Annotated in this window: 480 protein-coding genes, 2 tRNA genes, 2 other RNA genes, 10 pseudogenes, 7 riboswitches and 2 other annotated features (1 of these 503 only partly in view); of the genes and pseudogenes, 123 read left to right on the forward strand and 371 right to left on the reverse strand. The window is 37.3% G+C overall.

The window, feature by feature from the left end; genetic code table 11:
* A pseudogene (locus J7Q84_RS00005) lies at positions 1 to 124 on the reverse strand (IS1595 family transposase); the annotation flags it as partial.
* A 724-nt stretch (positions 125 to 848) separates the two neighbouring features.
* Between J7Q84_RS00005 and J7Q84_RS00010 the strand changes: the two are divergent.
* From J7Q84_RS00010 to J7Q84_RS00020, 3 genes are read left to right on the forward strand one after another with little or no spacing between them, the layout of a single operon-like run.
* A complete protein-coding gene (locus J7Q84_RS00010) occupies positions 849 to 1,397 on the forward strand; it encodes a class I SAM-dependent methyltransferase (protein WP_348519818.1) in 549 nt (182 codons plus the stop codon).
* Between the two features lie 40 nt (positions 1,398 to 1,437).
* Positions 1,438 to 2,124, forward strand: coding sequence for a response regulator transcription factor (locus J7Q84_RS00015; protein WP_209092281.1), 687 nt, complete (start codon positions 1,438 to 1,440; stop codon positions 2,122 to 2,124).
* On the forward strand, positions 2,121 to 3,203 hold the full coding sequence (locus J7Q84_RS00020) for a HAMP domain-containing sensor histidine kinase (RefSeq protein WP_209092283.1): 1,083 nt from the start codon (positions 2,121 to 2,123) through the stop codon (positions 3,201 to 3,203). Before J7Q84_RS00015 ends, J7Q84_RS00020 begins: the two co-directional genes overlap by 4 nt.
* 293 nt (positions 3,204 to 3,496) lie before the next feature.
* On the opposite strand, the gene J7Q84_RS00025 is transcribed toward J7Q84_RS00020, so the two are convergent.
* From J7Q84_RS00025 to J7Q84_RS00035, 3 genes are all read right to left on the reverse strand, one after another.
* Entirely contained in the window at positions 3,497 to 4,936 is a 1,440-nt protein-coding gene (locus tag J7Q84_RS00025; RefSeq protein WP_348519810.1) for a spore germination protein, read from the reverse strand.
* Positions 4,937 to 5,177: 241 nt separating this feature from the next.
* Entirely contained in the window at positions 5,178 to 5,912 is a 735-nt protein-coding gene (locus tag J7Q84_RS00030; protein WP_209092287.1) for a polysaccharide deacetylase family protein, read from the reverse strand.
* A 144-nt stretch (positions 5,913 to 6,056) separates the two neighbouring features.
* The gene (locus J7Q84_RS00035) at positions 6,057 to 6,242 is read right to left on the reverse strand and encodes an asparagine synthase (RefSeq protein ID WP_209092289.1); all 186 of its coding nucleotides are present in this window, start codon (positions 6,240 to 6,242) and stop codon (positions 6,057 to 6,059) included.
* Positions 6,243 to 6,548: 306 nt separating this feature from the next.
* On the opposite strand from J7Q84_RS00035, the gene J7Q84_RS00040 reads away from it, so the two are divergent.
* Positions 6,549 to 7,250, forward strand: a complete 702-nt coding sequence (locus J7Q84_RS00040) for a metallophosphoesterase family protein (protein WP_209092291.1) — start codon at positions 6,549 to 6,551, stop codon at positions 7,248 to 7,250.
* A 347-nt stretch (positions 7,251 to 7,597) separates the two neighbouring features.
* Here the strand turns inward: J7Q84_RS00040 and J7Q84_RS00045 are convergent, their stop codons facing one another.
* The 3 genes from J7Q84_RS00045 to J7Q84_RS00055 all read right to left on the reverse strand — a co-directional run bounded on the left by J7Q84_RS00045 (position 7,598) and on the right by J7Q84_RS00055 (position 10,295).
* Positions 7,598 to 8,173, reverse strand: coding sequence for an S-Ena type endospore appendage (locus J7Q84_RS00045; RefSeq protein ID WP_209092293.1), 576 nt, complete (start codon positions 8,171 to 8,173; stop codon positions 7,598 to 7,600).
* Between the two features lie 286 nt (positions 8,174 to 8,459).
* On the reverse strand, positions 8,460 to 8,915 hold the full coding sequence (locus tag J7Q84_RS00050) for an S-Ena type endospore appendage (protein ID WP_209092295.1): 456 nt from the start codon (positions 8,913 to 8,915) through the stop codon (positions 8,460 to 8,462).
* A gap of 183 nt (positions 8,916 to 9,098) precedes the next feature.
* Entirely contained in the window at positions 9,099 to 10,295 is a 1,197-nt protein-coding gene (locus tag J7Q84_RS00055) for a hypothetical protein (RefSeq protein WP_209092296.1), read from the reverse strand.
* 838 nt (positions 10,296 to 11,133) lie between these two features.
* Here J7Q84_RS00055 and J7Q84_RS00060 point away from each other — a divergent pair.
* Positions 11,134 to 11,682: a hypothetical protein gene (locus J7Q84_RS00060; RefSeq protein WP_209092298.1), complete on the forward strand. Its 549-nt coding sequence runs from the start codon at positions 11,134 to 11,136 to the stop codon at positions 11,680 to 11,682.
* Between the two features lie 439 nt (positions 11,683 to 12,121).
* Here J7Q84_RS00060 and J7Q84_RS00065 read toward each other — a convergent pair whose 3' ends face one another.
* From J7Q84_RS00065 to J7Q84_RS00110, 10 genes are all read right to left on the reverse strand, one after another.
* On the reverse strand, positions 12,122 to 12,463 hold the full coding sequence (locus J7Q84_RS00065; RefSeq protein ID WP_209092300.1) for a four-helix bundle copper-binding protein: 342 nt from the start codon (positions 12,461 to 12,463) through the stop codon (positions 12,122 to 12,124).
* A 354-nt stretch (positions 12,464 to 12,817) separates the two neighbouring features.
* A complete protein-coding gene (locus J7Q84_RS00070) occupies positions 12,818 to 13,222 on the reverse strand; it encodes a hypothetical protein (RefSeq protein WP_209092302.1) in 405 nt (134 codons plus the stop codon).
* A gap of 185 nt (positions 13,223 to 13,407) precedes the next feature.
* Positions 13,408 to 13,839, reverse strand: a complete 432-nt coding sequence (locus tag J7Q84_RS00075) for a VOC family protein (protein ID WP_209092304.1) — start codon at positions 13,837 to 13,839, stop codon at positions 13,408 to 13,410.
* 41 nt (positions 13,840 to 13,880) lie between these two features.
* Positions 13,881 to 14,240: a helix-turn-helix domain-containing protein gene (locus J7Q84_RS00080; RefSeq protein WP_209092306.1), complete on the reverse strand. Its 360-nt coding sequence runs from the start codon at positions 14,238 to 14,240 to the stop codon at positions 13,881 to 13,883.
* Positions 14,241 to 14,335: 95 nt separating this feature from the next.
* Positions 14,336 to 14,662, reverse strand: a complete 327-nt coding sequence (locus J7Q84_RS00085; protein WP_209092307.1) for a hypothetical protein — start codon at positions 14,660 to 14,662, stop codon at positions 14,336 to 14,338.
* Between the two features lie 72 nt (positions 14,663 to 14,734).
* A complete protein-coding gene (locus J7Q84_RS00090; protein WP_247739009.1) occupies positions 14,735 to 15,667 on the reverse strand; it encodes an SPFH domain-containing protein in 933 nt (310 codons plus the stop codon).
* Complete coding sequence (locus tag J7Q84_RS00095; RefSeq protein ID WP_209092309.1) at positions 15,664 to 16,098, reverse strand: NfeD family protein; 435 nt, start codon at positions 16,096 to 16,098, stop codon at positions 15,664 to 15,666. The genes J7Q84_RS00090 and J7Q84_RS00095 overlap by 4 nt, the downstream gene beginning before the upstream one ends.
* A 181-nt stretch (positions 16,099 to 16,279) precedes the next feature.
* Complete coding sequence (locus tag J7Q84_RS00100) at positions 16,280 to 17,035, reverse strand: M15 family metallopeptidase (RefSeq protein ID WP_348519811.1); 756 nt, start codon at positions 17,033 to 17,035, stop codon at positions 16,280 to 16,282.
* A 107-nt stretch (positions 17,036 to 17,142) separates the two neighbouring features.
* On the reverse strand, positions 17,143 to 18,171 hold the full coding sequence (locus J7Q84_RS00105; RefSeq protein ID WP_209092311.1) for a phosphotransferase enzyme family protein: 1,029 nt from the start codon (positions 18,169 to 18,171) through the stop codon (positions 17,143 to 17,145).
* 427 nt (positions 18,172 to 18,598) lie between these two features.
* Complete coding sequence (locus J7Q84_RS00110) at positions 18,599 to 19,276, reverse strand: L,D-transpeptidase (protein ID WP_247739010.1); 678 nt, start codon at positions 19,274 to 19,276, stop codon at positions 18,599 to 18,601.
* Between the two features lie 132 nt (positions 19,277 to 19,408).
* On the opposite strand from J7Q84_RS00110, the gene J7Q84_RS00115 reads away from it, so the two are divergent.
* Complete coding sequence (locus J7Q84_RS00115) at positions 19,409 to 19,699, forward strand: hypothetical protein (protein ID WP_209092313.1); 291 nt, start codon at positions 19,409 to 19,411, stop codon at positions 19,697 to 19,699.
* An 86-nt stretch (positions 19,700 to 19,785) separates the two neighbouring features.
* On the opposite strand, the pseudogene J7Q84_RS00120 reads toward J7Q84_RS00115, so the two are convergent.
* Together J7Q84_RS00120 and J7Q84_RS00125 are read right to left on the reverse strand one after the other, a co-directional pair.
* A pseudogene (locus tag J7Q84_RS00120) lies at positions 19,786 to 20,091 on the reverse strand (NUDIX hydrolase); the annotation flags it as partial.
* A gap of 34 nt (positions 20,092 to 20,125) precedes the next feature.
* Positions 20,126 to 20,485 carry an NIPSNAP family protein gene (locus J7Q84_RS00125; RefSeq protein ID WP_209092316.1) on the reverse strand — a complete coding sequence of 120 codons (360 nt, stop codon included), beginning with the start codon at positions 20,483 to 20,485 and terminating at the stop codon, positions 20,126 to 20,128.
* Positions 20,486 to 20,638: 153 nt separating this feature from the next.
* Here J7Q84_RS00125 and J7Q84_RS00130 point away from each other — a divergent pair, with 153 nt between their 5' ends.
* On the forward strand, positions 20,639 to 20,956 hold the full coding sequence (locus J7Q84_RS00130; RefSeq protein WP_209092318.1) for a hypothetical protein: 318 nt from the start codon (positions 20,639 to 20,641) through the stop codon (positions 20,954 to 20,956).
* Positions 20,957 to 21,004: 48 nt separating this feature from the next.
* Positions 21,005 to 22,027 carry a dockerin type I domain-containing protein gene (locus tag J7Q84_RS00135; protein ID WP_209092320.1) on the forward strand — a complete coding sequence of 341 codons (1,023 nt, stop codon included), beginning with the start codon at positions 21,005 to 21,007 and terminating at the stop codon, positions 22,025 to 22,027.
* Between the two features lie 118 nt (positions 22,028 to 22,145).
* Here J7Q84_RS00135 and J7Q84_RS00140 read toward each other — a convergent pair whose 3' ends face one another.
* The 3 genes from J7Q84_RS00140 to J7Q84_RS00150 form a co-directional block, all read right to left on the reverse strand.
* The gene (locus J7Q84_RS00140; RefSeq protein WP_209092322.1) at positions 22,146 to 22,682 is read right to left on the reverse strand and encodes a GNAT family N-acetyltransferase; all 537 of its coding nucleotides are present in this window, start codon (positions 22,680 to 22,682) and stop codon (positions 22,146 to 22,148) included.
* A gap of 229 nt (positions 22,683 to 22,911) precedes the next feature.
* Positions 22,912 to 24,252: a branched-chain amino acid transport system II carrier protein gene (gene brnQ / locus J7Q84_RS00145; RefSeq protein ID WP_209092324.1), complete on the reverse strand. Its 1,341-nt coding sequence runs from the start codon at positions 24,250 to 24,252 to the stop codon at positions 22,912 to 22,914.
* Positions 24,253 to 24,424: 172 nt separating this feature from the next.
* Positions 24,425 to 25,000 (reverse strand): GNAT family N-acetyltransferase, encoded by a 576-nt coding sequence (locus tag J7Q84_RS00150; RefSeq protein ID WP_209092326.1) that lies wholly within the window; start codon positions 24,998 to 25,000, stop codon positions 24,425 to 24,427.
* A 173-nt stretch (positions 25,001 to 25,173) separates the two neighbouring features.
* Between J7Q84_RS00150 and J7Q84_RS00155 the strand changes: the two genes are divergently transcribed.
* Positions 25,174 to 25,953: an alpha/beta fold hydrolase gene (locus J7Q84_RS00155; protein ID WP_209092328.1), complete on the forward strand. Its 780-nt coding sequence runs from the start codon at positions 25,174 to 25,176 to the stop codon at positions 25,951 to 25,953.
* 181 nt (positions 25,954 to 26,134) lie between these two features.
* Here the strand turns inward: J7Q84_RS00155 and J7Q84_RS00160 are convergent, their stop codons facing one another.
* The 3 genes from J7Q84_RS00160 to J7Q84_RS00170 all read right to left on the reverse strand — a co-directional run bounded on the left by J7Q84_RS00160 (position 26,135) and on the right by J7Q84_RS00170 (position 27,425).
* A complete protein-coding gene (locus tag J7Q84_RS00160) occupies positions 26,135 to 26,803 on the reverse strand; it encodes a Dph6-related ATP pyrophosphatase (RefSeq protein WP_209092330.1) in 669 nt (222 codons plus the stop codon).
* 140 nt (positions 26,804 to 26,943) lie between these two features.
* On the reverse strand, positions 26,944 to 27,126 hold the full coding sequence (locus J7Q84_RS00165; protein ID WP_209092332.1) for a hypothetical protein: 183 nt from the start codon (positions 27,124 to 27,126) through the stop codon (positions 26,944 to 26,946).
* A 20-nt stretch (positions 27,127 to 27,146) separates the two neighbouring features.
* A complete protein-coding gene (locus J7Q84_RS00170) occupies positions 27,147 to 27,425 on the reverse strand; it encodes an HPr family phosphocarrier protein (RefSeq protein ID WP_209092334.1) in 279 nt (92 codons plus the stop codon).
* A gap of 862 nt (positions 27,426 to 28,287) precedes the next feature.
* Between J7Q84_RS00170 and J7Q84_RS00175 the strand changes: the two genes are divergently transcribed.
* From J7Q84_RS00175 to J7Q84_RS00185, 3 genes are all read left to right on the forward strand, one after another.
* Positions 28,288 to 28,473, forward strand: coding sequence for a hypothetical protein (locus J7Q84_RS00175; RefSeq protein WP_209092336.1), 186 nt, complete (start codon positions 28,288 to 28,290; stop codon positions 28,471 to 28,473).
* Between the two features lie 284 nt (positions 28,474 to 28,757).
* Complete coding sequence (locus tag J7Q84_RS00180; RefSeq protein ID WP_481747517.1) at positions 28,758 to 30,080, forward strand: hemolysin family protein; 1,323 nt, start codon at positions 28,758 to 28,760, stop codon at positions 30,078 to 30,080.
* A 2-nt stretch (positions 30,081 to 30,082) separates the two neighbouring features.
* Positions 30,083 to 30,565: a DUF456 domain-containing protein gene (locus J7Q84_RS00185; protein WP_209092339.1), complete on the forward strand. Its 483-nt coding sequence runs from the start codon at positions 30,083 to 30,085 to the stop codon at positions 30,563 to 30,565.
* 132 nt (positions 30,566 to 30,697) lie between these two features.
* Here J7Q84_RS00185 and J7Q84_RS00190 read toward each other — a convergent pair whose 3' ends face one another.
* A complete protein-coding gene (locus tag J7Q84_RS00190) occupies positions 30,698 to 31,099 on the reverse strand; it encodes a DUF1259 domain-containing protein (RefSeq protein WP_247739042.1) in 402 nt (133 codons plus the stop codon).
* 283 nt (positions 31,100 to 31,382) lie between these two features.
* Here J7Q84_RS00190 and J7Q84_RS00195 point away from each other — a divergent pair, with 283 nt between their 5' ends.
* Entirely contained in the window at positions 31,383 to 32,387 is a 1,005-nt protein-coding gene (locus J7Q84_RS00195; protein ID WP_209092341.1) for a DUF4190 domain-containing protein, read from the forward strand.
* Positions 32,388 to 32,550: 163 nt separating this feature from the next.
* Here J7Q84_RS00195 and J7Q84_RS00200 read toward each other — a convergent pair whose 3' ends face one another.
* Positions 32,551 to 33,171, reverse strand: a complete 621-nt coding sequence (locus J7Q84_RS00200; RefSeq protein ID WP_209092342.1) for an NAD(P)-dependent oxidoreductase — start codon at positions 33,169 to 33,171, stop codon at positions 32,551 to 32,553.
* Positions 33,172 to 33,321: 150 nt separating this feature from the next.
* The gene (locus J7Q84_RS00205) at positions 33,322 to 33,543 is read right to left on the reverse strand and encodes a hypothetical protein (RefSeq protein ID WP_209093128.1); all 222 of its coding nucleotides are present in this window, start codon (positions 33,541 to 33,543) and stop codon (positions 33,322 to 33,324) included.
* A 248-nt stretch (positions 33,544 to 33,791) separates the two neighbouring features.
* Here J7Q84_RS00205 and J7Q84_RS00210 point away from each other — a divergent pair, with 248 nt between their 5' ends.
* On the forward strand, positions 33,792 to 33,881 hold the full coding sequence (locus J7Q84_RS00210; protein WP_209092343.1) for a YjcZ family sporulation protein: 90 nt from the start codon (positions 33,792 to 33,794) through the stop codon (positions 33,879 to 33,881).
* A gap of 112 nt (positions 33,882 to 33,993) precedes the next feature.
* Complete coding sequence (locus tag J7Q84_RS00215) at positions 33,994 to 35,490, forward strand: hypothetical protein (RefSeq protein WP_209092344.1); 1,497 nt, start codon at positions 33,994 to 33,996, stop codon at positions 35,488 to 35,490.
* 80 nt (positions 35,491 to 35,570) lie between these two features.
* Here J7Q84_RS00215 and J7Q84_RS00220 read toward each other — a convergent pair.
* From J7Q84_RS00220 to J7Q84_RS00345, 26 genes and pseudogenes are all read right to left on the reverse strand, one after another.
* Positions 35,571 to 35,901, reverse strand: a pseudogene (locus tag J7Q84_RS00220) (hypothetical protein).
* Positions 35,902 to 35,972: 71 nt separating this feature from the next.
* Positions 35,973 to 36,149, reverse strand: a riboswitch (cobalamin riboswitch).
* 48 nt (positions 36,150 to 36,197) lie between these two features.
* Positions 36,198 to 37,055, reverse strand: a complete 858-nt coding sequence (locus J7Q84_RS00225) for a TIGR03943 family putative permease subunit (protein WP_209092345.1) — start codon at positions 37,053 to 37,055, stop codon at positions 36,198 to 36,200.
* 4 nt (positions 37,056 to 37,059) lie between these two features.
* Positions 37,060 to 37,947, reverse strand: a complete 888-nt coding sequence (locus J7Q84_RS00230; RefSeq protein ID WP_209092346.1) for a permease — start codon at positions 37,945 to 37,947, stop codon at positions 37,060 to 37,062.
* 239 nt (positions 37,948 to 38,186) lie between these two features.
* On the reverse strand, positions 38,187 to 39,125 hold the full coding sequence (locus J7Q84_RS00235; protein ID WP_209092348.1) for a magnesium transporter CorA family protein: 939 nt from the start codon (positions 39,123 to 39,125) through the stop codon (positions 38,187 to 38,189).
* A gap of 204 nt (positions 39,126 to 39,329) precedes the next feature.
* Positions 39,330 to 40,712: a putative polysaccharide biosynthesis protein gene (locus J7Q84_RS00240; RefSeq protein WP_209092349.1), complete on the reverse strand. Its 1,383-nt coding sequence runs from the start codon at positions 40,710 to 40,712 to the stop codon at positions 39,330 to 39,332.
* Between the two features lie 103 nt (positions 40,713 to 40,815).
* Positions 40,816 to 41,082 (reverse strand): hypothetical protein, encoded by a 267-nt coding sequence (locus tag J7Q84_RS00245; protein WP_209092351.1) that lies wholly within the window; start codon positions 41,080 to 41,082, stop codon positions 40,816 to 40,818.
* Between the two features lie 561 nt (positions 41,083 to 41,643).
* Complete coding sequence (locus J7Q84_RS00250; RefSeq protein WP_209092353.1) at positions 41,644 to 42,240, reverse strand: class I SAM-dependent methyltransferase; 597 nt, start codon at positions 42,238 to 42,240, stop codon at positions 41,644 to 41,646.
* Between the two features lie 235 nt (positions 42,241 to 42,475).
* Positions 42,476 to 43,078: an undecaprenyl phosphate transporter UptA gene (gene uptA / locus J7Q84_RS00255; RefSeq protein ID WP_209092355.1), complete on the reverse strand. Its 603-nt coding sequence runs from the start codon at positions 43,076 to 43,078 to the stop codon at positions 42,476 to 42,478.
* A 264-nt stretch (positions 43,079 to 43,342) separates the two neighbouring features.
* A complete protein-coding gene (locus J7Q84_RS00260) occupies positions 43,343 to 44,131 on the reverse strand; it encodes a 5-deoxy-glucuronate isomerase (protein WP_209092357.1) in 789 nt (262 codons plus the stop codon).
* Between the two features lie 111 nt (positions 44,132 to 44,242).
* Complete coding sequence (iolE, locus tag J7Q84_RS00265; RefSeq protein ID WP_209092359.1) at positions 44,243 to 45,133, reverse strand: myo-inosose-2 dehydratase; 891 nt, start codon at positions 45,131 to 45,133, stop codon at positions 44,243 to 44,245.
* Between the two features lie 11 nt (positions 45,134 to 45,144).
* Positions 45,145 to 47,064 (reverse strand): 3D-(3,5/4)-trihydroxycyclohexane-1,2-dione acylhydrolase (decyclizing), encoded by a 1,920-nt coding sequence (gene iolD / locus J7Q84_RS00270; protein ID WP_209092361.1) that lies wholly within the window; start codon positions 47,062 to 47,064, stop codon positions 45,145 to 45,147.
* A 124-nt stretch (positions 47,065 to 47,188) separates the two neighbouring features.
* Positions 47,189 to 48,649: a CoA-acylating methylmalonate-semialdehyde dehydrogenase gene (locus tag J7Q84_RS00275; RefSeq protein WP_209092363.1), complete on the reverse strand. Its 1,461-nt coding sequence runs from the start codon at positions 48,647 to 48,649 to the stop codon at positions 47,189 to 47,191.
* A gap of 30 nt (positions 48,650 to 48,679) precedes the next feature.
* Entirely contained in the window at positions 48,680 to 49,681 is a 1,002-nt protein-coding gene (gene iolC, locus J7Q84_RS00280) for a 5-dehydro-2-deoxygluconokinase (protein ID WP_209092365.1), read from the reverse strand.
* 119 nt (positions 49,682 to 49,800) lie between these two features.
* On the reverse strand, positions 49,801 to 50,826 hold the full coding sequence (iolG, locus tag J7Q84_RS00285) for an inositol 2-dehydrogenase (protein WP_209092367.1): 1,026 nt from the start codon (positions 50,824 to 50,826) through the stop codon (positions 49,801 to 49,803).
* 124 nt (positions 50,827 to 50,950) lie between these two features.
* On the reverse strand, positions 50,951 to 53,044 hold the full coding sequence (locus tag J7Q84_RS00290) for a DUF5054 domain-containing protein (protein ID WP_209092368.1): 2,094 nt from the start codon (positions 53,042 to 53,044) through the stop codon (positions 50,951 to 50,953).
* 24 nt (positions 53,045 to 53,068) lie between these two features.
* The gene (locus J7Q84_RS00295; RefSeq protein ID WP_209092370.1) at positions 53,069 to 53,833 is read right to left on the reverse strand and encodes a sugar phosphate isomerase/epimerase family protein; all 765 of its coding nucleotides are present in this window, start codon (positions 53,831 to 53,833) and stop codon (positions 53,069 to 53,071) included.
* A gap of 1 nt (position 53,834) precedes the next feature.
* Positions 53,835 to 54,806, reverse strand: coding sequence for an aldo/keto reductase (locus tag J7Q84_RS00300; RefSeq protein WP_209092372.1), 972 nt, complete (start codon positions 54,804 to 54,806; stop codon positions 53,835 to 53,837).
* Positions 54,807 to 55,206: 400 nt separating this feature from the next.
* Positions 55,207 to 56,496, reverse strand: a complete 1,290-nt coding sequence (locus J7Q84_RS00305; RefSeq protein WP_209092374.1) for a CehA/McbA family metallohydrolase — start codon at positions 56,494 to 56,496, stop codon at positions 55,207 to 55,209.
* 23 nt (positions 56,497 to 56,519) lie between these two features.
* Positions 56,520 to 57,386 carry a carbohydrate ABC transporter permease gene (locus tag J7Q84_RS00310; RefSeq protein WP_209092376.1) on the reverse strand — a complete coding sequence of 289 codons (867 nt, stop codon included), beginning with the start codon at positions 57,384 to 57,386 and terminating at the stop codon, positions 56,520 to 56,522.
* A gap of 3 nt (positions 57,387 to 57,389) precedes the next feature.
* Entirely contained in the window at positions 57,390 to 58,265 is an 876-nt protein-coding gene (locus J7Q84_RS00315) for an ABC transporter permease subunit (protein WP_209092377.1), read from the reverse strand.
* 131 nt (positions 58,266 to 58,396) lie between these two features.
* Entirely contained in the window at positions 58,397 to 59,812 is a 1,416-nt protein-coding gene (locus J7Q84_RS00320) for an extracellular solute-binding protein (RefSeq protein ID WP_209092379.1), read from the reverse strand.
* Between the two features lie 82 nt (positions 59,813 to 59,894).
* Entirely contained in the window at positions 59,895 to 60,905 is a 1,011-nt protein-coding gene (locus J7Q84_RS00325; RefSeq protein ID WP_209092381.1) for a LacI family DNA-binding transcriptional regulator, read from the reverse strand.
* Between the two features lie 474 nt (positions 60,906 to 61,379).
* Positions 61,380 to 62,348: a S8 family peptidase gene (locus J7Q84_RS00330; protein WP_209092383.1), complete on the reverse strand. Its 969-nt coding sequence runs from the start codon at positions 62,346 to 62,348 to the stop codon at positions 61,380 to 61,382.
* A gap of 135 nt (positions 62,349 to 62,483) precedes the next feature.
* Positions 62,484 to 63,206 carry an amino acid ABC transporter ATP-binding protein gene (locus tag J7Q84_RS00335; RefSeq protein ID WP_209092384.1) on the reverse strand — a complete coding sequence of 241 codons (723 nt, stop codon included), beginning with the start codon at positions 63,204 to 63,206 and terminating at the stop codon, positions 62,484 to 62,486.
* Positions 63,139 to 63,858: an amino acid ABC transporter permease gene (locus J7Q84_RS00340; protein ID WP_209092385.1), complete on the reverse strand. Its 720-nt coding sequence runs from the start codon at positions 63,856 to 63,858 to the stop codon at positions 63,139 to 63,141. Before J7Q84_RS00340 ends, J7Q84_RS00335 begins: the two co-directional genes overlap by 68 nt.
* A 449-nt stretch (positions 63,859 to 64,307) precedes the next feature.
* The gene (locus tag J7Q84_RS00345) at positions 64,308 to 65,390 is read right to left on the reverse strand and encodes a CotH kinase family protein (RefSeq protein ID WP_209092386.1); all 1,083 of its coding nucleotides are present in this window, start codon (positions 65,388 to 65,390) and stop codon (positions 64,308 to 64,310) included.
* 188 nt (positions 65,391 to 65,578) lie between these two features.
* On the opposite strand from J7Q84_RS00345, the gene J7Q84_RS00350 reads away from it, so the two are divergent.
* Both J7Q84_RS00350 and J7Q84_RS00355 read left to right on the forward strand, forming a co-directional pair.
* The gene (locus J7Q84_RS00350; protein WP_209092387.1) at positions 65,579 to 66,109 is read left to right on the forward strand and encodes a hypothetical protein; all 531 of its coding nucleotides are present in this window, start codon (positions 65,579 to 65,581) and stop codon (positions 66,107 to 66,109) included.
* A gap of 292 nt (positions 66,110 to 66,401) precedes the next feature.
* Positions 66,402 to 66,971 carry a hypothetical protein gene (locus J7Q84_RS00355; protein WP_209092388.1) on the forward strand — a complete coding sequence of 190 codons (570 nt, stop codon included), beginning with the start codon at positions 66,402 to 66,404 and terminating at the stop codon, positions 66,969 to 66,971.
* A 531-nt stretch (positions 66,972 to 67,502) separates the two neighbouring features.
* On the opposite strand, the gene J7Q84_RS00360 is transcribed toward J7Q84_RS00355, so the two are convergent.
* From J7Q84_RS00360 to J7Q84_RS00390, 7 genes and pseudogenes are all read right to left on the reverse strand, one after another.
* Positions 67,503 to 68,276, reverse strand: a complete 774-nt coding sequence (locus J7Q84_RS00360; protein ID WP_209092390.1) for an MBL fold metallo-hydrolase — start codon at positions 68,274 to 68,276, stop codon at positions 67,503 to 67,505.
* A gap of 16 nt (positions 68,277 to 68,292) precedes the next feature.
* Complete coding sequence (locus tag J7Q84_RS00365) at positions 68,293 to 68,757, reverse strand: 8-oxo-dGTP diphosphatase (protein ID WP_209092392.1); 465 nt, start codon at positions 68,755 to 68,757, stop codon at positions 68,293 to 68,295.
* 2 nt (positions 68,758 to 68,759) lie between these two features.
* Positions 68,760 to 69,386 (reverse strand): phosphoserine phosphatase 1, encoded by a 627-nt coding sequence (locus tag J7Q84_RS00370; protein WP_209092394.1) that lies wholly within the window; start codon positions 69,384 to 69,386, stop codon positions 68,760 to 68,762.
* A gap of 77 nt (positions 69,387 to 69,463) precedes the next feature.
* Positions 69,464 to 69,876, reverse strand: a pseudogene (gene fosB, locus J7Q84_RS00375) (metallothiol transferase FosB).
* 56 nt (positions 69,877 to 69,932) lie between these two features.
* Positions 69,933 to 71,591 carry a peptide ABC transporter substrate-binding protein gene (locus J7Q84_RS00380; RefSeq protein WP_209092396.1) on the reverse strand — a complete coding sequence of 553 codons (1,659 nt, stop codon included), beginning with the start codon at positions 71,589 to 71,591 and terminating at the stop codon, positions 69,933 to 69,935.
* A gap of 370 nt (positions 71,592 to 71,961) precedes the next feature.
* Positions 71,962 to 72,753 (reverse strand): DUF2628 domain-containing protein, encoded by a 792-nt coding sequence (locus tag J7Q84_RS00385; protein WP_209092397.1) that lies wholly within the window; start codon positions 72,751 to 72,753, stop codon positions 71,962 to 71,964.
* 53 nt (positions 72,754 to 72,806) lie between these two features.
* Entirely contained in the window at positions 72,807 to 73,277 is a 471-nt protein-coding gene (locus J7Q84_RS00390; protein WP_481747518.1) for a methylated-DNA--[protein]-cysteine S-methyltransferase, read from the reverse strand.
* Positions 73,278 to 73,412: 135 nt separating this feature from the next.
* Here J7Q84_RS00390 and namA point away from each other — a divergent pair, with 135 nt between their 5' ends.
* The gene (gene namA / locus J7Q84_RS00395) at positions 73,413 to 74,441 is read left to right on the forward strand and encodes an NADPH dehydrogenase NamA (RefSeq protein ID WP_209092399.1); all 1,029 of its coding nucleotides are present in this window, start codon (positions 73,413 to 73,415) and stop codon (positions 74,439 to 74,441) included.
* 21 nt (positions 74,442 to 74,462) lie between these two features.
* Here namA and J7Q84_RS00400 read toward each other — a convergent pair whose 3' ends face one another.
* The 4 genes from J7Q84_RS00400 to J7Q84_RS00415 all read right to left on the reverse strand — a co-directional run bounded on the left by J7Q84_RS00400 (position 74,463) and on the right by J7Q84_RS00415 (position 77,339).
* Entirely contained in the window at positions 74,463 to 75,020 is a 558-nt protein-coding gene (locus J7Q84_RS00400) for an HD domain-containing protein (RefSeq protein WP_209092401.1), read from the reverse strand.
* Between the two features lie 226 nt (positions 75,021 to 75,246).
* The gene (locus tag J7Q84_RS00405) at positions 75,247 to 75,393 is read right to left on the reverse strand and encodes a hypothetical protein (protein WP_209092402.1); all 147 of its coding nucleotides are present in this window, start codon (positions 75,391 to 75,393) and stop codon (positions 75,247 to 75,249) included.
* An 80-nt stretch (positions 75,394 to 75,473) separates the two neighbouring features.
* Positions 75,474 to 76,325, reverse strand: a complete 852-nt coding sequence (locus tag J7Q84_RS00410) for a TIGR03943 family putative permease subunit (protein ID WP_209092404.1) — start codon at positions 76,323 to 76,325, stop codon at positions 75,474 to 75,476.
* A gap of 15 nt (positions 76,326 to 76,340) precedes the next feature.
* On the reverse strand, positions 76,341 to 77,339 hold the full coding sequence (locus J7Q84_RS00415) for a permease (protein ID WP_209092406.1): 999 nt from the start codon (positions 77,337 to 77,339) through the stop codon (positions 76,341 to 76,343).
* 392 nt (positions 77,340 to 77,731) lie between these two features.
* Here J7Q84_RS00415 and J7Q84_RS00420 point away from each other — a divergent pair, with 392 nt between their 5' ends.
* Positions 77,732 to 78,679, forward strand: coding sequence for a metal ABC transporter substrate-binding protein (locus J7Q84_RS00420; protein WP_209092408.1), 948 nt, complete (start codon positions 77,732 to 77,734; stop codon positions 78,677 to 78,679).
* A gap of 61 nt (positions 78,680 to 78,740) precedes the next feature.
* On the opposite strand, the gene J7Q84_RS00425 is transcribed toward J7Q84_RS00420, so the two are convergent.
* From J7Q84_RS00425 to J7Q84_RS00455, 7 genes are all read right to left on the reverse strand, one after another.
* Positions 78,741 to 79,301, reverse strand: a complete 561-nt coding sequence (locus J7Q84_RS00425; protein ID WP_209092410.1) for an AAA family ATPase — start codon at positions 79,299 to 79,301, stop codon at positions 78,741 to 78,743.
* 375 nt (positions 79,302 to 79,676) lie between these two features.
* Positions 79,677 to 80,645 carry a CobW family GTP-binding protein gene (locus J7Q84_RS00430; RefSeq protein ID WP_209092412.1) on the reverse strand — a complete coding sequence of 323 codons (969 nt, stop codon included), beginning with the start codon at positions 80,643 to 80,645 and terminating at the stop codon, positions 79,677 to 79,679.
* 60 nt (positions 80,646 to 80,705) lie between these two features.
* The gene (locus J7Q84_RS00435; RefSeq protein ID WP_209092414.1) at positions 80,706 to 81,119 is read right to left on the reverse strand and encodes a hypothetical protein; all 414 of its coding nucleotides are present in this window, start codon (positions 81,117 to 81,119) and stop codon (positions 80,706 to 80,708) included.
* A gap of 129 nt (positions 81,120 to 81,248) precedes the next feature.
* On the reverse strand, positions 81,249 to 82,007 hold the full coding sequence (locus J7Q84_RS00440; RefSeq protein WP_209092416.1) for an alpha/beta hydrolase family protein: 759 nt from the start codon (positions 82,005 to 82,007) through the stop codon (positions 81,249 to 81,251).
* Between the two features lie 165 nt (positions 82,008 to 82,172).
* Positions 82,173 to 82,520 carry a hypothetical protein gene (locus tag J7Q84_RS00445; protein WP_209092418.1) on the reverse strand — a complete coding sequence of 116 codons (348 nt, stop codon included), beginning with the start codon at positions 82,518 to 82,520 and terminating at the stop codon, positions 82,173 to 82,175.
* 219 nt (positions 82,521 to 82,739) lie between these two features.
* A complete protein-coding gene (locus J7Q84_RS00450) occupies positions 82,740 to 84,011 on the reverse strand; it encodes an MDR family MFS transporter (RefSeq protein ID WP_209092420.1) in 1,272 nt (423 codons plus the stop codon).
* 200 nt (positions 84,012 to 84,211) lie between these two features.
* Positions 84,212 to 84,661: a Dps family protein gene (locus J7Q84_RS00455; protein WP_209092421.1), complete on the reverse strand. Its 450-nt coding sequence runs from the start codon at positions 84,659 to 84,661 to the stop codon at positions 84,212 to 84,214.
* 253 nt (positions 84,662 to 84,914) lie between these two features.
* Here J7Q84_RS00455 and J7Q84_RS00460 point away from each other — a divergent pair, with 253 nt between their 5' ends.
* Complete coding sequence (locus tag J7Q84_RS00460; RefSeq protein WP_209092423.1) at positions 84,915 to 85,952, forward strand: YkvI family membrane protein; 1,038 nt, start codon at positions 84,915 to 84,917, stop codon at positions 85,950 to 85,952.
* Positions 85,953 to 85,976: 24 nt separating this feature from the next.
* Here J7Q84_RS00460 and J7Q84_RS00465 read toward each other — a convergent pair whose 3' ends face one another.
* The 4 genes from J7Q84_RS00465 to J7Q84_RS00480 all read right to left on the reverse strand — a co-directional run bounded on the left by J7Q84_RS00465 (position 85,977) and on the right by J7Q84_RS00480 (position 90,865).
* The gene (locus J7Q84_RS00465) at positions 85,977 to 86,366 is read right to left on the reverse strand and encodes a DUF3979 family protein (RefSeq protein ID WP_348519812.1); all 390 of its coding nucleotides are present in this window, start codon (positions 86,364 to 86,366) and stop codon (positions 85,977 to 85,979) included.
* A gap of 108 nt (positions 86,367 to 86,474) precedes the next feature.
* A complete protein-coding gene (gene rsgA / locus J7Q84_RS00470; RefSeq protein ID WP_209092425.1) occupies positions 86,475 to 87,521 on the reverse strand; it encodes a ribosome small subunit-dependent GTPase A in 1,047 nt (348 codons plus the stop codon).
* Positions 87,522 to 87,854: 333 nt separating this feature from the next.
* On the reverse strand, positions 87,855 to 88,529 hold the full coding sequence (pgmB, locus tag J7Q84_RS00475) for a beta-phosphoglucomutase (RefSeq protein ID WP_209092427.1): 675 nt from the start codon (positions 88,527 to 88,529) through the stop codon (positions 87,855 to 87,857).
* Between the two features lie 176 nt (positions 88,530 to 88,705).
* On the reverse strand, positions 88,706 to 90,865 hold the full coding sequence (locus J7Q84_RS00480; RefSeq protein ID WP_209092428.1) for a DNA topoisomerase III: 2,160 nt from the start codon (positions 90,863 to 90,865) through the stop codon (positions 88,706 to 88,708).
* Positions 90,866 to 91,347: 482 nt separating this feature from the next.
* Here J7Q84_RS00480 and J7Q84_RS00485 point away from each other — a divergent pair, with 482 nt between their 5' ends.
* Complete coding sequence (locus tag J7Q84_RS00485; RefSeq protein ID WP_209092430.1) at positions 91,348 to 92,721, forward strand: S1C family serine protease; 1,374 nt, start codon at positions 91,348 to 91,350, stop codon at positions 92,719 to 92,721.
* A 192-nt stretch (positions 92,722 to 92,913) separates the two neighbouring features.
* Here the strand turns inward: J7Q84_RS00485 and J7Q84_RS00490 are convergent, their stop codons facing one another.
* The 3 genes from J7Q84_RS00490 to J7Q84_RS00500 all read right to left on the reverse strand — a co-directional run bounded on the left by J7Q84_RS00490 (position 92,914) and on the right by J7Q84_RS00500 (position 94,762).
* Positions 92,914 to 93,207: a cytoplasmic protein gene (locus J7Q84_RS00490; protein ID WP_209092432.1), complete on the reverse strand. Its 294-nt coding sequence runs from the start codon at positions 93,205 to 93,207 to the stop codon at positions 92,914 to 92,916.
* An 11-nt stretch (positions 93,208 to 93,218) separates the two neighbouring features.
* Positions 93,219 to 93,851 (reverse strand): LysE family transporter, encoded by a 633-nt coding sequence (locus J7Q84_RS00495; RefSeq protein WP_209092434.1) that lies wholly within the window; start codon positions 93,849 to 93,851, stop codon positions 93,219 to 93,221.
* Between the two features lie 173 nt (positions 93,852 to 94,024).
* Positions 94,025 to 94,762: a YqcI/YcgG family protein gene (locus J7Q84_RS00500; protein WP_209092436.1), complete on the reverse strand. Its 738-nt coding sequence runs from the start codon at positions 94,760 to 94,762 to the stop codon at positions 94,025 to 94,027.
* A gap of 241 nt (positions 94,763 to 95,003) precedes the next feature.
* Between J7Q84_RS00500 and cspD the strand changes: the two genes are divergently transcribed.
* Both cspD and J7Q84_RS00510 read left to right on the forward strand, forming a co-directional pair.
* Positions 95,004 to 95,201: a cold-shock protein CspD gene (cspD, locus tag J7Q84_RS00505; RefSeq protein ID WP_209092438.1), complete on the forward strand. Its 198-nt coding sequence runs from the start codon at positions 95,004 to 95,006 to the stop codon at positions 95,199 to 95,201.
* A gap of 203 nt (positions 95,202 to 95,404) precedes the next feature.
* Positions 95,405 to 95,653: a DUF2564 family protein gene (locus J7Q84_RS00510; protein ID WP_209093067.1), complete on the forward strand. Its 249-nt coding sequence runs from the start codon at positions 95,405 to 95,407 to the stop codon at positions 95,651 to 95,653.
* Between the two features lie 22 nt (positions 95,654 to 95,675).
* Here J7Q84_RS00510 and J7Q84_RS00515 read toward each other — a convergent pair whose 3' ends face one another.
* Both J7Q84_RS00515 and J7Q84_RS00520 read right to left on the reverse strand, forming a co-directional pair.
* On the reverse strand, positions 95,676 to 95,852 hold the full coding sequence (locus J7Q84_RS00515) for a zinc-finger domain-containing protein (RefSeq protein WP_209092440.1): 177 nt from the start codon (positions 95,850 to 95,852) through the stop codon (positions 95,676 to 95,678).
* Between the two features lie 15 nt (positions 95,853 to 95,867).
* Positions 95,868 to 96,527: a ribonuclease H family protein gene (locus J7Q84_RS00520; protein WP_209093068.1), complete on the reverse strand. Its 660-nt coding sequence runs from the start codon at positions 96,525 to 96,527 to the stop codon at positions 95,868 to 95,870.
* Between the two features lie 130 nt (positions 96,528 to 96,657).
* On the opposite strand from J7Q84_RS00520, the gene J7Q84_RS00525 reads away from it, so the two are divergent.
* The 3 genes from J7Q84_RS00525 to J7Q84_RS00535 are packed head-to-tail and all read left to right on the forward strand — an operon-like array spanning position 96,658 to position 98,848.
* The gene (locus tag J7Q84_RS00525; protein WP_209092441.1) at positions 96,658 to 97,530 is read left to right on the forward strand and encodes an aldose 1-epimerase family protein; all 873 of its coding nucleotides are present in this window, start codon (positions 96,658 to 96,660) and stop codon (positions 97,528 to 97,530) included.
* A 14-nt stretch (positions 97,531 to 97,544) separates the two neighbouring features.
* A complete protein-coding gene (locus J7Q84_RS00530) occupies positions 97,545 to 97,946 on the forward strand; it encodes a reverse transcriptase-like protein (protein WP_209092443.1) in 402 nt (133 codons plus the stop codon).
* Positions 97,943 to 98,848 carry a DMT family transporter gene (locus tag J7Q84_RS00535; RefSeq protein WP_209092445.1) on the forward strand — a complete coding sequence of 302 codons (906 nt, stop codon included), beginning with the start codon at positions 97,943 to 97,945 and terminating at the stop codon, positions 98,846 to 98,848. Before J7Q84_RS00530 ends, J7Q84_RS00535 begins: the two co-directional genes overlap by 4 nt.
* An 8-nt stretch (positions 98,849 to 98,856) precedes the next feature.
* Here the strand turns inward: J7Q84_RS00535 and J7Q84_RS00540 are convergent, their stop codons facing one another.
* The 7 genes from J7Q84_RS00540 to J7Q84_RS00570 form a co-directional block, all read right to left on the reverse strand.
* Positions 98,857 to 99,126 (reverse strand): DUF6123 family protein, encoded by a 270-nt coding sequence (locus tag J7Q84_RS00540; RefSeq protein WP_209092447.1) that lies wholly within the window; start codon positions 99,124 to 99,126, stop codon positions 98,857 to 98,859.
* Positions 99,127 to 99,232: 106 nt separating this feature from the next.
* Positions 99,233 to 99,730, reverse strand: a complete 498-nt coding sequence (locus tag J7Q84_RS00545) for a GDYXXLXY domain-containing protein (protein ID WP_209092449.1) — start codon at positions 99,728 to 99,730, stop codon at positions 99,233 to 99,235.
* Positions 99,727 to 100,986 carry a DUF2157 domain-containing protein gene (locus tag J7Q84_RS00550; protein WP_209092451.1) on the reverse strand — a complete coding sequence of 420 codons (1,260 nt, stop codon included), beginning with the start codon at positions 100,984 to 100,986 and terminating at the stop codon, positions 99,727 to 99,729. Before J7Q84_RS00550 ends, J7Q84_RS00545 begins: the two co-directional genes overlap by 4 nt.
* Before the next feature lie 238 nt (positions 100,987 to 101,224).
* Entirely contained in the window at positions 101,225 to 102,091 is an 867-nt protein-coding gene (locus J7Q84_RS00555; protein ID WP_209092453.1) for a 5'-3' exonuclease, read from the reverse strand.
* A 58-nt stretch (positions 102,092 to 102,149) separates the two neighbouring features.
* Positions 102,150 to 102,327, reverse strand: a non-coding RNA gene (gene ssrS, locus J7Q84_RS00560) — 6S RNA.
* Positions 102,328 to 102,441: 114 nt separating this feature from the next.
* Complete coding sequence (locus tag J7Q84_RS00565; protein WP_209092455.1) at positions 102,442 to 103,263, reverse strand: sulfurtransferase; 822 nt, start codon at positions 103,261 to 103,263, stop codon at positions 102,442 to 102,444.
* Between the two features lie 13 nt (positions 103,264 to 103,276).
* Positions 103,277 to 103,540, reverse strand: coding sequence for a YpbS family protein (locus tag J7Q84_RS00570; protein WP_209092456.1), 264 nt, complete (start codon positions 103,538 to 103,540; stop codon positions 103,277 to 103,279).
* 96 nt (positions 103,541 to 103,636) lie between these two features.
* On the opposite strand from J7Q84_RS00570, the gene J7Q84_RS00575 reads away from it, so the two are divergent.
* Entirely contained in the window at positions 103,637 to 103,897 is a 261-nt protein-coding gene (locus J7Q84_RS00575) for a DUF3931 domain-containing protein (RefSeq protein ID WP_209092458.1), read from the forward strand.
* 40 nt (positions 103,898 to 103,937) lie between these two features.
* Here the strand turns inward: J7Q84_RS00575 and J7Q84_RS00580 are convergent, their stop codons facing one another.
* The 3 genes from J7Q84_RS00580 to J7Q84_RS00590 form a co-directional block, all read right to left on the reverse strand.
* Positions 103,938 to 107,615, reverse strand: a complete 3,678-nt coding sequence (locus J7Q84_RS00580) for a dynamin family protein (RefSeq protein ID WP_209092460.1) — start codon at positions 107,613 to 107,615, stop codon at positions 103,938 to 103,940.
* A 307-nt stretch (positions 107,616 to 107,922) separates the two neighbouring features.
* Positions 107,923 to 108,468: an isoprenylcysteine carboxyl methyltransferase family protein gene (locus J7Q84_RS00585; protein ID WP_247739011.1), complete on the reverse strand. Its 546-nt coding sequence runs from the start codon at positions 108,466 to 108,468 to the stop codon at positions 107,923 to 107,925.
* Between the two features lie 4 nt (positions 108,469 to 108,472).
* Entirely contained in the window at positions 108,473 to 109,555 is a 1,083-nt protein-coding gene (locus tag J7Q84_RS00590; protein WP_209092462.1) for a type III polyketide synthase, read from the reverse strand.
* 273 nt (positions 109,556 to 109,828) lie between these two features.
* On the opposite strand from J7Q84_RS00590, the gene J7Q84_RS00595 reads away from it, so the two are divergent.
* Positions 109,829 to 110,983 (forward strand): DUF418 domain-containing protein, encoded by a 1,155-nt coding sequence (locus tag J7Q84_RS00595; RefSeq protein ID WP_209092464.1) that lies wholly within the window; start codon positions 109,829 to 109,831, stop codon positions 110,981 to 110,983.
* A 110-nt stretch (positions 110,984 to 111,093) separates the two neighbouring features.
* Here the strand turns inward: J7Q84_RS00595 and J7Q84_RS00600 are convergent, their stop codons facing one another.
* The 9 genes from J7Q84_RS00600 to J7Q84_RS00640 all read right to left on the reverse strand — a co-directional run bounded on the left by J7Q84_RS00600 (position 111,094) and on the right by J7Q84_RS00640 (position 119,398).
* Positions 111,094 to 112,596, reverse strand: coding sequence for a carboxypeptidase M32 (locus tag J7Q84_RS00600; RefSeq protein ID WP_209092465.1), 1,503 nt, complete (start codon positions 112,594 to 112,596; stop codon positions 111,094 to 111,096).
* Between the two features lie 88 nt (positions 112,597 to 112,684).
* Positions 112,685 to 114,625 carry an ATP-dependent DNA helicase gene (locus J7Q84_RS00605; RefSeq protein WP_209092466.1) on the reverse strand — a complete coding sequence of 647 codons (1,941 nt, stop codon included), beginning with the start codon at positions 114,623 to 114,625 and terminating at the stop codon, positions 112,685 to 112,687.
* Positions 114,626 to 114,762: 137 nt separating this feature from the next.
* Positions 114,763 to 114,954 (reverse strand): DUF3921 family protein, encoded by a 192-nt coding sequence (locus J7Q84_RS00610; RefSeq protein ID WP_209092467.1) that lies wholly within the window; start codon positions 114,952 to 114,954, stop codon positions 114,763 to 114,765.
* Between the two features lie 64 nt (positions 114,955 to 115,018).
* Entirely contained in the window at positions 115,019 to 116,158 is a 1,140-nt protein-coding gene (locus J7Q84_RS00615; RefSeq protein ID WP_209092468.1) for a THUMP domain-containing class I SAM-dependent RNA methyltransferase, read from the reverse strand.
* 122 nt (positions 116,159 to 116,280) lie between these two features.
* An RNA gene (gene rnpB / locus J7Q84_RS00620) (RNase P RNA component class B) lies at positions 116,281 to 116,670 on the reverse strand.
* An 83-nt stretch (positions 116,671 to 116,753) separates the two neighbouring features.
* The gene (gene gpsB, locus J7Q84_RS00625; RefSeq protein ID WP_209092469.1) at positions 116,754 to 117,080 is read right to left on the reverse strand and encodes a cell division regulator GpsB; all 327 of its coding nucleotides are present in this window, start codon (positions 117,078 to 117,080) and stop codon (positions 116,754 to 116,756) included.
* Between the two features lie 66 nt (positions 117,081 to 117,146).
* Positions 117,147 to 117,722, reverse strand: coding sequence for an SLOG family protein (locus tag J7Q84_RS00630; RefSeq protein WP_209092470.1), 576 nt, complete (start codon positions 117,720 to 117,722; stop codon positions 117,147 to 117,149).
* A gap of 145 nt (positions 117,723 to 117,867) precedes the next feature.
* A complete protein-coding gene (locus J7Q84_RS00635) occupies positions 117,868 to 118,398 on the reverse strand; it encodes a spore coat protein (RefSeq protein ID WP_280635541.1) in 531 nt (176 codons plus the stop codon).
* Positions 118,399 to 118,804: 406 nt separating this feature from the next.
* The gene (locus J7Q84_RS00640) at positions 118,805 to 119,398 is read right to left on the reverse strand and encodes a YppG family protein (protein ID WP_209092472.1); all 594 of its coding nucleotides are present in this window, start codon (positions 119,396 to 119,398) and stop codon (positions 118,805 to 118,807) included.
* 224 nt (positions 119,399 to 119,622) lie between these two features.
* Between J7Q84_RS00640 and J7Q84_RS00645 the strand changes: the two genes are divergently transcribed.
* Positions 119,623 to 119,814, forward strand: a complete 192-nt coding sequence (locus tag J7Q84_RS00645) for a YppF family protein (RefSeq protein WP_209092473.1) — start codon at positions 119,623 to 119,625, stop codon at positions 119,812 to 119,814.
* A gap of 78 nt (positions 119,815 to 119,892) precedes the next feature.
* Here the strand turns inward: J7Q84_RS00645 and J7Q84_RS00650 are convergent, their stop codons facing one another.
* From J7Q84_RS00650 to J7Q84_RS00660, 3 genes are all read right to left on the reverse strand, one after another.
* The gene (locus J7Q84_RS00650) at positions 119,893 to 120,252 is read right to left on the reverse strand and encodes a YppE family protein (RefSeq protein WP_209092474.1); all 360 of its coding nucleotides are present in this window, start codon (positions 120,250 to 120,252) and stop codon (positions 119,893 to 119,895) included.
* Positions 120,253 to 120,272: 20 nt separating this feature from the next.
* Entirely contained in the window at positions 120,273 to 120,521 is a 249-nt protein-coding gene (locus tag J7Q84_RS00655) for a hypothetical protein (protein ID WP_209092475.1), read from the reverse strand.
* A gap of 444 nt (positions 120,522 to 120,965) precedes the next feature.
* Positions 120,966 to 121,982 (reverse strand): DUF2515 domain-containing protein, encoded by a 1,017-nt coding sequence (locus tag J7Q84_RS00660; protein WP_209092476.1) that lies wholly within the window; start codon positions 121,980 to 121,982, stop codon positions 120,966 to 120,968.
* Positions 121,983 to 122,101: 119 nt separating this feature from the next.
* On the opposite strand from J7Q84_RS00660, the gene recU reads away from it, so the two are divergent.
* Together recU and J7Q84_RS00670 are read left to right on the forward strand one after the other, a co-directional pair.
* Positions 122,102 to 122,704, forward strand: a complete 603-nt coding sequence (recU, locus tag J7Q84_RS00665; protein WP_209092477.1) for a Holliday junction resolvase RecU — start codon at positions 122,102 to 122,104, stop codon at positions 122,702 to 122,704.
* A gap of 60 nt (positions 122,705 to 122,764) precedes the next feature.
* Positions 122,765 to 125,275: a penicillin-binding protein 1A gene (locus tag J7Q84_RS00670; RefSeq protein ID WP_209092478.1), complete on the forward strand. Its 2,511-nt coding sequence runs from the start codon at positions 122,765 to 122,767 to the stop codon at positions 125,273 to 125,275.
* Between the two features lie 13 nt (positions 125,276 to 125,288).
* On the opposite strand, the gene J7Q84_RS00675 is transcribed toward J7Q84_RS00670, so the two are convergent.
* From J7Q84_RS00675 to J7Q84_RS00760, 18 genes are all read right to left on the reverse strand, one after another.
* Positions 125,289 to 125,810, reverse strand: coding sequence for a YpoC family protein (locus tag J7Q84_RS00675; protein WP_209092479.1), 522 nt, complete (start codon positions 125,808 to 125,810; stop codon positions 125,289 to 125,291).
* A complete protein-coding gene (gene nth, locus J7Q84_RS00680) occupies positions 125,807 to 126,463 on the reverse strand; it encodes an endonuclease III (protein ID WP_209093070.1) in 657 nt (218 codons plus the stop codon). Before nth ends, J7Q84_RS00675 begins: the two co-directional genes overlap by 4 nt.
* Before the next feature lie 106 nt (positions 126,464 to 126,569).
* Entirely contained in the window at positions 126,570 to 127,277 is a 708-nt protein-coding gene (locus tag J7Q84_RS00685; RefSeq protein WP_209092480.1) for a DnaD domain-containing protein, read from the reverse strand.
* A gap of 195 nt (positions 127,278 to 127,472) precedes the next feature.
* The gene (asnS, locus tag J7Q84_RS00690; protein WP_209092481.1) at positions 127,473 to 128,765 is read right to left on the reverse strand and encodes an asparagine--tRNA ligase; all 1,293 of its coding nucleotides are present in this window, start codon (positions 128,763 to 128,765) and stop codon (positions 127,473 to 127,475) included.
* A gap of 123 nt (positions 128,766 to 128,888) precedes the next feature.
* Complete coding sequence (locus tag J7Q84_RS00695) at positions 128,889 to 130,070, reverse strand: pyridoxal phosphate-dependent aminotransferase (protein ID WP_209092482.1); 1,182 nt, start codon at positions 130,068 to 130,070, stop codon at positions 128,889 to 128,891.
* Positions 130,071 to 130,090: 20 nt separating this feature from the next.
* Positions 130,091 to 130,567, reverse strand: a complete 477-nt coding sequence (locus tag J7Q84_RS00700) for a cell wall elongation regulator TseB-like domain-containing protein (protein WP_209092483.1) — start codon at positions 130,565 to 130,567, stop codon at positions 130,091 to 130,093.
* 7 nt (positions 130,568 to 130,574) lie between these two features.
* The gene (locus tag J7Q84_RS00705; RefSeq protein ID WP_209092484.1) at positions 130,575 to 130,745 is read right to left on the reverse strand and encodes a YpmA family protein; all 171 of its coding nucleotides are present in this window, start codon (positions 130,743 to 130,745) and stop codon (positions 130,575 to 130,577) included.
* 214 nt (positions 130,746 to 130,959) lie between these two features.
* Positions 130,960 to 133,761 carry an ATP-dependent DNA helicase DinG gene (dinG, locus tag J7Q84_RS00710; protein ID WP_209092485.1) on the reverse strand — a complete coding sequence of 934 codons (2,802 nt, stop codon included), beginning with the start codon at positions 133,759 to 133,761 and terminating at the stop codon, positions 130,960 to 130,962.
* Between the two features lie 90 nt (positions 133,762 to 133,851).
* Entirely contained in the window at positions 133,852 to 134,235 is a 384-nt protein-coding gene (panD, locus tag J7Q84_RS00715) for an aspartate 1-decarboxylase (protein WP_209092486.1), read from the reverse strand.
* An 11-nt stretch (positions 134,236 to 134,246) separates the two neighbouring features.
* The gene (gene panC / locus J7Q84_RS00720; RefSeq protein ID WP_209092487.1) at positions 134,247 to 135,092 is read right to left on the reverse strand and encodes a pantoate--beta-alanine ligase; all 846 of its coding nucleotides are present in this window, start codon (positions 135,090 to 135,092) and stop codon (positions 134,247 to 134,249) included.
* Positions 135,083 to 135,928 carry a 3-methyl-2-oxobutanoate hydroxymethyltransferase gene (panB, locus tag J7Q84_RS00725; protein WP_209092488.1) on the reverse strand — a complete coding sequence of 282 codons (846 nt, stop codon included), beginning with the start codon at positions 135,926 to 135,928 and terminating at the stop codon, positions 135,083 to 135,085. The genes panC and panB overlap by 10 nt, the downstream gene beginning before the upstream one ends.
* A gap of 212 nt (positions 135,929 to 136,140) precedes the next feature.
* On the reverse strand, positions 136,141 to 137,118 hold the full coding sequence (locus J7Q84_RS00730; RefSeq protein ID WP_209092489.1) for a biotin--[acetyl-CoA-carboxylase] ligase: 978 nt from the start codon (positions 137,116 to 137,118) through the stop codon (positions 136,141 to 136,143).
* A complete protein-coding gene (locus J7Q84_RS00735) occupies positions 137,103 to 138,293 on the reverse strand; it encodes a CCA tRNA nucleotidyltransferase (protein WP_209092490.1) in 1,191 nt (396 codons plus the stop codon). The genes J7Q84_RS00730 and J7Q84_RS00735 overlap by 16 nt, the downstream gene beginning before the upstream one ends.
* A complete protein-coding gene (bshA, locus tag J7Q84_RS00740) occupies positions 138,280 to 139,425 on the reverse strand; it encodes an N-acetyl-alpha-D-glucosaminyl L-malate synthase BshA (protein WP_209092491.1) in 1,146 nt (381 codons plus the stop codon). The genes J7Q84_RS00735 and bshA overlap by 14 nt, the downstream gene beginning before the upstream one ends.
* On the reverse strand, positions 139,422 to 140,129 hold the full coding sequence (gene bshB1 / locus J7Q84_RS00745) for a bacillithiol biosynthesis deacetylase BshB1 (RefSeq protein WP_209092492.1): 708 nt from the start codon (positions 140,127 to 140,129) through the stop codon (positions 139,422 to 139,424). Before bshB1 ends, bshA begins: the two co-directional genes overlap by 4 nt.
* The gene (mgsA, locus tag J7Q84_RS00750; protein ID WP_209092493.1) at positions 140,126 to 140,530 is read right to left on the reverse strand and encodes a methylglyoxal synthase; all 405 of its coding nucleotides are present in this window, start codon (positions 140,528 to 140,530) and stop codon (positions 140,126 to 140,128) included. Before mgsA ends, bshB1 begins: the two co-directional genes overlap by 4 nt.
* A 14-nt stretch (positions 140,531 to 140,544) precedes the next feature.
* Entirely contained in the window at positions 140,545 to 141,345 is an 801-nt protein-coding gene (gene dapB, locus J7Q84_RS00755; RefSeq protein WP_209092494.1) for a 4-hydroxy-tetrahydrodipicolinate reductase, read from the reverse strand.
* A gap of 3 nt (positions 141,346 to 141,348) precedes the next feature.
* The gene (locus tag J7Q84_RS00760) at positions 141,349 to 141,744 is read right to left on the reverse strand and encodes a nucleotide pyrophosphohydrolase (RefSeq protein WP_247739014.1); all 396 of its coding nucleotides are present in this window, start codon (positions 141,742 to 141,744) and stop codon (positions 141,349 to 141,351) included.
* Positions 141,745 to 141,831: 87 nt separating this feature from the next.
* On the opposite strand from J7Q84_RS00760, the gene J7Q84_RS00765 reads away from it, so the two are divergent.
* The gene (locus tag J7Q84_RS00765; protein WP_247739015.1) at positions 141,832 to 142,698 is read left to right on the forward strand and encodes a YitT family protein; all 867 of its coding nucleotides are present in this window, start codon (positions 141,832 to 141,834) and stop codon (positions 142,696 to 142,698) included.
* 190 nt (positions 142,699 to 142,888) lie between these two features.
* Here the strand turns inward: J7Q84_RS00765 and J7Q84_RS00770 are convergent, their stop codons facing one another.
* The 30 genes from J7Q84_RS00770 to J7Q84_RS00915 form a co-directional block, all read right to left on the reverse strand.
* The gene (locus J7Q84_RS00770; protein WP_209092495.1) at positions 142,889 to 143,569 is read right to left on the reverse strand and encodes a zinc metallopeptidase; all 681 of its coding nucleotides are present in this window, start codon (positions 143,567 to 143,569) and stop codon (positions 142,889 to 142,891) included.
* A gap of 76 nt (positions 143,570 to 143,645) precedes the next feature.
* A complete protein-coding gene (gene ypjB, locus J7Q84_RS00775; protein WP_209092496.1) occupies positions 143,646 to 144,413 on the reverse strand; it encodes a sporulation protein YpjB in 768 nt (255 codons plus the stop codon).
* A gap of 98 nt (positions 144,414 to 144,511) precedes the next feature.
* On the reverse strand, positions 144,512 to 145,108 hold the full coding sequence (gene lhaT / locus J7Q84_RS00780; protein WP_209092497.1) for a lipoprotein heptaprenylglyceryl N-acetyltransferase LhaT: 597 nt from the start codon (positions 145,106 to 145,108) through the stop codon (positions 144,512 to 144,514).
* An 84-nt stretch (positions 145,109 to 145,192) separates the two neighbouring features.
* On the reverse strand, positions 145,193 to 145,960 hold the full coding sequence (locus tag J7Q84_RS00785) for a menaquinol-cytochrome c reductase cytochrome b/c subunit (RefSeq protein ID WP_209092498.1): 768 nt from the start codon (positions 145,958 to 145,960) through the stop codon (positions 145,193 to 145,195).
* A 43-nt stretch (positions 145,961 to 146,003) separates the two neighbouring features.
* Positions 146,004 to 146,678, reverse strand: a complete 675-nt coding sequence (gene qcrB, locus J7Q84_RS00790) for a menaquinol-cytochrome c reductase cytochrome b subunit (protein ID WP_209092499.1) — start codon at positions 146,676 to 146,678, stop codon at positions 146,004 to 146,006.
* A gap of 3 nt (positions 146,679 to 146,681) precedes the next feature.
* Positions 146,682 to 147,191, reverse strand: coding sequence for a QcrA and Rieske domain-containing protein (locus tag J7Q84_RS00795; RefSeq protein WP_209092500.1), 510 nt, complete (start codon positions 147,189 to 147,191; stop codon positions 146,682 to 146,684).
* 143 nt (positions 147,192 to 147,334) lie between these two features.
* On the reverse strand, positions 147,335 to 147,793 hold the full coding sequence (locus tag J7Q84_RS00800) for a DUF2487 family protein (RefSeq protein ID WP_209092501.1): 459 nt from the start codon (positions 147,791 to 147,793) through the stop codon (positions 147,335 to 147,337).
* A gap of 100 nt (positions 147,794 to 147,893) precedes the next feature.
* Positions 147,894 to 148,430 (reverse strand): ReoY family proteolytic degradation factor, encoded by a 537-nt coding sequence (locus J7Q84_RS00805; protein WP_209093073.1) that lies wholly within the window; start codon positions 148,428 to 148,430, stop codon positions 147,894 to 147,896.
* Positions 148,431 to 148,501: 71 nt separating this feature from the next.
* Complete coding sequence (locus J7Q84_RS00810) at positions 148,502 to 149,764, reverse strand: tetratricopeptide repeat protein (RefSeq protein WP_209092502.1); 1,263 nt, start codon at positions 149,762 to 149,764, stop codon at positions 148,502 to 148,504.
* Positions 149,765 to 149,964: 200 nt separating this feature from the next.
* On the reverse strand, positions 149,965 to 151,257 hold the full coding sequence (gene aroA / locus J7Q84_RS00815; protein ID WP_209092503.1) for a 3-phosphoshikimate 1-carboxyvinyltransferase: 1,293 nt from the start codon (positions 151,255 to 151,257) through the stop codon (positions 149,965 to 149,967).
* Between the two features lie 13 nt (positions 151,258 to 151,270).
* Positions 151,271 to 152,371 carry a prephenate dehydrogenase gene (locus tag J7Q84_RS00820; RefSeq protein ID WP_209092504.1) on the reverse strand — a complete coding sequence of 367 codons (1,101 nt, stop codon included), beginning with the start codon at positions 152,369 to 152,371 and terminating at the stop codon, positions 151,271 to 151,273.
* 27 nt (positions 152,372 to 152,398) lie between these two features.
* The gene (hisC, locus tag J7Q84_RS00825) at positions 152,399 to 153,496 is read right to left on the reverse strand and encodes a histidinol-phosphate transaminase (RefSeq protein ID WP_209092505.1); all 1,098 of its coding nucleotides are present in this window, start codon (positions 153,494 to 153,496) and stop codon (positions 152,399 to 152,401) included.
* Between the two features lie 17 nt (positions 153,497 to 153,513).
* Positions 153,514 to 153,879, reverse strand: a complete 366-nt coding sequence (gene aroH / locus J7Q84_RS00830) for a chorismate mutase (protein WP_209092506.1) — start codon at positions 153,877 to 153,879, stop codon at positions 153,514 to 153,516.
* Positions 153,876 to 154,964 carry a 3-dehydroquinate synthase gene (gene aroB, locus J7Q84_RS00835; protein ID WP_209092507.1) on the reverse strand — a complete coding sequence of 363 codons (1,089 nt, stop codon included), beginning with the start codon at positions 154,962 to 154,964 and terminating at the stop codon, positions 153,876 to 153,878. The genes aroH and aroB overlap by 4 nt, the downstream gene beginning before the upstream one ends.
* Positions 154,964 to 156,133 carry a chorismate synthase gene (gene aroC, locus J7Q84_RS00840; RefSeq protein ID WP_209092508.1) on the reverse strand — a complete coding sequence of 390 codons (1,170 nt, stop codon included), beginning with the start codon at positions 156,131 to 156,133 and terminating at the stop codon, positions 154,964 to 154,966. The genes aroB and aroC overlap by 1 nt, the downstream gene beginning before the upstream one ends.
* Before the next feature lie 145 nt (positions 156,134 to 156,278).
* A complete protein-coding gene (gene ndk / locus J7Q84_RS00845) occupies positions 156,279 to 156,725 on the reverse strand; it encodes a nucleoside-diphosphate kinase (protein WP_209092509.1) in 447 nt (148 codons plus the stop codon).
* A 122-nt stretch (positions 156,726 to 156,847) separates the two neighbouring features.
* Positions 156,848 to 157,810, reverse strand: coding sequence for a heptaprenyl diphosphate synthase component II (hepT, locus tag J7Q84_RS00850; protein WP_209092510.1), 963 nt, complete (start codon positions 157,808 to 157,810; stop codon positions 156,848 to 156,850).
* Between the two features lie 39 nt (positions 157,811 to 157,849).
* The gene (locus J7Q84_RS00855; protein ID WP_209092511.1) at positions 157,850 to 158,563 is read right to left on the reverse strand and encodes a demethylmenaquinone methyltransferase; all 714 of its coding nucleotides are present in this window, start codon (positions 158,561 to 158,563) and stop codon (positions 157,850 to 157,852) included.
* 22 nt (positions 158,564 to 158,585) lie between these two features.
* Entirely contained in the window at positions 158,586 to 159,329 is a 744-nt protein-coding gene (locus tag J7Q84_RS00860) for a heptaprenyl diphosphate synthase component 1 (RefSeq protein ID WP_348519813.1), read from the reverse strand.
* A gap of 96 nt (positions 159,330 to 159,425) precedes the next feature.
* On the reverse strand, positions 159,426 to 159,995 hold the full coding sequence (gene folE, locus J7Q84_RS00865) for a GTP cyclohydrolase I FolE (RefSeq protein WP_209092512.1): 570 nt from the start codon (positions 159,993 to 159,995) through the stop codon (positions 159,426 to 159,428).
* A 122-nt stretch (positions 159,996 to 160,117) separates the two neighbouring features.
* Positions 160,118 to 160,390, reverse strand: a complete 273-nt coding sequence (locus tag J7Q84_RS00870) for an HU family DNA-binding protein (RefSeq protein WP_209092513.1) — start codon at positions 160,388 to 160,390, stop codon at positions 160,118 to 160,120.
* A gap of 617 nt (positions 160,391 to 161,007) precedes the next feature.
* Complete coding sequence (gene spoIVA, locus J7Q84_RS00875; RefSeq protein ID WP_209092514.1) at positions 161,008 to 162,486, reverse strand: stage IV sporulation protein A; 1,479 nt, start codon at positions 162,484 to 162,486, stop codon at positions 161,008 to 161,010.
* Positions 162,487 to 162,684: 198 nt separating this feature from the next.
* Positions 162,685 to 163,401 carry a hypothetical protein gene (locus J7Q84_RS00880; protein ID WP_209092515.1) on the reverse strand — a complete coding sequence of 239 codons (717 nt, stop codon included), beginning with the start codon at positions 163,399 to 163,401 and terminating at the stop codon, positions 162,685 to 162,687.
* A 17-nt stretch (positions 163,402 to 163,418) separates the two neighbouring features.
* Complete coding sequence (locus tag J7Q84_RS00885; protein ID WP_209092516.1) at positions 163,419 to 163,622, reverse strand: DUF2768 domain-containing protein; 204 nt, start codon at positions 163,620 to 163,622, stop codon at positions 163,419 to 163,421.
* A gap of 242 nt (positions 163,623 to 163,864) precedes the next feature.
* Complete coding sequence (locus tag J7Q84_RS00890; RefSeq protein ID WP_209092517.1) at positions 163,865 to 164,116, reverse strand: stage VI sporulation protein F; 252 nt, start codon at positions 164,114 to 164,116, stop codon at positions 163,865 to 163,867.
* A gap of 102 nt (positions 164,117 to 164,218) precedes the next feature.
* Entirely contained in the window at positions 164,219 to 165,244 is a 1,026-nt protein-coding gene (locus tag J7Q84_RS00895) for an NAD(P)H-dependent glycerol-3-phosphate dehydrogenase (RefSeq protein ID WP_209092518.1), read from the reverse strand.
* A 21-nt stretch (positions 165,245 to 165,265) separates the two neighbouring features.
* Positions 165,266 to 166,576, reverse strand: coding sequence for a ribosome biogenesis GTPase Der (gene der, locus J7Q84_RS00900; protein WP_209092519.1), 1,311 nt, complete (start codon positions 166,574 to 166,576; stop codon positions 165,266 to 165,268).
* 121 nt (positions 166,577 to 166,697) lie between these two features.
* Complete coding sequence (locus J7Q84_RS00905) at positions 166,698 to 166,886, reverse strand: capping complex subunit for YIEGIA (protein ID WP_209092520.1); 189 nt, start codon at positions 166,884 to 166,886, stop codon at positions 166,698 to 166,700.
* Positions 166,883 to 167,773, reverse strand: a complete 891-nt coding sequence (locus J7Q84_RS00910; protein WP_209092521.1) for a YIEGIA family protein — start codon at positions 167,771 to 167,773, stop codon at positions 166,883 to 166,885. The genes J7Q84_RS00905 and J7Q84_RS00910 overlap by 4 nt, the downstream gene beginning before the upstream one ends.
* Positions 167,774 to 167,776: 3 nt before the next feature.
* Entirely contained in the window at positions 167,777 to 168,376 is a 600-nt protein-coding gene (locus tag J7Q84_RS00915) for a YphA family membrane protein (RefSeq protein ID WP_209092522.1), read from the reverse strand.
* A gap of 109 nt (positions 168,377 to 168,485) precedes the next feature.
* Between J7Q84_RS00915 and J7Q84_RS00920 the strand changes: the two genes are divergently transcribed.
* Positions 168,486 to 168,620 carry a YpzI family protein gene (locus J7Q84_RS00920; protein WP_000513897.1) on the forward strand — a complete coding sequence of 45 codons (135 nt, stop codon included), beginning with the start codon at positions 168,486 to 168,488 and terminating at the stop codon, positions 168,618 to 168,620.
* A 53-nt stretch (positions 168,621 to 168,673) separates the two neighbouring features.
* Here J7Q84_RS00920 and fni read toward each other — a convergent pair whose 3' ends face one another.
* From fni to J7Q84_RS18175, 4 genes are all read right to left on the reverse strand, one after another.
* The gene (gene fni, locus J7Q84_RS00925) at positions 168,674 to 169,738 is read right to left on the reverse strand and encodes a type 2 isopentenyl-diphosphate Delta-isomerase (RefSeq protein WP_209092523.1); all 1,065 of its coding nucleotides are present in this window, start codon (positions 169,736 to 169,738) and stop codon (positions 168,674 to 168,676) included.
* Between the two features lie 12 nt (positions 169,739 to 169,750).
* Positions 169,751 to 170,896: a 30S ribosomal protein S1 gene (gene rpsA, locus J7Q84_RS00930; RefSeq protein WP_209092524.1), complete on the reverse strand. Its 1,146-nt coding sequence runs from the start codon at positions 170,894 to 170,896 to the stop codon at positions 169,751 to 169,753.
* 202 nt (positions 170,897 to 171,098) lie between these two features.
* Entirely contained in the window at positions 171,099 to 171,776 is a 678-nt protein-coding gene (cmk, locus tag J7Q84_RS00935) for a (d)CMP kinase (protein WP_209092525.1), read from the reverse strand.
* 144 nt (positions 171,777 to 171,920) lie between these two features.
* Positions 171,921 to 172,094, reverse strand: a complete 174-nt coding sequence (locus J7Q84_RS18175; RefSeq protein ID WP_209092526.1) for a YpfB family protein — start codon at positions 172,092 to 172,094, stop codon at positions 171,921 to 171,923.
* Between the two features lie 204 nt (positions 172,095 to 172,298).
* Here J7Q84_RS18175 and J7Q84_RS00945 point away from each other — a divergent pair, with 204 nt between their 5' ends.
* Positions 172,299 to 173,270, forward strand: coding sequence for an asparaginase (locus J7Q84_RS00945; RefSeq protein WP_209092527.1), 972 nt, complete (start codon positions 172,299 to 172,301; stop codon positions 173,268 to 173,270).
* A 26-nt stretch (positions 173,271 to 173,296) separates the two neighbouring features.
* On the opposite strand, the gene J7Q84_RS00950 is transcribed toward J7Q84_RS00945, so the two are convergent.
* The 3 genes from J7Q84_RS00950 to J7Q84_RS00960 all read right to left on the reverse strand — a co-directional run bounded on the left by J7Q84_RS00950 (position 173,297) and on the right by J7Q84_RS00960 (position 175,245).
* Entirely contained in the window at positions 173,297 to 174,274 is a 978-nt protein-coding gene (locus tag J7Q84_RS00950; RefSeq protein WP_209093075.1) for a YpdA family putative bacillithiol disulfide reductase, read from the reverse strand.
* 147 nt (positions 174,275 to 174,421) lie between these two features.
* Positions 174,422 to 174,949, reverse strand: coding sequence for a peptidoglycan recognition protein family protein (locus J7Q84_RS00955; RefSeq protein WP_209092528.1), 528 nt, complete (start codon positions 174,947 to 174,949; stop codon positions 174,422 to 174,424).
* Positions 174,950 to 175,032: 83 nt separating this feature from the next.
* Positions 175,033 to 175,245: a DUF3961 domain-containing protein gene (locus J7Q84_RS00960; RefSeq protein WP_209092529.1), complete on the reverse strand. Its 213-nt coding sequence runs from the start codon at positions 175,243 to 175,245 to the stop codon at positions 175,033 to 175,035.
* A 287-nt stretch (positions 175,246 to 175,532) separates the two neighbouring features.
* Here J7Q84_RS00960 and J7Q84_RS00965 point away from each other — a divergent pair, with 287 nt between their 5' ends.
* The gene (locus J7Q84_RS00965; protein ID WP_209092530.1) at positions 175,533 to 175,736 is read left to right on the forward strand and encodes a nucleic acid-binding protein; all 204 of its coding nucleotides are present in this window, start codon (positions 175,533 to 175,535) and stop codon (positions 175,734 to 175,736) included.
* A 189-nt stretch (positions 175,737 to 175,925) separates the two neighbouring features.
* On the opposite strand, the gene J7Q84_RS00970 is transcribed toward J7Q84_RS00965, so the two are convergent.
* From J7Q84_RS00970 to J7Q84_RS01005, 8 genes are all read right to left on the reverse strand, one after another.
* Positions 175,926 to 177,206 carry a Glu/Leu/Phe/Val family dehydrogenase gene (locus J7Q84_RS00970; RefSeq protein WP_209093076.1) on the reverse strand — a complete coding sequence of 427 codons (1,281 nt, stop codon included), beginning with the start codon at positions 177,204 to 177,206 and terminating at the stop codon, positions 175,926 to 175,928.
* A gap of 279 nt (positions 177,207 to 177,485) precedes the next feature.
* The gene (locus J7Q84_RS00975) at positions 177,486 to 178,094 is read right to left on the reverse strand and encodes a genetic competence negative regulator (RefSeq protein WP_209092531.1); all 609 of its coding nucleotides are present in this window, start codon (positions 178,092 to 178,094) and stop codon (positions 177,486 to 177,488) included.
* 81 nt (positions 178,095 to 178,175) lie between these two features.
* Complete coding sequence (locus tag J7Q84_RS00980) at positions 178,176 to 179,078, reverse strand: MerR family transcriptional regulator (RefSeq protein WP_481747519.1); 903 nt, start codon at positions 179,076 to 179,078, stop codon at positions 178,176 to 178,178.
* A 19-nt stretch (positions 179,079 to 179,097) separates the two neighbouring features.
* Positions 179,098 to 179,874, reverse strand: a complete 777-nt coding sequence (locus tag J7Q84_RS00985) for a metallophosphoesterase (RefSeq protein ID WP_209092533.1) — start codon at positions 179,872 to 179,874, stop codon at positions 179,098 to 179,100.
* A 119-nt stretch (positions 179,875 to 179,993) separates the two neighbouring features.
* Positions 179,994 to 180,626: a CBS domain-containing protein gene (locus J7Q84_RS00990; protein ID WP_209092534.1), complete on the reverse strand. Its 633-nt coding sequence runs from the start codon at positions 180,624 to 180,626 to the stop codon at positions 179,994 to 179,996.
* 209 nt (positions 180,627 to 180,835) lie between these two features.
* A complete protein-coding gene (locus J7Q84_RS00995) occupies positions 180,836 to 181,423 on the reverse strand; it encodes a CPBP family intramembrane glutamic endopeptidase (protein ID WP_247739016.1) in 588 nt (195 codons plus the stop codon).
* Entirely contained in the window at positions 181,420 to 182,952 is a 1,533-nt protein-coding gene (locus J7Q84_RS01000) for a RecQ family ATP-dependent DNA helicase (protein ID WP_209092535.1), read from the reverse strand. The genes J7Q84_RS00995 and J7Q84_RS01000 overlap by 4 nt, the downstream gene beginning before the upstream one ends.
* On the reverse strand, positions 182,942 to 184,006 hold the full coding sequence (locus J7Q84_RS01005) for a YpbB family protein (RefSeq protein WP_209092536.1): 1,065 nt from the start codon (positions 184,004 to 184,006) through the stop codon (positions 182,942 to 182,944). Before J7Q84_RS01005 ends, J7Q84_RS01000 begins: the two co-directional genes overlap by 11 nt.
* Positions 184,007 to 184,264: 258 nt before the next feature.
* Here J7Q84_RS01005 and J7Q84_RS01010 point away from each other — a divergent pair, with 258 nt between their 5' ends.
* Positions 184,265 to 184,513: a ferredoxin gene (locus J7Q84_RS01010; RefSeq protein ID WP_209092537.1), complete on the forward strand. Its 249-nt coding sequence runs from the start codon at positions 184,265 to 184,267 to the stop codon at positions 184,511 to 184,513.
* A 101-nt stretch (positions 184,514 to 184,614) separates the two neighbouring features.
* On the opposite strand, the gene J7Q84_RS01015 is transcribed toward J7Q84_RS01010, so the two are convergent.
* Entirely contained in the window at positions 184,615 to 185,190 is a 576-nt protein-coding gene (locus tag J7Q84_RS01015) for an ECF transporter S component (RefSeq protein ID WP_209092538.1), read from the reverse strand.
* A gap of 205 nt (positions 185,191 to 185,395) precedes the next feature.
* A riboswitch (FMN riboswitch) is annotated at positions 185,396 to 185,526 on the reverse strand.
* 198 nt (positions 185,527 to 185,724) lie between these two features.
* Between J7Q84_RS01015 and J7Q84_RS01020 the strand changes: the two genes are divergently transcribed.
* Positions 185,725 to 186,408, forward strand: a complete 684-nt coding sequence (locus J7Q84_RS01020) for a hypothetical protein (RefSeq protein WP_209092539.1) — start codon at positions 185,725 to 185,727, stop codon at positions 186,406 to 186,408.
* A gap of 91 nt (positions 186,409 to 186,499) precedes the next feature.
* Here J7Q84_RS01020 and J7Q84_RS01025 read toward each other — a convergent pair whose 3' ends face one another.
* From J7Q84_RS01025 to J7Q84_RS01140, 24 genes are all read right to left on the reverse strand, one after another.
* On the reverse strand, positions 186,500 to 187,132 hold the full coding sequence (locus tag J7Q84_RS01025; RefSeq protein WP_209092540.1) for a peptidoglycan DD-metalloendopeptidase family protein: 633 nt from the start codon (positions 187,130 to 187,132) through the stop codon (positions 186,500 to 186,502).
* 132 nt (positions 187,133 to 187,264) lie between these two features.
* On the reverse strand, positions 187,265 to 187,837 hold the full coding sequence (locus J7Q84_RS01030; RefSeq protein WP_209092541.1) for a cob(I)yrinic acid a,c-diamide adenosyltransferase: 573 nt from the start codon (positions 187,835 to 187,837) through the stop codon (positions 187,265 to 187,267).
* A gap of 13 nt (positions 187,838 to 187,850) precedes the next feature.
* Positions 187,851 to 188,582, reverse strand: coding sequence for an ATPase (locus tag J7Q84_RS01035; protein ID WP_209092542.1), 732 nt, complete (start codon positions 188,580 to 188,582; stop codon positions 187,851 to 187,853).
* Positions 188,563 to 189,060, reverse strand: a complete 498-nt coding sequence (locus tag J7Q84_RS01040) for an ECF transporter S component (RefSeq protein ID WP_209092543.1) — start codon at positions 189,058 to 189,060, stop codon at positions 188,563 to 188,565. Before J7Q84_RS01040 ends, J7Q84_RS01035 begins: the two co-directional genes overlap by 20 nt.
* Positions 189,057 to 189,515: a bifunctional adenosylcobinamide kinase/adenosylcobinamide-phosphate guanylyltransferase gene (locus tag J7Q84_RS18180; RefSeq protein WP_209092544.1), complete on the reverse strand. Its 459-nt coding sequence runs from the start codon at positions 189,513 to 189,515 to the stop codon at positions 189,057 to 189,059. Before J7Q84_RS18180 ends, J7Q84_RS01040 begins: the two co-directional genes overlap by 4 nt.
* Positions 189,449 to 190,087, reverse strand: coding sequence for a histidine phosphatase family protein (locus J7Q84_RS01050; protein WP_209092545.1), 639 nt, complete (start codon positions 190,085 to 190,087; stop codon positions 189,449 to 189,451). The genes J7Q84_RS18180 and J7Q84_RS01050 overlap by 67 nt, the downstream gene beginning before the upstream one ends.
* Positions 190,045 to 190,842, reverse strand: a complete 798-nt coding sequence (locus J7Q84_RS01055) for an adenosylcobinamide-GDP ribazoletransferase (protein WP_247739017.1) — start codon at positions 190,840 to 190,842, stop codon at positions 190,045 to 190,047. The genes J7Q84_RS01050 and J7Q84_RS01055 overlap by 43 nt, the downstream gene beginning before the upstream one ends.
* 26 nt (positions 190,843 to 190,868) lie before the next feature.
* On the reverse strand, positions 190,869 to 191,399 hold the full coding sequence (locus J7Q84_RS01060) for a bifunctional adenosylcobinamide kinase/adenosylcobinamide-phosphate guanylyltransferase (protein WP_209092546.1): 531 nt from the start codon (positions 191,397 to 191,399) through the stop codon (positions 190,869 to 190,871).
* The gene (locus tag J7Q84_RS01065) at positions 191,393 to 191,617 is read right to left on the reverse strand and encodes a hypothetical protein (protein ID WP_209092547.1); all 225 of its coding nucleotides are present in this window, start codon (positions 191,615 to 191,617) and stop codon (positions 191,393 to 191,395) included. Before J7Q84_RS01065 ends, J7Q84_RS01060 begins: the two co-directional genes overlap by 7 nt.
* Positions 191,618 to 191,692: 75 nt before the next feature.
* Positions 191,693 to 193,177: an adenosylcobinamide amidohydrolase gene (locus tag J7Q84_RS01070; RefSeq protein WP_247739018.1), complete on the reverse strand. Its 1,485-nt coding sequence runs from the start codon at positions 193,175 to 193,177 to the stop codon at positions 191,693 to 191,695.
* A gap of 5 nt (positions 193,178 to 193,182) precedes the next feature.
* Positions 193,183 to 194,241, reverse strand: a complete 1,059-nt coding sequence (locus tag J7Q84_RS01075; protein WP_209092548.1) for a FecCD family ABC transporter permease — start codon at positions 194,239 to 194,241, stop codon at positions 193,183 to 193,185.
* Positions 194,204 to 195,166, reverse strand: a complete 963-nt coding sequence (locus tag J7Q84_RS01080) for an ABC transporter substrate-binding protein (RefSeq protein WP_209092549.1) — start codon at positions 195,164 to 195,166, stop codon at positions 194,204 to 194,206. The genes J7Q84_RS01075 and J7Q84_RS01080 overlap by 38 nt, the downstream gene beginning before the upstream one ends.
* 240 nt (positions 195,167 to 195,406) lie before the next feature.
* A riboswitch (cobalamin riboswitch) is annotated at positions 195,407 to 195,581 on the reverse strand.
* A 105-nt stretch (positions 195,582 to 195,686) separates the two neighbouring features.
* On the reverse strand, positions 195,687 to 197,471 hold the full coding sequence (locus J7Q84_RS01085) for an ATP-binding protein (RefSeq protein WP_209092550.1): 1,785 nt from the start codon (positions 197,469 to 197,471) through the stop codon (positions 195,687 to 195,689).
* On the reverse strand, positions 197,471 to 198,187 hold the full coding sequence (locus J7Q84_RS01090) for a response regulator transcription factor (RefSeq protein ID WP_209092551.1): 717 nt from the start codon (positions 198,185 to 198,187) through the stop codon (positions 197,471 to 197,473). Before J7Q84_RS01090 ends, J7Q84_RS01085 begins: the two co-directional genes overlap by 1 nt.
* 337 nt (positions 198,188 to 198,524) lie before the next feature.
* Positions 198,525 to 199,682 (reverse strand): c-type cytochrome biogenesis protein CcsB, encoded by a 1,158-nt coding sequence (gene ccsB, locus J7Q84_RS01095; protein WP_209092552.1) that lies wholly within the window; start codon positions 199,680 to 199,682, stop codon positions 198,525 to 198,527.
* A gap of 21 nt (positions 199,683 to 199,703) precedes the next feature.
* Positions 199,704 to 201,323, reverse strand: a complete 1,620-nt coding sequence (locus J7Q84_RS01100; RefSeq protein ID WP_209092553.1) for a cytochrome c biogenesis ResB family protein — start codon at positions 201,321 to 201,323, stop codon at positions 199,704 to 199,706.
* A 31-nt stretch (positions 201,324 to 201,354) separates the two neighbouring features.
* The gene (gene resA / locus J7Q84_RS01105; RefSeq protein ID WP_209092554.1) at positions 201,355 to 201,876 is read right to left on the reverse strand and encodes a thiol-disulfide oxidoreductase ResA; all 522 of its coding nucleotides are present in this window, start codon (positions 201,874 to 201,876) and stop codon (positions 201,355 to 201,357) included.
* A 43-nt stretch (positions 201,877 to 201,919) separates the two neighbouring features.
* A complete protein-coding gene (locus J7Q84_RS01110; RefSeq protein ID WP_209092555.1) occupies positions 201,920 to 202,648 on the reverse strand; it encodes a pseudouridine synthase in 729 nt (242 codons plus the stop codon).
* A gap of 1,318 nt (positions 202,649 to 203,966) precedes the next feature.
* Positions 203,967 to 204,497, reverse strand: a complete 531-nt coding sequence (locus J7Q84_RS01115) for a spore maturation protein (RefSeq protein ID WP_209092556.1) — start codon at positions 204,495 to 204,497, stop codon at positions 203,967 to 203,969.
* Positions 204,494 to 205,093, reverse strand: coding sequence for a nucleoside recognition domain-containing protein (locus J7Q84_RS01120; protein ID WP_209092557.1), 600 nt, complete (start codon positions 205,091 to 205,093; stop codon positions 204,494 to 204,496). The genes J7Q84_RS01115 and J7Q84_RS01120 overlap by 4 nt, the downstream gene beginning before the upstream one ends.
* Positions 205,086 to 206,219 carry a D-alanyl-D-alanine carboxypeptidase family protein gene (locus J7Q84_RS01125; RefSeq protein WP_209092558.1) on the reverse strand — a complete coding sequence of 378 codons (1,134 nt, stop codon included), beginning with the start codon at positions 206,217 to 206,219 and terminating at the stop codon, positions 205,086 to 205,088. Before J7Q84_RS01125 ends, J7Q84_RS01120 begins: the two co-directional genes overlap by 8 nt.
* 189 nt (positions 206,220 to 206,408) lie before the next feature.
* Positions 206,409 to 207,326 (reverse strand): superoxide dismutase, encoded by a 918-nt coding sequence (locus J7Q84_RS01130; RefSeq protein WP_209092559.1) that lies wholly within the window; start codon positions 207,324 to 207,326, stop codon positions 206,409 to 206,411.
* A 165-nt stretch (positions 207,327 to 207,491) separates the two neighbouring features.
* Positions 207,492 to 207,983: a YpuI family protein gene (locus J7Q84_RS01135; protein WP_209092560.1), complete on the reverse strand. Its 492-nt coding sequence runs from the start codon at positions 207,981 to 207,983 to the stop codon at positions 207,492 to 207,494.
* Positions 207,984 to 208,012: 29 nt separating this feature from the next.
* Entirely contained in the window at positions 208,013 to 208,429 is a 417-nt protein-coding gene (locus J7Q84_RS01140) for a hypothetical protein (protein WP_247739019.1), read from the reverse strand.
* Positions 208,430 to 208,610: 181 nt separating this feature from the next.
* Here J7Q84_RS01140 and mprF point away from each other — a divergent pair, with 181 nt between their 5' ends.
* Positions 208,611 to 211,157 carry a bifunctional lysylphosphatidylglycerol flippase/synthetase MprF gene (gene mprF / locus J7Q84_RS01145; protein WP_209092561.1) on the forward strand — a complete coding sequence of 849 codons (2,547 nt, stop codon included), beginning with the start codon at positions 208,611 to 208,613 and terminating at the stop codon, positions 211,155 to 211,157.
* A 10-nt stretch (positions 211,158 to 211,167) separates the two neighbouring features.
* On the opposite strand, the gene J7Q84_RS01150 is transcribed toward mprF, so the two are convergent.
* The 4 genes from J7Q84_RS01150 to J7Q84_RS01165 form a co-directional block, all read right to left on the reverse strand.
* A complete protein-coding gene (locus tag J7Q84_RS01150; RefSeq protein WP_209092562.1) occupies positions 211,168 to 211,977 on the reverse strand; it encodes a hypothetical protein in 810 nt (269 codons plus the stop codon).
* Positions 211,978 to 212,069: 92 nt separating this feature from the next.
* Entirely contained in the window at positions 212,070 to 212,840 is a 771-nt protein-coding gene (locus J7Q84_RS01155) for an IucA/IucC family C-terminal-domain containing protein (protein ID WP_209092563.1), read from the reverse strand.
* 179 nt (positions 212,841 to 213,019) lie between these two features.
* Complete coding sequence (locus J7Q84_RS01160; protein WP_209092564.1) at positions 213,020 to 213,160, reverse strand: hypothetical protein; 141 nt, start codon at positions 213,158 to 213,160, stop codon at positions 213,020 to 213,022.
* Between the two features lie 159 nt (positions 213,161 to 213,319).
* On the reverse strand, positions 213,320 to 213,622 hold the full coding sequence (locus J7Q84_RS01165) for a hypothetical protein (RefSeq protein WP_209092565.1): 303 nt from the start codon (positions 213,620 to 213,622) through the stop codon (positions 213,320 to 213,322).
* A 339-nt stretch (positions 213,623 to 213,961) separates the two neighbouring features.
* On the opposite strand from J7Q84_RS01165, the gene deoD reads away from it, so the two are divergent.
* The 3 genes from deoD to J7Q84_RS01180 all read left to right on the forward strand — a co-directional run bounded on the left by deoD (position 213,962) and on the right by J7Q84_RS01180 (position 217,364).
* On the forward strand, positions 213,962 to 214,666 hold the full coding sequence (deoD, locus tag J7Q84_RS01170; RefSeq protein ID WP_209092566.1) for a purine-nucleoside phosphorylase: 705 nt from the start codon (positions 213,962 to 213,964) through the stop codon (positions 214,664 to 214,666).
* 261 nt (positions 214,667 to 214,927) lie between these two features.
* Positions 214,928 to 216,733, forward strand: coding sequence for a sensor histidine kinase (locus J7Q84_RS01175; RefSeq protein ID WP_209092567.1), 1,806 nt, complete (start codon positions 214,928 to 214,930; stop codon positions 216,731 to 216,733).
* A 100-nt stretch (positions 216,734 to 216,833) separates the two neighbouring features.
* Positions 216,834 to 217,364, forward strand: coding sequence for a tyrosine-type recombinase/integrase (locus J7Q84_RS01180; protein ID WP_209093081.1), 531 nt, complete (start codon positions 216,834 to 216,836; stop codon positions 217,362 to 217,364).
* 302 nt (positions 217,365 to 217,666) lie between these two features.
* Here J7Q84_RS01180 and J7Q84_RS01185 read toward each other — a convergent pair whose 3' ends face one another.
* The 4 genes from J7Q84_RS01185 to J7Q84_RS01200 all read right to left on the reverse strand — a co-directional run bounded on the left by J7Q84_RS01185 (position 217,667) and on the right by J7Q84_RS01200 (position 223,653).
* Entirely contained in the window at positions 217,667 to 219,631 is a 1,965-nt protein-coding gene (locus J7Q84_RS01185) for a beta-propeller fold lactonase family protein (protein ID WP_209092568.1), read from the reverse strand.
* Between the two features lie 114 nt (positions 219,632 to 219,745).
* Entirely contained in the window at positions 219,746 to 221,803 is a 2,058-nt protein-coding gene (locus tag J7Q84_RS01190) for a hypothetical protein (RefSeq protein ID WP_209092569.1), read from the reverse strand.
* 427 nt (positions 221,804 to 222,230) lie between these two features.
* A complete protein-coding gene (locus tag J7Q84_RS01195) occupies positions 222,231 to 222,491 on the reverse strand; it encodes a hypothetical protein (protein WP_209092570.1) in 261 nt (86 codons plus the stop codon).
* 319 nt (positions 222,492 to 222,810) lie between these two features.
* On the reverse strand, positions 222,811 to 223,653 hold the full coding sequence (locus tag J7Q84_RS01200; protein ID WP_209092571.1) for a DUF72 domain-containing protein: 843 nt from the start codon (positions 223,651 to 223,653) through the stop codon (positions 222,811 to 222,813).
* A 234-nt stretch (positions 223,654 to 223,887) separates the two neighbouring features.
* Here J7Q84_RS01200 and J7Q84_RS01205 point away from each other — a divergent pair, with 234 nt between their 5' ends.
* The 3 genes from J7Q84_RS01205 to J7Q84_RS01215 all read left to right on the forward strand — a co-directional run bounded on the left by J7Q84_RS01205 (position 223,888) and on the right by J7Q84_RS01215 (position 225,884).
* Positions 223,888 to 224,343 (forward strand): hypothetical protein, encoded by a 456-nt coding sequence (locus J7Q84_RS01205; RefSeq protein WP_209092572.1) that lies wholly within the window; start codon positions 223,888 to 223,890, stop codon positions 224,341 to 224,343.
* 150 nt (positions 224,344 to 224,493) lie between these two features.
* A complete protein-coding gene (locus J7Q84_RS01210; protein WP_209092573.1) occupies positions 224,494 to 225,084 on the forward strand; it encodes a hypothetical protein in 591 nt (196 codons plus the stop codon).
* Between the two features lie 95 nt (positions 225,085 to 225,179).
* Positions 225,180 to 225,884, forward strand: coding sequence for a DUF2642 domain-containing protein (locus J7Q84_RS01215; protein WP_209092574.1), 705 nt, complete (start codon positions 225,180 to 225,182; stop codon positions 225,882 to 225,884).
* Between the two features lie 402 nt (positions 225,885 to 226,286).
* Here J7Q84_RS01215 and J7Q84_RS01220 read toward each other — a convergent pair whose 3' ends face one another.
* Positions 226,287 to 226,511 carry a hypothetical protein gene (locus J7Q84_RS01220; RefSeq protein ID WP_209092575.1) on the reverse strand — a complete coding sequence of 75 codons (225 nt, stop codon included), beginning with the start codon at positions 226,509 to 226,511 and terminating at the stop codon, positions 226,287 to 226,289.
* Positions 226,512 to 226,661: 150 nt separating this feature from the next.
* On the opposite strand from J7Q84_RS01220, the gene J7Q84_RS01225 reads away from it, so the two are divergent.
* Complete coding sequence (locus J7Q84_RS01225) at positions 226,662 to 227,174, forward strand: Crp/Fnr family transcriptional regulator (RefSeq protein WP_209092576.1); 513 nt, start codon at positions 226,662 to 226,664, stop codon at positions 227,172 to 227,174.
* Positions 227,175 to 227,203: 29 nt separating this feature from the next.
* On the opposite strand, the gene hmpA is transcribed toward J7Q84_RS01225, so the two are convergent.
* Both hmpA and J7Q84_RS01235 read right to left on the reverse strand, forming a co-directional pair.
* A complete protein-coding gene (gene hmpA, locus J7Q84_RS01230) occupies positions 227,204 to 228,427 on the reverse strand; it encodes an NO-inducible flavohemoprotein (RefSeq protein WP_209092577.1) in 1,224 nt (407 codons plus the stop codon).
* A gap of 297 nt (positions 228,428 to 228,724) precedes the next feature.
* Positions 228,725 to 229,246 carry a hypothetical protein gene (locus tag J7Q84_RS01235; protein ID WP_209092578.1) on the reverse strand — a complete coding sequence of 174 codons (522 nt, stop codon included), beginning with the start codon at positions 229,244 to 229,246 and terminating at the stop codon, positions 228,725 to 228,727.
* A gap of 273 nt (positions 229,247 to 229,519) precedes the next feature.
* On the opposite strand from J7Q84_RS01235, the gene J7Q84_RS01240 reads away from it, so the two are divergent.
* On the forward strand, positions 229,520 to 229,726 hold the full coding sequence (locus J7Q84_RS01240) for a hypothetical protein (RefSeq protein ID WP_209092579.1): 207 nt from the start codon (positions 229,520 to 229,522) through the stop codon (positions 229,724 to 229,726).
* A 10-nt stretch (positions 229,727 to 229,736) separates the two neighbouring features.
* On the opposite strand, the gene J7Q84_RS01245 is transcribed toward J7Q84_RS01240, so the two are convergent.
* Positions 229,737 to 230,582: a YhfM domain-containing protein gene (locus J7Q84_RS01245; RefSeq protein WP_209092580.1), complete on the reverse strand. Its 846-nt coding sequence runs from the start codon at positions 230,580 to 230,582 to the stop codon at positions 229,737 to 229,739.
* Positions 230,583 to 230,736: 154 nt separating this feature from the next.
* Here J7Q84_RS01245 and J7Q84_RS01250 point away from each other — a divergent pair, with 154 nt between their 5' ends.
* Positions 230,737 to 231,549 (forward strand): class I SAM-dependent methyltransferase, encoded by an 813-nt coding sequence (locus J7Q84_RS01250; protein WP_209092581.1) that lies wholly within the window; start codon positions 230,737 to 230,739, stop codon positions 231,547 to 231,549.
* Positions 231,550 to 232,042: 493 nt separating this feature from the next.
* On the opposite strand, the gene J7Q84_RS01260 is transcribed toward J7Q84_RS01250, so the two are convergent.
* The 9 genes from J7Q84_RS01260 to J7Q84_RS01300 all read right to left on the reverse strand — a co-directional run bounded on the left by J7Q84_RS01260 (position 232,043) and on the right by J7Q84_RS01300 (position 237,772).
* A complete protein-coding gene (locus J7Q84_RS01260) occupies positions 232,043 to 232,573 on the reverse strand; it encodes a transporter (RefSeq protein WP_209092583.1) in 531 nt (176 codons plus the stop codon).
* Between the two features lie 111 nt (positions 232,574 to 232,684).
* Positions 232,685 to 233,317: a response regulator transcription factor gene (locus J7Q84_RS01265; protein WP_209092584.1), complete on the reverse strand. Its 633-nt coding sequence runs from the start codon at positions 233,315 to 233,317 to the stop codon at positions 232,685 to 232,687.
* On the reverse strand, positions 233,310 to 234,368 hold the full coding sequence (locus tag J7Q84_RS01270) for a sensor histidine kinase (protein ID WP_209093082.1): 1,059 nt from the start codon (positions 234,366 to 234,368) through the stop codon (positions 233,310 to 233,312). The genes J7Q84_RS01265 and J7Q84_RS01270 overlap by 8 nt, the downstream gene beginning before the upstream one ends.
* Positions 234,368 to 235,099 carry a cell wall-active antibiotics response protein LiaF gene (gene liaF / locus J7Q84_RS01275; protein ID WP_209092585.1) on the reverse strand — a complete coding sequence of 244 codons (732 nt, stop codon included), beginning with the start codon at positions 235,097 to 235,099 and terminating at the stop codon, positions 234,368 to 234,370. The genes J7Q84_RS01270 and liaF overlap by 1 nt, the downstream gene beginning before the upstream one ends.
* 97 nt (positions 235,100 to 235,196) lie before the next feature.
* Positions 235,197 to 235,856, reverse strand: coding sequence for a PspA/IM30 family protein (locus J7Q84_RS01280; protein ID WP_209092586.1), 660 nt, complete (start codon positions 235,854 to 235,856; stop codon positions 235,197 to 235,199).
* Between the two features lie 16 nt (positions 235,857 to 235,872).
* Positions 235,873 to 236,226 (reverse strand): lmo0954 family membrane protein, encoded by a 354-nt coding sequence (locus J7Q84_RS01285; RefSeq protein WP_209092587.1) that lies wholly within the window; start codon positions 236,224 to 236,226, stop codon positions 235,873 to 235,875.
* Positions 236,227 to 236,550: 324 nt separating this feature from the next.
* Positions 236,551 to 236,769: a helix-turn-helix domain-containing protein gene (locus tag J7Q84_RS01290; protein WP_209092588.1), complete on the reverse strand. Its 219-nt coding sequence runs from the start codon at positions 236,767 to 236,769 to the stop codon at positions 236,551 to 236,553.
* Between the two features lie 10 nt (positions 236,770 to 236,779).
* The gene (locus J7Q84_RS01295; RefSeq protein WP_209092589.1) at positions 236,780 to 237,259 is read right to left on the reverse strand and encodes a DUF2975 domain-containing protein; all 480 of its coding nucleotides are present in this window, start codon (positions 237,257 to 237,259) and stop codon (positions 236,780 to 236,782) included.
* A gap of 30 nt (positions 237,260 to 237,289) precedes the next feature.
* On the reverse strand, positions 237,290 to 237,772 hold the full coding sequence (locus J7Q84_RS01300) for a DUF2975 domain-containing protein (protein WP_209092590.1): 483 nt from the start codon (positions 237,770 to 237,772) through the stop codon (positions 237,290 to 237,292).
* Positions 237,773 to 238,914: 1,142 nt separating this feature from the next.
* Between J7Q84_RS01300 and J7Q84_RS01305 the strand changes: the two genes are divergently transcribed.
* Entirely contained in the window at positions 238,915 to 240,084 is a 1,170-nt protein-coding gene (locus J7Q84_RS01305; RefSeq protein WP_209092591.1) for a murein hydrolase activator EnvC family protein, read from the forward strand.
* Positions 240,085 to 240,166: 82 nt separating this feature from the next.
* On the opposite strand, the gene J7Q84_RS01310 is transcribed toward J7Q84_RS01305, so the two are convergent.
* The 12 genes from J7Q84_RS01310 to J7Q84_RS01365 form a co-directional block, all read right to left on the reverse strand.
* Entirely contained in the window at positions 240,167 to 241,504 is a 1,338-nt protein-coding gene (locus J7Q84_RS01310) for a sodium-dependent transporter (RefSeq protein ID WP_209092592.1), read from the reverse strand.
* Between the two features lie 100 nt (positions 241,505 to 241,604).
* Positions 241,605 to 241,852, reverse strand: a binding site (T-box leader).
* A gap of 80 nt (positions 241,853 to 241,932) precedes the next feature.
* On the reverse strand, positions 241,933 to 242,538 hold the full coding sequence (locus J7Q84_RS01315; RefSeq protein WP_209092593.1) for an NAD(P)-binding protein: 606 nt from the start codon (positions 242,536 to 242,538) through the stop codon (positions 241,933 to 241,935).
* Positions 242,507 to 243,265, reverse strand: coding sequence for a sirohydrochlorin chelatase (locus J7Q84_RS01320; protein WP_209092594.1), 759 nt, complete (start codon positions 243,263 to 243,265; stop codon positions 242,507 to 242,509). Before J7Q84_RS01320 ends, J7Q84_RS01315 begins: the two co-directional genes overlap by 32 nt.
* Position 243,266: 1 nt before the next feature.
* A complete protein-coding gene (gene cobA / locus J7Q84_RS01325; RefSeq protein ID WP_209092595.1) occupies positions 243,267 to 244,055 on the reverse strand; it encodes a uroporphyrinogen-III C-methyltransferase in 789 nt (262 codons plus the stop codon).
* 39 nt (positions 244,056 to 244,094) lie between these two features.
* Positions 244,095 to 244,295: a DUF3906 family protein gene (locus J7Q84_RS01330; RefSeq protein WP_209092596.1), complete on the reverse strand. Its 201-nt coding sequence runs from the start codon at positions 244,293 to 244,295 to the stop codon at positions 244,095 to 244,097.
* Between the two features lie 10 nt (positions 244,296 to 244,305).
* A complete protein-coding gene (locus J7Q84_RS01335; protein WP_209092597.1) occupies positions 244,306 to 245,925 on the reverse strand; it encodes a nitrite/sulfite reductase in 1,620 nt (539 codons plus the stop codon).
* A gap of 14 nt (positions 245,926 to 245,939) precedes the next feature.
* A complete protein-coding gene (cysC, locus tag J7Q84_RS01340; protein ID WP_209092598.1) occupies positions 245,940 to 246,539 on the reverse strand; it encodes an adenylyl-sulfate kinase in 600 nt (199 codons plus the stop codon).
* A 13-nt stretch (positions 246,540 to 246,552) separates the two neighbouring features.
* Positions 246,553 to 247,701, reverse strand: a complete 1,149-nt coding sequence (sat, locus tag J7Q84_RS01345; protein ID WP_209092599.1) for a sulfate adenylyltransferase — start codon at positions 247,699 to 247,701, stop codon at positions 246,553 to 246,555.
* A 20-nt stretch (positions 247,702 to 247,721) separates the two neighbouring features.
* Entirely contained in the window at positions 247,722 to 248,423 is a 702-nt protein-coding gene (locus J7Q84_RS01350) for a phosphoadenylyl-sulfate reductase (protein WP_209092600.1), read from the reverse strand.
* Between the two features lie 80 nt (positions 248,424 to 248,503).
* Entirely contained in the window at positions 248,504 to 248,647 is a 144-nt protein-coding gene (locus J7Q84_RS01355) for a YezD family protein (RefSeq protein ID WP_209092601.1), read from the reverse strand.
* 94 nt (positions 248,648 to 248,741) lie between these two features.
* Positions 248,742 to 248,849: riboswitch (SAM riboswitch) on the reverse strand.
* A 290-nt stretch (positions 248,850 to 249,139) separates the two neighbouring features.
* Positions 249,140 to 250,456 carry a diaminopimelate decarboxylase gene (gene lysA / locus J7Q84_RS01360; RefSeq protein WP_209092602.1) on the reverse strand — a complete coding sequence of 439 codons (1,317 nt, stop codon included), beginning with the start codon at positions 250,454 to 250,456 and terminating at the stop codon, positions 249,140 to 249,142.
* Between the two features lie 131 nt (positions 250,457 to 250,587).
* Positions 250,588 to 250,769: riboswitch (Lysine riboswitch) on the reverse strand.
* 110 nt (positions 250,770 to 250,879) lie between these two features.
* Positions 250,880 to 251,248 (reverse strand): DUF3888 domain-containing protein, encoded by a 369-nt coding sequence (locus J7Q84_RS01365; RefSeq protein ID WP_209093083.1) that lies wholly within the window; start codon positions 251,246 to 251,248, stop codon positions 250,880 to 250,882.
* Between the two features lie 438 nt (positions 251,249 to 251,686).
* On the opposite strand from J7Q84_RS01365, the gene J7Q84_RS01370 reads away from it, so the two are divergent.
* The gene (locus J7Q84_RS01370; protein ID WP_209092603.1) at positions 251,687 to 253,570 is read left to right on the forward strand and encodes an LTA synthase family protein; all 1,884 of its coding nucleotides are present in this window, start codon (positions 251,687 to 251,689) and stop codon (positions 253,568 to 253,570) included.
* Positions 253,571 to 253,600: 30 nt separating this feature from the next.
* Here J7Q84_RS01370 and J7Q84_RS01375 read toward each other — a convergent pair whose 3' ends face one another.
* A complete protein-coding gene (locus J7Q84_RS01375; RefSeq protein ID WP_481747524.1) occupies positions 253,601 to 254,503 on the reverse strand; it encodes an alpha/beta hydrolase in 903 nt (300 codons plus the stop codon).
* A gap of 224 nt (positions 254,504 to 254,727) precedes the next feature.
* On the opposite strand from J7Q84_RS01375, the gene pssA reads away from it, so the two are divergent.
* Positions 254,728 to 255,429, forward strand: coding sequence for a CDP-diacylglycerol--serine O-phosphatidyltransferase (gene pssA / locus J7Q84_RS01380; protein WP_209093084.1), 702 nt, complete (start codon positions 254,728 to 254,730; stop codon positions 255,427 to 255,429).
* Positions 255,430 to 255,471: 42 nt separating this feature from the next.
* Here pssA and J7Q84_RS01385 read toward each other — a convergent pair whose 3' ends face one another.
* The 11 genes from J7Q84_RS01385 to ilvE form a co-directional block, all read right to left on the reverse strand.
* Positions 255,472 to 256,449 carry a 2-hydroxyacid dehydrogenase family protein gene (locus J7Q84_RS01385; RefSeq protein WP_209092605.1) on the reverse strand — a complete coding sequence of 326 codons (978 nt, stop codon included), beginning with the start codon at positions 256,447 to 256,449 and terminating at the stop codon, positions 255,472 to 255,474.
* A 151-nt stretch (positions 256,450 to 256,600) separates the two neighbouring features.
* Positions 256,601 to 256,795 carry a DUF4025 domain-containing protein gene (locus J7Q84_RS01390; RefSeq protein ID WP_209092606.1) on the reverse strand — a complete coding sequence of 65 codons (195 nt, stop codon included), beginning with the start codon at positions 256,793 to 256,795 and terminating at the stop codon, positions 256,601 to 256,603.
* Between the two features lie 478 nt (positions 256,796 to 257,273).
* Entirely contained in the window at positions 257,274 to 257,846 is a 573-nt protein-coding gene (gene leuD, locus J7Q84_RS01395) for a 3-isopropylmalate dehydratase small subunit (protein ID WP_209092607.1), read from the reverse strand.
* The gene (gene leuC / locus J7Q84_RS01400) at positions 257,824 to 259,218 is read right to left on the reverse strand and encodes a 3-isopropylmalate dehydratase large subunit (RefSeq protein ID WP_209093085.1); all 1,395 of its coding nucleotides are present in this window, start codon (positions 259,216 to 259,218) and stop codon (positions 257,824 to 257,826) included. The genes leuD and leuC overlap by 23 nt, the downstream gene beginning before the upstream one ends.
* The gene (gene leuB, locus J7Q84_RS01405) at positions 259,218 to 260,288 is read right to left on the reverse strand and encodes a 3-isopropylmalate dehydrogenase (RefSeq protein WP_209092608.1); all 1,071 of its coding nucleotides are present in this window, start codon (positions 260,286 to 260,288) and stop codon (positions 259,218 to 259,220) included. Before leuB ends, leuC begins: the two co-directional genes overlap by 1 nt.
* Before the next feature lie 15 nt (positions 260,289 to 260,303).
* Entirely contained in the window at positions 260,304 to 261,824 is a 1,521-nt protein-coding gene (locus J7Q84_RS01410; RefSeq protein WP_209092609.1) for a 2-isopropylmalate synthase, read from the reverse strand.
* A gap of 2 nt (positions 261,825 to 261,826) precedes the next feature.
* Positions 261,827 to 262,837, reverse strand: coding sequence for a ketol-acid reductoisomerase (gene ilvC / locus J7Q84_RS01415; protein ID WP_209092610.1), 1,011 nt, complete (start codon positions 262,835 to 262,837; stop codon positions 261,827 to 261,829).
* Between the two features lie 28 nt (positions 262,838 to 262,865).
* Positions 262,866 to 263,381 carry an acetolactate synthase small subunit gene (gene ilvN, locus J7Q84_RS01420; RefSeq protein ID WP_209092611.1) on the reverse strand — a complete coding sequence of 172 codons (516 nt, stop codon included), beginning with the start codon at positions 263,379 to 263,381 and terminating at the stop codon, positions 262,866 to 262,868.
* Positions 263,378 to 265,078 carry an acetolactate synthase large subunit gene (ilvB, locus tag J7Q84_RS01425; protein ID WP_209092612.1) on the reverse strand — a complete coding sequence of 567 codons (1,701 nt, stop codon included), beginning with the start codon at positions 265,076 to 265,078 and terminating at the stop codon, positions 263,378 to 263,380. The genes ilvN and ilvB overlap by 4 nt, the downstream gene beginning before the upstream one ends.
* Positions 265,079 to 265,140: 62 nt before the next feature.
* Positions 265,141 to 265,368: a binding site (T-box leader), on the reverse strand.
* Positions 265,369 to 267,036 carry a dihydroxy-acid dehydratase gene (gene ilvD, locus J7Q84_RS01430; RefSeq protein WP_209092613.1) on the reverse strand — a complete coding sequence of 556 codons (1,668 nt, stop codon included), beginning with the start codon at positions 267,034 to 267,036 and terminating at the stop codon, positions 265,369 to 265,371.
* 12 nt (positions 267,037 to 267,048) lie between these two features.
* Positions 267,049 to 267,945 (reverse strand): branched-chain-amino-acid transaminase, encoded by an 897-nt coding sequence (gene ilvE, locus J7Q84_RS01435; RefSeq protein ID WP_209092614.1) that lies wholly within the window; start codon positions 267,943 to 267,945, stop codon positions 267,049 to 267,051.
* Positions 267,946 to 268,356: 411 nt separating this feature from the next.
* Between ilvE and J7Q84_RS01440 the strand changes: the two genes are divergently transcribed.
* From J7Q84_RS01440 to J7Q84_RS01455, 3 genes are all read left to right on the forward strand, one after another.
* Positions 268,357 to 268,611 carry a DUF3911 family protein gene (locus J7Q84_RS01440; RefSeq protein WP_209092615.1) on the forward strand — a complete coding sequence of 85 codons (255 nt, stop codon included), beginning with the start codon at positions 268,357 to 268,359 and terminating at the stop codon, positions 268,609 to 268,611.
* A 715-nt stretch (positions 268,612 to 269,326) separates the two neighbouring features.
* Positions 269,327 to 270,004 carry a DUF421 domain-containing protein gene (locus tag J7Q84_RS01445; protein WP_209092616.1) on the forward strand — a complete coding sequence of 226 codons (678 nt, stop codon included), beginning with the start codon at positions 269,327 to 269,329 and terminating at the stop codon, positions 270,002 to 270,004.
* Between the two features lie 419 nt (positions 270,005 to 270,423).
* Positions 270,424 to 271,116, forward strand: coding sequence for a C39 family peptidase (locus J7Q84_RS01455; protein ID WP_209092618.1), 693 nt, complete (start codon positions 270,424 to 270,426; stop codon positions 271,114 to 271,116).
* A gap of 69 nt (positions 271,117 to 271,185) precedes the next feature.
* On the opposite strand, the gene ytfJ is transcribed toward J7Q84_RS01455, so the two are convergent.
* Positions 271,186 to 271,647, reverse strand: coding sequence for a GerW family sporulation protein (ytfJ, locus tag J7Q84_RS01460; RefSeq protein ID WP_209092619.1), 462 nt, complete (start codon positions 271,645 to 271,647; stop codon positions 271,186 to 271,188).
* Positions 271,648 to 271,809: 162 nt separating this feature from the next.
* On the opposite strand from ytfJ, the gene J7Q84_RS01465 reads away from it, so the two are divergent.
* Positions 271,810 to 272,148: an imidazole glycerol phosphate synthase gene (locus J7Q84_RS01465; RefSeq protein ID WP_209092620.1), complete on the forward strand. Its 339-nt coding sequence runs from the start codon at positions 271,810 to 271,812 to the stop codon at positions 272,146 to 272,148.
* A 33-nt stretch (positions 272,149 to 272,181) separates the two neighbouring features.
* Here J7Q84_RS01465 and J7Q84_RS01470 read toward each other — a convergent pair whose 3' ends face one another.
* The 6 genes from J7Q84_RS01470 to J7Q84_RS01495 all read right to left on the reverse strand — a co-directional run bounded on the left by J7Q84_RS01470 (position 272,182) and on the right by J7Q84_RS01495 (position 276,968).
* Entirely contained in the window at positions 272,182 to 272,670 is a 489-nt protein-coding gene (locus tag J7Q84_RS01470) for a transglycosylase SLT domain-containing protein (RefSeq protein WP_209092621.1), read from the reverse strand.
* Positions 272,671 to 273,052: 382 nt separating this feature from the next.
* A complete protein-coding gene (gene fabL / locus J7Q84_RS01475) occupies positions 273,053 to 273,805 on the reverse strand; it encodes an enoyl-[acyl-carrier-protein] reductase FabL (RefSeq protein WP_209092622.1) in 753 nt (250 codons plus the stop codon).
* A 221-nt stretch (positions 273,806 to 274,026) separates the two neighbouring features.
* Positions 274,027 to 274,191 carry an imidazoleglycerol-phosphate dehydratase gene (locus J7Q84_RS01480; protein ID WP_209093086.1) on the reverse strand — a complete coding sequence of 55 codons (165 nt, stop codon included), beginning with the start codon at positions 274,189 to 274,191 and terminating at the stop codon, positions 274,027 to 274,029.
* A gap of 58 nt (positions 274,192 to 274,249) precedes the next feature.
* A complete protein-coding gene (locus J7Q84_RS01485; RefSeq protein ID WP_209092623.1) occupies positions 274,250 to 274,711 on the reverse strand; it encodes a DUF1259 domain-containing protein in 462 nt (153 codons plus the stop codon).
* 188 nt (positions 274,712 to 274,899) lie between these two features.
* A complete protein-coding gene (locus tag J7Q84_RS01490) occupies positions 274,900 to 276,513 on the reverse strand; it encodes an MDR family MFS transporter (RefSeq protein ID WP_209092624.1) in 1,614 nt (537 codons plus the stop codon).
* 35 nt (positions 276,514 to 276,548) lie between these two features.
* On the reverse strand, positions 276,549 to 276,968 hold the full coding sequence (locus J7Q84_RS01495; RefSeq protein WP_209092625.1) for a MarR family winged helix-turn-helix transcriptional regulator: 420 nt from the start codon (positions 276,966 to 276,968) through the stop codon (positions 276,549 to 276,551).
* A gap of 177 nt (positions 276,969 to 277,145) precedes the next feature.
* Here J7Q84_RS01495 and J7Q84_RS01500 point away from each other — a divergent pair, with 177 nt between their 5' ends.
* Together J7Q84_RS01500 and J7Q84_RS01505 are read left to right on the forward strand one after the other, a co-directional pair.
* Positions 277,146 to 277,616 carry a YusW family protein gene (locus tag J7Q84_RS01500; RefSeq protein WP_209092626.1) on the forward strand — a complete coding sequence of 157 codons (471 nt, stop codon included), beginning with the start codon at positions 277,146 to 277,148 and terminating at the stop codon, positions 277,614 to 277,616.
* A 238-nt stretch (positions 277,617 to 277,854) separates the two neighbouring features.
* Positions 277,855 to 278,343 (forward strand): PCYCGC motif-containing (lipo)protein, encoded by a 489-nt coding sequence (locus J7Q84_RS01505; RefSeq protein WP_209092627.1) that lies wholly within the window; start codon positions 277,855 to 277,857, stop codon positions 278,341 to 278,343.
* Between the two features lie 263 nt (positions 278,344 to 278,606).
* Here J7Q84_RS01505 and mraY read toward each other — a convergent pair whose 3' ends face one another.
* The gene (gene mraY, locus J7Q84_RS01510; RefSeq protein ID WP_209092628.1) at positions 278,607 to 279,557 is read right to left on the reverse strand and encodes a phospho-N-acetylmuramoyl-pentapeptide-transferase; all 951 of its coding nucleotides are present in this window, start codon (positions 279,555 to 279,557) and stop codon (positions 278,607 to 278,609) included.
* Positions 279,558 to 279,669: 112 nt separating this feature from the next.
* Positions 279,670 to 280,341, reverse strand: a complete 672-nt coding sequence (locus tag J7Q84_RS18650; protein WP_348519814.1) for a L,D-transpeptidase — start codon at positions 280,339 to 280,341, stop codon at positions 279,670 to 279,672.
* Between the two features lie 208 nt (positions 280,342 to 280,549).
* On the opposite strand from J7Q84_RS18650, the gene J7Q84_RS01520 reads away from it, so the two are divergent.
* From J7Q84_RS01520 to J7Q84_RS01535, 4 genes are all read left to right on the forward strand, one after another.
* Entirely contained in the window at positions 280,550 to 281,920 is a 1,371-nt protein-coding gene (locus J7Q84_RS01520) for an MATE family efflux transporter (RefSeq protein WP_209092629.1), read from the forward strand.
* A 294-nt stretch (positions 281,921 to 282,214) separates the two neighbouring features.
* A complete protein-coding gene (locus tag J7Q84_RS01525; protein ID WP_209092630.1) occupies positions 282,215 to 283,204 on the forward strand; it encodes a L,D-transpeptidase family protein in 990 nt (329 codons plus the stop codon).
* A 226-nt stretch (positions 283,205 to 283,430) separates the two neighbouring features.
* Positions 283,431 to 284,363 (forward strand): SH3 domain-containing protein, encoded by a 933-nt coding sequence (locus tag J7Q84_RS01530; protein ID WP_209092631.1) that lies wholly within the window; start codon positions 283,431 to 283,433, stop codon positions 284,361 to 284,363.
* Between the two features lie 199 nt (positions 284,364 to 284,562).
* Positions 284,563 to 284,635, forward strand: a tRNA-Ala gene (locus J7Q84_RS01535).
* Positions 284,636 to 284,982: 347 nt separating this feature from the next.
* On the opposite strand, the gene J7Q84_RS01540 is transcribed toward J7Q84_RS01535, so the two are convergent.
* Together J7Q84_RS01540 and J7Q84_RS01545 are read right to left on the reverse strand one after the other, a co-directional pair.
* Positions 284,983 to 285,129 (reverse strand): hypothetical protein, encoded by a 147-nt coding sequence (locus tag J7Q84_RS01540; RefSeq protein ID WP_209092632.1) that lies wholly within the window; start codon positions 285,127 to 285,129, stop codon positions 284,983 to 284,985.
* A gap of 71 nt (positions 285,130 to 285,200) precedes the next feature.
* Complete coding sequence (locus tag J7Q84_RS01545) at positions 285,201 to 285,437, reverse strand: hypothetical protein (RefSeq protein WP_209092633.1); 237 nt, start codon at positions 285,435 to 285,437, stop codon at positions 285,201 to 285,203.
* 264 nt (positions 285,438 to 285,701) lie between these two features.
* Here J7Q84_RS01545 and J7Q84_RS01550 point away from each other — a divergent pair, with 264 nt between their 5' ends.
* The gene (locus tag J7Q84_RS01550; protein ID WP_247739021.1) at positions 285,702 to 285,932 is read left to right on the forward strand and encodes a hypothetical protein; all 231 of its coding nucleotides are present in this window, start codon (positions 285,702 to 285,704) and stop codon (positions 285,930 to 285,932) included.
* A 287-nt stretch (positions 285,933 to 286,219) separates the two neighbouring features.
* Here J7Q84_RS01550 and J7Q84_RS01555 read toward each other — a convergent pair whose 3' ends face one another.
* Positions 286,220 to 286,618, reverse strand: a complete 399-nt coding sequence (locus J7Q84_RS01555) for a hypothetical protein (RefSeq protein ID WP_209092634.1) — start codon at positions 286,616 to 286,618, stop codon at positions 286,220 to 286,222.
* Between the two features lie 123 nt (positions 286,619 to 286,741).
* On the opposite strand from J7Q84_RS01555, the gene J7Q84_RS01560 reads away from it, so the two are divergent.
* Positions 286,742 to 286,981, forward strand: coding sequence for a hypothetical protein (locus tag J7Q84_RS01560; RefSeq protein WP_209092635.1), 240 nt, complete (start codon positions 286,742 to 286,744; stop codon positions 286,979 to 286,981).
* Here the strand turns inward: J7Q84_RS01560 and J7Q84_RS01565 are convergent.
* Positions 286,978 to 287,535 (reverse strand): Hsp20/alpha crystallin family protein, encoded by a 558-nt coding sequence (locus J7Q84_RS01565; protein ID WP_209092636.1) that lies wholly within the window; start codon positions 287,533 to 287,535, stop codon positions 286,978 to 286,980. The two genes, J7Q84_RS01560 and J7Q84_RS01565, sit on opposite strands and share 4 nt — an antisense overlap.
* 74 nt (positions 287,536 to 287,609) lie before the next feature.
* On the opposite strand from J7Q84_RS01565, the gene J7Q84_RS01570 reads away from it, so the two are divergent.
* Together J7Q84_RS01570 and J7Q84_RS01575 are read left to right on the forward strand one after the other, a co-directional pair.
* A complete protein-coding gene (locus tag J7Q84_RS01570; protein WP_209092637.1) occupies positions 287,610 to 287,867 on the forward strand; it encodes a hypothetical protein in 258 nt (85 codons plus the stop codon).
* 5 nt (positions 287,868 to 287,872) lie between these two features.
* Entirely contained in the window at positions 287,873 to 288,106 is a 234-nt protein-coding gene (locus J7Q84_RS01575; RefSeq protein WP_209092638.1) for a hypothetical protein, read from the forward strand.
* Between the two features lie 276 nt (positions 288,107 to 288,382).
* Here the strand turns inward: J7Q84_RS01575 and J7Q84_RS01580 are convergent, their stop codons facing one another.
* From J7Q84_RS01580 to J7Q84_RS01615, 8 genes are all read right to left on the reverse strand, one after another.
* A complete protein-coding gene (locus J7Q84_RS01580; RefSeq protein ID WP_209092639.1) occupies positions 288,383 to 289,726 on the reverse strand; it encodes an NUDIX hydrolase in 1,344 nt (447 codons plus the stop codon).
* Between the two features lie 206 nt (positions 289,727 to 289,932).
* On the reverse strand, positions 289,933 to 290,367 hold the full coding sequence (locus J7Q84_RS01585) for a DUF6526 family protein (protein ID WP_209092640.1): 435 nt from the start codon (positions 290,365 to 290,367) through the stop codon (positions 289,933 to 289,935).
* A gap of 39 nt (positions 290,368 to 290,406) precedes the next feature.
* Positions 290,407 to 291,507 carry an ABC transporter permease gene (locus tag J7Q84_RS01590; RefSeq protein ID WP_209092641.1) on the reverse strand — a complete coding sequence of 367 codons (1,101 nt, stop codon included), beginning with the start codon at positions 291,505 to 291,507 and terminating at the stop codon, positions 290,407 to 290,409.
* Positions 291,504 to 292,433, reverse strand: coding sequence for an ABC transporter ATP-binding protein (locus J7Q84_RS01595; RefSeq protein WP_209092642.1), 930 nt, complete (start codon positions 292,431 to 292,433; stop codon positions 291,504 to 291,506). Before J7Q84_RS01595 ends, J7Q84_RS01590 begins: the two co-directional genes overlap by 4 nt.
* 18 nt (positions 292,434 to 292,451) lie before the next feature.
* Positions 292,452 to 292,772, reverse strand: coding sequence for an ArsR/SmtB family transcription factor (locus J7Q84_RS01600; protein ID WP_209092643.1), 321 nt, complete (start codon positions 292,770 to 292,772; stop codon positions 292,452 to 292,454).
* Positions 292,773 to 293,084: 312 nt separating this feature from the next.
* The gene (locus tag J7Q84_RS01605; protein ID WP_209092644.1) at positions 293,085 to 294,170 is read right to left on the reverse strand and encodes an SDR family oxidoreductase; all 1,086 of its coding nucleotides are present in this window, start codon (positions 294,168 to 294,170) and stop codon (positions 293,085 to 293,087) included.
* A 166-nt stretch (positions 294,171 to 294,336) separates the two neighbouring features.
* Complete coding sequence (locus J7Q84_RS01610; protein WP_209092645.1) at positions 294,337 to 294,801, reverse strand: RidA family protein; 465 nt, start codon at positions 294,799 to 294,801, stop codon at positions 294,337 to 294,339.
* Between the two features lie 276 nt (positions 294,802 to 295,077).
* On the reverse strand, positions 295,078 to 295,488 hold the full coding sequence (locus J7Q84_RS01615) for a (deoxy)nucleoside triphosphate pyrophosphohydrolase (protein WP_209092646.1): 411 nt from the start codon (positions 295,486 to 295,488) through the stop codon (positions 295,078 to 295,080).
* A gap of 145 nt (positions 295,489 to 295,633) precedes the next feature.
* On the opposite strand from J7Q84_RS01615, the gene J7Q84_RS01620 reads away from it, so the two are divergent.
* The gene (locus J7Q84_RS01620; protein ID WP_209092647.1) at positions 295,634 to 296,257 is read left to right on the forward strand and encodes a DUF3298 and DUF4163 domain-containing protein; all 624 of its coding nucleotides are present in this window, start codon (positions 295,634 to 295,636) and stop codon (positions 296,255 to 296,257) included.
* A 74-nt stretch (positions 296,258 to 296,331) separates the two neighbouring features.
* On the opposite strand, the gene J7Q84_RS01625 is transcribed toward J7Q84_RS01620, so the two are convergent.
* The 3 genes from J7Q84_RS01625 to J7Q84_RS01635 form a co-directional block, all read right to left on the reverse strand.
* The gene (locus J7Q84_RS01625) at positions 296,332 to 296,787 is read right to left on the reverse strand and encodes an OsmC family protein (protein WP_247739022.1); all 456 of its coding nucleotides are present in this window, start codon (positions 296,785 to 296,787) and stop codon (positions 296,332 to 296,334) included.
* Between the two features lie 215 nt (positions 296,788 to 297,002).
* Positions 297,003 to 298,034: an LLM class flavin-dependent oxidoreductase gene (locus J7Q84_RS01630; RefSeq protein ID WP_209092648.1), complete on the reverse strand. Its 1,032-nt coding sequence runs from the start codon at positions 298,032 to 298,034 to the stop codon at positions 297,003 to 297,005.
* A 352-nt stretch (positions 298,035 to 298,386) separates the two neighbouring features.
* Positions 298,387 to 298,743 carry a hypothetical protein gene (locus J7Q84_RS01635; RefSeq protein WP_209092649.1) on the reverse strand — a complete coding sequence of 119 codons (357 nt, stop codon included), beginning with the start codon at positions 298,741 to 298,743 and terminating at the stop codon, positions 298,387 to 298,389.
* A gap of 454 nt (positions 298,744 to 299,197) precedes the next feature.
* Here J7Q84_RS01635 and J7Q84_RS01640 point away from each other — a divergent pair, with 454 nt between their 5' ends.
* The gene (locus J7Q84_RS01640) at positions 299,198 to 301,240 is read left to right on the forward strand and encodes a molybdopterin-dependent oxidoreductase (protein ID WP_209092650.1); all 2,043 of its coding nucleotides are present in this window, start codon (positions 299,198 to 299,200) and stop codon (positions 301,238 to 301,240) included.
* A gap of 51 nt (positions 301,241 to 301,291) precedes the next feature.
* Here the strand turns inward: J7Q84_RS01640 and J7Q84_RS01645 are convergent, their stop codons facing one another.
* From J7Q84_RS01645 to J7Q84_RS01655, 3 genes are all read right to left on the reverse strand, one after another.
* Entirely contained in the window at positions 301,292 to 302,014 is a 723-nt protein-coding gene (locus tag J7Q84_RS01645; protein ID WP_209092651.1) for a ThuA domain-containing protein, read from the reverse strand.
* 88 nt (positions 302,015 to 302,102) lie between these two features.
* Positions 302,103 to 302,294, reverse strand: a complete 192-nt coding sequence (locus tag J7Q84_RS01650) for a hypothetical protein (RefSeq protein ID WP_209092652.1) — start codon at positions 302,292 to 302,294, stop codon at positions 302,103 to 302,105.
* A gap of 17 nt (positions 302,295 to 302,311) precedes the next feature.
* On the reverse strand, positions 302,312 to 302,539 hold the full coding sequence (locus J7Q84_RS01655) for a hypothetical protein (RefSeq protein ID WP_209092653.1): 228 nt from the start codon (positions 302,537 to 302,539) through the stop codon (positions 302,312 to 302,314).
* A 110-nt stretch (positions 302,540 to 302,649) separates the two neighbouring features.
* Here J7Q84_RS01655 and J7Q84_RS01660 point away from each other — a divergent pair, with 110 nt between their 5' ends.
* From J7Q84_RS01660 to J7Q84_RS01675, 4 genes are all read left to right on the forward strand, one after another.
* A complete protein-coding gene (locus tag J7Q84_RS01660) occupies positions 302,650 to 302,820 on the forward strand; it encodes a 2-isopropylmalate synthase (protein ID WP_209092654.1) in 171 nt (56 codons plus the stop codon).
* Between the two features lie 142 nt (positions 302,821 to 302,962).
* A complete protein-coding gene (locus J7Q84_RS01665; RefSeq protein ID WP_209092655.1) occupies positions 302,963 to 304,507 on the forward strand; it encodes an MDR family MFS transporter in 1,545 nt (514 codons plus the stop codon).
* Positions 304,508 to 304,685: 178 nt separating this feature from the next.
* Positions 304,686 to 304,883 (forward strand): hypothetical protein, encoded by a 198-nt coding sequence (locus tag J7Q84_RS01670; protein ID WP_209092656.1) that lies wholly within the window; start codon positions 304,686 to 304,688, stop codon positions 304,881 to 304,883.
* 158 nt (positions 304,884 to 305,041) lie between these two features.
* On the forward strand, positions 305,042 to 305,938 hold the full coding sequence (locus J7Q84_RS01675) for an aminoglycoside phosphotransferase family protein (protein ID WP_209092657.1): 897 nt from the start codon (positions 305,042 to 305,044) through the stop codon (positions 305,936 to 305,938).
* A gap of 83 nt (positions 305,939 to 306,021) precedes the next feature.
* On the opposite strand, the gene J7Q84_RS01680 is transcribed toward J7Q84_RS01675, so the two are convergent.
* The 5 genes from J7Q84_RS01680 to J7Q84_RS01700 form a co-directional block, all read right to left on the reverse strand.
* A complete protein-coding gene (locus tag J7Q84_RS01680) occupies positions 306,022 to 306,945 on the reverse strand; it encodes an MBL fold metallo-hydrolase (protein ID WP_209092658.1) in 924 nt (307 codons plus the stop codon).
* Between the two features lie 291 nt (positions 306,946 to 307,236).
* Positions 307,237 to 308,421: an amidohydrolase gene (locus J7Q84_RS01685; protein WP_209092659.1), complete on the reverse strand. Its 1,185-nt coding sequence runs from the start codon at positions 308,419 to 308,421 to the stop codon at positions 307,237 to 307,239.
* A gap of 618 nt (positions 308,422 to 309,039) precedes the next feature.
* On the reverse strand, positions 309,040 to 309,678 hold the full coding sequence (locus J7Q84_RS01690; protein ID WP_209092660.1) for an SMI1/KNR4 family protein: 639 nt from the start codon (positions 309,676 to 309,678) through the stop codon (positions 309,040 to 309,042).
* 52 nt (positions 309,679 to 309,730) lie between these two features.
* A complete protein-coding gene (locus J7Q84_RS01695) occupies positions 309,731 to 310,753 on the reverse strand; it encodes an IS1595 family transposase (protein ID WP_209092661.1) in 1,023 nt (340 codons plus the stop codon).
* Between the two features lie 406 nt (positions 310,754 to 311,159).
* Positions 311,160 to 311,735 carry a TetR/AcrR family transcriptional regulator gene (locus tag J7Q84_RS01700; protein WP_209092662.1) on the reverse strand — a complete coding sequence of 192 codons (576 nt, stop codon included), beginning with the start codon at positions 311,733 to 311,735 and terminating at the stop codon, positions 311,160 to 311,162.
* Positions 311,736 to 312,003: 268 nt separating this feature from the next.
* Between J7Q84_RS01700 and J7Q84_RS01705 the strand changes: the two genes are divergently transcribed.
* A complete protein-coding gene (locus tag J7Q84_RS01705; RefSeq protein WP_209092663.1) occupies positions 312,004 to 312,897 on the forward strand; it encodes a 3-hydroxyacyl-CoA dehydrogenase in 894 nt (297 codons plus the stop codon).
* Between the two features lie 229 nt (positions 312,898 to 313,126).
* Positions 313,127 to 313,477, forward strand: coding sequence for a GrpB family protein (locus tag J7Q84_RS01710; RefSeq protein ID WP_209092664.1), 351 nt, complete (start codon positions 313,127 to 313,129; stop codon positions 313,475 to 313,477).
* 48 nt (positions 313,478 to 313,525) lie between these two features.
* Here J7Q84_RS01710 and J7Q84_RS01715 read toward each other — a convergent pair whose 3' ends face one another.
* Both J7Q84_RS01715 and J7Q84_RS01720 read right to left on the reverse strand, forming a co-directional pair.
* Positions 313,526 to 313,678, reverse strand: coding sequence for a hypothetical protein (locus J7Q84_RS01715; protein WP_209092665.1), 153 nt, complete (start codon positions 313,676 to 313,678; stop codon positions 313,526 to 313,528).
* A 123-nt stretch (positions 313,679 to 313,801) separates the two neighbouring features.
* On the reverse strand, positions 313,802 to 314,230 hold the full coding sequence (locus J7Q84_RS01720) for an SseB family protein (protein WP_209092666.1): 429 nt from the start codon (positions 314,228 to 314,230) through the stop codon (positions 313,802 to 313,804).
* Positions 314,231 to 314,504: 274 nt separating this feature from the next.
* Between J7Q84_RS01720 and J7Q84_RS01725 the strand changes: the two genes are divergently transcribed.
* Positions 314,505 to 314,687 (forward strand): DUF3913 family protein, encoded by a 183-nt coding sequence (locus J7Q84_RS01725; protein WP_209092667.1) that lies wholly within the window; start codon positions 314,505 to 314,507, stop codon positions 314,685 to 314,687.
* Between the two features lie 146 nt (positions 314,688 to 314,833).
* Here J7Q84_RS01725 and J7Q84_RS01730 read toward each other — a convergent pair whose 3' ends face one another.
* The 9 genes from J7Q84_RS01730 to J7Q84_RS01770 all read right to left on the reverse strand — a co-directional run bounded on the left by J7Q84_RS01730 (position 314,834) and on the right by J7Q84_RS01770 (position 326,657).
* Positions 314,834 to 315,829, reverse strand: a complete 996-nt coding sequence (locus J7Q84_RS01730; RefSeq protein WP_247739023.1) for a CPBP family intramembrane glutamic endopeptidase — start codon at positions 315,827 to 315,829, stop codon at positions 314,834 to 314,836.
* 273 nt (positions 315,830 to 316,102) lie between these two features.
* Positions 316,103 to 317,737 (reverse strand): M20/M25/M40 family metallo-hydrolase, encoded by a 1,635-nt coding sequence (locus tag J7Q84_RS01735; protein ID WP_247739024.1) that lies wholly within the window; start codon positions 317,735 to 317,737, stop codon positions 316,103 to 316,105.
* A 156-nt stretch (positions 317,738 to 317,893) separates the two neighbouring features.
* Positions 317,894 to 318,610 carry a nucleotidyltransferase domain-containing protein gene (locus tag J7Q84_RS01740; RefSeq protein WP_209092668.1) on the reverse strand — a complete coding sequence of 239 codons (717 nt, stop codon included), beginning with the start codon at positions 318,608 to 318,610 and terminating at the stop codon, positions 317,894 to 317,896.
* Positions 318,611 to 318,789: 179 nt separating this feature from the next.
* On the reverse strand, positions 318,790 to 319,617 hold the full coding sequence (locus J7Q84_RS01745; protein ID WP_209092669.1) for an MBL fold metallo-hydrolase: 828 nt from the start codon (positions 319,615 to 319,617) through the stop codon (positions 318,790 to 318,792).
* Between the two features lie 85 nt (positions 319,618 to 319,702).
* The gene (locus J7Q84_RS01750; RefSeq protein WP_209092670.1) at positions 319,703 to 320,668 is read right to left on the reverse strand and encodes a quinone oxidoreductase family protein; all 966 of its coding nucleotides are present in this window, start codon (positions 320,666 to 320,668) and stop codon (positions 319,703 to 319,705) included.
* Positions 320,669 to 320,828: 160 nt separating this feature from the next.
* On the reverse strand, positions 320,829 to 321,800 hold the full coding sequence (gene nrdF / locus J7Q84_RS01755) for a class 1b ribonucleoside-diphosphate reductase subunit beta (RefSeq protein WP_209092671.1): 972 nt from the start codon (positions 321,798 to 321,800) through the stop codon (positions 320,829 to 320,831).
* Between the two features lie 34 nt (positions 321,801 to 321,834).
* Entirely contained in the window at positions 321,835 to 323,919 is a 2,085-nt protein-coding gene (gene nrdE / locus J7Q84_RS01760) for a class 1b ribonucleoside-diphosphate reductase subunit alpha (RefSeq protein WP_209092672.1), read from the reverse strand.
* Positions 323,906 to 324,265: a class Ib ribonucleoside-diphosphate reductase assembly flavoprotein NrdI gene (gene nrdI / locus J7Q84_RS01765; protein WP_209092673.1), complete on the reverse strand. Its 360-nt coding sequence runs from the start codon at positions 324,263 to 324,265 to the stop codon at positions 323,906 to 323,908. Before nrdI ends, nrdE begins: the two co-directional genes overlap by 14 nt.
* Before the next feature lie 1,549 nt (positions 324,266 to 325,814).
* On the reverse strand, positions 325,815 to 326,657 hold the full coding sequence (locus tag J7Q84_RS01770) for an SPFH domain-containing protein (protein ID WP_209093092.1): 843 nt from the start codon (positions 326,655 to 326,657) through the stop codon (positions 325,815 to 325,817).
* 218 nt (positions 326,658 to 326,875) lie between these two features.
* Between J7Q84_RS01770 and J7Q84_RS01775 the strand changes: the two genes are divergently transcribed.
* Complete coding sequence (locus J7Q84_RS01775; protein WP_209093093.1) at positions 326,876 to 327,712, forward strand: prohibitin family protein; 837 nt, start codon at positions 326,876 to 326,878, stop codon at positions 327,710 to 327,712.
* A gap of 61 nt (positions 327,713 to 327,773) precedes the next feature.
* Positions 327,774 to 327,923 carry a hypothetical protein gene (locus J7Q84_RS01780; protein ID WP_209092674.1) on the forward strand — a complete coding sequence of 50 codons (150 nt, stop codon included), beginning with the start codon at positions 327,774 to 327,776 and terminating at the stop codon, positions 327,921 to 327,923.
* A gap of 27 nt (positions 327,924 to 327,950) precedes the next feature.
* Here the strand turns inward: J7Q84_RS01780 and J7Q84_RS01785 are convergent, their stop codons facing one another.
* Together J7Q84_RS01785 and J7Q84_RS01790 are read right to left on the reverse strand one after the other, a co-directional pair.
* Complete coding sequence (locus J7Q84_RS01785) at positions 327,951 to 328,295, reverse strand: hypothetical protein (protein ID WP_209092675.1); 345 nt, start codon at positions 328,293 to 328,295, stop codon at positions 327,951 to 327,953.
* A 94-nt stretch (positions 328,296 to 328,389) separates the two neighbouring features.
* Positions 328,390 to 328,584, reverse strand: a complete 195-nt coding sequence (locus J7Q84_RS01790) for an abortive phage infection protein (RefSeq protein ID WP_209092676.1) — start codon at positions 328,582 to 328,584, stop codon at positions 328,390 to 328,392.
* Positions 328,585 to 328,695: 111 nt separating this feature from the next.
* Between J7Q84_RS01790 and J7Q84_RS01795 the strand changes: the two genes are divergently transcribed.
* Positions 328,696 to 329,256, forward strand: a complete 561-nt coding sequence (locus J7Q84_RS01795) for a GNAT family N-acetyltransferase (protein WP_209092677.1) — start codon at positions 328,696 to 328,698, stop codon at positions 329,254 to 329,256.
* Positions 329,257 to 329,426: 170 nt separating this feature from the next.
* Here J7Q84_RS01795 and J7Q84_RS01800 read toward each other — a convergent pair whose 3' ends face one another.
* Positions 329,427 to 330,632 (reverse strand): MFS transporter, encoded by a 1,206-nt coding sequence (locus J7Q84_RS01800; RefSeq protein WP_209092678.1) that lies wholly within the window; start codon positions 330,630 to 330,632, stop codon positions 329,427 to 329,429.
* A gap of 360 nt (positions 330,633 to 330,992) precedes the next feature.
* Between J7Q84_RS01800 and J7Q84_RS01805 the strand changes: the two genes are divergently transcribed.
* Positions 330,993 to 331,175: a YkvS family protein gene (locus J7Q84_RS01805; protein WP_209092679.1), complete on the forward strand. Its 183-nt coding sequence runs from the start codon at positions 330,993 to 330,995 to the stop codon at positions 331,173 to 331,175.
* A 220-nt stretch (positions 331,176 to 331,395) separates the two neighbouring features.
* On the opposite strand, the pseudogene queF reads toward J7Q84_RS01805, so the two are convergent.
* The 5 genes and pseudogenes from queF to queC all read right to left on the reverse strand — a co-directional run.
* A pseudogene (queF, locus tag J7Q84_RS01810) lies at positions 331,396 to 331,725 on the reverse strand (preQ(1) synthase); the annotation flags it as partial.
* Between the two features lie 249 nt (positions 331,726 to 331,974).
* Positions 331,975 to 332,142, reverse strand: a pseudogene (locus J7Q84_RS01815) (preQ(1) synthase); the annotation flags it as partial.
* Between the two features lie 16 nt (positions 332,143 to 332,158).
* Positions 332,159 to 332,875 carry a 7-carboxy-7-deazaguanine synthase QueE gene (gene queE, locus J7Q84_RS01820; protein ID WP_209092680.1) on the reverse strand — a complete coding sequence of 239 codons (717 nt, stop codon included), beginning with the start codon at positions 332,873 to 332,875 and terminating at the stop codon, positions 332,159 to 332,161.
* Positions 332,868 to 333,359, reverse strand: coding sequence for a 6-carboxytetrahydropterin synthase QueD (queD, locus tag J7Q84_RS01825; protein WP_209092681.1), 492 nt, complete (start codon positions 333,357 to 333,359; stop codon positions 332,868 to 332,870). The genes queE and queD overlap by 8 nt, the downstream gene beginning before the upstream one ends.
* On the reverse strand, positions 333,356 to 334,018 hold the full coding sequence (gene queC / locus J7Q84_RS01830; protein WP_209092682.1) for a 7-cyano-7-deazaguanine synthase QueC: 663 nt from the start codon (positions 334,016 to 334,018) through the stop codon (positions 333,356 to 333,358). The genes queD and queC overlap by 4 nt, the downstream gene beginning before the upstream one ends.
* A gap of 97 nt (positions 334,019 to 334,115) precedes the next feature.
* Positions 334,116 to 334,159, reverse strand: a riboswitch (PreQ1 riboswitch).
* Between the two features lie 235 nt (positions 334,160 to 334,394).
* Between queC and J7Q84_RS01835 the strand changes: the two genes are divergently transcribed.
* Positions 334,395 to 335,615 (forward strand): ATP-binding protein, encoded by a 1,221-nt coding sequence (locus tag J7Q84_RS01835; RefSeq protein ID WP_209092683.1) that lies wholly within the window; start codon positions 334,395 to 334,397, stop codon positions 335,613 to 335,615.
* 32 nt (positions 335,616 to 335,647) lie between these two features.
* On the opposite strand, the gene J7Q84_RS18185 is transcribed toward J7Q84_RS01835, so the two are convergent.
* Positions 335,648 to 335,764 (reverse strand): DUF6254 family protein, encoded by a 117-nt coding sequence (locus J7Q84_RS18185; protein ID WP_247739025.1) that lies wholly within the window; start codon positions 335,762 to 335,764, stop codon positions 335,648 to 335,650.
* Between the two features lie 269 nt (positions 335,765 to 336,033).
* Here J7Q84_RS18185 and J7Q84_RS01840 point away from each other — a divergent pair, with 269 nt between their 5' ends.
* Entirely contained in the window at positions 336,034 to 339,084 is a 3,051-nt protein-coding gene (locus J7Q84_RS01840) for an efflux RND transporter permease subunit (protein ID WP_209092684.1), read from the forward strand.
* Positions 339,085 to 339,265: 181 nt separating this feature from the next.
* On the opposite strand, the gene J7Q84_RS01845 is transcribed toward J7Q84_RS01840, so the two are convergent.
* The 5 genes from J7Q84_RS01845 to J7Q84_RS01865 all read right to left on the reverse strand — a co-directional run bounded on the left by J7Q84_RS01845 (position 339,266) and on the right by J7Q84_RS01865 (position 343,361).
* Positions 339,266 to 339,796: a DinB family protein gene (locus J7Q84_RS01845; RefSeq protein ID WP_209092685.1), complete on the reverse strand. Its 531-nt coding sequence runs from the start codon at positions 339,794 to 339,796 to the stop codon at positions 339,266 to 339,268.
* Between the two features lie 224 nt (positions 339,797 to 340,020).
* Positions 340,021 to 340,299 (reverse strand): hypothetical protein, encoded by a 279-nt coding sequence (locus J7Q84_RS01850; protein ID WP_209092686.1) that lies wholly within the window; start codon positions 340,297 to 340,299, stop codon positions 340,021 to 340,023.
* A 21-nt stretch (positions 340,300 to 340,320) separates the two neighbouring features.
* Positions 340,321 to 342,015, reverse strand: a complete 1,695-nt coding sequence (locus J7Q84_RS01855; protein ID WP_209092687.1) for a M3 family oligoendopeptidase — start codon at positions 342,013 to 342,015, stop codon at positions 340,321 to 340,323.
* A gap of 133 nt (positions 342,016 to 342,148) precedes the next feature.
* Positions 342,149 to 342,850, reverse strand: coding sequence for a pirin family protein (locus J7Q84_RS01860; protein WP_209092688.1), 702 nt, complete (start codon positions 342,848 to 342,850; stop codon positions 342,149 to 342,151).
* 67 nt (positions 342,851 to 342,917) lie between these two features.
* On the reverse strand, positions 342,918 to 343,361 hold the full coding sequence (locus tag J7Q84_RS01865) for a MarR family winged helix-turn-helix transcriptional regulator (protein WP_247739026.1): 444 nt from the start codon (positions 343,359 to 343,361) through the stop codon (positions 342,918 to 342,920).
* Between the two features lie 208 nt (positions 343,362 to 343,569).
* On the opposite strand from J7Q84_RS01865, the gene J7Q84_RS01870 reads away from it, so the two are divergent.
* Positions 343,570 to 345,066, forward strand: a complete 1,497-nt coding sequence (locus J7Q84_RS01870; RefSeq protein WP_348519815.1) for an ATP-binding protein — start codon at positions 343,570 to 343,572, stop codon at positions 345,064 to 345,066.
* A 110-nt stretch (positions 345,067 to 345,176) separates the two neighbouring features.
* Here the strand turns inward: J7Q84_RS01870 and J7Q84_RS01875 are convergent, their stop codons facing one another.
* Complete coding sequence (locus J7Q84_RS01875; RefSeq protein WP_247739027.1) at positions 345,177 to 345,452, reverse strand: aspartyl-phosphate phosphatase Spo0E family protein; 276 nt, start codon at positions 345,450 to 345,452, stop codon at positions 345,177 to 345,179.
* Positions 345,453 to 345,786: 334 nt separating this feature from the next.
* Between J7Q84_RS01875 and J7Q84_RS01880 the strand changes: the two genes are divergently transcribed.
* Complete coding sequence (locus J7Q84_RS01880) at positions 345,787 to 346,557, forward strand: divergent polysaccharide deacetylase family protein (protein WP_481747525.1); 771 nt, start codon at positions 345,787 to 345,789, stop codon at positions 346,555 to 346,557.
* An 86-nt stretch (positions 346,558 to 346,643) separates the two neighbouring features.
* On the opposite strand, the gene cbpA is transcribed toward J7Q84_RS01880, so the two are convergent.
* Together cbpA and J7Q84_RS01890 are read right to left on the reverse strand one after the other, a co-directional pair.
* Complete coding sequence (cbpA, locus tag J7Q84_RS01885; RefSeq protein ID WP_209092693.1) at positions 346,644 to 347,270, reverse strand: cyclic di-AMP binding protein CbpA; 627 nt, start codon at positions 347,268 to 347,270, stop codon at positions 346,644 to 346,646.
* A 182-nt stretch (positions 347,271 to 347,452) separates the two neighbouring features.
* Positions 347,453 to 348,082 carry a class II aldolase/adducin family protein gene (locus J7Q84_RS01890; protein WP_209092694.1) on the reverse strand — a complete coding sequence of 210 codons (630 nt, stop codon included), beginning with the start codon at positions 348,080 to 348,082 and terminating at the stop codon, positions 347,453 to 347,455.
* A 328-nt stretch (positions 348,083 to 348,410) separates the two neighbouring features.
* Here J7Q84_RS01890 and J7Q84_RS01895 point away from each other — a divergent pair, with 328 nt between their 5' ends.
* From J7Q84_RS01895 to J7Q84_RS18475, 3 genes are all read left to right on the forward strand, one after another.
* Positions 348,411 to 349,250: a carbon-nitrogen family hydrolase gene (locus J7Q84_RS01895; RefSeq protein WP_209092695.1), complete on the forward strand. Its 840-nt coding sequence runs from the start codon at positions 348,411 to 348,413 to the stop codon at positions 349,248 to 349,250.
* A gap of 322 nt (positions 349,251 to 349,572) precedes the next feature.
* Complete coding sequence (locus J7Q84_RS01900) at positions 349,573 to 351,345, forward strand: B12-binding domain-containing radical SAM protein (protein WP_209092696.1); 1,773 nt, start codon at positions 349,573 to 349,575, stop codon at positions 351,343 to 351,345.
* 64 nt (positions 351,346 to 351,409) lie between these two features.
* A complete protein-coding gene (locus J7Q84_RS18475) occupies positions 351,410 to 351,640 on the forward strand; it encodes a TM2 domain-containing protein (protein WP_209092697.1) in 231 nt (76 codons plus the stop codon).
* Between the two features lie 229 nt (positions 351,641 to 351,869).
* Here J7Q84_RS18475 and J7Q84_RS01910 read toward each other — a convergent pair whose 3' ends face one another.
* Entirely contained in the window at positions 351,870 to 352,025 is a 156-nt protein-coding gene (locus J7Q84_RS01910; protein WP_209092698.1) for a hypothetical protein, read from the reverse strand.
* 149 nt (positions 352,026 to 352,174) lie between these two features.
* On the opposite strand from J7Q84_RS01910, the gene J7Q84_RS01915 reads away from it, so the two are divergent.
* The gene (locus J7Q84_RS01915; RefSeq protein ID WP_209092699.1) at positions 352,175 to 352,516 is read left to right on the forward strand and encodes a DUF3905 domain-containing protein; all 342 of its coding nucleotides are present in this window, start codon (positions 352,175 to 352,177) and stop codon (positions 352,514 to 352,516) included.
* Positions 352,517 to 352,564: 48 nt separating this feature from the next.
* On the opposite strand, the gene J7Q84_RS01920 is transcribed toward J7Q84_RS01915, so the two are convergent.
* The 5 genes from J7Q84_RS01920 to phaR form a co-directional block, all read right to left on the reverse strand.
* Positions 352,565 to 353,869: a TrkH family potassium uptake protein gene (locus tag J7Q84_RS01920; protein WP_209093094.1), complete on the reverse strand. Its 1,305-nt coding sequence runs from the start codon at positions 353,867 to 353,869 to the stop codon at positions 352,565 to 352,567.
* Positions 353,870 to 353,976: 107 nt separating this feature from the next.
* Entirely contained in the window at positions 353,977 to 355,176 is a 1,200-nt protein-coding gene (locus J7Q84_RS01925) for an NAD(P)/FAD-dependent oxidoreductase (protein ID WP_209092700.1), read from the reverse strand.
* 187 nt (positions 355,177 to 355,363) lie between these two features.
* Positions 355,364 to 356,449, reverse strand: coding sequence for a class III poly(R)-hydroxyalkanoic acid synthase subunit PhaC (gene phaC, locus J7Q84_RS01930; RefSeq protein ID WP_209092701.1), 1,086 nt, complete (start codon positions 356,447 to 356,449; stop codon positions 355,364 to 355,366).
* 125 nt (positions 356,450 to 356,574) lie between these two features.
* Positions 356,575 to 357,318 carry an acetoacetyl-CoA reductase gene (gene phbB, locus J7Q84_RS01935; protein WP_209092702.1) on the reverse strand — a complete coding sequence of 248 codons (744 nt, stop codon included), beginning with the start codon at positions 357,316 to 357,318 and terminating at the stop codon, positions 356,575 to 356,577.
* A 51-nt stretch (positions 357,319 to 357,369) separates the two neighbouring features.
* The gene (gene phaR / locus J7Q84_RS01940; protein ID WP_209092703.1) at positions 357,370 to 357,828 is read right to left on the reverse strand and encodes a polyhydroxyalkanoic acid synthase subunit PhaR; all 459 of its coding nucleotides are present in this window, start codon (positions 357,826 to 357,828) and stop codon (positions 357,370 to 357,372) included.
* Between the two features lie 204 nt (positions 357,829 to 358,032).
* On the opposite strand from phaR, the gene phaQ reads away from it, so the two are divergent.
* The 9 genes from phaQ (at position 358,033) to J7Q84_RS01985 (ending at position 364,897) form a co-directional block, all read left to right on the forward strand.
* Positions 358,033 to 358,455 carry a poly-beta-hydroxybutyrate-responsive repressor gene (gene phaQ / locus J7Q84_RS01945; RefSeq protein WP_209092704.1) on the forward strand — a complete coding sequence of 141 codons (423 nt, stop codon included), beginning with the start codon at positions 358,033 to 358,035 and terminating at the stop codon, positions 358,453 to 358,455.
* A gap of 59 nt (positions 358,456 to 358,514) precedes the next feature.
* On the forward strand, positions 358,515 to 359,039 hold the full coding sequence (phaP, locus tag J7Q84_RS01950; protein ID WP_209092705.1) for a polyhydroxyalkanoic acid inclusion protein PhaP: 525 nt from the start codon (positions 358,515 to 358,517) through the stop codon (positions 359,037 to 359,039).
* 89 nt (positions 359,040 to 359,128) lie between these two features.
* Positions 359,129 to 359,572: a MaoC family dehydratase gene (locus J7Q84_RS01955; protein ID WP_209092706.1), complete on the forward strand. Its 444-nt coding sequence runs from the start codon at positions 359,129 to 359,131 to the stop codon at positions 359,570 to 359,572.
* A 129-nt stretch (positions 359,573 to 359,701) separates the two neighbouring features.
* The gene (locus tag J7Q84_RS01960) at positions 359,702 to 359,890 is read left to right on the forward strand and encodes an alpha/beta-type small acid-soluble spore protein (protein ID WP_209092707.1); all 189 of its coding nucleotides are present in this window, start codon (positions 359,702 to 359,704) and stop codon (positions 359,888 to 359,890) included.
* Positions 359,891 to 360,032: 142 nt separating this feature from the next.
* A complete protein-coding gene (locus J7Q84_RS01965) occupies positions 360,033 to 360,737 on the forward strand; it encodes an AzlC family ABC transporter permease (RefSeq protein ID WP_209092708.1) in 705 nt (234 codons plus the stop codon).
* Positions 360,734 to 361,039: an AzlD domain-containing protein gene (locus J7Q84_RS01970; RefSeq protein WP_209092709.1), complete on the forward strand. Its 306-nt coding sequence runs from the start codon at positions 360,734 to 360,736 to the stop codon at positions 361,037 to 361,039. The genes J7Q84_RS01965 and J7Q84_RS01970 overlap by 4 nt, the downstream gene beginning before the upstream one ends.
* 314 nt (positions 361,040 to 361,353) lie before the next feature.
* Positions 361,354 to 362,673 carry a TrkH family potassium uptake protein gene (locus J7Q84_RS01975; protein ID WP_209092710.1) on the forward strand — a complete coding sequence of 440 codons (1,320 nt, stop codon included), beginning with the start codon at positions 361,354 to 361,356 and terminating at the stop codon, positions 362,671 to 362,673.
* Between the two features lie 60 nt (positions 362,674 to 362,733).
* Positions 362,734 to 362,883: riboswitch (yybP-ykoY riboswitch) on the forward strand.
* A 106-nt stretch (positions 362,884 to 362,989) separates the two neighbouring features.
* Positions 362,990 to 363,796, forward strand: coding sequence for a TerC family protein (locus J7Q84_RS01980; RefSeq protein WP_209092711.1), 807 nt, complete (start codon positions 362,990 to 362,992; stop codon positions 363,794 to 363,796).
* 270 nt (positions 363,797 to 364,066) lie between these two features.
* On the forward strand, positions 364,067 to 364,897 hold the full coding sequence (locus J7Q84_RS01985) for a formate/nitrite transporter family protein (RefSeq protein WP_209092712.1): 831 nt from the start codon (positions 364,067 to 364,069) through the stop codon (positions 364,895 to 364,897).
* Between the two features lie 93 nt (positions 364,898 to 364,990).
* Here the strand turns inward: J7Q84_RS01985 and J7Q84_RS01990 are convergent, their stop codons facing one another.
* The 5 genes from J7Q84_RS01990 to J7Q84_RS02010 form a co-directional block, all read right to left on the reverse strand.
* Positions 364,991 to 365,749 carry a prepilin peptidase gene (locus tag J7Q84_RS01990; protein WP_209092713.1) on the reverse strand — a complete coding sequence of 253 codons (759 nt, stop codon included), beginning with the start codon at positions 365,747 to 365,749 and terminating at the stop codon, positions 364,991 to 364,993.
* A gap of 240 nt (positions 365,750 to 365,989) precedes the next feature.
* Entirely contained in the window at positions 365,990 to 366,496 is a 507-nt protein-coding gene (locus J7Q84_RS01995) for a MogA/MoaB family molybdenum cofactor biosynthesis protein (RefSeq protein ID WP_209092714.1), read from the reverse strand.
* 136 nt (positions 366,497 to 366,632) lie between these two features.
* Positions 366,633 to 368,024: a sensor histidine kinase gene (locus tag J7Q84_RS02000; protein ID WP_209092715.1), complete on the reverse strand. Its 1,392-nt coding sequence runs from the start codon at positions 368,022 to 368,024 to the stop codon at positions 366,633 to 366,635.
* A 1-nt stretch (position 368,025) separates the two neighbouring features.
* Positions 368,026 to 368,694 carry a response regulator transcription factor gene (locus tag J7Q84_RS02005; protein WP_481747521.1) on the reverse strand — a complete coding sequence of 223 codons (669 nt, stop codon included), beginning with the start codon at positions 368,692 to 368,694 and terminating at the stop codon, positions 368,026 to 368,028.
* A gap of 2 nt (positions 368,695 to 368,696) precedes the next feature.
* Complete coding sequence (locus tag J7Q84_RS02010) at positions 368,697 to 369,761, reverse strand: YncE family protein (protein ID WP_209092716.1); 1,065 nt, start codon at positions 369,759 to 369,761, stop codon at positions 368,697 to 368,699.
* Positions 369,762 to 369,825: 64 nt separating this feature from the next.
* Between J7Q84_RS02010 and J7Q84_RS02015 the strand changes: the two genes are divergently transcribed.
* From J7Q84_RS02015 to J7Q84_RS02035, 5 genes are all read left to right on the forward strand, one after another.
* Positions 369,826 to 370,938 carry a CdaR family transcriptional regulator gene (locus J7Q84_RS02015; RefSeq protein ID WP_209092717.1) on the forward strand — a complete coding sequence of 371 codons (1,113 nt, stop codon included), beginning with the start codon at positions 369,826 to 369,828 and terminating at the stop codon, positions 370,936 to 370,938.
* Between the two features lie 97 nt (positions 370,939 to 371,035).
* A complete protein-coding gene (glcD, locus tag J7Q84_RS02020) occupies positions 371,036 to 372,448 on the forward strand; it encodes a glycolate oxidase subunit GlcD (RefSeq protein ID WP_209092718.1) in 1,413 nt (470 codons plus the stop codon).
* Entirely contained in the window at positions 372,445 to 373,785 is a 1,341-nt protein-coding gene (locus J7Q84_RS02025; protein WP_209092719.1) for a (Fe-S)-binding protein, read from the forward strand. Before glcD ends, J7Q84_RS02025 begins: the two co-directional genes overlap by 4 nt.
* A gap of 586 nt (positions 373,786 to 374,371) precedes the next feature.
* Positions 374,372 to 375,229: a CAP domain-containing protein gene (locus J7Q84_RS02030; RefSeq protein WP_209092720.1), complete on the forward strand. Its 858-nt coding sequence runs from the start codon at positions 374,372 to 374,374 to the stop codon at positions 375,227 to 375,229.
* A 172-nt stretch (positions 375,230 to 375,401) separates the two neighbouring features.
* Positions 375,402 to 376,097, forward strand: coding sequence for a CAP domain-containing protein (locus J7Q84_RS02035; RefSeq protein WP_209092721.1), 696 nt, complete (start codon positions 375,402 to 375,404; stop codon positions 376,095 to 376,097).
* Between the two features lie 21 nt (positions 376,098 to 376,118).
* Here J7Q84_RS02035 and J7Q84_RS02040 read toward each other — a convergent pair whose 3' ends face one another.
* Both J7Q84_RS02040 and J7Q84_RS02045 read right to left on the reverse strand, forming a co-directional pair.
* Positions 376,119 to 376,814, reverse strand: a complete 696-nt coding sequence (locus J7Q84_RS02040; RefSeq protein WP_348519816.1) for a copper homeostasis protein CutC — start codon at positions 376,812 to 376,814, stop codon at positions 376,119 to 376,121.
* A 15-nt stretch (positions 376,815 to 376,829) separates the two neighbouring features.
* The gene (locus tag J7Q84_RS02045) at positions 376,830 to 377,741 is read right to left on the reverse strand and encodes an RluA family pseudouridine synthase (protein WP_209092722.1); all 912 of its coding nucleotides are present in this window, start codon (positions 377,739 to 377,741) and stop codon (positions 376,830 to 376,832) included.
* A gap of 653 nt (positions 377,742 to 378,394) precedes the next feature.
* Here J7Q84_RS02045 and J7Q84_RS02050 point away from each other — a divergent pair.
* Positions 378,395 to 379,009: a YitT family protein gene (locus tag J7Q84_RS02050; protein ID WP_209092723.1), complete on the forward strand. Its 615-nt coding sequence runs from the start codon at positions 378,395 to 378,397 to the stop codon at positions 379,007 to 379,009.
* Between the two features lie 69 nt (positions 379,010 to 379,078).
* On the opposite strand, the gene J7Q84_RS02055 is transcribed toward J7Q84_RS02050, so the two are convergent.
* The 9 genes from J7Q84_RS02055 to J7Q84_RS02095 all read right to left on the reverse strand — a co-directional run bounded on the left by J7Q84_RS02055 (position 379,079) and on the right by J7Q84_RS02095 (position 390,557).
* Positions 379,079 to 379,510: a histidinol dehydrogenase gene (locus tag J7Q84_RS02055; protein ID WP_209092724.1), complete on the reverse strand. Its 432-nt coding sequence runs from the start codon at positions 379,508 to 379,510 to the stop codon at positions 379,079 to 379,081.
* Between the two features lie 194 nt (positions 379,511 to 379,704).
* Entirely contained in the window at positions 379,705 to 381,924 is a 2,220-nt protein-coding gene (locus tag J7Q84_RS02060) for an MMPL family transporter (RefSeq protein WP_209092725.1), read from the reverse strand.
* Between the two features lie 61 nt (positions 381,925 to 381,985).
* On the reverse strand, positions 381,986 to 382,633 hold the full coding sequence (locus tag J7Q84_RS02065) for a phosphatase PAP2 family protein (protein ID WP_209092726.1): 648 nt from the start codon (positions 382,631 to 382,633) through the stop codon (positions 381,986 to 381,988).
* Between the two features lie 91 nt (positions 382,634 to 382,724).
* Positions 382,725 to 383,777, reverse strand: coding sequence for a polyamine ABC transporter substrate-binding protein (locus tag J7Q84_RS02070; RefSeq protein WP_209092727.1), 1,053 nt, complete (start codon positions 383,775 to 383,777; stop codon positions 382,725 to 382,727).
* Positions 383,778 to 383,794: 17 nt separating this feature from the next.
* Complete coding sequence (locus J7Q84_RS02075; protein ID WP_209092728.1) at positions 383,795 to 384,595, reverse strand: ABC transporter permease; 801 nt, start codon at positions 384,593 to 384,595, stop codon at positions 383,795 to 383,797.
* A 4-nt stretch (positions 384,596 to 384,599) separates the two neighbouring features.
* Complete coding sequence (locus J7Q84_RS02080; protein WP_209092729.1) at positions 384,600 to 385,445, reverse strand: ABC transporter permease; 846 nt, start codon at positions 385,443 to 385,445, stop codon at positions 384,600 to 384,602.
* Entirely contained in the window at positions 385,442 to 386,425 is a 984-nt protein-coding gene (locus J7Q84_RS02085; RefSeq protein WP_209092730.1) for an ABC transporter ATP-binding protein, read from the reverse strand. Before J7Q84_RS02085 ends, J7Q84_RS02080 begins: the two co-directional genes overlap by 4 nt.
* A 222-nt stretch (positions 386,426 to 386,647) precedes the next feature.
* Positions 386,648 to 388,015, reverse strand: coding sequence for an aldehyde dehydrogenase (locus tag J7Q84_RS02090; protein ID WP_209092731.1), 1,368 nt, complete (start codon positions 388,013 to 388,015; stop codon positions 386,648 to 386,650).
* Between the two features lie 133 nt (positions 388,016 to 388,148).
* The gene (locus J7Q84_RS02095; RefSeq protein ID WP_209092732.1) at positions 388,149 to 390,557 is read right to left on the reverse strand and encodes an immune inhibitor A domain-containing protein; all 2,409 of its coding nucleotides are present in this window, start codon (positions 390,555 to 390,557) and stop codon (positions 388,149 to 388,151) included.
* A gap of 484 nt (positions 390,558 to 391,041) precedes the next feature.
* Here J7Q84_RS02095 and J7Q84_RS02100 point away from each other — a divergent pair, with 484 nt between their 5' ends.
* Together J7Q84_RS02100 and J7Q84_RS02105 are read left to right on the forward strand one after the other, a co-directional pair.
* Positions 391,042 to 391,161, forward strand: a complete 120-nt coding sequence (locus J7Q84_RS02100) for an anti-repressor SinI family protein (protein ID WP_209092733.1) — start codon at positions 391,042 to 391,044, stop codon at positions 391,159 to 391,161.
* Between the two features lie 102 nt (positions 391,162 to 391,263).
* The gene (locus tag J7Q84_RS02105) at positions 391,264 to 391,587 is read left to right on the forward strand and encodes a helix-turn-helix domain-containing protein (protein WP_209092734.1); all 324 of its coding nucleotides are present in this window, start codon (positions 391,264 to 391,266) and stop codon (positions 391,585 to 391,587) included.
* A gap of 139 nt (positions 391,588 to 391,726) precedes the next feature.
* Here J7Q84_RS02105 and J7Q84_RS02110 read toward each other — a convergent pair whose 3' ends face one another.
* The 5 genes from J7Q84_RS02110 to J7Q84_RS02130 all read right to left on the reverse strand — a co-directional run bounded on the left by J7Q84_RS02110 (position 391,727) and on the right by J7Q84_RS02130 (position 396,166).
* The gene (locus tag J7Q84_RS02110; RefSeq protein ID WP_209092735.1) at positions 391,727 to 392,320 is read right to left on the reverse strand and encodes a hypothetical protein; all 594 of its coding nucleotides are present in this window, start codon (positions 392,318 to 392,320) and stop codon (positions 391,727 to 391,729) included.
* A gap of 71 nt (positions 392,321 to 392,391) precedes the next feature.
* The gene (locus tag J7Q84_RS02115; protein WP_209092736.1) at positions 392,392 to 393,156 is read right to left on the reverse strand and encodes an LPXTG cell wall anchor domain-containing protein; all 765 of its coding nucleotides are present in this window, start codon (positions 393,154 to 393,156) and stop codon (positions 392,392 to 392,394) included.
* A gap of 82 nt (positions 393,157 to 393,238) precedes the next feature.
* Positions 393,239 to 393,850 (reverse strand): hypothetical protein, encoded by a 612-nt coding sequence (locus tag J7Q84_RS02120; RefSeq protein ID WP_209092737.1) that lies wholly within the window; start codon positions 393,848 to 393,850, stop codon positions 393,239 to 393,241.
* A gap of 106 nt (positions 393,851 to 393,956) precedes the next feature.
* Positions 393,957 to 394,484, reverse strand: a complete 528-nt coding sequence (locus J7Q84_RS02125) for a signal peptidase I (protein WP_209092738.1) — start codon at positions 394,482 to 394,484, stop codon at positions 393,957 to 393,959.
* A 440-nt stretch (positions 394,485 to 394,924) separates the two neighbouring features.
* Complete coding sequence (locus J7Q84_RS02130) at positions 394,925 to 396,166, reverse strand: D-alanyl-D-alanine carboxypeptidase family protein (RefSeq protein WP_209092739.1); 1,242 nt, start codon at positions 396,164 to 396,166, stop codon at positions 394,925 to 394,927.
* A gap of 272 nt (positions 396,167 to 396,438) precedes the next feature.
* On the opposite strand from J7Q84_RS02130, the gene J7Q84_RS02135 reads away from it, so the two are divergent.
* Positions 396,439 to 396,511: transfer RNA gene (locus tag J7Q84_RS02135), tRNA-Val, on the forward strand.
* 113 nt (positions 396,512 to 396,624) lie between these two features.
* Here J7Q84_RS02135 and J7Q84_RS02140 read toward each other — a convergent pair.
* On the reverse strand, positions 396,625 to 397,743 hold the full coding sequence (locus J7Q84_RS02140) for a site-specific integrase (RefSeq protein ID WP_209092740.1): 1,119 nt from the start codon (positions 397,741 to 397,743) through the stop codon (positions 396,625 to 396,627).
* 548 nt (positions 397,744 to 398,291) lie between these two features.
* Between J7Q84_RS02140 and J7Q84_RS02145 the strand changes: the two genes are divergently transcribed.
* From J7Q84_RS02145 to J7Q84_RS02155, 4 genes are all read left to right on the forward strand, one after another.
* Positions 398,292 to 399,041, forward strand: a complete 750-nt coding sequence (locus J7Q84_RS02145; protein ID WP_209092741.1) for an alpha/beta fold hydrolase — start codon at positions 398,292 to 398,294, stop codon at positions 399,039 to 399,041.
* Between the two features lie 529 nt (positions 399,042 to 399,570).
* Positions 399,571 to 400,266, forward strand: a complete 696-nt coding sequence (locus tag J7Q84_RS02150) for a nucleotidyltransferase domain-containing protein (RefSeq protein WP_209092742.1) — start codon at positions 399,571 to 399,573, stop codon at positions 400,264 to 400,266.
* Positions 400,247 to 400,381 carry a hypothetical protein gene (locus tag J7Q84_RS18480; protein ID WP_280635544.1) on the forward strand — a complete coding sequence of 45 codons (135 nt, stop codon included), beginning with the start codon at positions 400,247 to 400,249 and terminating at the stop codon, positions 400,379 to 400,381. The genes J7Q84_RS02150 and J7Q84_RS18480 overlap by 20 nt, the downstream gene beginning before the upstream one ends.
* A 4-nt stretch (positions 400,382 to 400,385) precedes the next feature.
* Positions 400,386 to 401,132, forward strand: coding sequence for an alpha/beta fold hydrolase (locus J7Q84_RS02155; protein WP_209092743.1), 747 nt, complete (start codon positions 400,386 to 400,388; stop codon positions 401,130 to 401,132).
* 793 nt (positions 401,133 to 401,925) lie between these two features.
* On the opposite strand, the gene J7Q84_RS02160 is transcribed toward J7Q84_RS02155, so the two are convergent.
* The 16 genes and pseudogenes from J7Q84_RS02160 to J7Q84_RS18715 all read right to left on the reverse strand — a co-directional run.
* Positions 401,926 to 403,089 carry a site-specific integrase gene (locus J7Q84_RS02160; RefSeq protein WP_209092744.1) on the reverse strand — a complete coding sequence of 388 codons (1,164 nt, stop codon included), beginning with the start codon at positions 403,087 to 403,089 and terminating at the stop codon, positions 401,926 to 401,928.
* Positions 403,090 to 403,109: 20 nt separating this feature from the next.
* Complete coding sequence (locus J7Q84_RS02165; protein ID WP_209092745.1) at positions 403,110 to 403,289, reverse strand: helix-turn-helix domain-containing protein; 180 nt, start codon at positions 403,287 to 403,289, stop codon at positions 403,110 to 403,112.
* A gap of 249 nt (positions 403,290 to 403,538) precedes the next feature.
* Positions 403,539 to 405,008 (reverse strand): recombinase family protein, encoded by a 1,470-nt coding sequence (locus J7Q84_RS02170; RefSeq protein WP_209092746.1) that lies wholly within the window; start codon positions 405,006 to 405,008, stop codon positions 403,539 to 403,541.
* On the reverse strand, positions 405,005 to 406,447 hold the full coding sequence (locus J7Q84_RS02175) for a recombinase family protein (RefSeq protein WP_209092747.1): 1,443 nt from the start codon (positions 406,445 to 406,447) through the stop codon (positions 405,005 to 405,007). Before J7Q84_RS02175 ends, J7Q84_RS02170 begins: the two co-directional genes overlap by 4 nt.
* Before the next feature lie 5 nt (positions 406,448 to 406,452).
* A complete protein-coding gene (locus J7Q84_RS02180) occupies positions 406,453 to 406,626 on the reverse strand; it encodes a hypothetical protein (protein WP_209092748.1) in 174 nt (57 codons plus the stop codon).
* Positions 406,627 to 406,681: 55 nt separating this feature from the next.
* Complete coding sequence (locus J7Q84_RS02185) at positions 406,682 to 406,819, reverse strand: hypothetical protein (RefSeq protein ID WP_209092749.1); 138 nt, start codon at positions 406,817 to 406,819, stop codon at positions 406,682 to 406,684.
* On the reverse strand, positions 406,812 to 406,943 hold the full coding sequence (locus J7Q84_RS18485) for a hypothetical protein (RefSeq protein ID WP_280635545.1): 132 nt from the start codon (positions 406,941 to 406,943) through the stop codon (positions 406,812 to 406,814). The genes J7Q84_RS02185 and J7Q84_RS18485 overlap by 8 nt, the downstream gene beginning before the upstream one ends.
* 909 nt (positions 406,944 to 407,852) lie before the next feature.
* Positions 407,853 to 408,491: an SMI1/KNR4 family protein gene (locus J7Q84_RS02190; protein WP_209092750.1), complete on the reverse strand. Its 639-nt coding sequence runs from the start codon at positions 408,489 to 408,491 to the stop codon at positions 407,853 to 407,855.
* Between the two features lie 167 nt (positions 408,492 to 408,658).
* The gene (locus J7Q84_RS02195) at positions 408,659 to 409,408 is read right to left on the reverse strand and encodes a class I SAM-dependent methyltransferase (RefSeq protein ID WP_209092751.1); all 750 of its coding nucleotides are present in this window, start codon (positions 409,406 to 409,408) and stop codon (positions 408,659 to 408,661) included.
* 627 nt (positions 409,409 to 410,035) lie between these two features.
* Entirely contained in the window at positions 410,036 to 410,440 is a 405-nt protein-coding gene (locus tag J7Q84_RS02200) for an SMI1/KNR4 family protein (RefSeq protein ID WP_209092752.1), read from the reverse strand.
* Positions 410,441 to 410,600: 160 nt separating this feature from the next.
* Positions 410,601 to 411,086 carry a CDI toxin immunity protein gene (locus J7Q84_RS02205; RefSeq protein ID WP_209092753.1) on the reverse strand — a complete coding sequence of 162 codons (486 nt, stop codon included), beginning with the start codon at positions 411,084 to 411,086 and terminating at the stop codon, positions 410,601 to 410,603.
* A 136-nt stretch (positions 411,087 to 411,222) separates the two neighbouring features.
* The gene (locus J7Q84_RS02210) at positions 411,223 to 411,744 is read right to left on the reverse strand and encodes a hypothetical protein (RefSeq protein WP_209092754.1); all 522 of its coding nucleotides are present in this window, start codon (positions 411,742 to 411,744) and stop codon (positions 411,223 to 411,225) included.
* Between the two features lie 561 nt (positions 411,745 to 412,305).
* Positions 412,306 to 412,653 (reverse strand): hypothetical protein, encoded by a 348-nt coding sequence (locus J7Q84_RS02215; RefSeq protein WP_209092755.1) that lies wholly within the window; start codon positions 412,651 to 412,653, stop codon positions 412,306 to 412,308.
* 275 nt (positions 412,654 to 412,928) lie between these two features.
* On the reverse strand, positions 412,929 to 413,354 hold the full coding sequence (locus tag J7Q84_RS02220) for a hypothetical protein (RefSeq protein ID WP_209092756.1): 426 nt from the start codon (positions 413,352 to 413,354) through the stop codon (positions 412,929 to 412,931).
* Between the two features lie 263 nt (positions 413,355 to 413,617).
* Positions 413,618 to 414,103, reverse strand: coding sequence for an SMI1/KNR4 family protein (locus J7Q84_RS02225; RefSeq protein ID WP_209092757.1), 486 nt, complete (start codon positions 414,101 to 414,103; stop codon positions 413,618 to 413,620).
* 193 nt (positions 414,104 to 414,296) lie between these two features.
* Positions 414,297 to 414,435: pseudogene (locus J7Q84_RS18715) on the reverse strand (IS1595 family transposase); the annotation flags it as partial.
* A 213-nt stretch (positions 414,436 to 414,648) separates the two neighbouring features.
* Between J7Q84_RS18715 and J7Q84_RS02235 the strand changes: the two are divergent.
* From J7Q84_RS02235 to J7Q84_RS02245, 3 genes and pseudogenes are all read left to right on the forward strand, one after another.
* Positions 414,649 to 415,074, forward strand: coding sequence for a DUF2262 domain-containing protein (locus J7Q84_RS02235; RefSeq protein WP_209092758.1), 426 nt, complete (start codon positions 414,649 to 414,651; stop codon positions 415,072 to 415,074).
* A gap of 29 nt (positions 415,075 to 415,103) precedes the next feature.
* Complete coding sequence (locus J7Q84_RS02240) at positions 415,104 to 415,838, forward strand: hypothetical protein (RefSeq protein WP_247739028.1); 735 nt, start codon at positions 415,104 to 415,106, stop codon at positions 415,836 to 415,838.
* A 103-nt stretch (positions 415,839 to 415,941) separates the two neighbouring features.
* A pseudogene (locus J7Q84_RS02245) lies at positions 415,942 to 417,302 on the forward strand (IS1182 family transposase).
* Between the two features lie 324 nt (positions 417,303 to 417,626).
* Here the strand turns inward: J7Q84_RS02245 and J7Q84_RS02250 are convergent.
* The 11 genes and pseudogenes from J7Q84_RS02250 to J7Q84_RS02300 all read right to left on the reverse strand — a co-directional run bounded on the left by J7Q84_RS02250 (position 417,627) and on the right by J7Q84_RS02300 (position 426,569).
* On the reverse strand, positions 417,627 to 418,040 hold the full coding sequence (locus J7Q84_RS02250) for a hypothetical protein (protein WP_209092759.1): 414 nt from the start codon (positions 418,038 to 418,040) through the stop codon (positions 417,627 to 417,629).
* Positions 418,041 to 418,177: 137 nt separating this feature from the next.
* Positions 418,178 to 418,633: an SMI1/KNR4 family protein gene (locus tag J7Q84_RS02255; RefSeq protein WP_209093098.1), complete on the reverse strand. Its 456-nt coding sequence runs from the start codon at positions 418,631 to 418,633 to the stop codon at positions 418,178 to 418,180.
* Positions 418,634 to 418,781: 148 nt separating this feature from the next.
* Entirely contained in the window at positions 418,782 to 419,702 is a 921-nt protein-coding gene (locus tag J7Q84_RS02260; RefSeq protein ID WP_209092760.1) for a hypothetical protein, read from the reverse strand.
* 192 nt (positions 419,703 to 419,894) lie between these two features.
* Entirely contained in the window at positions 419,895 to 420,449 is a 555-nt protein-coding gene (locus J7Q84_RS02265; RefSeq protein ID WP_209092761.1) for a hypothetical protein, read from the reverse strand.
* Between the two features lie 89 nt (positions 420,450 to 420,538).
* Entirely contained in the window at positions 420,539 to 421,804 is a 1,266-nt protein-coding gene (locus J7Q84_RS02270; RefSeq protein ID WP_209092762.1) for an MFS transporter, read from the reverse strand.
* Positions 421,805 to 421,858: 54 nt separating this feature from the next.
* Positions 421,859 to 422,908: an ArsR/SmtB family transcription factor gene (locus J7Q84_RS02275; protein ID WP_209092763.1), complete on the reverse strand. Its 1,050-nt coding sequence runs from the start codon at positions 422,906 to 422,908 to the stop codon at positions 421,859 to 421,861.
* 228 nt (positions 422,909 to 423,136) lie between these two features.
* Entirely contained in the window at positions 423,137 to 423,727 is a 591-nt protein-coding gene (locus J7Q84_RS02280) for a hypothetical protein (protein ID WP_209092764.1), read from the reverse strand.
* Between the two features lie 22 nt (positions 423,728 to 423,749).
* On the reverse strand, positions 423,750 to 424,637 hold the full coding sequence (locus J7Q84_RS02285; RefSeq protein ID WP_209092765.1) for a GNAT family N-acetyltransferase: 888 nt from the start codon (positions 424,635 to 424,637) through the stop codon (positions 423,750 to 423,752).
* A gap of 246 nt (positions 424,638 to 424,883) precedes the next feature.
* Positions 424,884 to 425,453, reverse strand: a complete 570-nt coding sequence (locus J7Q84_RS02290; RefSeq protein WP_209092766.1) for a DMP19 family protein — start codon at positions 425,451 to 425,453, stop codon at positions 424,884 to 424,886.
* A 69-nt stretch (positions 425,454 to 425,522) separates the two neighbouring features.
* Positions 425,523 to 426,031 (reverse strand): annotated as a pseudogene (locus tag J7Q84_RS02295) (nucleoside deaminase).
* Between the two features lie 166 nt (positions 426,032 to 426,197).
* Positions 426,198 to 426,569: a hypothetical protein gene (locus J7Q84_RS02300; protein WP_209092767.1), complete on the reverse strand. Its 372-nt coding sequence runs from the start codon at positions 426,567 to 426,569 to the stop codon at positions 426,198 to 426,200.
* Between the two features lie 194 nt (positions 426,570 to 426,763).
* Between J7Q84_RS02300 and J7Q84_RS02305 the strand changes: the two genes are divergently transcribed.
* The 3 genes from J7Q84_RS02305 (at position 426,764) to J7Q84_RS02315 (ending at position 428,478) form a co-directional block, all read left to right on the forward strand.
* A complete protein-coding gene (locus J7Q84_RS02305; protein ID WP_209092768.1) occupies positions 426,764 to 427,183 on the forward strand; it encodes a DUF6678 family protein in 420 nt (139 codons plus the stop codon).
* A gap of 143 nt (positions 427,184 to 427,326) precedes the next feature.
* The gene (locus J7Q84_RS02310) at positions 427,327 to 427,677 is read left to right on the forward strand and encodes a transposase (RefSeq protein ID WP_209092769.1); all 351 of its coding nucleotides are present in this window, start codon (positions 427,327 to 427,329) and stop codon (positions 427,675 to 427,677) included.
* A gap of 291 nt (positions 427,678 to 427,968) precedes the next feature.
* On the forward strand, positions 427,969 to 428,478 hold the full coding sequence (locus tag J7Q84_RS02315) for a hypothetical protein (RefSeq protein WP_209092770.1): 510 nt from the start codon (positions 427,969 to 427,971) through the stop codon (positions 428,476 to 428,478).
* Between the two features lie 60 nt (positions 428,479 to 428,538).
* Here the strand turns inward: J7Q84_RS02315 and J7Q84_RS02320 are convergent, their stop codons facing one another.
* Positions 428,539 to 428,952, reverse strand: a complete 414-nt coding sequence (locus J7Q84_RS02320) for a hypothetical protein (protein WP_209092771.1) — start codon at positions 428,950 to 428,952, stop codon at positions 428,539 to 428,541.
* A 1,576-nt stretch (positions 428,953 to 430,528) separates the two neighbouring features.
* Between J7Q84_RS02320 and J7Q84_RS02325 the strand changes: the two genes are divergently transcribed.
* Positions 430,529 to 430,861, forward strand: coding sequence for a hypothetical protein (locus J7Q84_RS02325; protein WP_209092772.1), 333 nt, complete (start codon positions 430,529 to 430,531; stop codon positions 430,859 to 430,861).
* A gap of 384 nt (positions 430,862 to 431,245) precedes the next feature.
* Here J7Q84_RS02325 and J7Q84_RS02330 read toward each other — a convergent pair whose 3' ends face one another.
* The 5 genes from J7Q84_RS02330 to J7Q84_RS02350 all read right to left on the reverse strand — a co-directional run bounded on the left by J7Q84_RS02330 (position 431,246) and on the right by J7Q84_RS02350 (position 435,442).
* Positions 431,246 to 431,665, reverse strand: coding sequence for a GNAT family N-acetyltransferase (locus J7Q84_RS02330; protein ID WP_209092773.1), 420 nt, complete (start codon positions 431,663 to 431,665; stop codon positions 431,246 to 431,248).
* 190 nt (positions 431,666 to 431,855) lie between these two features.
* The gene (locus J7Q84_RS02335; RefSeq protein ID WP_209092774.1) at positions 431,856 to 432,617 is read right to left on the reverse strand and encodes a VanZ family protein; all 762 of its coding nucleotides are present in this window, start codon (positions 432,615 to 432,617) and stop codon (positions 431,856 to 431,858) included.
* Positions 432,578 to 432,940, reverse strand: a complete 363-nt coding sequence (locus tag J7Q84_RS02340) for a PadR family transcriptional regulator (protein ID WP_209092775.1) — start codon at positions 432,938 to 432,940, stop codon at positions 432,578 to 432,580. The genes J7Q84_RS02335 and J7Q84_RS02340 overlap by 40 nt, the downstream gene beginning before the upstream one ends.
* 832 nt (positions 432,941 to 433,772) lie before the next feature.
* On the reverse strand, positions 433,773 to 434,879 hold the full coding sequence (locus J7Q84_RS02345) for a DUF4179 domain-containing protein (protein WP_209092776.1): 1,107 nt from the start codon (positions 434,877 to 434,879) through the stop codon (positions 433,773 to 433,775).
* On the reverse strand, positions 434,876 to 435,442 hold the full coding sequence (locus J7Q84_RS02350) for a sigma-70 family RNA polymerase sigma factor (RefSeq protein ID WP_209092777.1): 567 nt from the start codon (positions 435,440 to 435,442) through the stop codon (positions 434,876 to 434,878). Before J7Q84_RS02350 ends, J7Q84_RS02345 begins: the two co-directional genes overlap by 4 nt.
* A 563-nt stretch (positions 435,443 to 436,005) precedes the next feature.
* Here J7Q84_RS02350 and J7Q84_RS02355 point away from each other — a divergent pair.
* Complete coding sequence (locus tag J7Q84_RS02355; protein WP_209092778.1) at positions 436,006 to 436,656, forward strand: SMI1/KNR4 family protein; 651 nt, start codon at positions 436,006 to 436,008, stop codon at positions 436,654 to 436,656.
* A 125-nt stretch (positions 436,657 to 436,781) separates the two neighbouring features.
* Positions 436,782 to 436,919, forward strand: a pseudogene (locus J7Q84_RS18190) (IS1595 family transposase); the annotation flags it as partial.
* A 543-nt stretch (positions 436,920 to 437,462) separates the two neighbouring features.
* On the opposite strand, the gene J7Q84_RS02360 reads toward J7Q84_RS18190, so the two are convergent.
* The 7 genes from J7Q84_RS02360 to J7Q84_RS02390 form a co-directional block, all read right to left on the reverse strand.
* Positions 437,463 to 437,651 carry a hypothetical protein gene (locus tag J7Q84_RS02360; RefSeq protein WP_209092779.1) on the reverse strand — a complete coding sequence of 63 codons (189 nt, stop codon included), beginning with the start codon at positions 437,649 to 437,651 and terminating at the stop codon, positions 437,463 to 437,465.
* 45 nt (positions 437,652 to 437,696) lie between these two features.
* On the reverse strand, positions 437,697 to 438,419 hold the full coding sequence (locus J7Q84_RS02365) for a tetratricopeptide repeat protein (RefSeq protein ID WP_209092780.1): 723 nt from the start codon (positions 438,417 to 438,419) through the stop codon (positions 437,697 to 437,699).
* Positions 438,420 to 438,612: 193 nt separating this feature from the next.
* Entirely contained in the window at positions 438,613 to 439,089 is a 477-nt protein-coding gene (locus J7Q84_RS02370; protein ID WP_209092781.1) for a DUF4240 domain-containing protein, read from the reverse strand.
* Between the two features lie 484 nt (positions 439,090 to 439,573).
* Positions 439,574 to 440,374 (reverse strand): GNAT family N-acetyltransferase, encoded by an 801-nt coding sequence (locus J7Q84_RS02375; protein ID WP_209092782.1) that lies wholly within the window; start codon positions 440,372 to 440,374, stop codon positions 439,574 to 439,576.
* Between the two features lie 1,181 nt (positions 440,375 to 441,555).
* Positions 441,556 to 441,969 (reverse strand): endonuclease domain-containing protein, encoded by a 414-nt coding sequence (locus tag J7Q84_RS02380; RefSeq protein WP_209092783.1) that lies wholly within the window; start codon positions 441,967 to 441,969, stop codon positions 441,556 to 441,558.
* A 223-nt stretch (positions 441,970 to 442,192) separates the two neighbouring features.
* The gene (locus tag J7Q84_RS02385) at positions 442,193 to 442,396 is read right to left on the reverse strand and encodes a hypothetical protein (protein WP_209092784.1); all 204 of its coding nucleotides are present in this window, start codon (positions 442,394 to 442,396) and stop codon (positions 442,193 to 442,195) included.
* A complete protein-coding gene (locus J7Q84_RS02390; RefSeq protein WP_209092785.1) occupies positions 442,386 to 443,045 on the reverse strand; it encodes a site-specific integrase in 660 nt (219 codons plus the stop codon). Before J7Q84_RS02390 ends, J7Q84_RS02385 begins: the two co-directional genes overlap by 11 nt.
* Before the next feature lie 346 nt (positions 443,046 to 443,391).
* Here J7Q84_RS02390 and J7Q84_RS02395 point away from each other — a divergent pair, with 346 nt between their 5' ends.
* Together J7Q84_RS02395 and J7Q84_RS02400 are read left to right on the forward strand one after the other, a co-directional pair.
* On the forward strand, positions 443,392 to 444,561 hold the full coding sequence (locus tag J7Q84_RS02395) for a DUF819 family protein (RefSeq protein WP_209092786.1): 1,170 nt from the start codon (positions 443,392 to 443,394) through the stop codon (positions 444,559 to 444,561).
* Positions 444,562 to 444,618: 57 nt separating this feature from the next.
* A complete protein-coding gene (locus J7Q84_RS02400) occupies positions 444,619 to 446,082 on the forward strand; it encodes a pyridoxal phosphate-dependent decarboxylase family protein (protein ID WP_209092787.1) in 1,464 nt (487 codons plus the stop codon).
* A gap of 450 nt (positions 446,083 to 446,532) precedes the next feature.
* Here the strand turns inward: J7Q84_RS02400 and J7Q84_RS02405 are convergent, their stop codons facing one another.
* The 5 genes from J7Q84_RS02405 to J7Q84_RS18655 form a co-directional block, all read right to left on the reverse strand.
* The gene (locus J7Q84_RS02405; RefSeq protein ID WP_209092788.1) at positions 446,533 to 447,189 is read right to left on the reverse strand and encodes a uridine kinase family protein; all 657 of its coding nucleotides are present in this window, start codon (positions 447,187 to 447,189) and stop codon (positions 446,533 to 446,535) included.
* Between the two features lie 200 nt (positions 447,190 to 447,389).
* Positions 447,390 to 447,716 (reverse strand): Mpo1-like protein, encoded by a 327-nt coding sequence (locus J7Q84_RS02410; RefSeq protein WP_209092789.1) that lies wholly within the window; start codon positions 447,714 to 447,716, stop codon positions 447,390 to 447,392.
* Between the two features lie 179 nt (positions 447,717 to 447,895).
* Entirely contained in the window at positions 447,896 to 448,423 is a 528-nt protein-coding gene (locus J7Q84_RS02415; RefSeq protein ID WP_209092790.1) for a hypothetical protein, read from the reverse strand.
* Between the two features lie 315 nt (positions 448,424 to 448,738).
* Positions 448,739 to 449,467, reverse strand: coding sequence for a YwaF family protein (locus tag J7Q84_RS02420; protein WP_209092791.1), 729 nt, complete (start codon positions 449,465 to 449,467; stop codon positions 448,739 to 448,741).
* Between the two features lie 190 nt (positions 449,468 to 449,657).
* Positions 449,658 to 451,328, reverse strand: a complete 1,671-nt coding sequence (locus tag J7Q84_RS18655; RefSeq protein ID WP_209092792.1) for a PucR family transcriptional regulator — start codon at positions 451,326 to 451,328, stop codon at positions 449,658 to 449,660.
* A 162-nt stretch (positions 451,329 to 451,490) separates the two neighbouring features.
* Between J7Q84_RS18655 and J7Q84_RS02430 the strand changes: the two genes are divergently transcribed.
* The 3 genes from J7Q84_RS02430 to J7Q84_RS02440 all read left to right on the forward strand — a co-directional run bounded on the left by J7Q84_RS02430 (position 451,491) and on the right by J7Q84_RS02440 (position 455,358).
* Positions 451,491 to 452,858, forward strand: coding sequence for an aspartate aminotransferase family protein (locus J7Q84_RS02430; protein WP_209092793.1), 1,368 nt, complete (start codon positions 451,491 to 451,493; stop codon positions 452,856 to 452,858).
* A 184-nt stretch (positions 452,859 to 453,042) separates the two neighbouring features.
* Complete coding sequence (locus tag J7Q84_RS02435) at positions 453,043 to 454,506, forward strand: CoA-acylating methylmalonate-semialdehyde dehydrogenase (RefSeq protein ID WP_209092794.1); 1,464 nt, start codon at positions 453,043 to 453,045, stop codon at positions 454,504 to 454,506.
* A 228-nt stretch (positions 454,507 to 454,734) separates the two neighbouring features.
* Positions 454,735 to 455,358, forward strand: a complete 624-nt coding sequence (locus tag J7Q84_RS02440) for a hypothetical protein (RefSeq protein WP_209092795.1) — start codon at positions 454,735 to 454,737, stop codon at positions 455,356 to 455,358.
* Between the two features lie 60 nt (positions 455,359 to 455,418).
* Here J7Q84_RS02440 and J7Q84_RS18660 read toward each other — a convergent pair whose 3' ends face one another.
* On the reverse strand, positions 455,419 to 457,371 hold the full coding sequence (locus J7Q84_RS18660) for an EAL domain-containing protein (protein WP_209092796.1): 1,953 nt from the start codon (positions 457,369 to 457,371) through the stop codon (positions 455,419 to 455,421).
* 281 nt (positions 457,372 to 457,652) lie between these two features.
* On the opposite strand from J7Q84_RS18660, the gene J7Q84_RS02450 reads away from it, so the two are divergent.
* Together J7Q84_RS02450 and J7Q84_RS02455 are read left to right on the forward strand one after the other, a co-directional pair.
* Positions 457,653 to 458,480, forward strand: a complete 828-nt coding sequence (locus J7Q84_RS02450) for an HAD family hydrolase (protein WP_209092797.1) — start codon at positions 457,653 to 457,655, stop codon at positions 458,478 to 458,480.
* A gap of 66 nt (positions 458,481 to 458,546) precedes the next feature.
* On the forward strand, positions 458,547 to 459,098 hold the full coding sequence (locus J7Q84_RS02455; RefSeq protein WP_209092798.1) for a YpiB family protein: 552 nt from the start codon (positions 458,547 to 458,549) through the stop codon (positions 459,096 to 459,098).
* A 176-nt stretch (positions 459,099 to 459,274) separates the two neighbouring features.
* On the opposite strand, the gene J7Q84_RS02460 is transcribed toward J7Q84_RS02455, so the two are convergent.
* A protein-coding gene (locus J7Q84_RS02460; RefSeq protein ID WP_209092799.1) for an AAA domain-containing protein crosses the window boundary here: on the reverse strand, positions 459,275 to 461,373 show its 3' portion. The gene runs 157 nt beyond the window's last position; the window shows 2,099 of its 2,256 coding nt (coding positions 158–2,256); its start codon lies beyond the right edge, outside the window; its stop codon occupies positions 459,275 to 459,277.

A 461,373-nucleotide genomic window follows, 5' to 3' on the forward strand; every position in this document is an offset into this window, starting at 1 on the left:
CTACAAGAGTACCTGTTTGAACAATTGGAAATAAAGTGTTTTTCAATGTCCAAAACAATTGTTCCTGTTGGCGTGGGTCAATTTTCTTAATATGATTTAGTAAATTACGAAAAGCTGTTTTCACGCGATCCCACACTCCAATTGGTTTTTATAAAGTAAGTATAACCAAAAATTTTGCGTGTTTTCGAAAATCAACAATATTTTTTAACAGAGCCTTTATAAAAATAATAGGTGTAATTATCTGTCTGTACATACCTTGTCTCTCCTTTAAACCTTTCCAATACTTTTTCTAGTGTTAACGTAGTGGTAGGATACTCATGTATAGTACCCTTTTCCGTTGGGATTTTCCCTGTATTTACAAAGAGGTTGGTCTTTTTTATTTCTTTTTTAGGCTGTGTTTTATGGTTATTGCTATCATCTGAGGTTCATGCATGATTGCAAGTGCATTCAATAATCTGAGAGATGTAAAGGAACAACAAATTATACAAACACAGCCCTTTTTAACAACCTAATTTGCAACTATTTTAGCAAGAGTACAACAAATATTGTATCCTCGCCAATCACTGTGCTAAACAATCTTCTAATGATGCTCAAAAACAGGTATAAGTATTGATATAGCAACAAAAAACAGCAACCAAATCCTATGTGAATTTGGTTGCTGTTTTTTGTTGCTAATGTAACATTTGTACTTCAAAAGAGAACACGTTAAGGGGATTTTGCTCTCCTTTTTCTTTTGGTTATTTATTATTCTTAAGAATTCTTAAGAAATTTAATCACTATATCTTTAGGTTTTACGTTTATTCTAGCTTTGGAAAATAATTCGAAGGAGTGAATAAGACTTGAAATCAATGACGTTTTTTCTTCAATACCTCTTTTATCCAAGAAAAATCGGGGCTGTTTTGCCAAGTTCAGATTATCTTGCTGAAAAAATGGTCAACACGGTTGATTTCCAATCAGCCAAATATATTGTTGAATACGGAGCTGGAACTGGTGTTTTTACGGATAAAATCATAAAATACAGAAAACCTGATACTATAGTTATGTTGTTTGAGAGCAATAATGTCTTATACGAGATGTTAAAAGATAAATACAAAAGTGAAAATAACATAATCACCATAAACGATACTGCAGAGAACATAGACAATTATGCAAAAAAATATGGATTTCTCTATATAGATTATGTTATCTCTGGTTTGCCTTTTGCAAGTTTACCCAAAATTGTATCGAATGTTATTTTAAATAAAACAAGAAAGCTGTTAAAAAACGGGGGTACGTTTATTACATTTCAATATACTCTTTTTAAAACGTCATTTTTCAATCAATATTTTGAACAAATTGAAATTAAACGTGAATACCGAAATGTTCCACCTGCATTTGTGTTATATTGCAAAAAATAAGTGTATGCTACTAAAAGGTAAATAAAGGTTGTGAATTAAAATGGGTACAAAAATTTTAATTGTTGATGATGATAAGGAAATCAGAAACCTTATCGCTGTTTATTTAGAAAATGAAGGGATTCAGACGAAACGGGCTGAAGATGCCTTTGAAGCATTAGAACTTCTGGATAAAGAGCAGTTTGACCTAATTATTTTAGATATAATGATGCCGAAAATGAATGGAATTGAAGCCTGCATGAAGATTAGAGAGGAACGTCATATGCCCATCATCATGCTTTCAGCAAAATCAGAAGATATGGATAAAATTCAAGGACTTGCTTCTGGGGCAGATGATTATATAACCAAACCCTTTAATCCATTGGAGCTTATTGCAAGAGTAAAGTCTCAGCTTCGACGATATAAGAGGTATAATATCGATGTTGATAGTAACAAAAGCATCCTTGAACTTGGCAATTTAAAAATAAATACGGACACTCGCCAAGTGTGGGTGGGAAAGAAGGAAGTAAGGCTTACACCGAAGGAATTTGATATACTTGAACTTCTTTCCCGAAATAAAGGCATTGTGTTAAGCGTTAACAAAATATACGAAGCTGTTTGGAAAGAAGACTTTTTTAAATCGGATAATACAGTAATGGTTCATATCACAAACATTCGAGAGAAGATCGAAGAAGACCCGAAACATCCCATTTATATCAAAACGGTTTGGGGAGTCGGTTATAAACTATGAAAACAAATCGGTTTAAAAATTCATTACTTGTAAAGCTGCTGATAGCAGTTGCTGTGAGTTTTTTTGTTTCAATTGTTGTCATGGTTATCGTCTCTCAAATTATTTTGCAGCTTTATAACGTTAAATATCTCACTAAAGACATTGGAATTATATCTTATAATATAATAGTATTTTTAGTATTTTCTTTCGTTATCCTTTCTTTTATTATCACCTTCTTATCCATTACTCGAAACAAAATAATCTATATACAACGCATTACGAAAAGTATTAATGAAATTGCCAACGGTAAATTGGGACTTACAATCGAAATGAAAGGAAATGATGAATTAAGTCAACTTGCTCACAACATCAATAGCATGTCTAAAGAATTGGAAAACAAATTTGAATATGAACGACAATTGGAAATGGCAAAAAATGAACTGATTACAAATGTATCCCATGATTTGCGTTCCCCTTTAACATCCATTATTGGTTACTTAGACTTGTTGAGGAAGGGGAAATATTCAGACCAAAATCAACTAAATGAATATCTTGATACTTCTTATTCAAAATCAAAACGGCTTGAATCTCTAATCGATGAACTTTTTGAATACACTCGTTTATCCAGCCCTGATGTCAACTTAAACTTCAATGAAGTGAACTTGGTGAGTTTGCTAGGACAATTCATTGGTGAATACGTTCCGATTTTTGAAAAAGAAAAGCTAACTATTGTCAAGGTATTACCTGATGAAGAAATTCCTATTGTGATGGATGTTGAAAAAATGGTACGGGTTTATGAAAATCTTCTTATGAATGCGATAAAATACAGCATAAAACCTTCTGTACTACACATCCATTTAGAAATACTTGGTTCTATGGCAGTTTTGAAAATCTTAAACCAAGTTGAAGCTCCTCCTGTACATGATATGAATAAATTATTTGAACGTTTCTTTATAGGAGATAAAGCAAGGAGAAATAATCAAGGTACGGGTCTTGGACTTGCTATCTCAAAGAAAATTGTTGAATTACATGGTGGAATTATTCGAGCAGAATATGATGAAGGTTGGATAACCTTTATAGTAGAACATCCGATAAAATAATGACTTATGGATTAAATTCCCATAAGTCATCATTTTTTATTCAACTTAAGAATTCGTAAGGATTTGACCGATTGTTTCTTAATCTTCTTTGCTTATGATGTATTTATCGAATGCAAAGAAAGTGAGCCCATTGAAAAAGAAACTTGTTAGTTGTGTCTAACAATTGAGGTGCAGTTTATCTGTAGAAGTTTCCTTTTTCAACTAAAGCCCCCTTCATGTAATAATAAAAATAAAGTTTTTTCATAAAGAAATAAGCAGATAAGTTAATATAGCAAAGCAAAATATTTATTGCTTCATTCTCGATCCTCCAGATATTGATGTTTACTATTTATTAACTTTTGTAAGTCTCCTCTGTATAATACATCTTTCATTTCTTGTAATTTAAATGGAATAATTGGGGATAAAAAAGGCACTCCGATTGACCGAAGACTTACCATATACATAATCAAGATAGTGTTTCCTATAATCAAACCAGTGAATCCAAAAAAGCTTGCCGTTAATAAAAATGTTAACTGCAATACTCTTTGTGCTGTTCCTAATCCTCTATTAAGAGTAAGAAAATTTGATACTTCTGTAAGAGTTGTCACAATCAAAACCACGGGATGAATCAGTTTAGCTGTGACTGATGTTTCTCCTATGAGAATTGTTCCTAATAATGAGACAAGTATGATACTACTTTTTGGTAAGTGAAATGAAATATCAAGTAACGCTCTTAATAGCAGAAGTAAGATAAATATTCCCCAAAACGTTGGGAGTAGTTCTTCTTTTGAAAATAACGTGTCAGCAATTTTTTTGGGAATGTCTTTTTGATGGAACTTTTCCAACGCAAGAAATACACCTGGCAAGTATATTCCTAACAAAAAACCAACTAAGCGCACAGTTCTATTTGATACCCTTCCGAAGTTTTGGTGATATTCATCTGCTCCTTGTATAAAATCAACAAACAAAGCAGGTGCTATTATTGCATAGGGTATGCCCTCAATAATAACAACGATTCTGCCTTCCATTAAAGCTGATACAACACCGTCTATTCTGTCTGTTTGTCTTGCTAATGAAAAGAAAATCCTTGACTCTCCTTCTAGAGCATTTTCAATAATTTTAGATGTTGCTAAATATTTTACATTTATGTTTTTTAATCTTTTTTTTACTACTTTTAAGATGCCTTCATCAACGATTCCTTCTACATGCAAAACAGCAACTTGAGTTTTAGTGAATGTCCCATATTCAGTAGTTTCAATAAATAAATCAGATGTTCTCAATGCACTTCGAATTAGGTTAAGATTTGTTGCTAGCTTTTCTGTTAGACCTATGACAGGTCCACGAGAAGAACGTTCGCTAATTGCTTCCTCAAGACTTCGCTCGGCCCATTTAGATGTTGAAACGATAATCCCTTCACGACTTTGCTCACATAAAAGTACAGCATTGCCTTGTGTGATTCCTTCTACCATCCTCTCTTCATTTTCTGCTTTTTCGACTTCGGATGATTCCAATACATCCTCCATCAAATATTCAACCAAATCTTTTTCTTTTAGTTCGTCTTTTAAATTCAATAACGGTTTAATAACCGTTTCTTCAATTTTCATCGTGTCAACAATATCACGGAGATAAAGAATATGAACTTCTTTTTGAATTGTTTTTCCTATGTTTATTTTTTTTATAACCAAATCACTAGTCTGATGAAAAGCTTTTTTTATGTTGTTTGTATGCTCTTCTAATCCTTCTCTTATTAACACCAATTAATCACCACAATTCCAAATAATACAATATGTAATTTAGCTAAAGAAAGGATACTAAGACTTTTTTATCATTCCTATTAGTTTATGAAAAATGAGTATGAATATACAATTAATTACAAATTCTCCAAACAAGAAAGCCCATTATGCTGCAATCCTCTCCCAAAGAAAACCCATCAATATAAGATATTGGTTTCTTTTTTCGTGCACAAATTAGCGGTTATATTTAAATACTCTCGCGCTAGAGGTGAAATTCTGGGTCTTGTGATGAAATGACCTCGAAGGTAAAGCCTTGTTTCTGTAACCCTTCAATAATGACTGGCAATGCTTTAACAGTATTTTTCATGCTGCTAATATCATGCAACAGAACATTAATTTCCTTTTTTCCTTCCGCTCCTTTTAAAACGGATTGGATAATAGTTTGTTGGCTAATATAAGGGCTGATTCCGTCCTTTGAATCTACATTCCAATCAAAATAGTGATAGCCGCGAGTTTCTAATTCATGCGTGATTTCATTCATCACACTCGGTTGACAATGTATATTTTTCGAACCTCCTGGAAGCCGAATGATGTTAGGCTGCACTCTAAAATGGTCATATAAAAAGTGTTCTAAATCAGTTACATCTCTAAAGTACGTTTCTTTTGATCGATAAATTTTATTAACATTATGATCGTACGAATGCAGACCGATCACATGGCCTCGTCTCATTATTTCTCTATATCCCTTTAATCCATAGTCAGTCGAATTTGCCAATACAAAAAAAGTTGCTTTTATATGATAACGGTCCAGAATATCTAATATGTTCATTGTATTAATGGAAGGCCCATCGTCAAACGTTAAATAGGCTACCTTTTTAGCTGTCGTTCCATATTCAATATTTGGAATCAACTGCGGTGATTCCATAGCATCTCCTGTTGGAATCCATACTAGATTTAAAAATAACACACATGAAAGTAAAAGGCTTTTTTTATACACTGCTAATCACCTCTTTAAGTAGTCATCTTTACATTGTGCTAATACTACACTTATTATGTGTTTGATTACATCTTAATTTACTATACTGGCGACTCTCGCTCTGAAACAAAAAAAGAGAGCGTTTTGAGTAGAACGTTCTCTTTTTTACCTACTTCGATGTTCAACCAGGTCAATCGCACCAAATACAATATGTGCTAAACCAAAGCCAAAAATAGTATTAGCAATCATTTTGTTAGTACCGTGTTTTTGTTTTAACGCGTAACCAGCAGCTGTAACAGCAGAACCCAAAACTGTTGGAATTAAACCTTCATTATAAGTTTTCTTCCGCATCGAAGAATATGGTGTAACACACCATAATTATAGTATTTTGAAGTTCTATTATGTAAAGATTTATTCCATTAGACCCCTGCATCAAAATCTTCCTCACACTGCTTGATTCATTTTCTTACAAGATAAACATGACTCTCGTGCCGCATCCCCCCTACTCTTTCCTGCTCTATGCATAAAGAATCATGACTGAGAGTGTACAAGTTCATTAGGGGACTAAAAAGAGTGTTTATCTAAGTCATTTCATTTATAGATATGATAAACTAATAAAAACAAACTATTCTAGCAATTAACAGGGATGTGAGACGGTTGAAACGAATGCTTGCCATAAGTGATATTCATGGAGATTTAGAAAAATTCGAGAGACTTTTGGAGCTTATTCAATATAACAAAGAGCAAGACCAGCTGCTGTTATTAGGGGATTTTGTGGACCGAGGGCCCCATTCGAAAGCTGTTTTAGATAAAGTGATTCAGCTTAAGAGTGAGGGAGCGATTGCTTTACTTGGCAATCACGAAAAGATGATGATAGAAGCTTTTCAAGGTAATCCGATGAACTTGAAAAGATGGTATTACAATGGAGGCATAAAAACACTTCAAAATTACTGTTATGAAATTGAAAAGGACGATGCCGAATATTGGTATACAACCGACGAAATGCCTGAACTCATTCAAATGAATGATGATATCCGCACTCATATTGAAGTATTAAAAGAGCTTCCATACTACTATGAAACAGACACCCACCTCTTTGTACATGCAGGCGTTCATCCAGAAACACCAATAGCGTCGACAGACCCGCATACATTAGTGTGGATTCGTGAGGAATTTCATAAGGGTTATAAAGGCGAAAAGACCGTTATATTCGGACACACCCCGACAAAGTATTTGCACGAAAGCATCGATGTATACTTTGGGGGTAATAATATCGTTGGAATTGATGGCGGCTGCGCTTATGGTGGAAGATTGTATTGTCTAGAGGTAGAGAGTTCACAAGTTTATTATGTTGAGTAGTTTGCATATTTAAAATTTTCTCCGCTTCAGCAACTGAGCACGATTATAGAAGCATGAAAAAAGCTTAATTTTATACTGAAAATTAAGCTTTTTATATTGAAATTTTCCGAACATTGTAAACCGGTATTTTGCTGACGCTTCCCCATTTAAAAATAAACCCATCACTTCCTTATTTTCCCCACTCCTCCCATTCATAGTTTGCTTTACTATGAATGGAAGAAATACAAGTATATTGATGAATACTTTGAACGAAGCTACGCTACGTAGCCCTACTCATTGAAGATAGAAAAATGTATAACGGTCCTAAAAATCCAAACACGAAATTTATTTAGGATGCCTTCGCCTTATTAACACTCATCATGACCATGACGATGATCAGTGATACATTGTACTGCCCAATATTCAAGATCAAAGATTATCTCGCCTTTACATGTAGTCGTACAAGGTGATTTATCTGCATGTTTAAAGCAAGAAATATCAAGTGATGTTAAACAGTCAACAAATATAGGTACTGATGATTCAGGGGTGACAGTAGCAACGACTGATTCTCCTTTTGAATCCGTTACACGAACCAGCATATAACAACCACAAGCTGCAATACCTGTATTCTTAACCACGATTAAACCGCTGAATTCTATATCTGCTCTACTGGTAAAGTGATTAAAGAACTGACAATTACAAGGTTGTGAGATAGGGCTGCAATGTTTAAAACACTTTACTTCTTTTTTGTGGCACAAATTTAATCCCTTAACCTCAATCGGTTTATCGCATTTAGGCTCCTCATCACACTTACATACTTTAACTTGTATTTCACAACAATCACACTCATGCTTTTTGTGGTGCTTATCACATTTATCTTCACCAGCGTACCACATTGGTCTTGTTCGACAACGATTATACCCGCATTTATCACCTGAACACATAAAACATCCTCCTTCACGATCTAACTAAAGCTACCAATAAGATATGTATAAAAAAACAGTTGGTAAAGGCAAATTACTCAGTACTAAAGCCTATTTTCAGGTATATAGTAGTTCCATCCTAATCACATAGCTCATACTATCTATAATATATTTTTTCTGTTGTTCCTTATAAAAAAAATCTCTATCATTCTTTCAGATAGAGATTTTTCTTTTATACATAAATTTGGCACGGAGAGATTTAGAGTTAATGTTTGAAGCGAAGGATGCTCTAGTCAATAAGCATAGCTTATAGACAAACTTTTGTAGCACAATACTCTAGATCGAAGAGGACTTCCCCGCTGCAAGTTGCTGGTATAGGAAGCTCTGGATCATTTGGTATACATGCAATATCAAGAGAGATTAATCCTTCCACAAAGATTGGAACGGACGCACCAGCACTAACAGTAGCAACAACCGCAGTACCTGCTCTGTCTATAACTCTCACTTGCATAGAGCAGCCGCTTGTTGGGTTTCCTGAATTGGTAATAACTACTAGACCGCTAAATTCAAAATTCGTTCTGCTGGTAAAATAGTTATAAAATAACTCGTCACAAGGTTGCGAAATTGGCTGGCATTGCTTGAAGCAGCGTAACTCTGTTCTCTTTTTACATAAATTAAATCCTTTTACACGTGTTGGACACATTTCCTTTTCTTCGTGGTGTTCACCACAACCGCAATGTTTATCTTCGTTAAAACATGACATTACACAGTTCCCCCTTAAAAATTTTTCTTTAATAAGATATGTTTTATATGCTTTTGACGTACAGGCTCATTTATCAGTGCAAACGTCCATTTTTGACAAAGAGGAGAAAATTGTTGGAGATTGCATCTCGAAGGGTATTGAGTTGGTTCGTATTGACAAATATTTCTGAAATGTTGTCCTTGTTTAAGGCGTACCTATCGTTTGGCTAACTACAGTAAATCCACTGATTTTGCATAATGAGAAAACACAAATCTCGTTTGGGTCAGTAATGTTATCTACAAAATAGGCTAGACAATCCTTTACAGCCAGCACATAAAAAGGGAGTGCCATCATCTGGCCCTGTATAAAAACATCTAGTAGCAGTCCGAAATTTGCCGTGCACTGTAATTGTTCTCCGATACCTAATGCACAACAAGGACAGGTACAGGATTCTTTTTTTCTTTTACAGGAGTTTTCGTCTGTTTCATCATCTGCATTGGCTTGTTCAAGTAAAAATTCAAAAACATTAGGTGTATTACCGGTATCTGTCGCACATATACCGGCAACATCACATAATTGTACCGCTGTATTTGGAGCAACCGTGAGCTGATCGGCAGGTCTGAACCTAATAACGGAACAGCCCTCAACCTGGTTAATGACTTGCCCTGTTGTTGGATTTGTTAAGCCGTTCATAATGCTGAAATAGATGTCGATTGCTTTATCTGCCGGTGTGGTTAATGTAGCTTGGAAGTTTTTAACGCTTCTTAATAGATCTGCAAGATTCTGAACACAGCAATCGCAGCCTTTTACACAGTTCTTTTCTTTGCAGCAGCCTTTTTCCACGTCGTCACCCCCTTGATTATCATGCTTCTTTTTCTTCTGCCTCTCAAAGAAATCTTCTAGAAAAATTATAGTAGGTTCGCAATCCCCGCATTTTACATTTACATTCACTCCATCAACATCCACAGGGGTTGAAATGGTCTGGTTGTTTTCCATGGTTTGATCACCATGACTTTGTTGTTGAAATTGGTCCCCTTGTGTTTGGTCTTGATCTTCTGTTTGATCTTGTACTTGTAGTTGTTCTTGATTTTCAATTTGTCCCTGTGTCTGAGGCCCTTGCGTCTGATTACCCTGAGTTTGGTCCCCTTGATTTTGTTCTTGTTCTTCTATTTGAGAGCCTTGCTTTTGTCCCTCTTGAATGGGTATTTGTATCTGTTCACCTTGTTTCTGTTCAGGACCATCTTGATTTTGATGTTGTTGTTGTTCTTGCTCACCGATGGTTTGACATTGAGGATTATGCTCCGATTTTTTAACATGGGTATTGTTTTTACAAGTACAAAACCGTTCTTGTTTGAAACACTCTTTACACATTCCATAGCCATCACTATTAGAATAGCTCATAAGTGTCACCACCTTTCTACCCTATGATATGTAGATAAGCATAGGTGTGTATGGACAAATAGACCGCCTTAGGAATATTTAGTTTCTATTTGCCTAAGTATTTGCTGTATCTGTGGGGTGTTCTGTTTCACTGAAAAAACATACGGTATTCTGCATTTTCCTGACACTATTCCATTTCGAAATATACCCATCACTTCTACTCTATAAATCTCCCTTCCCTATTTTATGTCTTCCTCATTTTCATTGTTTGTTTCATCTTACTTGGAATTGAAGAATAGAAATATATTGAGGCATACTTTGAAAGAATCATGTGCTACATAACCTTACTAGTTAAAAGGAGGAAAATAAATTTCATATAAAAAGCATCTCATTTCGAAATCATATATCTATTCTAGCTCCAGCTAAAGACATTTTTACCTACTTAAAAGAGCCAAAGAATCTGACCAAATTACATCCTCTTATTATTAATACCAAGTTACTTCAAAATGACATACCAGGTAGTACGCGAGTCGAAATTCAAGACAAGATTATAGTTTTAGGGTGTATTCCTATTTATAAAAAATATGAAGCTTTGTTCACTAGTATTGAACAGGACCGGCAATTGCTGATGGAAACGTTCACCTCACCGAGCATTCATATAAAAAACTTGGTTACACTTAAGGCATCCGCTTCTGAAACAGTGGTTGAAGAGCAGGTACTTGTGGAAGTTCCTAATTAGATAGCAGGGTTTGTTATGAAGCAGATGAAATTTTCACATGTCGAAATGCTGAAATCACTAAAAAAAGTATTGGAATCGTAGCATATGATGAAATGAACGAAAGACAGGGAGGGTATTAGGATGTTTGTATATGCACCAACAGTCTTGGCGCTTTGTGTTATTTGCGTTTTAGCTGCAACATATATTTCTAAATCTAAAGGTACCCTAATGGAGTATATGGTATTTACCATGTCTTTTAGCATGACCATCGGATTAAGCATCGGGGTTTTTGGGGGAATGTTTTTTATAGACGATTTACTTTCCTCTACTTTACTCTCTATGTTAGTTAGTGGAGTTATCGGATTAGCCGTTGGCTTTCGCTTTCACCTTTATTGCGCGTTAGAAGGAATGTTTTCCGGATTGATGGCAGGTATGATGGGAGCAATGACAGCAGAAATGTTAAATATGCAGCAAACTCACACTATATTGCTGGTTAGCATCCTGCTGACAGTTACCATCACAATGTCTTGCATCATTCAGTTTTTATCTGGAACCTTCTCATCATTCATTCATCAACACTTTCTCTTGTTACTTTCAGCCAGCATTATTATTATTCTGACTGTTTTTGTAACGTTTCAGGACTTTCACTCAAATCATCCTTCTCAGCACAACCAACATTATCATCCTTAGATCATATTCCTTTTCCATTTCACAAAAAAGCACCCCAGCTAGACAATGGGATGCAATGTATTAAAGATTTCTGTGATCCATTTCAGTTGTTGGTACAATGTCAAGTTAATCATCAAAAATACCTTTCGGTTTGATTGACATTTCTTTATCTATATCTAATAAAGACTTATGATTATATGATCGTTCGTTGTATTGTTCTTAAATTTAGTCGGTATACTTACTCCCTATCGTTGCTCTGGAACTATAGTCTATGCTACTATGATTCACGATTCTATCATTAGTGGCTTCACATGTTGCTACATAAGAATTTTTCTTCCCTAGAAATTGAAATTTTTCTTATTTTTAATACCCATGAAAACAGTAGTTCTGATTATAAGGCAGTGATAAAATGAAAACCACCAAAGAAGTAGATACCTTTCCTTAGTTATGCAGTGACCCCTCAAGCCATCTTACGGCATTCTTCTGCACATTCACGACAAATAGATGCACATTCTTGACAATGTGTATCTTTAAACATGTCACATCCCTTAGAACAGGCTTCACATATTGTAGCACAAACTTCACAAAGTGCTTTGGAAAATGGACTGTTACGAGACATATACTGTATAGCCTGCGCACAGATTTCTGCACAATCATTCAATGTTTTAATGCATTCCACTCGTGCCTGTACATCTGCTTCCTGTAAACAAGCTGTAAAGCATTCCTCACACGCTTGCGCACATTTTATGCATGCAGCAATACATGCATCCATTGTTGTCGGGGAATTTGTTAATACACCCATTGTATCATCTCCTTATACTTTTAATTACGGACCACTTTTGTTAGTATGTTTATAGACTACTAATATTATGTAAATAATCCTAATTCATACACCGATTCAACATATAAATAATTATCATAGGAATAAAGATGGAATCGTTTTAAAGCTGCTGCGACAAAACATCATCATTCTTATCTGGAATAACTCCAATCCTTGAATTTTGAAGCCGCTAAAGTACTCTGAAGGATATATTTATTTTTTCTTGGCTTTTTCCATTGGGAGAAATGTATGCTATATAAACATATTTACGATTTCTTAAATCAACTCATATAAAAGAAATAGCTTGGCTTTAGCCAAGCTATGATTCAAATTGCTTTATCCAAAACACATAAAATTACGTATCTGAGAATATCTGTAGCTTACCTTTTGACGGCGTCCGGCCCGCCATGTATACCCGGATACTCCGCTTCTTCTCACTTCTGTCGGATAAAACCAAAAATCTCTTCCGAAAGGTCCCGGCATCCTTAATCCGATGAATCCCCAATTCCCTAAGCATCTGCACATCATTGCCTGTAGTTGATTGGATTGTACAGGAGTGGCAGAAGTAAAGGTTGCTGGCATTACAGGCTGTTGTGATGGCGGCGGTGTTGTTGGAGCATCCTCCGCGTCGTCAGGTCGATACACTTCCTCCTCAACAGCTCTCATTTCATCCATGGATTCATACCCAGGGTGCTGCATATAATACGGCTGCTGGTTATAGTTCATATACGGATAGTACATAAAAACACCTACTTTTTCCAGACTTAGTTACACAGTATTAATATGTCATACTTTTCTCATATGAAGCTTATTCACAGCCCAAATGACTCTGCCTGCACCAAAGATATACAATTCTACTTAGCCAGTGAACAGTCTTAAAAAAACGATGCCTTAATCAGGCATCGCACATAATATGTACTATACTATTAAAATGAAATCATAGCCCCGCGTTCATCAAATACAGAATCCGGATTCCACGCAATTTCCCACAAGTTGTTTTCCGGATCAGCAAAATATGCTGTTCTTCCGCCCCAAAACGCAGCACTCGGCTCCCGTAAAATTTTTCCGCCAGCCTTCCGGATTTCTTCAATTGTTGTATCCACTTGCTCAGCATAGTCTACATTGACAGCAAATGCTACACCGCGAAAGTCTTCTACATCTTGCTTGATTGAAACGCCAGCATCCTTAGCTAATTCCTCAATCGGAAATAGAGAAAGAATGACACCTGCCGTTTTAAAAGCTGCATACTTATCTGAACTGATTTCCGTCTCTTCCCATCCTAAACTCTTATAAAATTGCCGCAGAAACGGCAAGTTAACAGCGCCAATTGTAATTAAGCTTACTCTTTGCAATACCATGCATATCCCCTCCTGACTTTGCGGCTAACAAGCTGCTATGCTTATTCTAAATGGTAGTCATTTTTATATTTTAACCATTCATCTACCTCCGTTTTTAGAAAGCGGTACTCATTATTAATCTTTAAATAAGGAAGAAACTGATACGTATCGTAGCTGCCGCCCATTCCAGTTTTTTTGAAAGCATCTTGCTTAATCATCCCCTCAATCGACTGTTCACTTATTTGAAGATAGTCGGAAAGCTGTTTCTTAGTCATTAAACTTGGAACAGAAACGGATTGCCGTTGCGTTGACGCATTTCCACTCACTTTAGTTGCTGACAGGGTATCTCTTATAATAAAAGCAGTTATAATGAGTGAAATCCCGATGATTAATGCACTTATTGGATATACAGCTTGTTTCATAACCTCTTCTCCTTTCTCTTTACAAACCTATTGATAGTTTGCTTCAACTAACGCACTTGTTCCGCTGCTTTCTCCCTCTAAAGCGAGCGTACTCCTTAACTAAAAAAATATGAGGAGTAATGTATAATAGTTGCCGCAAAACTAATCACAATAAATAAAACTAGTCCCAAAATAAAGGGAGACATTTTCAATTCAAACTTTTTAATTTCTCCCGCATCCTGTCCAGTCCATCCTTTTACAACAGCATTATTCACATTATTGCTTTGATTAACGGCCAGGTTAAACAACCAAATGACGCCAAATATAACTAACCCTCCTAAAAAGACGGTATCCATAAACTTCCATCCAAATACCATGGAAACAACCCAAAGTAAAACAGCTTCCATAGCAATTGTAAGTAGTACCATCCCCATTTTTTTCATAAAGCATCGCTCCTCTCCTCAGTTAATAAAAATAAAAGGAGCTCCCACAACCAGGACTCTCCTTTATTTTTCCTATTTCTCGTTCAGTACCTGCTTCACGCTTTCGACCATCCCAAGAAGACTCGTTGCATCGCTTGGAATCACGAGCTTTGTCGCTTTTCCGTCTGCCACTTTTTCGATTGCTTCCATTGAACGAAGCTGTACCATTTCTTTAGTCGGTTCAGAAGTTTTCCAGACATTCAGCACCAGCCTTTCACCCTCCGCTTTCGCCTCGGCCAGCTTTAAGATCGCTTCTGCTTCTCCTTCTGCACGAAGAATTTGTGACTCCCTCTCTCCTCGCGCCCGTTCGACTTGGCTTAAACGCTGCGCTTCTGCCTCTAAAATCGTCGACTGCTTAACCCCTTCTGCACGAAGAATGCTTGCTTCCTTTTCCCCTTGCGCATTTAATACTTGCTCACGGCGCAAACGCTCCGCCTGCATTTGGCGTTCCATTGCTTGCTGAATATCTCTTGGCGGGTTAATATTTCGAATCTCTACTCGGTTGACCTTCATGCCCCATTTATCTGTAGCTTGGTCCAAAACAGTGCGCAGCTTACTGTTTACTGTATCACGGCTCGTTAGCGTCTCATCTAAATCTAATTCCCCTACTAAGTTACGCAGCGTTGTCGCAGTTAAATTGGAAATCGCGGATAATGGATTAGAAATCTCATATTCGTGACGGACCGGATCTGTCACTTGAAAGAACACAACTGAGTCAATTTCGATGCTTACATTATCGCGAGTAATCATAGCTTGCGGCGGGAAATCCACGACCGTTTCACGCAATGATTTTCTGCTGGCAACCCGTTCAATAAACGGGATAACCAAATGTATGCCGCTGTTTAACATACGATGATATTTTCCTAGTCTTTCAACCAAGTAGACTTCAGATTGACGTACAATACGCACACTTACTAATAATAACGTTAACACTAATAAAGCTAATGCACCAATAACGTAAATCAAATGATTTCCTCCCTTGTATCAGTAACGTAAAGAGTTGCCCCCTCAACACGAACAACTATCATTTTTTCCTTCTCCTGCAACGGACGATTGCCTTGTATATTCCATTCGTCCCCGTGTACCTTGCATGTTCCCATTTTTGCATCCTCTGATGAAACCGAGCTGACGACAATCTCTTTTCCTATTAATGCGTATACTCCATTACGAACATCCGGCTTTGTATAAAAAGTTTTTGCCACTGATTTTGTACTGAGCCATAAAAGAAAGGCTGAGAGGATAAATACAACAAAAGAAACCCATATATTATCCACAACATACATAGACAGCCCCGCAATAATGCCGGCAATGCCGATCCACAGCAGCACGAATGTCCCGGTCATCATTTCAGCTATAATGACGATGATTCCTAACACAATCCAGATAATTGGCGCCAAGCGTTATCCCCCTTTCATTACTATAAAATATACGAAAAAGCGTTAACTTATGATTGAATAGCATCGACGAGGACAAAAGAAATATAATAGATTGCTATATAATCATAATAACATTTTTAAGCTGCTTGATGTAATATTTTTCTAATTTTCCGAACTAACAAAGAAAGAACCCACCGGTTCTTTACCTTGTCGCTTCTTCCAAAGTTAAATTATTGTGATATAAGTAGATGGCATACGGATTGCCAACGTACCGAATATGCCACGGTTCATAAGAATATCCGGTTATTTTTGTTTTGTCCTTCGGATAGCGCATAACAAACCCGTATTCATGGGCGTGCTTTGCCAGCCATATTCCTTCTTTCGTTTCTCCGAAAGAAGCGTCAAGCTTAAACTTTGCCGCTTGAGATGTCACATCAATAGCAAGTCCAGTTTGGTGCTCGCTCGTTCCCGGTGTAGCGCTGTAAGTCACTGCCACAACTGCACCTTCCTTCTCCTTATACATTGTATGAAGAGCACTTTGCCGGTCAAAGGAACGGTACGCAGAAACACCAAATAAATATATATGCTCCTGGTCAGCAGCCTGAAACAGCTTTTGCAGAGCGGCAGCTGCTTCCTTCCTCATCTGCATCTTTTCCTTGTCGCCCTCATAGGAAAAACGGACCTTCGGTATGACTAAATCAGGAGGAGCATAAAAATCGGGAAGCTGCCGCTTCTTATTGACTAATACAAGGGGCGAATCAGGATTATTAACGACAGCCCTATCTCCTATTTTCCCTTGTATTGTTTTTGTATAGCTCGGAAAAGTAACGTCTTCTTTTTTGCTATGCAGCCTTTCTCCTTGTTCTTTAGGAAGTATGTTGGTTTTAGTTACAAGCACAATACCGACAAACAAAAATGATAGAATAACAAGACTGACAGAAAGCATTCTATTTCCCATGTCTTCTCCCTTCTATCCTTTGTATATTCTGCTTTATCAACGTTGGCCAACTATAGTATGCTCCTATTTTCAAAGCTTTATTTGTTTACATAATATTTTTATTATATCTAAATAGTTTTCTGTAAAATCCGCAGCTTCTTAACCACATTCCATTGCCTCCTTGCTATTTTCTCTTGAAAACGCAGTTCTTCATCATCATGCTGTTCAAGCGTCAAATAATACAAATTTAAAATTAAGAACCGTTCCATCGCATAGTAAAGTATCATTCTTTTATCCTCTGATGATAAGTTCCAGTTCCTCGCTCTGCTGTATACCTGAAGGTACAGAGGGATAAGCATAGTAAACTCCCTTTTCCGCTCTGACATATACTCACATAAGTAAAAAAGGGATGCCCCTACATCTTCGTGTACAGTGGAATACCGGCTATCTCCAAAATCTAACAGCGCTCTAATTTTTGTTTTATTCATCAATATATTGTCATGCTTTATGTCGCAATGAATCATGATTTTTTTTTGCGTTTGGTAAAACTCAAATAAAACAGGCTGAATCTCGTTATATAATTCCATCATCTCGTTGTATAGCTCATGAGGAAATAACGCTGTCTCAATTGACGCTGCCTGTTTCATACGGTAGGCTAGCATAGAATATTCATTTTCCTGATAAAATTGGTCGATCGGAAATCCCTCGCTCACTTCATGCATATAAGCTTGCAAGCGTCCCGCTTCCCGAATATACGCAGGAGAATACACCTCAATCCTTCCCGGAATAAATTCAGACAATGTAAAAAATAATAAGTATCCTTGCCACTGTTCCTTAATATAACATTGGTCTTTTTTTGTTTGATAGCTTGTCGGTATAGGAACACCGCGTTGACGAAGGTACTCGCAAAATGCCCCTTCACGTATCATAATGCTTTCAATATCTGAAGCTTTAAAATGACCCTCAGGCATAGAATATATTTTGAAAACAAATTGCGCCCTTCCGTTTTCGTGCAAAAACAGTGTAATGTTCTCCTGACCTTCTGCAGAAATCGTATATTCCTCAACCTTAGCATCAACATGAAATTCATCAACATAATGCTGCAGCTTCTCCACCGTAAGCTGCTCTAAAAATGCAGCATTTTTCGTAAAATACAAGCGCTTCACCTCTTCACCCGACCTATATAATGATTTCGTGAATAACACTCAAACTCCTTGTCACGATGTACCGGCGAGCGCAGGAATATATCGACGAACTCTCCTCAGCTATCGGCGGTTTTTGTGATATATCGGCGAATCTGCCAGTATATCTGCGAGACCATCCATATTTCGGTGAAACTCACACTTTATCAGCGACATCCACCTTTTTATCGGTGAAACTCACACTTTATCAGCGACATCCACCTTTTTATCGGCGAAACCCACACTTTATCAGCGACATCCACCTTTTTATCGGCAGACATCACACTTTATCGGCAAGATCACTAGCTTTTCAGCGAAATTCACCTTTATTTCGGCGAGACCACATAGTTATGGGCGAACAGGGAGACTCACACAAAAAAAGACGTGAGCGTCTCACGTCTTGTTAGTTTTGCAATGTGCTAGAATGTGCAATTTGATCTACTTTATATCCGTACTTTCCTGCTATTTCATAATAATCTTCAGAAAAATTTTGAATAATGACAGGCGTATTAATATCGACTTTCTCAAACAACCATTCAATATCTTTGTTATACATCCGCACGCAGCCAGCGCTGACATACTTGCCAATGGACCGCGGATTCCTATTGCCGTGTATCGCATACACTACTCCGCGCACTCCCGGCACCTTTAAACCAAGCCATCGTGTGCCAAGCGGATTAGTTGGATCGCCTCCAGGAATTTTCTTTTTATAATACGGGCGGTTTTGTAGTTTATTGACGATAGGGAACTCTCCCTCTGGCGTTGGCATGCTTCTTTTTCCCGTCGCCACTTCAAACTCCTTAACCAAATGCCCCTCCTCAAAAAATGCCAGTCTGTTCATCCCGCGATTTAAAATCAATATCGTTCTTGGTGTTGGTGCAAACGCTTCCCATAAGCCATCTATGTCAAATGTCTTCTGCTGCAGTGTATATCCGCTCGTACTAACAAGCTGCACCTCATATACTCTATCGCTCATACTCTTAATGTAAAAGCCTAACGCAAATGCAAAGGTGACTGCCGAGCTTACAATGAATGAAAAGACTCTGCGTTTGTTTCTGTTTCGCTCCCATCGGCTTTGCATGGCCGCATCTCCTTATGTATTTGATGGCATCGACTACTATTAGTATTTGCCAAATGCATGCGTCAATGCCCCGTTCTTATATCTGGTTTAAACTTCCAAAAAAACGGTTATATTGCAAATGAGGTGAATATATTGAAGGCTCTCATTATACTAGCTCCCATTATCTGCTCTGCTGTTTTTCTGTTTGTGTCTTTTTACTCTAACAAGCTGCGCCTAACACTCGATATCCTTGCCTATATCAGCCTGTATGTATTCGGAATTATTTTATCGCTTTCTATTCACGAGGTATTGCAAGAAGACGCTGTCTTTATGACAAAAATTCATGAAGTGCTATTGAATCCCTTGTTCCTCGGCGCTGGAGCATATGCAGGAATATACGCACTGTATCTTGTGATGCGGATAGGTATACTGTACAAAAAATAACCCGCCAAACTTGGCGGGCATGCTATAACTATTTTTCCAATTTCAAATAATCCTCCATATTAGCAATACTGTATTTTGCTTTTACTTCATACGGATGTAAGGTGAAAGCATTGGTTAAGAAAAATATCCACTACGCTGCTTCGCATATGCGGTCTCGTAATCAACTCCGAGACGCACTCTCTTGTAAACGTCACAAACTGCACATTCTCAATTTCCTCTTCCTGCTTTTTCAGATCTCCTCTTACATACTGAGCACGAAACATAAAGCATAGAATATGGCTTGATAAATTGTGATAGACTCCAGTTATTCCCTGAAGAATTATTTCTACACCTGTTTCCTCCGTAATTTCACGCCTTACTGCTTCCTCTAATGTTTCTCCAAGCTCCACTTGTCCTCCTGGCGTTTCCTACGTATCACTGCACCATTTAAAGTACTTCATTGTATTCATTTGTAATAGCTGCACTGACCGCAATAATTTGCTTCGAATATTCATATTGACCAGTAAAGTGCAAAAAGTCTTCCTGTTTGCTCACGATGCACCCTTCAATTCTATGACGATTTTGCTGGGCTAATTGATGCAAAGCATCGCGGCGAACAGCCTCTTCAATTCGCTTATACGCCTCCATGCTATCATACTGCCAAAGGGCGGTTACTTCATTTGTCCACCTCCCAACCAGCTTCGCACCGTTTTTCAATTGATTCGGCAATAAATATGTATGAAAAAACTCATGAAAAAGATGGACCTTTTCTGTAACCACTGAATACGTCCTGCGCCGATATATCATTCTTCCCTCTCCCTCGTAATCCAAGTTGGCTACACTCTTGCTGATAGTTATTTCAGCAAATGATATTTAGCATAACAATCTAGTTAGATGTTCAAAAACAGGATTTCCCTCCCCTATGTTGAAATTCTACTATTTATGAAGGGAGAATGTACTATGTCTATCCATTGCGATAAATGCTTACTGGAAATTGAGTGCAAAGAAGATTTAGTAACAGCCGCAACATTTTTTGAAGTAGTTCCGTATCACCGCACGTGCTATGCAGAAGAACTGCAAAGCGTACGAACGTTATTTGTGAACAACCAACCGATTAACGGCCTATCTGGAACCATAATTGCATTAGCGGCATTTATCAGCGCACTTCTTTGTCTTTTTATGGATTTTAGAGGAGCTCGCTGGATTGGGCTCTTGTTGTTCGTGCCTGTTCTGTACCGCGCCTATTCATATTGGAAATACGAGCGTCATCTCTCTTGATGTTTCTCTAATTTCTCCTCTAAGAAGGCTTGGGATTGCCCTCTTGGAATGCTCAGACATTGCCAGCTTCCCCAAGTTAATTGGAAAGAGTATTTCTTTGTAAAAGAAGGTACACCAGTTGCCTATGCGAAGCATAATGTGGAGATAGCTAGATCCGGAGATATCCTATCTGCTTCACTAGTATTAGATAACCTTCAAGGTGTAAAAGAAGTGACATGGAACTTTGCTGATTCACAGGCTGCTGGCATTCCGTATGTGCGTCTTATAGAGGCTGCTTTAACAGACAAATTAAAGGACAAAGCCAGCATTCGAGTAACCGGTGACCAAATCACAGTAACATTTAATGAAGAAATGGTGTTTGACCGAGCAGAAATAGTTAATGTAAAAGTAAAAGTAAAAGTACAAGACAAACTCTTTTACCCAATCGGTTACATTAACCCATCAGCTACCATTGTAGACGCTAACGGTCAGACAGTGAAGCTATTAAACGGCGGTAACCGCTTCCTTCTTAAACCAAAATTTAATCGTGTGCAAGGGTACATACTTCCAGAAGGATACCTTGTTGAAGATGGATCCTATGCGGGATATCGTGACTGGTCCAAAGTTGGCGCAACATTACGTGTGACGAATGGAGACTACAGTCTAGATGCTACTAGCCTAATTAGTAGCGGTCGTTTTAACATTGAGCCTCTTCCATTAAGCAAGGATGCATATACATTTGAAATGAAAATTCCTGGACACTTTGCCACAAAACAGAATGAGAAGTTTGGTTTTGAATACAAAGGCCAATTATACGGAAAATCAAGTACAATCCGTCTACTCTTAGTTGCTGGTGATGTGAACCAAGACAACGTTATCGACGTTAAGGATGCGATTGCAATCCAGGATGCCTGGAACACAAATAACCGCGCGGCAGACATTAACTTTGACAGTATTGTAAATGTAGCGGACATCAAGTTTGTTCAAAAGAACTACCTGCAGCAAAATACAGATGTACCGAATACACCAGCACCTGTGACTACACTGAACGGTAAAACATTAGATTCCATCTTAAAGGAATTAGGCTTGTAACAAATAAAAAAACTGCTGAATCATTTTCAGCAGTTTTTTGCAAAATAGGACTTCGTAATAGTAATCACAAGTACATTTACAGCAACCCAATATCTTTAGAGTAAAGGTGCTTATTCCTTTATTCAAAAAACACGCTTGGGTATTCAACTAGTCCCGAAACATGACCAAGAGCACCTTCCTGTAATTCCATTGCCATGAACGCTTCATCCGGGACTTCAAAAGGAGCTTGTATTCCCCATAATGATGCTTTTTTGAAGCCGAACTTCGGATAGTATGGAGGATGCCCTAAAACAACAACAGACTCATATCCCATTTTTTTTGCTTGCTGCAACGCTGCATGAATTAACTGCTTGCCTACTCCCCTATTTTGATATTCTGGAATAACTGAAACAGGAGCAAGAGCAAGAGATTCTGCTGTTCGATTCTCATTTCTTATTTTCAGTTTAGATAATAGTATATGCCCTACTATTTTATCATCATTTTGATCAACTGCGACTAAAGATAAGGATGGAATAAAGGCGTTCGATTTTCTAATACGAGAAACCAATTTGTGTTCATTATGGTCGCTGTGTTCTGCATCTGCAAATGCACGCTCTACTACATTTTCCGTTAGACTATAGTCCTCTGTTCTCTCTTGTCTAATTATAAACTCCAAATATGACAGCTCCTTTTTCAGTGTACTGATTTATCTGTCATTCATTGTACCTAATATAACTACAAAAGGGTACAAAAAAGGGGTATACAACTCTCAATGCATTGAAAGGAAAAAGCGGATATATTAAATCGTAAAATATAAAAAACCAGCACTCCCTGTCATATGTTTCACGGAGTGCTGATTTACTTATTAATGTAGTTTTTGTGCTTGTAAACAAAAGCAATTCGCTTTACGCGCTTCGCTTTTGTTCCATTGGAACGTGCTTATTTTTATTAGCAGCCAGTAATCCGAGGTATCCTCCTAGGATTGACGGAACGATCCAGCCAATACCAGAACTGTACAAAGGAAGCATTTGCAGAAGCTCAGAAAGACTTCCAAAGCTCATTCCGGCACTTTCCAATGCGTTCAGAATACTTACTGCAAAAGCGCCGATAACAGCACCTGTATATACTGTTTCTTTGCCCTCCAAATACTTTTGCACAAAAGACAGCAGCACAAGTACGATGGCAACCGGATAGATAGCAATCAGCACCGGCAAAGTAACCTTGATTAACTGAGTTAAACCTAGGTTTGATACAAACAGACTAAATACACAAATGATTGTTACAATCGTTTTATAAGAAAACTTCGGAAACATTTTCGCAAAAAATTCTGCACAAGCGGATGTTAATCCTACGGAAGTCGTTAAACACGCAAAGGTAATCGCAAGACCAAGCAGCATTTTTCCTGTCGTTCCAAACAGGTAATTCACTACCCCAGTTAAAATCATGCCTCCGTTATCTAAACGGCCAAGTTCTACACTGGATGCGCCTACATAAGCAAGTGATAAATAGATTAACACCAAACCAATAGCAGCGATAACGCCCGCTGTAATTGTTGATTTTACTATAACCTTATTATTTGTCACACCTCTTGCCTTTATAGCCTGCACGATGACTATCCCTAATACAAGAGCGCTAATAGCATCCATAGTTAAAAATCCTTGAATAAAGCCAGTAAAAAATGCATCCTGTGCATACGCCTCTGTAGGCTTGCCAAATTCACCAACAGGATCAATAACCGCTTTGCCCACAATCACAGCAACAATGACTACTAATAGTGGTGTAACAACTTTTCCGAACCAGTCCACTAATTGAGTTGGATTTAATGATAAATACCATGTAACGGCAAAGTATACAACTGTATAGATGAATAAAATATACCATTTATCTAAAAGAGCCTCGGATAAAAACGGCTTTACGCTCATTTCAAATGATACTGTACCCGTACGTGGAATACCGAAAAAAGGCCCGATCGCTAAGTAACAAACAAGTGGAAAAATCCAGCCAAACATTGGATGTACACGCTTTGATAACGCTTGCAAATCTCCCCTTACTTGAGCAATCGCGATGACTGCAAGCAACGGCAAACCGACTCCAGTCACTAAAAATCCAATTATAGCAACCCAGACATTTGTCCCGGATTCTTGTCCTAATAATGGCGGAAAAATTAAGTTTCCTGCTCCCAAAAACAAGGCAAACATCATTAACCCTACGGCCAGCATGTCTCCCGTCTTCAGTTGTCCCTTCATGAACATAACCCCCAAATTTATTTTTCGACATTTTTCAACTCTATTATATTACCATACTTTATCTAAAAATAATAATAAATTTTACTCGAATGAATTTTCAGAAATTAAAAAGCATAAAAATACTAATTTAGTAGTATTTTTATGCTTTTTATGTATTTTTATCAAAAAAATATTATCTTTTTTGATTCTTTAAAAACCCTTCTAGTCGCACCTTCACTGTAGGCCACTCATCCCTTAAAATACTGAATACTACAGAATCACGAACATAATTATGTGCCACGATGCGGTCTTTTCGCAATACTCCTTCTTTTAATGCACCGAGACGCGCAATTGCTTTTTGAGATCGAATATTTCTGCTATCTGTTTTAAATTGCACACGAATCATATCCAGCTCTTCAAAACAATGCTGCAGCAGCAAATACTTACATTCCGTATTGACACGGCTTCTCCAAACTGAAGGTGTGTACCATGTCCAACCAATTTCGGCATTCTTATTCTCCTTAGAAATATTCAAAAGTCTTGTGCTCCCAATAATACTGTTCGTTTCCAAATCCTTTACCACAAAAGGAAACTCTGCCCCCTGCTCTTTTGCGGCAAGCGCGTTTTTTACAACGCTCCCCATATCCTCATATGTTTTTACTCTTATAGACATATACTCCCAAATCTCAGCATACCTCCCTGCCTCAAACAACTCTGCGGTCTGCTTGCTCTCCATTGGCAGCAACACAACTCGTTTTCCTTGCAGCATACAATCGTCCCCTTCCTTTTATAATACGACGAATCAAATTACTGCCCTACTTTCAAGATTTTATTTAGGACATCCCTTCACAGCACCGCTTTATTTTTTATATTTTTATAGAAAAATGAGATAAGAAATGATAGTGTAGTAAACAGCTATATTGTTACTAAAAGGAGCCTGCAATGCTATTTTATAAAACATATGGGAGTAAAACAAAACCGCCAGTCGTATTGGTGCACGGCTTAGGCGGCAATTGCAACATTTTCTGCAACCAACTGCGTCAATATGCAAAGCATTTTTATGTAATTGCGATTGACCTGCCGGGACATGGACAATCTCCAAAAATCGCAAAGACAGAGTCTTTTTCTTTTGAAAAAGCAGCCCGTTCAGTAATTGATGTGCTGGATGAATTAAAAATTAAGAAAGCGGTCTTTGTTGGCGTATCGCTCGGTACGGTTATTATCCACAGTGTTCTCACGCTCTCACCTGAACGAGTGGAAAAGGCTGTGCTCGCTGGTGCCATCACAAGCCATAACATAAAAACAAAGGTGCTGAATTATACTGGCATTGCTTTAAAACGAGTTATGCCCTATATGTGGCTGTATCGGTTAGGAGCTTATATTATCATGCCAAGACGGGGCCACGCTGCTTCACGGACAATTTTTATTGAAGAAGCGAAAAAGCTGGGCTACTCTCAGTTTATCCGCTGGTTCTCCATTTTGGGGCATTCGGATACGATCTATCCCAAAATGAATGACAACGCGATTCCAAAACTGTATATACTCGGAGAAGAAGATCATGTACTGCTGCGCGCTGTGAAGAAGGATATTCAAAAAGACAAAAGTGCCTGCTATCACGTTCTAGCAAACTCAGGTCATTTATGCAACATTGACCAAGCCCAGCTATTTAATGAAATCTCCATCGATTTCATTACAAGCCGCTCGGTGTCAGCAGTCTCTTAATATGACAATCCTGTAAAAAAGAGCACATTATCCGTGCTCTTTTTTATAGTTACCGATAACAAACTCCTCAGAAAAATCCAGCTTTTTTGTACTGACTCCCTAATTATTTGCACCACTTCACTACTTTTTTGCACCGATTCGCCAATACTGCAAAACAGAGGAACATTCCTCTATTTTGTCATTATATAGTACACAACTGTTTGTAACGCCAGCGTCCGTCTATGTAAGCATCCTCTTCCTGCACTTTAAATTGCACGGGAAATGAAAAAATTGGGCCGTCATATACAAAGCTATGATATTCTCCATTTTCACCACATACGTCCACTTTTGGGGGAAGGGCTTCAAAAAACTCTTGTGTTAATAAGCGTCCTAAAAAAGAATCAGAGAGCTGGGCTGTATCTACACAAACAGTCATAGCCTTATAGCCAAGGGATACAAGGCTTTCCGCCAGCTCTTTACTATTTTCCTTCCAAAGAGGCAATATAAGTGAAAAGCCGTGACGTGCGAATAACTCCTCCTTATACTCCTTCACATCCTCTAAAAACAAATCCCCATAAGCAATTTTCGTAATACCTTCTTGCTTTAACTGCGTCATAAGCTCACCGTATTTCTCTTCAAATTCTGCAGCGGTGAAGGATGACATCACCATTTTACGAAGAGGAATACCGATAGATTGTGCTTGTAATTCCAGCAACGATGTATCAACCTTATGACTCGTTGTTTTTTGATCGGCATCTGTTACAGTTGTGATAAGACAAGCAATCTCGTATTGATTTTCTTCCATTAAACGATGCAGCATCATAACAGAATCCTTGCCTCCGCTAAATGCCACTGCTATTTTTTCTTTCATTCTTTTATTCTCCCTAACTCTTTTTTCTGAATATTGTATCATGTTGTGACCAAAAACACATACATTCTGCCATGAAAAGCATTTCATCTCTTATCAATATGGCAGCTAGCTTCTATGTAAATTACTAAACTTTATATTCTTCACGTTTTAATACACAGCTCTCTTATAAATGCACCGATTCCTATCGAACAGCCTACAACTGAAAGTAACATTACAATTCTAAGGAACATATATGGAGAAAACACCACTTGTACACTTCCTGTGATAATTAATATTCCGAATACATTACACCCGGCAAGTAGTACGCTTTTCTTTTTTCTCATATTCTGCCTCCTTCTTCCCGCTACCTCCCGGCATCAATATATTTATCATGGTGCAACTGCTGCTTGATCGCCTGAATGGCTTCCTCCTCATCCATGCCGAACGTTCGAATCTCAACTTCTTCTCCCGGCTGCAGAGCTAAACTGCACAATCCAAGAATACTTTGCATATTAACAGTCCTTTTTTTTGTTTGCAGGATAATTTCCGATTCATACTGACTCGCAAGAGAAACAAGATAGTACATATAACGGAGCGAAAATTCTTTTTCAATTACGCAAGTAAAAATTCTTATACGTAACACCCCTTTTCACGCTATATTATCCTATATCCCCGACTTAGCGGAGTTATTCCTCGTTTTTTGACAAAAAAACACGACATTTTTTTCCTTATTTCCATCGACTAACGAATAAAATCTATGTACAATAATAAGTAAGAATATTTAGAATATTTAATTCTCAAGAGGTGGTGACATGCTCTCCTTTTTGCAAACTGTATTAAAGTGCATTTTTACTGCGATTTTTATTATTTTGTTGGTCTCTATCATGCACCTTTGCTTTACTGAGGATACCCTCCTCTTACCTCCATGGGCTGTAGCAAAGGAATTTCTTACAATCGTTCACACTCTCACAGCTACTCGGGACATTACCTTCCCTGCTACACATTGGATACGAGAACCTTTTCTATTTTCCAATATTCATAATGTGAATATTGCGAGTCAATTCGACTCAGCTGATTCGCTTGTTCCCTTGTTTCCCTACATATGGAAGCCTTACTTCTATTCTTTTTCGTTTATTATCCTTTCACTTCTATTTGGATTTTTCCTCACGAGAATATGCTTATTTTTTCCGCTTTACAAATGTAAGACACTTATTTCCTTAATTGAGATGCCTCTTGCAGTCTTGATTCCCGGTATCCAATTTCTATTTATTTATTTTTTTATGACACTCCATAAAACATTAGAATGGATTCCTGAGAAAAATTATATTCTAGTCTTCCTTTGTTTGTCCGTCATCCCTGTTATTTCTCAATTAAAATATGCGTTAGAGGTGCGAAGGCAATATTCAGAATCTAGAAAACAGCCTATTTCTTTGTTTTTTCAAAACATTTCTTCTTTTATTATGATAATGTGGTTTAGCCTGTTATGGCTAGAAGTATTATTGAATATGGACGGAATAATGGCCTTTTCACTCCGATATTTGACCATTTCTCCGACCGTTACAACAATATCGCTGCTGTTAATCTCCCTTCCCGTATTTATATATACGATGCTGGAAGTCGTAACAATGCAAACACGCAAAAAACAAATCGATATCCCTATAGTTCTCAAGCAAATAGATATTACGCGGTAATAACACTTAACACGTATATTCTAATACCGAGTCGAAGCCCTTTCTTCGGCTCTTTTTAGTACGGCAGAATGGAACAAGATACATGAAACTACATGAACTTTGTAAAAATATAACCAATCTGTTCCATATATTTTGACGATTGTCTTCCTGTCCCTTATTATGAAGAAAAATCGATTAGTGTGCATTTCCCCCTGCGTATCCTAGCAGTAAGAAGGCAGGCCCACATGCAGGATCAATCATAAAGGAGGTGATTTCTTTATCTTTCGTACAATGAGAGATAAAGAATGATCTTGAACTTACTTAACTTGTTGCTAGTAGGCATTCTTATTTTAATCTCCGGTTTTTTTGTCGCTTCAGAATTCGCGGTTGTAAAAGTAAGAAAAAGCAGAATCGATCAATTAGCTAATGAAGGACACAAAAGCGCAATTGCAGCACGAACAGTGATTTCCAATCTCGATGTGTATTTATCCGCTTGTCAGCTCGGCATCACAATTACATCCCTTGGTTTAGGGTGGCTCGGGGAACCGACTGTGCAGCGTTTGTTGACACCGGTATTTGAAAAGCTGCATGTATCCGATACATTGTCCCATACACTTTCCTTTATCATTTCGTTTAGCTCGATTACCTTTTTACATGTAGTATTAGGAGAGCTTGTCCCAAAATCATTTGCCATCTTGAAAGCTGAGCAGATGACGCTGTTGTTCGGTAGACCTTTAATGATATTTTACAAGGTGATGTTCCCATTTATCTGGATATTAAATACCTCCGCTTCATTTTTTACACGATTATTCGGTCTTGAGCCTGCGAGTGAGCATGAACTGGCTCATTCAGAAGAAGAGCTTCGGCTTATTTTAAGTGAAAGCTACAAAAGCGGAGAAATTACGCAAGTAGAATATCGATATGTGAATAATATTTTTGAATTTGACGACCGCCTTGCAAAAGAAATTATGGTCCCGCGCACAGAAATGGTTTGTCTATCCATTGATAATACAATGGAAGAAAACATTAATATTATTACAAAGGAACGATATACCCGGTATCCGATAATAGGCAAAGACAAAGATGATATTTTAGGTATCGTAAATACAAAAGAAATCACTCATGATAAAATGAAAGGTATACATAAACCGCTCGAGCAATACATACATCCTGCGCTAAGCGTGTTTGAAACTGTGCCGATTAAGCGTACACTTATTCATCTTCAGAAAAAACGCGCCCAAATGGCTATCATTATGGATGAATATGGCGGTACAGCAGGATTGCTCACTATGGAAGATATCATAGAAGAAATCATCGGGGAAATCCAGGATGAATTTGATATTGATGAATTGCCGATGATTGAAGAACGCAGTTCAAGGCTGACTATAGTCGACGGCAAAGTGCTTATCTCAGAAATAAATGATTTGTTTGGCTTGCATATCGATGACAGCGATCTTGATACAATCGGGGGATGGTTTTTATCTCAAAGCATTAATGTAAATGTAGACAAGGGACACACCATCCAATATGCCGGCTATAACTTTCAAGCGCATGAGCTGGACGGCTATCAGATAAAACGAATTGCGATAAGCAAGATAGAAAAAGCATCAACTCAAGAGGGAGTGTAATTGTGAGTATATTGTTTTGGATTTTAATTATCACCTGCTTCATTCTTGCCTTTGTCGGGCTTGTGTATCCTGTAATACCAGGAGTACTCGTCCTTTGGGCGGGCTTTCTTATCTATCATTTCGGCATTAACAGTGAAGAACTGACGGCCTCGTTTTGGGTTATTCAAGCGTTGTTCACCATCTTTCTATTCGTTGTAGACTTTCTGGCAAACAGTTACTTTTTAAAAAAATACGGAAGCACAAAGTGGGGCGAGCGTGTCGGGGTTATTTCCATTCTTGTCGGATCCTTTATTATCCCTCCATTCGGATTATTGATCGTTCCATTTCTCTCCGTGTTAATAACTGAACTGTTGCAAAAAAAGACGGCAAAAGAAGCTGTTGGAGTAGCATTTGCCACTGTTATCAGCTTTTTAAGCAGTTCTGTCGCCAAAGCTATTATTCAAGTTTTAATGATTATTATCTTTGTGTTATATATCGCACTATAAACAATGGCTGCTTGCAAAATGTCGATAACGCTACAAGGTTGTTGCAAAACTTTAATCCATTCACCGAGCACAGGTACTTAAAAAGGAGCAGCTCCATAACAGGACTGCCCCTTTTTACATAATGCAGTTATATTATATTGCCGGTTTCACGATTTGTTGGAATGCATACAAAACTTTTCTTGCAAAAGATAGCGGATTTTCTATCGAACTAAAACGCACGAAGACAAGTGGAGGATTTACAAATAACCAATGATTGTGAAGAGAATTAACAAGAATTCCTTGTTGTTGCAGAGCAAGTGTGAATGGATATGCTTCATCATGGAGTAAAGCTGTTTCTCCTAAATTTAAAGCATATTCTTGTTGATCTAAACTTTCAAACGAAAACATAGCCCCTACAGCATGATTGGACAAAGTTGGTCTTCCTAAAATAGTAACGTTTAGAGTACTCCTTTTTACTTCTACTGAACGTAAGCCATCGTGTAAGCTGTAATTCCCACCTAAAATATGCCCAAATTGCTCGCAAATGGAATGCATGTTAGGCACAGCTCTCGCTCCTTTTTATATCTTAAGGTGTATTTAGTACACTGTATTACTCCCCTAACCTGTTTTATGCGGTTATACTCTGTTAAATTTTTATGTTGATTTTTAATTTATAATAAGAAGCAGTGTTGAAGATGGCTTCTTTTGTCTTTTATAGAGCTTTAAGCCTAAATAACTAATTCTTTCTAATCTCTTCGTCCTAAAAATTAAATTTTTGTAATAATCCCCATATTCTAATGTTATAATTTACAGGAACATTAAACAAGGGGGATTATAGATGAGTCGACAAGAAAACACTGCGCAAACCGTCATTGTTCAGAAAGAATCAAACGGTTCAGCGGTAACGGCACTAGTTTTAGGAATTATAGGAGTTGTAATAGGATTTATACCCTACATAGGATGGTTGATGGCACCTGTTTGGTTATTAGCTATAATCTTTGGTGCTATAGGGATGAGAAAAAAATATAAAAGAGGGATGTCCCTAACAGGTCTCATTTTAGGTATTTTAGGCGCTGTTTATAAAATAGGGTTCTGGATTGTTGCTGCTGGAGGTTTATTGGCTGCGTTATCAAGTACAGGTGATATGACTAGTGCAACTAACAATGCAAACACATCATCTCATGAACAACAATCAGTAAGCACTATCCCATCAGTAAAAGGTGACAACATTGACTTAGCAAAATCAAAATTTGAGGAAAATGGTATTGAAGTTGATGAGATTGTAAAAATCGAAGATGAATCGATCCCGGAAGGTCAAGTAATTAAAACAGATCCAAAAGAAGGAACTGAAGTAAAAGCAGGTTCGAAGGTTGTGATTTACCAAAGCACAGGTGGTCCAGCTAAAAAATTAATACTTAAAGATATAGATACTGAAGAAGATGTTGATATCATTAAAGGAAGAAAAAAACAAATATTTGTATACGTTTATTTTGCTTATTCTGAGCCTAAACCAGATAACCCTCACGTAATGGATGAAATCAACAAAAATATTGATACCTTTAAAAAAGCTGGAATAGAAGTAATAGGGATAATAGACCAAAGTACCTCTTATGAAAATAAACAGTTGATTAAGAGCAGAAATTGGCAGATACCTGTTTATCTGGATAAAGATGAAGTATATTTTAAGGAACACGATATATTCTTCACTCCAGACATTTCGGTAGAAGATGGAACAGGTAATATCATAACAGATGCTTTAAATGGCGATGATTTTTTCTTTGAAACTGTAAAAGCAGAAGATGTTGTAAATGAAATTTTAGACAAAGTAAAAATAAACAATTAATTCATAAATTGAAAAGACACCATTTACACATAGAGTTTCTCTCTTATTACAATGGAATATCAACAATAAAGTTTAACATAGTTAAAAAATAAAAACAAAATCACCCTGTACCATTTGAGATACAGGGTGATTTTCGTCGTGATTGATACCATTCTTGCCTTTCCTAATACGCAATGCCGACCCGGTGCTGCTCAAACTCCTCTGTAAACAGCTGGTTATATGTAAAGTGAGCCGTATCCCCTACATTGATTTTTGTTCCTCTATCAGGAAGCATATCCTTTTCTGTACGATATTCATATGTTGCCTCTCCATCAATTAAATGTGTCGGACACACAACAGTCCAGTTTAACCCGCTGTCACGAAGCTGCTCGTACGCCTTCAAATGATCTTCAGCTGCCACAGTTGATTTTCTTCTCGATTCACTAGACTGAAAACGATAGACAGCAGGGGCAGATCTCGCTTGTAAAATGCCTGCTGTTCCCACTGTAACAATTCGTGAAATGTGGTGCTGATTCATTGCTTGAATAATATGAGGCATGCTTTCAGACAACACCTTCTCTCCATCCGTCCCAAGCGTACTAATAACAACATCCGCACCGGCAGCCGCAGCGATTATGTCCTCAGCATGCAGTACATTCCCCTCCAGCACTCGCAGTTTTTCATGCTCCTGCTGCAGCTTTTCTCTTTCTCGAACAAGTACAGTCAAATGGTGCATATCTTGAAGCACAAACTTCATAATATGCTGCCCTGTTCTCCCCGTAGCTCCTAATAAACAAATATTCATCCTCTACTCTCCTTTTTATAGTCTTATTACTATTGTTCACATTTTTAGAAAAACCGGCAATTTCTTTGCTTACAAGATGCAAAAAACCTTCCAATTGTATTGGAAGGTCCCTTATTATGCGGAATACTTGTTGGCACAGGCGCCAAATGTTTAGTTTTGTTCATCAGAAGACTCGCCGTCTTTTCCACTATCATCAGAAGATTCGTCAACTGCTCCATCATCCTGCGTTTCATCATCAGTTGTCATCTCATCTTGCACATCGCCAGTTGTTTCTTCGTCTTTCGGCTTTTCCTCGTTATCATTGCTGCAGCCTACCACTAATAAAGAGCTTGCTAACGCAACAGCAGATAATGCTTTTGCTAATTTGTTCATTCCTATCCTCTCCTTTGGATAAAATATGTACAAACTTATAATAAAATTTTTTTATAAAGAAAATATTGGAAAACAGTAAATAATCAGTAAATTAATGTAAAATAAAGTAAAAGTGAATGAATGCTTTTCAAACCGATAAAAATAGACAATTATCACCTAAAATCTTCTGCCCATTTAGTTCACCTGTCCCTGTCAAAAACGCTATTTCCACATATGCTATAGGGAAAACAGAATAAGGAGGGAGAACGATGGGCTATCCTGGATACAACAGCGGCTTCGCATTAATCGTCGTATTGTTTATTCTTTTAATTATTGTTGGTGCTGCTTGCTTCTGCTAATGTAATCACAAAAAACCATAGGGAAATGCAGGTATTACTGCATTTCCCTTTCTACATAGAAATGAAGCTTTTACGGGATAATACAATATTATCTGTGATTTGAGGTGCTTAAATGAATGAAAATAAGGATACTGCCTTGTCATTTTTTAATCATTTTCGTGCGGAGCTTCGCAGTTTTATCGGATTGGACCTTGAGTTTATCCCCTCTAATAAAGAACATGAGCTCATAGAATACCAGTTACAGTCAAATTCCATTCAAGACGTGTTGGTCCATAAACTGTTTGACCGCTTATTAGGTAAAGTCACGACCGTTTTATCCAATTATTATGATCGTTCTGCTGAGTTTGAACTCCAACAGCTTATTTCCGTTGTGGAGGAAATTGCACTTCTTATCATTTTTCACCCTCATATCGATAAACAAAAGAAACTGAAACCCTATGCGTTCGTGAAGCTTTTAAAGGATATCAGCACGAAAACATATGAATCTGCCCATACGGCTCTTGGTTTTTTCTATTTCAAGGCTAAGAGCAGCGATATTCAACAAGAGCTTTCTTCTTATCCTTTTGAATACATACCATTAGAATTTCCTATCGATATAAGGGGCTTTATTGCAGACAAACGAAGCTTAAAATTAGTGGATAATGAGCATATTTCCCTTGTTGTTAATCACAATTTTTTTGTAACAGGATTTGTTCGGAGGCAAACGGAATGCAATACAATCCGCTCTGTCGTACTAAACTTATACAATGAAATCGATGAATGGCAGCTGCGCCAATTATACTATGAGGGTATGTATGAGTATATAAGTTGTAAAACGACAAAAGAGGAATTCGAAAGTACTGCTTATGAGCAATTTATGTCTGATATACATATGCAGCTCCAGAAAATAAACAAAAGGAACAGAGAAAAGAAAAAAGCATTTCCTTCCTTTCAATTCATTGACATTAATAATAGTGACATCAACTGGTATACAGACCATAACTTTACGCTGCGGCTTTCGAATGGAAGCTGGAAGGTGAAGCATTACCTAGCTTTTAAAAGTATGTTTTTAGAGATCTTCCTTCCTTACAACAATAAAGAAATGGTTTCCTTTTTGATGAAAGGAACCTCTGCTTTTCACCAGTCTTTAATTGATCTTACGGTGAAGCGAATTGATAAGATGGTCAACTTGATAAAGAGACTTGGGCAAGCCGGTAAAGGAGCTCTTTTTATCATTTTATGTGATTCTCCATGCGGGGCAACGCATGAGCCAGTATTGTTTAACACGGCGCTTCAGCAAATTCCTGCGAGTATGCTGTTACGAGGCAGTACCTCTTTACAAAAATTTACTCCCATTATAAAACAAGAAGACTATGCTTTAAATATTTTACGTTGTGATTTATCCTACTTGGAGCTGATTTCTACCATAGACGGGGCGGTCATTTTTGATTCATCTTTCAATATTTTATCTTTTGGAGAACTGCTCGATGTCAGCAACGTCCGCACCGAAGCATTGGGAGCACGAACAGCGGCTGCATACGCAGGCTCACGTTTCGGTATTGCGGTAAAAGTATCACAAGACGGGGATGTTGTCATGCTACAAAATGGGAAAACCTTAATTGAAATATAATCTTCATAATGAAAGCAAGGCTCCTTAGCAGGCGAGCCTTGCTTTCACATCTAATATAAAAACGTCCGCTAGACCTATCATTACTGTGCAGTAAATAAATTTGCCAAACGCTTGCTTTCTTCTTTTCGAGTTTGGCGCCGGCTTGCTCGCAGCACAGCCATTTCATACAAACGTTGTTCCTCTTCGGTTTCCGGTATGACCTTAAGAACAGGCGCTGCTTGTCCATTCTGTCTCAATGCCACAAATGTCACAAAAGAAGTCGCCGCGATGCTGAAATGGAGGCTACCATATCCATCTCTGCTATAATTTTTCCGCTAAACAACGTACGATGATTGTTTAAATCTGTAGGAAATACGCGGCTTGTTTTTTTACTCTCGATTCCTTAACTAATTTCCCTTCCATTCTCTTCACCTCTTTGCATTGTAAGCAGTCAGAAAGTGAAGCGGTTTTGCCATCCCGCTTCTCCTATGCTCCGTAGGAAAAAAGCGTTATCGGCTCTGGCAGGTCTCCTGGCTTATGCATCATCGATGTTTTTGCCTTCCCGCCTTAATGGCAGTGACATAGTAAGAACCTCTTTGCATTTACAGTGGCGGGACCGCGTTGGAATTTCACCAAACTTCCCTTTTCATCCTTAAGGAACCAGAGCTTTCTATGCTTTTATAAGCATAGTGTAACAATTTGGAAGGATTCTCGTCTACCAAAAATTCTCAATCATACCCTCTGAACACATATTGCTCAGCTGGCACCTCTACCCTTTTCCATGCCTTCACTTCTAATACAGGAATGTTTGACTTAAACGGCTGATAGTATTCACTTTTGATTTCACCCTCAACCTCAATCCAATCGTCATCCTTCCACTCTGCATCCTCCGGTTTTTTTACAAGCATCCCGAATACTCCTGAATCAGCGACGCAGTGGATGATACCGAACCGGAACAGAAAGAACTCTGATTTTCCCGCTTCTTCCTCGTGAAATACAAAGCCTTTAAATGAAAGAGATTTCCCGATAAACTCCCCTGGATAATTATAAATGGTTTCCATGCCCTTTAAGAAATTATCATCATTTAGTTCGATTTCATCTTTATTAATATAATTTTTCTTTTCCTTTTCCATCAGCTCCCGATAGCCTTCTTTTCCATAATAAATACTCGTGTCCGGCCGTAAAAACTGCCTTTGAACAAAAGGATCTGTATTATTCGGGTCTGATACCGGAAAATGGAAACCCTTTGCTTTTACAATAGTGGAATCTAACGTAGCTACTGGAAAAAACAGTCCTGACACAATTGGAAAAATAAACACACCGTACGTGAATATGCGCTTTAGCGGCGTATTCATTTCACGAGAATGATCATGACCGCAATGCCCGTGGTCACAATTATGATCATGAACATGGTTCTCCTTCTTAAAAGTTGAAATAACTTGCACGACAGTTAAAAAAGCTAATATAACAGCTGCGGTCTTAGATAAATACGCATACTTCATATTAATGTATTTCGTGATATCACCTGTTATATGAAACTGCGCCAGCAAAAAGGTAAACCCCAGTAGAATGTAAGCCCGGAACATAATATCACCACCCCGCAAAATAGAAAATGATTGAGCTTGCATACACTGTGACAGTAACCAATACCATGATAGCAACTACTACACGGGCTCTAAACGTCGCAAACATCATCAGCGTATTTTTAATATCAAGCATGGGTCCAAATACAAGAAACGCCACAAGCGAAGCCGGTGCAAAGGTACTTTGAAAGGAAGAAGCAATAAAAGCATCCGCCTCTGAACATAGGGACAATATATAAGCAAGTCCCATCATAACAGCTGACGAGGAAAACGGTCCTTGCCCGATAGACAAGAGAGTAGATGTTTTCACAAATGTCTGTACAGCTGCTGCAATCAGACCTCCTAAAATCAAAAATTTCCCCATTGAGAAAAACTCTTCAACCGCATGCGTACAAACATCCCATAGCCTGCCCTTAATGGAGCGCTTGTACGAAATCGCGGCAAAATGATCGTCTTTTAGCTCATTTCCTTTGAATAAGAAGGAAAGAGCAATCCCGACGACAACTGCGACGACAATTGCCACAATAGAACGATAAATTGCCATTTTAAAGCTGTTGCCGAAGGCTACGTATGTAGCAAAAAATACGACAGGATTAATAATCGGGCCTGTCAACATAAACGCAATCCCCGCATGAAGCGGCACCCCTTTGCCAATCAAACGTCTAACAATCGGTACGATTCCGCACTCACATCCCGGAAAAATCGCACCAAGCACCACAGCAAACAGCACCGCCAGTATCCGGTTTTTTGGCATAATTTTCGCTACCATTTCATCCGTTACGAACATTTGAATAAGACCAGATATGAAAACTCCAATTAGTACGAAAGGCAATGCCTCAATTAATATCGAAATAAAAATAGTATTCATTTGCAAAAAAACCTTAGGCAATGCCATACCAATATCCTCCAATTTAAGTAACAACGATATATCATTGTAACGCTGTTTAATAAAATGAACAAGTTCTAAATCTTTCACTCTGATTAGTATTTGATTGATCAATGGAATAGTTTTTTGAATAGTATGGATATACTACTGCTCTTTATCATTTACCTATATTCCATCGACAGTAAAGGCCCCTCAATTTATACAACCTGGTGAAAAGTGCAAAAACATCCCGCCCGAGCAGGATGTTTTTACAGATACCGCTTCTTCCAAAATATAAATGCAATAGTTGTAGACAGAGCAACGCAAATCGTCATAACAATCGCAAAAGCATGCTTATACTCGCTAAGAGGAATGTGCAAGTTCATACCAAAGAAGCTCGATACCATCGTCGGAACAGATAAAATGATGGTAATAGACGTCAACAGCTTCATGACACTGTTTAAATTATTGGATATGACTGAGCCGTATGTATTCATCATGCCGTTCAGGATATTGCTGTAGATTTCCGCCATTTCAATCGCCTGCTTATTTTCAATTAACACATCCTCCAATAAATCTTGATCATCCTCATACATCTTTAAATACGTACCCTTCAGCAATCGTTGCAGCACAATTTTGTTTGCTTTTAAGGAGGTTGCAAAGTATACTAAGCTTTTTTCCAAAGCAAGAAGTGTAAAAATCTCTTTATTTTTCATAGATTTTGTTAGCTCTTTTTCCAAATCCATCGTTTTACGGTTAATTTGCTTTAAATATCGTAAATAGTACGTTGAAATAATATATAAAATTTGAAGCGCAAAGCGCGTCTTTTTAAAGGTAAAGAAGCCTTTTATTCGAAAATTTGTAAATCGTTCAAAAATCGGATTTTCCTCCAAACAAATTGTAACAAAACATTCTTCAGTCACAATCATCCCTATCGGAATCGTATCATACGCCGAACTTCCATCTTCCTCGTGCTTGACAATAGGAATATCAACGATAATCAATGTATTGTCGTCTTCTTTTTCAATACGGGAACGTTCTTCATCATCCAACGGGTCCTTGATAAAATCCAGTTCTACATTTAGCTCCGTTAACAAAAATTGAATTTCCTCTTCAGTAGGATGAATCACATTAATCCAGCAGCCCTTTTGAAGTTCATCAATTTCATGCAATTTGCCGTTTCGATCTGTCAAATACATATTTAACATGCGGCACCTCCTTTGACCATTGCCCTTTCCTTACAGGATATATATGGAATACAATACATACAGCATATGCAACAAAAGGACAGATTGCAATACATACATATTATGTACTATATAGAATTTCCCATCTTTGTTTTTTTTCATAAAGAAAAACAAGATTTTCCAAAACAAAAAACAGAACTTTTTCAGCTCTGTTCCCTATAATTCTTACTTTGCAGGCTTTCCAACGTATCTATGTAATAAGGCTAAATTGAACACTACCGAAAAGGTATATCCGACATACGTAGCAATAATCGATCCTGTATAATCCAATAGCGGGATCAAAAGGATATTCAGCACCACTTTTAATATGATGCCTATCAACAATCCGATAATAGTTTTCGTTTGCTGATTAACACCTTGGAGCATAGCGGCTGTGACAGAGAACAACGAGAATAAAATGCAAGCGGATGCATAATACCGAAGAATTTCACTGCCAAGAACAGGATCATTTCCCGCCCCAAACAAAATGGTATAGATCGGATTTGCTAAAATGATAATGCCGATAGCTGCAGGTAATGTCACCATCACCACATACAAATTTGTTCGGGTAAAATGCTTATATAGAAGCTGATGATTATTAGCTGTGAACGCTTTTGTCATTTCCGGAACAAGGGACATACTAAATGCAGTTGCCAATGACACTGGTATGAGCACCACCATTTGTACGAGTCCGATGATAGCATTGATTTTTTCTGCTTCTCCTTGCTGATAGCCGATATTCATCAACAGCTTATTGAGCGTAAAGGTATCCACCGTCTGATATAGTGGAATACACAGCCCAACAATTACAAAAGGAATCGAATATGTAAACAGCTCTTTATATAAGCTGAAAAAAGACACATTCGTTTTCGGAATACTCATTTTTTCTTTTTGTTTCAAATGGCGCCGCCGCTTTATATAAAAAAATATAAGCACGAATATTCCAGCAAGCGCCCCTACAAAAGCCCCAAATGTTGCGACCCCCACGGCCAAACTGATTCCGCCGTTATACCACTTCAACACAAGAAAGCTCCCAATTAAAATCGTAAGCACACGAAACAGCTGCTCCACCACTACACTTGCTGCTGACGGTCCCATAGATTGAAATCCTTGAAAAAACCCGCGCAATAAACTCATGCTCGGTACAATCAATAGAGCTACACTTACAACTTGTATATTATAAGTAACAGCTTCAAGACTATTCCCTGTTCCATCTTTTGAATCAACAACAAGTCCTGCTAGTACAGGAGCAAAAGAATACAAAACCACAAATGAAATAACTCCCATAAGGAACATAAACATCAAGCCGCTTCGCAGGACACGCTTTACTGTATGGTAATCATTCAATTGATTATACTTTGACACCATTTTAGAAACCGCGAGCGGCAGACCCATTGTCGCAATGCTTAACATAATGGTATACGGGCGATAGGCATAGGTGTACAATACATACCCGCTTGTTCCCACAAGGGCCGTAAACGGTATTACATAAATAAAGCCCAGCATCTTGGAGATCATTGTTCCCAGTGTTAAAAATATTGTTCCCCGCAAAAAAGATGATCTCTTCATTCCATACTCCTCCACCGTTCTTCCTTACTATTATCGTATGGACAGCCCTTTAAAAATAGACCAAAATAAAAAGCATGCAGTTCAGCATGCTTTTACATTTTTATTATAATTGGGAAATGACCATCTGGCCGGAAGTATATAAAAATAACACTACCGCAAAGGATGCGATTGCATATACCTTCATTTTAGAATAGAACAGCAGTACAGCAGATACAATCATTGGAATTGAAAAATACAATATAATCATATTTTCTTTCCAAAACGGCTCAAGCCATCCTGATTTTGGAGCGATAATCATTAATGCAAAGTACACTAATCCTAGTGAAGCACTAAATAACAATTCCAGCAGCATACGATACCCTATCTTCATAAATCCCCAATCCCTCATCTTTCTTACTATTATAATATAGCGCTTACAATCAGTTTACTCCTGTACCAAAGAGTTAGGCAACTAACAAGTCTTGGAAGGATATAATTCGACCTGTTTCCTAGGGCAGCTTGTTATCATAAGTGAAATTATCGGTAGTTATTGATTTGACTGTTTTTGTCCAGCTAAGATTTCTCTTAATTCGCTTAGATTCTAATTTAGAACTCCTAAATTAGAATCAGTAAGACCTGTTTGTTTTTGGAGATTATCTGCTAAATTGTTAATTACACTAGCACTCAACAATATCTTCCATAAATATTAAATATCTGTAGAGGTACTCCTGATAATCGTCATTACATTGTCCGGGTCATCCTTTTTATGTACTGAAAAACTACCGATAAGACGTGCTATCAAAAATGAAGTGTATAAAACGCCAAAAGAACCTGTCACATCACTAGAGAATAAACTAGACTAATGACATTTCACAATGTCAAAGACCAACACTCTTGATATGAATGGTTCCTTTTTAAAGATTATGTGAACTAAGAAATTAAAAAACAAAAATCACTTTATACTACTGGACATAAACATTGAGGCATCTTGATTCATAAAAATATGATTACCATGATAGAATGTCTTCATTTCAATTGATTTAAATCCAACTTCGGATAATATGTTTTTCAGTTCTTCATGTAAAAAACCGTTATGAACTTTCGGATGATTTATTTTATCGTTTTTGTCAAAATCAATAATAATTAGCTTACCGCCATTATTTAAAATATTGAACAGTTCTTGTAAGATTTTTGTAGTATTCGGAATATGAAGAAGAACTAGTGACATTAAAACTATGTCTGCCTTGAGTTCAGGAGTTCCTTCAGTAAAATCCGAATAAAGTACTTTTGAGTTGGTAATTCCTTTATGCGACATTTTTGCTTTCGCAACCTCCAGCATTTGTTTTGATGAATCAACCAACAAAATAGAATCTACTAAATCTGATAATTCTAAACCAACTAGACCTGTACCGCTCCCATAGTCTATTAAAGATTTTGATTTACTATTTCTTAATTCTGGTCTTACTTCCTTAACTATAACTTTAGCTAATTCAATTCTTTCTTCTGTATCATATCTGTTTGCCATCTGTTCAAAAACGTTATTTTCCATATTCCACTCCAATTCTCTATTTAGTAAACATTAAACCTACATAGTGGTCATTATAGCAAAAATTAAATAAATTGTTTAAAATTGCATCCTGCCTAATCTCTCCTTGAACTGGCTATGCAGGTTCTATGTCTCCATCAAATCACAGTAGATTACATAGAATATTGCATATCATATACGTATTTTGACTTTAAAATTCCTACTACAGCTAAAAAACCGATGAGCATCCTCATCGGTTTTAACGTACAACACGTCGCTTTTTCACCATATAATATGCTGCATACAGAGCGATAAATACAATAGCGGCCGCGATAAAGTACGGCATATATGGCTCTGCATAGTACTTGATTTGACGCCAGTTTGATCCGAGCTGCTCCCCTAAAATTATAAAGAAAATAGACCACGGAATAACAGCAAGTACCGTATAAATAGTAAAACGCATCACCGGCATCTTTGCTAAGCCTGCTGGAATAGAAATAGCATGACGTACTACCGGAATAAAGCGGGCCGAGAAGATAACGCCTACCCCATATTTATTAAACCATTCTTCCGCCACATCCAAATGCTTTTTCTTTATAAGCAAATATTTTCCATATTTCTCTACAAGCGGTCTTCCTCCATAATAACCAAGCCAGTATAAAAACAGCTGAGCTATTGTTCCGCCAATCGTTCCAGCAATAACAGCTCCAACAAAGTTCACCTTGTCTTGCGACACAAGGTAGCCAGCATATGATAACACGATTTCACTTGGAATCACTTCAATCATTAATCCCAGCGCAATACCTAAATAACCAAGTTCCATAAAAAACTGCAATAACTCATTTACAATATTTGATAGCATACTCTTCTCCTCTACTGCTTATGTACTCTAAATCATTATTCCATGAAACGCACAGCTTGCCAAGTACTTCCTTATTAGAGGATATGTAGGAAAAAGAGTGTCCATGCATCCAGGTTTCAATCGAGATGCACAGTTCTATATCAATCTGCATGATGCTGCTTCATTCTGATAGAGTTATAAGGTAATTTTAGGTCCTTATCTCCATATCTGTATGACCCTTGTAACTCTATATGTTTGAGAATTTTTCATCAAATTATGTTTCTATTACTTTTCATGCAACACGTTCACATCAGGCTCCATCAGCCATCTATGTTCTTCTTCTATGATTCGGTCAGTCCATGGATTATTTTGCAGGTGACGTATCATCCAGCAAAAGTACATGGCATAGCCGGGCGCTGTTGCTTGAGGATGATCGAGTTCACCCGGAATCGTAATATAGCTGTTATGTTCCACGCGGTATGCTTCTGGTCCAACCATCGCACACCCAAAACCTTGAGGCTTATCAAAACGATAATAATACACCTCGGGCTGATCATGATGATGAGGCGGATAACTTGACCAGCGACCCGGGTTGGATATTACCTCTCCAATAACTAAATTTGAGTATGGAGCATTGTTATAATCAAAAATCGTCCGAATAACCCTTTCAGCCGTTCCATCCCATACACCTTCACCTGCAACAGTGCTGCCACACTCCTCGGGTGTATACAATTTGGGCTCAAAAAGGGCATCATTATCTGTTTTTTGAACCAGCACCTCGCTGTTGGAAACAGCAGTGATTGTTACTTCTATCTCTTTTGGAATATGTAGACACCATGGATCTTCTTCAAATACACTATTCCGCTTAATTTCATGATAGCTCCCATTCCACTCAAGACGAACCTCCCCCTGAAGCAAGAGAATAGCCGACTCTTTCCTTCCATCCAAAAGAACCACCGTTTCTCCTTCTGTTATAGAATAGATGCCAATATCCTGGAGCATATCAGGATGTTTGTCTTTCATATCTGTAATCTTTGTGTATCCTCGTTTTAATGTACCTAATTTTTCATACATTCCCTTTTCCCTCCTCTACACCTCTGATGTCGTTTCACATTGTCTATGACTGCTAACTACTAAGAAACATACTCCTTCTTCCCGCTTCACTATCGGTATTGTTATTCCCCCTTACAACCCGCTTGTTTCACGAATATAAGCTCGTGCTTTTAAAGCATACTCCAAAGGGTTCGCTATCGCTGGGTCTTGTTCGGCTTCAACCACAAGCCACCCTTTGTAGCCAGCTGCAGCTAAAGCTGCAAATACCGGCTTAAAGTCAATAACGCCGTCACCGGGTACCGTAAATACTCCAGCTTTTACAGCTTGAAGAAAGCTCAGCTTTTCTTCCCGAACCTTATTTACTACATCAATCCGAACATCCTTTAAATGAACATGATAAATACGATCTATATGTTTACGGAGTACCTGTATATAATCTTCCCCCGAGAATACAAGGTGTCCTGTATCATATAATAGCGACACTTTGGCTGGATCTGTTTCTGCCATCAGCCGGTCAATTTCTTCTATGGTTTGAATTCCCGTTCCCATATGATGGTGATAAACGATTTTCATCCCTTTTTCAGAGGCAAGATCACCAAGCAAGTGAAGCCCTTTTACTAACAGCTTCCATTCTTCATCTGTAAATACTGGCTTACTTTCAAACAGTGCCGTATTCATCTGCCCCTGAATACTATTACCTTGTTCAGATACAACAATCACTTTTGCACCCATCTCATATAAAAAGTCCCTATGTTCAATAAATGCTTTTGTAGTTTCCTCCATTGGCTTCGAAGTCAAAACGGCACTGAACCAGGCACTTGCAATTTCAAGTCCCCGTAATGATAATGCCTTTTTTAACACTGTCGTATTGCGCGGGTACTTATTCCCTACCTCACTGCCGGAAAATCCCGCAAGCGCCATTTCACTAACACACTGCTCGAAGGTGATGTCTCCTCCAAGCTCTGGCATATCATCATTCGTCCATCCAATTGGCGCAATGGCCAGCTTCACATCTTGAAACATCTTCACTCCCCCTAATAAGAACGTGCTTTTACAAGATAAGATTCTTTATTATGAAAAGCGGATTGGATACTTTCCTTCGCTGCTATTTCAGCTACACCGACATGCCACCAGGAACCATAGCCGTGAGTCATGGTTTTTGGAAGAACTTTAATATCCATCAGTGTACTGACCGCTTGCTTTTTCGCATCTATAATCGCTGCTTCTAGTTCCTCCATCGTTCGAACCGAATATGTTTTTAGACCATAACCTTCTCCTATTTTTGCATAGTCAATGGTCATAATTTGACCGTCCAGCTTTCCTGTTTCTGGGTTTCGTTTTCGGAATTCAGTAGCAAAGCTGTCCATGCCATTTTCCATTTGCAGGTTATTGATGCAGCCAAACCCGGAATTATCAAAAAGAAGGACATTGATTTTTTTACCTTCCTGAATGCTCGTAATGAGTTCAGAATGAAGCATTAAATAACTCCCATCCCCTGCCATTGCGTATACTTCCTTGTCAGGTTCTGCCAGCTTTGCCCCAAACGCGCCCGCAACCTCATAACCCATACAAGAATAGCCGTATTCCATATGATAGGTATTCCGAGCTTTTGAAATCCACATACGTTGGAGGTCTCCTGGCAGACTGCCGGCTGCACCGACAATCACCGCGTTATCATCGATCAGCTCATTGACCTTACCGATAACACTTGTCTGTGTTAGTTCCGACCCGAATGCTTCTTTATATTCAGGAAGCCTATCATCCAATTGTCCGGCAATTTCAGGTATAGAGCCTTCTCTATATGTAACTCTCGTCAGCCGAGTTAGTTCTTCTTCCCACTCTTTCTTAGCTTCAACAATCTCATTTCCATAGGAAGCGCGATACTCTCCCAGTCCCAAAGCAATCGCTTCAAGTCCTGCCTTTGCATCCGCTACCACCTTCACAGCATCCAATTTCGCTGCGTGGAAATCTGAAATGTTGATAGTTAACACTTCTGCATCAGCAAACAATTGCTTCGAAGCAGTTGTAAAATCAGTAAAGCGAGTTCCTACGGCGATGATTAAATCAGCATCCTTTGCAATAGTATTAGCTGCTGCATTTCCTGTAACGCCTAGCCCCCCTAAATTAAGAGGATGAAAGCTTTCGACTCCGCTTTTTCCTGCCTGTGTTTCCCCAAATGGAATATGAAACTTTTTCGCAAATTGAAGAAAGGTTTCAGCTGCTTCTGAATAGCGCACACCCCCACCTAAAATCAATAACGGCTTCTTCTTAGATTGAATGAGATTTACTGCATCACGCACACTTTCCATAGAAGGCTGCTGCCGCTCAATTCGATGAACTCGTTTTACAAAAAATGATTCTGGAAAATCCCAAGCTTCCCCTTGTACATCTTGCGGAAGAGCAACAGTAACCGCTCCTGTATCTGCAGGGTTAGTTAAAACACGCATCGCATTCAGTAATGCTGACATCAATTGCTCCGGACGGTTGATTCGGTCCCAATATTTACTTACAGCACGGAAAGCGTCATTTGTAGAAATAGATAAATCATGTGTCTGTTCAATTTGCTGTAAAACAGGATCTGGCTGGCGCGTTGCAAAAACATCTCCAGGCAGGAATAGAACTGGAATATTATTAGCTGTTGCAGTAGCGGCAGACGTAATCATATTGGCTGAACCAGGTCCAACTGAAGCTGTACATGCCATAATCTGTTTTCGGTGCTTTTGCTTGGCAAAAGCTATTGCTGCATTTGCCATCCCTTGCTCATTCCGGCCTTGGTACACCTCTAACTCTCCAGGATTTTCTTCCAATGCCTGACCGAGCCCTAAGACGTTACCGTGTCCAAAAATTGTAAAAATCCCCTTAATAAAACGTTGCTGCTTGCCATCAAATTCTACATATTGTGCATTCAAAAATTGCACAAGTGCCTGAGAAGTTGTCAAACGAATTGTATTCATAATCAATTCTCCCCTCGTTCCAAACATTAGCATTCTATTTTTTGATTCTTGAAATATATACAATTCTAGAAATTTATAAAAAAGAAGGGAAGCAACACTCGATTACTACTTCCCTTTTATTTCGTTACACGTATCGGGCGGTCAGCATTTTCTTTCGGGTATAGAATTCTACCCCGTCTGTACCGTTAGCATGAAGATCCCCATAGAAAGAATCTTTGTGGCCAGAGAATGGGAAGAATGCCATAGGGGCAGGAACGCCAATATTTACACCGAGCATACCTGCATCAATCTTCTCTCGGAACTGGCGAATTGCTGAGGCACTGTCCGTATATATACAAGCACCATTCGCAAAAGTAGATCTATTCGCTATTTCAATACCTTCCATTAAATCTTTGACTCGTATGATTGATAATACGGGTGCAAAAATTTCATCTGTCCAAATTTTCATTTCTTGTGTGACATTATCAAAAATCGTCGGTCCAATAAAGTAACCATTTCTATTCACCGCTTCGTCCTGACGTCCGTCGCGGAGCAAAGTTGCCCCCTCTTTAATTCCAGATTTGATGTAATCAAGTGTCCGCTGTTTATGGCTTTCGCGTATAACTGGTCCTAAAAATACTCCTTCATCCAAACCATTTCCGATTACAATATCATTCGCCGCCTTTTTCAATCTTTCAATTAATTCATCCGCAACTGACTCTTCTACCGCTACAACAGCTGCTGCCATACACCGCTCGCCAGCTGAACCAAAAGCCGCACTAGTAATTTGCGAGACAGCTATATCCAAATTAGCATCCTTTAAAACGATGGAGTGATTTTTTGCTCCTGCAAGTGCTTGCACACGCTTTAGGTTTGCAGTGCCCGTTTTATACACATATTCCGCTACAGGCTGCGAGCCGACAAAGCTAATTGCCTTCACCAGCTTATGTTCTAACAAACCATTTACAACTTCATGCGCGCCATTCACAATATTTAATACACCTTTTGGAAGCCCTGCTTCTTCGAACAATTCCGCCAGACGAGCTGCTAAAAGAGGAGTACGCTCCGATGGCTTTAACACAAATGTATTTCCACAAGCGATAGCCAGCGGGAACATCCAGCATGGAACCATCATCGGGAAGTTAAATGGTGTAATTCCGCCTACTACACCGATTGGATAACGATACATGCCAGATTCTAGCCCTGCTGCAATATCAGGAAGCTGCTTACCCATTAGCAAGGTCGGAGCACCTGCCGCAAATTCTACACACTCAATGCCGCGAAGAACTTCACCATGTGCCTCGGCATAGCTTTTTCCATTTTCAATCGTGACGAGCTTGGCTAATTCATCCCAATGCTCTATAAGCAGCTGCTGGTATTTAAAAAGAATCCGTCCGCGTTTTGGAACAGGTACTTGCGACCATGTTTGAAATGCTTCATTTGCAGCATGGACAGCCTGATCAACTTCATCTTTTGTTGAAAGAGAAACAATTGCCAATTCTTCTCCCGTCGCTGGATTGTAAACCATTTCTGTTTTGTTCGATGAGCTCTCAACCCAATCTCCGCCGATATAATTCTTTAACGTTCTTACAGTCGTTACAGTCATTTACAATTCTCCCTTTCCTTTGTCACAGCCTTAAATTAGTTCATAAACGGCTGTTTCCATATAATTAAAAAGCTCATCCTTTGTCGGCATTGCATCCGAGCAGCTATGACGCGAAATAACGATAGAGGCCGATGCGCTCCCCATTTTCATGGCTTCCGCAACGTCTTTTCCATCCATCAGTCCCAAAATAAATGCTGATGCATAGGAATCTCCCGCACCAAATGTCTTCAGTACATTCGTCCGGAATACACCGCTTCGATGCAATGCACCATCCTTCGTATATGCAATCGATCCCGTTCCGCCGTGTTTAATGACTACCAGCTCCGCTCGGTATGAAAACCAACGTGATGCCGTATAATCATCATTGGATTCTGTAATATTTAATAATTTTTCCATCATATCGAACTCTTCACGAGTACCGATGATAACATCGCATTTTTCAGCAGCAAGATTGTAATAAACCGCTGTTTCCGCTTCATCTGTCCAGGTGTAAGCTCGATAGTCGAGATCAAAAATAACAGTTACCCCGTTTTTCACTGCATATTCTATTGCAAGAAATACCGCTTCCCGTGACGGACTTTTGGCTAGTGCGGTTCCAGACACTAGCAATACTTTCGACTGTTTAATATACTCTTCATCAATATCAGATGGGTGAAGCTTTAAATCCGCTGCATTGTCACGGTACATTAAAATGCTGCAATCATTCGGACTTTTAATTTCAGTAAAAGCAAGTCCAGTTACAGCTCCAGTACGATCAATCTTGACTCCTGTTGTATCAATTTTATTTGTTTCTAAATATTCCGTTATAAAACGACCCATTTGGTCATCAGATACTTTACCAATAAATCCTGTTTTCTGTCCGAGCCGTGCTGACCCTATTGCAATATTGGCAGGAGAGCCACCAACATATTTCGTAAAGGTACGCGTTTGTTCCATCGGACGATTGATTTCATTGGCATTCAGGTCAATGCACAGCCTTCCTACAGCAATTAAGTCAAATGACCGCGTTTGGTCAAACTTAAGAGGGTTCATATACCACCAAGCCTTCCTGTTTATCTGTTACTTCGCTGTAACACTATTCAATTACTACTTGTGTTTGAATCGCTTCACATATCCATAAGTCAGTAGCTTTTATCGCGGAAGTATTATCATTAAACTGTAGCCGCAGATTGACCGACTAGCTGAACCTGTATAGGTGCACCCGTTTCAAGAGATGTTCTTGCAGCTTGTGCAATTAATTCTGCCTGTAAACCATCGATGCCGCTGCAGCTGACTTCTTTATTCTCAAGAATTGCATTGATAAACTCCATAGCTTCATCAAAATATGCCTGTGCATAGCGCTCTAGGAAAAAGTGCAATGGTTTTTCTTTTGTCACGTGTTGTGCATTTGAAATTTCAACCGTATTCGCTCTGTTGTTATCAGCTTGTGCCGCTCCTTTGTTACCAAAGATTTCGAGACGCTGGTCATAGCCATATACTGCACTACGGCTGTTATCAATTACACCGAGAGCACCATTCGCAAACTTTAATGAAATAACAGCTGTATCAATATCGCCCGCTTCTCCAATTGCTGGATTGACAAGCACAGCTCCGTTCACATAAACCTCCACTACTTCACTATTCATGATATAGCGTGCCATATCAAAGTCGTGAATTGTCATATCCATGAAAATCCCGCCAGACGTTTTTATGTAATCTATACTTGGAGGTTGCGGATCACGTGATGTAATGCGCAAGATATGCGGCGTACCAATTTCACCTGATTGAACAACTTCTTGAATTTTCCGGAAATTAAAATCAAACCGGCGGTTAAAACCAACCTGCAGCTTAACACCAGCCTTTTGAACAGCTTCAAGTGCCGATTTCGTTTCTTTTACGGAAAAGCTAACTGGTTTTTCACAAAAAATATGTTTGCCTGCTGCAGCCGCTTCTATAATTAAATTGGCATGAGTAGTAGTAGGGGTACAGATAAAAACCGCATGAATTTCAGGATCGTTCAAAATATCTTGGTAGTCGGCCGTTACTACTTCAATTTCTGTTTCCTGTGCCCATTCATCCAAATGGTCAATGACAACATCGGAGATACTCTTTACCCTCACCTGTGGAATTTTTCTTAAATTACCTGCATGAATTTTTCCAATTCGTCCCGCACCAATAATACCTATTGTCAATTTCATGAATTGAACCCTCCTTATTTGTCATCCAATACTTATTGAGTATCTAGTACCTCATAACAACCTTGGCTGATTGTAATAAAATGCGTAAAGGTCACTACGGAAAACCTTTACGCTACTACTAGCCTTAGTGTGATTTCAGTTTTAAAATAAACCTGCTTTTCCCATCTTCTTCATACCACATGGGGAAATTAGTTCCCCAAACATTGTTATAAAGATTAAAATAGAATCCATCTTCTAATGGAGCGAAGGTATTGTTAAATTGCAGCAATCGCTTTTCACCAGGTGACACAAGTGGCGAATCTTTCGTCTCAATAACGGCTTCCGCTTCTGCTCCTGCATAATACAGACCTTTATCCACACAATGAAGGTTACGATTTCCGTTTTTTACAACTTCAAGTGGAGATAGACGTTCACCCAGCTTATCCATTTTCCACATGTTAGGATTATCCACCCTTAGCGCAACTGAGAACCACATTGCCTCTGGCAGGCGATTTGCTTCCTTATCAAACCACTGAAGCTCAATTTCAACTTGATCATTTGAAAATTTATATAGAATAATAACTTCTCTTGGAGCACCTAATGCTGCAATGGCATAGTTTGGCAAACATAAATGAACTATCACGTTATCACTCTCAGGCTTTTCGACCTTACTAATAGAAAGAACTAAAGGCTGATAGATTTCATGCTTCGGCCTTGGAGAAATGAGCTCTATGCCTGGTTTTCCTTGGTCCGCCTCCGACCAGTGGTAGGTTTGACTGATATTCTCCACATACTCTTCAAACCATTTCGTATAATTCTCTACTCCAAACGATTCATACTCCAGCAGACCAATCCGTTTCGCCCACTCTTTTCCATTACTATCTATTAAACTAGTAATAGAGCCATCCTTTGCAAACACAACAGTAAAACCGCCAAGGGAATATGAATAGTTTGTATTTAACTTTACATTGCCCACTTCCAGCTTTTGTGCATCTAGCTTTTCGAACGCTCGATACACTTCCTTTTGCCGCTCAGCTGATAAAGCCGCAACCGCTTTTTGAATATAACCGCGCTGCTCTCTCCAGGATTCTTCAAATAATTGATAGCTTTGCCTTTTATCTGAATCTGAAAAAACTTTTTTTGATAAGCGATCAAACTCATCCATTGCGAATGAACCGATATAGCTATACTTATCCGGTACCGAGTCCTCCTCGATGAAATTTTTCTTCCTCGCTCGATTAAAATCATTCTTTGCATAATTTTTATAATCATTAAGATATTTCTTTTCATCCAATCCCCATGTATGCTCCGGAATCAATAGCAGCCAGTCAGAAAATCGCTTATACTCTTCACTGGATATATCCATCTTCTCTTCATATATCCATCGATTTCGAAGCCTAAGTAATTCTCGGTATTGTGCTACCTTTTTGGGATCAGTAGCTACACCGTGAATCCATGAATCACCAATTTCCTCACAGATAACAGGCAACGTATGTTTTATCTCCTGTATCTTAGCAGCAAACACATCCATAGTTGAAGCCTTGATGATCGCGTTAGGAAACCTTTCTTGTAACCTCGTAAACTCAGCTTTTATATCCTCAATTGAAGGTGGTCCGCAATTATCACCCGTATGTGCAAACACCATAACTTCTTTTAATCCATCCAAATTCAGAATGTCCCCATAATTGTCAGCATAGTTTACAATCACTTCTGAACCGTCGTTCCCTTTCCATACAAAAATCGATGGAACGGAAGGAACCTTTGAGGCTGGATTCACTCCGATATGAAAATATCGGATGCCATTACTTGCCAAATAAGGAATGAGTGCTTTTGTATGACCCGGCACATCGGTCATTTTTGCCGAAATTGTGGTCTTCCCATATTGCACATCTAACCGTTTGGCGATTGATAATCCATATTGAAATAACTCGGCATCCATTAATTCCGTATGTGTCGTAAAAGGCAAACCATGCCATGAAATAAATCCTTTGTCGATTGCTCTCTCCATTTTTTGCTTTTCTTCTGGATTTGCTTGTTTTAAATACTCCTGAATTAGCCAGGACCCTGTAGTCCAGACAAATCCAACAGAAGTATCTTCTTTCTCAAGACTTTCTGCCAGATGGATAGCTTTTGGGATATACGACTTTATATATTGTTCGGTCACATTTTCTGCTAAATCGGTAAAACCAATATCTAGATGCGTTTTGAAAATAACATGCACTACTTCGATATCCTTCATGTTGCTGTTCACCACCTTATGTTTCTATACCTTTACTTTTTCAGACATTTTTATGAGATTAGTCAGACTCATCTCTAAGCTGTCTAAAGGATTTCCAGAACAGTAATCTTGCTCTACCGCATAGAATTCAACCCCATTTTGTTCTCCCCATAATAAAATTGGTTCAAAGTCAATCGAACCTGTACCTACTTCAGCAAAATACTTTCTCTCATCATTAGTCATATCTTTTAGATGAAGAATAGGAATTCGATTAGGAAATTTCTTCATATAGGAAAGCGGATCATATCCTGCCATCTTAACCCAATAGGTATCCACTTCTGGGTATAGATACATTCCATCCTCTTCTTCTAAAATAAAATCAAGCGCGACTTTTCCATCAATCTGTGTTTGGAATTCAAAATCGTGGTGATGATAACCAACCCGATATGCTTTTGGTACTACCTGTTTTGCGACTTTAAGCAAATCATGCTTAGCTTTTACATACCCTTCTACATGTTGCATTTCTTTCTCGAGATAATGGCAGAAAAAGTCGCTTGTCCCAAATAAATCAGCCTCTTTTAATACCGTTTCTAACTCATTGTTCATGCGATCTAAGCTGATATGCATGCCCGCTGTCTTTAACCCCGTTTCTTTTAATACTTCGGCAATCTCTTCCGCTGGATATTCATATAATCCATCGATTTGCACAGCTGCATAGCCCATTTTCTTTAGTTCACGTAGTACGGCAGGAAAGTCTTTACTAATTTCATTACGTAATGTATATAATTGAGCCGCAAATTTATGTTGCATCTTATCTCACCCCTTCGGTTTTAGATTCACGTAAATTAAGCTCATCTATTTCTACAGTGGTTAATGGTATATTTGCCCCCTTAATAGAAGACAGCAGCTCTTCTACTTTCTCAGGACCAATAATTGCCGCTGTTGGATACGGCTGATTCAACACATATGCAAGGGCAATCTCAATAGTGCTTGCTCCCTTTTCTTTGGCTAGATTTTGTGCTCGTGTAAAACGCTCCCAATTTGCCTCACTATAATATACCTCGACCATTTCCTGATTTTCTCGCTTCTCCGGTGAGAATCGGCCGCTAAAGAACCCCCCTGCCTGAGAGCTCCATGATAATAATGGAAGTTGTGTTCCCTTATGCCAATTTGCCATTTCTTCATCAACCGAGACACATCCTGGCCATCTAGGTCTATTGCATTGCGCCAAACTCAGATTCGGACTGTTAAATGTAAAACCAACAAGACCGTGTGTTGCCGCATAATTATTCGCTTCCTGAATTCGGGTATGCGACCAGTTTGATGCTCCAATCGCATGGATTCTCCCTGCATCAAGATGCTCATTTAGCACTTCCATTATTGGGCCAATGTCAACGTTTGGGTCGTCACGATGCAGCGCATAAAAGTCGACATAATCCGTCCTTAGCCTTGCCAAGCTTTCCATTAAATCCTTGGTGATTGCTTCTGGATTCACACGTGGCCCCGGTTCACCATCATCAGGGTGTGCACCTTTTGTAAGGATATAGATATTTTCACGAATCCCCCGTGATTCCACCCATTCTCCTACTATAGCTTCACTATTAATATATTGATGAGCAGAATCAAATATATTGCCACCCATTTGAACATACTGATCCATAATCTTAAAAGCCTGTTCTTTATCATCCAATTGATAGAATCCAGCTGTTCCCAAAATTAAGCGGGAACACTTTTTTTCTATAGATTTATTTCCTTTTACACCTTTAAGAGTAATATAGTTCATTGCAACCCCCTCTTTCCTAAAAATTGATATCGTTCTTCAATCATGATACCTGGAATATTCGTATCCATTGCATCGATTCCCCATTCCAGAATTGTTCTCCGCACATAAAGGTCATCACTTATACTTCCATGTACATAGAAACCATATGGACACAATTCGTCTACTAAACTAGGCGAAATCTGAAAATGGGGACATGTAGCACCTGAGCCTCAAGCAAACACAAATATTTCACCGGATTAATCAATAGTGATGCACTACTCACATTGTTTATGATTTTTTACTATAATTCCTTATCTCTGCCAATAAAGCATGATTGAAGAACATAATTTGAACTTTATCCATAGCCTTCTACTAACTGAGCCACTTTTTCCTAATGGTCCATGCACATGCTCTCATTGTTTCAACTCAATGCATTTCTGAAATAAATAGGATTGCTTAACGCTGCTAATAAACGCGATTTCACCTGAGGAAAATAGCGCCAAACCTCCACCCTATAAAAGAAACGTTCTTCGGCAGGCAATGACAAGTCCAGTGTGTCCTGCCCTTCCTCAACCAATACTTCTAGTTCAATTCCGTGATTGGAAATCACTTTTACAACATCGCTAAATTCGGTATTCTTCACATTTAGAAGCACAGGATGCTTCGTATCTTCACATATATCCCCTGCCATGCTCGTGCCGCAAGTTAAATCAATAAAGGGGCCTTGTGGTGAATAGCTTAAAACTACATGTCCCCTGTCAATTGCTTTTAAAATCTCCGCACTTGTCAGGGACTTACTATATACCCAAGTTGTTGGCATTCCATGGACTACATAAGGATCAGGACGGTGTGTATCACTTCCACCAACAGCAACCAGCCTTTTCCCTGAAACCAACTGCTCCTGCCACCAGTCAAGAGCAGCCTGATTATCTTCTCGCCATGGTCCATTCCAAACCTCAACCCAGTCATAGTCAAAATCCCACTCTAATCTCCACCCCGTATTACGGCAATATGGATGGTTCAACGATATATAGGCACCCCTTTTGCGCCCTTCTTCTAATTGTGCATGTAAATCTTCCATATTATTTACTCTAAAATCACGAACCGGATCGCTTACACCAAAAAAGTTCAGATGTCCCCAGTTTGTAGTCAGCTCCATGCCTGGGATAAACAACGTATTAACATCCCTCGGATATGCTTCATTTTGACTGGAGGTATTATGATCAGTTAATGCTACAAAATCAAGACCATCCCTTTCAGCAATGTCAGCTTTTTCCCTTAGTGTGAACTTACCATCACTATGGACACTGTGGGTATGAAGGTCACCCTTTAGCCAACGAAATTCTTCTTTCGCATACTCAATTGTTAAATTCACCGTACAACCCTTCTTAGCTACTTTATATGCTCCAAGAATTACTGCCCATTCTCCTTCTGGTAATTCACCATGCAAATATCCTGGAGTAGCCTTAGCTAAATGAATAAAAAATTCTGTACGAGCACCACCGCTCCATCCGCGTACTCTATTAGGATCTTTTATTCCTAAGTCAATGATGCTCGAAGTAGCACCCTCTTTGGTAACGTCCATTTTCACTTTAATTTGTTCTATGCCAGCAGGAACAAAAAACGGAATTTCAATATATACGTTTTCTTCCTCATGAGAAATAAATCTTGATACCTTTTCTATTTTTGAAGTTTCTACAATAATACTCATTTCACTCACCCTCCTGGTGGATGTTATTCTTTCCCTGATCCGAGCATAATACCTTTCACAAAATATTTTTGTACAAACGGATAGATTACAAGCAATGGAATAAGAGCAATCATAATTCCTGCCATCCTTACATTTGAAGTAATAAAGTCACTGCTTGATGTAGAGTCAGTTGAAATAATTAATGAACGTAAAGCAAGCTGTAACGTATATTTTTTATCATCGTTAATATAGAGTAAGGCAGAGGTAAAGTGATTCCATCTGCTGACAAATTCGAACAGCGTAACAGTTGCAATTCCTGGTTTCGCCAAAGGTAAATAAATTTTCGAGAAAATTCTGAAATCACCAGCTCCATCCATTCTTGCAGATTCAGCCAATTCATAAGACACACCTAAAAAGTAATTTCGCATTAAAAGAACACTGAAACCTGAAACCAAGCCGTGAATAACAAGAGAAGTAAGTGTGTTTAATAATCCAAGGTCTTTATTCACCACATACAATGGAATCATTATGGCCTCACCAGGTATCATCATCGTGACCATAATGAGAGTCGTCATTATTTTTTTACCTGGCAAATCTTTTTGAACTAAAACATATCCCGCCATAGCAGACAAAAACACATGAAAAAACGTCCCTAAAACGGTAACGATGACATTGTTATAAAACGGTCTCCAAAGCTCCAGCTTTCTCCAAATCGTTTCATACCCTTCAAAACTGATTTCCTTAGGCCAAAGTTTGATTCCGGGTTTCATTGACTCGATATTTGAAGAAAGTGAAACGATCAACGTATTTAATATCGGAAGAATCATCGTAAGGACTAACAGTAATAAAAATAGCGTATTTAGACTATAAAAAGTTTTGCGTTTCCAATTCCATCCAATCCAATTCTTCATGTTCTATGCCTCCTCATCATATCGAAGCACTTTTCGTGCTATAAGAGTGAGGATTAATGTAGCTAAGACAACAATCATTGATGCTGCAGTAGCAACCCCCATCTGAAACTCAAGAATCCCTTTTTCATAGGTGTAGGTCATAAGTACATCTACTTTTCTACTAATCGCTGGATTACCCATGACGATGATTTGATCAAATATTCTTAAAGAACCTAATAGGTTTAACAGAAATACAACCTTCATGGTTGGATACAATTGCGGAATCATTATATTTTTAATTTCCTGCCAACGAGAAGCCCCATCCATTTTGGCTGCTTCATATAATGAAGGATTGATGCCAACAATAGCCGCTAAATAGAGAATACATGTGTAGCCCATATCCTTCCAAATAGCAGATAGCACCATTAATGATCTTGCATATTCATCCTTTGTGAAGAAATGTATAGGTTTCCCATCAAATACTTTTATAATTTCATTGATTAATCCCCCGTCAGGTGAAAAGATATAAATCCATATACCTCCGACCACAACCCAGGAAAACAAATGCGGGACATAAATAACCATTTGTGTAAATTTTTTAAAAGAGACCCGAATAACCTCATTTAGAGAAATGGCTACAATAATCGGAAAGGCAAATCCAATGATTAATATTCCTCCGCCAATTAATAGCGTATTAACTAAAACACGCCAGAAAACTGGATCATTTAGTACGGTAATGTAGTTTTGGAGTCCAACAAAAGGGCGATCTCCAATGATTCTAAATTCTTGGAAACTAATAAGGACTCCCCTTAATAAGGGATAGTAGGAAAAAAGAAGAAAATAAAGAAAGATGGGGATCATCATTATATACAGCCATGCGTATCGTTTATATATATTCATATATCATCACCTTGTAATTTGGTTTGTAGGTTTTCAAGAGAGAGATTACTAGTTACCCCAGTACCTAGTATGAAAATAGTAGAAAAGAGGGGAAAACATATTGCTCTCACCCTCTTATTTACTTGTTAATTTTATTTATCAATTAATCCTGCATCTAGTAATTCCTTATGCATTTTTTTCACTGCTTCTTTAGCATCCATTTCACCCATCATAGCTTTAAATGCATAGTTCTGAATAATCTTTTCTGCTGCTGGCCAATCTGATGTTGAAACTTCTAATGAAGAGTTTTCAAGAATAATCTTTTGTGCCTCTTCAACCCCTGGAAGCATACCGAATGGATTCTCCCACTTTGTATTGTTCGGGAATGGAGCACCGTGATCCATTCCGTGTTCTTTACCAGCAGCCGTTAACTCATATTTACCATTTGTTACTGTATAGTCATTATCTTTAATTCCAAGTGTTGCTAACACATTCCCTTCTTCTGAATGCCAGAATTCAAGAAATTCCATTGCAGTTTTAGGATGTTCTGCATTGACTGGGATAGCCCAAACACTTTGATCACCACGGCGAAGCATAATGTTCCCCTCTGGTCCAACAGCACCAGAAATTCCTTTTGCCTCAAAGGTTGTATTTGGATCGTCTACCTTACGGATATTGTTAAATAATCCAACCCATGCATCCCAATACGTAACCGTACCTACACGGTCTGTTAAGAATAACTCACGCATTTTACCTGAATCATTTGTAGCAAAGTTTGGATCTAATAACCCTTCTTTATACAGCTTTGCAAACCATTCAAATACAGGAACTGCTTTCTCTGTTGCAATTGGAATTGTACGCTTTCCATCTTTGTCAATCACATAACGATATTTCACTCCAGCTGCACTTAAAAACCCTTGAATATCATATAATCCAGCAGTAGATAGTCCATATGTATCGTCCTTGCCATTTCCATCTGGATCTTGTTCTTTAAACGATTTGAAGACATTGTAGAAGTCATCAAGAGTTTTGGGTTGCTCTAGACCCAGCTTTTCCATCCAGTCTTGTCTAACAATCGGCAGCGTTCCGCCTTCAAATTTATTAAATATACCGTAAACTTTTCCATTATCGTACTTAATTAAATTCCACTCTTTTTCAGAGATAATAGTGGAGTCTGATAATACTTTCGATTTTTGAATTTTGTCATTTAATTCAGTTAGAACACCTTGTTTTACTAAAATATCCATTAATGGTTTAGTAAGTAGGATTAAGTCATACTTTTCACCAGATGACATGCTAGTCATTAACTTTTGATCGTAATCTGCCGGCGGTTTAACCATTTCCACTTTTATACCTGTTAATCTTTCAATCTCTTTAACAAATAGTTCATTTTCTTCAGGTGTTTTCCCGCCAACAACATTGGAGAGAATCCGCAGTGTCTTTTTCTCTTTTTTCGTGCTTTTATCATTTGTATTAGTGGAAGTTTCTTGAGAACTACAAGCGCTAAGAAGTAAACTTAAAATCATAAAAACTGGTACTAAAAACTTAAAAACTTTTTTATAGTTCATTTTTCCCTCTCCCTTTTTAAGAAACTTTTATATTATTTATTTTTTACACCGCTTCAAAATTTTTTCAATCACCCCCTATCTATTAAAAGATTGTTTTGCAAGAATCTCGGATAACAAGTTTTGCAGGTATGATTTTCTTTCTTGGAGCTAATTGCTCTTTTAATACATTGATTAAAACCTCTGCTGCTTCCTCACCGAGCTTCTCTGGGAACAATTCGATACTCGTTAGTTTTGGTGTTGTCTCCAACGCGAGTGTTTCATTATTACTTAGCGTCACTAATGACAGGTCATTTGGAATATCAATTCCCAATTCTCTCGCAGCACGAAGTACCCCCAATGCAACACGGTCTGTATCCACAATGATTGCTGTAAATTTCTTTACCTTAATGCTTTCTAGTAAACTAGTAAAACCATAGTCAGAAGCATTTTTATACTTCTCCTGATCGTTATAAATCACGTTTTCTTCCTTAAAAGGTAAACTGAAATTGTCAAAAGCCTGCTTTAAACCTTCCCTGCGATCGTCTGCTACCGTCATGCCATAGGCTGCATTGAGAAAGAGGATATCACGATGACCATTTTCAATTAAAAATTCCCCAACCTCTTTCACAATCTCAATGTTATTGTTATCAACAAATTTGGTAGTCTCATCGTCTTCATCAGGTCTTCCAATCACTACATACGGCAAATTGAACTGCTTGTACTGCGCAATTCTTGGATCTTTATCTTTTGGATTCATTAATATAACTCCATCCACTGGATCCCTTGAAAATAACGCTGAATCATCACTCTCATACAGTTTGTCTAGAAGTACTCGGTAGCCACTTTTACTACACTTTTTTACTACACCATTAATCACTTTTAAATCAAAGCTGCTTAACTCCATGTCAAGTGTCGGCATTTTCAGACCAATAATCATTGTTTTCTTAATAGCCAAGCTTCTAGCAACATGGTTAGGGACGTAGTTCAATTCCTTTGCAACATTTAATACTCTTTCCGTCACTTCGGCACTAATAGGTCTTTTTTTACTAAACACATTCGAAACCGTTCCCTTGGAAACCCCAGCTCGTTTTGCAACATCATCAATTGTTACCATTATTATCACCTAAACTCCCTTATAGTTAAACCGGTTTAATAGAATATTAAAAAATTTTACATTATTTTTACTTAAAAGAATACTATTTATATTAATTCCATCTTGATTAAGTCGGTTTTTATAAAACCGGTTTAATGAATACGTTTTCATTATAAATAATATTTAAAATAAATACAATATTCAAAATATATTTTTTTACTTTTTTGAAAATTATTAAATCTAACCTATTGGACTGGTAATTATACAATTCTTTCACTACATACGTAATCATTTATAAAGGAATCGACTTCGTCCCCAAGTCTTCTAACAGAATAACCCTTCCATTATCTCAATTCTTTTAAATACTCTATTGCCTGACAGTACTGTTTAAAGTTTCCCCAATTACCAAAGTGTAAGTTACCATAGGGAAAAATAATATGTAAACGTTTTATCATAAAGCAAAAAACCCTGCCGCTTACGGCAAGGTGTCCTGCTTTATTTTATTTCTCCATATCCTTCTGTCAAAATAAGTAACCCATTTCCTTCTGCCTGCTTGCTGTAGCCGAGAGAAACGGTACGCTTCACCAGCTGTGCATATATTTCATCTTCTGTTAAAGTACGCTTAAAATCCTTCTCACATTGCTTAATAATTAAGGCCGCTGCTCCCGAAATATGAGGCGTAGCCATCGATGTACCAGATAACACAGCGTATTTTCCGTTTAAGTAAGTAGACAGAATTTTTTCACCCGGTCCCACTACATCAATATCCTGATTTGTGTTGCTGAAGCGTGCAAGCTTTTTGTCCAAGCTGACAGCTCCTACAGATACTACTTCACGATAACTGCCAGGGTAGCTTAACTCGACTGTTTGGTCATCACCGTCTCCTTCATTCCCTGCAGCACACACAACGAGTACATTCTCTTCTACAGCTCGCTTCACAGCTTCATGAAGAGCTGTTTCATCTTCCGGTCCGCCAAGAGACATGGAGATTATACGTACTTTTTCTCCGTTCGGTCCACGCCAATCCAACGCATAATGAATAGCATCGATAATTCCTTTTGTTGAACCAGCCCCGTCACCTTGCAACACTTTTAATACAAGAAGTTTTACTTCCGGAGCCATGCCAACCACACCCGCATTATTTAAGGATGCCGCAATGGTTCCGCACACATGCGTGCCATGACCGTTGTTATCTGCAAAATTTTTCACGTCACTCTTATGATCACTTGTGAAATTATATCCATCAATGATGCGCTCTACTAAATCTGGATGATCAGGCTCGCAGCCTGTATCCAATACTGCAATGACAATCCCCTTCCCTTTCTCACTTTCATCCCAAACTTCAGGCGCTTGCAATAAAGCAACACCAGCAGGAATCTCAGTTGTTTCATCTACAATTTGCTCAACCTTGTAAGGAATTAATCGAATTGTACCTTTTTCAATTGGATGCTTCGTTTGAGACATAGAATCCTCTCCCTTATATAGATTTGGAGTACTGCTTTGCTATGCATCAGTCTTTTTATACAATTCGACTAATAATTGAAAAATCCTTCCAACAAAAAGAACGTACGTTCTCTTATTTGGAAGGAAAATACATTTTTATAAAACCTTACTTAAAAACAGCTTCGTACGTTCATGCTTCGGGTTTCCAAACAACTCATACGGATTATTTTCTTCTACTATATAGCCCCCATCCATAAACAGCACCCTGTCACCCACTTCTCTTGCAAACCCCATTTCATGAGTAACAACTACCATAGTCATTCCTTCTTTAGCTAGGTCTTTCATTACCTCAAGCACCTCTCCTACCATCTCCGGGTCAAGTGCAGAGGTCGGTTCATCAAACAGCATGACTTTTGGTTCCATCGCCAAAGCCCGAGCAATGGCCACACGTTGTTTTTGACCGCCGGAAAGAGAATCAGGATAAGCATCACACTTATCTTCGAGTCCTACTTTCCTTAATAAATCCATCGCTTTTTGCTCTGCTTGTTCTCTTGACCATTTTCGAACCTTCATTGGAGCTAATGTAATATTGTCCAGAACGGTTTTGTGAGGAAACAGATGAAAATGCTGAAACACCATTCCCACTTCTGCACGAAGCTCATTAATATTTGTTTTTTTATCTAAAACAGATACACCGTCAATCAAAATTTCTCCAGCCGTCACCTCTTCGAGCAAGTTTAAACAGCGCAAAAAGGTAGATTTACCCGAACCAGACGGACCTATAACAACCACTACTTCTTTCTCTCTTATATCAGTTGAAATTTCCTTTAACACCTCCAGCGTCCCGAAGCGTTTTCTTAACTGTTTTACTTTTATCATTCGTATCCAACCTCTTTTCCAAGTAATTTAGTAAATGTGTAAGAGATAAAGTTAATACTAAATAAATCAACGCTACTGTGAGATACGGCTCCCATACTCGATAATACTGAGCTACTGCTGCTTTCCCCCAGTACAACAGCTCTGGAGCTGCCAGAAGAGATGCTAAGGAAGAGTCTTTCAATAACACAATAAATTCATTCCCTAGAGGAGGAATCATCCGTTTAAACGCTTGCGGAATAATAATATAACGCATTGTTTGAACATGGGTCATACCGAGAGAACGCCCTGCCTCGGTTTGTCCTTTATCAATAGATTGAATACCAGCGCGAAAAATTTCAGCAATATAGGCAGCTGCATTTAAAGATAACCCTACCGCTGCCGAAGCAATTCCACTTGGAGGTGACATGAACAACGGCATTACTCCAAAATGAATAATTAACAACTGTACTAATAACGGAGTGCCGCGAAAGAAGTTGATATACCAAACAAACGGTAAGCGAATCCATAATTTAGAAGACATCCTTCCCAATCCTACCGCTAACCCTAACACCGTTCCACACAAGACTCCGATAATTGAAATTAATAAAGTAAGCAAAAGTCCCTTTAAAAAAAATGGTGCGTATTCTGTAATAATGCTAAACTGCCAATCCATCTCTGACTCCTCCTTTGATTGCTGTAAAAATAAAAACTAGATTCCTTATGTATTCTATTATATTTGCTAAATTACGATAATTAAAGTCATAATATACTAAAAATTTAAAAAATTATACGTCGAACTTATTCTGTGCAGTACATCAACAATGAAATCACTCGCTATATCAGCGAATCTTAGATTATATTAGAATATTATTCATTATATCGACGAACTTGATCATATATCGGCATATCAGCCATTATATCGGCGAACTTGATCATATATCAGCATATCAGCCATTATTTCGGCGAACCTAATCATATATCGGCAAATCCACAGTTATATCAGCACTCTCTACGATTTACCAGCGACTCTTCTCTCTATTTCGACACTACAACTCTAATGATGTTATCAGCAGCATGCCAAATGCAAGTAGAATAAAAAGAGCACCTTTATCAGGTGCCCCATTATAATAGGTCGGTTAAATGTTTATTTAAAAACCGGTTTCTATCTTTTATATATTCCAAAATAACAGCTGGTTCTCCATCGAATACCTTTAGATTATCTTTAATATACGGATCTGTCATTACATGTGGACGCAATGTTGCATGCAATCCTTCTACAATCGGTTTCATATTTTCTACCGTGAACTGCTGCTCTAATACCTCCCTTAAAAGTGTATGGTATCGTTTCCTAAATGAAGGAACATCTAATATACGAGCAGTCAGTGTATTATATCCTTGTATGCGTACATAATCATATTCCATTACTTTCCCATGAATATCCCTTCCCCAGGTTGCATCATAATCCCAAGGCAGAATCTCAAATAAACCCGTTTCAGCGTTCCGATATAAAGCATAGTTATGAACAAATCCGTCAAAGTTTTGTGTGCAAACCACACCTATCAGCCATCTCAAATATTGATCCACATTTACATATTTTATTATTTCTTTTTCATACTCTTCTTTTGATAGGGTATTTAGCTTATAAATAAACTCACTTAAATACTTTTCGCTATTTTTATCTCCATACTTTAACTCATAACCTGAAGCTAACGAATGTTTGACATCATCATCTAACTCGCTCACAAGTGAAAAGTTCGCATCATCATCTATTGCATAATAAATAGCTCCGCTTGGTAAATTTCTCTTCTTCAGAAAATATTCATCCACTGATTCCAACTGCAGATACACTCCTTGATATCTCCCATTAACAGTTACTGTAACATGCTGAGAATGAGGAGACATTGCTCCAATATTCGAAAAAAAATCTAAAGATAACTTATTTCGCATTAAAGACGGGTCTTTAAACTCGGCATTCAAATGAACTTCATGAGCACTGTAAAACGTTTTGGGTTTGTAAAAAGAAATATGGTAAGACTTCTTATCAAACTTCCGTATGTGTGAACCACGGTACACAATATCAATATCATACTTCTTCTTTTGATATGTTAATTTTGCAGGAACCGGATCATCACACCAAATATCTTTCCGTAATTCCACAAGATTCATAGGATGAATGAATAGCTCATAAGAGGGCAAATTGGACATAATATCGCTTCCCTTCAGTAGCATCTATAACTAATGTATGCTCTTGCAGAAAAACATGACACTATGGGCGTATGTGTAATTTTCTATAATTCAGCACTTGTCCAATACACAATTTCAAACTCTCTCATATTTTAATAGAGAAAAGAAGCTCATCTCTTCTTTTTATAACGAAGAAAGGAGGGATAACAATGGGTTATTATCAAAAAGATATCCACAAAGCATACAATCATGTAGTAGATTCCGGCATGGGCGCATATTTATACCAAGAACCGCAACGTTACGGTAAAAAACGCTCTCAATCTGGCCAAAGCAAACAATCTAAATCCTACAAACGTTCTTGCGGTTGTGGTCATAACTTCTGGAGTTCACAACGTTCTAGAAAATCTAACAAATCGAAGTGTTCTGGTCGTTCTGGTCGTTCTGGTCGCTCTAAAGGAGGCCGCTCCGGACGTTCTGGTCGCTCCAGAGGAGGTCGCTCCGGACGTTCTGGCCGCTCTAAAGGAGGCCGCTCTGGGCGTTCTGGTCGCTCCAGAGGAGGCCGCTCCGGACGTTCTGGTCGCTCTAAAGGAGGCCGTTCTGGACGTTCTGGCCACTCTAAAGGAGGCCGTTCCGGGCGTTCTGGTCGCTCTAAAGGAGGCCGTTCTGGACGTTCTGGCCACTCTAAAGGAGGCCGTTCTGGACGTTCTGGTCGTTCTAAAGGAGGCCGCTCCGGGCGCTAACCTCAATAAGGACCTTACGAAATTAGACCGCTACATGCGGTCTAGTTTACATATTAATCATATGCCTATTTTTAAAAAATATAGGTCATGTCCTAAACAATGAAACAGATTTTCTCATACTTTATAGAAGAAGTGGATAATAAAAACACTATGTACGTTTAGCCACTTAAATATGAATAGCTTCAATAAGGAGAGGTTAATATTATGGGATATTATAGTAAGAAAGACCTTCGCAGCACTGTTGATAGTATGTACAGTGCTGGTATGGGTGATTATTTAAAACAAGAGCCTCGTGGAAGAAGCTGCAGTTCTCGAGGAAAACATTCAGGGCGTTCTGGACGCTCTGGCCGTTCTCGTCATTCTAGACGCTCTTGGTTCTCTGGATGCGGATGTTCTCGCCGTTCCAGTCGCTCTAGAGGCTCTCGCCGTTCCGGTCGCTCTAGAGGCTCTCGCCGTTCCGGTCGCTCTAGAGGTTCTCGTCGTTCCGGTCGCTCTAGAGGCTCTCGCCGTTCCGGTCGCTCTAGAGGCTCTCGCCGTTCCGGTCGCTCTAGAGGTTCTCGTCGTTCCGGTCGCTCTAGAGGTTCTCGTCGTTCCGGTCGCTCTAGAGGTTCTCGTCGTTCCGGTCGCTCTAGAGGTTCTCGTCGTTCCGGTCGCTCTAGAGGTTCTCGTCGTTCCGGTCGTTCTAGAGGTTCTCGTCGTTCCGGTCGCTCTAGAGGTTCTCGTCGTTCCGGTCGTTCCAGATGTTCTTCTCGTTCCAGACAATCTTCTCGTTCAAAATGCTCTGGTCGCTCGCACCGTTCATACGACTGCAAAGTATTTAAATCAACTGACTGTTCCAAAGAACCTCGTGTCCGTTTTATAAACGAATTTCCTCAGCCTAAAAAACAAGAACCAAAATGCTATGAACATAAACAGGATTACAAACCGCCTTGCCGTCGTTGTTTTTGGTAATCATTTAACTGCCGAATGAATTCGGCAGTTTTTTATTTTAAACTTCCTCTATTACTCAAAAATCAAATAAAAAATACTCTTCTATTAATCTTTACCATGAAGAGAACCTCATTCTTATTATATGAAACCAGCTTCTTTTCTCTTCATAGAAATAAAAATATACTTACAGCAAAAGCACCCAAGAGTCTCAGCATCCAATATGCTGCTACAAGCCAGCATAAGAATCCAAGCCTTACAGCATTATACGATATTGTTTTCTTCCGAATACCTGCACTGACCCATATAATTCCCCAACCACAATAAATCAATGCGAACACCATTCCACCTGTACGAATATACATCGTCCACGAAAAAGGAGTAAACATTCCCAACGGAAAAATAGCCTCGCCCCCTTTGTTGTACCAATTATAGTAGGAAAAGGGGGGAATTATACCAAATTCTATTAATTCAACTCATACTGCATGCCATCGTAGGCAAACATCATATGAGAAGGTAACTGTTGGCTGCGCATTTCTACATCAATGTCATGAGAAAGGTGCGTAAAAATAATCTGCTTCGCTTGCAATACTTCATCCATTTCCATTACTTCTTTCGTACTATAGACAGATCGAGTATGTAAAGGAGCTTGTTCATCCCAAAATGAAGTTCCAATAATAAGTAAATCAAGATGTACAAACGGTTCCAGTTCCTCACTAGTCAAGTTAATAGCATCTGATACGTAGGCAAAACAAAAGCCCTCTTTCATAAATTTAATACCATATGAATAGCCATTATGTCCATGGTTGACTCTATGAAATGTAATCGTATATTCTCCTGTCTTCCAAAGCGATTTTCCTGCAAATTCTAATAGCTCTCTATTTTGCAAGTAAGGATACCTTCCGATTACTATATCAATAATATCAGGGGGACTTACTACTGTTCCTTTCACACCATAGCCGAATAATGCATCTGAATAATCCCCGAGCCCCGTAATATGATCATTATGAGCATGAGTAAGCAATACAGTAGATACCATATTTTCATTTAAATACCTTAAGCACTGCGTGCGATAGTCTGGAGACAAATCTATTAGTATTGTTTCCTCATCCGTATGAATAGCAAGACTCGGACGTGTACGAATATTAATCTCTTTTTGTTCTGTACACACTTTGCATCCACAAAGTATACGCGGTACCCCTTTCGCATCACTGGTCCCTAAAAATTGTAGCTTTGTCATGTATATTCCTCTTTTCTTACAATTGTTTTATCTTCACTTTGTTTTCTTCGCTGTCCCCTACCGTTTGTATTTCAAATGTCCCCTCTTGGAAAAAAAGCGGAAATCTTCGCTTAAACCATTCTTGCATTGGATACTCCTTTATTTCATTTTTTGGAACCCACTCCAACTCTCCTTCTGGCGGATTGTGAAGCAATTCTCCTTCAAATTCCGTCGCCAAGTAATTAAAGACCATATACCGGATGTTTTCTTCCATGCTTACATACTCATCCAATCCTTTATATGTAAGGTGTTTCACTTGTAAGCCAGTTTCTTCAAATACTTCACGAATAGCACCTTCACTCAAGCTCTCTGGAAATTCCACCTTACCTCCCGGCGCGATATAACCAGGAAATCCTTTTTCATCGGGTCTATTAATTAGTAGAACTTGATCTCCTTTCTGAATCATACACATCGTATACATTTGGTATTGTATTGCTGTCATAATCAATCTTCCTCGTTGAGTTTATAGTGGTCTGTATCTGCATAAAGCACTATGCTTCCCTCTCCATTTTCAATATCAATTATACTTAAGCTCGCACTATGCATAAATGGATCTTCCCAAACACGAGCAATCTCACGGTCTTCAAAATATCCGAGAATCAGCTTTGATACAACCGCATGACCGACAATAAAAATATTCTTTCCTTCATTTCCCTCTATTACCTCGAACAGTCCGTCTAATACTCGCTTTTGCACTTCTGTGAACGTTTCCCCTGATTCTGTCTTATACAAGTGAGGATGTGTCCAAAACAAATCAAACTGATTGGGGTATTTTGCTTTTATTTCTTCCAGGTTCATCCCTTCCCATGTCCCCATATGAATCTCATAAAAACGATTGTCCTGTATAATAGGAATATTTCGTTCTCCTCGAATCAATTCTGCAGTATGGACTGCACGTTCACTTGGGCTGCTGAAAATAACATCGACAGGCATCGATTTCATACGTACACCGAGCTGGTGTGCCTGCATTTTCCCTCTTTCTGTTAAAGATGAGTTCATTCTTCCTTGCATACGTTTTTCTACATTCCATTCCGTTTCCCCGTGACGAGTAACATACAATCTTGTTTTCATAGATTTCTGCTCTCCTTTATTTATTAACCTTATGTACCTTGTCTGAACTTATCTATTCGCCTTGAACAGATACCTCTCTAATCGTAAAAAATCATATGGGGCTTCTCTTCCTTATAATATCGTAATCGTTCTTGCAAGGTTCCTGTATGCAATTCGAATTTATGACCGCCAGGATCTGTAAAATAAATAGACTCACAATCTTGTTTATCACGCATCCTCCCCTGTAAAATAGGTACATTATATTTTAATAACTTTTTCTCCCACTCGTCCAGCTCTTCCTTCAATACCGTAAAAGCGATATGAGTATATGATTGAAGGATTTCTTCTCTCGGAATATCATTTTCTGCATTTAACGCAAGCCAAATGCCGCTTAATTCAAAATAAGCTACGGCTTTCCCCTTATTCAATAATTTCGCTCACAAGACGGTTCGATGGATCGCTCTAAATGTGATACTGAAAAGCAAAAATGGTTTATTCCATGTATTTTCAATCTCACTCCTCCAATAAAGAAAAGTGCGTATCATCAAGATACGCACTTTCATACTATTACTTCTTGTTAATGTATGCCCACTTGTAAGAGTAGTCTCCGCCAAATGTATGCTTAGCAATTCCTTTTACATACGGCTTTTCAATTACTGCCACACCACGTTGGTATACAGGAGAAATTGCCGCATCGTCAAATAAAATCTTTTCAGCATCTTGAAGTGCTTTCCAGCGAGCTGGTAAGTCTGTTAACAAGTCACCTTTTGCTGCTTTTACCAATTCATCATATTTCGGGTTGGAATACGCCATTTCATTAAATGGACTTTCTGTTATGAACATATCTACGAATGTCATTGGATCTGGATAGTCAGGACCCCAGCCAGAGAAGGAGAATTGATAATCTAAGCTCTTCTCAAGATCAAGCTTTTGCTTGAACGGTTGCTGCTTGATTGTAATTGTTAAACCGTCTAGGTTTTTCTCTAATTGCTCTTTAATGTACTCGCCAATTTTCTTAGCAGAATCAGAATCATAGTTTAACATTTCTACTGTAATTTGATCTTTTCCTAATTCTTTTTTCGCTTCAGCCCAAAGCTTTTGTGCATTCTCCACATTATCTTTTCCATGGTTGAAATCGCCGTTACCCGCACGGAAATCTTTTCCATCTGGACCTTTAACAAAGTTTTTCGGTACTAAAGAATATGCCGCAAGAGAACCGTCGTTTAAAATAACGTTCGCAATACCTTCTTTATCATACGCTAAATCGATTGCTTTACGAACCTTTTGGTTTCCAAAAACAGGATCCTTTTCGTTAAAGCGGATAAAGAATAGACGAGGATCTTGGTACGTTTTGTATTCAGGGCTGGATTTATATTTATCTACAAATTCAGCAGTTAATGTTACACGGTCTGCATCGCCAGTTTCGTATAAGTTTACACCTGTAGCAGTATCTTTTACAATGTTTACATTGATTTCTTCAAGCTTTACAGCATCTTTATCCCAATAATTAGGATTTTTCGTAAGCTGGTAGCTTTGTTCATGCTTCCAATCGTTCATTACGAACGGTCCGTTATAAAGTACAGAATCTGCTTCTAACGCATACTTGTCGCCTTTTTCCGTTACGTACTTCTCTTTTAATGGGAAGAATGTTGGGAAGGAAGTAAGCTCTAAGAAATATGGAACCGGATGCTCTAATTCTACAACTAATGTTTTATCATCTTGTGCTGTAACGCCAAGCTGGTCAAGCGGTAATTCTTTATTATTGACTTTCACAGCATTTTTTACATCACCTAAGATGAATGCATATTCTGATGCTGTTACAGGGTCAACCGCACGGCGCCATGCAAATACGAAGTCTTGTGCCGTTACTGGCTCGCCGTTAGACCATTTAGCATCACGTAAATGGAATGTGTATGTTTTTTGGTCTTCACTAATATCAACTTTTTCAGCCATACCAGGAGTTGGTTTGTTATCTTTATCAAGACGGTACAATCCTTCCATCGAGTTAACGAACACTTTAAAGGATACGCTGTCCGTAGATTTAGAAGTATCCATAGATGGGATTTCAGACGTTTCAAGAAGGTTTAACACTTGCTTATCGGCAAGAGCTCCAGACTTCTTATCGTCTTTTTTGTCTGTTGATGCTGTTTCATTGCTTCCACATGCTGTTAAAAACATGCTTGTTGAAAGAACTGCTGCTGTTAATACTGTAAGCTTTTTCTTCATAGGTAGTTGTTCCCCTCCTGAGTTTTCTGTTTCTATGACGTAGCAAGTATTAATTGCAATAAAATTCAGACAAATAATTATATGAATTTTCCGTAACTTTCTACCTGCTTGTTTGTATTATACATAATATTTTGTTAATTTCAAACATTTTTTATATTATTTTTTTAAAAAATGTCGAAATTTCAGATAAAATGAACTTTACGCAGTTCTAGTACTGTATTTTGTTGATTTAAGCAAAAGAACGGGTTTAGAGGAACTCTTACATTAATAGAATGTTTCTTCCTCACAGTCTCAAAGTGCAACAGGACATAAGTAAAAATATTTCATTCCATACAAATCAGGTATTATAAGTTTTTTCCTTAAAACAATTTTATAATGCCTTTTTTTCTATATCGTCTTCTAATTCATCATCTAAATTAAATGGCGTTTTCACATCAAAGATCCTGTCCATCAGTGCATAAACCTCTTTTTCATTCTGAATTTCCCCATCGACACTTAATGTATACAGCTCTATTTCTTTATAGGAATAATCCACAATGAATTGAAGCACCACTTCACTTTTATCAGATACAGCTGTCCCACGAAATTCAACTATTTCTAATCCATCTGCGCCGCGCTGATACGCCCATTTCGTATTGTAAAAATATTGTTCGAATTTCGCTCCGATTGAGTATAGAGGATACTCATATAACGTTTCTCTTTTAACGAGTTTAATAATATCTATACTTGTCGGATAAAAATAATGGCTAATAAAATAGAAGAACCCTGCTGCACAGAGAGAAGCAGCGAGACCTATATACCTTTTTGTTTTGACGTGTTCCCTATTGTAATACAATTGATTACCATATATGCCCAAAAACAACATACCAGCCATGTAAACTACTAACGAGAGATATGTCACATTTACAAATGGAACAGCGTAATTCCAGCCAAGTATATAAGCTCCAACTTGAGAGAAAGCAAAAATCAAGAGGAATAGAAAAGCAGAAAAGAACCGCCTTTGATAGCCAAGCCAAAACACATTCCATAAACAAGCGGTCCAGCTCCATTGCTTTGTCGAATGTTTTTTCTTGTTACTCTCATATGTGTGATAGGCGTATGACTCAGACTCCCTAGAATCCGTTTCTTGCTCATTTTGCTTCCCATTTTTAATACAAACCACCCTCTCTCTTGTTCACCCAGGTGCCGTCTTTCTGCTTCCGGGAAATCTAGTCTTTATGTACTCGGTAAGCTTTCTTCGTGCTTAAGCAGCCATTCTTTTCTCCATAATCCACCCTCATAACCTACTAACGCTCCGCTTTTCCCGATAATACGATGACATGGAACGATAATAGAAATGGGATTACGGCTGTTTGCTCCCCCAATGGCGCGAACAGCCTTCTCATTCCCAATTTTTGTAGCAATGTCTAAATATGATACTGTTTCTCCAAATGGCACCGTTTGCAGTGCTTGCCATACTTTCAATTGAAATTCTGTTCCTGTTGGCTGCAGCGGCACAGTAAAATGACGGCGCTTTTTTTGAAAATATTCATCTAATTCCTGTACCGCCTGCATTACAACCGGATGGGTGCTGTTTTCCTCCTGCGGTGCTTCTACAAACATAATAGACGAAATACCTTCATCTTGCCCTACAATTTCCATCCATCCAATATCAGTTTTATAATACGCCCGATGAACTTGTCCCACCGTTCTCACTCCGTTTCACTTATCTTTTCCTGTATTGTACCATATTTTGGCATCACCTATAAGCGGATTATTGGAGGAAAAGAAAACATTGATGATAAAATAAACTCAATAAATATGAATCAGGAGGCTAGTCATTTGAATTCCTTATTATTTACACCGTATACAATAAAAGATATAACATTTAAAAACCGAATTGTGATGGCGCCGATGTGCATGTATTCATGTCATCAGCAAGATGGAACAGCTTCAAACTTCCATCTTGTCCATTATGCTTCGCGCGCTGCCGGACAAGCTGGACTCATTATTTTAGAGGCCACCGCTGTCACACCTGAAGGAAGAATTTCACCTCAAGATTTGGGCATATGGGGAGAGGACCATATCGAAGGCTTAACAAATATTGTGTCCCTCGTTCATGGATACGGATCAAAAGTAGGCATTCAACTCGCTCACGCTGGACGAAAAGCAGTAGTAGATACACCTGCTATCGCACCTTCTTCTATTGCCTTTAATGAAACGATGAAGGTTCCAGAAGAAATGACGGAAAAACAAATTACTGAAACCATTTCAGCGTTTCAAGAAGGAGCGCGCCGTGCAAAAGAAGCAGGGTTTGATGTTATTGAACTGCATGCAGCCCACGGCTATTTAATCAATGAATTTTTGTCCCCTTTAACAAATAAGCGAACAGATATCTATGGAGGGACTCCTGAAAACCGCTATCGCTTCCTCCGTGAAACAATTGACGCGGTGAAGCAAGTATGGGACGGCCCATTATTTGTCCGCATTTCAGCAGATGATTACCATCCAGAAGGCCTGACGATTGATGATTACGTACAATACAGCAGATGGATGAAAGAGCAGGGAGTAGACTTAATTGATTGCAGCTCAGGAGCAGTTGTTCCGGCTGCTATCGAAACATATCCAGGCTATCAAGTAAAATATGCTGATGCTATTAAACAACAAGTACAAATCCCAACAGGTGCGGTAGGACTTATCACCACAGGTCCTCAAGCAGAAGATATTTTACAGCAGGCACAGGCAGATCTTATCTTTATTGGGCGTGAGCTTTTACGAAACCCATATTTCCCGCGAACAGCAGCCAACGAGCTTGGTTTCGAACTGACGGAACCAAAACAATACGAACGTGCCCCAGGAATAAAAAAATAGAGCATACGCTGCTCTATTTTTTTATTTCGCAAATAGTTCTTCTACTTCAGCCTCAAGCAAACGGTATAGCGGAAAATGCTCCAGCCTCTTTCCCAATGCTTTCACTAATCCCCGATAATACCATTCCTGCTGCTCCTTGCCTCGATTAAATTTCCCCCAAACCTCAGTACCAATTTTTCTAAAATCAGTAGCAGTAGAACGGATATTATGCAGTTTATCTGCACATACGACCATACATGCTTCCATAGAAATTACACCAATATTGTTCAGTGTATGTTGCTTTCGTTCCTCCCATGACTTTGATTTATCATGCTCTGAACATTGTTTCACAATCTGGGCTACATTCATTCCAAATGCCGTTTCGATGTCCTTATATGTGACAGACGTATCTTCTATCGTATCATGAAGAATTCCGGCTATTACCGTTTCGGAAGAACATCCTACGTCTAAAAGAAGCATCCCAACCGTAAATGGGTGAGTAATATATGGTGTGCCGTTCCCTTTCCTCGTTTGTGCTCGATGAGCAATACTTGCTGTTTCAACAGCCAAATTGAACTTGTCCAACAATTCCCTATTCATTTTTTCCTCCTATACTATTTTTATGCTAAATTCTTTATATACTATTATATAACACCTTTCTGCTTGAGCAGTACTACTATTATTTAATTCCTAGAGATGTATACAACAAAACGCCCATCAGCAGGCTCTTTCCTGCTGATGAACGCCCCGCTAATCATTTCTATCCTCCGTTTATACTACTTGCCTTTTATTTCCTAGCAGTAAAAATATCATCTGTTACTCTCTATCAATCTTCACCTTCTCCTGCAGGAAGCGGCGTCACCGTATGAGGATCTCCTAAATTTTTAATCAACTCTTTTAAAAACCATACAACACACGCTAAGGGAAACAATACTCCTAAAATAATACCAATAGCTTCAAATAAATAGTCCATATTATCTTCTCCCTTCCTATTTGTTCCACTATATGAGAAAGAGGAGGGGCTATATGCAATAATAGAAAAAAATAATACTGCTAATTTTGAAAACTTTGGTACACATAGGGGATTTTCGGCTCCTGTATTCGTTCTGCTTTTGTTACTTTTACAATCGGAAACAAGGTATCCATATAAACAGCCTCATCAAGTACTCCCGTCACAATAACCCACGTATCATCCTTCAAAGAAATAATCTTGTCTCCCGTCGCCAGCATTCCATATACAGAAGCATCTGCTACACAACAGGTAATACCGAATCTGGCAATGACCAGCTGGTTCTTTCCCATAGGCGGCTCTCGATGGACAAAGCCCATAAAGGTAATAGTTTTTCCTTTAAACCCTTCTACATCCTTCCCAATTATATCCATGATAGATATATAATGTTCATCATCTACTACTATCTTTTTTTTACGATGCAGCTGATTTTCCAATTTTTTATAGTAGTCTTCAGGAGGCTCTTGCGGCAGCAAATTCATATTCTCATCAGGATCCACTATTCCTTGCTCATTCATTGTTCGTCCTCCAAGATTCACTCCTCGTTTTCCAGCCACACTGCCGTCAATCACACTATCGGCAAATAAAAACCCGGTAATGATAGGAATGATAAACAGAGAATAATACAAGATAGAACCTGCTGCAGTAGCTGGTATATCGTGTTCTTCTCCGCAGCTGCATGCATGTTTTGTATGCTTCATCCAACTTCTCCAAATTTGAATAATCCCGAACAACAAACATAGAAACAACGTGATATATACAAAGGGTATCATGCGCGGCGCCATAAAATGTTGTATAGTTCCCGTTACCAACAGCTTAAATAACAGCATCGTAAATCCAAGCAAAATAATGCCCTTCATATACATATGAAAGAGTGCACTATCCTCTCGCTGCATTTCTATCACTCCCTTTTACACAACTTGATCGAAAATCAAAATAACGGTATAAACAACCGAAGTAATAATCAAAATCAAGGAAATGACGAATTTCTTTTTAAAATATGCCAATAGTATAATCGTATTTTTCAAATCTATCATCGGGCCGAACACCAAAAATGCTAACAAAGACGATGGAGAAAAGGTATGACTAAGGGAAGCCGCTATAAAAGCATCTGCCTCTGAGCAAAGGGAAAGAATGTAACCAAACCCCATCATAACAAGCGGAGACAACCGTGCATCTGATGCAATCTCAATCAACAGAGCCCTATCAAAAAACGTCTGAAATAAGCTTGACACAACTGCTCCCAGCACTAAATACTTGCCAGTTTCGAAAAACTCATCGCTCGCGTGAAACAGCATCTCAGCAAATCGGTTCCGTTGCGCTAAGTGTGTATGTTCAGACGGAACCGCTTGTTTTTTTAATACATTGGTATTTCCGTATAAAAAATATACAATCAGTCCGATTATCATAGCAGAAATAAACGCTAGCCCCATTCTCCAATACACCATGTTTTCAACGGAACGGAACGCATAAAACGTAGAGGCAAATACAATCGGATTCAAAATAGGAACACTGACAAGAAATACCGTTCCTATATGAAGAGGCATCCCTTTTTTAATCAATCTTCTAACAACAGGCACAATGGCGCATTCACACATAGGCATAATACAGCCTATTAATGCGGCAGGAATCATGGCAAGTATCATATGCTTAGGCAAAATCCGCTGCAGCGCACTCTCAGATATAAAAGCTTGAATGCATGCAGAAATGATCACTCCTAATAGTACAAATGGAATGGCCTCCAAAAAAATACTTAAGAAGATGGTATTCATATTTACAATATTGCCAGGAACCTTATCTGACAAAGAAGATAAACTAGTAAAATCAACGAAAAGAAATAGAAATACAAATACCGCTATCAAAAACAGAGCAATAATCTCCCGAGATATTTTGATGACTGAAACTCTCATTTTCAAGCTCCTATTCTACTATTTTTTAATAGAACTATATGCTTTTGCTATCGTTTTATGTCTATTCTTTTCTCTTTTTTCAGCAACTATTATAATAAAACAACTCATAAATCGTAATCATTACTAAAAATACTTGTCTTTTCTTTTATTCTGTTTTATAATTTATATGTTATTTTTAAATCGTAATTTTTACGTTTTATATTCTATGAAATATATTTCTGTAAATAGTTTACAGGTTCTTTTAACCGTAAATGCTATAAGTAATGCTCTATGGAGGACACAGAATTACAAGCTGACTCTGCCTCCTTTTATAGAGAAGCTAGCTCTACATCAATGATTTACAAATCAAAATAACTTCCTAATGGATACTACATTGAAACGAGGCGTAATACATGAAAAAACTATCCATTTTAGCAACTATTTTCATGGTTCTTACTATTTTCTTTAGCGGCTGTGCAAAAGGCAATAATTCTGCCGAAAATAAAGAAAAAGCAGAAGGAAAACTAAAAGTATATACTACCATTTTTCCACTAAAGGACTTTACTAAAAAAATTGGTGGGGAGTATGTAGATGTTGAATCCATCTATCCTCCAGGTGTAGATTCTCATACATTTGAAGCATCTCAAAAGCAAGTCGTAGATATTGCGAAATCTAATCTATTCATATACAGCAGCAAAGAAATGGAGTCTTTCGCTACCAAAATTGAAGAAAGTGTTAAAAACGAAGAGGTAAAAGTCGTAGATTCCTCAAAAGGAATTGAAATGATTAAGTTCGAAGGCGACGAGCATGAACATGATCACGAAGGTGAAACTGCTCATGACAAAGATCCTCACACTTGGTTAGATCCTATCCTTGCCATTCAGCAAGCTGAAAATGTAAAAAATGCTTTAGTAGAATTAAAGCCTGAAGCCAAAAAAGAATTCGAACAAAATTTCGCAGCATTAAAAGCTGAATTAGAAGATCTTGATACAGAATTCAAAGATACAGTAAGCAATGCAAAAACAAAATATATTCTAGTATCCCACGCTGCCTATGGTTACTGGCAAAACCGCTACGGTATCGAGCAAATCCCTGTAGCAGGTCTTTCCGCTTCTCAAGAGCCATCTCAAAAGGACTTAGCTGGAGTCGTGAAAGAAGCGAAGGAGCATAAACTAAAATATATCTTATTTGAAACATTCGCAACTCCGAAAGTGGCAGATGTAGTTCGCAAAGAAGCAGGATTAGAGATTCTTCGCCTGAACCATCTCGCAACTATTTCCGATGAAGATGCAAAACAGAAGAAAGATTACATCACTTTAATGAAAGAAAATATTGAAGTGCTGAAAAAAGCATTAAACTAATAAAAAAACGCTTGGATACCCAAGCGTTTTTTTATGTTTGGCAATCGTATCAATTGCGATCCTATAAATGAAACCTTTCCTTCACTACCTTTGCCACTTCTTCCGCACTCAAGTTTGTATTATTTATCTTAATATAGTTCGCATAGAGAATTTCACCTTCTAAAGAATTTAATCTGTATTTTTCCATTGACTGCTTTAGATCATCTTCAGACCATTCAATATTTCGTTTGGTAGGCTTATGTTCCAGTCTATGAGGACTTTTATTCCGTTCAAGTCTTTCATTCAAATCAGCCTCAAGTTCTACAAAATAAACCGTACCTCCTCTAGACTCAAAAAGCTGACTGACTTGATTGACATAATCCCAATCTGATCGCAGGTTAAACGCCCAGACGTAAGTAAAAATCACTCCATACAAGTTGCTCTTCGATACCTCTTCAAATATCTCCTGACGAAACAAATGTACTAATCGTTTTCCTTCTTTTGTGCTGTAATCAAAAAACGAGCTAACCAAGTCAATCGTCATATGGTTATGAAATAGTTTCAAACCCGTTATATTAGCTAACTCCTGTCCAACTGTCATTTTCCCGACCGCTTGAGGTCCAAATATAAGAACAAATTTCATACGCTTTCACCTTACCAAACTTTTTTGAAATCACCATACATATTTTACCATATATTCACAACCATTCCTAAAACAAAAAAGTTCGTTTCACATTCAAACAAACACTATTGCCTATTAGTTAACCGACTAAAGCAAGGATTTTATCTGTAATCTCTAACCTTTGTGCAGGAGTTACAGTATAAAACAGAGCTAACAGAACATAGTAAGATTATACTATGTATAGAAAGCAGGTGTCTTTATGGCAAAGGGCAAAAAGAAAAAAGCGCATCAACATGCGGCAAATCATGCAGCTATCGATACCCCCTCTCCGATGACAAAAAGAGAGCATCGCGGTAAGCAGTCTTCACAAGAATAACAGACGGTATGCACCGTCTGTTATTCTTGTGCTATGCACATACGAAAATGCTCTTCAAACCATTCTTTATTCAAATCTTTCCCAATAAACACAACCTCGCTCATTCGAGGTTCTTCCGCCTTCCACTCCCTGTCATAAGTAGCGGCAAACAGCGTATGCACACCTTGAAAGACCACCCTTTTTTCAAGGCCTTCTACATGTAAAATCCCCTTGTAGCGGTATAAGTTTTCTCCTAACACCTCCACCACGGCTGTCATCCATTCATTGATTTTTGCAAAATCCAACGGACGCTCCTCACGCAGCACAAAGGCTTTTACGCTCCGAATATGATTTGTGCTGTCTGTACGAATATCTAACTTTTCTTTTACTTTAAATGTGTTGATATGTAACAGTTCAGAAATCTCTACTTCACAATTAACTGCCGAAACAATACTCGCAGTCGGATTTAATTCTTGCAGCAGTCTCTCTATGTGTTTACTCTCCTCGGATGATAACAAATCAGTCTTATTTAAAATAATCGTATCGGCAAACGCAATTTGCTCTTGTGCCTCAATCCCTTTATCCAAATGCTTTTCAATGTGGTATCCGTCAACTACCGTTACCACTCCGTTCACTTGATATGCGGCTTCAATCACGGGGTCCAGAAAAAATGTTTGAATAACAGGTCCTGGATTCGCAAGTCCCGTAGTTTCAATTACAATTGCCTCAAACTCGCTTTTTTGTTCTTTTTTTGCTTGCAAAAGCTTCTTTAATGCAACTAATAAATCCTCCCGAATACTACAGCATAAACAGCCATTCGTCATTTCTACTATTTCTTCATTTGTATTTACAACAAGGCGATTGTCAATGCCGATTTGTCCGATTTCATTGACAATAACCGCTAGTTTTCTTCCATGCTCTTCAGACAGAATCCGATTCAGCAAGGTTGTTTTTCCAGAACCTAAAAAGCCCGTCAAAATAGTAACCGGAATTTTATTTGTCTGTGTCATATTCTTTCAGCTCCTATCGCTTCCTTGTTTAACATATACAATTAATGTCTCTCATAATATTCAGCCAGTGCTAGGAACGATTGTTTCGGCTCCCACGGCATATCTGTGTAGGAATGTAAGTTCACAGCCTGCAACAAAAATAATATTAGGTGACTTCTTCCGCAAACCTTCAGCTGCCTTTGTACATTCTGCAAAATATAGCAATGTTTCTCGCTCCGTCGCATTAACCAAAGCAGGAGAGAACATCACTTCTAATCCTTGTTCAATAGCAAGCTCAGCAGCTACCCTAAGTCTAGACACATCCTGACCAGAAATCCTGATAGCATTGCAATGCAAATCATTTTTTATAATTTCCCTTTCTCGTTTTACAACAGAAGGATTGAATGTATCACGGGATGATGATTCTTTTCCGCGAGTAAACGTTCCTACATCGTAGTTAATGCCTTTGCGAGAGAACGATTGCGTTTGTTTCATATTCTAATCTTCTCACCTTTCCTCTATTATAGGAATTTATAAGAAGCGCTTCCCCCTCTCCAACTCATAACGAAACAACGGAGCAGGTGTAAACGTATAAAGAGCTTGGAACACCCCAAGCTCTTTATACTATCCGCGGCTTGCAAACCCACAAGCCGCATTAATTACATTTTGCTCCCAGTCATACTTGTTAAATGTATGATCTGCTCCTTCAATAACATGCAAGGTTGCATTTTTACCGTAGCACTTTTGTATATATAAAGAAGACGTCTCAAACGGTACAGATTGGTCTGCCGTTCCGTGTATCAGCAGCACTTTCCCCTCATAAGACTTTGCGCGTGCGAATGCATCAAGCGTGCGTATTTCTTCTATAAATGCTCTGCCAATTACATTTCCGCCTGCATCGTAAGCATCCAGCTCCGGAATATAATTCGATTCATTAGCAAACAGATCTGATTTTTTTCCGATTGTACCTGCTGGTGCCAACAAAATCAGCTTATGGATGCTTTCTTTCAGTTCCCCTGCCAGCATGCTTGCTACAAGCCCGCCCATGCTAAATCCAAGAACCATGATGCGTCCCTTATCCACTTGCGGATGCCCTTGTACATACTCAAAGATAGTCTTCGCTTCCGCTACTTCTTTTCCTACTGTCATATCTTCAAAATTCCCATCACTCTCCCCGCTTCCTAAAAAATCAAATCGGAAGCTGGCAATGCCTCGTTTTTCAAGCTCTCTGGAAATTTTTAAAAAGAGGCGATGCGGTTCCAGCTTAGTTCCTGTAAATCCATGAAATAATATAACCGCAGGTACGTGTTCTTTTCCATCTGGAATATGCTCCATGCCTCTTAACGTCTGATTTTGATGAATAATAGAAACTGCTTCTTGCATATGTGAAACCTCCTCAGATTTGTCACGTTAGCACTTGAGAACTGTTGCATAAGGAAGCCCTCACATCGCATTATACTACGAGTATAGATAGATTTTCCATTTTCGAGAAAGATATATCGCACGCTATCTTTCAAAGCAAAAAGCGTGATGATTACCACGCTTTTATCACTGACGTCTTTTCAACTGCAAGTTGCCTTTATTGAATAAAACAATTGCATTGAAAGATTCATATAAAGCATAAACAGGATAACAAAAAGCAAAAAAGACAATGGCGGTAGGTACTTTTTCCACAATGGGAAAATAACCACTTAGGAGACTCTTTACCTGAATACCAAGAAACACTAATAAAGGGACTACTATAGCAGCTATTACAAGCAACAATGGAGTCATCTTGGTTTCTTTTAGTTTGGCGCGACAGTGTGGACACTTCATATTAAAAGGTATTGGAGAGTCCTCGAAGTGTTCAATAGTGATTTGCTTTTTACAACCAAGGCAAGGTGTTGAAGTTTTCATGAATTTTTCCCCTTTAGTAACAATTATGATTTCACCTTAATTATACTTAGCTATGAATGCTTATTTTAAAATATGTAATAGAAGAGATAAGATTGGTTCTTCACCGGTCACGATTCTTTTTTATCTGGGGAAGGTTATTTTTAGGGAGCTAGACAGGTCCGCCAAAATTTTAGACTTTCTTATCTAAAAAAAGGCGGTACCATATGCACCGCCTTTCTTCTATCCGTTCACTATTTGATTTAACTGTTCTGTTCGTTTTTGATAAAACAGCTTAAACATGACATGATATAAAAACGCACTTAAAAATGCTAACGCCACGATGCTGTAAAACGTCCATGTATAGCCTACCCAAGCCGTCATCGGGATCGCAATCGGTGCGATAGTCCGGCCGATAGACCAGCGCAGTGTTGCTGCCGCAAAATACTGTCCGCGCATATGCTCCGGTGCCAGCTTTGCCACAAAGCTGTTTTGAATGCCAACAACCATAATTTCTGCTAAAGTAAAAATGCCCATCGCAATAACCATACCCCAAACAGAGACCGTATTTCCAAAAATAATCATCGCCACGCCGTACGTGATTGAGGACAGAATAAAAATTACTCGTTCATTCAAGCGATCTGTCAATTTTGTAACATAAACAGTAAACAAGGCTACAATAAAACCATTTTCAGCGATAATCCAGCTAAAAAGCTTTTCACCATTTATCGTAAAATGCAAAAACGTTTGTGTTTGCACCATTTCCTTAATATACACTGCCAGTAATAAGTCCATTTGCGTAAATGTCTGCGCTACTAAAATACCAGACACAACAAAAAGAAAAAAGACACGGTCCTTAAAGATTACACTGTAATTCTTCACTTGCTGCACGGCAAATGTCGACCAACTAATAGACTGCTCCTTCTCCACCGCAGGTTTCGGAGGAAGGGTTTCACGAACAAAGTGATATAATACCCATGTTACCGCAAAATTCACCACCACACTCGCCAAAAGCAATTCAAAGCGGTAATGAAAAAAGAAATATGCACCGATAATCGGTCCTATAACAACATTAATATTCATCGCAGTATAAAATATTGCAAAGACAGAGTTTTGTTTTTCTTCCGGTACGATATCCGCTACCATAGCCGAGCTCGCTGGATAATAAAATGAACCCATCACGCTGACGACAGTGAATGCAAGGAAGGTTAACAATGGTGATTCTAACCATGGCGAGTTAGCAACCGCGAATACAACAAACGCCAAGCTTTGCAACAAAGCTGAAATAACCATCATTTTCTTTCTGCCAAACGTGTCTGCTAAGTATCCACCAACCAAATTTGCCGCTACCGCCAATAATTGCGATAAAACAAGCAATGCCCCTGCTGCTGTTTTTCCCAATGTATCGGAAAAATAAATCGCCATAAAGGGGAAAAACATCCAAAAAAATAAACCGAAACACCATTCACCAATCAAGCGGACCTTTAAATTCCTATCCCATTCACTCCACTTCATAAAACTACCTCTCTCGCTGTATACATATTTAAGTACTCTTTATCATATCACAATCCTTAGATTTACGGGATGAGTCCATCCTATAAATCTAAGGATTATTTCAGAAAACTTTTTTATCAGCATGATGGCTTTCCGCAAAGAACATTTTCACCTTTATTCCTAAAAAAGCCATTGAGGCTGTTTCCTCAATGGCTTCGTTTTTATTTTAAAAATGCACTTAACATCCAAACATGCTTCTCAAGCTCAGTATGAATGGCTAAAAGCATATCTGCTGTCGTTTCATCCTCTGTATCTCCAGCAACTTCCATACCCTCTTTTAATTCAGAAATCATAGCAGAATAGTCATTTACAATAGACCGTACCATTTCCTCTGCTGTTTCATCTCCACTAGCTTCTTTTACAGTAGACATTTCTATATATTCCTTCATCGTTGCAATAGGGTGACCTTGTAAAGAAAGAATACGTTCCGCCAGCTCATCAATATGTGTGGCCGCTTCATTGTACAGCTCTTCAAATTTTGTATGAAGAGTAAAGAATTGGGGACCTTTTACATACCAATGATAATTGTGTAATTTTACAAACAACACGTTCCAGTTTGCTACCTGCTTGTTCAAGACATTTACTACATTAGTATCTATTCGGTTATCCATGCTATCCTCTCCTTTTTAATTATAATAATTATAATTTAATCATAATTATATTATACTATTATTTTTGATTAATACAACCATTATGCCTCAGCTGTAATTCACTCTTAACATATTTAATAATCCCCTTACACAATCGTAATTATGTAACATTCACCTTGTGCTAAAAACATATTCTTATTTCTTCAATCTTAAAGAGGCATGTCTAATTACAACTTATCATTCATATGTATGTATCAAGGGAAGGAGGCAGAGCATGGACGATCAAAATTGGAAAATAGCCAAAAAAATCGCAGCTACCTATATTGGAACAGTAGTTGGAGCCGGGTTTGCAACAGGACGTGAAATTGTAGAATTCTTCACCTTAAACGGAACTTACGGAACAATCGGGATTTTGGTGAGCGGTATACTTTTTATGTGGCTCGGTACAAAAATGATGATTCTTTCTGCGCGGATTCAAGCCTTCTCCGCACAAGAGTTTAATAAATATTTATTTGGTAATACAGTCGGAACGGGTATCAATATTTTGCTTCTTCTCGTCTTATTCGGAGTTACGAGCGTTATGTTGTCAGCGGCAGGCGCAGTTTTTGAAGAACAGCTCCATTTACCAAAACAAATCGGGGTTCTTTTTACAATCCTTGCTTGTATTCTGATACTATCGAGAGGACTGCAAGGAGTATTTGAGGTTAATTCACTTGTGGTGCCGATTATGATGCTGTTTATTATTGGATTATTTTCAACAAAGATTATGCAAATAGGTCCCCTTATCCTCAATTCTATCCCTGCTGGCACATGGAACACAAACTGGGTGTCAAGCCCTATTACATATGTAGCTATGAATCTGGCAATGGCACAAAGCGTGCTCGTTCCACTGGCAAGTGAAATCAAAGATGAAAAAGCGATTAAAGTAGGAGGGCTGTTAGGAGGAGCGGGACTTGGTCTGATTTTATTATGCAGTCAGTTTTCTCTCTTATCTGTGGATGGCTTCCATCAATACAATATTCCTATGGCGGAAGTGGTGCGGCAGCTCAATAGTACATTCCACTTTTTCTTTGTACTGATTATATTCGGAGAAGTGTTTACAACCTTAATTGGAAACCTATTTGGTATGTCAAAGCAAATTCAATCTATGACCGGCTGGAAACATAATACTATCGTACTAGGTATCTTATTAATCAGTTACTGCATCAGCTACGTTGGGTATGGAAAGCTGTTACATATGTTATATCCATTAATCGGTTGGTTTAGCCTGATCCTTCTCCCCCTTATTGCACTAAAACGCAGTGTAAAATGAAGAATAAGCATCCACATCGGATGCTTATTCTTCGCAATCTTCACATACTTCCCAATACATACCGAATTCCATAGCCAAAAACGGCTTCAATTGAAGCTTAATCATCCTGCTCGGCATCCGTTCTAAAATAAATTCTATACTGTGCTCCTCTTCCTCTTTCCATCCAATACACCTTTGAATTTGAATGTTTTTGATAGTCATAATTGAACGACCGTCTTTATTCCATAGGATTTTTAACTCATTTTCGTCATTATAACTAGTCAAAATACCATTCTCAGTGGTTACCTTATCAGCAGAAAGAACCGTATCTACGCTATATGTATCCTTTGTTTCTTTTATTACAAAATGATAATACCGCTTTCCATCTTGAACAGGCTGCTGTCCAAAAAATTGGGTAAGCTCAGAATGAATCACACTTTATACCTCCTGTATACTAAAATCCATTTTTATTGTAACACAAATACAATTTCTCTAGTTTTGGCAGCTAACAGAAAAAGAGACGCTCCTCGCGTCTCTTTCACATTATTTCTTCCGGCTCATTGCTTTATTGATTTTTTTCCACTTCTCTCGTTCAGCTCGGGCCAATACAGGATCTTGCTTGCGCATCGCATACGCAATTTCTCGCTGTAACTTCTTATAGCTCGTGAAACGCTCTTGTTGCAGATTTCCTTCTTCAATAGCATGCTTTACAGCACACCCTGGCTCCGTTTCGTGCTTACAATCCACAAAACGGCATTGTCCAGACAGCTCATCAATATCAGAAAATGTGACATCCATGGACTCACTGCCTTCCCATAGCTGCAGCTCTCTCATTCCTGGGGTATCAATAATCAATGCACCAGAAGGCAACTGAAACAATTCTCTATGAGTTGTCGTATGCTTGCCTTTATCATCGCTTTCACGAATACCACCGGTCTTGCTGACCGCACTTCCCATCAAGGCGTTTAACAGCGTAGATTTCCCAGCCCCGGACGATCCGAGCAGTGCAATTGTTTTCCCTGGCCTTACAAATTGCCGCAGCTCTGCAATACCCGTGCCGCTTAAGCTATCAACAGCAAATACATCCACTCCAAAAGCAACTGCCTTCGTCTGGACTACTTTATCCTCTATATCTTCGCACAAGTCACGCTTTGTTAAAATAACAACCGGCACAGCACCGCTTTCATAAGCAAGCAACAAATACCGTTCCATTCTGCGTAAATTAAAATCCCGATTCAACGCATTTACAAGAAAGACATAATCGATATTAGACGCCACAACCTGCTCTTCCGTTTTGTCGCCGGCAGCTTGGCGGGAAAATAAGCTTTTCCGCTTGAATACCCCATGAATGACGGCCTTCTTCTCTGCAGGAATGGTTTGAATCCAAACCCAATCTCCAACAGCAGGATAATCGCTTTTTACTGTCGCCTCATAACGAAACCTTCCGGACAATTCACCCAAGAGTTCGCCAGCCTCAGTAATGATACGATACAAATGCTTGTGCTCCAATACGATTCGTCCGACCTCATATTGCTTTTGTACATACTGCTTTTCAAAAAATGCTTCCCAACCTAGTTTCATTAACTCCATTATCAAGTATCCTCCCACATTTCGTATAGACGGAAGGATACGGCGAAGGATTACTTGTCCCCGTCCATACCTTCCTTATTCATCTGAGTAATCATGTAAACATTCGCCATAATACATCACTCCGTTCTTTGTATAATTAACAATATTATATGAAATTTCCAAAAAAAAGTCCATGTTCTTCCAGAAGAAAAAGCAGGAACATCTTGTCCCCGCCTTACAAACCAGCTTTTTCCTCCATACTCGTATACAATACCCACTATTCTTCACAAGATGTCCTATTAAGCTGTCTTTTGAGTTTTTTAGTTGCGCAAGCGATTTCACAAAACGATGTAATTATGCTTTTTCCGCAAACTTCTTCATAATCTTGTTGAAATCAAGTTCTCCCGTTCCGGATACGATTAGATCCGCCTTTTCCATTGCTTCTTTTGTGCCTACTCCAACTGCAAACATCCCTGCAGCTTTAATCGCTTCTACTCCAGCCTTTGCATCCTCTACACCGACACAATTTTCATACGGTACACCAAGCGCATCGGCCGCCTTCAAAAACACTTCCGGATGCGGTTTCCCTTGCATTACTGTTGCGGCATCGACAATATGGCCGAAATATTCTCCAACCCCTAAACGTTCCACTACAGCAAACGCATTTTTACTAGCCGATGCCATCGCAATTTTCAAACCATTCTCTCTCACAGCGTTTAACAGCTCCATCACTCCCGGCAGTACGTCATCTGGAGTAATTGTCAAAATCAATTGCTTATAATGTTCATTCTTCTTTGCTGCGAGCTCTTCTTTCTCTTCTTGTGTAAAATCATGCTGTCTGTTGCCGAGTTCTAAAATGCGCTCCAATGAATCCATGCGGCTTACACCTTTTAACTGCTCATTAAACTGGTGGTCAAACCGAATTCCAAGTTCTTCCCCAAGCTGCTTCCAAGCTAAATAGTGATGCTCAGCGCTGTCCGTAATCACTCCGTCTAAATCAAAAATAAAGGCCTCTGCTTTTTTTGTCATATGTAACATCCTTTCTCTTTTATCCTTCTTTATGCTACCATTTTTCAATCAGAATGGAAACCTTTCCATATAGGGAGAGAACGATGATTTTCCTTTTTACCAAGGTGCTCTCCACATGCGAGAAGCAACGTTCTTCTACCTTCGCCCTTCAAAAAAACTAAGAGGATTGTCTCCTCTCAGCTTGCAAACTCAAATTTCGTCTTTCCTTCTTTTTCATCCCATACTACCATCGCATCAAAGGACTTTTCTCCCTTTTTAAATCCTTTGATTATATTTGTTTTTCCACTTTTCAACAGCTTTTTTATATTAGCTTGTGAGATTGTTTTCCCTAGCACTTTTTTAGATAATGTGAAATTGCACTTTGTAACATTATAATTCGTACAGCCATAAAACGTCCCTTTGTCTACAATTTGGCCGTTACATTTTTTGCAGTTTCCCAGTGGTACAGATACTTTTTTTTCTCGTTTTTCCTGAACAAACTGAGACGTATCTACATGACTAAAATCCCAATTTTTTGATTGACTCACCGCATTTTCAATGATCGTTGCCGAGAGCTTTTTCACTTGCTCCATGAAGGCTGCTGCATCCGCCTTTCCTTCACCGATCTCCCCAAGCCTTTGTTCCCAGCGTGCTGTCATTTCAGGTGATGCTAAAATCTGTTCTCCAATCGCATCCACAAGAAGCATTCCTTTTTGCGTGGCAAACACCTGATTTTTCGTAACCTCTATATATTTACGATCCTTTAGCATCGTAATAATGCCCGCACGGGTAGCTTCCGTGCCGAGACCTTCCACTTTATTCAACACCTTTTCCAGCTGACCGTCTTCCAGTACTTTACCGACTGTCTTCATTAATGTAATAAGCTGTCCTTCTGTATAACGCTTAGGAGGCTGTGTTTTTCCTTCCTTTACTGATACATCAGTCACTATTCCTGTTTCGCCCTTCACGAGCGGAGGAAGCAATACATCATCGTCCTCCTCCTTGCTGTTGGAATGGAATACCACCTTCCGCCAACCTTCTTGAATTTGCTGCTTTCCTTTAGAAACAAAAGTAGCCCGTCCATCAACAAGAGTCGTGATTGTTGTATAATCAAATATTGCTGGGTCATAATGGGCAGCAATTAATCTTTTTACCACTAAATCATAAATTTTTTGTTCATCTCCGCTTAGCTTTGTCACATTGGGAACTTGTTCTGTCGGAATAATAGCATAGTGATCTGTTACTTTTTTCTCATTCACATAGCGCTTATTATGAATAATCGATGTAACAGGCGTTGGAAAATACGACTTGTACACTTCTTGCTTGCTTAATTTATCTAGTATATCAGCAAATCCCTCAGCCTCTCCTCTTGTTACAAACGTTGAGTCAGAGCGAGGATAAGAAAGATATCCTTTTGTATATAACGCCTGGGCAATGTCCAACGTTTTCTTGGGCGGAAATTTAAAAATTCGGTTCGCAGTCGCCTGCAGCGCAGATAAATTGAATAACAGGGGCGGTTGAAATTCCTTTCGTTCTGTTTCAGCTTCCTCAATTCTAGCAGGCTTCCCTTGGCAAAAAGCTGCAACTTTTGCTGCCATATCTGCATTATCAAGTCGCGTTTCATTTTCCTTATGCCACTTTCCTTCATAACGCTTCCCATCCATATCAAAAATCGCGATTACTTCCCAAAACGGATGAGACACAAAGCTGCCTATCTCCTTCTCTCTTTTCACCACAAGGGCCAGTGTTGGCGTTTGCACACGTCCCGCCGAGAACACATCTGAAATTCCTTTTTCTTTTAATAAAATAGTATAAATGCGTGAAGCATTCATTCCCACAAGCCAATCCGCACAAGCACGGCTATATGCCTCATAATATAACTGTCTTGTATCCTTTTCCTCCAAAAGCTTAGAAAATCCGTCTTTTACTGCTTTTTCTGTTAAGGAGGAAATCCACAGCCGCTTCATCGGTTTAGAAATACGGGCTGTTTGAACAATCGTTCGAACAATAAGCTCCCCCTCTCGTCCCGCATCTCCCGCATGAATGATTTCTTTCACTTCCGGTTTTTTCAACAAATCGCGAATCGCATAAAATTGCTTTGCCTTGGATTTAGTTACCTTATATTGAAATTTATCCGGAATCATCGGCAGCGTAGCAACAGACCATTTTTTCCATCCTTCGTTATACTCTTCAGGAGACAACAGTTCACAAATATGGCCGACCGCCCATGTAAAATAAGCGCCCTCCGGAAAAAAAGAACTTGCCCCCACCTCTAAATATCCATCCTTTTTCTTATATGTAAACGGTGCTGCAAGCTTCATCGCTTGATCCGGTTTTTCCGCAATTATTACCTTCATGTTTCTCTCCTTTTATATGTAGAATAAGTGCCTTGTTCAATTCTCTTGCAATCCTGTTCCAGAAAGCTTGGTAGCCCTTTTGTATCATTGTATCACTTGTTCTCTAACCAGACTATCTAGACGTAGGAAACTACTCCATAGACCCAAAACATACCTATCTCCTTCTTCTGTACACTCCATCACCAATTGAGATTTTACTTCTTCTCTGTTGATACATCTGGCACTTTTCCTAGTCTTACGTTACTTCCGTTTGGTACAGGATAAAAAGATGTTGCTGTAAGTTACACTAATCATTATTTTACTGTATGGGACACTACAACAATTCAATAATATTAATTTATTCTCGTTAACTTACCTTCCTAATAAAGAAATCCACCGTTTTATAAAAACAAATATTTTTCTAGCCAAGTATTAGTGGAATATGACAAACAATTCCACTAATAGGATATTGTATCTTCGTATTTTACAAAGGAGGGAAATCGGTGAATAAAAGGGCGTTCATCACGATTCCGATCATCCTTGTGCTCTTAGCCGGCATTATCGGCACCTTCTGGCTTTCGAATACAAAGCCGGATACATCTGGCGTCAAATCAGCTCAGCGGATCGCTGCATATACAAAACCTGCTGTCGTTCGCATTATTGATGCAGTAATCGTAGAATGGGATTATTCTTATGTATACGACTACGATGTCTATGATTACTTTAAGCACTTGCAAGGAAAAACAGTTATCGGCAGCTCAGGCTCAGGTGCAATTATCAGCTCCAATGGGTATATTGTCACAAATGCCCATGTAGTCGATTTAACCAGAAAAACAGATCAGGAAATTGCGGATGCAGCCTTTGAACAGCTTGCCTATGATGTAGGGGTTCACTTTGGGGTGTCTACGGATGTTGCGTACCGATACTTAATAGAAAGGGTGGCTTGGAAATCTGTTACGAGAATCCAAAAAGTATTTTTGCCGAGTGGAGAGTCGTTTGACAGTGATGTAAAAGTATTCGGAGCACCCGTCGGTGAAGGAAAAGACGTTGCTGTAATTAAAATTGATGGCAAAAACCTGCCAACTCTGCAACTTGGAAATTCGGATTCTCTCCGCCTTCAGGATGATATTTGGGTGATTGGATATCCAGCAGCAGGAGATTCAGATTTACTGTCGCCAGAATCACAATTCGTCTCTACCATCAATGGAGGGCAAATATCTGCTACTGAGAAGAAATCCGCACAAGGAAGCCCAGTGATTCAAATTAGTGCCGCTGCCACCCATGGCAACAGCGGCGGTCCAATTGTAGATGCGAATGGCTTCATTGTCGGCTTACTCACCTTCAGAGGAGATACAGTAAATGGAAATGAAGTGCAAGGCTTTACTTTCGGTGTTCCTGCTACAACGATCCAAGAATTTGTAGCTCAATCAGGTGCTAAAAATGCTGAAAGTACTATTGATAAATTATATAAAGAGGGTCTTAATTTCTTCTGGGCAGGATACTATAAAGAAGCACTAGATAAATTTGAAAAGGTACAGCGGTTATATCCAAAACACTCAGAGATAACAAATCTCATCAGAGAAGCACAAGCAAAAGCAGATAAAAGTCTGACCTATTGGCCAAAATATACGTTATACTTCTATATTTATGACGGCGTAGCAGCTCTCTTTATTATCCTCTTGCTTCTATTTACATTTGCTTTTAAGCCTAAATCACAAGCAGCAGCGGTATCCGCTTCAACAACTCTCTCTACCTCATCCCCAAACAAGGCAGATGATATGATGAAAATGATCAAAGACGGTGAAATTAATATGCAGGAAGTTATAAAAACAATAGAAGAACAAATGAAGAAGAAAAAAGACGAGCAGAAAGAATAATAGAAGCAAGCTGAAGAAGAGCATTGTCTCCCCTTCAGCTTGCTTCTATTTATTTCTGCATCCGGTCTGCACCTCAACCATTTTGCTTTATTTTATTATCCTTGTTCAAATGTTCTTTTTTGGTCGCTATCACATACTAGCGATAGCTATATCTAAAAAATCCGCATCTCTTGTTAGATGCGGAAGCATATACTAAAAATTGGCTCCTTCTTCTAAAAAGTCCAAGTTTTCTTGTTTATAAATGTTTTGGCGCGTAATAATATGATCGACGTAAAAAACCACTATATTCCCGCGAACCACTTCACCTGTAATCATTCCAATCTTATCCTCAAACAAAGCAAAACTCGATTGCTCTTTCTTCTCTATAAGCGATTCTGCAATCCGCAAGACAGCTTCATATACTTGCGTTCGATTCAACTTTTCTTTTACAAGCTTTGCAGACAGCTTTATAAAAACTTCTTGTCCTTTAACATTAGTACGGTACATATAATCTCCTCCTAAATAAAAAGCTGCAATGCTTTACATGCAAAATGAATGGAATACCCAATCAACACAAGACCTGCCCCTGCAGTTATGTAATTAAGGGATCTTTGGGTTAAAAGTGTACGTCCAAAATGTACGGAAAACGCTATGTTTAAGTTCCATAAGATAATGCCTAAAATGATACAAAAACTGTACACAACAGCTTCAGTACGATCCACTTTAGTCAAAAGTGAGCTTAAGGTGCTTCCGTACACTCCAAACCAAAATATAAGATTTAACGGATTAGATAACGCAATACTAAACCCTGAAAAAAAAGATTCTCGAATCCCTCCCATCTCTTTCTTTATATATTTCATCTCTTTTTGTGAAATTCCTTGTTTCAGACTGCTTAAACCTAGCTGAAGTAATAAAAAAAATCCAATACTGTACATAAAGACTTGTACATATGTGTGCATAAAAAAGGAAGACAAACCAAAATAAATGAGGAGCATGTAGATAATATCCGCCGTCATCCCACCGATTCCTACCATCCATGCATGCCAAAATCCCTGTTCAATTCCTCTTTTCAACATCTCCACATTAATCGGTCCCACCGGAGCAGCAAGAGATACACCCAGTACAATTTGCTGAATTATAGTTATAATCATACAAATTCCTTTCCTTGCATCCTTACTATATATAATGAGGCAAGTCCGAAAAATAGAAGACCTATTCGTTTTTTTTTAGAAATAATCCCCTTTACTATACCCTGCAAATAGGAAAAATATGTAATTAAAATATGTTACCTGACACTATACTTCAAAAAAACCGTCAGCATCAGCTAACGGTTTTTCTTATAATGAAAAGGACATTTTCCCTCTATCGGCTGTATATCATCACCAATAAAATATTGCTTCCACTCCCGATGATTTATATCACCGTAATGACTGATATCGGGATGCTTTGGCAATCCATCCCATTTTTCGACTCGTTCACGTACCGATTGCCGCGAATGTGCTCCTTGCGGCCGATTGCCTTCGAGTCCTTCAAAAATCATACGGGGCTGAAAGCCGATAACAAGCGAATTTCCCAGATCCCGTGTTTTCCGTTGTTTGTATGCAGGTGCATTTCCAAACGCAAAAATCGCCTCTCCTCCAAAGGAAAACTCCCACAAATAATGATCCGGATTAGGAGGAATATACTCTGGCCACGGCTGTGTGTCTTTCTCATGCAAAAACTGCAGTACATTCCAAAAATAATCTCTGTAATACTCTAAAGCACGCTCCTCCTCTTCCGGTTCAACAAATACGAATAAGCCTCTTCTGATAAGCGGTTTTTGCTGCATCAGCTGTAAAAACTCCATTATCGTATTTGGCAAAGTACTCCAGTCTCCATGGGAAATAAAGGAATAGCGAAGATCACCTTTTTTCAGAGCTGTCATACCAAAATAACACGGAAAGGTTGGATCAGATACAACTTTAGAAAAAGTTTCAAATTCTTCTCCTACCCATTTCGGCAAATCCTTCCGACTTTTCATATCCTCATTTTTCAGTAAATATGAAACTTGATGTGTTTGCATATACTCCCCCCTCTTCAGTTCACTTTATTGTAAAAGAAGGTTGTACTATACATGCTTTTATAACTTTCTGTTCTTCTCACCAACCTGAATGTAAACCAAGGAAAAATAAAGCGTTTACTTGACTTGAATTTGGACTGTATTGTATATTTAATACTGTCATTGGTTTTAAGCTCGGTACATACACTTGGTTTTAAAACTCGAAATGATGAATATAGCGTTTTTTTCTAGGAGGATATGCACAATGCAAGGTAAAGTTAAATGGTTTAATGCAGAAAAAGGTTTCGGTTTCATCGAAGTTGAAGGTGGAGACGATGTATTCGTACACTTCTCAGCTATCCAAGGAGATGGCTACAAAAGTTTAGAAGAAGGTCAAGAAGTTTCTTTCGACATCACTGAAGGCAACCGTGGACCTCAAGCTGCTAACGTAGTGAAACTTTAATCAATACTACTTTTGAATGTATAAGAGGCTTTTTTAAGCCTCTTTTTATTTTTATTCGTTTTCTTTCTTTGTATATTTCCATTTTGAATAACAAAAACTATGCCGGAACCAATGAAACTGCGCTTGTACAGGCAGTTTGCATTACCTAACGTGTTCTCGGTGTCGTGACGGACAATCAGAACGGGATCAAGGAGGAAACGAAAATGGCAGAAGAATTTACTGACTTTGAAGAAGTGTTTATGCGCGTAGAGTCCGCTAAAAAAATGGTGGGTTCAGCTACTGTCAGCATGGATCCAGATTCATTAAGCAATGCTACGACAGCCGTTGAAGAAGCGAGATACCAGCTGGAGAAAATGAAGGCTGCCGCCACAGATTTAGACGAAGCATTTTTACGGAGTCAAGAACAAATGCTCACTCAATGTGAACATCAACTGCAAGAAGCCAAACAGTAAAACCGCCACAGGGCGGTTTTTATTATGATAGCTTTTTTCCGTACTCTTTTAGCTTTTGTCCTACGGTGCAGTGCTTTATGCAAAATGATTGGGCATATTTCTTTCCTTGTTCCTTCCGAAAGTGACTGTTGAGAAAACAGCCCTGACAGTACATTTCCAATAAATCATTTACCTCAGTAATCAACTGTTTTCTGTTCACCCCTTTCACCTCCTGCTATTCGTCCAGTCCTTTTTGGCTGTCAATTGTTGTCCCTTCCAGCGCTTGCGTGGCAAGCTGATGAGCTTCCTTATTCCCTTTTCTTGAAATAGGCTCATACTGCGGGCGAACACTCAGCTTTTTGATTTTCTCTTCAATTCGATCCAAATAGCGATTTAAGTTCTGCTCATAGCATGGCCATTCACCAGATAATTGCTTTAGTACCACTTGGGAGTCTCCTCGAAAAATTACAGATTGATGCTGTACATGTAACTCCTCTAAAATCTGTATCCCGTTTAACAAGGCCGCATATTCTGCTTCATTATTATCTTCTAGTTCATCTATCCTCATATTTCGTCTAATACGATAAGTTTTTCCATTCTGTTTGTAATAGATACTAATCCCGATTCCAGCTGTTTTCGTCGCTATATCAAATCCTCCATCGAAATATAAGACAATGTCATGCGGCTCTGCTTCTATTTGGGTAATGAGTTTTTCGAGCTCTTTTTTTGTCCAAGCTGTTTCATTTTCATCATAAAAACGCAATTCCTTAACTCGTCCTGTTTTTTCAAAATCAGCACTTAAATCCAATATCATTTCCATTTCTAAAAACTCTGTTTGCAGCGTGGCTTCTTTTCCATTTTTCGCTTTATACAACCATTCCACACGATATTTCATCATATTTTTCTCCCTAATATATTAGAATCCTTTTCTTTATTTTAATAGCTCTTTCAGAAAATAATACATATATAATAGTTTCTTGTTATAATAAAGGGAAACTTCTAGCATCTAAAGGAGAAATCACACTATGACAGCCACCATTCAAAATGATGTATTGACCATCACTATAGAAGAGGCGGGAGCAGAACTCACAAGCATCCAATTAAATGCGGACAAAACAGAATACTTATGGCAAGCAGAGCCTTCCTTTTGGCAACGTCATGCACCGATCTTATTTCCCATTGTCGGCAGACTTGTAGACAATACATATTATGTAAAGGGTATGCCCTATGAGCTGCCGCAGCATGGATTTGCCCGTGATATGACCTTCGATATCGCCCAGCAAAGCGATACCTTTATTACATACAAATTAACTAGCAACGAAGCGACGTTGCAAAAATACCCGTTTCAATTTGAATTATATGTAACATACACATTGGAAAATAACTCCCTTCATGTTCAATATGAAGTGAAAAATCGTACAGATGGGGACATGTATTTTTCTATCGGTGCTCATCCTGGTTTCCGCTGTCCATTGCTTGCTAATGAACAATATACGGACTACTATCTGGAGTTTTCCTCTCCAGAACGATTAGAAACATATGTGCTGCAAGGTCCGTATATTAGAGAAGAAAAGCTGGTTTTAGCGGAACGGGCAGGCTCGCTCCCGCTTTCACAACAATTATTTAAAAATGATGCGATTATTTTGGAAAATATGAACCATAACGAAATTACTATTCGTTCGCACAAAAATGAAAAATTCATTCGAGTCAGCTTTGACGGCTTTCCATATGTAGGCATTTGGTCAGAAAGCAACGGGGCTCCATTTGTATGCATAGAACCGTGGTACGGTATCGCAGATGAAGTCGGAGAAGCGAAAGAACTGCACAGAAAAAAAGGAATACAAGTTCTTGGCAAAGATGAAAACTTCACTTGCCAATACACGATTACAATTGGTTGATTGGGGGAACCGCGTTGATCGAAGTATATATTGACGGAGCGACAAAAGGAAATCCTGGTCCATCGGGAGCGGGGATATTTATAAGAGGAAATGGGTCCGCTGTACAACTGGCCATTCCTCTTGGCATCATGACCAATCATGAAGCTGAATATCATTCACTATTAGAAGCATTAAAGTATTGCAGGCAGCAAGGATATAAAACGGTTTCATTCCGGACAGATTCCCAATTAGTAGAACGCGCTGTAGAAAAGCAATACGCCAAAAACAAAACGTTTGCTCCGCTATTAGAAGAAGCGTTACAGCTCATCGCAGCGTTTGATTTATTCTTTATTAAGTGGATACCGAGCAGTCAAAATAAAGTAGCAGATGAATTGGCTCGAAAAGCAATTTTGCAAAACAGAGGAGAAAATAGATGAAAAAAAAATGGGTTGCCAATGTTTCTTTATTGTTTGTAGCTTTCATATGGGGTGTAACATTCGTCATTGTCCAAAACGCCATTTCTCTTGTTCCACCGTTTACCTTTAATGCTATTCGTTTTTTTCTTGCAGGTGTTATTTTACTAATTATAGAGCGTATGTTAAAAGGAAAATCCACTTCTGCATATAAGAAGAGTCTGCTTCCCGGCGCTGTTGTCGGTTGCTTTCTATTTGGCGGCTATTTGTTCCAAACATTCGGATTGCTGTATACAACATCCTCAAAAGCCGGCTTTTTAACAGGACTCAGTGTCGTACTTATCCCTGTTTTCTCGTTTATCTTTTTAAAACAAAAAACAGGTATGTTTGCTATAATCGGCGTTGCTATAGCCACTCTCGGATTATTTTTATTAACAACTGAAAGCGGCTTTTCGTTAAATCGAGGAGATGCACTGGTGCTTTGTTGCGCAGTTTCCTTTGCAATCCACATTTTATTAAATGGAACTTATTCAAAACAGTACTCCGTTCTCCATTTAACCACCATTCAAATTCTCACGGTAGCCGCGCTTTCCGCTGGCTGCGCTGTTTTCTTTGAAGATTGGAGTGTACTGCTTTCGGCTGCTCTATGGCGTAATGCTTCCTTTGTATTTTCTTTATTTATTACCGCTGTATTAGCAACAGCTCTCGCATTTTTTATTCAAACAGCAGCACAAACGCTTATCTCTCCTACGCGCGTTGCCATTATTTTTGCGATGGAACCTGTATTTGCCGCAGTAGCCGGCATACTTTTTGCATCTGAGCGGTTGTCTGTAGCCGCAGCTGTTGGGGGTGTATGTATTTTTCTTGGCATGATTTTGGCTGAATTACCAAACAAACCTGTAAAAAAAGAAACGCAAGCGGCATGAAGTCACTTCTACTCGAATTGACTCACAAAAGCCCTTGCGCTTTTTGTATCTTCAACTTCCTGTTGCAACAGTGCTTCTAACAGTCCGATATAATAACTACCGTCAAAATGACGCTGATGCCGGAGCGTTGCTTCAATGGCAATGGTAACCATACTATCGGCTGCACCGGTATATTTTTGTCCGAATGCAATAAATCCAAGCTCCTCTTCGGAAAATTTAAACCCCTTTGACTGTAAGAACACTATATAATTTGTAACAGTATTTCTATTTTCGCTCATTATATCTTCACCTTACTTATTTTCTTTCTTCCCTCCTTTTCATCATACATCGTTTTGAACCGCTTGCAAATAAAAATTACCCTCCAAAACTGGAGGGTATTCCTCTTTATTCAGTTCCCTCTATAAATTGATGCCAGCGGGAGACCTTCACATGCACTTTCAGCCTTCCAGCCTGTTCCTCAATAGCCTTGCCCGTTCCTTCTTTGACATACAACCGCTCTAATCCATATTCTAAGCGTAAAGTCCCATCGCCATTCTCCATCGCTTTCGCCCTGAGAACAACCTCTTCGCTGCTCGCATTAGGCTTATCCCTTACAACCTTTTTAACCTCATACTCATTTCCTTGTTTTCGCAGCAGCACATATACTTTTTCGCGGAACGTTATCCTTTCTGTTCCTTCCCACTTACTATATGGAACCGTAGAAATCGTATAATTTAAATATACATAATCGCCATAAAACAAATCCTGCGGATCAACCGGCTCTGTCTGCAATATAATATCTTTTCCGTACCATTTTGTATAATAATGTACTCCTGCCATTCCTGATAAACTCACAAGTTGACAGATGACCAGCAATACAATCCACCATGTTCTCTTTTTCATTTTCTCTCTTCCTCCTCTTCAAATAATTCCTTTTGTTTATGAGTAAGGAAAAAGTACAGCCCTGTTACAATAAGAGCTCCGATTAAGAAAAAGAGAGATTTCGATAAAAATGTAAACCCAAACTGAAAGTAAACGGTAAAAATACTCACAATAAGTAAATTAGAGCCTAAGCGAATAGTCTTCCGCTCCGTCGTCTTATAGCCCTGCACAAGAAGGCTGACAGGGTATAAGATAACCATAAACAACGCTGCATAATTAGCAGAATCTGCATTTGGAAGAAATAGAACAGGAAAAAACAGCACCCATTCAAGCAACGTACTGACCGGCTCCTGCCTCTTTTTTTTCATGTAAAATGAAACAGTAAAGAGAAGCAGAATGCTTATAACATAAACCGCAATCACACTAGAAGATACATCAGCCGTGAATGCATCTGGAAGCAAAATATTTACTACATAATAAAAGTACAATCCGATAATCGGCAAAGTTTTCAGCGGGTGTCTATATGGCTTGCTCTCTACCTCTCCTATCACATGCAAAAGTGCTACAATCACAAACGGCAGAGTATATTGACAAAGCTGCTGCCATATAGCATGTTCTTGCTGGTGGAAACTTATCGGAAGCAAAATGGACCACTGTAATAGAGTACTGATAGTAAACAGACGGCTGTACAGTACTTTTTTCTCTTTGAATACAAGATAACCAAGGCCCAGTGCCGACAGCACTAAAATCCCGACATGAATAGTAGAAAAGGAAGATCCGCTATAGATTTGTCCCACATTCCAAATAACGGCACTTACAACGACTAAAAACGGGTTTCTATACATGAGAGCCACAAGGTACGCAGCCAAGCCCCACAAACAGAACACTACAGCGCTGTACGACACATAATGAAAGGTTTGCCCTATTAAAATCATCCCTGCTCCAAAGCTGATGATTCCTAAAAATAATAACCCAATTCCCCATACTTTATTTCTCTTCTCATACACAAATGCACCAGCACCGTAAAACCCGATGAGAAATACAAAAATGATGATAAGCTTGAATTCAGCCGTCAGTACATCCCAATTAGACGCAATAAAAGTCAATACGCTTAATGCCAACAGTATACTTGCAAAAATAGGCAGGAGCTTCACAAACCATTTACGAGAATCTTCTTCCGCTGCAGTATTCGCTAACATATGCATTCCTTGTTCCTTTGTAATAATAGATTGCTCTATCCATTGCTCTACAAGCTTCTCAAGCTCTCTATACTTCACACCATTCTCCCCCTTCTCTACATACTTTCTCTATTACATTGTAAGAATTACAGAATGAATTCATTACAAATTTACATTATAGTGTAATTTTACACTTAATTTCAGAAAAAACAATATATTTTCACAATAAATTGAGGTTTCCATCAATATTCTTTTCTTTCTTTTCCGACAGGTTGAGAGCAAGATTCAAATAAAAAACAGCTTTTATCTAAAGCTGTTTATACTATGTCTTATTCAGTTATAAAAGTACTAAAAATTGCTCAGAACGGCTCCATTCCATCTCTTTTACAATTCTAGTAATCTGTTGTTTATCCGCTGTCAAAAGCGCATCCTCAAGCGTGCAGCATACTGGGACTTCACAATGAATTCTAGCCAGCTGTCTGGACATATGAAGATTATCCAAATCCCCCTCGATTTTCGTGCGTTGTGCTTTTGTAAGAAGCGGTAAATTTGTTAATATTCCTTCGATTGAACTGAATTTTTGAATTAAGCTGTACGCTGTTTTTTCCCCGATTCCCTTCACACCAGGATAATTATCGCTGCTGTCACCCATTAACGCCTTGACGTCTATAATCTGACTCGGGGATACTCCTTTTTCCTCTACAATTCTTGTAGGCGTATAAAACTCATAATTTCCCAATCCTTTTCGCAGCAGCATAATCGTTACATTTTCATCTGCCAGCTGTAAAAGGTCTGTATCTCCTGTCAAAATAATAACCTCTGCCTCTTGTTTGTACTGACACGCTAGGGTGCCTATGCAATCATCTGCTTCATAACCAGCTAAGCCCACGTTTGGAATTTCTAAACCGTCCGTTACGCTTTTTACCAAATCAAATTGCGGCTTTAATTCGTCCGGAGGTGCATTGCGATTAGCCTTATAATCGCTGAAGCTTTCTGTTCGAAATGTGGAGCTCCCCATATCCCAGCAAGCAATAACGTGACTTGGATTAACGGTTTGTATTGCTGTCAGCATATGCTTTAAAAATCCGTGCACACCGTTTGTCGGTACTCCTTCAGATGTTTTCATATAATTCCCATGGACGCTTGTTGCGTAAAAGGAACGAAATAATAATGCCATACCATCAACTAAAAGAATTTTCTTCATTCGTCCATCTCCTATTTTCGGCACAAAAATAAAAAACCTCACGTGTGTACGTAAGGTTATTGCACCCGCATGTGCCGTCACTTGTAAATGCCCTAAAACCCGCTCTCGCAGGTGGATGCTCTCACAAACACCTTCATCTTCCTTATGTAAGGCATGATGTCAGAGTTTAAATATCGAACTTCCGTATTCATAACGTTGGTTTAAGACATAAATAAGTCCGTACACTGCAGGAATCATTCACTTTTAAACATATCATACAGTACTTTCAAATACGTTGTATGATCTTTTGTGTCTCCTATTGTAATATAAAAAATCGAGGGATGCAACCTTAAAAGACCATATATTTTCCTCTATTTTTCAACAGGATTTTCATCGTAAGAAATCCAATCGCTCCAGCTTCCACTATATAGTTTCACATTTTCGAAACCAGCTTGCCGCAGTGCCAGCACATTTGGACAGGCTGTCACACCAGATCCACAATATACAATAATTTCAGCGTCTTTCTGTAAAGAGGCAAATTGTTCATCTTGCTCTTTAAAAATACCTTCCTCTGTCAGTGCATCCTTCCAAAAGCTGTGGATGGCAGTTGGGATGTGCCCGGCTTTTTTATCGATAGGTTCCTCAATACCTTCATAACGCTTCTTTTCTCTAGAATCAATCAGCACAAATTTCGTATTTTGTTCAATCCGCTCTTTCACATCCTGCATATTTACCTGCATATGCTGCTGCACTGATGGAATAAATGTGTTAGGGGTAATAGAGGGAAGTTCCTCTGTAACAGGGTAACCTTGTTGCAGCCACATAGGCAATCCGCCATTTAAGACATATACCTTTTTATGCCCCACATACGTAAGCAGCCACCAGAAGCGAGACGCCATCGCTCCATGCTGACTGTCATACGCCACCACCGTTGTATCTTGACCGATTCCTGCCTCAGCCAGCTTTTGAACGAACTCATCCACATTTGGAAGTGGATGACGCCCTCCGTGAACATCGATTTTACCAGATAAATCTGTATTCAAATCCATATAAACTGCACCTGGAATGTGACCTCTCGTATATTGCTGGTATCCCCATTCTGGATTAGCTAAATCGAACTGACAGTCCACGATACGAATATTTTCATCCTTTAAGCAGGCAAACAGCTGATCCGCATCCTTTGTATAAATCATTTGCATCCCTCGCTTATTTATTAGCTAACCGGCTGGCATACTCTCGAACCATTTCTTCAGTTACATACTTTCGTTCTGCCGTAATGCCATATTTTGAAAGTGCATTGATTTGCTTCGTAGTCATATTAATACTATCGACTGAAAACGGTTGATGTTGCAAACATAGCATAACAGCTGAATCGATTGCAGCCTCTCTCTCCGCTTCTAATCGAAGAAATTCCTGTACCGCCGCATGCTGTTTTTTAGAGTGAGCTGAAATTGCCTTATGTACTTCCATTCTGTATTCCTGCCTTTCAGTAAGATAATATAATACATCAATTTTGTTCTAAATTATTCTGCTAGTCAATATTTAATACAAAGGGGGAATCTGTCCATGACAAAAAAAGATGCGAAACAAACAGGTAACATCATTGCTCTTGAAGGTGGAAAGCTGAAAAATCCTGCCGCTTCCAAATACCCCGCTTTAACTGTAGAAGGAAAAACATACGAGCTCACTTCCTTTGTATTGTGTGGTGAAACACCCGAAGGGAAGCGGCTCGTATTATCTCACATGGTTTCTACAGATGACTTTGCAGGACTTGTAAAAACATTGGATATGGTGCTGCAAAAACGAATCGAAAAAATTTTCTTTTAATGTGGCCCTGATATATAGGGCCTTATTTTTCATACGCATTTTACAGCTTTGCCATCTCCTGCTCTACTTTTCCTAATACACGCTGTATATGCCCCTCTGCCTCTTTATATACACTCACATCAACCGGGTTAGAAAGTACGTACAGCAAGGTTGCATAGTATTCTTCACAATCCTTTTGCATTTTTTGCTTTTGTTGAATCCAGCTCTGTTGCTGCTCCTGTTTGTATTGTTCAGTTATGCTGGATTTCTCCTCTTCCAAATAACGTGCTGTATGCAGCTCAAGTACCGCTTTCATTTCTTCCTGCATGTACTTCTTATCATTTTTTTCGAAAAATGACTTAGTATTTTTAAAATGTGACATCGCTTTTTTAAACGCATCTGCTTCTAGATTCTCAAACGGCTCTTTGTACTTGATAGCACCATACTCGTAACGATCAAGCACAGTAAGAGTAATCTGCTCGTTCTCTGAAGAACATGCAACAGCCATTTGTTCTCCATGCATCATGAGTTTTTTTGTAATGTAATTTTCAATTCTTAGGGAAGTCGCTCTCATTTCCTGCGATAGATCATGCTTCATAAACCCTGTTAATTCCAGCACACATGCCCGCAGCTTTTTCTTTATATCTGTCCCATCTTCTCTCAAGGAAGACGGGTTCAGTACTTCTGTGAACATATCGTTATAGCGAAGAAACAATCGCTGTTTCACATAATAAAGCAGTTCGTTCACTTCATTTTCAAGCGCTCGTTCTTCCGCTAGAATACTGTATTGTTGTATCTTTGTAAGCATAAGTGCCTTCTCTTGCTCATATTGCTGGATTTGACGTTCCTTTTCTTCATTTCCCTGAACCGCTGAAGCAATCATATTTTGTAGTACGCTTACGCCTCTTTTTATATCATTTTTCATGGCTGTAAGGGAAACTAGCATTAAATCCTTCAGCATAAAGGACGTAAATGCCGCTTCGAACGGTTGAATTCCCGATTTGTCTAATATTCCATATTGCCCCTCATTTACAGCGTTCTTTTGCTTTTCCTCGAGTGCGAACAAACTAGAAAGTGCAAACAATCTTGGGTTTCGAATTCCATATTGTAAAAGCTGATCTTGGATATAATATTTTACTTCCTGCAGCTCCTCATGAGAGGCTGCCAAATCAGCGGCATTGATAATAAAGAACATTTTATCCATCTCAAAAGCATCTTTTACACGTCCAAGCTGTATTAAAAACTCGCGATCTGCTCTTGAAAATGCATGGTTATAATACGTAACAAATAAAATCGCATCGGCATTTTTAATATATTCGAATGCCACTTCTGTATGACGCGCGTTAACAGAATCCGCTCCTGGCGTATCCACAATGGTGATTCCTTGCTCTGTTAACGGACACTCATAATACAGCTCTATCGATTCCACAAAGCACGACTTCTCTTCATTTGCTACATAAGAAGCAAAATCGTCTAAGCTGATTTGCACAGTATTTCCAAGTCTTTCACAAAAATCAACATATCCTTTTTTCACTGCTCGCAGAAAGCTAAACGTTGTCTTTTGCTTGCCGTTCGGCACACTGTACTCCAGCAGTTCTTCGATTCGCTCTAAAGCTTCCTCCATTGTAGACACATGCTTTTCAAATAAATTGTATACATGCTGCATATCTTCAAGCAATCGTTCTGCTGTTTTCACATATACAAGTACTGTTCCGTGCGGTTTATCCGGAGTGACAGGCAAAATCTTATTGATGGTCGCTGTCGTTGGATTAGGCGATACAGGAAGCACTTTATGTCCAAGCAACGCATTAGCAAAGGAGGATTTTCCAGCACTGAACGCTCCAAATAAGGCAACAGTAAATTGCTTCGTTTCGACACGTTGTCTTTTTTCCATAATATCTCTGTATACAGTCTGTAGTCCCGGTAAATCAACTAAATGTTCTTCTGCTTGTTTGACATCCTGCACAATATTATATACCTTTGTTTGCACATTTCCATCCCTTGAAAGCGACACGACAGACTCAGTTGATTCATATACTGCTTCGCTTTCCTCTGAAATGGCAAGCTTGTTAACAGAACGCATAAGCGACTCTTCCTGTAAAATCAATTCCATATCAAAATCCGAGTGGAATGTACCCTTTCCAGCTTTGATTTCATCCAGTCGCTGTTCATAGGCAGTATAAGCATCTTGAAGAGATTCTCGAGCCTGCAATGCCTCTTGGTACTTCTCATATGTCGCAATCGATTTTTCAAGCTGACTAAGTTCCTGTTCGTATTGCTGCTTAATAGACGGAAGAACTTCTTCAAACAACTGCATTGCTTGTTTTCGGTACAAACGTTTCACTTCGGTTGCTACATCTTCTGTATAATGCAATACATAGTCCCCTGTTAAGCCAGCACCAGTTTTAATGCAATTTTTCAACAAAGAAGGGTCAAACTCTGCTTTCAGTCCGTATACTTGTTGACCGATGTGTTCGGAATATAAGTCTTCCTTCTTCAAAAATGCAGCAATGGCTTCTTTAATATGAAAATCGATTTGGGTATCGACTATTGTTTTCAGCTGTTCATAAAACCGCATTACTCGGTTTTCTTTCTCTTTTTCTGTCTTTGCCTTTGAAAACAGAAATCCGACTTTAAAATTCGATTTTTCCGTTTCTAAATATTGATGAGCCAAATCCCGCACTTCAAATGGCATAAGATACGCATTTTGCAAAATTTTATCGATGCCGCTGCTGTACTCTGCTTTCATCTCTTGCTCTCGCTTATGCACTGCTTTCTTTTTCGCATACAGCTCTTCTAACTGCCCTTGTACCTCTTCATACTGAGAAGGAGAAAGCCCTATCAATTGAGACGCAATGGCTGCCTCTGTGTCCCCCTGCGATTTGCGATAAACCGATAAATGCTCCTGTATGAGATATTGCACTTCTTTCTCTGCACTTTCACTTGCCAGCTTTTCTCGTTGTTCAATAATCCCCTGTAAAAACTGCTCAAAGGCTTTTAATTCATTATTAGGGTGGCTTGGATTTCGTAAGGATGTGAAAAATATGCCGTCTACTGCAATATTCCACTGCTTGAACGATTCTTCCACACTTTTTCGATATTCAGAAAACGTTAATTCCTCTTCCTTATGCTTATCGATTTGGTTGATCACCAGCACAACTTGCTTTTCTCTTCTCTTTAACTCCTTTACAAACTCAAAATTCACTTCAGACTGTACATGATTATAATCCATCATATAAAAAATAAGATCTGCCAAGTGAAGCGCCGACTCCGTCGCAAGCTGATGGGCATCGTCTGTTGAATCAATACCTGGCGTATCGATTAAAATAACACCCTTCGGTAATGGAGCATGTTCTCTGAAGACATGCACTTCTACTACTTCATCACCATTTTTGCAAAGCTGTTTGAGTTCTGTATCCGTATACGCGCCGTCATACGTGTGACGAAGACCAGACTGCAAGGTAAGCGTAACACGATCTTCGCCCTGCTCCATTTTCACTACATTAGCGCTTGTCGGCACAGGGCTCGTTGGTAAAATATCCTCACCATAAAGCTTGTTCATCATAGACGACTTTCCAGCTGAAAAGTGTCCGCAAAACGCAACCATAAATTGCTCACGATATTGCTTTTTAATAATATCTAACATTCTGTTTCTGTTCTCGCTGTCTCCCTGTATTTGAAACTGCTCATATAACTGAACAAGCGGAGCAAGCTTTTGTTCGTGTAAAATCTTTATCATCTTCTGTGTTCCCCTTTAACCAAGATGTTCTTCTACTTTCTTTATTTTACTAAATTTTCATCATCTTCACATTAAGTAATGATAAAAAAACCTCTTCGTTTTCCATCACGAAGAGGTTTTCATAACAATTGCTTCATTATTGCTGTTCACCTGCTACTTGCTTTAACACATATTTCGTTAACAATCCATATGCCAGCACTGTGCCTGCAATAAAAGAATAAATCATAGTTCTGCACCGTCCATTCTGATAATGATTATCATTAGCTGCCTTCATTGTATCATTCAAGAGAACGATTATCAATATTAATTATGGCTTAAAACGAGAAATATTTTCAAATACTTCTCCATAATTTGTACGTGATGCCAACGCTTTTTCTTCTTCTTTTATGCGGACCGATAAAATAATTATGTTCAGCACACTAAACAAGCAGGCTGTTATGTATGCCTTGAACATAAAAGGAATAACAAAGAATTCGACCATCACGACTAAATAATTGGGATGTCTCATTAAACGATACGGACCTTTTTGCACAATATCCGCCTTTGGCACCACAAGAATTTTTGTATTCCAATAGTAGCCAAGTGAAGCAATCGCCCACACTCTCAAGAACTGCGCCGCTACAAATCCAGTCAATAAATAGGGCCAAATGAGTGAGAGTTGCTTATGAAACACCATCACTTCCCATACAGTTGAAACAAGGAAACAGATATGCAGCAGCACAATGTACTTATAATGCCGCTGGCCAAACTCTATCGCCCCTCTTTCTCTTGTCCACCGCTCATTACGCTTAGCAATGAACATTTCAATCATCCGCTGTAGAATAATAAAACCGATAAATAGAAAAAAAATCATCTCTTCACTCCCATCGCAGTAATACAAATTCAGAGCTGAACCCTGGTCCTAAAGCAGCCGCAACTCCCATGTCTCCTTTTTTTATATGTTTTTTCATACACTGATCCAATACATATAACACCGTAACAGAAGACATATTTCCATATTCCTGTAGCACCTGCAAAGCCTCTGCTGTCATGTCTTCCTCCATGCCAAGCGCTTCGTGATATGCTTCCAGTACTTTTTTTCCTCCCGGATGGGCAATGAAATGCTGAATATGCTGCATCGTCATGTTATGCTTTTGTAAAAAGCCTGCAATAGTAGGGCGGAGCCAGCTTTTAATAATAGTCGGTATATCTTTTGAAAAGATTACAAAGAGCCCTTCATTGCGAATGTCCCATCCCATCACATCTTCTGCATTTTTCATTAGAGTCGACTGCGAATCTACATAGTGAGGCAATGCTGAAAGCTTGCTTATAGCATCTGCTTCATCCCCGGCAATTAATACACAAGCAATTCCATCCGCAAACAGAGACGTTCCTATTAAATTACTCTTCGATGTATCGTTTCGCTGGAATGTTAAACTGCACAATTCTACTGCCAAAACCAGAACCTTTGCCTTCGGAAATGCTTTACAATATTCGAAAGCCCTAGATAAACCGGCGGCCCCTCCCGCACAGCCCAGTCCCCATATTGGAATTCGTTTTGTATGAGGAGAAAATGGAAGGATGTTCATGATTTTTGCATCGATAGTGGGAGTTGCCATTCCTGTAGAAGAGATAAAGAAAAACGCATCAATGTCTTCCGAGGAAACCGGCTCATGTAAGTAACAGCTGTTATGGAGGCAATTACGGATAGCCTCGCATCCATACTCCACAGCACATTCAATGTATGTATTATTTTTTTCTTCAAAGGAATGATCACATTCAAACCACGAGAGGTCCTTTGCAAAATGTCTTTTTTTGATTTGTCCATTTTCAAACACTTGCAGCAGTCTTTTCATATCTTTAAAAGCCCCTCCGAAGAGCTCCTTCGCAAAGGAAACAACCGTTTCCTGCGTAATTATATGCTCTGGAGGACAAATACCGACAGACATAATTTTAGGCATACTTTCACCTTCAATTTCCCATTTTTTCTTATATTTTCCTCTTCATCTATGGATTTTATTCTTAAAAACAAAAAAAAGCCCCTTAACTAAGGAGCTTCGCAATCTGTACTGCCGTTTTAAAGGAGTTCATTTGTTGTGCATTTCTATTATAACTCACTTCAGAAATGTTAACAGTATAAAAAAATGGAAATATCATTTGTAATTTTTGCTAATATTCATTGACTTCTAAATTTTCACCTGTGTATGATTTGTAAGAGTAAGGAGGCAAATACTATGAGTACATCTGCATTAGGAAACGAACGTATTTATAAAATCGATATGATACGCGGATTTGCTGTTTTCGGTATTTTTCTTGTCAACTGGCCATCTATGGTAGGAATCGAGTCATTGCTGGGAGAACGGACATACAGCGGGATGGATGCTTATTTCCGGTTATTTTACGATATGTTTATCCAAACGAAATTTTACACTATCTTTTCTTTTTTATTCGGACTTAGTTTTTATCTATTTATGATTCGTGCAACGACGCGCGTGAACAATGTAGCATGGTTATTTTCACGCCGATTATTCATTTTATTTTTATTTGGACTTTGCCATTTTGTTTTCCTCTGGTACGGCGATATTTTACATACCTATGCGATCGCTGGCTTCTTCTTACTTCCATTTTATCGCCGAAATCCAAAAATGATTCTCGTTTGGTCGATTATATTACTTTCTTTGTTTCAACTGTTAATGTTTCTTTTGTATCTCTCTCCGCTTCCTGCCAATGCGAATCATGAAATTATCGCTTATAATGCGATTGAGCAATGGACACAAGACATAAGATTTCGATTTCACTATTTTACAGGTGAAAATATCGTGACTAATATTATTTACTTGCCTGAAATATTAGGCTTGTTTTTGCTTGGACTGTATACTGGAAAAAAAGATATTTTCCGCCGAACAGACGAGCTCAGGAAATGGATTCGGACAGCTCAAATTATCTCCTTCATGCTGACTGTTCCAAGCTGGTATATGATTGCGTCTCACTTTATAACAAGCGGATACAATCCGACAACGGCTTTGCCATTCGTTATCTTGAGCGGAAAAACGCTGGCTTTCTTTTATGTCACTACTTTTCTGTTGATAACAGACCACGAAAAAGTAAAAAGGGTGCTCGTTCCCTTTCAATATGTTGGACGCATGGCCCTTACCAGTTATATAAGCCAGACTGTTATTACTACGTTTGCATTTGCGCTCCTATTTGAAAACACAGCAACTCTTCACTTATGGCAAGGAGCACTTTACTGCCTTGCTTTATACACCATACAGGCATTATTTTGCAAATGGTGGCTGAAGCAGTACCAGTTTGGTCCTTTGGAATATATATGGCGAGTAGGGACATATGGAAAAAGGCAATTGTTTAGAAGAAAAGAAAGCGACTCATAAAGTGAATCCTCCACAAGAGGCTATTTTCCTTTCTCCCGTGGAATGATAGATAAAAAAACGGAAGGAGATTCATCTCCTTCCCTCAGAATTGCGACTAGCGCGGATTTTCCTTATAAGTTATAGATTTCTTTATATTTACTCTCCAAATAATCCGCTAGATAGGCTGCATTAAGCCCTTCACCGGTTACATCCTGCAAAATCTCAAGCGGCTTTTTCATTTTTCCATATTGATGGATATTGGCAGTCAACCATTCACGAATAGGAGTAATATTGCCCGCTTGAAGCAATTCATCAAAATTCGGAATAACCTTTAGTATTGCATGTTTAAATTGAGCGGCATACATATACCCTAATGCATAGGATGGAAAGTACCCAAAGCTCCCTCCAGCCCAATGTACATCCTGCAATACTCCTTGCGCATCTGTTTCTGGACGGACGCCTAAATATTCTTCCATTTTGTCGTTCCAGATTTGCGGTAAATCTTGTACTTGTATATCTCCGTCAAATAATCCTTTTTCAATTTCATATCGAACCATCACATGTAACGGATACGTCAATTCATCTGCTTCGATCCGGATAAGAGAAGGCTTGGATTCATTGATTGCCTCATAAAACTCATCCAGTGATACATTATCAAATTGACCATTTGCATATTCTTTGAGCAAGTTATAGTTGTTCTTCCAAAACGATTTATTGCGGCCAATAAAATTTTCAAAAAATAATGACTGGGACTCATGAATTCCCATCGACGTACCATCACACAGCGGTGTCCCAACTAAATCGGACGAGATATTTTGTTCATATACTGCATGACCGCATTCATGAATCGTTCCAAACACAGCCGTACGAAAATCATGTTCATCGTACTTTGTCGTGATTCTGACATCCCCTGGATTTAATGTGATTGCAAATGGATGTACCGTTTCATCTAAGCGTCCTGCATCAAAATTGTAGTTCAACTGTTCTAGCAATGCCAAGCTGAATTGCTGTTGTTTCTCTTTAGAAAAGTACGCTGAAAATGGTTCTGTCTTTAATTCTTTGTTAGTTGCAGCAATTTGCTTGACAAGAGGAACAATTCGCTCACGGAGCTGACCAAATACTTCATCGAGTACCTTAACTGTCATCCCCGGCTCATACATATCTAAAAGAGTATCGTATTTATAGTCGTTGCTGCCCCAATATGTAATAAACTTTTTGTTGAATTCCACCAGTTTTTCTAAGTACGGCTGGAATAGTTGAAAATCTGAATCCGCCTTAGCCGTTTCCCAGATACTTTCAGCTTTCGCTTGCAGCTTCACATATTCTCGATATTCTTCTTCCGGTATTTTTTTATTGCGGTCATAATCCTTTCTGCACTCTTCCACCACTTTTTTTGTTTGATTGGATAGTGTACCTTCTTGTGCCAGTGCTTCCAACTCTTCTAAATACGTCAACATCTCGTTCGATGTTGACATATTGAATACTTCTGCAGAAAGCATACTAATCACTTCAGAGCGTTGCTCAACACCATTCTTCGGTGCACCTGTCCGCAAATCCCAATACAATAAATTCAGTGCTTCATTGTAGTTCATCATCTTATGAACGTAGGACAAAAATTTTTGTTCAGTCTCCATGACATTTCCCCCTTACCATCTTCTATGCTTCCTAAATTCCATCAAAAACAAAAAATCCCTTTAAAAATAAGCTTGGGAGACCCCAAGCTTATTTTATGACTTCCCCAGCAGTAGGCAGCGCATTTTCCACTGCGTTTACTACAACTTCACTTTCATCATCGTTCAGAAAAATAGAAATATACCCGCTGTCTTCAGAAGTTCGAATCAGTCTTCCTACCCCTTGTTTTAATCGTAAAATCATGTATGGCAAATCTACTTCTATAAATGGATTATTTGCCTGCTTTCGTTTCGCTTCGAATACTGGATCATTTGGAGGAAACGGCAGCGACCAGACAATTACGTGCGACAAAGAGGACCCAGGAATATCCAGCCCTTCCCATAAATGAACGGCACACAGAACCGTTTCTTCTTTTCTTTGAAACTGTGCCACTAGTTCACTGATTTCTTGATCTCCTTCGTATAAGAAGCTCACAGATGGCTGTTTTCTATCCATCTCTGCTTTAAATGCCTTCAGCTCTTCCTTTGTACGGAACAAAATCAATGTTCTGCCTTCTAGCTTAGCAATTTCGCTTAATATATACTCCACTTTCTTTTCAAATGCATGTTCTTTTGTATAGGTCGGAATTCTAATCTTCATCTGTTCCTCATATTCAAAAGGAGAAGCTACAGAAAAAGATAAATAATCTTCAATACCAAGACTTGCAGCCGTATACGTAAAACTTCCATTTTCAGATAGGGTAGCAGATGAGAAAATATACGGCATTTGCTTAGAAAATACTTGCTCCTGAAGCACTTCTTCTACTGCACGCGGCATGATAACAAGCGTAAGGCTATGATGTTCTCTCTCAACCCAGCTGATAACATTATTCTCGTGTATAAATAGACGGAGAGAGTGTTCCAGCATATCAAGATGCTCGTCAACAATTTTCAAATCATATTCCTCAATGGTATACATTTCACTCTCAAAAACAAGCGCATCTCCGATTTCAGAGACCTTACTGTACAATCGCTTTGCTGCGTTTAGTACATATTCTGTAAAAGTTAACTCCAACCGATCCGAACCCTGCACTTCTTTCGCGTTGACGCGAAGCATTTCAAAAAAACGGCTTCCCTCTTGTAAAGAATCTTCAATTAGTAAAGCAAACTCTTCTCGTACATCATTCTGCAGCAGCCTTGTCAAAAGCTCCTCTAGTGCGCTTTCTTTCAAACGATATGTGAGCGCTTTTTGTGCAGCATATTCCACAAGATGCCCCTCGTCAAAGACTACACAGCTGCTTTCTGGCAGCAATGGTATTTGTCCCTCTCGTTTCCTTGCATCATAGGTCCAAATATGCTCCATATAAAAGTCTTGTGAACAAATAATTAAATCCGTTGCCTTGCGGTAATGGTCACGAGACAGGGTTTGTCCACAGCGATGACGCTTTTCACATGTAAAACAATCTTGAAACGGGTCCCAGGAAACAGTTTCCCATTCATCATCACTCAAAAGAGGGTATTCTTTCCGGTCTCCATAATGATGGAACGTTTGCAAGGTACCATGTTCAAACACAAATTCAGGCAGGGCATCGTACGCATCTTCAATCGCTTCAGACGGATACCCCTCCATAATTTGATCTATTTTCTTTAAACATAAATAATTATCCATTGACTTTGCCAATCTAACATCAATATTCAAATTCAAAGCGCGTGAAAGTTTTGCAATATCCCCTTCCTCTTTCACAAGCTGTTCAATTAATGTTTCATCCGCACAAGCAATCAATGCAGGTTTCCCTGTGTAACGAGCGTAGCAAATCGCATACAGCAAATAGACAATCGTTTTTCCTGTACCAACACCCGCTTCAGCAAACATAACCTTCTTTTCTCGGAATGCCCGATCTAGCTGAAATGCCATAAATACTTGTTCATCCCGCAAATCGAAACCGGCTTCCGGCAAAATATCGTAAAACACATCTCCAATCCACTCGTTCAGCTTCTCAAAAAAATTATCCGTTTTCCCTACCTCAAACGGCAATCGTTCTCTTGTTACCATGCTCCCTTGACCTTCCCTTACATAAATTTATTCAATAATCCAGCTTCTCTCCTTACATGTAAGCTGCATTGTATCCTACTATAATCACACTTTGAAATTCTAAAAAAGGTAAAAAGTTTTCCTAGACGGAAAACTTTTTACTCTATTATAGACTGTAAATATTGTTTATCAATCAATGTTTTATGTGCCAAAGCTTGTAAATACTCCTCCTGCGCTGCTTGCAGTTCTTGAAAGGCGCTCTGCTTTACATGTTCATTGTTTGCCAAAATAGAATGTGAATGATGAATTGCCTTATAAATAATATCAAATTCAGAAAAATCCTGATTCATCCAAAACCCCTCCTCCAGGCCATATACATACTACACAGTATACGACGGCTGAAGAAATTTTATTCTATGCTTTTGGCGGACGCTTTCCAAAATATTGATAATAATCTGTGCGAATAAAACCGTTAAACAACTTACGCTTCTTTGATGCTTCTTTCCCATACCACTTTTCGAACTCCGGGAAGCTTGTGAGTACGTATGCTGACCAAGTATCTAATGGACGAAACGCATTGCCCATTTCTTGGTACAATTTTTCCACAAGAGGCTTTTCGCTTAATCGTTCTCCATATGGAGGATTCGCTACAATGTACCCATATTCCTCTTTTGTAGTAAAATCCTTCACCTGCATTTGCTTAAATGTGATCATATCTCCTAGACCCATTTCATCTGCATTGCTTTTCGCAATATTAATCATGCGATGGTCAATATCGTAACCAGAAATCGAAAGTGGCTGATCATAATTAGCCAAATCCTCAGCTTCTTCCTTCGCTCGATTCCAGTTCTCTTTACCAATCCACTCCCACTCGTCTGATGCAAATTCTCGATTAAACCCCGGTGCAATATTTTGACCAATTAATGCTGCTTCGATTGGAATCGTGCCAGAACCGCAAAAAGGATCTACAAATGGTCGATCTGCCTTCCAATTTGTAAGCAATATTAAGGAAGCTGCCAGCGTTTCCTTCAACGGTGCCTCTCCTTGTCCTACTCTGTATCCTCTCTTATGCAAACCCACACCGCTTGTATCAATCGTAATTGTTGCTATATCTTTCAACAATGCGACTTCAATTCGAAACAAAGGTCCTGTTTCGTCAAACCGTGTTGTTCTGTTATACGTACGACTCAACTTTTCCACAACCGCTTTTTTTACGATACTTTGACAATCGGATACACTAAAAAGCTTTGATTTCACAGATTTTCCAACAACAGGAAATTCAGCATTTTCAGGAAGATAATCTCCCCAATTTAACGCTTTAGTTTTCTCAAATAATTCATCAAAAGTAGTCGCTTTAAACTCTCCTACCTTTAACTTGACACGATCTGCAGTTCGAAGCCACAGATTTGTCCGGCAAATTGCTGTTTCATCTGCTTCAAATATCACTTTTCCATTATCTACTTGACAATTTTCATAGCCGAGGCTGCGAACCTCTCTTGCAACTAATGCTTCAATTCCCATAGCGGCCGTTGCAATCAACGTTACCTTACCCATTCTGCATTCTCCTAACAATTGGACTTCTCTACCATTTTAACTCAAGCGTATGTATCTAATACAATGAAAAAGCCCTCCTAATAAAAGGAGAGCTTGCTTATACGTTTCCAGCGTCCATAACGTTTTGTAAGCCATGTTCTGTACCTTCGTACTCCAAACGGTTGTTCACCTCGTACTCCGGTGGTAATCATCTATCTACAGATGCATAACATCTGTCCTTTTCCCTTGTTCATTTCCTTGGAAAAGGTGCCCCTACCATTATTTGGGTTTCTCGCTCGTGGGGTTTACCGCGTTCCACTCCCGTCATTTCTTCCGGGACTCCGTCACTGTGGCACTTTAAAGGTAGTCGAACCATATCCATTGAGGACTTAGGTCCTTTCCCTGCCGTTAGCCCAGTTGATACCAGACTACCCTAGCTTATTTATTGGCTAGGCACGAACACTACGACCATCTCAGGTCGTGCGAGCATGGACTTTCCTCTACAACTTACGTTGCAGCGATTACCCAAACGTTATTGAACTGATGAATATAAGTATAGTAAAAAAAAATATTTTACGCAACTTATTTTTTATGTAAATTAACTCCATCTAATCCATTAATCGTATAATTTACTTCCGAACACATGCTTTTCAAGATTGGACAGCCTTCTCAAAATATCTGGATTTGTATTTCCATATACAGGCGGTGCTGCAACCGGCTTTTGCGGTTGTGTGTCCACTGTTCTCTTTTGCTCTTCCATCTTCCGCTTCATTCGTACATTTTCTTGCTGCAGCTCTTCAATAATTTGATGAAATGTTTCATAGTCCTTTATTATATAATCTAAAAACTTATCTACCTCTTCTTGTTGATAGCCGCGTAAGCCTGTTTTAAATTCTTTTTCCAAAATTTCCTTTGCACTTAACTTTAATTTTTCAGAAAGCATTTCTTTCACCCCAAGTCTTTACCAAAACTTTCATTATTTAAATTTTTTCAGAAAGAACTCATTTTGTCAATACGAAGTCTCATTATTATTTCCTTTATTTTCCCATTTATTCCATTGCTCCTCTTCCACAATAGCCTGTATATCAGAAAATCGAATAAAATAGCATGGGTATGACTCTGTTTTCGATGCAAGATCAACCATATACTTAGGAGAACCTTCTTTTTCTTCATCATATACTACAAGAAGAGCATCACTTTTGTCTATGAAGAATTGATTTTTCAAACGAAATTGTAAGGGACTTTCATATGTTTTCTTTGTAATGCTGTCTACATGGTCTGCCTGTAAAAGAAGCTGCCTATAATAGGTTTGATTGTCTTCCTTCCAGTTTTGTTCTTGTCCTAAAAACGGAGTAAATACACCTAGTTTTAAATGAGGATATGTATGCTGTAAATCCAATACGACTTCCGCAGCCCACCACTCTACTCCTGGTTGCCCGCTTATAATGACCCACTCTGTCCCTTCTTCAATAAATGCTATCAATTGCTTTTCAATAGCCTTTTTTATGTATACAATTGCTTCATGCTTCTGTGAAAAAATACCCAACTCAAAAGGCTTATACCCAGTTATTGCCACAACTTTCATGCCTCTTTCCCCCGTTATTCCATAATATTAGCATAGACAGTACTTCTTTCTATTTTACCTTCCTACCCTATCCTATACATCGCAACCATATTACTGTTTCTAAGCAAATAAAAAAGCCTTGTAATTACAAGGCTTCTAAAAGTAATTATCTACCAAATGGTCTTGGTTGCATCATGTTGCCTTTCATAGCACCTGCTACCATAGGGTTAGCATTTGGTCCCATATTTCCTGTGGCAGCGCCTGCTACCATAGAATGCGGCATTCCTGTTGAAGCACCTGCCACTTGACCTGGAAATCCTCCTGGCATTCCTGGCATTCCTGGCATTCCTGGCATTCCTGTTGAAGCGCCTGCCACTTGACCTGGAAATCCTCCTAGCATTCCCGGCATTCCTGTTGAAGCGCCTGCCACTTGCGGTACTGGTCCTACACCTGGTACGTTTGTTTGTTGAACAGTTTGCCCAAAAGATTGTGTTTGCGGGAAGAAATGTTGGTTTTGAATCGTTTGATGATTGATAAACTTCGTATGAGTTGGGTGAATGTGTGGTACTACAGTTGTAGAAAACGTGTGAGTTTCACAATACTTAGTAGGATGCACAACTGGCGGAGCCATAGAAACTGGACCTGTAGCTGCAGGTGAAACAGCGCTTGGTCCTCCAAAACAAGGCTTACAAAACATGGTTTTTCTCCTCTCCATCATATATTTTCTTTACACTTTACAATATGATGAAAGAATGGTACATGACTAATGCAAATACCTATTATTAGGAGAAAATAGTGTACAAAATGTGTTTAAAACTCGTAAAAACCAAAAAAGTCAGTGTTATCATAGCAAAAAACATATACAAAATTGCCTTTCTCACGGTTACCTCTCCAATATATTATTATCTACACAAGGTATAATTTTAATGTGACAAGGAGAAGGAAACAATAATTTTTTTAACAGAAAATAAAATTTATAAATTCTGAATATTCATAACTTCAAAAATAACATTTCTACTATCCTCAAAAATGTAAATATGGCCACTTATAGGCAGTTTGCTAACAAAAAAGCGTGCACGGGGAATGCACGCACACGCTTCATTTTATTTAGCAAAAAACCCTCCCACTTGTTTGAAAATACCTGTTACCTGATTCATCGCATTCATCATTTGCCCGGCTGTTCCCATCACTTTATTGATATCATAATGTCCGTCAGACGTTTTAAATTGCGACATAATATTCGAAAATTGGCCTTGAGGCTGTTTCATATAATTATGCTTATTGGTCATGGGATAAGGAGTATTTGGACCCATAAAAGGAGTTTGTTGCGGTGGATAAAACATCGGCTGTTGGTTCATTGGCTGTTGTTGCGGTGGATAAAACATCGACTGTTGGTTCATCGGCTGCTGTTGCGATGGATAAAATCCCGACTGTTGGTTCATCGGCTGCTGTTGCGGTGGATAAAATCCCGATTGTTGGTTCATCGGCTGCTGCTGCGGTGGATAAAATCCCGACTGTTGGTTCATTGGCTGCTGCGGTGGAGACATCTGTTGCTGTTGTTGCTGGTCCATAAACGATATTTGAAACGGCTGGTAAAAATCTGTTTGATTTGTATAGTAAGGAGCGAACGGATACATATTGTACAGCAACTGCGAATCCCCTACATCTTGTTGCATTCCCCTAGGATTTGAATACATCTTTTCTCCCTCCTCTTTGCTGTTCTTCTACATATTAAAGTATGAAAAAAACCATATAGGTGTGTATTTACAAAGTATTCTTACATGAAAAAAGAATTATTTCTTACAAAAAAAAACGCAGGAGTTGTCTATAATTGTCGGAAGTTTAAATATTTAAAAATTAAAGAAAATAAACTTTTTCATGGTACGCTAGTATCATACTTCATATCAAGGGGGAAGTCAGGATGACATTAGGGGAATTACGAACTATTTTTTTCGGTATGAAGCAATATGAACCGGCTAATATAAATGAACTATTGGACTTTGCCGGCCAGATTTACTTAAAAGGAAACATTTGTCTATCCAAGTATCGCAATTTAATTCGCGAGCTGGAAGCGACAGGAGCAACAAAGCCAGATTATGCTTTAGAGACATGACCTTGCTCAATAAACAAACATACTAAATTTAAATTAAAAAGTCTCCTTTTAACGAAAAGGAGACTCTTTTTTTCTATGTCATCTTTTGATTTCTTGCTGCATGCTTTCAAGAACGTATTTTATAGCCTGATACGTTTGTTTAAATCGTTTCTCCTTGGTTTTCTGGGAGAAGGCGTCTAATGCATTATTTTTGATATTATCATACGTTTGCTGCACTTGAGAAATATGGAGATACTTAGGAGCCGCTTTGACTATCCATGCCTCTGCTTCCGCCTTCCATCTCTCAGCTAATTTGTCTACCTCATCAATAAAGGGCTTCATATCCCCGTAAAAATCAATACTATACTCTTCTTCTTGCAGTATTCTTTCAAATCTTTTTACTATATTCTCATTGCATTGCAACAGCTGTGTTGTATAATTGCCAAGACTTTTTGTCACGATTTTTCTCCTTCTTCCTTTCAGCTGGCGGCAAGGGGCTTCGTACCACTTATAGTGCTGAGCCAACATCCCTTCTCTTCATGATGTTCTATTTTCGCTTCCATATGAAGTAAGCGCATATCTGTATATTCCATTGTATCCATTATAATGTCTTCTTTATGTTTAATTGCGTGATTAATGCGCAGTGTCAGATTCATTTCAAGCAAATCAAGAGTACTTAGCAGCTGATCAATTTCTTTTAACGCATGATCCAATTGTACCACCTTCATTATTATACCTCCTTGTTTGCTTTTGTTTCTAACAATACATTTCGAGATTATAAAAAAACTCCCTTCTCTATTGACAAAACTAGTTTTGATTCGGCAAAGAAAGTTAGTTTTCCTACCTGTCGACAGCATTTTCTTCTTCGGTATGAAAATAATGAAGATGGCTACAATACGAATGGGAGGTGTTTACAATGGCTAAAAACAGAAACGAAAAGAAGAAAAAACAAAATAAGCAGAAAAGTATAGAAACAGGAAATCCGAAATTAGACGGACCAAATGCCCCTGCAACTTAATGTAAAAAAGTCGATACTGTTTTAGAAAATGGATTCAACATAATTTTCTTGTGTTCTTCACTAAACTAACAGATAAAGAAACCAGGACTGGACACCCTAAAAATTTTTACATTAAAATAAAAAAACAAGAATCCTTAGGTCAGATTCTTGTTTTTTATTGTTCACCTCTTAACTTATCGATAGCAGCAATTATATGAAGCTGCTTTTGCTTCCCTACAAACCAATCTGTGAGCTCAAACTCCTTATTTACAGAAGCTTCATGGAACCAGCTTTCTGTATCACTCTCTTCGTCATACCAATCAAAATAATGATGGCGCTGATGTGGGATAGGGGGAAAAACATCTCGCAAAGCAGGTGTATCCTTCTGTTTGGGAACAGGAAAATACTGCTCATAATCCATTCTTGATCCTGTATGAATCGTGTTTTCTGAAAACCTCCGAAACGTCTCATAATAATCGGGGTGTAGCAATAACCAAGCTAATCGTTTTCCAAGTTCAATCCTCTTTGTCAGCTGTTCAAAGCCATAAACAGAAAAACCATACAGTTTTCCTTGTACAGTCGGAAAAATGACTGAGCTAAAGTGAAACAATTCTTGGAACTTATAAACAAGCGATTGAAACACATACTTTTGAAAATAAGGATTTTGAATAACTGGCTTTTGAATCATATTTTGTTCATTAATAATGAGGGCCGTAACCAGACGTTCTTTATCCCTTTCCTTCCAAAACCTTTCCCACTCTGCTTCCATAAAAACGGAAACATGGAACGCGGATAACAAATGAAACAGCGGCCGATTTACTTTTTTAGACTGTTCATACAATACTAATTGTGGATAGGCATCTGAAAAAATAAACCAATTCGCACGCTCGTATGTTAAAAACAAACGCTTTCTCATCGTAGCTGACAATATTTTCGGATAGTATGCTCCCTCTAAATCCGTCATATTCCAGCCAGCATTTCGCGAAACCATACTTGCTAAAAACGCCCATTGAATTTCTGTATTAGTCATAAAAAATTCATGATATACCTTCGTTCGTGATATATTATCTTTATTTGCTGCGGCTGTCTCCTTTTTAATTTTTTCAATCACCCTCCATTCCATATGAGAAAAATTTCTCGAGCTTCTCTGTCTTCTGATTTCATCTATTTTTTCTTTTTGCGCCCCATTCATTTCTTCACCTCTTTTCTATTCTTTACCTTATTAACCAAAAGTTTATAACCTATCGTGCTATTTTTTTGATATAATCACATATGTAAGTCATTTTAAACCAAGTTGGAGCTGGATTACTTATGACCATCCGATACCCCAATGGAAAGAGATATAATACAAAACTGCCTGCTCATAATCTACCGATAAAGAAACATACTTATAGTAACCGAGGTATGACACTTGAAGAAGAATTGAATGAAACGAATCAATTTTATTTGGCAAACAATCTCGCCTGTATACATAAAAAGCCGACACCTCTTCAAATAGTAAAGGTCGATTACCCAAGCAGAAGCGCCGCAGTAATTAAGGAAGCGTATTTTAAGCAGCCTTCTACGACTGATTACAACGGAGTGTACAAAGGAAAATATATTGATTTTGAAGCAAAAGAAACAAAAAATAAAACGAGCTTTCCGTTGCAAAACTTTCATCCGCACCAAATAGAGCATATGAACCAAGTACTGGAACACAACGGAATTGCATTTGTTATTATTAAATTTACGCTGTATGACGAAATATATTTATTAGAAGCACAACATGTAATCGAATTCTGGAACAGACAGCTGACAGGCGGCAGAAAATCCATATCTAAACAAGAAGCCAAAGAGAAAGGACACCTTTTACAGTACTCATATAATCCGCGGATACACTACATCGCTGTACTAGACAGGCTTTATTTTTCGTGATAAAGTCATCAATAATTGCGTTTCGACTTTTTTTGAAAGTGAAAGGTAGGAGAAAGTATAATGTCAGAAAACTATCGTTCTCGCGAAGAACGAAAACAAGCAGAAAAACAGAAACAGGAGCAATCAAAAAAAGAGAAAGCTGCTAAAAAACAAAAAGGTTCCTTTTTTAAGAAATTTTTAATTGCGTTCTTATTAATCGGTATAGTTACATTTGGAGCAGGCTGTGCCACATTTTTTTCCATGATAAAAGATGCTCCCACAATCGATGAATCTCTTTTAAGTGTTCCATTGTCTACAAAATTCTACGATAAAGACGGAAATTTTATTTATGAATACGGAAAAGAACAGAGGACAAAAATTACATACGACCAACTTCCAAAAACGGTAGAAAATGCTTTTATAGCAACTGAAGATTCCCGTTTCTATCAACATCACGGGATTGACATCCAGCGTACGATAAAAGCGATTCTTGCCAATGTTACAGGAGGCTTTGGTTCACAGGGCGGAAGTACAATCACACAGCAAGTTGTTAAAAACTCCTTTCTGTCACCTGAAAAAACCATTAAACGTAAGGTACAAGAATGGTATTTAGCATACAAACTAGAAGAAAAGTACTCTAAACATGAAATTTTAGAAATGTATTTAAACAAAATCTATTTTGGGAATTATGCGTATGGCGTTGCTACCGCTGCACAAAACTATTATGGAAAACCGTTAGATCAGCTAACTTTACCGGAAGCAGCTATGCTTGCTGGACTCCCGCAGGCACCAAGCGCATACGACCCGTCAGAGGAAGATAATCGTCCTTCCGCTGAAAAACGCCGAAATATTGTATTAACATTGATGAATAAGCACGGCTATATTTCCACGCAAGAAATGGAAGAAGCAAAAAAAGTACCTGTCGGTCAAGGGGTTATTGCTAAAAAAGAGAATAAAAGTATGCCATATCAAGCTTTCCTCGATGCGGTAGTAAAAGAAGTTGAGGCTACAGTACCCGATGTCGATATGAGCAGCGACGGTTTAAAAATCTATACAACATTAGATCCAAAAGCGCAATCTTATGCAGAAGAAATATTGAACACAAATAAATATATCTCTTATCCGAATGAACGCTTCCAAGCGGCATTCACGATGCTTGATACAAAAACAGGTGAAGTTCGGGCTATCGGGAGCGGTCGAAATGAGAATGCTGCAAAATTTGCAGGAAAGAACTTTGCTATCGATATGGCTCGTCAGCCAGGATCTACATTTAAGCCGATTATGGACTATGGACCGGCCATTGAACACCTGAAGTGGTCAACATACCACCAAATTGCCGATGAACCATATACGTATTCAGATGGTACACCAATCAAAAATGCAGATAATAAACATATGGGTAATATCTCTATCCGTGAAGCTTTACGTTGGTCCCGTAATATTCCAGCTCTGAAAACATTGCAAGAGGTGGGACTTGACAAAGGAAAAGATTTTGCAGTAAGTCTAGGAATTCCACTAAAGGAAGCTTATGAATCTTACGCTATAGGAGGAAATGCAGTCTCTCCTATCCAACTGGCTGGTGCATACAGCGCATTTGCGAATAATGGAGAATTCAATAAGCCACATACAGTTCGAAACATTGTATACCCTGACGGTAAAAAGATTGACTTTAAACCGAAGCCAAAGACAGTGATGAAAGATTATACAGCCTATATGATTACTGATATGCTTCGAACAGTTGTACAATCCGGTACAGGTACGACAGCAAATATCCCTTCTATAGACTTAGCAGGTAAAACTGGAACTACTAACTTTGATAAAGATGCCATAGCAAAATACAACCTTCCACGAGGTGCAACACATGATGCTTGGTTTGCTGGATACACTCCGCAATATACGATGGCTGTTTGGACCGGCTACGAAAAAACAACATCTCAAAATTACATGCTCGGCCAACAAACTAAAATTGGACAGCGTATATTTAAAGCAATGATGTCTCAGTTTGCTACGGATCGTTCCTCGTTCCAGCAACCGAATAGCGTTTATCGTATTGAAAAAGAATTATATATTAAAGGCGAAAAAGTCGATGATGTTCCAAATGAAAAAATCGATGTTCCAAGCGGAGTACAATTGAAATATGACCAAGAAATGAACACACTCTCATTAACATGGTCATACCCAGCTGATAAGCTGGAAGATACGAAATTTGAAATAAATTACTCTGTCGATGGTGGCAATGCTACAAAGCTTACTTCGACAAATAAGACAGAGGTCACTGTCAGCGGCGTCAAACCAGGCAGCAAATACTCCTTCTCTGTCATCGCTGTTAAGAAAGAGAAGAAAAGTGACCCAGCTACCGTTACAATACTCATTCCAGACATAACACCTGAAGAACCAAGCGAACCGCCAGGTAATGGTAATGGCAACGGTAATGGTAATGGTAACGGTAATGGTAATGGTAATGGTAACGGTAATGGTAATGGTAATGGTAATGGTAATGGTAACGATCATGAAACCGGTGGAGACGGAGATGGTACTATACCGGGGTTACCTGATATAGGGACACCAACTGTTCCTCCTTCAAGACAATAAAAAAGCATTCCCTCTATTTTGAGGGAATGCTTTTTTTCATGGCCATCGCTTTAAAAAACAGCTTTTCAGCTTCCTCATACAGTTCTGCCAATTGTATAAAAGAATGATAATGATCTGGTTGCTCCAAAATAAAGCCTATCCGCTCCTGAATATTAACAGGCTTATAAGACAGAGTTGCTAACTCGGTTGTCAAATCATGCAATGTAGCTACTGGCCCACGATTCATCCAATACAGGGACGAAATTAAATGACCTGTATAAAGAACCATAGGGATTTTTGCTTCGTTTCGCTTGCGTAAACGAAATAAGGAAGACAACTCTGTTTTCTGTTCTTTCCAGCCTTTATAAACTAACGGGATTGCAGTTTCAATATCTTTCCACGGTTTATATATATTGAGATTATAGGCTGCCATATCGTATAAGAAACATACTGTATGCAATGCTTCTTCAAATGACTGCGGCACATCATATGTTGCTTCACCTAAGAAAAAAGGAGTTACTTGAAACTCTTTAGGAACCATTACATGTTTACTCATCTAACTTCTTTTCCCTTCATTCGTTTTTTCCCCTCTCGACATACATCAAGCAGCGGACAAACTTCACATTGCGGACGTTGTGCTTTACAGTGGTATCGTCCAAAAAAGATTAATCGATGATGCGTAATACTCCATTCTTCTTGTGGTATTTTTTTCATCAAAGCCTGTTCTACCTCTAGCACTGAGTCCTTCCATCGGCAAAATCCAAGCCGTTTACTTACCCGCTCCACATGAGTATCAACAGCAATCGCAGGAATATTAAACGCTACAGATACAACTACATTTGCAGTTTTCCTGCCTACTCCCGGAAGCTTTGTAAGCTCGTCACGGTCACGCGGAACCTCACCATTATAATCGTTCAGCAACATAAAACACAGCTTTTGAATGTTCTTTGCCTTATTTCGATACAGCCCAATGGACCGTATATCTTGCTGCAGCTCCTCTAATGAGACCTTGAGATAATCCTCCGGTGTTTTATACTTTTTGAATAATCCCTTCGTGACCTTGTTCACTAATACATCTGTACATTGAGCCGACAATGCAACGGCAATAACAAGCTCAAAAGGATTAGCATGGTTTAATTCACAATGGGCATTTGGAAACATTTCCCCCATAACATCCAAACAATGCCGCACTTGTTTTAGTGTTAGCAACATGTATCCTCCTCTAAAATTTTTATATAAAAAGCGAGAGAATGCCTCCCGCTTTTCTTGTAACTCTATCCTATCAAAATCAGACTTACGTAAAGAACGAGCCTTATCATTGCTCCAGCCAATTGTAAAATGGCACTTTACCCGTATATTTTGTTTCTTGCCTTGGAGATGTATTTGTTTTTTGTTGATGAGACCGGAATTTTTTTCCGTAGTCTTGCGCTTGATTGACTGTTTTAATGCCATTTTTCTTCCATTCGAATAAAATTCGATCGATATAACGAAAGTTTAGTTTTCCACTCATCACTGCCTCTCGTAAAGCGGCTTGGATCATACTTTCATCATGTTGATCTTGATCTTGCCACATGGCCAATGTTTCGCATTCAAACGGCGAAAGAGGACGTCCAAATTCTTTTTCAAACACACTGTATAAGCTTGTTTGTCTTTCCTCTCGTTCTTCTCGTTCTTCCTCCATCTCTTCCTTTAACAAGAGCTGCAGCATCTTCTCCCATAACGGCTGCAAGGAATAGCTTTCATATATAACCGCGCCTTGCTTTTTATTTCCTTCAATAGTCAAAAATCCGCGTTGCACCAAGCTTCGAATAATATCCATACACTGGGCAGAGGTAACTGTCATTTTATGGGCTATTTCATCTGGAGTGGGAAATGAATTTCCACACTCTAAAAAAGTATGAATATGCAAGATGACCATGAATTCCATTTCGTTTAACCCGAGCTTTTTATAATTGTTCATCAGCAGCTTCGGTATAGCAATACTTCCTTGCTCAAACCATTCAAGCATAAATTTTTTCTTCATCGATTGACACCTCACCTTTTAGTATAACACGAAGCCTTCATGAACCTGTCACTAGAGATTAAAATAAAATAAAGTTTCCATTGATGGATATCCCTTCTTTTTCTGCTAACAGGCAGCTATTCGCACAGCCTTCGATTACCCCTCCTACATAAAGCAAAGAAAATCCCCCAAACAGGGGGATTTTCAAGCATTGTATTACGGATATAAACGATTTAACAGACGAGGGAATGGTATTGTCTCACGAACGTGCTCTACGCCTGACAGCCAAGCAACTGTGCGCTCTAATCCCAATCCAAATCCAGAATGAGGAACGGAACCATATTTACGAAGCTCTAGATACCATTTGTATGCTTCTTCGCTTAATCCATGCTCATCTAATCGTTGTTTTAATAATTCATAATCATCAATACGCTGAGAACCTCCGATAATCTCTCCGTATCCTTCAGGTGCAATTAAGTCTGCACAAAGTACAACTTCTGGACGATTCGGGTCTGGCTTCATATAGAAGGATTTAATTTGAGCCGGATAATGAGTGATAAAAACAGGCTTATCGTAACTTTCAGCAATTGCCGTTTCATGCGGAGCACCAAAGTCTTCTCCCCATTCGATATCATCGAAGCCTTTTTCTTTCAACAGCTTGATTGCATCATCATAAGTGATACGAGGAAACGGCGCTTTAATTTGCTCCAGCTTAGAAGTATCTCTTCCAAGTGTTTTCAATTCAAGTTGACAGTTTTTCAAAACAGATTGTACGATATAGGATACATAATTTTCTTGTACTTGTAAATTATCTTCATGATCCATAAATGACATTTCAGGCTCAATCATCCAAAATTCAATTAAATGGCGGCGCGTTTTGGATTTTTCTGCACGGAATGTCGGACCGAATGAAAATACTTTTCCTAATGCCATTGCTGCAGCTTCCATGTATAGCTGGCCACTTTGGGACAGATAAGCATCTTCTTCAAAATATTTCGTATGGAACAACTCTGTTGTACCTTCTGGAGCACTTCCTGTTAAAATCGGCGGGTCTACCTTCACAAAACCGTTATCATGGAAAAATTCGTATGTAGCTCGAATGATTTCATGACGAATGCGCAATACCGCATGCTGGCGTTTCGAACGAATCCATAAATGACGGTTATCCATTAAAAATTCTGTTCCATGCTCTTTCGGTGTAATCGGATAATCTACAGATTCATGAATAACCTCTACATTGGAAACTGTAAGTTCAAAGCCTAATGGAGAACGTGCATCCTCACGAACTACTCCTGTTACGAACAAAGAGGATTCCTGAGTGACCGATTTCACTTTTTGAAAAATTTCTTCTCCGACCTCTTCTTTCACAACAACACCTTGAATAAACCCCGTTCCATCACGAAGCTGTAAAAAAGCAATTTTTCCGCTTGAGCGTTTATTTGCTAACCAAGCTCCAATAGTCACTTCTTCATTTACATATTTTTTTACTTCTGCAATTGTCGTTTTCACTAACCTTGTCCCTCCAAAAACTTCCAAAACTATTATTTTTTATTATACATATTGCCAAAAGACACGGCAACGTTTGGTTTGTCCTTACAGGAATCACGAACAGAATGCTCTGTCCCTAATTCCCTACATTTTGTTGCTCATGAATACACGAATACGGTCTATTGCTTTTTCAAGCGCCTCCAAGGAAGTAGCATAAGATAATCTTATATTGTTTGGTGTTCCAAATCCAGAACCTGGCACTACAGCAACTTTTTCCTCTTCCAATAACGCTTTGGCCCATGCATCTACTGTTTCAAAGCCTGTTAATTCTGCAGCCTTTTGTACATTTGGAAATAAGTAAAAAGCTCCTTGCGGCTTAATGCATGTAACACCTGGAATCGAAATCAGTTTTTTATGAATAATATTTAAGCGGCTTTCAAATGCTTGGCGCATCGTCTCTACTTCTTCTTGAGAATGCGAGTAAGCGGCAATCGTTGCATATTGCGCAATAGACGTTGGGTTTGATGTGCTATGACTAGCTAAGTTTGTCATTGCTTTAATAATTGTTTGATTACCTGCTGCATATCCGATTCGCCACCCCGTCATGGAATGAGATTTGGATACCCCATTAATAATAACAGTAAGATTTTTCAGCTCTTCAGACAACTGAGCAATGGAAACATGCTCTGCATCACCGTATATCAATTTCTCATAAATTTCATCTGATACAATCAGGATATTGTGCTTCAAACATATTTGTCCAAGTGCCTCTAATTCATCCTTTGTATAGATCATTCCTGTCGGATTACTAGGAGAATTAATAATAACGGCTTTCGTTTTTGCAGTAATCGCAGCCTCTAATTGCTCTGGAGTGATTTTATAATCATTTTTTTCTAAGCCTTCAACAAAAACCGGCTCTCCTTCTGCAAGCTTTACTTGCTCAGGATAACTTACCCAATAAGGAGTAGGGATAATGACTTCATCTTCCGCATCTAGCAGCACTTGAAAAAGTGTATATAATGCATGCTTCGCTCCATTGCATACAATAATATTAGAAGCCTCATATTGCAACCCTTGATCTTGCTGAAATTTTTCAATAATTTCTTTCTTTAACGCTGGTAACCCGCCTGTCTGAGTATACTTTGTATGCCCTTCTTTCATGGCTTTATATGCAGCTTCAATAATATAATCCGGTGTGTTGAAATCTGGCTCTCCTGCTCCAAGACCAATTACATCATATCCTTGTGCCTTTAATTCTTGTGCTTTTGCAGTAATTTCAAGAGTGGTTGAAGGTGTTAAAGAAGATACGCGCTTCGCCAATTTCATTCTAACTTTTCCCCCTGCATCTATTTTTGAATACTATATCGCTTTAAAAACTTACCATCTTCATAATCCATGTAATAGTAAGTATAACGATCCTCTTGGTCAATATATGTGATTTCCCATAATGGAACATTATTTTCGATGCCTAATTTCACTTTGATGATTTCCTTCGGGCTTCGTTCTTTTTCTACGATTTGCACTGCTTGCTGTTCAGAAATACCATCATTTACTTTTCTGATGACAGTCTGTCCTTTTTTCTCAGGAACCCAAATAATAATTTCCTTTTTTTGCTTATTGATGCCTTTGATAACCTGATAAGGAGCTTCGCCATTATAATAGTCAACAGAAATGATTTCCACCAAACCACCCAGCTTTTTAGCTGTTTCTACTGCTTTGACCTGGCCCTGTTCTTTTTGACTGATTGTACTTTGATAAATATGTACACTGTAAAAAACTGCTGCAACTATAACAACTGTTGCTATAAAAATCCACTTTTTCATTGTATCACTACGTTCTGTATATAGTAAATATGGCCGTATTAGTATCTTTTTGATCTAATGCCAAGCCGAACATCAAATCTTGTTCTTTTAATGTACGATTTAAGCTGTCCACAATCTTATACAAGTCTGACGTATATTGGAGCCTTGTTGTCGCTAATACTTCTATTTTTTTCTCCATATTTATTCCTCCCGGGTGCTGCACAAAATTTGCTAATCATAGATTGAGGAGTGCAGGTAATAATAAAAGTACATTCAGCACATCCTGTTATATCTTTCATTTATTATAGCAGGACATTTTCTTATAAAAAAGGCATAACAGTAATGAATTATAATTTAAATTCAGTATAATATTCTTCCTACCCACATTCTGCCTGTAGTAAACCTACAGGCAGCTATTTATGTGAAGATTGCATAAGCTCCAATAAGCTTTCTAACGGTTCCTCGTACACAGGGACGGAAGGAATAGAACGAAGGAAGCTTTTTCCATAAAACGTAGCTGTAATCCGTCTATCTAACACAAAGAACGTTCCTTTGTCCTCATTCGTTCGAATTAAACGGCCAAACCCTTGCTTAAAGCGAATAATAGCTTGTGGCAGGGATAACTCTTTGAACGGATTTCCCCCGTTCCTTTTGATTTTGTCTGTTTTTGCTGCCAAAACAGGCTGATCAGGAGGCGCGAATGGCAAACGAACCATAACAAGACATGTTAATGCCTCTCCTGGTATGTCAATCCCTTCCCAAAAACTGTTCGTTCCGAATAAAATGGCTTTATCAAATTGTTGAAAATTTTTCGTCAGCCTTGCTCGGCTGCCTCCGTTGACTCCCTGTGCCAAAATGGCAAACTCTTCTAATGCGGCAGCACCTTTAATCATCGTATACGTTTGCTTTAGCATATCGTAAGACGTAAATAATACAAGCATACGTCCATCCGTCACTTTAGCAATATCCACGATACAACTGCCAATGGCTGTAATGTATTCTTCTTGAGAAACCTCTTTAATGTTCGGTATATCTGTCGGAATCATCATTCGAACTTGCTGATTGTAATCGAACGGAGAGGAAATGGATAATGTTGACGGCTGTAAATCAGTTAAACCAAGAATAGACTCAATATATTGAAAAGAACCATTGACTGTTAAGGTAGCTGACGTTAACACCACACTTTTCTTTTTCGAAAAAAAAGCATCCGCAAGCTGAGCGCTTATATCGATAGGCTGGCTATATATAATTGTTGAATGAATAGTCCCTTTTGTATCTAGCTCCATCCATGTTACTGCTTCTGCTTGCTCTTGCAGGAGCAATTGTTCTAAAGCTGCCGTTTCTGTTGTCAGAGAAACAATAACAGAGCGGAAATCATCTAACAGAAGCTGCTCCCTTGAGCCTTCAATATATGTACCCTCCAGCTTTTCATGCTGTTCCTCAGATAACTTTTGAAGCTTTGTAACAAGGTGGCACAACCGACTTGTTGCTTCAATGATTGCCTGCCACAGCTTTCCTCTTTCTTTATTCACATCGAACCGATAGGTGAGCTTATTTAAGTCCTCTTTATTTTTCACTTTGCTTTGCTCGAAGATAAATGAACGAATCATGCGAAAGAGTTCATCAGATTCAAATTTAATATCCTTCAAAAGCTTGTGCATAACCTGAAAAGCACCGAAGGAACTGCTGCCTTTCCACTCAAACAACTTAAACAATAACTCTTCTGTATCGAGTGTACCCAAACGTGATAAGAGCATTTGGAAATACATGCATGAAAAATGAGCTCCTAAAATGCCGCTTGCCACCTCTTCGATATGGTGGGCCTCATCAAGCACAATATATTCTACTGAAGAAAGAAGATGGTCCTCCCTCCCAACATCTTGCAGCAGCAGTGAATGATTTGTGATGATAAGGTCAGCAAAAAATGTGCGGTGCTTCGCTCTTTGATAGAAGCAGCGTTCATACCAAGGGTTTCCTTTTCCAACAGCACTTGTACGATCACTGCATATTCGTTCCCAAAGAAGCTTTCCTCCTGTTGGCAAGTTGAGTTCATCCACATCTCCGGCTTCAGTTTCTAACAGCCACACCAAAATCTTCGCTTTCGTTAAAATGCTATCATAATTCGTATCCTCTTCTTCTAATGCATGTTCAAACTTTTGCAAGCATATATAGTGCTTTCGACCCTTTAATAATACCGCATCAAAAGAAAAGGGCAACACACGCTTTAATAAAGGAATCTCTTTTTCCAAAATTTGCTGCTGTAATTGTACAGTCTGTGTGCTAATAACAATTTGCTTTTCTTTCTGTTTGGCAAAGAATAGTGATGGAAGCAAGTAAGCTAATGTTTTCCCTGTGCCAGTACCAGCTTCAATCAGCGAATAACGATTATCAGTAAAGGCGTTGTATATTTCCTCCATCATCATAGTTTGCTCTTCCCGTTCTTCGAATCGCGGCAGCTGCTTTGTCATAATTTGAGAGAAACCCGCTTTAAAATCTTGAAAATCCAGATTATCCTGTTCCTCCATTTGCCCACTATGACTCCGTTTACGTAAGGCCATATTACGATAAATATCGAACTGTTTGTCTTCGTGAGAATGTTGCTTCATTTTCTCTAATATAATAGCCGCTGCTATTTCATGAAGTTCGCTTTTAAATGAAAAGCTCAATTCATAAAGCTTTTGTATCGTCACAAGCGGCAGTTGCTTTAATTTATGTAATAAAGTAAGAAATAACTCTGCTGTCACCAATGCATCGCTGTCAGCACGGTGGGGATTTTCATGTGAGAACTGAAAATGATTTGCTAAATGCCCTAGTTTATAACTATCTAAAGTAGGCATTAAAACGCGCGATAATTCTACTGTATCAAGAGTAGAGCATGATAAAGACGGAAAACCCGCTGCCTTTAATTCTTCTTGTAAAAAACTCAAATCAAAATGAACATTATGCGCGACAAAATAGGCATCTTCGAATAGCGTGAGAATATTAGGTGCTATATCTTTGAATAAAGGAGCATTTTTGACCATATCGTCATCTATTCCCGTTAACTCCGTAATAAAAGGAGGAATTGGCTTTTCAGGATTCACAAAGCTAGTAAACACTTCACAGATTTCTTCATTTTCGATTACAACTGCAGCAATTTGTGTAATTTTATCTTTACCATCCTTTGCTGCATTTCCCGTCGTTTCTACGTCCACAACGACAAAACGGTTTGCCATAGTTTTACACCTCATTCACAACAAAAACATGCTATTTCTACTATACCACATGAACAGAAGAAAAAATCCCCATATAGATGGGGATTTTTATTATAGAACAGTTGATGCAGGCTCTGCTGCAAGCATATCAATAATTTCATTTTGGTCATTCAAAATGGCTACTTTCGGCTGATGCGTATGCACGTTTTCATCTGGAACTAATCCATAACAAATAATGATAACTTTGTCCCCTTCATGCACTAATCTTGCCGCTGCCCCATTTAAGCATATTACACCGCTGCCGCGTTGTCCTTTAATAACATACGTTTCAAAGCGTGCTCCATTATTATTGTTCACAATTTGCACTTTTTCATTTTCTGCGATGCCAACCGCATCCATTAAGTCCTCATCAATTGTAATACTTCCCACGTAATTCAAGTTTGCCTCCGTCACTGTAGCACGGTGTAATTTCGCTCTCATCATTGTACGAAACATAGCTGCTCCCCCTAAACTGTAAATATAAGATTATCTATTAAACGAGCCTTTGAAAATTTGACTGCCAAAGCAATAATGACTGTACCTTCTATCTCCCTAAGCGGCTGCAGCGAAGGATACGCATACAGCTCCACATAATCGACCTCACCAGCAGTGTTGCTTTCAATGTAACCTTTTACTGTATTGACAACGGTTGAAGCTTCTCGCTCTCCCGATTCGATTGCTTCTTTAGCAAGCTGCAGTGCTTTATATAATAATGGTGCTTGCTTTCTTTCCTCTCCTGACAGATATACATTGCGCGAGCTTTTAGCCAAGCCATCAGCTTCACGCACTGTATCCACAGGCACAATTGCTACAGGGATATTATAATCCTCAACAAGCCCTTGCACAACTGCCACTTGTTGGGCATCCTTCATGCCAAAATATGCTTTATGAGGAATTGTGATATTAAATAATTTTAGCAGCACAGTTGCGACACCATCAAAATGTCCCGGCCTCTTTTTCCCGCATAACACATCTGTTCGATCAACTACTGTTATTTTGGTTGTTAAAGGATTTGGGTACATCTCTTGTACCGTTGGATAGAATAAGTAATCTACTCCCGCTTCACGTGCTAACTGTTCGTCTCTTTCAATATCCCGCGGATAGCGGTCAAAATCTTCATTCGGACCAAATTGCAATGGATTTACAAAAATACTAAGTAGTACCACATCATTTTCTTCTCTTGCTGCTTTAAGCAATGTGACGTGCCCTTCATGTAAAAATCCCATTGTGGGCACAAAGCCGATTTGTTTTCCCTCGCTCCGCAGAGAGAGAACCAGCCCCTGCATTTCCTGAATTGAATGTATTATTTGCATTCCATTTTTCCTCCGTATAGTGCCAATAGCTCTTCTTCCTTCATCGTAAAGGAATGTTTCTCTTCTGGAAAGATTCTTGTTTTAACTTCTTCTACATATCGCTCAATACCGTCGACTATGTCTTGTTGAATATCAGCATATTGTTTCACAAACTTCGGTACTCGTCCTACTCCATACGTAATAATGTCATGGTAAACAAGCACTTGTCCATCTGTTTTATTGCCTGCTCCAATACCGATGGTCGGAATCTCTAGCTGCATGGAAACTTCATCTGCTAATTGCTTAGGCACACATTCAAGCACCAATGCAATCGCACCTGCTTCTTGGCATAGTTTTGCATCTTGCAGCAACTTTTTTGCGCTTTCTGCGTCTTTTCCTTGTACTTTATAACCACCGAGAACTCCAACAGACTGTGGTGTTAACCCTAAATGAGCGACAACAGGTACCCCAGCAAGGGTAAGCGAACGAATAACTGCAAGAACATCGTCTGCCCCCTCCACCTTCACTGCATTAGCTCCTGTTTCTTGCATAATTCGACAAGCGTTTTTCCTCGTTTCTTCTTGCGAAACATGGTAAGACATAAATGGCATATCCGTAACGATGAATGTTTCCTTTGCACCTCGGCGAACCGCTTTTGTATGATGAATCATATCATCGACTGTAACCGGAATAGTAGAATCATACCCTAGCACAACCATGCCTAGTGAATCTCCAACTAAAATCATGTCCACCTTTGCTTGTTCTGCTAGCTTTGCGGAAGGATAGTCGTAGGCAGTCACCATGACAATTGCTTCCCCTTGTTTTTTCATGTTTAAAAAATCTGTAGTCGTTTTCACATAATCTCCTCCTTATTTGGATAGAGAAGATGATGAAAAAAAATCCTTTTTCCTCAAAAAGAAAGAAGGATTTTCAAATTAATACATATCATCCCTCTGTCCTAGTCCTATTGGATCAAGGCAGAATCCAAGTTTTTAATTCCGTTTGGTGCAGTTCCATTTTGGATACTACCCATTTTCGAATTTATTATACCAAATGAAATACTAGTTTACTACCTTATTTCAATATCAGCTGAATGAATATAATGAATATTTCCGCTTTCGTCCTCCAGCATCAACACTCCGTCTTCTGTAATCCCTTTTGCAATCCCAGTTAGTGTTTGTGTAACCGTGCGTGCTGTAATCGTTTTACCTATACTGATGGCATAACTTTCCCACAACAGCTTTACAATTTGAAAACCCTTATCTAAATACTGCTGATACAATCTTTCCATATGATAAAAAATACTTTGCATCAGTTCAGCACGAGCAAGCTTAGTACCTTTTTCTATGGCAAGAGAAGTAGCAATCGTTTGTATTTCTTCAGCAAAGTCCTCTTGCTTTTGATTTACATTAATACCAATACCAATGATAACCGCATTGATTTTATCGGCCTCCGCTTGCAGTTCTGTTAAAATGCCAACCGCTTTTTTCCCATTAATTAAAATATCGTTAGGCCATTTAATGCTCACACTAACTCCCGCCTCTTCGATTGCTTGCGCGACGCTGACAGCCGCAAGCAAAGTAAGCTGCGGTGCATTTTGAGTTGGAATGGCAGGGCGTAAAATAATACTCATCCAAATGCCCGTTCCTTTTGGAGAATACCATTTTCTGCTCAATCGTCCTCTTCCAGATGTTTGCTGTTCTGCTACTACAACTGTTCCTTCTGACACGCCCTCATATGCCAAGCCTGCTGCAATCTTTTGAGTAGAGTCTACAGTGTCTTCATAATACACGTTTCGACCTATAAAGCTCGTCTGCAATCCAAGCTGAATTTCATTCCCAGTTACCTTATCCGGTTTTTTTGCGATTTTATACCCTAACCGGCGAACTGCTTCCAGCTCATAACCTTCCTTGCGTAAATCCTCCATATGTTTCCATACAGCTGTTCTTGAGCACCCAAGCTGTTCACTAATGGTTTGTCCAGAAACAAACTCTCCATCTGCCTCTGAAAATATTTCAAGAAGCTGTTTTCTTATAGTAGATTGCATCGGTTCAGCCACTCCCTAATCTGTAGTTTCGAGTTTTGCAGGCGGTTGTTGACAACTTCTGCTTCTATTCGTTCCAAGACATCAGCAACCCATGGTCCCGCCTTTTTTTCTGTCCACTCCAGCAAATCTCGACCCGTTACTTGCAATTCTTGGCGGCTATGAATAGGCAGCTGATTATAATGCTCTGTAATGATTTGAACTCCATCCTCATTTCCTTCTTGAAACAAAACAGATCGGACTCGTTCTGCGATCATTACTGTTTCTTTACCAGCTTTATACAGCAAGAGATTGTTCCATGCTTCTGTATCCAATACTCTTACGGTTTGCAACGCTTGATCGATACTTTTTATCTTTTTATTGGAAAGCTTCCAGGCTTTTAACACCTCGCTCGCATGGAGATTTGTTATATATAGCAGACAAACCCATGCTTCTACACTATTCTGCAACTCCTGTAAAGCGTAGGAGGAAAACTTTCTCAGTTCTCTTTCCTTGTTTTCCAGATAAGGCAGATATTTGTACAGTTTCGTATCTACCAAATGCTGAAATGCTTGCGAAGCAAATGTACCTGTAAGCATCTTCTCGCATTCCATTGCCACTCGTTCAATTGAAATTTGCTCTAGAAGGTCAGCATTTTGTTCGATTGCCTTTTTTGTCTCCTCAGCCAATACAAACCCAAGCGTGCTTACAAAACGAATGCCCCTCATCATGCGCAGCGCATCTTCTTGAAACCGTTCATTAGGATCTCCGACAGTTTGGATTATCTTATTTTTAATGGCCGCTTGTCCTCCAAACGGATCAATGATTTTCCCTGTTTCATCCATCGCGATAGCGTTCATCGTAAAATCCCGCCGCTTTAAATCTTCTTCTAATGAACGGATAAATGTAACACTGCTGGGGCGTCGAAAATCCTTATAATCCTCTTCCATACGAAATGTTGTTACTTCATAAGGAACTCCTTGCTCTAACACAACAACTGTTCCATGCTCTACACCAACGGGAACATGGCGCGGGAAAATACGCATAACATCCTCAGGCAAGGCGGACGTTGCAATGTCAATATCTCCAATCACTCTTCCTATCAAATAATCACGGACGCTTCCTCCTACAAAATAGGCCTCAAATCCATGATTTTTCAATGTTTTAATAATATGAACCGGCTGTTTAAAGCGTTCCATGATCTGGATTCTCCAAGATGCTGTGATAAATCTCTTCGTATTGTGACACAATGTTATCTGCACTGAAGCGTTGCTGTACAGTATCTGCAGCATTTTTAGCCATTTGCTTATGCAATGTTTCATCTGTTAATAATTGAATTGCTTTTTCTGCGATTTGTTCGATATCTCCTAATTCACAAATATAACCTGTTCTCCCGTCTTCAATGACTTCAGGAATACCTCCTATTCTTGTTCCAATGCAAGGCACTCCGCATGCCATAGCTTCTAACAGTACTAAACCGAAGCTTTCTTTTTCAGACAGAAGCAGCTTTAGATCGCTTATTGAGAATAAATCCTCGACATTTTCCTGCTTCCCTAAAAAGAGTACTTTATCTTCTAGCTTACGTTCCTTTACAAGCTTTGCAAGCAGTGTGTATTCAGGTCCATCTCCTACCAAGAGCAATTTGGAAGGCACCTCTTTTTGAATAAGATCGAAAGATTGAATGACATCTTGTACCCGCTTCACCTTACGAAAGTTTGAAACATGAATAATGACCTTTTCATCTTCCTTTATACCGTATTCTTCCTTCAAATAGGAAGTATCTTTCTTTCGATAGACACGGTTATCAATAAAATTATAGACAGTATGAATCTCTTGCTTCGGCTCAATTAGTTCGTATGTTTGTTCGACTAACGACTGAGATACCGCAGTAACGTAGTCTGACTTTTCAATCCCAAACTGAATCAACCCCGTTAGTGATGGATCGTATCCTAATACAGTAATATCCGTTCCATGAAGGGTCGTCACAATCTTCAAATCTTCTCCCGCCATCTGCTTCGCTAAATATGCACACACAGCATGAGGAATAGCATAATGCACATGCAGCACATCAAGCTTTTCACGCTTAGCCACTTCTGCCATTTTACTTGCTAGCGCCAAGTCATACGGAGGATACTGAAATACGGAATATTGATTGACTGTCACTTCATGATAATAAATGTTGCAGTACACCTTATTTAGTCGAAATGGCATACTGGAAGAAATAAAGTGAATTTCATGACCTCTTTCAGCAAGCAACTTTCCTAGCTCTGTCGCTACTATTCCTGATCCTCCTACAGTCGGATAACATGTTATACCTATTTTTAACTTCATGATTTCTCACCTATTACATCATAGTGTAACAGCAGCGGACTTTTACTTATAAATCCTTCTGCATACTGTACCCCTACTTCCTTTCCAAACATCTTTTCGCGCGCCACGACCGTTTCAATATACCCTTCTGTCAATGGTGTCATAACGCCGTTCTCACCCTTCGTAAACTGACTTTCATACGCCTTTAGTGCCGTTACCTTCGTTTCCATTTCTCTTGTAATATCTACACAGAAAGACGGCTTATGAAAGCCATTTATCATGTAATAATGAAACGACGATACACGATGCGCCGGAAGGTCCTTTTTCCCTTTGTATTTGCGAATACCAGCAGAAAAAACAGCCTCTTCTACAAGACGGGTACAATTGCCGTGATCGGGATGTCTGTCTTCATGAAACGGCGCAAATACCACAGCAGGCCTCCATTCACGAATCACATCTACAATCTGCTCTATGTACTCTTCCTTCATGAATAACCCTCTGTCAGGCATTCCTAAATTCTTCCGCATGTTTACGCCTAAAATCTCGGCCGCCCGGTTCGCTTCTTTTTTTCGCACCTCGACAGTTCCATTGGACGACAGCTCTGCCTCTGTTAACTCACATATTCCTGCCTCATATCCTTGTTTCGTATATTTTGCAATGGTGCCTGCCATGCCGATTTCTACATCATCAGCATGAGCGCCAAAAGCTAAAATATGTAATTTCATATTGTACTCCTTCTTAACTTTCTATAATCTAAATCTCCTCTTTCTAGCCCATGCATCAACAATTCTGCACTTGCCATATTCGTTGCAAGCGGAATAGAATACACATCGCACAGGCGCAGCAAGGCGTTCACATCTGGCTCATGAGGCTGCGCTGTAAGCGGATCACGAAAGAAAATTACCACATCCATATCATTTTTGGCAATCATAGCTCCAATTTCTTGATCTCCACCGAGCGGACCAGACTGATAGCGTGTAACCATAAGTCCTGTCGCTTCTGTAACCCGCAAACCAGTGGTTCCAGTTGCATACAACTCGTGCTTTTCCAGAACAGGTTTATATGCACAGGCAAACGTCACCATATCATTTTTCTTTTTATCGTGAGCAATCAACGCAATTTTCATGAGCCATGCCTCCCTTAATCAATAATATTTTCTAATCCGTACACTAGCACATCGAGATTCATAACAGTCTCCACAGCTAGCTTTACACCAGACATAAATGATTCTCTATTAAAGGAGTCATGACGGATGCTTAGCATTTGTCCATTTCCTCCAAACAAAACTTCTTGATGAGCAATTAAGCCAGGCAACCTGACACTATGAATATGGATCCCGTCTATTGTAGCTCCTCTTGCTCCTTGTAATTGTTCTTCTTCATTTGGATGTCCCTGCTTTTTTGGCTCACGGACAGTTCGTATTAAATCTGCCGTCTTTAACGCTGTTCCTGAAGGAGCATCTAATTTTCGGTCATGGTGAAGTTCAATAATTTCTACGTCTTGAAAATACTTCGCTGCCATATGAGCAAACTTCATCATCAATACAGCTCCGATAGCAAAGTTTGGGGCAATAATCGTACCGATGTTTCGTTCCTTTGCTTCTGTGCTAAGTGCGTGGATTTCTTCTTCTGTAAACCCTGTCGTTCCCACAACAGAACGAAGACCATGACTCATAGCAATCTGTACATGCTTTTTCCCGATTTCAGGCGTTGTTAAGTCCAATAAGACATCTGCTTGTACTGTTTGTAAACATTTCTGTAAATCTTCAAATACAGGAGCATGTAGCGCAGGAAGCCCCTCGATATCTGAAATAAGCTTTCCTTCGTTTTTGCGGTCTATCGCTGCCACAAGGTTGAAATGCGGTGTATTTTGGATCAAGTGTAAAGCCTCTGACCCCATTCTGCCTCTTGGTCCTGCCAATATAATATTAATAGTTCTCATATTTTACTTCTCCCCTTCTTCGATTCGCGTCCAACGATTTTTGTCTCTTGTATTAAACTTTTCCATTACAAGATTATGAGCAGATTCCAAATCAATATCTAAGCTATTAGCTAGACAAGTAATCACAAACATGATATCTCCCAGTTCTTCCTCAATAGTTCTTTCTTTTTCTGTTGCTTTTTTCGGCTTTTCTCCGTAATAGTGGTTAATTTCTCGCGCCAGTTCTCCCATTTCCTCTGTCAGCCTGGCCATCATCGCTAGCGGACTGAAATACCCTTCTTTAAACTGACTTATGTATACATCGACTTCTTTTTGCATGTCTTTTATACTTTTTTGCTCCATATGTATCACCTCATATCCTTCTTCTTTCATGTTAGCCAATTCTGTATAATTTGACAAATTTTATTGCTCCTATACATAATTTGCCACAATACATGGGATACACTATAATAAGTGGGCAGATATACAGACTACAGGGGGAATATTATGCTTAACATTAGACTGCAAAATATATTTTTTATCTTAATCGGATCCGCCATTTTTTCCTTTGGCATTGTCAATATTAATATTGAAAACAATTTAGCAGAAGGAGGCTTTACAGGCATCACTCTTTTGCTTTATTTTTTATTCAACCTCGATCCGTCATATACGAACTTAGCCTTAAACATTCCGTTGTTTTTTCTCGGATGGAAGCTGCTTGGTCGAACGACATTCTTTTACACCATTATCGGAACAATCAGCGTTTCACTTTTTTTATGGCTGTTCCAACGTTATCCTGTGCATATCACACTAAATAATGATATGACTCTTGCTGCTTTGTTTGCAGGTGTGTTTATCGGAGTGGGCCTTGGCATTATTTTTCGCTTTGGCGGCACAACAGGCGGAGTAGATATCATTGCTCGGCTTGCTCATAAATATGCCGGTTGGAGTATGGGAAAAACAATGTTTATGTTTGACGCTGTTGTTATTACTATCTCTTTAACATATTTAACATATAGAGAAGCAATGTATACATTGGTAGCAGTATTTATCGGAGCCCGAGTAATTGACTTTATGCAAGAAGGAGCTTATGCTGCAAAAGGAACGACGATCATTTCAGATAAAAATCATGAAATAGCACTTAAAATATTGTCAGAGATGGATCGCGGTGCAACGTTTTTAAAGGGGCAGGGAACATTTACGCAGCAAGAAAGAAATGTACTGTATTGTGTGGTAGCTAAAAATGAAATTGTAAAGCTAAAAAATATTATTACATCCGTAGATCCCCATGCTTTCGTGGCAGTCAGCGATGTTCATGACGTCATTGGAGAAGGATTTACGCTGGATGAAAATAAAAATCCATTGCATAACTAAGAACATTGCTTTCTTTATGTAACAAGCTCCTATCTACTATTCATGAAAGCTGATGAGCACGGGAAAACTGCCCGTGCTCATTTTTTTAGGCAACTGAACACCAGCCCAGCCTCTCATGCAAATTATGTAGAGGCAAAGAAACACACTCATTATATGCACCTAAAAAAGCTATCGGATATCCGATAGCTTTTTAATCATCGCTTCTTTGCATGCCTGTATAAATCAAGACAAGACGTAATAACTCAAGCACAGCTACGGCAGCTGCTGCCACATAAGTAAGCGCTGCGGCATTCAATACTTTACGTGCATCCTTCTCTTCGGAGGAAGATACGATACCAAGTGAGGCGATTTGAGCCATTGCCCGGCTTGAAGCATTGAACTCTACCGGCAGTGTAACTAACTGGAATATTACCCCAGCGGCAAGCAAAACAATTCCAAGTAAAAGCAAGTTGGAAAGACCCGCAAAAATACCAATCATTACAAATATCCAAGACATATTGGAGCTAAAGCTCGCCACCGGAACCAATGCATGTCGAAAACGTAAAAACGCGTAATCCTGTGCATCTTGAATTGCATGTCCTACCTCATGTGCTGCCACTGCTGTACCAGCTACAGAATGACCGTAATAATTGTTTGTTGACAAGCGCACTGTTTTTGAACGAGGGTCATAATGATCAGATAAAAAGCCTGGTGTTTCTTCAACACCTACATTATATAACCCATTGGCATCCAAAATTCTTCGTGCCACATCAGCCCCCGTCATACCCGAGGTAGAATATACCTCTGAATACTTACTATACGCTTTTCTTACCTTCATTTGTGCATAAATCGGAACAAGTAATATTACTGCAAAATATACCAAATAAAGCATGTTTACCTCCATAGAAGTTGTGGTACTATTCATTTTATTTTGTTACTGCTTTCCTGTCAACGAACTTGCTTAGCTGTCATTTCGATGGAATTCTCTTTTTTTCTCTGTCACCTTTATATTTTCTCCAACCTACATAAGTTAATGTAATAAGAATAATAGTTGCCGTTGTATTCATTACCCACATAAGAGAAGGCTGATATTTATCCGTGGGGTTCGAGAATATACGCTGCAAATCCTCCTTCATAACCTCTACTTGCCCTTGGGCTTGAGGACTTTGAGAAATCAAATTACGAAACTCCTCTAAATAAGATACATGGGCATTTAACCGATGCAGCTCTTCATGCGGTAAATCGATAGTCAAGCTTGGATAAATAATAGACAGCTCGTTAAGAAATAAATTCAACTCATATTGAAACTCTTCGTCATTCTCTTGTTTCATAGCCGTTTCCATGCGATCAAACGGTTTCATGACAGCTTGCTCTCTATCCATCCAAAGAGGTTGTAGCTTTGCTTGTTCAGCATCTATAACAAGACGAAGCGCCAATATATCTTCCCACTTCTCATTTTCACTCATATCTTCATTTTGAATAGCGGTAAAGGCTTTATCAAAGGCTACTGAAATGGCGCGGATATCTTCTGGTGAAGCCAGCTTGTCTTCTTTATTATAATCTTTAAATTGCTCAGCAAAATACTCCAAAAGCTTTTGTGCTTTTTCGTATTCTTTCTGTTTCACAAATTGCAGAGTTTCGTCTAGTAATCCATTTAGATCTGTCCAACCAGCAGCATAGGTTGGGAATGGTATAAATGATAATAGCATACAAATTAGAAATATACATTTTTTCATGGCTCGTCCCTCCTCAAATCCTAATAAAGTGTATGTCGAGACAAGCAAGAATAGACCTTAGAAAATTAAAAAGCTCCTGTACAGGAGCCAACAAACTACTAATTTGAAATAGATAATGAAAAATGCTTCTTTCGAATACAAAGATAATATGCAATTCCAATGGAGAGTATGCTGAGCCAAAAAGTAAAATACCCAATGGGCTGAAAATACTCATTCAACATAGAGTAACGAGGCATCATAAAAAAGACATAGTCAACAATATCATTATGCAATGTCCAAATCCCAGCTATGACCAGATGCCATTTTTTAATGCGATAAAATGGCGCATATAGTAACCCCTGCACTGCCATCGCTCCATGCGAAAAAATCAACATATAACTAGCCAAATCCAGACTGCCTTCCACTATGTATACAAGAATGTTCATAACCACTGCCCAAATCCCGTATTTAAACAATGTGATAATAGCGAAAGCCTCCATAAGTCCCCAATTCCTTTTGAGCAAAAAAGCAAATAAAACAAAAACAAAAAACAAACTGGCAGTTGGACTATCCGGAACAAATATAAGAAATTGGGGTGGTGTTTCCATCAATTGATACTTGTACCAAATGTATCCATATACAGTTCCTAAAACATTGACAATAAAAAGAAGCCAGAGCATAGTTCGGCTGCGCAGAAGATGATACAAAAAGGCCACCTGTAATCCTCCCATTCTCGATTTTTTCTCATTATAGTACAGCATCGCAAATAAAAAAAGCTGACGAAACGCCAGCTTTTTTTATTACTCTTGTCCTAATCCTGCTACGAATTCAGAAAGCTTTTTCAACTCTTCATCTGTGCCTTTGAAAACGCCTGCTGGCATGTTACCTTTACCTTCTTTTGCGATTTTCGCAATTTCTTCCGGTTTCAGTTCAATACCTTGTAAAGCAGGAGCTGCAGGGCCGCCCTGCAAATTGTCACCATGACAAGTTAAGCAAGTATTCGCCTGCATAATTTTATAGCCGTCTGCATTTTTGTCCACTTCTACTGTCTTCACGATAGCACCTTGTTTCTTTGCAGCTTCCCAGTCATGGTGTACTACAGATTCCCAAGTTAAGAACACAGTAGCCGCCAACGCAAGCAGCATAAAACCAGTTGCTACAGGTCGTTTGGACGGTCGACGCTCTGGTCCTCTGTCAAGAAACGGAGCTAATAGTAATGAACCGAATGCAATACCTGGCATAATGAATGCACCAATGATTGTATAAGGACCTGATGCAAATGAATACTTTAACAATTGATACAAGAATAAGAAATACCAGTCAGGTAACGGTATGTAACCAGTATCAGTTGGATCTGCAATACGCTCTAGTGGTGATGGATGAGCGATTGTCAAGCATAGATAACCAATTAAAAACACTGCACCTACCATCCATTCCTTTAACAGGAAGTTTGGCCAAAACGCTTCCGTTTTTCCTGGAAATTCCGAATAGTCCTTCGGGATATTCGGTTTACGGACAGCAGGCACGCGTGAATCTCCAACAAATTTCATCCCTTTGCCGCGATGCATAATCTCCCTCCTTTGAATTCACATGTCTAATAATCTTTACTTTTTACAGTGGACCAGAAATACCTTGTTTACGAATAATTAAGAAATGGGCTCCCATCAATCCTAATAATGCACCAGGTAAGAAGAATACGTGAATCGCAAAGAAGCGAGTTAACGTTTGTGCACCTACGATTTCGGAGTGACCTGCAAGCAAGGTTTTTACTTGTTTCCCGATTAATGGTGTTTGCTCTGCAATTTGCAGACCTACCTTAGTTGCAAACAATGCTTTCATATCCCATGGCAATAAATAACCTGTGAATCCTAAACCAAGCATTACAAAGAAAATTAATACTCCTACTACCCAGTTTAATTCACGAGGCTTTTTATAAGCACCTTGGAAAAACACGCGCAACGTATGTAAAAACATCATTACGATAACAAGACTCGCACCCCAGTGATGCATACCACGTACAATTTGACCGTACGCTACTTCATTTTGCAAATAATATACAGATTCCCATGCATTTTTAATATCAGGTACATAATACATTGTTAAAAACATACCTGATAAAATTTGGATAACAGTTACGAAGAACGTCAATCCGCCAAAACAGTAAACGAATGCGGAAAAGTGATGAGCAGGGTTTACGTGTTCTGGCACCTCATGGTCAGCGATATCGCGCCACAACGGCGTAATATCCAGACGTTCATCAACCCAATCATAAATTTTGTTCATCATCGATTACGCACCTCCATTTGGCTTGGCCTTACCTAAATAAAGCGTACCATCCTTTATTTTTGACTCGTACAAATCAAGCGGCGCAAGCGGTGGCGTTCCTTTAATGTTCTTCCCGTTTTTCTCATAGCGTCCGCCATGACATGGACAGAAGAATTGGTTTGGATGCGCATTGTCTGAATTCCAGTTAACCGTACATCCTAAGTGTTTACAAACCGGAGATAAAGCCACGATGTCGCCGCTTTCATTTTTGTAGACCCACGCCGATCTCGGTTCTTCCGTTTTGTACCAGCCGTCTACAACCTTCACTTTAAAATCAAAACGTTTCGGTTCGTTAGTGATCTCCTTCACCTGACCTACTGCTACTAGCTCAGTCCCTGCTTCTTTCTCCAGAACAGGATCTAACGCAAAACGTGCCATTGGCATAAGCATACCAGCAGCCATAAATCCTCCGACGCCTGTTAACGTATAGTTTAAAAACTGGCGTCTTGATACCCTATGTTCTTTCTCACTCATGAAAATTTCCCCCCTCTATAAAAAGTTGCTCCATTTTGGATAAACAAGTGTATTAACAGATAAAAACTAGGACACTATCATGATATAATAACGATTGAGATTGGTCAATATCATACTTCCTTATTATCGACAAAACTATCTATTTATTCTGCTTTTTCCCACTCAAAAATGACAATTTTCATCATTTCATTGACTTGAGATTGCAAAACCTCTTGCCTAGATTTCGAATTCAGCTGCTCAAGCGGCAAAGCAGGCAACCAAAACAGCATCCCTTGAAGGTCAGACTCCTTTTTCCAATCAAAATCACTTGTCACATATACTATGTGCTTCATTCCTTCTCGCATAAACGAGCTTGTCCACAGCTGCAAATGCTCCAGTTGTTCCTCTCTATTTTCCTGTAAGTATGTAAAAGACGGTACGAGTAAAATTCTTCCCTTATACTGCCTTTCAATTTCTCGTGTCAAAGCTGACACAAACTCCCCTTTTTGTACAGCCTCTTCTATATCTGCACCAAGCGAAACAGGTACAAGCGGTACCACGACTGTATCTATGTATTCCTTGGATTCCTTATACAACTGGATATCCTTTGCTGTCCACTCCATTTCCTTACCCCCTCTACAATCCTCATCCTATATTAAACCATATTAGAAAGATAAGCAAAATGAAAAACCCTTGAAATCCAAGGGTTTTCTACAAAAAATATTATAACCGTTTTAACTGCTCTGCAAGCTCTTCGAATGCGACTTTATTTTGCTGGTCCAAAGCTTGGTCAATTAGCTTCATTAACTTTTCCCTTCGAAAATTATAGATTGTCTCCTCTAAAAATCGTTCGGCTAACAATCTGTCTTTTTCATTCACTTCCAAACTTTTCGGAACATGTGGATTATCCTCCAATACGGCGACATAATGTGAATTTTGGAAAGAGGACTTGAAATTAAGCTGAATATAAATGTCTTCCTCACGATTTAAACGGATATCATGGAACGACTTTTCAGCATCGGTAGTCATAACATTTTGCTTATAGAAATGAAACGGTGCCTCTTTCACACAATTTGTTGACATCACTAAGCCTCGGGGACAATACTTTGCATGCTCTACAAAATGTACTTTTTTCATCAATTGATCATGACTCATCAAATAATTAAGGATCCATACGCACTCTCTCTGTTTAAGCTGATAGTTACTTAAAAACCATTTGACAAAATCCTTTTTCTCATTCACAGAAACAGGGGTATTCATACCGTTCAGTCCCTCCTCTGTACCGCTTTTCTTTTTTAGATTCAAGAAGAATCATCCACTTTCCTTCAAAATTACTGCAAATCCTCTAAATTATATAATAATTCCTCAATTTGGACTTGTGTCGGATCTAGCTGTAGCAGTGTTGTAAGCACCTCTTTAGCCTCTTTACGTAAGCCTTCTTCCAATAAAAAGTATCCATACTCTTCCAGAAAATCAATATCATTCTTAAAAGAAGTATATGCATTACGATAAAGGTTTAATGCATCAGAATATTCTTCAAGCTGCTTTTTCGCAAACGCCATATTCCATTCTAATTGCGGATCATGCTCACCCATTTCTGTTACCGTTTCAATCACATCCACAATCTCTTCGTATTTTTCATACCTACGAAGCAATTGGATAAGACCTAATACCACTTCCAAATTAGATGGATCGATTGCTGCCGCTTGACGCAGCGTATCTTCAGCTTCCTCTACACGTCCCGTCTTCATATAGATTTTTGCTAAAGAAGAATAGAGCTCTGGTGAAAATTCATTTACTTTCAAGCCCTCTTTTAATGCCTCGCAGCTTTCTTCCAGCATTCCCTCTTCCTCATAGCACTTTGCTAAATAGCGGTATATGCCTCCGTATTCATAATCTAATTCCTTCACCTTTGTAAACACCGGGATTGCGCGCTGATACAACCCTGCCTGGTACAGTGTAAAAGCATACCCAAACATAGAATGAAGATCCTCATGCTGCTGCAGTCCTTCTTCATAATGCACAATCGCTTCTTCCCATTTGCCGATGGAACTCAAGCTTTCCGCAAGGCGAAGATTTATGCTGACACCGCCCATTTCGGGATCGATTGCAGCTACAGCTTCATAATAAGGTACTGCTTTTACATAATCTCCCCGGCTGCTGTAGAATTCCCCCAATCCAAAATCGATGACAGGCTCTTCCGGTAAAGCAGCTTTCGCAAGAAGCAGTTTTTGTTCAGCCACTTCATCAAACCCTTGCATTTGATATAAATCCGCAGCTAAGAGCAAAGCTTGTACATACAATTCATCTTCTTCCTGTACAGTATTCAGAACTTCGATGGCCTTATCTTCTTCGTCCATATCAACATATAATTCCGCGAGAAACAACGTAATCTCGCTTTCTTCTGGATACAAAGCATGCAAATCCTCTGCAATCGCCAAGGCTTTTTCTATAAATCCCAATTTATGATAATAACGAGCACATTCATATTTTTCTTCATCTGAACCTTTCGTTTCATATTGTTCGAGAAGAGCTAATCCTTTTTCAATATCGCCATTTTCGATGAATTCAACTGCTTTATGTAACGTATTCATGATTTAACCCCTTTTTTTACGTTATATTATGTTTCTATGATAACGAAGGAAATGTTTTTGAGCAACAAACTAGATTATTTCGATACGTGAAATTTTATGGTTATTGTATATAAAAACACTTGTTATAAAAAAAGAACCAGACAATCGCCTGATTCTTTAGAACAACAATATAATGTTTACACACATCAAAAAAGCCGGGTTTATCTTCTTTGTAACTGAATCAGCTCTTGAAAAAAGGTAGGATAAGATACAGCAACAGCTTCTGCATTGCGAATAGTTGTCTCGCCATCAGCTAGACAAGAAGCGATAGCCAGCATCATCCCAATTCGATGGTCTCCGTGGCTGTCCACTATACTTCCAGTTAACTTGGACTTTCCGTATATCACCATACCATCTTCTGTAGCCTCTATGCGTGCCCCCATTTTCTGCAATTCCTCTACAACGGTATCAATACGATTAGTTTCCTTCACCTTGAGCTCACTCGCATCTTTTATAACCGTGATTCCTTCCGCTTGTGTCGCTGCCAAAGCTATGATAGGGATTTCATCAATGAGACGCGGGATAATGTCTCCGCCGATGTCTATCCCCCTTAACTGTGATGACTCAATTATAATATCACCATACGGTTCCAGCTCTTCATTTGTAACATTCTCAATTTGAATAGATGCACCCATGCCCTGTAAAACATTGAGTATACCAGTTCTTGTCGGATTCAATCCTACTCTTTTTAACACAAGTTGACTATGAGGTACGACAGCACCTGCGACTAAAAAGAACGCAGCAGATGAAATGTCACCAGGCACTTCAATCGTTGTTCCTTTCAATTGCTGATTCCCTTCTATAGAGACTGTCAACCCTTCTTTAACCACCTTACATCCAAATGCCTGCAGCATACGCTCTGTATGGTCTCTCGATTGCAGCGGTTCTGTAACGGATGTAATCCCAGCTCCGCCTAATCCTGCTAACAAAACCGCTGATTTCACTTGGGCACTCGCTACTGGTGAATGATACCGCACAGCAGTTGTGTTACCTCCACGAATGCTGATGGGCGTATAGTTTCCATTATCACGCCCATCAATTTGCGTACCCATTTCCCTTAGCGGCACTGTTACGCGCTTCATTGGACGTTTGCTGATAGAAGCATCACCGATGATGCAGGAATGAAACGGGGCACCCGCCAAAATGCCAAGCATAAGACGGATGGTCGTTCCTGAATTGCCAACATCTAGAACATCTTTCGGTTCTTGTAATCCCTCGATTCCGTTTCCATGCACTTCAACATAGTCACCGTCTCTCACTATTTCTACACCCATCTTTTGAAAACAAGAGATTGTACTCAAACAATCCTCTCCTGCTAAAAAGCCCTGTATGGTTGTTTTTCCCTTTGCAATCGCTCCAAACATGACCGCACGATGAGAAATAGATTTATCTCCAGGTACTGTTATTATCCCTTGTAAACCGTTCTGTGCAGGACTAAGTGTATGGCTTTTCATGGATCGATCACTCCTACATTGTAATATAAGTTTCATAGCCGCTTATTTCTAAGCAACGCTTTGCGCCGGTACGGTCATCCTCTGTTTGAAAGCTTAAGCGTAATACACCAAATACATCTTCTCGAGCCTCAATGATACGTATATTCGTAATACTGATATTTTCTTTTGCCAACAGAGTTGTGACATCTGAAATGACCCCAGGGCGGTCTAATACATCTACATATAAATCGTAAAAGGCCGGGATAGCTCCCTTTGTACGCTGAGGTAAGGAATCACGATACGTTTTTGCTCCAAGAAAATAGTTATGGAGTTCCATTCCGTCAGCTTTTTCAACCATTTTACGAATTGTGTTCATCTCTTCTTGCCATTCATCAAGTAAGGAAAGCATATTATGTTTGTTATGGATAATAATATCCCGCCACATCGACGGACTGCTAGAAGCGATGCGAGTTATATCTCGGAATCCGCCCGCTGCCAGCGCTTTTACAAGCTCATTTTGCTCTGCATGAGCTTGCACTTGACGTACAAGGCTAGACGCAATGAGATGAGGAAAATGGCTTACAACGCCTGTCAGAGCATCGTGTTCCTTGGCATCCATTATCACAAATTTAGCGTTCGTTCCCTTAAGCCAATGCTTTAAGTCATCGACTGCTTCTACAGGGGTAGAAGCAAGGGGGGTCAAAATATAAAACGCATTTTCAAATAAGTGAGCCTTCGCACTTCCTGCACCTGTTTTATGAGAACCAGCCATTGGATGTCCACCGATAAAGCTAGTGCTTCGCTGCTCTAGCAGTTTTGCTTTTTCCATTATTTTCGATTTAGTACTCCCTACATCTGTAATAAGGACCCCTTTTTTTAACGAATACGCAACCAACTCTTCAAGAATGTTTTCTGTCTCTTGAACAGGAGCTGCTAAAATGATAAGGTCCGCTTGCTCCGCAGCCTCTTGAAGGTTCTCTGTATACTCATCAATAATATGCAGCATTTTAGCAAGCTTGCAATGTTCAATATTGACATCATAGCCAGTGATGGAGGCTTTGTGCTCTTTTCTTATGGCAAGAGCAACAGAACCGCCTATCAGTCCTGTTCCTATGAGCAATACATGTTTTTTCACAGCCCATTCTCCTCTATATACCACAAATTAACTTTCAATTTTATTGCTCACCATTTCTGTCAACACCGCAAGAATTTCTTCATTTTCTTTTTTGTTTCCAATTGTCACACGAATGCCGTTCGGCAAACCTAACCCTCCACCTGAACGAACGATATATCCTTTTTTCAACAATTCTATAAATATTTCATCCCCAGTTCTTCCCAGTTCCATAAAAATGAAGTTGGCTTGAGAAGGATAATATGCAAGATCATGCTTCGCACAGAATTGATAATACTGCTGTAGCCCGCTTTCATTCTCTTTGACGCAAGATTCAATAAATTCTTTATCTTCGAGGGCCGCAATGGCTGCCGCTTGTGCTAAAGCAGATGTATTAAATGGTAATCTTGCTACTTCTAATTGCTGAATAAAAGAAGCGTTGCCAATTCCATATCCTATACGTAAGGCTGCAATTCCGTATGCCTTTGAAAATGTACGCAGTACCATAAGATTTTCATACCTTTGAAGAAGCGGAATTGTTTGAGGGTAATCTTCTGCAGTTGCATATTCATAATATGCTTCATCCATTACCACGAGAGTAGTGCTCGGAACACGCTCTAAGAAGCGATTCAATTCCTCATCATGCACATATGTACCAGTAGGGTTATTAGGATTGCAAATCCATACTATTCTTGTGTTTTCATCCACTTGTTCGAGCATGCCTTCTAAATCATGACAGCCGTTCTTCAGCGGTACTTCGCGAACGTCCGCATTTTCAATCACAGCATGATGACGATATTGAGGGAAGGTCGGTGTGGCCATTACAACATTTGTTCCTGGTGATAATAATGCCCTGCTTAACATTTGAATCACTTCATCCAAACCGCTCCCAAAAATTAATTGTTCCTGATTTACTCCAACATGTTCAGCAACTTTCATTCTTAACGCAAACGCTCCTCCATCTGGATATAGAGCATATTGTCCAGTCAAAGAGGCTACTGCTTCCATTACTTTTGGTGAGCATCCAAACGGGTTTTCATTTGAAGCAAGCTTTGTAATCTTTGTAAGACCGTATTGTCTTTTTACTTCATCAATGGATTTACCAGGTGTATATGCCTTTAATGATAATAATTGCTCTTTCATCTTCATAATTAATTCCCCCATTTTTAGTTTTTTTGTAGGTCTGGACGCAATTGCACAGCATTTTTTAAATATATATGCTCAATCTCTTTCTGCTTTAAATCTGTTTCGGCTGTCATCATCACACGAATGCATTTTTGCAGCGAATTAGGAACCTTGATTTCTTTCATGCATATGACAGGAACATACTGCCAACCTTCTATATTACGAAGTGCTGCTGCAGGAAAGCATGCATCAATATCCTCCGTAGCAGAAATAAGAACAGATGTAATATAATGCGGCTCAACCTTATTTTTTCTGGCCAATTCTCGTAACAGCTCTTCAGTCGCTTCTAATATTTCTTCTTGTTCATTTCTCTGTACTGTTGTCGCTCCTCTGAACCCTCGTATCAAGCAAGCCCCTCCCCTTTGCTGAACTTCTCTAATAGAGACAACACGATTGCATCCTCCACGGCTTGTACTTCGACATGACCAATCTCTTTTAATAAGACCATGCGAATAGTACCTGAGTTTGCCTTTTTGTCTTGTTTCATTTTTATTAGCAAATCCTCTGCCTTCAAGTGGGCAGGAAAGGTTGAAAAACCGTAAGAACGAAACCAAGATGCTAACTCTCTAAAACCTAAGTCTTTTTGATACGTATATTCGCTTACAAAAACAGCAAACAGCATTCCAATTGCTACAGCATCACCATGAGTGATAGTTCCATAGCCGAGCTCTGCCTCAATAGCATGACCTAGAGTATGTCCGAAATTTAAATAAGCACGGATACCTTGCTCTGTTTCATCCTTTGAAACAACGGAGGCTTTTACAGCAATGGCTTTTCGTAATGCATATATGAGATTTTCTCCGCGCAAATCTTCTAATGTGCGAATTTCCGTACGCAGCCATTCGTAAAAGGATGCATCCCAAATAAGAGCATGTTTAATCACTTCTGCAAAACCAGACCGCCATTCCTCTAGTGGCAGGGAATCCAAGAAGCTTACATTATAAATAACCGCTTCCGGCTGATAAAAAGCACCAATCATGTTTTTTCCAAGGGGATGATTGATAGCTACTTTTCCACCTACTGCACTGTCATGGGCAAGGAGAGTGGTCGGGATTTGAATGAAACGAATGCCTCTCATATATGTAGCTGCGACAAACCCCGCCAAGTCTCCAATGACACCTCCTCCAAGTGCCACAATTAACGAATGTCGATCCAAACCGCATTGCAAAGCAAAAGTTTGGGCAGCGTAATAATTTTCAAAGGACTTTTCTTTTTCTCCGCTCGGTATGATGAATTCAAACACATTATCACAAGTGATAGAGCGCTTTACCTCTTGCATATATAAAGGCGCGATAATGGAATCAGAGATAATAAGAACACTGGAAACTGCTGGAGTAAAATGTGAGATAAGCTTATCTAATACGCCGGTGCTATCTGTTCCAAGAAATAATGGATACTTTTTGGATGCTGTTTGAATATGTACAAGTTCCATTAAAACTCCCTCGCATAAGCTCTATGTCTTGCAATGTTTTCTTTAAGCTGCTCAATACGATCACTGCCAAACTGTTCTGTCACCGCTTTTGCAAGCTCCCAAGCCACTACTGCCTCTGCTACTACACTTGCAGCCGGTACAGCACAGCTGTCTGAACGTTCAATGCTAGCTTTAAACGGCTCTTTCGTATCGATATCTATACTTTGTAAAGGCTTATACAGCGTTGGAATCGGCTTCATAACCCCTCGTATTATTATCGGCATCCCAGTGGTCATTCCACCTTCAATTCCTCCCGCATTATTAGTACTCCTCGTATAGCCTTCTTCTTCACTCCATAAAATTTCATCGTGAACGAGACTTCCCGGTTTACGGGCAGCTTCAAAGCCAATACCGATTTCCGCACCTTTAAAAGCATTTATACTCATGACAGCAGCAGCCAACTGCGCATCTAATTTACGATCATAATGGACATAACTTCCAACACCAATAGGCATTCCTTCTACAATGACCTCGACAACACCACCGATGGAATCACCGTTTTCTTTTGCTTGATCAATAGCCTTCATCATGTTGATTTCAGCTTCTTTATCCAGACAACGCACAGGAGAAGCTTCCGTAATTTGTTGCAATTCATCAATAGAGCAGTACTCTTTTTTAGCTGTCACTCCTCCAATCTCAATTACATGGCCGGCTACTTTGATACCCAATTCAGATAAGAGTTTTTTTGCCACAGCTCCTGCCGCTACACGCACTGTCGTTTCACGTGCAGATGAACGCTCTAGTACATTACGCATATCTCGATGCCCATATTTGATAGCTCCATTTAAATCAGCATGACCAGGACGGGGCTTTGTTACTTGACGCTTTACCTCTTCATCCTCTGCAAGTACGACAGGCTCTGCTCCCATAATCTTTGTCCAATGCTTAAAGTCCCGATTTTTTACAGCTAATGTAATGGGCGATCCAAGAGTATAGCCATGACGAACCCCGCTTAAAATCTGCACTTCGTCTTGTTCAATTTGCATTCTTCTACCACGGCCATGTCCTTTTTGTCTCCTTGCAAGTTCAGTATTAATATCCTCTGCCACAAGTGACATCCCTGCAGGCACTCCTTCTAGTATGGTGGTCAGCTGCGGTCCGTGAGACTCGCCTGCTGTCAAATATCTCATAGCATAACCCCCTTATTTTGGTATATTATGTATCAATATATCACATCTTCCTCTCATTGATAAACACTATATCGTATAAAAAAAGCATGAGAATGCAGGGATTCTCATGCTTTTTTGTTTAAGCGTTTACATTTATTAAAAAGTATTAGTATACCCATTCATTCGTTAATTTAGTGTATTCTACCATTTCCTCTTCTTTAAAAAAGATAGAAATTTCGCGCTCTGCACTCTCAGGAGAATCAGAACCGTGGATAATATTTTTACCAACTGTTACACCAAAATCACCACGAATTGTTGCTGGAGCTGCCTCTTTTGGATTCGTTTTACCCATCATTTGACGAGCTGTAGCGATTACATCTTCTCCTTGCCATACCATTGCAAATACAGGGCTTGAAGTAATGAAGTCTACTAACTCTCCGAAGAATGGGCGCTCTTTATGCTCTGCATAATGTTTTTCTGCAGTTTCTCTGCTTACTGACATTAGTTTTGCACCAACTAATTGGAATCCTTTTTTCTCAAAACGAGACACAATCTCGCCAATTAAATTGCGTTGAACGCCATCTGGTTTTACCATTAAAAACGTTTTTTCCATGAAAAATCTCTCCGCTTCCTTAAGTATGTATAGGTATATCCCATGAACATAGTACCATTACTTTTTTAATTTAGCAATAGTTTCGAAATAATAGAATTGTCCACTCATTACAGGAAGCGGAATTAAAATTTTCGTTTTCCAATATATTTGGCAACACTTTGCAAAGCGGATTTCGCTTGATGCTTCGGAAGAGGCTTGATAATATCCAAGGCTTTCTTCAAATATTGTTCACTTACAGCAAATGCCTTTTCAATAGCATCACTGTTTTTTATATGCTCGGTAATAGATTTCATTTCCTCTACACTCGTATTCTCATGAACTGCTTCTATTTGAGTGCGCAAAACGGGATTTTCCATCGCGAATAACACCGGTAAAGTGATATTCCCTTGGAGCAGATCACCTCCCGCTGGCTTTCCGAGCTTTTCTTCAGTAGAAGTAAAATCTAGGATATCATCAATAATTTGATAGGACATTCCTACAAAATATCCGAACCAATATAACCGAGTCTGAATGTCTTTTGAGGAATCCGTCACAATAGCCCCCAAATGGCAGCTTGCAGCAATTAATAATGCTGTTTTCCGCTTAATGCGCCGTAAATATGTACGTAAATTTTGCTGATAATTGTATTTATCGCGTATTTGTTCAATTTCTCCTTTAGTAAGTTCTACAATCGTTTTTGACAGTGTCTTATGTGCCTCTGGATTTTCGATTTTTGTAATACACTCAAGCGCTTTTGCAAACAAGTAATCCCCCGTGTACATAGCTACCCTGTCTCCCCAAGCAGCATTCACGGTAGCACTTCCTCTTCGAACAGAAGCTGCATCAATTACATCATCATGAACAAGAGAAGCCATATGAATTAATTCTAACGCCACTGCCACGTGTTGTATCGTTTCGAGCTTGTACTCACCAAATTTCCCCGACAATAACACAAAAACAGGGCGAATCCGTTTCCCGCCAGCCTGCAGCAGCTGCAAGGAAGCTTCTTCCAGCAGCACATGGTTGGAAGCGACTACTTCAGAAAGCTCCTGTTCAATTTTTTCGATATCCGACCTTAAAAAGGAGTACATTAATTGTAGCTTCATATCGTTCACCTTAACCCAAAACTTCTATATTTTTTACACTTAATTACTTTTCGGCTTAAAGCCCAAGTGCATTGCGGCCACTCCAAAGGTAAACGGCTTCACCTTAATATTTTCTAATCCTGCATCCTCAAACATATTTGCCAGCTCTCGCATCCCTGGAAAAGAGCTTGCAGATTCTTGCAGCCACGAATATTCTTTATAACTCTTCGCAAAAACCTTCCCAAACAAAGGCATCAAAAAGCGGAAATAGAGGAGATACAGTTGTCTGACTCCCAGCATCGTCGGCTGAGAAGTTTCTAAACAAACCACTTTGCCGCCTGGCTTTACTACACGGGTCATTTCTTTGAGCACATGCATATAATCTGGTACATTTCGAAGTCCAAAACCGATCGTAACGAAATCAAATGTGTTATCTTCAAAAGGGAGTTGCATCGCATTTCCATGTATTAACTTCACTTGCTTAAGTTCTAGAGCTGCTACCTTCTGCTCACCAACGGACAGCATGTTTTTACTAAAGTCAAGTCCGTATACTTTTCCAGTGGGACCGACAGCATCAGCAAGCGCAATTGTCCAGTCAGCAGTCCCACAGCATACATCAAGTGCGGAGGCTCCTTTTGGAACACCCATAATTTGCATTGTTTTCTTTCGCCATTGTATATGCCTCTGAAAGCTGATAACAGAATTCATTACATCATATTTTTTATAGATTTTTTCAAATACATCATGTACTCTTTCTTCTTTCGATTGCTGCATTTCTCATACCCTTCTTCCAGTTTTACTTTTGTGCCAACACTTTCGCCGCCTGTTCAAGTTCAGCTGATTGTTCGGTCAATTCTTGAAGCCTCCATGCTGCATCCTTTATGTATCTTAAATAAATGGATTCCGGGTCTTCCCCGCTTACTTGCCCAAATGCTTCAAATATCATAGCTTTTTTTTGTTGTTTATAATCCTGATACTCTTTTTTTATGCGTTTTAAACATAAGATGACAGCCGCAAACCTCTTCCATTCCTGTACGTTAAAATGCTCACAAGTTTTCTGTATAAGAGCAGATTCAACAGTTTCCACACTGTTGATCACCTCATCTATAGAGTTTCCGTCTTTTTGATAAATACTTATTTTATGCTCATTAATTTCTTTAATTCCTTCTGCCAAAGCACGAATTAATGCGATATCATGCTGCTGTGCGAGCATATAGTAATATAACCCGCTGTAATAATCACCGGCCAAGACAGTAAGCTGTCTTCTCTTATGCGATTGCCCTTGTTCTGTATTTAAGTTTACGGATACCTTTTCATGAGTATCAAGGGCGATTTGTACGAGCATGATGGTTACAACATAATGCTGAATTTGCTCATTATTTAATTTCGCATGTTTCAAAAGGAAATACAGCAATTGGAGCTTATCTTCATCTATGACGGGATATTCAATATATTGCATCAAAAACGGATGCTTCAATTTTTTATCAAGCTCCTCTTTTACTGTCGTAAAGCCCTCATACATATCCCACACACTAATCACCCTTGTCCTCTATTGTCCAGTTCATAAATTTTATTATAACACATACTTTCTTCCATTTTCCTCAATAAAAAAGAAAAGCAGTTTCCTGCTTTTCTGCTAGTTTCCTTTAATGAGAGACAATACTTCCGCACGAGCAGGAGCATCAGTTGCAAGCACGCCTCGAACAGCTGAAGTGACAGTTTTCGCTCCAGGTTTCTTTACACCGCGCATCGTCATACACATATGCTCTGCTTCTACTACTACCATCACCCCATGAGGATCTAACACCTCAATAATCGCATTAGCAACTGAAGAAGTAATACGCTCTTGCAATTGAGGCCTTCTAGCAATTGTATCCACAGTACGGGCTAGTTTGCTTAATCCCGTTACCCGTCCATCTTTCGGTATATATGCAACATGAGCAACACCATAAAACGGTACTAAATGGTGCTCACACATAGAATAAAATGGAATATCTTTCACTAACACCAATTCTTCATGGTCTTCTCCAAATACCTTCTGCAAATGCTGTTTAGGATCCTCGTGCATTCCTGCAAACACTTCTGCGTACATTTTCGCAACACGCTTTGGAGTTTCAAGAACCCCCTCGCGATTCGGGTCATCACCGATAGCCTCTAAAATAAGACGAACCGCATGTTCAATTTGTTCTAAATTTACTTTTGTCATTCAATAGCAGCCTCCTAAACCCTTAAATACATTACGAAGTCATTCTAGCATATAATGGTTTTTAAAAGCAAAAAAGAAGAGTCCCTATTAGGAACTCCCCTTACGCTCTAATTATGTAATGATTATTTCACTGCATCTTTTAGAGCTTTACCAGGTTTAAATGCAGGAACTTTGCTAGCTGCGATTTCAATTTCTTCACCAGTTTGAGGATTGCGACCTTTGCGAGCAGCACGTTCACGAACCTCAAAGTTACCAAAGCCGATTAGTTGAACTTTATCTCCGTTTCTTAAAGCTTCAAGAATTGAATCAAAAATAGCATCAACAGCTTTAGTAGCATCCTTTTTAGAAATTTCGCTAGCTTCTGCAACCGCATTGATTAAATCTGTTTTATTCATGCCATTCACCTCCTCCCAAATGATACTTTTATTCAGTAAAAGTGAATCTTATCTTCATTTGTAGGCAAAACTTTCAATTTCTATACTACAAATAAGCAGATAAATCATTATCAAGGCTTATAATATACGATAATTCTTTATAATTCAATATTTTTAAAGAAAATGTTACCAAGAAAATATGAAAAAATGCCTATACTTGACAACATATTCTAAATATTAGACAATCATCTGTTATTGTATTGAATGAAGCGGTCTCCTTATAATCCCTTATATATCAAGCTTTTTAACCACCTAAAAGGAGAGTAACTTTCATTTTATTTAAAAACACAATATTATGTATATAAATACAAAATATATTAATACGCCTTGTATCTAATAGAGTAATATCTCTATCAACCCACATTTTCGTCAGCCGATGATTTTCTTACGTTTCTTGCAGCTCTTCATTGAAAGTAACTGCATTAATGAGGCGTGAATTGTAATGAAAGGCAAACTTGATTCAACTAATCCCTTTTTCGTGCTTCATTGAAAAAAACACTGTTCTTCTGAAGTATTCCTCTTATGTTCGTACATACTCATCTATAAAAAAAGACCCCTTATAAAAGGAGTCCTTCAACCTATAGAATAATCGCAATGAGACCGCCAGAACCTTCATTAATGATGCGTTCTAGCGTTTCTTTCAGTTTATATCTAGCATTTTCAGGCATCAAAGACAGTTTTGCCTGTATACCTTCGCGAACAATAGAGCTTAACGATCGTCCGAAAATATCAGAATTCCAAATAGAAAGCGGGTCATCCTCAAAATCTTGCATCAAATAACGAACTAATTCTTCGCTTTGTTTTTCTGTACCAATAATCGGCTCGAACGTTGACTCCACATCTACTTTAATCATATGAATGGAAGGAGCCACCGCCTTCAGCTTAACTCCAAAACGAGAACCATGGCGGATAATTTCTGGTTCATCCAAGCTCATATCTGCTAAAGCAGGAGCAGCAATACCGTATCCTGTCTGTTTGACCATTCGTAATCCTTCGGCTACTTGATCATACTCTGCTTTCGCATGAGTAAAGTCAAGCATCAGCTTTAACAAATGATCCTTACCTCGAATCTCCACTCCTACCACTTCTTTTAATACATGATCATATAATTCATCCGGGGCATATAAATCTATTTCTGCGACCCCCTGACCCATATCAATTCCTGCCAGACTTGCTCGGTCAATAAATTCATATTGGCTAAATTGCCACACGACGCGATCCACATCCCGCAGTCGTTTAATATCTTTAACCGTTTCTTGTACAGCTTCTTGATAGCTTTGACGCAGCCAATGTTCTTCGTTTAAAACCATAACCCAGCTTGGAAGATTGACATTGACTTCTAAAACAGGGAATTCATACAACGCTTCACGCAGCACATTCAGAACATCGCCTTCACGCATCCCTTCTACGCTCATTGCAAGAACCGGAATGTCGTATTGTTCAATTAAATTTTGACGAAGCTGCTCTGTATCTGGATGGTATGGCTGAACGGTATTAATAACCATAATAAACGGCTTTCCTACCTCTTTCAGTTCATTTACTACCCGTTCTTCTGCATCCAAGTAATCTCTTCTCGGTATTTCCCCAATCGTTCCATCTGTTGTAATGACAACACCAATGGTGGAGTGTTCCTGAATGACTTTACGTGTCCCAATTTCAGCTGCTTCATGAAATGGGATTGGTTCTTCGTACCAAGGCGTATTAATCATCCTTGGGCCATTTTCATCTTCATATCCCTTCGCTCCTGGGACTGTATATCCAACACAGTCAACTAATCGAATATTCACATCCAACCCATCTCCGACATGGATGGACACCGCTTGATTTGGAACGAACTTTGGTTCTGTCGTCATAATTGTTCGACCTGCTGCACTTTGCGGTAACTCATCTTGAGCTCTAGCACGGTCAGCTTCGTTCGCAATGCTAGGAATCACCGCTAATTCCATGAATTTTTTTATAAAAGTAGACTTACCTGTTCGAACTGCACCTACTACACCTAAATAAATATCACCGCCTGTACGTTCGGCAATATCTTTAAAAATATCTACCTTTTCCAAGTGATTCCCTCCCTGAGAATTATTGGGAATAATATATGATTCTTCTAGTAGTTAGGACACTATATAAATATGATTTTGTCCTTATTTTTTATGACTGATTAAACGAAAAATTTTTAGCCTCTTATAATGACACTGCATTATTACGAAGCAAAAAACCCTTCTTTTAGAAACTTATTCCTAACAAGAAGGGTTCATGACTCATTGGACTAAAAAAATTGGCTCATTATCTTTCACTGTATACGGGAGAGAATAAACAGGTACAAACGGTGAATCTTTCACTAGCAGAGAACGAATATCCTCATCTGGCTGCACAGTTATTTTGTTTTTTTGTAAGACTTCATACAAATCCATTCGATAATCCACATATAGTTCTCCGTTGTTATCAATCACTAGAGGGAGGTTTTTCCCTGAATACGGACTAATTACAAACGGCTCTTCCTTGTAGCGAAGCTTTTTATAATCTAACGTGTATACTCCATTTGCAACTACCTTTTTATAGGGGGGATACCCGTACTGATCACGATACATTTGAATTTTAAGCTTTACATCCCGAATCTGCTCTGTAATTCTAAGGTCAATAAGCCTGACTGTTGGTTTTGTTTCCACATCTATCAGTACATATTGATAGATGCCTCCATTCTCATAAGCATTTCCTGGCGGCTCTTGTATATAGCGTGGAGACAATTTCGTGAAATCTATTGGATATTTTTGGTAAATGGGTGTTTCCATATCTTTTGTCTTGATAGGAAGAAGCCCCGAATTCGCAGCTTTATATTGATCTACAGACGTTTGAACCGCAGTCAACTGGTCAGCATAGGGGATTTGATTTTGCTGCATTTTCTCCTCCGGATACAAACAACCGGTCAATAGCGAAAGAACCATACTAAAAAGAATAGAAAGTTTCCATTTATTCATTACGTTTTGTTCCTCTCCTATTCATTTACCGGACCGCTAAATACAACAAAAAAGATAACGAATCCTGAAGCTAACATAAGCGCATAGGCAATAAAAGCCATTATAGCTTTTAAAAATTTATTGTTCACTTTATGTCTGCTTAATAAAATAAAAACAACAGAAATAAACATAGCAACTATGGCGCCAAGGGCAAACCACATTTTAATAAGAGCTAAAGACATATGTACAATCTCCTTTTATTAGGTATTTCTCCTGATTCTAGTAAGCTTTCCCATTATTATTTTAGCAAATTATTACGAGGAAAACTATATTTGCTTGTCCATCCGTATAAAATAAAACCGAAGCGAATAGGGCAACTTCGCTTCGATTGACTAAATATCCCATTTTCAGCTCATACAGGTTTCATACATAATATCATATGCTACATTAATACCTAGTGTTTATAGTTAAAAAGGAAACTTTTTTATTTTTTAAACATATTGCTTAAGGAACTAAAATCAGCAGGCATATTATTATTTATGATCATTTTAACAATTTGATCTTCCTTTTCTTTCGAAACAGGTCTTCCCGCCATGGCTGCTACTTGGCTGATTAATTGCCGCAATACTTTTTCATCTTTTAAATTTGCATTTTGTACAGATGATGCAAGCTTGAAAATATCTTCTTTATTTACTTTCGTTTGTTTCTCAACATTATCAAAAAAATTGTTGCTCATCTTTCCCACCCTCTCGATTAATCTACATTTTATCGTATGCAAAAGGGTGGGAATGGTGAAAAAACCCAAATCAAGAAAAAAGAGAGGATTTCCTCCTCTCCATCAACTCAAGAAATCGGGAGCGTGCTCCACTTCATGCTTGCGTACACGTCCCATGAGCGCATCTACAGATTCCCTGACATCTTTTCCGTCAAATAAAACATGGTATAGAGCGCTTGTAATCGGCATTTCAACGTCCATTTTTTCCGCCAATTGATAGGCTGCCTTTGTTGTCCTAACACCTTCGACTACCATTCCCATATTTTCCAATACTTCCTCAAGCGAATGCCCTTTTCCCAACAAGTTTCCCGCACGCCAATTTCGGCTGTGCACACTTGTACATGTGACAATCAAATCACCCATTCCAGCCAGACCTGCGAAAGTCTGCGGATTAGCGCCCATTTTCCGTCCTAACCGAGCAATTTCAGCTAATCCCCTTGTCATAAGAGCCGCTTTCGCATTATCGCCGTACCCTAGACCATCAGTAATACCTGCAGCCAATGCTATAATATTTTTCAAAGCTCCTCCGAGCTCCACACCAATTATATCCGGGTTAGTGTATACACGAAAATAAGAATTCATAAATAAATCCTGCACTTCTTCCGCTGCCTTCATATTTTTAGATGCAGAAGCAACGGTAGTCGGGTGGCGGAGTCCCACTTCTTCCGCATGACTCGGACCCGATAATACTACCACCTCTTTTATAAGGTGTGACGGTATTTCCTCTTCAATCATTTCCGAAATGCGCTTCGATGTATCCGGCTCTATCCCTTTGCTCGCATGGATAAACGTTACCGGCGTCTTAATTACAGTTTGAATTTTTCGACATACTTCCCTGATCGCCTTTGTCGGTACAACAAGCAATACATGACTCACTTCACTAAGGGCTTCCTCTAGTGATGCATATGCCTGTATATTTGCCGGCAAATCCACTCCAGGCAAGTAACGATGATTTTGGTGCGTCTCGTTGATTTCAGCAATATGCTCTGGATTATTTCCCCATAGACGGACTTCATTACCATTATCAGCCAGCACTAAGGCCAATGCTGTACCCCAACTTCCTGCTCCCACTACTGTAATGTTCCCCATGAAATCACACCCTCTTTTCAGTTAGTCTCTTGCTCTTCCTTTAATTTTAATTGGTGTTCCGACAAAACCAAAGGCGTCACGTATACGATTTTCCAAGAAACGCTCGTAAGAAAAGTGAAGTAATTCCGGATCATTAACAAACACTACAAATGTAGGCGGCTTCACCGCTACTTGCGTGGCGTAATAGATTTTCAAACGCTTGTTATTATGAGTCGGGGTTGGATTCATAGCAACTGCATCCATAATCACATCATTCAATACATTTGTTTGTACGCGTATAGCATGACTTTCACTAGCCACATTAATCATCGGCAGTAATGTATGGATGCGCTTTTTTGTTTTCGCAGATAAGAATACGATTGGTGCATAATCCAAAAATTGGAAATGAGCACGGATTTTTTCCTCAAACTCCTTCATCGTTTTTTCATCTTTTTCTACTGCATCCCACTTATTTACAACAATCACAACTGCACGTCCCGCCTCATGTGCATAACCTGCAATTTTTTTATCTTGCTCAATGATACCTTCTTCTCCGTCTAACACAACGAGCACAACATCTGAACGCTCTATCGCTCGTAACGCACGCAGTACACTGTATTTTTCGGTGCTTTCATACACTTTTCCTCTTTTACGCATACCCGCTGTATCAATGATGACATAGTCTTGTCCATCTTTATGATACGGCGTATCGACTGCATCACGCGTCGTTCCTGCAATATTGCTGACAATTACACGATCTTCACCAAGTAACGCATTTACAAGAGACGACTTTCCTACGTTCGGACGGCCAATTAAAGAAAATTTTATTGTCTCTTCATCATAACTGTCTGTATCATTTTTAGGAAAATGCTCGACCGCAGCATCAAGCAAATCTCCTAACCCTAATCCATGTGAACCCGAAATCGGATAAGGCTCACCAAATCCAAGCGCATAAAAGTCATATATATCATTGCGCATTTCTGGATTATCCACTTTATTGACCGCCAACACAACCGGTTTTTTTGATTTGTATAAAATCTTCGCTACCTCTTCATCTGCAGCTGTTACACCTTCACGGCCGTTCGTCATAAAAATAATAACATCCGCTTCGTCAATGGCGATTTCAGCCTGCTGACGAATTTGAGTTAAAAACGGCTCATCTCCAATATCAATTCCACCTGTATCAATAATATTAAATTCATGATTTAACCATTCTCCCGCACTGTAAATACGGTCTCTCGTTACTCCTGGTATATCTTCAACAATGGAAATTCTCTCTCCTACAATACGATTAAAAATAGTGGACTTCCCTACATTCGGGCGACCTACTATTGCAACTACAGGTTTTGCCATTGTTCCCATCCTTTCCTTTTCTTATGTCCTTATGTAAAAAGCCCTTCTTTTATAAGAAGGGATACTTGTTATCATTTCGTTTACAAAAGGCTGAAAACCACACAAATTATATCATACTTTCCTAATGCTTCACAATAATATATACATTTTCTTGCAAACGGTGAGCAATTCCATCCAGAATCGCTTCCAAATTAGCTGCAACAAATTCCATCTCCTCAACAGATTCACAAGTAAACAAAGGCGCCCCTCCAGCAAATTTGCTGTCGTCTGTTGTAATCACTGCTAGTATACATTTAGTAAGCGATGTCATACTTCTTCACGCTCCCGATTTAACGCCTTACTCGACATACGGATTGCATTTTCTAATGTAGGAACTTGGCCGATAACACGCATAGCCCTATCTACATCCTGCTCTTGAGGCAAGACAAATACCCCTATTCTTCCATCATTTAAATCCCGCTTAGCAAGTGGAACCAATGCCGGAGTCCCAGAATCACGATATACACCTAATGCAACAGACATATCATGTAAAATCGCTTGGCGCTGCCCTAAGTTTGCTAACGTAATTTGCGCATCCATGGACTTCGGTTTCAAAATAAACCCCATTCCATACCGCATAATCTCTTCCTGTCTGACAGGCAATCCGATATTCATAATATAGATATTATCTATATACAACCCTGCCCCTTCAAATCGAAGCGGTACATGTTCAATTTCTACAAGGTCTACGAGCTTGTTTCCAGTCATCAGTCTGCGTGCAATAATAAAGCTAATAATACCTGCTGCTACTCCTGCATAGACATTCCAAGCCAAATAAGCAAACGTAGTGACAAATGAAGTAAAAATAGCTAAGTAGTTTCTGCTTTCAAATACAAGAGCAATGCCTTCAATATAGGTACTTCCTCTTGGAACGAGTTCATACCCATCCAATTGCGACAAAGTGTTTCTCTCCATATTGCGAACATCACGAAATTGTGAAGCAGCTAGAGTAAGAAATGTGATAGCGGAAAAATCCTTTTTCATAATAGATGGAATTGCAATTGCGCCTAACGCTGCTGCAATAAATCCCATTGCGACATGCACTACCTTCCCGTGCAAGCGGGTTGGATATTGCCTTGTATCAGTTCGCAGCATATACAATCTTGTGGCAAGTCCGACGATAACTCCAAATAATATTGGATAAGTATATTGATTCATAGGCTACCCTTGTCTCTCCCTTACTTGTTTTTGCTTAAATTGCTCTAGATAAGTAAAACCCTTAAACAGCGTATACAAGCTATACATAAGAGCTATAGACCCAGATAACACATCCAAAAAAGCATAAGAGCCAATATCATTATGAAAACCAAATTTTTTTAAGACTAAGGCGACAAACCATTCTCCTTGTACAATTCCAATAAACAGAATAGCGACTCTCATTTGCCGTTCTTTTACAAGTAAGATTACTCCGTATACTAACAGTCCACTCAGCATAACTACTCGGTTTATTGCAATCCAAACCGGATCATACAATTCAATCAAATGAAAAGTTGCATAAATCATCGCAACAACTGTTGTGGATATAACAGAATAAATGATCTTCCACGTTGTTTGCTTTGCTAATATACAAAATCCATAGACAATAAGTACAACAGTGCTTCCATTTACATGAAACACACCTAGAGGAATATTCGCTGATGCCCCCATAATAAGAAGCAATAAAAACACAGCTGTTAAATTCCGTTGTGTATTTTTTTTCATCATAAATGTCGCTATAATCCAACCGCCCCAACACAAACAGTAAAATATGCTTCCTTCCATGTTTCTACCTCCTACTATTTCCAGTATGGAATGAATTTATGAAAATTAATCTCCCAGACTGAATAGTTTCTGTCCATTCACAAACACTGATAGTAAGGAGGTGGGAATCATGGGGAAAGATCGCCAAGAAAAAAAGCTCAAACAATCGCGAAGAGTGGAATCTGACCGTGACCAATCATTACAATACCCTGGAGCGACCGGTTTAGATACACCGGAACAAGCCCGTCAGCAAAACCAACACTAGCACTTGTAAATCTCAGAATGGTATCTTAGTGAAATACAAAAAGCGATGCAACATTATCGTTGCATCGCTTTTCTTTGGCTAAACCCTGTTGTCTGGATTCCTCTTTGCTGCAGCCAATGATATGTTTCTCCTGTAATGACTAATGGAACTTGGTGCATATCAGACACAGTCGTTGCTCCAAGGGCAGTCATCATGATTTTCAGGTCTTCATGAATGAGTCCTATTTCTTTTATTAAGGGCTCAATTCCTTCATTGAGCAATATCTTTAAAAAGTAACCTGCAAATGCGGCTGCAGATGCCCCTAAAGCCAACGCCTTTGCACAGTCTAACGCGGTTTGTACTCCGCCTGATGCAATAAAAGAAGCTGTTTTCCCTGTAGAATAAGCCTCAGCTATAGAAGCAGCAGTAGGAATTCCCCATTCATTAAAATAAGATAATACTCGTGTACGTCTTGCATTTTCAATGTTTGCGAAATTTGTTCCACCAAATCCACCCACATCAATGATTGTAACTCCGATTTCCTCTAAAGAACGGATCGTCTCCTGCCCCATACCAAATCCAACTTCCTTAACAATTACAGGTACATCGCATTGCTGTACAATTGTTTCAATACGGCGCAATGCACCGGTAAAATCTCGGTCTCCCTCGGGCATGGTTAGCTCCTGGATAACGTTTAAATGAATTTGTATAGCATTTGCTTCAAGCATGGAAACTGCTCGATTCGCTTGTTCAATAGTAGCTTCACTTCCCAAATTAGCAAATACAATTCCATCAGGATTAACCTTGCGAACTACTTGAAAAGACTTCTTTTCATTCATATCTTTTAAAGCTGCCATTTGAGAACCGACCGCCATAGCAATACCATGATGATGCGCTGCCAGCGCGAGCCCCTCATTAATTTTTTCCGTTTGTTCCCCGCCGCCGCCAGTCATTGCATTGATTAAAATAGGCGAACTTAGGAAAAGTTCGCCTATTTGCGTCTTCAGACATACATCTTGCAACGCGGTGTTCGGTAAGCTTTGATGAACAAAGGAAATATCTTGAAATCCATGACAACGCGATTGTCCAGTAGAAATCGCATGTTGTACATGATCAAGTTTTCGTTGTGCTCTGCTCACACAAATCCCCCATTATTTTTTTAATTTCTTCAGCTGATCTCCAATTAAATCCCCTAATTGGAACATAGAAGTTTCTTGGCTTGGTTGATATTTAGTAAAATCTTCTTTTACCTCTTCCTCTGCAGCTTCTTTTATACTTAAAGAAATACGCTTGTCAGATTCATTTACTTCCAGTACTTTTACTTGAACTAATTGACCAACTTCAAGTACTTCGTTAGGATTTTTCACATGTTTATTTGCGATTTGTGAAACATGTACCAACCCTTCTACAGAAGGTAAGATTTCAACAAATGCGCCAAATGTCACAAGACGTTTTACTGTACCTTCCATAATGTTGCCAACTTTGACTTTTTCTGCTACTCCATACCATGGACCAGGTTGAACAGCCTTCATAGATAAAGAAACGCGTTGTGTATCTGCATCAACAGAAAGAACCTTTACTTTAACCGTTTGACCTTCTTGCAATACATCAGATGGCTTTTCTACACGCTCATGTGATAATTGAGAAATATGAACTAATCCATCTACTCCGCCAATGTTAACAAATGCACCAAAATCCGTTAAACGCTGTACAGTTCCTTCGACTACTTCTCCAGCTTTAATAGACTGCACTGCATTTTTCTTCTTGGCTTGCAGCTCTTCTTCTACAACTGCTTTATGGGAAAGGATCACACGATTTTTCTCTTTATCCAATTCAACAATTTTTACAGTTAACGTCTTACCTTTGTAATCGGAAAAGTCTTCTACATAATGAGCTTCTACTAGGGACGCTGGAATGAATCCTCTCACGCCTAAATCTGCAACAAGACCGCCGTTTACAACATCTTTTACAGTTACTTCAAATACTTCACCGCTTTCAAACTTAGCATATAATACATCCCAAGCTTTTTCACCATCTACAGCACGCTTGGACAATACAAGATCATCCTCTTCAAGTTTAATGACTTTTAACTCTAGTGTTTGACCTTCCTGCACTGCATCTCCTGCTTTTTCAATATGAACATTTGCCAGTTCACTAATCGGGATAATACCTTCTGTTTTGTAACCCACATCCACAAGCACTTGCTTATCTTCTACTTTTGTTACTTGACCTGAAACTACATCCCCTACTTGAAAAGTCTTTGCTTCTACCACTTCTTCATTCATTTTTTCTACCATGGAAATACCTCCCTACTATAATGTCAATACAATTGTATGTATGTAGTAAATGGAACATATAACTTTCCATTTGTACGTACTTGTAATACAAATATTTAGAAAATATCTTCCTTTACTAACTTCTAACAAATCCAATAATTTGTCAAGTATATTGCTTCTGTTCCTTGAAAATAGAAACAAGGAAAGAGCAGAGCATCTTTCCTTATTGTGTTAACTTTAATTGTACAATATCCATCATCTTTTCTACAACTTCTTCCTTAGAAAGGGAGGTTGTATCTAGTTCCATTGCATCCTCTGCTTTTTTTAAAGGTGCCACTTCCCGCTCAGAATCAAGCTTATCACGCGCAGCAATTTCATCTTTTAACTTTTCAAGATTAGATTCAAACCCTTTTGAAATATTCTCTATATGACGGCGGTGTGCACGCTCTTCAACCGAAGCAAGAAGAAAAATCTTCACTTCTGCTTTAGGTAATACATGGGTTCCAATATCACGCCCATCCATCACCACTCCGCCATTTTGTCCAAGCAACTGCTGACGTCGCACCATTTCTTCACGGACGAGACGATGCTTAGCTACGATTGACACTTGATTTGTCACTTCAGGAGTACGAATGACTTCCGTGACATCTTCCCCATTAACCAATACTGTCTGAAAGTCTTGCTCTTGCCTTAGTTCAATACTGATAGACTGCAGCAAGGCAAGCAATTGGCTTTCATTATCTAAATCTACGTCATGTTTTAAGGCTGCATAAGTCAGCGCACGATACATCGCACCCGTATCAATATATAAATATGACAGACGTTTCGCAATAATTTTGGCGACTGTGCTTTTCCCAGCAGCTGCCGGTCCGTCTATAGCGATTGAAATTTTCTTATTCATAAAATCCTCCTCAATGCTTAGAACAAGCAAAAAGCAGGTTTCCCTGCTTTTGCTTGTTCTACCTTTTTCCCATGAAATTCTGAAACTATTGTAGCATATCCCTTGTGCCATTTAAATAATAAGAACCAGGAAAAACTATTGGCTTTATTTTAATGTTTCTAATACATTGGTCACATACCCCTTTGTGACACCTTCATAATATACGACTTTAGATAAATACCCGGCAATTTCCGGTTGTGTAAGCAACGCTTGAGATAAAAGTAAAAATACGAGTTGAATAACAGCAAGTTTTATAATGATCCGCTCTGCCCTTTGCACACCGACTACCTCCTCGCTTCATGCTTTTTAGTATCGGACAACTGCATAATTTTATACCCGTTTATTTCCTTACTTTTTTCATTGTAGGCAGCTCTATTGCATGTTATGGTAATAGTGTTCGGTGTTCTTTCTAACTACTCATACTCTATTTGTACACGAACATACCATTTGCACCAAAAGAACATTGGAAAGTAGGGGAATGTATTGAAAAAGATTTTAATATTACACACTGGCGGTACAATCGCCATGGAAGAAGATAAAGAAACAGGCTCTGTGAAACAACAAAGAAATAATCCGCTTTTACAGCATGGAGCAAACTTATCCGCTATAGCAGAACTAGTCGTGGAAGACGTATTTCATCTACCTTCTCCCCATATGACACCAAATGAAATGATTACTCTACAGAAGCTTATTGATGAGAGAGTCGTGAGGGATGGGGTAGATGGTGTTGTCATTACACATGGTACTGACACGTTAGAAGAAACGGCCTATTTTTTAGACTTAACTGTGCAATCTAATATCCCTGTAGTCGTAACAGGAGCTATGCGATCAAGTAACGAAATCGGAGCTGACGGACTGCACAACTTTATTTCCGCCATCCGTGTAGCTGTAAGTGAAGAAGCAAGAGGAAAAGGAGTGCTGCTCGTTTTAAATGATGAGATTCATTGCGCAAAAAATGCAACTAAAACGCATACCAGTAATGTAGCAACATTCCAAAGCCCGCAGTACGGACCAATTGGGATTGTAACAAAGCGAGGAGTTATGTTCCATCAAACCTTATTAAATCGTGATACGTATAAAATCGATAACACAACAAAGCATGTTGTGTTATTAAAGGCTTATGCAGGTATGGATGAAATGATTTTACAGGCTATTCACAGTATACAAGTGGACGGTTTAATTATAGAGGCTCTAGGACAAGGAAATTTACCGCCAAGAACTGTACCTATTATCAAGACATTCATTGAAAAAGGGATTCCTGTTGTCCTTGTCTCACGTTGCTTTAATGGAATCGCTGAAGATGTTTATGAATATGAAGGCGGCGGCAAACAACTAAAGGATATGGGTGTTATTTTCTCTAACGGATTGAACGGACAAAAAGCGAGAATCAAGCTTCTTGTAGCACTAGAAGTAACAAACGACCCAAATAAGCTTCATGAAATATTTATGTATTAAAAAAGCCTCAATAATTTGAGGCTTTTTTAATCACGTATTGCAATAGCTTTTGCAATTTGGTCACCATGAAAACGTCCGTTCTCGATAAAAATCTCATTAGCATTATTACCGGCAGCAATGACTCCAGCAATAAAAATCCCCTCAACATTAGTCTCCATTGTATCTGCATCATACATTGGTCTGCCAGTTTCTTTATCAATACTTACTCCCATTTCTGTTAAAAAACTATGATCAGGATGGTAGCCTGTCATAGCAAAGACAAAGTCGTTTTTTATAGTAACCGTCTTATTTCCCACTGTATATATAACAGCTTTTTCTGTAATTTCCTTCAAATAAGAGTTAAATACCATATTGATAGTACCAGTCCGAATCAAAGCCTCGAATTCAGGCAATATCCACGGCTTAATGCTTGGAGAAAATGTAGCGCCGCGATACAAAACCGTTACACGCGCCCCAGCTTTTACAAGCTCCAAAGCAGCATCAACACTAGAATTTTTCCCTCCAATTACGACAACATCATGATCAAAATACGGATGGGCTTCTTTAAAATAATGAGAGACCTTCTCTAGATCTTCACCCGGTATATTCATAAAATTCGGATTATCGTAGTACCCTGTAGCAACAATGATGTATTTCGCAGTATATTTCCTTTCTTTCCCCTCTGTTTGAGAACGAACGACAAAAGAACCACTACTTTGCTTCGATACACTCGTTACTGTTTCAAAAGCATGAATGCGAAGCTTCTTTCTCTTTACAACTTCACGATAATATACCAGTGCTTGATTTCGTACTGGTTTGCGATTTTCAGTAATAAAGGCAATATCCCCTATTTCCAATTTTTCACTTGAAGAGAAAAAGGTTTGATGCGTCGGATAATGGTAAATAGCGTTTACTATATTTCCTTTTTCAATTACCAATGCATCGATTCCGATGTTTTGCATTGAGATAGCTGCCGCCAGTCCGCATGGACCTCCGCCAATTATAATTACTTTTTCTTCTTGCACTTGCTTCACTCCCAAGTTCCTGCTGTAATACAAACAATCATATATTCTAGATTTAAAACCTGTCAAAAAATATGTTTTTCAAAAAATAATAGACCTACTTCTTATAGTAGGCCATCATCACAATTAATTGTATTCCATTTTTTTCAATTAACGTATAGATACGTACATACGGTGTACATCGCTCAAGAACTGCTGAAATGATATGCCTTGCTGAGTTAACACATTAATCGGATCAATTTTTCGTTTTGGATCTAATTGTTTATGAGATGCGATACTGTTTTTGGGATCTAAACCAAATCGTTGACAGAGATAGGCATGATACCATGTAAAGCGAGTGTATGCATCCCAAAAGCTTATATTTCCTCCATAGCATAACTCCACTCCTATAGCTGCACTGTTTGCATCTAACCCGTAAATTTCATTATCTGCCGGAACACTGTAACGAACGTGGTATGCCACTTCATCTAAAGGAATCATCTCTACAATTTCTTTATCATCTATAAAAGCATGTGCAGAAGACTTAGGCTGAACTTCTTCAAAGTAATTACGATTGCCCATCGCAGTGCTTCCGGGATTTCCCGTATCATGACTTACAATAAACTTTACCTTTGACAATCGTTTTCCAGGTCTAGAATTCCCAAATGAAATATAATTTCGATTAATTGGAAATCTCATTGGTCTCAACTCCGTCAGCAGAATCAATGCCTAACATACACGTAATTATATGTATGCATCTCTCCTGATTAGAATGAGCATTATTATCCATGAAAGGTATCGAGGATGTTTGACAGCACAAAAGTAAACACCAAAATACTTAAAGAAAGCCCGTAAACTCCATAAAACCAGATGCAATCTGAACGGTTCTCCAAGCCAAAAAACATATTGACACGAGCTATCTTCTCTCGGAGCGACACACCTTTTTTCGCTTCTTTTTGGATTGTCCTCGGTACTATCAAACTATTCTGAATCATATTATACCCCTCACCTTTTTTAATCAATTTATTCCTTATGCTTGACTAAATTATAGCATGGATGCACACGTAAGAACAAGTGTTCTCACCAAGAATACGAACATATTTTCTATATTCTTTTCGACAAAGTAAATTATCCGTACTACTTTTCTTTTGGCTCTGTTATAAAAGATTGTTGATTTTCTTATACAACTAAATGGCAGGATAGTTAAACAAGGAAAGCAACACCTTATTGTAGAAATAATTTAAGAGATAAATTTTTAATCAAACTAATAGGAGTGTTTGATATGAAAAGGATTTGTAATCAATGTCAAACTGAAATGATAGAAGAATGTAAAGTAACTGTTGAAGGTGATTTGAGTGGTATTAAAATTAGTCAAAAAGGTAAGGGATTTTTCAATAATATATCAGCAAAAACAAAAGCAGCTGTATGCCCAAATTGTGGTTATGTTACTTTTTACATTGACGAGTACAAAGAATTTAAAAAGTAAATCCTTTTGTACCTAATGCATGTTTTAGTTATATAAGAAAAAGCAAAGACCACCATTTTGTGGTCTATTTCTTTTATTTAAAAATCAACAATATACTTTAACAGAGCCTTTCTTTTAAAACATTCGCTACATGAAATTTTTAAAAGACACTAAAAAACACGACCCTTTTCAGAATCGTGTTTTGCTCTTTTATACCCAACCGCGAAAACGGCTTGCTTCCGCCATTTTCCGAACTCCGACCATATATGCTGCAAGACGCATATCAACTTTGCGGATTTGTGCAGTATCATAAATTGCATTAAATGATTTAACCATTACTTTTTCCAGCTTTTCTTCTACTTCTTCCTCAGTCCAATAGTAGCCTTGGTTATTTTGTACCCATTCAAAGTAAGACACAGTAACACCGCCCGCACTTGCTAGTACATCTGGAACAAGAAGAATACCTCGTTCAGTCAAAATTTTTGTTGCTTCTAAAGTAGTCGGTCCATTCGCTGCCTCTACGACTATTTTAGCCTTAATATTTTCAGCATTGTCTTCTGTAATTTGGTTTTCAATCGCTGCAGGCACTAAAATATCACATTCAAGCTCCAGCAATTCTTTATTAGAAATTGTATTTTTAAACAGCTTTGTTACTGTACCAAAGCTATCGCGTCGATCTAATAAATAATCAATATCCAAGCCGTTCGGATCGTGCAAAGCACCATAAGCATCAGAGATAGCGATAACCTTAGCACCAGCATCATGCATAAACTTTGATAAAAAGCTTCCTGCATTACCGAATCCTTGTACAACTACGCGAGCACCTTCTAAGCTAATACCACGCTTTTTCGCAGCTTCACGAATGCAAATTGTTACACCCTTGGCAGTTGCTGATTCACGACCGTGTGAACCACCAAGCACTAATGGTTTTCCTGTAATGAATCCTGGAGAATTAAATTCATCGATTCGACTGTATTCATCCATCATCCACGCCATAATTTGAGAGTTTGTAAATACATCCGGAGCTGGAATATCTTTAGTTGGACCCACAATCTGACTAATTGCTCGAACATAACCACGGCTTAAACGCTCTAATTCACGGAAAGACATTTCACGCGGATCACAAACAATACCGCCTTTACCGCCTCCATATGGCAAATCTACAATACCACATTTTAAGCTCATCCAAATGGACAACGCTTTCACTTCATTTTCTGTTACGTTAGGATGGAAACGGATTCCACCTTTTGTAGGACCAACTGCATCATTATGCTGAGCACGGTAGCCTGTAAATATTTTAACTGTACCATCATCCATACGAACTGGTATTTTCACAGTCATCATACGGATTGGTTCTTTTAATAATTCATATACTTCTTGAGGATAGCCTAGCTTCTCAAGCGCTTCTTTAATAACAATTTGCGTTGGTTTTAACACATCTAAATGTTCTCTTCCTTGTTGCTTTTGATCTCCTGACTTATCGGCTACCATGGTAAGTAAACCCCCTGTAACATTCACTTGTTTAATAATCTTCATGCCTAGTATACACCGTTATATCGATGATGCAAAGCAAAAACAAACTTTATTTACATTTTTTAAAAACAAACTTGTAAACGCTTGCAACATTATTATATTGCTTTTTATCTCAATCGAAAAGAAAAAAATATTATTTCTAAAAATTTTTATATTAGGAATTTTAAGAAGATTACCTATTCATATTAATTATGTATAAAACATTAAAGTATCGAGCATAATAAAAGCCTCAACTTATTAATGCTGAGGCTTTTTCTTTGCGACAAAATGATGATAAAGCTGAGTAATAGCATCTTCTCTCATTAATTCTTTTCCATATTCCATTAATCGATAAATGGTAATAGTAGCAGAACTTCCATACTCTGCCAGTATAGCAATGAGGGTTTCATTCGATAGATTTGCCGATTCTTCATTAAGCAGTAAATAAAACCCGTTCTGGAAGGAGTACAACCTCCCGCCTATAATTCCTAGAGGATATAAATATTGTGCCAACGAAATAATATCTTCAAAGTTGGCAAACTCATACAGTATATCATCACTCTCATCGAGTGTAACCTGCATTTCGATAAACTCATCGCTGAAATCTTCTTCTAATTCCGATTCCTGATGTTCCTTAGTAACAATTACAACCATTCCTTGCGCTTGTAATGAAAATACTTCTACAGCAATAGGACCATCTGCTTCAAACCCGAGTTCCTTACTTGCTTCATTCATCATATCACGGAACAATTGCTGTACTTTAGGAGCGTTTTGCCATAAGTCCTCTTTTGTAAGTCCTCGTTCCAATAAATCATCAAATGTTAGAAAAATTTTTATTTTATTATAATTCAGACGCTCAAGCCTCATTTCTAAACCTCCTTACCGTCCTGCATACCTTCAGTATATGAGAAAGAAAATAGATGGTTCTTATTGCAGAGAGTTCTTTCCTTAGATAACCATTCTGCTCTTAATCCATTCGTCCCATTCTTCTTTCGTATTTCCTACTAAATACTCGCTGATTGCCTGTTTTTCCTGCTCTGGCAACTCTAAAAAGCCTGCACCACCAAGACCTACCGAAAGACAATCATATTCTTTTTGTATTCTATTTGCAAGCTTAACGGTTCCGACAATGTTTTTCTGAAGAGTACACGATAAGAAAATAAATTTTGGGCTGACCTCCCCTATAACAACATCAATATCTTTATCTGCTACACTCCCACCTAAATAAATCACTTGAAATCCTTTGCGTCTTAAATAAATCGTGAAAATCAGAAGTCCTAATTCATGGAATTCTCCCGGTCCGCATACAGCAACTATTTTCGGAAGCACTCCATTGATCGGTAAATTATGATAAATCATTCCGATACGAGAACGTAAAAATGAGGTTGCGTAGTGCTCGTGAGCACTTGTAATAGCTTTATCCATCCAAAGTTGTCCTATTTTCACCAACACTGTCGCTAAAATATCCATCGTGACCTTATCTATAGTAAATAAACTAAATGCTTCATTTAAATACTCATGTGCTTTCACTTCATCAAATTTCAAAAGTGCATGGAGAATTGCCTCACTTAAACTATCAGTTCGATCATCTTCACGGTCCAGTAAAAATTGATTATTCATTTGACTGCTTTCTAACAAACTGACTGCTTGGCCAATTGTAAAGCCTTCATTTACTTTTGCTATTAACCATTTCAATATACTTACATGTTCTTCTGTATATAACCGATGACCGGCTTCATTTCGCTTTGGAGCGATAATCTGATAACGTCTCTCCCATGCTCTCAATGTTCCAGGCTGAATGCCAAGCATATTTGATATTGCTTTAATATTGTACTTCCCTTGAATCGGCATCAATACTCCCACCTTATAATTAGCTGCTTCTCGTTATGGTAATCAAATGTGTTTGTGCAGGTGCACCAAGTCTAAATGGCAACTTGGTTGTACCATACCCGTTACTGACAAACAACGTTGTATGAGGGTATAGGTATACTCCTCCTTTTAAATATGGGCTAACACCCAAAAGGCGAATTTGTCCCCCGTGTGTATGACCGCTTAATACCAAACTGACACGGTCTTCTGCAGAAATTTTATTGATGATTTCCGGGTTATGGCTGATAAGAATACGAAAACCTTCTTGTTCACAGTCATTCAATGCCAAATCCAATCTATCACGTTTAAGTGTAGCATCATCTACTCCGAGAATCGTTAGCTTCTCCTCTTCTTTTGATTCGAATAGTACCCCGGTATTATCCAAGATTTTAACTTTATAATCAAGCAAAAGTGCGTCTAATTCATGATAATCGACCTCATAGTCATTATTTCCCCATACAAAATATGTAGGTCCTATTTCAGTTAACATTTTTATATTGTCCGCAGCTCGTTTCATTGAAACGCCTTTTTCTAGTAAATCTCCTCCTATAATAACCACGTCCGCCTTCCCTTTTACTTTATCTACAATTTCATGCGCTATTTTTCTTTTATGAATATCTGAAATAAAAAACACAACAATTCTATCAAAACTCTCTGGAAAATCCACAAAGGTTATATCCTGTTCCAACACCGTATTGCGAAATGCTTCTCGATACATATGAAGCAGTAACAGTATTCCGCAAATTCCCCCGACAGTCACAACAAGTAAAATACTCATTCTTCATCTCCTTATAATATAGTTATACATTTATTAACAAATAACCTATACAAATAATAACACAATGTTAATAGAATATAAAAAGCCTTCCGATACACTTTCATGTATCGGAAGGCTTTTTAATCTTCTTGAATATCCAGCACCTTAAAACCTGCCGTTTCTAACTTATGAATAAACTTGTCCATATTTTTATTTTTCTCCACTTTAATAACGATACGCCTCATAAGCTTATCCGTTTCATCAAATGTGGAAAGCGATATAATATTGTCATGATAAGATTTTGAAAGGTCCGCAATTTTGGCAATCTGTCCCTCAGCTTCTATACAGGCAACCGCAATACGAACTCCGCTTTTCCCCACACCAAATGCGCTCCTGAATTGGTCTAACACATCAAATCGTGTCACAATCCCCAATAATTTATTACTTTCATCTATAACAGGGGCAAGAGGAAAACTTTTTAATGTTAGAAGAGCATTTTCAAACACTTCTTCTCCCTTGAAATACACATCTTTACGGCGAGCTGCCTCGCCTGCTTTAGTTTGTTCTAGAAACTCATCTTTGCTCATAGAAGAATGAAAAAAGTCCTCATAGATGCCAAATCGAGTAATAACTCCTTCATATCGCTCATCCTTAATCACTGGCAAAGACTCAATATCATACTCCTCCATCTTTGTTAATGCAACAGCCAGATTGTCCTCATATTGAACAGTGATGCAACGGTGTCTCGGTATCATAATACTTTTTACGAACATAGAATCCACCTCGCTAATTTATAGTTTCTATATTTTGTTTATACCATATTTTTCCCAAACACGAACAATAAAATATTGAATGTTATTTGAATATTTGCGTGCTTGTGTATTTCTTTCACAAAATGTTCTCAATTATGGTCATTAAAATGCTCCATCTCTAAAAAACATCCCCATCCCTTCTTGTACAGGGATGAAAAAACGTTTCAAAATCACGCATCCTTGCTTAATCCATCCTCTTTCCGCAAATACAATCCCATTATAAAATCTACAAGAAAGTGAGCAAAGATGGTTATAAATAGGTTATTTGTATATTCAAACAACAATCCAAAACCAATGCTGATAATTATGACAAATGTAAATAAAAATGGCTTAGTAATGTACCTTACATGCAGCACAGCAAATACAATACTAGCAATACCTATTCCAAACTGTGTTTGAATAATCCCTCTAAACAGTAATTCTTCTGTAAAACCAATAAATAATGTCAACAATAATAAGTGCGGAACAGAAATCCCCTGAAACATTCTTTCATTAATGCCGCCATCATCAAACGTACTTTCCGGGAGCATCTTCATAGCCAAAAAATCAATTCCGACAATTAGCAAAGCAGCCCCCCCTCCCCACATCAAAATAAAGAGTGGCTGCCATTTCCAAAAATGAAGAATATCACGAACATTGTCAAACAATAAAAAAATCAAAACACCGCTTATACCGAGCAGAATGAGCTGTGTTATATAGAGATTCAACCTAAGCTCCCTATCAGTCATAGTCTGAATCAAACTGTCACGTTTTATCATAACCCCTCCATTTTTTTTACACCTAATAACAACTGCAGCTCCGTTTCCCAATCATACATTTTCGGAACAGAACAGTTTTTTTGTCGTTGGTAGTCGTTTAAATCAATCCCGCAATTATCACAACAGTTTTTTAAATATATCTGTTTCTTGTTTGAAAATACTTGTAACAAAGCCTCTCTTCTGCAGCCTTCTGTTTCAAGCCATGTTCTCATCTTATGCAGCTTTTCAAACTTTTCATTTAAACGTAGTACAACATGCTTATATAAACGTTCTACTAAATCTTCTGTAAGTAATAACATGTTCACGTGCTCCTCGCTGAGCATACCTAACAATTCCAAATGATATTTAATAAATCTCCAATGCTGTTCACTAAATCCCGCTATACTGCACGCTACATACTGCGCTTCATCCAAGTGAATCCATGATTTCTCTTTGGATTGTCTTCCTAGAAGGGAAAGAAAATGCTCGATCATTTCTTTAGAAGGCAATTCTTCTCGAATGATAGACATGGGCAGGTCATGGTCTAAACGGTTCATCAATAAAATAGCAATACTATCTTTTCCATCTCGCCCCGCACGTCCAATCTCCTGTAAATAGGATTCTAAATTGCTTGGATAATGAAAGTGAATAACATACCTTACATTCGGCTTATTAATTCCCATGCCGAATGCACTTGTACAAGAGATAACATCTAACTGATTCTGTATAAATTGCTGCTGAATCAATAGCCTCGTTTCATTTTCCATACCGCCATGATAATGTGCGACATTTTGAATACCATTTGCTTGTAAATATTGTGAAATGGATTCGCTCCAAGAGCGGCTTGAACAATAGATAATACCAGGACCTTGTAAATGCTGCACATATTGAAGTAGCTTCTCTTTTTTTTCTTCCACTGTTTCTGTACTCTCTACCTTAATGGCGATATTAGGGCGATCAATCGAGTATAAATGCAGTGCTGCATGCTCAATCGACAAACTGGCTGCAATATCATCGAGCACTTGTTTGGTAGCAGTTGCTGTTAAAGCAAGTACAATAGGATACTTCATAAATGCAATGACCTGCCCTAACTTCATGTAATCAGTACGAAAATCATGACCCCATTGCGAAATACAGTGTGCTTCATCTATTACGAATAAGGCGATGGTAATTTTTTTTAAAGCGTGCAGAAATACTGGCATTTGAAGCATTTCAGGCGAAACGAAAATAAATTTATATGTATGAAGACGACGTAGTGCTTCTCGTTTTTCTTCTATTGTTCGAAAACTATTGAAAGCAACCACTCTTTTTTCACCAAATAATCTTAATTGACTCACTTGGTCTTCCATTAAGGAAAGCAATGGAGATACAACAATAACGGCGCCCTCCATCATATATGCCGGTAATTGATAACAAATAGACTTACCACCACCGGTTGGAAGCATCGCAATTACACTTTTCTTTTCAATTAAATCTAAAATAATCGCTTTTTGCCCTGTACGAAAGGCATTGTATCCAAATTTTTGTTGCAATACATCTTCAAGCTTCATAGTCGCCTCCAAGCTTCGCTAAGACTAGACGGATTTCAAAGTACTGAACATCTTCCCCTAAATGCTTCTTTAATTGACGAAGCTTCTTCGTTTGTAGCCGCGTTGCTATTTCTATAATTTTCTTTCTTTTTTTATCAGAAACAAATGTTTCGATTATAAAGGATGGGTCATTAAATGCAATTTCAACGATATGATCTTCAATAGTATTCATTTTCAAATTGCGCATTCGTGCAATTTCTTCCATCCTTCTCCCCTGTTGAAGCAACAGGTATGTTTTTTGTGTAGAATGACTAAGCGTAGGAAAAGGGTTATTATCGTTTGGAACCACAACTCTTAATAAAGGATAATTATCGGGCTGTTCTTCAATAGCTGCCAGCATGGCATGAAGTATAGAAAGGAATAATATATACGTTCTTGGTGCTTCCAGCGACAACATGGAAGCAATCTGTTCTATCGTTAGCCCTACTCGACCGTATCTCGATAATCGCAAAACAAAAATAGTAGCCTCCACCTCCCCCATAGAAGAAAGCAAATGTCTGCACTCTTCATAAATGTCATAGGACAATTTTTCTTTTTTATAAGGGTTGTTTATTAAAAACTGCTTTGTCCAAGAGGTGACGGCAATATCTTGCTGAACAGGGGAGAAGCTGCGTTTTCCATTCTGTAAATGAGAGAGAGTTTGAATAAGCAGAGACAATCGTTTCCAAAACACTTCTCCTGTGTCAGCAAAACGCAGTCCATCTAAACTCTGTGGGAGAGGGTATTTTTTTGCATAGTATATTAATTCCTCTTCTCCAACACTTGTAATAAGGTAGGTGTTTTCCTGTATTTTCTTAATACATTTTTCGTTTAATAATGTATTAATCTGTTTATCATAATCATGTCGCTCCATTTTTTTAAATAAACCAAATAAAAAGGAGATATGATATATTTTTCCATCTTGAAGCGTTTGAGAGGAACGTTTTCCCTTTAACAAATGGTATATTGAAGCAGACGTTCGTTCTCCATTCAACTGTTTCAATCCGTATAAAATTATATATTGTAATTGTAACAACGATCCCATCTCCTTCAAGTGTCTTGCCTTTTATTTTACCAAAATTTTATAAAGTCAGGATACAAAAGCTTTCTCATTCATTTTCTCAGAAGATAGTTGACATATATAATTGATAAGCATTATCATTATAATTTTATATTGAAAAATATACAAAACCGTTTTAAAATAAAGTTAGAAATTTTTTCATATTCTTAGCAGTTTCTTCTAACAGAATTACTTATCATACTTAATATACATATTTACAGGAGGTTTACACAAATGGCAAAATATACGATTGTTGACAAAGATACTTGTATTGCATGTGGAGCTTGTGGAGCTGCTGCACCAGATATTTATGATTACGATGATGAGGGTATTGCGTTCGTAACACTTGATGATAATCAAGGTATCGTTGAAATCCCTGATGTATTGATTGATGATATGATGGATGCGTTTGAAGGATGTCCAACTGACTCTATCAAAGTTGCTGATGATCCATTTGATGGCGACGCATTAAAATTTGAATAGTATTTTTATTTAAAAACGTTATTCCCTTCAGAATAACGTTTTTTTATGTTCTCAAACAAAAAAGGCCCCTCTCTGTCTTGCAGGCGAAGGACCTTTCCTTATTAGGCGTTATTCATTTTAGCACCAATCCACACCTTTAAACGTGAGAACAGTAATACAAAAACGATAGTAATGATAATACCTTTTATAACATTAAACGGCAAAATACCCGTTACAATCAGTTGACGTGTTGCATCTGCAGACATCGCCGGCATATTTAAAAACCATGTATAAGCAGGAAGTATAATGAAATAGTTTAAAATACTCATGATAAGCGTCATCATTGTTGTACCTGTAATTAAACCGGCAGTTAATCCTTTTACTGTACGGTATTTTCGGAAGAAATAGGAAGCTGGTAAGATAAATAAACATCCTGCAATAAAGTTAGCTATCTCTCCAACTGGTACACCTGTAAGACTACCTTGAATACCATAATGGAGTACATTTTTAATGGCCTCCACAATAATCCCCGCCCCTGGCCCAAACACAACAGCAGCAATTAAAGCGGGAACTTCACTAAAATCAATTCTTAAAAACGGCGGCAATCCTGGAAACGGAAAATCCAGCATGATTAATAAGTAAGAAATACTGCTCAGCATTGCTATACTTACCATTTGTGTTACATTTCTTTGTTTCATAATTTATCTCTCCTCTTTTCCATCGATCGTACTCATGGAAATATGGAAAGGTTCTACTATGCCTGTTGTATATCCAAATAAACACGACATTTCGCTTTATTTGATAAAACAACATAAAAAATCCCCAATGTATCGTCACACAAAGGGGAGAATTTAGGCACATTTAATAAACGTTCAAAACATTATATTTTTTGAACGTCCGAACCTCCATCTTCTCCCATCCAGACTATACTGTCGGCTTCGGAATTTCACCGAATCCTGCCTTTACGGCTCGCGGGCTTAGAGTTTACACTCATCACCGCCGGTCGGGATTTTCACCCTGCCCCGAAGATAGATCGATATTTAATTATACAATCTCAGTATACAACAAAAACAATTGATTGTGAATGAAAAAACACAAAGTGATTGAACATTCACTCAGCAAACCTCCTAATACCGCTATTACACCTGTAATTATCAAAAATAGCTATTGCTTTTTTAAGTGGATAATATGTAATATTGGTAATAATATTGGATTTTTCTGGGGGAATCATTATGAGCAAAAAACAGAAACAAACCATCCACGGAGTAATGAAAAAAAGTCTCAGAAAAGAATACTTTTATTTAAAAAGAGATCTCCTTCTTTTCTCCCGGATAGACTTTGGCAAATTATCCACAGATATCTATTATGCAACCTTTGATAAAGATGGAATCAGCATTTATCAATACAGTAAGTCATCAGAAAGCCGCATAAAGCTGCTTCATCGACATCCTTGGTCAACCTGGAAACAGGTAACAGTCGACCACTATTTAACAAAATCTGAATTTGTCTTCAAAGGAGATCCAAATTGGATTATTAGCATTGTGCAGAAAGGAAAGGCGGCACAAGCTATGATTGAACAATATACTTCCATTGAAGTTGAGGAATCACCAAGACCTGTATGGAGAAAAATACCAGGTTACCGTTCGTTTTCAAAATGGAATATGCTTATCGGCTCCATCTTTTATTCCTGTCTTTTTCTGTTTCTCATTAAACTGGTCGTCCCGTATCTTATAGAAAAAGCTCTATTTTCTATTTCAATCGCCTTCATGTTGATTGGAGGACTATGTTTCGTCATTGGATTAATTGACCCTACCATCGTCTTGCCTAAGGTTCAAACCAAAACAAGAGAAAAAGTATTTTTTTATTACGGTTATCTTACAATAGTCGCTTTTATTTCCGTATTTCTATATTGGTAAAAAAGCCGGATAAATCAGTTGGAAATTAAAAAGGGCATCTCTAAGCCGAAAACTCGACTTTTGAGACAGCCCTTCTTCCCATACCTTTTTTCTAATTCAACACAAGTCTCTGCTTCGGCAGGATGATGTCATTATGCAATTGATTTTTCACCTTCAATTGCCGTACAGTTAATCCAAAGCGGCTTGCTATCTTAGATAAAGTGTCGCCTTCTTGGACGACATATGTAGAGGCAACAGCCTCCACTTCATCCTCATTCAATACGACAAGCGGATTAATCGCATTTGTTTTATGTATATTCCAACTTCCCTTATGAACTTCAAAGTGAAGATGGGCCCCTCGAGAATGCCCGGTGTTTCCGACCTCGCCAATTTTCTCTCCGCTTGCCACTCTTTTTCCCACGTTTGCCATGCGTTTACTCATATGGGCATAGACCGCCTCATATCCATCTTCATGTTTAATAAATACAACATGACCGTATGTTTGAGAATAATAGGACTTTGTAACTATCCCCCCTTTCGCAGCCAGTATAGCAGTTCCTGTCTTAGCTGCTATGTCAATGCCAAAATGCTTGCCTTTCCTTGTTCCAAAATAATCACTTATATGCCCTGAAGTCGGCCATGTCCATTTTTCCTCAGCATAAGCTGTACTGCCTTCTGAAAATAGCAAACTCAAAACTGCTGCACTAAAGTATAAAACATGTGCTTTTCTTTTGTTTCGTCTCATTTCTTCTCCTCCCTGCCTCACATTACACCTTTACTATTGTGCATAAAGTTAAACAAAATATGCATAAATGAACCCTATTATTTAGCATGCAATAGAAAAAGAGCATGGGACCCATGCTCTTTTTCTCTTTTTCTATTTTTCTTCTTTACTTCTAAATACAATTGCACTGCGTTCGTATTCTACGTCCTTTACATTCATTCTCGCATTTATGACACGGGCTACTGCAAAAAAGTAATCAGATAAACGATTCACATACTTTAAAACATGCTCATTGATCTCTTCTTCCCGTTTTAATGACACAATGCAGCGCTCTGCACGACGAGATACTGTTCGTGCAATATGAATAATTGCGGCTGCAGGAGATCCTCCTGGTAAAATAAAACGCTCTAATGGCGGAGCCTGCTTAATATATTCATCAATTCTTTCCTCTAAAAATACTGTCATCTCTGCAGTAACCTTATATGGAATTTTATTATTCACAATAGCCAAATCTCCACCGCAATCAAATAATTCATGTTGTATTTTTTCAAGCTCTTGATAAATATCCTCAAACTTCTTGTCTGTTAATAATGTCATCGCTTGGCCTACGAATGAATTTGCTTCATCAATGGTACCATAGGCGTCTACACGTAAATGATCCTTATCCACCCTTCCACCGACTAAGCTTGTTTTTCCGCTGTCTCCTGTTCTTGTATATAATTTCATTTGTATTCTCCTCCTATAATTCCATTGTAATTGGATAAAAATGTGTATTGCACAGCCTTTGAATCGCTTTCTCTTCCTTAGCATTATAGCTTATTACAACACATGTTGACGGACCAGCTGACACTTTTATATCTATTGCTGCTTTATACGCTTTGTAATGAATTTTATTTACCTGTAATAATGCTTCTAACTCGAATGATACGCCTTTAGAACCAACAGGTACAACCTCAAATACTGCCTCATGTGCAACCAGCTTTCTAAATAAAGATAATGGTAATACTTGCTCTTGCTGTGACACCACCGCTTCTCCTACAAGCGGCTTGCCAATTACAGCAAATCGTGCACCATTCGGAGTTCTATTTATCTTAAGATGATGCTCTTTCACTTTTCCTATTACAGTAATTCCCACACAAGATTGGATTAGACTAAAGTTCGTCTCAGAGCTCCCAGTAACCGCAATTGAATGGAGAAATAATTCTTCTGAGGCTCGATGAATCCCTTCTAGTAAAGACACATATACATCGTTGTTAATAAAATTTTGTACGACGATAACTTCCGGTTCCCCTCCGACAGCTATACACTCCATTAATGCAACTCTTGCTGTATAATATGCAACAGCAGAATAGGGTACCGATACGATATCACCTTCTTTTTCACCGATTGCTCCCGCATTATCCGTTGAAATAACCAGCTTCTCTCCATTTCCCAATGTATGTAAAATAACATCACGCATGGAAGTGTCCATCTATTCCCGTTTTCCTGTGCCATTTCTGTAACCGCGGTGCTATTAATACGACAATCGTACTATTTACAATAACAGCAATCGTTAGAGAAGGTACAATCCCCATATAAAACGGAAGTCCCATCATCCATATAAATGGAAGAGGCGCAATAAGCACATTTCCCACACAAAAGAACAGATACGCAGCCTTTTGCTGCTTTTTCTGAATCAACAAACCAAATCCTGCCACCAAAATAAACATTTCGGCTCCTATTAAGAGATGGGCTGGGCCAAGAGGCAAGCCAGAGAGCAAGGCAGAAAGGATATGGCCCAAAGCTCCTGTTATTCCTCCTGCTATCGGCCCAAGCAATATAGCACCAATTAGAGCCGGCGCACTATCTAATGCTACGCTGCCGATTACTGCTGGAATTTTGATCCATGCACCTACTGCGGATAAAGCAATACATGTAACCAATGTTGTTAAAGCTTTTGTTTTATTCATTCTGTATTCTCCCTTGAATTACATAATGTAGATGATATGCCATACCATATCTCATCTACCCGGTTCGCTGTAGCTGCAAGGTCTTGATAACACCACCCCACTGCATCTCTCCACAGCCTCTGTTCTGCCTCTATAGGGACAATTCCTCCTCCTATGTCACACCCAATCAATACCACTTTTCGCCCTATTTGTTCTTGCTCCCACAACCGTAAGATGGAAAGAAACTCATTCCATTTTTTTCTGACTTCTTCTTTATGCTGCTGAAGAAGCTTATAAATAAGCTCTTCACACCCTTCTATTACAATGAGAGAAACATTCGGCGGAAATGCTGACGGACACACAATGTTCTCATTATAGCCGTTAATCCACCAGGCTGACTGTTCATCCTTTATATTGTATTGCTGCTTAACCCAGTTTCGCTTTCCCTGAAAGGCACCGCCTGTAATGAAATGCACCGTTCTCCCCTCCTTAAACGGTCTTCTGTTGTAATTAACGTATATCCTCCTCCAAACGGTACAGACCACTCCCAAAAAGCTCTCTCCTCTGGAGCAAATACTTCTAATAACAACCGAATGACCCCGCCATGTGTCATAACAACCACATGACTTGCTTTTTGCTTTTCCAACTCATTAATCATACTCTTCCATCCTTGTTGCACTCTGTCTGTGAATTGCTGATAGCTTTCTCCATTTGTTGGTGCCGATTGCTGATAGCTATCCAGCCATTTACAATATACAGAATCTTCTTTCAACTGTTCGTATGTCTTGTGCTCCCAATCCCCAAAGTTCATTTCCCGGAACCATGGACTTAATATATAGCTCTTGTTGTATAAAATCCTTAATGTTTCCACGCATCTCTTCAAATCACTTGTAATAAAAACATCCGCATGGGGATAGAACCCTGTTCTATCCAGCATATTTCTTCCTTTTATAGAAAGAGGGATATCCGTCCATCCTATATACCTCTGTTCTTCATTCGCTTTCGTTAAGCCGTGACGAAGAAGTGTAATAGCCACAGTACGAACCATAACAATGTTTCACACCCTTCTATAACCGCTCCCAGCATATCACCGGTAATACCGCCGAACTGTTTTTTGCACACATCTCTAAACAAACTAACAAAAACCAGCATTGCGCCTATAAGACATACAGACATCCAAAACACGGGCAAGGAGGCATACAAATACAACATAAACAGCAAACCAGCACCATAAAACAGCATGAAACTGCTGTCACCCACTGTCATATGCTGTTTAAAGGCATACGCCATACCCGCTTGCGAAGCAGGTGGTGTCCATATAAGTAAAAGTACCATCCCAATCCGGATTAAAATCGGAATAGAAACAAGATAAGAAGCGTGAAAGAATGCTGAGTCTGCCAAAACTTCATATACAAATAAAAATCGAAACGCCAATAAAAAGAACAAGGATAATACAGCAAAAGCCCCGACACGAGAATCTTTTAATATCTCTAGTTTTTTGTCCCGGTTACGATGCGAAGCAATCGCGTCACTTATATCCATCCATCCGTCTATGTGCAGTCCGCCTGAATACAAAATAGTAAAAAAAATTAACCAAAGTGATACAAACAGCCTTGAAACAGAAGTATAGTGCACAAAAATATCATATTGTAAAATCAGTAAAATGCCGAGCAAAACCCCGGTAAGAGGAAAAGAGTATACCGCTGCCTTGGCATATTTTTTACTCCACGGCACTTCCAAGCGAATAGGTAAAATGGTTAAGAGTTGAAAGCTTAAAATAATACCGTAATAAATATTTTTCATGTTGGGGCCTCGTTCCTCTTTTACAGCTATTTTTTCTGCAGTACAATCCCATGCTTAACAAGGTAGGCTTGATCAGCTTCCCTTACGAGCTGCTGATGTAGTTTTCCAAGCAGCCTCATATACCGAAATGTTCCTTCCTCTTTTGGAACTCCTTCCCGAAACACTTCGTTTGAAACAATAATCAAAGTTTTACAGCCGGTTACAACTTTTCGAATAGTTGCAAGAATATGCTCATAAACTTCTATTTCGTTTAAATGTTCCCTTTTGAATAGCTCATTTGCCGCCAATAGTGTTAAACAATCTAGTAAAACTGCATCCTCTTTGGAAATACGGTCCACTATGCTATGAATATTTATAGGCTGTTCCCATGTTATCCAATCAACTTGATCTTGTTCACGGCTTCTTTGATGAACTCTGATTCTCCGCTCCATTTCGTCATCGTTCATTCTGCTTGTGGCTATATAGTGTAGACGGGCATTTCCTGCACTTTGTTTGGCTAACAGCTCTGCAAACGTACTTTTTCCGCTTCTTACATTCCCGCTGATAAAAATCAACATGTCACCACCCAATTTTGTAGATGCTGCAGTATATAATCATTTTCAATCCTTAATTTAACAGCCCTTCGACGATAATTGCCCTCTGAAATGCCGTTGTTCATATCCACACTCATAACTGGATTTGTATTGACACTATAATCCATATTCATGGGCGGCAGTGTTTCTCCGAGAGAATTATAAAGTTGCAATGGATTAGCCCCGTGCGATGGTAAATGCAATGATACGTCCTCCTATAAAAAAGATCGTGAAACAGCTGACTGTACCCATCATAATGCCTGCAGCAGCGACATGATTCAACACTTAAGTCCTCTAATCTTCTTAGAAGCTCTTTGAATTCCTTCCCTCGTCCCCTCGTATACTAAATAGCCGACTACCTTCCCAATCCCTGTAATAGAGCCGCCATATGAGAAATGCTCATGAGTTTGTGTTGCTGCTATCGCAATACTGTCAGTATAAGTTCCAGTCGCAGCCGTACCTGTCTTTGAATCTATGACCCCCTCTTGCATAAACGCTTTTGTTTTTGTCTCTGTTGCTACCATCATCAGCTGTACAAAGGCTGCTTCTGTTAAATGTCCCTGAATAAAAATCCATATATTTACTGCTCCTTGCGTGTGAACCTCATCCAAGTGTTCTATGCTTGATGCTGCATCTACAGCATTTGAAATACCGACAGTAATCATTACCTTAACAGAAAAGTCAATATCTTCGTAAGTTTTAATAATAACATCTTCTAAAGAAGCGGCAGTCATCATCCCTACACATTCTTGAGAGCTCCAACCCTGGCTTTGTAAAAATTGCTGCATTTCTTCTTTTGGATCGCTACATTCATAAAAGGAAGATACATGCCGATTCACAAAATTCGCCACCCATACGAAGCCATCTCCGACCAATGCGGAAGACAGTGTCTTCAAAGGTTGTGCTACCTGTACTGAAATTATTTCTTTTGACTTCTCAACAGTAAAAAGATCCGCAAAGCATAAGGGGGCTTCTGTAGTCTTGGCAGCGGGAACAAACGTAATAACGGGTTTTGGCAAAGAGAGATGTGCTTGCCGTTGTACGTTTACATCGTATACCCTATTCAACAGCTTTTCGTCCAATGCGTTTTGCGGTTTATCATCGACCACAATTTCTCCGTGGTGTAACATTAACAAACGGTCACAGTACATGCTAGCTATATTCAAATCGTGAAAAATTGCCACTACTGTGATTTCTGTTTCTTCCGTCCACTTTTTTAACAAATTAAATAATTGTATTTGATGGGCAATGTCCAGATGATTTGTAGGTTCATCTAACAATAAAAGCTCCGGCTCCTGTGCGAGAGCCTGTGCCAAAAATACACGCTGCCGCTCCCCCCCACTTAAGTTAACAAGAGTTCGCTTTGCTAAATGGATGACACATGTTTTCTCCATAACATCTTGCACAACCGCTTCATCCTGCTCTGTCCAAAATGAGAACAACCCATGTTGATGTGCATATCTTCCTAAACTGACAGTTTCATGTACTGTATATTCAAACAAGCCTTCTAGCTTCTGAGGCAAAACGGCCATTTTTCTCCCTAGCTCTTTACGTGTATATTCCTTAATTTCTTTTCCGTCCAGAGAAATGTCCCCTTTTGAACCGCCAAGCGTGCCGCTGATTAGTTTGAGAAGCGTAGTTTTGCCGCTACCATTCGGTCCAAGTATTCCAATCATTTCGCCCCTTTTGACAGAGAACGAAACATCCTTTAATATAGGCTTCTCTTGGCTATATTCAAATTGAAGATGGTTCACTTCTAACAAGAGGCTCACTTCCTTTTTCGATTTCGTTGAATGAACAACAGAGCAAATATAGGCGCGCCAATAATTGCTGTAATTACTCCTATTGGCAGCTCTGCCGGTGCAATAATCGTTCGAGACACTAAGTCCGCCAGTACCAAAAAGGCTCCACCTGTCAATGCCGATAAGGGTAATAACCGTATATGATTAGGCCCCCAAATCATTCTTGTTACGTGAGGGATAACCAATCCGACAAATCCTATTGTCCCTGATACTGCAACAGCGGCTCCTGTTAATATAGAAGCACAGATAAGCACTATGCTTTTTGTTCTCACAACATTTACCCCAAGATGAAGCGCGCTCTCTTCCCCAAAAGAAATAGCATTTAAATCCTTAGCAAGTAGTAGAAGAACAAAAAAACTTACCAGAGTAAAAGGAAAAATAAGTTTAATATAATCCCAGCCTCTCATAGAAACACTGCCAAGCAGCCACGATATAATATTGCGCAGTTCTTCCCCAGTCAGCGCAATAAGAAGGGAAAGAAGGGCTCCAAAAAATGAACTCATTATAATACCTGTCAAAATAAAGGATTCAATGGTCATACGCTTATCTGCAAGCCGCACAAAAAGAAGTACCAAAAACAGTGCTGCAATACTGGCCGTTATACTGATAAAAGGCAAAGTAAAGGCTCCAAGCAGCGGTAATTGAATTTGAAAAAACAAAACAAATACTGCTCCCAACGCTCCCCCTGAAGAAACTCCAAGCGTATAAGGATCTGCTAGTGGATTTTTTAATAGTCCCTGAAATGCTGCCCCTGCCAAAGATAAAGAAGTACCTACTAAAAATGCAAGCACTACTCTAGGAAATCGGATGGACATAATAATATTGATTACGGCAACATCAGCCGGATTTCCAACCTTCACATGAAATAGCTGGTCACATAACACGCTGACGGTAGTAAAAAAAGGAATCGACGTAGAACCCATCGATATCCCAAATACTACTGCTGCAAACGCAAAAACAAATGTACATACATAAGAAGCATAGCGATTATTTATTAAAAGTGTCTGGATAGATTGCTTTTGCAAGATCTTCGACTCCCTCAATAACACGCGGCCCCGGACGAGTAACTAGATCCGAGTTAACATCATATACTTTTTTCTCTTTTACAGCTGTAACGTTTTTCCAAGCTGGTCGATTCATTACCTGCTCTGACGCGTTCGGTACATAATACCCATATGTAGTAATAATTACATCTGGATTTAGTTTTACAACCTCTTCCTCTGTAAACTGAACCCATCCTTCCTTACTAGAAGCGGTGTTTTTAGCTCCGATGACCTCTAGCATTGCGTTCATAAACGTTCCTTTTGCTGCAGTATAAATTTCCGGTGCCGGAGATACTTCAATCCAGACATTAGCACGCTTACTCTCTTCTATTGTTTTCGCTTTCTCTTCTATGCCTGCGAGTTTATCCTTCATATCCTGAATAACCGTTGCTGCTTTATCTGATGTCCCTGTCGCTTTACCAATCAATTGGATAGACTTGTATACATCTTCAAAATTATCTGCATTATTTACAACAACAACTGGTATACCAGCACTTTCTAATTGCTGTAATCCCTCTTTAGAAGTCCCCATTGCAGAAGCATGTGCTAGTACAAGATCTGGCTGAAGAGAAATTACTTTTTCGATATTAACTTCCATTCCGCCTACCTTTTCTTTTTTATTTACCGATTCTGGATAATTATCATTATCAGAAACGCCTACAATTTCATTCTCTAAACCTAATACATACGCAATTTCTGTATTGCTTGGAATCAATGAGACAATTCTTTTCGGTTTCTTTTCAATAGTGACTTCTTTATTCATAGCATCTGTAACTGTTATGGGAAACGCTGTATTTCCTTGTATTTGTTCGCTTTCTTTCTTTGGCTCAGCCGCACAGCCAGCCATGATTCCAATCATAATGATTAACGTGACAAGCCAGCGAAGCATAAACTTTCCAACCTTCATTCTCCCAACTCCTTGAAGTTAAATTGTGTATGCCCAAAACGCTTCTTAAACTGAGAAAGGATGTACTTTGAGGGATACCTCTCTATTTAAGCAGCGCATGAGCTGTATAGAGAGAGAATATATTCAATATATTCTACAAACTAACAAAAAAACCCATTCCTTGGAATGGGTTTTATACAACATAAATAAGCACGATAAGCCGTCTGTTGTATCTCCATTCCCACTCCCCGAAGAATAGTAAATACACGGCTTTACAAGGCAGGTCTACTGGCTCTTGCTTCTTCCTACTCCGGACCTTCCCGTATAAATACAGTGGTCACCCGTTTCGTCCACATTACAGTTGCGGGGACAGCTTTGGTTTTGCACCAAATTCCCTTTTCAGTCTTATTCAGACACCCTATTGCCGCATCAATATAAAATTTTCATACAATAATATCATAAATAAAATATTCGGAATTTACAAGTAGTTTATTTTTAATATGTGTTTCATAGGAAACAAGATTTGTCGCCATAAGTGTTATTATTTCTCTGTTTTTCGCGGCAACACAAACGAAAAGGTCGTTCCTTCATTTATAATACTGTTCACGGAAATACTACCTTCATGGGCTTGAACAATATTTTTAGCAATAGCTAAACCTAAACCAGTTCCTCCTTTTTTCCCCCGGGTTCTAGCTTTGTCTGCCTTGTAAAATCTTTCAAATACAAATGGAATATCTTCTTCAGGAATGCCGGATCCTGTATCTCTCACTTCAAAAACGAGAGAATCCTCTACTTCATCTAGTATAAGAGTTACATTACCTCCTGCATCCGTATGACGAATTGCATTATCAATTAAATTTGTCAGTACTTGCTCAATTCTATCGCCGTCAAATACAAAAGTATCCATATGAGTCAAGAATTGTGTTCGTAAGTATACTTCTTTTTCTTTTGCAATGCCTTGGAACTTTCGAATAATTTTTTCAACAAACGGAGCAATGTCCATCTCCATTACATTCAACTCCACATGTCCGCCTTCCATTCGCGCCAAATCCAATAATTCGTTTACAAGTCGCCCAAGTCTCAGTGACTCGTCATAAATAATTTGTACAAACTCTCGTTTCTCTTCTTCCGTTGAAATAATGTCATCCAAAATAGCTTCACTGTATCCTTGTAGCATAACCATCGGAGTTCGAAGCTCATGCGAAACATTTTCAATAAAGTCTTTACGCATTTTTTCCAAACGCCGCTCTTCTGTCATATCCCGCAGCACTGCTACTGCTCCGCGTATTTTTGTTTGATTATACAGAGGTGTCATCAATACTACATAATTCCCCTGTTGCAAATTAATTTCAATAACCTGCTGCTGCTCATATTTTACTACTTGGTGAAATAAATCCATCAATTCAAACGGCAACTGCTGCGGGTTCATTTCTACATTATTTTCTCTATACCATAGCTGTAAAAAACGCTCAGCTGGCGGATTGATTACTACGACTTCTCCCTCTTGCGTCAAAGTAATAACTCCATCTGCCATACTGCTCAAAATACTCGACAACTGTTCTTTCTCCTGCTTCAAAGCATTCATATTAAATTTCAGCTGTTTCCCCATTTGATTAAGCGCAGTAGCTAATTCTCCAATTTCATCTTTTGATACTCTAGGCGCTCTTACATCAAACTTTCCTCTGGCAACCTCAAATGCCACTTCTCTCATTTTTCTAAGCGGAGCTGTGATTCTAGTAGACAGAAAAAAGGCAAAAAACGTCGTTAATACAATGGCAATTCCTGCAGATAAAAACACAAAATCCGTTGCGGTTTCTGTTGCCCTCTGCGTGACTTCTAATGATTGATAGATGAAAACCGCTCCATCTTTCGTATCTGGTGTATCTAACGGAACACCAACTAATATCACTTCATTATTCTTCTTTCCATTTTGCTTGTCGTTTACAAAATACAGCTTTTTACTAACCCGTTTATGCTCTGTAAATACCTTTCGTATATCTTTATCTTTCTTGATTGTTTCAATTGGGATTGTTACAAGAGACCCTGAACTTGGAGAATATGAAACATGGGTGTCATCTCTTACAATTATGATTTTAGAAAGTGGATCGACCAATTGATAAGATACAGTTTCAACTGTTTTATAATCGGTTCCGTCTTCGATCATTTGAGAGATTTTCACTGCATAATTCACTAAGCGGGTTTCGTTTCCTTTGATATAATAATTTTCAAATAACTGTAAAAGCAAAATGGCTACAAAGCCCAAAACAAACGATACAAGAAGTAAAATAGTAATCCAAAGCTTCCCTACTACACTTTTCCAAAACATTATTCGCTTACAACCTCAAACTTATAACCGACACCCCATACGGTACCAATCATCTTTGCTGCACTTTCAGATTTCTTGCTTAACTTTTCCCGCAGCCGTTTCACATGCGTATCTACTGTGCGTAAATCCCCAAAGAATTCATATTGCCATACTTCTTTTAATAATTGTTCTCGATCAAATACCTTATCAGGAGATTTAGCTAAAAATAGCAATAATTCATATTCTTTTGGTGTAAGACTCACTTCTTTTCCATCTGCCATCACCCGATGAGCATCGTTATCAATCGTTAAATGCGGAAAGACGATAAGGTCCTTCGATGTTGGTTTTTTTGAAAAAAATGTGGTCGAAGAAGATCGACGCAATAATGCTTTTACGCGAAGCACCACCTCACGTGGACTAAAAGGTTTGACGATATAATCATCTGTACCAACTTCAAATCCTTGTACACGGTTAACTTCTTCGCCTTTGGCTGTAAGCATAATAATCGGAGTAGCCTTTTTCTCACGAATTTCTTTACAAACTTCAATACCGTCTTTTCCTGGCATCATAATATCAAGAATGATTAAATCGTAATCAAATTCCTCTGCTTTATAAATAGCACTATAACCATCCTCAGCTTCATCAATTATGTAGTTTTCTCTTTCTAAATACATTTTCAATAAACGACGAATTCGTTCTTCATCATCTACTATAAGAATCTTTGCTGCTTGTTCCATCAATAATCGACCCTATAAAGAAATACCTTATGCCTCTGCTCCATTGCAAATGAACCTAATTTGTGTACTCCTTCACAGTGGTCTACACCTCCCTTTATAGAATTATGTACCATAATATAATTTCGAATAAAACATAATCTTAACAGTGCATTTTTCCATTTTTACCTAAATTATAACCACACTAAGCACCTCGACAACATTTTACATAACTTGCATTTATTTCGCTATCTTTTTTTACCGTATCAAAGGACATCCGTAAGTATATTGTAAAAAAGCGGAAGAGGCTGTCATAAAACATCTCTTCCGCTTCTACTAGTATAAAAACATTGGTCTATCTTTATGCATATGAGTGTAAGCCTGCTATTATCAGGTTCACGGCAACCAAATTGAACATGATGATAGCAAACCCGATTACTGCAAGCCAAGCTGACTTCTCACCATGCCAGCCCTTTGAAAGCCGAAGGTGCAAAAAGGCTGCATAAAATAACCAAGTAATCAGAGCCCATACTTCTTTCGGATCCCATCCCCAAAATCTTGTCCATGCCATTTGTGCCCAGATCATCGCAAAAATAAGCGCTCCTAAAGTAAATACTGGAAAACCAATTGCAACAGAGCGATAACCGATTTCATCTAGCAAATCATTATTCACCTTTTGTACAAAAGGCTGCATAGCTGCAGCCACACGCTTACGTAAAACAAGTCGTATGATTCCGTATATTATAGTCCCTGCTATCAAAGACCATAAAACAGTATTTAACTTCTTCGCATTAACAATCGTCGGAGTTTCCAATACTGGATTCATGTTTCCATCAGTAAGCAATGTTCCTTCATGCGGCTTAACAAGAGCCGGTAAATTATAGACCATTTCTTCTTTTTGATCATTTTTATTTACCCACTCAAACTTTGTTTCATACTTAGCTGCACTAAACGTGCTTGTAACACCGACAAAGCCTAGCGTACAAATGAGACTGAACATTACTGCTTCAAGCCAAAATGTTTGCTTGCTTCGCTTGCTTTGATCTACATTTTTAATTAAGTAAATTAATCCAGCCACAAAGCTGATTGCCAGGATAGATTCACCTGCTGCTGCAGTCGTTACGTGGATATGCAGCCAGTAGCTTTTTAAAGAAGGAATTAATGGCTGAATATCACGTGGAAACATACTTGCATATGCAATTACCAAAATGGCAATCGGCAATGCAAATAATCCTAAAACACTCGTTCGATAGATAAAATAAATAATAATAAATGAAAAAACTAACATCATTCCAAAAAATGTTGTAAATTCAAATAGGTTGCTTACCGGAGCATGTCCTGCTGCGATCCAGCGCGTAATAAAATATACGAGCTGTGATAGGAAACCAATTATAGTAATACTAATACCGAGCCCCGCCCATTTTTTCCCTTTTTCTCTTATGGAACCACCAAAAAAGATGGTTGCAACAAGATATAAAATGAACGCTGCAAATAAAAAGTTACTGCTAAGCTGAACCATGCTTCCCCCACCTTATAGTTCTTATTTTTTCTCTGTTAATCCTTTGTCTTCTAATTCAGGAATCGTCGTTCCTTGAAGTACGCCTTTAATCTCATTTCGAAGTCCATACCAGTTTTTATTTGTAAAACCAGCAAACCACCATTCATCCTGTACTTTTTGAATCCATACACGGCGATGATTCCAGTACATTCCCTGGATGACTCCAATCATAAATATCGCTCCGCCCAACCCTAAAATCCACAATGTGAAGTCCTTTCGAACCGTCAAGGCTGTTACGTTACGAGTATCAATACCAGCAAAAGACATCTTATACTTATTCGTTCCAAGTGGTTCAATATTTTCTTTAATGGCTACAAAACTAACTTCGCCATTCTTTGTTTGCGGTGTGAAAATTTTAAACACGAATGCTGGATTATTAGGAACCTTTGACTTCGTGTTTGGATTTCCATCTTCATCAAAATAAAAGTCCGGAAAATAACTTAATAGCTTTACAGAATATTCATTATCAAGAGTATAGCTGTCCTTAGGATTAGTCAAATCAACCGCAATCGGACCTACTTTTTTCCCAGTCGCTTTTTCTTCAACAGTAAAGTACATCTTGGAAAACTCATTTAACTTATAGTCAACTTGGTAAAGTGCATAATGGTCATACTTTAATGGTTCATTTACACGTATTTGCCCATCCTTTACCTCTTTTAGCTTCGGCTTTTGTCCAGGTATAGGTTTTCCTACAGCCTCGTACAGTATAACATTAGACTGAAAGTTTTTTGGAATTGAATTATTACCTACACGATCAATCGCATTTTCGAATACTTGATTTTCTTTTGATTTATCATATACTTCCATGATAAACTTTTCATTTTTTACATAATACTTGCCCTCTGTTCCCGGAACCGCTTTCGTTTCCCCCTCACGAACCCATAAAGCCTCGTCCACGTACATCCCTGGTACAAAACGTAGCATAGCACCAATTAAAAAAATGATAAGACCAACATGATTAACATAAGGACCCCATCGTGAAAAGCGTCCTTTTTCAGCTAAAATATTCCCGTTCTCTGTACGAACAGTATATCGTTTTTTCTCTAAATTTTCTTTTACAACTGCTATTTCTTCGTCTGTTGCTTTATAAATTCCACCCAGCCGCTGGCGCTGCAAAAAGCTCGGATGGCGTGTCACCCTTTGCTTATTTAATGCTTTATACAACGGCACCACACGATCAATACTGCAAATAACAAGTGACATACCTAAAGAAGCAATTAACAGCATGTACCACCAAGAACTATATAAGTCTTGAAAACCCAATTCATAATATATTTTCCCAAGTGTACCGTACTGATCTGCATAATATTCACTCGGCTCTACATTTGGCGGGATATACATTTCTTGCGGATAAATAGTTCCGATAGCTGAAGCCACTAATGTAAGAATAATAATCCAAACTCCCACTTTAACCGATGAAAAGAAAATCCAGATTTTATCAATAATCGTTGTCTTGTACGTAATGGAGCGCCTTGCACTTCCCTCATATCTCATATCTAGCAAGCTAGTAGAATGTTCATCTTGAAACGGTTTGCCGCACGCTTCACAAAATATTGTCCCTACTGGATTTGCATGGCCACACTCACATTTCACCTGCTCCATTCGCTCACCTCTCCCCTTTTGCTGTCAAGCTTTATGGCATAATCTGCTTTAAGTACCCTTCAATCTGTTCCTTCGTTTGTGTTCCCGTTATTTGTTTTACTACTTTTCCATCTTTATCAATTAAAAATGTAGTAGGCAACGGCCCCACACCGTATGTGTTTAAAACTCCCTGTCCCTTATCGATAGCTATAGGAAACTTCAAATTATATTGGTGAATAAAATTTTTGACAGCCAGATTCGTTTCATCTGCATCCAAAGCGACAATTTCTACTCCTTTTGCCTTATACTCGTCATACAGTTCATTCATATATGGCATTTCTTTTTCACATGGCTTACACCATGTGCCCCAAAAATTCAAGAATACGCCCTGTCCGCGATAATCCTTCAACGAAATCTCGTTCCCTTCCATATCCGTTACCACGAAGTTAGGCGCTTCTTTTCCAATTTGTACTTTTTCTTTATCTGTAAAGAAATTTTGATATAACGTATACCCAACTGCCCCAATTAAAAGGAACAAGATGATGGTTCGAAACCACAATCGATTCTTCTTCATCGTCACCCTCCCAATAGGCGGTTCAGCTAGTATGCTGAACCGTTTATTTTTTTGCATTCGCTGCTAAATGACGTAATTGCTTGACCTCATGAGGAGATAACGAACGTGACTCGCCTGTACGCAGTCCTTGCAAGCTTAGAAATCCATACGTCTCCCGTTTTAACTTCACAACTTCACAGCCTACGGCCTCAAACATTCTTCTTACTTGACGGTTTCGTCCTTCATGAATGGCTATTTGAACAATTCCCACGCCTTTACGACGATCAGAAGATAAAATTTTCAAACGAGCCGGAGCCGTTATGCCATCTTCAAGCATGACTCCTTTTTCTAGCGTACGTATTTTTTCTTTGTCTAACTGTCCTTTTACTTTTGCTACGTATACTTTTTCCACCCCATATTTTGGGTGCATCAATAAATTTGCAAATTCTCCGTCATTTGTTAATAACAATAAGCCTGACGTATCATAATCAAGCCGCCCAATAGGAAAAATGCGTTTATCTACATGAGGAAAAAAGTCTGTTACCACCTTTCTCCCTTTGTCATCGCTTACACTTGATATAACACCCGTCGGTTTATACAGTAAAAAATAAACAGGCTCTTCCCTTTGAATTTGTACACTATTTACTTCTACCCGATCATTCTTACTCACTTTTGTCCCAAGTTCAGTGATCACTTTACCGTTTACTTTCACTTTTCCTTCTTGAATTAATTCTTCTGCTTTTCGTCTCGAGGCAACGCCAGCTTGGGCAATAACCTTCTGTAATCTTTCCATCTCGTTTTCACCTCAAATCCATCTTACCCTCATAAGGGGGTGGAATACAAGTTAACAAACGCTATTATTGTCTGATTTTGTAACAATTTGTTTAAAAAACGTTCACTTTTTGTTCAAAAAGTAGACATAGTCTCATTATGCTAGTTTCAAGAAAAAAAATACCACTATTAAGCGTTTTCTTAATAGTGGAAGTATAAGACGATATAATACAAGTCGAACATAGTACTCCTTTTTTCATTGTATAGTCTAGGCCCGTTACTGGACAAGCAATAATTTTTTCCAAGGAGAGTATTCTAACACATATTATATCTTTGTTTCGATTTGCACAAACATCTAAACCGATAGTTTTACCGGAGTGTTTTAAAATACAGCTTACCCCCTTCTGTAAAGAGCGAGAAGGGTATTGCAAAACAAGATTTTATTTATCAGGAGATGGAAATCTAGCTCCTTCAAAACGTATAACTCCCTCAGGGTGATTTGACTCCACCTTACCGTCTACCGTACTATTCAAAAATACATCTACCGTATCTCCGGAGTTTAGCTGAATAATCGTAGAAACCGTTACAATACTGCCCTTATCAGACAGCATTGAATCAAAAATACGACTATCAGTAGCTACACATTTACTCTAATATATATTGTAATTGAATATACTTTATTGCATCTATCACGATGAAATTCTACACTTGCAATAATAGAATATACCCCTCTTTTGGCAGGGATAAATGTAGATGTAGCCGCATTATATTCATGAGGTAAATCAAACTCTTCATTTGGGTAGAAAATTTTCATAGGGGTATTTTTGAGAATTTGTCGAGGTCCAGAAATATTGACAGCCCTAAATGCTGATTGGGGATTTAATGGTACTGGAACAGGAATGGGAATACAGCAACAGGGATTAGATTGACAGCGAGAACATTTCGAAACTATGGAACAGCAACAAGGATTAGAATGGCATACGGAGCATTGTGAAAATTTGAAATGACTACAAGGATTAGTGTGACTGCCGGAGCAATACTTACTTATTTTGTTATGGTTATTAAAGGACAAAAAATTTTGGCTCCTTTCTTTTGTACTATAATACAAGCATATTACTGCTTAATTAATTTTACTTGTCCATATTGATCAGATAAAATGAACATCCTTATTCAATGTATTATCACTATAATACTTCTTTAATTGACGGTATCGCTGTCAGAGAAATCCACATTTTCTATCTCTCATTCATTAAAAATATAAAAACCTCTCATGAATATGAGAGGCTAGTTCATTTTCAAAACTTTGTTTGTATATTACACATACCTTCAACCAAATATCTTTATCCAAACATCAGTGTGACAAAAACGATAGAACAAATAATTCCGATCAAGTCGGCAAATAGGCCGACTTTTAATGCGTCTCCCATTTTACGAATGCCCACTGCTCCAAAATATACTGTTAAAATATAAAAAGTTGTATCTGTACTTCCTTGCATGGTAGAAGCCAATCTGCCTATAAAGGAATCCGGCCCGTAAGTAGCAATTAAATCCGTTGTAATCCCTAACCCTGCAGAACCAGATATGGGGCGAATAAGCGCTAATGGAACAATTTCCGCAGGAACTTTGATTACATCAAGAAGAGGTTTAAGTAAATTGACCATTGCGTCTAATGCCCCTGAAGCACGGAAAATGGTTATGGATACAAGCATACCGACCATAAACGGTAAAATAGAAATCGCAATTTGAATGCCTTCTTTCCCGCCCTCCACAAAAGTCTCATAGGTAGGAACTTTCTTAAAAGTGCCATATAAAAGAATAAACCCTATCATACAAGGAATCATCCAAAGAGAGATAGTATTTACTATACTCATCTTTTTCGTCCTCCTTTCCCCGCTCTTCTGTTATAAAAATAACGGTCAATCCAAATTGCTCCAATCATAGAGAGTACTTGTGCAATAAAAGTTACTCCTACTATTTCCGTTGGATTCGCTGAATTGTAGGTCATTCGGATAGAAATTACTGTAGTTGGAATTAGTGTTACAGCAGAAGTATTGAGTGCAAGAAAGGTAATCATAGAACGACTCGCAGAGTCCTTTCCGCCGTTCAGCTGTTTTAAATGCTCCATTGCTTTAATACCAAGGGGTGTTGCTGCGTTTCCAAGACCGAATACATTTGCCATCATATTGGAGAGAATGAACCCCATAGCAGGATGATCCTTCGGCACTTCCGGAAACAACTTTTTAACAATAGGCATGCAAAGTGCTACCAGCTTTTTTAACAGCCCTGCTTCTTCTGCTATTTTCATTAACCCGAGCCAAAATATTAGTACACTAATCAATCCAATACAAATAGTAACAGCATTTTTGGCTCCGTCAAACACAGCTTTGTTGACTTCCTCCATCGTTCCATTTATCATCGCAAATACAACTCCGATTATTGTCATGGCAACCCAAATAAGATTAACCATCGTATCGTACACCTAACATTGCAGAAAATACTTCTTTGAAGTCATTCCAAAACATACCTGTCGTAACAATAAGCTTACGCTTACTATAAAAGACATTGCGTTCTCCAATCGCTTCGCCATCCATATAAATAATCGTTTTCCCAATAATATCTCCGTCTTTTCGTGCGGTTGTTGTTTTTTGCAGATTTACATCCACTGTAATCCTCTCTTTTTCTTCTTCTGTTAATGGATACATAAAATCATTTTTCAAGTAAACATGACTTTTATAAGGCTCTTTCTTAACCGCAGCAATCGGACCCTTACTCATAATTTTGGCAGGTACATAATTTTTAAATGCTGTGTCAAACAAATACATATGATCCTGCCAATCACTTGAAGCATTTAAAGTAACTGCAACTAAGTCCATTCCTTCTTTTGAAGCTGTCGAAACGAGTGTTCTTCCAGCTTTTTTGGTAAAGCCTGTTTTTCCGCCTGTGCTATATTCATAGAGAGAGGTCAATAACTTATTTTTATTTTTCCAAGGATAGTCCCAAAATTTAGATTGGTAACTTTTCGTTCCTGCTATTTTTCGATACATTCCATTATTCATGGCGTAGCGTGTCAATAAAGCCATATCATACGCTGAGGAGTAATGATTACCATCCCCGTCAAGCCCATGCGGATTCGAAAAGTGGGTATTTTTCATCCCTATTTCTTCTGCCTTTTTATTCATCAAATACACAAACCCCTCTACGCTGCCTCCAACATTCTCCGCAATCGCTGTTGCTGCATCATTTCCAGAGCGGAGCATCAACCCGTATACTAAATCTTTCAATTTCACTTTTTGTCCAGGTTTCAAGTAAATAGCTGACCCTTCTACACGAACGGCTTCATTACTAATTGAGACCATTTCATCCATTCTTCCGGATTCAATTGCCAGCAAAGCGGTCATAATTTTTGTGATACTCGCTATTTTTCTTGGTTCATTTTCAAGCTTCCCATATAATATGCGGCCTGATGTTTGTTCAATTAAAACTGCATTTCTTGCGCTTACCCCATTAAATTGTGCATATGTATGGGAAGGAAAAGAAATAGTCCATAAAAAAATCAAACAAATGACAAAAATGCCTACCCTGTTTGTACGCATACCTATGTCCCACGTCCCTTATCACTTTGTTTTGTACAAGTGTATGGCTTTGTCCTAATAAATATGATTAGAAAAGAAGGAAGATGCGGAGAACTACTAGGAGAAAGAAGATAAAATAGGGAGTTAATCCGACTATAATTAAATTAAATGAAAAAAGCGCCCCAAAAGTATAGCTTTTGGGACACTTTTTTAAAATGGCTGCCATTCCAGTTTACTTGCTTTTTTGTAGCGCTCTTGCACATCTTCCCAATTTACAATATTCCACCAATTTTTTATATATTCTTCCTTTTGGTTTTGATACTGTAAGTAATAGGCATGCTCCCATACATCTAGCACTAATAGTGGAATAGTATCCCATTGTGTAAAGAGCTGATGCAATGTGCTTTGCAATATTTCTGTACGTCCAGCACGAGGAGACCAGACAAGAATCGCCCAACCTGCTCCCTCTACTTTACTAGCTGCTTCTGTAAAGTGTGCTTTGAACCTTTCAAAATTTCCAAAATCCTGATTAATTTGCTTTAATAAGGATCCGCTTGCTTTTCCACCCCCGCCTCTTTTCATATTGTTCCAAAAAATCGTGTGCAAATAATGCCCCGAACCGTGAAAAGCCGCTTCACGTTCCCAATGTTTAATTAAATCGTAGTCATTATTTTTTCGCGCTTTTTCCATCATCTGTTCTGCTTTGTTCAGTCCTTGTACATAACTTCGGTGGTGCTTATCATGATGCAGCTGCATGATTTCCTTTGCGATATAAGGTTCCAATGCATTATATGGATACGGTAAAGGTGGCAGAACATGTCCTCCGATTGGTACACTTCTAGTTTCATGGCTTCTCTCATAGGAAACATACTCTTCATAGTTACCGGTTGTAAATACTTCCTGTAATCGATGCTGTAAAGTTTCTATATCATCACTTATCTGATACACAAACTCAACATCATAATCAAGTTGATTCGCTTTAATACGGTCCATCAATACTTGAATCCTATATTCCAGCATATGCACATCATATATTTCAGTCGCTCGGCTATCCAATACATGTAATACACTTTCACACCAATTTTCTACCTCATGAAAGTAATGATCAAACTCTTCACGGTTTCCCATTGTACACCTCCATATGGAAATGCATTCCATAGCATTGTTATCCTTTCTAAATGTATTCATCATCTAGATTAGTCATGATACTAAAGTAAAACTTATAGAAATCTTCGTTCAACCACCTGGACAACATAAAAAAACAACAGCCGGAAGTATTCCAGCTGTTTAGTTTTATTGGGACTGTTTTATTTTTGTTTGATAGTCTGTTTCATAAAATTCCAGCTCTTCTCGAATAGCTTGAAATTTCCCTTCCAGTTCTTTCATCAATTGCTGTACAGATGGGGGAGCAGTCTTAACAAATGTAATAGCATTTTTCCCCGTGTACGCTGATCTACTGTTTTCATACCAATAGTCATTTTTAGGAGAGAAAAACTCTGCAATAACTTGATGATAAATTTTAAAAAGCGTACGTTCCGCTCCTTGTTTGCGAAAAGGTTCACTCTGAAGCAGCACTCGGCACACATCTAACCCTTCCTCACAAAATACAAGCAGCCTTCTAATACCGGAAAGCAGCCCCTCGTAATACGTCTTGTTGTTACTTTCTGCCTCTTCTATTAAAGAGATAATAGTATGGTGATTTACATACTCAGTCATTACACCAACTACTTCACTTAAAAAGGCTTCTACTTGTTTAGTTTGATTATAAACAATTGTATTTGACATAAACCTCTTCCTCTCTTTATTGCTATTATTTATGATTCTTTCACTGAATGAATACCCTTCACTTCCGCTTGTCCGTACTTCTCCAAATCTATCAAAATATCCTTCAATTCTGTTAGTGATATATTCTGTATATATTTCTTTAACTCTTCTTGCGTTTTAATGTAAATTCGTTTTCTGTTTACTAGCTCCGGATTATATAGCAAACTGGCGAGCGCTACAATATCTTTAAAGTATACATCTCGTTCACCCGCTTGAAATACAGAGCCTTCAGTAAAATTACTGAACTGATCTATCTGTTCTTCAAAATATCTAACATATAGTACATATAATGTTTTTTCTGTATGATTATGAATATATGTAACTTCAGAACGATTAAAGAAATCCTCTGAAGTATTTGGCTGGGCTTTTACTAGTTCATAGCCTGTACAACGTTTAATAATCATCATTCCACCTCATTTCTTACTTAATTGTATCTTAACATATTTTTGATTTTAATCGTAATAATTTTATAAAAATTCAAAATATACTGTTATTTTTCTATTTAGAAATTATATTTCTATTTTTATGCAAAATTGCCATAATAGATAGTACGCTTGTATCAACGTACCGGAAAGGAAATAGACGATTATGTCAATTTCGTTAAAACGAGTTTTCCAACTCGGAAAATTGCTTCTTCCCATAATTATTCTAATCATTGTTTTTATTCAAGCTCGAAAAGAACTAGCTGACTTATCCTTCCGACAGGCAGTGCACGTTATTAAAAATATGCCAACAGGCGGGTTTATTTTGGCACTAATAGTCGGTACTGTTGCTGTTGCCACCATGTTTTTATATGACTATGTGCTAGTACACTCTCTTTCCCTGAAAATATCTATACCAAAAGTATTTCGGATCTCCTGGATTGCCAACTCTTTCAACGGTGTACTTGGATTCGGTGGTTTAGCAGGAGCTGGACTCCGAACCATGCTGTATCGGCAATATACGAAGGATTCAAGTGGATTAGTAAAAGGTGTTGCATGGCTTACTTCCGCCTTTATTACAGGTTTATCTGTTTTATCCTTTTTAACATTACTACATATCTTGGATGCCACGTATATATTGCAGGAAAAGCCTTGGCTATGGCCGCCATTGATTTGCTTCGCACTATTTGTCCCTTTATATATAGGCATTTCAAAACGAAAAGCACCTTCAAGACCCACTGTTCTCTATTCCCTTGTATCCTGCTTTGAATGGTTGTCCGCGGGAGTGGTCATCTATGTCATTCTCTGTTTGCTTGATGTGAATATAAGCTTTCCTGAAACCTTAGGTGTGTTTGTTATTGCGGCTATTGCCGGAAGCATAAGCTTAGTACCGGGCGGGCTCGGTTCGTTCGACCTCATTTTTTTAACAGGCATTGAACGCTATGGAGTAGAAACGGAAACCGCCTTTTCTGCATTATTATTATACCGGCTCGTTTACTATTTTTTTCCGTTTGGACTCGGTTTGATTTTTGCGGCATTTGAAATGTCTGGAGCAGCCTTAAAAAAAATCGAGGACAAGCCGTTTATTGCCCCCGCTTTAGAAACTACAGGAGTAATCTGGACTTTACAGCGTGACTGGTTTTCCAAACTTGGGCATTGGGCCATTGCCGCTCTAACAGCTATATCAGGACTGCTTGTTATTCTCTCTGTGCTTGTTCCTACAAGTGTGCACCGTGTCCATGCATTACGTATATTGGTGCAAAATCAAGTAATTGATCTATCCTTTGGCTTGGCCCTCAGCTTTGGTATTCTTCTTCTTATTCTGTCTGGAGGAATTTATAGAAGAACAAAGCGGGCCTACTATATGGCTGTATTTGTTTTAATTGGAGGGATAATTTCCAATGCATTAAAAGGCATTGATTTAGAAGAATCGCTTATTCTATTAATTGTACTTACTGTACTATTTATGCTGCGAAAGCTATTTGTACGACAGTTGGTAAAACTCACCTTTTCAGATATTATAAAAATCACTCTCGTTATTACTGGAGCTTTAGTACTTTACCTTTGGATAGGTATTTTATTTGTAGATATGGATGAGGTCTTTGAACCTTATTATGTAGTACGGACCATAAAGCAAGTGCAGCAAAGCACCATGATTGCCTCTATCGTCGTCCCTGTTTATTTACTGATCAGCTCGATTGCATTAAATCGTTTTTTACATAAAGTTCCCGGTTCCCTCCCTAATTTCCAACGGTTAGAATTGTTTCTCAAAGAATATGGAGGAAATGCACTAAGTCACCTGGGCTTTTTGGGAGATAAACGATTTTTCTTCAGTAAAGATGGGACAGCTATGCTGCAATTTGCCCGTTCAGGTAAATGGCTTGTCGTATTAGGCGATCCGATTGGAAATCCTTCTTCATTCCAACAACTCATGGGAGACTTTTTACGAGAAGCAGATTATGCCGGTTTTATATGTGTTTTTTATCAAATTGAAAGTAAGTTCTTAGCACTATATCATGACTTCGGTTATAACTTTTTTAAACTCGGAGAAGAAGCAATCGTTGATTTAAATACATTTACACTATCGGGGAAAAAACGAAGTAGTCTTCGAACCACATTTAATCGTTTCCAACGTGAGGAGTATAGCTTTCACGTATACTCTCCCCCTTTTTCTAATGAATTCTTGTTGCAATTAAAACAAGTATCCGATTCATGGATTGGGAAGAAAAAAGAAAAAGGATTTTCACTTGGCTACTTTGATTCCTATTATATAAATCGTGCACCTGTAGCTGTATTACGAAATAAAGAAGGGCAAATTGGAGCTTTTGTAACCCTTATGCCTGCCTATAGAGATTGCTACATTTCAGTTGATTTGATGCGGCATCATCAGAAAGCACCAAGCGGTATAATGGATGCTATGTTCATTCACTTGTTTCATTGGGCAAAACAGGAGGGCTATCGTTTCTTTAATATTGGCATGGCCCCGCTTTCTAATGTCGGTATCTCTCCTCATTCTTTCTGGTCCGAAAAAGTAGCTGCCGCTATTTTTAATAATGTACGATATACATACAGCTTTAGCGGGCTTCGTTCTTTTAAAGATAAATATAAGCCGAATTGGAGCGGCAAATACTTAGCGTTCCAAAAAAACCATTCCTTACCAGCTACCATGCTCAGCCTAACAAAGCTAATCAGCAAGGCCCCACTCAATAAATAAAAGCAGGAATCTATCCTGCTTTTTTATTTTCTGTAACCGTCACTACAAATTCTTTTTCGTAACCTTTTCCATTAATATAAAAATCCGCCCATATTTTGTATAAACCCGGCTTAGGAAATGTAACAGAAAAAGAGATATCATTCTTTTTTTTCACTTTTTCAGGAGCAGCAAACAATATTATACTATTGGTTTCATCAGCAATCATTAATTTGGGCTGTTTACCTGAGGCAGAACTGAGAGTATAGAGGTCTTCCTTATTTCCCTGAAAACGAAAGGTAATCCCTTCTTTTTTCTCAGCTTCAAGCAAATTAAAAATAACGGACATTTGAATCCCGTCAACGGTAGTGGTCAACATAGAATTTGCCTGTAATGGAAGAGGCTCCTTCCTCTCTTTTCCAACCTGGATAGATTTTTGAGCAAACATTTCCCTTTTTTGTCCATCCTGCACATATAAAAATAGAGAATATTGTCCTTTCTTTTTGAAAGTATGTGAAATTAAGAATAGACCCTTTCCTGAAAATTTCGGGTGAATATCCTCGTAATGTGTAAGGTTGTCATCCATGATAACAGCATGTACCTTCCCCTGCTCCGTATCGTTCAATCCACGTAGTGCTGTTCCTTTCTCATCTTGTAAAGTAAATTGAATCTTAGCCTTTTTGTTAACTGTAATATTGGGAATACTAAAAGATACTCGAGTATTGTCTAGTTCGGTAAACTTATCCTCTTGTCCATTTGAAAACAACGCCACTTCCCTCTGAAAATATGAAACAATGACAAATGCAACAAATAAAAGAAGAACTATTCCCGTTATTTTTTTCACCAGCACTCACCCAACAATCTCGTTTTTTTAAATTGTAACATAATTCTGTCTATTTATATAACCTAACATAAAGAAAAACATGAATTTTTCATTCATGCTTTTTGATATACGTCCATTATCTTTTTTACTCGCTCTGTATTACTAATACGAGGACATGTATAGCATGTCCTTCCAGCCTTGTAATTCATACAACATACCTTACGGAGCACGACACTTTCATTTTTCTCGACTGGATGTGGGAAATGGCAAAATTGAATTTTTAGCGGATTACATCCTATTTCTCCGAACCATTTTGCAGGAGCTTTATGAACCAAAAAATAAAAATCTTCTTGCAACTGTTTCTTTAAAACCTCATTTTTTTCCTTCTCTATCCATTTTTTATACATAACATGAACATAAAAAGCTATGTGAGCCCACATTGTACTCCTTGGAAGCTTTGTTTCATGTGATAAAGCCTCAATAATAATAGTAAGATGTTCAGCAAATAGCTTACGAATGATTTCATTTCGCCATTCATTTCGTTCTCCTTTCCAACAAACCTCACTGATGCCGGAAGGGATATAAACAGCTAGTTTCGTATATTTATAGTCAATAAATATCTGGGATAATGGAATATCAATGCCCTTATTGTATTTGCTCATAATTTCTAATGCTGCAATATACAAAGAATAACGTTTCACAAATAGAGATGCTGTTACTTTATGATTGGATGAACCAAATATACTGCCTAAATGCGGGAGAATATTGACAATATTTTTTCTTTGTATAAATTCATTTCCTGAGATAAGTATAGCATCTTCACAGAGATTGGCAGCATTATGTACTCCATACATTTGTAATAAAAGATGTATATCCCTTTCCACTACGATTCCCCCGTTATATCTATTGTCTACACTTCTAAATTTATCAATAATGAGAATCATTGTCAAATACTACTCTACCTTCAAACTAAAAAGATGTGCAAAGATGCACATCTTTTTAGCAAGGTAAAAGAGCATACAAATCCACGAGAATTGTCTATCTCATATAACTCGTTTTTACCCTATTCTCTATCTCTCGCTTCGTATGCTACTAAAGCTACCTGTCTCCCAAGCTTTTGTTCAAACTGCTCCTCTACTTGCTTTAATGTAGAATGCATCTCGTCGGAAATATGCGCAATAGAAAATTTATTATTGTCTTGCATATAGACACCCGCTTTCTTTATAATCCTTCTTAGTTTTTACAAATTTTATAGTTTCTTATACATAAAAAAATTAGCTACAAGCTATTTAAGTCCCTAAAAAATCGTTCCTGTACATAATACAGTATCCTATAAAAATAGAACTGATGCGTTGCATCAGCTCTATTTTTTATAACTTCTTTCTACTTGGTCTTCTTCTAACCAATCTGCATCGCGCACATTAGAATGTTCTTCATAGCCCACTAAATCCTCACCAATAATTTCATCAAATGATAATCCTCCAAGGGCTCCGCTTGCTGTTTCTCCTATGATTGTTGTTGTACTTGTCGGTCCTATGTCAGCTTCTATGTGTTCAATAATAGGATCCTGCTTCTTATAAGAGATAGGTGTATCCATTGTGCTTAGATCATCGTACGAAGAGGCTGTTTCCAATGTTTCTTCTGTTTCATCGTTGTAATTAATCATATTTTCATGCTCCTTATCTTTATAAATACCTACTACCGAAATTATAAAACTGAAACTCCCATCAATGTGGATTTCCTTTTCTCCTCACCGATGCTTTTTAGAACTAACTAAGATATGCTTTCCTGCCTTACTTCAACTTTTCATTAGTTCCTCTAATCACGTCACTAATTCCGTTACCTTCGTTACTGGTTACATTCATAAAAACACTCTTTTATTTCCGTACCTTTATATTCTGTAACTATTCGATTTACATACAAAAAACTTGATGCTGTTTTTTTGAAAATGATGTGTGAACTTGGCAAGAAACGTATAGAATAAAACTGTCAGGAGGTTAGAAATATGAGTATCCATATTGGAGCACAACAAGGACAAATCGCAGAAACAATATTATTACCTGGAGATCCTCTGCGTGCTAAATATATTGCTGAAACGTTTTTGGAGAGTGCTGAATGCTATAATAACGTGCGAGGTATGCTCGGGTTTACAGGTACATACAAAGGAAAACGGGTGTCTGTTCAAGGTACTGGAATGGGTGTTCCTTCCATCTCCATTTACGTGAATGAGCTCATTCAAAGCTATGGCGTAAAAAATTTAATCCGAGTTGGAACATGCGGAGCTATTCAAAAAGACGTTAAAGTGCGCGATGTCATCATTGCTATGACTTCTTGCAGTGATTCTAATATTAATCGCCTTACATTCCCTGGCTTTGACTTTGCTCCATGTGCAAACTTTAACTTATTAAAACATGCATACGATGCTGCAGTGGAAAAAGGATTAAGCGTACAAGTAGGAAATATTTTAACTGCTGATGTATTTTATCGTGAGAGCATGGATATGGTGAAAAAGCTAGGAGATTACGGTGTATTGGCAGTTGAAATGGAAACGACAGCGCTATATACCCTAGCAGCTAAATTTGGAGTCAATGCATTGTCCGTTCTGACTGTAAGTGATCATATTTTTACTGGGGAAGAAACAACAGCGGAAGAGCGTCAAACAACATTCAATGATATGATTGAAATAGCATTAGAAGCCTCTCTTAAATAAACAGTCAATCAGGAACTTGTCACACATTAGACAAGTTCTTTTTTATAGTAAAGAAAGGAAAGTTCAAAAAACATTTCCCTTAAAACATTCCTTACAATTTAAAATAAACGAAAAAATGCGGTAAACTGTTTTTTTGTTAATGGTACATTCAACTTCATTATCAAAATCGATGAAGGTTATACCGTTTGCTAAAACCTATCTTTACGAAGGCATAACAAATAATGATATAATAGTGTACATCTAGTAGCTCGAGGTGTAATCGTGAAAAGAAAAAGTATTGTTTTAAAATTATTTTTATTAACGTCTTGTCTCTTCACCCTTGTTTTTCTACTATTTTTTGCTGGTCAATCATTATTTTTAGAAAAGTTTTATATAAAAAAGAAGACTGACAATGTCATGCATGCATTTGAAACATTTGTCGAGGACTATGAAAAGAGCGATCATAGTTTGACAACCATCCAAAAGTTACGGCGAAAATTTTTCACCAAAACGAATGCTCAGCTTGGCTTTCTTGACCAAAACGGCACAATCAAAAATGTAAATAACTACTATATAGATGTACAAGATAAAAAAACGAATAAAATTTATACAGTACCGCTTAACAATTTGTTAAGCCCTGGAGAATTTACAGCTTTTATGAAGCTATCGATTCGTGAAAATGACAGAATTCTCATTGACGGCATTCCAAAGCAAGAAATTGTAATTCCCCTTGAAATCACATCCAATTTTGGGAACTGGAAAAACGAGAACGTCATTAGCGATATTAGTTTTTTTAATGATAAGGCAAAAAAATATGTACAAAAAAATCCTTATAGTGTACTTATCGATGGAACTGTCGTTAAAAAGAAGCTACCTACTTGGGAAGAAGTGAATACTGCGAGCGATACAGATACACTATTGCAGGCCATTCAGTATTGGGTTCTTTCCGTTTCTGTTGGTGAAGCTGACCCGACTGCCTTAACTACTTTCAAATATGGCAGTAAAGGCGGTGGGACAAATCAAATGTTCGTACAACCTATCATTAAAGATGGGGAAATCACAGAGTTCGCATTTGCTATGACATCGCTTCAGCCTGTAAACGAAGCAATACTGGTACTAAAGGATTATTATGTGTATGCTTTTTTCATTGTTTTTGGTGTTATCATTTTATTATCGTTCTACTATTCTAAAATGATTGCCAAGCCTCTAATTAAGATAAATGAAGTCACAAAAAAAATAGCTGCGTTTGACTTCTCGCAAAAGCTTCCTGTTGTTGCAAATGATGAGATTGGCAGCTTATCTAACAGCATTAACACCTTGTCTACAAACTTAAAGGATCAAATTAATCAACTGCAAATTGCTAATCAGCAATTAATTCAGGATGTAGAACGAGAACGGCAGTTGGAACGAACACGGAAAGAATTCATTTCAGGAGTATCTCATGAACTGAAAACACCATTAAGTGTCATTCACAGCTTTGCAGAAGGAATCAAGGACGGAGTCAGCACAAACATAGATTACTATACGGATGTCATTTTAGAAGAAGCAGATAAAATGAACTCTCTCATAATTGAAATGCTGGAGCTGGCCAAACTAGAGTCAGGAACTTACAAGCTTTCCAAAGAAACATTTTGTATAGATGAATTAATACGGCAAGTGATGGCAAAGCTTGCCTTTAGCATTGAAGAAAAGCAGTTAACCGTCCTTATTCAAACAGACGAAAAAATGTTAGTACACGCAAATAAAAATCGGATAGAACAAGTCATCGTCAATTTGCTAAGCAATGCTATACGTTATACACCTAAACAAGAAAGCATTACAGTATCTGTTCATGACTATGGTTCACAAATCATGGTAAGTATTTATAACAAGGGTACTGCTATTCCAGAGGAAAGCCTTGATAAAATTTGGGAACGCTTTTACCGCACCGATTCTTCACGCAGTCGTGTCACTGGCGGTACAGGTCTCGGCTTGTCTATTGTCAAAAATATACTAGATCTCCATAACGTCAAATATGGTGTACAAAATAGAAATGATGGAGTTCAATTTTATTTTTATTTACACAAAGCAAAAAAACATGCGGACTAATCGCATGTTTTTTTATTTTTCACTCAAAATTCACATAGAATACACACATTATCATTATATTGAGGGTAATGAAAATCATTCATATACAGAAAGGAGAACAATCATGAATAGTGGACAACCGATTCAAAATAAAAGAAAATTGGAGAAAATGAAAACAATTCTTGAAAGTTCCTCTCAGCGTGACGCACTCTTATTTATTCTGTCTATAAACTCCGGTTTAAAGGTCAGCGAGATTCTTCAACTTAAAATAAAAGATATTTTAGATGACCAACAACAAATCCGTCACTCTATTTCATTTTACAACGAACAAACAAAAAAACAACAATGGTTTGCGGTAAATGAAGAATTAAAAGAGGCTATTTCAATATACTTGCAAGAGCGCAAATATGCGAAAGAGAATGAGCCGCTTCTGAAATCACAAAAAGGAAAAGGAGCCATTACTCGTCAGCACGCTTGGTATGTTTTAAATAAAGCTGCAAAAGAAGCAGGCCTTGACGGTATCAGTTCCCATACTCTACGTAAAACATGGGGATATCAAGTATACAAGTCTGGTGTAGACATTGCTTTTTTACAGCATTTTTTCAGTCATGCTACCCCTTTTATAACATTAAAATATATTGGAGTAGCTTAAAAAGCATCGGTATATTGCCCAACCGATGCTTTTTTCTACCTGTTTTCTTTTTTGCTAACATCATATTCGTTAAACATTCTAAAAATATCACCTTAATCATAGTTAACAGAGAAAATGAAACCTGTTTTACCGAGCATAAAAAGCCATAAATTATACCTGGTTTTACAGCAATCAAAAACTCTCCTATTACCGTCCTTTTTCAGATTACTCCGTTTCCATCCCCTATCACGTAAATATAGAGATTCACGCAAGGTACTCTGAAGTTCTGTTCATTCAAAAAAATCATCTCTCAAGACATCCCTTTATTGTATAGACCGTACATACTGAGCAATAGCCTGAACTTCTTGCATGGACAATACTTCTTTTCCTTCATACTGGTGTTTCTGAACAGCTTCTTCAATTGTTTTTGCACTCCCATCATGCAAATACGGGGCTGTTGCCCATACTCCGCGAAGAGTAGGCGAATCAAACAGTCCTTTCGTGCGAATATTTTTGAATTCTCCTCTTGCATCTCCCCCATACGCTTGATCATATTGATTGGCCGTACCAATATTATATAAATAGCTTATATTAGCTGTATTTAACTTCCCACCCTCATCAACAGCGTTTATACTAGCAGTAAAATATTCTCCCCCATGACAGCTTAAACAGTTTCCTTTTCCATTAAAGAGCTGCTCTCCCTCTACTGCCAGTGGAGATAAGCTGCCGTCTTTTTGTCTATACGGACTTCTTGGAACCGGAAATGAATCGGGATCGTCTAAAAACGCAAGAAGTGCATCGTACATATGCTGCGTATCCACAGGCATAGGCTGACTTGGATTTATATTCAGCATCCCCCCCATTTCTCCTTGAACAGTGTGTATATAATCTGCGAAGTCATCTCTTGACCCATCCCACATAAAAAGACCTGTTTTCGTAGTTAATACGTTACTTGGAACATTACGTTGACCTTTCGGTGTCATTAATGTTAACCCATTGATATCCCCATCACTATGACAGGAAACGCAGCTCATCCAATTGTTTCCTGTAATGTTGTTGGCAAACTCATCACTATTGCCGCTGAAAAAGAGGGTTTTCCCTTCTCTTACTAAGGGTGACAAAGAATCTTTCTGAATCAGTTTTATAGAGTCATTGTGAATCTTTACTTTCGCATATTCACTCCCTGCTCCTGTATCCAGTAAAGCTAAATCATGGCTCATAGCATTGTGGACATACAGCTTCTCTTCTTTAGGCGTTATAATAATGCCTCTTGGGTTATCGCCCGGAATTCTGCGTACGATTTGTGTGGCATTTCCTCCTCTTCTCAAATCAAATACTATTAAATCTTCACTGCCTGACATCACAGCATACGCTTTTGTTCCGGTTTTATTAAACACAACATCATACGGATTGGAAACAATAATATTTTCATTTTTTATATCTTTTATATTAATAGCTTCAAACAGCTGCTTTCGCTCATCCCTCAACTCTTCATCTGTTGTCAAATCTATAATTGAAATTGCAGGAAAAATAGTTTCCTCAAAATTGATAGGAGTATCCACATTCGTCAATAAATGAGGCACCCAAGCAGTTTTTCCATCTGGCGCAATAACAAATTGCTCTAATGTATTAGGCAAGCCTTGGCTTTTTTTATGGTCTTCCTTATCAGGAGAAGCTGCGAGGGAGATGACCTTTTGTACTTTATTCGTTTGTGTATCCACAACACTGATTTTTCCTTCTAAATAATGAGGAACATACAGCTTCTTTCCATCTGCTGTGATTGCTAATGTATGCGGTCTGTCACCTATGTGGATAGACTTTATCTCTTTGTTCTTGCTAAGATCAATTACTGACAAGGTACCTGAACGGAAATTTGAAACATATAATAGACTTCCGTCTTGACTAGTCAGAACACCAAACGGCTCAATACCAGTTGCTATTTTATCGACTACCTTTTTATCCTTCGTCGAAATGACAGCTACTGTATCGTCATACATGCAAGAAACATAAAGGAACGATTCATCCGGACTTAAGGATAATTGGCGAGGTTCTTTTCCAACTGGAATTTCGGCAATCGTTTTATTTTGTTTTACATCAATTACAGACACTGTATGAACATCAATATTAGCTGTGTACAACCAGTTCCCATCTTTACTTATTGCAATATTGTTACTATTAACTGCCGTTGTTCGCTTGATTGTATGTGTGGTTGCCCCTGATTTCGCACTACATCCAGCCATCATACCTATACAAATAAGCAAAAACAAGACAATATACATTCGTTTCATAAAGTACCCCCCTGTACACTTCTATACCGAAAAACAGCCTAAGAAATGCTTTGTTCATCTCTTCGGCTGTTCATTATGGAAATAATAACTATTATAATAGAATCACTTTGATATTTACTTTTTTATTTCTACGTTTACAAGAATAGGGGCAATACCGTACTTTCCGTGTCCAGCTTGTATTTGCGGAACCATATCATTATCCGTATTCGCCAACTTACTTCCCTTTTTATAGAAATCTCCAGTATCCCAAAACTCGCTCACTTGCATTCCTTCCTTCAAAGAAGGTCCATCGATAACTTGATTATAGAAGTCAACATAACGAGATACTACTGTTTGTTGTTCAAGTGCATGATATTTCGTTTTATCATCTTCCGTATTACTTAAGTTTGTAAGAGCAAGGCGTAATGTTGCTGACACGCTCCCAGCTGTAAACGGTGTATACTGCATTTTACCTTCGACAGTTTCATATGCGTGTGCCTTTTTATTCCACATCTTCTTATCTACTGCATTATATATTTCTCGGGCAGCATCACGATATTTTTCATCCTTAGTAGCTAAAAATGCCGCAGTCAATCCTCGAATTGCTCCTAATTGAGCTTCTAATTTGACCGTTTTTGTATCCTGTCCTTTTCCAACAACATAACCGTTTGCTACAAAGCCGTCTTTTGTTCTTAGTTTATTCAGCATAAAATCAGCTTGTTTTCGAATCATTTCAAGAGCAAGCTTTCCTTCCGGTGTTCCTAGTCCTTTTGCATCTTCTCCACTTGCATATCCCACTGGTAAACCGTCAATCGCTCTTTGAAAAATACGCATTGCTTCCATGGTATATCCAGCTTCAAATGTGTCTATATACTCGCCTTGTTTAGTTCCATCATTTTCGCTGATAAACGCCCCTAATTCCTTATTAAAATGCATTGCTTCTATATTTTTGAACACTTGCAATAATACATCCCGATTAAGAGAATATGGATCATATGCTTGTACATCATTTTCATTTACGGCATCAGTGTTTTCCATCGTTGCCTTCGCAAAAGGCTGTCCGTCAAAAGCGGCATGAAATGCAGGATTTACATTTTTATTTTCCGGTCTTTGGTCTGTCATCCCAAAGAATTCAGAGGATGGCCAAAGTATGAGCCATTGGTCTCTCAATAAACTGCGCACGTCTGTCACTTGCATGCTTCCTGCCTTGGCTGCAGTACCGCTTCCCGCTTCCGTCACTGTAATTTCATGTGGTAAATATACAAATCCTTGAGAAGGGTTATAGCTTGATCCTGTTCCGCTCGTCAAGCTTTTTCTAGTAGCATCATAGAATAAACCATCACGAATAAAACCTAACTTGTTCCATATTTCTTCCGTCAGGATAACCCCTTGCATCCCATCAGCAGAACTTACTCCAAGGCGAACATTGGGATCACTATCTTGAGTAGGTGAAGTTGCTTCTAACTCTTCATCCATATCTACCGTATGGAATCCCCCTAAAAAGTCTCCTGCCCACAGCGTTTGTTTTAAAAATACAGCTCCGTACGCTGAAGGAGTAAGGGTTTTACTCATCTTTTCCCGATCCCATCGTAATGATTTGAAATCTACTTGGTAGACAGGCACAAAAGTGTTATCCTCATTTTCTGCATACACAGATGTGTCTACTTTCGTTATGTAATGTGGATTACCGCTCGCATATTCTATAAATGTAGGATACATATTAGAGAAAATTTCATCTTTCGGGTAACCTACACTGTCCGCTATTTCATAGAAGCGTTCCTCTAAAAACGTTGGTGCATTCTTTCCTGCCTCTTTTGCCATTTTTTCTACTACAGGTCCGTGAATGAGATGCAACCCAAGACCTGATTTTTCAACCACTTCATACATAGCTTCCTCTGAATACTCATAAGACTCAATTCCAGCTGTATAATCAAACTTCGTGGGTTTATTGATTTCTTTTGGATCTAGTAAATCCAAGTCTAATCCTAACGACTCTGCCAGCGGCTCACCTGATAATTCAAACTCTGCATAAGCAAACATATTCCCTGCTGTATCAAATGTATAATCTACTACTGGTACAGTATATTCAGATGCTTTTTCTGTTCCAGTGACTTTTTTCTCAGTACATCCTGTTGCAATCAATAATGAAGATGCTACGGCAATTGTAGTCATCACTTTCCATGGTTTCCTCATTTTTCCATCCCCTTGTTGCTCTATCATTGAAATTGATAATTATTATCATTAAAAACACTAGTATTATATTATGAAACTAGTTTATTTGTAAACCGTTTCAAAGAAACTTATTACTTTTCTTTATGTAAACAGATTAGGTCATATAGTTTGCTGCTTTATAACATCAGAAAGATAGTTTTAATACTTCTCCTAAGAAACTTTTGATTGAACATTATGGACTAATTTTACATCCTGATTTTTGGATACTTTAATGTAACGGTCTATACTCAATACATAGCTACGTTTCAAAAAGAGCAAAATGCCTAATGTACTTGTACAAAGTGTAAGATTTATTACGTTCATATTACCTGAAATAATAAAATTAATATGCATAAACAAATGAGAACTGAGGGAAGAATCATAAGTCCAACTATCATACATATACCAACTATAATTTGAGTGATGGGAATAGTGTAATTAAAAAACATGCTGTGTGTTCAGTGAAATATTTATAAAAATCTGGAACATTTTGTTTTTCTAGTGACATCAACAAATAGTTGTTAAGGAAAACCTCCGGCTCGCTAAACCCATTCTTCTCTGTAATCTTAGTGATCCCAGCCATAAACCACCCCATACCAAAAAGAACACGCATTAACGTAATCAAAATCTGAAATGTTATTTTTGTAATACGATTAGATATTTTGTTCATAAAAATTGAACACCTCCAATTAACGATAATTATTCTCATCTACAAATCAAATTTATTAATAATGATAATCATCGTCAAATAAAACTATTAAAAATTACCCGTCAAAAACTATTGGCAAAGAAAATGATAATCATTATCATTTAATTATAACCAGCAGCAAATGCTTCACACTCGTGAAAACATTGGCCCCTCTAAAAAAGAAACGCGCTGTACATCCCCCCTGTTTGTACAGCGCATTTCTTTTTTTATAATTATAAAATATCTCTCTTACGTCACCTGCTAAGATAAAAAGAACTATCAAGTATTTTGGCTTTGGTAATCAAAACAATTTTAATTGCTCAGGATGACGATCTCCGTATGTAATTCCTAGAATAGCCATTAGTTGCTTGGCATTATCAGCTGCATCGCCACCGGAATTATTGTTAAATAATATATATATTTCTTTTGTTCGCTTTTGTAGCTTTTGTATATGTTCCGCCCACTCTGTTAGTTCTTCTTTGTTATAGCGATATAGACAGCGAACTGCACGCCAATTTTCACCATGATGATTCCAACCATGCACATTTCGTCCGTGAAATCGAATTAAAGTAGCGTTAGGATTAGTAGGATGAAGGACTATTGGAACAGAACCTATCCCAGCCTGCGGTTCATCACAAATAGTATGAATCCATCTCTCCTTCTCCATAAATTGAAGCGTTCGTTCACGGAATTGTGGTAAAAACCATGTTTGATTTCTAAATTCCAATGCAGAAGGTATTTCTCCCATTTTCTGTCTTGTAAATCTAAGAAGTTCTACATTTTTTATTTGACAATCAAACCATGGGGGATATTGAAAGAGCACCATCTTCAATTTACCAGCTTCTTGTAGCGGTTGAATAGACTGCTTAAAGATATCGAACATCTCATCTAAACTGTTGTATGGATGATCACTTCGCATATGACCAGTCATTCCTTGATACGCTTTTACAATAAATGAAAAGCTTGATGGCGTTTCGTCTATCCATTTTTTATAATTTCGTATCGGCTGCATAGCATAAAAAGAACTGTCGATTTCTACGATTGGAAAATATGTACTATAAGTCTGCAATTTATGCTTACTAGCCAATTTATCAGAATAAAGCGAATCATGATCCCCCCAGCCCGTCAATCCTATTCGAATCATTATGTAAACATCCCTTTTCCAATTTTTCTTTATTTTATCAAACTGTACTTGCATTGTCGAAGCTCTTACTTTTTAAACATTCATCATTATTTTTATACTAAACTTGTATAGAAAACTTGTTTTTCCTATTTTATGGACATCTTTACCTTAATTTACGACCCCTTAACCTAGAATTTACGTCCTTCCTGTATGATGAATAGTGAACAGACTATCGAATGAAACGAGGGATGTATCATGAAATATACTCAATTCTTATTGGTAATGTTCACATGTGCTTCATTTATTCTTGCAGCGTTCTATGTTGGAAAATGGAATCAACCGAAAGCAAGCTCCCATAAGCATCTAGTTTCTCAAATTCCATACAAGATTATTGCCGCTCGTGAATCGAATGTTTGGCTTACTAATAATGATACGCAGCAAAAACGATTGCTGACAGGGATGATTGTAACTACCGCTTCCACAAATGAGGAATATGAGCTAATTGCCCAGCAGATACAGTATAAATTTAAAAACAAAAATTTGGATTCTATTGAACTTACTGTTCATAATCCCAACGACAGGACGCTTGAAGAAGATATAGAATATATGCCAGTCAGTAAAGCAGTTCTTAAAATCAGTTATACCTCATTAGGTCAAGAGGAGCTTCAACTCCCTCGTAATCAAAATTATCTAATAGAAATTAACCAATAATATGACGCCCTTAAATATAGAATTTAAGGGCTTTTATAATAGGAATAAACGCACATTTTTTCAAATTTGGTCAAGTATCTCGTACCTTGTCCTCCAATGATACATACCATGTAGTGACATAAATTGATATTAATTAAGGAGGAATTTCACTTGTATTACAATCATTACCACCATTGGAATCAAGGACAGAATTTCTATGCTTCAAAATCTTTTAAATCGTTTGTTGGTACTACGGTACAAATGAATAGTAAGATAAAAGGTACATTACACGCAATCAAATCTGATTACTGTGTGATAGAGTCTAATGATGGAGTAGCTTATTATCCAATGCATCACGTTAAAGGATTCACGCAAGTAGTAGAAGATGAGCAAGACAATAACTCACAAACATCAGAAAACGACGAACAAGATCAAAGCCAAGAGGAAAAAGAAGAAGCCATCATTGTGCCAGGCAAACGTTTTGTTGATGTACTTGATCGTTTAAAAGGTGAAAGTTGCCAAATTAACCAAGGACCTCACAAAATCAAAGGTACAGTTATGGGAAGAGCAGGAGACCATTTAATGATGGAAGTAAATAATGAAGTTCTTTATATCCCTCTTTTCCATGTACAAAGCTTCAGCTGGAATTATAACAACAATAATAACAACAATAATAACAATGACAATAACAACAATAATGGGGACAATGCGAAGAATGAGCAAAAAAGCAGCGGAAACAAACAAAGCAGTAAAAACAAATAAAGCAGCAAAAAGCTTAAATCATGCTAATAATCCTCATAATGTTTGGTTATTAAAAAAATGTAACTGTAAGTAACTTTTTGAAAAGAAGGGGTGTCATGATTAATTTTCAATCCTATCTCCGTAAACCGATTCAACTCACTTTATCAGGTGAAATAATATTAACGGGTGTTCTCATTGATATAGGTACCGACATCCTGGTCGTGTATACCCAAGAAAACTTTTTATATATTCCATTTCTGCATATTCAGCGTATATCATTTACACTCTCTCAACCTGAAGAATTCCAGCGTTTGCAAACTTCCACAAGTTCAACAAAAGATTCTGTTAACTATGAAGACCTGCCTATTTCTAATGATTCAAATACTATTTCATTACGAAAAATACTGCAAAATGCCAAAGGCTTATTTACGGAAATTTTCGTAACAAATAATGAAACAATCCATGGATATGTCACGCACATTATGAATAATTACTTTGTATTTTACTCACCCGTATACAAAACAATGTATATCCCATTTCAACATTTAAAGTGGCTTATCCCCTATGGCCCAGACCAGGTTCCTTATGATTTAAAGAAACAAGATCTACCCTTGCAGCCAGCATCTGTAGGCCTTGCTCGCACATTTGAAGAACAACTAAAAAAATTTATAGGCAAAATTGTAGTCTTTGACTTAGGAGCACACCAGCATAAAGTCGGAAAACTAATAAGTGTTGAAAACAATCAAGTTGAATTGACTATCGCTCGTAGTGAAACTATTTTCTTGAACCTGCATCATATTAAAACATTGCATTGTCCGTAAAAACACGTCAGAAAGCTGACGTGTTTTTTACTTCATTATCATGTGCAATAGACAATCTGATAAAAGATTATAATAAAACCCTATGTTTGATAAACTACCTTTATCCCTATTCTATACATTGTCAAATGTTTCAAAAAACTGCTATATACTAATTGATAACCTGATAGATAAAAATTCCAAATACTGCAAGTAATAAAAGGCATAAAATAATTAAAAATATATTAGATATGCACATTTTTCGAAACATCACAATACCCCCTAGCTGTTCCGAATTTCATTAATTATTTTTATGATATAACGAAATTCTCACCTCTAGGTTACAGAGGTCTTACAATGTAAAAACATTTATTTACAAAGTGCAACCGCATGAAAAAAGCTTAGAAGATATATTCTCCTAAGCTTTTAATGAAGTAATTTCCATCCCATCAAATCATTATGAACTTGTTGTGCTCGCTTATCATTTCGATCATATAATTCATTATAGCTTTCTGTTTCTTCATCATAAGCCATTGTATAAATTATTTTTCCATCTACTTCAACCGATAACACAACCCCTCCCTCCATCTCCTCTACACGGATAATGGCATCTTCCGGCATCTTAACATCAGTCAACCTTTTCTCAAACATGTATTGCCTCCCGATTAGAATAAATTGCATTCTCTTATTCTACTTTTCACCTAAAAGTACTACCTTTGTATTACTTTATGAATTGCAGTTTGTTTTGTCAATGGATATACTTACAAACAAAGATGTAAAATAAATAAAGAGGTGCTCAAATTGATATTACATAAGGGAGATATATTATTTAGACAAGGAGAAAAAGGGTCTTTATTCTACATTAAAAGCGGATTATTAAAAGTGGTTCGTCTTCAAGAGGAGGGTCATTCATTTCTATTTAATATTATTGTACCAGGAGAAACAATCCCTCACCACTCCCTCGTTTCTCCAAAAGATTATCATGGAACTGCTATCGCACTTATGAAAACGGAAGTGGACATTATAGAAAGCACAGCTTGGTACACAATGCTTCGTAATAACCCTCAAACCTATGCAGATATTTGTATACAGCTACAACATAAATTGCGGATGATGCAGGAGCGAATCGACCAACTAACAATAATCTCTCCTATGGATCGATTAGAGCTTCTTCAAAAATGGTTTGTATCATACCTACCGAATACACCGATTCACCAAATATTAACACAAGCTGAAATAGGGCAGCTAATCGGACTCCGGCGTGAAACTGTAAATCGATTATTACGAGAACAAAAAAAGAAGATCTGCACATAGGCAGCAGCTCTTCTCTTTTATCATACATTTTACGCTTCCGTTGGTTCTAAGCTGGCGGCAGGGCCAAAAAATTCAAAATGAATATTGCTTTCTGCAACTCCCCAGGTTTTTAACATTTCATTTACATGCCGCATAAATGGAATCGGGCCACAAAAATAAAAGTCAGCTTGAGTTGAAGGTATGATTGTTTGTAACCAGCCACGTTCAATCAATCCTTCTCTATCATAATGCTTTTTGCTCCGGTCCTCTGGTGTAGGAGAAGAATAACATATATATGCTTTTACATTATTTCTTGCCTTCGTCACACCTTCTACATACTCTCTAAAAGCATGAACATCGCCGTTGATTGCACAGTGAATAAAAAATACTTGTCGGTTTGGCTGTCGTTCTAAGGCTGTATTAAGCATACTCATCATTGGGGTTATACCGACGCCTCCGCTAATTAACACTAATGGTTTTTCTTGTGCTGTATCTAAGGTAAAATCTCCTGCTGGAGCGCTCAATGGCAATATATCGCCTATTTGTACTTTTTCATGTAAATAAGTAGACACAATACCTGCTGGATGATTTAAGCTAGTATCTTCTCTCTTTACACTAATACGATAATATGGTTTTCCTGGAGCATCAGATAAACTATATTGGCGGTTATGTCTATATTCATTCCCAGGTATATCCATTTCCACCGTAACATACTGTCCAGGATTAAATGTGGATAATTCTTTACCATCCTGCGGTTCTAAGTAGAAAGAAGTAATAACATCGCTTTCCTTCACTTTCTTTACTACAATAAAATTGCGGAATTCTCGCCATCCTCCCTCTTGCTGTTCTGCTTCTTTGTACATTTCAGACTCTATTTGAATAAACGCCTCGGCAATTACGCCGTATGCCTCTCCCCAAGCATCTAGTACTTCTTGCGGAGCATCCAACACCTCTTTAATGGCTTGTAATAAGCGAGTTCCTACAATGGGGTAGTGTTCTGCTTTTACTCCTAAACTGCGATGCTTATGGCCAATTTGTTTTACTACTGGGATGATAGCTGTTAAGTTCTCAATATTTGCAGCTACTGCATAAACTGCATGTGCCAATGCTTCTGATTGCCGCCCTTTTTTTTGGTTTGTTTGATTAAATATATGTAACAATTCAGGATACTTAGTAAACATAATATTATAAAAATGTTTTGTAATCTCTATTCCACGTTCTTGTAATATAGGTGCAGTAGCTTTCACAATTTCAATTGTTTTTTGACTTAACACATTGATCCCCACCTTTTTTATTTTTCATAATAAAATATGAATGCTTATACCTTTATTATAGGTACATCTACTTTTAAAAGGTGTGATTGGAATCACTCTAACTGTAACGTTTTTGTGAATATTTTCCATATTAATCTCTAAAAAAGAATTTTCTACCCGACACAGCTACTAACAAGATTCTAGGTTTGAGGAAAGAGTTAAAATTATTATCACTATACAAACAGTATAAAGAAGCGAACCCTCTATATTCAGTAGATGATTCACTTCTTTAGTATTTCAATAGGTTCAGTCCCTCTTTTAGTTTGACTTTATCATTACTTCTATTTGCTTAGTATTTTCACCACCTCCAAACTTTGTAACTCCCCATATATTTGTTTCACCAGTATATTGATTAATAAGAATATCTAAATCATGATAAATACGATGACTTAACACAACGTATGTAATATTTTGTTCTTCCATTCCTTGTTTTAATATATCGTAGCTGCGCTTTAAATCTATCTTTAGTGACGGGTCTTTTACCTTTTGTTCCATTTCTTTTAGAGCTGATTCATTTTGAATAAACCAATCGTGCAATAACTTCCAATCCGCATTTGTATACTTATCTGCTTTTCCATAGTTCAAAAAACCATTAAAACTTTCATGTGTAGTATGTATAAATTCCAATGTTTTTTCTGATTCTTGTAATTTTTCTAATTTCGGTATAGCAGATACATTCAGAGGCTGTTCTGCATAATACAGAAATACTTTTGTCAAACTAAAAAAACCTACTACCATAATCCCTACAGTTACCAAAAACCATAACAATTTTTTAAACATATCAAACCTTCCCCCCATATTTTTACCATAATAATTCCAACTTTCTTGCTGAATGGTATACAACATACTTAATATAGTGAAATACAGAAAGACAATACATATAGAAGCTCGTTTCATGTTTAAAACTGCTATATGCTTTAGTGAAATGCTTACAGATTAGTTATGATAAGTTTTACATTTTCCTAATTTTTACATATAATTTTATTTACAAATGCTTAATTTTCAAAAATTAACCAATACTAAGAATGTATATTAAGAACAGGAGGTGAAATAATGAGGTTTCATTCTATTATTTTAGGACTTTTATCTTTTTTTGCGTCTATTATGATTTTATACTCCATTGGAAACATGCTTTCAATAGAATGGCTGCAGCCCCATAGTGAACAGTCATTGTTATCAATAGGCGTTTGGCTCCCTTTAATTCTTGCACTCATCATCGGATACTTAATTGTTCGAAAATATAAATCAAGACTTGGCTAATGCCAAGTCTTCATTTTTTTCTTTCCAGCTTTTCCCCATACTCTTTCACATATTGAATAATATTAAGAAATGTTCCTGCTTGTTCTTTTTTTTCATTCCAAATTGTGAGGTTATATCCTTCATAATATTTCATAATAGCTTGCTCTTGCGAAGCTGTCATATTTTTCGGTTTCGGTACAAGAAAATGAATTTCGTATGTTTTATATTCATTTCCCACCTGCTCACCTTCTATAAGAACACTCTTCTCTTCCTTTAAGAGCGCCTGTACTTTTTTAGGTATCTCTAATTGAAAATAGTACATCTTTTCTTTTTCCAATACAGCATATAATGAATCAGAAATAGTATAAGATACTCTATAGTGAAAAAACTCTGGTTCAGAAATAATATGAAACTTTGTAATTTGGAAATCTTGTTTTGTTATGCTCTTCAGCTTTGATTCAGAAGAAGGGGTTGATACAGACGTTGGTTCGATATACTCAATGAGCTCTTTTGTTATATCCTTTGAAAAATGATATAAATGAGTATCGTCTCCCTGTTTCATCATCCAGCCTTGCCTGCTTTCATGATGCAGCCATAAAAAATATTTCTCCTGTTTCTTCTCTTTATGAATTACAACTTTATATTCCGGATGAGATAAACTAAATATTGCCTCCACTCGCTTAGCTTCCTCTAGCAATTGCTCGAATGGCTTGATTTTCTCTTCATCTGTCCATTCCTTAACTACAGCTTCATTTTTCCAAACGATTATTTTTTCTGTTCTTATCTCCTGCAATGTTCCCACTTCTTTCACCTTTGGCTCTGCGCATCCTGTCAATACCATTAACGAAACACATGCCAGTATGATCAGTCTGTTCATATCCATCTCCCTATTCCTAATTCTTTGGATATACAATAACCCTTCGACACCCTTCTTGAATATCCTTGTAAAACAGAAAAATTTCTTTACATTCCTGGAAATACCATTTTATTCCATATAAAATAAAAGCATACACATTGAAAGGATGGGAAGCATGTCAATAGACTTTCATTCCGAAAAAAACCGTAAGACATATGCCTCAAGAACAGCAGATCACTCTTGGTATGAATCTTTCTCTAAACTTATAAACGTTAAAGAAAAAAAGATACTGGATGTTGGCTGTGGTGGAGGAATTTATACAAAGGCATTGGCAGAAATAGGTGCTGGCGAAATTACAGCCTTCGACTTCTCAGAACAAATGCTTAAAACTGCAAAAGAGTTTTGCAAAGCCTATGATAACATCATCTATATGAAAGGTGATGCACATACTCTCAATTTACCAAACGATACCTTTGATGTAGTTATTTCTCGAGCTGTTATTCATCATTTAGCGGATATTCCGGCATTTTTTCGAGAAGCCTATCGCGTCTTAAAACCAAACGGTGTAATCGTTATACAAGACCGAACAATTGAAGACTGTATTTTACCAGGAAGTAAAGAGCATATTCGCGGGTATTTTTTTGATTATTATCCAAAGTTGATAATCAAAGAGCAAGAACGTCGTCCAAACAGCCATGATGTACAAAAATGGTTTAGGGAAGCTGGATTTCAGAATATACAGGAACAAAACCTATGGGAGATTAGAAAAGTTCATTCTTCTTTAGATGCTCTTCTTAAAGATTTATCTCCTCGTACGGGCCGCTCTATTTTACATGAGTTGACAGACAAAGAGTTGCAGAGTTTACTTGATCGTATTCGTTTGGAGTTACAAAATACGAGCAAGGAAAATCTGCCTGAAAAAGATCGTTGGACTATTTGGACTGCAAAAAAAGATGAAACTTTTATAAAGGAAAACTTCCATCAGTGAAGCTCTTCCTTCTTCGCAATGTAAGCGGAGAGTCAAAGTCCAAGTTAATACAGGATAAAAGAAAAAAACATCTCATCCTTTAACGATAAGGTGCTTTTTCTTCACTTTATAGCTAGCTTACAACCTAGAATTGCAGCATTCCTGGTATCCACCCCGTCTTTGCTGTGCCTGTCCACATTTAGAACATACTAAGAATCTGAAACTGTTTTGAGACAAACTTGCTTTTTGAAAAGATAATACTTCTGCTTGCTTTATAGAACGAAAATAATATGAGCAGCCAATTATCATTCCTAATACTACTACAAGAATTGATACAAGCATTGCAGTCACCTCTTACTGTATGTTTTTAATTTCTTCGGGTAGATAATTATTACTTTCGATGTAACCCCTTTCATTTCCTGCAATCGTATTTAAATGTTTATTAGTATAGAAAATAAATACTTGTAATTGACATAAGAAAAGCTCCTCATCGAAGGAGCTTTTCTTATAATTGCTAAGAGCACTGAAAAGAACTAATATTACTTAAATCAAATCCAGTGTACACCCATCTGAATTGTTTTCGTCTCCAACGGTATCCTGCAATTGAAGTTCTTCCTACAAATACCGGATAAAACCAAAAACTTCTTCCATTCACAAGCCAAATATAAGTATAGCGATATAAACATCTCCGAATGCCGCCTGAATCTATCGCAAATAAGGAAGCCTGCTGCTGTTGTGGAATATAAGACGGAGGCGGTCCCTGTGGCGGCCCTTGTACTCCAGGTGGTCCTCCCCCCTGTCCCGGTGGAAATCCCCCCTGTCCTGGCGGAAATCCTCCCTGTCCTGGCGGAAATCCTCCCTGTCCTGGCGGAAATCCTCCCTGTCCTGGCGGAAATCCTCCCTGTCCTGACGGAAATCCCCCCTGTCCTGGCGGAAATCCCCCCTGTCCTGGTGGAAATCCCCCCTGTCCTGGCGGAAATCCCCCCTGTCCTGGCGGAAAAGGAAATCGTCCATCTCCATAATAACCATTAGGATTATAATACATTTTTGTCACCTCTTTATAAACAGATGGTATCTCGTTTATATATGTATGTAAAAAAGACTTGGTCAGTGTACTATTTTTTATAAAAATAAAAATCCTCTTATTTGAGGATTCTTATTTAGTCAACCGATTACGAAAAGCATAAATAACTGCTTGTGTACGATCACTGACATTCAATTTACTTAATATATTACTCACATGTGTTTTTACTGTCTTCAGGGCAATAAATAATTCATCCGCTATTTCTTGGTTAGACTTTCCCTCTGTCATTAGCATAAGAATTTCAAGTTCTCGTTCTGTTAGTTCTTCATGCGGACTATCTTCTTGTTTTTGCCTCATTTTGGTCATCATTTTACCAGTAACCTTTGGCTCCAATATGGTTTCTCCATTGTAAGTAGCTCGAACCGCATCAGCAATATCACTTGCTCTAGACGTCTTTAATAGGTAACTAGTGGCTCCAGCCTCAATAACAGGATACAGCTTCTCATCCTCCAAAAAACTTGTTACAACTACAACTTTCGCTTCCGGCCAATGTGAGATTATTTCTCTTGTTGCTTCTATTCCATCTACTTCTTCCATCACTAAATCCATCAAAATAATGTCTGGCTTTAGGGAAAGTGCCAGCTCGATGCCTTTTTTTCCGTTTTCTGCTTCACCAATCACTATAATATCCGCTTGAGTGGATAAGTAAGCCGAAACCCCCATACGAACCATTTCATGATCATCTACAAGCAATACCTTAATCATACTGTTCCCCCTCTCTTGCAAGAATGGGCACCTTCACTTCAATTTGTGTTCCTTTATTAGGAAGACTGATAATTTTAAGTGCTCCGCCTACTTCATTTACACGTTCTTGCATAGACTGTAAACCGTAAGAACCAGTTTTGCGCTGATGTATATTAAATCCTATACCATCATCTATAATTTTTAAAATAGCATATTGATTAATATTTCGAAGGCGAAGTTCCATGCGCTTTGCTTTAGAATGACGAAGTGTATTGGACAACGCTTCTTGCACAATTCGAAACAAGTGATCTTCTACTCCCCGTTCCAAATCTACTGACTCCAAATGCCATTCCATTTTCATTTTCTGTTTTCTTTCTAGTTCTTTCAGCAGTTCTTCAATACCTTGATTCAACTTCTTTCCTTCTAACTGCACCGGACGCAAATGAAGCAATAAAGCTCTCATTTCTGCTTGTGCATTTACAATCATTTGTTCTATGAGTAATAGCTGTTTTCGTGTTGATTCACTGTTCACCTGTATTTTCTCATTGACTGCCGCCATCATCATCGACATCGCAAATAACTGCTGACTGACTGAGTCGTGCAGGTCACGAGCTAAGCGATGACGTTCCTGAGAAATTGCTTCTTGCTTCATCTCTTCGTTCCAAGATGCCCTCTCATTCGTTAAAGCTTGAAAGTGTTCCGCTTGCTTTTCAAATCGTTCTGCTAACGTAACAACCCTCTCCTCGATCAAGGAAAACTCATCCTGTTCTTTAGATAATAATGGTTTATTAAAGTTCCCTCTCTCTATTTCCAGTAGTAAGGTACTCATTTCGTCTACACGCTTCTTCACTTTTTGTCCAAGCGCATATCCAATTACAGATCCGATCATCAGGCTTATCCCTACTATAAATAACGAAACTGGAATAGAAGCAACCGTATGACCAATCAAAAAAGTATAAACATTTTCTCTGCTTTGCCAAGCATAGATACCTGTGACCAGCAAAGATACACCAAGGCAGGTTAATATGAAGTAGTTTAAATATGTCCATTGAATGCTTGTTTGTTTATTCATCATACGTACCTCACTTCCGTATCTCCAACAAGGAGGGAGGAAATGATTTTAATGCGCCTCGATGCCTCTCCATACTGTTCTGTTTTTAGTACAATATTCTTATTAAATCCGCCTGCTTGATGGCCAAACATTGTAATATTTCCAAATAAAACAGAAGTATTTAAAGACACTTCCACATCATATGGAATAAACAACCGAATATTGCCTACCAACCCATGGAGAACAATAACCGTTTCGCCCTCAGGTATCATGGCCATTGTAAAATCGATTTGTACATCGCCAAGCCCATAACGAATATTTACATCCTGAAGTTCATAAATTTGATCAATAATACGATGGTTGCCAACAAGGAAATTACTCATAAAGGGCTGTTCCTCTACAATCGACTTTTCTTTAATTGACTCTTTTATTTTTACAGAAATCATCGTAGGTTGCTGCTTACTTATATATAATTGATATCCGACATATCCAATAATTGCAACAAGAACCAATTGAAAAGCAACGGAAGAAAATACACTGATACAAACTACCAAGACACCGATAATAATAAAAACATTTCCCCGTACTGTCTTCCCTTTATCCCGAAAATAACGACCAATCATAATCATCACGAAAGCAAATACGAGGGCCATCGGCTCAAAACGCCCTGTTACGATATCTATAATTATCCCTATTCCAAAAATTACTGCAAGAAACCCCATCATTTCCGTTTTTGAAAATTGCTTTTTCATTTTATGCCCCCTTTCTATTTCGTGATGATAAAATAACAGGAAAGGTATTGTCTAATTACAATACCTTTCCTTCAAATATCACTATATCATAAGTACTTTACAGTACAACATCCTTTTCTTTTTCAGCTGGTTTTTCTTTTAAATGCTTTTCCAACTTTGCAATCCTTAGGTCAAATGTATCGCGTTCAAACTCCTCGTTTATACGAATTTCTAAATCTCCAATATACTGCTCCATTTTCTCAAACTGAAGAAATGGATTTCCGATAGACACCTTATGGATCGTATCATTGATTCTACGATTTACGTGAGCTAGATTTTCACGAGCCATTAGCTCCATACGCTTAGTATGCATTTCTTTTAATTTATTCTTCATATCATGTATTTTACGCTCTAGTTCTTCTACTTGTTCTGTAGTTCGTGTATATAAATCTTGCAATTTGGATGTTTGCTCTTCATAGTATTGGGCTTCTTCTAGTGCTCTAGCTTCTAATGCAGTTTCATTGGCTTCGCGAGCAATGTGAGCTTGACGCTTTCTTTTTGATGCAAGATAATGTGCTTGCTCCAGTTCACGGTAAAAATCTGCCTTTAAAGTTTGATGACGTTCAATCAACTTCTCAACCTTTTTTACTTCTCTCTCACTGTCACGTAAATATTGGTTTAATAAAGCAAGCGGATTTTGTTTTTCCTTCTCATCTAACATTTGATGAAAGTCTGCTAATACTACATCACGTACTCTTTGAAATAATGACTTTTTCATATACCTCATCCTTTCATTATTGTTGTTTCATAATGCTGTCCCATTGTTCTTCAAAATTTTCAAATGACTTGTATGCTTTATCTGCATCCTTATCACCACGTTCATTCTTCCACTGACGATATCCATAGTATAATAATGCGATGGCAACGATACCTATGATAGCCGGGAAATTACCAAACACAATAGAAAGCCCGATTAACCCAACAATTCCCCAGGAAAACTTCCCAAGTAACGAATGGGATTTCAAAAATGACTTTATGCTCCAATATGCAAGTGCAACACCTATTGCTAAAGCAATTAAGTTACCCAGACTTGCAAGTGCAATAATTACAAGCACTCCCGCTGCCAAAAATGTTAGAAATTTTTTCATATTTTGTTGCCTCCCTTCCTTTTGATACTTCTATCCTACCTGAATCTATCACTTTTCATAACGAGCTAAAGGTGTGTTTTCTACTAGGTCTAAAGTCTTAATAGAAGTAAGACTAAAAAGGATCCCTCTTGTAATAAGTAGTTCGTTTAAGAAGTAGAAAAACCGAATTCACAAGGTAAATATTAAGATAAATCGCATAATTTTAGACAACAAAATTACACAAAAAAACGTAGAGGTTTTAGCATCCCTCTACGTTTTTTTATAATCTAATGACCTGTTCTTAAACTAACTCACCCGTTATTTAGATAAATTTGTTGTATATTTTTATTGATTGTCCTTGTCATTTTTGTACTCCAAAATATCACCTGGCTGACAATCCAAAGTCTTACATATCGCTTCTAATGTCGAAAAACGAACCGCTTTTGCTTTTCCATTTTTCAAAATGGAAAGATTCGCCATAGTAATTCCAACCCTTTCCGAAAGCTCCGTTACGCTCATTTTTCGTTTTGCTAACATCACATCAATATTTATAATAATTGCCATATCTTTCACCTCAGACCGTCAAATCATTTTCTGATTTTATGTTAATCGCTTCTTGCAAAAGCCTTTGGAGGACAGCAGCAAAAACTGCGATAACCAACGAAGCAAAAGGAATGACCATTCCAACAAATATGAGACCGGGGGCATCATCTTTATCTGCAACGAGAAAATAGAGCGGCAAACCTAAGACATGCAAAATACAGATAGAAATGGCGCAGTATTTGATTTTCATTAAAGTTCGAACAGACAATTCAGAGAAAGCATTGTTCTTGTCAATATAACTTAACACTTTTAAAGCTTGATAAAGGGCGAAGAAAAAAGGTAATACGCCTCCATATAAAATGATGAAAATGATATATTTTATGGAATGAACATCTAAGAAATCTGCTACCGCATGTGCCAGTTCAGGAACCAGAAATATGCACAAAACGAGAACTGGAATCCCAATGAGAATAACAGCTATTTTCAAAAATAATGTGGTTGTTATCTTCATAAAAAAACACCTCTTGTATATTTTAAAATGCTAATTGTTTTTTGGCTGTGAATCCAAGACATTCCTTATAGGTTTTTGAAGTACGTTCACAAAAGCTGCGACGACGCTTGTTGCTAAAATCCCCATCAAACCTAGAGATATTGGACCTGCTGCATCATCACCTGTAAATTGTACACGCACTCTTAAATAAACTATTGCTAACAAAATGAAGAAGATGACAGTAAACGCGCATTTTTTTATTACCTTCAAAGATTGAAGAGATAAGTCAGAGAAAGCATTGTTCTTTTCTATATAAGTCAAAAGTTTAAATACTTGATATAACGCTACATAACACGTAATACATATGCCATATGCACCTACTAAAAGTGGATATAGCGAATAATCACCAGGGCGCTCTATCGCATCTCTTCTGGCTGCTTCAGGCAACAAATATATACACACGGCAAGCACTGCGATTCCAATCAAAAATATAATAACCTTTAAGAAAATAGTAGAATCTCTTTTAAAATGCATTTAAAACACCTCACTTTTGTTAAGATAATACAAATTTATCATAAATTTTATCGTTTTACAATAAATTAATATCGTTTTTTATTATGTTATTATTGTTATTTAAAATCTTTTTAATTTCACAAAAAATAAAAAGTATTTCTCATTACAAAGAAATACTTTTACTTTAAAAAGTTAAATTAAAACTTGTTTAGTAAAACTGCCTCGTTAGTTGAACAAGCAGAACAACCACTCTTACAATTATTTTAACATTAAGCTCGATATTTTAAATTTTCTACCTCTGACTTACTCTTGTAATAGGCTCCTTTTTATAGCTACAGTTTCATGTTCTATTTTTATTTCTAAAATTCCGATTTCCGATTCGGACAGTAACATCACTGCTATTATTCACATTCATTATCACAATGCTTTTTGATAGAATCCACCCTATTGTCAACCCTAACAAAAAATATCTTTCATGCTTCTTCAATTTAACACCCTCTCTATTCTCAAAATAATCCCTCTCGGTTTGGTCCATGTATTATACTAAAAAAGAGGAAATAAAACGTTTGGGTCTAATCACAGCCATCTTTCTTTTATAAATCTCACTCTTCATTCCCTGCTCAATCCAATTAAAAACATCTCATATCCTCTCTTTTATTTCTTCGTCATACTTGTAAAACATGTTACGAAAAGCAGGCTCTTCGTTAGCTGCTTACACAGCTTTACTGTACATTACATAAAGTGAAGCTTCCATGAGCAGAATTTTCTTCGTCTCAATTGATAATTAAACTATGTAGAATAAATACCTCATTCAGTCAATATCACTAGTTATATTCTTCTAAATAATGTATTATTCCTGTCCAAATTTTATAGCTTCTCTATTCCTGAAAGCATATACAATACAAACATTGGCATGAGCTATCGATTACCTACCAAAATAATTTTATGTAAGTACGACTCCCTACATCATCGATGAAATATGTTATTCATTACATAAATATGCAGAAAATATCATTGGAAATTATATATAAATGTAACACTCTTGCAAAAAGAACAACATAATTTCTCTGCGAGCATTACATTTTTATTACATTACAATAACATTAACTCATATTCCATCCTCCTTATGATATAAAGCTATCGAAAGAGGAGGTTTATAGAATATGAATAAAAAAATAACCTTTTGCAGTTTATTCACTGCAAGTATACTGCTAGCTTCACCTGTCATTCCCTATGCAAATGCACAAAGTAATCAACAAAAATTAAATAATATTCAAGATCAGCTCAAAGACAAAGAAATGGAACTCCACACAAAACAATCAGAAAAGGAACAGCTTCAAAGTGAAATTACTGCCCTTCAACAAGTGATGAAGGAGTTAGACCACACCATTGCCAAAAATCAAGAGGCACTCGATAAAACGGGGCAAGAAACTCAAATACTAAAAGCGACTATTGAGGAAAAAAAACATAAAATTGAAGAGCTTCATGTTCGTATTGCCAATCGCCAAGACCTTTTAAGGCAACGTTTAACCGTTCTTCAAGAACAGTCCCGTACGAACCTTGTTACGGAAGTATTAGTCAATGCAAAGAATATTGTAGATTTTATTCAAAATATATATTCTATCAATCTTATTATGAATTCAGATACTGCTATTTTAAAAGAACAACAGCAAGATCAAAAGCAGCTCAAAAAAGAAATGAAATCCTTGCAAGAAAAGCAACAAGCATTAATCCAACATGAAATAGACCTGAAAGAAAAACAAAAAGAATTGACAGTACAACAAAAACAAAAGGATGATATTGTAAAACAATTGGAAGCAAAACTTGCAACAACAGAAGGAGAAATGCAAGATACAACAGAAACAAAAGCAATTCTCGAAGCACAAAAAGAAATGTTGCAGCAAACAATGCAAGAAGAATCATCACCCTCAGTCAAACCAGGAGGATTTATAAAACCTGCATCTGGAACCATCACTTCAGAATTCGGAGGAAGGTGGGGGAAACATCATGATGGTATCGATATTGCCCAATCAGGAAGTGTGCCCGTTATTGCAGCAGCGTCTGGAACAGTAATTCGTTCCTACTACTCTAGCTCATATGGTAATGTTGTGTTTATTGCTCATCTTCTGAATGGTAAGACTTACATAAGCGTATATGCTCATTTACGAGATCGTTCTGTTTCAGCTGGCCAAGCCGTAAAACAAGGCCAACAAATCGGTATCATGGGAAATACAGGTCATTCCTTTGGACAGCACTTACACTTCGAATTGCATGCAGGCGAATGGAATCAAGCCAAAAGCAATGCAGTGGATCCGCTGCGTTATATCCAATAACAGACAAGGATATATTGTCTGTTATTTTATCGATATCTAAACTTAATTCATCTAAAAAAGCTTGCGGAAAAATCCAGCAAGCTTATATTACGCCGATAACATTCAAAAATACAATCAGAACTGTTACTGGTACAATATATCGGATTAAGAAAAACCATACTATAAACCATTGCTTTCCATACTTCGTTCCAATGCTCAATTCTTCCAACAACTTAGTTTTTGGAATTTTATACGGTGCAAATAAAGCAATACAGAACACTCCTAGGGGCAACAATATATTGCTGACTATATAATCTGCTAGATCAAATACTGTTTTTCCAAACAGCCTGACATCGCTCATCACTCCAAACGACACAGCAGAAGGAACCCCTGCTGCAAAAATAGCAAGTCCGATGTACAAAGCAAGTTTCGGCCTTTTTGCCACATCGTCTTTCGCCTTGGATGCTACAATTATTTCTAACATAGACACTGCCGATGTAATAGTAGCGAAGAAAAATAATACTAAGAAAGTAATAAAAAAGAAATGACCGAATGTAAGACTTTCAAATACAGAAGGCAATACAATAAATAAAAGTCCTGGTCCTTCTGTTGGCTTCATACCAAGTGCAAACACCGCAGGAAAAATCGCCAAGCCTGCTAAAACGGTAATAAAAATGGTTAAGCTGACAATAGAGACTGCCGATTTTGTTAAGCTTTCTTTTTTTGGCAAATATGAGCTGTACGTAACCATAACAGAGGCACCTACAGTTAAGGAGAAGAACGATTGGCCCATTGCATACAAAATTGTTTCGGAGGTTAATTTAGAAAAATCCGGCTTTAAGAAAAACTCTACCCCTTGCATTGCTCCATCGAGTGTAAGAGATCGACCTATCAGCAGCAAAAACAACATAAACAATGCCGGCATCATATACTTATTTACTTTTTCAATTCCATTTTGTATGCCTCTGCTTACAATATAGATAGTTATCATAATAAAGATAAACTGCGTACCAACAGCAGCATACGGATTTGAAATCGTTTGTCCAAATAACACATCATACTGTCCCTTCCATAATCCCCCGGTAATAGAGTAATAGAGATAAAGCAGAATCCATCCTCCTACAACACTGTAAAAGGACAAGACAATAAAACTCGTCACAACTCCTATACGTCCAATCCATGGGTATAGCTTACTGTGGGGAACAAGCTCCTGATATGCACTAATCGCTTCTTTTTGTGTACTTCGTCCAATTAAAAACTCTGCTAATAACAGAGGTAGTCCAATTAATAAAGTCAAGAGAAGAAATACAATAAAAAACGCTCCTCCTCCCCCCTGACCTGCTACATAGGGAAATTTCCAAATTGCCCCGAGTCCGATAGCTGCTCCTGCGGCAGCCAGCACAAATCCAATTTTTGATGTCCATTGCTGTGTTTTGTTCATACCTTTCGCTCCTTTGTTGTATTCGTCTAGATTGTTCTCTTCACTTCATGCTGACCACCTCCTTTAGAAAATAAAAAAGTCCCCTGCATGTTCAATACATGCAGAGGACGATATGTACAATACCGTGGTACCACCTCAATTGGATTTCCTTTCATTTAGGAAACTCCCTCTCTTCAGGTACATAAATAATACCCTATCCTTTTAACGGTGGAATCCGGGCCGCCTACTCCATATTTCAGCGTACCTCTCATAAGCCCATTCCATATATTCTATCGTATCGGGCTCTCACCTATTCCCGACTCTCTGAACGCATCAAATATATGTACTCTTCTTAATCAACGATTTTACTATGAATAGTAGTGATTATAAAGTGTCTTATTAAATTTGTAAAGGAAATTAATATATCTATCAAAAAATCGAAGTATCTATTATGATACTTCGATTTTTTTCAAAAACTGCCTTCGTTTCTCTTCAGACAAACGATACTCTTCCTTCAAAACCTCCAACAGCAGTTTATTTTTTTTACCCTTTTCCAGTACTTTTCTCTTGATTTGGATACGGCACTCATATAAAAACTCTAAGTAGTCTGCATACGATTCATCATAAAGTGCGGCAAGGTCGTTTCGAATTTTTTTTGCCAGCTTTGGACTTGCACCTTCTGTTGAAACTGCTATGAGTAGCTTCCCTTGTTTCAAAGCTGCCGGAAAATGGACATTTCCTTTTTCAGGATTGGTAATTACATTTACCAATTGATTTGACTTTGCAGCTTGCTCTAACCTGTCATTCAATTCTACATCATCTGTAGCAGCAATAATGAGAAAAGCATCTTCACAGTCACTGATTTCAATGTTTCTTTCAATCCATTGTATGGTTTGCTCTTGCGCCCACTTTCGAATTTCTTCGACAGCCCTTGGGCTTATGACTGTAATATTGGCACCTTCTTCTAGCAATAAAGCAATTTTAAAGGATGCAATTCTCCCGCCCCCTGCTACTACCACTCTTTTACCTTGTATGCGTACTGAAATAGGATACATAATTTGCACTCCTTATCGCTTCTTCCACTCTTTCTGCTAAAATTTTTTGTAAATTTGGATGATACCCTAAGTAAGGACAAAGAATAAAAGCATCATTTTTTAGCTGATGAATCATTCTCTCCATGCCTTTGATTAAAAGACCCGTAAAAAGCAAGTACGGAACAACAAATACCTGTCGATGTCCCCTTGCTGCTGCTCTTTCCAGCCCTTCTTCAAAAGTAGGTGAGCAAGCTGCCAAATAACATGTTTCGACTCTTTGGAATGGACCAGATTCTTGAAGCAAACAGGCAATTTGCTCTAAATCATGTTTTACATCTGGATCCCTGCTTCCTCTTCCTACTAGTAAAATCATGGCATCCTTCCCTACTCGCTCTAGTTGGATACGCTCTAGAAGAACCGGAATAATAGCTGCATGCACATTGAATGGTCTCCCATATGTGACAGCAATATGAGGATATTCTTGATTAAGGCGCATCAATTCCTGCGGAATATCCGTTTTCGCATGAGCAGCTGTCAATAGTAATACTGGAATTACCGTAATCTGAGTGGCTCCCTTTGCTATACAATTGGCAAACCCTTCTGCAATCGAAGGACTTGCCAATTCCAAAAAGCTTATCTCTTGAATAGGGATATCCATTTTTTTTATGCATTGTTGGACAAACGTAGTCGCTTGATTGCAAGCTTCCTTCAACCTGCTTCCGTGACAGACATACAATACAGCTTGCATATTACAGTACTCCGCTTACATAGGTATTTACGCTAGCGTTCTCAACAAATGTTTGTTCAAACCACTGTATTTTCTCACGATAACGAACTACCTCCCCTACTACAATCATACTTGGGTTTTGAACTTTTTCTTTTTGGGCTATTGTAATAATTGTACCCAAAGTACCAGATATCGTTCGCTGCAATTGTGTTGTGCCCCATTCTACAAGTGCAACAGGTGTATACTCGCTTTTTCCATATTTTAATAACTGATTACAGATATAAGGAAGATTACCTATCCCCATGTAAATAGCAAGCGTATCAATCCCTTGCGCAAGACTCTGCCATTTTGTTTCTTCTTCCATCCCTTCGCGCCGATGTCCTGTAACAATTGCAAAACTGGCACTGCTATCCCGATGTGTCACAGGAATACCAGCATACGCAGGAGCAGCAATACCTGCTGTAATACCAGGAACCACTTCAAAACATATCCCTTGTTTTACTAATGCTTCCGCCTCTTCCGCCCCCCTCCCAAAGACAAAGGGGTCTCCTCCTTTTAAACGAGTAACAATGTTTCCTTTCTTAGCATATTTCACCAAAAAAGCGTTAATCGTTTCCTGCTGCATAGTATGGGAATTGGGGAGCTTACCGCAATAAATTAATTCAGCACTTGATTTTGCATGTTCCAGCAGCTCTTTATTTACAAGACGATCATATAAAATGACATCTGCTTGTTCAATGCATCTTAATCCTTTGACTGAAATCAAATCCGGGTCTCCCGGACCTGCACCGACAATATACACCTTTCCCACCGCAACCCCTTCTTTCTATCCATTATTTACAGCACTCTCTTACCGTTGAATGACAAAGCCTCCGCTTTTACGAATTTTCTTCACTTCATATAAAGTGATTTCCTGTGCCTCTGGCATTTTCAAAAAATACTTTTCCAATTCTATATCTACAAGCTGAAAAGCCAGCTCTTCATTTTCTGCCACAATGACCACATGAACAACCTCTCCTTGTATAAGCACTTCAAAACGGTAAAGTCCCATGTTTCTCCTCCTATACAGCAACATTTTCGATAATTTCATCTAACTTTTCTTGTATAGAAGAAAGGCCCTTTCGTCCAACAAAGCTATAGAACGATTCTCCCGATTGTTTTTCCTTTTTAAAATGAGTCAGCAACTGCAGCAAAACAGCAGGAAGATCTTTTCCATCAATTTTTCCTTTTAACTTATGATTAAACTCTCCCCCTCCTAATAATGTTCCGCCTACATACAGTTCAAATGCTTCTACCATTCCTTTATCCTTAGTTTTCATCTTGACCCCTTGCAATCCGATGTCTGCTATTTGTCGCTGTCCGCATGAATTCGGACAGCCAACCATATGAAGGCGAACGGGTACATCAATCGATAATTGCGCATCCAAATATTCCGCGATTTTTCGCAACCGTTCCTTTGTTTCTACTAATGCAAGATTACAATACTCAATACCTGTACAAGAGACTGAATAGCCAATAAAAGAGCGGGGATTCGACGAAATAGGTTTGAACAATGGCTCTTCAAGAAGCTCTTCTACTTTTTCAGTTGGAACATTTGGTAAAATAAAGTTTTGAGAATTACATGTACGAATATCACCATTGCCATATTGCCTTGCAATTCTTGCGATTTCAAACAATTGTGCGGCATTCAAACGGCCTACCGGAACATTAAATCCTACATAATGTAAACCTTTTTGTTTTTGTGGATGTACACCATAAAAATAACCTGCATTCCACCCTTTCGTTTCATCTTTTCCATTAGACAGAAGCGGCCCCGTATACTCAAGAAGCTTTTCTTTGAACCTTTCGACCCCCCAATCTGCTATTAAAAATTTAAGACGGGCAAGATGGCGTTTTTCACGATAGCCGTAGTCACGGAAAATCGTGGTGATAGCGATTGCCACTGTCTTTACTTGATCTGGACGAACAAACACATCCAACGTTTGTGCCAAAAACGGTCTGGATGAGAGTCCTCCTCCTACCTTCACATGAAATCCCAGCACGTTTTCTCCATTTATTTCTTTAGAAGCTGGAGTAAAGGACACACAATTGATTTCAGCATTCGATGCATTATATACATTGGAACTGATAGCCATCTTATATTTACGAGGCAAGTTAGAAAAATCTTCATTATACTGGAAGAATTCATATACATCTTTTACGATGGATGTAGTATCAAACAGTTCATGAGGATCAATACCCGCCAATGGATTGCCCACAATGTTTCGGGTAATATCACCGCAAGCTCCAGCAGACGATAACCCTACACGCTCTAGCCGTTTAAAAATAGCAGGAATTTGCTCAATCCGCAGCCAATGAAATTGAATGGCTTGCCTCGTGGTAATATCTACTACATCTCTTCCGTAGTCTCTCCCTATTTGTGCAAGGGTGTCCGCCTGTTCATTAGTCAAAATGCCCGATGGAATGTTGACACGCATCATAAAATAGCCATCTTCTTTTGGACGCTGTAAATAAAGACCTGCCCATTTAAAAGAATCCCATTCTTCTTTCGGGATGGAATCAAACCCATACTCCGCGTAATACGGAATATCCTTATAAATCTCTAATCCGTCTTTTTCTAACTTTTTCTGTTCCGTTGCGTTCAGCTTGGGATTGTTTCCCCATTTTTTCTCATACGCCATTTTGTTAGCCTCCTCTATATGAAGCGTTTTGTTTTTAAATAGTCGATAATTTGCTCAGTACATTCTTCCACAGAAAAACAATGAGATTCGATGGTCACTTCGGGTGAGAACGGCTCTTCGTATGGGGAGTCGACACCTGTAAATTGTTTAATTTGTCCAGACCTAGCTTTTTTATATAAACCTTTTGGGTCTCGTTTTTCACATTCTTCAATTGGGCACTTTACATATACTTCAATAAATTCATGTTCTTCAAGCAGTCCTCTAACTCGATCCCGATCCTCTCGAAATGGAGAAATAAATGCGCTCAATACAACTATGCCACTATCCACAAATAATTTCGCCACTTCCCCGATACGGCGAATATTTTCATTTCGATCTTCTTCTGAAAACCCTAAATCTTTATTTAACCCGTGCCTTATATTATCTCCATCTAGTACATAGCTTCGAATATTACTTTCAAACAGCTTTTTTTCTACTGCATTCGCTATGGTCGACTTTCCTGAAGCCGATAATCCGGTAAACCATAAAATAAAACTATGATGTCCGTTTTTATGGCGGCGTTCTTCTTTCGAAACTAACGACTTATGCCACACAAGGTGAAGGTTATTGGTCATTTGATTTCTCCTCTCACGATGATACATGCTCTTTTTGCAAGCCCCGTATTAATACCTCAATGACCTCTCGTCTGCTGAACGTACTTGGCGGAAGTTCTCCTTCTCGCAGCATTTGCCGGACTTTCGTTCCTGATAAAATTACATGGTACTCACTGCTGTGCGGACAAGTTTTAGAAGAGGCCATTCCCTCACACTTAGTACAATAAAAACTATGTTCAAAAAAGAGAGGCTGAATGTCTATTTCTGCATCTGTAAATTTAGTAAAAATCTTTTGAGCATCGTAGGTTCCATAATAGCTTCCTACACCTGCATGATCCCGTCCGACGATGAAATGCGTGCATCCAAAGTTTTTCCGTACCAAGGCATGGAACACAGCTTCTCTTGGTCCGGCATATCGCATTGCGGCAGGAAAGACACTGAGAAACACTCTGTCTCTCGGATAATAGTTCTCTATCAAAGCTTCATAGCTTTCCATTCTCACATCTGCAGGAATATCATCCGCTTTTGTTTCCCCAACAAGAGGATTTAAAAATAACCCCTCTACAATTTCAAGGGCTGCTTTCTGAATGTATTCATGAGCACGATGCACAGGATTTCTTGTCTGAAATCCGACAACCGTATTCCAGCCTAGTTCCTGAAATTTTTTCCGAGTTTCCTTCGGATCCAAATAATACGAAGAAAACTTTGTTTTCGGGACTCTGCGTATAAGAGTAATGTCACCACCTACATATACACCAGGACGTTCAAATAACTTTTGTACTCCCGGATGCTTACGATCAACCGTTTGATAGACCAATAACGCCTCTTTTTCTTTATCAGGTTCATAGATTTCTTGTACCTGAATAACCCCATAAGTAACACCATTGTGTACGAGGCGAACTGTTTCTCCTATTTCCAGCTCCCCTGCTTTCTGATGTGAGATTGGAAGTGTAATAGGAATGCTCCAAGCAATGCCATCAGCAAGGCGCATTCTTTCTACAACGGACTCATAATCATGTTTAGTTAAAAAACCTTGCAGCGGACTATAACCGCCGATTGCAATCAACTCCAAATCACTTAATGCTATACTATCTAATTCGATTTCTTTTCTAATTGAGGCAATAGGATATGCTTCATTTATTTTATTGATTAATGTTCCACCATGAGGAAGAATAGAATTCATTGATTTGTACCTCCATTTTGTTATTCATGCAATCCACATTCTGTTTTGCCAGTTCCCGCCCACCTGCCGGAGCGAAGATCTTCTTCGGTATACAACGGAGAAGTGCACGGCTGACATCCGATGCTTGGATAGCCTTTATCATGAAGCGTATTATACGGTAATTGATGTTTAGATACATATCGCCATACATCGCGCCACGTCCAATAAATAAGCGGACATATTTTTATTGATTTAAACTTATTATCCCTATTGATAAACTCAGTTTTACTTCGTGACTGTGATTGTTCTCTCCGTAATCCAGAGATCCATGCCTTTCCCTCTCGTAACGCTTCTTCAAGCGGTACAATCTTTCGTAATCGACAACATTCATTTGGATTTGTTTTCCACAACTCTTCTCCATACTTTTTGCCTTGTTCATCTACACTTAAATTTGGCTTTTTCATTATAATTTGCAAATCAGGAAACCGTTGTTTTATCTTCTCAATAGTTTCATATGTTTCTGGAAAATGGAGTCCCGTATCTAAAAACACTATTTTAGCGTTTGATTTCACCTGCTGAATAAAATGCAACAAAACGATGCCTTCAATACCAAAGCTGCAAGCATAGACAATTTCATGTCCATAGTGCTCATACGCCCAGCGAAGCACTGACAGTGCTCCCTTCGTTTCATCATCTTTCTCAAATGAAAGAGAATATTGATCCCATGCAGTATAAGTGAGCATCGATTTTCCTCCCTGCTATACAAAAAGGCGGTCTTAACCCCTTAGGTTAAAACCGCCTCTAGTCTCTCTAGTCAGCGCTCTTATTTTAAACGAACTTTTTCATTCTTTTCGAGCTGAATGATTTTCCCATCTTGAACAATCAAGGTAATAGATCCATACTTCATGTTACTCAGCATTGCTTTTATCGTGCCTATTACTGCTTGCAGCTGTTCTTCTGTTACCACCTCAGTCCCTCCTTTTCTTAATGGAATGGTTCTTACAAATCATTGCACAAAAAAATCTTTCCATTTCGAAAAGACTGTTGAGGTAACATATTTTACCTTATCTCTCAAAATGGTATACATTTTGCTGGAGTTAGCACCTTACTCTTCTAAGCAGGTTGCCGGGCTTCTTAGGGCCAGATCCCTTTGCCTCTCTTGATAAGTATTAATTTTATTTTATCACAATTCCCAAAATTTACAATCCTATTTTTCCGATATGAATTATTTTTTTCAAAATCACAGCAGTATTGTTTCTTCAATACACTTCCTCTCTTTAACTACACTAGCCATTTACCCATCATTTCTTTGTTTTCAAGTAAAAATGCAATCAGTATGAAAAAATTCATAATTAGACGACACGGCAAGTCTACACTATCAATTTTATTCATCTTTACAGGTAATCTTGCAAAAAACAAATAAAAAAGCTTCTGAACAATGTCAGAAGCTTCTCTCTCTCTATACTAGCTCTTGTGTGCGAATACGATCCTTTTTTACCAAGTCCTCGTATGTTTCTCTTTCTACTACTAGCTGTGCGTCACCATCTTTTACAAACACAACCGCTGGGCGGCAAATACGGTTATAGTTGTTAGCCATCGAATAACCATATGCACCTGTACAAGAAACTGCTAATAAATCCCAAGAAACTACTTTTGGTAAGGAAACATCCCAAAGCAGCATATCACCGCTTTCACAGCATTTTCCTGCAATCGATACTATCTCTTCTTCACTTTCATTCGCACGATTTGCAAGCATAGCCTCATATTTCGCACCGTACAAAGCCGGACGAATATTATCTGTCATTCCTCCATCAACGGCTACATACTTACGGATACCAGGAACCTCTTTAATGGATCCAACAGTATACAAAGTGGTTCCTGCATCTCCTACAATGCTTCGACCTGGTTCAATCCAAATTTCTGGCAGAGGATACTCACGTAAAGAAAATTGCTCACGCACTGTATTCGTCATATGTTTCACATACTCTCCAACTGGAAGGGGGGTATCACCTTCTGTGTAGCGAATACCGAAACCTCCTCCTAAGTTCAGAATACTCATTTCATATCCAGTTTCTGTACGAACTAAATCAAGAAATGCTGTTAATATCTCAACAGCGCGTACAAAGCCGTCGGTCTCAAAAATCTGTGAGCCAATATGTGAATGCACACCTAGCACCTTGTAATATGGCTTCATTAACGCAATTTTCACTGCTTGCATCGCTTGACCGCTGGAAATCCCAAACCCAAACTTAGAATCGTCCTGACCAGTAGTTATATATTCGTGTGTGTGCGCTTCTACCCCCGGTGTCACACGAAGTAAAATATTTACGATGCACCCCTTTTCTCTCGCTAAATCGTGAAGAACTTCCAGTTCAAAGAAATTATCGACAACAAAGCATCCAATATTAGCTTCAAGTGCCATCAACAGTTCTTTTTCCGTTTTATTGTTCCCGTGAAAATGAATACGTTCAGCCGGGAATCCTGCTTGTAATGCCGTATATAATTCGCCTCCTGATACTACATCTAGAGACATATTTTCTTCTGCTGCTACCCGACACATTTCCATACATAAAAATGCTTTACTTGCATAAGCAACCTGATAAATAAAACCGCTTTCTTTAAATGCCTTATTAAAATCTCGGCATTTTTGACGAATCAATGTCTCATCATATACATAAAGCGGTGTTCCATATGTTTCTGCAAGCTTCGTTGTATCACACCCGCCAATTTCTAAATGGCCTTTTTCATTCACTCTGCTCGTACCGTGTAAAAACATTGTATTTCCCCCTTTTATATATCCAAGCTAAACAAAAAACGCGCGGAACCATGTTCACACGCGTTTCTTAACTGTTGTCAATACACTAACCGAAAGTTTAAGTATTTTTAGGATAAGAAACCGCATCAACATCTCCAGATAGCTCCTCACAAGCTGCAAACTCGTGACAGTACTGTATTTATTCAATACAGTCCCAGCAAAAAGGGTTATGGCCTCCTTTTTACTTCGGCAGCAATTCCTTTCTCTTTACATTCGCCAACCCCATTAGGTCTCCTGTAAGCTACTCATAATCACTGCAACCTCTACTCTTTGAGATAACGATGAGGTATATTTATTTTCTATTGAATCATGTTGATTAACACGATAACAGATACAAGACAGCTTTGTCAAACGGTTTTTATAGAAGCTAAGCAACCCGCATTCTTATTCAGGCTTGCGACAATTGACTTTTGTGTTATCAGGTAAATGAACTACTTTTATCGTTTGAACCTCCCATTCTCCTTCTTTATTGCTAAAAGTAATTAATACTTTATCAAACGGAGGTTTAGGTGGTTCGTACTCTTTTCCCTCATATTTGGTTATCTCTATCGTTGCAGCAAAAAGATATGTACCACTATACACTTTCTTCATACTTACGATTGTAGGACAATCATATTTTTTCTGCATCCCATAATACTGTTGTACAGCCTCATTTATTTTCGGAAATAAAACAGAATAAAAAGCATCCTCTAACATTGTAAATGAAGGTTCCGCTTGCACTGCAAAAGGTGCCATAGTTAGAATAAACGACATTATCAAGACACTAATAATTCGTTTCAATACCCCTTCTCCTTTCTCCTCACATGAAGATAGTATTTCCAAAAGCAAAAAAACTATAGTAAGCTTCTTGAGAATTACTTTTTCAATTGAATCCTCTACATGTAAGACTTTCTTTCTCTACCACTGAATATCTGTTCATTGGGCTTTTATAGATTATTTTCCTCTACTACATATTCTTGAAACACCGCGTTAATGGAGTAGCAAAATATTACGGTCCCCTAAAAAAGTGTGAATCCTCTGTTTTTAGAAGAGTTTTCTCATGTTTACTATAGAAACCTTGCCCATTTTCTTCTATTATTGTAATTGAGCACAGTTATGATGAGATTGTTTCACTTTGTATCGAAAAAATCTCTTTTAAAAATACATATAGATACAAGACACGCATTCCTATTTTTAAAAGGAGAGAGAGAAATGAAAGCAATGTTTCCCAAGCTGCGATTTGCACTGTTAGCAGCAACTTTACTTTGGATTAAAACATACATTATTTACAAACTGGTATTTGACATAAAGACAGCGAATGCTATGCAAGAGTTTATATTATGTATAAATCCGTTAAGCTCTTTATTATTATTTATAGGATTAGCATTATTTGCTGATAAAAAGCGTAATCGGCTCATTCTATTAATAAGCTTTTTACTGTCTGTTCTCTTATTGGCAAATGCCATTTTTTATGGCTTCTTTAATGACTTTATGACTCTTCCCGTCTTATTTCAAACGAATAATATCCCAGATCTAGGAACGAGTATCCAAGAGCTTATTACATACAAAATATTGCTTATGTTTGGTGATGTTCTCATTTTATGGTTTATCAATCGTTTATTTCCTAATTTCGGACATAAAGAAAAACTGAATCGCAACGAAAAATCGGCCTTTTTCTTAACTGTGACCAGTATTTTTATTATAAATTTAGTATTAGCTGAAACGCAGCATCCTCAACTTCTTTCTAGATCTTTTGATCGAAAGACTATCGTAAAAAACCTAGGACTTTATAATTATCAAATCTATGATATTGCCCTGCAATCGAGATCTTCGGCTCAACATGCCTTTGCAAGCAGCAACGAGTTCGCAGAAATTGAAAACTATGCAACTACAAAAGAGAAAGAGCCAAATAAAGCATTGTTTGGAATTGCAAAAAATAAAAATGTGATTATCATTTCTATGGAATCGACACAAAGCTTCGCTATCGGCAATAAAGTAAACGGAAAAGAAGTAACTCCCTTTTTAAATGAATTTATAAAAGAAAGCTATTCATTTACTAACTTCTATCACCAAACAGGACAAGGAAAAACATCAGACGCCGAATTTATTATTGAAAATTCCTTATATCCACTCGATCGTGGCTCTGTTTTCTTTACTCACTATGCCAATGAATTTACAGCTACACCGGAAATCTTAAAAGATTATGGTTATTACTCAGCTGTGTTTCATTCAAACAACAAAAGTTTTTGGAATCGTGATCTAATGTACCCTTCTCTAGGCTATAGTCGATATTTTAATCAAAATGATTATATAGGGACACAACAAAACTCTGTTGGTTGGGGTCTGAAGGATAAAGAATTTTTCGAACAGTCCATTCCAAAGCTAAAAGCTTTGCCACAGCCATTTTACACGAAATTTATCACGTTAACGAATCACTTTCCATTTATTTTAGATGAAAAGGATCGTTTAATTGATGAGTACAATTCAGAAAGTGAGATTTTAAATCGCTATTTTCCAACCGTACGTTACACTGACGAAGCAATAAAATATTTTGTCAAACGTTTAAAAGAAGAAGGGCTATACGATAATACCATTATTGTTATATACGGAGATCATTATGGTATTTCAGAAAATCATAATGCGGCACTTGCGCAATTTCTTGGCAAAGATCAAATTACACCTTATGACAGCATGCAACTGCAGCGTGTTCCGCTTATTATTCACATTCCAGGTCAAAAGGGCGGCACCATTTCAAAGATTGCCGGGCAAATAGACGTAAAACCTACTCTTCTCCATTTGCTAGGAGTTTCTACAAATAAAACAGTTGAATTTGGAACAGATTTATTTACAGAGGAAGCTAATCCAATTGTAGTAATGCGCGATGGAAGTTTTGTAACTAATCGTTATGTATTTACAAAGAATATATGTTATTCAAAAGAGACAAAAGAGCCTATCGAAGCAGCATACTGTACTCCATATGCAGAAAAGGCAAAGGCTGAACTGCAATACTCTGATAAAATTATTTATGGGGACTTACTTCGATTTGACCAGAGCAACCAACACAACAGCAGGGCAATGACAACTGCATTCGAATAAAACAAGGGTGTGCCTAAGGCACACCCTTGTTCATGCATATACTTTTAAAAATTTATCAATCGCATTTTCATATTCTTCCTGATTTTCTACATAAGACAAAGCATGCAAGCCTCTTTCTGCAAGGTATAGCTGTTTTGGCCCTTTCTTTTCTTCATACAGCTGCTCTGTCATTTTATAAGTTATATAATCATCCGGCTTACTATGGATAAATAAAATCGGATTATGAATATTTCTAATGCTTTTAATTGGTGACACATCTTTTATACTGTAGCCATCACGCAGCTTAAGCACCATATCGGCAATCGGTAAAATGGGCCACTTTGGCAAGTGAAATTCCACTTTCAAACGCGATGCCAACTGCTCATAAAAGTCTGAATATGGACAATCTGCAATATAAAAGCTTGCTCCATCCTCTACTGTTCCCGCATACTCCAATAAAGTAGCTGCTCCCATAGACTCCCCGTGTATTCCAAGAATGATATCCGCTCCAAACCGGGATTTCATCCAATCTACAACTGCTTTTAGATCATACTTTTCGTAATAACCGAAGCTCGTTGTTTTTCCTCCAGTAAGCCCATGACGACGGTGATCATATATTAGAACATTAAAACCACGCTTCAAAAAAAGATTCCCGTATTTAACCGAGTTCACTTTATTAACCGTAACTCCATGAGAAATAATTATATACTTATCCGCATTTATCCCTGTAAAATAATATCCGTGTATTTTATAACCAAACCCGGAGTCAATCCAAACCTCTTCCTTCTCAGCCGCTTCAAATTCCTTTGGATGAAATAGCTTTCTGTTCAACTCATTCTTAATAATTTCTTCTTCTGTTTTCTTTTTTATATACATAATTTTATTTGTAAAAAACATACCTACTCCAACCAATGCCGCTAGAACAGTACCGATCCCGGTCAATATTTTTAAAATATTTTTCATGATGCATCCCCCAAGCTGATTATAAAATGAACCTCCGGTTAATGCAGAATACACTAAGCTAACAAGAAAAACAGTGTACATATTTTAGCACATTTAAAGATGCTTTATTACCAATTTATTCATATTAAATATATATAATTATAACAAAACTTGTTTGTAAAATAGGCAAAATGTAGTAAACTAAAGAAAATTATGAAAGAAAGCAAGTGATAAATTTGTACAGAGCAGCTATACCAAACCTATTTACACTCGGTAATTTATACAGCGGCTTTTTATCTATTGGCTATGCATCACTCGGTTACCACAAATCTGCTGCAATTCTAGTGTTAATCGGCATGATGCTTGACAGTTTAGACGGACGAATCGCCCGGCTGTTAGGGGTGGATTCTCAACTCGGAAAAGAGTTAGATTCATTAGCGGATGTAGTAACCTTTGGCGCAGCCCCAGCTTTATTAATGTACTATACGTCGTTTTCACCATATGGAATAGTAGGATTGTACATAGCGGCTTTATTCCCTTTATTTGGAGCATATCGACTTGCAAGATTCAATGTGACACCAGCCTCAACCTCACTTAAATATTTTACTGGTGTACCGATTACTGCAGCCGGAGGCCTTGTAGCATTTCTGACATTATTTTCTCATATCATCCCAAATATCGTACTTGTCACAGTATTTGTAGTTTTTTCCTTTTTGATGGTAAGCCGCATTAAAATCCCAAGTTTAAAAGACGTTCCTCTTCCAAAGTATAGTATCATTGTCACTCTATTTTTAGCAGGTATTATATATACAATGTATAAAACGAATTATGCTAGATTTTCTATCTTTTTATTTATTGCCATCCCTTTATACATTCTTTACATGCTGTCTCAATTTTTACGAAAGCGTCATTTTAATAAAGATGCTTCAGAAGACTAGCATATAAAAAGCTCAATGTTTCGTAAAACATTGAGCTTTTTATCATATTGTAACAGCTTGCTTCGTACGATTTACAGGGTTCAGCGGTTCGTTTCCTTCTAAGACGCTAATAATATTCTTCGCTGCCATTTTAGCCATTGCATTTCTAGTTTCGATAGTAGCATTTCCTATATGAGGGGTAAGGACTACATTTTTCAATGCTTTCAGTTCATCTCCTATGTTAGGCTCAAATTCAAATACATCAAGTGCAGCCCCTTCGATATATCCATTTTTTAAAGCAGTCACTAATGCCTTCTCCTCTACAATAGGCCCCCGTGCAGCATTAATCAGATAAGCTGTCGATTTCATTTCTTTTAGCTTTTCTAAATCGATTAAGTGGTGTAATGATGGATTATAGGAACATGTAATCATAACAAAATCAGAGGTCTGTAATAGCGCATCAAGCGTTACATAAACAGCACCTAACTTTCCTTCTATATCTGTGTCTTTGCGGTTTGGCCCTGAGTATACAATATTCATGCCAAATGCTTGGGCACGTCTTGCTACTGCTTGTCCAATCTCGCCAAGGCCAATAATCCCCAATGTCTTGCCGTATACTTCACGTCCCAAAAAGAACAAAGGTGCCCACCCCTTAAATCCCTCATTACGGCAAAGTTCATCTCCCTCAGGAATTCTGCGGGCTGCAGCTAATAAAATAGCAAATGCAAGCTCTGCAGTAGCTTCCGTCGATACATGCGGTGTATTTGTCACTGGGATGTTTCGTTCTTGTGCATACATAAAATCAATATTATCAAAACCAGCGCCATAATTTGCAATAATCTTTAAGCGCGGAGCACAGTCAATGATTTCTTTTGTCACTTTTGTAGAAAGCAGACTTAATAAAGCATCTTTATCTTGTATTTTTTCCTTCAGCTCTGTCTCACTGATTAATTCTTCACCTTCATATATTTCCACATCATGCCCTTCTAATAGATGAAGTCCACAATCTGGGATTTTACCTGCTACAAATATCTTACTCATATAGATACACACGTTCCTCTCTACTTGTATTCCCTTTCACATTCAGTTTACAAATTGAGATACAAAATTTCAAACCATTTCACTCATCCTCACACAATACAATACGTGAAATTATTCATTTGATTATAAAAAACTCCCCTTACAGGGAGTTTTAAGCTTGTGAAGATGATTGTGCTTTACGTACATACGAATCAATTGTTCCTTCCGCATACAAGTCACTTATTTGTTCTCGTGTAATGCTGTGCTCATCTCCTTCAGTTGTAAATTGATTAGCTTTGCTGTTTTCTGCTTCATTATAAAAATTCCCTAGTGTGCCTTGGTCATTATATACTTCTCTATTATCCATTGCTTTGACCTCCTTATTTGTGCTCCATACTTATTCTGAACAAAAATAAAAATTTCAATAATGGAAGTATTATCCTCTAAAAACAACAGGGTGATAAATGGACTTCATGAGTCCCCTTCGCTGTTCAAACGTAGTCACTTCACTAGTACCATGTCTCAAGAGCTTTTCTACGTTTTGTTCCACATAGCTTCCTATATCATCCAAAAATGTGAATCAGAAGATACTGTAAACGGCACCTTATGCTTAGCGAGTACACTTAAAGAGGAACTTGGCACATTTTTTTGACAGGATAACGGCAATACAGACCTGCATTTATTTCAGTAGCTGTATCTGTTTTTTAAACCCTTTGCAATATTTTCATAGTAGGGAAGCAGAATGTTTTCATCAGATGGATAATTAAACATCTTCTTGTACAAGTTATGTTATCATAATGAAAATCGAAAAAACCTTCTGTCTAGCCTACAGAAGGTTTTTTCTATCATGCATGCTTTTCGTATGCAGCAATTTGTTCCTCAAATTCTAGTGTAACTGCAATATCATCTAAGCCTTGTAAGAGCTTTTCCTTCCAAACAGATTCAATTGAAAATGAATATTGCTTTTTAGCTGTTGTGACTGTTTGATTTTCTAAATTTATTTCAATGACGGCCGTTCCTTCTAAAGAAGCCAATTCTAATCGTGCTGCTTTATCTAATACGATAGGAAGAATACCGTTTTTCGTACAATTCATATAAAAAATATCAGCAAAGCTTCCTGCGATAATTACTGCAAACCCATAATCTTGCAGTGCCCATGGAGCATGCTCACGTGAAGAGCCGCAGCCAAAATTATCCCCTGTAACTAGAATTGTAGCTTGTTTACGCTCAACAGCATTTAAAGAAAAATGAGGATTTTTACTTCGATCTTCTAAATATCGCCATTCATCGAATAAAAATTGTCCGAATCCAGTTCGCTCTATTCGTTTTAAGTATTGCTTTGGTATGATTTGATCGGTATCTATGTTATCCTGCATAATTGATACAGTCGTACCTTTATGAATATGAAATGGCTTCACGGTATTCCTCCTTTCGAATATCTACAAACCTCCCGAATATTGCCGCTGCCGCTGCCATAGCCGGACTTACAAGATGCGTACGCGCCCCTTTCCCTTGTCTTCCTTCAAAATTACGATTTGATGTGGATGCACAATGTTCTGCTGCAGGCACTTGATCCGGATTCATGCCTAGGCACATAGAACAACCTGCTTCTCTCCATTCAAAGCCTGCTTCTATAAATATTTTATCCAAACCGAGCTGCACAGCTTCCTCTCTCACACTTTTTGAACCAGGTACTACTAAAGCTCGTATCCCATCTCTCACCTTTTTCCCTTTCACTACCCACGCTGCTTCCTGTAAGTCAGAAATTCTTGAATTTGTACAAGATCCAATGAATACATGTGCTATAGAAATATCCTCCGGCTTTTGTCCAGGCTCCAATCCCATATATTCATACGCACGATGGTCATTTTCACTTTGAATTTCAGGGAAAGCTTCATCTATACGAACACCCATCCCTGGGTTTGTTCCCCAGGTAACATACGGAGCAAGTAAAGAAACATCAATTTGAATAGTACGATCATATTGAGCATTTTCGTCAGTATATAGAAGTCTCCAATCATTTACCGCTTTTTCAAATTCTTTCGGAACATGAGGACGTCCCCTCATATAAGCAAATGTCGTTTCATCAGGTGCTATCAAACCCGCCTTGGCTCCACCTTCAATCGCCATATTACAAAGCGTCATTCTCTCTTCCATTGTCATATTCTTTACTGTTTCACCATGGAACTCTATAATATAACCGGTACCCATGGAAACTCCATATTCTGAAAGAATATGGAGTATTATATCCTTTGCGTATACCCCCTTTGGTAACATACCCTTCAGTTCAATTCCCATCGATTTTGGCTTCTTCTGCCACAATGTTTGTGTAGCCAGTACATGTTCTACCTCACTTGTTCCGATTCCAAATGCAAGCGCTCCGAATGCTCCATGGGTGGAGGTGTGACTGTCTCCGCACACAATCGTTTTCCCCGGTTGCGTTAAACCTAGCTCCGGCCCAATTACATGTACAATACCTTGCCTTTTATCTCCAATATCTGCAAGCTCAATTCCAAATTCTGTACAATTGTTCCTCAATGTATCCATTTGTGTTTTAGCAATGATATCCGTTATATTCCATATATCTTTAGTAGGGACATTATGATCCATTGTTGCGAATGTTAAATCCGATCGTCTTACTTTTCGGTTTGCGAGACGGAGCCCTTCGAACGCTTGCGGTGAAGTCACTTCATGTATCAAATGAAGATCTATATACAAAAGATCTGTACCACTATTGTCTTGTACAGTAATATGCTGATCCCAAAGTTTATCCAACAGCGTTTTTCCCATCATTTACATCTCCCTACCAAAGCTTGCTCTTCCATTTTCTCCAATACATAATAAGTAAATTTGGATGTAGACGTTGCTCCTCCTAAATCGAATGTTCGATGCCCGGCCTTCAATACAGAAGATACTGCATTCTCGATTGCTTGCGCTTCATTATGCAATTTAAAAGACTGCTCAAGCATCATAGCAACTGAACGAAGCATAGCAATCGGATTTGCTTTGTCTCGTCCGGCAATATCAGGCGCAGACCCGTGAATCGGCTCATATAAGGAAGGTCCCCAGCAAGAGTGGCTAGCTGATGGAAGCATCCCTAAAGAACCGGCGATTACAGACGCTTCATCGCTCAAAATATCTCCAAACAGGTTTTCCGTTACTACCACATCAAATCGTTTCGGGTTGCGAATTAATTCCATCGCTGCAGCATCTACTAAAAGATGCTCAAGCTCCACATCTGGATAACGGCTAGAAACTTCAACGGTAACTTCTCGCCACAGTTTGCTTGACTCTAGTACATTTGCTTTATCAATAGACGTGACTTTTCTCCTTCTCGCCCTTGCCAATTTAAAAGCATAATCTACAATTCTTTCAATCTCTCGTCGCGTATATGTTAATGTATCTGTAGCTCGTTCTGCACTACGTTCCTTCGGATATGAAAAGTAAATGCCTCCAGTCAACTCTCGTACAACAACAAAATTAACTTCCTTAACAATCTCTTCTTTTAATGGCGATAAGTGGACCGTTACTGAGTCCACTTGTACGGGACGAACATTAGCATATAATTCTAATGATTTCCGAAGAGAGAGAAGTCCTTTTTCCGGCCGTTCAGCACCTTTCTCCCATCTTGGTCCCCCAACTGCACCTAATAAAATTGCATCACTTGCTAAACAAGAAGTTAACGTTCGAGCTGGAAGCGACTGCCCTGTTTGATCAATAGCTGCACCTCCAAACAGTTCATCCTGCAAGTAAAATGTATGACCGTATAATTTTTCTATCATTTTCAGTACACTCTGTGCACTTTCCATTACTTCCGGACCAATTCCATCACCAGCTAGACACACAATCACTTTTTCCATCTCTGTTCCTCCTTTTTACTGTGTAATTGTTGTTTTTTTCTTCAGCTTACCTGCTGCATAAACATATGCTCTTGCAGAAGCTTCTAGTACATCCTGTGCTACACCAAAACCAGATACTTGCATTCCATTTTGTTCTATCTCCACATGCACTTGCGCCAAAGCATCCTGCCCTTGTGTAATAGATTGAATCCGGTAATCTATCAGCCTGCATTCTAATGAAAGGATACGATCGATAGCATTATAAATCGCTTCAATGCTTCCGGCTCCTGTTGCTGCATCTTCTAATAGAATTCCTTCTGCATTTTGCAACACTACCGTTGCTGATTGTGTACCTGTAGAAATAAAGTGGGCTTGTAAATGTTTTACTTCATATAGCTGATCCATCGAAGTCGTTTCCCCAAGTACAAGGGCATGCAAGTCATCTTCTGTAATTTCTTTTTTTCGATCTGCCAACTGTTTAAACGCATGGAACGCACGATCCCGTTCTTCCTCACTCAATGAGTATCCAAGCCCCATCATACGCTCTGTAAATGCATGTCTTCCTGAATGTTTTCCAAGAACTAATTGGTTTGTCGTTTCTCCAACAAGTTCAGGAGATATGATTTCATATGTAGTCGCTTCTTTTAGTACTCCATCTTGATGAATACCTGATTCATGAGCAAATGCGTTAGCTCCTACAACCGCTTTATTTTTTGGAACAATCATACCTGTTAGACGGCTGACCAGCTTGCTTGTATGTTTAATCTCTTTTAATTTCAAATCAGAATCAACATTGTAGTAATCCTTGCGAATATGGAGTGCAACAGCTACTTCTTCCAAAGCAGCATTTCCAGCACGCTCCCCAATACCGTTAATAGTCCCCTCCACCTGCAACGCTCCACTTTCAATAGCTGCAAGTGAATTTGCAACCGCCATACCCAGGTCATCATGACAATGACAAGAAAAAATAGCATTATTATAGGAAGGAACATTATTTTTTAAATATTTAAACAATCGGTAATATTCGTTCGGATTTGTATAGCCTACTGTATCTGGAATATTAATAACATCCGCTCCGCACTGAATGGCCTCCTCTAATACTTCTGCCAAAAAAGCATAATTACTGCGGGTTGCATCTTCCGCGGAAAATTGAACGACAGGAAACAGTGATTTGCAAAGTCGAACAGAACGGCGAACTGTTTCCAATACCTCTGTTCTAGACATTTTCAACTTGTACTTCATATGAATATCGCTTGTAGCCAAAAAGGTATGAATTCTCGGCTGAGCCCCCTCCTTTAACGCTTCATAAGCCATGCGAATATCTGACTCTTTTGCACGTGCCAAGCTCATGACAGAAGCATTTTTAATTGTGCGCGCAATTTGCTGAACAGATTGAAAATCACCTGGGGAAGCGGCTGCAAAGCCCGCTTCCATGATATGAATCCCCAAACGTTCCAACTGTTTAGCAATCTGAAGCTTTTCCTGTTGATTCAGGTTGACACCTGCTGATTGCTCACCATCCCGAAGAGTGGTATCCATAAACTGGATTGTTCTCATTTTTATCGAACCTCCACTTTTATCTTAGGTCTGACAAATGGCATCATCTCACGCAGTTTGCGCCCCACTTCTTCTATTTGATGTTTATTTTCCTGCTCATTAATTGTATTAAACTGCGGTCTTCCAGCTTTATGCTCTGCAATCCATCCTTTTGCAAACGTACCATCTTGAATTTCAGCAAGCACTTGCTTCATTGCTTGTTTTGTTTCCTCTGTAACAACACGTGGCCCAGAAACAAAATCTCCCCATTGCGCTGTATCAGATACAGAATATCGCATACCTTCTAAGCCGCCTTCATACATAAGATCCACAATTAACTTCAGCTCATGTAAGCACTCAAAATACGCCAGCTCAGGCTGATAACCTGCTTCAACTAATGTCTCGAACCCTGCTTTCACAAGTGCTGTGGCTCCGCCGCAAAGGACAGCCTGCTCACCAAACAAGTCAGTTTCTGTTTCTTCCTTGAATGTTGTTTCTAGTACCCCTGCACGAGTAGAGCCAATACCTGCTGCATATGATAATGCCTTTTCACGTGCTTCACCCGTCGCATCTTGATATACTGCGAACAATGCAGGTACCGCTGCCCCTTCTGTAAATGTACGGCGTACAAGATGCCCTGGTCCTTTCGGTGCTACAAGGAATACGTCTACATCTTCAGGAGGAGTAATCTGACCAAAATGGACATTGAATCCATGTGCAAATACCAATGCGTTCCCCCTCTTTAAATACGGTTCAATTTCGTTTTCATATACTCCTGGCTGACGTTCATCCGGCAATAAAACCATAACCACATCTGCTTCTTCGACAGCTTCTGCCACCGGCTTTACTGAAAATCCGTCCGCCTTCGCCTGCTCCCATGATTTTCCTTGGCGCAAACCAACTACTACGTCAAATCCGTTATCCCTCAGATTTTGTGCATGTGCATGTCCTTGAGATCCGTACCCTACAATTGCAATTTTCTTTCCTTCCAATACATTTGTTTGAACAGAATCAGAATAATATACCTTTGCCATTTTTAATCTCCTCCATATATTAAAATTTTTAATTAAACAACATCATATGCTGCTTTTCTTGCTTCTTCATGCTGCGTGTAAAGGCTGTTACACCTGTACGTGCAATTTCTTTTAGTCCATACGGGCGGAGCAGTTCAATTAATGCTTCGACCTTTTCTTGAGTTCCTGTTACTTGAACAACAATGGAATCCTTTCCAACATCAATAACTGAAGCACGGAACGGTTCGATCAAACTATACAATTCTGCTCTTGCCGCGGCGGACGAGGCTACCTTAATTAGTGCCAGCTCCCGAGCAATCATCGCATCGTCTGTAATATCAGATACTTTTAAAACATCTATTTGTTTATTTAGTTGTTTAATAAGCTGTTCTATTTGTTGAAGATGTTCCACATGAACAACGAACGTCATACGGGAGACGTGCGACGATTCTGTATGACCTACAGAAATACTCTCGATGTTGAACTGACGTCTTGTCATAACTCCTGTTATCCGGTTCAACACCCCGCTTTGATTGCGAACAGTAGCCGTTACAATCCGCTTCATTCCCCCACTCCCTCCATTTCATGAACACCTTTACCAGGCGCTACCATCGGCATAACTTTCTCTGATTGTATAACCCGGCAGTCAATAACAATAGGTCCTTCATAGGCAATAGCTTGGCGCAACTCTTCTTTCGCCGTTTTTGGGTTTTCTATACGAATCCCCTTAATCCCATAAGCTTCTGCCAACGCGACAAAATCCGGCTGACACTGGAGAATCGAATGTGAATATCTTTTGTTATAAAATGACTCTTGCCATTGGCGAACCATTCCAAGTGCTTCATTATTAATAATGAGAACCTTGATTGGAAGATTATGTTCTTTTACAACACTTAATTCTTGCAACGTCATTTGAAAACCGGCATCCCCCACTACTGCAACAACAAGTTCATCCTGTTTAGCAAATTGTGCTCCAATAGCGGCCGGAAATCCAAAGCCCATCGTTCCCAATCCTCCCGACGTCACCCATTTATCCGGTTCAGTCAGGAGATAGTACTGAGCAGCCCACATTTGATGCTGTCCTACATCTGTAGTGATAATAGCTTTTCCCTCTGTCACCTCATACAGCATTTTCAAAGCCGCCTGAGGTTTAATTGCTGTTTCATCGTCTTCATATGAAAACGGGTATTTTTCTTTTCGCTGTTTTTGTAATCGAAGCCACACATCGTGATTTCTCTTAACATCTTCAGATTCTAACAACATCTCTAATGCACGTTTTGCTGTGCCCACAATTGGGATTTCTGTGGGGACGTTTTTTCCGATTTCAGCCGGATCAATATCGATATGTGCTACCACAGCATTTGGAGCAAAATGCTGTAAATTTCCTGTAAGACGATCATCAAAACGAGCTCCGAAATTAATCAATAAGTCGCATTCATGTAAGGCCATATTCGCAGAGTATGAGCCATGCATCCCTCCCATTCCTAAGAAAAGCGGATCTTCCGGTGGAAATCCTCCCAATCCAAGAAGGGTATGAACGACTGGAATTTGGTACATTCGTGCAAACTCTGTCAGCTCTTTTGATGCTTTGGCATGCAGTACACCTGCTCCAGCTAAAATTACTGGTTTTTGAGCCTGCCTCAGTGCATGGAGCAGCTTTGCAATTTGCAGTCGATTCGGTTCGTACGTCGGCTGGTACCCCGGCAAGCTCATTTCTACCTTTTCTGTACGTAATCCGGATTCTACTACCATGTTTTTAGGCAAATCAATGACGACAGGACCTGGTCTCCCAGTAGAAGCGATATGAAAGGCTTCTTTTATAATGCGTGGTAAATCAGATACTTTCCTTACTTGGTAATTATGTTTTGTGACTGGCATTGTCAAACCTATCACATCAGCTTCCTGAAATGCATCTGTCCCAATCACAGTTGTTGCTACTTGCCCTGTAAAAACAACTAAAGGCAAAGAATCCATCATCGCATCTGTTAACCCGGTAATAATATTTGTCGCACCTGGTCCACTAGTTGCAATAACCACCCCCGGTTTTCCAGTAACACGGGCATACCCTTCAGCGGCGTGTATAGCACCCTGTTCATGTCTTGTTAATACATGGGGAATGTCACAATCATACAGAGCATCGTACAAAGGAAGTACAGCTCCCCCTGGATATCCGAAAATGATTTCTACACCTTCTTCTTGCAGAGCCTCTAGTAAAAGAGCGGCTCCAGCAGCTGTCTTTTCCTTTGTTTGTTGTAGTGACATTGTTACTAACCTCCTACATTTTTTTACGTAAAAAAAATCTTTCGCCCATGCTTAATCTAAGCAAAAGGGGCGAAAGATTCGCGGTACCACCCTTCTTCGCAAGATATATCTTGCCTCAACGACTCTATAGAGTCCAGCCTATAACGCGGCTTACGTCTAAGCCTTTGCCAAGTGACATTCAGCTTAGCACTCAAGGGCGATGTTCATCAGCGTGAACCATCGGTTTCCACCAGCCACCGACTCTCTGTTAGGCTTCACAGCTAACTACTCCTCCCCGTCAACGCTTTATGTTATACTTTCAAAACCCCTCCGGTATTAGCACTTGTTACAAGCTTCGCATAACGTGCCAAATAACCGTTTTTCACCTTTGGAGCTGGAAAAATAAATCCTTGCTTTCTCTTTTCTAATACTTCGTCTGAGACATCAAGATGAATCGTTCTCGCTTCCAAGTTGATAATAATCGTATCTCCATCTTCTATGTAAGCAATTGGTCCTCCTTCCGCAGCTTCTGGAGATACATGACCGATGGCGATTCCTCTTGTAGCTCCCGAGAAGCGTCCGTCTGTCAGCAAAGCTACTTTTGTTCCGAGTCCTCTTCCAACAATAGCAGAGGTTGGAGCCAGCATCTCAGGCATACCTGGCCCCCCTTTTGGTCCTTCATATCGAATTACTACCACATGTCCTTCTTTCACAATCCCTCCATGAATAGCAGCTACTGCTTCATCATGAGAGTTAAAACAAATGGCTTCCCCAATAAAGGTTTGAATCGCTGGATCTACTGCTCCCACTTTAATTACCCCACCATGCGGAGCAACGTTTCCAAACAGAATCGATAATCCCCCTGTTTTACTATAAGGATCCTCCTTTGAACGAATAACCTTCGTATTTGTAATCTCAGCTTCTTGTACGTTTTCTTCAAGTGCTTTTCCTGTAATTGTAATTCTCTCCGGATGAATAGCTCCTGGAATCGAAGCTAATTCCTTTATAATAGAAGAGACCCCCCCAGCCAAATGGACATCATGCATGGAGTAATGAGACGCAGGACTAATTTTTGCTAAATAAGGTACTCGTTCAGCAACTTGGTTAATCCGCTGCATATCATATTCAATTCCTGCTTCATTTGCTATGGCCAACATATGTAACACCGTATTCGTAGATCCTCCCATGGCCATATCAAGAGCGAATGCATCATCAATAGCTTCTTTTGTAATGATGTCACGCGGCTTGATATCTTTTTTAATAAGATCCATCAAATGAAATGCCGCTTGATAAATCAAGTCGTGACGCTCTTTACTGGTTGCAAGCATCGTACCATTTCCCGGAAGAGCAACACCGAGCATTTCCATAATGGTATTCATAGAATTTGCCGTAAACATTCCGGAACAAGAACCGCAAGTCGGACAGGCTAAACGCTCAATTTCTAACAATTCAGCTAAGCTCATTTTACCGGATTTGTGAGCTCCGACCCCTTCAAATACAGATACAAGAGAAAGAGGTGTTCCATCCTCCTTAGCTCCCGCTTCCATCGGTCCTCCTGAAACAAATACAGCAGGGACGTTTGTTCGTACAGCTGCCATGAGCATCCCCGGTGTAATCTTGTCACAGTTTGGCATATAGAAAACTCCATCAAACCAATGAGCATTGATTACGGTTTCCGCTGCATCTGCAATAATTTCCCGGCTAGGGAGCGAATAACGCATCCCGATATGCCCCATAGCAATTCCATCATCTACCCCTATAGTGTTAAATTCAAACGGTACTCCACCCGCTTCACGAATTGCAGCTTTTGCTACATCCGCCAGCTCACGTAAATGAATATGTCCTGGCACAATGTCAATATATGAATTACATATTGCAATAAAAGGTTTATCAAAATCTTCAGGCTTTACTCCCGCTGCATATAGCAAGCTGCGATGTGGCGCTCTATCCACCCCTTGTTTAATCATATTGCTTCGCAAGAAACTCTCCCCCTATAATACGACTTGATCTTCTGCATAAATTTTTTCACCGTCTCGTACGACAAGCTTTCTAAACTCTTCTAGTAAACGATTTGTATGAACTCCAGGCTTTCCATGGCCAATTGTTCTGCCATCCACCTGTGTTACTGCAATTACCTCTGCTGCTGTGCCTGTTAAGAACACTTCATCTGCTATGTATACATCATGGCGTGTAAATAACTCTTCCCGCACCTCATACCCGAGTTTTTCTCCAATCTCCATAATCGTATTTCGAGTAATTCCCTCTAATGCACCCGCTGAACTGGGTGGTGTAATCAATTGCTTTCCTTTCACGATGAAAATGTTATCTCCTGAACCTTCAGCCACATACCCTTGTTCATTAAGCATTAATGCTTCTTGTACCCCTGCCAGTTTTGCCTCAATTTTCACAAGAATATTATTTAAATAATTTAATGATTTCACTTGTGGACTTAGTACATCCGGCCGGTTTCTTCTTGTTGCCACTGTAATAATAGGAATACCTGTTTCATAATAATGAGCTGGAAACAAGGCCAGTTGCTCTGCTATGATAACAACGTTCGGTCTCGGACAAGTAGAAGGATCCAATCCAAGATTTCCATCTCCTCGCGATACAACCAAACGAATATAGCCGTCTGATAATGCATTTCTTTGAATCGTTTCTACCACTGCTTTCATTAATTCCTCTAATGTATATGGAATTTCTAATAAAATTGATTTTGCAGATTCATACAAACGAACAAGGTGCTCCTTTAAACGAAATACGTTGCCGCTGTACAAGCGAATGCCCTCGAATACGCCATCTCCATATAAATATCCGTGATCATAAACGGATACTTTTGCTTCGTCCTTTCTTACAAATTTTCCGTTAAGAAAAATTAATTGCTCCATAGCTTAAAATCCCCCTATTTCGTTTTGCTTCACCTTTACCTATTCTTGATTTCCTATAAATTGAATTCGTTTGCTTTTTTATAGTTTACGCTTGTGTTCCAAAGAAATCAAAATAATTTTTTGAATATTTAAAAAATTTAAACTTTACGAGAAGGTTTAGTTCCTTGTCAGATCAACATTGTTAACGTTTACAAGAAATCAAAAAAATCTTTTCGACAAAACTCGTGTAAAAAAACCTGTAATTTTTAAGAAGGAATTCATAAAAAGAATGCGAATCTATGTTAGCTAATAAACAGGCGTTTTGTTTGCAGTAAAATGATTGTCCACTGCAAATAACAAGAATAATAGGTGTCATAGTAAAAAAAGATGCGACATACTACTATTCTTAAAAAGCTTAAGGAGGAATTGCACATGGCAAGCTTACAAATCAAAGGATCGAAAGAAGAAGTAATGGAGATGTTAAAATTATTTGACTTAATGGACACAAAAGGATTTTGCAAGTTAGAAAGCTACGTAGAGCTTTACCCATATTCAGAATCAGAACAGGAGGATTACAGAAGTCTATTTATGGCTTCCATTGATGTGCACTCTAATAACGCAGAAATAAAAGATGTATTAAATGACTATCTTGTAAGCCAAATGCTTACAGGTGTATATAACGATTGATTAGTCTAAAATTGCAATAATACTTAATACGAACAAAACAAAGTATGAGAATATATCGTGGTATAACCCTTTCACTCTGTGAAATATTAATTTATGACTGGAATTCAAAATGTTATAACAGTAGGTTCTGCAATCGAGCCAACCGGCTTAAGCGCAGAATAAGTTTGTCAACAGGTAGAAAGTGAGTGTCAATAGTACCAAAGTATACGAGGAGCTATGCTTATGTTTCCGTCGTCATAAAATATAGAAAATCCCGATTCTGTACAGAATCGGGATTTTTATCATACCCTAACGGGAAAGTAACATGTTTTGAGTACTCTCGTGATGAAGCCCTGCCTCTCTTTCATCGCTGCGGCTCCTCTGACCGCTCCTGCAAGAAGCTAGCATGAGGGAATTCATTTCACTTCTTTACTTACCTGCACGAACGTTTGCAAAAGCTGTTAAAGTTGCTGACTACTATAAATAGCCCGATCAGTAACATCCTTTCCGTTTCGTACACGTATAAATTATTTTCAATGCATACTAGCTTATTTGGAATACTATAACATCATCATTTATCTTATGACTGAGACACAATTAATAATTATACCAAAAACAAAATAAAAGTCAATACAATAAGATATTTTTTCATCCTACCTAGTATTATTTATTATTCATAAAAAATGAAAAAGGATTCATATTAAGAAGAGACCATTCAAAAGAGCGGGTGAAATCCATGGTTTTTGTCAAAATTTTCTTAGAGCTTGTTACAGGTTACATTGCATTACTATTAACTACAAAATTTTTGGGCAAAACCCAAATCAGTCAAATTACACCATTTGATTTTGTGTCTGCACTTGTGCTAGGTGAATTCGTTGGTGCAGCAGTTTTCCAAAAAAATGTAGGCGTTGCGGAAATTGCATTCGCTGTCTTCGCTTGGGGAGGATTGATTTATCTTACAGAAGTCGTTACACAAAAATCACGAAGACTTCGTAATTTCCTTGAAGGAAAGCCTTCGCTTATTATTTGTCAAGGAATGATTATTTGGAAAGAACTAAAAAGTAATCACCTTGATATAGACCAATTGATGCAGCTCTTAAGAGCAAAGGATGTATTTTCATTGCAAGATGTAGAGTATGCAGTATTAGAAAACGACGGAACAATCAGCGTCTTGAAAAAATCAAATATCGATGTTCCGACACGGCAGGACCTTCATTTATCGGCAAATAAAGTTTCTATGCCAGCCATTCTTATCAGTGACGGCCAAGTCCGTCTAGATGTTTTAAAACAATGTGGGCTAGATAATAACTGGCTACACCAACAGCTTCAGAAGCAAGACACTGTACGTGTTAATGAAATTTGTTATGCAGAGTGGAGAGAGGGTCAGGACCTATACATACAAAAGTACAACTAAAAAGCAATATCCGAAATAGGATATTGCTTTTTAAATGTAATGTTTTTTCATAAATGAAAATGGAGATTTATTTTTTAATATATACACAATAAATGCGCTCATAAGCATCATTAAGCCAATTACAAAATTTTTCACATTAATCATCTGTCTTCCTCCTGTTTTTTTACCCCTTACGTTTATTTTCACATCTATCTTTGCCTCTTCGAATTCAGAAGTACCCTTATAGGTTTTCACCTACACCATTTTTGCCCGTTTTTTCACTTTGTAAACGGAACATAAAAATTTTATTACAACTGGATTCATTGTACAGGAAATAATTAACCCTTACAGAATTAAATACTGCATATGCTCTCGGAAGCACACTTGCAATACTATACCATATAGTTCCTGGTATGAAAATATAAAAGGAGTGAATACATATGTTGGAAACATTAAAACAGCATAAAAAGAAAACGTTAGTTTCTCTTCCTCTTGTTGCTGCAATTTCATATTGCGGTTTTCGGAAATGGCATGATAGAAATATATGTACAATGTTGCAAGCACCTCATATTTTACAAAATCCAGAATTGCCAAGAGGATGTGAAGTTACCAGCCTGGCTATGCTACTTTCATATATGGGTGTGCAAACAGACAAAATGGAACTAGCGAATAAAATTGATAAAGTTCCGTTTGAAACAGACAGTTTAAACGGGAATATGCACAAAGGTTTTGTCGGGGATATGTATTCGATGAGTCAACCTGGATTAGGGGTATATGCAGATCCTATTTATAAACTTGGCTTATCATACTTGCCTGAGTTGATAAATTTAACAGGGTGTGATACTGAAAATATTTATACTATGATTGAGGAAGGGGCTCCTGTTTGGGTCATTATTAACGACACCTTTACAACACTTCCAGTTGATCGTTTTGAAACCTGGTATACAGATGAAGGCCCTCTACATGTGACATATGCTCAACACAGTGTTTTAGTAACCGGTTACACTAAAAAGTATGTGTATATCAATGATCCTTTATACCCAGAAGCAAACCGTCAAATTAATCGGACAGATTTTGAAGAAGCTTGGATTCAAATGGGACGACAAGCGATAAGCTATAAAAAATGCTTGTAAATAGTCCTGCAGAACCAGGAATAACAGGATAAAATGCAAATAAAAAAGCCTGACAACAGGCTTTTTTATTTACAGTAATGGTTCATCTTTTTTGTGATTAGACGAATTTGTATCAAACATAGTTTGCACAGTGCCAATGGCTTGCGGGGCAACATCGATAGCTTTTTCAATCAAATGTGTTCCACTATGTAAATGCATAACTTGTACACCTTTGCTTCCTACTGTTAAAAAAGCAACTGGCGTAATCGCTACTCCAGCACCGCTACCGCCGCCAAATGGCAAATGTTCTTTATATTCCGCATCTTTTTCTTCAAGTCTATGATGCCCTGTATGAGGACGCGCTGTTCTCTTTACATTCCCTTCAAAATCACTTCCACCCGCTCCAAAGCCAAATGCTACTTTGGAAACCGTTAAAATTACACTCCCATCTGGAGTGGAGACAGGCTTTCCTAGAATTGTATTTACATCCACCATTTCTTTCAGATTTTCCATCGTTGTCTTCATGAGGCCTTGAATCGGATGTTCTGCCATACAAATCCTCTCACTTTCATTGGTATTCTCTCCTATGTTTTCCAAAACAAGTAATACCATACCCATTTTTTGCTCTTTCTTATATCAAATGAAAAATCCTTTTATGGGACATACTACAAATACTCTTCACAATGTGAAGAGATTATTTTGGGAGGGATTGCAGTGGCAGATCGAGACTATGATCGAGATTTTATTGAAGATAACGTAGACGAAGAATACGCAGCAGAGGTAGCACCTTCTACTTTTCGCCAAGAAAGACGAGAAGTAGAACCGACCACAGCTGGTGCTGCTATCGGCTGGATTGCATTGGCACTAGCTGCCTTATCCTTTTTCACATACCCTGTCTTTTTTGGAATTGCTGCTGTCGTATTAGGGATATATGCCATTAGCCGCGATGCAAAAACCACGGGATGGATGGCTCTCATTATAGGAGGAGCTGCTGCCTTACTGGCTCTCTTTTTCCGAGTTGCACTCGTGAGCTTTTTCCTTTCACTGTTTTAATAAAAAGCAGGAAGAGAACATCTCTTCCTGCTTTTATTGTTGTGCTGTAATAAGCTTCTTGCCATGCAGCAGCTTATAGTAACTCTTATGTTTCTCAACCGCTCTCATATAATGATCGAGATCTCCGCCCTGTATATTTTTCCCGTTTCTAGATGTCCAATGCTTCATTGTAAAGACGTGATTTTTTGTACTATATACCTTCCCAAGATACCAAATTCCAAGCTTTAAATTTGTTTCAGGGTGAGTAATAAGACTTCGATCAAAATATTTCATACCCATTTCTTTTGCAATGCGAGCTGCCGTTTTATCGGAGAGGTTCATTAATCCACCCTTTTGCGCTTCGTTAAAATCGCTTTCTACTTTAACAATACTTGCCACAAAAAGTGGATGAACGTTATATTCCTTTGCGTATTTTGTAATAATTTTCTCATATTTCAAAGGCAACATGTACGTTCGAACTAGAAAAAAGCTGCCTATTGAAAGAAGTATCAAGATACTGCTCACAGCCAATGCTTTTTTCAAATTCATCCCTCCTTATCATTAGAATTTCCAACGGGGTCTTTCTATACAATAATAGGTTCATGGTAAAATAAGGAGCTTACTTACCAGATCATTATTCAAATTTACAAAATAATAAAAATTTCAAAATAGAAATTACCTTTTAAAATATTGACTTCGCAAGCAAAACAATCCATACAAAAAACTTCACTCTTCATATTTCTCCCAGCGAAAACCTTTTAATCCACGTTCTTTCTCCTTATTTCAAATTTTTCACATATATTAAATAATATTTTTCTTCGCATTAACATGAAAGCCTTTCCATACAACCACTAAAAAACCTTTGCCAAAACAGCAAAGGTCTGAATCTTTATATGTAGACTAACATTTATAAAAACAAAAAAACTTAACACAATAATGAAAGACCGCCATCCACAATAATGGTTTGTCCACGGACCATACTTGCTGCTGGAGTACATAAGAAATATACAGTCTCCGCTAAATCCTCCGGTTCTACAATCCGACCCGCTGGATTACGCTCTGCAGCAGCTTGCAGCAATTCTTCTCGATTTGGAAAATGCTTCAATGCATCTGTATCAACCGCTCCACCGGATACTGCGTTCACCACAATCCCTTTTGGCGCAAGCTCTACCGCCAAATAACGCGTTAATGCTTCTACTCCAGCTTTGGATACTCCTACCGTCACATAATTGGGAAGCGCTCGAATGGAACCAAGACTAGAAAGGGCCACAATTGCTCCTCCCCCGTTTTTTTCCATTAATTTTGCAGCTTCTTGGGAAGCAAACAAATAAGCCTTTGTGTTGATATCCTGCGTCCAATCCCAATGGCTTTCCTCAACTTCCATTAACGGACGCAATACACCAGAAGCAGCATTATTAATGAACACATCTAGTCTGCCAAATACCCTTTCCGCTTCTTGAAACAAAGCTTGAATTTGCTCTATTTCTTTTACATTAGCTTTTACAAGATGAACCTTCACATTATATTGACCTTCAATTTCTCTTTTGGTTTCTTCCGCATCCCCTTTTTTCCTCATATAATTTAACACTAAGTCATAGCCTTCTTTTGCAAATCGTTTTGCCACCGCTTTGCCGATTCCCCGTGTACCGCCTGTTATCAATGCTGCTTTTCGTACCATGTTGCATCCTCCATCCTATTCTCTATACTTATAAAAATGTTGATTGAAAAATAAGTTCATCCTTATAAGGGCAAAAATCCTTGTGAAGTTCACATCGATTTCACATGCCTCTACTATACTACAATTATCATATAAAATACTAACCCCATCAAATTTGGTGTTAACATAAATCCCCCTTCCCTATAGACAAGCCCTTGCTGAATTCAGCAAGGGCTTGTCGGTTAATCTTCATGCTTTTGTTTTGATTTGCTCCCTTTATGAGAACGGTACTCTTTTCCTTTGTTATTGTCACCAACTTGAAACTCACTTCCAAACTCCATTTGATAATGACCTGCCTGCGGAGAGCTTTGATTGCCGCTTCCTTTACTTCCATTTCGATTTGTCATAGGTACACCTGCCCTTTCTAAAAGATATATTTCTTCTCCCATATTCTTTGTTTCCTACTCATTTATAATCCGTTTTATCTATAGCATTTTTTATCGTTTTGGCCAATTTCATTTCTTTTCCTATACCTTGTAAATGTAGATACATAATGCGAGGATGTTCTCCCATCCAATGATTATGTATGGCAGAAATTTCAATCTTTCCTTTACGAAGCTCGTCTATTACAGGGTTAACCTCTGTTTCTAATAATGCCAATTCTCCAAGTACTTTTGTTGCCTCTCCTTGCTTTTCAAAGCTCATATGATATACAAACTCAATCATTTTCGGCTCAATGGCTCTGCTTTGATGAATAAGCTGCTTATTTTTCCGTACGATCTCTATTTTGCATATACCTTTTTCTAGCTCCGCCTTCGCATTAAATATTTTTCCTACCCCATTACAATCGATTGATGTTTCAGCGTACTCCATAGTTGGAAACAATAGAACTCCTGCCGCTAACAGCGCTAGTACTTTCGCTTTCATTTCCACCCTCCTTGTCATAGCTTCCTTCTTTATCTTCCCCTAATGCTGTCTCGTTATAAAGAAAGCCTTCTAAGGCTACAGAGCATTACTCACAAGTAGAAGGTCAGCTAAGGCAATCAGGCAGCTCTCCGGCACTTTATATTTTCCAATCTAAAAAGCCTTCGCTTTTCTAAGCGGAGGCTTTTGCATTATGCCTGTGCGGCAGTTTTGTTATTCTGTTCTTCCTGCTTTGTTTTCTTTATAGAAGTTTTAAGCGGTATTTCCTTCAGAAAAATAGTGAAGAAAATAGCCAAACACATTACAATCGCTCCACTAAAGAACACACCTGATAAGGCAAAGCTCATAGCATCACGCAATGTAACAACAAGATGGATAAACATTTCTTGCATTTGCGCAGGAAGAGTTTGATGAATTGCATCCAATTTTTTTGGATCTAAAAGAACCTGCGGGTTTTTTAAAGCTTCCAGCTTTTGAGCCATCTCCGGCGGAATATTTGCGGCGCTTGCTCCCATCTTGCTAGACAACTCACTCATTTTATCAGTCATACGAGAGCTCATCACTGTCCCCATGATAGCTACACCTACTGTTCCGCCAAGAGAACGGAACAATTGTACTGATGCAGTGGCAACTCCTAATAATTTATAATCTACTGCATTTTGTACGGTTAATGTAAACACCGGCATACAAATTCCTAGTCCAAACCCGACAGTTATTAAATAGGATAAAACAGTTCCTTGCTTAGTCACAACATCCATAAACCCTAATCCAACCATTCCTGCTGTAGTTATAAGTAAGCCCGCATATGCTAACCACTTATATTTTCCAGTACGAGAAATAATTTGTCCGCTGATGGCACTTGCAATCACCAGGCTTATTGTCATCGTCATCGTCAAATAGCTAGAATGCGTTGCAGTAAAGCCTAATACCCCTTGAATAAAAAACGGAATATACATGGCTGCTCCAAACATGCCTACTCCCAATGTAAAAGACACCATATTAGAGATAGTAAAAATTGAATTTTTGAATAGATAAAGAGGTAAAATAGGATTTTCCACTTTTCTTTCCACTATAATAAACACGATAAAAGCAACTACAGAACCTGCAAATAAACCAATAATTTGAGAGGAATCCCAATCATATTTAGAACCTGCCCATGAAAATGCCAAAAGCATGGGCACAATGGTCAATGTAAGAAAAACAGACCCTAAATAATCGACCTTCTTCGATTCTTTTCTATCAACCTTTGGAAATAAAACCCAAATTAATGCAAATGCAACAATACCAAGCGGTAAGAATACCCAAAACACCCAATGCCAATCAAAGTGGTCAACGATATAGCCACCCATTGTCGGTCCAAACACACTTGCAAGCCCGAATACAGAAGTCATCAGACCACTCCATTTGCCTCGCTCTCTAGGCGCAAACAAATCTCCCACTGCTGTAAATGCAGATGACATAATTAGACCTGCTCCGAGACCTTGGATGCCGCGATATAAAATCAATTGATAAATATCCTGTGAAGTACCTGCCAAAAATGCTCCTACTGTAAAAATAAAAATCCCGATTAATAAAAAAGGTTTTCTCCCATATATATCTGATAAACGTCCAACTAAAATAGTCGTCACCGCGGACGTTAACATATAAATCGTGAACACCCAACTATAATAATCCATTCCTCCAAGCTCCGCGATAATGCGAGGCAATGCATTTCCTACAATTGTCTGATTCACAGCAGCAAAAAACATCGCTGCCATGATTGAAATCATAATAATGACTTTTCTCCTTATATCTAGATGCTCCATTATTGTCATCCTCTCGTATTGTTAACAATCCTTGTCTATACTAGCTTTTTAAGCAATGAATTCAAGCTTACTATTTCTTCTTCTGTTAATAGGGAAAATTTTTGTTGAAAGTACTGGTCCTTTACTTTTTCAACATGTTCTGTCATTTGCTTCCCTTCTTCTGTAATTTCCAGCAATACCACTCTTCGGTCACTACTGCTGCGAGATCTTGTTATTAATCCTTTTTGTATCAATTTTTCAGATACTGCTGTAATATGACTGTTCGAAACATTCAATTCTACCGCAATTTTCGAAACCATTTCTTTCTTTTGACGGTACAATATACGTAACACAGTAAATTCATTCCATGGAATATAAGGTTCAAGCAACCTTGTCACTTCACTTTTTAGTACACGAAGCACACCTCCTAAACTAACCGATAATTCTGTACTTGCCTCTTTACGTTTAGTTTCCATTCAAGAATCTCCTTTCTATTTTAAAATATTAATATTTAATAAAGTTAAATAAATATATTATTAAGTATAATACAAAATATAATGATTCGTCACTACTTTTTCAAGGCCACTCAGCAGTATGAATCATTCTAATCTTGGCAATAGATGATAGTACATTACTTGAAAGGATTGAGCATCATGAAACACTATATACGGTTTATATATGTTTTTATGCTTGTTTTTATATCAGCATGCACAAACAACGAACCCTCTAAAAATGAAACAACTGCAAAGCATAATGAACAGCTACAGAAAGTGGCAACAGAGAAAAAGCTGCCGCGCGACATGAATAACCCTCCCTTTACCAAATTTGAGTTGGAAGCTGATTACGGAGCAAATAAAAGTTATGAAGCAGAATATGATGCTCTTGACACACAAGATGAAGCTGAAATAGAAGATTTTATTAACCAAAAGCTTATTAAAGGTCAAGCTGCCGCTGAAATCATCCGCAATAACTTAAAAATTGTTGAAATAGATGAAAAGACGCCGAACCAGCAAGCCGTTGATCAAATAATCGAAGCGTTCCATCTTGAGCATACATATAAAGCAGTGAAAATAGAGGTACAGTTCCCAAGTGGAAAAGAAAAAACATATATAGCGAAACGATAAAAGTACAAATAGAGCCTTCCATTTAAAAACTTAATCATTACAAAGAACATCAGTAATAACACTCCTATCAGTGGAGGTACCTCTCCTCCACTGGTAATTACAACCTCTTGCAGTAAGAATACACATTGACATACTCCTCTCTCTTGATCTTAATTTCAAAATTAATCTCATAACCATGCATGTTTTTTCTTCATTTGCGCATCACATTAAAGAAAAGAAAAATTGAAAGGATTCTCCAATGAAAATATTAATGGAAATTTCTATACTGCTCCTTATTGTCTTTTTTATTCCTATGCCTGCTCAACAGCAACCTAAAGCAGAAGAATATTGTATGCCCGTTGAAATAACCAGCGTTGATATTGCAGAAACGACAAATAGCTTCAGCGAGCTTCCAGCTTTTTTATCTTACGGAAATGCATTTGCTCGAGAAACATATGCTATAGCTGCCGCCCATTATGATCTGCTTCAGTGGATTCCCTGTTATTGCGGATGCGGACAGACCGTACAGCATAAAAACAACCGTGATTGCTTTATACGAGGTATCAAACGAAATGGACAAGTAGTGTGGGATTCCCATGCAATGAACTGCATGAACTGTTTGGAAATTGCAAGAGAAGCTGCGGCATTGCAAGATGCTGGAAAATCAATTTATGACATTCGTAACTACATTGATAACAAATATAAGGTTGGCTATGCGAAACCAACGCCTACCCCTATGCCGAATTAACAAACGAATGCTGTCCTTCTAGCCAAAATGTTCTTCACTAGTAAAAATGCCTATTGTTATGCTGATTGTAGCAACTCATGCAAGTTTTTCTTCCAAATTTATATGCTTTTTTACTCATGACATAGGCATGTACCTCGCTGTACATGCCTTTAGTCTACAATCGCCTAACTCAACGAGTAAAAGTCAAAAATGCCACAGCATTTAAAATAATCCCATCAGATTGAGAAACTGACTATACCAAACGCAACTCTATTTAAATCCGGCTATAAGAAAAAGTACCAGTACAACCACGCGATAAGTACAGCTGTCCAAGCTAAAAGTCCAAACCGAACTACAATTTGATTTTCACTCCATCCATACTTTAATGCAAAGTGATAATGTACAGGAGCCATTTGGAAGATACGTTTCCCTGTTAACTTGAAGGAAGCTACTTGCAAAATAACAGAAAATTGTTCTGCAAAATAAATGATAAATAACAGCGGTACAAGTACTTCCACATGCTCTATTACAACTAAGAAGGATAATATCCCTCCAATCGCCAAACTTCCTGTATCGCCCATAAATGCTTTTGCGGGGTACGCATTATAAATCAAAAACCCGAGCAAACCGCCAATCATTGCAAAACAAAATATTTTTACTTCTATATGATCTGAAATTAAGAAAAAGAAGAAAAATACTGGAATCGAGACAACTGAAAGCAAACCATCCAACCCATCTGTAAAATTAATAGCATTCGCAGAACCGACTACAAATAATACAATTACCCCAATGTACAACAAATTAGGTACATCTAACACTATCCCTTTAAAAACAACAAACTCTGTTGCTAACGTATTATTATGTAGAAAGTAGTAGACAACCCCACCAGAAACAGTAAACTGCAGCAGCAGCTTCATTCTCCCAGAAGCTCCTTTTGGGTCTTGAAAATACGCTTTTTTAAAGTCATCTAAAAATCCGATACAGCCAAATGCAATAAAAATAATACTGAGTATATACATATCAGTATTTCGCATGAACAAGCATGAAATCAGAACACTAACTAGAAAAATAAGCCCTGTCATCAGCGGTGTTCCCTTTTTTGCTTGGTGGTCAGGAGGCAATTCTGCCCGAATCGGCTGTGTAAGGTTATACGCTTTTAGTAATCGGATTAATAAAGGTGTCAAAATTGCAACAGTTCCAAACGAAAACAGTAATGACTGTAAAGTAATCTCCATGGTTCCCCCTTAATAAATTTGCCATTTTATCAAACTGACACCATCAAACATCTATATAGTTATGATGATATTACATGAAAAAGTTCCTGCTTGTAAAAGCAGAAACTTTTGTTTATGCATAAATCTTAAAACCATACTGCAATGCAAGTACATTCCACGGCTCATCGAAGCTTTTTATAATTACAACAGTTCCTACTCCTACTTGCTCAAATAAAAAATGTACATCTTCATCATACATACGAATACACCCGCTAGACACGTACTTTCCGATAGAATACGGATTGTTGTTGCCATGAATCGCGTATGTCGTTCCTTTTGTCCCGTTTACATCTAAACCAATCCAACGATCCCCAAGTGGATTGCTTGGGTCTCCTCCCGGAATATTCTCTTTATAATACGGACGGTTCGTTATCTTGTTGCTGATTGGAAAAATCCCTTCTGGAGTTGGAGTCGAGCGCTTACCCGTTGCTACCGGAAATACCCTTACCAACTGACCTTCTGCAAAAAAGGCTAGTTGATTGGTAGCACGATTAATAATAATGAGCTGCTTTGGAACAGGCGTAAACATTTCCTTCATGCTTTGTTCGTCAAAGCTGTACTGAGGAGCTTTTGAAGGTAGAGAATTCACTAAGTAGACTGTATGCAATTGTTTTTCTTTTGATTCAGCTTTGTTATAAACAAACAATCCTCCCGCAGCTATCATGAAGAAAAAAAATAAAACAGCCCAAATATACCCCTTTTTTCTTTTTTTAGTTCTTTCCGTTCGAGTTATCAATTCTCCCACAGTCTCACCCTTTTGTCCCTTGATATAACCGCTATCTTTATTTTATATGGTAAGGGAACAAAAAGGGCATAACTAAATAACAAAAATTACCATAAAATACACTATGGTATTACATCATTTGACAAACTGTTAGCTGCATCATTATATATATTCCTTAATACTTAATATGGTATAATATATCGTATTTTACATTGAAGGACTGATAAACATGCTAGAGACACATACTCTCTCACAAAAAGGAAAATATTTTTTAGTATTGCTTTTCCCAATCCTTGTTACACAAGTCACTTTATTTGCCATGAGCTTTTTCGATACAATGATGTCAGGCCATGCCAGTGCTGAAGATCTTGCAGGGGTTGCTATCGGATCTAGCATCTGGATTCCAATCAGCACTGGTTTAACAGGTATTTTACTTTCAGTAACTCCTGTGGTAGCCCAACTTGTGGGTGCAAAAAAAGAAAAAGAAGTGGCACCTGTTGTCACGCAAGCCATATACTTAGCATTTGTAATTAGCTTGGCTGTTCTGCTGTTAGGTTTCGTTCTTGTGAATCCCATTTTAGCAGCTATGAACCTGGAACCAACAGTACGTGACATTGCGAAAGGGTTTCTGACTACCCTTTCATTGGGGATCATTCCTATGTTCGTTTATACTGTGCTTCGTTGTTTTATAGATGCACTCGGTCAAACACGAGTCACGATGGTAATCACCTTATGTTCTTTACCAATTAATGTTCTCTTGAATTATCTGTTGATTTTTGGGAATTTAGGCTTCCCGCGACTCGGCGGTATCGGAGCAGGTATTGCTTCTGCAGTGACATATTGGTGTATTTTATTGATTTCAGTCGTCATTATCCGTACAAAGCAGCCGTTTTCCCGTTTTAAGGTACTCCAAAAGTTCTACCCAGTTTCAATATCTGCTTGGAAGGATATCGCAAAGCTTGGTATTCCCATTGGATTCTCCATTTTCTTTGAAACGAGCATTTTTGCTGCCGTCACACTGTTAATGAGCACTTTTGACACCGCAACAATTGCAGCTCACCAAGCAGCACTAAACTTTGCTTCTATGCTCTATATGGCGCCACTTAGTATATCTATGGCAATGACGATCGCTGTTGGGTTTGAAGCAGGTGCAAAACGCTATCGTGATGCACGACAATATGCATTCATAGGAATAGGTACAGCACTTTCTTTAGCCTTGTTTTTTGCGGGTCTTATTTTTATTTTTCACAGCGAGATCGCAGCTATATATTCAAAAGAAATATATGTACAGCAATTAACACAGCAATTTTTAATGTTTGCTATCCTCTTTCAAGTTTCTGATGCGATAGCAGCTCCTGTACAAGGGGCACTGCGCGGATATAAAGATGTAAATGTTACTCTTGTGATGACAATGGTAGCTTATTGGGTGATTGGCCTCCCTCTTGGATTTATTTTGGCAAACTACACCCCGTTCGAAGCAAAAGGATATTGGATTGGTTTAATTTCCGGTCTAGCTTTCGCAGCTGTATTCCTGTCATTTCGCCTTTTCAAGCTGCAGCAGCGCTTTATTGCCGAGCAGGCAAACAATGAAGTAGCATAATAGGAGAGTGAGCACAAAGTATGTCTTTGTACTCACTCTTTTTTTGAAAAAAATGTTAAAAAACCTCTTCCTCATGGCGCAGAAAATCTAGGCTGACACCAATTGGCGCATGGTAGATCAAAAATTCCCTCCTAAAAACACAAAATCCTCTCTCCATCTTATTGACGTATCTGCCTCATTCATTCTATGTACATTACAAAATGTACTATTTGTAAAACAGTTGTAAAGAAGACAACCCCTCTGGACATAGGATAAACCGTGACCATTATTTCTGCTTCGATTGGAGGGACATCATTGCTAAAAAAATCATTTGTGTTCTTTGTAGTAGCTTTCCTTCTGCTGTTCAGTCTAGGCGTTACCCCCAGCTCTGCAGCTGAAAACAAGTTTCTGATTATTAACAAAGCCACAAATCAACTCGCTTACTACGATGGAGGAAAACTAGTAAAGGTATTCAAAGTGGCGACCGGCAGAAGTCCATCGTATACACCAGAGGGGCGCTTTAAAATCGTCACAAAGATTGTGAACAGGCCGTACTACAAAGGTGGTATTCCCGGTGGCGATCCTCGCAACCCTCTCGGTAACCGCTGGCTCGGTCTGAACGCCAGAGGTACATGGGGTACAACCTATGCTATTCATGGCAACAACAATCCTAGTTCTATCGGAAAATATGTATCTAGCGGCTGTATTCGTATGTATGATGAAGAAGTAGAATGGTTATATGACCATATTCCACTCAACACGACCGTTATTATTACAACATCCGGTAAATCCTTTGATGCTATCGCGGCGGCAAATGGATTAGGAACGGCTACTCCTGTTTCTGGAAGCAGTGAAGTACTAAAACAAGGCAGCCGTGGGACTGCAGTGAAAGAACTACAACAAAAACTTACTTCACTTGGCTATAATACAAAGGGTATAGACGGCATATTTGGCCCTAATACCACACATGCTGTTCGCCAATTTCAAGCAACACATGGCCTTTCAGCCGATGGCATAGTAAACTCTGCAACACAAAAAGCACTAGACTCAGCAAAAGGAGGATCTACGCCGCCATCAACAGGAAGCGCATTGAACAACAGCGGTATACTTAGAAAAGGCAGTCGCGGAGCCGCAGTTACAGAGCTGCAGCAAAAGCTTACATCACTCGGATTTGATACAAGGGGTGTAGACGGTATTTTTGGATCGAATACAGACCAAGCCGTTCGGAAGTTCCAAGCAGCACATGGTCTGGCAGTAGACGGTATTGTCGGACTGGCGACAAAACAGGCACTTATGAGCAAATAAAAATTACTATCTAGATAGAGGATACACATCCTCTATCTTTCTTTTTTTACAATCTGTTAATCTATACATAAAAAAAGAAGGATTTTTTCAACTATATTACGAATATTTCTACGATATTACTTTTCTCTCAAATTATCTTCATTTTTCGAGCAGAAAGTATTGTAGTGTAACAGAAAATGTTGTAGTTTATTAGAGAAAAGATACATATCCAGATAGGAGGAATTAAATGAGAAAATTCATAATTGCTTTTGCTTTATTATTTGCATTCCTGATTCCTCAAGAATTTGCAAAAGCAGCTTCATCACCTTCTCAACTTATTATTATTAACACAGCAACCAACAAACTAGCATTCTTTGAAAATGGACAGTTAATGAAAGAGTTCCCTGTTGCATCCGGAAAAAGCAGCACGCCTACTCCTCAAGGAAAGTTCTCTATTGTAAACAAGATTAAAAATCGTCCATACTACAAAAAAAATATTAAAGGTGGCGATCCTCAGAATCCGCTAGGGGATCGTTGGATGGGAATGGATATCTACGGAACACCTGGAAATACATACGCTATTCACGGGAATAATAACGAAAGCTCCATCGGTAAATGGATAAGCGGCGGCTGTGTGCGCATGCATAATAACGATGTTCATTGGTTGTTTGATCAAATCAATGTACGAGCAACTGTTATTATCAAAAACAGTAATTCATCCTATGAATCTATTGCTAAATCTTATGGTATTACGCTCGGTTCGTCTACTCCTGTAGCTACGAAGGGTACTGGAAAAACAACCATTAACTTAAATGTACGGACTGCTCCTAGTACTTCTGCAAGTCGTATTACTACTTTAAAAGCAGGAACAACTGTAAGTATCCTTGAAACCGGAAACGGATGGTACCATATTACAGCAGGCAACATTACTGGATGGGTTTCTGCTCAATACATAAGCGTGTCTAATTCCCAACCTGAAACTAAACCTGAGCCTGCTAAAAATACAGGAAAAACAACCGTTAACTTAAATGTACGGACTGCCCCAAGCACTTCTGCAAACCGCACTACTACTTTAAAAGCAGGGACAACCGTAACCATTCATGAAGAAAAGGACAGCTGGTACCGTATTACAGCTGGAACTACTTCCGGCTGGGTTTCCGCTCAATATATTAAAAAATAATGTATAAAAGCCAGCGTCTCTTAGATAGATGCTGGCTTTACTTATAAATGGAGCGAACGTCATTTATACAACAAGCTATATTTTAGATTAAAAATCACCAATACAGCTTTAATCTCTTTAAGATGCAAAAAATTAAAAATGTTATTGTAATTTTTCTTAAATTTAATTACAATATTACTGTCAGGTATTTATTAGACACGGGGCATTAGCTCAGCTGGGAGAGCGCTACGCTGGCAGCGTAGAGGTCAGGGGTTCGAGCCCCCTATGCTCCATACATTAAAATTTCGGTTATATTTTGTATTACACCTCCTATCGAGCTTTATACAAGTTCATAGGAGGTTTTTCATTGTTAATCAAAACTGTTCAAAAAGAGTTCATTACGTAGAAGCAATTTGAAGTTCTGAAAGAAAGTTTGATTGATTCTTATCTAACTCTCTTTAAATACTAGAACACCTGTCCTTAGAATATATCTACTCGAAAAAACCCTCTTTTAAAATCCACTGAAGAATCAAACAAAGACTACATACTAAAAATTGAGAGCCTATTTAATCGGGCTCTCTTTTCTTTCGGCTCTATTACAGATAGAATCAACCATACTCGTTTCAATTAAAAATTCAGCTTACAAACGGTCATCCTCCCATGCTCTATTGTAATCTTGTATAGCTTCTTTCCCTTTTGAATTTTCCTCTATTTGACTTTGCATAAATTTTTCCTTTTTATGCTGTTCCGTTCGGTTTCTTGGCGTACTCTTTTCTTTTTTCTCCACTTCAACTTCCTCCTGCTGCTCGTTTTAATCTTATTTGTAGTCTAATCACACTATGGAAAATGGAACCATCATTATTTACAAAAAAAACCTAAAGCATACTTTACTCCTTCTTGAATATCATCTGTTTCATAGCCTTCTAATTCCTCAAAGGTTATTTTCATTTTTACGTTTTCTAATTCATAACCGCTGTCTAGGTCAATATCCAGCAAAACTTCATAGCCTTCATCGTTAACACTTGCTTCAATAATGTTGAAGGTCTGAATAGATGTACCTGTTTCATACTCAATAGGTTCTAAAAAATCTGACATATAAACACCACCTTTTCCCTTCATATATAGCTTGCCGCCAGTCACCTGCTTATGTAAAAACTCCCTGCGGTCATATCCGATAGTTTAACCGGACTAGCTGTTGATATTCATACAGCATCACCCTGCATACTTTTTCATTAAAAAATGTGTCGTTGTTCTCTTTCCTAACTTGTTTTGGAAATGTGGTAAGTTTACGAAAAAAGTGTATAAACAGCCTTATAAGGTTAATTCTAAATACATAATAAATGAAAAAAAGGAGATTACATGATGGGGACCTTTGAGATAAATAACATGATTATTGATGATGAGTTTTATGGCGAAGAATCGGTGACAGCTGATTTTACTCATGATAATAAGCAATATAGTATTACTTTTAATAAAGCAGATCTTGAAGTCATTAATGCTTGGGTTTTTGAGGGAAGCGCATCAATTCCAGCACACTTATCAGATAATATTATTGAATCCGTTAGAAATGATGTAAGAAAAAGGATTTAGTCACATGTACTAAATCCTCATTCTACCAAGATATATTGTTCATTTTCACATAGACACGCAAGAAACAAATTAAATTCGTGGACACCTCTCTACATATTTATTTCTATCTATACTGCTTAAAGAGAAAAGATGAAAAATACATATTAGAAGGATAGATTGAGGCTCAAAAATAAACACAGATTTCATATGGTAAACTAGAAAGATAGAATTATAAGGAGTAGCTGCACTATAAAAACGTACAGTAGCGAGTTTAAACAATGTGGTATATCGCGGAAAGTGGAAAATCGTTATGTTATATTTCCTTTTCTTGCCTGAATGTTAACTTTTGGCCCTTTTTCTATAGGTTTCTCCGGCTTCTTTTTTTCCTGCTCCTTTTGTTCTTGTTCCTCTTCTTCCTCTTCCGACTTAGAAAAATCACTTCCGTATGTCGCACCAATATTTAATTTTCCTTTTAACTCTTTAATACCAAGTTGACCAAAGTTATTATTCAACTCAAACTTGTCAAATACAATTTTATCAACATGTACCCTCTCAATGACAACAGGTGGCTGAATCGTATCTTCTTCCTGTTTCTTCTCTAACAATTGTAGTTTCTGAATTTCTAACTCTAATACCCTAAGTTTTTGTTCCAGCTTGCGATACTTGTCATCTTTATTTGAGGAAAAGAATAATTTTTTTAATAGCATACTAAGTCCCCACTTTTATCGCCCTTCTCTGTGGACATTCTTCTTTTACTCAGTATATGTATGTACTACAAGAACATGTCCATATTTCTTACGTAAATTTCTAAAACCAAGGAGGAATACTATATGTTCTTTTTGCCTTCATCAGTAAACTTGAACCATATTAAAATCAATTCTATGGAAAATAACAGCACAATATCAACAGGGTCTACAATAATAACCAATCACAATTCCAAAATTCAAATGAACGAAGGATTCGGGGAACAAAATGCAGATGAGGTTGGCATGTATATCCCTATTTTGTTTGTCGATGATAGCGATGTTATCGACCATGCACTAACGAAAAAAAGATATAACCCTTCTTAATCAATTGGAATAACATCGCCTGTCTGCTCCAATCTTGGATAGCTGACCTGCAGCACACCATTATAAAATTTTGCTGTAATGTTGCTCCCGTTTGTCGGTTCCGGCAACATAATATGACGCTCAAAGGCCCCATGCCTCCGTTCGTATAGAACGACTTCAACTTCGCTTTCTTTGATTATTGATTTCGGAGTTCCTTTTACGATTAAATAGTTTTGATTTATCATCAAATTTACTTCCTCTTTATTCATACCAGGAAGGTCAATTAAAATAATGATTTTCCCATCTTTCTTTATAATATCAACGAGTGGATACCCAGGGTCTCCGTTTGAGTATGCAGGTTGATTAGGATATGGTCGGTGGCTTATATTGTTTCCCTGCGTTTCCACAGGTGGTGTTTGCTTACCGTTCATCATGTCTTTTAGGGTGCTCATCTTATCCTGTGCGTCACCCATAAACGGATTCATCGTATTTTGATCAAAAATATCTTTCCAAAAACCCGTTCCGTATACGTTTGAGGCTAATTCCATTAATTGCTTAATCTTCTCGGCGTCCAATCGTTTCACCCCTTATCCATCATAATTCATCTCAGCAAGGCATATATTAAAAAGCAAAAAGAAGGAGGTCTTTCATGCCTGCACCGGTACCGTATGTTAATATTAATATTTTCTTATTGAAGATAAATTCCTTTGAAAATGCTTCCGCTGTAAATATCGGACAAAACTTATTGGTAGATTGGCACAATTCAGATAAGAAAAATCAAGGCTACGGGCAAAACTTCGGAGACAACAGTGATTTTGTAGCAACACGCAGCGCAGTAGATGACCGGGATCAAATGGATTCTTTAGCATCCTTTGAATCCGGTTCTTCTAACTTAGAAAGGAAGTGAATACTATGAACTTTGCACCAATGGTTGTAAATTTTTTAGGCATGAAAATTAACGCAATCGACAATAACGCCTCGGCAACAGTAGGACCTTACCAGCAAATAGATACCTTTGTTACATCAAAACGCAATTATGGCTTTGGAGAGGAAAACGGTGATTTCAGTTTTATTAACATACCAATTTCCTCGGTAATAGATCCGGACGTTATTGATGCACCGCCTGCTAAAGCGAGTATAATATAACGAGGAAAAGAGGGATTTATCTTGTTGTTTTTACAGCATTTTTGGAAGCAGTGCTACCACATGCTATCTTAAAAACACGAGATAGCATCCCTCTTCCTTCTTTTCTAAATTTCATCGTTTTTACAAGTGGACTAGGGTCTAGTATATTGCACTGCAGAACAGACAAAAAAGCTCCAAAATAGTGAAATTACTAAGGGTCCCCCTTTAACCCATCCTAATATAATTCTTCTTTTATCAAAAATGAAAATAAAAAAAGCTGATTCAAAAAACCGTTTTTTAACGGTCTTTGAGTCCGCTGCTCTTAATTCCTAAAAAGCTCTCAACCTCTTCTCTATTTTTTCTAATCCTACTTTCTAAACTTGTTAAACACATATATAGGGGAACGGACATACTATTTTTGTATTCAGGATTTTCTTTTAATTTGAATATTAATTGTATTAAATCGTCTATACTTTTTATTTGCCATCTATGTTGAGTTCTTGATTCCCTCACCTCTACTTCTAGTGGAATAAGGTCAGATGACTTAGCTTTGATTTTAGTAATACCTACAAATTCCGGTTTTCCTCCTCTTTTTACCCATCTAAAAAAACCGAGAATTTTGGTCTCACATAGTTCTCCACTACTACTGTTAATCAATCCACTCTCTTCCAATAATTCTCTTTCCATACCGTTTATAATAGATTGATTGAAACTAGCCTCATCATAATCATTCCAATCACTTGAACCGCTTCCCGTCGGTACAAATAAATTTGAACTTGATTGTGCATGTTCGTTTTGTTTCCAGATTATCAAATAATTATCACTTGTAAATCCAAGAGTTGAGACACCTATCTCATTATTAATTGTAGAATGTTTAATTTCTTTTATTCTAAATTTATTTTCATATACCTCAAATGGAAAGTAATTTGAACCATTTTTAAATATTAAATCGTTATTTTTTTTATATAGAGCTTTAGTACAAACATGATTTGTTAAAAAAGTATCATAGTAACTTCCCTTATGACAATATATTTTACTCTCATCTGCATAAACATCGTTTGATAAACACAATTTTTTTTGATTGAAAAAGTATTTATTATCCCTGATAGAGTTATTAAAATGATGATTAAAAAATGGTAATAACTCCTCTTTTTCGGCACTTAACATTCGCTTGATTTTTTTCTCTTTATTGTTATTTATTTCCGTTTGAAATACTTTTTCCCATAAAAGATCATTTACTTTTTCTGAATAAAAAACAAAATCATCTTGTGAAGTAATATCTATTCGAGTAAAACCATAACCTTCTTCTACAGTACTTGGATAGATATCATTTAAAAAATAAAGGTTATTTTTATATAAGATACTCTCTACACTATTTATTGAAAAACTGCCTTTATCATTATACTTTTTTAAATCAGTTATCATTTTATATGTATCATAGATGAACTTAATTAAAGATAAAACTGCAACTATGAATATAGAAGCACTATGCAGTATGTTTTTTTCAGTAAGTCCCCATTGCATGAAAAATGCTTTTGTAGAAAAAATAAAAAGGAGCAAGTCTATAATTAAAATAGATGTTTCACTCTTCTTAATAAAAAATAAATATTTGTAGTAATCAAAATACATTCTTATTTTCATTTTTTTCCCCCAAAGAACAACTTTAACCCAATTATAAACTAATTTTGTATTGAAAAGTTAATTGATTTATGCAAGACTCCCAAAAATATTGATATTCCATCCTTTAGACGCTATATTTCTATAATTGATGTCACTAACATATACCAAGGGACCTGAGGGACATAGACAAGAAAAAACACGTTAATTTCTAACGTGTTTTTTTCTCTTTATATACGATTATGGTCAGCTTTCCAATTTTTAATAGCCTTTTTAATATCATTAGGCTTTAACCCTTCAGAAGCAGCGCGCTTACATAAATCAGGAAACTCGGTATCAGCAGCAAATCGTAAAGCAACGATCTGACCCATTGTAAGTGCAGAATCTAGGGGCTTACCTGTTAGCACATAATGACGAAGACTTTCTTCTGCTCGAATGGCCCGGTCCTGTGCTTTAAGTGCGTATGTTCTTACAAGTGCTGCTATAATAACAATAATGATCATAATGAGCACTAGAATAACTGCTTGAAGAATATTTGCTCCATCATTGATAGCTCGGACTACATTGGTAACTGCAGCTACTAGTGTTCCCAAAACCAAAAGTAATAGTACATAATGATACAAAGGATGCATACGAGTATGATTCTTGTAATCTTGTGATTTCATTTGTTTCTCCTCCTATTTTTTAGTATCTATTAATCTTATTTATTCCCATTTAAATGTATAACTTGCAACGATAAACGCTCCAACAAGCCATCCTCCTAAAATCAGCGCTTCAGATCCTAAGCTTATAAACGACGCGCCCACATTCATCGTTTCACGCAATGCGTGACTTAGGTGAGCAATCGGAAGGATGTGTACGATAGGCTGCAAAAATTCTGGCATATTTTTAATTGGGAAAAATACGCCTCCCAGAAATAACATTGGAAAGGATAAAAATCCTGCAATTGGTGCAGCGCTTTCTGGAGTTTTCGCAATACCTGCAATGATAAAGCCAATCGCCATAAATGCCAAGGTCCCTAAAAGAACAAAGCTAACCAAGGTAAACCATGACCCTCTTACCTCAACACCAAAGATTAAGTGCGCTACGCCAAGTACAATAAGAGCTTGCATTCCATTTAGCACAAGCCTTGCTGAAATTTGCGCTGCGATAAAAGTTGAGGCTTTTAGTGTTGTTCCTTGCATCCTTCTTAAAATACCGCGCTCTCGCCATGCTGCTATTTGACCTGCTACTCCATTCATGTTGTTGCTCATAATCATCATGGCAACTATGCCCGGAACTAAGAAGTCAATATATTCTAAATGTAACGTTTTAATGCCCTTTGCTTCCGTTGTAATTACTGGATGATAATCGACTTTCTCTTTACTAATACCATCTACCGCATTATTTACAAGCTGAAGACCAACTTGTGAAGTGGCTAAATTTGTTTCATCATAATAAACAGGGAGAGACAATGGCTTTGCGCTTTCGGATGAGCCGGCAAGACTGTCGCCATAGCCTTTAGGAATAACAACGACAAGCTGAATATCCCCTTTTTTCAACTGTTCAAATGCTTTATCTTTATTGCTTTCTTTTTGTAAATCAATTGCTTCGTTCTGCTTCATAATCGAAAGAAATTCTTTTGATTGTATGGATTGATCTTGATCCACTACACCAATGGACAGCGACACTCCGTTTCCATTCCCTAAAAAGGAACCAAGCATAACCATAAGAAAAATTGGGAATGCCAAGGTCCAAAATAAAACTTGACGATTACGAAGAAAGATACGCAGCTGTGCTAACGTTAATTGCCAATATGCCCTCATGCTTCTCTTAAGCTCCTTCCTGTCATATGTATAAACACATCTTCAAGTGTTGATGTCCGCGTTTGCAGGTCTATCAATTGAAGCTGCTGTTCAGAAGCTAAAGTAATCAGACTAGTTAATGTCGTTTGCAGGTCATCCGTATACAGAACATATGCATCCTTCTGATTCCCCACCTGCTTGACTCCTGCTATTTCAAGTAAATTAATATCACTTTTTTCCTCTTCGAAACGGAACTGCACAGCACTATCAGACTGAAGGTTTTTAACAAGTTCTGAAGGTGTATCCAAAGCGATAAGCTGCCCTTGATCCATAATAGCGATTCGGTCGCATAGCACATGCGCTTCATCCATATAATGAGTCGTCAGTACAATAGTTTTCCCTTTCTCCTTTAGACGAAGAATAATATCCCAAAGTGTTCTTCTTGCTTGGGGATCGAGTCCTGTTGTCGGTTCATCCAAGAAAATAACAAATGGATCATGTACAAGAGCCAAAGCAATGGCAAGCCTCTGTTTTTGTCCGCCCGATAACCCCTTTATTCGATCTTTTCTTTTATCCGTCAAAAGCATGTCATCAATTAATGAAGGAATATCAACATGCTTTGGATAAAAACTTGCGTACAGGTGTAAAATTTCCTCTACAGTAAGCAGTTCAAATAATGAAGTAGATTGTAATTGGACCCCAATAACTTCCTTTACCTTATTTATATTGCTGATAATATCGTACTGGGCAATCTTTGCAGTTCCTTGGTCCGGTTTTCTAAGCCCTACCAGCATTTCCAATGTTGTCGTTTTGCCTGCACCATTAGGACCAAGTAACCCAAATACTTCACCCGTATGCACTTCAAACTCGATACCTTTAACCGCTTGAAACTCTCCATAATTTTTCACTAGATTCTGCACCGTAATAATCACTTCATCAGAATACATTTTTCACACTCCCAACTTCTAATGGTCTTTTCTGAAAAAACGTTTAAATTTAGTTGGACAAAATTTTTTAAAGCGGTTTAGCCACTCACATGCACAATCCATTGATTCTTCTCGAAGACAATAATAACGATTCCTCCCAACCCTTCGGTGCGAAACAACACCGGCCTTCTCCAGCACCTTTAAGTGCTTCGAAATAGCAGGTAATGACATATCAAAAGGCTCTGCTAGTTCTGTAACACTCCTCTCCCCTTTTGATAATACTTCAAGGATGCTTCTTCTCGTAGGATCGGACAATACTGAAAACACATCATTTAAATTTCCATCACTATACTTAACCATATGGTTAAGTATAGTAAGAAAAGTGTTCCCCTGTCAACAAATGAACTTCATCTTCTAATCATGTACTCTATCAATCTTTAACTCTATCTCTCATAAAAATGCTGCGTACCAGTAGCCTAATCAGCAAGCTTTCTAAGAACAATTCCTCATAAAATCAAAACTAACACAAAAAAGCAAAACACCTTGGGTATCAAGAAGCTTTGCTTTTTACTAATAGCTATTGAAGATAATCATGGCAGTACCGCCACAATTCATAAGCACCATACTCTCTTTAATATTAAAAATATTTTAACCTTCCTCTAGCGTAAAATATTAATTCACAGTGACAGCCAGCTTTTTCTTATGCAATCGTCTATCACGAAACCCTTTCACAATCCTTAACAGCATTTCTTTATCCATAGTAAGAGTAGTCTCATTTGCATTTTTTAATAATTCTTTTGTATTTTCAGCATCAAACACAATGGAGCGATTTAAGTATTCACTAAATACTTCTAACGGCTGATTCAGTACCTTCTCATACTCTGATAAAGATTCTTTTTCAGCATAGGGTACTATTTCAACCATTTCTGCATTTAGTCCTGCTTTAATAGCCTGAAATACCTTTTCATTTGTAGGCGGTACTGAATTCGTAATGTTATAAATAGTGTTCTTTCTTCCATTCATCAAACCAAGTACAAGAACCTTTGTTACATAGTTTACAGGTACAAAATTAGAAACCGTATCTTTTTCCGCTAACAGACGGTAGGTTTCTGTTCCTTTAGCCTTTCCTTTTTGCACTCGTTTCTTTAATAACTCAACCGTTCGCAATATACCGTACAAACCAAAACTAGTATCCGCTTCTCCAGTTTGTGAATCTCCAATAATAATAGCCGGGCGCATAATCGTTACATCAAAGACATCTTTGTAAGACATTACGAGATGCTCTGCATGACATTTACTTTCTTCATAAGAATTTATAAAAGTAGAATCTAACGGATATAAAGATTCCTCTCCTCTTGTACGGGCACCTAATGTATACGCTGTACTAACATGAATGAACTTTTTGACATTCAAGACCTCTGCCAAATCAAGAACATATTGCGTCCCTTGTACATTCATTTCAAATATTTCTTCTCTTTTTAACTCATCAAAAGATAGAAATGCCGCAGTGTGATAGACAGTATCAATTTTTCCTATTAACGTTTGCAATACGGCAGCTTGTATCCCTAGATATTCCTTTGATAAATCTCCTTCAATCACATGTATCTGCTTTCTATTATCAGCATCAAATTTTTCAAGTAGCGCTTCTAGTCTCTTTCGATTCCGCACTAGTACATAAATGTGGTGATTTTCCTCAACCAGCTTTTTCACCAAGCTAGAGCCAAGAAAACCGGTTGCTCCTGTTATAAAGATATTCATAAAATCGATCAAATCCTCTCGCTGTCATTTACACAAGAACAAGGAAGAATCCCCTACTCTATTAATAGTATATACATATTAAAGAGAGATTTAAATAAAAAAAGGAATCGTCATGCATTGACGCTTCCTTTCCTTCCATAACTATACGTAAATATAAAACTTCCATCTATTCTCTAGATCGAACAGCTACGATTAAATCAATCTCCACTGGTGCATTAGTCGGCAGCTCAGCTACACCAACTGCAGTACGTGCATGACGGCCGTTTTCTCCAAAAATCCGTTCAAGCAACTCGGACGCTGCATCGATTACTTGCGGCTGGGATGAAAAGCCTGGATTCGATTGGACAAATCCCCCAACCTTCACAACTCGTTCTACATAATCAAGGCTGCCGATTTCCGCTCGTAAACAGCTTAATCCCTTTAGGACACAAATCTCTGCACATTTCCGTGCCTCTTCCACAGAAACCTCTGCCCCCACTTTCCCTGTATACAATAATTCATTATTGATTCTTGGAACTTGACCGCTTATGTATGCAGTTCCGTTATGAATTACGACTGGGATGTACTGATATAAAGGCGGTGTTGGTTCTGGCAATACAATTCCTAACTCTTGCAGTCGCTGTTCTATCATCCATAATATCCCCTTATCTTACATTTTTCCAACAAGGAAAGACTCCCCTTCAAGAAAATGTTTTAATGTATTTAAAAAATTCTCTTTTTCTCTCCTATTTCCTTTTTTAACGGTTATTTTCTTATGTTATCAGCGGAATACTTCTTCACCTGCTGATGACAGTTCAATTTCCACGAGCAATTCTCCTCATCTTAGACTACTCAGCTTTCTACTAGTTAGGACTAGGAATCAAACCTATGCTAAAGAGTATATGAAGATCATACAAAAATTGCTATCTTATTCTGTTTCTATAAGGGTATCAGCTAGCAGTATATCTACTGTCGAAATATCTGCTGGTGCCCACTCTAACGAGTGCAAATCTTGAAGAGGAACCCACTTTAATTCAGCATGCTCTCTTGCTTTAGGCTTTCCTTCTGTAATTTTCGTTTTATAAGTCAGCAAGTTGACAATAACGTTTTCATACTCGTATATCGTATCTTCAATAAGCTCATACACATTTACTGTACAATCAAGCTCTTCTTTAATTTCCCGAACAAGGCTTTCTTGCGGTAATTCACCCTCTTCTATTTTTCCGCCGGGAAACTCCCACAAATTTGGATGGGACATCGTAGATGAACGTAATGCGCATAAAATCTCACCTCGTTCGTTGAAAGCTACAGCTCCTACAACTTTTACTCTCTTTTTCATATGTAACTCTCCTTATCTTAGTTCACTATAGAAATTGTAACACTAACAGCTCCTCAAGGAAAAAGAACACATTCATTGTTTTTCACCTGAACATACGCCCATCGCTTGAATATGATATAGCAAATGTAGAAAGGAGCTGCTCCATATGGACCCTTATCACTTTCCAATCCCCATCGAAACATTTTTACTAACTGCACCTAAAATCTCTCTCGCTTATCCTCAAATTATATGGGCTTTAAACCCTTTCATTCAAAATACGATTAACAGAGCTATCATCCAACAAGCAAATGAGTTGCTGCATACCATCCAAAAGCAAGGCTATTACAAACTTAGCAGCACGGAAGTATTATTAAACTATGAAATCAAAAACAATCAAAGGGGTATTCTCAGCCTCACCTTAAGCAGCTTTGCCAATACGTTTTCATTGGCTCATCCTGTGGACGGCCTTACATCTATCACAACAGATACTTACTCAGGTAACATATATCAGCTGCAAGATTTATTCCAACCAAACAGCCCGTATGTCGAGCATATTTCAACTGAAATTAAGCTGCAAATAAAGCAGCGGAATCTGCCTTTATTCAAACAGTTTGAAAGCATTCGTCCCAATCAGGATTTTTACATCGCAGACAAAGCACTGATTATCTTTTTTCAACGTTATGAAATCGGTCCTCGTCCTCTCGGCTATCCAATATTTCCTATTTCTATTTATAGTTTAGAAGATATCATCAAAAAAGACGGACCACTCGGGATAATGCTCCCAAACTAAAGCCCCTCTGACAAGCTTTGACAGCAGAGGGGCTTTTTCTATACTCAAAACCTGTATAAAAATGAATGCACATTTTATAACACTTTCTCACCTCTAATACCATTAATCGAATAACTCACAGCAATCGTGGCACTCAACGAATGGGACACAGAACAATATGTGTCTTTTGAAAGCTGAATAGCTCGGATTACTTTCTCCTCAGGCAATTCACCCTCCAATGCGTAATGAATGTGAATGTCTGTAAATCGTTTCGGATGCTCCTCTGCACGCGTTCCCTCTACTTCCATATGAAATGAAACAGGATTTAACCGCATTTTATGTAAAATGGAAATGATATCAATTCCTGTACATCCCGCAACCGCATATAAAAGTAATTCAGTAGGTCTTGCACCGTTATTTTCTCCTCCTACTTCTTCAGACGCGTCCATTTTAATTTCATGACCAGATGGAGCAGTACCTGAAAAAGCCATTTTCCCAATCCATTGTATAGTCGTTTTCACTTCACTCAATCCCTTCCATTTCCTTTTCATAACACTTGGTATGCTCTGTTTCCTCCATTTTTATGTAGGCATTTATCCCTCTAATGAAAACACTCGCTTGAATTGAGGTGAATCAAGCGAGTGTTTCTTCATGAGACAGTATCTTTATAACACTTTTCTACCATCTCTATTAATTGTTATCTTCTATTGAGCCTACTCTAATACAGTATTTTGACCAGCTCAGTTTCATTCCTCTTTTCTGTTATCTACTTCATCGCAACCTCAGCTAAAATTTCATACGAACGCAAACGTGCTTCATGATCATAAATCTGAGAACTTACTATAATCTCATCGGCTTCGGTAACATCTAGAAAATCCTGCAGTTTCTTCTTAACACTCTCTGGTCCACCAATAATAGCAGCACTCAATTGTTGTTGAATCGCACTCTTTTCATACTCACTCCAAATCTCGTCCATGTTTTCTACCGGTGGATTCAGCTTGCCCGGGCGGCCTCGAACTAGACTAAGGAATTGCTGGTACATCGACGTTGCCAGCCAATTTGCTGTTTCATCTGTATCCGCTGCAATTACATTCACACCAACCATCGCATACGGCTCAGTCAGCACCTCTGATGGTCGAAAATGGTTACGATACAATTGTAAAGCCGGCAGTGTATTGTCTGGAGAAAAATGGCTGGCAAATGCAAACGGAAGACCAAGTTGACCGGCCAATTGAGCACTATATCCACTGGATCCTAAAAGCCAGATTGGAATGTCAAGCCCCTCTCCTGGGACCGCTCTCACTCCCGTCGTTCCTGAAGATGGGCTTAAATAATCCCTTAGCTCTGCTAATTGCTCTGGGAACTCCTCTCCGTTGCTTCTTAGCGTACGGCGCAATGCACGAGCTGTAAGCTGATCTGTTCCCGGTGCACGGCCAAGACCCAGATCAATACGGCCTGGATACAAGGACTCCAGCGTACCAAACTGCTCTGCAATTACAAGCGGAGCATGATTTGGAAGCATAATACCCCCAGAACCGACACGGATGCTTGAAGTACCACCGGCTACATATCCAATAATGACCGATGTAGCAGAGCTTGCAACCCCTGTCATATTGTGATGTTCAGCCAGCCAATAACGATTGAACCCCCATTTTTCTACGTGCTGGGCAAGATCTAAAGTATTTCGGAACGAATCAGCAGGCGTGCCGCCGACTGTAACGGGAGCAAGATCAAGAACGGATAATGGAATATCGCTAAGCTGTTTTGTACTGCTATTTATAGAATGTTCGTTGGACATGTTTTCTTCCTCCTCTATATAAATACAATCCGACCTATAGTCAAGTTTTTATAGTATAAAAAAGGAAATATACTCTCTATAGCTCCTTTTTAATTCGTTTATTATAGCAATAGTTTTTAATTAACTGAAATTTAATGCATATACTACTCTACATTTTTACAGTTTAGATCTATCCCTTAATACTACATTAATATTTTTATACAATTGTTATCTTTTCATATGTAAAAAGATAACAATTAAGGATGCTGCTATTACATCAGCATCCTTAATTTTCTTCGTTCCTTTTTTTCTAAATAATATACATTGACAGCAGCTGCTCCCAAACTTTTTTCATCTACTAGTTAACCTGCTGCTACTCTTGTCCTGTATTAATTCCAGATTTTCTTGTAAATAGTGCAAGTACGCGCTTCCATGCTTTCTGAACCTCTCCCTGCCCCTCCTTTATCTGAGCGGCTTCTGTTTCCAAACGAATTAGCCTTTGCTCAATCCGAACCAATTCCGCTTCTACCCGAGTCACCTCTGCTTCTAAACGTGCGTGTATCGTTTCTATACGAGTTTGCCCTGCTTCTAGACGTCTTTGCCCAATTTCTATGATATCTAGCTTTTCTGCTATTGTTTGTAGCATTGGATCTATGTTTCGTTCCCCCCTTCTCTTGGACTGTACTTCTTTCTCATATTGGGATGTTCTTTTTTTCGATATTTGGTCCATATCGTACCCACTCTCTTCATTTATTATTTCGAGTACAACACTTAGAAAGTTCATTATTTTTTCGACGTTTTTTGCTAATTTATGTTCTTTATACTATTCATAAATACCAATAAAAGGATAGGTGTATTTCCTTTTTCTTTATTAATTTCATAAAATAGGCTCTTCACCATTAAGTGTCATGGACACATTCATGTTTACATGAGTTACACGGTGGGCCATTTCAGGAATGTGGTTATTTGTTTCCTAAAAACAATACGCCGATGAACACATAACCAGCTACAAATTGTAATCATGAATCACAAAATATATTATTATCTTTTATTCCTTTTTATTTTAGAAAAGGGAAGGCGATGGAACTGAAAATTTTTTGTATAATGTAAATTAAGATATTTTGTGGCATGTAATAGCGACATAACTCTTTGGCACTTGGGGCTAAAAAGAAAGGAGACCCTGTATGGCATCTTACACTATCCAGCAGGATGGAATCTTCCCTTCCGTCTGTTCTCTTGATTGTCCGGATCAATGCGGACTGCTCATTCATAAAAAAGACGGAAAAATCTTTAAAATAGAGGGTGATCCTGATCACCCTGTCACACAAGGTCATATTTGCAACAAAGTTCGCCATATGGCCAAGCGGATTTATGATAATAAACGGTTAAAATATCCGCTAAAACGAGTGGGAATGAAAGGGGAAGGGAATTTTGTTCGCATTAGCTGGGAAGAAGCTATAGAGACTATTACTTCTCATTGGAACCAGCTTATTCAAACCGAAGGGCCGGAAAGCATCCTTCCCTACAGCTTTTATGGTAATATGGGGATTTTAAGCGCAGAAGGTATGGATCGCCGCTTTTTTCATAAGCTTGGTGCCAGCAGATTGAATAGGACAATTTGCAATGCTGCCGGCGCGCAAGGATACCGATATACGATGGGTGGCAGCTTCGGTACCGATCCTGAAGATACCATTCATACAAAACTATTTATCTTTTGGGGTATAAATGCGGTAAGTACAAATATGCATCAAATTGCTTTAGCCCAAAAGGCTCGTAAAAATGGTGCGAAAATTATTGTGATTGATGTACATAAAAATCAAACGGGACGGTTTGCTGATTGGTTTATTCCTATTTTACCAGGTACAGATGCAGCATTAGCGCTCGGCATGATGCATATTTTATTTGAAGAAAATATGGTAGATAGAAAGTTTATGAGTCAATATACCGTCGGATATAAGGAGCTTGAGGAGCATGTAAAGCAATACGATCCTTATACTGTTGCAGCGATTACAGGAGTGTCTGTAGAAGACCTGTACAAGTTGGCGAGAATGTATGGAACAACATCTCCTTCGTTTATTCGTATTGGAAATGGACTGCAGCATCATGATAACGGGGGAATGTGCATACGCACCATCTCTTGTTTGCCGGCGCTTACTGGTCAATGGCTTGTGAAAGGCGGGGGAGCCACAAAAGGCAATTCCGGATTTCTAGCTCATAATATCGAAGCTGTGCAGCAACCTGATTTATTACAAAATAAAAATACACGTATCATTAATATGAATACCATTGGTCACGACCTTCTGACATTGGACCCTCCAATTCGTTCTATGTTCGTATATAACTGCAACCCAGCTGTTGTAGCACCTGAAACAAACAAGGTCAGAGAAGGCCTTGCTCGTAAAGATTTATTCACCATTGTACACGATTTATTTTTAACGGAAACAGCTCGGTATGCCGATATTGTCTTACCCGCCACATCTTCATTTGAAAACACTGATGTGTATACTTCTTATTGGCATCGTTATGTTCAAATTCAAACTCCAGTCATTGAAGCGTATGGAGAAAGCAAATCAAATACAGAAGTATTTCGCTTGCTGGCAAAAGCCATGAATTTTGAAGAAGGGGCTTTCCATGACAGTGACGAAAACGTGATAAAGCAAGGGTTTGATGAGTCTCATAATCCCTATATGAAGAATATTACTTACGAAAAGCTCACTGAAAAACAATATGTGAAGGCAGAGCGTGACACATTATCTTTTAAGAAATTGCCGACACCGAGCGGCAAAATCGAATTATATTCGAGTATTATGGAGCGTGACGGCTATCCTCCGTTACCAACTTATATACCTCTTCCTGAAGAAGACTTTTCATTTCTTTTCGTACCTGGACCGAATCATAACTTTTTAAACTCTACTTTTTCTAACAATGAAAAGCATATTAACATGGAAAAAGTGCCTCGGTTACATATGAACAGCAAAGATGCTTCTAAGGCAGGAATTATAAATGGAGAAATCGTACGTATTTGGAATAATCGAGGAGAATGTGAACTGCCTGTATGTGTGGGAGATGGCGTCCTGCCGGGCGTATTGGTAAGTCAAGGCTTATGGGCAGACTTACCCCGAACAAAGTACGCTGTAAACGCTCTTACTCCAGACCGTATTGCTGACATGGGCGGGGGAGCTGTGTTCTTTTCCGGAAGGGTAAATATCGAAAAAATTCACAACTGATTTTTATGTCTTTATATAAAGGTTAAAACAATAAACCAAGGATATTTGTTATTATCCCTGGTTTATTTTCTCTAATCCTTCCGCATATCCGTAGTTTGAGTATATTCGATTTATAGGCTGTGCCCACTTCACCGCATTTACAATAACACGCTGAATACTTTTATTATGATAGGTTGGATAGGTTTCATGGCCAGGACGGAAGTAAAAAACCTTTCCGTTCCCTCGTTTATATGTACAACCACTACGAAACACTTCACCTCCGGCAAACCAACTTACAAACACAAGCTCATCCGGCGTAGCAATATCAAAATACTCTCCATACATCTCTTCTTTTTCAAGTTCAATGTATTCCCCAATTCCTTCTGCAATCGGATGACTCGGATCTACAATCCAAAGACGTTCCTTTTCGTCAGCTACCCGCCATTTTAAATTACAGCTCGTTCCCATTAACATTTTAAAGATTTTAGAGAAGTGTCCGGAATGTAATACAATGAGTCCCATACCTTGAAGCACTCTACTTTTCACTTTTTGAACAATATCATCCTGTACATCACCATGAGCTAAATGCCCCCACCAAATTAATACATCTGTATTTTGCAACACTTCCTCTGTTAACCCGTGTTCCGGTTCTTCCAAGGTGGCTGTCTGTACTGAGAAGCCAGCTTTCTTTAAAAATTCTGCTATGGTGCCATGAATACCGTTTGGATATATTTCTGTTACAGTTTCATCTTTCTGTTCATGAATATGTTCATTCCATACTGTTACGCGAACCATGATTGTGACCTACTTTCTTCGTTTTCCCCAAAATTACATTCCACTTCTAACAAAAGGTCGATTATGAAAAATAGCCCGTATTTACAGGCTATAAATTAGAGGAGTCGTCATAATCATATCGAAGACCATCTGCTTGAACATTCCTGGCTTGACTGTTTTTGTTTGTCAGCTTTTCTAGCAAATCTTGATACTGATAAATTTCTTGATAATCAGAACTATTAGCTAATGCTGACTTTAGAGCTTGTTCAACCACCGCCAAATCATTAGTATTCATTTGCATAAGTCATACACCTCCTTCTATTTTTCTTCTCCCTGCATCATCGATCTAAATTGCCGCATCTCAGAGTCGGGCTGATATGTCACGTGATACGGATTGTGCTTTTGATTCACCTTTGTTGGATCTAAGTCTGTACGTACTCCCATTTCAACTCCTGCTCCCGGCATACTATCATTAATAGGTCCTTCATATTTACCATCCGGATTTGGATTGCCATATCTTATATCTTCTCTTTGACGTTTTTTCATATTGCATCCCTCCTTGCTTCTAGCTTTTGTTATTGTTCAGCATTCTATGTCCCTTTGAAAGGAAACTATATCTTTTGGGAAAGCTAATAAAAACAAAAAGGAGCCTGCATATGGATTACGATTCACATAATGACTATAACGAAGAGTATTCAGGTGAAATATCACCAGGTTATCGACAGGATGCCAGACATGACGAAGGTCACCGCTTTTCCCCTTTTCTGCTTGGATTAGCTATTGCTGTGACTGTACTATTGCTAATAATTGTATTTGTGTATATGTAAAAGAAGAAGAACTCCCTTCTTCTTTTTATTATGCAAATATTGTCGCCTAATTTCTATAAACAAAATCATTGCTATTTAGTCAAATTTGACTATAATGATTTGTATAATAAATCATTACAAAATAAAGGGAGGAGTAAACAATATGGTTGCAAAGGAAAGTAATCTGCGTCTTGTTGTTGCAGGTCTTTTATTAGGTATTTTAATGGCGGCTATGGATAATACTATCGTCGCAACTGCTATTGGAACCATTGTCTCAGACTTAGGAGGCCTAGACAAATTTGTTTGGGTTACATCCGCCTACATGGTTGCTGTTATGGCTGGTATGCCAATTTTTGGAAAGCTCTCTGATATGTACGGGCGAAAACGGTTTTATATATTCGGATTAGCTGTGTTTTTAATAGGTTCCGCTCTTTGCGGTACAGCCGACAGCATCGTGCAGTTAAGTATTTATCGTGCCATTCAAGGTATTGGAGGGGGAGCGTTGCTTCCAATTGCATTTACCATTGTATTCGATGTGTTCCCTCCAGAACAGCGAGGAAAAATGACAGGACTTTTAGGTGCTGTTTTCGGCTCTGCCAGTGTGCTAGGTCCTTTATTAGGTGCTTATATTACTGATTATATTAGCTGGCATTGGGTATTCTATGTAAACATTCCGATTGGGTTATTATCTCTTTTCTTCATTTTACGTGCTTATAAAGAATCTACTCAGCATATAGAACAAAAAATCGACTGGTGGGGTGCTATAACTCTCGTTACGGCTGTTGTCAGTTTGATGTTTGCGCTTGAATTAGGCGGCAAGGAATACGCATGGGATTCAGCCCCTATTATTAGTCTATTTGTAACGTTCGGTGTCTTTTTTATAGGATTTTTATATGCCGAAACAAAAGCAAGTGATCCTATTATTTCATTTTGGATGTTTAAACGCCGTACATTTGCTGCGGCGCAATTATTAGCATTGTTGTACGGCGGTACTTTTATCATTTTGACTGTATTCATTCCTATTTTCGTTCAGGCCGTGTATGGTGGTTCGGCAACAAATGCAGGATTCGTGTTAACACCATTTATGCTTGGATCTGTTGTAGGAAGTGCTATTTCAGGGATTTTCCAAACAAAAACGAGCTATCGAAATTTAATGCTTCTTTCTGTTACATCGTTTGTAATCGGGATGTATCTCTTAAGCACATTGACACCCGATACTGCTCGTTGGCTGTTAACTGTATTTATGGTCATTACAGGATTTGGAGTAGGGTTTTCCTTCTCATTATTGCCGACAGCTTCCGTTCACAACCTGGATCCCCGCTACCGCGGATCGGCTAACTCAACGAATTCCTTTTTCCGTTCATTAGGTATGACACTCGGCGTGACGATTTTCGGTACAATTCAAACGAATGCATTTACAGAAAACCTAAAAGAAGCATTTCAAGGTATGCAAGGCGCTGAAGGAAACCCGCTTGCAAATATCAGCGATCCTCGCGCTATATTCGAAGCGAGTGAACGCTCTAAAATTCCAGCGTTTGTATTGGATAAAATTGTAGATGCGATGTCATCGTCTATTACATTAACATTTACATTGGCTCTTATCCCAATCGCTCTTGCGATTGTCGTAGTGTTATTCATGGGAAAAGCACGTCTGGAAATCAACAAAGAACGTAAAAAAGATAACACGCAGCCTGCTATCAACCATTAATCCAAGGATGCTGCCTTTTTCGTAAACAGTGTTATAATACGAAACATGATAAAAAATGAGTGTAAGTCTAATGACATTTACACTCATTTTTTACTATTTAATTACAATGAAATACATAGACAAAGAATAAAACATAGTCTCTTTTGTTTACACTAGTGAAGGAAAGGAGTATATCATTATGAAAAACACTGATGAATTGCATACAAATGCACCGAAGCAAGAAACAATGGGACCAGCGTCCGATTTAGACTCTAAACACCCGTATGATAGCGAGAAACTGTATCCCGGCGATTCTGTAGATCAACATAAAAAACTAGAACATGCAAATATGTTCTTGAACGAAGCAGCTCTGAAACAGCAAAATGAAAATTTATAAACTGACACCTTACCCTCTGGTAATGTGCTGTTAAGACCCTCTATATCAAAATACTCACTGCTCGTTAATGCGCAAAAAATCCCCTCCGGGGATTTTTTGTTTTCTTCGAAGGAGTTAGTTTGTATTCTATAATTTAGAATGAATAGAAAGGACTATATATGGATCCAACTAAATATCTGCAAATCATTGAACAGCATATCCCAATACATACATATCGTTTCGATGAGAGCGGCTGGGATAACTTCGCAGTAATCATAAACAATGAATGGTTGTTCCGTTTTCCGAGAAAAGAAGAGTATGCGCAAAAAATACCACGAGAACAGCAGCTGTACCATTGGCTTAGACCTCGATTGCAAACAAGCAAGGTTTCTATTCCCGAATATCATATTTTATATGAAGACAGCGGAGTTCCTCTTTGCAGCTATTATAAAATAATTCATGGAGAACGTCTGACTTCGGCTCTTCTTCATTCTTTACCTTTATACAAGCAAGAAAAACTAGCAAAACAGCTTGCACTCTATCTGGCTGCACTCCATTCTTGCAATATTCTTGAAGCTCGGCAATGGGGCTTTCAGTATGAACAAACGGTACGTTATTGGAAAACGATGTATCAAAAGCTTACTACTCATGCGTTTTCACATTTAACAAGAGTAGAACAAGATAAAGTAACTGCTATTTTTGAAATGTTTCTATTACAAATGGGACAAAGTACATTGCCAAAAGCGATGCTTCATGCAGATTTAACACATACCCATATTTTATTTAACAACGACTCTTCTTCTCTTACAGGCATTATTGATATGGGGGATGGACAAATTGGAGACCCTGCCTTTGATTTCGCAGGACTGTACTGGGATTATGGGGATTCCTTTACTCGCACTGTATTTTCGTATTATAAGGAAAATGCTTTTACAGATGATACGTTTTACAACCGCGTGGCATCCTTTTACTCTTTCAGCCCTATCTTGCATGATATTTTGTTTGGAGCAGAAGAAAAAAAGAAAGCTATTTTCGAGAAGAATATAATTCGTTTGAAGCAATTGCTTCACATGTAAATATAAGCGTAAGAATGATTATTTTATCTCAAAATTAACGAAAAAGAACTCAAAAAAGAGTTCTTTTTCATCCTAAATACATCTCATGCTTTACTTCTTTCTCGTTCAAATACAAATTCAAGGTTGTCATAATATAAGCTTGGTCCATCCCAATTCTTGTATTGATTTGGAACGACTATATCTTCCCCATTCCAAGTAGCTGCCGTTTGTTGAATATGAATGATATATTGTGCTGTTGTTTCCAAAGCACCTTTGGCAGCAATGTCCCCATGTCCTGGTACAATATGCTGAATGTCCCACTCATCTATCACCTGCAAAGCTCGAATCCACTCATCCGGATTACTAGTTTTTAATGAGGGATGATACTGATGAAAAACTATATCTCCAGCGAATAACACTTGATCGTCAGGCAGATATAAAACAACATCACTTTCAGAGTGACAAGATTCCATATGAACTAACACAGCTTGTCTGTTTGAACCATATAAGTATAACTCCTCTTCTAGCGTCATTGTGGGAAGTGTCACTTCTATATGATTAATATGGCGGGCCAGATGCTCAGCGTCACTGGCATTTTGCAGCAGTTCCTTTCTTTTATTATAGTCACTTACTGTACTGGCTTCTGTTTTTAAAAGGACCGGGTAATTAGGATTGCGTTGTACAATTCCTATAAAAGGAGGGACATACTGTTCGATACATTCTCTCGTTTTACTTGTGCTGATAATAGCGGCGTCTGTAAATTCTTGATTGCCTAAGATATGGTCAAAATGCCAATGACTATTAACTACATACGAAACCGGTTTTCCTGTTAAAGCTGCTGCTGCTTCTTTTAAATCATTCGCAGCCAATGGTGATTGAAATGTATCAAAAATCAGTGTTTTATCTCCAAGGTCAATGATACCAGCATTTCCTAATGCACCAGAACCATCCGTGACGATTGCTGCATATATTCCTTCTTTTACTTTATACAATGTAAAATACTGTGAACGACAAAGGATTTCATACACCTCTATTTCTCCCCTTTATAAGAAGTCTATTACACTTCGTGATATTCTACTATTTTTATAAAAAAATAAAAATTTGGACAAACATACAAGCTTCTATAATTCCAAAGCATATACTTATAGTGGACATGGTTCTATCTCTAACCCTCTCCAGTCCGGAGCTTGAAGCAGCTGTAATTCCTGTGCAGCTGCTCTTTTTATTTGTATGTAAGAAAAAAAGACATAGTACAATGCCAACAAAAAAAAGCAAGAAATCCTCTCCATTTCTCGCTTTCTTACTCTTCATACCATTCTCTAGCCTTCTTGTTCCAACAATTGAACAGCGGCATGTAAAAACATTTTTACTCCTATGACAAGAGACTCTTCATCAAGAGTAAATCGCGGATGGTGATGCGGGTACATACTTTCTTCTGCCTCACTGCCGGAACCCACTTTAAAGAAGCAGCCAGATGCTTTTTGTAAAAATGCTGAAAAGTCCTCTCCACCCATAGAAGGGTTGATTCTTTGTACTTGATTTTCCCCAAATAACGTCTTAGCACTTTCTTCAATGATACTTGTAACATGGTCATTATTAATAACTGGACGATACCCATATCGATATTGGAAGGAATAAGAAGCTCCGTGTGCGGCTGTAATTCCGTTGACGATTTGCTCAATCTTTTTCTCAGCTTCTTCTCTAAGCTCTTGATTATAACATCGTACAGTACCATTAATATACGCAGTATCCGGAATAACATTATCTGTCGTACCAGCATGAAATTGTGTAACTGTCACTACACGTTGTTCAAACGCATCCGTATTGCGGGATACTATATGCTGCAAATTAGAAATAATCTGAGCACCTATGGCAATTGGATCTATCGTTTCTTTGGGATGCGCGGCATGTCCACCCTTCCCCAAAATGGTAATTTCAAATACATCCGGAGCAGCCATCATAGGTCCATATACAATACCGATTTTCCCCGTTTCTAACCCAGACATAAGATGAAGGCCAATTACATAATCAACACCGTTCATCACCCCTGCTTGCACCATCTCTTCACCGCCGCCTGGAAATTGTTCTTCTGCATGTTGAAACAAAAATCGGATTTCTCCACAAATATCATCCTTATGTTTTGCTAAAATTTCTGCTGTTCCAAGCAAGATAGCCGTATGCCCGTCATGCCCGCATGCATGCATGACTCCTGGTACAGTTGAAGCAAATTCAAATTCATTTTCTTCTAAAATTGGCAAAGCATCCATATCCGCCCGTATGGCGAGGGTTTTTCCTTTGTTATTACTAGTCAGCTTTGCCAGGACACTATACTTTGTCGGCCTTGTTACCTCAAGATTTTTAAAAGAGCATAATGTATCATATACAAATTGTGAGGTTTGTTCCTCCTGAAACGAAAGCTCAGGATATTTATGTAAATGTCTCCTCCATTTCACGAGCTTATCCTTAGATATATCTTGCAGCCAATCTGCTTTTAATTGCCTCATCTTAGTTCCTCCTTCAAACCCGCTTTTATTATGAAACTATTCCTGCATATTCGATTTTAGAAACAAAATCCTCACATTGTTTTCCTTACTTCTTTCTCTACGCATATATTTTCTTCATTATAATAGGTGTTCTCCTTTTTCATGAGGTAGATATTTGTGCTCCTTCTTTTTTAAAGGCTCTTTTCGTAAAGTTTGTGGCTTTTATAAAATATTGGTGAAGGAAATTAATTGCAAGTTGTAGAATAATTATCATTAATCGTTATTCAACTAAATGGCAGTTTAGTTTAAGTGAAAAGATTCACAAATTGCATCTTGTTTTATAATGAAAAACCTAAATTTATGTACGTTTTTCCAAATTTCAATCAAATCCTTAAAGAAGGCAAGTAGTGTACTTTAGGTAATTAATGCGCAACAAACATGCTTGATGATTGAGTTAAAGTGTATGTGATTTATTGGTATTTCATTTAAAGTTGTTTGAGGTTAATCGGAGTGAACCGTACCATAAGTAAATGAGTTTTCTTTTAGGCTCTGTTAAACTAAAATGTTGATTTTTGTTCATGAAAAAAGACTGTTTAAATTTTACAGTCTTTTTTCGACCTCATAAAACTAAGACCTGCCTTAGTTTTTAGTTTTTAGTTCTATTTTAATATCCTTTAACTCTTCGACTAATTTCAGTGCTTTTTCGTATGGAAATTCGTCTACTAATATAAAAGGGAGATTTCTTGAACCCTTTAATAATTCATTTGCCGTAATATTTAGTCCAAAAACATCTTTAATTTTCAATAAATCCTTTAATCCACCATTTGGAGTATCAATTAAAACTATTTTACAGCCATCAGCCCAGCTGCGTACCTCTTGTATTTCATCTGTATTAATTTTGAAACCGTTGTTCACCCAAAGAGTTAAATTTGATGTTACTAAAACAGAATGTTCAGGAGTCATATCTCCAGCATCAACTATTAAAACCTCTTTTTCATCGTCTCCTTGGAACATAAGAAAAACTTGCCCACCACCGTCGTCACCAATAGCAATATATCCTTTTGCATATATTTGAGTTTGCCATATTTCATTTCTCTCTATAATATCTTCGGTTCCATAAATTCTTACCCCTTCTTCAGAAGACAAACCATTTGAAGTTTTAAGTAAATCTTTATAGGAATTAGGTAGTTTTGCTATCATTTCATTTTCGACTTTCAGGATTTCATTTTCGCTCGCTGAAGGCATAAGTATTAAACCTTTTATATTTGGTAAATCCATTTTAAAGCACCCTTTCCCTACCAGTTGGTCAAATAAGGATTATGTATATTAATTAGATGATTAACTTTGACTGGCGAATTTGTTGGTTTGTGGAATAGTGTTCGCATAAGCTGGTACTGACAAATACCTCTTTTATATTCGATGTTGTTGCGTCAAAACCCTTCATATCAAGGAATTGAAACCATGCCAAATAATTATCAAGATATTTTGTCGCTACACCTTTAAATCGGTCAATCCAATGACTCAATCTTGCATGGTAACCGTTCACGTTTTGAATATGATAAATCCCCTTGATAACATGACCAGTTTTGGATGTATTAATACGATAATGTTCCATTCCTTTATCTTTCGCATATGTCATGTATGCTCGCCAAGCATCCGTACATAAAATCTTATCTGAGTCTAATAAATGACCAATCGTATCCTCAACTTTTGATTTTACAATTCGCCCCATACAAGTCACTTTAGAAACAGTTTGTTTGTTTCGGTCACGAGCAACTAATACACAAACTTGTTCACGACTGATACCTCGGAAGTTCGACACACCACCACGTTTACGACCTTTTCGACCAGATATACGTTTATTACCCTTTTCAGAGTATAAGAAATAGGTCTCGTCCATTTCGACGATACCTTCAAAACCATCAACTTCAATTTCTTTCAGAGCATTTAATATTTTGTGTCGCCAATAGAAGAGTGTGACCCATTTAATCCCTAAAATTTGTTCGCATTTTCGTAGAGAAAGCCCTTCGAACATTAGTTTGATAAACTCTGCCCAATATTTGGGATATCGTGTACCATGCATTGGAGTGTTTGTTAAGTCGTTAAATGTTTTACGACAAGCCTTACAACGATAACGCTGACGACCTTTGTACTTACCAAATCGCACAACGAATTCACAAGTGCAATGAGGACAGACGAAACCCTCGGCGAAACGAGTTTCTCTCATTTCATTCACCAGTGAACCCGTATGAACAAGTGGAAATAGCTTGTTTTTCAAAGTCCAAAACAATTGTTCTTGTTGACGAGAGTCAATATTATTGATGTGATTTAGTAGATTACGAAAGGCTTTCATTCGGTCAAACACACTCCTGATTGGTTTCTATAAATATAGTATAACCAAAAAATTCGTGAGTTATCTAAAATCAACAATCTTTTTTAACAGAGCCTTCTTTTAAGAAATACAAAGATGCCAGTTCGAAATTGGTGTACTATCAGTATAGACTGCTATTAAAAAAGCAACCTAATTCCTTAATAGGGAATTAGGTTGTTTTTTTTAACGTTTATAGTTGTAGTGATGAAAAAATGTATTTACGGCTTCTAGATCAGTATCAAGATTCTAAATTAAGATAATCTTTTTCACATAAAAAATTGCCTCATAGTAGATAGATTTAATTACTTTTTTCTGTCCACTATGATGGGAGGAAAAATCACTATTTGTTACTATTTTTTATTTGAAAATTGTTTTGATCATTATTCATTCAGTCCAATTTTACTCTAATACCCTCTGTTAGGACACTAGCCATATATTGAGCTAATAATGTTGGTTCACTTTCCATGCCGTTATTAACCCAATCAATGATTATTGCTAAATGTGCTCCTGCAATGAAATTTTCCAAATACGCTTTATCAGTGATGATTTCAATATTATTCTTTTGAAGTGGTTCAAAGCTTGCTCTTACTGATATTTTTATGGATTCTAACATTTTCCATTGAAAACTCAAGATGCCATTATTTCTTAATAAAACCTTATAAACATCTTCAAAACTTTTTACGTGTTCTAGTGATGCCAGAATAGGATAATAAACAATGTCTGCAAAAGAATGGAAGGAATCATCTGGTATATGGATATTTTGTATTAATCCTTCAAGTGCTTCACTTATAATACATTCTACTAAATCTTTTTTATCCTTATAGTGATAGTAAAATGTTTTTCGATTAATATCCGCACGGTCAACAATATCTTGTACGGTTACATGCTCAATTCCTTTCATATTGGAAACTTCCAATAATGCACGTTTTATTTCATTTTTTGTTTTTTTTATACGACGATCCATAATGATATACCCCGATTGTTCATTTTAAATTCTATGATAAAACTAATTTATTTATTTATTTTATCCCATTGTCAGGTTAAATAAAGCAATTATCAACTGAAATTCACAACAAATAAGTTATTTTTGTCCCAAATTACACAAATATAAAAAATCTGATGGTTTTTTTTCGAACTAGTCGATTTAAAATTAAATACGCTTACAAAGTTAAGAGGGTAAGAATTTTTACCTACCAATAAAATAATAATTACTAAATAAGGGGATTATACAAATGGATTTTAAAAATATTACAGTCGCAGGTGGCGGAGTGTTAGGAAGTCAAATCGCTTTCCAAGTAGCATTTGCAGGATTTAACGTATCCGTTTATGATATTAGTGACGCAGCATTAAAAATGACTGAAAACCGTTTTAAAAGTTATATGGAAATATACAAAGAAGAAGTTGGAGCAACACAAGAACAAGTGGATGCTGCGTTTAACCGCTTGAGTTATCACACAAGTTTAGCGGAAGCAGTGAAAAATGCTGATTTAGTGGTAGAAGCGGTACCTGAAGCAGTTGAAATCAAAGAAAAATTCTACACGGAATTAGCAAAAGTTGCACCTGCACACACGATTTTTGCAACAAACTCATCAACGTTGCCACCGAGCATGTTTGCACATTTCACAGGTAGACCAGAGAAATTCACAACATTGCATTTCTGTACAGAAGTCTGGAAGCATAACATTGCTGAAGTAATGAAACACCCTGGAACAAACCATGACGTTTGGTTACAAGTGTTAGACTTTGCTAAAGCAATGGGAATGGTACCGATCGCAATCGAAAAAGAACAACCTGGTTATGTATTAAATACATTGTTAGTGCCACTTTTATTGCAAGGGCTACGACTATATGAGAATGAAGTTGCTACATTCGAATCGATCGATAAAACATGGATGATTTCAACTAGAGCACCTTTTGGACCGTTTGCTTTTATGGATATGATTGGACTAAACACAATTTTCACAGTTACTTCAATGCTTGGACAACAAGGTGACGAACAATTAGCAAGAGTAGCAGAAAAAATAAAAACAGAATTCTTAGACACAGGAAAACTTGGTAAACAAGCAGGAGAAGGGTTCTATACTTATCCGAAACCTTCTTTCCAAGAATCTAGTTTTTTAAAGTAATTTATTTAGAAGAGTCTAAAAGAATACTTGAAGATTTATTTTAAAGCGTTATACTATTTGAAGTAGAAAGAGCAATTGATTAATTTCAATTGCTTTTTCTCTTTTTATTTATCAACAACTTCGTAACATTGTTGTATTAATGAGTACAACTTTATAATTTAAAGCCTTCTTGTTGAACTAACGATAAGCTTTAGTCTAATAGTATTATTATAAATTTGGGGTTGAGTTATTGAGAAAAACAAATATTGTTCCTTGGACAGTAGAATGGGGAAATTCATACCAAAATAAAGCCGAGCTACTAAGCGATATACTTAATGGTGAATTAATTGATATTTACCATATTGGGAGTACATCTGTTAAATCGATTGGCTTCGCAAAACCAATTATAGATATTTTAATAGTAGTAAATAATATTGAATTAATTGATATTTATAACGATAAGTTAGAGTCGTTTGGGTATGAACCACGCGGTGAGAATGGAATAGCTCGCAGAAGATATTTTCCAAAAGGTAAAGAAAATAGAACTCATTATGCGAAAACAGCCTTTTTAAAACATTCACACGAACGAATAATTCAATAAGAATTTTAATTTTATACTCAAAAAAACAAGGAACATTACCGTTCCTTGTTACTTTTTCTTGTTTTTGTTGTTGTTGTTGTTTTTATTATTATTTTTTTGCGTGTTATTGCCTTTATTATTTGTGCCCTGTTTATTTTTAGAATTAGTATTAGTATTTTTGTTAGAAGCTGACTTGTTTTTAGAGTTTTTATTATTTGCCATGTTCCTCATTTCCTTTCTCGGTCAAGCTACTAACAATATATTACTAATATGTAAATTGGTTCATATGTATGAAAATTTTTTTATAGAAAATTTTATATAAAAATAAGAGGAGATTGCCTCCTCTTATTTTTCTTCTTTATTTACAGGAAAGTAGTCAAAAATCTTTCCAGATACAATATCCTTAACTTCTTCAGAAGTAAACGTTTTGTCTACATTCGTCCCTGGATTCAATACAACAGTCGCTTCTGGGTCTACTACCTTAAATAGCTCAGATACAATAATTGGTAAAATTGGCATATCATCTTTTACCATATTTTCTTGCACATGTTCTAATTGTGAAAACATTGGTAAAATCCAGCGACCGTTTCCTTGGAAATAACGTACATTTAATTTTGTTTCGTTCGTATCTTTATTATTAATAATTTCACCGAATACGAATACACGTGACTGCAAAAGAGCCTCATAAAATTCTCTTCGTTTTTCAGGTTGGCCTTTCGCTGATAACAAGAGGCTTTCAACTTTATTTAATACTGGGATGTCTGAATGTTTCATGCTCTTCAGTCCTCACTTTATAATAGTTATGTTTAAATTATACAAAATATTCTTACATTTTTCTACTTGTTTTGACAGGAAATTTATTGAAAGTATATATTTTTCAAAAGGCTCCTCTTGTCAGCTTCATCCTTATTCTCATATTACATTCACAAAACATAATCTAATTTTATGTTTATACAAAAAATCAGAATAAAAACATTTAGAATATATCTATTTCAGAATAAATATGTTATATTATGAATAAAAATGTATTATCGAGAGGAGTTCGGACATGAAAGTATGGTTTTATGAAAAAGATAACAAGAACGAGGATCTATTGGGAATTTGGGACAATGTTCCTACGATTCCTCGTATAGGAGAGAAGGTCGAAATTATTAATGAAATTCGTACTGTTACAGATGTAAAATACGTAAAACATGGCGGAAACTTTAAAGTAGAAGTTGTAATTCAATAATATCATATCTTAGCTGATGTATAGAAGAAACCTCGTCAGCTTTTTTCAGTTCAGCACTCCTATCTCAGAAGGATAAATGATGAGCAGATAAAGTAAAATTCCCAGAACTAAAAGCTCTTACAGCAAGCGTAAGAGCTTTTAGTTCTTTATGATATTTTTGACTGCATTTCCTCTTTTCTAGATTTTGTAACAATCAATTTATCGCCTTCCATTTTTAGCGTGACGTAATCCTCCTCTTCCAGATGTAATTGATTGACAATTTCATCTGGAAGCTCAATAGCCATATACTTTTCAGCTATTAATACTTGGCTTTGTATCTGCTCTTTTTCTGGCTCTTCTTCATACACACTATCTAACTGCGGCAACCCCTTCACTTCTATTACTTTCCAATTTTTATAAACAAACGGCACAATCCATAATAAACCGATGATGGTCAAGACGACACCTATCCACAAATCAGTCAGTGATCGTATGTCAGCAAGATTCACTGGTTCAGGCATTCCGCCCTTTGAACTTGATACAATGTCAAAAATGCTCAAGCTAAAATTATTTAAAGCATGCACAATCATAGGCATTAACAAACTTCTTGTTTTAATATACAGCAAACACATCACAATTCCGAATACAGCAGCCCCAATAATATTTGCATGGCCAAGTCCAAATAAAATAGATGATACGATCATCGCACGCTTGATACTCCATTTACGGCTCATCCGATGTAAAAAAAATCCTCTGAAAATGGTTTCTTCCATAATAGGCGCATACACAGAAACCGATATAATTGTAAATAATGTCATCCATATAGTACTGTGATCAATAACATTAAGCTCATTCAATGTATCAAGCACAAGATCAGGTATAATAAACGATACCGCATAAAACTCCACTGTAGAAATACCGAAAGAAAAGATCATTCCCATCACAGTAGCTATAATAACAAGCTTCCAATCAAACTTGCTAGGTTTCGTATAATAGCTTTGAAACTTCACATTGTTTTTACGTGATTTATAATAAAGCCAAAGCAACGGAAATGCAAAAAATACAAGAGACTCTGAAATTACAGTGAAAACATCTGACTCTAATTGCTTATCAGAAATAAATACCCATGGTATAACATAAACAACAATATATCCTAACAACATCCACCCGAAAAAGCTGCGAAACCGGATTTTTGAAAATGCGGTTGAAATGATTAACACCTCCATGATGACAATAGCTCTATTTTACTAGATTTTTGCAAAGTATGCTTTATTTTTTCTCTTCAATCATTCTATGTATATATCACTTTAGAAAATTCCATTTTATCTTACTATGTTTATTATATAACACTCACATATTCCTCTTTTTGCATAGCAAAGGAACTGTTGTCATCATATATCTATTCTGAAAAAAGCTTGCTGCTGCGCAACAAGCTTTCAACCCTGTAATAGATTTTGAATGGTCACCTTCAATATATCCTGCAAGGGCCCAGTTGCATATGCAACATCTAACCGTTCTGTCCATTTATGAGCATCCTTTCCCATAGGGCCGACATTCAAAACTGGCAAGTCTAGCTGCTGCAGCTCTTCAAAGGGAAGTGCATATCCTTTTTCCCATAGTGGGGTGTTTGAGATAAATAACTCTAGAGAAGATAGAGGCTGCTGTAATCCTGTATAGCTTAAATCGGATAAGCCTCCAAAATACATTTGTTTTTTTAGAGCCGTCCCGTGTATTTCCCAAGCATAATTAATTATATCCTCAGTCACCCTGCTTATCATTGGATGTTTGCGTGAACTTACTGAGGGATAATAAGGTGGCGCAAAAAATAACACAATCATTGGTGCCAACTCACTGCATAGAGCCGCGTAACCATCTACGAGACGAATCGTAATATCACGCTCATCTTCCTGTTCTATTTTCGGTTTAATCGCTTCCATCTCAATTTTCTTGAGAGCTTCATCTCCATATGTTTGAATAGCATACTCCTTCAGTTCTTCAAAGGTCATAACCTTTACTTTGAACTTGTTCGGAACAGATTGCTGCAGATTTGCAAAACGAACTGCCTCTTTATTATAAGCATCTTCCACTTTTACAGCAGCTTTCTTTGCCGCTTCTCTCAATTCTTCCACAATCGTTTGGATCGACTTTTCCATTATCAGCATATTGTATAATGCTACAGAACAATGAGGAGTCTGTACCGAATATTCTTGTTTTAAATCCTTTTGCTGTAGACATGTTGGGGGCGGTGACACTTCACCCTCTATTACTTCACAAAAATTTGTATTAAGTTCCAACTCACAAGTAAGAAAAGACGTCATGATGTTAGCATTTAAACCTGCGAGCGGTTCTCCTACATGTGATTCCTTTCCATAGCAATAAAAACCCGGGAGTACCTTGCCAATAGATCCTGTATAAATATATTTTGTTTCGTCTCCAGGATAGCGTGCAAACATCGGCTCGGAATTTAAGCAGGCTGTATACTTTAAATTATGTTGCTTTGCCAATTTTAATAGCACTGGTACTGCGGTAATCATTCCAATGGAGTTTACCTCTTCATCACAAACTGCCAGCAGCAAAATATTCCCCTCAAACGCCCCGGTTGTCGCCTGTTCAATCATGGCCATTTGTGATGCTAAGCCGCATTTCATATCCATTGTGCCTCTTCCAAACAGCCATTCCCCATGAGCAAGGTCATGCTGTACTTCGATTGGAAGGAGGTGTTTATTATGATAGAACATTTCTGTCAACTCTTTCGGACGAAACGCTAAATGTTTCCATTTTCCATAATCCTCTACATTCACAACATCAAAGTGGCTGACTAGCACTACTGTTTTTGCATGCTCTTTTCTCTTGACCAACCCTGTGACAATATAACGACCATCTTTTGTTGGATGAAGCTGTATATGATCTGGATTCTCTTGAAAATAAGAAAGCTGACTCAATTCACCAGCAATAAATTGAGCTAGCTTGATTTCTGCACTTGAACCCGTTACACTTTCAATCCCCACTAGCTGCTCTAAAAGCCGTAATAGCCCCTCTTTCGTTTGCCATTTCATTTCTATTGTTTGCATACCATCCCTCTTTTCTGTACTATGGGATATCCTTTTGAAATACTAAGAAAAAATTTTAGTATATTGTATGTTCGCCCACACTGAAATGCCATTTCTTATGCTGTGTGTTTTACATTTTGAGGTAATATGCTATTATGTTCTTCTTTTGTCATACCTCTATGTCTGTTCTCCTTTTCCTAATGAAAAGCCTTCAAATAATCTGCCTCCATAAGGCTGTAACACTTCGTCAGTAAGAACAATAATCTTTTCTTTATCTCCTTGCCGATAAAATATGTCAAACGCTTCTGTAAATTTCTCACAAAACACAGGGTTGTACACCTTTAAAGCCCGAACAATCCATTTTGATTGCCCAGTCCATTGTTTGTTTATACGCAAAACAAATTCATGCAGCTGCTCTGCCAATGTTGCGGCAATAAATAAATCTTCCTCGCGCTTTACAGAGCCGATAAAGTCATCAAGCGTATCTGTGATAAAGTATCGTCTCACCTTTATCTGTTCCTCTGTTAATGGTTCAGGCCCTTGCAAAAGCAATGTTGTTGCTTCTTCCTTTAGCTTATCCATTATTCCGTCATCCTTTAATACAATACCTTCTGCAAGCATATTTGCCATAGACGGTCTTCCCCGTCCGCGATCTTCTTCTACAAATGTCTGATAGGATACTGAATTATGTACAAACATTTCGATAGGCCATCCAAAGCGAACAAGAGATTCTCGATAAGAAGCCTCTACCCCGTCATCAATAACAACAATATCTAAATCTGAACTCTCTGTCCCCTCTCCTCGTACGATGCTGCCTGCAAGCAATGCACCGCGGCAGGCGGGAAATACTTCATTTACAAACTGTCGTGCTGCATCTAACGGCTGTAGTTTCATATCTGCTCTCCTTTATTAAGATTTCTCTTTCTAGCTGTACCTATATCTTAGTACGATTAGAAAAAAGGATGTTATATATGAAAAAGGATTTCATTTTTTGCTTCAGAATAACTATTAAGCTTATATTCTCGTAAAACTCTATCAATATAGCACTCATTTCACATGGTCTAAATTGTCTGCTAGTTCTCCTTAGATCCATACTCCTTCTCCGTGATAGTTATATTTGTTTCATGACACTCCCTTGTAAAGTTGGAAGGAAAGGCTAACTCTGTTTCCAGTTTCTGTACTGCTTCTGTATCATTACTTACAACCGCATTTTTTAATCGCTGCAAGTAATCATCACTAGCAGCGATACGTCGTTTCATCTCTGCTATACTTTGTGTAACTTTTCCGTGTCCTGGTACTAATAAAGAAAACTCAATTGTGTCCACAAGACCGCTTGCTTTTTGTAACGTTTTTTCATATTCTTTTACACTGTGATATATAAACGGCAGTTCAAAATCAGATAAATAGTCGCCTGCTATCCAAATGCCGTGCGGTTCTACTAAAGCAAACACCCCGTCCTGTGTATGACCTTGGGCAAAATAGAATGTTAATACCGTCTCTCCTATAATGAGTGTTTGTCCATCTTCTTCTATTATAATGTCCACCTGAGGAAATGAAATTGGATAGGTTCGCTCAATATAATACTCATTATCAAACTCTTGAATAAGCTGCAGCTTCTTTTCTTTATTCGGATGCTCATGAAGTCCTTTGCTGCCAATTACAATAGCATCTGGAAATGCTTCGTATCCAATGATGTGGTCAAAGTCTCCATGGGTAAACAATAGATACAGCTTTTTTCCTTCTCTGATAGTTGCTACATACTGCTGTATTTCCTGAATTTCGTGTGGAAGCCAAGTTGGATCAACAAGCAAAATCAAATCATTAGTTTCAATCACTGTAGAATTTGTTTGGAATAACGCACTCTGAAAAACAGTTACATTTTTATTTTTAAACTGAATCATGTCAGCCTCCTATTTATTATAAATCTATTCTTGACTCATTAATCACACTTACCATATGAAAAAGAGCAGCAATCGCTGCCCTTTCTTAAGGAAGTAATAAAACCTTTCCAGTACTCTTTCGGCTTTCAATATATTCGTGCGCCTTTGCACCTTCTTCTAAAGAAAATATGGTCGGTTCTGAAACTTGCAACTTGCCTTCCTGAACCCATCTGAATAACTCCTGTGAGCGTGTAACTCGTTCTTCATGAGACGTGAGCACATTCCATAAATCGCCGCCTGTCAGCGTTTTTGAAGTATCCATAAGCATCCGTGGATCAACAGGAACAGGATCGCCGCCAGCCATACCATAAAATACAACCGTTCCACCGACGCGAGTCACTTTGAAGCTATCCATTAAAGTGGAGCCGACAGATTCAAAAACAACGTCTACTCCTTTTCCACCGGTCGTATCCTCAACTTGTTGGCTCCAATTATCACTGTATAAAAACACATGGTCAGCGCCGACAGATAAAGCTGCTTGACGCTTATCCTCTGAAGACGTTAACCCAATGACTGTTCCACCTAAAACTTTAATAATTTGAACAAGTAATTGTCCCACTCCACCTGCTGCAGCATGTACTAAAGCAACATCTTCCTCTTTAATGGCATAGCTATCCTTCGTTAAATAGTGAGCTGTTAGGCCTTGTAACAAGAGTGATGCAGCAGTTTCATATGATATATTATCCGGCAGCGGAATTGCCTTCTCTTGAGGAACTGCCACAAGCTCGGCATTCGCATACGGTACATCGGCAAACGCTATGCGATCCCCCGCTTTCACACCTTTTACATCATCTCCCACACTTATGACGATTCCAGCTCCTTCATATCCCAATATGTAAGGTGGGTTTCCTGCCAAATGATAATTCCCTTTTCTTCTATATACATCGGCAAAATTCAGACCGATTGCTTTCATCTCCAATAAAATCTCGCCTGGTCCGACTATAGGATTTTCGATTTCTTGATACTGCAGGACTTCAGGCCCTCCGAATGTTTCAAATACCAATGCTTTCATGTGTATAACCTCATTTTGAAATAAATTTTATTGCCTGGTTTCATTAAATACAATTATGAATGAAAAAGCAAATGATTAAATTTGTTTACCAAGCTTATACTTAACCCTTCTATATAAAAACCCCCAACATTTACAATGAAGGGGGTGCTCATCTTAGCTTTTATTCAAAATCAAACATAAAGTCTTCATCTGTAAGCTTTTCTACATTTGTGGCTTTTACATAACCATTTCCTTTTACAGAAAAGAAATCATGGTTTTTTGTTTCTGTACGAAGTCCATTCACTACAATCGGATTGAGTTCTTCGTCTTCAAAATATGGATCCAACCCTAAGTTCATTAGACCCTTATTCGCATTGTAGCGCACAAATTTATTTACTTCCTCTACAAGACCAATTGCAGTATAGATTTCCTCTGTGTAAGCTTTTTCGTTTTCATAGAGATCAAGCAGCAACTCAAGTGTTTCTGCTTGTACTTCTTGTTGCTCTTCTTTAGACATCTGTCTGAAAAGCTCTTGAGCTAACAAACCGACAAAAACACCGTGAATCGACTCATCTCGTATAATCAAATTGATAATCTCTCCGCTGGCTGTCATCTTCCCTTGTCCTGCTAAATACAGGGGATAGAAGAAACCGCTGTAAAACAAATAGCTCTCCAAAAATACACTTGCTACCATGGCCATATATAACTCACGATTACTTACTTCTGGCTTTAGTAAACGACGATAGTAACTCGAAATCATGTTTGACTTATTTTCGAGCAATGGATGTTTATCTACCCAATCAAAAATTTGATCAATTTCTTCTTCTGTCGCCAATGTCGTGAAAATATGGCTGTAGCTTTTCGCATGAACTTCTTCCATAGCCCCCATAAAGGCAAGTACACTTTTCGCTTGCAAATTATTCAAATGAACAAGGATGAGGGGCATCCCCTCTCCTCCTTGTTTCGTATCTAATAGTGTCAACCCGCCTAATACACGCTTATAGGTGATCTGCTCTTCTTTAGAGAGCTGCACCCATGTATTTTTATCAGAGGAAACAGCAATCTCCTCCTCTGTCCAAAATTGGGACAGGTTCTGCTTCCAAAATACTAAACTGTAATCATCTTCTTTTTTATTCCAATTTACAGCTTTCAATACAATCCCCCCTCAATCTATCACAACCACGTTCTTATACTACGCAAGCCACACACTCTTCTACGCTTAACTTCCTTGTTCTCGTATAATACAAACTCTTCAACCCTTTTTTATGAGCATAAATATAATACCTGGCCAAATCACGCGTAGAAATATCGCTATTTACATATAAAATCGTGCTTATCCCTTGGTCAACGTGCTCTTGAATAGCTGCAATCAGATCAATAAGCTTAAATTGATTCATATCGTACGCTGACTTGTAGTACCAAAACGTGTCTTGCGATAGATACGGCATTGGATAATATGTCGTTGCATTGGCATATGTTCTTGATTCAATCTGGTTTACAATTGGCATAACACTGGATGTCGCATTTTGAATGTAACTGATTGATTGAGTCGGAGCCACTGCGAGCCTGTATGCATTATATAGGCCATATTCTTGTACTTGCTCTTTCAACCTGCTCCAATCCTCTTGCGATGGAACAGTAATTCCTTCAAACAGCTTCTGCACTTTCTCTGTTTTTGGACTATAATCTACGGTCTCGTATTTCACGAAGTATGTCCCTTTTGCATATTCCGATTTGTCAAACTCTTTAAAAGTCTCTTGCTTCGCTTTAGCTATAAGCATACTTTTTTCAATAGAATAGTAATTCAGCATCATGAAAAATGTACGCGCAAAATCTTTTGCTTCTTCACTTTCGTAGCCAATTTTATTTTTGGCAAGATAGCCATGCAAGTTCATTGCCCCAAGTCCTACAGAATGAAGCTCATCATTTGCCTTTTTGACTGTTGGTGCATTTTCAATGACAGTCATATCGGAAACTGCTGTCAAAGCTTCTATTCCAGCATGAACAGCTTCTCTAACTTCCTTATTTTCCATTACATTTACGATATTAAGAGATCCTAAGTTACAGTTGATATCACGCTTGATTACATCGCCTGTTCCATAATCATTAATTTCACTAGTTTCCTGTAATTGAAAAATCTCACTGCAAAGATTAGACATTTTAATAGATCCGATATCCTTTAAAGCATGCTGCTCGTTTGCATTCGTTTTAAACATCAAATACGGATATCCTGATTCTAATTGAATCATTGAGATTTTAATGAGCATATCACGTGCATTTAAATCTAGCTTTTTCTTTTTAATATTTGGATTACGAACCAACTCATCATACATAGCATCAATATCTAAATCATCTAAATGCTGTCCATATTCTTTATATACTGTATATGGAGCAAACACATACAATGGTTCATTTCTTTCTGCCAGTTCAAAAAACTTGCTTGGTACAATCAATCCAATTGAAAGAGATTGAATACGTGTTTTCTCATCGGCATTTATTTTTTTAGAATCCAGGAACTCAATGATATCCCAATGAAAAATATTTAAGTATACAGCGCCAGCACCTTTTCTTTGGCCTAATTGATTCGCATAAGAGAAAGAATCCTCTAGCAGCTTCATTACCGGCATAACACCGCTTGCTGCATTTTCAATACCCTTAATTTGCTCTCCGCGCGCACGTAGTTTGCTCAAATTTAGAGCTACACCGCCGCCGATTTTAGATAGCTGCATAGCAGTATTAATATTAAATCCGATAGAGTTTAGGCTGTCATCCATCTCTAACAAGAAACAAGACACCATTTCTCCTCGTCTGCTTCTGCCGGCATTCAAAAAGGTAGGTGTCGCAGGTTGATAGTTTTGCTTAATAATCATACGTGCAAATTGCTTAGCCTTTTTTACATCTCCTCTTCCTAGATAAAGAGAAACAATCGCTACACGATCACTATAGTTCTCCAGGTATTGCTTTTGATCATTCGTTTTTAAAGCATAGTCCTTGTAAAATTTAGAAGCTGCCATATACGATTGAAACTGAAAGCCTGATTTCTCTGTTATCTCATATACTGCTTCGATTTCCTCTAAAGAGTATTCAGCTAACACATTATAATAGTAATCATGCTCAAGCATGTAAGCTATTCTCTCTTTCACACTATGAAACTTTACAGTATTTTCTTCAGTCTCATTCATAAATTCCTTCAGCGCCTCTTTATCCTTATCAAGCTGATAAAAACCGTCCATCATTTGCGTTATTTCATTGTTTAATTCAATGTGTCGCAATCGCCTGCACCCTCTCTTTAAAAATCTCTACGTCTTTATTTGTTCCTGCCATTTCAAATTTAGATAAGACCGGTACTTTATATTGGTTGGAAATTTTATCTGCACTTGCGCCAAACATATCTCCCCAGTTGCGATTACCGCTGGCGGATACGCCTTTTAAATACGGATGATTCCGTTGTAAAAATTTATCCACACGTTCCGGTACAGCACCGAATCCGGTCGTATATGTGACAAGGACATATTCCTCACTCATCTCCAAATCTTCTTTCAGTTGGATGGCTGGCATATCAATCTTATAAATAAAGCGCTCTACATTCCCTGTCATAGAATCATATACAATTACCATCTTCGACCCTCCGTTTTTTCACTATTTAGAATTTTCTGCCTTATGTCTTCTTCACCTATATATTGTATTACTTTTTCTTTCAGTACACAATATATATGTACGCAGAAATTTATATAAAAGAATTGTCTTTTTTCGACAAAGAAAAACGGCTCTGAAAAATATGTACAAACCCTATCAAACACCATTCTCAAAAAGGTGTCAATAAAGGTTATTTTAAAAATCTTGTCAATGAATTTACCTAAAAATTACTAAAGTCAGACATGCGTACCTCTTAAAAAAGGGAGTTTTGTAGGTTTTCTGAATAAAACGTAAGGAATTTTACTTACATTTATTGAATTTAGTAAGATGTGTTTATGGACACTGTCCGCCCTGTTCCTTAGACAAAACAACCCGCACATAAAACGTGCGGGATGGCGCAGCTTATTCAAAGAAGGTTTCCGTATGCTCTTCCTCGATAAAGATGCTTTTTGTCTTTATCCGGAGCAGGTTATTTTGTATAGGGACCAAACCCTGGAAGCTAGACAGTTCTTCCAAAATTTTACACTTTCTTACTCTTTATAAAAAATAAAAAAGCCTCATTACTGAGACTTTTTTATCTTTTATTCTTTCTACACCACCAGATCGGTAAGTATTTTGTAGGGTTTAACTCGCCATGGCTATGCAGAAAGAATTGTCTATACTATGGGATTTTCATTTTGGGACAAATGTGTAGAATGAGTTTTTGTTTTTTGTGTGTTTTACTTTTAAATAAGACAAGTCTGTGTTGAAATGCAAAAACAATACCATTTCGTGTCAATAACCTAAAACTCCCTCCTTATTTCAGATTCACGAAACGTATAGTATCTTGAAATGAATTTTACATAGAAATACTATTCTTGTAAATGACTGCATATAGTAAAACCATCCCGCTATCAATTGCTGTTGTATTGTATTTGTTACAAATTTAATAAGACTGCAAGATGATTACTATACACTGCTGAACCATGAATTCTTCGTTCAAGCATTTATTAGCAAACAGTATGGTTACTTCTCCTTCTACCTATCCTATTTACTAAAAAAGCTTACATCACAAGATTTATAAAGTTTAAGAACAAGCAGATGGGCTGATATTTCAAAAACTTTTCTATTCCTGTTCTCACTTTAGAAATCATGTTAAAAGACTGTATTTAAATTCCCTAACATTACGCTATATCGTTTTTATACTAAAAAAACATTACAAATACTTAACGATAACAACATACCATTTGCTATTGTTACAAATAGTTCGAAAATCTTTCAATTAAATAACATTTACAAATTTGCTCCCTCTCACCTGTTTCTTCTATTTACTCCTAAAACAAGAGGCGTAAAAAGGCAAATCTCATTTCTTTAATTGCTCCTTAGCATGTGTACATCAATATAAGGTTTATGATTTTTCTCTTATTCTAAAATAAAATAAGGAATAAGCATTAATCTTATTCCTTATTTGCAGTGTCTTTTTTTTCACCTGAAAGACCGGTAATAAGATTTTCTTCAGAAGCTACCTTACTCTTTCCAGCCCTTACCTTCTCTACTTGACTTTCCCTGCATTCATTACTGGTTGAGTGCCTTTATCTGAGACTATAGCAACCATTAAGTTACTGACCATCTGTGCCTTCATTTCTTCATTAAATTGTACGACTTGTTTTTGCTCGAGTTGCTCTAAGGCGGATTCAACCATTCCAACAGCACCTTCTACAATTTTTTGACGTGCAGACACAACAGCACTCGCTTGTTGGCGTTGCAGCATAGCGTTTGCAATTTCAGGTGCATATGCTAAATGAGTTAACCGCGCTTCGATAACAGCTACTCCCGATACGCTCAATCGCACCTGCAACTCACGCGCCAATTCCTCTGCAATTTCCTCTGCATTCCCCCGCAGTGACCAAACTTCATTATTATCTGCATCATATGGATACTTAGTCGCAACGTGCCGAAGAGCTGTTTCACTTTGAATCCGCACAAATTCATTATAATGCTCTACATCAAATAATGCTTTAGCAGTATCTGTTACTTTAAAAACAACCACTGCTGCAATCTCAATAGGATTTCCATCCACATCATTCACTTTCAATGTATCGCTGTTAAAGTTCCTTACCCTAAGAGATACACGTTTGCGAAACGAAGGAATCGTTATAAAAAAGCCATCTTCGCGTATCGTCCCCAAATACTTTCCAAAGAAAATAACAGCTACCGATTCATTTGGCTGTACAATTGTCATTCCGCTCACAAGTAATATAGCAACGAACCCGAACAAAACCAGAAAAAGAATATTTTGGCTTGCCGCGCTCAAAAACAGACCTAATGCTGCTATACCCAACACTATCAGCAACCCGAAAAATCCATTGATTTTCCATGCTTGTTTTTCCCTCATCACCGATCGCCCTCCTTTTAAAATAAGGAAAAATATCCCTAACTTCATCTTACACCTTGCCTGATTTTTTAAACAGACCTTTTTGTAAAATCCTCCTCTATATTTCTAGCTTCTGTAAAAGATGTATATTTTTTAAGAAGGAGCAATATGTTACAATGAGATGACAACCATGACAAGGAGGTATTGCTTTGCAACAAATCCCGATTCCCAAAAAACCGATGCAGCCCGGCGCTAAGAAATTCATTATTGGCGGCTTATTATTGGCCATTCTTGCAATTTTAGTATTTAGTAGTTTTACTACTGTCCCTGCAGGCCATCGTGGTGTTCTCGTACAGTTAGGCGCTGTAAAACCAACCGTTTTGGATGAAGGCATTAACTTTAAACTTCCATTTGTTCAAACCGTCATTCCCATGGAAGTTCGCGTAAAAAAAGCGGAAGATTCTCAAGCGGCTTCCACTAAGGATTTGCAAACAGTCAAAACTACCATGTCTGTAAACTATCATTTAGAACCATCTGCAGTAAATAAAGTGTATCAAGAAATTGGATTAGACTATGAAAATCGTATTATAGATCCTGCCATTAGCGAAGCATTAAAAGCTATCACTTCCTTATATCAAGCGGATGAACTCATTTCAAAACGGGAAGAAGTATCTCAAAGGGTAAAAGAAACATTATCACAAAAAATAAATAAATATCACATTGTACTAAGCGACATCAATATTCGTGAATTCAGCTTTAGTGACGAATTCAATGAATCTATCGAAGCAAAGCAAAAGGCTGAACAGCTTGCATTAAAAGCAAAACGTGATTTGGAGCGAATTCAAATCGAAGCACAACAAAAAGTGGAGCAGGCGCAAGCAGAAGCAAAAGCCTTGCAGCTGAAAAAGCAAGAAGTAACACCTGAACTTGTACAATTAAAACAGATTGAAGTACAAGAACGTGCTCTTGACGTACAAGCAGAAGCAATCAAACGTTGGGACGGCAAGCTTCCAAATGTTACCGGCGGAGCAACACCATTTGTGGACATTAATCAACTTTTAGGAACGGTAAAATAAACATAAGCAGAAATGAGTATTTCTCGTTTCTGCTTACTTTCTAGTTAGGAGCTTACTACATATGAAAGAAAAAGAAATTTGCTGGTGTTATGAAAAATTTAAAAAAGACTTGCCCGCTGGGACAAAAACAACATGTTTTAAAGATAAATGCGCCAATTATAGAAAACATACATACACCGAAAAAAATGATAAAACCTGCAAGGAAAATTAAAAAAGCAACTTGGTGAACCAAGATGCTTTACTCTGATTTCCGTTCATTTCGTTTATGGGTGATATGCATAATATCACTTATACGCACATCATAATAATTTCCCTCTAGGTCTTTAAGAGTGACTAAACTTTCACTTTCGTCTATTTCCCAAACCCTAGCATCTAAATTTAGGAAATCATTTCTATATAAAATCGTCATTGGGATATACTTTTTGCTTATAAAGGCATCACGAATTGCTTTTTTTATTTTAAAGAGACTGTTTCCTTCCTGCTTCCTTTCCGGAAATAAAAACATTCCCACGAATTGTTGTCCTTTTTCATCTTGCCACATATAGTCCCAATGCGGCATCCGTTTTGGTGTAAAGTCTTCCAAGAACTCTCCCTCCTTCTTTTTACTGCATTGACAATATTTGATATTCCCATCATTTTTCCTGCTAAAAACACAAACCGTTTTCCCTATATCACTATTAAGAGCGTGCTGCCTCTGTATACGTATAAATTACTTTTCCTCCGTGCTCTGCGATACCACGGAAGTGTTTAAAGTCAGCGCGGGATACAACCACCTCTCTAAATGGATAAAAATCTTCTTTATTTACTATATATTCTTTTAATTCTCCAGTTTTCAATTGATCTAAAATTGCATTAGCAGTTTGTTTATCCATCATATCACCTCACAAGTATATCGAATACTTCATTTTACACTGAATGAAGTACATGGAACAACTATATTCTCTTGTAAACTATGGTAAAATAGTATGCGAGGTGAAATCATCATGACGATTCGTCAAGCAAGAAAAGATGACCGAAAAGAAATAGCTATTTTGTTAAATAATGCTTTACATGATATTGCTGTGAAGCTATCAGGTGGTAGAACACAGGAAGAAGTATTAGAAGGATTAGAAGAACTATTTATACAAGAGGGTAATCGACTCAGTTATGAACATACTATAGTAAAAGAAATAAACGGAAGAATTGTGGGGTTAATTGTCACTTATCATGGTAAGGATTCGAACAAAGTAGATCGTTTCATTATAGAACGGCTGCGAAAACTAAAGAATGACCCTTCAATTACTCTTGAAAAAGAAGCACAAGAAGATGAATACTATATTGATACACTCTCTGTTTCCCCGCTATTTTTTAGGAAAGGAATTGGAAGCAGTTTAATCCGAGAAGCAGAGCAACGCGCAAAACAACTTGGTCATAACAAAATAGCCTTATTAGCAGAGGAAACCAATGAGCGTGCGTATTCCTTATATAAAAAATTGAATTATACCGTTGACAGTACTGTTTATTTATTAGGTGCTCCTTATGCACATTTCGTCAAATACCTGTAAAAGCGAGCACTTCGTATATCTCACTCAATCAGACTATACCTTATTAACAGTAGTACACACATTACCACATCAGTGGGAGCCCCCCACTGATGGTCACCAAGCAGGAATTTCTCCTCTACTTAAGCTTTCTATTTCCCTCGTAATCTTATGTTAATTCAGAATGAAACAACCTATATACTCATCTCTTTTTCTTCTATTTCATAATACTCTACAGGCTGCTTGACTTGTTTTATAATAACTACCATGACAATCATTAATGAAAACAAACCAAAACAAACAACCATCCATTGAAATCCTATCACATCTAAAAAGAAACCTGTTCCTAGTAAAACAAGCTGGAATGAAATACGATCAAACATACTTCGGAATGAGAAAAAACGGCCATGATATTCTTTTTTCACTTGCTTTTGAAATAATGTAGCAATCGCAGGAAAAAAAGCCCCTGCCCCTAATCCAAACAAACTAAAAGAAACCATGGAGGCAACCGGAATTGTTGCAAAATACAAGGATAGCTGAGCAACCGCAATTAATAATGTACAACCAATCAAGAAAGGAACCATTCTTCTTTCTACATGAAGGCGTTTCACCAAAAATGCTCCGAGCATAAAGCTTGTTCCTTCTATTGTATATAAGACTCCTTTAACAGAAGGATCACCTTGTATTTGGCTGATTTTCATAACCATTAAATTAAAGCTTCCAATAAATAAGGTCGGAACAAGCACAAGAATCAATCCAATCAACAAAATCGGCACTTCCTTCAAAAGAGCAAATACATCTTTAAAACTTGCTTTTTCCTTTCTGCGTTCTCTTAATTCGTGTTCTTCAATTGTATAAAAAAATGTGACAATAAAAATAAGAATATAAGCTACCATTGAATAGAAATATAATGAAAATAAACTCATATGCAATAGTAAAATTCCAGCCAAGGCTGTACCTGCCACTCGAGCAATTGTCGCTACATTCATATGCCATCCGTTTACTTGCAATAGCATGTGTTCTTTTACAATAAGCGGAATTGTTGCTTGAAGGGCAGGGAAATAAAAAGCAGCGGATATACCGACGAGCATCATATTACAAACCATAAATAGAACATTCTCCTGCCAAATAGCCATAAACATAAACCCGATGCTAAGAATACGTAGAAAACTAGAATAAATTAATATCTTTTTCTTATCTGTACTGTCGATGATACGTCCTGCAGTTGGTCCTACTAAAACGCCTACAAACAAACCGCAAAATAAAATCAACGATTTCGTAAAATCCGATGGTACATGTTTTTCTAAAAAATCAAGGTTTCCTATTATGCCAAGCCATAATCCAAGACCGGCGACAAATTCTCCTGATAATAAAATCCAAACATTCCGATTTCCCCACATAGTGTCATCTCATTTCTGCTTTTAATTCTTACATTTTAACATAAGGTAAAAATGAAATTAATAATTAAATCATATTTTTTGGTAACAAGCAATAATAATATCTTACAAACTATTGAATTTTTTTAAAAAAATGCTATGAAAACATTTACAAAGCAGGAAATATAGTTCATTATAAAGAAAAGTAGCCTTGAAGCTACTTGCTCTTTAATAAAGTGAACTTCTATAAGTCTGAATTATACTTGATAAAGAATCAACACATCAGGCTTTACAGACAACCACCGCTTTCACTTTTCAGGTTCCTTAAGGGGAAATCTTACTTGTCTATTTATGCGGAATAAAATTGTTACAAGGAGAATGCTTATGAAAATTGCAGAAGCAGGAAATATCATAGAATTCAAGGATGGCATACAAGGCCGTGTACAAAAAGTAAATAAAAACTCTGTTATCGTAGACATAACAATTATGAAAAATTATAGAGAATTAGATTTAGAACCTTTAACCGTAGTAAACCATAAAAACTATAAAATTATCCGTTTAGTTTAATAGCATTACTTTCCATTAGCATCTTAAAAAGAAGAGGGAATATCTCTCTTCTTTTTATATTCCCCTGAAAATATTTACCAGAAGATATCTGTAATTTTATACGATAAAATAAACCTCTATCAGCAGGTTCACGGACAGTTTTTCTGTCCTCATTTGAATTGAACGCTTCAATCTAAAATAAAAAACCGTGATGCAGCAATACGCATCACGGTCTTCTGTATTAGCGATTATCAATCGTTTCTGGATATAAATCATGATTCATTAAACGATAATCCGCCATTTTTTCATATTTAGTACCCGGACGTCCATAATTACAATACGGGTCGATAGAGATACCGCCACGTGGCGTGAACTTGCCCCATACTTCAATATAACGAGGATTCATCAATTTAATTAAATCATTCATGATAATATTCATGCAATCCTCATGAAAATCTCCATGATTGCGGAAGCTGAACAAGTATAGCTTCAGAGATTTACTTTCTACCATCTTAATATCAGGAATATAACTGATGTAAATAGTAGCAAAATCTGGTTGTCCCGTTTTTGGCAACTGCAAATATGCAGGTGGACTATATCATATTCTTATCTCACTGCGATATAAGACAAGAACCCTCGCGCTTCCATCATTATGATGTACTCTACTCTCTTCCCAAGACGCTACTTTACTCGCTTTGCGCCCCAGCGATTTCGATAGTCTCTGCACCTTCCTCATTGAGGCTTGGCTCAGGATTAGTTTCCCTTCCCTGAATTCACGAGGTTTAAGCGACAGTGTCACCACTGAAGTGTGCCCCTATTGACACAGGCTTGTAAACTCTGGACAATTGAATTTCACAAAATAATCACGATTTGGATGATTGTTATCAAATATTTCCAAAATCGCTGGATCGTATTCAAACATATATTTCGTATTTTGATTCCCTAATAATGTTACATCTTGCAGTTCTTCGTCTCTACGTCCTGCCATTTCTTTATCTCCTTTCTTATACGCCCCGCTTATTGCCCCATACTAGGGCATGCAGCTGTGGAAGCACTTTTGCGTCATTCATTTCTGGACACTCCACAGCTTGATCAATTAACCATTCATAACGGCGAAGCAAATGGGACACAAGTTCACCATCATTTACTGTATGCACATCCTCATTTCCTACCTGCAAAAAGAAGGGTACATTCGGATAGCGCAGGTGTACTGTTTTCGCATACGAAAAATCAGCTTCATTAAACACAACCACTTTTAAGCTGATATTCCGTTTTTGCATACGTTCAATTATAGTATCTAACATAGAAAAATCTGTTTTCATACCAGAGCTCGGCGGCTTCGGAGATAAGGTTACCTCATCAATGTCTAGCAGCCAATCCTGCCACCTGCTTCCTTGCGTTTCGATTGCAGTACGAATACCATGCTGTTTAAGCAATTCAAGAAAGTCGCCAAGAGACTTTAAAAGAGCAGGGTTTCCACCTGAAATAGTTACATGAGAAAAACGATTTCCTCCGATGCTTTTTAACTCTTGCCAAATTTCCTCTGCGCTCATTTGCCGAATTTGTTCTTTTGCAGAGCCATCCCATGTAAAAGCCGAGTCACACCAAACACATTGATAATCACAGCCTGCTGTACGTACAAACATCGTTTTCTGTCCAACAACCATGCCTTCTCCTTGAATAGTTGGGCCGAAAATTTCCAAAACGGGGATTTTATTCAAACTCCATCCACTCCCGTCTCATTTCTGCGTAGCTTGTCGGCGTTTCATACAATCGTACAAATTCTACACGTGCACCTTTATATTGCTGAGAGCGCTCTTCTGTTTGCAAAGCCTCTTCCATTTTTTCAAAAATCCATACCACCATATTTTCTGCCGTTGTATTCATTGGCGGCAATGTCTCGTTTAAATAACGATGGTCTAAATAAATTTCTATTTCTGTTTTCCAAATATCCTTTATATCACCAAAATCTATAGAAATGCCTATTTCATTTACATAACCGCTAATACCAAATACGACTTTATACGTATGACCATGAAGGTTTTTACATTTCCCTTCATAGCAATGTAAATGATGGGCGGCATCAAACGTAAATTCTTTACTGACCAATACACGTTTATTATGATATTTTAACTGATTGGACTTAATGTCCTTATCAATCTTCTGCAGACCCTCTACAACTCGAAATCCGAAATACTCCATCAAACATCCGCTCCTTCACGTTCAGCAAGGTATGTGTCTAATCCTGCCTTCCGCAATTGGCAAGCTGGGCATTCACCGCATCCATCACCGATAATACCATTATAACAAGTCAATGTTTTCTCTCTTACAAACTCAAACGCCCCTAACTCATCAGCAAGTTTCCATGTTTCTGCTTTATTGATCCACATTAACGGCGTATGAATAACAAACTGATAGTCCATTGCCAAATTTAACGTAACATTTAGTGATTTTACAAATACGTCCCGACAATCAGGATACCCGCTAAAATCCGTCTCGCATACTCCGGTAACAATATGTTTAGCGCCAATTTGTTTAGCAAGCACTGCTGCAAACGATAAAAACAATAGATTGCGACCATCGACGAAAGTAGAAGGGAGTTCTCCCTCTTCCTGAGTAATTTCTACATCTGTTCTTGTTAACGCATTAGGAGCAAGTTGGTTTAATAAGCTCATATCCAGCACTGTGTGCTTAACTCCCAATTCTTTAGCAATCCCAGCCGCACACTCTATTTCGAGTTTATGACGCTGATTGTAATTAAATGTCACAGCTTCCACTTCTGCAAACTGCTGCATGGCCCAATATAAACATGTGGTACTGTCTTGGCCACCACTGAATACTACTACAGCCTTATCCTTTTTCATTTTCACTCATTCTCCTTTTCTTGTTTTTAAAGAAGCAGAAGAAGAGCGTTCTTGAACATCACGTAAAAAAACAAGAAACAACATTCAAAAATATTGTTTCTCCTTAGTTTTTTATAGAGGGAGTTCGCGAACCTCTCCCATGTTAAATCCATGGATTTCTTCTTTGATTTACCGTTCATCATTTTAACATAAATGAACATGATAGAAAACCACAAGACAATTATTTGAAATAGTTAATCTATTTTTATTTAAAAAATAAAGCGTTAATAGTATGATAGTAATATCTATATGTATAATAATACTGAAAAAGGAGGGGAGTATACTGAAACCTTTTGTTGCCCATCTTTTTTTAAATATTTTATTCCTCCTTATCTCCATGTTGATTTATCACTTGTTTTGGATGCGAAAAGGGAATCGCCATCCAAAACTAAATACATTTGTGTTCTTGTGTCTAAGCTTGTTTACCTCCATAATGTGTCTAACTTTTGCAGCTGAACCGACACCAGGATACCGATTCGATTTACGACAGATTATACTCATTGTAGCTACACTAACAAAAGGTCCATTAGTTGGCGGGATTATTTTCTTTATTATGAATGCATATCGCCTTACACTTGGAGGAGATGGAGCTATTTTAGCATTAGCTTCCTCAAGCGTTTTGTATATCTTACTCGTCATGGCTCGTTCCTTTGTACTCAAAGCTTCAAATTCTAGAATAATGGTGATTGCTGTTTTAGCCAGCGTTTTTTACACCGTTTCTTGGGTTCCCATCTTCCTAATGAATATCGAGCAGCCATATGAGTACATCCTTCATATTATCGTCTATCAGCTTTGCAGCACTTTCGGAACGATGCTTGTACTATATTTAATGATGGTATTACAGTCCCAAGCAAAGCTTCAAGAAGAGTTAATCAACATTGAAAAATTTCACCTTATCGGTGAAATGGCAGCTTCAATTTCTCATGAAATACGCAACCCACTTACTTCAACAAGAGGCTTTCTTCAACTGCTCAAAAGCGGAGCCTTTTCAGAGTCAGAACGAAATACCTACCTTGATATTGCAATGGACGGGATTGACCAAGCAAATCATGTTCTTACGGATTACCTGACCTTTGCCAAGCCGAGCATAAAAAAATTCCAACATTTAGATATAAAAAAAGAATTACAAAGCTCAATATCTCTCATGATCCCATTGGCAAACTTTTCAAATGTTACAATTCAATATGAAATGCCCGAATCCACCTTCTTGATTTGGGGTGAAAAACAAAAGCTGAATCAATGCTTTCTGAATATTATGAAGAACAGCATTGAAGCAATGCCCAAGGAAGGAACTTTGAAGATTTCTATAGAAAGAGTAAACCAAAATGTTATTGTACATATTGAAGATACAGGCATTGGGATGTCTGAAGAGCAACTCAAGCAACTCGGTTCCCCTTTTTATTCAACAAAAGATAAGGGTACGGGGCTTGGTATGACGGTTGTCTTTAGCGTGTTAAAATCTATGGGCGGAACGATTCAAATTGCCAGCGAACGCAATGTAGGAACAAAATTCGCTCTAGCTTTCCCCTTATCTAAACCAGATAAAGCAAAAACGTGATGTTATCTCATCACGTTTTCTTTCTCAACAGCCTATTGCTTCCCCTCTTCTGAAGTTAGTTCCGCAAACGATTTTACTTTTCCATGAGGCTGTTGATTTTCCTTCCTTGCTTTCCATTGACGCTCTTTTTCACGCTTTTTTTGTGACATTTTACATTCTCCTTCCGCTCAAATCCATTAAAAGTTTGTGAGCAATGTCTCCTTTGTTCAAACTGCTCACCAGTCTGCCCTTGTAGGACATCCTTTATATAGAATGGCACATCCTTCAAAAAATATGCTCACAGCATCTTGTCAACACTTATACAAAACTTATAAAAAAATAATACATTTTTAATACATTATAGATGCACATTTGTTTTGAATCATTTAGAATAGGTCATGTGGAATAATTACATACAATATTGAAAGGAGCCTTGAGCATGAATTTTTTAACAAGATTTAGCCTAAAGAATGCTGTCGCTGTATTCATCATCTCGTTTTTGCTAATTTTAGGCGGCGTATACTCATTTTCTTCCTTGAAAGTAGATTTGCTTCCTAATGTTGAATTTCCGCAACTTTCCGTTGAAGTAGTCTATCCTGGTGCTTCTCCCGAAGATGTAAATGAGCAGATTACAACTAAACTTGAGAATCAGTTCAAATCCTTAGAGGGAGTTAAAAAGCTGCAAAGTACTTCCTTCGAAAGTATTTCAATCATCAATCTTGAGTTCCCGTTTAATACAGATATGGATAAAGTTGAACAGCAAATTAACACCTATATCAAAGATACTAAGCTTCCTGATGCTGTACAAACCAAAGTAAACCGATTCTCTTTTGGCACATTTCCTATTTACAATATTTCATTATTCGCCAAAGATAACACAAATATTGAAAAACTTTTAAATGATGAAGTCATTCCAGAGTTAAATAAAATTCAAGGAATTAACAGCGTATCTATCGGCGGAGCAAAAGAAAACCTTGTGCAAATTACCATCGACAAGGAAAAAGCACTGCAATACGGATTATCTTTGAGCAATGTTAAAGATCAAATTAACCAAAAATATCTATCGTTCCCTGCCGGTCGAATCAATGCTGAAGATCTGCAAGTGCCGGTTCGTGTAGAAGAAAAATTAGATGAGATTCAAAAGCTAGAAAATCTACAATTATCACCTGGCTTCACTGCGGCACCCACAGCTGCTCCGCTTCTACTAAAGGATATTGCAACGGTAGAAACCATTTCAGAACAAGTTGAAAAAACGCGTTACAACTTGCAGGACTCTCTATCTATGGCTATCACGAAAAAACAAGATGCTAACACGGTTGAAGTAGCAGATAAAGTCATGAATGTCTTGAAAAAATATGATGATAAAATAGATTATGCAATCGGTTTTGATTCAGCCCAAGGGATTAAGGATTCTGTAGAAACGCTTATAAAAGAAGGTGTACTCGGCGCTATCTTCGCTTCACTCGCTGTACTATTGTTTTTACGGAACGTACGTGCAACTATTATTGCGATCATATCTATCCCTTTATCCTTACTGTTCGCTTCCATATTCCTGAATCGGTTAGATGTCTCCTTGAACATTATGACATTAGGTGGAATGGCAGTTGCAGTAGGAAGGGTAGTCGATGACAGCATCGTTGTTATTGAAAATATTTTCCGCCGCGTGCGTAAATCCAAAACAGGTATGACAAATGAATTGATTATTGATTCAACGAAAGAAATTTTAAAAGCTATCACATCCTCTACTATTACAACAGTAGTAGTATTCCTGCCTCTCGGCTTCGTAGGAGGGATTACAGGAGAATTTTTCTTACCATTTGCCTTGACAATTGTATTCTCACTTCTCGCATCCTTGCTCGTAGCGATTACAGTTGTACCAATTTTAGCAAAATTCTCATTCAAAAGAGTACCTAAGGAAGAAAAAGAAGGGATCTTGCAACACTTTTATGCACGTTTGATTGAACGTTCGTTAAACCATAAAGTGCTCGTTATTGTGATTTCAATTCTGCTGTTAGCAGGTTCATTTACTCTTGTACCAGCACTAGGCTTCACCTTTATTCCAAATGAGCAGCAAAAAACATTAGTAGCATCCATCGAACTACCTGCTTCTACATCACTTGAAAAAACAAATGATGTATCTTTAAAAGTGGAGAGAATGTTTGCCAAGAAAAATGAAATTAAAGAAGTAACAGCCGGTATAGGAAGCCGCGACTTCCAAACTGGATTAAAACGTGAAAACCGAGCCAATTACTTTATCAATCTAAAACAAGGAACAGATGTCGCCGCATTTATTACAGAGTTAGAAAAGGATATACAAAGAATTACCGATGCTGAAGCAAAAGGCACAAAGTTAGGAGTGCAAGAATTGGCTTCGGGGGGGCCTCCTTCTAATAACAACGTAGATATCGACTTGTATTCAACAGATTTAGATTCCTTGCAAGATGCAGCAAAAATAGTTGAAGATTACATGAAGAAAAACAGTGATTTAAAATATGTAACGAATAACTTTACGGATAAGCAAAAACAATATGTTGTCTCAATTAATCCTGAAAAATCCTCTCAATATGGTTTATCGGGATTCCAAATCCTAGGTACAATTTCCGATCAAACAAGTCCTGTAGAAGTCGGTATGCTAAACCTTGATGATAAAGAACAAACAGTACAACTTTCGTATAACAAGGAGCTATCCTCCCTAGAAGACTTGAAAAATGTTATGGTATTCTCTCAGCGCGGACCTATTCCATTAAGGGAAATTGCTGAAATACAAGATGTAGAAAGCTTTACAACCATTCAAAAACTAGACGGTAAAATTTTCGCTCGTATCTCTGCCCAAATAAAAGGGGATAATATTCAAAAAGTATCTCAAGATGTAATTAATGGGGTAAAAACCAAGCTTGCCCTTCCAAAGAATGTATCTCTTGAGGGCGGTGGCGGAAGTGATGATACAGTTCAAACATTTAAAGATTTAGGAATTGCTATGGTGGTAGCTATAGGTCTCGTCTACTTAACAATGCTGGTGACATTTGGAAAAGCACGCATTCCATTTATCATTCTTTCTTCACTTATTTTCGTTCCAATCGGCTCGCTCTTCTCATTGTATCTTGCAAAAGAACCAATGTCTGTCAGTGTTATGATTGGATTCTTAATGCTGATTGGGATTGTTACAACAAATGCTATTGTTCTTGTTGACCGTGTGGGACAAAATCGCGAAGAAAAAGGAATGCCAGTTCGTATAGCATTAATTGAAGCTGGAAAAACAAGATTACGCCCTATTTTAATGACAGCCTTTGCAACCATTACAGCGCTCATTCCGTTAGCGTTAACGACTTCATCTGGTACATTAATTTCAAAAGGATTAGCTATTACAGTAATTGGCGGGTTAACCTCTTCTACATTACTAACGCTAATTATAGTCCCGGTTGTATATGAACTATTCTTTCGCAGTCAAGCTAAGCAAGAATTATTACAGATAAAAAGAACAGACAACTAATAAAAAACGAGTATGGAGGGTGTCCATACTCGTTTTTCTGTACATCATACTGCTACCAACTTTGATAGTTTGTAACTTTTCCTCACTATTGATACTTCCTAGATGTTTAAGTCTCTATTGATGACCACATCTCATATCAATGAAATTGCAGGCTTGGAAAGGACCTCGTTTTATTCGTTTCTTATTTTCTTACTATCGCAACTTTTGCTTCTTGTATTTGTTCAGTATGACGGCGTTCATGGGATATAAGAAACTCAAACCATTGATACAGCGACAATTCTTCAAATATAGGATGCCAAATCGACTTATCTGTTAAATCTTTTTCATCTGTTATACTCTGCAGAACGTCAAGCAGCTGTTCACGAGAATGCTCTAGCAACGTTCGTATTTCATCACGTTTCATAATTGTTTCGGTTGGCCAAAGCTGTTCAGGCGCTTCCGCCTTATGGAAACGATTGACTGTCAAATGAACAGGTTTGGCCTTGACAGGCTTTCTTTCACTCTTTTGAAGAGCATATATAATCGTTGATGTAACTGCTTGCTCACTAAGGTACAAATGATGTAAATTTTGCATAATGCTCCATTTTTCCCTTTTAGGCTTTGTATTTAATTGTGTATCATTTAATCCTTCTACTTCCTGCCAAAGTGTTTTTCTTGTTTCTGTTAAATCTCGTAATAAATTAGAAACGTTTACTGTATTCAAATACTCCATCGAATTCCTCCTCTTTTAAAACAGGGAGCGCCCTCAACGAGGTCCCCGCTATTTTATAAAAATTGGTATCCAGTTGCTCTGCATAAAACCACATCACTTTTTGAGAACTTCACTGCTTTGTACCGATGGAAAATCATTTAACATGCTTCTCATCGCTATACTATATTCATCCGTATAACAAGTACCTCATTGTTAAAAACCTCGCATAATTTCTTGAAAATACATTATTCTATCTTCAATTGTTTACCGTTTTGAATACAGCTCCTAAGCTTATTGACAGCTTCCTCTTGCAAATGCTGGGGTAGTCCAAGCTCAATTGCTTTTTCATAGTACACAATAGCTTCCTGTTCTAATCCAAGCCTGTTATGCATAGCACCACACTGATATTGCACGACTCCATTCAATGGACATTGTAGACCTAATCCAATTAAATATTCTAACGCTTCATATAATGACTTTTCATTTAGTGACTCCTGGTTAGAAAACGATATCGATTTGTTCACCTTACGTTCTCTCCCTTATTGTCACAACTTTGTGTCATCAACAGAATTTAACCAAGACTCAATTTCACCTACAACAGATTCTACACAGCCATCTGTAAATGGAGAATGCAATTTAGCTGTTTCAACTAGGCTAAGGAAAGATTTACTTCCGCCCTCACGACAAAGAGTAACATAGTCATTCCATGCTTCTTCACGATTTTCTCTTGAACGCTTCCAAAATTGAAACGCACAAATTTGAGCTAGCGTATAGTCAATATAGTAAAATGGGGAATTGTAAATATGTCCTTGACGTTGCCAATAGCCGCCTCTCTCTAAATAAGAGTTATCATCATAATCTTTATGAGGCAAATATTTCTTCTCAATAGTACGCCAAGCGGACTTTCGCTCTTCAGGTGTCACATCTGGATTTTCATACACATAATGCTGAAATTCATCTACGGTAACACCGTACGGCAAAAATAATAAAGCAGAACTCAAATGAGTAAAATAATATTTTTCTGTATCTTCCTTAAAAAAGTTCTCCATCCATGGCCAAGTGAAAAACTCCATACTCATAGAATGAATTTCACATGCTTCATAGGTCGGCCAATTATATTCTGGAATTTCGTAATAGCGGCTCTCATATACTTGAAACGCATGTCCTGCTTCATGTGTCAGCACATCAATATCACCTGAAGTACCATTAAAATTCGAGAATATAAAAGGTGCCTTATAGTTCTCAATAAAGGAACAATAACCGCCGCCTGCTTTTCCTTTTTTAGCTTCTAAATCCATCAAATTATTCTCAATCATAAATGTAAAAAATTCATCTGTTTCCTTGGAAAGTTCCCGATACATTTTTTTCCCATTTTCAATAATCCATTCTGGGCCCCCTTTAGGAGTAGCATTTCCAGTTGGATATTCAAAATTTTCATCATAGTATTTCAGCTGTTCCACCCCGATGCGCATTTGCTGTTTCTCTCTCAGTTTCGTGGCAAGAGGTACAATGTAATCAAGCACTTGTTGACGAAAATTCGCTACCATAGCAGCATCATAATCTGTTCGATACATCCTTGCATAGCCTAACTCTACAAAATTAGCAAATCCTAGTTTTTTCGCAATTCTCGTACGTATTTTAACTAGCTTATCATAAATATCATCCAGCTCTTGTTCATGCTCCGCCATAAATGCTGTATACGCTTCATATGCCCGCTTTCGCATATCACGGCTTGTATGCTGCATAAACGGTCCTAACTGTGAAAGTGTACGCTCCTCTCCCTCAAATAAAATCTTAGCTGAAGCTAAAAGCTTCGTATATTGAGAGGAAAATTTGTTTTCAGTTTGCAGCTCCTCTAACACCTCATCTGAGTATGTCTTTAGCTCACATTCTGCTAGTGCGAATAATTGTGTTCCATACTTCTTTTCAAGCTGTTCACGAAACGGGGAATGGACAAGGGCCTTATAATAATTTGAAACTAATCCTTTTACAACTGGGGAGTTTTCATCAAAGAATTCTTGTTCTTCTTTGTAAAACTCATCATTCGTATCTATTGTATGACGGATATAGCATAAATTTGAAAAAGTATTAAAATCATTTCGAATATCGTTTATTTCCTTCATTGCCAATTCTTGCTCTTGAATAGTAGACGCACCATAAAATTTTTGTAATGCATCAGAAAAATGCTCTTTTACTTCCTTCATATTTGGCCTTGCGTATAGATAATGTTCAAATGCCATTTCATGCCCCCCTTTATGTACTTGCATTCTTGCCTTTTCTTAAACGAAATGTACAAGTTTACTTATATATTCCATTTTTCAGAAAATTTACCTGTCTGTATTAAGAAAAAACTTCGATATTAAAAATCGAAGTTTAAGGAAGATCTATTAAAATAAACCGCGTCCCTTTAAACGAAGACAGGACCAACGTTTCTTCTTCTATTATTCTTGCGGAATCTCTTCGTTGTAAGTTAAATGTTTCGTTAATACTAACATCTCCTTCAATAACGAATAAAAAAGTCTTTCGGTCAAAGTTTGTAGTAAAGGTAATGCATGTATTTGGTTCAATCTCTGCCATATATATAGTCATATCCTGATGAATATACGCTACTTCTTCCGAAAAATATTTGGATACAATTGGAAGTAAATTATTTTTCATGTCCGCTATTGTATACGAGGTTTGTTGATAGGAAGGTGTCAAACCGTGTTCCTCTGGTAAGAACCACATTTGTAAGAAGCACACTCTTTCTGTAGATGAAGCATTAGTTTCAGAATGAAAAATACCGGTACCAGCAGACATCCGCTGTACTTGTCCAACTGTTGTTACTGCACTATTTCCATAACTATCCTCATGCTTTAAATGGCCTTCTAGCACAATTGAAACAATTTCCATATCTTGATGTGGATGCATAGCAAAGCCTCTGCCTGATGCCAAAGTATCTTCGTTGAACACACGCAGCGGACCAAACATAACATTATTTACATCGTAATATTCTGCAAACGAAAAACTAAATCGACTTTGCAACCACCCGTGATTCGCCATATAACGCGCCGCCCCGGGAAACACTTGAATCATGTGCTCAAATCCTTTCTAAATATCAATATATAACCTATCATTTCCCTGCACCTCAGCATACCTTACTTTATTCGTAGCATCCTACCTTTTTTAATAAGACTAACAGCTGGTCTTTTTCTTCTGTTGTTAACATCTCCATACATTCATGAAGAATCACTTCATGTTTTGGAAACATCTCCTCCATCAACTCCTGCCCCTTTTGGGTCAGTTGAGCATAGATTACCCGCCGATCCCGTGGACAAGGTCTACGTTTTGCAAAATCTTTTTTCTCTAATTTATCTACTACATATGTAATGCTACCGCTTGCGATTAAAATTTTTTCTCCAATTCGCTGCAGCGGTTGCTCTCCTTTATGAAACAACAACTCCAACACTGCAAACTCTGTCGGATTCAATCCCCATCCCTGTGCAGATTTATTAGATATATCCATCAATTTACGTTGTGTTCGAGATAATGCGATAAACACCTTTAATGACTTTTGAATTTCTTCTGTTTTATAATATCTATCCATATTCTTCATATCCTTTTTAAGTTAAAATCTCAAAATAAAAGTATTATAAGTACTTCCAAAAGACCATGTCAATACATATTCTTTTGCTATGAAAATTGGCCATTCAAGTACTATAACTTGAACTTATAGCTCAATCCGACAAAATTATTCCTTTTTCAATTTATTTTGCTTTATAATTAAGATATACCGAGCTTAAGGAGTCAAAATTGTGCACTCAACAATTCGAAATATTTTATTATACATACTGGTTGTTATCATTCCAACTATAAGTTTAAGTACATTGCTGCTCACCTATCATACATATACGATGAAGCAAGAGAATAAGGAACAAACAAAAGCAGTTGCCGATTTATATAGAGATTACTTAAATCGCTATATAGGAGAGGCTTCTTCAGGATTAGAAATGCTGGCGTTAGTAGTAAATACTACCCACAAAAACAAGGAAGCAATAGAAAAAGTTCTAAAAAGCACCAATGAAAAAGATGCGCGGTTTTCCGGCTTTTATTATGCAAACGCAGACGGTATCCTTTTTTTGGGCTCGCATCCAATCATAAATCCGGTAAATATAGCAGATCGTCCCTACATACAAGAAGTATTGAACAAAAAGAAAACTACAGTATCTCCTGCTGTTATAGATAGAATTAATCATAATAAAGCTATTGCCATTGCCACTCCCGTCTTGTCTCCCTTTACCGAAGTGACAGGTATTCTAATTTCAAGCTTGCGCTTTAATTATATCTCTGACACTTTAAACAGGCTCGAACCCAAATATGACTTCGAAGTATCAGACAATACAGGAACTGTTTTTTTGCATAATAACGAGCATATCAAACATACAACTGATAATGAAAAAATCACGCTTCCTGTTGATAAAGCTCAATGGCAAATAACCGTCTATTCTTTACCAATTAATAAATCCTCGCTTTATCCAAGTTTTTTTATTGAATTACTTGTGTCTTTGTTTTTAACAAATATCATTTTCTTACTCATTAAATATACGCTATTAAAGCAGCAAGCAAAACTAGAACGAAGACAAAATGAAGTGCAAAAGCTTGAGTTGGTGGGGGCATTAGCAGCAAGTACTGCACATGAAATACGTAATCCTCTCACAGGAATAAAGGGACTTGTTACTTTATTAAGCGAAAAATATAATGCACCAGAAGATCAGTTTTATTTTACTGTAATTCAAAAAGAAATCGACAGAATTAATGAAATTGTGAGCGAATTTCTAATTCTTGGAAAGCCTACTGCTGTAAAACAACAAATCTACGATTTAAAAGACATTATTAAAGAAGTATCATTAATTATTCAATCTGAAGCTAATTTGCACGGGATTGAGCTTATAACCGTAATGGAGGATAAAGATATTCCGATCGATTGTTCCAAAGATCACATCAAACAGGTAATCTTGAATATCACTAAAAATGCATTTGAAGCCATGAAACAAGGTCACACACTTACGATTGAAGTTGGTTCTCGAAATGAAAAAGCACAAATCCGCATTACCGATACAGGTGCAGGCATGCCTGATCAAATAAAGAAAAAAATATTCGACCCATTCTTTACCAGCAAAAAAACTGGAACTGGATTAGGGTTGGTTGTATGCAAACGTATTGTTGATATGTATAATGGTGAAGTTTCTATAATAAGTACAGAAGGAAAAGGAACTACGGTACATATTCTCCTGCCCCTTGCCAATATATAGCTCCCTGCCTGTCACAGATAGGGAGCTGTTATGAAAACGGTTGCTCTCTAGTCTTGAATAATACATGGAACTAAAATGCTAATTTCCTATCCTGCGAAGCTCTCTTTACATTAACGAAGTATGCTCGCCATAAGTAAAGCGAAAAAATTTTTTATCAGGGGCTGTGTTATTTTTCTATATGAAGATAACAATAAACAAGCTGCATTTTTTAATATATCTGCTACGAAAACCTTGTCCACTTTTTCTTTACAACGTTGATATTTTACTATTAAAACATCTAGCTCTTGACTAGCACGTATCGTTTCCATACTATCAAATCCATCCCTAAAAGCTGTTTCAATCATTTCTTCACGTTTATATTTAATCTCGAGCAATAGCTTGTCCATGATATACTTCCTTCTCCAAATTAACATGCTTCTCCCCCTCACAAGCAATGGCGCATTTCTCCAGTTTTATCCAAAATTCATCGCTATATGTTAGTAATTTACAAAATCTTAACCTCACTTTGAGAATTATTACAAATTATTCTATCTTTGTAAATACATTCGCAATAATAGACAAATTTTTTCTGTATTTTTTTCGTATTTGTCATATTATTCGCCAGTTCTGCTTTTTGAATGGAACTTATCCTTTCTCACTCGACATTCCATTCGGTTAAATTCGTCATTATTCGCAAAAACTAACAATAAATTTATATTTCATTGTTAAAAGGAGAGATTCATTATGAAGCGGCTAATTCCCCTGCTCATTTTACTTTCATTTTGCTCATTCCCCTTAATACCCGCAAAAGCAGCATCCGGTCATCGAGTAGTCATTGTCATTGATGACTTTGGTAATAATATGAAAGGAACAAAGCAAATGTTATCATTGCCCATCCCTTTAACTGCTGCTGTGATGCCATTTTTGCCTTCTACTAAACAAGATGCAATATCGGCTCATAAGAAGGGCTATGAAGTAATCGTACATTTGCCTATGGAACCTTATCGAGGAAAAAAAAGCTGGCTTGGCCCTAATGCGATTACCACTGATTTAAGCGATAAAGAAATACGAAAACGTGTCACAGATGCAATTGAAGATGTCCCCTACGCGATTGGCATGAACAATCATATGGGATCAAAAGCCACGGCAGATGAACGTATAATGCGTATTGTATTAACTATCTGTAAAGAACGCGGGTTATTTTACTTAGATAGCCGGACAAATTCTCAAAGTCTGGCATCTACAATAGGGAAAGAACTAGGTGTCCCTGTCATAGAAAATGAATTATTTTTTGATGACTTATATACCCATACTCACGTTACAAAGCAAGCAAATGTACTACTGCAAAAAATACAAACCGATCCTGTTCTCGTTGCTATTGGACATGTGGGACCACCGGGTGAAATAACATCCCGTGTGTTATCTTCCTATATTCCAAAAATAAAAGAAAAGGCTCATTTCGTTTTTCTATCCGAGTTAGCACCAGTGCAAACTCCTATTCCTATGCACTGAAAATCAGCAACTCGTTTAGATGAACTTAGCAATAATTTCATCAAAAATAAAGGAGAGGGTATCCCCTCTCCTTTTTCATTCTGAATTTAAATCCTATCTACACGGCTAACACGAAAATCTCTTTTCTCTATTTTGGCAACAAGCTTCTCTAATTCCACTTGACTTAATTCATCTGAAATATTCACGATGATTCTCCTCACATACTCATCACCGTTATCAAGTGTTAACAACCCGCCTATATTGTAGTTTTTTAAGACTGTTCCCAGCTCTTTAATCGTACCTTTATTGTCATGTGTCGCTAGTGTTAGCGTGTATCCTCCTATCTTCATTCCAAATGAATCTTCAATTACATCAAAAACATTGGAATGTGTCAAAATCCCTACAAAGTGATGGGAATCATTTAATACCGCTAAAAACGGCAAGCGTCTAATTGTGTAAAATGCCCGAAAGAAGGAATCTCTTTCAAATACATAGGCATGACCATCTTCTACAATACTTGTTACATTGTCTTCTTTCTTTCCATTTTTTTCATATAAATATTCTAAAATATCAACTTTATATACCAAACCCGCAAATGTTACTTTGTCTTTTAATAATACAGGGATACAACGGTATCCACTTTCTTTCATTTTTTGAGCCGCTTCTCCAATAGACTCTGTTTCAAGGCAATATACAACGTCCGTTCTAGGAACAAAATGGTATTTAACTCGCAAAATACGCTCCCCCTCATCTGAGTGATATGCAACTTATATATAGTAGCGAGGAGCCTCTTTTATGAAACAAAATGTTAAATTTAATAATTATATTAATAAAAGCGCTTACAAATTAAAAAGTGCCTATAATTTTTTAATAAAGAAACACCCTTGGAGCCCTTGCCCCACTGAGTGCTTCTTTATTAAATAACAGAGCTCTTTGTGCCTTTAATCATGAGAAGCTTCACATGATAATCCATAACAAATTCCAACCCTTCAAGCCATTTTTTCGTTTCTTGTGGAGTTTTCCCCCATACTACAATCCCTTGATTACGAATAAGCACAGCGCCTTGCTCTTCTTTAAAGCATGGCATATCTTCATCTAATAAGAAAGTAAGATTCTCTTCATTTGCAATGATTGGTATTGTTAAACGTCCATTTCCCTCTTTTCCAAATACACGCACAACATTATTATACTCAAACATTACTTCTCCTTGCTCTCGATATAAGTCAGCTATAAGCTGATTATTTACTGTACTGATATGCAGAACGCTTCCTGCTTTAGTTTTTTTATAGATTTCAGCATGAAGAGGAGCTTCTGAAGAAGGCTGTAACCCCGTCATAAATACAGGTTCGCACATGCTATTTACAACTACAAAATCATCCTCACAATGCTGGCGTTTATCTTTCCCATCCACATTTATAAAAAAAGTTAATGGATCCTGAGATATTCTCATTGATAAACTTCCACATGTCCCATAAAACCAATCCCTTGCAGCTAAATCTGCCTTTACCCTACGTAATTCCTTCCACTTATTAACAAAAAATATCATTCATTTCACCCCCGCGCAAATTTTCATTCTCATTCATTTACATCCATTTGTTATCTATAAACGTTTCGTTCGCCGTTTCCTGGTTTCACGAATTACAATTATATGGTTATTTATTATATGTTCTGCTTCTTTTTAAGTTTTTTGATAATTCTTAAAATTTAATTGAATTATCACATGATATCGATTTTTTGTCAATAACTTTTCTATATATAAAGACAATCCATTTATACAAACTTTTTTATAATGTATCAGCGTGTATTGACATATATTCTTATAATAAATCGTTTCTTTACGAGAGAATCACTATGAGAGACAGGTGTGTAAATGAATGAAGCTTACAGTTTCTTGTATACAAATGGATATCGTTTCTGGAGAGACTGGTAGAAATATAGCAAGGGCTGAATTACTCATGGATGAAGCTATGCAGCATCATCCTGACGTTCTTGTTTTGCCTGAACTTTGGACTACAGGACATACTTATAAAAACATTTTACAAATTGCAGAACCTGAAGCCGCTCAAAATTTTATGCAATCTTTCGCTAAACATCATGTAGTAAATATAGTTGGAGGATCACTCTTAAATAAACAGCATCACAAGACTAGAAATACAGCTTTTATCTATTCAAAAACAGGAACTTTAATCACCCAATACAGTAAAGTACATTTGTTTCAGCGCTCAGCAGAGCATTTATATTTTCAAGGCGGTGAAGAAACCGGATTGTTTCATATCGAAGGACGAAAAGCAGCTATTTTCATTTCATATGACATTCGTTTTCCTGAATGGATGTTTTTACACTCTTTACATGGAGCAGAAATTGTATTTGTCGTTGCACAATGGCCGAAAATCCGTCTTCATCATTGGCGTTCTCTGTTAATTAGCCGAGCAATAGAAAATCAATGCTATATCGTTGCTTGTAATCGTTGCGGTCAAGATGACAAACATATATACGCTGGTCATTCCCTCATCATAAATCCATGGGGAGAGATTATCGCTGAAGGAACAGAAAACGAAGGAGTGGTATCTGCTGAAATTGATACTGCTTTAGTCAAGGCTGTTCGCAGATTTATTCCCGTTTGGCAAGACCGACGACTGGATTTATATATACGCGAAAAAAATAAAGAATATAAAAATATATACCCTGAAAAAAAAGAAAAGCCTGAAATTTAAAAGGCTTTTTTCTTTTCCACTTTATTTAATATAGCTTCTTTTTCTTCATTATTTATCACCTGTAACTTACATAGCAGCTGGGTGTAAAATGTAAGTTTAATTTGTGTTCGTTTGTTCATTCTTTGTCCCTTTCTTTCCTTAAACCAACTTTTTTTATCTTAGTAAATACTATGTTGTAAGTTCAATTATGTGACCTGCCACAAGGAAATGATTGTTTCCCAATTTTTACATTTACTTAACGAAGTATGTACATGCTATAAAACTGTCAAAAATATGATAAGATAATATGCAGTGTGAAAAAAAGAAAAGTTGAGGGATTTTTATGAACGTAGTCATCAGTACATTAAATGCTAAGTATATCCATACAAACTTGGCTATTCGTTATATAAAGGCTTATGCAGCTCCCGAATTTAACCTTGAAATGGCCGAATATACCATTAAAGATCCGGCTATGAACATCGTGACAGATTTACATCGCCGAAAACCTGATGTTATCGGTTTCAGCTGCTATATTTGGAATATCGAAGAAACGATACAAGTTATTAAGATGCTGAAAAAAATTAATCCGGACATTATCATTTTTGTGGGGGGACCGGAAGTCAGTTATGATGTAAAAGAATGGCTTGAGCGTGTGTCTGAAATCGATTTTATTATCATTGGAGAAGGTGAAAAAGCCGTCAAACAACTTCTTTTTGAAATTGAAGGCGAAAAAAATTACGAAGAACTCAATGGAATTGGATTTGTAAAAGAAGATGGAACATATATCATTAAACCGCAGCGTGAAAAATTACATTTAAGTGAACTTCCATCACCTTATCGCTTTGAGGAAGACATACCACACCTTGGTAAACGAATTACTTATATTGAAACAAGCCGTGGTTGTCCATTTAGCTGTCAATTTTGCTTATCTTCTATCGAAGTAGGAGTTCGCTACTTTGATAGAGAACGAATCAAAGAAGATATTCGTTATTTAATGGCAAACGGTGCACGCATTATTAAATTTGTAGACCGCACATTTAACATAAGCCGTAGCTATGCTATGGAAATGTTTCAATTTTTAATTGATGAGCACGTACCTGGAACGGTATTCCAATTTGAAATTACAGCAGATATTATGCGTCCGGAGGTTATTGATTTTCTAAATAACGAGGCTCCTTCGGGGTTGTTCCGTTTTGAAATTGGCGTGCAATCTACCAACGACCGAACAAATGACCTTGTTATGAGAAGACAAAATTTCCAAAAATTAACTCGTACAGTTACGATGGTTAAGGAAGGGAAGAAAATCGACCAGCATCTAGATTTGATTGCAGGGCTTCCTGAAGAAGATTATCATTCCTTTAAAAAGACATTTAATGAGGTTTTTGCTCTTCGTCCTGAAGAGCTTCAGCTTGGATTTTTAAAAATGCTTAGAGGAACAGGTCTTCGTATACGCGCCAACGATCACAACTACGTGTATATGGATCATGCTCCATACGAAATACTCGGCAATAATATCTTATCCTTTGACGATATCATCCGTATTAAACAGGTAGAAGACGTTCTTGAAAAATATTGGAATGATCATCGCATGGATTACACAATTGAATACTTAGTATCGCAGGTATTTAAAACACCATTTGATTTCTTCCAAGACTTTGGAACATACTGGGATGAACAAGGCTGGATTCGCATCGGTCATCAGCTAGAAGATTTATTTAAACGCTTATACAGCTTTTTAAAACACAAAGAGGTAGCCAATCTTCATATTATTGAAGGGTTAATGAAAATCGATTACTTGAAGAACCACAAACATCGACCGCGCAAGCCATGGTGGGAAGATCGGACAACAAAAGATGTTCGTTCCCCCTACTATCAAGAAATTATTGAAAAGCCAAGCTTGCTTGGAACAGCATTTGAAGAGTTGCAATTACAAGAAAAAGACATTTACAAGCATACCATTTTGGAATTCTTGCCATTCGACTTTACAGCTTATATTGAAAATGGAGCCATTGTGGAAAGACAATCTGCTCTCGTAGCATATTTTGATCCAAAATCACTGCAATGCCGCCTCTATACCGCACCAATAGAATATTTTAGTGAGGTTTCCTCCTTATAACCTGCCAATTAGGCAGGTTATTTGTTCTTCTCCCCCCTACCTATTCATACATTATGAAAAAGGGGTGAGGAACATAAGCATATCAGAACGAAAATCATTTGGACTGGCACTGCTCATTTGGTTCTTTTTAGGAGGAATTGGAGGGCATAGAATTTATGTAAAAGAACGCATCAGTGTAATTCTTTGGTACTGGCTTATTTTTATGATTACATTCGGTCTTATTTGGATTATAGATGTGTTTTTAATAAAAACCTGGGTAGATGAAGCTAATCATAAGTACAAAACGAATTATTAAAAGACGGGTGCCAACTACCCGTCTTTTTTAAAGAATTAGTATACATATCTGGAGTATCCTTCTAGCTGTCATAGACCGCTTCATATTCTTGAATGGATTCTTCCGAACCATATCCATCTCTTTACTCATAAACATCACTCTTTTATTACTGGAGAACTCGTTAAGTTATAATTGCATAAAGAAGGAGACGTTCCTAGGAACCGTCTCCTTCTTTATAGAACAAAGTAATTTAACTGTTTTGCTTACCTTTTTTGGAGTTTCGATTTGCATACTTTGCAGTGCTTTCATTCTCATATTCCATCGCAAATTCTGCATCTGGCAAGCTTTCTGTTGGTGTCTTATTATTATTGGCAGCAGCATTATAATGTACTTTTCGTTTTGTCATAAAAATCCCTCACAAAAGTAAGTATAGTGAGTATATGCTCACATTAGTAGTATGAAACGAATACGAAAAACAATGAATGGAAAATATTGCGGACATATGCTGGACAACAAGCGGTCAAACTAATCAAAATGAGCAAAGAGGGTGACAGCATGAAAAACAGCAAACAAAACAACATCAACTCTCCTATCCTTGATGAAACACTTCCGCACCAAGCACATTTTCCTTCATTCAAAGGAACAGAAATGAAAATGCAGGAGCCATTTATCAATGCACACGGAGTTATTATTGGTGACAGTCAATATAATTCTCCCGATTCTCCACTTAATAATTGGAGCGATGAAATCGATCCTGCCACCATGGCAGGAGATGAATGGATTCATCCCACGAACGACATCGGATGGACCACTCCAGAAAATCAAGAGCTCTTAGAAGAAAAAAAAGAGACACACAGTAAAACTTTCATGCACCCCCAATATGGCATAAACGATTAAAATCCGACGAAAAAGTGTACATCAGCACTTTTTCGTCGGATTTCCCTTTTAGCCGATAATTAATTTCTCTTTTGGATAACGATATCGTTTCGCTTTTTCCCTTCCTCCTATTAAATATAGCAATGTTACTAATCCCACTCGTCCGATAAACATTAGTATCATAATAACAATTTTTCCCATTGTACTCAATTCAGGTGTGATACCGAGCGATAAGCCAGTTGTTCCGAACGCAGAACAGACTTCAAACACAATGTCTATAAGAGGAAACGATTCTGTAATTGTGAGTACCATAATGGAGACAAAACAAAGGCTAACACCAAGCATCGCTACTGCCGTCGCTTTAGTAATATCTTCTGTATACAATTCTCTTCCAAAAATACTGATTGTTTTGTGCCCCTTTGCATAGTAATACACATTTAAAATAGTTAATGCAAATGTAGTCGTTCGAATCCCCCCCCCTACTGAACTAGGAGATGCGCCAATAAACATAAGCAATCCTATCAATAAAAGTGTTGGTTCTGTCAATTGACTTACATCCATCGTCGTCAATCCTGCACTTTTTGTTGTAACCGATTGAAAGAGCGCATAGAACATAGTTTCATGCCAGGTTATGTTTTTAAAAAAATGGTTCCATTCCAATAACAAAATCATAATTGTACCAAATATAATCAAAATAAAAAAAATGGAGGTGGTCAATTTTGTAAATAAAGAAAAGCGATATGACCTTTTTTTACTATTCACAAAATAATTTTTCACTTCAATTAACACAGGGAATCCGATAGAGCCAAGAACGATTAAAATCATTGTAACAATTTGAACAAAATAGTCCTTATGATATGGAGCTAAGGAAGTTCCTGTTATATCAAATCCTGCATTGGTAGTGGCGCTGACTGCAGCAAAAAAACCATGCAAGTATGCTTCCTCTGGAGTTGGAAAATATGCTAAAAACCGTGTTCCCAGTACAATAGTCCCAATCACTTCAATTGTTAAGACAATGATGAGAATATGTATAATAAGATTAACAATACCCGATACACTGTATTGATTTTGGTCTGTCATAATGAGACGGCGCTGCTGAAAACTAATTTTCCGTCCCATTACAATCCAAATAAAAGTTCCGAGTGCCATCACCCCTACTCCCCCCAGCTGTAAAACTAGAGCAAGAACAACGATTCCTAGTTCATTGAACGTATCTGCTGTAGACACTACCGTTAATCCTGTAACACTGACAGCACTAACTGCGGTAAATAAAACATCAATGAAATTCCATTCCACCCCTTCTTTATGTACAAACGGGAGGCTTAGCAGGACAAATGCTATTATTGTGGCTATAATATAAAACACCACAATCATCTGAGCAGGAGTCAGCGATTTACTTTTAAATTTCACATAATCACCTAATTTTTATATGTATATAATTGTTATAACAAAAATATAAAAACAGTTCCACTCTCACCTCCCTAGCTCTTTCGATTCAAGATGGCTAAGTTCTTGCTTATTCCTTTTGTAAAGAGCTCTTTAAATATTTCTGCAAATATCATGCTATACACAGTGCCGTTCCCGCCGTATCCTAATGCAAAGTAGCAATTTGGCATATCCGGATATTCTGTTAAAAGCGGCATACCGTCATGCGTACTTCCAAACGTCGCTCCCCAATAATACTCTGCCTGTAAATTGTATTTTGGAAACATCTTTTTCAGTTCTGCAAGCAGTAAGTCTCGTTTATGTAAAATATGCTTATCTCGATACTCATCTAATATAGTAAACTCATCCAAGCCTCCCATTATAATACGTCCATCTACATATGTCCTGCAATATAAATACGGTCTTGCCGTTTCCCAAATAAGAGACTGTTCAAACCATCCTTCAAAATGAGGTATAGGGTTCGTTACGATCGCATAAGAACTTGTAAGAACAGCATTTTTGTCCGCTTTGTGTGTCTGCGCCTCGTATCCTGTGGCTATTATCGCCTTTTTAGCCGTAATTCTTCGTTTGTTGTTCGTAAAGAAATGAATTTCTTCCCTATTATACGCATGTCCAACAATTTCAGTATGTGCATAAATACGAATCCCTCTTTCCAAAGCTTTATCTAGTAAAGCAAGTGACAAGCGTACTGGGTTCACCTCTGCATCTCCTTTTGTGTAGAGTGCTGCAGGCTTAGAAAAAGGATACCGCTTTTCAATATCGGTTTGTGTAAAAAACTCTACAGGAAAACCATGCTTTTTTAAAATTTCATACTCTTTTTTCAACATATTAACATCGTTCTCTTCACTCGCGAAATATAAGCTTCCTCTCCGTATAAAATACGGATCAATATTCAAGGATGGTACAATCTCATCTAATGTATTCAATGCTTCATAGCATAATTGATAAAAACGGACGCCCTTTTCCTCACCAAACGAATGAATAAATGAAGTTAGTGTTTTATCATTGGAAAATTGCAGCAATCCTGTATTTGCGCTTGTACTGCCATGTGCAGCCTTTCTTTTATCCACCACTACCACATCCATACCAGTTTGGGAGAGCATATATGCTATGTGGGCTCCTGTTTCTCCGCCTCCTATAATTAAAACATCGCACATAATATCTTCTTCTAACATTGGAAATGATGGAGCTTCTATCGTTTGTGGCCAAAATAGTTTCCCGCTTTTTAAGTTCATTCACATACCCTCCTCTTATCGGTTCTAATTTAGTATGTGTTATTTTTTTAATTGTTCATTCACATTTCTTAACCTTAAGCATTCAGTATACAATATCATTTTTAATTCGATGCTTCCAATAAAAACAGCCTGTTTATGAACCTTCTCTAGGTTCGTAAACAGGCTGTTATCATTCGTTATCACTGACTTACTTTGAACGCTTCTCGAGCCATTCTCCAATAGTTGGATATGTTTGTTTGACTGCAGTCGGGCCATATACAACTGACATATGTCCTGTAGAAAGACAAACATATTCTTTATCTTTGCTAGAGATATGATCAAGTAACGCTTCTACTTGACAAGGCATAGCTATATGATCACGTGATGCAGAAATATTTAAAACATTCGCTTTAATATTTTCTAGCTTCACTTGCTGTCCGCGAATAACAAGCTCTCCTTTTACAAGCTTATTATTTTGATAAAACTCGCGGATCCATTGTCGATAGGACGCTCCAGGAAATGGAATACCGTCTGTTACCCATTTTTGTACCAGTTTCCAGCTTTCTACAAAACGCTGGTTATCAGAGCGATCCAGCAAGGTTACATAAGGTCCTACAAAATTGGTAATTGGCTTGAGCATTTTGTTCCCAAAATCAATCATTTCTGGAGGAATATTGCCAAGAGTATCTACCGCTTTATCCAAATTAAAATACTTCTCATCCAATACTACACCATATAATCCTGTGTCTGAAAAATCAAATGGACTTGTCATAAACACTAGGTTACGAATCGGCATATGAGGATGCAGTGCCGCATAAATAGAGGTTAACGTTCCGCCCATACAATACCCCAATAAGGAAATTTCATCTGCTTTAGACGTACGCAACACCTTTTTAACTGCTTTAGAAATATAATCCATAACAAAATCATCAAACGTTAAGTCACGATCTTCTGGTCCGAATGTTCCCCAGTCAAGCATATATACGTCAAAGCCTTTATTTACTAAGTACTCAACCAAACTGTTTCCAGGTGTTAAGTCCATAATATAGGGCTTATTAATTAATGCATAAATTAAAAGAATAGGTACCGGATGGGTTTTTTCCTGTGTAGAAACGTAACGGTACAGTTTTGTTTTATTTTTTGTCCAAACAACTTCCTTAGGTGTTAGCCCAACTTGAGGCTCAGGCTCGCGTAGCAAAATTTCACTCGCACGCTTAAAGCGTTTGTAAGCGTTCTTATATTCTTCCGGATAATAATCTAACTGCTTTTCCCATTCTGTCATTACAGTTGCCATATTTCTCATCCCCTTTACTGAAAATACATATATTGAAATCCTCACATAAAAAACCTTTATCCTTGAAAAAAGAAGTGCATCCTCTCATTCAAATCAAAGCATAACAGAGATGCACTTCTTGAGTATTACATGTATAATCCGCCGTTAATGTTCAATTGCTGTCCTGTAATATATTCTCCGTCACGGCATAGGTATAGAACACCACGCGCGATTTCATCTGGCTGACCAAAGCGCTTCTTTGGAATTTTTGCAACGATTTGTTCACGAACCTGCTCTGGTACTTCTGCTACCATTTCTGTAGCAATAAATCCAGGGCAAATCGCGTTAACGGTTACATTTGTTCTTGCAAGCTCAAGTGCCAATGACTTTGTAAAACCAATCATACCAGCTTTTGCTGCAGAATAATTTGTTTGTCCAAAACCGCCAGCCTGACCAATAATGGAAGAGATATTGATGATTCTTCCATTATCAGATTCTAAAAGAGGCTGTAAGGAAGCTGTTGTTGTGTTATACACACTGCTTAAGTTTACATCGATAACGCGATCCCAATCTTCACGGTTTAGCTTTTTAAATGTACGATCTCTCGTAATCCCAGCATTATTTACAAGGATATCAAGCTTACCAAAGCGTTGCACAGTTTCTTCCACTAGACGTTGCGCATCTTCAACTTTGGAAACATCGGCTTGGCACATATGAACTTCACAGCCTTCTGCTGTTAATTTATTAACCAAAGTTTCCGCTGCATCTTTGCTGCTGTTATAGTTAATAACAACTTTTACGCCCTCTTTTGCTAAAGCTGTTGTAATTGCTTCTCCAATTCCTTTCGCTCCACCTGTTACAATCGCTACTCTGCCTTCTAAATGAACCATTACTTTATCCCCCTCAATGTTGTATGCTGAACGTCTATAGAATCAAAAAGCTTACCGCTTTGACTCTCCCTTTTGACTATGTAATGCGGTTAACAATGTATGCTGTTTTTCAAGGTGCTCTAAAATTTTATCCACTTTGCTTTCAAGAGCACGAATATCGCTTTTCATTTTAGTTATGTCGCGTTTCACTGTAGGAGACTGTTCGAGAATATCTACTTTCTCTTCCAGGAACTCTTCAATGCCGTCAACCTTGTTTTCAAGATTAACAACAAGAGAAGCCACTCGAGCGATATCGTCTTGCGTCGGCATATTCACTTTTTCTAAATAATTCTTCGTTACATCGTTAAGCATTTTTTGCTGAAATAAATTCATGTCTAAAATGCTGCCCATCCAAGCAGAATACTCTTCAGTCTGCAACGTTTCATTCAATGTTTTGCCCCAAAATTTTTCTGTTTGGTCGTATGCATCCTTCCACGCTTTCAACGGATCAAACGCTTTTTGATCGATCATTTCGCCTACACCCCTTTGATTTCTTTTTTTGAAAAACATTTCAATCTATTCATTATTTTCTAACATTTATTAAAATCAAGCAAGAGGGAAAAAATATTTTATATTTTCTAACAATTCAATTGACATCTAAAACAGATAGGTGTAAATTACACATATAAGAAAAAGTTACCAAATTTGCAATGAATCATGAGAGGATGAACTATCATGATAGAAAATCACTCTAGACAAAACGAACTAGAAAAACAACTGAATGTCATGCCAAAAAACTTCTTAGTTCCTTTTCTTCTTCTTTGTTTGAAAGATTGGAGCCTTCACGGTTATAAGCTCATTCAAATGTTGATGGATATGGGATTTTCCTCTATCGATCAAGGTAATGTATACCGTACACTCCGCAAGCTTGAAAAAGAAAACTTAATTTCTTCTAAATGGGATACAAGCGAAGGCGGCCCTGCAAAACGTATTTATTCCCTAACAGAGTACGGAGAGAGCTATTTGAAGACATGCGCGTATTCTTTTGCACAGTATCAAAACATGCTGGGAACCTTTTTTAACCTTTATACCAGCGCATTTTTCCCATTTATGCAGACAAAAGAGAAAAATGAAACAAAAGGTGATTCTGCAGACTAACTGCATTCACAATAGCAACTAAAACCAAAGTCATTTTATTTCAATTAGGAGGTTCCGTAATGGAAAATAAACAATTCGAATTAACGAACACACTTTGGAAGCAATGGGCAAATTCATTCTCCGTGCTTTCTTCTACCGGCAAGCAAATGGAGCAAATCACGCTAAACACAATGAAACAGCAACAAGAAGCATGGAATAAAATGGCAGAAAGCATGGATATGATTGAACAGGAAATGACACAGCACTTTTCTCAAATGACTTCTCAGTATGCTGACTATGTGAAACAAATTGCAGGCAACCAGTTAGGAGCTCAAATTGATGAGTGGCAACACAAATGGAATGAGCTTACATCTCAGTTACAACAAGTGACAACTGCACCTGTAAAGTCTTCTTTCTCTGTACTTTCCCAAACAAGCGCACAATTAGAAGAAACAATGAAGCAATTTTCAGTGCAAAGTCAATTACACCGTGAAGATGTCCAAAAGCAAATGGAATCTTTTTTACAAGAAGTGCAAGCAGTACAGACTGATTTAACAAAGAAATTTGAGGAACACACAAAAAACCTTTTTACTCCGATAAAATAATAACCATTATCACCAGTGACTATCGTCTCTTTCTACCTGCATTCACATCCTTGTCTTTTTTGTTCGGCGGTAGAAAAAAGGAGGATGGAATGAATATTTTTAAGAAAGCGGAACTTGTCCCTGAGCTTACGTATAATCAAATTCATATTGGCGATCAAGCATTCATCACAAAAACCGTTACAGACGAGGATATTCGCACGTTTGCCCAACTGACCGGTGATGTAAACCCAATACACTTATTGGATGATTTCGCTGAAAACTCAATGTTTGGAGAACGAATCGCTCATGGTATGCTTGTAGCCGGTTTTATTTCTACTGTATTAGGTACAAAACTTCCAGGAAAAAATACCATTTACTTATCACAAAACGTCGCTTTTAAAGCACCTGTTAAAATTGGTGATACATTAAAAGTCCTCGTTGAAGTAATCCAAAAACGTGATGATAAAAAAATAATTACATTGCAAACCAATGTATACAATCAGTTTGATAAGCTTGTAGTAGAAGGAACTGCAGCCATTATGAAAAAGGAGTAGCGATATGCTACTCCTTTTTCATCCAATAACTGCTAGCCTCCCCTTTTACTTCCGAGTATGCACATGGTGGAAAAAGAAACAATAAAAATACCAGCATCAAGCTGGAACCACCAAAGGAGATGAATTATAATGGCTAGAACAAATAAATTACTCGTGCCTGGCGTAGAACAAGCGCTGGATCAATTTAAATATGAAATTGCAAGTGAATTTGGTGTAAGCCTCGGATCTGATACAGTTGCTCGCGCAAATGGTTCTGTAGGGGGCGAAGTGACAAAACGTTTAGTGGCAATGGCGCAATCTCAGCTTAATGGAAAATAATTCGAATATATATGGATGATTACCGAGCGTTTGCTCGGTTTTTTCCTGTTTCTCTGGAATAAAGAAGGATTTTTGTTTCTTGCTATCGTATTTTACTTGGACTACATAATTCTTCAATTCCGTAAGACAAGGAGGAATAATTTTGAATACTGTATCTGCTGTTGTAGAACAAAAGCCTGAGTTTCAAACAGGATTAAAAGACGGAATTGGAATCGCTCTAGGGTACATCCCTATCGCATTAGCATTTGGATTATTATCCAAAACAACAGGATTAACCTTTTACGAAACAGTTGCCATGAGTGCTTTTGTATTCGCAGGAGCCTCGCAATTTATGACATTAACGCTGCTTGCAAGCGGAGCTAGTGCACTCGAAATCATTTCAACAGTCTTTATTGTAAATATTAGACTACTATTGATGACTACCTCTCTAAAGGAGAAGCTTGAACAGAGCACCTTTCTCCCAAAGGCTCTTGCTGCGTTCGGCCTTACAGACGAAACTTTTGCTGTTGCATCTACCCGTCCAGAAACTCTCACCTACTCTTATGTGATTGGGCTAAATTCGATTGCCTACAGCAGTTGGGTTATTTGCTCTGGATTAGGTTTCTTTATCGTCAATGTATTGCCACATGTTGCACAAGAAAGTATGGGATTCGCACTATATGCCATGTTTATTGCTTTATTAGTACCTTGCCTTGTAGAACGCAAAACCATTTATTTGTCATCTTGTGCCGCTCTAGCCAACAGCTTGCTTTCACAAGTACTGTCAACAGGTATCTCTATCTTCTTTTCCACACTTTTCGCTGCCGTTTTCATTGAATTCGTGTATACAGGAGAAAAAACATCATGACTATTTCGATACTGCTAATAATCTTAGGAATGGCTTTTGTTACCTTTGTTCCTAAACTTTTGCCTTTTATTTCAATAAACAATGAAAAGTTGTCACCAAAGGTAAAAGGCGTACTGAACAATATCCCATTTGCAATTCTTGGAGCACTTATTTTTCCAGGAGTATTTACTGTGCATACAGACATATGGGTAGGAATTATCGGAACGGCTATTGCCTTTTTGTGTGCCTATTTACGCTTAAATGTTCTGATTGTTATGCTTTGTTCGATTGGCTCCATTGTATTATATTTAATAATCCCTTAAAGGAACGTGTGGTGATGCGTTCCTTTTTATAGTTCGGAGTATTTTACGGGTGGAAAAGGAAGCATTAACCTCTTTCATATGCAAAGCTCCTTATAAATGCACTCAAGCTTTGCAAGACTTACAAGAAACCGGGATTAGTTATCCTAATTTTAAGGATGTGATTCCTATCATCGTCACATACTATCAACAGAATAAGCATAATAGGTCCAAACACATTTTTATTTCTTAAAAATCTTTACGTATAAAAACATAACCCTTTATACTAAAAAGATAAATTCTTCATAAAACTTCCTATGAGAAAGGTGCAAAGAGTTATGAGATTTTTTAGTATTCGAATGAGCCCGCCTCAGCTGCTGGTACTGTTATTTCTATCATTGACAGTCATCGGGACGATTTTGCTGAAGCTTCCTATTGCTACAACGACACCTATTTCTTGGATTAACGCTTGCTTTACAACTGTATCAGCTTTTACAGTAACCGGACTCGGTGTAGTAGACACTGGTACAACCTTTACTCTGTTTGGACAGCTCGTTATATTAACGTTAATTCAAGTCGGCGGATTAGGTATTATGAGCTTCGCAGTATTAATTTTTATTGTTCTCGGTAAAAAGATCAGCTGGAAAAATCGAATTTTACTTCAGCAAGCGTTAAATCAAACAAATGTAGGCGGTATTATCCGTTTAGCAAAGGCCCTGTTAATTTACTCTATTGGTGTGGAGCTGTTGGCTATGGTCTTTCTATCACTTGAATGGGTGCCAGAGTATGGCTGGAAAAAAGGACTGTATGCGAGCTTTTTCCATTCTATTTCAGCCTTTAATAATGCAGGATTTTCCATTTGGCCTGATAGTTTAATAAGGCATGCTGCCAGTCCCCTTGTCAATCTTGTTATAACTTCTGTCATTATTTTAGGCGGGATTGGTTTTACTGTTGTTGTGGATATTTGGACAAAACGCCGCTTTTCTCGCTTAAGCCTCCACTCTAAGCTTATGATTATTTTTACGTTTATTTTTAACCTAGTTGGGATGCTAGCTATTTATGGATTAGAACGTAATAACATTAATACCTTGGGGAAATTAAATGAAGGAGAAAAAATACTTGCGGCTTACTTTCAATCGGTTACTACACGTACTGCAGGCTTTGATACAGTTGATATAGCAAACCTTACAGAGCCAACATTACTGGTAATTATTTTATTTATGTTTATCGGTGCTGGAAGTGCTTCTACAGGGGGCGGTATTAAACTCACGACCTTTTTAGTTATTGTACTCGGTGTCATTAAGTTTTTAAAAGAACAAGACACCATTGTCATTTTTCGAAAAGCGATCGAAGATAAGGCAATAGTCAAGGCCATCGCGATTACCTTGATCTCTATCATGTTTTCATTTGTGGCAATTTTGACTTTAAGCATTACAGAAAAAGCACCACTTATGCAAATAGTATTTGAGGTTTTTTCTGCATTTGGTACGGTAGGGTTAACGATAGGATTGACAACTGCACTTACCTTTACTGGAAAATGTATTATTATCTTTATGATGTTTTTCGGTAAGCTGGGACCTTTGACTCTCGCCTTTACACTAGCCCGAAAAAATGTAGTGAAAATCAAGTATCCGTCAGAAGATATTTTAACAGGATGATGTTTGAGTGCATATGATTCACCAAAAGAATAATTGTTCATATCTTGTTAATAACCAAATATCATATTCAAAGGGGAGTAGCGTCAGGGATACCTGCCCTGAAACAAAGTCGTCATTTCATGGATTCTCTCCATCGGCTTTGTTGACATACTGTTTACATATGTCTAGCAAGACCTTTGCCTATCAGCGGCAAAGGTCTTTTTAATGTCCATTTGAAGATTCTTCCGCCGTTTTTAGAGCTTAATTTGGGGATATTACACAAAGAGGGAGTTTCATTCTTCTTTGTTTTTATTGATATTATAGGAGGAAAATTGAAATGGAACTTTCTTTAATTTTAGAATATGGCTGGGTTCTGCTTATTCTCATCGCTTTAGAAGGCATTTTAGCAGCCGATAATGCTTTAGTTCTAGCTATAATGGTAAAACACTTGCCGGAACAAGCACGAAAAAAAGCATTATTTTACGGACTTGCCGGTGCATTTATATTTCGCTTCGGCTCATTATTTTTAATCGCATTGCTTGTCGATGTATGGCAAGTGCAAGCTATTGGAGCTTTATACTTGCTATTCATTGCTATACACCATTTGGTGAAAAAGTTTTTCTTAAAAAACAATCATAAGCAAAAGGTTCACAAAAGAAAGAATCAAAATTTCTGGATTACAGTTCTGAAAGTAGAGCTAGCAGATATTGCTTTTGCTGTTGACTCTATTCTAGCTGCCGTAGCACTTGCTGTGACATTGCCTCCCATCAACATCGGGACAATTGGCGGATTGGATACAGGGCAATTCCTCGTTATATTAACCGGAGGTATTATCGGGTTAATTATCATGCGGTTTGCGGCTACAGTATTCGTAAAGTTATTACAACGAAAACCCGGCTTAGAAACTGCTGCTTTTCTCATCGTTGGATGGGTTGGTATTAAACTTGCTGTATACACCGTAGCACACCCAGCATTGCACATATTTCCCCATGACTTTCCATCATCTTTGCCATGGAAGTTAACCTTCTGGATTGTCTTGCTTAGTATCGCTGCATTTGGCTGGTTCTTATCTAAAGAAAAACCAGCCGAACCTGAAGAAGTGGATATGGAGGAATATGAGAAAATAGAAACACCTATAACATAGCGTGCCGTCATTACAGCGCGATTCTATTTACCGTTAATATCGTTTAGTCTAAAATAAGTGTTCATATAATCATTTCATATAATCACTACAGAGTGATGCAATAAATATAAGCCTGTGTTTATCATTTTCTGTTCATCCCCCTCCATCTTTTCCTTTCGTGTCAACTTTGTGAAATAATGAACAATGATATTGTCATCGTCCAGTAATAAGAGTAAAGTGAGTATGTAATTATTTCACCTATTCACTAACGACTAAAGAGGTGTATCTAAAATGTTAGGACAAGGGATGGAGTATGTTGTCGAATTAGCCAAAAAGAAAAAGCATATCCTAGATACCGATCCAATACAATATATCATGCGCGCGGCTCTAGCAGGTATTTTTATTGGATTCATTATAGTAGTATGCTTTAAACTAGGAGAATTTTTTAACGCTGCCAATTCTCCTGCTACTTACTTAGTTTCCTCCTTATTTTTTGGTACAGCATTAATAATGATTATGTACGGGGGAGCAGAACTATTCACTGGAAACACGATGTACTTTACCGTTTCTACTATGCGTAAAGAAACCACTCTAACAGATACACTACGTAACTGGGGAGCTGTATATGCCGGGAATTTCATAGGAGCTGTATTCTTTGCATTCCTATTTCATGCTACGGGACTATTCGAACATATTCCACACACTCATTTACTTAATAAAGTTGTGGAAACCAAGATGACAGCCTCCTCTTCTCATATATTTTTTAAAGCGGTCCTTTGTAATTGGTTAGTGTGTTTAGCCTGCTTCTTGCCGTCGCAAGTAAAAGGAGACGTTGCGAAGATGGGCATAATGTTTTTGCTTGTATTTTCCTTCTTTTTATCTGGATACGAGCACTGTGTCGCTAACTTGTCTCTGTTCTCAATTGCTCTTTTATCACCCCATCCTGAAACTGTTTCATTTACAGGTGCTCTTCATAATTTAATCCCTGCTACTCTTGGAAATATCGTTGGCGGCTCTATATTCGTTGGTATGGTGTATCAATATATCACACGTACACCAGTAGAAAAATCAGTTATTTTATCTAAAGCAGAACAAAAAGAAAATACGGTATTGAATATGTAAACAATAAAGGCACTTATTTAAATAAGTGCCTTTATTGTTTACAGCTAAGTTATAGTAAAATATAAATTTCAGGTTAATATAACACACCAATAGTTAGGACAAAAGTAAGAATGAACTATAAAATTTCATTATCTCATATCCAAAAAAATATGCACACAACGTGCCGAGCATGATATAAGGACCAAATGGCATCGGTTCCCTCTTCTTAACATGACCTGTCAACAACCCTATCACACCAAAAAGGGATCCAAAAAATAAAGAAAGGATTAACGACATCATCACAATCTTCCATCCTAGCACAAATCCAAGCAGTGCAAACAGCTTAATATCCCCTCCTCCCATCCCACCTCTACTTACAATAGCAATTAAAGATAAAATACCAAATCCAGCAGTTAACCCTATCACACTATCCCACCATGAATTAAACGGTAAAAATAACTTTTCAAAAAAGAATAGTCCCGAGAAGAATAATAAAATGCTGTTAGGAATGAGCATGTACAACAAGTCTGATACAACAATAATCATGAACAAAGATACTAATGTCCAAGCAATAATGATTTCTAATGACCAACCAACCACAATTACCGATAAAACCAATAATAATCCAGTTAATAACTCGAATACAGGATAAATACTGGATATCTTTGTGCCGCACTGTTTGCATCTGCCTCGCAGCATTAAATATGAAAGTACTGGAATAAGCTCTAAGACTGTTAACACATGTCCACACGATAGACACGATGACCTGGGTGTTACAATAGATTTCCTAACAGACACTCGTAATGCGACTACGTTATAAAACGAGCCGAGCGCAGTACCTACTATAAAAATATATGCATATACTAAAATCATCAACTCACACCTCACTAATATTAGATTTACAATCTCCAAAATGATTAGACTGTTTAAGGATTTTAAGAAACACTAACACGTTCTATTCGTATTTACAAAAGTATGAAACCCTTGAAACTCCTTTAGCTTTTAGTAAATCCCGTTATATTTGTACAGATTTTCATAGCATGCTTATAAATTTTTTATTATACAAACAAAAAAGATGCAGCAATTGCTGCATCCTCTTCTTTCTTGGCTCGTTTATTTTCGTAATTCTCTCACTATATGGCCAAGCTCTGGAACTATTAAACGTGTCATTGCAAGACGGACTGCTCCAGTCGAACCAGGTGTTGAAAAAATCGCTCGTCCGTTTCGCGTACCGGCAATTGCCCTGCTTAACATAGCAGCAGACCCAATATCATCTGTATAACTGAGCATACGAAAAATCTCCCCAAAGCCGATTATTTCTTTTTCAATCAAACCACGTACCGCTTCAATAGTTACATCTCTTTTTGTAATACCTGTGCCGCCGTTTGTCAGCACAATATCAACATCTCCATTCTCACAACCTGCTATAACTGCAGCTTCAATTTCCTCTCGATTGTCTTTTACAATTTCATATGCAGTAACTTGATGACCAGACTCTTCTATCAATTGTATCATCAGCCTTCCGCTTTTATCTGTCTCTTTCGTTCGTGTGTCTGAAATTGTAATCACTTTACACTTCACTACATGAGGAGCCTCTCTTTTATGCTCAAGTACACTCATTTTCTTCACCATTTCCTATATAAATTCTATTATCTATTTTTACATATGGAAATGCAGTTATCAACAAGAGGACTGCTAATGTTCAATATACTAGGTAAGCTTTACATGAAAACTAAATAGATGTTCTTGCAAAATTTCATTCTTCCACTACAGGAAACTCTATACTAATCACAGTACCCTCCCCGACTTCGCTCATAAATTCAATTGTCCCTTCATGTACTTCAACAATCTGTTTAACAATAGCTAGGCCTAATCCTGTACCTCCACTTTGACGACTGCGTGCCTTATCTACTCGATAAAAACGTTCCCCTAATTTATCCAAATGTTCCTTTGGAATTCCTACTCCGGTATCAGAAATTCTTAGTATACATTTTCCTCCAACTTGTTTGAGCATAATGGAAATAACACCGCCCTCAGGCGTATAACGGATAGCATTATCAAGTAAATTATGAAGAACTTGCTGAATGCGATCTTCGTCTATATTTGCAATAATATCGGGATCCAGTTCATGTTGTAACATAATGCTCTTTTCTGCCGAAACAGGTTCGTATGCCTCTAATACATCCTCGATCAGTTGAGCAAATACAGTAGGATGTTTTTTTATAGGAAACAACGCTCCTTCTAACTGAGCTAAATCAAGTAAATCATGAACCAAACGCTGCATCCGACCTGCTTCTTTATTGATTAACATAATAAATTTTGTTTGTTGTTCTAGCTTTACAACACCATCCAAAATCGCTTCACTATACCCTTTAATATAGCTAAGAGGTGTCCGTAGTTCATGTGATACATTGGCTAAAAATTCTTTTCTTTGGATATCCTCTTTTTGCAATGCTTGCGCCATATCATTGAACGCCATTCCCAATCTGCCAACTTCATCATTTGATGTAACTGCGATCCGCTCATTAAAGTTTCCTTTTGACATTTTATATGATACACGTTCCATCTGTAATATTGGTTTCGTTATGGTCACCACAATTTTCTTTCCTATAAAAACAGTTACTGCGATGACAAACAAGGCAACAGGTGCCAATAATAGAGCAGCATCATAAATAATATCCCGAATGTTTTTCAATGGAATATATGAATAAATAATTCCATTAAGCTTTTTTCCATCTAATACAGGAATCACAACTCCCATAATATTACGCTTAAACCGATCTTCATATCCCACCTTCGTTACTGTATTACCATCTAATAACATTTGTCGGTCCTTTTCACTAATAAGGGACTCATGATGAACATCGAATGGGAGACATGCACTTAAATCACGGGGATTATTTACAAATAAAATTTCTGCCTGGGAAATATCGTTGTACCATGCTACTTTTTTCTTAAATTCATCTGAAATCGGTCCGCCTTTATACTCACTCACTAGACGTTTCCCTTCTTTTTTCAATGTTTCCTCTACATTTTGCACGTATAATTTTTCATAAGAATATAAGGAAACAAAATGAAACAAAGCCAATGTAATGATAACGACGACAATGATAGTCATCCATAATTTTTGTACCATTGTAAAACGCATATTACACCTCAAACTTATAGCCGACACCCCAAACAGTTTGAATATACTCCCCATACCTGCCAAATTTTAAACGTATCGTTTTAACATGAGTATCTACTGTTCGCGTGCTGCCTGCATAATCATACCCCCACACTTTTTCCAGGAGCTGTTCACGGCTGAATACTTGCCCTTTATGTTGAGAGAGAAATTGAAACAAATCAAACTCTTTTACAGTCAAAGGTATCACTTCTCTATCTATCTCTACACGTCGTCCCTTTTCATTAATAGAAATCGGTCCAAACGTTTCTATGCTCTCTTGTTCCTGCTTTGTATAACGTCGTAACACAGCTTCCATGCGAGCGATCAGTTCTCCCGGACTAAAAGGTTTTACAATGTAATCATCTGCTCCGATACGAAGACCTGTAACTCTATTCCATTCTTCCCCTTTTGCCGTTAAGAAAATAATAGGCACATCAGATGTTTTACGTACTTCTTTACATAAAGAAATCCCATCAAGCTCTGGCATCATAATATCTAGAATAAGCAGATCAAATGTTTCCTCCTGCAGCATGTGAAGCGCTTCAATGCCGTTGCTTGCTTCCTTCCATTCACAGCCTGCATTTTCTAAATACATTCCCACAAGCTGACGCATATCATTTTCATCATCTACAATAAGCACTTTATGTTTCACTGCTATTCTCCCTTTCGCTCAATAATATGAAATGGCCCTTTTCCGACAACAATTTTTTTTATGACTTTCATACTGTCCGTATCCACTACATACACTTCATTGCTGTCATAGCTCCCTACATAAATTTGCTTTTTATATGCAAACACACTGAACGGATTAGACCCCACTTCTACAGCTCCTTCCTCCTGATACGTAGAACTATCTAGTTTCCTCAGCATGTTTGAACCGTGACTCAGTACATAAACATGATCGCTATCAGCTGTAAAATTAATAGGCATGGACGAAGCTTCAATCGTGTGTACTTCTTTTCCTGTTGCTAATGAATATACAAAGACCTTAGAATTGATGGTATCTCCGTTGCCGTGTCCACCAAGAAGCAGCTCGTTCGTCTGCAGATTAACTATAGCTCCTGTCGAAGAGGCTGGAACCGGTATAGCATGAATTACTTTTCGTTTTTGCAAATCAATAACCGATACAGTTGTATCATTAAAATTTACAACATATAGGATCCCTTTGTCTTCTAACATAGTAAGAGGTCCTTTATCAACCGAAATAGTCTTTTCTTTTTCTCCTTTCAAGGAGTATATATGAACTTCATTCGTATCCTGATTAGCTAAAATAACGTTCTTTTTATCAGAAGAAAGGATCGCATTCGCAACGCCTTCCCCCGTATTCCAGGATCCTATTTGCTTTCCTTTGTTTAATGAGTAAAGGTATACTTTGCTCAATTGCTTTCCATATACAATAAGAGTATCATTATCAAGCAACAACGATCCCATAATCGCTTTTTTAAGCTGCCATGTGGCAATCAACTCATTATTTTTTTCCTGAATAAAGCTTACGCTGCCATCTTTTATATTTGTCGTCACAATTATATCTTCATTGGAGGGAATTGTACTATATCTATCGCCTGTGCACCCGCTCAAAACAATAAGAATGATCACTGTCATTACTAGCCGTTTCAAATTCTCACCTCTTCTATCTATTCTAGCTTGTACAATAACAAATAATTGTGATGAAAGTGTGAAGTTATTCTCATCCAGTAAGCCTTTTCCAAGCTCGTTCATGCTTAAGATTGCCCCTTCATTATATAATGAATAAACACAGATTTAACTATTTGAGGTGTATACTATGCTTTTGCCTTCGTTAGCAAAAAAAATTGTACAAGAAGTGCGACGACTCATAACAGAAGATATTATTATTATTGATGTAAATGGCATTATTATTGCAAGTACAGATTCAAAGCGTTTGAACACGTTTCATGAAAGCGCTCTGCTTTGTTGTCAGCAAAAAAAAACAGTGGTAATTACAAAAGAAGATGAACATCATCTAACGGGTGTAAAAGCCGGCATTAACTTGCCTCTTCTTTTTAATGATGAAGTAGTCGGAGTCATCGGAATTACCGGCGAACCAGAACGTATTTCACAATACGGTGAACTTATGAGAAAAATGACTGAACTGCTTATTCATGAAAATTATTTTACAGAGCAATTAGAAATTAAGCAGCGTTCTTATGAAGCCTTTTTATTTGATTGGCTGCACAGCAAAGATTTGTCTTCCTCATTAACTGATCGAGCGAAAATGTTTGGAATTGACATAAATGCTCCCCAACAGCTCATTTTATTTTCCATTGATAATGCTGACTCTACCCTGCAAAGCAAGCTTTGGCAGTACATTCATTCTCAAATCAGTATGGAAAAAGAAAAAATTTTGGTACGTTGGGGTAACGAACGTCTTATCTTACTGCAGCAAGCAGAAAAAGAAACTATCCATACAACCAGGAAAATATTAGAGAAAATCCAACAGGATTGCCACGCTCATTTTTCTGTATCCTTATCCATAGGCGTCGGAAAACCGGTATCCCCAACCGAGTTATACCTCTCATACGATCAAGCGCTTCGGGCATTAGAAGTTTCGCTACAAGAGAAGAAAATTGTATTTAATGAAGATTTACGTTTAGAAATGTGTTTACAGGATATCCAATCACATACTCGAACAGAATTTTTGCAGCGCACGATTAAAGTGCTGCTAGACGAGAAGGAATTGCTGTATACGCTCAAGTTATTTATGGAAACTAATCAATCCTACAAACAAACTGCAGAAACTCTTCATATCCATATTAATACTCTTCACTATCGCTTTAAGAAAATAGAAAACTTAACTGGACTCAATCCAAAAAATTTCAAAGATTTGGTAACATTGTATATCAGTTTAGCGTTATTAGAGGATTATCCAAAAAAATAAGAGAAAATCTAGATTATCTTTGGATGTTTATCTATAGCGGGATACCCCCGCTTTTTTTATGATAAAAGAAGGTAATAGGTACGAAGGGGGATTTTATATGCTTAATCAACAAATTATCGAAAAATTCATCTCCATCGTTGGCAAAGACAACGTAGATACCTCCAACATGGGACGTTTAGCTTATAGTTTTGATGCAACACCTCAGTTTCAATCACTTCCAGATGCAGTCATTTCACCGCGCAGCACACAAGAAACGGCTGAAATTGTAAAAGTATGCAACGAATACAAAGTTCCAATTGTGGCTCGCGGCTCTGGGACGAACCTATGTGCAGGAACATGCCCGACTGAAGGCGGAATTGTTCTCGTATTCCGTCACATGAACAAAATTCTTGAAATTGACGAGGAAAATTTAACAGCCACCGTGCAGGCTGGTGTTATTACCCTAGACCTCATTCATGCAGTAGAAGCTAAGGGATTATTTTATCCACCTGACCCAAGCTCTATGAAAATTTCAACAATCGGCGGCAATATTAACGAAAATTCGGGAGGGTTACGCGGATTAAAATACGGTGTCACACGTGATTATGTTATGGGACTCGAAATTATACTGCCAAACGGTGAGATTATGCGTACAGGCGGCAAGCTGGCAAAAGATGTGGCCGGATATGACTTTACTCGTTTGTTTGTCGGTTCGGAAGGAACGCTTGGCATTATTACAGAAGCTATCCTAAAATTAGTGCCCATGCCGGAGACGAAGCAAACCATGCTTGCCCTGTATGAAGATATTGAGGATGCCGCATGTGCTGTATCCGCTATTATTGCAAATAAAATTATTCCGACTACGCTCGAGTTTTTAGACCAAGCTACCATCGAAGTAGTCGAAGACTTTGCGCAAATCGGACTGCCTACCGATGCCAAAGCAGTTCTATTAATAGAGCAAGATGGTCCACCCGAGGTTGTCCATCGTGATATACAACGAATGGCTGAAATTTGTACCAATCTCCATGCTGTTTCTGTACGAATTGCGGCAGATGAAGCCGAAGCGGACGCCTTACGAACAGCGCGCCGAAGTGCTTTATCAGCATTAGCCCGTCTAAAACCTACCACAATTTTAGAGGATGCTACAGTGCCTCGCTCACAAATTGCACCAATGGTCAGAGCGATTAATGAAATAGCAAAAAAACATAACGTACGTATTTGTACATTCGGACATGCGGGAGACGGAAACCTGCACCCCACTTGTCCAACTGACGCACGCGACAAAGAAGAAATTCATCGAGTAGAACTGGCCTTTGAAGAAATCTTCGAAAAAGCAATTGAGCTCGGTGGAACCATTACAGGGGAACACGGTGTAGGCGTGATGAAAGCTCCTTATCTCGAATGGAAACTTGGGGCTTCTGGTATTGCTGCGATGAAAGCTGTCAAGCATGCTTTTGACCCGAATAACATTATGAATCCAGGCAAAGTATTTGCTAAGGAATCCCGCAAAAGAGTGGTGATTACACAATGACAGCCTTAAATAAACAAAAAATCCAAGAGGATTTTAAGGCTCGTATGGATGAAGATGAGTTATTAAACTGTATGCGATGCGGATTTTGTCTCCCAACCTGTCCAACATATATTCAATCAGGTTCCCAAGAGGCTCACTCGCCGCGCGGGCGAATTGCACTGATGAAAGCTGTTGTTGACGGTTTAATCGAACCGGACGAAGATATTGAAAATACATTGAATACATGTCTTGGTTGCCGTGCATGTGAACCAGTCTGTCCATCTGGTGTAAAATACGGGCATTTATTAGAAGAAGCTCGCGACATTATTAATCAGCACAAAAAGCATTCTGTTCCAGTTAAAGCTGTTCGAAAAATTATCTTTGAAGACTTGTTTCCTTATCAAAATCGCATGAGAGCTTTAACAGCACTGCTAGGCTTATATCAGCGCTCGGGTATACAAGCCTTAGCTCGGAAAACTAAAATTATGAGTTTATTACCAGATACATTAGCAACCATGGAAAAGGTGCTTCCAGCCGTTCCTACCATGAAAGAAATGAAGGAACGCCCAGACTTTTTGCCGGCAATAACACCTCTTCGCAAGCGTGTGGCATTTTTCTCAGGATGCCTGATGGACACCATGTTTTTAAAAACTAATGATGCTACAATGAAATTGCTACAACTTGCTGGTTGTGACATCATCATTCCGCAAAATCAAAATTGCTGTGGAGCTTTGCATGGTCATGCAGGGGAAAAGAATGGGGCAAAAGAATTAGCAAAAAATAATATCCGTGCATTCGAGAACTTAAACGTTGATTATATCATTACAAATGCAGGCGGCTGCGGTGCCTTTCTTGTGGACTATGATCATTTATTAAAAGATGATCCTGAATGGACAGAGCGCGCAAAACGATTTACAGCGAAAATTAAAGATATTTCTGCGATTCTCGTTGAGCTCGATTTTCATAAACAAGACTTGCGTTTGCCTCCGCAAATCATCACATACCAGGACTCTTGTCACTTACGTAACGTTCAAAAAACATCTGTACAACCAAGATTGCTTCTTAAAGCAATCAAGGGAGTAACTTATCGTGAAATGAAGGATGCAGATAGGTGCTGCGGTTCTGCAGGCATATACAATATTGTACACTCCGAGCTATCAATGCAATTTTTAGACTATAAAATGAAACGTATACACGAAACAAACGCAACAACAATTGTAACAGCTAATCCTGGTTGCTTACTGCAAATGCAGCTCGGCATCGAACGTGAAAAGCTCTCTAATAAAATGAGAGGCATTCATATCGTAGACCTGCTATTAGAGGCTGTTAAATATGCTAAAACAGAAGTAAAACAATAAGTACTTTAACTATAATGGAGAAGAAAATGCTTCCTAATAGAGGCATTTTCTTTTTTGGTATGTTTATAAAGTATTTTAAACTTTATATATTCCATATGAAATAAATCTATTAGTCTTCCCCTCATTAATGCAGGGAGCCAAAAAAACTTTTGTTTTACAACAGTAACATAATATAAACACTGTGCTACATGAATATTACAGAACGATTACAAAATTCCCAAAATCTCTCAATGTATATGCTTCTTTTCCCTGTATTGACACTATTTCATCACATATGAAATAGAAATTTTAACCAATTTTTCCTGTTATATTTTTGAGAAAAAATGTGGCATTTCTATTTAAAAATCCATGGATATATCATATATTCAGTTCATTTTTAACCTGTTCTTGTTTCATAAATAAATACTTTTCCTAAAAGGATAAATTTGGAAATTTATTATATCATGAAATTTTTTCTATCTTTTCTTTCTAGCAATCTATGTTACTATGAGTTTGTCAGCCGCGGTGAGCTGATACTGAACTTAAAAACGATAAACTTCTATAACTTTATATAGACAAATATAAACCTTTTTAGGAGGTACACACTATGAAGAAAACCACTTTATTATCTTTAGCAGCAGCAACATCACTTGCATTCAGTGCATCTTCTAATACAGCACATGCAGAAGCAGTTCAATCAAAAACAAATACCAATAAGGTTATGTATACCGCACCATTTGCTTTTAACTTTCAAGCTGTTCAATTTGGTAATGTAGAACAATTGTTAAAATCTATATTCGGTGATAATTTTGTTATCAATAACGGACATATCGTGAAACCTCCAACTAATAATGGCAATAACGGCGGCACTGTTACTCCTCCAGCTAACAATGACGATAACGGAGAAACTGTTACTCCTCCGACTAACAATGGCGATAACGGAGAAACGGTTACTCCTCCGACTAACAATGGCGATAATGGGGAAACGGTTACTCCTCCGACTAACAATGGCAATAACGGTGGCACTGTTACTCCTCCAGCTAACAACAGCGATAACGGGGAAACGGTTACTCCTCCAACTGGTTCTTTAAGTCAATTTGAGCAAAAGGTAGTCGATTTAACAAATGCTGAGCGTGCAAAATATGGGTTAGCTGCATTAAAAGTAGATACTGCATTAAGCAACGTAGCACGTATTAAATCTCAAGATATGCTAAATAAAAACTACTTCTCGCATACAAGTCCAACTTACGGGTCTCCGTTCGACATGATGAAGCAATTTGGTATTTCCTACCGCACAGCGGGTGAAAATATTGCAATGGGTCAACGTACACCGGAAGAAGTAGTACAAGCTTGGATGAACAGTTCAGGTCATCGTGCGAACATTCTTAATAACACTTACACTCACATTGGTGTAGGATATGTCGCGCAAAAGAATATCTGGACACAAATGTTCATCTCTAAATAACACTAAGCCGCCTCTTTGAGGGGGCTTTTTTACATATTGTTATCTTTCCCTTTTATTTTCATCCTTTTTTCGTATTATTACCAATCATGCTTTCAAAAAGAATAGACACAATAAAAAAAGAACCTGCATATATGCAGTTTCCTTTTATTCATTCAATAAGGAGGGTTTTGTAATGCATAAATCTCGACTCCTATCTATAGCAACAACCGCAGTTCTTTCTGTTTCTTTGTTGACAGCATGTAACATGGATCATAACAAAACAGCGATGAATAGCAATAACAAAATGAGCGGTGTCTCAACCAATGCTGGATCTGGATATAATTATACGCCAGTCCGAACAGATAATGGATACAACAGTTACAGCAAACGAGTTCGTTTATGTCCATGTCCAACCACACCAACTACGCCGACGACACCGACTACGCCAACTACACCGACTACGCCGACGACACCAACTACGCCGACGACACCGCCTGCAACAGGTGGTAGCATTAGCAATATAGAGGCTAAAGTAATCGAATTGACCAATGTGCAACGCCAACAAAATGGATTGCGTGCATTGCAAGCTGACACATCTTTATCTGGTGTAGCGCGAAAAAAATCAGAAGATATGTTAAGCAAACGTTATTTTTCACATACGAGCCCAACATATGGTTCTCCATTTGATATGATGAAAACATTTGGTATCACATATCGTTCAGCTGGCGAAAATATCGCCAAAGGCCAAAGAAGTGCTGAGGAAGTAGTCAATGCTTGGATGAACAGTGCTGGTCACCGTGCTAATATTTTAAACCCTAATTTCACGAATATTGGGGTTGGCTACACATCAAATGAAAATATTTGGACACAAATGTTCATCAGTAAATAACCACTTGCAAGGCCTGTCTGATTAAGACAGGTCTTGTAGCTGCTTTAAAAGCAGTGACATTTTCTTTTTTTCAATTTGTTCTAATGATTGTCCGTTACACCGTACCCCTGATCCAAAATGGACTTCTTGTACCCCTGTGTTTGCAATAAATTCCTTCACTGTTTCTATTGTAAGGCCGCTGCCCGCCAAAATAGTAAGGTGGGTATCAATTGTTTGTTTTACTAATTCCTGTACTCTTTCTTTCCCATCTAGCACACTGTTTCGGCCGCCTGATGTTAAAATTCGTGTAATACTTCTATATTGCTTAATGATTCTTAATGCTTCAGACATATCATTTGTCTCATCAAATGCTCGATGAAAAGTTATTTGCAGAGAACCAGACACAGAAATAAGACGTTCTAATATCTTTACATCTATTTCCTTTTGATTCGTAAGCGCACCAAACACCACTCCTTGTGCTCCAAGATCTTTTACCATTTTTATGTCCTCAATCATTGTCTCTACATCGGTTTCACTGTAACAAAAGGAACGGCTGTGCGGACGTATCATAACATGAACAGGGATAGTCACATGCTGCATGACTTGCCGGATTGTTCCAAAGCTTGGTGTTACCCCTCCTTCCTTTATCCCTGTCACGAGCTCGATTCGATTTGCTCCGAATTGTTCAGCATCTATAGCATCTTGCACACAGGTTGAGATTACTTCTAGTTTAATCACTTTGCATCTCCCTTTTTACTTTAATTTGCCTAACAAAGCAAATAAATCTGAAGGTAACGGTACACTTACCTCTACCTTTTCCTTCGTAATTGGATGCAGCATCGTAATTTCTTCTGCATGCAATGCTTGACGGTTCAACAACGTTGTTTGTCCTCCATATAGCTTGTCCCCTACGAGAGGATACCCTATATCACTCATGTGAACCCGAATTTGATGTGTGCGTCCTGTTTCTAACTCTAAATGCACCAACGAAACATTTTGTTTAGAGAAGTATTCAGATACATAAAAACGAGTAACTGCACTGTCTCCTGTTGGTGAGACTCTTCGGCGTGTAGAGTGATGACGATCTCTTCCGATTGGCTTGTTAATGATTCCTTTTTTCTGATTTACTTTTCCTTCCACTAAAGCAATATACCTTCGTTTTATGTTCCGTTCCATGAGTAGTCTGTCCATAACCGCGCCTGCAAGCGAATGTTTGGCAAAGACCACTCCTCCCGTTGTATCTTTATCAAGGCGATGAATATGGCGTACTTTTGCAAAAATACCGTTTGCTTGCAAATGATACGCTACTCCGTTTGCTAAAGTATGAGTACCTCCTTTTTCAGAGGGGTGGGTATCCATACCATAAGGCTTGTTCACTATGAGAAGATGGTCATCTTCATATATAATTTCAACATCCTGATATTCCGGTGTTACCCCGTATTCTTCTTCTATGAACATATGCACCTGCAGCTTATCACCTTCTTGCAACGTGTCTGTCCAACGCCTGTACTCTCCGTTTATTTGGATGCTTTTTTGCATCCGATATTCATGAAGCAGCTTTTTAGGCACCTTCCACTCCTCTTTTACAATATCATCAATAGTTTTTCCGTCCCACTCACTAGAAACTATGATTTCACACCATTCCCCTTTTTTATATGTAAGCATATATTTTCTTCCTTTCGTACTATATCTAGCTTGTAATGTACATATTGCTGATTCTCTATTAAGAAATCACATTCCCTAAGCATCTAATTTTATGTATCGTCTTTCATTTGGATCTTTTCTCCCTGCAAGCAAGGCAGGAAGTTAGCAAACCAGCTTCTTTAAGCTATAGCAACAGAGAGGCTCCTTCACCTTCACTTTACATTAACTTCTTTCAGTTCAAAATAAGAATTTTTTGATACCTCTTTATTTTTATTGCTTTTTTAAATTTATTTTGTTATTTTTAATATTTATATTATTTTTTTGTATACAAGACGAATTCTTTTCCACAGGGTAAATCCATATGCTAAAATAAGATTAAATCTTATGCAGAAAGGATTTTGATACCATGTCTGCTCGAAGGAGCATCTGGAAAAAACAAGACTTGTCTTATACTTAGCGTATCTGTTTATTTAGAGCGATTTGTTCAATCTAAATAAACAAGATATGAAAGTAGGGGAAATTATGGTAGAACGAAGGCCTCGTTATTCCTTCTGTTATATATAGCGCGTAGTTAGTTGATTGTTTATGAAACTAACTACACATAAACATCGTTGCTGTATATGGCGTAGTTAGTTACTAACGCTTCAAAAACTAACTACGAAAGAGGAATAACTATGAAATGGATTCGTTGGCAAGACATTATGATGATTATGTTTGGTTCCTTTATTTTATCCGGAGCTTTTTATCACATCCATGTACAAAATCATTTGGCAGAAGGCGGCTTTATCGGAATTGCCTTATTAATTAAACAACTGTTTAATATCTCACCTTCTATTACAACCATTCTGCTTGATATCCCACTTATTTTCTTAGGTTCTAAATTACTGGGAAAGCAACTTGCTATTAAAACTATTATTGGTGCAGCTTCTTTTTCCCTTTTCTATTCTTTAATGGAACACTATTCTCCCTTTGTGATTAATTTTTCACAAAACTTACTTGCTGCAGCAGTAATAGGAGGAATTATGGTCGGTTTTGGTATCGGCTTAATTCTTAGACATGGCGGAGCAACTGGCGGAGATGATATTCTCTCCATTATGCTGAGTAAATTTTCAAAATGGTCAATCGGTAAAATCTATTTCCTATTCGATGCACTTGTATTAATCTTGTCCCTTATCTACATGTCTTGGGACCAAGTGGCGTATACAATCATATCCGTCGCAGTATGCGGATATATAACAAATGCAGTATATTACTATAAACAAAGTGAAACTGAACATGTTTTTGCATAGAGAAAATCGGACACCGTATGATTGTACGGTGTCCTTTTTAATCATTATAAAATATTATAGAGCTATTCTTTACATTAATTTTATTTCCTTCAGCTGTCCAAGGGTTTCTACTGCTTTTAACTCATAGGACATATCATTAAAAAACGTAGCCAGGCGTTTATAATCATTGTATGTATCTAGCAGTCGATTAATTTCCTCTTCAGGTGATACCGTTACAATATGCCTTTTTTCAGCTTTAATTTTCACGGGATAGCTGTACCCCCACATATCACTTATTTTGTAATACTCGTCCTCCACTTGAATCACTTTTGTAAGCTCGTCTTCTTCCGCATCTACCGTATAATGATCAAATTCTCTCAGCAATTCATATACGATATGTGTCCACTCATCTTTTGGATAAAATCCCTTCTCCAATCGGTAGCCGACAATTCGATAAATATGCCCGTCATTTTCCTTAAATTGTACTGTATCATTCAGCTTAAATTTAAAATAGCGAAACATATACCCACACCCATTCGTTAAGAAGTGTCTTTACAACATACTATTGTCAAAATGGCCATGGCTCTATGCATGATTTACAAGAAAAACTGTAACTTATTATTCAGACAGCGTATAAAGCGAATTAGGCATAGACAGTAGCATACATTGTTCGGAAATTAGATACAAAAGGACGATACTCACCAAGCCAAATGAATTTAAGCACCGCTTTGCGCTTCCTCTCTATCCTCTTCATCACTTGATTTACGAAATGGCAGCCACCAATTCCAATGACCAAACATTTTCATTAAGCTTGGCACGAGAAGCAGACGGATGACAGTAGCATCTAATAGAATAGCCAACGCCACACCAAGACCCATTTGCTTTACAGGTAAAATATCTGTAAAAGTGAATGCACCGGTGACCACAATCATGATCAATGCCGCTGATGTGATAATACTGCTGGTAGATACAAGTCCTTCTAATGTTGAATAATCATTATCCTTTGTTTCATTGTAGATCTCATGCATCCTGGAAATAAGAAATACCTCATAGTCCATACTTAGTCCAAATACGAGGCCGAAAACAAAAATCGGCAACACATACATCACAGCACTTTGTTCAAGTCCAAAATGTCCTCCTTGGAACAACCATATTATAATTCCAATGGTCGCACTCAAGCTTAAAATATTCATAACAATTGCTTTCAATGGAATCAAAAGCGAACGGAAGGCAATCATTAAGATTAGGAATGTCGATCCTAAAATGACTGATGCACCTATTCCAATTTTCGATTTGATTTCATCCTGCAGCTCCTGTTCAAATTTCGTATAACCTCCGACAGAGTAGACGACACCTTCCACCTTGTAAGTTTCTTTAAATGAACGCACCCATTCTTTTGCTCCTGAAGATTTTGGCTTTTCATTTAACCACACTTGTAAAAATGTTTTATTTCCCTGTGTGTAAGCATCAAAAATCGGCTGCACCTGCGGTTTTTGGGAACTTTGTAACAAATTATAAAGCTGCTCGCTCGGCATATTGTTCAATTGTTGATATAAGCTTGTAACTTCATATACTTTCTTATCCTGTTCCAATTTTGTCACAATGCGTTCCACCGTTTGCAGACTCTTTTTTTCCGTCATCTTCTCCGGTGTTGTTACAACAATTGTCACATCAGCATACATTTTAACCTTTTGATTAAACTCCTGTTCATATCGCTCATATGATATTCGGGCATCACTCTTTTCCGGCAAAGCTTCCACACTAGGAAATTGCAAATTCGCATCCCGAAGAGGCAATAAACAAACGAAAATAAATGCTAGCACGACCATGGTCATCATAACAGGATACTTCATAACAAAATTAGCAAAGCTGCGCCAAAATGTGTTTGTTACTGCGTGATGTTTCATACCCTTCTTCAATAACCGTTTTCCCATTAGGGATAGAAAAGATGGCATAAGGGTTAAAGAAAACAACATACTCATGACAACAACAATCATCCCGCTGATAGCCACAGACTGTATATAATCAATTTCAAAGAAAAACAATCCGGATAATCCGACAAATACACAAAGACCCGAAAACACAATCGCGCGACCAGCTGTTTGGTACGTCGCAGCCATCGCTGCTTTTACATCCTTTGTTTGCAGCTCTTCACGGAATCGATTTACAAACAATAAGGCAAAATCGATAGACAGCGCCAACCCAATCATCGGTGCCACATTCAATACAAATACAGAGAGCTCCTTATCTTGTCCGATAAAATACAAGATTCCCATCGTTGTAATCACGCTTAGCGCCCCATTTATAATTGGTAAAACAGAAGCCATCAAGCTCCCAAATGAAACCAGCAGCACAAGAAATGCTATCGGTACCCCAATCATTTCAGCTTTCTTTAAATCACTCTGACTTCGTTTGTTAATTTCATCATTAATGACTGTATAGCCTGTAGGCGATACTTTGACGATACTGTTGCTCTCTTTTTGAATCTGTTTGGCAAACGCAAGAGTATTCTTTGTAATCTCGTCTTCGTTTTTTCCTTTTAATAAAATCGTAGCATAGGCTATATCTGCTTTAATCATGGCAGGTTCGTTCAATGGATGGCGGAATACTGTATATTGCTCGTGTTTTTCAATTTGCTTTACAACATCCCCTACATTTTTACGAAATACTTCTTGCGATGCTCCTTTTTTCTTTTGAAACACTAAAAACATCGTATGCTGAGACTGCTTAAAATCTTGCTCCAATATTTTTTGCGTCCGTTGATAATCTCCAGGTGTTTTGAAACCATCTCCACCTAAGATAGAAGGAAGCTTAGCTGCAAAACTTCCTAGCAGAACGGCAACAAGCAGTAATACTACTAAAACCGTAAAACGAAATCGATGAATGAACAAGCCCATTCTTCCCCATCCATCAAGCTTTGATACTGAACTTTTCATATGCAGCCCTCCTCAAAAAAATGCAATCACTACGTTTAATAACAGAAACTATAGAATGCTGTTACTTTTTAAATCGAACGTGCAAAAAGTAATTCAGATATAAAAATGAAACGAGCAACAATCCACCTAAACAATAGCCACCTAGTACATCTGAAGGATAGTGTACAGATAAAACAATTCGGCTTAAGCCAATTAAAATAACCAATACCGCAGCACAAACAGCAACAGCAGCTTGCTTAGTTTTTCCAGCTATTCCTTGAATCATGAGAAAAGCAACAAATCCATACATAACAACTCCAACCATCGCATGTCCGCTTGGAAAACTGTAACCAATTGCATCTACCGCTTCCTGTATGGAAGGACGTTCTCTTGCAACCCCTTCTTTAATAATCTTGTTTAAGAGTTGTGCACCAACTACTGACACGACTAGTATTATCATCGAAATATAATCCCGACGTTTTATCCACAGCCAAATCAAAGTCAAAATAAGAACAAGGATAATCCCTGCCTCTGCCCCCATCTCAGTGAAATAAGAGAAAAACGTGATTGCCCCTTCTGATTGAAAAGATTGCAATTGATTTTTTAGCACCTCGTCTACAACCAGCGGTTCTTTATTCATAATTTTGGAAACAATAATACCAAATAAAAATAGTAGCAACATACAAAATGCTCCTAAATATGTATGTTTGTTAAACAATTTTTTATACATACCTCTTCCCCCTGCTTTACATGAACATAATGCTCTTTATTTTTTATCTCTTTAAAAAACGCGATTCCTTAGCAGAAATCGCGTTCCTATCTTATTTTTCTGTTCCTGTTTTCAGTTCTGTCCAATATTGGTCATAAGTTTTTAAGCTTTTACCTACATCCATCAACCATTCCGTTCTCTCTAGCTCTTCCTTGCTTAAGAAAATCATTTTATTTTCACGATACTCTTTACTATGCAACTCATACGCAGCCTCGTTCGGATTACTGTAACCGATGGATTCATAGTTTTTCACACTTACCTTTGGATCCATTAAATAATTAATGAATTTCTCGGCTAGTTCTTTATGCTTTGCTCCTTTTGGAATAGCTAATGTATCTGCCCAAATTGTCCCGCCTTCTTTTGGTACAACGTAGGCTACATCCTTATTATCTTTAGCAATGAATGCAGCATCTCCGGACCAAACCGTTCCAATCCACGTTTCCTCCGCGATAAACTTCTGCTTGATTGTATCCGTGTCAAACGCAAGAATATTAGGAAGAAGAGTTTGCAAGTCTTCAAATGCAGTTTTAATCTCCACTTCGTTTGTAGAGCTATTGGAGAATCCATTCTTTATAAGAGCCATTCCAAGCGCTTCACGAGAGTCATTTAACACTGTTACACGCCCTTTATATTTAGAATCCCAAAGATCAGACCAACTATCAATCGGTTCTTTTACATATTTTGTATTATATGCAATCCCCGTCACACCCCACGTATACACAATAGAATATTTATTGTCCGGATCAAACGGAGGTGTTTGGAACGTAGAAACGAGATTTTGAGTGTTCGGAATCTTACTCTTATCCAACTCTTCTAACAATCCAAGCTGAATCATAGTCGATACCATATAATCTGACGGTTGAATTAAATCATACTTAGCACCGCCTGCTTGCAGCTTGGCAAGCATTTCTTCATTACTTGCATATACATCATAATTTACTTTGACATTATATTTTTTTTCAAAATCCTTAATAACACCTTCATCAAAGTTGTCCGCCCAGCTATAGACGTTTAATTCTTCTTTCTTCTCTCCGCACCCTGCCAGAACTCCGCCAACTAATCCAACGGAAACCGCAAGAGACAAAGCTGTTTTCATCCATTTCATCTGTTTTCCCTCCTGTATTATAGAGGCAGTTGTCCGCTTCTGCCACTTTCCCCATCTGTTCCTTTCCTACGGAACAATTCCGATAACAGCATAAGCACAACAATTGCAACCATCAAAATCGTAGATAATGCATTGATTTCCGGTGTAACCCCCTTTTTCACCATACCGTATATATAAAGCGGCAATGTAGTAGAGCCTGGACCAGAAACAAAGAAGCTGATAACAAAATCGTCAATTGATAATGTAAACGTAAGCAACGCAGCGGACACAATACCAGGTGCCAAGCTTGGAAGTGTAACATATTGAAATGTTCGAAACGGTGTTGCTCCCAAATCATTTGCAGCTTCTTCCAATTCCTTTCCCATCCCAGCAAGACGTGCTGATAACACCACAACGACGAACGAAATACTAAATGTAACATGAGCTATAATAATTGTTGTTTTTCCCAATTCAATCCCAATTTGACTAAATAAAATAAGAAGTGATAACCCCATTAAAATATCCGGCACTAATATTGGCAAATAAATAAGACCATTCAAAGCAGGCTTGAAACGGTATGTGTAGCGATGCAGAGCTACGGCACAAAATGTACCAATTATCGTTGCTACAATTGTAGTAACGACAGCTATAATAAGGCTATTCAGAAAAGCATTCAATACATCCGGGTCTTGAAACAGCATAATATACCAGTCAAACGTAAAGCCTTGCCACTGTGCATTAATTTTGGAATCATTAAAGGAATATACCATGAGTACAATCATTGGAAAATATAAAAACAATAAGATTAGCCATGCATATGTAACCAAAAACTTTTTCATAGCTCTACTCCCCTCCGCTCTCGTAATTGTATACTTTGGCCGCACGATAGTATAAATAAATTAATAAAACGGAGAATAACACGATGAAAAGGGAAAGCGCTGAACCGAAGGGCCAATTTCGAGCTCCTAAAAACTGGTTTTGAATCACGTTTCCGATTAATGCCACCTTAGATCCACCCATAATATCTGAAACGACAAACATCCCAATCGATGACACAAAAACTAAAATAGATCCTGTTATAATCCCAGACGTTGTCATTGGCAAGGTGACATTCCAAAACGCCTTCAACGGAGATGCTCCTAAATCACTCGCAGCTTCTAGCTTTCGTTTATCCAACTGTTCTATCGATGCATAGACCGGCAAAATCATAAAAGGCAATAAAGTGTATACCATTCCAAGAACCACTGCCGGTGTATTGTATAATAAGTTTAACGGTTGCTCTATAAGACCCATTTTTAATAAAAACGTATTCACAAGCCCCTGCGAACGTAAAATCACAATCCAAGCATAAGATCGAACTAAAAAATTAATCCAAAATGGAATTGTAACCAATAATAACAACACTGATTGCCATTTTCTATCTATTATAGTGACTGTATATGCAAAGGGATACCCGATGAACAAGCATAACACCGTTGTAATAGTAGCAATGACAAAGGTTTTCCATAAAATAGTAAGATATAGAGAATCAAACACACGCATAACATTTTCTAATGTAAAGCTCTTTATTATCTCTCCATATGTGCCACGCTCAAAAAAAGCAAAGGCCCCTACAAATACAAGAGGTATTAGAAAAAAGAACAGGAGCCAAAGAGCCGCTGGCAGGGCTAACAGTTTCCCTTTATTCACCGCAAGCTCACCTCATCTTCTTTCTTCCACCCTACATAGACAGAATCTCCTACAGTCCATTGTCTTTCTCCTTCAGATGGCTGATAAGAAATCAGTATAGAAGAAGAAGCCTCTTCCTTCAGATATACCTTGTCCATGTTTCCTACAAATTCTACATCCTCTATAGTAGCTAACCTATTGTTTACAGCAAAAGCTTCTTCCCGTGGATACACCTTCACTTTTTCCGGCCGCACGGACACATACCCTTCCCCGTTCGATAAAATATTGTTTTCTCCGATAAACGTTGCCACAAACATGCTTTTCGGCTCATGATAAATTTCTTTGGGCGTGCCAAGTTGCTCTATCTTTCCTTTATTCATAACAGCAATACGATCACTCATACTCATGGCTTCTTCTTGATCATGTGTAACATAGATGAACGTAATACCTAAGTTACGCTGGAGATTTTTCAATTCACGCTGCAGGTCTTTCCGCAACTTAAAATCAAGCGCTCCAAGCGGCTCATCCAACAAAAGCACCTTCGGATTATTCACAATGGCGCGAGCAATTGCTACCCGTTGCTGCTGTCCCCCAGACAGCTTGCTTGGCTTGCGATGGCGAAGTTCCATTAGCTGTGTCAAATATATCGCTTCTTCTACGCGTTGCTTTTGTTCCTTCTCAGGTATATTCTTCATCTTTAATCCAAAGCGAATATTTTTTTCAACTGTCATATGTGGAAATAACGCATAATGTTGAAACACAAGATTCATATCTCTCTTATATGGAGGCAAATCATTTATACGCTGACCATCTAATGAAATAGTCCCCTTTGTTGGCGTTTCAAACCCTGCAATCATGCGAAGCAATGTTGTTTTTCCACATCCACTCGGCCCTAAAATGGTTAAAAATTCTCCTTCTTCTATATCAAGTGATAATGGAGGTATCACCGCTTGACCCGCAAAATGCTTTTCTACCGAATCAACTGTAATAATTTTTTTCATTTTCCCGTCCTTTTCTCTCTATGTTTTGAAAAACGATCCTTTATCTAATATTCATCATACAGGATACTCTTTCGTTTATAACCTGTTATCATATATTTACACTGTATGTATTTTCTAAAAATTAGTATGCTTTCCAAGTACTAGGATAATACATTCCATAACAGAAAAACCCCTTCAAGAGAAAGGGGTTGAACATACTACCATTACAATTGCATATAATCTTTATTTTAACAACTTTCGAATGATTTTCAAAGCATTTTCTTTCGTTTCATAGCGGAATTTTAAATCAAGGGCGGTCGATTGATATAATACACTCTTATAATGAGAGAACGCCTTAAAGCTATACTCACCGTGATAGTTTCCAATGCCGCTTTCCCCTACCCCGCCAAACGGTAAAAACGGACTAGCAAGGTGATACACGGTATCATTAATGCAGCCCCCTCCATAGGAAATACGGCCCACTATTTTCTGTTCCATCTCCTTGCTTTCTGTAAATAAGTACAGCGCCAGTGCCTTCGGACGTTCATTGATTTTTTTTATAACCTCTTCGATATCGTCATACACTAAAATCGGCAAAATCGGCCCGAAAATTTCATCCTGCATAATTGGAGATTCCCAAGTTACACCATCTAATAATGTAGGCGTAATAAGCAGCTTAGATGAATCTGTCTCTCCCCCAATTACAGGATTTCCATCTTGTAAAAATGAAACAAGCCTCTCGAAATGTCTTTCACTTACGATACGAACGTAATTTTTATTTTCTAACGGATTACTTCCATACTGGGCATGAATTGCTTTTTTCATGTAATGAAGAAACTCATCTTTTACTTTATGATGGACGTAAACATAATCCGGTGCCACACATGTTTGACCAGCATTTACAAATTTCCCCCAAACGATACGCTTGGCAGCTACCTCAAGCTTAGCATCTTCATGGACGATACACGGACTTTTTCCTCCGAGTTCCAGCGTTACGGGAGTCAATCGTTTTGCCGCAGCTTCCATAACAATCTTCCCAACTGGAACGCTTCCTGTAAAAAAGATATAATCAAATGGTTGCTCCAATAGCTCTGTACTCGTATCCTTGTCACCTTCTACGACTGCAATATGCTCCTCTTCAAATAATTCCCCAAGCAGCTTTGCAAGCAATCGGGATACATTCGGCGTTAACTCAGACGGCTTCACAATCGCAGTATTCCCAGCTGCAATCGCTCCAATAAGCGGCGCAATGGCCAACTGGAACGGATAATTCCAAGGTGCCACAATCAATGTCACTCCATACGGCTCTGGTACAATTTTCCCTTTTGCGCCAATAAAGAGCACTGTATTTTTCACACGCCTCGGTTTCATCCAAGAGGCCAACCTCTTCTTTACGAAAGAAATTTCCTTTAATACATATCCAATTTCAGTTGAAAATGCTTCTAATTGTGATTTATTTAAGTCTGCCTTCAAAGCTTGAAAAACCTCATCTTCATAACGCTGAATTCCTCTGTATAACGCCTCAAGATGACGTAGCCTAGCCTCTAACGACCTTGTTTTACTACTGTAAAAATAAGCTTTCTGTTTCTCCACTAGAGTTGTAATACTCATATCGTTCCCCCTATCCGCTTTTTTGTTTAAACATTTGAACGAAAAATAATTAAACATACTATAACAGTGTCAAAGGATTTTTACTTTAAGAAAAAGACTGTCGAGAGAAACCTCCCGAACAGCCTTTTTGTTCTTACTTATGAATCCAGATTGTACCTGCAGAGTTATCTTTCGCTTCACCTACAACTTGGAATTTCAAGCCTAAGTTAGGAATTTTACGTCCTGCATCTGGGATTAAATCGTTCATGTATGTTTTAGAATCATCGAATGTTGTTACACCTGGTAGTCCTTTATAATCGAAAATTCCACGTGATGGAGAATTTACATACCAAGCTGGAGTTTTATCAAATGAGAACGCCGCATCAGCAATTTGGTAACGAGTGCTTTGGAATACAGATGGTTTGCCATTTAAGCTACCAATAATCGCTTCTGGATGGGAGTCTACAACTCCTAAGAAACCTTCACCAGGATGTACTCCTACCCAGTTATCTGTTTGGCTTTCATCTGCATACCAAACTACTAAACCAGTATTGTATACAGGACCTCTTCCGTATTGAAGCGCCACGTCAGCACCTGCATAGTTTCTCCACTCTAAGTAATAGTAGTGATCTTTGTAATCCATACCATTAGATACAACTGCTCCATCTAATGTAAACTTCGGTGTTCCCTCTGCATCATCAGAGAAAACAACTTTACCGTCTACTGTTAATGTTGCATTGTCGAAAGCAAAACCATCAAGTGCCAAGCCGCCATCTGTTACATATTCAAACTGAACTTTCACTTTTTGACCTGCAAACTGGCTTAAGTTATAAGACTTATCTACCCATTGACCTTTAGATGATTCTGCACGTGCATCGCCATCTGTATCATTATCTCCAATTACATCAATCGTTGCTAGTTTTGTTCCATTTTCAGCAAGTACATTAACATATAAGTAGTCATAATCAAACTCAATGTCATAATACGCTTTAACATCAAATGTTGCGTTTGTTGCTTGCGTTAAGTCAAACACAGGGCTTGTCATAGCCGTATGTAGATCATCGCCCTTCGTGCTGTAGTAATACTTTTGACCAAACTTAGGTTCAATACCCTTTACTGCTTTCTTCGGCAAGTTCACTTTAATAATACCAGGACGGTTAGATTTCGTTACACTTTGATCTAAATAGGAAAGCGTTCCGAATGGTGAAATCTTATTGTAGTCCACCTCTAAAATATTTGCCCAGTTTCCGCCGATAGTCTTTTGGAAAAAGTCTTTGTTTTGCGGAGAGAAGCTCGTTGGCTGCGTTCCAGCAATTTTACCTGCCCAGCTGCCGCCACTCATAATAGACCAAGATTGAACTGGTTCACCTTGACCAGTGTATTGTGTATCGTATTCATCTGGAAGACCTAAATCATGACCGTATTCGTGAGCGAATACACCAGTTGCTCCGTCTTCCGGCATGATTGTGTAATCATATGCCGCCATTTTGCCGCCCCAATAAGGAACCTTTGCTGTTGTATTTGCAACAGGATATACCCCATTTAAAACCCAGCGGTGAGACCAAATCGCATCATCACCTAATTTACCGCCGCCAGCTTCTTGCCCAACACCAGCATGAACGATCATTAAATGATCCACTAAGCCGTCTGGCTCATAAATATTGCCATCGCCATCTAAATCATAAATATCAAGGTTGTCAAATTCAGATAAATTAACACCGCTTGCTGCCGCTGCATTTAATGCGTCTTTTACTAGATCACGAGGACCTTTCGGTGCTAAGTTATCATGACCTCCAGCAGGATTGTCATCCCCGTACTCTTTTGCTGTACCAGGAACAGTTAACCACTCGGAAACGTATCCATCCACAGAATAGCTGCCGCCAGATTGCTCTTCGTAGTATTGTTTAAACGTTTGAATTTTTTCAGACATTTGTCCTGAACCATCAGTAGCTGTAAATGCCTTATCACCGAATAGCATCTTTTGATAATGCTCACGGCTAAAATCTTTAGAATACAGATAGCCAGCTTCCGGATCAATATTGTTATGTTTAAAATCAGAGTATTCTACAAGCAATACAAGAGGCTTGTCCACACGTGCAGAACCATTATATTTCGCTTGTTTTGCAGGTGATGGTGGCAATAATCCGTCCGTTTTGCCTTTCGTCGCTAAAGAGCCTGTCGGTTGCTCTCCTTTAAAGGACTTTGTCTCTTTTTTCAATGCAGCCTTCTGGTCCATCTTTGCATCTTTTGTTTTCTTTACAAATTCACTTTGTCCATTTGTTTCAACAGACTCTTTCCCCGGTTTTTCCCCTTGCTTCTTCGCTACGTATTCCTCAACTGCTTTTGTAATTTCTGCTTTGGATGCATTCTTTTTAATAAGTCCGCGCTTCTGCAACGCTGCTGCCAATCTCTCATCCGGGATAAGATGCATATCGATCGGACTTGATACTGTAGTTTCGATAGGTGTTGCCGCATTTACAGATGGCGTAAATGCAAATGTGCAGCTTAATAGTGTTCCCGCTGCTAAAGCTGATAAAACTTTTAACGGTGTCTTCCTTTTCAAGTCAATTCCTCCCCTAAAAATAATAACCTTTACATTTAAATAATACAAAAAATTCAGAGATTTCTCAATATTATTTTGTAATAATTTATAGATTAATAGATTAATTTGTAAATATTTCTGTTTTAAAATCTTGTACATATTGAAAAAATAGAATTTGTCGAATTTTCTTTCAGAAAAACCCTCTTTACATTTTTTATTAATAAACCATATGAAATAAATTCAAAAAAAGACGAAATTTAAGAATTTTCTTTATTTTCTTTTGAATTTGCCCAATTTTAATATCTATATTTCTGTACTATGTGACGAAATATTCAAAAAACATACGCGAAATAGATTCTACAAATTTCGACAGAATTATCGTTAACTATTTTTTATAATAATAATATATTGTTATTAGTAAATATCCTTTCCTAATACAAAGTCATAGAGAAGAACTGTTACACCCTTTACAAAATATACATACAAACGTTAAGAGGAGATGAGGTTGCGAATGAGCAGAGTTGAATCATTGGATCAAGAATGGATAGATTTAATCTTACATGCACTTGATATAGGAATGAGTTTGGAAGAAATACGTCAGTTTCTTGCCTCTGCTCCACAGTAAGAAACGCGATGAAAATTGTAATGTTTTGTAATATTACTGTTTCATATTTATGGTATAATAGCGTAGAATTATGTACTACATAAGAAAGGTGCGTTTTATGGAATGATAGGCGAGCGTATAAAACAACTTCGTCTACAACGGGGCATCTCGCTGACAGAGTTAGCTGAAAGAGCCGGTGTGGCAAAATCGTATATAAGTTCCATCGAAAGAAATATACAACAAAACCCGTCCATACAATTTTTAGAAAAAGTTGCAGTTGTACTTCATGTCCCTGTAGACTCTTTAATCCAAGATGACTCTATTCAGGAATACCGTTTGGATTCAGAATGGCTCACGCTTGTTAAAGAAGCAATGAACTCTGGAGTATCAAAAGAGCAGTTTAAAGATTTTTTAGAATTTAATCAATGGAAAAATAAGCAAAAATAAAACCCGGTTCTTGTAAAAGCAAGAACCGGGTTTTATTTTTCATAAAAATCTCTTATAAAATTTTCAAAATACTACCATGTAACCATTCAAAAACAACCTAAGCCCTTATAGAAAGGGCTTAGGTATACACCAAATAAAACTACTCTTTATCAAGTTCTGCTTGTGAATTTTCACTAGCAGCCCCAATATTTTTTTCCTCTGTCAATCCCGTATTCTCGCTTTTTCCTAACTCCACATCACTTTGAGCTTTACTTGATGCTGGTTCCTGATCTACGTTCGAAGTATTCTCCGTACCTTCTGAAACAGTTGGGTTCAGTTTTTCTTGGTCCACATTAGCAGTCACCATATGATCAAAATACCCCTTAAATCCAACAATATGATACATTTTTTCTCCGAAACTTTCACAATTATCGCTGAGAACTTGTTCATGGGAAATCTGCTGTCCTGGTGTAAGAGTATATTTTGTTCCATCAATTGTAATTGGTACATCTATACTGTAAATATTCTTTATACTTACGCTTTGAACTGCCTTACAGCTACTATCATACTGCACTTCCCCAGTTTCAATTTCCACTATTTCATCTTGCGTTGCATTTTGCAGACTTACAGTACTTTTTACTTCTGACGTAAAATAAGAATAAGTTCCTGCTGTACCATAGCCAACTATGAGAAAGAACAGTGCCGTATGTAAAAATAACGACTTTATTTTATTAATCTTCCTATTTAGATTCATAGAAATCCTCCATTAAACGACGCCTGCTGAAACAGGTCTTACAGATTGTTTATTCCATTTCCTATCATTTTTTAAAATACATCTTTAATCCTTCTCCAATATAAAACCCCAATTCCAAGAGCTAATAACATAGCCCCGAGAGCTAGATAAGTGAACATAGAAGTAGCCGTATGAGGAAGAGGGTTTGTTGGTTCTACTTTTATAACTGGATTTCCTGTTGAAGGATTCTCTCCTCCAGGCGATTCAGTGCCTGTAACAGCTTCAGCCCCTGTTGCAGTAAAGGTTCCTTTCAAGTTTGCTTGTTGAAATTCATTTCCAGCTGTTTCAAGTAATTTCACCTGTACTTGAAACTCGAATTTTTGATCCTGAGCTAATGTTGCTATGATTTGATTTTCTTTATTAAATTTGTTCATAAATTCAACAACAGAAATCCAATCACCTGTTAAGCCTGCTGAAGACATGTCAATTGCTTCACCATCATAATATGGTACCACTTTAACCATGTATTTTGAAAGCATAGACTGCAGCTCAGATTTGCTTACACCATCTTTTTCAACCCAAAAAGTAAAATTCGATGTAATATCTAAATTGCCGCTTCCACCATTAGATAGAATTACTGTAGTAACATCGGTCGTTCTGGAAGGAGCTAAGCGTGTTTGAGATTCAAAGAGATTTTGCACTTCTACATCACCGCTTTGTATCCGCAGCTGAAACACTTCATCGTCAGCAGCAAATACGCTTTGCAAATTACACCCTAAACTAAAACATAAAATCAACAAAGTACAGACTGCAAAATTAAGAAAGCTAACATTAAATCTTCCTCTATTTTTTTTCATAGAACATATCCCTTACAATAAATTTTTTATGAAAAATAGCCGGTTATTGCACCGACTATTTTTGTACAGAAATCACGAATGATTAGTTATTTGGAAATTTTGCATTTTCGTCAATTTGTTTTCCTTGGAATTCGAAGTTTCCTTTAAGAGTAGCACCTTGATATTCGTTGCCTGCATTCTTTTCTAACATTACATTTAAAACGATTTCGAATTTGTCGCCAGCTGCGAACTGTCCGGAATCTGCAGGGTTATTTCCTGTGCCATCTTTACCTGGAAGCCATTGATCTAAAAGTGGTTGTAAATCTTTAATCTCCACCCAACCTAAATCTGCAATAACTTCACCGTTATATTTTAATACAGGTTGTACTCTGTAACCTTTTAACAGATTTTTTGCTGGTTCGTTATCTTTTTCTACCATGAAATCGATTTTACCGCGAACGAACATATTTTCTTCACCAGTATTTACGATAGTAATAGTTTTCTCTCCAGTTTCACGAGAAGGTGCTAGTTTTTTTCCTTCTGGGAATAATGATCCTGCTTCTACTACACCATTATTTAGCTCTAAAGTAGTATTTTGTACTTCACCGCTTGCAGTTACTTGAGCTGTGAACCAAGAATATGTACCATACCCTCCGCCTACAACTAGTGCTCCAGCTAAAGCTGTTCCTAATAAAGCTTTTTTTACGTTTTTCATTTCTCCGTTCCTACCCTTCTTTTACTATAATATTTTGTACGAATTGACATGGTGTATTGTTATGTCTTCATTCGTCACCACTCCTTTATCTCAATAGATTGTCTATTTAATGCTGTATATCCGTCTCTTTTTTTCCGATTATCCCGAGACGCTGAAAAATTTCTAAAATTAAAAACATAAACAACGGAAATGCTACTAATAAAATGAAGCCTACTGGCCCTGAAACGAACTTGGCAACATATCCAGCTTTAGGAATACTGATGGCTTCTACCCCCAAGATGCTCTCTCTTGAAACAAAAACATCATCTTCTACGTTGTTGTTGTCACCTTTCGTTCTAAAAAATACTTTCCCGTCTTTTTCTTCTGTTTTCACAATTCTATGTGTCACCAAAATACCATCTGGATGCTTATAGGTTATAACATCATTTACTTTTGGTTCTGTATCAACATTGATGAGAACTATATCTCCTGCACTAAAAGTCGGCTGCATACTATTAGATAACACCGTTAACGGCTTGTATCCAAAAATACTTGGCACTTTTTCAATATTTCCTTTTGATTGAAAAACAAAGAAAAGGACAGCTGCAGCTGCAATAGCCAGTATCACCATGAATAACGTTGAAGTAACTTTCAATACTTTCCTCATACTAACCACTACCAATCTTCTGTTTTTCTTAAATGACAAAAAACCCCTTAAACTAACAAACTAACATAATATATTTCTTTAATATATAAAATTTTCTGAATTTAAACATTAACATATTCTTATTAATTACATTATAAAAAAAGAATACCTAAAAATAAAGTGAAAAAATTGTTTGTATTTCGATTTTTTAGACAAAAATAATCTTATTTCCTCTTCATCTCTATGTTAAACTCAATGCATTCTTCATTTTTCTTTAAATTCCTTCATATTTCGAGTTTTGATTAAACCTCTCAAAACAGTAATACCTCTCACCGTATCTCCAAATCTACTATAAAATATTACATTTTTTGACTACTTCGTTAGACAATATCATTCTACGTGAATACAAAAAGAGCGAATTTCTTTATTTAGAAATTCGCTCTTTACTATTAACGCATACGATTGTATAGCATAGCTTTTCTTGCTTTTACTCTTCGGATTTTTCTTACACGTAAACCAATAAATAAGATAAGCAGACCTGCAAACATAGTAATCAAAATTGGCTTATTAGAAGTTTTTGAGAAAATAGGTTTATGAAATACAGTATCTCCTTTTGCCAGCACATTCACCTTTTCTACAGACAAACCGTTCTTTTTCAGTTCTATCTGTCCGATCACTTCACCTTTTACAATACCTTTGCTGTAAAGTTTCTCCTCATTTTGAGCAAGAGGTGTAAACACCGTTTTGAACTGTTTCTCTTCTCCACCTCTCGTTTCAAGTACTATATTCCGTTCCAATTCGCCTTCTATCTGTTTATTAAGCAATGTTATATTCTGTTTCCAGTTCGTTTTATCTAACACTGTGTGTTTTTCCAGCTGCGGGAACACATGGTCAGAAATAATCTTCATATCTTCGTATATAATAGGATTCGCCGAAGCCATAACGACGTTAATAATCTCCTTATCATCTTGCTTATTGATTTCAATCAGCGTATTACGAGCTTGGCTTGTAAACCCTGTTTTCCCTGCGATAGTAGCAGGATTTTTAAAAAACTTGGCTTTATTGAATATTTCTTTTGTTTGAAGTGAAGTGGTTACCTTAGCATGCTTAGTATACATTGCTTTCATTAATTCAGGATGATGCATGGCTTCTCGTGCGATAAGTGCCATATCATACGGAGTTGTATAATGCTCTGGATTGTGAAGGCCGTTTGCCGTCACAAAATGACTATCCTTTGCTCCAAGCTGATTGGCTTTCTTATTCATCAAAGCCGCAAACGCCTCTTCGCTTCGCCCAATATGTTCACCAATTGCATAAGCCATATCATTGGCGCTTAGCACCATCAATATGGTCAATGCAGTATCCCTGTCCACTGTTTCCCCAGCTTTAAATTCAATTTGGTAATTGCTCTTCTCTTGCTCTAAAGCCTTTTGTGAAAATGCAATCCGCTCGCCCGGCTTTACATTTTCCAAAAGCAGGATAGCCGTCAGCACTTTCGTTATGCTCGCAGGAAATGCTCTCGCATGAGCACTTTTATCATACAAAATATCCCCTGTCTTCGCTTCAATCGATACAGCATATTTCCCAAAAACATCCGGTTGCCCCTGTGTTCCTTCCGCATAAAACACTTTCGGAAATAAAATTACCATAATACAAGTCAGTAATAAAATCCATTTGCCCCTTTTCTTCATACCTTCACCCGTATTTTCATATTTTTAAACGGCTCTTCCGTTATGATTACGTTACACACCTTCACTATTATAAAGATTCTCCATCTAAAAAGTAATGCCTTCATACTAATGGTATAAATTTCTATGAAAAGGGGTTTATATAAAAACTGATATGGGTAATTGCTTATTGAATGATTTTATTGCAGTAAAAAAATGGTTGCAGGTCTTCACTCAAATATGTATAATAGAGCTAATAGAAGTACTAGAAATATTGATGTACCTATAATTATCGTGATCCTGTAGCTCAGCAGGGAGAGCGCCACCTTGACAGGGTGGAGGTCGCTGGTTCGAACCCAGTCGGGATCATACTTTTTGAGAAGCGAAAACCCTTGATACATAAGGGTTTTCGCTTTTTCGTTACCCCTACATTTTCCAATGCATATTTTTGATTTTCTTCAAATTGCACAAAAACTGCACATTTATTTTTCATGTAAGAATTCCTCTTCAAAACGGGTCGCCGTTTTCCGTTGTATTTCTTGGTTTGTATGGGAGTAAAAATCCAGGGTGACAGCTACCCTAGAATGGCCTAATCGTTCTTGTACAACCTTCGGGTTTTCTCCCATAATCATCAAGATTGTGGCATGCGTATGTCGCAGACCATGAAATGTAATGTTAGGAACCCCGGCAACTTTAATCATACTTTTGAACGTTCGCAACAAGTTACGTGGAAATAAGGGGTTGCCTCTGTAAGTACAGACGACTAAATCATGATCAGCATACTCATGTCCTAACGTTTGCCGGATGGTTTCTTGCTTCCGCTTGTACTCCCTTAACTTCTCAACAACGAAGAGTGAAACATGAACATCACGCAGTGAGCTTAATGTTTTTAGTTCTTTTATATCTATTCCACTACTGGTTTGAACCAGATTTTCACGCACATAGATGACGCCGCGCTCCAAGTCGATATGTCTCCATTTAAGCCCTAATATCTCACCTCGACGCATACCAGTAAAAATTGCAAGTAAAAATGGAATTGCACAGTTTCTTTTTTCGCATACATCTAAGAATCGTTTCGCCTCTTCTTTTGTCCAAATTTCTTTAGGCTTCTTTTTAATGCAAGGTGCAGTTACTCCATCCATAGGAGTCTCCCGCAATATTTTCCATTTTAAAGCTTTCTGGAAAGCTTTACTTAACGTGTTGTGCATGATTTTCACGTAGGCGGGTGATAACCCTTCCTTCAACTTCTTCGAATAAAACGTATCGATATCAAAGGCCTGTATATCTTTTAGCAGATACTGTTGGAAGTAAGGTACAATATGTACATTCACTACCCCTTTTGTTTTTTCAAAGGTCGTCGCTTGTACTTCCGCTTTATAAACTGTATCTAACCAATGATAGATATACTCTCCAAATAGTTGTTTGGAAGGCTCAAAGTATGTTCCCTCATTTACACCATCTTGAAATTTAGCAAGAGCTGCTTCCGCTTCACGCTTTGTTTTGAATCCACCTCGAAACACTTGTTTCCGTTTTCCTGTACCGGGATCCCGACCAACATCAATCCGAAATCCCCAACCTGTCCCTGTTCGTTTAACAGTCATTCTTTGTTTTTCTCCTCCAATCGTAGTTGAAGGCAAAAACGTGGTTAATTTTAGTTTAACCATACATTTTACTTTTCTATCATGTAGTTACTGAAATCCAACTATTTAAAGAATAAATACATTGTACCTAACTTATAATTGCATCAAACTTTGTATACCGAATACTCTATTCTTTTTAGCTTTATCGCAAAGATTACTACTAGACGAATCAGAAATACACAAAATTTTATACATGTTCAAAGCAGCTGCTCTCTTACAAAACATTGCTGGAACGAGATTGTATAAAACAATATATAATCCATGAATGATGAGCAAGGAAAAATCCATTACAGTTGTTGAATTTATAGGTAGACAAAACTTCCGAAAATGAGATGTTATATTAACTGGATATATATCATATTCACAAAAAATAACTTGTTCTTGTTCAACTAAATGGCAGGATAGTTCAACAAGAATTGGTTGTTTATGTACGATTGACCATATTTTATGATAAAATTTGTACGGTATAATTTGTAATTTTCCGAAAACTAAACATAGGAGGTAAGTTTGTGAGTAAAATCATTAAAGATAGTCCAGGATACAAAGTAGATATAGGCGGTATTGAGCTGTATTATGAATATTTTGGAGAAGAAAGCAATAGTCCAACACTTGTTTTTGATACTGGGTACGGATGTCCTTCAACTTATTGGGAATCAATTAAAGTTGGTGTATCTAAATTGTCTAAAGTAGTTATGTATGACCGTTCCGGCATTGGAAAAAGCCAAAAAGATGAAAGGTCTCGTAGTAGCAAACAAATTGTTGAAGATTTACGTACTTTACTTCAACAAGAGGAAATTAAGCCTCCATATGTACTAGTAGGTCACTCATTTGGTGGAATTAATGTTAGATTATATGCTGACATATATCCAGAAGAAATTGCTGCGGTTATTCTTCTAGACTCCTCTCATGCAGATCAAAACGAAAAAATGGTACATCTTTTTAGTAAAGAAGTACAAGAAGATTATTTTAAAGGATTTGAATATGAAATCTCTCTAAGCCAATTTGAAGAAAGTTTGGAACAAGTCCGTGCAGTCACATCATTAGGTAACATACCGCTTACAGTTGTTACAGGAGGAACACAACCCCATCATACTGCTGAATCCATGGCTGTTTGGATGGAATTCCAAAAGGAATTAGCAGGCTTATCAAATAATAGCCAGCACATTATTATTAACGATGCTGGTCATAGTATTCACATGAGTCACCCTGAAAATGTAATAAACATAATTAATGAAGTACTAAAAAATCTAAAAAACTAGATTTTCTTTTTATATTGGCTCTGTTAAATTTAAATGTTGATTTTTGAGAAAAAAAATAGACCACATTTTTTGTGGTCTTATCTTTTTTGATACAACTAAACATCAATTAGTGCTTTAATTTCTTTACAATTTTAACGATTGCAAAAATAGTTGCAAATAAAACAGCTAAAATAATTAATGAATTTAATAGACTAAAATTAAAGTTAACCATTTTTTTCTCCTTTTTTACATAATTACTGGGTATATTCGACATAAATAATTAATTTCCCTGTTCGATTATCCTGCCATTATTGAATATGAAAATCAACAATATACTTTAACAGAACCTTTATATTATAAATACATAGATTTTTTTCTAATTCTTATGTAACTAATACTTGAACAAGAATACGAGTCGCAAACCCGACTTTTTTATTGGACAAACCAGAAAAATTATATTTTTAAAGGTGAAAAGAATTATATATCGAAATTTTATTAAAATCTTAATTGGTATGAGAATAGCAGGAAAGTAATTGCGGGGGAGAAAGAAATGAAATTAGATGCAATAATTGCAGCAAAACGTTTTGTTAATGAGTTTCATAGAGATTGCCAGTTTGCATTGTTGGCAGGTAGTGTATCGAAGGGATTAGCAACAGAAAGTTCCGATTTAGATATCATCGTTTTTTATGAAGATTGTCCTAATACGAGAGAAAGTTATGTGAGATATGATTGGAAAATTGAATCGTTTGTACATAATCATTTATCCTATAAAGAATACTTTGCAAAAGAAAAACAAAGTGGACGACCTGTTTTAGCTAGTATGATCAAAGATGGAATTGTTTTAAAGGAACATCCTGTGATTAATTCTATAAAACAAGTTGCAGTTGATTATTTAAATGAAGGTCCAGAATCATTAACGCCTGAATTTATTCGATTATCGCGTTATTTTGTGTATGATTTACTTGATGATTTTGTTGATTCAAAAAATGATGAAGAGGCTATGATGACACTTAATTTACTTTCCATACAAGTTGCAGATTTTATTCTGCGAGTTAACAATCAGTGGACTGGACGTGGGAAAGGTTTAGTAAGAGCATTTAAGGAGTTTGATGAATCTTTCTCTGAAAGGTATTTCAACACCTTAGATGAGTATTTTAGAAATGGAAATAAACAGCCATTTGTTGAACTAGTCAATGAAGTCTACGTGCCACTAGGTGGACAGCTTTTTGATGGATTTAAACAATAAAATGGAAGCTTCGTATGCAACTAATGGCAGATTAGTTGAACAAGGAATCATTAATATTATAGAAAATATTGATATATTACACTTACTTGAAGTAAGTAGATTTTTGGAGGAATAGGTAAATGAATGAAGTAAAAAAAAATGAAGTAAATCAAAAAATTGATATAGGTGGAATCGAGCTTTATTATGAGTTTTTTGGAGAAAAAAATGCAAATGTAACTATGGTATTTGATTCGGGATATGGTTGGGATTTAACTAATTGGAATTCCATTAGAAATGAAATATCAAGATTTGCGAAGATGTTTATTTATGATAGGGCAGGTATTGGGAAAAGTGAAAAAGATGATCGACCACGTCATAGTAGGCAAAATGTTGAAAATCTTCGGATGTTACTTCAACATGCAGGAGTGAAACCACCCTATGTATTAGTTGGGCATTCATTTGGAGGAGCAAATGTTAGATTATTTGCAAGTAAATATCCTGAAGAGGTTGCTGGAGTAATCCTTTTGGACTCAGTTCATGAGAATCAAAATAAATTTATGGCTCCTTTATTTTCAGATAAAGTTAAAGAAGAATATTATGGTCAATTTAGATTTGAAGCCTCATTAAATGAATTTGAAGAAAGTCTTGAACAAGTCCGTGCATCTAAAACTCTTGGAAATATGCCTCTTCTCGTAGTTACTGGAGGTGACCAACCTTATCATACATTAGAGTCCTGGACTTACTGGACTGAATTTCAAGAAGAACTTGTTAAATTGTCTACAAATAGCAAGCATATAATAGTTGATGATGCTGGACATGCGATTCATATTGATCGACCAGATGCAGTCATTAAAGCAATAAAAGAAATGTATGAAGCTGTTCAATAAACAACAACAGACAATTTCCTAATACAACTAACGCATTGCGAATCATCAATAGAAGAACGCTTTTTCTTGTTCAGCATAATAGCAGGATAGTAGAATAAGAAGTGGAGTATTATTAATTATTGTTTGAAATTTGAAATTCTTAAGGTGAAGTAAACGGGAGAAAAAATAAATTGGTTAGAAAATCAAGTTTTTTATTGATATCAATTGTAATCATATTGCCTATCTACGGACTAGTTACAAACCGATTCTGGACTGTGATACCTTATTCATGTTTCATATTAGGAATAATAATTTTCACTTTGGTATTACAAGAGAAAGGTAAGTTTAAAAGGAATTTTTTCATTATGACAGGTAGCATCATTTTTCTTGGATTTATAAGATTATTATCTAACTAGCGCATGCTTTAGTTGAATAAGACTTCTTTAAAGCCATATCATCATTGATATGGCTTTTTTGTTTCAATTCAACTATATTTATACTTCTCTTAAATATTGGCTGTTTTCTAAAACATTGTTGTTTTTGGATATGTAATTGTATTTGTTTTTTATGTAATAGTTTTTATGGAGTTGGTCGCAATCATAGCAGCTATCATTTTCATTGTTAAATTCTTACGTAGAGATAAGAAAAAAGAAGAACACTTAAAGAAAATTGGAGAAAAATTCGATAAGCTTACTGAAGAAATAAAGCATCAGAAAATATAATGTAACCTTCTCTTTCGAAGGCTATGTTGCCTAAATAGCGAAATACATGGAGAGAGCTTTTAAGTTACTCTCCCCTGTTCATTCAAGACATACTAAAAATTATACTTTTGTATCTCCTTTAAAATTATTTTCCTGCTATTTAATTGCACGTTGACACCTTTCTCAAATCGATTTGCCATCTTACGTTGCATCTCCTGATTAGTATGAGAATAAACATCCAAAGTAACCCCTACTCTAGAATGTCCTAATCGTTCTGCAATGGCCTTAGGATTCTCCCCTAAAGCCATTAAGATTGTGGCATGCGTATGCCTGAGTCCGTGAAACGACATCTTTGGAACTTTTGCAAGTTTGATAGTCTCACTAAACTTTCTCAGTAAATTCCGTGGATATACTGGGTTCCCGTTCAATGTGCAAACAACGAAATCCTGATCAATATACGCTTTCCCTAATCGTTCTTTCCATTTCCCTTGCTCATTTCTGTACTTCTTAAGCACCTCAACAACTGTTGTCGAAATATGAACATCTCTCAGAGAGCTACTGGTTTTTAAATCTTTCAATATTAAGCCTGTACGAGTTTGAACCAAATTTTCTCGAACATAGATTACTCCCTTCTTCAAATCTATGTTTCTCCATTTTAAGCCCAATATCTCTCCACGACGCATTCCTGTAAAGATACCTAACATAAAAGGGACCAATGCATTCCACTCAGTACAGGTATCCAAAAAGCGATTTGCCTCTTCGACTGTCCAAACTTCTTTAGATGTTTTAGGTACTGTTGGCGCTGTTACTCCTTTCACTGGGTTCTCCCTAATTAATTCCCATTTTATCGCTTTTTGAAAAGCTTTGCTTAACGCGTTATGCATGACCTTTACATATGCCGGCGACAGCCCTGTTTTTATCTTTTCAGTGTAAAATTGATCAATATGAAAAGCTTTGATTTCATGTAACGAAAAGTATTGAAAGAATGGTATGATATGTGAAGTAACTACTCCTTCTACTTTTTCAAAGGTAGTAATTTGCACTTCATTCTTATATGAGTTCAGTAACCAGTAGTCAATGTAATCTCCAAATAATTGCTTTGAAGGTTCAAAATACTTTCCTTGATTTAATTCTAATTTAATTTTTGCGAGAGCTGCTTCCGCTTCTCTTTTTGTTTTGAAGCCACTTCTATACACTTGCTTACGCTTCCCTGTTTTTGGATTCCGCCCAGCATCTATCCGAAATCCCCATTTCTCTCCAATCCGCTTTACCGACATTTCAAATCCCCCTACTTTTATCAAATGTTAGACATGCTGTTTAGCCAGTTATAGAATTCATGCCGGAGTACGCGCTTAGACCTCCCTATACGAATAAGAGGAAAGTCTGTTCTTTCCATGACTGTATATGCCGTAGGTAATGAAACTCGTAAAATATCTGCAATATCATTTGCTGTTAGGATTTCATAATTGGACTTCATATTATAACTCCTCCATTGTTGTTAAATTGATGCGTGTTATGTTTAGGAGTTCGATTTTTTGTCTACAATATGATTAAAGGGTTCGATTTTTCATTCAAATTCTGATCAAAAATTGGATGATAAACCGAACCAACGGGTTAAGAAGTCATTGATTTCAAAGGGTCATGTCTCTTGAGCCTCCATTAACATTCCCATTAAAATTCAAAAGTTCGATTTATCATCTAAATTTAAAGACACACTTTCGATTTTTTATCCAATGCTATTCTCTCTTGGTTGATAGAGGAACTTTAAAGGATTTATACTATATTCAACGGAAAACCTACCTTGTTTATTGATACTAACTCTTTGAATAAAATACAAAGTAATCAGACGATTTTCTGTGTTAGATAAACTATTTAAAGTTAATCGTTCAAAACGCTCTAAAAAAACGTTTAGCTCTGAATCACGCAAGAGCAACTCCATTTCTAAAATACGGAGATTTACTTCTTGAAATTCTGATAGTACTTGTTGTTTTGCATTTTCAACAGCTATTAATAAATCTGCATTATCCAAATTATGAGCATGCTGCTCATTGTACTCAATCCTTTCTTTCTTCTCTTTCAATTGACTTAAACGGCTATGAAAGACTTTTAAAGTAGCATTTATATCTTTGATTACCTCTTTATGACGGAATTTCGTAGCACATTGTAACTTGTGTTCCAAATCCTTTAATAAATATGCGTTTACTTGCTTGGTATCAAGTTCATATTGACAGTGAGTACATTGATATTTCATGTAAGTATATGATTTTCCTGCCTTCTTAGTAGAAGCATTCCGATGTTGAAGTTGTTGTTTGCAAGTTTTGCAATATAGTAAATCAGCGAAAATAAATGGCGTGTCTAGTTTATGGTACTTTTTCTTTAATTCATTGTTCATTTGAACAACCTTATGCAATGCGAACGGAACAATTGGCTCATGAACATTCTCATAAAAGAATGTCATTTGTGAAGTATGTTCCATATCCCAAGCTAAATGCCCAAGGTAAGCAGGGTTTTTTAAAATATGCTCCACTGTACTGCTTCGCCAGACTCCATTTCTAGGAGATTCAATTTTTACTTCGTTTAATAAAGACGCAATGCTTTTCATTGAATGCCCCCAACTAGCTAGATAAAAAATAAATAATATAATAGAAGCATATTGATTGGGTACAAGAACCTTGTCTCTTACGTCATACCCATAAGGAACACACGCACCTGGTCTCTTTTTATTTTCACCCTTCAAGTTTCTATGGTGTGAATCAATAGTTCTTCTTGCCTTATCCATAGATTCTGCATTTGCTAAAATTAAAAATAACTTCACATCCAAGTCTTCTGGACTCCACTCCGTCCCTTTTGTTGTTGAGTAAAATTTCAAATGAGGTTTTGCTTGAATAACATCATAATAAAATTCGGATACAAACGAATATACTTTACGATCGATACGTGAAAAGTCATAAAAAATCACAGCATCAAAATCATTCTCTAAAATAGTCTTCTTCAACAGCATAAGGCCTCTTCTCTGATACGCTGACTTTTTATATGCACTCACTGCATCATCTTCAAAGATAAATTCATCTGCTAAAACATACCCTGCTCTCTTTGCAAATTCAGTAATTGCTAATTTTTGAATCTCAAAGGAATCGTTATCTTTCTGCTGAGAAGAAGAGCGTCGAATATATCCAGCTGCTTTTTTCATACTCATTTATCACAGCCTTCTAACTTTAGTATTCCGTGTCCTTCTTGTTTTAAGTAACGATTGAACAAGATTTCAAACTCAATCTTCCCCTCTTGAACGACTCCCTTTTTAATAATTAGCGGACCAAGTGTAAGGAACTCTTGCTTTGACAAAGATTTGTAATATTCATGAGTGATACTTTCTAATAAATATCCTATTTGAATCTTATTTTCTTCACATAATACTATCTGCTGATTTAGTATGTTATGGTCTTTCTTTAAATCCTTTAGTTGTGTTAATATAGCTTCACATTTTTGTGAATGAATATCTTTAAAATGCAATGTTGCTACATCTAATTCTTTCTGTTGAATAGCCGCTCGAGTTTGAAAGCGTTGATTTTCAAAACGCTTAATTAATTGATTTAAATATGTGATAGTTTGTTTTTCGATTTCCCTTGCTTCTAATCTACTTAGTACATGCTTGGTCACTTGACAAATACATGCATTGTACTCCTCCCCACTAACCTCTATCTTCTTATGTTTATTTGAGCAACTGTATGTTCCTGTTTCAGCATATGGATTAACTTTATATTTCATTTGCTTTCCGCATTGAACGCAATACGGGGATAATACATCTGTATTCCTTTGAGATTCTACGTTTCTCTCCATCCTGTTAATATATCCTTTAGTTTTCATTTGAACTAATTTAAAAGTTTCTAATGAAACAACTGGTTCAACGTATGCTAAGTTACTATAATGTCCATTCGTTTCTTCACTTGCTGCATAAAAACAATCAGAAAGTATCCTTACCAACTTGGGTATATTACTTGCTCCACCTAACCTCCTTGAAAAATTCATAATTAGCGTGAAAAATTCTTCTAGTGTTTCAATTTTGGCGGCTTCATCAAATAGTTCACACAAAATAAAACGATATTGATCATCAATAACATAGCTTTTTTTAGAGTTCCCCTTTTCAACCTTATATCCAAACTTCTTTACAGGAAGCCTTTTGTTTTTATCACGTATACGACGAGCAATCCCTTTTCCCTCTTCTTCAATAGCAATAGCATTGAAGCCCTCTGTTAAGTAGTTATTACTGAATGGAGGATAACTGAAGTCTGTTGTAGTAAATACTACTTTAATGTTATTTGAGAGAAACAAATCGATTAGCTCAAAGTATTCGTAAAAATTCCTTGCTAAGCGGCTACGATCATAGACATACAATGCATCAACGTAGCCTCTTTTAATATTATCCATAACTTCGACTAATCCGGTACGTCCAGGTATTTTTACTTTATTTGCAGAAACTGCTACATCATTTATTTCAATAATGTCATTTTCGTTGTACTGTTTCCTATATTTCTCCTCTGCATTGATTTGCATCTCAATGCTTTGTCCATGTGAGCTTACACGTCGATAAAAAATCTTTTTTTTATCAACTGAAGCGTTTTTTCTATGCTTCATCATCGGTTTTATTCTCCCTTTCGTAAGTTCTTATGTAACAATTCATACAAAACTTCCTGTTTGAGATGCAGTGGTAAATCTAGCTGTTCTACAAATAAACGTGTAAACATATGATTCATCCAAATGTCTGCTATTTCATTTTCTTCCTCAATAAATCGAATCTCGGTTACCTTTTTCATCATCAATCTACCTCCTTATCGTGTCATCATAGACAGGAGGTAGATATTTTATACTCTTCTACAATTCTTCAATTTCTAATGGTAGAACCTGTTGTACACTATTATTCTCTCCATTTTCTTTTTCGTGATGAAGAATGACCGTAATAAAGCCAGTTTCATAACCAGGAACCTTCAAATCTATAAAAATTTTATTCATTTTGAGTCTTTTTCCTGTCCTTTAAATATTTTGCAAACTGCTGAATAACCATAGAAGATATATTATGTGTATCGGAAATTTCTAGACAATGTGTAATCCAAAGCTTATTTTGTTTTACAGTCACGTTGCACTCCCCCTTTGTTGTAGTTGACTTAGTTTCACCAAAGTAGTGTTGTAGATTTTATTCTTTGGAATTTTTAATAATTTTTTCAATTTAGCTTTTCTCCTTCTAAGTTTTGGGAGGTACTTGTCAAAAATAGATGGGTTTTTTAATTACAGAACAAAAAAATTATTCTGCTTTATTTTTTCATTTCGAGTATAGTTGTTTTAGAAATTGAATGCCAAGTGTTTTTTAAAATAAATTTTTTTATTTAAAACGTACTAAAATATTTTTATTGGACAAAACACTGCTAAATCTTATTCAAACTCAATTATTTCAGCAGTTAAAGAGCTCAAACATTGTTCTGTTTTCTCAACAAATACTTTTGTATGTAATTAAATAAAAGGCTTTGTTAAAAAATAGTCGTGATATTCGCAAAAAAATAGACCATCATTTTTTTGATGGTCTTCTTCAACTAACGCCAAGCGTTAGTTACATAAGTTTTATATAATTTGTTTCACTTTAATACCCTTGTTATCTCTATTTTGACTTATCACTTCACCAAATGTGCCCTATTAACCGAATTATTATTCTTGGTATAAACATTAAGATGTTACAAATTACTTCAAAAATCATTTCAAATATAAACTCAATCAAGGTATCTTTAAAAAAGCCATCTCTATTTCTTTTTTTCATATTCGAACTCCCAATAATCAATCATTGTATAACTTTTCTAAATCGGAATTACAAATTTACTTTTTTTAATTCGATTCTTCTTTTATTATACCATTTGGTTATTCCACTAACCTGTCATTTAGTCCAATAAAAAAAGCCGCTTTTGCGACTCATGATCCTGTTCAACTAAAGCATCAGTTGAACAAGAAATAGTTTGTTATGTAAAGTATGTTATCTTCAAACTTTAATAAAGATGGCTCAATTATTAGTTCTAAGTTCTATTTTAATTTCTTTTAGATTACCAACTAATTTCAGTGCTTTTCCGTATGGAAAATCCTCTACTATTATATAAGGTAGATTCTTTGATCCTTTTAGTAATTCACTTACTGTAATATCCAGTCCAAAAACACTTTTAATTTTCAATAAATCCTTTAACCCACCAATCGGAGTATCAATTAATACTATTTTACAGCTATTAGACCAGCTGCGTTCCTCTTGTATTTCATCAGTTTTAATTATGAAACCGTTGTTAGCCCACAGGGATAAATTTGAAGTTACTAATACAGAATTTGCAGGAATCATATCTCCAGCATCTACTACTAAAACCTCTTTTTCTTCGTCTCCTTGGTGGATAAGAAAAACTTGTCCGCCACCATCATCACCAATAGCTATATAGCCCTCTGCATATACCTTTGTTTCCCATCTTTCATTTCTCTCTATAATTTCTTCGGTTCCATAAATTAGCACCCCTTCTTCAGAAGACAGACCATTTGATACTTTAAGTAAATCTTTATACGAAATTGGTAATTTTGCATTCAATTCATTTTCGACTTTAAATATTTCTTTATCACTCGCTGGTGGCATAATTACTAAACCGTTTAAATTAGTTAAATCCATTTTAATACACCTTTCCCTTAAACATTTTATAGAATCTTATCTGTTATATTCGGGCTAATTTTCAACTGTCCTTGTTTAACTATACTGGCATTTACTTCAATAAAAAAACGAGCTGCAAAACAACTCGTGATCTTCAACTATCACATCAGTTAGTTGAATAAGAAAAATTATTTTTTAGCTACTATCAAAAACCTTTTAGAATTTGTACAAATTCCCTTTTTGGTTCGATTGTTTTCAATGAAATCATTCAGAATATCAAAGTCCTTTTCTTCTTGACCAAAACTAGAGATGATTGGCGTATGTTTAAGTAAGAATATAAGGTCTTCAGGTCTTTGATAATAATCAATAGCGTTGTAATCAAAGGATTGAACTCCAGTAAAACCTGCACCTTTAAGTTCCCTTATATATCTCTCTTTTAATGTTCCATCAGCTTCTTCAAAAGATTGTCCTCTGCCAAACGCTTTTTTCAAATTCCATTTGTCATGTTCACTGACTTGCTGAGTTAAAAACACACCATTTTCTTTGATTACCTTTGCTACTTCTGTCGCAACAAAAGAAGAATGGCGGCTCGACACAATATCAAAAAAGGCATTTGGAAACTCTAAGTATTCTGAGTCCATCTTGAAGAACCGAACGTTTTCCGCTTGTGCTTCTTTTAAATTATAATGCGCTTTCTCTATCATGCCGCTTGAATTATCGATCCCAATCATCAATAGGGCTGACGATGCAATGTATAATATATTCTCTCCTCCGCCCGTACCGATATCGAGCAGTATATCTGAACGTTTACACCTTTTATTTACTTCTTTGTAAAAATCCCATTTAACTCCCTCTGAGGTGCATTTTAATTTACTAAAATCCCAACCGTTTATTTTTCCAACCTTATCATAGAAGTTTTTATACTCTAATTCATTCATTTCATAGATCCACCTTTCAAATAATAAATCTATTCTTCTTCAACTATCCTGCCATTTACTTTAATAAAAAAAGAGCATATAAATGAGTCTCAAAATTTTTTTATTGAAAATTATTGACAAACTATTAGCTGGTTTAGTTGCATAAGATAAATGAGATGTAGCCCATTTCGAAAATTAAGTTTTTTCATTTCGTTAAGGTGCAGTTTTTGTAAACTCATTTATGATTTCCATTATAAACATATAAACTATAACAGTAAGTGGCAAAAAATTTATAATTAAAGCAAAAATTCTTTTAACTAGATTTTCCGAGCTAAACATGGAAATCATACTTAAAGGAATGCCAAGCACCGAAAGTACCACTGGAAGCATAACTAGACCTTCAAATACAGCTTCCACCTCCTCAGAAGTTATAAATATTAGGAACACACTTATGGGTATTAACGTAATCGTAAGCAGTGCAATAATAAATGAGATTTTAGTGAATATCTTAAGATTTTCCCCTACCAAAAATTTCACCTCTCTTTAGAAAATCAATTAGTTAAATAGCAGGCAATCAAAAGCCAATCACTTAATCAATCAACTCACGAATCTAATACAACTAATGCTTCATTTAGTTGAATAAGGAATTTAGTAATTGTATAGATATTCAATAAACTCAAAGAAGTATTTATTCCTATAATTCGGATTTTCAATATCCATTCCTATAAAATCAACCTCCACTAAATCAGGGATTTCCTCTCGAAAATCATAACCAAAAGCAGTACCTCCACCATCTGATCCTATAATTAATAAGCCAGGTGCGAATTCACTTACTGAATAATCCTCATTACCTTTAACTAATTCTTCAATTTTCCATAGTCTCAGATAACTTTCTCCAATATTCCCTTCACCACCGTTTGACTTAATCATAAACTCAACATAATCTGATGGGAACTTTACATTCAGCTCCTTTTCAACTTTTTCTAATTCCTCTTTAGGAATGGATTCATTAAAGTTGAATCCTTTAAATAAATATTTCTTTTCATCTAACACCTTTTTCACTCCTAATTTAAAACTATTAATTTCATAATTAGTGATAAATGCTACTAGATTGCTGTTGTTCCTTCTTCAACTATGCCACCACATAGTTAATAAGGAGCCACTCGGCTCCTTTAATTGTTAAACTATCGCATGCGTTAGCTTAATAAGAACTTCATATCCAACCGATTGTTATTACCTCATCATGACAAAATTCAATTACATATCTTAACACTGGACTATAAATCCATTGGTCTGGTCCCATTTCCATAATATTCTCAATGTTTTCTAGTATTCTAAATAAAGAGGTCTTTACCAATGGGTAATTATATATCCCAACAATAAGGTAAACAGGAACTGAAGTATCCAAAGATTGATTAGATAGGATGTTAGGGATATTCAATATATCTTCTTTAGTAAGAATAATTTTGTTACTCACTTTTTCCCAATCAATTCTTCCCCAACATGCAATTGGAAAACTATTTGTCATATTACTTTCAATCTTATCACTTTCGCTTTCATCTAATATATTCACTTTGTCTTTTTCAGGGAACAGCTCTAACATCTCCGAAACTTGTTGCTCTTTTTCCAATCTAATTTCATGTTTTTTCCTTTCTTGAATTAGAAATTCTAATCGCTTTTTTCTTTCTTCTCTATTCACAGGATATGCTCCTTTACTAACTAACTAATTATAAAATGTACCACGTTCTTAAACTAAACTGTCATTTACTTCAATAAAAAACGAGCTGCAAGCAACACGTGATCTTCAACTAAAGCAGGTGTTAGTTGAACAAGATTTATGATTTATTCTCCCATTTAGTAATCGCATATAGTATTTCTTTTGGGTTTGGATCATGCTCTAAATATCCACCGTAACGTGATACTAGTACTCCATAACTGTAATCTTGACTAATAATCCATATGTCTTCATTGTTTAAAAATTGCCATAGAATATCAAAATTTTTTATTATCCATTTTCCGTCAATAAGAAATATTGGACTATCTTCTATACCTAAAAATAAATACACCAATTGCTCTTCGATATCTATTCCTTGCACATACTGAATTACTTCACTTTCCCAACTAAATTCCTTTCTAAAATTACTATAATTTAATATAAAATCACCTTTATGTAAATCATAGTTCCACTTTGCATGAACTTTATCTAGAATCTTTTCCAATTCTGGAGTAGTGATCATTTCGCATATTTCTATAACAGATGACAAATCTTTAGGTAATATTTTCATTAATTCATTTCTCTTATATTTTTGCTTAGTAACTTTAATTTTTTGCTGCATAAGTATTTTCCGTTCGTTCATAAGTTCACCATATTATTTGTTATTTTTAATAATACCATTAATATAAATATCCAATTAATACAACAAGGGGACTAATAACAGACTTTACAATATTAAACTACGCATGCGTTAGATACTTAAGGAAAAGCATTAATTAAATTTAATTAATGTAAGCTAACCAAGCAAGGCTAAATGGAAAAGAGAGGAAATAAATATTTACTAAGGAACCTATTATCATTACAAACTTAGTACTTCTTTTCCTAATAAGAATTGATAAATAGAGCCCAATTATAGGTAAGAAAATCACGCTAATTTGTATAGTAATATTAATAAAATTATGTATTCCCCAAGGACTAACATTCAACATTCCTCTGTTATGAATATAGATAAAAGCTCCTGATAGTACCCAAATTAAAATAGTAATAATTGAATAAATTATGTTTTTCATTTGTAACTCCTTTTTAAATTCATCTATTAAATTACAAATTACAAGCAAAAAAATTCATTACCTAATTATTCTATTTAATATTCAATACATCCTGTTTCTTATTCAACTAAAGTATGCGTTAGTTGAATAAGGAATTACATCTGATCGATGTACTCTTCTGCTTGAAATCCATCAACTGGAAATTTTTTCATTGTAAGAGCATTATAATAGAACTGACCGATTGACCAATTCAAATTAATATAGTTTTCTCTTACTATTGCATCTTCATCTTCCCAGATTTCATCATGAAATACATAACCGACTCTTAACGTATGTAGATTAACTACAATAAAGTCACCATTTAAGCCTGAACCAATTACTAGAAGTCCTTCATCAATACACCTTTTATTTTCTTCCCATAGATTATTATCTGGAATATCATTAACTTTATCAAAATAAACGTGATCAAATAATAGGTTTTGAGAAAAAGAGAATTTAGACATAAATAACAATATATCTTTTGGTATTTGATATTCAGTAAAAAACCTTTGTGTTTCTTCACTAATTGGCTTAGATTTAACTAATTCTTCTTTTAATTTTGGCTCTGTTAAAGTAAAATGTTGATATTTATTATTTGAAAAGGACTGTCAAAATTGACAGTCCTTATTTCAACTAAAGCTAAGTTTAAATTCGACATGCAACTTGTCTTTTATTACATATAATGTTCGTGCTATTCATGACTCTACATAATTACTAGTATCACAAAAACTTTTTAGATTTATTTCACTTCAAATTCTATTACTTTAACAAATTGATACATTCCATCGTCTGGCTCATACGGGTCATCATTATCTGTATTCCAAGCAATGACAATTATTTTATATTTTCCTTTTGAGTTCACTGTGCTTTCAAGTGTTTCTCCTTCAAAAGTGTTTTTTGATTTTAAATCACGAATTTCTGTATTTTCTAGCTGTGTCCAAGTTTTATTTTTGTAAATATAGTCAATTTTCACCCTAGCATCAATTGAGTGTTTGCTTTTATTGTAAATTTTAAATTTGATGGTTTCATTTTGCTTGGTTGGCAGTTTTTCGTAAGAAAATGTAATGCCTTCAATTGTAATTTTGTTGGCATACCATTTGTTATTTGGTGCTTCACAAGCAGTAGTGAGAAGCAATAGAATTAAGATGAAAAGCAATTTTTTCACTTCGAACCCTCCCTAAAATGATTCGATTTTATATCCAATTTTTTCATAACTTAGCCAGTATCAACAATCTTTTTTAACAGAGCCTTAATTTTAGAGCACTTTCAAATAATTCTACATCCATAATGATCCCCCAAAAGTTAGTTTTATTATTAGGCTATTTTCGTATTAATTGTTGCTATTAAACTATTTGAAAAGACACTCCTTGAGTGTCTTTAATTATTAATAAAATCATTTAACGCTAACGTTTATAAATCATTAAAAAATTAATCTTCATCTATAATTGCTATTGAAAACAAGTCCGATAATCTCTCTACGATAATTTCCTTATTTTTTATAATCTGCTCTGTATCTTCTCCATACTCGTGGTCTAATAAATAAACAGGTGGATTATTTCCTTCACTAATATTTATCGCATAAGGATTACCTATACCAATCTCTACACCAATACAGAGATACCCTCTATTGAAAACAGCACATCCAGGTACAAAAGATTTATTTTCCTCAATTAATTCTTTTGGTTCCAGAAAATCGATTAATAACTCAAATTCTCCATCTTCTACTGCAAATGGAACAACAAGGTGGCTACTACATATTGGCAATTGAGACATTAAATTAATTAACCAGTCTGGTAGGTTTCCACCAAGTTCATCTCTAAGTAAGTTAATTTCTGTAACTGAAGCAACTCTAGCTGAAATTTTTGAACGTTTAATCATTTCTAATGCAGACTCATATAATTCATTATTAACCATTTTTCTCCCCCGTTATATTTGCTTATATTCCCAATATATTTCGTTGTTAAAGTTAATTGCTCCTTCTTTAACTATTCTGCCGTTTTGTTGAATTAACCTACTAATTTATACTTTTGTTTCATTTTTTCAATGGTTAAATGAGTAGGTATATTACAAGCATTCAGTAGCAGAGATAAAGTGGCTTCTTTTTTATGCTGGTTTTTAACCAACTCTAAGAAACGATGCCAATAGAGATAGTTATCCAAATACTTTGTGGCTACCCCTTGAAATCGTTCCATCCAACCTTTTAATCGTTTGTGGTAATTATTCACATGCTGAACATGAAAAATCCCACCGTTTTCATAGTGTAGCTACCAAATATCTCGATAACTACCTCTATCGGCATCAATTCTTTTACATGGGGAAGAAAGCGAAAAAGCAGGTTCAAACGGAAGACCTGTTTTTACAAGGATTCCATCGTGCGTGGGGGGTAACAGTAGAGAATCTAAGGAGAAGTGCTTAAGACACTCATAAAAAAGAACTAGAGAGTCTAGGGGTAATGGAGTATGAATAATGAATCGTTTTTTCATCCTATTTTTGGTCAAGTAAAATGGTATACTGATAGAACAGAATGGGCAGGAATAATGCAATTACCAAATGGCAAGGTGATTGAAGTTGCTATTAATGCCGCAAGGGAGGATAAACAAATGGATATACACTCACGCTCTTGCATACAACTCATGCAACATACACACACATTATTTGAAACTTTGGCCGATGACTTAATTGAAACTCATAACGAAACTTGGAATGAAGGGGAATCTATTACTAAAGAGGAATTCATTAAAAAGTTGTCATTAGAAATGGTTGCTTTTTACAATGATGGAACAAGTGATTTGTATTTTGACGATGGAGATATGTTTTGGGGGCATATCATTATAGCCTCTGTTGATTCAAATGGATTATATGAAGAGGCTCAGATTTCGGGTTAGTTTTAAATATGATGAGCGGAGGATACATAATGGACAATTTATTTAATAAAATTTCAACTTTTTTAAACATATCGTTACCTCAGGAAATAATGAATGCTTTTGACAATCCAATCTATTTGAAGCAAAAGAATGATTTTTTAGTACGTTTATTATCCTTTGAAGAAGCAGCAGAAATGTATTCATACCTAAAGGAAGATGTTAATATTTCAGAGGTTTTTCCATTATGGACAGATGATAACTCCAATTATGTAGGCGTTTATATGTTTGGATTACTAACAGGCAGAGTTTGCTTTATAAACCATGAAGAAATAGATTTATCACCCGTATATCCTAATGTACAAACGTTAATACAAACCCTGTTAGAAAATCCAGAAAGTGATTGGTATGAACTTCCAAGATATTACCCTCAGCCCAAAGAACATACTGATAAACTGCAACTAAAACAAGATGTACAAGCCATTGAAGAATTGAAGAACCTTCTTAAAAACCCTGAATTAGATGAAGAAAAAAGAACTCAATATTTATTTTCAGTTATGGCCTTAACTCCTTACACACAATTGCATAAAATAATCCCCCTCTTGGAAGACTCGGATATGTGGGTACAAGAGAGAGCTGCTGAAATTCTAGGTTTCCATAGATACATACCTGCTAGGGAAAAACTAAATTGGGTTAAAGAACATGGACAACATAACGGAAAAATGTCGGCTGAACTAGCATTAAAAAGGATAAGAATGGAATTAAAGAACCAGAACATAAAGAAGTAATAACATCAGGCTGTGGAGAAAGTCTCTCCACAGCCTGATGTTATGTCTGAGCTTCTTTTCCTCTGTCCAAACTGATTAAAAAGAGGAAAAGGAGCGATGTGGTATGATGGGAGCACTGAAAAATCATCGAGAAGAACGCGTAACAATTTCGGTAGAAGAGTTAGTTCCACAAGACCATTTCTTACGGGCAATTGAAGCTACGATTGATTTTGATTTTATTGAGGAGAAGTTGCGCCCCTATTATTGTGAAGATAACGGTCGTCCTTCTATCCACCCTATTACGTTGTTTAAGGTGATGTTTGTTGGATATTTCTATGACATTCGCTCAGAACGGTAACTAGAGAAAGAGATTCGAACCAATGTAGCCTATCGCTGGTTTCTTGGATTCTCTTTGTCCGGCTCTGTTCCTGACCACTCGACCATCAGTTGGAACCGACGCACTCGCTTCCTTCATACCAATATATTTGAAGAGATTTTTGATGAAATTGTCCGTCAAGCGAAAGCCCACCGTATGGTGGGTGGCCGTGCTTTGATGACAGATTCTACCCATATCAAAGCGAATGCCAACAAAAAGAAACTTGTGAAAACATTCAAAACAAAGGAACCAAAGGTTTACTTGAAAGAACTTGAACAAGCAGTGACAGAAGATCGGGAGGCACACGGAAAAAAGAACTAGGACCTCGAAAGGAAGGCGAAGCCAAAGTACAAGAAATCCGTGAAAGTACAACGGACCCGGACAGTGGATTTCTCATGCGAGAAGGAAAACCAAATGGTTTTCCTTATTTGGACCATCGTACGGTAGATGCGAAATATAATATTATCACGGATACCTTTATTACGGCTGGGAATGTCGTCGATTCTGAGCCGTATTTGGCACGCCTTCAAGTACAAATCAAAAAATTTCAATTTAAGGTAGAAGCGGTCGCACTCGATGCCGGCTATTTTACGGGTTATATTTGTAAAAAACTAGCCGAACAGAAGATTTTTATGGTGATGGGGTATCGACGATTTGGGAAACAGAAGAAAGAGATGCCAAAGTACAAATTCCGTTATATCAAAGAAACCGATGGATATGTTTGTCCGCAAGGCTGTATCCTCTCTTATACGACGACGGATCGGGAAGGACAACGTCAGTATAAATCGAAGATAGACGACTGTGCGATCTGTCCGTTTCGCTCGTCTTGTTTTTCTGCAAAACAAAAGCAACGTGTCATCACGCGCCATATTTGGGAGGACTATAAAGATATCGCACGGACTAACAAACTCACGAAAACAGGAAAAAGCCTATATAAGGTACGTTGTTCTACCATTGAACGGAGTTTTGCCGATGCCAAAGAACTGCATGGCTATCGCTACGCCCGCTTTCGTGGGCGGAAGTCTGTCCAAATGCAGGCCTATCTTACCGCTGCCTGCCAAAACATGAAAAAAATCGCCCTACACCTCACCAAAAAGGGGCTCGTGTAGGGCGATTCTGTCTCTTTTTCTTCTATTTGCGTAATGCTTTTCTTATATACTCTACAAGATTTCTGTCAGAGCTCGAGAAACCCTTTGGGTTTCTCGACACTCTGAACATAGTAGTATAACTTGTAAAAACGATAAGTTAAAACAAAAAATTTATATTTGTTCTTTATTAAACTCTACAAAATGCTAATGTTCATATTTGTATAAAAGAAAGGATCTGGTAGCAACAATCTTTGCGTACAGAGCCTAATAATAAGAGCAGATCATCTATATCGACTCCAACTATTATGCAACTATCGCAAGCGTTAGTTGAGCAAGAAATTTATTTTAATCCCACCAAACTGAATAAACTTTGTAACCTTCAAATAATTTTGGTGCTATTTCTGGTACACCAAAAGCATATCCTTCATCTACTTCTGATGGTTCCAAATCTGTAACCCATTCTTCAACCGAAGAATTTTCTGCATTAGTTAATATATAAACTCTTTCAGAAAAAGCCCAATAATCGACGCCATCCTCCATCTCCATAATTTCTACAAAGACGCCTTGAACATTGGCTTTTTCTCTTATATTTATCAGTACATCATAAAATTTTTTAATTCCTGGATGGTCTAAAAGGTTGCATCCAATTGAACCTTCATCAGTATTTCCTTCAAAGAAATCTTCTAAATTAACAATAGGTGCTGCTTCAGCATTTGGATACCCTTGAGCATATATTATTTCTTTGAGTTTCTTTCGCATTTTCTACCTCCAAAAATATTTCTATATATCATATCATTTCTTATTCAAATATCCTGCCATTTTGTTGAATTAAAAAAAATCGACTATACGGCCGATCTTGTTGTTCAACTAGTGCATGCTTTAGTTATATAAGGAAATCAGTCTTCCCAAACAGTTAAACCATTTAAAAATATTTCAAAGTTGGGAGCTAAATTAATAATCTGTTCTTCCTCCACATCAATGAATATAACAGGTGGTTCTTCACTTGTATTTCTGTAATCAAGAGCAATCCACGAATGTCCATCCCCAGAGATCAGAACAATATTATTCGGTAATCCCCATTCTTGAATTAGATACTCGCTTTCTAAAATACCTTTTTCTTCTCCTATTCCTAAAATATGATCCACATTTATGTGGTCATCATCCCAAGATGTTGGAACCACAGAAGGAAACGAATCAAATTTGATGTTCCCTCCATTTTGTTCTTTGAGGATTTTTATGTAAGAACTTGGTAATTTTATTTTAAGTTTTTCTTCTGCTTTTTTAATAATCTCAACAGTTACTGGTTCTAACTTGTAATAGTCGTTGTTCTTTTGCCAAATACTGTTCCCTATTTTCCTCACCCCATAAAATTTTTTATTAGATTTATCTATATTTTAATTTTAATGTCCATTAATTGTAAATTCTTATTGAACTAAACAGCCAATCTTGTTGTTGAACTAATGCAGTGCGTTAGTTGGATAAGAATCTATAAAATTTATATCATTTTTTTCTATAAATACTTAACTGACCTCCAGATGTCTGGACCCACTTCCAATTATTCAGCACATCAGCAAGAGGGACACACTGATATGGATTAAACATCGTTTGCCCTTGTTTATTAAATACTAATCCATTACTCAATACAAAACATGAATGGAGTGTATTTTGATCTTTTCCCCAAATTAACACGTCATTTTGCTGGATCGAACTCGTATTAAATTTCATATAATCTCTCTTTTTTAGCTCTTCATAGAATTCTGGTGTAAGAACCCATTTACTTAGGATTAAGTCTTGATTCACCTCATCTTCATTCAATGCTGCCAATACAGCACCCAAACAGTTCGGTCCATTCATTTTTCCAAAAGTATTCAATAAATAAGCGATTGTTGGATATTCACTCTTCACGTCATTCAAATCTGTTGATATTGAAATCGAATCCAGATCGACAAACATATCAGCAACATAAAGTAATATGCTCGTTCTTACGTGATAAGGAAAAGCTTTCCATAAAGCACCTTGTAATGTTATCAGTTGCTTCCCATTATCATTAATTGAATAAGAATCAAGATCATTCATTACATCAACTGAAATGTCTCCTATTACGTTTCTTAACTCATCTAATTCAAATATGTAACCTCGATTGAGACGAATCTGTTCCCTTAAGACTGATTTTTGTAACGCCTTCTCCCACCCGAGAAACTCATCATTTGATACAGTCCCTATATAACTGGCTTTTGAGGAAATATTCCACGGTAAGTATGAGGTTTTTAGATCTAATGACAACTCAACTGTTGTACGTTCCTTGACTGATAAAAAGCTTGGACGCTCCTCGAAATAAAAGTAATCGAGATCAGGTACAAATTTTTGATTCCATGATTTCAAAACTTCTTCTGTAATTATATTGTGTTTTATTTTATGCATTATTTCTCACCAATCTTAATCTGTATGTTTAGAACCTTTGTGGCTCGTTTTTTGTTTCATTAAATTAATTTCGACATTTTTTTATCATATCCTTGTTCAACTAAACTGCCATGTACTTGAATAAAAAACCCGCATTTGCGGGCTCTGATCTTGTTCAACTAAAGCATGATTTAGTTGAATAAAAATTTTTAATTAATCCTTATTTACTACATTAACTCTTACAAAATAATTTGCTATTTTACCTACACCAAATTCCGTAGAGTACTGAATGATATAATGACCAGGTTTATCTATTGTTTGTACAGTTGTTTCAGTTTCTCCATGTGTTTGATTCTGTTCAATAGAATAAATACTTACTTGAGTATAATCTTTAGAAGAATCACTTTTATATGTAATTGGTTGGTTAGTTTGGACGGTTAATTCAGGTTCATTCTGTAAATATTCATTCAGTTCACTTAAATTATTCCAAGTATAAGGATTTTTTGTTACGCTTTTCCCCAAAAAATTGTAATCATAATCTTTTGCTTGTAATTCATATTTCTTTTTACTTACTTGGATAGAAGCAACTGGTACAGATGGTTTATAAACAAAACTATAAAAAATAACAATGACAATTGCGATAAAGCCTAAAATAGTCTTTTTTGATTTAAACATCATATTCTCCCTTATATCCATTTCTTCTAAAAATAAATATTCGACACAAATAAATGCGTCTCCTTTTTCACCTAAACTGTCATGTAGATGCATAAGAAAAACGATCCTTCGTTATTGAAGAATCGCATGCGTTAGTTAAATAAGAAATCACACTCATTTAGTTCCTTTGAGCATTAATAATATCAAATATTAGTTGATGCAGTTCGTAAGGTATTTGCGTCAATATCCTCTTCATCTAAACTATATAACTTAGAGCTTATGAAAATTAGGCACACCACTCCAAGTACACATCCTGCAATTAAAAAGTAAAAAGATGCTCCAAAAAATTCTGATAAAACACCTGCAATAGTTGTACCCAACGGAATAGTTATCCAAGCAATCATTCTGAATAGACTGGTACACCTACCTAAAAGATGATCGGGAACAATTAACTGTCTTAGAGCCACTGTTTGAATATTCCATGCTATTAGTAAAAATCCAACAATAAATTGAGTAAATAAAATTACGATAGGCTCCTTAGAAACTATTAATAAAAATGCCGGAAAAACCTGTCCGATTGTTGAAATAGCAAGTAAAAATCCCATACTCAAACGTTTTTTTATTCTTCCAATAGTAATCGCACCAACGACCATCCCACAACTTAAACCAGCCATAATTATTCCAACCCAATTTGAAGCTAGATGTAATTCATTTTTAATACGGAATAGTAAAGCAATGTCTATTCCAGGACCAACCAAATTTACTAGCATTGAAAATAATGCTAATGTTCGTAATAATTTAATTTTCCATACATACTCTAAACCTTCTCGAACTTTTTTATGTAATTTAGTTTCATTTTTAGATTCATCATTTTTATTTACTGAAGCTGAAAAAGAGGCACGAATAAAAAAGATCGTTAATATCGATATTACATAAGAGATAACATCAAGAGATATCGTATTCGCTGCACCTAATATTGATATCAGTAAACCAGCAATTATAGGTCCTCCAATTCTACTTAGGGAAAATCCCATCTGCAATGCACTGTTTCCTTCTTGTAGTTCTGCCCGATTAATGATGTTTGGTAAGCATGCCCCGTAGGAAGCATCGAATATTGCCGAGAATACGCTTGTACCTGCTTGTACAAAATACAATAATAATATGGGGATATCTCCACTGAATACATGTATTAATGGAATGGAAAGTAGTAAAAGCATACGGCAACTATCAGCTATAATCATCAACGTCTTACGATTGTATTGATCAGCCCAAACACCTGCTGGTAATGAGAATAATAGATATGGGATGAACCCAACAGCAAAAGCTAGACCAGTTTGTGCTGCGGAATTTGTTAGTTCTAATAACAACCAAGGTATAGAAAATGTTGTGATCGATGTACCCAATTGTGATATTGTTCTACCTGTAAATAACCACATAAAATTTCTATTTTTCCAAACAGATGAAGTCATGTAAGAATCCTCCTTTTCATTTCTCTAATAACACTCTTCCATAAGATGTAAAATTTAGACATTGCATTCAAAATAAGCTTCCAATTGTTTGTATGCATGTTGTAGTGTAGTAGGCTTCAATACATAAGTTGTACCATTTGAAATAACTAACCTAGCAGAACGCAATAGAGTAAGATGGTGATGAATGGTTGATTTAGCAAGATCAAGGATCTCTGTTAACTCCTGTAAAGTACGATCTTTTTCATGTAAAATCTTTAAAATACGTAGCCGATTTTCGTCACCTAATGCACGATAAAGTAAAACAAGAGAAGCCGAAGGGCGAAATGGATCGTTCATGCCAAACAAACTTTCATCACTTACAGGATAGTAATATACTTTCGTATCAGATAAATTAGCTTGTATAGTCCATGGTCTATAAGAAATATGAGGTACCAGTAGTACGTTTCTTTCACCTGGTTCCGGTACATATGTTGCACCGATTGCCCACTCTATAAATGCTTCAAAAGATAAGCGACTTTGCATGTCCTGCTTTGAAGTTAACTCACGTTGCAAAATATTTTCCCACTCTGATTTTCTAGGCGTAATCGCAGCTTCGTACCAACTTTTCATTAAAAAAATCAAATGTTTTTTGAGCTTCTCTACATCTTCATTTAAGAAAAAAGGAACATAGGTTGAGAAGAAATTATGGTTTGCTACTGCCTCTATTAGTTTGGCTACTGCATCCCTGTCACCACTTGCAGCTTTAAGCCGTAAATCTTTTTCTTGAATCCCCTCAAGAGGCGGTAAAACTTGAAAACGGAATTCCTCTACTGTTATTGTGCTTAAATAGTCCAGAAATTCGTCTATATGCGTACTATTACTTCCATGAATAAGGCGTAGCAATGCTTGCCAAGTATTATGCTTCGCACAATAATCTAATTCATGTTTTGCTTCTGACTGTAATCTCAAAATTATTTCATCCCATTCAGATGTTGTTCGCTCAAGTGTGTCTCTAATTTCAGTGTAGGTAACAGCAGCTATTCCCAAAGCACATTCAAATAGTAATGACGCACAAACCTTTACAGAATATGATTGTCTTTCTAAACTCAAATCCAAAATCGGCATAATCTTTCCTCCATAAAAAACTGTTATGGAATTTATAATTCTATAAAAACAGAACGACACCTTCTAACTTTTTCGAATTTATGTAAAAAATAATTCCTTCCAATATAAGTTGTGCAGATCTAACAACAAAATGGAATGTAAAAAAAGACTAGCAATATATCGCTAACCTTTTAGAATTCATATTTAACTAACGCATGCGTTAGTTGAACAACCATTATATTTCTCTGTTTATAAAAGCTTGTTTTTCCAAAGTGGATTATCAGTCACAACGTAGGAACTAAATAACGAATCAACCTTCTCATTCTCTAGAGTGTAAACATTAAAATTACATTGTGAACTCATCGATTCATATAAAGTTTCGATTGGATTTGTTATTAAATTTAGGTTTAATTCGGAAAGAATTTTTTTCCTAACAGTCTCAATTTCAGGGAAATCCTCTATTAACTCATCTTTAAGCAATGGGAATGCTTTTTTCATTTCAATAACTTGACCATTTCCAGAGAACTTCAACAAGTCTCTCCAAAAAGGACAAGTAATCATTAATGAAAAAAACTCTTCAAAATTATGTCCAACTTTCCCTACTTGTCCCTCAGAATTAATAAAAATAACTGGTAAATCTTTAGTTTCACCTTCACCAATTAACGCAAAAACTCCCCCAGTTGCATCTTGCGCTATAACTTTTGCTGAATTATCAACTTTAAAAAAATAATTTTTTGTATTTAAACTAAAATCTCCTAATTCAAAATCAAAGTATTCGGAAAGTATTTCATGTAATTCAATATTTTCCATAATTTTCTTATATAGATTTTGGGTTTTCATAATTTAAAAACTCCTATTTTATTTATGCATGTGATGTAATTGGAAAGTAAAAGTGTTTAGGTAACTCCTTTAATAAAGGACGAATAAATAAGGTATCATCGCTTGGTTTTATATTTTCTGTTTTAATACTATTAATGTGCTCTGGTGTAAAATGAAAATGAATTGACTCTGTATCACTATTGACAATCTGATATAAAATTTCATTTATATCAATTTCATCCTTACTTAAAAGATCAAATAAATGCAGCTCTTTTCCTTCATGTTTATATATTAAAGCTGCGTCTTTTTCTTCAATGTAATAAATCGAATTATTAAATACATATATAAAGTAGAACATCATTAATGGTTGTATGTCTACTACCCCTAATACTGAAGATATTGATTTTCTTTCGGTGGCTAACCTTTTCAAAATAGTAAAATCATCTATATTAGCAGGGTTTAATGACCGTATTGAATATAATGGACTAGACGAGTTATTGACATCAGAAACCTTCATAAAAAAACTGCTTTCTTCCACTTGGGTAAAACCAAATTTCGGATAAAAATCCAAAACAGTTTTATTTGCGAATAAATATATAAAGTCATATTCTGATTCATATTTTTCGAGAATATGGTTCATTAATTTAGCCGATAATCCTTGATTACGATAATCTGAATGTGTCATAACAGTGCCAATTTGAATAGCATTATATTCCTGATCATTAATGACAACCTTCATCTTGCTAATCGAAGCATTTGCTATCACCGAATCATCTTTAACATATGAATAACAAATATATTTATCCGTCCAAAACCCATTTTTATACCAATTGCTAAAATCAATTCCGAATGTTTGTTTAGCTAGTGTGTTAAAACTTTCTCTATACCTCTTTATATGTTTATAGTCACTAATTAATTGATAGTCACTCATACTATTACCTCAATAATTCCTCAAATTTGTTTTTTTGTAATAATTCTAATGCTTAATGAGTTTCATTATAAAATATAACCTTTTTTTCTGAAAATTAGAAATAGATATTAATTACCTGTTTCATTCTAAGAAACTAAATTCCTTATGCAGCTAAACTGCCGTTTAGTCCAATAAAAAAACCGACTATACAGCCGATCATGTTGTTCAACTAAAGCATCAGTTAGTTGAATAAGAGAGTTTGAAATTTCAGTTGTTTAGTTCCCTGATCAACAATGATTTATTTTTATCTACATACAAAATAAGGTTATCAAATATGTTTCTATTTTCAGAAGAAATATAAAGTTTTTCCGCAATTTCACAAATCCTATCTGCCATATCATCATATGCTGATCCATGTGTTTCACTAAAGCTTTGAATGCTATAAAGTTCTTGATCATTTGTATTAACTCTTAATTGAGAAGTAGATATATTATTCTCATCCAATATATGCTTGATATTATTCAATATATTGTGATCTTGTTCTGCTTGTATCTTTTCTAAGGTTTCTATTGTATCGTTTAGATAAACACCACTTGAGTTTTCAAGGAAACCCAATATACCTTCCATTGCAAGTTCAGTATCAAAATTGATTAAAAGAATAATATCTCTAATTTGTTCAGGGATTTTATAAAAATATTCCTCTTGGAATATTAAATAATTTTCTCCTTCATATAAGTTTGATGCAATTTCTTCTACGATTTCTTCGCCAGATTTATCTTTTAACTGCTTAAATGAAACTAAATTATTAAGAAATTCTCGATAATTCCTATCATTCATATCTAAACCTACCTTTGAATTAAACTATCGACCCTATTGACCTATCGCATCAGTTAGTTCAATAAGAACTTATCTTTTTATCTCATTTCGTAAGTTTATTACGTTATTTGGATTTATTGCCCATTTGTTCATTAGATATTGTTGCCTTTTTTAAAATCAACATATGGTTCTGCAATCATTTCGATTTCATTAAACCTAATTTCAAAGACTTTACTATCACTTATTTTTTGATACTCACCAAAACCCATGTCATCATTTAGTAGCCATATTACCCTTTTTATATTGGCAAATAAAATCCCACCAGTACACACCGGACAAGGTTCTAAGGTGGTATCAATAGTAAATTTTTCTCTGTTAACTTTTGCCTTAAAAATTTCAACACCCGTATTTCGTATAGCATCCATTTCTGCATGTGCAGTAGTATCTTGCTGTGTATGTACTCTATTTCGTCCTTTAGAAATGAGTTCATAATTTTGATCAACAATCACAGCCCCAATTGGGTATCTATTTTCCATTAAAGTTTTTTCAGTCTCTTCAAGTGCCAACTCTAAATAATACCTATCTTTATCAATATTCATAAATTCTCTCTCCTAGATTTAAAACCTATGGTTATCCCTTTTTATAATTCTATTTATTTAAGAAAGAGTCCTTTTCTAATTCAGCTAAATTGCCAATTAGTGAAATAGGAGCTGATTAATCAGCTCCTAAGTGTTATTCAACTAACGCATGCGTTAGTTCAATAAGTTAAAAACTATATGAAGTTTTTCTAATATCTAAAACTTCAGCTTTCGAACAATAAAAATGCAATCTATCGTCTTCAAAATCCGTCACTTCAAGATTTAAATTCTCCCATCTCCGTTCGCTAATGTTTATTATATCTAATGATACTTGGAGAAAGTTTCCACCAGCTTCAAATTTGATTTCTTGTGGATCATGAAACCTAATGATTGTTTTATACCAAGTTCCAGTTCTTTCAATTACAAATTCAATATCAAGAACAGCTTTCTTTTCAAACGCCTCTTCAAACATTTTTAAATGAAAATCAGTAATTAGTTTAACATCAAAAAAAGAAAAATCGCTTATTTTTCTTTTTTCTAAGTCTATATTCTTATCCATTTTTACCTCCAGGTGAACCACTCAAATAATAACATCCATTATCAAATAATATATAACTAACGCATGCATTAGTTGAACAACAAGATCGGCTGTTTAGTCGATTATTTTTCTTCAACAAAATGGCAGTATAGTTGAATAAGGTACTATATAATAATGGTAAATTTATAAGTGAATTTAAAAAGGAGATGAGATTTTTGGATCCTCTAAAGATAAAAATAAATAGTCGAATTTCCCAAAAAAATTTGCATCCCATTATGAATAATACTAAGTGGGAAAAATTACAAAAGGCCATAATAAACGATTTCCCAATTCCCCCTCCTTTTCAAGTCAAATATGTCTTGGAAGATAATCCTGTACCTGAATCATTCGAAGGTGATGTATGGTACTTAGGAGATTGGAAAGAGGGAATATTGCCTTTTTATTCAGTCGAATGGATAAGAGTTAAACCTAGATATCTAAAACATAAGCGAAGACTTATAGACGATGAAGTTATTGATTTTACAAAAGGATTTCGTACATTGTTACAAGAGTTAAAAATACCGTATGTTGAAAAGAACAATGACTTTTATATTTATGGCTACATATCGAATACCGACTTGATTTCTAAAAAATAAGGCTCTGTTATAAAAGATTGTTGATTTTCTTCTTCAACTAAATGGCAGTTTAGTTGCATAAGGGATTTTATAAATTTCCTTAGTTAAAAAAGGTAAAATGTTATAAAATTTAGAGGACAAAGTTTTAACAAAGGAGAAAGAATATGAACAATGCAGAGTTTGTTAAAAATATATATCAATCAGTAGTTAAGGAAAGTCTTTCTGAGTATGAAGATTTATTTGTTAATACTGAAACTAAAGATGCGACAGATCCTTATTGGAAAGATGCACTAAATTTCTTTGCGAAACTCACAGATGATAATAAAAAGATGCTTTTTAAAATAATTGAACAAGTTCAGGTTGATACTGTATCCCACGTTTTGGGAGTATTTGATGGAGTAGTTTCTATATCCGATGACGAGTATGAAATTGAAATGAAGATTAATGGGGATGAAGAACTTTTAAACGGAGATTTACAAGATTTATTTCTGGGATATGTTGAAGATAAAGAGTAGTTATTGAACTAACGCATGCTTTAGTTGAATAAGAAAAAGCAAAGACCACAATTTTTGTGGTCTTATTTTTGTTCGAAAATCAACAATTTAATTTAACAGAGCCAAAAATAAAAAAGACTTTATTAGAAAGTTAATGCAACTAAATCATGCGATAGTTGAAGATCAAAAACTGCTTAATTGCAGTTTTTTTTATTGAAGTAAATGGCAGTTTAGTTGAACAAGGAAATCAATCATTCTTATAGAAGAGTTAGTCTTATATGCTATATTCATTGATAGTTAAGGAGGGACATAATGTACAACTTTTTTCAATTACATACTGAAAACTTTGATGAATGCAGGGAAACTATAAAAAACATTTTCTGGATGTACCAAGATATGATAAGAAGCTATGGAGGATTTGGGCATAATATTGACTTTGAAACAGTTAATTATGAAAAATTCATATTAGTTGAGATAATCGACGAACGAATGAGTGGGTTTAATGAAGAAGTTGATATATTAAGACAAGGTTCTTTAGTAGCCTTATGTTGTGAAGTCCAAAATTTGCTTGATGAAATGCAAAGAGATGACAAGGTATATAATTTTATTAGAAAATTAACTACAATTCCTGAAATTAACAAAATGTCATTTGAAAATGATGTATTATCTTCTATGTTGTTGGCATTAGAAGAAAAACCTGGTGATTGGTGGGAAACTTTAGAATATGGTTCAATTTTTTCAAAAAAACTAGAAAATGTTTATAAAAAATTTGTAATTAATTATTTTAAGCGTTTGTTAGTAGAAGGTGAAAGTGGGTTATGAATACAAAATACTTTAATTCTTATTCAACTAAAGCATGCGTTAGTTACATAGAGAATATTATTATTTATTTAATAACAATTTTTTTAATGTTTCCGATTTATTTTTATTTAACTTTCCATAGCTTTTTTCTTTATCATTACTTAAAAACTCAGCTTTTCCATTTTTATTAAACCAAATTTCATATTCATATAATCTTTCAGGCATGTTTTTCTCCTCTTCATAATAAAGAACAGCTTTCACATCCCCTTCTCTTGCCATTGAAGGAATTGCTTTTTCCCATTTAATTTCATCTACAATAGATGCCAGTTTCTCTAGTGTTTTTTTATCAGCAATAACAGATTCCTCTCCAAAAGTTCCATCTTTTTGTAACTCTTGAAAAGTTACTCTTGTCAATTTCTGTTGTTCTTTTCCACATCCTGAAAAAATCGTTAAGATGACAAATAAAACAGACGCTAATAAACCTAATTTCTTCAAAAAGTCCCCTCCTCACAAACTTAAATTTGTTATATCACACTCATATGATTTCTTAAAATTAACAATCATATGAGTGACTAGTATTCTACAAAATACATTAAACTTCCTTGTTCAACTAAACTGCCATTTCCCCCAATAAAAAAGAGCTACAAGCAACTCGTGATCTTCAACTAATGCATCATTAGTTATATAAGATTTTACTTTTTAAATGGCTATGTTCCTAAAGAGTGTTGCTATTACGTCATGTTTCTTGACTTTGTTTGTGACAATCGCTTCTATATAGAGTTTCTGACGTTAAAACGCTACTATTTTAGTACGCTAAGAGAGCTTTTAAACGAGTGAATTCATATGATCTACTTATACGCAGAAAGAAAAAAGCCCCTTTTGTGGGCTTTCAGGCGACATAAATGAAATTATCGGTAGTTCAATAAAGAATTGATTAGTTTTCACCTTTTCTTCTTGAATGCTAAGAAGGTAAGAATTAATGCAATTAAAACCAACAAATAAACTGGAGTCATCCAAATTAAATAAATTGAGTCCGGACTATTTTGTATAAATCCCGTATCAATAGCTATTCTATTCCAATGCAGACTTACTGGATTATCGACATTCATGGATAATTTAGGAAAATACAAAAAAGGTTTTGTAACCCTAAAGATTACATAAATGAAACTTACCAATAAAAGCATAACCGCAATTAGTAGTTTTTTCACACTTCACACTCCTTGTATTTTATTTAATATTGATTTACGAATGTACATCCTATACATGTGAGGTTAACATAACACATTATTATCGGTAGATTCACTAAGGTATGAAGCATTGATGTGACTGTCTTTTTACCAATTTCTCTTTTGTTTGAGTACACAGACTTTTATACACTTGTGTCACCCCAACGTTTGGGAAGAAGAGTAATGACAATAGACTGTGTAGATTATTGCATATGATATCCATATTTTAACTGTGGGGTCCCCTTATTAGCAACAATCTTTTAGAACATAGCCTTTTAAATTTACTATACTCATCAATATAAAATGCTACAAAATCACAGTTTGGACACACAGCAGCTTTTGTATTGATGTTATCTATTTTGATAACGCAAACATTGATGAAGATATTTAAAAAGAATTTGGCTGTGTTCTAAAAGATTGTTGCTAATAAGAATGAAAAAGCATTCATTTTAAGACTTCAATGGTTGTCCATACTGGTGATAATGAGATGTTATGTTACCTAGGATTGTATGTTTTTGTTATAGAGTTATCATTTGTTTATTATTGAATTTTCTGAAATTTAATAATACTATTAAAGTAGTAGAATTGTCATATAACAATTTAAGTAAGGAGGAAATAGGCTAATACAATTGTTATGTTTTTATATGGTGTTTTTGAACTCTCTCTTATTTCACCAGTAGTCTTAGTAACTAAATACAAAAATTTAAGAAAAAGGGGCAAATTAGATGACTGTTTTCTAAAAAATTGTTGTTTTTGGATATATAATTATATTTGTTTTTTATTCTGTTAAAATATGTTATACATAAAGGGATTTTTCAGATATTTTTAATCAAGGGGGTAAAAAAATGTGGGAGACTCTTCCTAATTGGTTTTGGGCATTATATTACTTGTTTTTCTTCGCAACATTAGGAACTGCAATATTCAGTGTTGTAAAAAGGAAACATAGGGGATTGTCCGTTTTAGCCATCCTATTTACTGTTACAGTTCCAATTATTAGTTTGATAAATAGCATTGGTAGAATAGAAGGAATGAATGAATTTGAACACTTAGTTAGTCAATTGCAACAGGGGGCAGTTTGGTCTATCTTTGCAGTTATAGGCTATATATTTTTATTAGTATGGTGGATATTAATCCTGTTCATCAGTAAGTCCAAAAACCAAGTAATAATATCTAATTGAAGCATTGCATATACCTCAGACCTCTTCTCTATTCGGGGTCTTTTATTATACACTTCTCAACATTTTAACTGTATGGTAAAGAAAGCCACAGTTTATACGAAAACAGCCTTGATTTTTGATTTCAAATCATGTATGGCACCTATGGAAATCAATGTCATAACGGTACCATAAACATAATGATGGTCAGTAAAATTCAATATGGTAATGATTAGTATTGCTATCGTCGATATAACTGAACGCACAATATTCTTTTTGTTTATTTGCACTCTTACTTCCCTCCATAACAAACAATTATCCTTCTCATTTGAATACTGATCTTCTACTAAGAACCTTGAGTTCCTTATTCAACTAACGCTAAGCGTTGGTTGAATAAGGATTGTTATCTCACTCTAAATAATCATTACTTAAAATTGGATTTAAATACCTCCCCATTCCTGTTTTAAGACTTTTCAATCCCATTTTTCGATAAAAATCTTCATTTCCATTTGTTGAAATTAAATGTATACAAGAAACATTGCTCAGTTTATTAAGTAAAAACTCCATAATTTTTCTAGCTATTCCCTGTCCTTGAAAATCACGGTGTACAACCACATCATAAATTGCTGCATTAAAAATACCATCTGACATCACTCTACCGAATGCAACAATTCGATCATCAACGGTAACTAAAGCTATTACATTGCTCGCACCAAAAACTTGTTTAATAATTTCACTTGTATGTTTTGTCCACCCGACAGAATAATAAACATCTTCCATTTCATAAAGATTTGCGTTGGTAAAATCACTATGAATTCGAACTTCCATATGTCACCCCTATTTCTTATAGAGTCATTAATTAATAATTTCTCCTAAATTTATTAAAAGTCCTTGTTCAGCTATCCTCCCATTTAGTCCAATAAAAAAATCGACTATATAGTCGATCATATTGTCCAACTAATGCATGCGTTCGTTGAATAAGAAGTAATATAAAAACATAAAAAGTAAAATTTAGTTTTTAACTTTTAGTTTCTTGAAATATATTCTTTTTAGGTAAATTTCTAATTTTATATATTGTTATTATGACGAAATAACCTATAATGCATCCTATTGTATTCAATATTATATCGTCTATATCAAACTGACCAATTTGAAGGGAAAATTGTAGGGCTTCAATTAAAAAACTAATAATAATCGAGCTAATAAAAACTTTCGAGAGCATATTGTATTTCTTAAATAAGATAGGAAGAAACATTCCTAAAGGTAGAAATATTAGAATGTTTCCTACTGTATTATTGATGATAATATCTAGGTTAAATCGTTGAGATCCAGTAATGTAATCAAAACTATTTTTAAAAGGAATAATACTTGCATTTAACTTCCAAACTTCCATGTCAAAAATACTATTATAGTTTTGTGGATACCAAAAGTATCGATTAAATAAATCGTGATTAATAATTCGATCAATCATTCGTACAAACAGTAAATTCCAAAGTAAAACAAGAGAATATAAGCCGAATAAAATCCAAGTTCCTCCCCTGAATAGTTTGTAATAAGGATACAAGGATTCTTGATATCCATTACTTATTTTTCTTAGTTCACCAAAACTTTTCAATGCTTTTTGTATCGCTTCTTCATCCGTAAAACCTTGTTCGATATACTCATTTTTCAACAAGTTTAAATGATCGTTCATTTCTTCAGCTATTTCTTTTTTTTCTTTCTCATCACAATTCAATTCGTTTACCATCTGATTAAGATAGGTTTCAATGGTTTTATCCAAGCCATTCCCTCCAAACAAACTTTTATTAAATTGTTAATTTGAGTCCATTCTAATATTTTTCTATTTAATTCTTTTTTCCCACCTTTTGTAATTTTGTAATATTTTCGTCTCCCACCTCCGTCTGAATCACCCCAATAAGATTGAAGCCAATTTTTGTTTTCCAATCTTTTTAACGCAGGATATAGAGTTCCCTCACTCATGTTATAAAGTTCATTACTATTTTCTTTCAATGTTTTTACAATTTCATACCCGTACATTTCCTTAGTGTTCATAAGCGAGAGTAGTAAAATATCAATACTGCCTTTCATGATTTCTTTATCCATAACAACACCTCACTTCATACTATATATATTAAGCATCGCTTCACCTTAGTACATCGTATTACAAGGTTATAGATTTATTTTCTCTTTCTATTGAAAAGTTATTCAACTAAACTGTAATTTAATAGAACAAAAAAGAGTCCCCCAAGCAACTCGTGTTTTATAACTAACGCTTAGCATTAGTTCAATAACTCCTAACCGATAGGAGTTGTTGCATAGTAAATTCCAATTAAAATTATCATAATCACCACTATACCTAAAAGAACACGTTTCATCTCCCAATCCCCCGTTCTTTGATATAACTTTCTGTATAATAAATTTTTATTCATTAATTCATAAATCCTGTTCAAATAATGTCCATTAGTGCAAAAAAATCGACTATACAGCCGACTTTGTTATGTAACTAACGCATCCATTAGTTGAATTAACTTATGCTTTGATATCTTTATAAACATAAAAAACACCAATAAAAAAGAATGTTGCACTTAACGACATCGGTATCGTTCCAATGTTAAATAAAGGTGTTCCAAATACACCTAGATTTGAGTCCCATCCTGCTCCATCTGGCTTAGATAAATAAAGTAAATAGATTGATGCTGAAACAAGCTTCAATCAAAAAATGTTTGATAAAACTCCGACTCCTCCAATTTTTAGTACAAAAAACTTTTCCAATTTATAACAAAGTACCACCTTCTAACTAAAGCAGAGAAAACTCTCTTGTGTTCTCCATTTATGCAGTGTTTACATAAGCAGTCCATGTCTCTAGCATTCAGGTGGTGTCTTGTATACAAAGGACTATCCTATTTACATAAGACAGCCCTTTCAGTTTATTAAGTTATTTCTTTAATTCAAGAATGATGTCATCTAATACAAATTTTTCTTTCCCTTTACCAGGTTTTTCTATTAGTGGAAGTTCCTTTGGCCCATCTTTCGTTATCTCGACTGAACCATAATTATCAGAAGTATATTCATATAAGGTTATATGAGGTGTGATAATAAGTTTCGTTGCATTTTGGTCTAATTTTTCGAAAGTTTTACTCAAACTCATGTTATAACCCTCACTATCACCTGAACCTCCATTTCCTGCACCAGAATATCTATTTCCTAAGTCATCTTTAATTTCTACATCCACATCTACCCCGTGCCACTTGTTTCTGACCTTCTCAGAAATGACTTGATTAAAATAAACGATAAAGGACATCGGTGTGACCGATATTTTTCCTATCGTTACTTTTACTCCATGTTTTTCTGCACTATGATCACTTAATTGATCCTTATGTTCAGCTGCCTTTAATGAAAGAGCAAAGTTCCAATTACCTTTTATTTCTGTCTGTTTTTCTGGAATTGTTATACTATTAATATTCCATTTTAAATTTACAGTATCTTCATCATTAAGATTAAATGTACTAGCTGTTATTAGACCTACATAATTATATTCACCCACTTTTGAAATTTTAGAGCTACCAGCCAATCCTTTTGACTCTTTTATATCTAGATGCTCAAGAATGATAGGATTATCACCTAAATCTTGATTGCTTTCTATGGAATATGTTAATGAAACGGTTTCTCCATCAAATACGGCATCATTTATCGTGACTTTAATACCATTACTTTCTCTTGCCATGTTTATCTCACTAGAATATTCCTTATAATTATCATAAAGACCTGTTCTTCCATTATCCAAAAATCTAAAAATATCTCCGATTACTGGAATGCCACCTGCATAGGCAGGAAACGTTACTCCAAACGTTGTAACTGAAAAGCCAAAAATAACGGAAGCTACCACAAGATTCTTTTTCCAACCCTTCATTTTTTTCTTCTTATTTATTAATTGTTTTAATGTTCTTTTTACTTTAGCTTTTTCAAATTCATGCACTTCCATTTCCTCAAATACATTTTCATCTATATCCATATCATTTAATAATTCATAAATATCCTTCATACTACACTACCTCCTAGATTAAGATTCGTAGCTTTTTTATAAAGTTTCTTTTTCCCTCTATAAATTCGATTATCTATCGAAGCCTTGGTCAGCCCAAGCTTTGCAGATATGTCCTCAGTTTTTAAACCTAGAAAGAACTTCATGATAAAAATATTTTGGTCAACAGGATCTAATAAATTAATCAACTGGATGAGCTCAGCTCTGTCTTCTATCATAATAAGTTCATCTTCTGCTGATTTTTCCACACTCAAATCCAGATAATTAGGAGTGTGTTCTACGTTCTTACTAATTTTTCTGTAATAATCGACAGCTTTGAACTTAGCAATGGCACAAATCCATTTTTTAAAATCAGTCGGATCTCCATGAAATTTTTTCGAATTGTTCCATATGGAAAGAAAAATATCATTGATACATTCCTCTATCATGCCGCTGTTTTCAACGGGGGCGAGAACTTTATAAGTTATCCCTTTTATTAATGGCAAATATGTATCAACTATGAATTCTAATGCGTCTTCTTTTTGACGCTGTAATCGCTGTATAAAATTTTCATCATTAGACTTCATGTAACAACTCCCCTTTTTTGTAAAAGCTCTTATACCTTATATAACGTATTGAAAAAAGATTTTTTCTCACATTTGCAATAAAATACTTTAATTTAGAGTGACGTTTATGTTTGCATACCATATTGATGTAAGATTTTCACATAAAGTAGCCTTATCAGCAGTCAATGTATCTAACATTCAATAAAAATACCCTTCAGACCTTGTGTCTAAAAGGGTTTTTGTTCATATAAACCGGATTATCAGTAGTCCTAATTTAGAGATACGGTAGTAAAAAAATACATGACAGTTAAAGCTAACATGCTTACCAAAATAGTCAAAAGGATTCTCTTCAAGACTAATAGGTTCTCCTTTGAGAGAGAAAACAATAAAATTAATAGGATAAAACCAGCTCAAATAGCAATTTATTATTCTGACTTTTTTATTGTTAAAATAACGTTTGAGTTGAAACTTTAATGGAAATAACAGAAAATTAGCATATAAATTAAAATCGTACAATATCTATTGTCTTTGCTGATTAGAGCTCTGTTTATGTTGCGATATTGATTAAACATCGGGGTGATTAGGTGGATTACGCATTGCTAAAAGAAAGAATAGAAACCATTATTTCTAGAATTCAACAGTTAGGAGGAGATGTTCGGGAAGTTGTTATAGATGAACCAGCTTCGCTTGAACAAATATTGCAAACAGAAGAACATCTCGGAGTTAAACTACCTGCAAGTTTTAAGAAGGTTATTACTGAATTCTCTGGTATTTTCAACTTACGTTGGTTTTTACCAGACAATATAGAGCTACCAATTGAATTTAGAGGGATTTTTTGCGGTACACCTCACTGGAGTTTGGAATACCTTCCTCAATTCGAAGAAGACCGAAAAGGTTGGATAGACAATGTATTCCCAAACCCTGAAGATGAATACGATGTTGTGTGGCATAACAAATTAGCATTTTGTGAAGTTGGAAATGGGGATTATTTAGCATTTGATATGAAAGACAATACTGATGCTCCGATAGTTTACCTCAGTCACGATGATGGAGAAGGACACGGATATAAGATTGCAAATAATTTCATCGAATTCATTGAAAACTGGTCAAGATTAGGTTTTGTAGGGTGTGAAGATTGGCAGTGGTTACCTTTCACAACAAGTTCTATAAGTGGAATAAATCCAGATGGCGAGGCAGCAAAAAGGTTTAGAACTTGCTTGGGACTAGAACTTTAATTATTAAAAAGAGCATTGAATTAAAGTTCAATGCTCTTTTTTTACAGTTTTAATCGAATTTTTTGGTCAAAATATGTGTAAATTTAAGGCTGTGTTCGAATAGTTTGTTGCTTTGAAGGAGTACACGAAAAAAAGAGTATGTCAAACGCGGGTTGTATCATATTCAGCATGTCAATAGTTACCATAGCCATTTAAAAGAATGGATGTTTCGATGTCCGGCGTAGCAACGAAGTATCTCGACAACTACCTGTACTGGCATCAATTCTTGTACATGCGAAAGAAAGCCAAAAAACAAATCCAGACAGAGGATATGTTTTTGGAAGGATTCAGATGCGCGTCGGGCATAACGGTAGAAACATTGAGAAGAATCACATAAGAAAAGACCGTAAAGGTATTTATACGGTCTTTTGTGAGAAGCTCCATTCCTCAAATTTAAAATGAGTTTCGAAAATAGTAATGAATTCTGGAACATAGTCATTACTTAAGTAGATGATTATCGGCATATGGGTCATAAGCTCCCGTGAGAAGCAGTAAAGAGAGAATAAAAAATACCCCTGTTAATATAGCCAATATAGGGAATACTCTACTTTTTCTCTTTCTATTCACTAAAGCTCCGTAAAACAGAAATAATGAACCAATAAAACATATCATTCCCATCCCGATATTCATTTTACATATCTCCCCTTATTCATCAAGATATGATGATTTTACATCAGAAGCTTCATAAGATACATATCTTTTCTATAACAATCCCATGATATTTGATACTTCCATCCTTGTTTCTCCATCAAGCCAATAATACGGTCTTATCCTTTGCCTTGCTCCATTTCCGTTATGTATTGCATGGCCTCATTAGTTGAAACAACCTTAACAATTTTTTCATCTGTAAGATGAAGTTTAGAAGTTGCATATGCTTTTGAGACTCTTCCCATATTTATATAAAGCAACGTTATTAGCATTGCAACTAAACAAGTGATTACAATTTTTCTCTGCAATTCTTTACCTCCATTTCATGAACGAAACCCCAATAGAATTTTCCTTTATATACGCATAGCAAGAATCTCTGCCCTGAGTTCTAGAATACCATCGAATTCCTTGCCACCAAGTTCTTGATTTATGTATATCCTAAGTTCTTCTAAAGCTTTTTCTGGTTCACCATTTAAAGCCAGTACCTTAATCCACAGTTCCCAATCGGCAGGTACATAATGTTCGTGAAATCTTGCTTGTTCTGCTATTCCTAACGCACCTTTTATGTCTCCTTTATCAAGGTGAAGGGCGGTGTACACACGCAAAGGTGCTGTGCTATAACAAGCATAATGAGTAACAGCGTGTGCGTATTCTCGGAAATACTCCTGCAATACTTCTTCAGCTCGTTCTTTGGCGCCTGCATCATAAAAATATTGTGCACACTCAGCCCAAGACCAAGGAGATATTCCCATTGCATGTTTATTTAATCCATCTTCTCGGTTGCTTGCCAGCTTTGCTTCCGCTGCTTTATACGGCTCGGAAGACGAACTCAAAGCTCTTGCATACCAATCTTTTGCTCCAGGGTAGTCTGATGTCATCTTCAATACTTTCTCGAAATCAGGCAATGCTTGTTTGTCTTTACCTTGCCCCATCCGTGCCATGGCTCGCTCGAAGTATGCGTCAGGGTATTCAGGATACTCCTTTATCAACCTCCCACAAAGCCGTATTACTTTCGTATATTCCTCATTGTCATAGAAATCCTGAACTTTCAGAATTTGATCTTTGTATTTTGTCATGTGTTTCTCCTCTCTATATTTGTCTAATTGCTGTATTACATATGATTGTACTGAACAAATATGATAAATGATATTACATTAGATAACTCAATTTACATAATTTAGTAACGATGAATACTCTATTCTTGTGAGTTTAACATAACGCTCAAAGCCGGAAGTTCAGGTTAGTATGTATTTGTTCAAATTTAGGATTTTATTCTCTCCATTTGCCTTTATTACTGTATGTTTCGTAATCAAACTTTGATATATAATCAAATTCTTCGTCATTTTTCTTTTCAAATGCTTCTCTGGTGATACCCAATAAAGATTCAAACTCCATGTCCTTCGGTATTTTCTCTGGACTCTGTAATACGTCATAATAGAAGTCCCGTCCATTTACTATGACCACACATCTTGCATACAAAAAATTGTCTACGGAGAAAAATTCTTCATCGTCAACATAGGCATATTCACCAATGTTTTTTGCATATTCAATACCGTCCAAATCGTAAAGCAATTTTGAGAGTATGTCCTCAAAAATAAATATATCTTCATTAGACTTTTCACTTAAATAGTTTACCGCCTCTTCCAAAACTGCTTCGTCATCACCCTCATGCTCCCAATCAAACATATCAACAATTTTCCAGAACTCATTCTCATCCATTTTCTGATTTTGAGATGTGTTAGACATTTGAATCTTCTCCTTTGTGGTGTTTTTACTTATAACTACACTTTAATTACTTTGATTACAACCAACGAAACAGACTACATACCAAAAAGAGGCAAACAAATAACTGTTTCTTCATACAAATCCCCTTTTCCTCTTCATTATACGATTTAGGAACAGGTATGTATCCCACTTTTGAAGTATATGATCTATTCACGTTAGTGTTATCTGAAGTTATTTTTGTTTTCGGTAACATATATAAGAAGCTATGAATGCATTCAAAAAAAGCATATTGCATTTTCTGTTGCTTTTTTCAAATAAGCAGCGTTGTTAGAATTGCCACAGTAGCAGACGAAAGCGGTACTGATGAGATGTTTTTATATCGCGACATATGTACTTTTTTCTTTAGTTTGTAACCTACTCCTATATACAAGAGTTCATTAGAATATGATAAAACCCTTCAGCGTTTAAACTGAAGGGTACTATAACATCCGAAGCCAGAATTTAGTTATTTTGCTATATGACAATAGGTTTCATATACTTGGAAGCCGATTTTTCTTAAAATCGGGTCTGAATGCCCTTTTCTTGCTTGGCAAGTAGCCAATGTAACTCCTCTTTCTTTAGCAACTTTTAATCTCTTATATACAAGATTTGAATAAATCCCTTTGTTACGATATTCCGGTAATACTCCTGATCCATGTAAATATAGAATAGAGCCATCACAACTATATCTAAAATTAGCGTATCCCACTGCATTTTCTCCATCACAGCAAATGATATATCCCGAGGTACCCTTGCTTGCTTTTATGTAATCTCTCCTTTGTTTCAAGAGCTCTTCTTCTAAGGAAGAGCTATAACCCCAAATTTTAGAACTTACTTTTACAAGTTGTTTAATCTGTTCATCTGTTTGTACTTCATAGTACGAAAATCCATTATTTAGTGAGGGAACTTCAAATGTATGTAGAGATAACGCAAGACCAGTGTATTGATCTATTGTTTGAAATCCAACTTGGTATAGTTGCTTTATAAGCGGTGTATTTGTTAAGGGAATCCACCATGAAAAAGATAATTCTCCATAAAACTGATGAACCTTTTGCAATGGTTCATCCAAATCATTTTGAAAGTTAAAACGAACTACTTTATTGGCATGTATACTGTTAAGGTTTTGATTTTTTATCATAATCAGTTCTTTTGTGTTAACAAATTCTACATCACTCGGAATTAGTTCAGGTGGATAGTCCCAATGATGAGATTCAATTGCTTCTATAATTGTAATATTGTCTAATTCTTGTATTGGTATGTGTTTCATAGTAATTCCCTTTCCTGGATGTCCAATTTTATTACTATTCGTTAAATATTTAGTAAACCCCTTTTGTATACTCTATTCATGTGAGGATAACATAACAACTCATTTTCGGAAGTTATATTTCTTTGTTGCTATTGCAATTAAGATAGCAATAATAAGTCCAGCAACAGCATCACTGATTACATCATTTTCAAACCTATTTGCAATAATGATAATAATGAAAACTGAAATTATAATTGAGTATCTTTTTTCTGCTAATAGTTTAAAAACGCCTCCTTGTATTAGATATAGGTTACCATAATCCTCGTTATCAGAAATATACAAAAAGCCATCCAGCAGATGACTTTGTTTTTGATTTCATACATATTGTCAAAAAACTAATACTTTAAGAAATAAACGTTGAGTAAAACTAAAATAATTACGGTACTAATGCCTATTATGATTTTTTTAGGAGTGTTTGGATGTTTTAACCATCTTGATCTGTTTTCTTTAGGTACCATTACAAGGTCTACCATTGTTAATATGATTGCACCTGCAATAAGTATAATATAAACCATTGAAATACTCCTCCTATAAGAAGCTATTATATAAATTTCACCATATAAAGGTGTATTAGTTTATTTCTTTTTTGGGACTTCTCTATACATATCCCATACATCCTTAGTTAACACAACGCCCATGATTAGTAGTTATTTTTGTTTTCGGTAAAATATATACGAAACTATGAATCCACCAATAAAAGAGGATGTAGCTATTCCTATTGCTTCATTCAAATTTTTAGAAGTAAATAATGTCACTAGGAATAATCCAGTAGCACATCCAAGCGGTGCTGATAATATGGTTCTATATTTCAACATCTGTACTTTCTCCCTCAATTTGTAATCTATCTTACTAAAAAATTCTACAAGCGAATCGTATTTCCTTTAAGTTAGATTTTCAATGAATATCCTATACATCCCCAGTTAACATAAGGTCTTATTAACAGTAGTGAATTATAACCTCCTAAAGAACTAGGGTTAAAAAACAGTATGGCTTTTATCTCCTTGACCTCAAATCAACTTGGATACTATTAAAGAGGATTTTACCAACCTTAACTAACAAGCTTTTGATCAAAAATATAATGAAAGCTCTACAAAAATAAAAAAGCATTGAAAAATAAACTTCAATGCTCTTTCTCCACTTCTTTAATGTAAAAATTTATTCTTTTCCTTCTGCATACCTGTCTCGAACTTCTTAAAAACATTTCCCCATCCTACAATAAAACTCACAACTTTTTGAATATCACCATTTACTTCCTCATTATCTACACGTATCGTGTAATACCCCTTCATAGCAAGAAACAACATCCGATTTACATCACACTCTTGCTGCTGTTTCTCTTTATGATAGGGTCCATCCACTTCAACTATAATCTTCGCCGGATGGAAATAGTAGTGAATCAGCCCATCGACTGTGCACTGATCAATTTTAGCTTGCGGATCAAAGTCAATTCCACGTTTCAGTAACTCCCCAGCCAAAAGTATTTCTTCCGGTGTCGGTTTTTTCAATACATTCTTCTTCATATAATAATAAGCTTGGTGACTCAAATACGATAACATGTTAGTTCTCACCTTTCTTTTTGAGAACCGCCTAAACCTCAGACGACTATGCATAAGACGGTTCTAGACCATTTTAGTCACCACGTTTTTGCCTTTGCATAAATGTCTGGCTGTTTCAAATTGCACACAAAGTGCACATAATTATTTAAATCATTTTATTCCATTGAATTCTATTGCATAAAAAACCAATCAACATCAGAATACATATAGATATTTAACTGTTTTATGCAGAAAATAATTCATTATCTTCGCCTATTCCTCTTGACAGGGTGGAGGTCGCTGGTTCGAACCCAGTCGGGATCATACTTTTTGAGAAGCGGAAACCCTTGATACATAAGGGTTTCCGCTTTTTCGTTACCCCTACATTTTCCAATGCATATTTTTGATTTTCTTCAAATTGCACAAAAACTGCACATTTATTTTTCATGTAAGAATTCCTCTTCAAAACGGGTCGCCGTTTTCCGTTGTATTTCTTGGTTTGTATGGGAGTAAAAATCCAGGGTGACAGCTACCCTAGAATGGCCTAATCGTTCTTGTACAACCTTCGGGTTTTCTCCCATAATCATCAAGATTGTGGCATGCGTATGTCGCAGACCATGAAATGTAATGTTAGGAACCCCGGCAACTTTAATCATACTTTTGAACGTTCGCAACAAGTTACGTGGAAATAAGGGGTTGCCTCTGTAAGTACAGACGACTAAATCATGATCAGCATACTCATGTCCTAACGTTTGCCGGATGGTTTCTTGCTTCCGCTTGTACTCCCTTAACTTCTCAACAACGAAGAGTGAAACATGAACATCACGCAGTGAGCTTAATGTTTTTAGTTCTTTTATATCTATTCCACTACTGGTTTGAACCAGATTTTCACGCACATAGATGACGCCGCGCTCCAAGTCGATATGTCTCCATTTAAGCCCTAATATCTCACCTCGACGCATACCAGTAAAAATTGCAAGTAAAAATGGAATTGCACAGTTTCTTTTTTCGCATACATCTAAGAATCGTTTCGCCTCTTCTTTTGTCCAAATTTCTTTAAGCTTCTTTTTAATGCAAGGTGCAGTTACTCCATCCATAGGAGTCTCCCGCAATATTTTCCATTTTAAAGCTTTCTGGAAAGCTTTACTTAACGTGTTGTGCATGATTTTCACGTATGCGGGGATAACCCTTCCTTCAACTTCTTGGAGTAAAACGTATCGATATCAAAGGCCTGTATGTCTTTTAGCAGATACTGTTGGAAGTAAGGTACAATACGAATATTTTTGAAAATCCCCTATATCTGAGTATATGACCTTCTTGCTAAATTAAGGAAGTTCTTTGTTGTTATAAATAAATAGCATGATCTCTATTCTTGTTATAAAATATTAATTGAATATTTTAAAATTTCTATATCAAAAATACAAACGAGAAAGCGAGGATTTTATGGCAACAAATGTAGTAATCATATTAGCATTCCTATTGTTTCCTGCACTTGTTATATGGCTATGCGCAAAATTTCCATTTTTAAACAAGATAGGAATCGTTTTGCTTTGCTATATCGTAGGTATGATTGTTGGCAATATCGGTATATTGCCGAGTAGCTTTGATAATGTGCAATCTTTGATGCAAGATGTAAGCGTTTCCATCGCTCTGCCATTGCTTTTGTTTTCGTTAGATGTAAAAAAATGGATTAAAATGTCTAGCACTGCTTTATTCTGTATGCTCCTTGCAATCATCGCAATTATTATAACAACCTTCGCACTTCAACTGACCATCGGGTCCAATGCACAAGATGGCTGGAAGCTCGCAGGGATGTCCGTCGCGGTTTATACCGGTGGAACACCAAATCTTGCGGCAATAAAGTCTGCACTGCAAGTATCAAACGCTACCTACATCCTCTTCAATACATACGATACGGTGTTTTCACTGATTTATATCTTTTTCATGGCTTCTGTAGCGAGAATATTTTTTCAAAAAGTATTCAAGTTGAAACCATACAAGTTCCTAGATAGAAAGGAAGGAACTGTTGCATCGGATATTAGCGATGAATCCATTGAAGCATACTTCAAAATGTTTAAACCTTCCATTTTAAAAGGCTTGCTTCTTGCTTTTTTCGTTTCTGCAACGATACTAGCCATTGCTGTTGTACTTGGAAGCTTGTTTCCGAAAAATTTTAGTACAGCCATCACGATACTGCTCATTACTTCTCTCGGTATTGCCTCTTCCTTTATTAGGCCAATACGGAGAATTAAATACTCCTTCCAGTTTGGTATGTATATTATTTATCTTTTTTGCTTTACCGTTGCTTCGATGACAAAGCTTAGTGTTCTTATCCATATTAACTGGGATATACTGTTGTACGTTCTCTTTTCCATTTTGGGAAGCGTGCTGCTCCACGCTCTCATGTGTAAGTGGTTTAAAATTGATTCCGATACTATGATTGTTACCTCGGTATCAGCAATGTGTTCTCCACCTTTTGTACCGGTGGTAGTAAACGGATTAAAAAATAAGGATGTTTTAATAGGTGGTCTTGTAACAGGTATTATCGGATATGCAATTGGAAATTATCTCGCCATTGCTGTGGCGATGCTCTACCGAGTTCTATTCGCATAACAGGACCATACCGTTTTATATGCAAAAATCAAAATTCAAGAAATGAGGTTGAAAACTATGAATTCATCTATCCCTGAAAAAGGCAGGCCATACGAAGAAATATTAGAAGAACTAGATAGGTTTGGCAAAGACGACCCTCTTTATAAAGAAGGAAAAACCTGGAGCCTAGTCTACTATCTAGATAAAGAATATACGAAATTTCTTGAAGACGCATATGCAAAGTATTTTTCGGCAAACGGATTAAATCCAACAGCATTCAAAAGCTTAAAAAGACTCGAAAAGGAAGTACTAAAATTTACTGCAGAGCTATTTCATGTCGATGACAATGCTTGTGGAGTTATGACTTCTGGAGGAACAGAAAGCTGCCTTTTAGCCGTGAAAACTTATAGGGACCTTGGTCGAGCAAAGGGCATTAAAAAGCCAGAGATGATTATTCCAGAAACGGCACACGTTGCTTGGGATAAGGGTGCCGAATATTTCGGCGTCAAAATACGACGAGCACCTCTTGCGTCAGACTATGGGGTAGATGTGGATGCTGTAAAAAAACGAATAAATAAAAATACCATAATGATTTTAGGTTCAGCTCCAGAATATCCCCACGGAATAATAGACCCTATTGAACAATTGGGGGAACTTGCTCAAAAGCACGACATCCCGCTACATGTGGATGCTTGCGTGGGAGGCTACATTCTTCCTTTTATTGAAGCTAATGGTACTTCATTGCCTTTGTGGGATTTTCGGGTGCCTGGTGTAACTTCTATATCTGCTGATATTCATAAATATGGATTTGCTGCAAAAGGAGCGTCATGCATTTTATATAGAAACATAGATTATTTTAAGTATCAAATTTTTGTTAATGAAGATTGGCCGGGGGGAGTGTTTGCTTCACCAGCATTATTAGGAACTAGACCAGGAGGAGCATATGCTGCGGCATGGGCAAGCATTCAAGCCAATGGCCGTGAAGGTTATATGGAGTTGGCAAGAAGGACAATGAATGCAGTAAACAAGCTTACGGAAGGAATTCGTGCTATAGACGGTCTGGACATTATCGGTAATCCGCAGGCTAGCCTTATTTCGTACCGCTCGACTAAACCAGATTTGAATATATTTGCTGTTGGAGATGTGATGGAACAGAAGGGCTGGCTGATTGACCGAATTCAGAGACCTGATGCCCTTCATGCTATGGTCATTGCATCACATGACAAGATTATTGACCAATATTTAGCTGATTTAAAGGATGCGGTAGCAACAGTGCTGGCTCACCCTGAATTAGGAGAAACAGGACAAGCAGCTACCTATGGAATGATTTCCCATATCCCTTTAAGAAAATTAGTAAAAAACCAAATTGCACAAATGTTTGCAAATTCATACAAACTTAACGCTAAGGAAATAGATTTGACTGATCATGAAGGACTTGCTCCTGGGACAGAGGCCACAGAGCATCCATCCAACAAAAAAGAAATCGTTCAGGGACTTTTAAATTGGTATGTAAAAAGGAAAATGAAACAAAAAAGTAATTAACACATAACATTTAGCACTACGGACTTAAATGTTTAGGAAAGCATTACTATACTAATAAAGCTACAATCTCAAGCGATATGTAGTGCAAAAACGTAGCAACTGTAGCAAACTTCGACTGCAGACTGATTTTGCTAGAATTCCCGCACCTATTACACAAAAATTGCACATAATAGATTCTTTACCCACTTTTAAAAAGTATGCCTAAAAAATATCCAACTAGCAGAGAACCAGCTTGTAAAAATATGTATAAAGACAATTATGAGTTACTTCATTATTGAAAAAGAGTGAACGCTTTGTTCACTCTTTTGATTTATATATTGTGTTACAATGCAACTGAATAGCATATGGGATTAAATACACTTTACATAATAATTGTATCGGGCTTTGCATTATTTCTAGCTATGCTTAACTATTGTTAAAAGCCACTTTATTTGAGTAATTAACCTTGGATTATTTGCATGGAAATTCAAATGTATTTTTTTCTAAATATATTGTTTCATCAGATGTTTTAATAATAATATCAAAGTGCTGGCTGTACGGATGCATAAACACTTCGTACTGAATGCGACGTTCTTCATGAGACTTTCTTAAATAATTGATATCAGTTCCCCTTTCAATAACATCACGATTCACCCTTCTCCTTAATTCCGTTTCACCATCTGTATAAAAATAAATTTTCAAGTCAAATAAATCTGGATTAATGAATGCAACACTCATTCCTTCTACAATCGTTACGTTGTTTTTTGGTGAAATTAACTTACTTTTCATATAATGTGTATCTATCGTATATAAATCTAAGCCGTCTCTAACCATCTGAATATCTCTTTCTAAAGAGGGCAAATGGTGTGCTGATGGATGGCAAGCCGTCATTTTATAACCATGATCTTCGTTTTGATATGTATAATGGATAATTGTATGCTTTCGTACATTCGAACTAATAATATATGGATCTGTATTAATATAATTCACTTCATTTTGGTTTAATAGGTTTACGAGCCTATCAGTAAACGTTGTTTTTCCAGCACCACCATGCCCTGAAATGCCAATAACAACCTGCTCATCAGTCATTCTGGTCCAACTTATGATTTCTTGTATTAACGTATCCATCATTCTCTCCCCTTTATTAACTATACTCTGCCCTTATTTGAATGAAACAAATATCAAAATGGCCTTTCTTTTTATTATACATAAATTAAAAAAGTGGTATGATTTCCCATCATACCACCACTATTTTCAAATAGCCTTATTTTTTAAATGACTGTATTATCCATTAAACAAATTTATCCTCACTGAACTTATCCTATCCCTTATTTCCCTTCCACTGAAATTCTACCTAATTCTCGTTGCAGCCGGCCAAACAAAATTAACCGATACATACGAAAATCAGCTCGCAGTGACCAGAACGGATGACCAAAAGTAGCTGGTTTGTTCCCCTCAATAAAAAAGTGGCTAAACCAAGCAAGTCCGTAAGCAATAACGGGTGCTAATAATAAGAACCAGACGCTCGTTACTATAGAGAGTATGATACATATAAATACAAAGGACGTACCAACAAAATGCCAAGCTCTTGTGGAAGGCTTACTGTGCTGAGATAAATAAAATGGCCAAAATTCCTCATAATCTCTAAACTTCATATTCTCCACTCCTCAATACAGCTTCTTATTGATAGATTTTATTCATATTACATGTTTTTGTTCAAAAGTATAATCATTCCTTTTGGAAATGTACTATACTGATTAAATGTTATCAAATTGCTTACCTTAATCTGTTTAGTTTTCTAAATTCAAATAGAAAATTGAACTACGGTTACTCTCTAGTTATTTCTATTCGCTTCTCCCCACTTCGTAATTTTGTAATAGTTTCCATCTCCTCGGTTATAATTCATGACAGCGTCAAGGTCGTGAAAATATCGATGAAGTTTTCGAAGATTATTCTTAGGAAAAAATCCTCCATTTGCCGTTTCTAGTTCTTTCGCTAATTTATAAATATCTTGAAAATCCTGCTGCAAATCTGAGTCCCCTTTATACTGTATTGCATCCAGTTTTTCCATAACCTGCTGTGCTGTTGAATGAACCTCATCCCAATCAGGATTATTAATTCTCCCCCATCCCGTCAATTCATTCAACATATGATGATAGGTTTCAATAAATCCCGTCGTAGATCCATATTCTATTAGCGATACTTCTTGTTCGTCCATACCTGGTTTTTTAGAAGTACTGCTTGGTTCTGTTGCTTGAATTGGTTTGTCACCGAAGACATAAGGTGTAACCGTATACGCACACCATGAAACCGCACCAACAATAATCGTCCAAAATAGCAACCAAATAACTTTATTTTTCACATCGTCAACCCCTTAGAACGTTTTAAGTAAGTATGTATGCTATTTCATTATAACGAAAAATACGAATATTTAGAAATAATTTCGTAAACAATTTGAGACAACTAATCTATGTATGTAGTCCCTATCATCAGCAAGTAGTATATATTTAAATATTTTATAAAAATTAAAAGATTACTACCATCAAGTTTGTCCAATCATAGTAATTTGATAGAAACAGGTTAATTACAATAAAATATAATCTTGCTCGTATTATACAGAAAACCCGAGCTGACTTTTCAAGTCAACTCGGGTTCATGGATTCCTTCAATGGCTTTCTTAATTCATTTTTTCCTCATTCCTACTCTTCTTATTTTCTATTCTTTGTAAAATCCCCATAGGAATATACGTAAGAATAAATACGATTACTGCTGCTATTTCAAGATTAATATAATACATAACGCCCTTTCCGAAAAATGTTAATAATGTTTTTGTTTGTGATGGATTCGCTAAGAAAAAAAAGTTCGTACCTAGCAGTTGATTCAAGAAAAAAACAGGCACGGCAATAATGTTCACGCTTACATAACTAAATAAAATAGCGTTTCTTGGCACTCTATAGCCTTCAAACAGAATAAAATACAATACAGCTAACGCGATAGCTGCATGTTGAAGAAAATATCTTACGAAGCGAAAATGAGGAAATTGGTAGATTAAATCCGGTGTAACCATGCTTAAAATGGGAGGAACAGTACCAATAAAGAATAACAACCAAAATGCTTTTTCATTGCTTTTTAAAAATAAGAATAATGCTAAAAAGGTACTGAGTGAACAGAGCTGGATAGGAAGATCACTAACCTGCCATTCTTTTGTTAATACAAGCCATACATGTAACGATATTTCACAAACAATCAAAAGATAAAATAAGGTCCATTTAATAATAGATTGATATGGTTTAAGCTTTTTGCTGTAATACATTAAAGCAAAATATGTGAAAAAAAATAGTACTACTGTAACAAGATGAGCCGTAGAGAATAATTCGAAATTACGCATTTCTGCAGGAGAAAACATGATGCCATCACCCCATCACATGGATTGAAGTGCAGTTTTGTATCATTGTATTCGATAAAATCAAATCTAGACTTTGTAGATTGAACTCTTCCTTACTTCATAAATTCTTGTAGTAAGTATTTTCGTCTATAAAAGAAAAAGGTATCTCACTACGTAGGAGATACCTTTTCCCCATCCATTAAGATTACTTTCATTGCCGAAGACCCTCTCCTGCAAATGCCCCCTTCTTTCTCATTAAAGGAGACACCATCTCATAAGCACGCAGAGCAAATTCAATGCATAGGCGTTGTTCCTGCTCTAAAAAATTTTCACCAAGCAGTTCTTCTAACTTTTCCAAACGGTGATACAGCGTTTGACGATGAATATATAAACGAGTAGCTGTTTCCTGCTTTGATCCTCGGCACTTTAAAAATTCATCTAACGTGCGAAGAAGTTCACTCTTATTCTCTCTGTCATACTGAAGGATTTTGCCAAGGTGAAGTGAAATAAAAGGAGAAAGCACTGTTTCTTCAGGTAGCACTGTAATTAACTGGTATACTCCTAAATCCTCATAAAACGGAATTATAGATGTGTTACGAGCACGGTTCACACGTAAAGCTTCACCTGCTTCATTAAAGCTTTGAATCACCTCGGTGACTTTCGTTCGAACCCTTCCAAAGCCTGCGTATATCTCAATATCCCCTGAAAAAGAGCTTCCTATAAAATGCTCCAGCTCCCGGATTGCATATACTAATGCTTGCTTTATTACTGCTGTAGAGTTCGATATCCCCTCTTGGATGACGAGCGCATATATCTCATCATTCTGTATTAAAAACAAGCTGGATAATCCTTTCTTTTTCAGGAGAGAACGCAATACAATTACTATGTCTTGATTTCTCGATTCTGCTTCTTTATCTCTCATTACACCCTTCTCTATTTCAATTATGCCACCAATAAACGAGTAAGAGTTTTTGCCGGAAAAACGCAGTCCCATTCTCTGCAAGGCTTGTTCTTCATCCTCTACATTATGTTGTAAAATATCCTTAATAAACTCGTTATGGCTTCGCAGTATTTGCTCTTCTAGAAATAATTTTCGAAGTAAAATATGAGCAACCGCTTTAGCAGTATACTCTAGTAACAAATATAAAAAATCCGTTTCTTCCTCTTGATGAAGAACAATACCAACATAGGCTAAAGTTTGTCCAAAACAAACGATAGGATAAGAAAGAACTTTCTTTTTCCCCATCATTACTATACTTTCCACTTCAACTGTTTTCTTTTGATAACATCGAATCAATCCCTCCGCATTTTCAGCAGAAAGAGACGGTACATATATATTAGGTTCATTTGTTGAATAATAAAGGATTTGTGCATTTGTATAGTCATGCAGTGCGTGCAGAATAGGTTGAGTATGTGTGGCCTGTAAGGTTATTTGCTGAAGGCGTCTGGAAAATGACTCTAGTTCTTGTAATATTTGATGCTGATGGTTAATGAGCAAAGAATGAATATCTTGTGTAATATCTACAAATCGAACCGTCTCTTGAAAAACAATAAGTGGAAAATCATTTTGATTGGCTAGTTCAATCATTTCTTCAGGTACTTTTTCTAGATAACTCCCTAGCTCTATACAAAGACCGGCTGCTCCTTGTTCAATAAGTTCCTTTATATATATCACACACTCCTGTTTATTTTGATGTAATCCAAGTCCCGTCGTTAAAATTAAATCATTAGCGTTCACATATGGTGCCGCAGTCGTGATTTCGAGAATATGCACCCAATTGACTCGGCGCAGTACTCCCCCTTCTCCAGCAATCACTATTGCGTGTTTAAATAAGGGTCTCTCTATAACCTCTTTTACCGCTAAGCTCCCAACATTTTTCACTCTATCCCTCCTTCACCATTATATTATGACACTCTGACAAACATTTCCTCTTTAACATCAGACAATCTGTATGATGAAAACCTATTATTACTAGCATACTATATACTTACACGTTATATTATTTAGAATTTTCATTAAATCATAAAGGCAGGTGCACTCTCCATGAGTAAAGAAATAATAAAAAAAACCTCTTTGTTAAACAAAGAAGAGTTATTGGAGAAAGACCGTCAATACGTTTGGCATCATATGTCCCCTCATAATCCTAATCCTATGATTCCTGTATCTGGTAAAGGAAGCTGGATTACGGATATCGACGGAAACCGCTATTTAGATGGAATGTCCGGTTTATGGTGCGTAAACGTCGGCTATGGACGCGAAGAAATTGCCGAAGCAGCAGCCGAACAAATGAAAACACTTGCCTATTTTCCCATGACCCAAAGCAGCGTACCAGCCATTAAACTTGCCGAAAAATTAAATGACTGGCTTGGTGGGGGGTATCGTATCTTCTATTCCAACTCCGGTTCTGATGCCAACGAAGTTGCATTTAAAATCGCTCGTCAATATCATCATCAAAATGGCGAACCTTCTCGTTACAAATTCATCTCCCGTCATCGTGCCTATCACGGAAACTCCATGGGCGCACTGAGTGCAACAGGTCAAGCCCATCGCAAAGTAAAATATGAACCCCTAAGCACAGGCTTCCAACATGTCGCACCACCCTATTGTTACCGCTGTCCATTTGGTCAAACATACGGTTCATGCCAGCTTGAATGCGCCAAAACATATGAAGACGTGATTAATTGGGAAGGGGCAGAAACAGTAGCTGGTATTATTTTAGAGCCGGTCATTACGGGCGGCGGTGTCATTGTACCCCCACCGGAATATGTAACTGCTGTTCGTAATATTTGTGACAAATATGGTGTATTGATGATTGTAGATGAGGTAATCTGCGGATTTGGCCGCTCCGGTAAAAAATTTGGCCATCAAAACTTTGGTGTAAAGCCAGATATCGTAACTATGGCCAAAGGCCTTACAAGTGCATACTCCCCTCTTTCAGCTACCGCTGTTCGAAGTGAGCTGTACGATGTATTTATGAAACCTGGAAACGACAGCCATTTCCGGCACGTGAACACATTTGGCGGAAACCCAGCCTCTTGCGCTATTGCTCTTAAAAACTTAGAAATTATCGAACGGGAAGGATTGATTGAACGAGCAGCTCTGTTAGGCGCAAAACTGCGAAACAAAGTAAATGTTCTACTTCAGCATTGCCACGTTGGCGATATCCGCAGCTTCGGCTTCATTGTAGGCATTGAGATGGTAGAAGACAAACAAAGCAAAACTCCGGCATCCGCTGATAAAGTCCAAACTATTATTACAGAATGTAAAAAACGCGGACTGATTGTCGGAAAAAACGGAGATACCGTACCAGGGTTTAATAATATTATCACGCTCTCCCCCCCATTCACAACAACTGACGAAGATCTCGATTTCATTGCCAATACACTGATAGAAGCTTTTTCTCTATTATAGCTTTATTAGAGGGAATTTCTTTTATATCGGTGGAGTCACGGATTTATCGGCAGGGCTCACATTTTATCGGTGAAACTGCCATTTTATCAGCAAGACTCTCGTTTTATCGGCGACACCACCAATTTATCGGTATAGCTTAAGTTTTATCAGCAACCATCCGATTACTAAAAAGAGGTGAATCTATATGTCAGTGGAAACAAATGTACACACAGTAAAAAATTTTATTGGAGGTCGCTGGATCGAAGCATTAGGCGCACAATTCCTCCCTGTTCCTAATCCTGCCACAGAGGAGGTGCTTGCGTATGTCCCTTTGTGTAATCGCGATGACTTAAATCAAGCAGTTGCTGCCGCCAAAAAAGCATTTCCAGCGTGGAGTAAAACTCCTGTTCCACGGCGTGCTCGTATTCTATTTAAATATCAGCAACTTCTGATAGAACATTGGGATGAACTTGCAAAGCTCATTACAATCGAAAATGGCAAAAGCTATAAGGAAGCACACGGCGAAGTGCAACGCGGTATTGAATGTGTAGAATTTGCTGCAGGTGCCCCTTCTCTTATGATGGGTAAACAGCTTCCTGATATTGCCACGAATATGGAATCTTCCATGTATCGTTATCCTGTTGGCGTAATCGGTGGCATCACTCCGTTTAACTTCCCAATGATGGTACCGTGTTGGATGTTCCCGCTCGCAATTGCATGTGGAAACACCTTCATTTTAAAACCATCTGAACGTACACCGCTCCTTGCAAATCGGTTGGCAGAATTGATTACACAAGCCGGTTTGCCAAGCGGAGTTTTAAATATAGTGCATGGTGCCCACGATATCGTGAATGGCTTATTGGAACACCCAGACGTTCCAGCCATCTCCTTTGTCGGCTCGCAGCCTGTAGCGGAATATGTGTACAAAACAGCTGCAGCAAATGGAAAACGCGTTCAAGCGTTAGCCGGCGCAAAAAATCATAGCATTGTTCTGCCCGATGCTAATTTAGAAGATGCAGTAACCCAAATTATCAATGCTGCTTATGGATCTGCCGGTGAGCGTTGCATGGCTTGTTCAGTTGTTGTAGCAGTCGGTGACGTTGCTAATCCTTTAATTCAAAAGCTGCAGGAAAAAGCTGATACTATTACAATTGGGAACGGCTTAGAAGATGATGTATTTCTCGGCCCCGTTATACGTAAAGAACACCGTGAACGTACGGCGCGCTACATTGAAATAGGGCAAGAAGAAGGTGCTTCCTTGCTACGAGACGGGCGAAAAGACGAAGCATACGGACAAAAAGGGTATTTTATCGGTCCCACTATTTTTGACCATGTTAAACCGACCATGAAAATTTGGAAAGAAGAAATCTTTGCACCTGTTTTGTCCATTGTTCGTGCAAATTCATTAGAAGACGCTGTTACTTTAACTAACAAATCTGATTTTGGCAACGGAGCTTGCTTATTCACAAACGATGCCCGAAGCATTCGTTATTTCCGAGAGAATATTGAAGTTGGCATGCTAGGAGTCAATATCGGTGTTCCCGCCCCCATGGCCTTCTTCCCATTCTCTGGCTGGAAAAACTCTTTTTACGGAGACCTGCATGCCAACGGATCAGACGGTGTTGAATTTTATACAAGACGCAAGATGATTACGAGCCGGTTTGAATAGAAAAAAGCGCGGATACTCTCCGCGCTTTTTTCTAAACGATAGATTGAATCTATTACTCATAAAAGATAACACTATAGTTTGTTTATAATTCTTCCCTTTACAATTCCAACCATATATGCTTATATAAGCATATATTTAAGATATTCAAATTACATATAAAGTAAGCAAAATAAAGTATTGAGACTTCTATTGAAACAAAAGAGACTACATAGCAAACGGGGGATTATTTTGGGGAACACAACTTCAATGTTAATTGAACACATTATCAATGGATTTCATTTCTTATTGGTCCTTATTCTGTTCATATTGACATTAACTGGACTCGACTTCGTAGAACCACTATACAACTTTCTTGATAACAGCAATAAAGACGGACTATTAGCTATTTTTATCTTATTCCTTCCTTTCGTTTATACACTAGGCTTAATCATGGATAACTTTGTAGACGACGTTATATTTAAACGTAAAGAACAACAAATCAAAAGCAGTATCCTAAAAGATTCCGAATCAGCCCGAAAGCTTATTTTATTATCTGGAGACGACAATCAAGGACGTCAGCTGGACTATATTCGAACAAAAATTCGAATTACGCGTTCCACCACTGTGAGCTTTGCGTTAATCACATTCTTATCCTTAGTGTTTACTGCAACTCGATTGGCACCTCCTGTCCTTCAACAAGAACACCTTTCTCTTCTTTTATGTGTGGAGCTTCTAATTGGACCTTCTCTAACACTATTAGGCTACTGGTCTTGGAAAAAGAATACGGAAACATTCTGCCGTCGTGTTGCCAATGGATTTGCAATCCTGGAACAAAGAAATGAGTACAACAATAAGACAACCGTAGGGAAGTAACCTATGGTTGTCTTGTTTGTGCCTCTATTCTTATCATTAAAATTCTATTATAAGTTTATTTTAAATAATGTCTCCAAATCCTTTTTCCCATTCATCTCTTGGTATATCCTCCACAGGTACCGGCATAGAGAAAAATTTTCCTTGTCCATATGAAATACCTAATTCTAGGCAGCCCTCTAATTCAAACTTATTTTCAATTCTTTCTAATATAAATTTCTTTTTTTGAGAATTTCCATATTTCTTTCGTACTGCATTTGGTCCGTATTCAGCTATATCATGTTTGCGAACCTTTATATAATCGGGCTGCAATTCCCCAACCTCGTCTAAGCTTTTAGCAGCACCTCTTCCAAAATCATCTAGTGCAATCTTAAAATCTCGATATTCCTTTGTAAGCTGCAAGTATTCGTAGACGTTCTCTTTAGAGGTATATTCCGTAAATTCTACTGTTAACGGCAAATTACTGGACTTCAATATTTTTATACATTCTTCTATAGCTGTTGGAGAAAGATCGGACTCTAAATTAAAAAATGCTCCTATTTTACAATAAGGCTTGATGGCACCAGCTACTTCCACCAGCTTTTCACAAGTCAATAAAGTCAATTCTTCTAAAAGTCCTGTCTTTCTTGCTAATTCAAACATAGTATTAGGAGGATATAAACAAAATGCATCTGCTCTGCTCAACATCTCAACCGCTTCAATTTGTCCATTTTCCAAATTTACAATAGGCTGAGCTACTAAATATAGATCCTTATTTTGTATCACTTCTTGCAGTAAAGCAAATTGTTGTTTGTCAAATGCTTCCGGCCATTTGAGATGAACGAGATTGTCTTTTTGCATTTGCTTATGATGATCAATCCCTAGTTTGTGTAATAAATATTTGAGATTGTAAGCAGCATATATAAACGAAGCAAACCTTTTACTATCATCCTTTGTTTTTCGTAAAAAATTAAATCCTGCACAAATACCGGCCAGATAGTAAGAGCCCATTAAATCCCGTTTTATAAACTTTCGGGATAATCCTGTTTTTATATAAAAATCATTATATAATGCTGGGATCATTCCTTGCAGCGGACCTGAATCGGCCAAATTTAAATGCTTGATTGTTTCTATTTTTCCATCTTCGCTTTCGCTTACTTTGATAAACTTTTCACTCAGTCCTTCACATATATCTCCCCAGATTCTGTTCCAATGCAGATGGTGCTTTTCCCCCATATAATCCATCAGTAAATGCAGCTCTAAATATCGTTCATCATAAAAAATGTTAACATCCTCTCTGAACAGAGCAAAATCAATAATTGACACTTTTTCTTCAGAAATAATAATGTTATTTCCATGCAAGTCACCATGACTATACCCCAGCATGGAAGAAATCTTTATGCCTTTCCATAATTCAGGGACATTAAAAAACACTGCAGGGTTAGGCAATAAATCACCATTAAAATAAAAATAATCAAACTCATCTTGATCTGTTAAATTATTATGTATGTTATTAAGAGCCTTAAAAAACTTATCGTCAAGCGCTTTTTCTGGGCCAAGTGTTTGTTTCATCAGTTCAATCGGTGTATCTTTTTCTATCTTTTTCTTTAATCCTTTATTCCATCCATACATAAAAGATGAAATCTGCTCGTATACACTGCTTCCCTGATAATAATTATTTAATATCGCCTGATTTAGCGTTGTGCTATCATCACTTAGTCCCATAAATTCATAAATGATGCCTTCTCTTCCATCACCTATTTCCTTTCTTTCAATGATTTTTGGGATAAAATCTCCATACGCACAATCTTCTAATATTTGAATGGCTCTTTCATGATGAAGAGCTTCTTGCTCTGCAGCCACATCATTTCTTCCTATCTTTAATATGGCTGGTTCATATCCTTCATTGCGTAGAAAAACACTCAGTACATATGCTCCTGACTTTCCTCCGAAAATCTCTCTATCAAATTCTGGATCACATTCAAATCCAAATTGATCAATAAGGGATGCAAAATAGGATTCTCCACGAACTTGCACGAAAATCACTCTCCTTTTCAACAATATAGTTTTATAGATAAAGAACAACATGAAAGAAATATATCTTTATTCCTAATATAAGGATATTATACTTAACATTCCGATAGCTATAAATAAATTTCTCGTCTTTAATAAAAACCTATTCTGCTTAGTCATCTTCTCCCCATATCGCTAATGGAAATATCATCCTGCAACTATCTTATTAACTGTAAGCGCTACCCTACGTTATAATCAATGTGGATTTATAAAACGAAAGAATAGAAAGGGATTGAATTGAAACGATGAAATGTCTTTCCATTGATTTAGACGGTACTTTATTGAATTCTCAACATGATATATCTATAGAAAGCAAGAAAACCTTACAAGAATTACAGGAACAAGGATATGAGATTATTCTAAACACAGGCCGTGCTTATGCAGATGTAGTAAAAATAAACGCGATTCAAGACATGAATGTTCCTATTTTCTGTGTGAACGGTTCTGTATTGTATTCAAAAACAAATGAGCTGTTGTACGAAGCAACTATTTCTATCCCTACTTATAAACACGTCTTCACTGCTTTAAAAAAACTGGGTGTAGGCATTCTCGTCTATACGAATTACGGCGGTTTTCCATCTACTTTGCCGCCGCTGCATCATAAAACTAAAGAAGAGCTGAACACATTGTTCCAAACATACAATTACGATAGCATTCTAGAAAAAGATAATCTTAAAATCTATAAGCTTATTGCTTTAGTCCATCATGATGAATTGGATCAAATTGAAGAAGTAAAACAGACACTAGCTGATAAATACGATATTTCCATGGCTTCTTCATTTCCTAATAACGTAGAAATCACATCAAACGAAGCGCAAAAAGGAAAAGCATTATTACGTTACCAACAGATGATGAATGTATCCTTTGAAGAGATTTATGCTTTTGGAGATGGCGGTAATGACCTTGCTCAATTTGAAGTCGCCACCACTTCCATTGCAATGGGAAATGCTCCTTCGTATATTCAACAGCAAGCGGATATAATAACAAAGACAAATGACGAAGAGGGATTCTCCTATGCAGTACGTCATCTTTTACAGTTACTACACTCGGAAAAAACAGTGCCTATGATGTAACATTTTTTATTGAATAGTATGCCCCTATGTTACAATGGAAAAAACGAGGAAAACGGCGGGGATTCTATGAAAAAATGGGTATCAGCAATAGCAAAGCGGAATTTCTTACAATGGTTTTTACAGGAACATAGACTTAAAAGTACAGACGGACGCAGATTGCTAGAGTTTATTTTGAATAAGCCTCATATTTTGGAGCATATTTCGTTTACGGAAAAGCTTAAACCAAATGAAAAAACAATTATCATTTCCAGCATGAATTCCGATCAAATTGGCTTTGCCTTTCACTATAATCAATACAAAACAACCGATATATCAAGAGCATTAAGTGAACTCTCCTCTAATCCATCCGGCAAAGTCAATCTTATTTTGCATTTTTACGGAAAAATGTTGAACCATCGCTATCTGCAGCTCATTGAAACATCTGTTTCTGATAATATAAAGCAATATGAACGGTACGAACGGCAGTCGAAAGAAACGGATACCGTTATTACTCAAGCAATGCTGGCAAAAGAGAAAGAACATATCAAAAAACAAATTGATGACGCTCTCGACCAAAGAGATGAACAGCTCTTCAAAAAGCTAGTTGCCAGACTGCATGAACTAGATAAGCAAGGATAATTACAAAAAACGGAGCCCACGTATCATGGCTCCGTTTTTTAATTACATTTCATATATTGAATAATTGTTCCGAATTGACGTATTATCGCTTCGAAATTGAAGATAATTGCTCCGAATCGAAACTTAATTGCTCCGTAATACCATATAATTGCTCCAAACTTCGTCAGACTGTGCTGCTATCTTCGATACTTTCCGCTAATTCCTAAATACCCTTTTACTAATTCAATTGTTTCAGGTGCCCGTAGACGCCCCATCGTATAAGGCGCTAGTGCTTCTGTACTCGTAATCGGAGCACCAACCCACATAATTGTATCATCAATCATAATAAAAGGAGCCTGTAAATCCATAGCTACTTTACGGATTCGGTTTCCTACTTTCTCACCTGGCGTATACACTGTAACAGGTACAGTTTGACTTGCATGCTTCAATTCCGCTAACAGCTTTCCGTTCATTACGCTCATATCACAAACAGAGACGATCACACTTTTCTTGGCATTCCTTATGTCTTTATACACATACTTCGATTCACTCGCTTCTTTGCTTGAAAACCAGCGCAGCTTCTTCGCAGCCACGTCTTGTAAAAATCCCTCATAATGCTCATACCGATTCGAAATGCGAGACTGCTCATACATATGATTCGTTAACTGAGAAATCGCAAGCTTCCTTGATAACCTCGCTTTGCTGTACTGGACATCAACTACTTCAATAAACTTTCCGCGCGCTCGAGTAACTGCAACATTGATAAGACGATTACTGTTTTTATTAAACAGCAGTACACCTGGCTTCTCCTGCGGATATCCATCTGCCACATCAAAAATTATCGCATCTCGCTCCGATCCTTGAAAGCGATGCACCGTCGAAATTGTAATCGCCTTCTGAATCTTTGAATCGATGACAATTTCGCGTAAGCAAGCAGATAAAAAACGAGCCTGTGCTTTATATGGGGTAATAATGCCAACAGATTCCATCCCCTCCTGCACAGCCAATACGCCAAGCTGTAAGCTCATGAGTCCCGAAAGAATATTATATCGGGAACGCGAGGACTCTTCTGTTAACGCATATGCTCCCATCTTAGATATATCAACAAGCATCGTCGCTTTTTCAGGAAATGGACCCTTCTTGGCAATTTCACTTCGCTTCGACGCATTCTTATGGTCTGTTACTTTGCCACCATACATAAACGAGTTCGTGAAGCTTGAAATATCAGGATGCATCCGCCTCTGCTCCTTCAGCATATATAAATGAGGATGCTTTCCACCGTTATTCACCTGTTCTACAATACCAACATGATAAAAAATATCCTCCCGCATCCACTTATCCACAAGCGGATGATTCGCCATCGCAATCGGCGGCAGCTGCTTAAAATCACCGCACACAACGATACGCTTTCCAAGGGACGCTGCAAAAGCAAGCTGCGGCACATACGCCATACTCACTTCATCAACTACCACTAAATCGTACGAACGGCTATGCAAAAGCGGATCTACCGCGCATTTCGTAAGAGTTGCTCCCACTACTTTCGCTTGCTCGGCATGCTCTCCTTCGAGCCCTTTCATCGTACCGCGCATTTTCTTTAATGCCTTGCGTAATTCGCTCAGCTCTTTTTCATCCTGACGCGTCATGGTTGCTTTCTCTTTTAAATATCTTCGTCGCTCTTCCAGCTCTTCCCGTTCACTTCTCACACCCGGATGCTTGTATTCTGCCAACTTAGAAGATAGTAACGATGGATGTGATAACACCTCTTCATCGTTACTATAACCATAGCGGATTACCTCACCGTCTTTCCACTTTCCATGCTGCTGAAGCACCTTCGCCACTTCGAGCATCAACACATCCACTGCGGCGTTACTGTGCGCCATTACAAGAACCTGTTTTCCTTTTAACGCATGCTGCGCAATAACACGGGATAAATTATAAGTCTTCCCTGTTCCCGGCGGGCCCCACACATACGTTGTCGCATTATAATACGAACGATAAATAAGCTCCATACTCGCTTTTTTCATTTTTTCAGCATGTCTTACTTCACCGTCACCACTCATCAAATGCTGGACCCGTTTCATTCTTTTAGAAGATTTTTTTATTTCATCTAATCTGTCTGCCAGTTCTTCTAAGAGCTGCCACGGTTCACTAAACAACTTTGCTTCCTTTACTTCTTCACCCACATAACTCTCAAGCTTTAGTTCAATATCAAACCCTTCAACTGCCAGCACTTCACCATTTACTGCTGTATCTCCAATCTCCAAACGCACAGGTGTGTCACTTGGAAAGAATACTT

This window comes from Bacillus sp. 165 (assembly GCF_017742235.1).
GTDB lineage: Bacteria > Bacillota > Bacilli > Bacillales > Bacillaceae_G > JAGHKQ01.

What these genes read in the sequence shown, in the direction of transcription:
- J7Q84_RS00010 (WP_348519818.1), top strand. Translation starts at nt 849, where the DNA reads ATGACGTTTTTTCTTCAATACCTCTTTTATCCAAGAAAAATCGGGGCT.
- J7Q84_RS00015 (WP_209092281.1), top strand. Translation starts at nt 1,438, where the DNA reads ATGGGTACAAAAATTTTAATTGTTGATGATGATAAGGAAATCAGAAAC.
- J7Q84_RS00020 (WP_209092283.1), top strand. Translation starts at nt 2,121, where the DNA reads ATGAAAACAAATCGGTTTAAAAATTCATTACTTGTAAAGCTGCTGATA.
- J7Q84_RS00035 (WP_209092289.1), bottom strand. Translation starts at nt 6,242, where the DNA reads ATGCGGAAGAAAACTTATAATGAAGGTTTAATTCCAACAGTTTTGGGT.
- J7Q84_RS00045 (WP_209092293.1), bottom strand. Translation starts at nt 8,173, where the DNA reads ATGTGTTCAGGTGATAAATGCGGGTATAATCGTTGTCGAACAAGACCA.
- J7Q84_RS00050 (WP_209092295.1), bottom strand. Translation starts at nt 8,915, where the DNA reads ATGTCATGTTTTAACGAAGATAAACATTGCGGTTGTGGTGAACACCAC.
- J7Q84_RS00055 (WP_209092296.1), bottom strand. Translation starts at nt 10,295, where the DNA reads ATGAGCTATTCTAATAGTGATGGCTATGGAATGTGTAAAGAGTGTTTC.
- J7Q84_RS00060 (WP_209092298.1), top strand. Translation starts at nt 11,134, where the DNA reads ATGTTTGTATATGCACCAACAGTCTTGGCGCTTTGTGTTATTTGCGTT.
- J7Q84_RS00065 (WP_209092300.1), bottom strand. Translation starts at nt 12,463, where the DNA reads ATGGGTGTATTAACAAATTCCCCGACAACAATGGATGCATGTATTGCT.
- J7Q84_RS00070 (WP_209092302.1), bottom strand. Translation starts at nt 13,222, where the DNA reads ATGTACTATCCGTATATGAACTATAACCAGCAGCCGTATTATATGCAG.
- J7Q84_RS00075 (WP_209092304.1), bottom strand. Translation starts at nt 13,839, where the DNA reads ATGGTATTGCAAAGAGTAAGCTTAATTACAATTGGCGCTGTTAACTTG.
- J7Q84_RS00080 (WP_209092306.1), bottom strand. Translation starts at nt 14,240, where the DNA reads ATGAAACAAGCTGTATATCCAATAAGTGCATTAATCATCGGGATTTCA.
- J7Q84_RS00085 (WP_209092307.1), bottom strand. Translation starts at nt 14,662, where the DNA reads ATGAAAAAAATGGGGATGGTACTACTTACAATTGCTATGGAAGCTGTT.
- J7Q84_RS00100 (WP_348519811.1), bottom strand. Translation starts at nt 17,035, where the DNA reads ATGGGAAATAGAATGCTTTCTGTCAGTCTTGTTATTCTATCATTTTTG.
- J7Q84_RS00110 (WP_247739010.1), bottom strand. Translation starts at nt 19,276, where the DNA reads ATGCAAAGCCGATGGGAGCGAAACAGAAACAAACGCAGAGTCTTTTCA.
- J7Q84_RS00125 (WP_209092316.1), bottom strand. Translation starts at nt 20,485, where the DNA reads ATGATATATCGGCGCAGGACGTATTCAGTGGTTACAGAAAAGGTCCAT.
- J7Q84_RS00130 (WP_209092318.1), top strand. Translation starts at nt 20,639, where the DNA reads ATGTCTATCCATTGCGATAAATGCTTACTGGAAATTGAGTGCAAAGAA.
- J7Q84_RS00135 (WP_209092320.1), top strand. Translation starts at nt 21,005, where the DNA reads ATGCTCAGACATTGCCAGCTTCCCCAAGTTAATTGGAAAGAGTATTTC.
- brnQ (WP_209092324.1), bottom strand. Translation starts at nt 24,252, where the DNA reads ATGAAGGGACAACTGAAGACGGGAGACATGCTGGCCGTAGGGTTAATG.
- J7Q84_RS00150 (WP_209092326.1), bottom strand. Translation starts at nt 25,000, where the DNA reads ATGCTGCAAGGAAAACGAGTTGTGTTGCTGCCAATGGAGAGCAAGCAG.
- J7Q84_RS00155 (WP_209092328.1), top strand. Translation starts at nt 25,174, where the DNA reads ATGCTATTTTATAAAACATATGGGAGTAAAACAAAACCGCCAGTCGTA.
- J7Q84_RS00160 (WP_209092330.1), bottom strand. Translation starts at nt 26,803, where the DNA reads ATGAAAGAAAAAATAGCAGTGGCATTTAGCGGAGGCAAGGATTCTGTT.
- J7Q84_RS00165 (WP_209092332.1), bottom strand. Translation starts at nt 27,126, where the DNA reads ATGAGAAAAAAGAAAAGCGTACTACTTGCCGGGTGTAATGTATTCGGA.
- J7Q84_RS00175 (WP_209092336.1), top strand. Translation starts at nt 28,288, where the DNA reads ATGGACGGAATAATGGCCTTTTCACTCCGATATTTGACCATTTCTCCG.
- J7Q84_RS00180 (WP_481747517.1), top strand. Translation starts at nt 28,758, where the DNA reads ATGATCTTGAACTTACTTAACTTGTTGCTAGTAGGCATTCTTATTTTA.
- J7Q84_RS00190 (WP_247739042.1), bottom strand. Translation starts at nt 31,099, where the DNA reads ATGCATTCCATTTGCGAGCAATTTGGGCATATTTTAGGTGGGAATTAC.
- J7Q84_RS00195 (WP_209092341.1), top strand. Translation starts at nt 31,383, where the DNA reads ATGAGTCGACAAGAAAACACTGCGCAAACCGTCATTGTTCAGAAAGAA.
- J7Q84_RS00200 (WP_209092342.1), bottom strand. Translation starts at nt 33,171, where the DNA reads ATGAATATTTGTTTATTAGGAGCTACGGGGAGAACAGGGCAGCATATT.
- J7Q84_RS00205 (WP_209093128.1), bottom strand. Translation starts at nt 33,543, where the DNA reads ATGAACAAATTAGCAAAAGCATTATCTGCTGTTGCGTTAGCAAGCTCT.
- J7Q84_RS00210 (WP_209092343.1), top strand. Translation starts at nt 33,792, where the DNA reads ATGGGCTATCCTGGATACAACAGCGGCTTCGCATTAATCGTCGTATTG.
- J7Q84_RS00215 (WP_209092344.1), top strand. Translation starts at nt 33,994, where the DNA reads ATGAATGAAAATAAGGATACTGCCTTGTCATTTTTTAATCATTTTCGT.
- J7Q84_RS00225 (WP_209092345.1), bottom strand. Translation starts at nt 37,055, where the DNA reads ATGTTCCGGGCTTACATTCTACTGGGGTTTACCTTTTTGCTGGCGCAG.
- J7Q84_RS00230 (WP_209092346.1), bottom strand. Translation starts at nt 37,947, where the DNA reads ATGGCATTGCCTAAGGTTTTTTTGCAAATGAATACTATTTTTATTTCG.
- J7Q84_RS00235 (WP_209092348.1), bottom strand. Translation starts at nt 39,125, where the DNA reads ATGTTAAATATGTATTTGACAGATCGAAACGGCAAATTGCATGAAATT.
- J7Q84_RS00240 (WP_209092349.1), bottom strand. Translation starts at nt 40,712, where the DNA reads ATGAAGAGATCATCTTTTTTGCGGGGAACAATATTTTTAACACTGGGA.
- J7Q84_RS00245 (WP_209092351.1), bottom strand. Translation starts at nt 41,082, where the DNA reads ATGAAGATAGGGTATCGTATGCTGCTGGAATTGTTATTTAGTGCTTCA.
- J7Q84_RS00250 (WP_209092353.1), bottom strand. Translation starts at nt 42,240, where the DNA reads ATGGAAAATAACGTTTTTGAACAGATGGCAAACAGATATGATACAGAA.
- uptA (WP_209092355.1), bottom strand. Translation starts at nt 43,078, where the DNA reads ATGCTATCAAATATTGTAAATGAGTTATTGCAGTTTTTTATGGAACTT.
- J7Q84_RS00260 (WP_209092357.1), bottom strand. Translation starts at nt 44,131, where the DNA reads ATGTATGAAAAATTAGGTACATTAAAACGAGGATACACAAAGATTACA.
- iolE (WP_209092359.1), bottom strand. Translation starts at nt 45,133, where the DNA reads ATGTTTCAAGATGTGAAGCTGGCCATTGCGCCAATTGGATGGACGAAT.
- iolD (WP_209092361.1), bottom strand. Translation starts at nt 47,064, where the DNA reads ATGAATACAATTCGTTTGACAACTTCTCAGGCACTTGTGCAATTTTTG.
- J7Q84_RS00275 (WP_209092363.1), bottom strand. Translation starts at nt 48,649, where the DNA reads ATGACTGTAACGACTGTAAGAACGTTAAAGAATTATATCGGCGGAGAT.
- iolC (WP_209092365.1), bottom strand. Translation starts at nt 49,681, where the DNA reads ATGAACCCTCTTAAGTTTGACCAAACGCGGTCATTTGACTTAATTGCT.
- iolG (WP_209092367.1), bottom strand. Translation starts at nt 50,826, where the DNA reads ATGAAATTGACAATAGGTATTATTGGTGCGGGACGAATTGGAAAAATT.
- J7Q84_RS00290 (WP_209092368.1), bottom strand. Translation starts at nt 53,044, where the DNA reads ATGAAGGATATCGAAGTAGTGCATGTTATTTTCAAAACGCATCTAGAT.
- J7Q84_RS00295 (WP_209092370.1), bottom strand. Translation starts at nt 53,833, where the DNA reads ATGCAACATAAATTTGCGGCTCAATTATATACATTACGTAATGAAATT.
- J7Q84_RS00300 (WP_209092372.1), bottom strand. Translation starts at nt 54,806, where the DNA reads ATGAACTATATTACTCTTAAAGGTGTAAAAGGAAATAAATCTATAGAA.
- J7Q84_RS00305 (WP_209092374.1), bottom strand. Translation starts at nt 56,496, where the DNA reads ATGAGTATTATTGTAGAAACTTCAAAAATAGAAAAGGTATCAAGATTT.
- J7Q84_RS00310 (WP_209092376.1), bottom strand. Translation starts at nt 57,386, where the DNA reads ATGAAGAATTGGATTGGATGGAATTGGAAACGCAAAACTTTTTATAGT.
- J7Q84_RS00315 (WP_209092377.1), bottom strand. Translation starts at nt 58,265, where the DNA reads ATGAATATATATAAACGATACGCATGGCTGTATATAATGATGATCCCC.
- J7Q84_RS00320 (WP_209092379.1), bottom strand. Translation starts at nt 59,812, where the DNA reads ATGAACTATAAAAAAGTTTTTAAGTTTTTAGTACCAGTTTTTATGATT.
- J7Q84_RS00325 (WP_209092381.1), bottom strand. Translation starts at nt 60,905, where the DNA reads ATGGTAACAATTGATGATGTTGCAAAACGAGCTGGGGTTTCCAAGGGA.
- J7Q84_RS00330 (WP_209092383.1), bottom strand. Translation starts at nt 62,348, where the DNA reads ATGTCTCAAACGAAGCATCCAATTGAAAAAGGTACAATTCGATTAATT.
- J7Q84_RS00335 (WP_209092384.1), bottom strand. Translation starts at nt 63,206, where the DNA reads ATGATAAAAGTAAAACAGTTAAGAAAACGCTTCGGGACGCTGGAGGTG.
- J7Q84_RS00340 (WP_209092385.1), bottom strand. Translation starts at nt 63,858, where the DNA reads ATGGATTGGCAGTTTAGCATTATTACAGAATACGCACCATTTTTTTTA.
- J7Q84_RS00345 (WP_209092386.1), bottom strand. Translation starts at nt 65,390, where the DNA reads ATGTCCAATTTGCCCTCTTATGAGCTATTCATTCATCCTATGAATCTT.
- J7Q84_RS00350 (WP_209092387.1), top strand. Translation starts at nt 65,579, where the DNA reads ATGGGTTATTATCAAAAAGATATCCACAAAGCATACAATCATGTAGTA.
- J7Q84_RS00360 (WP_209092390.1), bottom strand. Translation starts at nt 68,276, where the DNA reads ATGACAAAGCTACAATTTTTAGGGACCAGTGATGCGAAAGGGGTACCG.
- J7Q84_RS00365 (WP_209092392.1), bottom strand. Translation starts at nt 68,757, where the DNA reads ATGACAGCAATACAATACCAAATGTATACGATGTGTATGATTCAGAAA.
- J7Q84_RS00370 (WP_209092394.1), bottom strand. Translation starts at nt 69,386, where the DNA reads ATGAAAACAAGATTGTATGTTACTCGTCACGGGGAAACGGAATGGAAT.
- J7Q84_RS00380 (WP_209092396.1), bottom strand. Translation starts at nt 71,591, where the DNA reads ATGAAGAAAAAGCTTACAGTATTAACAGCAGCAGTTCTTTCAACAAGC.
- J7Q84_RS00400 (WP_209092401.1), bottom strand. Translation starts at nt 75,020, where the DNA reads ATGAATAGGGAATTGTTGGACAAGTTCAATTTGGCTGTTGAAACAGCA.
- J7Q84_RS00405 (WP_209092402.1), bottom strand. Translation starts at nt 75,393, where the DNA reads ATGGACTATTTATTTGAAGCTATTGGTATTATTTTAGGAGTATTGTTT.
- J7Q84_RS00410 (WP_209092404.1), bottom strand. Translation starts at nt 76,325, where the DNA reads ATGCAGCGAGAGGATAGTGCACTCTTTCATATGTATATGAAGGGCATT.
- J7Q84_RS00415 (WP_209092406.1), bottom strand. Translation starts at nt 77,339, where the DNA reads ATGAGAGTTTCAGTCATCAAAATATCTCGGGAGATTATTGCTCTGTTT.
- J7Q84_RS00420 (WP_209092408.1), top strand. Translation starts at nt 77,732, where the DNA reads ATGAAAAAACTATCCATTTTAGCAACTATTTTCATGGTTCTTACTATT.
- J7Q84_RS00425 (WP_209092410.1), bottom strand. Translation starts at nt 79,301, where the DNA reads ATGAAATTTGTTCTTATATTTGGACCTCAAGCGGTCGGGAAAATGACA.
- J7Q84_RS00430 (WP_209092412.1), bottom strand. Translation starts at nt 80,645, where the DNA reads ATGACACAGACAAATAAAATTCCGGTTACTATTTTGACGGGCTTTTTA.
- J7Q84_RS00435 (WP_209092414.1), bottom strand. Translation starts at nt 81,119, where the DNA reads ATGAAACAAACGCAATCGTTCTCTCGCAAAGGCATTAACTACGATGTA.
- J7Q84_RS00440 (WP_209092416.1), bottom strand. Translation starts at nt 82,007, where the DNA reads ATGCAAGAAGCAGTTTCTATTATTCATCAAAATCAGACGTTAAGAGGC.
- J7Q84_RS00445 (WP_209092418.1), bottom strand. Translation starts at nt 82,520, where the DNA reads ATGAAAACTTCAACACCTTGCCTTGGTTGTAAAAAGCAAATCACTATT.
- J7Q84_RS00450 (WP_209092420.1), bottom strand. Translation starts at nt 84,011, where the DNA reads ATGAAGTGGAGTGAATGGGATAGGAATTTAAAGGTCCGCTTGATTGGT.
- J7Q84_RS00455 (WP_209092421.1), bottom strand. Translation starts at nt 84,661, where the DNA reads ATGGATAACCGAATAGATACTAATGTAGTAAATGTCTTGAACAAGCAG.
- J7Q84_RS00460 (WP_209092423.1), top strand. Translation starts at nt 84,915, where the DNA reads ATGGACGATCAAAATTGGAAAATAGCCAAAAAAATCGCAGCTACCTAT.
- rsgA (WP_209092425.1), bottom strand. Translation starts at nt 87,521, where the DNA reads ATGGAGTTAATGAAACTAGGTTGGGAAGCATTTTTTGAAAAGCAGTAT.
- pgmB (WP_209092427.1), bottom strand. Translation starts at nt 88,529, where the DNA reads ATGACAAAAAAAGCAGAGGCCTTTATTTTTGATTTAGACGGAGTGATT.
- J7Q84_RS00480 (WP_209092428.1), bottom strand. Translation starts at nt 90,865, where the DNA reads ATGAAGGTAATAATTGCGGAAAAACCGGATCAAGCGATGAAGCTTGCA.
- J7Q84_RS00490 (WP_209092432.1), bottom strand. Translation starts at nt 93,207, where the DNA reads ATGTACCGTACTAATGTTAAAGGACAAGAAGTTTTTATAAAGCTGTCT.
- J7Q84_RS00495 (WP_209092434.1), bottom strand. Translation starts at nt 93,851, where the DNA reads ATGATTATAACTATAATTCAGCAAATTGTACTGGGTGTATCTCTTGCT.
- J7Q84_RS00500 (WP_209092436.1), bottom strand. Translation starts at nt 94,762, where the DNA reads ATGCAAACACATCAAGTTTCATATTTACTGAAAAATGAGGATATGAAA.
- cspD (WP_209092438.1), top strand. Translation starts at nt 95,004, where the DNA reads ATGCAAGGTAAAGTTAAATGGTTTAATGCAGAAAAAGGTTTCGGTTTC.
- J7Q84_RS00510 (WP_209093067.1), top strand. Translation starts at nt 95,405, where the DNA reads ATGGCAGAAGAATTTACTGACTTTGAAGAAGTGTTTATGCGCGTAGAG.
- J7Q84_RS00520 (WP_209093068.1), bottom strand. Translation starts at nt 96,527, where the DNA reads ATGAAATATCGTGTGGAATGGTTGTATAAAGCGAAAAATGGAAAAGAA.
- J7Q84_RS00525 (WP_209092441.1), top strand. Translation starts at nt 96,658, where the DNA reads ATGACAGCCACCATTCAAAATGATGTATTGACCATCACTATAGAAGAG.
- J7Q84_RS00535 (WP_209092445.1), top strand. Translation starts at nt 97,943, where the DNA reads ATGAAAAAAAAATGGGTTGCCAATGTTTCTTTATTGTTTGTAGCTTTC.
- J7Q84_RS00540 (WP_209092447.1), bottom strand. Translation starts at nt 99,126, where the DNA reads ATGAGCGAAAATAGAAATACTGTTACAAATTATATAGTGTTCTTACAG.
- J7Q84_RS00545 (WP_209092449.1), bottom strand. Translation starts at nt 99,730, where the DNA reads ATGAAAAAGAGAACATGGTGGATTGTATTGCTGGTCATCTGTCAACTT.
- J7Q84_RS00555 (WP_209092453.1), bottom strand. Translation starts at nt 102,091, where the DNA reads ATGAAGAAAATTCTTTTAGTTGATGGTATGGCATTATTATTTCGTTCC.
- J7Q84_RS00565 (WP_209092455.1), bottom strand. Translation starts at nt 103,263, where the DNA reads ATGATTTATACAAAGGATGCGGATCAGCTGTTTGCCTGCTTAAAGGAT.
- J7Q84_RS00570 (WP_209092456.1), bottom strand. Translation starts at nt 103,540, where the DNA reads ATGGAAGTACATAAGGCAATTTCAGCTCACTCTAAAAAACAGCATGCG.
- J7Q84_RS00575 (WP_209092458.1), top strand. Translation starts at nt 103,637, where the DNA reads ATGACAAAAAAAGATGCGAAACAAACAGGTAACATCATTGCTCTTGAA.
- J7Q84_RS00580 (WP_209092460.1), bottom strand. Translation starts at nt 107,615, where the DNA reads ATGATAAAGATTTTACACGAACAAAAGCTTGCTCCGCTTGTTCAGTTA.
- J7Q84_RS00585 (WP_247739011.1), bottom strand. Translation starts at nt 108,468, where the DNA reads ATGATTTTTTTTCTATTTATCGGTTTTATTATTCTACAGCGGATGATT.
- J7Q84_RS00590 (WP_209092462.1), bottom strand. Translation starts at nt 109,555, where the DNA reads ATGCCTAAAATTATGTCTGTCGGTATTTGTCCTCCAGAGCATATAATT.
- J7Q84_RS00595 (WP_209092464.1), top strand. Translation starts at nt 109,829, where the DNA reads ATGAGTACATCTGCATTAGGAAACGAACGTATTTATAAAATCGATATG.
- J7Q84_RS00600 (WP_209092465.1), bottom strand. Translation starts at nt 112,596, where the DNA reads ATGGAGACTGAACAAAAATTTTTGTCCTACGTTCATAAGATGATGAAC.
- J7Q84_RS00605 (WP_209092466.1), bottom strand. Translation starts at nt 114,625, where the DNA reads ATGGTAACAAGAGAACGATTGCCGTTTGAGGTAGGGAAAACGGATAAT.
- J7Q84_RS00610 (WP_209092467.1), bottom strand. Translation starts at nt 114,954, where the DNA reads ATGAATCAGGATTTTTCTGAATTTGATATTATTTATAAGGCAATTCAT.
- J7Q84_RS00615 (WP_209092468.1), bottom strand. Translation starts at nt 116,158, where the DNA reads ATGGGTAAGGTAACGTTGATTGCAACGGCCGCTATGGGAATTGAAGCA.
- gpsB (WP_209092469.1), bottom strand. Translation starts at nt 117,080, where the DNA reads ATGCTTTCTGAAAAATTAAAGTTAAGTGCAAAGGAAATTTTGGAAAAA.
- J7Q84_RS00630 (WP_209092470.1), bottom strand. Translation starts at nt 117,722, where the DNA reads ATGAAAGTTGTGGCAATAACTGGGTATAAGCCTTTTGAGTTGGGTATT.
- J7Q84_RS00635 (WP_280635541.1), bottom strand. Translation starts at nt 118,398, where the DNA reads ATGTTTTGTAAGCCTTGTTTTGGAGGACCAAGCGCTGTTTCACCTGCA.
- J7Q84_RS00640 (WP_209092472.1), bottom strand. Translation starts at nt 119,398, where the DNA reads ATGTATTCAAATCCTAGGGGAATGCAACAAGATGTAGGGGATTCGCAG.
- J7Q84_RS00645 (WP_209092473.1), top strand. Translation starts at nt 119,623, where the DNA reads ATGACATTAGGGGAATTACGAACTATTTTTTTCGGTATGAAGCAATAT.
- J7Q84_RS00655 (WP_209092475.1), bottom strand. Translation starts at nt 120,521, where the DNA reads ATGAAGGTGGTACAATTGGATCATGCGTTAAAAGAAATTGATCAGCTG.
- J7Q84_RS00660 (WP_209092476.1), bottom strand. Translation starts at nt 121,982, where the DNA reads ATGAATGGGGCGCAAAAAGAAAAAATAGATGAAATCAGAAGACAGAGA.
- recU (WP_209092477.1), top strand. Translation starts at nt 122,102, where the DNA reads ATGACCATCCGATACCCCAATGGAAAGAGATATAATACAAAACTGCCT.
- J7Q84_RS00670 (WP_209092478.1), top strand. Translation starts at nt 122,765, where the DNA reads ATGTCAGAAAACTATCGTTCTCGCGAAGAACGAAAACAAGCAGAAAAA.
- J7Q84_RS00675 (WP_209092479.1), bottom strand. Translation starts at nt 125,810, where the DNA reads ATGAGTAAACATGTAATGGTTCCTAAAGAGTTTCAAGTAACTCCTTTT.
- J7Q84_RS00685 (WP_209092480.1), bottom strand. Translation starts at nt 127,277, where the DNA reads ATGAAGAAAAAATTTATGCTTGAATGGTTTGAGCAAGGAAGTATTGCT.
- J7Q84_RS00695 (WP_209092482.1), bottom strand. Translation starts at nt 130,070, where the DNA reads ATGAAATTGGCGAAGCGCGTATCTTCTTTAACACCTTCAACCACTCTT.
- J7Q84_RS00700 (WP_209092483.1), bottom strand. Translation starts at nt 130,567, where the DNA reads ATGAAAAAGTGGATTTTTATAGCAACAGTTGTTATAGTTGCAGCAGTT.
- J7Q84_RS00705 (WP_209092484.1), bottom strand. Translation starts at nt 130,745, where the DNA reads ATGGAGAAAAAAATAGAAGTATTAGCGACAACAAGGCTCCAATATACG.
- dinG (WP_209092485.1), bottom strand. Translation starts at nt 133,761, where the DNA reads ATGGCAAACCGTTTTGTCGTTGTGGACGTAGAAACGACGGGAAATGCA.
- panD (WP_209092486.1), bottom strand. Translation starts at nt 134,235, where the DNA reads ATGTTTCGTACAATGATGAGAGCGAAATTACACCGTGCTACAGTGACG.
- panC (WP_209092487.1), bottom strand. Translation starts at nt 135,092, where the DNA reads ATGCAAATAATACATTCAATTCAGGAAATGCAGGGGCTGGTTCTCTCT.
- J7Q84_RS00730 (WP_209092489.1), bottom strand. Translation starts at nt 137,118, where the DNA reads ATGCAATCTACTATAAGAAAACAGCTTCTTGAAATATTTTCAGAGGCA.
- J7Q84_RS00735 (WP_209092490.1), bottom strand. Translation starts at nt 138,293, where the DNA reads ATGGAACGCTTTAAACAGCCGGTTCATATTATTAAAACATTGAAAAAT.
- bshA (WP_209092491.1), bottom strand. Translation starts at nt 139,425, where the DNA reads ATGAAGTTAAAAATAGGTATAACATGTTATCCGACTGTAGGAGGATCA.
- bshB1 (WP_209092492.1), bottom strand. Translation starts at nt 140,129, where the DNA reads ATGAAATTACATATTTTAGCTTTTGGCGCTCATGCTGATGATGTAGAA.
- mgsA (WP_209092493.1), bottom strand. Translation starts at nt 140,530, where the DNA reads ATGAAAATTGCGTTGATTGCTCACGATAAAAAGAAAAATGATATGGTG.
- dapB (WP_209092494.1), bottom strand. Translation starts at nt 141,345, where the DNA reads ATGAGAACTATTAATATTATATTGGCAGGACCAAGAGGCAGAATGGGG.
- J7Q84_RS00765 (WP_247739015.1), top strand. Translation starts at nt 141,832, where the DNA reads ATGCTTAACATTAGACTGCAAAATATATTTTTTATCTTAATCGGATCC.
- J7Q84_RS00770 (WP_209092495.1), bottom strand. Translation starts at nt 143,569, where the DNA reads ATGCTTTATTTGGTATATTTTGCAGTAATATTACTTGTTCCGATTTAT.
- ypjB (WP_209092496.1), bottom strand. Translation starts at nt 144,413, where the DNA reads ATGAAAAAATGTATATTTCTAATTTGTATGCTATTATCATTTATACCA.
- J7Q84_RS00785 (WP_209092498.1), bottom strand. Translation starts at nt 145,960, where the DNA reads ATGCATCGCGGCAAAGGGATGAAATTTGTTGGAGATTCACGCGTGCCT.
- qcrB (WP_209092499.1), bottom strand. Translation starts at nt 146,678, where the DNA reads ATGATGAACAAAATTTATGATTGGGTTGATGAACGTCTGGATATTACG.
- J7Q84_RS00795 (WP_209092500.1), bottom strand. Translation starts at nt 147,191, where the DNA reads ATGAGTGAGAAAGAACATAGGGTATCAAGACGCCAGTTTTTAAACTAT.
- J7Q84_RS00800 (WP_209092501.1), bottom strand. Translation starts at nt 147,793, where the DNA reads ATGGAGTGGACAGCAAAGGATATCCAGTTGTATAAGGAATCCAAGGAA.
- J7Q84_RS00805 (WP_209093073.1), bottom strand. Translation starts at nt 148,430, where the DNA reads ATGAATACCCCTGTTTCTGTGAATGAGAAAAAGGATTTTGTCAAATGG.
- J7Q84_RS00810 (WP_209092502.1), bottom strand. Translation starts at nt 149,764, where the DNA reads ATGAATACGTTACATAAAGCAGTTGAATTCATCGAAAATGGCGATATT.
- aroA (WP_209092503.1), bottom strand. Translation starts at nt 151,257, where the DNA reads ATGAAAAGCCATACACTTAGTCCTGCACAGAACGGTTTACAAGGGATA.
- hisC (WP_209092505.1), bottom strand. Translation starts at nt 153,496, where the DNA reads ATGAAGATGAAAGAGCAATTATTATCATTAAAGGCATATACACCTGGT.
- aroB (WP_209092507.1), bottom strand. Translation starts at nt 154,964, where the DNA reads ATGGAACTTGTACATATTCAAACAGCATCCAAAAAGTATCCATTATTT.
- aroC (WP_209092508.1), bottom strand. Translation starts at nt 156,133, where the DNA reads ATGAGATATTTGACAGCAGGCGAGTCTCACGGACCGCAGCTGACCACC.
- ndk (WP_209092509.1), bottom strand. Translation starts at nt 156,725, where the DNA reads ATGGAAAAAACGTTTTTAATGGTAAAACCAGATGGCGTTCAACGCAAT.
- hepT (WP_209092510.1), bottom strand. Translation starts at nt 157,810, where the DNA reads ATGAAGCTACAATTAATGTACTCCTTTTTAAGGTCGGATATCGAAAAA.
- J7Q84_RS00855 (WP_209092511.1), bottom strand. Translation starts at nt 158,563, where the DNA reads ATGCAGCAATCGAAAGAAGAAAGAGTACATGATGTATTTGAAAAAATC.
- folE (WP_209092512.1), bottom strand. Translation starts at nt 159,995, where the DNA reads ATGACAAAAGTAAATTTAGAACAAATTGAACATGCGGTTCGTCTTATT.
- J7Q84_RS00870 (WP_209092513.1), bottom strand. Translation starts at nt 160,390, where the DNA reads ATGAATAAAACAGATTTAATCAATGCGGTTGCAGAAGCTAGCGAAATT.
- J7Q84_RS00880 (WP_209092515.1), bottom strand. Translation starts at nt 163,401, where the DNA reads ATGAATAAATGGAAACTTTCTATTCTTTTTAGTATGGTTCTTTCGCTA.
- J7Q84_RS00885 (WP_209092516.1), bottom strand. Translation starts at nt 163,622, where the DNA reads ATGTCTTTAGCTCTTATTAAAATGTGGTTTGCCCTTGGCGCCATAGTT.
- J7Q84_RS00890 (WP_209092517.1), bottom strand. Translation starts at nt 164,116, where the DNA reads ATGAGCAACAATTTTTTTGATAATGTTGAGAAACAAACGAAAGTAAAT.
- J7Q84_RS00895 (WP_209092518.1), bottom strand. Translation starts at nt 165,244, where the DNA reads ATGGGGAACATTACAGTAGTGGGAGCAGGAAGTTGGGGTACAGCATTG.
- der (WP_209092519.1), bottom strand. Translation starts at nt 166,576, where the DNA reads ATGGCAAAACCTGTAGTTGCAATAGTAGGTCGCCCGAATGTAGGGAAG.
- J7Q84_RS00905 (WP_209092520.1), bottom strand. Translation starts at nt 166,886, where the DNA reads ATGACATCGCTTACTAAATGTATACTAGCAGTGATTACAACAGACGAC.
- J7Q84_RS00910 (WP_209092521.1), bottom strand. Translation starts at nt 167,773, where the DNA reads ATGAATCAATATACTTATCCAATATTATTTGGAGTTATCGTCGGACTT.
- J7Q84_RS00915 (WP_209092522.1), bottom strand. Translation starts at nt 168,376, where the DNA reads ATGGAAGGAAGCATATTTTACTGTTTGTGTTGGGGCGGTTGGATTATA.
- J7Q84_RS00920 (WP_000513897.1), top strand. Translation starts at nt 168,486, where the DNA reads ATGGGGAAAGATCGCCAAGAAAAAAAGCTCAAACAATCGCGAAGAGTG.
- rpsA (WP_209092524.1), bottom strand. Translation starts at nt 170,896, where the DNA reads ATGGTAGAAAAAATGAATGAAGAAGTGGTAGAAGCAAAGACTTTTCAA.
- cmk (WP_209092525.1), bottom strand. Translation starts at nt 171,776, where the DNA reads ATGAATAAGAAAATTTCAATCGCTATAGACGGACCGGCAGCTGCTGGG.
- J7Q84_RS00955 (WP_209092528.1), bottom strand. Translation starts at nt 174,949, where the DNA reads ATGAGATTTCCAATTAATCGAAATTATATTTCATTTGGGAATTCTAGA.
- J7Q84_RS00960 (WP_209092529.1), bottom strand. Translation starts at nt 175,245, where the DNA reads ATGATTCAGAATAGTTTGATAGTACCGAGGACAATCCAAAAAGAAGCG.
- J7Q84_RS00965 (WP_209092530.1), top strand. Translation starts at nt 175,533, where the DNA reads ATGAAAAGGATTTGTAATCAATGTCAAACTGAAATGATAGAAGAATGT.
- J7Q84_RS00970 (WP_209093076.1), bottom strand. Translation starts at nt 177,206, where the DNA reads ATGGTAGCCGATAAGTCAGGAGATCAAAAGCAACAAGGAAGAGAACAT.
- J7Q84_RS00975 (WP_209092531.1), bottom strand. Translation starts at nt 178,094, where the DNA reads ATGAGGCTTGAGCGTCTGAATTATAATAAAATAAAAATTTTTCTAACA.
- J7Q84_RS00980 (WP_481747519.1), bottom strand. Translation starts at nt 179,078, where the DNA reads ATGCCGATTCAAGGGAAGTACAATATTAAAGCAATATCAAATATGCTT.
- J7Q84_RS00985 (WP_209092533.1), bottom strand. Translation starts at nt 179,874, where the DNA reads ATGAGTATTTTACTTGTTGTGACTGTCGGGGGAATTTGCGGAATACTG.
- J7Q84_RS00990 (WP_209092534.1), bottom strand. Translation starts at nt 180,626, where the DNA reads ATGTTCGTAAAAAGTATTATGATACCGAGACACCGTTGCATCACTGTT.
- J7Q84_RS00995 (WP_247739016.1), bottom strand. Translation starts at nt 181,423, where the DNA reads ATGATAAAACGTGACAGTTTGATTCAGACTATGACTGATAGGGAGCTT.
- J7Q84_RS01000 (WP_209092535.1), bottom strand. Translation starts at nt 182,952, where the DNA reads ATGAAGCTTGAAGATGTATTGCAACAAAAATTTGGATACAATGCCTTT.
- J7Q84_RS01010 (WP_209092537.1), top strand. Translation starts at nt 184,265, where the DNA reads ATGGCAAAATATACGATTGTTGACAAAGATACTTGTATTGCATGTGGA.
- J7Q84_RS01015 (WP_209092538.1), bottom strand. Translation starts at nt 185,190, where the DNA reads ATGAAACAAAGAAATGTAACACAAATGGTAAGTATAGCAATGCTGAGC.
- J7Q84_RS01020 (WP_209092539.1), top strand. Translation starts at nt 185,725, where the DNA reads ATGAGCAAAAAACAGAAACAAACCATCCACGGAGTAATGAAAAAAAGT.
- J7Q84_RS01025 (WP_209092540.1), bottom strand. Translation starts at nt 187,132, where the DNA reads ATGAGACGAAACAAAAGAAAAGCACATGTTTTATACTTTAGTGCAGCA.
- J7Q84_RS01030 (WP_209092541.1), bottom strand. Translation starts at nt 187,837, where the DNA reads ATGAAATTATATACAAGAACAGGAGACAGCGGAAAAACAAGCTTAGTC.
- J7Q84_RS01035 (WP_209092542.1), bottom strand. Translation starts at nt 188,582, where the DNA reads ATGGACACTTCCATGCGTGATGTTATTTTACATACATTGGGAAATGGA.
- J7Q84_RS01040 (WP_209092543.1), bottom strand. Translation starts at nt 189,060, where the DNA reads ATGAATAAAACAAAAGCTTTAACAACATTGGTTACATGTATTGCTTTA.
- J7Q84_RS01050 (WP_209092545.1), bottom strand. Translation starts at nt 190,087, where the DNA reads ATGGTTCGTACTGTGGCTATTACACTTCTTCGTCACGGCTTAACGAAA.
- J7Q84_RS01055 (WP_247739017.1), bottom strand. Translation starts at nt 190,842, where the DNA reads ATGAAAAATATTTATTACGGTATTATTTTAAGCTTTCAACTCTTAACC.
- J7Q84_RS01060 (WP_209092546.1), bottom strand. Translation starts at nt 191,399, where the DNA reads ATGTTGATTTTTATCAGCGGGAATGTAAGAAGCGGAAAAAGTACGTTT.
- J7Q84_RS01080 (WP_209092549.1), bottom strand. Translation starts at nt 195,166, where the DNA reads ATGAAGGTTGGAAAGTTTATGCTTCGCTGGCTTGTCACGTTAATCATT.
- J7Q84_RS01085 (WP_209092550.1), bottom strand. Translation starts at nt 197,471, where the DNA reads ATGTTTTGGAAAAGTGTAGTAGGGAAGCTTTGGATTACTATTTTACTT.
- J7Q84_RS01090 (WP_209092551.1), bottom strand. Translation starts at nt 198,187, where the DNA reads ATGGAACAAGCAGCAAAGATTCTTATAGTAGATGATGAAGAACGAATT.
- ccsB (WP_209092552.1), bottom strand. Translation starts at nt 199,682, where the DNA reads ATGGTTCAGCTTAGCAGTAACTTTTTATTTGCAGCGTTCATTTTATAT.
- J7Q84_RS01100 (WP_209092553.1), bottom strand. Translation starts at nt 201,323, where the DNA reads ATGGAGCAGGTGAAATGTGAGTGTGGCCATGCAAATCCAGTAGGGACA.
- resA (WP_209092554.1), bottom strand. Translation starts at nt 201,876, where the DNA reads ATGAAGAAGAATCGATTGTGGTTTCGAACCATCATCTTGTTCCTTTTA.
- J7Q84_RS01110 (WP_209092555.1), bottom strand. Translation starts at nt 202,648, where the DNA reads ATGGAAAGATTACAGAAGGTTATTGCCCAAGCTGGCGTTGCCTCGAGA.
- J7Q84_RS01115 (WP_209092556.1), bottom strand. Translation starts at nt 204,497, where the DNA reads ATGAGTATAGTAAATACTATCTCTCTTTGGATGATTCCTTGTATGATA.
- J7Q84_RS01120 (WP_209092557.1), bottom strand. Translation starts at nt 205,093, where the DNA reads ATGGTTAATCTTATTTGGGTTGCCATGACAATAATCGGAGTTGTATTT.
- J7Q84_RS01125 (WP_209092558.1), bottom strand. Translation starts at nt 206,219, where the DNA reads ATGCGTACAAACAGGGTAGGCATTTTTGTCATTTGTTTGATTTTTTTA.
- J7Q84_RS01130 (WP_209092559.1), bottom strand. Translation starts at nt 207,326, where the DNA reads ATGGGAAACCGTGAAGAGTTTGATCATTACTTTCATGAGGTAGAAAAT.
- J7Q84_RS01135 (WP_209092560.1), bottom strand. Translation starts at nt 207,983, where the DNA reads ATGTCAAATACAATTGTTTATAATCAAACTAAACAAGTAGAAGCCTTT.
- J7Q84_RS01140 (WP_247739019.1), bottom strand. Translation starts at nt 208,429, where the DNA reads ATGATGATTATTAAACGTTGTACAGGCTATGAACTAGTAAAAGCCCAG.
- mprF (WP_209092561.1), top strand. Translation starts at nt 208,611, where the DNA reads ATGTCAATTTCGTTAAAACGAGTTTTCCAACTCGGAAAATTGCTTCTT.
- J7Q84_RS01160 (WP_209092564.1), bottom strand. Translation starts at nt 213,160, where the DNA reads ATGCAAGACAATAATAAATTTTCTATTGCGCATATTTCCGACGAGATG.
- J7Q84_RS01165 (WP_209092565.1), bottom strand. Translation starts at nt 213,622, where the DNA reads ATGATTAATTACAACGATGAAACAGAAGAAACATTGGAAACAGCCTCT.
- deoD (WP_209092566.1), top strand. Translation starts at nt 213,962, where the DNA reads ATGAGTATCCATATTGGAGCACAACAAGGACAAATCGCAGAAACAATA.
- J7Q84_RS01185 (WP_209092568.1), bottom strand. Translation starts at nt 219,631, where the DNA reads ATGAAACGAATGTATATTGTCTTGTTTTTGCTTATTTGTATAGGTATG.
- J7Q84_RS01190 (WP_209092569.1), bottom strand. Translation starts at nt 221,803, where the DNA reads ATGAGGAAACCATGGAAAGTGATGACTACAATTGCCGTAGCATCTTCA.
- J7Q84_RS01195 (WP_209092570.1), bottom strand. Translation starts at nt 222,491, where the DNA reads ATGAACAAAATATCTAATCGTATTACAAAAATAACATTTCAGATTTTG.
- J7Q84_RS01200 (WP_209092571.1), bottom strand. Translation starts at nt 223,653, where the DNA reads ATGATTCGAATAGGATTGACGGGCTGGGGGGATCATGATTCGCTTTAT.
- J7Q84_RS01205 (WP_209092572.1), top strand. Translation starts at nt 223,888, where the DNA reads ATGAAATATACTCAATTCTTATTGGTAATGTTCACATGTGCTTCATTT.
- J7Q84_RS01215 (WP_209092574.1), top strand. Translation starts at nt 225,180, where the DNA reads ATGATTAATTTTCAATCCTATCTCCGTAAACCGATTCAACTCACTTTA.
- J7Q84_RS01220 (WP_209092575.1), bottom strand. Translation starts at nt 226,511, where the DNA reads ATGTTTGAGAAAAGGTTGACTGATGTTAAGATGCCGGAAGATGCCATT.
- J7Q84_RS01235 (WP_209092578.1), bottom strand. Translation starts at nt 229,246, where the DNA reads ATGTTTAAAAAATTGTTATGGTTTTTGGTAACTGTAGGGATTATGGTA.
- J7Q84_RS01240 (WP_209092579.1), top strand. Translation starts at nt 229,520, where the DNA reads ATGAGGTTTCATTCTATTATTTTAGGACTTTTATCTTTTTTTGCGTCT.
- J7Q84_RS01245 (WP_209092580.1), bottom strand. Translation starts at nt 230,582, where the DNA reads ATGAACAGACTGATCATACTGGCATGTGTTTCGTTAATGGTATTGACA.
- J7Q84_RS01250 (WP_209092581.1), top strand. Translation starts at nt 230,737, where the DNA reads ATGTCAATAGACTTTCATTCCGAAAAAAACCGTAAGACATATGCCTCA.
- J7Q84_RS01260 (WP_209092583.1), bottom strand. Translation starts at nt 232,573, where the DNA reads ATGTATTATAATCCTAATGGTTATTATGGAGATGGACGATTTCCTTTT.
- J7Q84_RS01265 (WP_209092584.1), bottom strand. Translation starts at nt 233,317, where the DNA reads ATGATTAAGGTATTGCTTGTAGATGATCATGAAATGGTTCGTATGGGG.
- J7Q84_RS01270 (WP_209093082.1), bottom strand. Translation starts at nt 234,368, where the DNA reads ATGAATAAACAAACAAGCATTCAATGGACATATTTAAACTACTTCATA.
- liaF (WP_209092585.1), bottom strand. Translation starts at nt 235,099, where the DNA reads ATGAAAAAGCAATTTTCAAAAACGGAAATGATGGGGTTTCTTGCAGTA.
- J7Q84_RS01280 (WP_209092586.1), bottom strand. Translation starts at nt 235,856, where the DNA reads ATGAAAAAGTCATTATTTCAAAGAGTACGTGATGTAGTATTAGCAGAC.
- J7Q84_RS01285 (WP_209092587.1), bottom strand. Translation starts at nt 236,226, where the DNA reads ATGAAAAAATTTCTAACATTTTTGGCAGCGGGAGTGCTTGTAATTATT.
- J7Q84_RS01290 (WP_209092588.1), bottom strand. Translation starts at nt 236,769, where the DNA reads ATGGCAATTATTATAAATATTGATGTGATGTTAGCAAAACGAAAAATG.
- J7Q84_RS01295 (WP_209092589.1), bottom strand. Translation starts at nt 237,259, where the DNA reads ATGAAGATAACAACCACATTATTTTTGAAAATAGCTGTTATTCTCATT.
- J7Q84_RS01300 (WP_209092590.1), bottom strand. Translation starts at nt 237,772, where the DNA reads ATGCATTTTAAAAGAGATTCTACTATTTTCTTAAAGGTTATTATATTT.
- J7Q84_RS01305 (WP_209092591.1), top strand. Translation starts at nt 238,915, where the DNA reads ATGAATAAAAAAATAACCTTTTGCAGTTTATTCACTGCAAGTATACTG.
- J7Q84_RS01310 (WP_209092592.1), bottom strand. Translation starts at nt 241,504, where the DNA reads ATGAACAAAACACAGCAATGGACATCAAAAATTGGATTTGTGCTGGCT.
- J7Q84_RS01315 (WP_209092593.1), bottom strand. Translation starts at nt 242,538, where the DNA reads ATGTATCCTATTTCAGTACGCATACAAGGTAAAAGAGTGGTAGTAGCA.
- J7Q84_RS01320 (WP_209092594.1), bottom strand. Translation starts at nt 243,265, where the DNA reads ATGCAAGCTGTATTGTATGTCTGTCACGGAAGCAGGTTGAAGGAAGCT.
- J7Q84_RS01330 (WP_209092596.1), bottom strand. Translation starts at nt 244,295, where the DNA reads ATGGGACTTTACCGTTTTGAAGTGCTTATACAAGGAGAGGTTGTTCAT.
- J7Q84_RS01335 (WP_209092597.1), bottom strand. Translation starts at nt 245,925, where the DNA reads ATGGCGTATGAGAAAAAATGGGGAAACAATCCCAAGCTGAACGCAACG.
- cysC (WP_209092598.1), bottom strand. Translation starts at nt 246,539, where the DNA reads ATGACCAATAACCTTCACCTTGTGTGGCATAAGTCGTTAGTTTCGAAA.
- sat (WP_209092599.1), bottom strand. Translation starts at nt 247,701, where the DNA reads ATGAATTCTATTCTTCCTCATGGTGGAACATTAATCAATAAAATAAAT.
- J7Q84_RS01350 (WP_209092600.1), bottom strand. Translation starts at nt 248,423, where the DNA reads ATGCTCACTTATACTGCATGGGATCAATATTCTCTTTCATTTGAGAAA.
- lysA (WP_209092602.1), bottom strand. Translation starts at nt 250,456, where the DNA reads ATGTTTTTACACGGTACGAGCAGAGTGAATGAAAAAGGCCATTTAGAA.
- J7Q84_RS01365 (WP_209093083.1), bottom strand. Translation starts at nt 251,248, where the DNA reads ATGTCGTTTATTCTAACTATGGCACCTTTTGCAGTGCAAGCGGAACCT.
- J7Q84_RS01370 (WP_209092603.1), top strand. Translation starts at nt 251,687, where the DNA reads ATGAAAGCAATGTTTCCCAAGCTGCGATTTGCACTGTTAGCAGCAACT.
- J7Q84_RS01385 (WP_209092605.1), bottom strand. Translation starts at nt 256,449, where the DNA reads ATGAGTAAGATATTTGTAGCAGGTAAAATCCCAGATTGTGGACTTCAT.
- J7Q84_RS01390 (WP_209092606.1), bottom strand. Translation starts at nt 256,795, where the DNA reads ATGGATAATAGAGAAGTATATAATGACCAAGGCACACTAGGGAATTTT.
- leuC (WP_209093085.1), bottom strand. Translation starts at nt 259,218, where the DNA reads ATGGGAAAAACGCTGTTGGATAAACTTTGGGATCAGCATATTACTGTA.
- leuB (WP_209092608.1), bottom strand. Translation starts at nt 260,288, where the DNA reads ATGGAAAAAGTGATTGTGTGTCTAGCTGGTGATGGAATTGGTCCGGAA.
- J7Q84_RS01410 (WP_209092609.1), bottom strand. Translation starts at nt 261,824, where the DNA reads ATGAGAACAATCCAGTTTATGGATACCACTCTTCGGGATGGTGAGCAA.
- ilvC (WP_209092610.1), bottom strand. Translation starts at nt 262,837, where the DNA reads ATGGCAAAGGTATATTATTCTGATTCTGTTCAAACAAATGTATTGGAA.
- ilvN (WP_209092611.1), bottom strand. Translation starts at nt 263,381, where the DNA reads ATGAAGCGGATTGTAACGGCTACTGTTCGCAATCAAAGCGGGGTGTTG.
- ilvB (WP_209092612.1), bottom strand. Translation starts at nt 265,078, where the DNA reads ATGTCACTACAACAAACAAAGGAAAAGACAGCTGCTGGAGCCGCTCTT.
- ilvE (WP_209092614.1), bottom strand. Translation starts at nt 267,945, where the DNA reads ATGGAGCAATTAATTTTTCTTAACGGAAAATTTGTAAGAAAGGACGAA.
- J7Q84_RS01440 (WP_209092615.1), top strand. Translation starts at nt 268,357, where the DNA reads ATGGCAAGCTTACAAATCAAAGGATCGAAAGAAGAAGTAATGGAGATG.
- J7Q84_RS01445 (WP_209092616.1), top strand. Translation starts at nt 269,327, where the DNA reads ATGGTTTTTGTCAAAATTTTCTTAGAGCTTGTTACAGGTTACATTGCA.
- J7Q84_RS01455 (WP_209092618.1), top strand. Translation starts at nt 270,424, where the DNA reads ATGTTGGAAACATTAAAACAGCATAAAAAGAAAACGTTAGTTTCTCTT.
- ytfJ (WP_209092619.1), bottom strand. Translation starts at nt 271,647, where the DNA reads ATGGCAGAACATCCGATTCAAGGCCTCATGAAGACAACGATGGAAAAT.
- fabL (WP_209092622.1), bottom strand. Translation starts at nt 273,805, where the DNA reads ATGGTACGAAAAGCAGCATTGATAACAGGCGGTACACGGGGAATCGGC.
- J7Q84_RS01480 (WP_209093086.1), bottom strand. Translation starts at nt 274,191, where the DNA reads ATGACAAATCGAAATGGAAGTAAAGGAAGCGGCAATCAAAGCTCTCCG.
- J7Q84_RS01485 (WP_209092623.1), bottom strand. Translation starts at nt 274,711, where the DNA reads ATGAAAGCGAAAGTACTAGCGCTGTTAGCGGCAGGAGTTCTATTGTTT.
- J7Q84_RS01490 (WP_209092624.1), bottom strand. Translation starts at nt 276,513, where the DNA reads ATGGAGCATCTAGATATAAGGAGAAAAGTCATTATTATGATTTCAATC.
- J7Q84_RS01495 (WP_209092625.1), bottom strand. Translation starts at nt 276,968, where the DNA reads ATGGAAACTAAACGTAAAGAGGCAAGTACAGAATTATCGGTTAGTTTA.
- J7Q84_RS01500 (WP_209092626.1), top strand. Translation starts at nt 277,146, where the DNA reads ATGAAACACTATATACGGTTTATATATGTTTTTATGCTTGTTTTTATA.
- J7Q84_RS01505 (WP_209092627.1), top strand. Translation starts at nt 277,855, where the DNA reads ATGAAAATATTAATGGAAATTTCTATACTGCTCCTTATTGTCTTTTTT.
- mraY (WP_209092628.1), bottom strand. Translation starts at nt 279,557, where the DNA reads ATGGAGATTACTTTACAGTCATTACTGTTTTCGTTTGGAACTGTTGCA.
- J7Q84_RS01520 (WP_209092629.1), top strand. Translation starts at nt 280,550, where the DNA reads ATGCTAGAGACACATACTCTCTCACAAAAAGGAAAATATTTTTTAGTA.
- J7Q84_RS01530 (WP_209092631.1), top strand. Translation starts at nt 283,431, where the DNA reads ATGAGAAAATTCATAATTGCTTTTGCTTTATTATTTGCATTCCTGATT.
- J7Q84_RS01545 (WP_209092633.1), bottom strand. Translation starts at nt 285,437, where the DNA reads ATGTCAGATTTTTTAGAACCTATTGAGTATGAAACAGGTACATCTATT.
- J7Q84_RS01550 (WP_247739021.1), top strand. Translation starts at nt 285,702, where the DNA reads ATGATGGGGACCTTTGAGATAAATAACATGATTATTGATGATGAGTTT.
- J7Q84_RS01555 (WP_209092634.1), bottom strand. Translation starts at nt 286,618, where the DNA reads ATGCTATTAAAAAAATTATTCTTTTCCTCAAATAAAGATGACAAGTAT.
- J7Q84_RS01560 (WP_209092635.1), top strand. Translation starts at nt 286,742, where the DNA reads ATGTTCTTTTTGCCTTCATCAGTAAACTTGAACCATATTAAAATCAAT.
- J7Q84_RS01570 (WP_209092637.1), top strand. Translation starts at nt 287,610, where the DNA reads ATGCCTGCACCGGTACCGTATGTTAATATTAATATTTTCTTATTGAAG.
- J7Q84_RS01575 (WP_209092638.1), top strand. Translation starts at nt 287,873, where the DNA reads ATGAACTTTGCACCAATGGTTGTAAATTTTTTAGGCATGAAAATTAAC.
- J7Q84_RS01580 (WP_209092639.1), bottom strand. Translation starts at nt 289,726, where the DNA reads ATGAAAATAAGAATGTATTTTGATTACTACAAATATTTATTTTTTATT.
- J7Q84_RS01585 (WP_209092640.1), bottom strand. Translation starts at nt 290,367, where the DNA reads ATGAAATCACAAGATTACAAGAATCATACTCGTATGCATCCTTTGTAT.
- J7Q84_RS01590 (WP_209092641.1), bottom strand. Translation starts at nt 291,507, where the DNA reads ATGAGGGCATATTGGCAATTAACGTTAGCACAGCTGCGTATCTTTCTT.
- J7Q84_RS01595 (WP_209092642.1), bottom strand. Translation starts at nt 292,433, where the DNA reads ATGTATTCTGATGAAGTGATTATTACGGTGCAGAATCTAGTGAAAAAT.
- J7Q84_RS01600 (WP_209092643.1), bottom strand. Translation starts at nt 292,772, where the DNA reads ATGGTTAAGTATAGTGATGGAAATTTAAATGATGTGTTTTCAGTATTG.
- J7Q84_RS01605 (WP_209092644.1), bottom strand. Translation starts at nt 294,170, where the DNA reads ATGAATATCTTTATAACAGGAGCAACCGGTTTTCTTGGCTCTAGCTTG.
- J7Q84_RS01610 (WP_209092645.1), bottom strand. Translation starts at nt 294,801, where the DNA reads ATGATAGAACAGCGACTGCAAGAGTTAGGAATTGTATTGCCAGAACCA.
- J7Q84_RS01615 (WP_209092646.1), bottom strand. Translation starts at nt 295,488, where the DNA reads ATGAAAAAGAGAGTAAAAGTTGTAGGAGCTGTAGCTTTCAACGAACGA.
- J7Q84_RS01620 (WP_209092647.1), top strand. Translation starts at nt 295,634, where the DNA reads ATGGACCCTTATCACTTTCCAATCCCCATCGAAACATTTTTACTAACT.
- J7Q84_RS01625 (WP_247739022.1), bottom strand. Translation starts at nt 296,787, where the DNA reads ATGAAAAGGAAATGGAAGGGATTGAGTGAAGTGAAAACGACTATACAA.
- J7Q84_RS01630 (WP_209092648.1), bottom strand. Translation starts at nt 298,034, where the DNA reads ATGTCCAACGAACATTCTATAAATAGCAGTACAAAACAGCTTAGCGAT.
- J7Q84_RS01635 (WP_209092649.1), bottom strand. Translation starts at nt 298,743, where the DNA reads ATGGACCAAATATCGAAAAAAAGAACATCCCAATATGAGAAAGAAGTA.
- J7Q84_RS01640 (WP_209092650.1), top strand. Translation starts at nt 299,198, where the DNA reads ATGGCATCTTACACTATCCAGCAGGATGGAATCTTCCCTTCCGTCTGT.
- J7Q84_RS01645 (WP_209092651.1), bottom strand. Translation starts at nt 302,014, where the DNA reads ATGGTTCGCGTAACAGTATGGAATGAACATATTCATGAACAGAAAGAT.
- J7Q84_RS01650 (WP_209092652.1), bottom strand. Translation starts at nt 302,294, where the DNA reads ATGCAAATGAATACTAATGATTTGGCGGTGGTTGAACAAGCTCTAAAG.
- J7Q84_RS01655 (WP_209092653.1), bottom strand. Translation starts at nt 302,539, where the DNA reads ATGAAAAAACGTCAAAGAGAAGATATAAGATATGGCAATCCAAATCCG.
- J7Q84_RS01660 (WP_209092654.1), top strand. Translation starts at nt 302,650, where the DNA reads ATGGATTACGATTCACATAATGACTATAACGAAGAGTATTCAGGTGAA.
- J7Q84_RS01665 (WP_209092655.1), top strand. Translation starts at nt 302,963, where the DNA reads ATGGTTGCAAAGGAAAGTAATCTGCGTCTTGTTGTTGCAGGTCTTTTA.
- J7Q84_RS01670 (WP_209092656.1), top strand. Translation starts at nt 304,686, where the DNA reads ATGAAAAACACTGATGAATTGCATACAAATGCACCGAAGCAAGAAACA.
- J7Q84_RS01675 (WP_209092657.1), top strand. Translation starts at nt 305,042, where the DNA reads ATGGATCCAACTAAATATCTGCAAATCATTGAACAGCATATCCCAATA.
- J7Q84_RS01685 (WP_209092659.1), bottom strand. Translation starts at nt 308,421, where the DNA reads ATGAGGCAATTAAAAGCAGATTGGCTGCAAGATATATCTAAGGATAAG.
- J7Q84_RS01690 (WP_209092660.1), bottom strand. Translation starts at nt 309,678, where the DNA reads ATGGATTTACCAAATATAAAAGGTTTAATACTTATGCCTTCAGCGAGC.
- J7Q84_RS01695 (WP_209092661.1), bottom strand. Translation starts at nt 310,753, where the DNA reads ATGAAAGCCTTTCGTAATCTACTAAATCACATCAATAATATTGACTCT.
- J7Q84_RS01700 (WP_209092662.1), bottom strand. Translation starts at nt 311,735, where the DNA reads ATGGATCGTCGTATAAAAAAAACAAAAAATGAAATAAAACGTGCATTA.
- J7Q84_RS01705 (WP_209092663.1), top strand. Translation starts at nt 312,004, where the DNA reads ATGGATTTTAAAAATATTACAGTCGCAGGTGGCGGAGTGTTAGGAAGT.
- J7Q84_RS01715 (WP_209092665.1), bottom strand. Translation starts at nt 313,678, where the DNA reads ATGGCAAATAATAAAAACTCTAAAAACAAGTCAGCTTCTAACAAAAAT.
- J7Q84_RS01720 (WP_209092666.1), bottom strand. Translation starts at nt 314,230, where the DNA reads ATGAAACATTCAGACATCCCAGTATTAAATAAAGTTGAAAGCCTCTTG.
- J7Q84_RS01725 (WP_209092667.1), top strand. Translation starts at nt 314,505, where the DNA reads ATGAAAGTATGGTTTTATGAAAAAGATAACAAGAACGAGGATCTATTG.
- J7Q84_RS01730 (WP_247739023.1), bottom strand. Translation starts at nt 315,829, where the DNA reads ATGTTGTTAGGATATATTGTTGTTTATGTTATACCATGGGTATTTATT.
- J7Q84_RS01735 (WP_247739024.1), bottom strand. Translation starts at nt 317,737, where the DNA reads ATGCAAACAATAGAAATGAAATGGCAAACGAAAGAGGGGCTATTACGG.
- J7Q84_RS01740 (WP_209092668.1), bottom strand. Translation starts at nt 318,610, where the DNA reads ATGAAACTACAGCCGTTAGATGCAGCACGACAGTTTGTAAATGAAGTA.
- J7Q84_RS01745 (WP_209092669.1), bottom strand. Translation starts at nt 319,617, where the DNA reads ATGATTCAGTTTAAAAATAAAAATGTAACTGTTTTTCAGAGTGCGTTA.
- J7Q84_RS01750 (WP_209092670.1), bottom strand. Translation starts at nt 320,668, where the DNA reads ATGAAAGCATTGGTATTTGAAACATTCGGAGGGCCTGAAGTCCTGCAG.
- nrdI (WP_209092673.1), bottom strand. Translation starts at nt 324,265, where the DNA reads ATGGTAATTGTATATGATTCTATGACAGGGAATGTAGAGCGCTTTATT.
- J7Q84_RS01770 (WP_209093092.1), bottom strand. Translation starts at nt 326,657, where the DNA reads ATGAGGGAAAAACAAGCATGGAAAATCAATGGATTTTTCGGGTTGCTG.
- J7Q84_RS01775 (WP_209093093.1), top strand. Translation starts at nt 326,876, where the DNA reads ATGCAGCCCGGCGCTAAGAAATTCATTATTGGCGGCTTATTATTGGCC.
- J7Q84_RS01780 (WP_209092674.1), top strand. Translation starts at nt 327,774, where the DNA reads ATGAAAGAAAAAGAAATTTGCTGGTGTTATGAAAAATTTAAAAAAGAC.
- J7Q84_RS01790 (WP_209092676.1), bottom strand. Translation starts at nt 328,584, where the DNA reads ATGGATAAACAAACTGCTAATGCAATTTTAGATCAATTGAAAACTGGA.
- J7Q84_RS01795 (WP_209092677.1), top strand. Translation starts at nt 328,696, where the DNA reads ATGACGATTCGTCAAGCAAGAAAAGATGACCGAAAAGAAATAGCTATT.
- J7Q84_RS01800 (WP_209092678.1), bottom strand. Translation starts at nt 330,632, where the DNA reads ATGTGGGGAAATCGGAATGTTTGGATTTTATTATCAGGAGAATTTGTC.
- J7Q84_RS01805 (WP_209092679.1), top strand. Translation starts at nt 330,993, where the DNA reads ATGAAAATTGCAGAAGCAGGAAATATCATAGAATTCAAGGATGGCATA.
- queC (WP_209092682.1), bottom strand. Translation starts at nt 334,018, where the DNA reads ATGAAAAAGGATAAGGCTGTAGTAGTATTCAGTGGTGGCCAAGACAGT.
- J7Q84_RS01835 (WP_209092683.1), top strand. Translation starts at nt 334,395, where the DNA reads ATGTTGATTTATCACTTGTTTTGGATGCGAAAAGGGAATCGCCATCCA.
- J7Q84_RS18185 (WP_247739025.1), bottom strand. Translation starts at nt 335,764, where the DNA reads ATGTCACAAAAAAAGCGTGAAAAAGAGCGTCAATGGAAAGCAAGGAAG.
- J7Q84_RS01840 (WP_209092684.1), top strand. Translation starts at nt 336,034, where the DNA reads ATGAATTTTTTAACAAGATTTAGCCTAAAGAATGCTGTCGCTGTATTC.
- J7Q84_RS01845 (WP_209092685.1), bottom strand. Translation starts at nt 339,796, where the DNA reads ATGGAGTATTTGAATACAGTAAACGTTTCTAATTTATTACGAGATTTA.
- J7Q84_RS01855 (WP_209092687.1), bottom strand. Translation starts at nt 342,015, where the DNA reads ATGGCATTTGAACATTATCTATACGCAAGGCCAAATATGAAGGAAGTA.
- J7Q84_RS01860 (WP_209092688.1), bottom strand. Translation starts at nt 342,850, where the DNA reads ATGATTCAAGTGTTTCCCGGGGCGGCGCGTTATATGGCGAATCACGGG.
- J7Q84_RS01865 (WP_247739026.1), bottom strand. Translation starts at nt 343,361, where the DNA reads ATGGATAGATATTATAAAACAGAAGAAATTCAAAAGTCATTAAAGGTG.
- J7Q84_RS01875 (WP_247739027.1), bottom strand. Translation starts at nt 345,452, where the DNA reads ATGGACAAGCTATTGCTCGAGATTAAATATAAACGTGAAGAAATGATT.
- J7Q84_RS01890 (WP_209092694.1), bottom strand. Translation starts at nt 348,082, where the DNA reads ATGATATTTTTTGTTAATAAGTGGAAGGAATTACGTAGGGTAAAGGCA.
- J7Q84_RS01895 (WP_209092695.1), top strand. Translation starts at nt 348,411, where the DNA reads ATGAAGCTTACAGTTTCTTGTATACAAATGGATATCGTTTCTGGAGAG.
- J7Q84_RS01900 (WP_209092696.1), top strand. Translation starts at nt 349,573, where the DNA reads ATGAACGTAGTCATCAGTACATTAAATGCTAAGTATATCCATACAAAC.
- J7Q84_RS01910 (WP_209092698.1), bottom strand. Translation starts at nt 352,025, where the DNA reads ATGACAAAACGAAAAGTACATTATAATGCTGCTGCCAATAATAATAAG.
- J7Q84_RS01915 (WP_209092699.1), top strand. Translation starts at nt 352,175, where the DNA reads ATGAAAAACAGCAAACAAAACAACATCAACTCTCCTATCCTTGATGAA.
- J7Q84_RS01920 (WP_209093094.1), bottom strand. Translation starts at nt 353,869, where the DNA reads ATGATTGTGGTGTTTTATATTATAGCCACAATAATAGCATTTGTCCTG.
- J7Q84_RS01925 (WP_209092700.1), bottom strand. Translation starts at nt 355,176, where the DNA reads ATGAACTTAAAAAGCGGGAAACTATTTTGGCCACAAACGATAGAAGCT.
- phaC (WP_209092701.1), bottom strand. Translation starts at nt 356,449, where the DNA reads ATGGCAACTGTAATGACAGAATGGGAAAAGCAGTTAGATTATTATCCG.
- phbB (WP_209092702.1), bottom strand. Translation starts at nt 357,318, where the DNA reads ATGGTTCATTTAGAAGGCAGAGTAGCGATTGTAACAGGTGGAGCGAAA.
- phaR (WP_209092703.1), bottom strand. Translation starts at nt 357,828, where the DNA reads ATGATCGATCAAAAAGCGTTTGATCCGTTGAAAGCGTGGAAGGATGCA.
- phaQ (WP_209092704.1), top strand. Translation starts at nt 358,033, where the DNA reads ATGATAGAAAATCACTCTAGACAAAACGAACTAGAAAAACAACTGAAT.
- phaP (WP_209092705.1), top strand. Translation starts at nt 358,515, where the DNA reads ATGGAAAATAAACAATTCGAATTAACGAACACACTTTGGAAGCAATGG.
- J7Q84_RS01955 (WP_209092706.1), top strand. Translation starts at nt 359,129, where the DNA reads ATGAATATTTTTAAGAAAGCGGAACTTGTCCCTGAGCTTACGTATAAT.
- J7Q84_RS01960 (WP_209092707.1), top strand. Translation starts at nt 359,702, where the DNA reads ATGGCTAGAACAAATAAATTACTCGTGCCTGGCGTAGAACAAGCGCTG.
- J7Q84_RS01970 (WP_209092709.1), top strand. Translation starts at nt 360,734, where the DNA reads ATGACTATTTCGATACTGCTAATAATCTTAGGAATGGCTTTTGTTACC.
- J7Q84_RS01975 (WP_209092710.1), top strand. Translation starts at nt 361,354, where the DNA reads ATGAGATTTTTTAGTATTCGAATGAGCCCGCCTCAGCTGCTGGTACTG.
- J7Q84_RS01980 (WP_209092711.1), top strand. Translation starts at nt 362,990, where the DNA reads ATGGAACTTTCTTTAATTTTAGAATATGGCTGGGTTCTGCTTATTCTC.
- J7Q84_RS01985 (WP_209092712.1), top strand. Translation starts at nt 364,067, where the DNA reads ATGTTAGGACAAGGGATGGAGTATGTTGTCGAATTAGCCAAAAAGAAA.
- J7Q84_RS01990 (WP_209092713.1), bottom strand. Translation starts at nt 365,749, where the DNA reads ATGATTTTAGTATATGCATATATTTTTATAGTAGGTACTGCGCTCGGC.
- J7Q84_RS01995 (WP_209092714.1), bottom strand. Translation starts at nt 366,496, where the DNA reads ATGAGTGTACTTGAGCATAAAAGAGAGGCTCCTCATGTAGTGAAGTGT.
- J7Q84_RS02000 (WP_209092715.1), bottom strand. Translation starts at nt 368,024, where the DNA reads ATGCGTTTTACAATGGTACAAAAATTATGGATGACTATCATTGTCGTC.
- J7Q84_RS02010 (WP_209092716.1), bottom strand. Translation starts at nt 369,761, where the DNA reads ATGAACGAGCTTGGAAAAGGCTTACTGGATGAGAATAACTTCACACTT.
- J7Q84_RS02015 (WP_209092717.1), top strand. Translation starts at nt 369,826, where the DNA reads ATGCTTTTGCCTTCGTTAGCAAAAAAAATTGTACAAGAAGTGCGACGA.
- glcD (WP_209092718.1), top strand. Translation starts at nt 371,036, where the DNA reads ATGCTTAATCAACAAATTATCGAAAAATTCATCTCCATCGTTGGCAAA.
- J7Q84_RS02025 (WP_209092719.1), top strand. Translation starts at nt 372,445, where the DNA reads ATGACAGCCTTAAATAAACAAAAAATCCAAGAGGATTTTAAGGCTCGT.
- J7Q84_RS02030 (WP_209092720.1), top strand. Translation starts at nt 374,372, where the DNA reads ATGAAGAAAACCACTTTATTATCTTTAGCAGCAGCAACATCACTTGCA.
- J7Q84_RS02035 (WP_209092721.1), top strand. Translation starts at nt 375,402, where the DNA reads ATGCATAAATCTCGACTCCTATCTATAGCAACAACCGCAGTTCTTTCT.
- J7Q84_RS02045 (WP_209092722.1), bottom strand. Translation starts at nt 377,741, where the DNA reads ATGCTTACATATAAAAAAGGGGAATGGTGTGAAATCATAGTTTCTAGT.
- J7Q84_RS02050 (WP_209092723.1), top strand. Translation starts at nt 378,395, where the DNA reads ATGAAATGGATTCGTTGGCAAGACATTATGATGATTATGTTTGGTTCC.
- J7Q84_RS02055 (WP_209092724.1), bottom strand. Translation starts at nt 379,510, where the DNA reads ATGTTTCGCTATTTTAAATTTAAGCTGAATGATACAGTACAATTTAAG.
- J7Q84_RS02060 (WP_209092725.1), bottom strand. Translation starts at nt 381,924, where the DNA reads ATGAAAAGTTCAGTATCAAAGCTTGATGGATGGGGAAGAATGGGCTTG.
- J7Q84_RS02065 (WP_209092726.1), bottom strand. Translation starts at nt 382,633, where the DNA reads ATGTATAAAAAATTGTTTAACAAACATACATATTTAGGAGCATTTTGT.
- J7Q84_RS02070 (WP_209092727.1), bottom strand. Translation starts at nt 383,777, where the DNA reads ATGAAATGGATGAAAACAGCTTTGTCTCTTGCGGTTTCCGTTGGATTA.
- J7Q84_RS02075 (WP_209092728.1), bottom strand. Translation starts at nt 384,595, where the DNA reads ATGAAAAAGTTTTTGGTTACATATGCATGGCTAATCTTATTGTTTTTA.
- J7Q84_RS02085 (WP_209092730.1), bottom strand. Translation starts at nt 386,425, where the DNA reads ATGAAAAAAATTATTACAGTTGATTCGGTAGAAAAGCATTTTGCGGGT.
- J7Q84_RS02090 (WP_209092731.1), bottom strand. Translation starts at nt 388,015, where the DNA reads ATGAGTATTACAACTCTAGTGGAGAAACAGAAAGCTTATTTTTACAGT.
- J7Q84_RS02105 (WP_209092734.1), top strand. Translation starts at nt 391,264, where the DNA reads ATGATAGGCGAGCGTATAAAACAACTTCGTCTACAACGGGGCATCTCG.
- J7Q84_RS02110 (WP_209092735.1), bottom strand. Translation starts at nt 392,320, where the DNA reads ATGAATCTAAATAGGAAGATTAATAAAATAAAGTCGTTATTTTTACAT.
- J7Q84_RS02115 (WP_209092736.1), bottom strand. Translation starts at nt 393,156, where the DNA reads ATGAAAAAAAATAGAGGAAGATTTAATGTTAGCTTTCTTAATTTTGCA.
- J7Q84_RS02120 (WP_209092737.1), bottom strand. Translation starts at nt 393,850, where the DNA reads ATGAAAAACGTAAAAAAAGCTTTATTAGGAACAGCTTTAGCTGGAGCA.
- J7Q84_RS02130 (WP_209092739.1), bottom strand. Translation starts at nt 396,166, where the DNA reads ATGAAGAAAAGGGGCAAATGGATTTTATTACTGACTTGTATTATGGTA.
- J7Q84_RS02140 (WP_209092740.1), bottom strand. Translation starts at nt 397,743, where the DNA reads ATGACTGTTAAACGAACAGGGACAGGTTGGGGATTTCGGATTGATGTT.
- J7Q84_RS02150 (WP_209092742.1), top strand. Translation starts at nt 399,571, where the DNA reads ATGAAATTAGATGCAATAATTGCAGCAAAACGTTTTGTTAATGAGTTT.
- J7Q84_RS02155 (WP_209092743.1), top strand. Translation starts at nt 400,386, where the DNA reads ATGAATGAAGTAAAAAAAAATGAAGTAAATCAAAAAATTGATATAGGT.
- J7Q84_RS02160 (WP_209092744.1), bottom strand. Translation starts at nt 403,089, where the DNA reads ATGTCGGTAAAGCGGATTGGAGAGAAATGGGGATTTCGGATAGATGCT.
- J7Q84_RS02165 (WP_209092745.1), bottom strand. Translation starts at nt 403,289, where the DNA reads ATGAAGTCCAATTATGAAATCCTAACAGCAAATGATATTGCAGATATT.
- J7Q84_RS02170 (WP_209092746.1), bottom strand. Translation starts at nt 405,008, where the DNA reads ATGAGTATGAAAAAAGCAGCTGGATATATTCGACGCTCTTCTTCTCAG.
- J7Q84_RS02175 (WP_209092747.1), bottom strand. Translation starts at nt 406,447, where the DNA reads ATGATGAAGCATAGAAAAAACGCTTCAGTTGATAAAAAAAAGATTTTT.
- J7Q84_RS02180 (WP_209092748.1), bottom strand. Translation starts at nt 406,626, where the DNA reads ATGATGAAAAAGGTAACCGAGATTCGATTTATTGAGGAAGAAAATGAA.
- J7Q84_RS02185 (WP_209092749.1), bottom strand. Translation starts at nt 406,819, where the DNA reads ATGAATAAAATTTTTATAGATTTGAAGGTTCCTGGTTATGAAACTGGC.
- J7Q84_RS02190 (WP_209092750.1), bottom strand. Translation starts at nt 408,491, where the DNA reads ATGGATTTAACTAATTTAAACGGTTTAGTAATTATGCCACCAGCGAGT.
- J7Q84_RS02195 (WP_209092751.1), bottom strand. Translation starts at nt 409,408, where the DNA reads ATGAATGAATTAGAGTATAAAAACTTCTATGATAAGGTTGGAAAAATA.
- J7Q84_RS02210 (WP_209092754.1), bottom strand. Translation starts at nt 411,744, where the DNA reads ATGAACGAACGGAAAATACTTATGCAGCAAAAAATTAAAGTTACTAAG.
- J7Q84_RS02215 (WP_209092755.1), bottom strand. Translation starts at nt 412,653, where the DNA reads ATGTCTAAATTCTCTTTTTCTCAAAACCTATTATTTGATCACGTTTAT.
- J7Q84_RS02225 (WP_209092757.1), bottom strand. Translation starts at nt 414,103, where the DNA reads ATGGTTAATAATGAATTATATGAGTCTGCATTAGAAATGATTAAACGT.
- J7Q84_RS02235 (WP_209092758.1), top strand. Translation starts at nt 414,649, where the DNA reads ATGAATAATGAATCGTTTTTTCATCCTATTTTTGGTCAAGTAAAATGG.
- J7Q84_RS02240 (WP_247739028.1), top strand. Translation starts at nt 415,104, where the DNA reads ATGGACAATTTATTTAATAAAATTTCAACTTTTTTAAACATATCGTTA.
- J7Q84_RS02250 (WP_209092759.1), bottom strand. Translation starts at nt 418,040, where the DNA reads ATGCGAAAGAAACTCAAAGAAATAATATATGCTCAAGGGTATCCAAAT.
- J7Q84_RS02260 (WP_209092760.1), bottom strand. Translation starts at nt 419,702, where the DNA reads ATGCATAAAATAAAACACAATATAATTACAGAAGAAGTTTTGAAATCA.
- J7Q84_RS02265 (WP_209092761.1), bottom strand. Translation starts at nt 420,449, where the DNA reads ATGCATCTACATGACAGTTTAGGTGAAAAAGGAGACGCATTTATTTGT.
- J7Q84_RS02270 (WP_209092762.1), bottom strand. Translation starts at nt 421,804, where the DNA reads ATGACTTCATCTGTTTGGAAAAATAGAAATTTTATGTGGTTATTTACA.
- J7Q84_RS02275 (WP_209092763.1), bottom strand. Translation starts at nt 422,908, where the DNA reads ATGCCGATTTTGGATTTGAGTTTAGAAAGACAATCATATTCTGTAAAG.
- J7Q84_RS02280 (WP_209092764.1), bottom strand. Translation starts at nt 423,727, where the DNA reads ATGAAAACCCAAAATCTATATAAGAAAATTATGGAAAATATTGAATTA.
- J7Q84_RS02285 (WP_209092765.1), bottom strand. Translation starts at nt 424,637, where the DNA reads ATGAGTGACTATCAATTAATTAGTGACTATAAACATATAAAGAGGTAT.
- J7Q84_RS02290 (WP_209092766.1), bottom strand. Translation starts at nt 425,453, where the DNA reads ATGAATGATAGGAATTATCGAGAATTTCTTAATAATTTAGTTTCATTT.
- J7Q84_RS02300 (WP_209092767.1), bottom strand. Translation starts at nt 426,569, where the DNA reads ATGGATAAGAATATAGACTTAGAAAAAAGAAAAATAAGCGATTTTTCT.
- J7Q84_RS02310 (WP_209092769.1), top strand. Translation starts at nt 427,327, where the DNA reads ATGAACAATGCAGAGTTTGTTAAAAATATATATCAATCAGTAGTTAAG.
- J7Q84_RS02315 (WP_209092770.1), top strand. Translation starts at nt 427,969, where the DNA reads ATGTACAACTTTTTTCAATTACATACTGAAAACTTTGATGAATGCAGG.
- J7Q84_RS02325 (WP_209092772.1), top strand. Translation starts at nt 430,529, where the DNA reads ATGTGGGAGACTCTTCCTAATTGGTTTTGGGCATTATATTACTTGTTT.
- J7Q84_RS02330 (WP_209092773.1), bottom strand. Translation starts at nt 431,665, where the DNA reads ATGGAAGTTCGAATTCATAGTGATTTTACCAACGCAAATCTTTATGAA.
- J7Q84_RS02340 (WP_209092775.1), bottom strand. Translation starts at nt 432,940, where the DNA reads ATGGATAAAGAAATCATGAAAGGCAGTATTGATATTTTACTACTCTCG.
- J7Q84_RS02345 (WP_209092776.1), bottom strand. Translation starts at nt 434,879, where the DNA reads ATGAAGGATATTTATGAATTATTAAATGATATGGATATAGATGAAAAT.
- J7Q84_RS02350 (WP_209092777.1), bottom strand. Translation starts at nt 435,442, where the DNA reads ATGAAGTCTAATGATGAAAATTTTATACAGCGATTACAGCGTCAAAAA.
- J7Q84_RS02365 (WP_209092780.1), bottom strand. Translation starts at nt 438,419, where the DNA reads ATGACAAAATACAAAGATCAAATTCTGAAAGTTCAGGATTTCTATGAC.
- J7Q84_RS02370 (WP_209092781.1), bottom strand. Translation starts at nt 439,089, where the DNA reads ATGTCTAACACATCTCAAAATCAGAAAATGGATGAGAATGAGTTCTGG.
- J7Q84_RS02375 (WP_209092782.1), bottom strand. Translation starts at nt 440,374, where the DNA reads ATGAAACACATACCAATACAAGAATTAGACAATATTACAATTATAGAA.
- J7Q84_RS02380 (WP_209092783.1), bottom strand. Translation starts at nt 441,969, where the DNA reads ATGTTATCGTATTTGAGTCACCAAGCTTATTATTATATGAAGAAGAAT.
- J7Q84_RS02385 (WP_209092784.1), bottom strand. Translation starts at nt 442,396, where the DNA reads ATGAAAAATAAATGTGCAGTTTTTGTGCAATTTGAAGAAAATCAAAAA.
- J7Q84_RS02390 (WP_209092785.1), bottom strand. Translation starts at nt 443,045, where the DNA reads ATGGATGGAGTAACTGCACCTTGCATTAAAAAGAAGCTTAAAGAAATT.
- J7Q84_RS02395 (WP_209092786.1), top strand. Translation starts at nt 443,392, where the DNA reads ATGGCAACAAATGTAGTAATCATATTAGCATTCCTATTGTTTCCTGCA.
- J7Q84_RS02400 (WP_209092787.1), top strand. Translation starts at nt 444,619, where the DNA reads ATGAATTCATCTATCCCTGAAAAAGGCAGGCCATACGAAGAAATATTA.
- J7Q84_RS02405 (WP_209092788.1), bottom strand. Translation starts at nt 447,189, where the DNA reads ATGGATACGTTAATACAAGAAATCATAAGTTGGACCAGAATGACTGAT.
- J7Q84_RS02410 (WP_209092789.1), bottom strand. Translation starts at nt 447,716, where the DNA reads ATGAAGTTTAGAGATTATGAGGAATTTTGGCCATTTTATTTATCTCAG.
- J7Q84_RS02420 (WP_209092791.1), bottom strand. Translation starts at nt 449,467, where the DNA reads ATGTTTTCTCCTGCAGAAATGCGTAATTTCGAATTATTCTCTACGGCT.
- J7Q84_RS02430 (WP_209092793.1), top strand. Translation starts at nt 451,491, where the DNA reads ATGAGTAAAGAAATAATAAAAAAAACCTCTTTGTTAAACAAAGAAGAG.
- J7Q84_RS02435 (WP_209092794.1), top strand. Translation starts at nt 453,043, where the DNA reads ATGTCAGTGGAAACAAATGTACACACAGTAAAAAATTTTATTGGAGGT.
- J7Q84_RS02450 (WP_209092797.1), top strand. Translation starts at nt 457,653, where the DNA reads ATGAAATGTCTTTCCATTGATTTAGACGGTACTTTATTGAATTCTCAA.
- J7Q84_RS02455 (WP_209092798.1), top strand. Translation starts at nt 458,547, where the DNA reads ATGAAAAAATGGGTATCAGCAATAGCAAAGCGGAATTTCTTACAATGG.